The organism is Xanthomonas campestris pv. badrii, assembly GCF_012848175.1.
GTDB lineage: Bacteria > Pseudomonadota > Gammaproteobacteria > Xanthomonadales > Xanthomonadaceae > Xanthomonas > Xanthomonas campestris_C.
Genome location: NZ_CP051651.1, coordinates 3,278,209 through 3,739,581 on the forward strand (window position 1 = coordinate 3,278,209; position 461,373 = coordinate 3,739,581).

The window sequence follows — 461,373 nt, forward strand, 5'->3', positions numbered from 1 at the left end:
CCGGGCGGGGTGATTTCGCCCAGCCAGTGGCTGGCGCTGGACGGCATCGCCACGCGTTATGCCAATCATTCGCTGCGCATCACCACGCGCCAGGCGTTCCAGTTCCACGGGGTGATCAAGCGCGAACTCAAGGCCACCATGCAGGCGATCAATGCCACCTTGATCGACACGCTGGCTGCCTGCGGCGATGTCAATCGCAACGTGCAGGTCGCCGCCAACCCGCTGCTGTCGCAGGCGCATGCCACGCTGTACGCCGATGCGGCGCGCGTGTCCGAGCACCTGTTGCCCAATACCCGTGCGTACTACGAGATCTGGCTGGACGAAGAACGCGTGTCCGGCTCCGGCAGCGAAGACGAGCCGATCTACGGCGAGCGCTACCTGCCGCGCAAGTTCAAGATCGGCTTCGCCGCACCGCCGCTCAACGACGTGGACGTGTTCGCCAACGATCTTGGTTTTATCGCGATCCTGCGCGACGGCGAGCTGCTCGGTTACAACGTCAGTATCGGCGGCGGCATGGGCGCCACCCACGGCGACACCGAGACCTGGCCGCGCGTGGCCAATGTGATCGGTTTCGTCACCCGCGAGCAGTTGCTGGAGATCGCCACCGCGGTGGTCACCACCCAGCGCGACCTGGGCAACCGCGCGGTGCGCAAGCGCGCGCGTTTCAAGTACACCATCGACGACCACGGCCTGGAGACCATCGTCGCCGAGATCGAGCGCCGCGCCGGCTTCTCCCTGCAACCGGCGCAGCATTTCACGTTCGACCACAACGGTGACCGCTACGGCTGGGTGGAGGGCGAGGATGGCCTGTGGCATCTGACCTTGTCGCTGCCGGCCGGCCGCATTGCCGACACCGACACCGCTGCGCACCTGAGCGGGTTGCGTGCCATTGCACAGTTGATCGCACAGGTGCAGGTGGGCGAGTTCCGCATGACGCCCAACCAGAACCTGGTGATCGCCGGTGTGCCCGCCAGCGCGCGGGTAGACATCGACACACTGGTCGCGCAGTACGCGCTGGATGCGGGCAACCACGCTGCCACCGCACTGGCACGCGGTGCGATGGCCTGCGTGGCGCTGCCCACCTGCGGCCTGGCGATGGCTGAGGCCGAACGCTATCTGCCGGACTTCAGTGCGGCCCTGCAGCCGCTGCTGGAACGGCACGGCCTGGCCGACACGCCCATCGTGCTGCGCCTGTCCGGCTGCCCGAACGGTTGTTCCCGGCCCTACCTGGCCGAGATCGCGCTGGTGGGCAAGGCGCCCGGCCGCTACAACCTGATGCTGGGCGGCGACCGCCGCGGCCAACGCCTCAACACCTTGTATCGCGAAAACATCACCGAAGCGGAGATCCTCGCCGCGCTCGAGCCGCTACTGGCCCGCTATGCGGCCGAGCGCGACCAGGCCGGCGACGAAGGCTTCGGCGATTTCCTGCACCGCAGCGGCCTGATCGCATTGCCACCCTACCCCACGCACCGTCACCTCGACCTGGAACTGCTCGCATGACCGCGCTGCCCGCTGCATCGAATACCGCTTCGGCACTGGACGACCTGGAGACGCTCAACGCGCAGCTGGAGACCCTGCGCGCCGACGAGCGTGTGGCGTGGGCGTTGCAGCACGGGCCGCAGGAGGCTGCGCTATCGTCCAGTTTCGGTGCGCAATCTGCAGTGACGCTGCACCTGTTGTCCCGGCAGCGCCCGGACATTCCGGTGATCCTGATCGATACCGGCTACCTATTCCCGGAAACCTACCGTTTTGCCGATGCCTTGACCGACCGGCTCAAGCTCAACCTCAAGGTGTATCGCCCGCTGGTCAGCCGCGCCTGGATGGAAGCCCGCCACGGGCGCCTGTGGGAACAAGGCATGGTGGGCATCGATCAGTACAACAACCTGCGCAAGGTCGAGCCGATGCGGCGCGCACTGGACGAGCTCAACGTGGGCACCTGGTTCACCGGCCTGCGCCGCAGCCAGTCCGGCGGCCGTGCGCAGACCCCGATCCTGCAGAAGCGCGGCGACCGCTACAAGGTCAGCCCGATCGCCGACTGGACCGATCGCGATGTGTGGCAATACCTGCAGGCCCACGACCTGCCCTATCACCCACTGTGGGAGCAGGGCTATGTCTCCATCGGCGATTTCCACACCACCCGCCGCTGGGAGCCGGGCATGCGCGAGGAAGACACGCGCTTCTTCGGGCTCAAGCGCGAATGCGGCATCCACGAAGACATCTAGCCGCAGCACTGTGCTGGGATCCACAGTATCTGCATCGGCGGCGCACGCAGCGTCATGCAGCTGCATCTGCGCGCGCGCGCCGTATCCAGCAGCGATCGAACAGCCACATCAGCAACAGCGACACGCCGACCAGCGGGAAGATCAACCCGCAGACCACCAGCAGCGCCATCAGACCACGCAGCGTGCGTGGATCTGCCGGCAATGGCGGCACGCCCAACCCGCCGGCTGGTCGGCGTTTCCACCACATCACCGCCGCGCTCACGCACAGCAGCACGATGGCCAGACAGGCCAGCAGCAGGATCAGCTGATTGGCCGCGCCGTATTGCTGGCCCAGGTGCACATTGATGCCCCACTCCAGCAGCTTGGCCAGCGGCCCGTAGTCGCGATACGTCATATCCAGCAACACCGCGCCGCTGTACTGGTCGAGATGGATCACCCGCTGCCTTCGCAGATCTGCCGGATACACCGAGGCGGTGTACACGCCGGAAACACCGCGCGGTGGCAGGACGCTGTAACCCTGCAGCATGTCGAGCGCATCGAACCGCGCCAGCGCCGCATCCAGCCCCATCGCCGTATGGTCAGGCGCAGCGACACGGGCTGCGCCCGCATGCATTGCATGTTCTGAATGTTCCCAGTGTTCCGCTGCAGGAGCGCGCGTGTTCGCCCCTCTCCCGTCGGGAGAGGGATTGGGGTGAGGGTCGGTCGCACGCATCGCATCCGAACGCAGCCCATCCGCCTGCGCAGAGCGCTCCTCGCCATGATCTCCACGCGCCGCACGGGCAGGCACTACAGACTCCGGCACGCGCGCCTGCCGCAGCGACCACGCGGTGTCGCCGCTGTCGGCGAGCCGCTGCTGCGACATCGGCAGCTGCACGCGCAATCCGGCCGGATACCCGAAGTCGTGGCCGTTGGCCCAGCGATTGACCTGCGCGCCCCAGAGCCACGACCACGGCATGCCAGTCAGCGCCAGGAACAGCAGCACCGCGCCGACGCCCGCACCGGTCACCGCATGCAGGTCACGCCAGAACAGCCGCTGGCTAGGTGCGCCACGCACGCTGATCACGCCACCGCCTCGCCCACGTGGCCACCACAGATAGGCACCGGTGAGCACCAGCACGATCGCCCAGCCGGCGGCCAGTTCGATCAGCCCACGTGCCAGCGGCCCGAACACCTCAAGACTGTGCAGCCGGCGGATGGTCCAGGCCAGCGTGCCATGCTCGGGCAGGCTGCCCAGCACGCGCGTGCGGTACGGGTCCACATATACCACCCGCCGCGCGCCGCGCGCATCCACCAGCCCGATCTCGGCACTGGCATCGGCCTGCTTCGGCGTGGTGTAGCGAAACAGGCGCCCTGGGTAACGGCGCTGGGCCGCATCCACCAGTTGCTGTGCGGATGCGCGTGCCGGCCCTACCGGCACCACCTTCAGTGCGTGATGCACGCTGCGATCGATCGCTTCCTGGTACAGGAACGCCGCGCCGGTCAGCGCCAGCCAGATGATGAAAGGCAGCACCAACAGGCCTGCATAGAAATGCCAGCGCCACACCGCGCGATAGAACCGCCAACGGCCGTCCTGAGGCGCCGCGCCGGCCGGGCCAGCGTTGAGAGGTATCTGCATCAGAAACTCCAGTCCCAGGACAGCGACAGCGCGCGGCCATCGCCCGGCGAGTAGCCGGAACTGCCGCTGTCGTACCACGCATAGACATAGCCGCGATCGGTCGCATTGCGCAGCTGCAGGCTCAGCGCAGTGCGTGCGCTCACGCTCCAGCGCGCGCCCAGATTGAGCAGGGCGTAGCCGCCGGTACGGCCCAGCGTATTGCTGCGCTCCAGGAAGTAATCGCCCTGCGCATTGCCCCACATGCTGAGCTGCACGGCCGGCGTGAGCTGCCATTCCAGCCCGGCGGTGGCCAGCCAGTGCGGCACGTTCTCGATCTCCCTGCCGCGCGTGGCAGGCGCGCTTGGATCGGGCGTGGCGATGCTGGCCTTCTGCCGTGAATACGACATCCATGCGCACCAGTGCTCGGCGGGCTGCAGGTTCAACTGCGCATCCCAGCCACGCCGCAACGTGCGTCCCACGTTGGCCACATCGCCGATGCCGGGCACGCCATTGACGCCCAGCACGGTCGCCACCTCGCCGGAGGCGCGTTGCTGCCAATACGCCAGCCGGCCATCCAGCATCGCCGACGGCGCGAACTTCAACCCCGCTTCCCAGCCGTCGTTGATCGATGGCCCGAGATTGGCGGGCTGCCGACGGTAAGCGCCGTCGCCGCTGCCGATCTGGAAGCTGCGCCCCCAGTTGGCATAGACACTGCCCTGCTCGCCCACGCGATAGCTGGCGCTGAACTTGGGCTGCGTGATGCTGCCGTAGTCATAGGTCGGCGCAGACACACCGGCCAGCACATCGTGCAGCCGGCCATCGACCCGATCGATACGGTAGCCAGGCACCAGCTGCAGACGCGCAGTCGGCTTGAGGACCGCCTGCACATAGGCGCCGTGCGTGCGTAGGTCGTAGTCCCAATCGCGCAGTTGCGCGCCGCGCACCCGCGCGGCGGTGCGATACCGCTGCTGCTGGTTGTCCTGCCATTGAGCGTCCAGACCGGCTTCCAGGCTGGTGTCCATCGCCTTCCAGGCGGGCTGCCAGTTGCCGCGCAGCACCACGCCGCGATGGGTCTCGTCGGTATCGCGCTCCTGCTGCAGGCCGGCGGCGGAAAAGCGCACCCAACGCTGGTTGCGGTAGTCGTTCTGATAGGCCTTGGCGCTCCACTGCGCATCCGCACCCAGCACGCCATCCACGTGCAGTGCGGTCTGCCGCACGCGGCGTTCGCTGCGATCGTCCTGCGCATACGCCGGTGAACTGCGCGGCGCTGCACGGGCGGTGGCCGCATCCAGATATCCCGCCTCCAGCGCGTGGTTGTCGTAGTAGCGCGTGGTCAGCCCGGTACGGAAGACGCCATCCGGATCGGTGTAGAACCACTTGCCGGCGACGCTGCGTTTGCGCGCATCGGCATGCGCGCGATAGCCATCGGAATCGCGCCAGGCCAGCACATAGTTCTGGCTCCAGGCGCCCTGCTCGAAACCCTTGCCCAGTTGCACCTCGCGCGCGCCGAAGCTGCCGGCGGTGACGCTGAGGCGGCCATCGTTGCCACCGGTACGGGTGAGCACATCCACGCTGCCGGCGATGGCGTTCAAGCCGTAACGCGCATCGTTGGTGCCGCGCACGATCTCGATGGCGCTGATGTCCTGCGGAAACACCGCATCCAGATACGGCATGCCGCCGGCATTGTCGTTGCTCGGGATGCCATCGATCAGCAGCTTGACCGCATTGATCCGCCCCTCGCCATTGAAACCACGGAACGAAAACCGCCCTGCGTCGGTGCCCATGCGGAACTGGGTGACCTGCACCCCGGGCGCACGCATCAGCAGTTCCCAGCTGTAATCCACATGCTGATCGTGCAGTAGTTCGCCGCCGATCACATCCACCGAACTGAGCACCCGCGCCGCACCCGGGATGCGCTGGGCCTGCTCGCTGACCTGCACCTTGCCCAGTGTCAATGCCGCCTGCTGCGCCTGCAGCTCGCAGGCGGGCCCGTACAGCAACGCCAACGATGGCGCGCACCACCACGTCTTCAACAACCCCAAACGCATGATCAACCCTTTGCCGTCATGGAACGGCACGAAGCCGCGCGCCGCCGCAACACGGCGGGCGCTCGCTTGATTCAAGAAAACGGGCGATTCATCCAGACACGCACGCGCAGGCCGAGGTATCGGCGGCGCAACAGCGGTGGTGAAACGAACGCCCGCGACGGGCGAGAGTCAGGCGGACAGCGGTGGCCCGCGCGCGCCATGCGCGGCCCAGCGCAACGCCGCCCGGCGCGGCCCGCCGACGCGTGTGGAGAGCGTCGTTGGCCGCAGCTGGAGCAGGCACAGCACCGCCAGCACCAGCCAGGGCAGCAGCCGTGCGGCCAGCACGCAATAGTCGCAGGCTTCGCCATGGCGGGCGGCAGCGTGGTCGCCCGGATGCTGGCCAGTCTCCGACGCATGCCCGGCGTGATGCGAGGCGTGCGGCGCCAACAGACCCTGCTGACGCAGCAGCGCAGCGGCCAGACTGCCGGCCGGCCCGCTGATGCACATCGGCTCCTGCGATGGCGCCTGGTTCCAGCGGCTGATCAGCGGCGCCACCAGCAACAGCAGCACTGCCAGGCAAGCCAGCAGATGCATCAGGCGATGGCGGCGGAACGAATGCAGCATGGCGGCAGTGTACGCGGCCCGGCACTCGCACCGCGATGCTGGCTCCCCTGCCGCGACCGGATGTCGCAGCCTTCGCACGGGCGCGCACCTCGAAAGCTCCGTTGGCAACCTGCGCTCCCCCCCTCACGCCACCGGCCTGGCCGCCCCTGGCGCTGCCCCGGCCGACCTCGATCCGGAGGTGGAAGATCCAAGGCGTCGGCATGGCGTCGGCAAGGAGCGAGCGCAGCGCGCCCTCCATTGCCAGGCGCCATCCACACGACACCCGCGCCGGGGTCCAGGCCGGCAGTCACAGTTCCCGGCCGGTGCGTCGGGCTACACACCTGCTGGGCACGGTCATGCCCTATGCTGGCAGCTCATCCCATTCACCTTCCGCGCATGAGCACCGTCCTGTCCGATCCAGCGGCTGAGCCACTTCCCTGCGCACCCAAACCTCCGAGCGAAGCACTCCGCCTTCAGGCGCTGCGCAGCTATGGCGTGCTCGATACGCCGCGCGAGGCGGCGTTCGAAGACATCACCCGGCTCGCCTCGATCATCTGCCAGACCCCGATCGCGCTGATCAGCCTGGTGGATGCCGACCGCCAGTGGTTCAAGAGCGAACTCGGCATGGGCGAGCGCGAGACGCCGCTGTTCAAGTCGATGTGCGCGCATGCGCTGCTCGACAACGATGTGCTGGTGGTGCCGGACACCCGGCAAGACGACCGCTTTTCGCGCAATCCGCTGGTGACCGGCGAGGCGCCGCTGTACTTCTATGCCGGCGCGCTGCTGAAGACGCCCGACGGCCTGCCGCTGGGCACGGTCTGCGTGCTGGACCGCAAGCCGCGCCAGCTCACCGACGAGCAGGTCGAAGCGCTGCGCGCGCTCGCACGCCAGACCATGGCGCAGCTGGAATTGCGCCGCGCCCTGCTGATCGCCGAAGAGTCCGACCGTTACCGCAGCCGCCTGATGGCCATCGCCGGGCACGACCTCAAGACGCCGTTGCGTACCGCGGCCTACGCCATCGACAAGATGCGCCGGCATGCCAACGTCGACTCCATTCCCCCCCTGGTGACCGCGCGCGATGCGATCAGCCAGGTCGGGCGCCACCTGGATGAACTGGCCACGCTGGCGGCCGCGAGCAAGGCCGCCCTGCCGGACCTGCAGGCGCTGCAGCTGGAAGACGTGCTGCATTCGGTGCTGGGCGTGTGGCGCCAGCCGGCGATCGACAAGTGCCTGGCGCTGCGCCACGTGCCCACCTCGCTGCGCGTGCGCAGCCACCCCACCTTGCTGACCACGCTGATCGGCAACCTGGTCGGCAATGCCGTCAAATACACCGAGCGCGGGCGCGTGCTGGTCGGCGTGCGCCGCCGCCCCGGCCATGCGGTGGTGGAAATCATCGACAGTGGCATCGGCCTGAACCTGGAGCGGCCCGAACAGGTGTTCCAGGCCTTCCGCCAGGCCGACCCGCGCAGCGACGGCCTGGGCATCGGCCTGTGGATCGTGCACCGCACTGCCGAAACGCTGGGCTGCGACGTCAGCGTGCGCCCGCGTTCGGAAGGCGGCACCTGCTTCTCGGTGCGGATTCCGCTGGCCTGAGGGCTGGCGATTGCGGCTGGCCGGGTCACCGACGCTGATGGGTAGGCGACACCGCCGCGGTGTCAGCGAAGCTGCGCAAGGCAGCATGTAAGCGAGGTTCCTGACGATGGGCGTGATGCCGGCGCCACGTATGGCATGCCTCGCCACACTCCTGGGCGCGCGTGCTCGGGCAAAAAAAAGGCGGATCCGGGCTCCCGACCCGGATCCGCCGCCAAACACGCCAGGTCTCTCCCCAGGGACCCGGGTGCGCCAGCCGCGCTGTGCGCAGCCTCGCGCAACAGTGATGCGACAGCGCTAGCAACCCTCAACGACACCCCACTGACCAGACCGGCACCGCGATGTCTGCTCCGCCGGTCCTGCGTCGTCCACCCCTAGACGTCCGAAAGTGTCGCGTCATGGCTGCTATAAGGGTTTACGACAGCGCCGCGGCCAACTTGATGCATGCCAACGACATCAGCGCAGGCGCCCCTGACACCTGTAGGGAGAATCACTGACAGCGCGCATTCCGGTGCGGCCCAAAAGCGCTGTAGTGCCTTGATTCGAATCGACTTTCCTGACGGGAATTCGCTGTGCACTGCAGCATGGATTCGGGATTCGGGATTCGGGATTCGGGATTCGGGATTCGGGAATCGTAAGTGCGTGGCGTCTGATTTTTTGCGGCGTGGCGTGATGGGCTTTGTTACTGGTTCTGCTTCCAGCTTCCAGCTACCCGTGTCTTGGCTCTAGCCCACGCCTCCCGAATCCCGAATCCCGAATCCCGAATCCCCATTCCCCATTCCCCATTCCCCATTCCCGAGTCAGTAGCGCGTGCTCGCCACCGTCCAGGCTGGCCGACAGTTGCAGGGACATGCGCCACTGGGCTCGGGCAGCCACAACCGGCTCCACGGCAGACGCAGGGGGCGCTCATCGCCTCGCTCAGCTGGTGATGGTCTGGGTCAGCGATTCCCAGGTCGGCGGCAGCGGCCAGTTCGGTGCCTGGTTGCCATCCAGCACGCGGCGCAGGTCGCGCTTGTCGATCTGCGGAGCGAGCACATGCACCAGGTCCAGCGCGTAGTCGCGCAGCACCCGGTCGCGCGGCAGCACCGCCCAGGCGATGCACTCGGCGATCGGTGCAGGTGCCGGCCAGGCGCGCAGATCGTCGTCGTAGGCGCTGACCGCCATTTCCGCCACCAACCCCACGCCCAGCCCGGCGCGGACGTAGGTCTTGATCAGATCGGCATCCAGCGCGGTCAGCGCGATGCTGGGCTCCAATCCCACCTGCGCGAACGCCCGCTGCAGCGACGAGCCCGGCCGGGTGGAGGACTCGTAGCTGATCAGCGGATGTTCGGACAGCGCCTGCATGTCCGGTGCCAGCTTCGGCTGATCCAGCGCGTGTCCGCGCGGCACCACCACCAGCCGCCGCCAGCGATACAGCGGCACCGCGATCCCGGCACTGGGTTCGCCGCCTGCCGTGCTGACCACCGCGATATCCGCATCGCCCTGGCTGAGCAGGTCCAGCGCCGCGCTTTCGGCCGCCTGCTGCAGGTGCACGCTGACCTGCGGGTAGGCATGCTTGATCTGCGCCACCGCAGGCGGCAGCACGAAGCGCGCCTGGGTGTGGGTGGTGGTCAGGGTCAGCTGCCCCTGGCTTTCGCGGCGCTGGTTGGCGGCGTAGGTCCGGATGTTGTTGGCTTCCGACAGCACCGCGCGCGCGCGCTCGATCACTTCCACCCCGGCCGGCGTCACCGCATCCAGGCTGCGCCCCTTGCGCACGAACAACAGGAAGCCCAGTTCGTCCTCCAGCTGCTTGAGCTGCTTGGACAGACCCGGCTGGGTGGCATGCACCCGCGCGGCGGCCAGCGTGATGTTCAGCTCGGCATCGGCAATGGCGACCAGATAACGAAGTTGAGTCAGCGTCATGGGCTCATATCCAGAAAAAGCGCGAGGCGCCACAAGGACGTCGACTGTAGAGGAGTTCTGCGGGCCAGCTTATAACCGAACGCTATTTTCAGGGTGTATGAAGTCATTTCCGACGGCTATATGCCGGCGGTACGGTCTGGCCCTCCCTTTCGATCCCTTCACCGTGACTGCTGCGTTTCCGCTCCTTGCCGACCTGCGTGGCCGTGCCGTCCTGGTGGTCGGCGGCGGCGCCGCGGCCGAGCGCGCCACTGCCGCGCTGTTGCAGGCAGGCGCGCTGCCTCTGGTCGGCGCCCCGGCGCTGACCCCGCAACTGCAGCAGTGGGCCCAGGCCGGAGACCTGCGTTGGCTGGCCGGGCGTTTCGACCCCGCATGGCTGGCACTGCCCGACGCGCCGCTGTGGCTGACCATCGCCGCCAGCGACATCCCCCAGCTCAACGATGCCCTGCGCACTGCCGCCGGTGCCCACCGCCTGCTGACCCATAGCCCCACGCCCGCCATCGCCCCAGCTGCGCCCTCCCCCACGCAGCATGCGCGCGTCGCTCCGCTGTCCCCCGGCAGCGTGACCCTGGTGGGCGCAGGCCCCGGCGACCCCGGCCTGCTCACCCGGCATGCGCTGCGCGCACTGCGGCAGGCCGAGGTGGTGCTGCACGACCGCCTGGTCAGCCCGCAGATCCTGCGCCTGGCCCGCAGTGACGCGCTGCTGGTGGAAGTGGGCAAGTCCGCGCAGGGTCACAGCACGCGCCAGGAGCAGATCCACGCGTTGATGCTCGAGCATGCGCGCGCCGGCCGCCGGGTGGTGCGCCTGAAGGGCGGCGACGCGTTCGTGTTCGGCCGCGGCGGCGAAGAGCTGGAATTCCTGCATGCGCACGGCATCGGCTTCCAGGTCATCCCCGGCATCACCGCCGCACTGGCCTGCGCGGCCTACGCCGGCATCCCGCTCACCCATCGCGACCATGCGCAATCGCTGCGGCTGATCACCGCACATTGCAAGGACTCGCTGGACACCCTGGACTGGCAGGCGCTGGGCCAGGAACGGCAGACCCTGGCCTTCTACATGGGCGTGGCGGGTCTGGAGGGCATCCAGCAGCGGCTGCTGCAGGCCGGCCGCGCGCCCGCCACCCCGTTTGCGCTGGTGGAAAACGGCTCGCGCCCGCAGCAGCGCGTCGTCACCGGTACGCTGGCCGCGCTGGCCGCCACCGCCCAGTTGCACGCCGTGCGCGCCCCAGCGCTGTTGATCCTGGGCGAGGTGGCGGCACTGGCGCAGACGCTGCACTGGTTCGGCGCTGGGCCGCTGGGCGCGCCACCGGCCCCGCACTCACCCATCGCAACGCCGCACTCGACCACACTCGCCCACGCAGCCTGATTCCGACGGAGACCCCATGGCCCTGTACGACAACATCCTCGACACCATCGGCCGCACCCCGGTGGTCAAACTCAACCGCCTCGCACCGGACCACGTCTCGCTCTACGTCAAGGTCGAATCGTTCAATCCCGGCGGTTCGGTCAAGGACCGCCTGGCACTGGCGATCATCCTCGACGCCGAGCAGCGCGGCCTGCTCAAGCCCGGCGACACCATCGTGGAAGCCACCTCCGGCAACACCGGCGTGGCATTGGCCATGGTGGCCGCCGCGCGTGGCTACAAGTTCGTCGCCACCATGGTGGAAACCTTCTCCATCGAGCGCCGCAAGCTGATGCGCGCCTACGGCGCCAAGGTGATCCTGACCCCGGCGGCCGAGCGCGGCAGCGGCATGGTGCGCAAGGCCAAGGAGCTGGCCGAACAGCACGGCTGGTTCCTGGCCAGCCAGTTCGCCAACCCCGCCAACCCGGCCTACCACCGCAACACCACCGCCGCCGAGATCCTGCGCGACTTCGCCGGCCACCGGCTGGACCACTTCGTCACCGGCTGGGGTACCGGCGGCACCCTCACCGGCGTGGGCGAAGTGCTGCGCGTGGCGCGGCCGGACGTGCGCATCACCGCCACCGAGCCGGCCGGCGCCGCCTTGCTGCAGGGCCAGGACTGGAAGCCGCACAAGATCCAGGGCTGGACCCCGGACTTCGTCCCCGAGGTGCTCAACCGCGAGGTCGCGCACGAGGTGCTGAGCGTGGAGGACACCGACGCCATTACCATCGCTCGCCGCCTGGCCGCGGAGGAAGGCATCTTCACCGGTATTTCCGGCGGCGGCACGGTCGCCACGGCGCTGCGCGTGGCCGAGAGCGCCGCACCGGGCGCGGTGATCCTGGCGATGCTGCCGGACACCGGCGAGCGCTACTTCTCCACCCCCCTGTTCGCCGACATCAACGAAGGCTCGGACGACGACTGGCTGGCAGGCCTGCCCTGAGGAGATTCCGCCCGGGACCGGGACCGGGGACACGTAAAGGCGGGCTCTGCGGCGAGCGGGCGGTTACAACAGCTGGTGGTTGATAGCAGGCTGTCTTACGGCGACGCTGGAGCCTACCGGGCCAGGGCCTGAAAAGGCGGGCCCTGCAGTGAGCGATCCGTTGGCTGCGACGGCCGACCATCTCCTGATGCGTAAACCCCGCCCGTCCGGTCGCAGCGGCAGGTCTCGATACTCCGACTTCTGCTTCGCTTTACGGGTCCCCGGTCCCCGATCCCCAGTCCGGGCTCTCCCCCACCTCCCGCCTCCGTCAAGGAAACGTTAGGATGACGGCCGTGATGTGGGGAGAACCGTGGTGAGCAACCGGCCGTATGGACACAGCGACACCCGCACTGCGCGGGCGCCATGGCTGGTGAAGATGACCTCGCCCGTGCACTTTGCGCTGGCGCTGGGTGTCGGCGGATGGCTGCAGGACGCATTGGCGCTGCCACTGCCGGCACCAACGCTCCTGGCCTGGATCCAACTGGCCGGCGGCATGCTCGCCGTTCTGGGGCTGGCGTTGGCGCTGAGCTGTTTCGTGCTGTTCGCACGTCGCCGTACCACCATCATGCCCAGCGGCCACCCGTCGCGGCTGGTGCTGGACGGCCCCTATCGCTTCACCCGCAACCCCATGTACCTGGCGCTGGTACTGAGCTATGTCGGCCTGTGCCTGCAGCTTGGGCTGCCATGGGCCGTGCTGTTGCTGCCGCTGCCCTGGGTGGCCCTGCAGGGCTACGTCATCCCGTTCGAAGAAGCGCGCCTGCGCGCCGAATTCGGCCGTCACTACAGCGATTACTGCGAACGCGTCAGACGCTGGCTGTAACCAACCGGCGCCGCGCCTTCGACCTGACGCACCGGCTGCGTTGCCGCAGATCCATTGGTCTGCCGGACGGTTGGATGCACAGCGGCCGCGTCGCAAACCGTGAGATGAATGGTCACTAGCGTGGAGGCCCGCGACGCCTGCACCCATCACGCGTTCATCATTCAAATCCCATAACTATCGCGCCATGAGAATCGAAGTCTGGCAAGGCGACATCACCGAACTCGACGTTGACGTCATCGTCAACGCCGCCAACGAATCACTGCTTGGCGGTGGCGGCGTCGATGGCGCCATCCATCGCGCAGCCGGTCCACGCTTGCTGCAGGCCTGCGAAGCACTGCCACAGGTGCGCCCGGGCGTGCGCTGCCCCACCGGCGAAATCCGCGTCACCGACGGCTTCGACCTGAAAGCCCGCCACGTGTTTCATACGGTGGGCCCGGTGTGGCGCGACGGCAAGCACAACGAGCCCGAACAGCTGGCCAACTGCTACTGGCAGTCATTGAAGCTGGCCGAGCAGATGATGCTGCATTCGATCGCATTCCCCGCGATCAGCTGTGGCATCTACGGCTATCCGTTGTACCAGGCCGCACGCATCGCCGTGACCGAAACGCGCGACTGGCAACGCTCGCACAAGGTGCCCAAGCACATCGTGCTGGTGGCCTACAACGAGGCGACCTACAAGGCGTATCAGCAGGCGCTGGCAACGCAGGAAACGGCCGCCGCCTGATCGCTGCACCGGGTGCAGGCCGCAATGACGAGCACGGCAAGGCGCTCGCACCTCGGCGCAACAAACCACCGCAACGACACGCAACAAAAACGCCGGCATCGCTGCCGGCGTTCTGGTCTTGCAGGCGATGCCGACTTGCGGCCGCGATCAACTCATCAGCCCTTCCACTTGCCCAGCGCGGCCAGGCCGTTTTCCTTGGCGCGCTCATAGATGACCTGCTGCGCCTTGGCGTAGTTGCCGGTCATGTCCTGGGACCACAGCTTCAACGCCGCCTGCTGCATCGCGCGGCCGTAGGAGAAGCTCAACGGCCACGGCAGGTTGCCCAGCTGGTGCATTTCGTTGAGATGGGCGGTGGACTGCTCGTCGGTCTGGCCGCCGGACAGGAACACGATGCCCGGCAGGATCGCCGGCACGGTGGACTTCAGGCACATCACGGTGGACTCGGCCACCTCTTCGATGCTGGCCTGCTCTTCGCAGCTCTTGCCGGAAATGACCATCGAGGCCTTCAGGATGGTGCCTTCCAGCACGACGTTCTGCTCGTACAGCGCACCGAACAGCGAGCGCAGCGTGGCTTCGGTGACTTCGTAGCAGGTCTCGATGTCGTGGCTGCCATCCATGATGACCTCCGGCTCGACCATCGGCACCAGGCCCTGCTCCTGGCACAGCGCGGCATAACGCGCCAGCGCATGCGAGTTGGCCTCGATGCAGGTACCGGACGGAATGTCTTCGCCGATGTTGATGACCGCACGCCACTTGGCGAAGCGCGCGCCCAGCGTGTAGTACTCCTCCAGACGCGCACGCAGGCCGTCCAGACCTTCGGTCACCAGCTCGCCCGGCATGCCGGCCAGCGGCTGCGCGCCCTTGTCGACCTTGATGCCCGGGATGATGCCGTGCTCGGTCATGTACTTGGCGAACGGCACGCCGTCCTTGGTCTTCTGACGGATGGTCTCGTCGAACAGGATGGCGCCGGAGATGTAGTCGCTCAGCTTGGGCGTGGTGAGCAGCAATTCGCGATAGGCGCGACGGTTTTCTTCGATGTTCTCGATGCCGACGCTGGCAAAACGCTTTGCGATCGTGCTGGTCGACTCGTCGATGGCGATGATGCCCTTGCCCGGGGCGACCATGGCCTGGGCGGTTTCGGCAAGCTGTTCGATGCTCATGTAGTTCCTGTGGCAGCTGCGGGGGAGAACGAAAGTATAGCGACGAAAGTCGTACACATTCCTTCACGGAATGCCTGCAACCGATTACACATTGCCTGCGTGACAGGATGTGTGGCGCGGCTCGCATCGCGGGATTCGGGATTCGGGATTCGGGATTCGGGATTCGGGATTCGGGATTCGGGATTCGGGATTCGGGAATCGGGAATCGGGAATCGGGAATCGGGAATCGTCAGAGCTGAGCATGAGGTGCAGCTCGTTGCTCACAGTGCTGATGCATTGCTTACATGACGTGGCAGGCTTTGCCTTGTGAAACATGTGGCGCGTCATACCAGCGCCGTTGCGGCAGCGCGGTGGCGATGGTGCGCTGGCTGCGCATTCGCAAGATCCGGCCATTGCCAGACCGGTATCTCCACACGGCACAACGGCGGCCCTGGGGCCGCCGTTGTGTGTCGCGTCGTCCGGCTCAGGGCATGCGCCCGATGCCGTCGACAGGGATTACAGCTCGCCCAGACCGGTGGCGCGGCCGTCTTCGCCCACTTCCAGCAGGCGCAGCGTGTTGGTGGCGCCGTGCATTTCCATGTGCTCGCCGCTGGTGAACACCACGCGGTCGCCGGGGCCCATGCGCTCGTTTTCCACCAGCAGGCGGATCGCAGCGCGCGCCGCTTCGCGCGGGGTCAGGCCGCGGCTGTCGAAGCTGATCGGGAACACGCCACGCATCATCGCCATCTGGCGGCGCGCGCCGTCATGACGGGTGAAGGCGTAGATCGGCATGTTGGAGCGGAAGCGCGACAAAAAGCGCGGGGTGCCGCCGGATTCGGTCAACGCCACCACGCCGCCCAGGCCGATGTGCTCGGACAGGAACATGGTCGCCATCGCGATGGCCTGGTCGGCACGCTGCAGGTTGCGTTGCGCCGCTTCGAAGTCGGTGTCGAACTCGAACTGGTGCTCGGCACCCAGGCAGATACGCGCCATCGCTTCCACCGCGCGCACCGGGTAGGCACCGGCGGCGGTTTCGGCCGACAGCATCACCGCGTCGGTGCCGTCGATGACCGCGTTGGCCACGTCCAGCACTTCGGCGCGGGTCGGGATCGGGCTTTCCACCATCGACTGCAGCATCTGCGTGGCGGTGATCACCACCTTGTTCTGCGCCAGCGACTCCTTGATGATCTTCTTCTGCAGGCCCGGCAATTCGGCATCGCCGATTTCCACGCCCAGATCGCCGCGTGCCACCATCACCACATCGGAGGCTTCGACGATCTCGACCAGGTTCTCGATCGCTTCGGTGCGCTCGATCTTGGACACCAGCTGTGCATCGCAGCCGTGCTGCTGGGCGATCTGACGCGCGTCGTGCATGTCCTGCGCATTGCGGCAGAACGACACCGCGATGAAGTCCACGCCGATCTTGGCGACGATGCCGATCAGTTCCTTGTCGCGCTCGGTCAACGCGCCCAGCGACAAACCGCCGCCCTGCTTGTTGAGACCCTTGCGGTCGGACAGCACGCCATCGTTCAACACCTTGGTGACGATGCGCTCGCCCTGCACGTCGGTCACCTGCAACTGCATCAGGCCATCGTCGAGCAGCAGCACGTCGCCGGCGGTGACGTCCTGCGGCAGGCCGAGGTAGCTCACGCCCACCTGCTGCTGATCGCCGGCCGGCGCATTGGCATCGGCCACCAGGTCGAAACGCTCGCCCATGGCAAGCTTGATCTTGCCTTCGGCAAAGCGTTCGATACGGATCTTCGGGCCCGGCAGGTCGGCCAGGATGCCGACTTCGGCACCGACGCGGGCGGCAGCGGCGCGTACTTCCGCAGCACGCTTGGCCTGGCCGGACGGGTCGCCATGGCTGAAGTTGAGGCGCACCACGTTGACGCCCGCCTTGAACAGCGCATCCAGCACACCGGGCGCATCCGTTGCCGGTCCGAGGGTGGCGAGGATCTTGGTGCGGCGTTGACGTTCTTTCATGATGGCCTCCCTGTAAAAGCCGCGAAACTTAACACACCCGTCACGTACCAAGGATGGCATTGCGGCATAGCCACCCTCCGTTTCCGGCATGTCTTACAGACAGTGCGGGACAGTACGTACGCCTGCGTCTGGCGCGCCACCGGCAACGCAGACGGTCGCCACCCTAACCCGGTGGCGGTGAAGGCCGTTCTGCAGGATGCGCACCGACACCGCCGATGTATCGCGCAAGCGAACGCGACGGCCGCGGCGTGTGGCTCACGCCCGCAGCAATGCCGCCAACTCGGCCGGCGTGCGGGCCAGCGCGCCGGCGCCGGCGGCACGCAACTCGGCTTCGTCGCCGAAGCCCCACAACACGCCGATGCTGTGGATGCCATGGTGATTGGCGCCGTCGATATCCATGCGGCGGTCGCCGATCATCACGCAGCCGGTCTTGTCGATCTCGAGGCGACGCACTGCTTCGGCGATCAGGTCCGGCTTGAAGCGGCGCTCGCCGTCCTCGCTGGCGCCGATCACGTTCTCGAAGCAGGCACCGAATGGCAGATGCTCGACGATGCGGCGCGCATAGCGCTCATTCTTGGAGGTCACCACCGCCAGACGATGACCGGCGCGCTGCAGGCCGGTGACAACCTCGCCGATGCCGTCGAACACGCTGAGCTCGGTCCAGCCCACTGCGTCGTAGCGCTCGCGGTAGATGCCGAGTGCGCGCTGCACCAGCGCCGGATTGTCGGGGAAGCACTCGGTGAAGCTGTCGCGCAGCGGTGGGCCGATCCAGGCGCGCAGGGTCTGCGGCGACGGACGCGGCTGGCCCACCGTCTCGAAGGCATGCACGATGCTGGCGACGATGCCCGGTTCCGAATCGACCAGGGTGCCGTCCAGATCGAAGAACAGCGTGGCTGCGCTCACTTGCCGCGGGCCTCGAGCGCGGCCACCGCCGGCAGGATCTTGCCCTCCAGGAATTCCAGGAACGCACCGCCACCGGTGGAGATGTAGGTGACGTCCCGGGCGATGTCGTATTTGTCCACTGCCGCCAGGGTGTCGCCGCCGCCGGCAATGGAGAACGCCCTGGATGCGGCGATGGCGCGTGCCAAGGTTTCGGTGCCACGGCTGAAGGGCTCGAATTCGAACACGCCGACCGGCCCGTTCCACACCACCGTGCCGGCGTTGGCGATCAGCTCGGCGTAGCGCTGCGCGGTCTGCGGGCCGATATCCAGGATCAGGTCATCGGCCTCCACTGCGTCGAGCGATTTCACGCTGGCCGGCGCGTCGGGCAGGAACTGCTTGGCGACGACCACGTCGGTGGGCAGCGGAATGTCGGCGCCGCGGGTCTTGGCATCGGCCACGATCTGGTTGGCGGTGGGAATCAGGTCCGGTTCGTTCAAGGACTTGCCCACATCATGTCCGGCCGCGGCGATGAAGGTGTTGGCGATGCCACCTCCGACGATCAGCTGGTCGACCTTGTTGACCAGGTTGGACAGCAGCTCCAGCTTGGTGGAGACCTTGCTTCCGGCCACGATCGCCAACAGCGGCTTGGCCGGGTTGTCCAGCGCCTTGGCCAGCGCGTCCAGTTCGGCCATCAACAACGGGCCGCCGGCGGCCACCGGCGCAAAGCGGATCACGCCATGCGTGGAGGCCTGCGCACGGTGCGCGGTACCGAAGGCGTCCATGACGAAGACATCGCACAGCGCGGCGTACTTGCGCGCCAGGGTCTGGTCATCCTTGCCCTCGCCGACATTCATGCGGCAGTTCTCCAGCAGCACCACCTGGCCCGGCGCGACATCCACGCCATCGACCCAGTCGCGCACCAGCGGCACATCCACACCCAGCAAGGTGGTCAGGCGCGCGGCCACCGGCGCCAGCGAGTCCTCTTCGCTCCAGCTGCCTTCCTTCGGGCGACCAAGGTGCGAAGTGACCATGACCGCCGCGCCCTTTTCCAGCGCCAGCTTGATGGTGGGCACCGAGGCGGTGATGCGCTGCTCGGAGGTGATCTGGCCGTTGTCGATCGGCACGTTGAGATCCTGGCGGATCAGCACGCGCTTGCCGGAGAGATCGAGGTCGGTCATACGGACAATGGACATGGGCTTGGCTCGCTAGTTCTGGGGATTAGGGAAGCGGGATTGGGGATTGGTATACGGCGCCGCGCGTGCGTGCACGCCCTGTGCGCGAAGCAATGGCGCGGCTGCGCCAGCCTGGCCGGGCGCCGCGGTTCACGACGATGCCGCCCTTGCACCTGCGGCCGACGCCGGCGGCAGCGGCTCGGAGACCACAGTCTTGGCGGCGGGGATCGGGCAATCAGGGCTTGGAATCGGCCCGCCGTTCCGCAACCGGACAGTACGCTGGGCGGGCGCCGCTGCCGCAAGTGCGGATGGCGCGGACGGTGGTCGGTCGGACACGACGGGCAATGCGACTGCCTTGGCGACGGGGGACGCCCATTGTCGGACCTTCGCGCCGCAGCGGCAAACCGGCTGCGGCGCGTGCCGGCTCAGGCCTTGCGATTGGCGCCGTTGCTGCGCAGCAGACTCACGGCAAAACCGCCCACCAGCAAGGCGCCCCCCACCAGTAACGCCCACAGCAGCCAGCGCTTCCAATCGTGCGGGACGGCCGCCGGTTGCAGTGCCGCCTCACCCGCCAACGGTTGCGCGCGGGCCGCCACCGCGGCCTGGGCTGGCTGCCACTGCGTGCCGCGCTGCTGCCGCAGCGCCTGCAACATGTCCGCCAGCGGTGCATCGCCACGCTGGACGCGCGCGCTGCCGGCAACCAGCGCGTACGGCGGCTTGCCCTGGGCAAGAAACATCAGGCGTTCGGGCTGGTAAGCCACCCGCAACGCGGGGACCGCAGTGCTGCGCCCCTGGGCCGCCACCAGACGCCATTGGCGATCGCGCACCGGCGCGGACAGCCGCTGCGGCGGCGAGCTGCGGCGACCGAGCCGATAGGCCAACCAGGGGCCAGCCCGCCGCAGCCATACCGCATCATCGGTCTGGCGGCTGTCCACGTTCCACTGCACTGCCTCGGCCTGGCCGCCACCGACATCCAATTGCGTGATCGGGAAGCGGCCCGGCAGGACGTAGGTCACCGCGGTGTCCTGCGCGGTGCCGGGCAGGTCCAGCCATGTGAGTTGCGCAGGTGTGGTGAGGCCGTCGAGCTCTGCCTCCACCGCCCGCAGCGCCGGCAGGCTGCCCGACACCGGCACGATGCGCAGGTAGCGGGCGCCGCCGTCCACGGCGATGCGGCGTTGCTGCAGCCGCTGCGCCTGATTGTCCAGCGCCATGACCGTGGCATCGGAGGCCAGCACGCGCCAGTCGCGCAGATCGTCGCTGCCTTCCACCCGCAGCTGCGCCTGGACCGGCGTGTCGCCCGCCCAGTCCAGCCACAGCGCGCGCGGGCGATCGCCCAGCGCGCTGGCATCGATCAACCAACTGCTGCCCGCAGCAGAAGCTGCAGAGGTTCCGGTAGCCAAACGCCCTTCCAGGCGTCGCACCGCGCCGCTGGCATCGCGCTCGGCAATCAGCTGCAGATCGCCCTTGCCGGTTGCCGTACCTTCGGGCACTGCGAAGACCGGCAAGCGGTGCCGGCGCGGTGCCGCCACCGGTGCCGCGTCGACAGGCAGCGCGGCGGTGGGCATTTCTTCGCCACGCGCATCGATCACCGTGATATCGCGCGCTGCTGCGTCATGCGCAGTGCGATACACCGCCTCATTCAAGGTCAGCTGATACAGACCGTCGTCGGACGCAGCCAGCTGCAAGGGCCATCGCTGCCGATAGTCCGGGCGGACATCGGCGGCCTGCGTCATCAGCGGCACCAGCAACAGCCATCCGCAATGCCGTGCATTCATGCCTGATCCTTCGCCGCGCTGTCGTCGCCGGCAACGCGTTGTTCAACGATGGCACGCGGCGGCGCCGGTGCCAGATATCCCACCACGGTGCACAACAGCCCGTAGGCCATGAACGAGCCAATGCCAAGCAGATTGCCCAGATGCTGGCGATCGATGAGTACCAGCTTGGCCAGCACCAGCCCCATCAGCAACGCCCCACCCAGCCACAGCCCGCGCTGGCCGCGCCGCGAACCGATCACCCAGCCCAGCACGCCGAGCACGCTCCACACGATGGTGAGACTGGTCTGCGACAACGTCGCTTCCACCAGCCGCGCGTCCCACGCCACCCCACCCCAGTGGTGCACGCTGTGCAACGTACTGCCGGTGATCATGGCCCATCCCAGCGCCCCCAGCGTGGTGACCCGCCAGCTGTGCAGCGCCGACGGTGCATGCCCGGACCAGGCCCAGCGTGCGAACAAGGCCAGCACGGCCAGTTGCGCCAGCTCGGCTGGATTGAGCAGCGGCACCCACGGCAAGGGCGCCGGGCTGGCCGGGTCCAGCACTGCAATCAACCAGTCGATGCCCAGGACCGCAAACACGCAGCCCAGCAAGGCATTGCGCGTGGGCGCGAACGACGCTCCCTGCGGCCACGCCAGCCACGGCCAGCGCACCAAGCCGACCGCGGCCACTGCCAACCAGGGGGTCGCCAGCAAGGCGCAGCGCCAGCCATTGGCAAGAGCGAAGGCATCCGCCAGCCAGGCCGCGCCCAGCGACACCACCGCCGGCCACAACAGCCACCAGATGAACTGCGCCACGATCGCGCCGGTGCCGGGCTGCATGCGCAGGCACCACAGGCCACGCACGCCTGCCAGCGCGAACGCCAGCCAGGCCAGTGCGCCCCAATGCGCAAACGGCTGCATGTGCGCGTGGTTCTGCCACACCGCCAACGGCGCGCCCAGCGCCAACCCTGCCACGACGGTCCAGACCAGGGCCGCTGCGGGCCGGCGCCGATGCACCTCGGCCGCCAACCACACGCTGAGCGCAACGAAGCCCAGCAGCAGATCCGGCTCGCTACGCACATCTCCGGCAAAGCGCAGGATCTCGTGCACTCCGCACAGCGTCCACCAGCCCAGTCCCCACAGATACGCCACCAACGCGCGGCGCGGCTGCCCGGCATCGCGCAGGAACCAGGCGCTGGCCCAGCCGGCAATGGCGAGCAGCAACGCGCTCATGCAGGTGGCATTGGCCACCGCCACGGCGTCGTACCGCCAGGCATCCACGCCGAAGGCGACGCCGACGGCCGCCAGCAGCTGCAATGCGACACCGCTGACCTGCGGGACCCGTCGTTGCTGGCGCAAGCCCAGCCACAGCAAGCCCGCACCTTCCAGCGCGAACACACTGGCAGTGGCGCGGGCCGACAACGCCAGCGGCACCGCCAGCGTGGCGAAGCCGACCGCCAGCATCGCATGCGCTTCGCCAAGCAGCCGCGTGGACGCACGGCGCAGCAGCCACCGTGCCAGACCTGCGTAGACCGCAGCCACCGCCACCGCACACAACGCCAACGGCAGACGCTCGCCTTCCAGCAGACGCGCCTGCAACGCAAAGGCCACCAGCGGCGTGGCGAACAACAGGCTGCCATCGATCACCCAGCCCGCGCTGCCGTCACCGCGCCGTGCGTGCAGGACCGGGATGGCCACGTACATGGCGAAGAACAGCAACAGGAACGGCTCGGTGGTGGCAAATTTCGCCGGGCTGTACTGCAGCGCGCCCCATAGCGTGGCGATGCCGAAGGTGAAGGCGAATCCCAGCAGGTTGAGCACCCGCCACGGCCGCGTCCAGGCGATGGCCACGATGCCGGCGTTGAGCACGGCGTAGTACGAGAACAGCGCAACGTGGTCGCCGCTGCCGGTGGAGAGCCAGATCGGCGCCAGGAAACCGGCCAGCACGCCCAACACCGCCAGCGTGCGCGATTCCTGCAGCACCGCCAGCACACACATGCCCGCAATCAGCACCACGCTGATGCCCATCGCCAGGCCTGCGCCCAGCAATGCGTACAACTTGAATGCCGCGAACACCGTCAACAGCAATCCACCAATGGCGCCCCCCTGCAACGCCAACGCGAACCCGGGGCGTTGCAGCCGCTGCTTCCAGCCGAACACCAGCCCGGCAAGCGCCAGGACGCTGATGCCGGCCAGCCGCAGTTCGATCGGCATGCGCATCCAGCCCTGGTCGCTGGCGTACTTCAACAACGCCGCCACACCGGCCAGCAACACCAGCATGCCCACCTTGACCGGCACGTTGCCTTCGGTGAACCAGCGTTTGACCGCACCAAGCGCGCGCATGACCGGGTCCGGACCGGCCGGCGCGTCGGACCACGGTTGCGACTGTTGCTGTTGCGGTTGCGGTTGCGGTTGCGGTTGCGGTTGCGGTTGCGGTGGTTGCGATCGCGCGCGTGATGATGCGTCGCCCTGCGCGGCGGCTGCCGAAAGCGCATCCGCGCCAGCCGCGGCAGGAAGTAGCGGCGGCAGCGGCACGCCTGTATCGGTTTGCGCATCCAGCACGACCGCGGGCGCACCGGCAGGGATTGCTGCATCGGCAGCCCCCCCATCCATTGCCTCAGACGTGCCGGATGCAGGCCATTGCTGCCTGGGCGCCGGGGCTGGCTGTATCGCCGGCTCTGCCGCCGCCATTGGCGCTACTGCATCCGCAGCGCCAGCCTGCCAGTGCGCGAGCCGCTGCTCCAGCGTATCCACGCGCCGCCGCAATCCGGCGATCCACACCAGCGCAATCACCACGCCCACCGGTACCGCGAGCAGCACCAGCACGATCAATCCAATCAGTGCTTCCAATGTATTGCCCCGCAAGCCGGCATCCGGCCGAGTGCGCGCACCATACAGCCTCGGCCTGCCCTTGGGCAGGCGGGCCATGCCATTGAAACAATATCTGGCAACTGCAGTGGCCGCCAGATAGCGGAACAGTCGCCACCGGCGAGCATTCCGCCATCAACAAAAACGCCCGGAAGGCCGGGCGTTGGATAGGTTATTCGCGATAACCGCTGTCGTTCTTGTTGTGAATGATCCAGATCAGATTGCCGCCGGTATCCATCGACTTGCCGGCAAATACCAGACGACCCTGGCCCTTGTAGGCCATTTCGTGACGGTAGCGGTCGCCACCGTAGAAGAACGGGATAAATGCCTTACCGGTGACATACGACCCCTGGTCGGTCGGCTGACCAATCAAGTCGGTCACCTGCTTCATCGGCATACCGATCTTGAGCTGGGTGAACTTGCTGCCGGGCGCCGGCTTGCCGGTGATCTCGCCCTCATAATCGTTGACGCCCTTGACGGTCTCGCCGTAGCCGGCTTCGACCTGCGAAGAGTTGGTGACCTCTCCATCAGCATTCATCCACGCCGGCGTACCGGTCTGCTTCTTGGCGACTGCGAGGGGAACGACGCCTGCGGCCGACACCGCGGCCAGTACCAAAATGGCGGTCCATTTACCGAGAACTTGCATTTCACCTCTCCTTGAATCCATGTGTCCCATAACGTCCTATGCGGGCCAGCGTGGGAACGATCGCCGGCCAGCAGAGGCATTAGTGCACGAGCCGGCAGCGATGTCCACGTCATGGCACGGCGCGCAGTGGGCCGCTTGCGCAGTGCCCGGACCGATGGTAAAAATCGCACGCGCACGCGAAGACCTCGCCGCGAAGCGCTCTCCTTTGGAACCACTGTCTTACAAGGAAGTATCGCCATGCATCGCTCGTTCCGGAGCCAGGTCGTCCTGGCAGTCTGTGCGTCCACCCTGTTGATCGCGGCGCCGCCAGCATCTGCCGACCTGTTCGGCACCGCCGAAAGCGTCGCCCGCAGCTGGATCGGTCACGACGCCAGCGAGCTGATGATGCAATGGCCGGTAGGAAAAGGACTTTATACGTCCGAAAACACCGAGACGCAGGAAACAGCCTACACCTACAACTTCGGCATCGAAGCGCACTACCGCACCAATTACTGGACCACGCAAGGGGGAGTTATCGGCATGGCCGGCGGAGGCAATGGCATAGCACGCACGCCGATTTTTGAGCAAAACCAGCATAGCGAGGAAGTCTTCGTTCCCGCCGAACATCACTGCGAAATCACCTTCATCGCCGACTCGAGCGGCACCATCACCCGATACGATTTCGGCGGCAGCAAATGCAACGACCATGTACGCAGCTGGGGGCGCCCCAAGCGCAAAAAATAGTGGCATTACGCGCCCGACATCGATCCATACAACAAGGAACGCCTGGATGAAAACAAACAATTGGATGTGCCGTAGCGCATCCCTTGCGCTTGCACTCGCGCAAGGGATGCTCGTCGTGCCGGCCATGGCCGAATCGGCACGGCATGGGACCATTGCGGCGCTGGAACCCATCGAAAACAAAGGGGAAAATGTTCCGGAGCGCAACAAGAGGCTCAAGAACGCAGCCTCCAACTTTGGTGGCATTGCCGGCAGCTTTCTCGGCCTCAAGGCCAATAGCGCGGTTGGCGCAGAAGCCGGAGCAGCGGCAGGTACGTACGCCGGCACCCAGGTGGGCGACAGGGTCATCGGCAACGGAGTCGCCTCGCACTACATGTTGAAGATCCGTTTCGACAACAAGTCGCAGGTCGTCGTGACAAAGCCGAGCGCCGAAGTCTCCGGCCTGGCCGTCGGCAGCCGGGTCGCGGTCACCGGCAAGGGCGAAGATATGCGCATCACTGCGGAATAGGCGCCTGCCAGAGATGGTCTTGGGAAATAAAAAAGCGCCCGAAGGCGCTTTTTTATTTCGTGCGAAACGGCCGATTACTTCGCCACAACCCGCACCATTTCCAGGCACTTGTTGGAATAGCCCCACTCGTTGTCGTACCAGGACACCAGCTTGACGAAGGTGGAATCCAGCGCGATGCCGGCATCGGCGTCGAACACCGAGGTGCAGGTCTCGCCGCGGAAGTCGGTGGCCACCACCTTGTCCTCGGTGTAACCCAGGATGCCCTTCAGGGCGCCTTCGCTCTGGGCCTTCACTTCGGCACAGATCTCGGCGTAGGTGGCCGGCTTTTCCAGTTCGACCGTCAGATCGACCACCGACACGTCCGAGGTCGGCACGCGGAAGCTCATGCCGGTCAGCTTCTTGTTGAGCTCGGGAATGACCACGCCCACGGCCTTGGCCGCGCCGGTGGAAGACGGAATGATGTTCTCCAGGATGCCGCGGCCACCGCGCCAATCCTTGTTCGACGGGCCGTCAACGGTCTTCTGGGTCGCAGTGGCCGCATGCACGGTGGTCATCAGGCCACGCTTGATGCCCCACTTGTCATTGATGACCTTGGCCAGCGGCGCCAGGCAGTTGGTGGTGCACGAGGCGTTGGAGACGATCGCTTCGCCGTTGTAGGTCTTGTCGTTGACGCCGTAGACGAACATCGGGGTGTCGTCCTTGGACGGGGCCGACAGGATCACCTTCTTGGCACCGGCATCCAGATGCTTCTGCGCGGTGTCCTTGGTCAGGAACAGGCCGGTGGATTCGATCACCACATCGGCGCCGACGGCGTCCCATTTGAGGTTGGCCGGGTCGCGTTCCTGGGTCAGGCGGATCTTCTTGCCGTTGACGATCAGCGTGTTGCCGTCGACCGAGACCTCGGCCTTGAAGCGGCCGTGCACCGAGTCGTACTGCAGCATGTAGGCCAGGTAGTCGGGCTCGAGCAGGTCATTGATGGCCACGATCTCGATGTCATTGGCGAAGTTCTGCACCGCAGAGCGCAGCACGTTGCGTCCGATGCGACCGAATCCGTTGATGCCAACCTTGATTGCCATGTTCACTAGCTCCTGCGGCCGCGACAGCGCGGCGGATGGAAAGGGGCCGCCATTCTAACAGCGTCCTTCTGGCACGGCCGTGCCGTTGCGTGCACACGCGGTGGGCGGGAACGGGGATTGCGCCGGATCGGTGCGATGGCGGACACCTGTACCGCATACGCAACCGGCTGGCATCTCGGCTGCTCCGCCAGATGGGAACCGGCACCCGCATCAGGGGCCGACCTGCGCCTGTCGCTGCGCGGCGCGTGATCAGGCGACCCCTACGACCTTATCCATCATTGAGACACCAACGCACTCACCGACCAAAAACCTAAATAGTCTTTATTTCCAATTACGTATAAGTAGATCAGCTACGCCGAAAGGCCTATTCATGCATATGCCGACCAGCAGCATTTCGGCACCCCGTGGATTTCGATACTGGCCCTGCCTGCTGAGGCGCCCAATCAATCACACGGAGATTCCCCATGCGCCGCATCCTGTTCTCTCTGACGTTGGCCCTGGCTGCCACTCCGGCGCTGGCCGGCGGCGTCATGCACTACACCGAGAAGGCGTCGCTGCCGGCCGATGGTCAAGCGCGCGAAGTCGCCGCACTGTTCGATACCTGGAATGCGGCGCTGGCCACGGGCAACCCGCACAAGGTGGCCGACCTGTATGCACCCGATGGCGTGCTGCTGCCGACGGTGTCCAACGAGGTGCGCGCCTCGCGTTCGCAGATCGAAAACTACTTCGAGATGTTCCTGACCAAGAAGCCCAAGGGCGTGATCAATTACCGCACCGTGCGCGTGCTCGATGACGACAGCGCCGTGGATGCCGGTGTCTACACCTTCACCCTGACCGACAAGAACGGCAAGCAGAGCGATGTGCAGGCGCGCTACACCTTCGTGTACGAGAAGCGCGACGGCAAGTGGCTGATCATCAACCACCACAGCTCGGCGATGCCGGAAGTGGACGCGCCGACGGTCGCCAAGGCCAAATAAGCGCCCTCGCAGAACAGCGCGCCATCGACGATCTGCGCGCTTCCCATGCCACTGTCGGGACACCTCACCTCCCGACAGTGGCGTGACCGGCAACGCGCCGGGTGCCAAAGGCGACACGCACCTGCAACCGGTCCGCGCCAGGCGGCGTTGCGGCCACTGCACCTCAGCGCTGCCGCAGCAGCGGCAGCGTGAGGACCCGCAGCACCGACGCCCTCCCCTGGTTTGATCAGGATCAAGGCAATGCCGGGACAAACCCACAAGACTTCGCCCATCCCCTGCACACAACGAGAGTTCCCATGCGCATGCGCTCTACCCTTCTGCTCGCCGGCCTGGCCGCCACCGTTGCCAGCCTCCCCGCACTGGCTCAATCCAAAGGCGACTGGACCGTTGCCGTCGGTGCCCATCAGGTCGCTCCCAAGTCCGATAATGGCCGCCTGGTCGGCGGCACGCTCGAAGCGGACGTCGGCAAGGACATCAAACCGACCTTCACCGCCGAATATTTCATTGCCGACAATCTAGGCATCGAGGTTCTGGCTGCGCTGCCGTTCGAGCACGACATCGCGCTGCGCGGGCTGGGACGCGTCGGCAGCACCAAGCATCTGCCGCCGGTCGTGTCGCTGCAGTACCACTTCAACAGCCAGGGCCGCGTGTCGCCCTTCCTCGGTGCAGGCATCAACTACACGCGCTTCTTCAGCACCGATACCCGTGGTGCCCTGGCCGGCAGCGAACTGGAACTGGACGATTCCTGGGGTCTTGCCCTGCACGCAGGCCTGGACTTCAAGCTCAGCGAACGCGGATCCCTGCGCGTCAACCTGCGCTGGATCGATATCGACAGCGATGCCCGCTTGAATGGCTCACGCATCGGCACGGTCAACATCGACCCGCTGGTCTACGGCGCCGCTTACGTGCACAGGTTCTGAGCGGCAGCAGCAAGCGCGGTGCATCTCTGGCACACTTGACGTCCAGGGACGTGCATCCACCGCCGGAGTTGCGGACAGGTCGATCGCGTCGAGCGCCTGTCCGACCTACCGGGGATCCCATGAGCATGTTCATCCGCACCGCACTCGCCATCGCCTTGGCCGCTTCGGCCGCACCCGCCCTTGCCCAGTCGGCCGGCCACTGGACGACCGGCTACGGTGCAGGTTACGTGTCGCCGAAGTCCGACAGCGGCACCCTCGCCGGCATACCCGCCGAGATCAAGGGCGCGCCGACACTTTCGTTCACCTACGAATACTTCATCCGCAACAACCTGGGCATCGAAGTACACGCCTCGGTCGCTGGCAGGCACGATCTCGAACTGGAAGGCGTCGGCAAGGTGGGCAGCTACTGGTCGGTGCCGCCCAGCGTGCTGCTGCAGTACCACATCAATGGCTACGGCACGGTGTCGCCGTTCGTGGGCGTGGGCATCAACTACAGCATGCTGCTTGGCGAAGACACCGAACCGGCGCTCGGCAACGGCGCCCTGCGCTTTGGGGATTCGGTTGGCGCCACCGCGCACGTCGGTGTGGATTTCATCTTCAACGACCGCAGCGGTTTGCGCGTGGACGCGCGCTGGACCGATTCGCGCAGCAACGTCGACTTCAACGGTACGCGGCTGGGCAAGGCACGGATCGATCCGCTGACCTACGGCATCTCGTACCTGGTCTATTACTGATCGCGCTGCCGCTGCCGTGTCAGCAGACAATGGCAAGGTGTAGGCGGCAGCCACATAACTGCCCGCAAGGCGTGCGTACAATCCGGGGATGAAACTCTTTTCCCTGTCCCGTTTCGCCCTTGCCGCGGCGCTGACCGCGGCACTCCAGCCCATCACCGCCTTTGCCTGGGGCGCACAAGGCCACCGTCTGGTGGCGCGCGTTGCAGAAACCGAGCTAAGCCCGCAGGCACGTGCGCAAGTAGCGCAGTTGCTGGCCGGCGAGCCGGACCCGACGCTGCATGGCGTCGCCAGCTGGGCCGACGAACTGCGCGAACACGATCCGGACCTGGGCAAGCGCTCCGGGCCGTGGCACTACGTCAACCTGGGCGAACACGACTGTGGCTACGAGCCGCCACGCGACTGCCCGGATGGCAACTGCGTGATTGCCGCGCTCGATCGGCAGACCGCACTGCTGGCCGACCGCAGCCAGCCGCTGGAGGTGCGCCGACAGGCATTGAAGTTCGTGGTGCACTTTGTCGGCGACATCCATCAGCCCATGCACGCCGGCTATGCGCACGACAAGGGCGGCAACGATTTCCAGCTGCAGGTCGATGGCAAGGGCAGCAACCTGCATGCACTGTGGGATAGCGGCATGCTCAACGACCGCCACCTCAGCGACGAGGCCTACCTGCAGCGTCTACTGGCCTTGCCTGCCGCCGCGCCTGTCTCGCCAGTGCTGCCGCCGCCGGCAGCGGCATGGGCACAGGCGTCCTGCAAGATCGCCATTGCCCCGGGCACGTACCCAAAGGTGCACGTAGTGCCGGAGGGCTACATGGCCACCTACCGGCCGATCGCCGAAACCCAGCTGCGTATCGCTGGCGATCGGTTGGCCGCCGTGCTCAATGCGGCACTGGCCGCCCCCTGACGTGGAGACGCCGATGCAGCCGGAGGTGCTTGCGTTCTTCCATGCCGACAGCAACACCTTCACCTACGTGGTGGCCGATACGGCGTGCGGCGCGGCGGCTGTGATCGACCCGGCACTGGACTATGCAGCCGACAGCGGCGCCATCGGCATGCACACCGCGCAGACCATTGTCGATGCCATCCGGCAACGCGGATGGCAGCTGCAGTGGCTGCTGGAAACCCATGCGCATGCCGATCACCTGTCTGCCGCGCAGTGGCTCAAGCAGCACTGGCCGCAGGCGCGCGTGGCCATCGGCGCCGGCATTACCCAGGTGCAGCAGACGCTCGCACCGCGCTATGCGTTGCCGCAGGACTTTCGCGCCGATGGCTCGCAGTTCGATCATCTGTTCGCCGATGACGAACGCTTCCTGCTCGGCGGCATCCAGGCGCGGGTCATCGCCGTACCCGGCCACACCAGCGACAGCGTTGCGTACCTGATCGGCGATGCGCTGTTCCCCGGCGACTCGCTGTTCATGCCCGACGCGGGCACTGCCCGCTGCGACTTCCCTGGCGGCGATGCGCGGCAGCTGTATGCCTCGATCCAGCGCCTGTACGCGCTGCCGGATGCCACCCGTGTGTTCGTCTGCCACGACTACGGCCCGGGCGGCCGGCCGGTGGCGCACCAGACCAGCATCGGCGAACAGCGGCGCGGTAACATCCACGTGCGCGACGGCGTGGACATCGAAACGTTCGTGGCGCAGCGGCAGGCGCGCGACGCGACCCTGCCGGAGCCCAGGCTGATCGGCCCGGCGCTGCAGGCCAACCTGCAGGCCGGGCGTTGCGGGGATGGAATTGCGTAACCCCCGCTGGCGGTCGCCACGCCGGTCACGGCGCAGCCGGTATGATCGGTGCCCGCCACCTGTTTGGAACCTCCCATGCGCATGATCGGCTTCTGGCAGCGCGCCCTGTGCGTGCTGATGCTTGCCCTGCCCGTGCTGGCCTGCGCGCAAACCGCGCCAGTGACCGTGTTCGCAGCTGCCAGCCTGAAGGAGTCGATGGACGACGCCGCTGCCGCGTACGAAAAGGCCACCGGAACGCCGGTGCGCGTGTCGTATGCCGCAAGCTCTGCGCTGGCGCGTCAGATCGAGCAAGGCGCTCCGGCGGACGTGTTCTTTTCGGCCGATCTGGAATGGATGGACTATCTGCAGCAGCGCAACCTGGTGGAGCCGGCACATCGCCAGCAGCTGCTTGGCAACACCCTGGTGCTGATCGCGCCAGCGGCGAGCAAGGTGCAGGTGGATCCGCGTGCGCCGGGCAGCATCGCCAAGGCCTTGGGCGAGAGCGGGCGCCTGGCGGTTGGCCAGACCACTAGCGTGCCGGCCGGCAAATACGCCGCGGCGGCGCTGCGCACGCTTGGCCAGTGGGACAGCGTGCAGGCACGCCTGGCCGAGGCGGAAAGCGTGCGCGCAGCGCTGATGCTGGTGTCGCGTGGCGAGGCGCCGCTGGGCATCGTGTATGGCTCGGATGCACGCGCCGATGCCAAGGTGCGCGTCGTGGCCAGCTTCCCCGCCGACAGTCATGCGCCCATCGTCTATCCGGTCGCTGCCTTGAAGAACAGCCGCAACCCGGCCGCCACCGCCTTCGTCACATGGCTGCGCAGCGCGCCGGCCAAGGCGATCTTCACCCGTCGTGGCTTCTCGCTGCAGGATTGAGGCGCAGCGCTTGTCGATGTTCACCCCGCAGGAGTTGATCGCCATCGGCCTGAGCCTGAAGGTTGCACTGGTGGCAGCCGTGGCCAGCCTGCCGGCGGGCATCGCCTGCGGCTGGCTGCTGGCGCGCCGGCGTTTCCCGGGCAAGGCGCTGCTGGATGCGGTGCTGCATCTGCCGCTGGTGATGCCGCCGGTGGTGACCGGCTATGCGTTGCTGGTGACCCTGGGCACGCAGGGGGTGATCGGCCGCTGGCTGCTGGAGCACCTCGGCGTGCAGTTTGCGTTTCGCTGGACCGGGGCGGCATTGGCCTGTGCGGTGATGGGGTTTCCGCTGATGGTGCGTGCGATCCGGCTATCGATCGAAGCCACCGACCGCCGCCTGGAAGCGGCTGCGGCCACGCTCGGTGCCGGCCCGTGGCGGGTGTTCTTCAGCATCACCCTGCCCCTGGCCTGGCCTGGCCTGATGGCCGGCGTGGTGCTGGCGTTCGCCAAGGCACTGGGCGAGTTCGGCGCCACCATCACCTTCGTGTCGAATATCCCGGGCGAAACCCAGACCCTGTCGTCGGCCATCTACGGCCTGATGCAGGTGCCGGGAATGGAATCGGGCGTGTGGCGACTGGCGGCGGTGGCACTGGCGATCTCGCTGGTGGCGTTGCTGCTCTCCGAATGGCTGGTGCGCCGGCAGCATCCGCGCGAGGACGGCTGATGCTGGATCTGGACCTGCATCTGCGCCGTGGCAATTTCCAGCGCCGCATCTGCATCCAGGACGCGGCACGCGTCGTGGCATTGGTGGGGCCGTCCGGCGCGGGCAAGACCACGGTGCTCAATGCCATCGCCGGCCTTGTCCCACCGGATGCAGGCCATATCCGCATCGATGGGCGCTGCCTGTACGACCACCAGCAGCGTGTGGACCTGCCCACGCACAAGCGCCGGATCGGCTACGTTTTCCAGGATGCGCGGCTGTTCCCGCATCTGGATGTGCGGCACAACCTGCGCTATGGCCGGCATGCGCGCGGTGCGGCGACCTTCGGCTTCGATGATGTGGTGGCCTTGCTCGGCATCGCACCGCTGTTGCAGCGCCGGCCGCGCAATCTATCCGGCGGCGAGGCGCAGCGGGTGGCAATCGGCCGCGCGCTGCTGTCGCAGCCGGCAATCCTGTTGTTCGATGAGCCGCTGTCGGCGCTGGATCAGGCGCGACGCGAAGAATTGATCCCGTACCTGCAGCGCGTGCGCGATGAAATCCGCCTGCCGATGCTGTACGTCAGCCATAACCCGGACGAAGTGCAGCGCATTGCCGATAGCGTGCATGTGTTGCGCTGACGGCAGCACCGGCGCAAGCGGCCGCGCAGCATGCGATTGCAGATCGACCGGCGCGAAACGGACCCGTCACTCCACCTGACCGGGCCGCACACTCGCCTTGCCTTGCCGCACCTCGAAGGTGAAGGCAAACGGCAAGGTCACTGGCACAGGCTCCACATGCGCGGAGCCAGTGCAGTCGTCCAGGTCTGCCGGCGGTGGTGCGCCGGGCGCGTAGGTGCACATCGCGGCCGGTACGAACTGCCATTGCATGACCGCGGCGCGTACGACCTGCAGCAGATCGGCATGCTCGGGCAGCAGCACGGCGCCGCACTCATCGCGATCGGACAAGGGGTCTACGCGCTGCACCGCGCCGTCGGCCGTGAGGATCACCTGTACGCAGACCGTGGTCGGCGCCAGGGTCTGGCGCGGCGACTCCGGCGGTAGCGCGGGTGTATCGCTGCGCACGGCGCGTGGCATGCGAAAGCGTTGTGTGGACGACAGCGTATAGGCCTGTATCGCGGCCGCGCCCCCGGCACCCGACTGCAGCGGCAACATACGTTGATCGACCGAATCCTCGCGTTGACTGCGCTCCTGCTCCATCACTGGCCGGCTCGCGCAGCCGCTCAGGACCAGCGCCAGGACACCGCCTGCATAGACCAGCGCGCGCCGCATCACCGCGTCTCCTGCGCAGTGCATCCCGGCAACGAACAACCGGTCCTGTGCGCAAGCTGCGCAGTGTCATGCGGACCGTCGCTAGCCCGGGCAATGCCGGAAGCGTCTTCCGGCGGATCCGGTTCAAAACGCACCGGCACGCGTACCGTCGAGGTCACCGCTCTGCCATCGACAGAGGCAGGCCTGAAGCGCCAGCCGCGCGCGGCCTCGAGTACGGACTGGTCGAACACCCCGGCCGGCTGGCTGTGCACGATGGCAATGCGTTCGGGCGCCCCACTCGGGCTCACCTGGATCTGCAGCTCGACCAGGCCGGCAAGACCCGCAGCGACTGCCGCAGCCGGATACCTGGGCGGCTGCATCGTGCTGAAATCCACCGGGTTGCCGGCAACCGGCGTGGCGTGCAGACGCGCCGGCTGGATCACCCAGCAGGCGAGGCTGGCGATGACTGCCAGCAACATGACCGCACGCGCGTTCCTGCGCGCGCGCTGCATGGCGATTGCGGGCATCCGCAACGCGGCGAGCCGCTGGGTCACCGGATGCGTCGCTGCCCAATGGCAGGCCAGTGGCGTCCACGCGCTGCCAAGCCGGCATTTGAGCATGGCCGTGGCATAGCTGCGGCGCTTGCCGGGATGGAGTGCCATCACCGCGGCATCGCAGGCCAGTTCCTGATCCAGGGCAAACGCACGCCACCCCAGGTACAGCAGCGGATTGAACCAACCCAGGCACAGCAGCGCGATCGCCAGGACATTGGCCCATAGATCCCCGCGCTGCAGATGCTGCCGTTCGTGCGCCAGGATCAACGTGCGCTCGTCGGCGCCATAGCGGGCGGTGAAGTCCGGCGGCAGCACGACGCGTGGACGCACAACGCCCAACGACGCCGGCAGACCCACATCATGCGTTGCGACCCATACCCTGTTGCCCAGTGCACGCAGTGGCCCGAGGCTGCGCACGAAACGCCGTTGGCTGCGCCACACCTGAAGGGCCATCAGCACTACGCCAGCCGACCACGCAACACCCAATGCTTCAGGCCAGTTGCTGCGACTGCCGACGCTGGCCGGTGCAAATGGCAGCGTTACCAGCGCCGATCCGGGCAGCGGCACCGTACCGATGGGCGGGCCAGGCAGCAGTGCAGCCAGCACCGCAAGCGGCACGCTGGCCCAGATCGCATAGGCTGCCGACGGGCCTAACCAAACACGCAGGCGTCCCCGCAGCAGCAGGCAGGCCAGCACCGCGGCGCTGGTGTAGAGCGTGATCCGCAACACCATGGCATCAGCGCTCATCATCCAGCTCCTTGAGCAGGCGCTTCAGGTCGGCCACATCCGATGCACTGAGTTGCCCCCGCTCACTGAAGTGCGCCACCAGCGGTGCAATCCGGCCGCCGAACAGACGTTGCAACAGGCCCTGGCTCTGTTGCTGCACCCACTGGTCGCGCTGCAGCACCGGCGTGTACCGGTATTTGCGGCCATCCTTCCGGGCGGCGATCGCGCCCTTGGTGAGCAGGCGATTGAGCAGGGTCTTGATGGTGGGCTCGGCCCAGTCGGTCTGCGACAGCGCTGCCACCACCTCCTCGGCCGTGCGCGGCGCGCCGTCCCAGAGTACCTGCATGACCACGGCTTCGGCGTCGCTGATCGGCATCCGATTACACCTGTAATTTTTATCGATTACAGACGTAATTGCTTACTGTGTCAAGTATCTTCGGTCCGTCAGGCACGCGTGGTGCGTGTTCGCACCCCGCCCTTCCCTCGCGCCTGATGCGCGCTGCCGCGAAGGCACGCTCGATCTGCATGCGAACGTCGTTATCGGTGCTCCTGCAGCACTCGCAGTACGCTCGCACCGCCGCAGCGCAACGCAGCGGCCTTGCAAGCGCCGCTGGCATCAGGGGTTGGCGGCGAACCGCACACTGACCCGCAGGCCGCCCAGGGTGGGCGCCTGGTCCAGCTGGATGCGCGCGGCATGCGCCACGGCGATCTCCTGCGCGATCGACAACCCCAGCCCGCTGCCTTCAACACCCGTTCCCAGCTCCCGATGGAAACGATGGAAGACGCGCGCGCGTGCCTCCTCGGCAATCCCCGGGCCGGAATCCTCCACCACCAGGGTCGGCGATGGATCGGGGTCTGTGCTGATCCGGATGCGCCCGCCCGGCGGTGTGTAGCGCACCGCGTTTTCGAGCAGGTTGCGCAGCAACAGCGAGAGCGCGGTTTCGTCGGCGATCACCAAGGTCGGCTGCAGGTCCAGCTCCACCACCTGATCGCGCTGCGCAGCAACGGCCAGCACGTCTTCGGACTCACTGCGCACCAGCGCGTCCAGGCTCACGTTGCGCCGCGGCAGCGCCGCCACCGCTTCCACCCGGCTCAAGGCAAGCAGTTGCGCGACCATGCGTTCGATGCGGGCAACGTTGGCATCCAGTTGCTGCTGCGATTCAGTGCGCTCGTTCGCATCGGCGGCCAGGCGCAGGTTGGCTGCGTGCACCTTCAACGCGGCGATCGGGGTGCGCAGCTCGTGTGCGGCATCGGCGATAAAACGGCGCTCACGCTCCAGCCCGTCCTGGACGCGATCCATCAATCCATTGACCGCGCGCACCAGGCCATGCACCTCGCGCGGCATGTGCTGCGGTTGCAGCGGCTGCAGGCGTTTGGGGTCGCGTTCGCCGATCTCATCGGAGACGCGTACCAGCGAGCGGGTGGCCCAGTTCACCACCGCCCAGATCAGCAAGGCCATCAGCGGCAGCGACAGCAGCAACGGCACCAAGGTGCCCAGCGCGATGTCTTCGGCCAGTTCCTCGCGGATATCTGCACGTTCGGCCGACTGGAACCAGCGTCCACCCGGCGAATGCAGGGTGAAGGTGCGCCATTGCCCATCGGCCAACTGCACGTCGGCATAGCCGGCGCGCAGCGGTGCCAGCGGTTGTGTCGGCGCACTGTCCGAGCGCAACACCAACCCCCCGGCGGCATTGCGCACCTGGAAGGCCAGCTTGGTTTCGTAGGCATGGCCATCCTTGAACGCCAGCGCCTCTCCCACGCCCTGCGCCTGCCCGTGCCAGCCGTGGATCACGATCGGCTCGCCCTGCGGCAGATCGCCCAACGGCTCGTCCACCAGCGACAGCAGCACCCGTGCCGATTGCACCAGGCGTGCGTCGAACATCTCGCCGGCTTCCTGCAGGCCTGCGCGGTAACTGAACCCGGCCGCCGCAAGCATCAGCAGCGACAACACGCCAAGCAAGGCCAGCAACAGTGCGCGGCGAATCGAATTCATGCGGGCGGTATCGCCGCGGCCTGCTCGTCGAGCGCGTAGCCGATGCCACGCACGGTACGGATCAGCGCCGGCGACAGTTTGCGACGCAGCTGATGCACATGGACATCCACTGCATTGCTGGCGACATCTTCGTCCCATCCGTACAGATGCTGCTGGATACGCTCGCGCCCGATCGGGCGTCCACGCTGTTCCATCAACAACCACAACAATGCGAATTCGCGTCGGGTCAGGTCCAGATCGCGGCCGAGCCAGCGCACCGACATGGCCGCCGGATCCAGCCGCAGCGCACCGGACTGCAAGGTCGGTTGCGCACGACCGGCCGCGCGGCGCAGCAACGCACGCGTGCGCGCCAACAGCTCGTTGCTGTCGAAGGGCTTGCCCAGATAATCATCGGCGCCGACATCCAGGCCAAGCGCGCGGTCGGCGGCGCGCTCGCGGGCGCTGAGCACGAGAATGGGCGTATCCAGTGCGCGTGCACGCGCTGCACGGATGACCTCGATACCATCCATGCGCGGCAGGCCCAGGTCCAGGATCACCAGATCCAGCGTGGCCTCCTGCAGCGCCATCAGTGCACTGACGCCATCGTGCACCCAGTCCACCGCATAGGCGGCACGCCGCAATGCAGTGCGGATGCCTTCGCCCAGCGACAGATCGTCTTCGACCAGCAGAATGCGCATGTGGGCCAGTCTGGAAGCCCGCTCAGTGCTTGGCAAGCTGCGCGCGCACATCGGCCAGCCTGGCCGCGATCTCCTTGCGGCGCCCTGCATCGGCCACCTGACGGCCCGGCCGCGGAGCCGCGGCAGCGGCTTTCTCGAACGCCTTTGCCGCACCGGCCCAGTCTTTCTGGTCGCGCAGGAAATCGCCGACGAAATAATTGCTGTCCAGCCCGTCCGGGTCGATCGCCAGCCCCTGGTACAACAGCGTGCGCGCCTTGGCGCGGTCGCCGAATCCGATCGGCCAGCCGGGAACCTGGTAGTACAGGGCGCCCAGGCTGGTGTAGGCCGCGCCATCGAGTGCGCGCGGCGCCCGCTCGATCGCCTGCTCGAAATCGCTGCGCGCGCGCCTGACCTGCGCCAGTGCGCCCAGCCCGCCTTTTTCTCCGGCCAGGCTGGAGCGCACGATTCCGTCCCAGATCAGCGCGTCGGCATCACCCGGCGCGTTCTGGCAGGCCTGTTCGGCTTGCTGCGCCAGTGCCTCCAGCGCGGCGGCGCGTTGCGGCTTCGGGAGCTGATACTCGATCACCGCCCAGCGATCCTGCAGTTGCGCCACCTGTGGCGACAGTCCGGCGGCGCTGCTCACGCTGGCAGCCAGGCAAAGGCCCAGTACGGCGGCACTGCGCAGCGCGCGGCGGCTGGCGAACACGGGCGCATGCGGACCACGCTGCGCGGAGGGAAGGTCATTGCGCTTCATGGGAAAGCTCCTGTGTGGCGGCTGCGCCACTGGGCCGCGCATGGCGGCGAATGATGGGAAGCTGCTTGCGCAGCGCGCGATCCACCAGCTCCGGCAGCAGCCCGTTGAGCCGGACGAACAGCCGCTCCGGCCACCCCAGCTGCCGCCGCGCATCGCCGCGCACGATCGATTGCAACAGCGCAGCCGCCACCTCGTCGGCGCGGTCCACTGACGTGCCGAGTTCGGCGTTGAGCGCATCGACCTGTGCGGGGTTGAAGGCCGTCGCCGTGGCGCGTGGCGACAGGTACTGGAACCGCACACCGGTGTCGGCATACTCGCGCGCCAACGCCTCGAACAGCCCGCGCAATCCGAACTTGCTGGCGCTGTAGCCGGCAAATCCTGCAAACCCGATACTGCCGAAGGTGGAGCCCACCGCCACCATCGCCGCCTCCGGCTGGCGCGCGAAGCCAGGCAACAAGGCCTGCACCAGCAGCATCGGCGCGGTCAGATTCGACTGCACCAACGCCGCCAGGCGCGCCGGGTCCTGATCCTGCAACAAGCCGAATTGGCCCTGTGCATGCGCAAGCACCAGCACCGACGGTGCCGGGTGCATCGCGTGCACCTGCGCCAGCAGCACCGCGCGACCGGAGTCGCTGGCCAGGTCTGCTGCCAGCGGCACCACGCGGCCGGGCGGGTGTGCGGCCGCCAGGGCCTGCAGGGTCCGCTGCGTGCGCCCCACCGCCACCACGGTCGCGCCCGCCAGCACCAGGCCGGCGCATAGCGCGCTGCCGATCCCACCGCTGGCGCCGGTCAGCAGGACGCATTTGCCCCGAAGGTCCATCACCCCACCTCCGCCAGACGTAGCCCATCGCTGCGCAGGGTGCGAAACAGATCGCCGTACAGCACGTAGAAACGTTTGGCCGCATGCACGACGGCCTGCTGATCGAGCGGGTCGTCCAGCCGGTTCATCAACCTTTCGAAAAAGCCGGCATGTTCGACATCCAGATCGCCGTGCGAGAGCAGATAACTGAAGGCATTGGGGGCCAGTTGCAGCGTCTGCGCAATGCTGTTGGCTGCGCGGGTGGCCAGTGCCACGCTGGTGCCCTCCAGCACCAGCACCATGCCGAAGAAGCCCACCGGGTTGCCGCGCTGGATGGTGTCGTAGGCGTAGCTGACCAGCAGCTCGGTGGCCAGCGACGGCCCGGCCAGCACGGTCGCTTCGCGCGCCTGCCCGCAGGCGACCAGATCATCAAGGATCCATTCCTGGTGGCCCATTTCCTCTTCGATGTATTCACCGATGGCTTCGCGCAGCCATTCCAGGCGCGCCGGCAGGCGTGCACCGCAGGCCATCAGCAACGGCACGGTGTGCCGCACGTGGTGATAGGCCTGCCCGAGGAAGGCCACATAGTCGGCATGCGCGATGTCGCCGGCCAGCGCGGCCTGGATGATCGGCACCTGGGTCATGCGTTCGCGTTCGGTCTGGGTCTGCGCAAGCAGGGATGCGTAAAACGTCATGGAGAAATTCCTCTGGAAACGACAGTGGCAGGCAAGCGATAACTGCGATCGACTGCAGATTGGTAACGCGCAAGGATGGCCTCGCGGCGGGGACGCCCGTTGGCCGTGAGCAGGCCATCGTGCGCACTGAATGGCGCCTCGGCGCGGACGTAGCGCGCCACCCGGGCGTAGTCGGGCAGGCCAGCGTTGACCTCGGCCAGTGCAGCGAGGATGGCCGCATCGTCGGCATCGGCGCGCCGTGGCCATAGCACCGCGACGTTGTCGGCCTGCGCTTCGCCCCAGACCACCGCCTGCGCGAGCAGCGGATGCTGCAGCAATTCGCTTTCCACCCATTCGGGCGACACGTTGCGGCCGAACGAGGTGATGAACACATGCTTGCGCCGCCCGGTGATGTGCACGAAACCATCGCCATCCACATATCCCAGATCACCGGTGCGCACCGGCCCGGAGGGCATGCCCTGCTCTCCCAGATAACCGAGCGCACGCACGCCCTCGACCTGGACTTCGCCATCGACGATGCGCACCTGTGCGTGCGGCAGCGCTTGCCCGACGCTGCCTGCACGCAGCGCGCCGGGGCGGTTGAGGCAGACCACCGACCCGCATTCGGTCAAGCCGTAGCCTTCGAATACCGGCAGGCCCAGCGCAGCTGCACGCGCCAGCAGGCTGGGGCCGATATGCCCGCCGCCGACGGCGATGTAGCGCAGCGATGTCGGCAAGGCCACGCCCTGTTCTGAAGCGCTGACCAGGGCCAGCAGCAACTGCGGTACCAGGATCACGCTCTCCGGCTGATAGTGGTGCAGGCAGCGCAGCAGCGTTGGCACATCCAGACCGCTGGCGCCGGTGTAGCCGATCTGCGCCAGCGACGGCAACGCCACCTGCGCGCCCGACAGCAGCGTGGCGTAAAGACCGGCAACGTTTTCCAGCAGGGTGGAGAGCGGCATCAGGCACAGATGCCGACGTGGCGCGATGGCGGCCGACGCCTCCACCAGCGAATTGGCCACGGTGAGCAAGCTGTCGGCCGACAGGCACACGCCCTTGGGCCGCCCGGTGGTGCCCGAGGTGTAGGTGATGCAGGCCGTGCCGTCGGGGAGCACCGGCATCTCGCCGGTTGCCTGCACCCGCCAGGCACGCACGCCTTCATACGCAAGCTCCGCCAGCGGACCCTCGGTACCGGCGGGCGCGGCGGCAGCGGCGGCGGTCAACACGCACTGCGCACCACTGGAGGCCAGCGCATGCACCACCTGCGCGTCCGAAAAGAACGTCGGCAGCGGCACGTGTACCGCGTCGATCAGCCGCAGTGCCAGATCCAGCACCAGCCAGTCCGGCCCGTTGTCCAGACGGCTGGCGACCCGTGTCACCTCCGCCTTCTTCAGACGCGTGGCAAGCCGCGCCACCGCGTCGGCCACCGTCTGTGCATCCATGGTGCCTGCCGCAGTCAGCACGCGCGGGGCCTGCCCGCCGAGCTGACCGATCAACGATGCGAACCCGCCGCTCATGCGCCCACTCCCTGCTGACAGGACAGTGCCGCGGTGTCCCAGCGCGCCGCCTGCGGATGCAGGGCTTGCCGCGCCAGCAGAAACGCATGCCCGGCAGCGACATCCCCGCACAGCACCTGCGGCTGGGTGGCGTAGTAACTGCCCCAGTCGGTAGCGTCGTCGCACAGGCGCGACTGCAGCGCCGGGGCCAGCGCCAGCGGCCGCAATTGCAGGCGATCGAAGCTGTTGCGCAGGCTCAAGGTCGCGGTGAACAGCACCCAGCGCACCCCGGCATGATGCAGCGCATGGGTCATCTGTGGAATCAGCGCGCGTGCGCTGCCGGAGCTGATCGCCGCAAAGTTGCCCACTTCCGCCACGCCCGAGCGCGCCACCGGCACCGCCATCCTTCCTGCAAGTGCAGACTCGGCAGGTGCGTCCAGATACTGCTCCACGAACAGCGTGCCCGTGCTGCCAAGGCGGATGCCGACCGTGGCCACCAGCGCGCCCTCCACGTCGCGATAGGCCAGCAACTGCGGAAGGAAACTGCGTAGCACGGCACCGTAGCGGCGCAGGTAGATAGCGGCGATGAACTGCTCCACTTCCTGGCGCTGCGGGTGCCCCACCCCGACCAGGCAAGCGGTGGCAGCCGATCGGCGCGAGTAAGGCAAAACGGGCGTGGGTACGATGCTCATGCGGCGCATGCTGCGCGCGCCGGATTAAGTCACCATGAGCCGAGTGTTACCCAGTTGTAAGGTGCAACTTGCTAATTCGTTACCCGCTGTCAGGCCGCACCCGACCGCCGTCAGCGCCTCCACTACAGCGTTTGGGCTACGCTCGCCTGCATGAGCATGCACGTCACCGCGCTGGACACCGCAGTCGCCCACATCCTGCACCACATCGACGGCCCCCTGCGCGTTGGCGCGCCGCTGGGCATCGGCAAGCCGCACCGGCTGTTGAACGCGTTGTACGCAGCGCTCAAGGACACCCCGTCGCGGCCACTGGCGCTGTACACCGCGCTCTCGCTCAATCCACCCGGGCCAGGCAGCGGACTTCAGGCACGCTTTGCGGCGCCGTTCATCGCGCGCCACTTCGGTGAGGATTTCCCGCGCCTTGCGTATGTCGATGCCATGCTGCGCGACGCCCTGCCTGCACATGTCCAGGTGGAAGAGTTCTACATGCAATCCGGTGGCTTGTTGCAGTCGACGCAGGCGCAGGCCGCCTACACCAGCCTGAACTACACGCACGCGGCGGCGGCAGTGGCGCAGCGGGCGCCGAACCTGATCGTGCAGAAGGTGGCACGCGAACCTGGCGGTACCCGGCTGTCGTTGTCGTGCAACAACGACATCACCCAGGACACCCTGGACGCGGTGCAGTCGCTGGGGCTGCCACGCCCGTTGCTGGTGGCCGAGGTCGACCCGCAATTGCCCTGGATCGGCGGCACCGCTGCGGTGGACGCGGCGTTCTTCGATCTGATCATCGACCTGCCCGGCCCCTCGCCGCGCCTGTTCGGCTTGCCGCGGCAGCCGGTGAGCAGCGTCGATTACGCCATCGGGCTGTACGCAAGCACCCTGGTGCGCGATGGCGGCACCTTGCAGATCGGCATCGGCACGCTGGCCGATGCCCTCAGCCATGCGCTGGTCCTGCGCCACACCGACAACGCCACCTATCGCCGCGTGCTGCAGGCACTGGACCCCGACCTTGCAACCCATCCGGCCGTGCAGGCCAGCGGCGGGCTGGAGCCGTTCGCGATCGGCCTGTATGGCTGCAGCGAAATGCTCAACGAAGGTTTCAAGCAATTGGTGGACAGTGGCGTGATCGCCCGCAAGGTGCACGACGACCTGCCGTTGATGCAACGCATCGCCGATGGCAGTGCCGATGCCGGCGACCAAGCGCGCCTGGCACGCGAAGGCCAATTCCTGCATGGCGCGTTCTATCTCGGCTCGCCGGACTTCTACCAGTGGTTGCGCACACGCGACGCGCAGACCCGCAATGCCATCGGCATGCGCCGCATCAGCGAGATCAACCAGCTCTATGGTGGCAACGAAGCGCTGGAACGCCTGCAACGGCACGACGCGCGTTTCTTCAACTCCTGCATGATGGCCACCGCGCTGGGGGCGGCGGTGTCCGATGGTCTGGAGGATGGACGCGTGGTGTCCGGTGTGGGTGGCCAGTACAACTTCGTGGCGATGGCGCATGCGCTGCCGCAGGCACGCAGCGCGCTGATGCTGCGCGCCACCCGTGATGCCGGCGCGCAGGCGGCCAGCAATGTGCGTTGGAACTATGGTCACACCACCATTCCACGCCACCTGCGCGATCTCTACATCACCGAATACGGCATTGCCGACCTACGGCACAAGACCGATCAGCAATGCGTCCTGGAGATGGCCGGCATCTGCGATGCCCGCTTTCAAGACACGTTGCTGGCGCAGGCGACGCGGTCGCGCAAGCTACGCACTCCACCGCAACTGGCTGCACGCGCGCAACGTAATACGCCCGAAACGCTGGAGCAGGCCCTGGCCCCGTTTCGCCGCGACGGCAGCCTGCCCGACTACCCGCTGGGCAGCGACTTCACCACGATCGAGCAGCAGCTGTTGCGCGCCTTGACCTGGCTGAAGGCTGCAACGGCCAGTGCGACCGGCAAGGCCGCGACCGTGGCGCGCGCCGTGCTTGCACGCGGCACGTTGCAGGCTGACGAAGCGGCGTGCCTGCGGCGCATGGCGCTGGATGCGCCGCGCAGTCCTGGCGAGTGCGTGCAGGCACGGCTGCTCGTACATGCCTTGCGCCAAACAGCTTCAGATCGGTAGCAGCTGACTCACCGACTCGGCGCGTTCGATAGCGACCAGGCCAACGGACTGACGCATCACGGACATACAGCGGAAAGAGATGCGTCAGACTGGGCCAGGATGATGGCGATCACATTGTGTCCGGATCGCTCTGAATGCCTGGTTTTTCCGCTGTTTCTGCATCCATCTCCCGCACCGGCAGCGACGCGAATGACGCGCGCGAAAAGCGAAGGACTGTAGCTGCCGGCATCACCTTCGCGGTTGCGATGCTGGGCAGCCTTGTGGCGAGCGCAGCGCCCCACCTCACCGACCTGCAATACATCGGCAGCCACAACAGCTACCACGCCGGATTCGCGCCCAGCGAGGCGGCGGTGCTGAAGCAACGCGATCCGGCGTTGTTTGCCGCACTCGATTACCGCCATCCGGCACTGACCAGGCAACTGGACGATGGCGTGCGACAACTGGAACTGGACGTCTTTGCCGATGCGCGGGGTGGGCGCTATGCGCATCCTGCCATCGTTGCGCAGATCGCCAAGGCCGGGCTTGCAGCCGCGCCGGCAAGCGCGCCGGAGGGGGTGATGGACAAGCCCGGATTCAAGGTCATGCATGTGCAGGACATCGACCAGCGCAGCAACTGCCAGCCGTTGGTGGCCTGCCTGCAGGAAGTACGCGCATGGTCACGGCAGCACCCTGGCCATGTGCCTGTCTTCATCCTGCTGGAGACCAAGCAGACACCGATACCGGCGGCGTTTCCGACCGTGCAGCCCGAGCCGTTCGACGCCAAGGCGATGGACGCCCTGGATGCCGAGCTGCGCTCGGTGTTCCAGCCCGGCGAGTACATCAGCCCAGATCAGGTGCGTGGCAGCGCGCGCACGCTCAATGCAGCGGTGCTGGTGCATGGCTGGCCACCCCTGCAGGCCGCGCGCGGCAAGGTGATCTTCCTGCTGGATCAACGCATCGCCGGCGCCAGCTATCTTCCCGGCCATCCGGCATTGCGCGGCCGGGTGTGTTTCACCAATGCAGTGCCGGGCGCCGACGATGCCGCGTTCATCGAGCGCAATGACGGCCCTGCCGAGGAGATCACGCAGCTGGTCAAGGCCGGCTACCTGGTGCGTACGCGCGCCGATGCCGACCTCAAGCAAGTGCAGGCCAACGACACCACGCGGCGCGACCGCATGCTGGCCAGCGGCGCACAGCTGATCAGTACCGACTTTCCCGTCAACGCGCCGGCCAGCTCCGGCTATGTGGTGCGCTTTGCCGGCGGTGCGGTGGCGCGCTGCAATCCGCAGCGGCCACAGACGCTGTGCAAGGGCGTCGACCTGAGCCACTGATCGGCGGCGCCGCGCACCGCGCCGCGGCCGCCCACACGCAAATCACCTCCTGTCGCAATGGATGGCGTCGGCCAGACCTGGCTGTGTCCGCGTGCCGGACCGGGCCTTTCCCTTCCCCACCTCGAGTGAGTCTTTCCAATGCCGCATCTTCGTCCTTTCCATCGCCTGACCTGCGCCATCGCCCTGGCGCTGTGCGCACCGGCGTTTGCAGAAAATCCCGACCTGCGCACAGCCACCACCACCCTGGATTCGGTCAACGTGCAGGCCGCGCATGCCGCCGCGCCGGGTTCGCTCGACGAGCAACGCGTGTCCAGTAGCGTCAACAGCGTGTTGAGCAAGCAGCAGATCGATGCCATTCCGTCCGGCGGCATTGCCGATGTGGTGGCGCACATGCCGGGGCTGTCGGCGTACAGCGACATGCATCTGGGCCAGGCCACCACCGGCGAGAACGCCTACGTCAGCATCCGCGGCATGGATGCGAGCTACAACGCCTACACGCTCAACGGCTTCGGCATGCCGGAAACCGACTCCTCCACCCGGGCCATTTCATTGAACATGCTCGCACCCTTCGGCATCCAGTCGGTGCAGGTGTCCAAATCGCCAACGCCGGACATGCCCGGCGACTCCATCGGCGGCGCGATCGACATGCGGACACCCAACGCGTTCGATTTCGCGCAGGACGTGTATGCCAAGACCACCGCACGCGGCCAGCGCAACGACCTGGCCACGCATCTGGGCGGCAAGGACAGCGGCGGCACCCTCCAGCAGGAACTGGCCTGGACGTTCGGCGACGCCCATGCGTTCGGCATTTACGCCTCTGCCTATTACGGCAAGAACAACACCATGGCGCAGGCACCGGCGCCCAACAGCAAGTACGTGCCGGCCGACCCCGCGCTTGCCAACGCCACCGACCTGCGCAATGTGGGGCCGTTGATCAGCACCCGCTACAAGTACAGCCTCTACACCAGCCAGGTCGAACGCTATGGCGGCAACCTGTCGCTGGACTGGCAGGGCGACACCAGCGCGGTGTACGCACGCGCGATCTATGGCAGCTACGGCGTCACCGGGCAGCAGGACCAGTCCAGCGCACGCCTGGAGACCTTCCGCAACCAGCCCACTGCCGTGCGCGGCGGCTACTTCAATACGCACGACATCGACGAGACCCTGGCGACGCTGCAACTGGGCGGGCACACCACGCTGGACCGGCTGCGTTTCGACTACGGCAGTGCGTTCGGCCGCGGCACCCGCAGCCGGCCGGACTATGTGTCGGCCAGCCTGTATGGCTTCACGCCCGGCAGCTTCGCCTTCGATCTCAGCGACCCCACCTACCCGAGCATCGGACCAAGCTCCCAGGCGTTGAAGGACTTCTTCTACAACCTGGATTCGTCGCTGTTGTGGAAGGTGCAGGGCCACGATGCCGGCAGTCACGACAACCGCGTCAACCTGCACACCGATATCACCTACCGCGTGGACGGGGATGTGCTGGACAGCGTCAAGGTCGGCCTGTCGGCCGATCACTCCGAGCGTGACGCATACGACCATCCGTTCTTCCACAAGGACGGCAACTTCGTCACCAATGGGCCGTATTTCGGCGGCCCCAACTATGCCTTTCCCACCGCCGGTGGCCCGCCGCTGAGCGCGATTCCTGGCCGCCTCACCTACAATGCCTTCGACGGCCACTACACCGGTGCGTTCAAGCTGCTGGACCGCCGCTGGATGCGCGCGCAGGCAGTGCCCTACAAGTACATCGACGATCCGAATGGCGCCGGTACCTATACCGCCAACGACTACAACGCCAACACCACCTCCAGCACCGAGGCGATCACCTCGGGCTATGCGATGGCCGCACTGCACTTCGGCGCGGTGAGCGTGCTGCCCGGCGTGCGCTATGAACTGACGCGGTATTCGGCCGACGCCTGGCAATCCAGCGGCGATGGCGCCAGCGGGCGCTTCGTCGGCAATGGCAGCACCTATGGGCAGGTGCTGCCCGGCGTCAGCCTCAACTATCGCCCGGATGCGCTCACGGTGTACCGCGCGTCGTTGCGTCGCAGTTTCAGCCGCCCGGCGTTCGGCCTGATTTCCGGGCAGACCGTGTACACCATCGACGACACGCAACGGGTGGTGGGCATCTCCAGACCCAATCCGGACCTGCAGCCGAGCAAGGCCGACAATGCAGACCTGTCTGCCGAATTCTATGATCACCAGGGCGGCGTGCTGAGCGCCTCGACTTACTACAAGCGCATTACCGGCTTCGTGTATACCTCGCAGTCGGCCACCAGCAACGACAACACCCTCGGCGGCCTGGTACCCACCGGCACCACGTTCGAAAACGGCGTACCGGTGACCATGCCGCAAAATGGCGGCACCGCAACGCTTTATGGCCTGGAGCTGGCAGCGAGCAAGCGCCTGCAGCAACTGCCCGGGCTGTGGAGCAATCTTGGCGTCACCGCCAATGTCACCCTGCAGCACAGCGAAGCGGACAGCAGGCGCGCGGATCAACCGGAAAAGACTTGGTTGCCGCGTGCCCCGGAGCGCCTCTACAACCTGGACCTGTTCTACGACGACACGCATCTGCGTACCGACCTGAGCTACAACTACACCGGCCTGCAACTGCTGGGCCTCACCACCGACCGGCTCAATTACTACCTGCAGCCGGTGAAGTCGCTGGACTTCAACGCCACGTATCATCTGCCACACCATGTGGACGTGGGCGTATCGGCGAAAAACCTGCTCAACGTAGCCACTTTCTACGAAACCCAGGGCAAGTCCAAGCGCTACATGGCCTACGATCCCGGCGCCGACGGCGCCTATGTGCAGACCGGGCGGGTGTACATGCTGACGCTGGGCTACACCTACTGAGGGCAACGGGACGGCGACGCCCGAGCGGCGTTCCTCGCTAGTGCGGGAACGCTGCTGCATGGCTACTGGTTGGGCGCAGCTGCGTTCGCCATAAAGATGACGCAGGCACGCCGCCCGGCCGGGTCGCGCGTGCGAAGGCCTGCGCCGTGTGGCGTCCTGACGTATGAAACGTCGGGCCAGAGAACTCGCGCTGAGCGGATGCGTGGTCTTGCGCTGTCACGCAGTCAATGCGCGCAGGGTGCCGCCAGTCAGTCCGCGTGCAGCCATTTCACACGGAAAACGCAGCCGGCTGCGGCAAGGTGCGCCCATGCATCTTCTGGACCTGCCCATGCCACCTTGCTCTTACGCTCGTGTCTGCTTGCTCGCCCTGGCGCTCGGCGCTTCATTGCCGGCGCTGGCACAGCAGGCGCCGCAAGCTTTGCCCGCCACTACTGCGACGCCTGCGGCGAAGGCCGTTCAAACCGGTCCGCGTTCGGACCTGCACGCGCAGGTACTGCTCGATCGTGCGCATTTTTCGCCCGGCCAGATCGATGGCGAGCGCGGCTCCAACCAGAAGCGTGCGGTCTCCGGGTTCCAGGCAGCGCACGACATCAAGGTCACCGGCGAACTGGATGACGCCACCTGGCAAGCATTGCAGGCCGACACCACACCGGCGCTGGTGCAATACACCTTGACCGACGCCGATGTCGCCGGGCCGTTCCAGCCGATTCCCAAAGGCCCGGCCGAGCAGGCCAAGCTGTCCGCGCTGGGCTATACGTCGGTCGATGAAGCATTGGGCGAGCGCTTCCACGCCGCTCCTGCATTGCTGCGCCAACTCAATCCGGGCGTGGACCTGGGCAAGGCCGGCGGCGTGATCCAGGTGCCCAACATCGATGGCGTTGCGCCGCTGGCCAAACCGGCCAAGCTGGTGGTGGACAAGTCCGACTCGACGCTGCGGCTGTTTGACGCAAACGACAAAGTGTATGCGCAGTTCCCGGTGTCTTCCGGCAGCAAGCACGACCCGCTGCCGATCGGCCGCTGGAAGATCCTCGGCATCTCGCGCGATCCGGTGTTCAAGTACAACCCCAAGCTGTTCTGGGATGCCAAGAAGAGCGACAAGAAGGCCACGCTTCCGGCAGGTCCGAACAACCCGGTCGGCCGGGTGTGGATCGACCTGTCCAAACCGCATTACGGCCTGCACGGCACGCCCGAACCCGGCCATGTCGGTAAGACCGAATCACACGGCTGTGTGCGCCTGACCAACTGGGACGTGGTGAACCTGGCCAGCGTGGTGGGCCCATCGGTGCCGGTGGTGATGCAGGAGTAGCCATGAAGCTGCTGATGATCCTGATCGCGGGTGTGGCGATCGGCGCCGGTGGTTACTGGTGGCTGGAACGTCATGCACCGGAAGCGAAGGTACCGCCGGCCGCGAGCACGGTTGTACCGCCGTCTACCGGGATGGACCTCGCCGTGGCGCCGTCACCTGCAGCGCCGGAGACAATGCCTGCGACTCCTGTACCTGCGAGTACGACACCAGCGGTCGCCGCGGCGTCGGCTACACCCGCTCCCGCTCCGGTGACAGATACGTCGGCGACAACGGCCGGCTTGCTGATTCCGGTACAGGGCGTCGGCAGCAACCAGCTGCAGGACACCTTTACCGATGCACGCAGCGAAGGCCGTGTGCACGATGCGATCGATATCCTGGCCCCCTCCGGCACACCGGTCCTGGCTGTGGCCGATGGCACGGTCGAAAAGCTGTTCACCAGCGAGCGCGGCGGCCTGACCGTGTATCAGTTCGAGCCCGGCGGCACCTATTGCTACTACTACGCGCACCTGGAGCGCTACGCCGACGGCCTGACAGAGAAGCAAACGATCAAGCGCGGCCAGGTCATCGGCTATGTCGGCAGCACCGGCAACGCCAATCCGGCCGCACCGCATCTGCATTTCGAAATCCATCGGCTCGGGCCGGAAAAACAGTGGTGGAAGGGCGAGGCATTGAATCCCTATCCGGTATTGCATGGCGACCAAGCGTTACCGTGAGATCGTAAATACCTATTGACTCCCAAACGCTTTGATCGCAAGACCGATGCGAAGTCTTGTAATGCACGATTTTTGAAGCGCATTCTTACCGGGCCCTCCTACGTTCCGGTGCCAAACCGCTCGGTCATACCGAGCAGTCCCTGAGCAAATGGCTTCAGCTCATCTACGTTGCAGGAGGACTCGGTGTTCGCCCCTTGTTGATCGTGATGGTCTGGATGTACTCGCCATTTGCCCCATACACGACCACGATACGAACGTAAGCGTCGTCATAGACAACCTGGCTACTGCAAGGACAGGTCGCAGAAGCGGTCACCATCCCCAGTGGTTTTGCATTCGCATCATCGACTACAACCATCGGTGTCTCAGCAGCCGAGCCAAGCGGAAGCTGCTGCTGGGCACCAGGAGTTACCACAATGACTGTCAGCACCTCATCTTTTAATGAATTGATTTGAACATATTTCAACCCATCCTTTTCAAAAGAATAAACCTTGAACAAAGGCGACAGACTGATATTCTTTCCACCCGCTGGAATTTTCTCACCCATCCCACGAATCAGATTGGCGGGGTCTAGGCTTTTCTCTGCAGCACTGGCTTGATTTGGATTTGCAGCCTGGAACGCCACTGCAATGAGCAACAGACACCGAAGCTGGCTTAGCATATAATCTCCTTGTCCGAACCGAAATAGCGGTAAAAATCTAGGGCAACAAGACAGCCAGCGCAAGTGCCGCTCGCCGTAAACTCAATCACTCCAATCTCAGCCGATAAATATAATTAAATTTACATACCCCTTATGCAAAGAGCCTCAGCAGCACAATCCGCGGCTTGCAACGATTGAAATAATTCGCGTCACTCGAAAAAATATTTTTCGCAAAAATTCACAATAAATAATTTATTTTGATTGACAGAACTTGCTAATCTTTAGCGCTTTTCCATTCGAGGCAATGACTGACAGGAAGCGATGCTAGATCAACATTCCGCCAGAGACTTCAATGCGCTGCGCATTGATCCAGCCGGTGCCCGGCGCCAGCAATGCCGCCACCACCGGGCCGATATCGTCCGGCAAGCCGGGACGGCCCAGCGCGGTCACCGAGGCCACCATCGCGTTGATCTGCGCGTTGTCGCGCACGCTGCCGCCATTGAAGTCGGTTTCGATGGCGCCCGGTGCCAGCGTGTTGGCGCGTATGCCACGCGCACCCAATTCCTTCGCCAGGTAGCGGGTGAACACTTCCACCCCGCCCTTCATCATCGCGTAGGCCGACGACCCCGGTAGCGCAAAGCGCGCAAGCCCGCTGGAGACGTTGAGAATGCGTCCGCCATCGGCGATCAGCGGCAACAGTATCTGGGTCAGGAAATACGGCCCCTTCAGATGGAGATTGACCAGCGCGTCGAACTGCGCAGGCGTGGTGTCGGCAATGGCCGCATGCAGGCCGGTACCGGCGTTGTTGACCAGTGCATCGAACTGCGTGCGGCCCCAACCGGCCAGCACGTCCTTCAGCTGCGCAGCAAACGCGGCGAAGGTCTCGGCCTCCGCCACATCCAGCTGGATGGCCTGCGCGCGGCGCCCCAACGCCTGGATCTGCGCAACCACCTCGGCCGCTTCCGTGGCCTGACTGCGGTAGGTCAGCACGATATCGCTGCCCGCCGCAGCGAGCGCGAGTGCGGCGTTGCGGCCCAGGCCGCGGCTGCCGCCGGTGATCACGGTGATGGGGGTAGTGGTGGACATGGAAGTGCTCCGTCGGTAAGTCCCTGCAGCCTATTGCGCTTGCTGTGGCACATAAATCGGCTCACGCTGATTGCACCGTTCAAGATAATCGACCAATCGATGGACACCATGGAATCGCTACGCGCTTTCCTGCGCGTGGCCGAACTCGGCAGCTTCACCCAGGCAGCCGAAACGCTGGGGTTGCCGAAGGCAAGCGTGTCGACCGCCGTGCAACGGCTGGAAGCCTCGCTAGGCACCCAGCTCCTGCATCGCACCACACGGCGCGTGCAACTCACCGGCGATGGCAGCGCGTTCTACCAGCGCAGCCGCGATCTGCTGGACGACATGGACGAGCTGCAAGGCATGTTTCAGCGCGAGCGCGGCCAGTTGCGCGGTCGGTTGCGGGTGGATATGTCGGCCGGCATCGCACGCAATTTCGTGATTCCGGCCCTGCCCGCGTTTCTCGCGCAGCACCCGCAGCTGGAGGTAGAGATCAGCGGCACCGACCGCCGCGTGGACGTGGTGCGCGAAGGCTTCGATTGCGTGCTGCGGGTCGGCACGCTGGAAGACACCAGCCTGGTCGCGCGTCCGCTGGGCGCGTTCCGGATCGTCAGCTGTGCCAGCGCCGGGTATCTCGCCCTTCGCGGTACACCGCAGTGCCTGGACGATCTGGCCCGGCACGATCTGGTGCACTACGTGCCAACGCTGGGGCAACGCTCGCCGGGCTTCGAATACCACGATGGTCAGGCCTACCGGTTGCTGCCGATGCGTGGGCCGGTCACGGTGAACAACGGCGATGGCTATCTTGCCGCGGCGCTGGCCGGGCTTGGCATCATCCAGGCTCCGGCCAGCCCGCTGCGCCCACATCTGGATAGCGGTGCATTGGTGGAGATCCTGCCCGAACTGGCTGCCGACCCAATGCCGGTCACCCTGCTGTATGCGCAGCGCCGTCATCTCCCGCAGCGCGTGCGTGCCTTCATGGACTGGGTGGCGGAGGTGATGGCACCGCATCTGCAGCCGCTGGTGCCTTGAACGACTGTCATGCGTGCGCGCGGCAACAGCGCAGGCCAACAAAACAGCACAGGCCTCCTCGGCAGGACGCCTGTGCCGGTTTCACGCATCGGGCGTCACAGACGCCCGATGCCGTGTTTCCTCAGAACGTGTAGTTGAAGGTCAGCATGCCGTTGCGCGAGGCGCCCCATGCGCCATAGCCACCGTTGAACTGCGCGTAGTAGCGCTTGTCGAGCAGGTTATCGACGTTCAGCTGCACCGAGAACTGCGGCGACAGGCGATAGCGCGCGAATGCGCTGACCAAGGCGTAGGCACTTTGCTGGAAGGTGCCGTACATCGGGTCCACGTAGTAAGAGCGGTTCTGCCAGTTGACGCCGCCACCCACGGTCAGGTCGCTCCACGCACCTTGCGGGGTGTAGCTATTGAACAGCTTGAGGGTGGTGCGCGGCAGATGGGTGTTGATCGAGGTGCCGCTGTCGTCGCGCGCGGTGTAGTGGGAGGCACCGAAGGTGGCATTCCAGCCCTGGGTCAGGCGCCCGGACACCTCGAAATCGAAGCCTTCGCTGACCACGCCGTTGGCGGCCACGAACGCGGACTCGCTGCTGCCCGGCACAAAGCCGCCGGTGGCCACACCCAGGTTGTCCTGCTCGATGCGGAACAAGGCAAGCGAAGCATTGAGCTGATCATCGAACCACGCGGCCTTGACGCCGGCTTCGTAGCCCTTTCCGCTCAGCGGATCCAGGTAGCCGCCGTTGGCATCGCGCAAGGTCTGCGGGTTGAAGATTTCGGTGTAGCTGACGTAGGTCGACCACACATCATCGATGGCGTAGACCAGACCGGCGTACGGGGTGACTTCGGTCTGGCTATCGGAGAACGGCACTAGCCCCTGCGCCGCATCGGCGTTGCCGCCATCGATCTGCCAATCGGTATAGCGCGCGCCCACCAGCAGCGTCAGTGGATCGGCCAGCGAGAAGCGTGCGGCCACGTAGGCGGCCTTCTGCTTGATGGTGCCTTCGCTCTGCACCGTGCGCGGGCTCCAGTTCGGCTCGGGATAGGCACCATTCCAGCCGAAATAGCTGGTCAGCGGCGCCGGAAAGTCGAAGGTGCCGTTGTTGACGTACTCGCGGCGGTTGTAGCTGGCGCCGGCCACCAACTGATGCTCGCGCCCGAACAGCTGGAACGGACCTTCCGCATAGACATCGGCGCCATCGGCCTTGCGCTCGGTCTGGTAGTTGCCCGAATAAGGCACCACGCCGCCGCCAGTGGCACGGTCGAAACCGAAGATCGTGTAGAACGGATAGAACAGGTGGTTGGCCGCTTCGGTCTTCTCGTGGCTCACATTGGCCTTCAGCAACCAGCCGCTGTCGAAGCTCTGCTGCAGGCTGGCGAAGGTGCGCTGCAGGCGCGTGTCCCAGAACGTCCAGTCGGCGGCCGGGTTGAACGAACGCTCGTAGTTGGTGCGGGTGCCATCGCTGAAGAACAGCGGGAAACCGCCCCAGGTGACATCGTCCGATTCCTTCTTCTGGTATTCGTAGCCCACGCTCAGCAAGGTGCTGTCGGTGAGGTCGGCGTCGATGATCGCCGAGCCGATCTTCTTGCGCAGGTTGTAGCGATCCATGTCCGATTCGCCGTCCTGGTAGACGCCGATCACGCGCGCACGCACGGTGCCTTCAGGGCTCAGCGGCACGGTGACATCGGCCACGCTGCGGGTCTTGTTGAAGTCGCCGCCGCCCACCGACACGGTGCCGGTGAAGTCGCGGCTCACTGCATGCTTGCGCACCAGATTGATCGACGCCGACGGGTTGCCCGAGCCGGTCAACAACCCGGTCGCACCGCGCACCACTTCCACGCGGTCGTACAACGCCACGTCCAGCGCCGAATCGCCGTAGCTCCAGGCCTGTTCCATGTACGCCGGAATGCCGTCGAACTGGTAGTTGTCGATGTAGAAACCACGCGCGTAGAACTCCAGCCGCTCGCTGTCGCTCTGCGCGACCGAAATGCCGGAGACGTTGTTGAGTACGTCGGTGATGCTCTGCAGGTTCTGGTCGTCCATGCGCTCGCGCGTGACCACCGTGACCGACTGCGGAATCTCGCGCAGCGACAGGTTCATGCGCGTGCCGGCGGTGGTCTTTTCCACCGTGTAGCCCTTGGCCTGCTCGCCCTGCACATTGAGCCGATCCAGGGTGGTGACCTCCGCATCGCCGGCCAGCGTTTCGGCCAACGCCTGCCCTGCCGACAGGGTGCACAGCGCGGCGATCACCGCATGCGACAGCGCGCGTGGGCGCAGCGCAATGGGAAGGAGACGCATTACGGTAGGACGATTCATCACAACTCCGGCACAGACAGTCGAGGGCACCATCACGGCAGTGCCGGACGGCGAACAAAGGGGGGAGGACGCACCACGCAAGCGCGGCAGCGCACCATTTTAATGGGAATGATTCACATTTTAAATAGCTGGATTGACATCTATTTCGCACTGCGTGATACAAGCGAGCGCTACCAAGGTGGAAGGCGCATCCGCTCCAACCGCAGCCATTGCAGCCGAGCTCGCATAGACGCGACACGCGGAGCGGGAGCCGCTGAACAGGTGGCTGATGCAATCACCTGCAGTTGGTCGGGCTGGCAGGCGAGCATGGGCCCGCAGATCGACCTGCGCGCACTCGGGCGCCGTTCGCCATGCCGGTCCAGCTGATTCAGGGCGAGCAGGATCTGGTCACTCCGGCACACATCGGCAACGCTCATTTCGATGGTCTTTCTGCACCAAGCAAGGAATTCGTGCCGCTGCCACGCACAGGACACGCCCCCGAGTCCGCCGATGATGGACGCACAGCTGAAGGTGCTGACCAGGATCCGTGCAGCGGCGCTGGCCGACGATGCGCACTGAAACACGCAAGGTGTCCGTTGAACGATGACGGACCGCGCATCGCTCGCGAGATCCAACAAAAAAAAGCCGACTTTCGCCCAATGCCAGTCAGTTAACGCTGATTGGCATTTTTCGTAGGAAACTTCGAAGTGCGGTTCTTGACGACTCTGGGGAAGCTTCGTTCGGTGCGGCGTGGTGGCAGCACGAAGTGCCTGGACTGTGCCAACAAGGCCGTCAGTTGCCTGGGCAGGGTGCCCGCCGAATCCAGGCTCGGGACCGCCAGCAGGTTGACGATGGCATAGCTGGCTGTGTGGAAGCTGATGCGCTGGGGCTCCACCTTGGCGTGAGCGGCCATCTCTCGCATCCAGCGCCGCAGCAGTGTGTAGGCGATCAGCACGCCCCACAGTTCCTGGCGCACCAGCGCGGGCTGCTTGCTGCGCAGTACCGGTTCGCCCTCCTGCAGCGACTGCTTGATCTCGCGGAATCCCAACTCGATCTCCCAGCGCTGGCGATAGAGCTCGGCCAAGGCATGGGCTGGATGCGTGTGGGGACACGGCAACGAGGTGATGAAGCGCCGTAGCCGCCCACCTACGCTGACCTCGATCAGGCGCGCCTGCCAGTGGCTGGGCAATTCCGGACGTGCCTTGCGCGCTTGTGGCGAGACCGGCATGCGGATGCGTGCATCGCCGGGCGCGAGTTGTTCGACGATCTCATGGCGCAGGTTGTCCCGGGCCCGCATCAGCCAGTGACGCTGCGTGCCCGCAGCCTGCCAGTCCAGCAGGAACGCGGCCGAGAAGTACGCTCGGTCAAATAGCGTCACCGAGTGGTCCTGGCCCTGCAGCTGCGCCGCCAGGCTCAGTTCACCGCAGTCCATGCCGCCGAGCTTGGCGTCGAGCAGCTCGTGGCTGTGGGTATCCATCAGGCAGGTGGCGCGAATCTGCGGCCAGGACAAGGGACCATGCTGGTTGCTGCAGCTGCCGAGGTCGGCTCGATTCTCCGCAGTGTCCGGTGCTGCCCAGACCACGCCGTCCACCGCCAGCACGCGCAGTGGCCGCTGCGTATCCACCGGTGTGCGGCTCCAGGCCCGGGTCAATAGACCGAACAGTTCGGCCAGGGGTTCTTCTCCCAGGCGCTGGCGGGCCTGCACGCTGGCACTCGGCGCGGGCAGCGCTTGTGCGTCCAGGCTCAGATCGAGCTGCTGCACCACCTGCCACAGTGGTCGGTCACGAAACAGCGCCAGTCCGATCACCAGCCACACGGCATGTTCGGCCGGCAGCTTGCGCCGCCGGATCGACGCCTTGCCGCTAGTCGCCAGCGCCTGCTCGATCCAGGCCGGCTCTATCAATGTGCTGAGTTGGTCGAGTCGATCAGGGACTCGCGGTAACGTCTCGCGCAGAGCGCTCGCAAACAGGCTCATCAAGCAAAAAAGGGAACGTGTTGAACACGTTCCCTTTTTACTGGATCAGCTCCCCTCGGGGCTTAACTGACTGGCATTGGACTTTCGCCGGCTTTTTCTTTCAAGCACCACGCAAGGCTTTACAGCGCCTTGGCTGCCGCAACCACATGCTCGGCGGTGATCTTGAAGTACGCATACAGCTGATCGGCCGGTGCCGAGGCACCGAAGGTGTCGATGCCGACCACATCGCCATCCAGGCCCACGTACTTGCGCCAGAAGCCGGTCACGCCCGCTTCCACCGCCACGCGCTTGCGCACGGCGTTCGGTAGCACCGACTCACGGTAGGCCGCATCCTGGCGATCGAACACATCGGTCGACGGCATCGACACCACGCGCGTCTTGATGCCCGCCGCATCCAGCGTCTTCTTGGCTTCCACCGCCAGGCCGACTTCCGAACCGGTGCCGATCAGTATCACGTCGGGCGTGCCGCCTTCGGCATCGGCCAGCACGTAGCCACCGCGTTCGATCAGCTTGATCTGCTCGGCGCTGCGCGGCTGGTGCTGCAGATTCTGGCGACTGAAGATCAGGCAGCTCGGGCCATCCTTGCGGGTGATCGCAGCCTTCCAGCTCACCGCCGATTCCACCGCATCGCCCGGGCGCCACACATCGTTGTTGGGGATGTAGCGCAGCGAGGCCAGGTGTTCCACCGGCTGATGGGTCGGGCCGTCTTCGCCCAGGCCGATCGAGTCGTGCGTATACACGTGGATGGCATGCGCCGGGTTCAGCGCGCTCATGCGCACGCCGTTGCGCGCGTAATCGCTGAACACCAGGAAGGTGGCGTCGAACGGAATGAAGCCGCCATGCAGCGCCAGGCCATTGGCAATGGCGGTCATGCCGAACTCGCGCACGCCGTAATACACGTAGTTGGCGTCCGGGTCGTCGGTGGCCACCGACTTGCTGGCCTTCCACAAGGTCAGGTTGGAATGGGCCAGGTCGGCCGAGCCGCCGATCAACTCGGGCAGCAGCGGCGCGAAGGCTTCGATCGCCAGCTGCGAGGCCTTGCGCGAGGCGATGGTCTGGCCTTCTTGCTGCGCCTTGGCGATGTAGGCATCGGCCTGGGCGATGAAGTCGGCCGGCAGCTCGCCGTGCGAGCGGCGGGTCAGCTCATCGGCTTCGCTGGCGTACTGCTTGGCGTACTTGTCGAACAGCTGTTCCCACTCGGCCTGGCGCAGCGTGCCGGTGCCGCCGGCGCGCCAGCCGGCGTAGATCTCTTCGGGAATCTCGAACGGGCCATACGGCCATTCCAGTGCCTTGCGCGCGCCTTCCAGCTCGTCCTTGCCCAGCGGTGCGCCGTGCGAGGATTCCTTGCCGGCCTTGGTCGGCGCACCGAAGCCGATCTTGGTGCGGCAGCAGATCAGCGTGGGCTTGTCGCCGTTGTCCAGCGCGGCCTCGATCGCCGCCTTGATCTTCTCGGCGTCGTGCCCGTCCACGTCACGGATCACGTGCCAGCCATAGGCTTCGAAACGCGCCGGGGTGTCGTCGCTGAACCAGCCGGCGGTGTTGCCGTCGATGGAGATCTGGTTGTTGTCCCAGAACGCCACCAGCTTGCCCAGGCCCCAGGTGCCGGCCAGCGAGGCGGCTTCGTGCGAAATGCCTTCCATCAGGCAGCCATCGCCCATGAACACCCAGGTGCGGTGATCGACGATTTCAAGCTCCGGGCGGTTGTAGCGCTGCGCCAGCAACTTCTCGGCCAGCGCGAACCCGACTGCGTTGGCGAACCCCTGGCCGAGCGGGCCGGTGGTGGTCTCCACGCCGGGGGTTTCGCTGCGCTCCGGGTGGCCGGCGGTCTTGCTGTGCAGCTGGCGGAACTGCTTGAGCTGCTCGATCGGCAGGTCGTAGCCGGACAGGTGCAGCAAGGCGTACTGCAACATCGAGCCGTGCCCGTTGGACAGCACGAAACGGTCGCGGTTGAACCACTGCGGGTTGTTGGGGTTGTGCCGGTAGAAGTCGTTCCACAGCACTTCGGCGATATCGGCCATGCCCATGGGCATGCCGGGGTGGCCGGACTTGGCGGCTTCGACCGCATCTGCGGCAAGAAAACGGATGGCGTTGGCCAGCTGGCGGCGGGTGGGCTGGGTCATGGGCGTCTATGGAAGCGGAGGGGAACACCGCTGGAAGCGGAGAGCCCTATTCTCCCATACACAGCGTTACGGGAATCGGGAGTCGGGAATGGGGAATCGGATGCAGCGTTGCGGGTTGGCCGCTAACGCCACTCGCACCGCAACCCCTGCAGCGGTACGGGATGACCTCCCATCAGACGTCCCGATCGCAACAGCCCGCTTTACCCATTCCCGATTCCCGATTCCCTATTCCCTATTCCTCGCCCTTGGCCACCAGGGTCGTCAGCGCCAGATCGCCCGTGACATTGAGCGCCGTGCGGCACATGTCCAGGAAGTGATTGACGCCCAGGATCATGCCGATGCCCACCGGGTTGACCCCCACCATCGCGCAGATCAGCGCCACCACCGGCAGCGAGCCGGACGGCACGCCAGCGGTGCCGATCCCGCCCAGGATGCAGACCAGCATCACCATGAATTGCTGGCCGACGCTCAGGTCCACGTTGAAGAACTGCGCCAGGAAGATCACCGTCACGCCCTCGAACAACGCGGTGCCGTTCTGGTTGGCGGTGGCGCCCACCGTCAGCACGAAGCGCGACACCCGCGGCGGCAGGCCCATTTCGTCGGCCACGCGCAGGGCGGTGGGCAGGGTCGCGTTGCTGGACGCAGTGGAGAACGCCATCAATGTGGCTTCCTGCGTCTGCTTGAAGAAGCCCAGCGGCGAGCGCCCGGCGAACTTCACCGCCAGCCCGTAGCTCACCACCATGTGCAGCCCCAAGGCCAGCACCACCACGCCCACGTAGGCGCCCAGGCGGATCAACAGATCGAAGCCGAACAACGCGGCCAGGTTGAACATGAAGCAGGCCACCGCATACGGGGCCAGGCGGATCACCAGGCCGATCAGGGTCATCGAGATCTCGAAGATGCCTTCGATCCCGCGCCGCAGCGTGGCGACCTTTTCATCGGCGGTCAGCACCATGCCGACGCCGAACATCACCGCGAAGAACATCAGCGACAGGATGGCGCCATTGCTGGACGCGGCGGAGATCACGTTGCTGGGCACGATCGACAGCAGCATGTCCATGCCCTGCGGCTGGGTGCCGGAGCTGGAAATGATCTCGCGGGTGCGCTCGGCGTTCTGCTGGATCAGCTGATTGGCCAGTTGCGGGTCCACGCCGGCACCGGGCTTGAGCACATTGACCAGCACCAGGCCCAGCAGCACCGCGATGCCGGACAGCACCACGGTGTAGCCCAAAGTGCGCCAACCCACGCGCCCCAGCGCGCGGATGTCGCCCATGTCGGAGATGCCCATCACCAGCGCCGAAAACAGCAGCGGCACGATCAGCATGAAGATCAGATTGAGGAAGACCTGCGAGAACGGCGTGGTGACGTACCTGGTCGCCAGGCGCACCCACTCGGCATCGCTACCGGCCAGATAGTAGACGGCCAGACCCAGCACCAGGCCCACGGCAAAGCCAATACCCATCTTCCAATGCAGGGGCAGGCCCGGGCGGCGTGCGGCTGGGGATGCAGTCATCTGGTCGGCCTTGGTGTGAACACAAAGACCTGAGCTTAACAAACGCCAAGGATACGGCCACATACCCGGTGTGTCCTGCACGTCTGCTTCGGGTAGGTGCGCGTCTCGATGGTGGGCGGGCAAAAGCCCTGCAGCAAACGCAAAGACGTTGAGTGCGCGGCCCCTCACCGCTCGCGGGACACGCCGTTAAGCCATCCATGGGGACTCGATGGCGGCATCCATGCCGCCAACGGTCCCGCAAGCGGCGAGGACACCACACCAGACAGTTTGCTTGCGGCTTTATTGAACTCTGCACACCGACCAACTTGACTGGTCCTTGCCCGCTCACCGTCGCGTGACCTTGAGCGGATGCCGCGCTAGAGCTTACGTGGACGTACTTGCAGCGTGTCCCGCGATGGTGGGCGGGCAAGGGCCCTGCAGCAAACACGAAGACCTCGAGTGTGCGGTGCCCTCACCGCTCGCGGGACACGCTGTGAATCCACCCCTGGACGCTCCGTGGCGGCATCCATGCCGCCACAGGGTCCCGCAAGCGGCAAGGACACCGCACCATGACGTTGGTCGGCGCTTGCTTGGAAGAGCTGATCGCGGCGCGCGCGCTGACGTGCCGATGCAGGCGTGCGCATTCGCATCAAACAGGCGTTGGTGCAAAAGCGCGAAGCGTAGCCAGCAAGCACCATGGATCGCACAGCGACGTAGTGCACTGCTCGCCTATGTACACCGACCAACGCGACTGGTCCTTGCCCGCTTACCGTCGCAGGACCCTTGGCGGCATGGATGCCGCCAAAGAGCCTACAGGGACGTACTTGCGGCGTGTCCTGCGATGGTGAGCGGACAAGGGCCCTGCATGCAGCCCAATGGCAGACGCAATGCCTTGCCCTCGGCAACACAGCAGAGATCCGGAACCAAGCGCGGCTAACGAAACGCAGCGAGCGGTTGCCAGATGGATGTGGCGACGCGCTCAGAATCGCAGTGCAGGAATGAAGCGAGTTTCGAGCGCCAGCCACGCCCGCCTGGCGACCGCATCATCGTTGTTCGCTGATCCAAGCGCTATGGCGATGCACAACGAGGCGCCGCTTCCTGATCCTCAGTCGCTGCCGATGCCCACACCGCGCAGGCGATCAAGGCGCCGGCGGATACAACGGCGCCAGCACCTCGGGCTCGGCGGCGCTTGCGTGATGCCAGCGCGGCCCCTTGGCGAATGCCTCGCGCAACGCCGCGCGGGCACCGGCCACATCGCCGTCGCCGCCCCAGCGCGCACGTTGCATCCGCGCCACGGCCGCGCGCTGGGCGGGGTCGGCCAGGGCGGCCAGCACGCTGTCGATATCGGCGACACCGGCCATGCCACAGAGCACGGTTGCCACCTCGTCCATCCCGCCGGCATCCAGCGCGCGGCGTAACTCGGCTACGCCGTGCGTGGCGCGCCGGCCCGGCATGACGATCTCTGCGCCGTGGGCGCCGGACGCCGTGCGCGGTGCGCCACGTCGGCGCAGCAGCGCCCATGCCAGCGTGAGCACCCACAGCAGCGCGAAGCCTGCCGCTGCAACGATCCATGCCCAGGGGCGCCCCTGCGGCGGCGGCTGCGCCTGCAGCGCGCCGGTGGCCGCTGCAGGCGCAGGACCAGCGGCCGCCGGACCTGCAGCCGGCGCAGGTGCAGGTGCCGGCACCGCGAACGCACCGCTGCCTGCCGCGACGTCCAGCGTCAGGTCCGGCACGGTTGCCGTCCTGGCCGCGGCCGCACCCACATCCCACCACGCCACCTGCAGGCCGGGCACGACCAGCGGGCCGGCGCGGTTGGGCACGATCGAATAGCGCCGGGTCAGCCGCAACTGCGGCGAGCCGTCCACGAACCGTTCTTCGTATTGCGGCGGTTCGGCGAACACCTGCGCATCCGGCACGCTCGGCGTGGGCAGCTCGGGGAACTGTGCCTGAGTGGCACCACGTGCACTGGCTTCCACCACGAACTGCGCGGCCTCGCCGGCAGTGGCGCGCTGCGGGGTGGCCGTATACCGCAACTGCAGGCTGCGCAGCGGCAACCAGGGTTGCGGCGCGTTGGCCGGCTGCGCCCGCACCTGCAGCGCGATGCTGGCGCTGCGCGCGCTCAGCTCGCCGTTGCCGCGGCCGAAGTAATCGTCGAAGAAACCGCCCACCGAGCGGCCAGTAAACCGCGCCGGCGGCAGCAGCAGACGCCCGCTACGCTCGGGCACCAGCAGATAGCGCCGCTCCACCACGTTGTATTGACGCCCGTTGACCAGCTTGACCGAACTGACGTCATCGCCAACGCGTTGCAACGACGCACCATCGGGCGCTTCCAGATCCAGCTCGCCGGAGGCCAGCTGGTTGGCGAAATACAGCCGCACCACCACGCCCACGCTTTGCTGCACGAAGGGCTGCGGGTCGTCCACCTGGGTCTGGACGAAGGCCTCTTCGTTGCCCTGCGCCGCGCTGGGCCCGTTCGCGGCAGCGGCGCCGCTGTCTGCGGCCTCGTTTGCCGAACCCACCACCTGCAGCCGCAGCGGCTCGGTGCGCTCGCCGCCGACGCGAATCGCCGGCACGATCACCTCACCGCTCTTGCGCGGGGTCAGCACCACGCCGAACAACGCGCGGACCGTCACCCCGCCATTGGCCACCTGCATCTGCTGATTGGCGCTCTTGGCGCCCAGCGCGAAGTCGTTACGCAACGGCGCGTAGTCCGGATCGACACCGCGCTGATCGGTTTCGATGTTCAACGTCACCGCATCGCCGCTATTGACGCTGTCGCGGTCCAGCCAGGCGCGCGTCACCGCACCCGCCGGTGCGCAGAACACCAGCGCGGCGCTGCTCAGCATGCCGATGGCCACGCGGCGCAAGTGGTATCTGCCGATCATCGTCCGTCCCGTTGCCTGCGTTCGTATTCCAGCCTGAATTTGGTCCGCAGCAGGCTGCCCGGATCGTCCGGCACCCGCCGCAACCATGCATCCACCGCCTGGCGCTGTTCGCGTTGTTCCGGCGTTTCGTCCGCCACCGCCGCTTCCGCCTTGCCCTTGGCATCGGCGCCCTTGTCGCCGGCCTGCGCCATGGCCTGCTGCATCTTGCGGCGCTGCGCTTCGTCGGCCTGTTGCTGCGCCTTGGCATCGGCCGACTGCGGTGGTGCGTCCTGCGTGTTCGGCTCGCCCTTGCCATCGCTGGACTGCGGGGCCTGCGTCTTTCCATCCTTCGACTCAGGCGTGGCAGACGATGGATCCTTGCCCTCCTGCTTGCCTTGCGCGTCCTGCGGCGGCTGTCCGTTCTGGCCCGCGCCCTGAGTGCTGCGCTGGTTCTGGCCGGCCTTGTTCTGCCCGGATCGATTCTGATCCCTGGACTTGCCCTGCCCGTCCTTGCTGCCCTGCTGCTGGCGCTTGCGCGCCGCATCGACCGCAGCGCGATTGGCGATGGCATCGGCCTGGTTCGGATGGTGCTTGAGCGCGCGATCGTAGGCCGCAATCGCCTCGTCGTAGCGGCCTTGCCGCGCCAGTGCATTACCGAGGTTGTAAAGACCTTCGTCGGTCGGCACGTGTTCGAAGGCCTTTTGCGCGGCGGCGAAATCACCACGCCGGTAGGCCTGCACGCCAGCATCCAGGCGTTGCTGCTGTACCTGGTCGGCGCGTTGCCACAGCGTGCCATCGGCCGCCCGTGCAGGCTGGGCCAGCGGAAGGACGCACACCAGCGCCAGCACTGCCACCACCGCACGCCGACGGAATGCCAGCAATGCCAGCGCCATCACCGGCAACAGCAGCCAATAGCCTTCGTCCAGCCAGGTCTTGCCGCCGTTGGCGTCGACGCTCTCGTCGGCCAACGACTGTTGCGCGGGATCGAGTACGCCCAGCGCCTGCAGATCCGCGTCATCGGGCGTGATGCGCGCATAGCGCCCGCCCCCCTGACCTGCCAGATCGCGCAGGGCGGGTTCGTCCAGCCGTGCCTGCGCGATCTCGCCACTTGCGGTGCGATAGGCAGCGCCGCGCGCACTGCCCACGCCCAGGGCCGACACGCGGAATCCCCGCGCACGCGCGGTGCGTGCCGCACTTTCTGCCGAGCCGTCCGCGCCGTCGCTCAGCAGCAGGATCTCGCCCTGCTTGAAGCCGGCCTGTTGCAGCAGGCGAGTCGCCGCATCGATGGCGCGGTCGGCGCGTTTGCCATCCACCGGCATCACCGATGGCGAGAGCGCGTCCAGAAACAGGGCCACATTGCTGGCGTCTTCGGTCAACGGGGCGACGGTAAAGCTTTCGCCGGCATACACCAGCAGCGCGACGTCGCCGCCGGCGCGCTTGCGCAGCAGCGTGGCCAGCTTCGCGCGCGCCTGCAGCAGGCGCGATGGCGGCAGATCGGTTGCATTGCTGCTGGAGGACAGATCCAGCACCACCACCAGGGGCATGTTCGAGTGGAAGGTCGGCCGCTCGGTCTGCCGCCAGCTGGGCCCGCTCATCGCCACCACCGCAAGCGCGTAGGTCATAGCGGCCAGCACGAAGCCCAGCCAGCCGCGTCGGCCACCGGCGACCAGCAAACCCGGCAATAGATGCGCGTCCACGCTCTGCCGCCAGGCGTTGGCGCTGCGGCGCCGCAGTTGCCACAGCACAGCCGCCGGCACGATCGCCAGCAGCGCCCACAGCCACTCCGGACGCAGCAGATGCAACGCGGCGAGCGGCCCGGCCAGCGCAGTCATTGCCATCTCCGCGGCAACACGAATGCCAGCAACGCGACCATCAAGGCCGCACCCAGTGGCCAGTAGTAGCGCTCCACGCGTGGCTGCACCGACGGGCCCAGCGCCTTCACCGGCTCCAGGCGATCGAGCTCGGCGTAGATGCCGGCCAGCTCTGCGGTATCGCGTGCGCGGAAGAAGCGCCCGCCGGTCTGCTGGGCGATCTTGCGCAGCCCCTCCTCATCGATATCGTCGTTGCCGCCGGCCGGAATCGGCACGCCGAACAACGAATAGCCGCCGCTGCCGCCGAAGGCAATCGTGTGCACGCGCACCCCTTCGGCCTTGGCGAGTTCGGCCGCCTTCAGGGGATTCACTACGCCGGCGGTGTTGACGCCATCGGTGAGCAACACCACCACGCGCTGGCCCTGCTCCTGCTCGCGCAGCCGTTTGACCGACAGTGCAATGGCATCGCCGATGGCGGTCTCGCGCCCGGCCAGCCCCACCACGCTGTCGGCCAGTTGATCGCGCACGGATGTCAGGTCCGCAGTCAACGGGGTGAGCGCATAGGCGCGCTGTCCGAACACCAGCAGGCCGACACGATCGCCATCGCGGCGATCGAGAAAATCCGACAACACCGCCCTGGCCGCGGTCAGGCGGTCCACCACGTTGCCGCCCAGCACCATGTCCGGTTCGCTCATGCTGCCGGACAGGTCCACCGCCAGCATCATCTGCCGCGCCTCACGCGGCGGCTGGATGACCTCACCCAATTGCTGCGGGCGCGCCAACGCGGCGCACAGCAGGAACCAGCCCAGCCAGGCCAACCAGCGCGGCATCCGCAGCGCGGGCACACGCTGCGCCTGCGCGACCGCGTGCACTTGATCGGCATACGGCACGCGCAATGCCGCCGCATCGGCGGCGCGGCGCGGCCAGAACCACATCAGCAGCGGCAGCGGCATCAGCCACCACGCCCACGGCCAGGCGCAATGCGCCAGCGCGTCCTGCCATTGCGACCACTGCAGCCAGTTCATCGTCGCCCCCGCATCAGCGCCAGGAAGCGTTGCCGCGCCAGCGCCTGGACGGCCTCGATGTCGGCCACCGCCGGCGTGCGCTGGAATCCCCCCTCGAGCACCGCGCGCCCTGGCCCCTGCGAGAACGCCTGCGTCTTGCTCTTGCGGCCGTCCAGGAACTGCAGCCATGCCTCGCCCTGCAGGCGGTCGGCGTTCGCATCCACCGTGCGTGCCGCACGTCGCAGCAACGCCGACAGCGTCGCCAGGCGCTGCGCCGGCGTCGCCGCGCGTTGCAGCTCGGTATCGAACGCCGCCAACCAGCGGCGTTGCTGGCGGCGACGGCGCCACCACCAGCACCAAGCACCGGCCACCACCAGCGCGACAACCGCGATGACCAGCCACCAGCCCGGCGCCAGCGGCCACCAGCCCGGCGACGGCGGCAGGTGCACGTCGCGCAGCGGGAGCGATTGCGGTGCCATCGTCATGCGCCCCGCGCGGATGCGCCGCCACCGAGCCAGGCATCGCTGGCATCGTCGGTGGACAGGCGATGCAGGCGCACGCCGCGTGCCTGCAGCATCGCGGCCAGGTGTTCCAGTGGCGCCACGAACTCGGCCTGCCAGCGCGCGCGTGCGGACTGGCTGGCCAGGTCCACCGCAATGCGTTCGCCGCGCACATCGAAACTCAGCGCGCGCGCCGGTGGCGACAGCTCCAGCGGATCGACCAGCACGATCACCACCACCTCGTGATGCAGCGCCAGGCCGGACCACCGGGTCGCGGAAATCGCGCTGGCACTGCGCGCATCGGCCAGTACGGTCAGCCGCGCACCGGGCCGCAGCAGGCGCGCGGCATGGTCCAGCGCGACCTCCAGCCCGGCATCGCCGGACGGTGGCTGGGCGTACCAGCGCGCCAGGGCATCCAGCACCGGCAATACGCCACGCTGCCCCGACCGCGGCGCAATCGGCGCTTCGTTGGAAGTACCGCGCAAGGCGGCGATGCGGTCGCCCTGTCGCTGTGCCAGCCACGCCGCCACCGCTCCGGCGCGCGCTGCCTGTACCGACTTGTAGCGCACCCGCGTCCCGAAGAAGAGCGCTGGCGAGGTGTCGGCCACGATCAGGCTCAGGCGCTCGCGCTCGGCCTGGAACAACTTGGTATGCGCGCGCCCGGTGCGGGCGGTGACGCGCCAGTCGATATGCCGTGCGTCATCGCCGGCCACATAGTCGCGCGACTCGGCGTACTCCATCCCGCGTCCACGTGTCGCGGCCGGCACCGGGCCCACCAGGCCATGCCGGCCGCGTCCGGGTTGCCCGCGATGCAGCGCGGTGCCCCGCAATGCGATCAGCTCCGCAAGACTCGGGCGCAGGCCGTCGCCGGCGACGGACGAGGCGGAATGTGCGGGGGGCGGAGACGGCATCGAAGACATCGGAGTCGGGCGGGAGGACGGCATACCTCGGCAACGCGCTACCCGATCAGGGCAGCGGGATCTTGTCCAGCAGGGCGGCCACCAGACGCTCGCCATCCCAGCCTTCGGCAGTGGCCTCGTAGCTGGGCAACACGCGATGGCGCAGCACATCCGGAGCGATGGCGCGGATATCGTCCGGGGTGACGTAGTCGCGCCCGGCCAGCCATGCACGCGCACGCGCGCAGCGCTCCAGCGCGATCGAGCCACGCGGACTGGCGCCCCAGGCGATCCGCCGCCCCAATGCAGGGTCGTAGCGCTGTGCATCGCGCGAGGCGAGCACGATCTCGATCAAATACCGTTCCAGTTGCGGCGCCAGATGCACGTCCAGCACCACCCGCCGCGCCGCGAACACGTCTTCCAGCGGAATCCTGTCGGGAACGGCCTCGTGTCTTTCCAGCGTATCGCGCGCCGCCTCGCGGGCCAGGCGCAGGATCTGCGCCTCGGCGTCGGCCTGCGGGTAGCCGATGCGCACATGCATCAGGAAGCGGTCCAGTTGCGCTTCGGGCAGCGGAAAGGTGCCTTCCTGCTCGATCGGGTTCTGCGTTGCCATCACCAGGAACAGCTGCGGCAGCGCATAGGTGTGCCGGCCCACGGTGACCTGCCGTTCGCCCATCGCCTCGAGCAGGGCCGACTGCACCTTGGCCGGCGCACGGTTGATCTCGTCGGCCAGCAGGATGGGATGGAAGATCGGCCCCGGCATGAATTCGAACCGGCTGTCCTGCGGGCGCCAGATCTCGGTGCCGGTCAGATCGGCCGGCAGCAGATCCGGGGTGAACTGCACCCGCGCAAAATCCGCTTCCAGCCGCGAGGCCAGCGCGCGGATCGCCGTGGTCTTGGCCAGCCCGGGCGCGCCCTCGACCAACAGATGGCCATCAGCCAGCAGGGCGATCAGCAACCGCTCGACCAGCGCCGACTGGCCGACGATACGCTGCGCCAGCGACTCGCGCAGGGAGGTGAATTGACGATGCAGCCGGTCCTCGGCGGGCGCGGCAGCGGCTTCTGGGGGGAGGAGCGGCGGTGCGTTCATAGGCCCAGTGTGACCGATCCGGGCGCAATTGGTTCACTTGGCGATGGCGGGAGGTTCAGTGAGTGACCGGGTTCATACTCCACTCCGCCAGCCGCGTAGCAACAACGATTTGGTTCGATGGACAGCGCAGGCAGCCTGAGCGGCAGACATCTTCGAAGAAGGCGGGGCGAGCATGTCATCTGACACACACGAGGTTTGAATGCGCCCCGAGAAGCGCGTCGCCTCCATGCTTCCTGAAAAGAAGAAGGCCGCTTTCGCGGCCTCTTCTTCACGCGTCGCGCTTACCGCGCTGCGCTCGCCACCCGCAACACTTTCGGGGTAACGAAGACCAGCAACTCGGCCTTCTCCTTGCTGCGCCCGCGCTTCTTGAACAGATTCCCCAAGAACGGGATATCGCCCAGGAACGGCACCTTCGACACGCTCTCGCGGTCGGTGAATTCGTAAACGCCGCCGATCACAACCGTTTCGCCATCGGCCACAAGCACAGCCGTATTGACCTCACGACGGTTGATTTCCGGCACGGTGCCGTATTGCGGCAGATCGATAAATCGCGCGACCTCATCTTTTTTAACGTTCATGTTGAGAAAGACGCGATTGTCGTTCGTAATCGTCGGCGTGACCTTCAGTTCGAGCAGAACTTCCTTGAACTGCACGTTAGCCTGCGAGCCACCGCCTGCAGCGCCTGCACCGCTGATCGTCACATAGCCGATTTCGCGGCCCTGCTTGATCACACCCTCACGTTGGTTGGCGGTCACGATGCGAGGGTTGGAAACGACTTCGCCGCGACCTTCTTCCTGCATCGCCGACAGCTCGATATCCAGGTTGAAGTGGGAACCCAACAGAGTGTAGGCAAGACCTGCTGCGCCACTGTTCGTGAAGCCGCCCGCTCCAAGATCGACGTTCAGGCCCGACGGAAACAGATGCGCTGGCAACGTGGTTTGTGTACCGCCATTGGCGACCTCCAGACCAGCTTGCGCAGAGGTATTGAGGTAGTTGACATTGCTTTCCAGCGAACCGCTCAAGATACCCCGACCCGTTGCACCAGTGACGCCAAAACGCGCACCAAGGTCGCGGGCGAACGTATCGGTGGCAATCACGATACGGCTTTCGATCAACACCTGATCCACCGGACGGTCGATATGCGAGATCAGCTCGCGCATCTGCGCGACCTTCTTCGGGATATCGCTGATCATCAGGGTGTTGGTGCGCTCGTCGGCCACCAGACGGCCACGCGGCGACAGGAAACCGTTGTCCTGCTGCCCGGCACCGCCCTGACCGCCACCACCTTGCCCGCCGCCGCCACCGCCGATTCCCTTGGCCTCGGTCAGCGCTTTGAAGATCACCGCCGCGTTGTGGTAGTTGATCTGCACGTAATCGGTGATCAGGTCCTCGCGATTCTCGATCGCGATGCGTGCGTCTTCCTTGTCCTGCTCGAACTTGGCCAGCTCCGGCTGCGGAGCGACCCACACCACGCCGCCGTCGCGACGCTTGTCCAGGCCCTTGGCGCGCAGCACGATGTCCAGCGCCTGGTCCCACGGCACGTTCATCAGGCGCAGGGTCACATTGCCCTGCACGGTGTCGGAGGCAACGATGTTGAGGTTGGATTCTTCGGCGATCAGCTGCAGCACGGTGCGTACCGGCACGTCCTGGAAGTTGAACGTCACCGGGCGGCCGCTGTAGCCACGCGCCGCGATCTGCGCGGCAGCCTGGGTCACCGCCGCCGGGCTCACACCGCCCACGGCCGGCTGGCCCTTGCGCGGGGTGATCTCGACCACGTATTCGTTACCGGTCTGGTAGGCCAGCGAATCGAACGCACCCTTGGTCGACAGCACCAGCTGCGAGCCGGAGCCGGACGGCTTGACCTCCACGCGCTGCACCGGCGTGGCGAAGTCGGTGACGTTGAGCGGGCGCTGCAACTCCGGCGGCAACTTGGCGTTGCTGATGTCCACCAGCACGTTGTCGCCCTGGGTCCGCAGGTCCGGGCTGGCGCCCTGGCCGTCGAACTTCAGGATCAACCGGCCTGCGCCGTCGTCGCCGCGTTTGAAATCGATCTTGGACACCGCCAGGCTCGCCGGAGCGGTCTTGGCCGGATCCTGCGCAGGCGAAGTCAGCGCGGCAGCCGCGAACGCGCTGCCACTGGCCAGCGCCAGCGCGAACCCCAACGCGCAGGCCTGGAGCATCGCGTGGCGTCGAACCGGACGCAGCCGCTGGGCATTGGAAAACGTCATCGTGCTATCCCCTATCACTTTATTGATCATCCAATGCGAGTGCGGCCGGCCGTTCAAGCCATCCACCCGCACCGTCCGGCACAAGTTCAATCAGTTCGATGCGGTCTTCGTAGACCCCGGTCACCCGGCCATCGCTCTGTCCCAGATACACACCCGGTCGCACCCGGTAGGTCACCTTGTCGGGCGCCATGACCAGTGCGATCAGACCCGACCCACCCCCGATGGTCCCCACCATGTCGAGAGCGTCGAGCGGGAAGGCCTCCAACGGCTCCTTGCGCCGGTTCGGATCCGGTCGGGTGCCATTGCCGCCTTCTGCGCTGACCCAGGCATCGCTGAACGGGTCGCGCATCGTCTGCGCTGCGTATTCGAACGTCTCGAACTGCTGCATCACCGGCAACGGCTCCAGCGGCGGCGCAGGACGCGCACGCACTTCGGCCACCCAGGCTTCCAGATTCGGTGCGTCGCCCGGGGTACTGGTGATGCCGCGGCTGCAGGCCGGCAACACAGCAATTAGCGCCATGCAGGACAGGATCTTGAGCAATTTCATGGTCATTGGCCGCCCTTCTTCGCAGCGTCGGCCGCCGCCTTCTCCTGCTCGGCCATTTCCTCATCGTCCAGATAACGATAGGTCTTGACCGTGCCGGACAGTTCCAGCGCGCCGCGTGGCGTGATGCCGGCCTTGGCATCCTTGGGCTTGAGGTTGATGTCGTGCATGGTCAGGATCACCACGCGCGGCAGCGAGGCCACACCGCTGACGAAGGCGCCGAACTGGTGGTAACTACCCACCATGCGCAGGGCGATCGGCTTCTCGGCGTAGAACTCCTTCGGCGATTCCGGACCCGGCTGGAACAGCTCGTTGGACAGGCCGCTGGACAACGCGGTCTGCGAGATGTCGATGATCAGGTCGGGCATTTCGGTCTTGCTGGGCAACTGGCGCAGCATCTGCTGCAACACCTGCTCCATCTGCGCGAGCTGTTGCTTGAGCGGCTCCAGATTGACCGCGCGGCCCTGCTGGGTTTCGAACTCGGTACGCAGCTGGGTTTCGGTGCCTTCCAGCCCTTCCAGTTCGTCGCGCTTGCCGCTGATCAGCAGGAACCAGGCCAGGACCATGATGAACAGGCCCACGACCACGCAGAACACGATGCGTGCCTGCTGCGGCCAGCCGCCGATGTTGTTGAAATCCAGATCGCTGAGCTTGAATGATTTCTTACTCATGACGCCGCCCCCTCCTGCGGCCGAGTGGCTTGCGCCGGTGCCGCTTGTGCGGGTGCAGGCGTAGCAGCAGGTGCCGGTGCGGCTGGCGCCGGTGTGGCCGGCGGCGCAGCAGGTGCTGGCGCCGTGCCCGCCGGCGCCGTGCCCGGTGCTGCCGGTGCCTGTCCGTCGACCGGCGCAGTGCCGTTCTTGTCGGACTCGTTCGGGTTGGCCAGCTTGACCTTCAGCGTGAACACATACGGCAGGGTCTTGCTGTCCATCGCCGAAGAGACAGGCTGACCGGCGGCCTTGTCCTGGCTCTTGGCCTCAATGATCGACAGGTCCGGATTGGTCATCCAGCCCGAGCCTTCCAGGTTGCGCATGTATGCACTGACGCGCGCGTTGGATTGCGAGCGGCCTTCCAGGGTCAGGATGTCGCCGTCCTGCTTGATGTTGGTCAGCGCCACGCCATCGGGAATGGTGCGCACCAGCGAATCGAACAGGTGCACCATCTGCGAGCGGTTGGCCTGCAGTTCCTCGATGACCTTCTTGCGGGCCAGCAGGCGGTCCTTCTTCTTGTCGAGTTCCTTGATCTCTTCGTTCTGCGCCTTGACCTTTTCGATCTCGGTGGTCAAGAACGCATTGCGCTCGGTCTGGCCGCTGATCTGCGCGTCGTAGTAGAACCAGATCAAGGCCGACAACAGCACGCCGCCCAACGCGGCGAAGCCCAGCATCGAATAGAACTCACGCTCACGCGCCTTCCGGCGCTCGGCGCGCCAGGGCAGTAGGTTGATTCTTGCCATCAGTCAAAGCTCCTCAGGGCCAGGCCGGTGGCGATCATCAATGCAGGCGCATCCAGCGCCAGCGCGTGGGCCTGGACCTTCGGCCCCAGCGTCATCTGTGCGAGCGGATTGGCCACCACGGTGGTCACGCCCAGCTGTTCCTCGACCATTTCCGGCAACCGCGCCAACGCGGCGCAGCCGCCGGCCAGCACGATGCAGTCCACGCGATTGAATTCACTGCCGGCGTAGAAGAACTGCAACAGGCGGCTGATCTGCTGCACCGTCGCCTCCTTGAACGGCTCCAGCACTTCGACCTCGTAGCTTTCCGGCAACCCACCCTGGCGCTTGGCCAGGCCGGCTTCTTCGTAGGTCAGGCCGTAACGGCGCATCACTTCGTCGGTCAGCTGCTTGCCGCCGAATACCTGCTCGCGGCTGTACAGGCTACGGCCGGAGCGCAGCACGCTCAGCGTGGTCATGGTGGCGCCGATGTCCACCAGCGCGACCACCGCATCGGCGGCCACCGGCAGTTCGCTGGCCACCAGGGCAAAGGCGTTCTCGACCGCGAAGGCCTCCACGTCCATCACCTTGGCGGTCAGACCACCGAGTTCCAGCGCCGACTGGCGCAGCTCCACGTTCTCCGAGCGCGAGGCGGCCAGCAGCACCTGGACCATGTCCGGGCTGTTGGGTATCGGGCCGAGCACCTCGAAATCGAGATTCACTTCCTCGATCGGGTACGGGATGTAGTTGGTGGCTTCCAGTTCGACCTGGGCCTCCAGATCGCTATCGTCCAGGTCGGCAGGCATCGGGATCAACTTGGTGATCACCGCCGACCCAGCCACGGCCGCCGCCGCGTTCTTGGCCTTGCTGCCGGAACGGTTGATGGCGCGACGAATGGCTTCGCCCACCGCCTCCACTTCGACGATGTTCTTTTCCACCACCGCGTTCGGCGGCAACGGTTCCACCGCGTAGTGTTCCACGCGAAAACGATTCCCGCTGCGCGACAGCTGCAAAAGCTTGACCGCAGTGGAACTGATGTCGACACCAATCAGTGGCGACTGACTCTTGGGTAGAAGCCCCACGGTAACTCCCCTGCCGATGGGCACTTGGACGCAGCCTGCGCCCTCGTATTAATAATCAAATTTTAACAGTTGACAAGACCTTCACGCGCAAGGCAATGACCCCGCGACCGTGACCCCGGTACTGTCTTCTGCGATCCCCAGAGTTCGGCCCCAGCCAAACTCGGCGTCATCTATACTCTGTGACCAAGAAATCTGCAATCGGAATCTCTCTTACATGCCCCGTATTCGCCGTTGGCTGGGCTGGATCCTGGCCACGCTCGTTGTGCTCGCACTGCTCGGCGCCATTGCCGCTGGCGGCCTGTATTACGCCATTTCCTCGAAGTTGCCGGACGTTCAATCGCTCAAGCAGGTCGAACTGCAGGAGCCGATGTATGTCTATTCCAGCGACGGCCGACTGATGGCCGTCTATGGCGAGACCCGGCGCTACCCGATCCAGATGAAGGAGGTGCCGCTGCGCCTGAAGCAGGCCTTCCTGGCCACCGAGGACGCGCGCTTCTACGAACATGGGGGCGTGGACTACAAGGGCATCGGCCGCGCGGTGTGGCTGCTGGCCACCACCGATGCCAAGCGGGTGCCGGGCGGCTCGACCATCACCCAGCAGGTGGCGCGGCAGTTCTTCCTGAGCTCCGAATACAGCTACACCCGCAAGCTGGCCGAGATCCTGCTGGCGCGCAAGATCGAAAGCGAGCTGAGCAAGGACGAGATCTTCGAGCTATATCTCAACAAGAGCTTCTTCGGCAATCGCGCCTATGGCGTCGGTGCCGCCGCCGAGTATTACTACGGCAAGAAGCTGGGCGAGCTGAGCCTGGACGAGATGGCCTCGCTGGCCGGCATCCCCAAGTTCCCGTCCAGCGGCAACCCGATCAGCAACCCAGAGCGTGCGCGCGAACGCCGCGACTATTATGTGTTGCAGCGCATGGCCGACCTGGGCTTCGTCAGCCAAGCCGAAGCCGATGCCGCCAAGGCCGTGCCGATGCATGCCAAGCCGCATGAGCCGCCGGTGGAGGTGTATGCCCCGTACGTGGCCGAGCTGGTGCGCCAGGAGATGATCGCCAAGTACGGCGGCGACGTGCTCAACAAGGGCTACCACGTCACCACCACCATCGATGCGACCCTGCAGACCGGCGCCGACGCGGCGGTGGCCGAAGGCCTGCGGCTGTACGACCACCGTCACGGCTGGCATGGCGTGGAGCAGCATTTCGATGTGGCCGCCGATGCGGATGCCGCCGCGCTGGCCAAGCACCTGACCGGCGCCTTCACCCAGGGCGGGCTGCGGCCGGTGATCGTGGCGCGCACCAACGCCGATGGCGGGGTGACCGTCGTACAGCACGACAAGACCGAACTCACCCTGCCCGCCTCGGCCAGCCGCTGGACCAGCAAGACCCCGGCCAAGTTGCTGACCCGCGGCGATCTGACCCGCATCCGTGCCGGCGAGAAAGACGGCGAGTGGATCATCGACCAGCTGCCGCGCGGCCAGGCGGCGCTGGTGTCGCTGGATGCCAACAGTGGCGCGCTGCGCGCCTTGGTCGGCGGTTTCAGCTTTGCCGGCAACAAGTTCAATCGCGCCACCCAGGCACGCCGCCAGCCCGGCTCCAGCTTCAAGCCGTTCGTGTATGCCGCCGCCTTCGAGAAGGGCTTCAACCCGGCCTCGATCGTGCTGGATGCGCCAGTGGTGTTCCGCGACCGCCGCGGCAAGACCTGGTCGCCGCAGAACGATGGCGGCGGCTTCCGCGGCCCGATGCGGCTGCGCGAGGCGCTGGTGCAATCGCGCAACCTGGTGTCGGTGCGCCTGCTGGATGCGATCGGCGTCGATTTCGCACGCAAGTACATCAGCCAGTTCGGCTTCCAGGAGGCCGAGTTGCCGCCCAACCTGTCGATGTCGCTGGGCACCGCGTCGCTGACCCCGCTGTCGGTGGCACGCGGCTACGCCGTGTTCGCCAATGGCGGCTCGCGCGTGGACACCTGGATCGTGGATGAGGTGAAGGACCGCGACGGCAAGGTCGTCTTCAAGGAAGTGCCTGCGGTAGCCTGCCGCACCTGCGCGCTGCAGGGCGGCAATGTCGCCCCGGTCAGCCAGGTGGTGGATGGTTTCAACTTCGGCGCGCAGGCGCCGGCCACGCCGCCCGCCCCGGCCGCCAACGCCGCCCCGGCAGCGGCGGAAACTGCGCCGGTGGCGACGGCGGAGACCAAGATCGCCCCGCGCGCCATCGACGAGCGCACCGCCTACCAGTTGGTGTCGATGATGCGCGACGTGGTCCAGCGCGGCACCGGCACCGCGGCCAAGGTGCTGGGCCGCGAGGACGTGGGCGGCAAGACCGGCTCGACCAATGACCACCGCGACGCCTGGTTCTCCGGCTTCGGCGGTCCGTATGCCACCACCGTGTGGGTCGGCCGCGACGACTTCCGTTCGCTGGGCTACCGCGAGTACGGCGGCAAGGCGGCCCTGCCGATCTGGATCGACTACATGCGCGTGGCCCTGAAGGACAAGCCGATCGCCGCCAATGATCCGCCTGATGGCATGACCCAGGCCACCATCAACGGCGCGGTCGAGTGGGTGAAGAACGAGGATCTGGATCGCCTGCAGGATTACGACTACGGCCTGCAGGAACAGCAGGACGAGAAGGCGTTCGATATTTTTTGAGGGCCGGGATTGGGGATTCGGGATTGGGGAATCGGAACGGCGGAGCTGGTCCGGTTCCCTTTTTTCTTGGGCGGGTGGGGTAGGCGCCGCGGCGCGACACGGCAGCTGGCGCTTGCGGCCGATTGCCTGATGGAACCAGGGCGAAAGTACAACGCAGGCGTTTTCGACATGGCGCAACGCATTCGCCATGTCTTCATGTGGCTGTTGTAGAGTCGAAGCCAGGTTCATCAGGGGAGCCGGATCATGCATCACGCACGCCAGCACGCCGATACGCGCACCCGGGAACGCCGTCATCGGCTCGCCCACGAGGCCGCCAGATTGATGGCCGAAGGCGGTATCCGCGATTTCCACCAGGCCAAGCTCAAGGCCGCCAGCCGGCTCGGCATCCATGACGATGCCTCGTTGCCGCGCAACCGCGAGATCGAGGATGCCCTGCGCGAATACCAGCGCCTGTTCGCCGGCCCCGACCACACCACCCGGCTGCGCCAGCGCCGCGAGGCCGCGTTGCGGGCGCTGGATTTCCTCAGCCGGTTCCAGCCACGACTGACCGGCCCGGTGCTGGAGGGCACCGCGGATGCGAATGCGCCCGTACAGCTGCAGCTGCACAGCGACGATGCGGACGCGGTGCAACGCTTCCTCGAAGAACACCGCATTCCTGCCCAAGCGCGTACCCGCCGCCTGCGGCTGGACCGCGAGCGCAACGGCGAGTTTCCGGTGTGGCTGTTCAGTGCCGAAGACCTGAGCTTCGACCTGACCGTGTTGCCCTACGATGCGCTGCGCCAGGCGCCACTCTCGCAACTGGACGAAAAGCCGATGCCGCGCGCCTCGGCGGCGCAACTGCGGCAGCTGCTTGCCGAACAGCCGCCCGCCGACGAATTCACATCACATCTCGCAACGCGGTAACTGCGCAGCGGCAGGCACGATGCGACCGCCAATGCGCGGTCAGCCACAACTCGCGCGTTCGCCCCCCCCCTGCCTGCCCGCATGGCCGACGAGCACTCCCGAGGCTGACAATAAAGTCTTGAAGACGATCCGCCGTCAGAATGGAATCATGCCGGTCTAGTCCATCCAGAAAACCAAGGCGCCCACATGAAATCCGACACCATCATCGTTTCGCACGAGAGTCTTGATGCCCCGGACCCATACGCACTGATTCAGTCAAACATCGACGTGGTCAATGCCCTGGTGGGCAACTACATGCGGGAAGATGAAATCTCCGAAACTGCCTTGTGCAGCTACTACGTCGATTTTTATCTAGCACAGGTCAACAACGGCGGCTTTGCGCAATTTCTGTTGAATTCCAACCCTGACTCGAAGGTCATGCAATTTGTCGCGCGCGGTCTTGAGGCGATGCGCGCTCCAAGGCATGCAGCCTTGTACGCCGAAAACCACGCCGACTTCATGCGCCTTGAGCAGCAGGACCTGGAAATCTTTGTGCAGGATCCGTATGGCGAGGGCAGCTCCATTCGTAGATCTTTAAGTCAGCGCGACAACGCCTTCTATGATCTGGAGCGCGAGGAAAACCTGATCGAGTTGAATTCGGCATGGTTGCGTCATCACCCACGGCTGCTGGCATTGCCGCCGGACCGGCTAACACAGGAAATAGAACGCCTTGCAAGCACAGTCCCCGCCGCGGAACGCCAGGCGCGGATCGATCTGGCACGCAGGCACCAACCGCGCTATATGAAATTGATTGACCGCCTATGCGAGGAAAGCGGACACACCCTGGACCGCATCACTGCCGGTGACCCAAGCCATAGACATGACGGCAACCAAGTGCTCGCCTGGCACTTCCTCACCAGCCGCGGACACTTCTATATGCTTGACCTGGACGGCATTGCATCCATGCACGATGCCGCCGACCAAGCGTTGATTGCCAAGATCCAGGCACCGGCAGAGCTTTAGAGCAACCAGATGAATGTGCTCACCCCAAGGTTTGGCAGGTAGCGTTGGTTTCGCGCGTCTCTTCGACCTGACAGCCGTTCGGCATGGGCTCATCCGCTGCCGGCAAGTGCGTCTTCTCCGATAAGCGCGCCAGGCAACAACGAAAACGCCCCGCAGTGCGGGGCGCTCGTTTACGCAGCGAAACGTGAGCCGATCAGCGCTTGGCGCTGTCGGTGTAGTCGCGCTTGTCGTAGCCGGTATAGATCTGGCGCGGACGGCCGATCTTCATTTCCGGATCGACCTGCTGCTCCAGCCAATGCGACACCCAGCCGGCGGTACGGGCGATGGCGAACATCACGGTGAACATTTCCACCGGGATATTGAGCGCCTTGTAGATGATGCCCGAGTAGAAGTCGACGTTCGGGTACAGCTTGCGCTGCACGAAGTAGTCGTCCTTCAGCGCGGCCTCTTCCAGCTTCAGCGCCACTTCCAGCAGCGGGTCGTTGACACCCAGCTCGCCCAGCACCTTGTGGGTCATCTCGCGGATGATCTTGGCGCGCGGGTCGAAGTTCTTGTAGACGCGGTGACCGAAGCCCATCAGGCGGAACGAGGAGTTCTTGTCCTTGGCCTTGGCCACGGCCGACTCGACGTTATCGGCAGTGCCGATCTCTTCGAGCATCTTCAGCACCGCTTCGTTGGCGCCGCCGTGTGCCGGGCCCCACAGCGCGGTGATGCCCGCTGCGACCGAGGCGTACGGATTGGCGCCGGTCGAACCGACCAGACGCACGGTCGAGGTCGAGGCGTTCTGCTCGTGATCGGCATGCAGGATGAACAGCAGATCCAGCGCCTTGGCCACCACCGGATTGATCTCCAGCGGCTCGCTCGGCACTTCGAACATCATGTGCAGGAAGCGGTCGACGTAGTTCAGGTTGTTGCGCGGGTAGCGGATCGGCCAGCCGATCGAATAGCGGTACGCTGCCGCAGCCAGGGTCGGCACCTTGGCGATCAGACGGATGGCCGCCTGACGGCGCTGCTCCGGATCGTTGAGGTCCAGGGTGTCGTGGTAGAACGCCGACAGCGAGGCGACCGAGCCGGCCAGCATGGCCATCGGGTGTGCGTCGTGACGGAAACCGCCGAGGAAGTTCTTCAGCGACTCGTGCATCATCGTGTGATGCGTCACTTCGTGGTCGAACTTCTTGAATTCGTCCGCCGTCGGCAGTTCGCCGTTCATCAGCAGGTACGACACTTCCAGGAAGCTGGACTTCTCGGCCAGCTGCTCGATCGGGTAACCGCGGTACAACAACACGCCGTTGTCGCCATCGATGTAGGTGATGGCCGACTTGCAGCTGGCGGTGGCGGTGAAGCCCGAGTCGTAGGTGAACAGACCGGTTTCTTTGGTCAGCTTGGAAATATCGACGCAGTCATTGCCCAACGTGGGCTTGAGAACCGGCAGAACGACCGACGTGTCGCCGGCGTTGAGCGTGACCTGATCAAGATCGGACACTGTGTACGCTCCTTCAGTGGAAGGCGCCTGATCCCACATGGGCAGGCACGTGATGGAAGTCCAAGGCGTCGCCTCGGATCACGTCATTATCGCACAGCAGCATTTTGGCCGTCGCTTGGACAGAAGTCGTAGATGCGCAGCGCAGGGGTGCGCAGGCGAAGCGGCACTCCCCCCCAAAAGACAACGGCCGCGCAATGCGCGGCCGCTGCCGGTACAGCCCGTCCTGCAAGTTCAGCGCGCGTAGCGCTTCTGGAACTTGTCGATACGGCCACCGGTGTCGATCACCTTGTGCTTGCCGGTATAGAACGGGTGCGACGCGGAGGAGATTTCCACCTTGATCAGCGGATATTCCTGGCCGTCTTCCCATTTCACGGTCTCTTTCGAGCTCATGGTGGAACGGGTCAGGATCTTGAAATCGGAGGTCACGTCGTGAAAGACGACGTCTGTGTAATTGGGATGCACGTTATCTTTCATGGACTTGGCGCCGGGCTGCCTGGATAAGCCGGGCATTATAGCGGCCTGCAGGCAGCCGGCGCAAGATCGCCCTAGCCCGCCGCCAGCGCCGCGCCGACCAGCCCGTAGAAGCGCTGGCGGTCGTACTCCAGCAACAGGTTGCAATTGTCGGGCGCGCCGCCCTGCCGGTTCCAGTCCACCAGGGTCATGCCGCGGGTGTGGGTGCCGGACAGCTCGATATGCACCGGGCGCTGCTCCAGGCGCTGCGCGCCGTCCGGATGCAGCGCGAACGCCATCGCCAGCGCATCGGCCGCATACCAGAACTCGCCGCGGCTGTCCTCGGACCAGAGCCGGGTCTTGCGCGAGATTTCCTCGTAGAAGCGGGCACGGGCCGAATCGGCGGCCAGCCACTGCTCCACGTCCCGGTGCAGCAGGCCGTGCGCGATGGTGGCTTCCCAGTCGGCCACGTCGAAGTGCGGGAAGCTGCGAAACACGATATGCGCGGCCTCCGGGTCGAAGCCGATGTTGAATTCAGCCGCCGGGGTGATGTTGCCGTGCCCGGTCAGCGCCCCGCCCATCACCACCAGCCGCGCCACGCGCTGCGGCAAGGTCGGGTCCAGGGTCAACGCCAGGGCGAGATTGGTCAGCGGGCCCAGTGCCACCAGCAATAGCTCGCCGGCGTACGCGTGCGACAGGCGCAGGATGGCCAATGCGGCGTGCTCGTTTTCGACAGTGCGCTTGGCCGGCGCCAGACCGACGTCGCCAAAGCCATCCATGCCGTGCACATGCGCCGCGTCCACCGAGGGGTGCAGCAGCGGCTGCGGGCAGCCGGCGTACACCGGCACATCCGCGCGACCGGCGATCTCGCAGACCTTCAAGGCGTTGCGCACGGTGTGCTCCAGGCCCACGTTGCCGGCGGCGATGGTCAGCCCGACCACCTCATGGCCGGTGTCGTTGAAGGCCATCAGCAACGCCAGCGCGTCATCCACGCCCGGGTCGGTATCGATGAGCAGCGGTATTCTTTTTGTCATGGGATTGGAGATTGGGCATTCGGGATTCGTTGCGGCATCTTCGCAAGGATCGGCGACCCGCGCGAATTCCGGAAACGTGCAGGTCGCAGCACCCCCGCTTTGACGAATCCCGATTCCCGAGTCCCGAATCCCCGCCACTCAAGCGGCCGCATACCGCACCGCACCACCGATCCAGCGCGCCACCACGCGGTCGGCGATCTCCGGCGCCTCGGCCAGCAACCGCTCGGCCAGCACCTGCACGCGCGGCAGCAGGCCGGCGTCGCGGGCCAGATCGGCGATGCGGAAACTGGCCAGGCCGGTCTGGCGGGTGCCCAGCAGTTCGCCGGGACCACGCAGTTCCAGGTCCTTTTCGGCGATCACGAAACCATCGTTGGTCTGGCGCATGGTTTCCAGGCGCTGGCGCGCCATCAGCGACAGCGGCCCCTGGTACAGCAGCACGCAACTGGACGCCGCGGCGCCGCGGCCGACCCGGCCGCGCAGCTGATGCAACTGGGCCAGGCCCAGGCGCTCGGCGTTCTCGATGATCATCAACGACGCATTGGGCACGTCCACGCCGACTTCGATCACGGTGGTGGCCACCAGCAGGTCGGTGCGGCCCTGCTTGAAGTCGAGCATGGCCTGCTGTTTCTCGGCCGGCTTCATGCGCCCGTGCACCAGGGCGACGCGCACGCCGGGCAGCTGCGCCGACAGGGCCTCATAGGTGACCTGCGCGGCCTGCGCCTCGATGCGTGGCGGCCCGCTCGGCGCGCCCTTCTCCGGCTCTTCGCTTTCTTCGATCAACGTGCACACCCAGTAGGCCTGGCGGCCCTCGGCACAGGCGGCGCGGATGCGTTCGACCAACTCAGGGCGGCGCTCGGCGCTCAATACGATCGTCTGCACCGGCGTACGGCCGGGCGGCAGCTCGTCGATGGCCGAGACATCCAGATCCGCATAGGTGGACATCGCCAGCGTGCGCGGGATCGGGGTGGCGGTCATCACCAGCTGGTGCGGTACGCTGCCGGCGGCCGCGCCCTTGTCGCGCAGCGCCAGGCGCTGGTGCACGCCGAAGCGGTGCTGCTCGTCGATGATGGCCAGCGCCAGATCGTGGAAGACCACCGCGTCCTGCATCAAGGCGTGCGTGCCGACCACCACCTGGGCCTGGCCGGAGGCGACCTCGGCCATGGCCGCGGCGCGCGCCTTGCCGGTGACCTTGCCGGCCAACCAGACGATGCGAATGCCCAGCGGCTCCAGCCAACCGCGCAGGTTGCTCAGGTGTTGCTCGGCCAGCAGCTCGGTGGGCGCGGCCAGGGCCACCTGCTTGCCCTGCTCCACCGCCAGCATCGCCGCCATGGCCGCCACCACGGTCTTGCCGCTGCCGACATCGCCCTGCACCAGCCGCAGCATCGGCGAGGCTTGCGCAAGGTCGTGCGCGATCTGCTCGAACACGCGCTGCTGCGCGCCGGTGAGCTGGAACGGCAATGCGTTGCGCAGTTGCTGCACCAGGCGGCCGCCGCGCAATTGCGGGGCACGGAAGCGCTGCAGGGCGATGCGCTGGCGGCGCAGGCTGAGTTGATGCGCCAGGAGTTCTTCCAGCGCCAGACGCTGCTGGGCCGGATGCCCGCCGGCGAGCAACTGCTGGGGATCGGTGCCGACCGGTGGGCGATGCATGGTCAGCAAGGCCGCACGCAGCGAGGGCAGCTGCTGGTCCTGCAGCCAATGCGGCGGCAGCAATTCCAATGCGGCCTCCGCTGGCAGCCGCTCCAGCGCCTGGCCGATGAGCTTGCGTAATGTGGCCGGGCCAACGCCTTCGAGCACCGGATAGACCGGATCCAGGCTGTCGCCCAGGCCGGCATCCTCGCCCGGCGCGAGCACCCGGTAGCTGGGATGCACGATCTCCCAGCCGTGCTGGCCGGGCTTGGGCGTGCCGAACACCCGCACGCGCGTGCCGACGGCGAACTGCGCCACCTGGGCCGCGCGAAAATGGAAGAAGCGCAGCACCACGCTGCCGTGCGAATCATCCGAGACCGCCACGCGCAACACCGGGCGGAAGCGGAAGCCGCGTTCCACTGCATCCACCCGGCCTTCGATCTGCACCGGCACGCCGCTTTGCAACTGGGCGATGGTGGTCAGGCGGGTGCGGTCTTCATAGCGCAGCGGCAGGTGCAGCCACAGATCCTGCACGCTCACGATGCCGCGCGCGGCAAACTTCTCGGCCACCTTGGGGCCGACGCCGGGCAGGCTGGACAGCGCGACCTGGCCGGCGACGGCCAGGCTGGGCGTTGCGATGGGTGCGCGCGGCACGACGGATCGGGACCGATCAGCCGGACGGGATCAGTCGAGCACCATTACCGCATCGACTTCGAAGCCGGCGCCCTTGGGCAGGCCGGAGACTTCGATGGTGGAACGGGCCGGGAACGGGGCCTGGAAATAGTCCTGCATCACCGCATTGACGGCGGCGAACTGGCCCAGGTCGGTCAGGTACAGGCCCAGCCGCACGATCTTGTCGAGCGAGCCGCCGGCCGCTTCGGCCACCGCCTTGAGGTTGTCGAACGCGCGACGCGCCTGCGCACCGATGTCGCCGGGCACGATCTCGCCGGTGGCCGGGTCCAGCGGAATCTGGCCGGAGAAATACACGGTGTTGCCGGCGCGCACGGCCTGGGAATACGGACCGATGGCGGCAGGCGCCTGGTCGGTATGGATGATCTGGGACATGGCGACTCCGTCGACGCTGAAAACGAGCGCGCATTGTATCCACGCCTGCCGTCGAGGGGCCAACACGATGACCGCGCAGCGCACGAGCAGATCGCGCGGAGCCCGTGCGATCTGCTCTTCGGTCAACGTCCGCAACCTTCCGCATCGTCCATTACACCTCGAATGGCTGCGGCAGGTCGGGATACCCGATGTCCTTCAGGGAAGCCCACTTGGATCTTGAACCACCTGCATCGAACGAGGGCGAGAGAAATCGATGTACTCATTATTGACCGCCTTGACGTTCTTCAACTCGTAGTTCTGAACGCCCCCAGAGAAATCCGCAATCCTTTTATAGGAAAGATTATCCCAGTCCGACAGCCTCACCTTCACCCCAGGCGAGGCTTCGACAGACACCTCATCATGGTAGATCCATGCAGGCAGCGAATATCCGGAACGCCGCCCGGCCGGAAGGCAATATCTTTCACTTGTTATCAAACTCACGATACATCCAGTCGGCGTGGAATCAGCAATAACTCGCATCGACCTTGGCTTGGAGAAGTCCAGATAACTTCCATCTTTCGACTTCACATTGACAAGCCCCGCCTGTTCCACCGTACCTTTAAAGGTTGCCAGCCTGTTATAAGACAGGTTATCCCAGTCGGAAAGTTCAACTGCGGCCCCAGGAGCGGCGTCCACATAAATCTCTTTCAGATAAATCCATGACGGAAGTGAATAACCCGAGGACTCGCCAACATGCAGGCAGTATTTCTCGCCAGTTTCGGCACTCACAATACACCCAAGAGGCTTCTCTTGCGAGAGAAAACGTACGTCGGGATAAATCCCCTTCAACCAATCCGCATACTTGCTAACCCTTGGACCAGTGGATTTTCCCGCATTCCCTCCGTTTGTCACTCCGATAATGACCGGCACCCCATTTCGAATTTGCCACCAAGCAGACCCACTATCGCCGGGAGCCGTTTTTGACCAGTACGGCGACGGCCCCTGCGGACTGTATTTGGCACCAATTCCATAGTCTTTTTCGAACATTTCATTGATCCGGCTGCGCGCATATATCCGCCGAGGCCCTTGCTTCGGCCAATATCCACCATTGGACTTTTCTCCGACACCCCAACTTCCATATCCAACGAAGATGACATCGCGCCCCATTTCATCCAGTGAATCATTAAGTACAGGGCGCTCCAGCGCTATGCCGTGGGCGTCGAGTATATGATCAACTGTAGGCAACTTGATGATCGCAATGTCCGTCGACGCGCCGCCCATACCTTCCGGAATAGCAATTCTTACAGCTGGAACGTACGCAATACCCGAGCCAGAGGCAATGACTTTTCCGGTCCAATCTTTAAAGTTATTATTAACAGCAGTTTCTTCAGCCTTGTAACCCACGCAATGGGCAGCGGTCAGGATGTAGCTCCAGCCGGCCGAATCCCCAAGCCAGGTTGCTGTGCACCCGGCGATCTCTCCGACAACGAGCCATGGCTTTTCGAGGCTGCGCTCCTGCAACTCGCTGTTGCTGTATTTCAAGCTTTCTCCAACATCGTTCATGTCACCCCCATAATACTTGAAGGTTGCCTCGTCAATAACGATGGCGTGTGCGTGCGAGAATGGAAATAGAAGTGAAATCGCGAACGCTATATTGAATAAATTTTTCATTTTTACTCGACTATTTTTAAATTAAATCAAATTTTTATATAGTTTTTACTGATTTATATTAAATTTCCCTTGATTTTTAGCACCCATGAGACCATGCCAGCCTCGAATTGAACCTCCTCAAGGGATTTCTGTAGCTGAGGACAAGGGTTCTCCAGGAGATAATGATATTTCTATCGTACCGATATGCCCGCACCTCGCCATAAGCGCACGCCCAAATCAAGCTAGGGAAGGGCTGAATAAGCCTCCCCATATCGGCTCATGATCAGCAGGGCGGCTCTAAAAGCCTGATTTCGATACCCGCTCGGCCAGCAACTTCCTCAGCTACGCGTTCTCGGCCTCCAGGTCCTGGAGCCACTTGGCATCGGGCACGCTCATACCGCCGGACTTGCTGCGCCACAGGTAATAGGTGGCCTCCCTGAGACGAGGCCACCGGCATAGATCCTTGATGCCACGCCGGCTTCGGCTTCGCACAGGAAGCCGATGATCTGTTATTCGGAAAGCCGCTTCTTCACGCCCAATCTTCTCGGGGTAGGGAATTGGACTCCAGACCGGCGGGCCACTCAAAATCGGGGGGACCTCGCTCCTCGTGCGCTACGACAAGCACGAACGTAGCTTCGTTGCACTCGACCACCTGGCAGCAGCCATCATTGCCTTCCGCAAGGTGCCGCTGACCGTTAAGGAAACTCTGATCAACACCGCCAGCAGACATGAAAAGCCGTCCAGGGCCGCGTATTTTGCGTTCAAACCCTCGATTTTTGCCGTTTTCGGCGCATTTGCTGCCGGTTTCCCAAACTACGGGCGCACGTCGACCACGGCAGGTAATAAATGCTTACGCTTCAGCCACAGGTTCGACAGCGCAGACAGCGTCAGCACCTGCGCGGTGTTCTTCGCCAAACCGCGATAGCGCACCTTGATGAACTGGCGTTTGATCACCCGAAACGGATGCTCCACCTTCGCCCGCAGGCTGGCCTTGGTGTACTCCCTACGCTTGGCTCGCTTCGATTCACGTTTGTTCTTGATCTGCTTCAGCTTCGAGCGCTTCTCCGCGATCAGGTAGCGCAGCTTGCGCTTGCCCTTCATCTCATCGCGCTTCTCAAGCCCGGTGTAGCCGCTGTCCCCGCACACCGTGCCTTCCTTGCCGTGCAGCAGCTTGTGCGCTTGCGTGATATCGGCCACGTTGGCCGCCGTGCATTCGACGTGGTGCACCAGCCCGGAGTCGTCGTCCACCCCGATGTGCGCCTCCATCCCGAAGTAATACTGGTTGCCCTTCTTGGTCTGATGCATCTCCGGGTCGCGCTCGCCCTGCTTGTTCTTGGTCGAGCTGGGCGCAGCGATGATCGTGGCATCCACGATCGTCCCGCCGCGCAAGCTTTGCCCCTTGCGCGACAGGTGCGCGTTGACCCGATCGAACAGCTTGCGCGCCAGATCGTGCTGCTCCAACAGATGGCGGAAGTTGAGAATCGTCGTCTCGTCCGGCACCTCATCCAGCCCGCCGATCTTGGCGAAACGGCGCATCGACACCGTGTCGTACAGGGCTTCTTCCGCTGATGGATCGCTCAGCGCATACCACTGCTGCAAAAAGTGGATGCGCAGCATCGCTTCCAACCGATACGGCTGGCGCCCCGGCTGCCCGGACTTCGGGTAGTGCGGCTCGATCAGCGCCAGCAAGGTCTTCCACGGCACCACTTGATCCATCTCGGCCAAGAACACCTCGCGCCGTGTGCGCTTGCGCTTGCCATTGCACTCCGCGTCGCCGAAGGTCAGTTGCATCGAAATCGTCTACTCGGGTCCTTGATCGATCGTGGCAGATCAGGATGGATTGTTCAGAGTTTCCTTAATATCGTTTACGGATAGATTCTAAGCGTATCGACCCGCCGGTGGTGCCCGCGACATGCCAGGCGAATGCGGGTCGGTGGAGCATGCATGCGGCTAGGCGCCTGTTGCCCGGATGCTATCTACGCGCCCTGCAGCGGTAGCTGTCGTATCCTGTGCATCGTCCCACGCCAGCGTCGTGCAGAACCATGGCCCCCCTCAAGCTGAGGCGCCTAGGAACGGCAGCACCGACTCGCCTACTGGCGCCCCACGCTCTGCACCACATGCAGGCGGCGCAACCGCCGCATCACTTCGGCCAGGTGGCGGCGGTCGCGCACCTGGATATTGAAGCGCAGCACCGCGGCATTGAAATCGCGGTCCAGATAATCCACGCGCTCGATATTGGACTGGCTCTGCGCAATGGCCGCAGCCAGCTGCGCAAGCACGCCGGTGCGGTTTTCCACCTCCACGATCAGCGCGGTGTCGTAATCGCCACTGACGTTGGAATCCCAGTCGATCGGCACCCAGCGCTCGGGCGATTTGCGCAACTCGGCCAGGTTCGGGCAATCCAGCCGGTGCACCACGATGCCCTTGCCGGCGGTGTGGTAGCCCATGATCTCGTCGCCGGGAATCGGCTGGCAGCAGTTGGCGAAGCTGATCACGCCGCGCTCGCTGCCGTCGATCAGGATCTTTTCGTGCGAATGCTTGGAATGCCCGCCACCGCGCAGTTCGGCGTAGGCCATCAGCGCCTGCGCGGCCTGGGTCGGCATCCAGTTGCCCAGCGCCACATCGGCCAACAGCGCTTCCAGGCGGGGGTAACGGTGTTCGTTGAGAAACGCATCCAGCCGGCCCTTGGGCAGACGCTCCAGCGAGGAGTCCATCGCTTCCAGCGCGCGATCGAGCATGCGGTGGCCCAGTTGCACGGCGTCTTCGTGTTCGAGCTGCTTGAGCTGGTGGCGGATCGCGGTGCGCGCCTTGCTGCTGACCACAAATTCCAGCCACTGCGGCTTGGGCGTGGCCGAACGCGCGGTGATGATCTCCACCGCCTGCCCGCTGACCAGCTTGGTGCGCAGCGGCACCAGCTTCTTGTCCACGCGCGAGGCCACCGCGCGGTTGCCCACGTCGGTATGCACCGCATAGGCGAAATCCAGCGCAGTGGAATTGCGCGGCAGCGCCAGGATCTTGCCCTTGGGCGTGAATAGATAGACCTCGTCCGGGAACAGGTCCACCTTGACGTTGTCCAGGAACTCCAGCGACGAACCGGCGGCGCGCTGCGAATCGATCAGCTCCACGATCCAGTCGTGCGCACGGCTCTGCGCGCTGTTGGGCGCCGCCGAACCCACCTTGTAGGTCCAGTGCGCCGCCACGCCGCGCTCGGCGATCAGGTCCATCTCTTCGGTGCGGATCTGCACCTCGATCGGCGAGCCGTACGGCCCGAACAACACCGTGTGCAGCGACTGGTAGCCGTTGGCCTTCGGGATCGCGATGAAATCGCGGAAGCGCCCGTCCAGCGGCTTGAAGGTGGCATGCACCGCACCCAGTGCGTGGTAGCAATCGGCCACCGTGCGCACCACCAGGCGGAAGCCGAACACGTCCATCACCTGGTCGAAGGACTTGTTCTCTTCATGCATCTTCGAATAGATGCTCCACGGCGTCTTGATGCGGCTGACCAGGCGGTGCTCCAGCCCCTCCTTGGCCAGCCGCTGGCTCAGCTGCACCTCCACCTGCGCCATCGATTCGCGCCGCACCACCGGCTGGCTGCGGATATGTTTTTCGATGATGGCGTGACGCCACGGATACAGCGCGCGGAAGCCCAGGTTCTGCAGCTCGGACTTGATCAGGCTCATGCCCAGGCGCTGGGCGATGGGCGCGTAGATCTCCAGCGTTTCGCGGGCGATGCGGCCGCGCGCCTCGGTGCTCTGCGCGCCCAGCGTGCGCATGTTGTGCAGGCGGTCGGCCAGCTTGATCATGATCACGCGCAAATCGCGCGACATCGCCAGCAGCATCTTGCGGAAGCTTTCGGCGGCCGCTTCCTGGCGGTCGCGGAACTTGAGCTTGTCCAGCTTGGTGACGCCGTCGACCAGCTCGGCCACCGCTTCGCCGAATTCGGAGGCCAGCTCCTCGCGCGTCAGCGGTGTGTCTTCGATGGTGTCGTGCAGGATCGCGGCGATCAGCGATTCCATGTCCAGGCCCAGCTCGGCCAGCACCCCGGCCACGGCCACCGGGTGGGTGATGTAGGGCTCGCCGGACTTGCGGGTCTGGCCGGCATGCGCGGTGGCGCCCACTTCCCAGGCACGGCGCAGGATCGGCAGCTGCTCCTTGGGCAGGTAGCTGGCAGCGCGTTCGAAGTGCAGGACGTAGTCGGGAATCGCCGGGTCGGAGGGCGGGGACGTTGCCGCGCTCGCCTGGGCAGTGGGGCCTGGGTTCATGGCGGAAGACTATGCCAGCGGCGCAGTGACGGCAAACGTTTGCACGCACAGGCGTATCGCCAAGGCCGTGAACGAAAACAGCCCGCGTCGAGGCGGGCTGTCCGGATCACTGCAGGTGCCAGCGATCAGTCGTCGTTCTTGGACATGTCTTCGTCGGCAACCACTTCGGCGGCGGCCCATTCCAGCGCTTCGCGCTCGGCACGCTCGCGCTCGGCCTTCTCGACTTCATCGATCAGCGCATTGTCGATCCGGCGGGCAGCGATCTCGCGCAGCGCCATTACGGTGGGCTTGTCGCTGGCATCGGCGTTCTCGATCAGCGGCTGCACGCCGTTGGCGAGCTGACGGGCACGCTTGGAGGCCATCATGACCAGCTCGAAACGGTTGTTCACGACTTCCAGGCAATCTTCTACGGTAATGCGGGCCATGCGGGCTCCCGGCGACCAGCAACGGCCGCGCATCGAATGAGGGAAAGGGGGCGGAGTGTACGCCTGCCCTGCGGGGCGGGCAACCGGTGACCGTTCAGTTTCCTTTGAAATCAGCGACTTGAACCATGCCGATCGACCCTGCCGGACGTACCGGTGCGCAGAACGGCATGCCCCACTCTTGCGTCCTGGGCGCAAATGGCCACGGCGCCCGCCAACCCGGAACAGGCGATCCCACTGCGCCGCGCATGCCCGCTTGCGGGCCGCCGGCGACAGCGACTCAGCCGCTCTCAGTCCAGCAAGGCCTGGATCAGCTGCGCGTGCCGCTGCTGCTGGGCCTGCCGACGCAAGCGGCTGGCGGTGAAGATGGCGCACATCTCCGACACCGCGGTGTCGAAGGTTTCGTTGATGATGACGTAGTCGAACTCTTCGAAATGCAGCATCTCTTCGCGCGCGGCGGCCAGGCGCTGCGCCATCACGTCCTCGCTGTCCTGACCGCGTTTGCGCATGCGCTCGTCCAGCGCCTGGCGCGATGGCGGCAGGATGAACACGCTCACCGCATCGGGCACCTTCTGGCGCACCTGGCGCGCGCCCTGCCAATCGATCTCCAGCAGCACGTCGTGGCCGGCGGCCAGTTGCGGCTCCACCGACTGCCGCGCGGTGCCCTTCCAGTCGCCGTGCACCAGCGCGTACTCGAAGAAATCACCCGCTTCGATCATGCCCTGGAACTCGTCGGCAGAGACGAAATGGTAGTGCTCGGCATGCCGCTCGCCCGGCCGCGGCGCGCGCGAGGTGAACGAGATCGACAAGGCGATCTTCGGGTCGCGTGCCAGGGTGGCGTTGACGATGCTGCTCTTGCCGGCGCCCGAGGGGGCCGCAACGATATAGAGAGTGCCGCGCATTTTAGGGAATAGGGAGTCGAGAATAGGGAATGGGGCACCGCGCCAAGCAGGCAGGCCGAGGGGTGAATCGTACCTGCTTTGACGATTCCCCATTCCCGATTGCCTATTCCCGGCTACTCGATGTTCTGCACCTGCTCGCGGATTTGGTCGATCAACACCTTCAGATCCACTGCGGCGTTGGAGGTGCGGCTGTCCACCGACTTGGAGCCCAGCGTGTTGGCTTCGCGGTTGAACTCCTGCAGCAGGAAATCCAGGCGGCGGCCCACCGGTTCGCGCTGCTTGAGCACGCGGCGGATCTCGCCGATGTGGCTGGACAGCCGGTCCAGTTCCTCGTCCACATCGAGCTTCTGCAGCCACAGCACCAGCTCCTGCTCGGCACGGCCCGGATCCACCGGATGCGGCAGGTCGGCCAGGCGTGCGGCCAGCTTGGAGCGCTGGCCTTCGCGGATCACCGGGATCAGGCTGCGCACCTCGGCAGCGATGCGCTCGATCGCATCCACCCGTTCGCTGATCGCCTCGGCCAGCTTGGCACCCTCACGCTCGCGTGCGCCCACGAAGCTGTCCACCACTTCGTCCAGCAGCGCCAGCGCCTGCGCCTGCAGGGCCGGTGCATCCACGTCCTGCACCTGCAGCACGCCGGGCAGCTGCAGCAGCTCGGTGAAGCCGACCTGCAGCTTGGGGAACATGCCGTCAAGGCGCGTGGCCAGTGCGCCCAGTTCCTGCAGCAGCGCTTCGTTCACGGCCAGGGACTGCGCATGCTCCGGCGCGCGCAGGCGCAGCGTCAGGTCCAGCTTGCCGCGGCTGTTCTTCGCCGCCACGCGTTCGCGCAGCAACGGCTCCAGCGCACGCAACTCCTCCGGCAAGCGGGTGCCGACCTCCAGAAAGCGGTGGTTGACCGAGCGCAGTTCGCAGCCCAGCGTCCCCCAGGGCGTGATGCGTTCGCCACTGGCGAATGCGGTCATGCTTCGGATCATCGTCAATCCCGTTCCATCAAAGCGCGAATGGTACCCTAGCCGCCCGCGCTGGCTGACCGCCCCGCCACGCGCCGACCGACCACCTCCCGACTTCCGGACTCACGCATGACCTTTTCCCGTCCCAGCGGCCGCATGGCCGATCAGCTGCGCCCGGTGCGCATCGAACGCGCCTTCACCCGCCATGCCGAAGGCTCGGTGCTGGTGAGCTTCGGCGACACCCGCGTGCTGTGCACCGCCAGCGTGGAAAACCGCGTGCCGAACTTCCTGCGCGGCAAGGGCGAAGGCTGGGTCACCGCCGAATACGGCATGCTGCCGCGCTCCACCCACACCCGCTCCGACCGCGAAGCCGCGCGCGGCAAGCAGGGCGGGCGCACGCTGGAAATCCAGCGCCTGATCGGCCGCGCATTGCGCGCCTGCGTGGATCGCAATGCCCTGGGCGAGCGCACCATCACCCTGGACTGCGACGTGTTGCAGGCCGATGGCGGCACCCGCACCGCGGCCATCACCGGTGCCTACGTGGCGCTGGCCGATGCGGTGAACCTGCTGATCAAGCGAGGCGACATCAAGAAGCACCCGCTGATCGGCGCGGTGGCGGCGGTGTCGGTGGGCATCTACCGCGGCGAGCCGGTGTTGGACCTGGATTACCCGGAAGACAGCGACTGCGACACCGACATGAACGTGGTGATGAATGACGGCGGCGGCTTCATCGAGCTGCAGGGCACCGCCGAAGGCCATGCCTTCCGCCGCGAAGAACTCGATGCGCTGCTGACGCTGGCCGAAAAAGGCATGGGCGAACTGTTCGCGCTGCAACGCGCCGCGCTGGCCGGATGAAGCGCCGCATCGCCCTGACCACGCTGCTGGTCGCCGACTACGACGCGGCCATCGCCTGGTACGCCGGCGCGCTGGGCTTCCAGGTGCGGGAAGACCGTGCACTGGGCGACGGCAAGCGCTGGGTGGTGATCGGTCCGGGCGGCGCAGACGCCGCCGCCCTGCTGCTCGCGCAGCCGGCCGATGCGGCGCAGCGCGCACGCATCGGCGACCAGACCGGTGGACGGGTGGATCATTTCCTCTACACCGACGACTTCTGGCGCGACCACGCGGCGATGCAGGCGTTTGGCGTGGAATTTCTGGAAACCCCGCGCGAAGAACCGTACGGCACGGTCGCGGTGTTCCGCGACCTGTACGGCACCAAGTGGGATCTGCTGGAGCCTGTGCAATGAAGCAACTGGTATTGGCCAGCGGCAACGCCGGCAAGCTGGAAGAACTGCGTGCCATGCTGGCCGGCCTGCCGCTGCGCATCGTGGCGCAGGGCGAGCTGGGCGTGGACGAGGTGCCGGAAACCGGCCTGACCTTCGTCGAGAACGCCTTGATCAAGGCCCGCCACGCCAGCGCGGTGACCGGCCTGCCGGCACTGGCCGACGACTCGGGCCTGATCGTCGATGCACTGGGCGGCGCACCCGGCCTGTACAGCGCGCGCTATGCCGGCAGTCCCACCAATGCACACGCCAACAATGCGAAATTGCTCGAGGCCATGCGCGAGGTGCCGGCCGAGCGCCGCAGCGCGCGTTTCTATGCGGTGATCGTGCTGCTGCGCCATCCGGAAGATCCGCAACCGCTGATCGCCGAAGGCAGCTGGGAAGGCGTGATCACCACCGCGCCGCGCGGCGACGGTGGGTTCGGCTACAACCCGGTGTTCCTGGACCCGGCGCACGGCCTGACCGCCGCAGAAATGGACAGCGATCTGAAGAACCGCCTGAGCCATCGCGCGGTGGCGCTGGCCACGCTGCAGCACAAGCTGCATGCGCTGGCGCTGTGACCAACGCCTCGTGTCATGCCTGAGCTGATTCCCCCGCCGCTCTCGCTCTATGTGCACCTGCCCTGGTGCGTGCGCAAATGCCCGTACTGCGATTTCAATTCGCATGCGGCCAAGGGTGCGTTGCCGTTCGAAGACTACGTGGATGCGCTGATCCGCGATCTGGACGCGGATCTGCCGCTGGTCTGGGGCCGGGTGGTGCATTCGGTGTTCTTCGGCGGCGGCACGCCCAGCCTGTTTCCGCCCGCGGCGATCGACCGTTTTCTGCAGGCCGCCGCGGCGCGGCTGCGGTTTGCGCCGAATCTGGAAATCACCCTGGAAACCAACCCGGGCACCGCCGAACATGGCCGCTTCGAGCACTACCGCGCGGCGGGCGTGAACCGGCTGAGCTTCGGCGTGCAGAGCTTCGACGATGTGGCGCTGCAACGGCTGGGGCGCATCCACGACAGCGGCGAGGCCGAACGTGCGATCAAGCTGGCGCAGGATGCCGGCTACGACAATGTCAATATCGATCTGATGTACGCCCTGCCAGAGCAGACCCTGGCCCAGGCTGAGCACGACCTGGAGCGCGCCTTCGCGCTGCAGCCCACGCATCTGTCGCACTACCAGCTCACGCTGGAGCCGAACACGGTGTTCTTCGCGCGGCCGCCCACCGGCATTCCCGACGACGATGCGGCCTGGGATATCCAGGAACATTGCCAAGCGTTGCTGGCCGAGGCCGGATATGCGCAGTACGAAGTCAGCGCCTACGCCAAACCGGGCAGGCAGTGCGCGCACAACCTCAATTACTGGCGCTTTGGCGATTACCTGGGCATCGGCGCCGGGGCGCACGGCAAGATCAGCTCCGGTGCACAGCAGCAGGTGCTGCGGCGCTGGAAACACAAGCATCCGCAAAGCTATCTGGCCAGTGCCGGTACGGCGGCGTCGATCGGCGGCGACGACATCGTGCCGCGCGAACGGCTGCCGTTCGAATACATGCTCAACCTGCTGCGGCTGCACGAAGGCTTGCGGCTGGGCGACTTCGAAGCCTGCACCGGGCTGCCGGCCTCGGCGATTGCCGCACCGCTGGCGCGCGCGCAGGCGCAGGGTTGGCTGGTCGAGCACGACGGACGCATGCTGCCCACCGAACTGGGCCGCCGTTTCACCAACGACGTGGTCGAGCTGTTCCTGGACTGATCGCCGCGCAACAGGTGAGCTGCATGCAGCGCGCCAGCCACTGCACGCCGGTTCGCTGGGCGACGGAAAAACATGCTACATAGCTCACGCTTCGAACCGAGCCCGCCCCCGGATGTCCACGCCCGCCTCTTCCCTGCAGCCCACGCTCAGCGGCCCGATCGCCGAAGCGCCCGTGTCCGCGCGCGGCCGGCGCCTGCTCGGCATGTTGCATGCGCACTGCGTGCAGGCGCTTGGCGGACCGTTACGGCTGACCATCGTCGAGCTGGAGCGCGAGCTGCTGCACCAGGCCGAACATGCGCGCAATAGTCAGATCCAGGCCGACACCTATGCGCAGACACGCGGGCTGCGCGATCACATCGAGCGCTTTCCCCAGCGCTTCCTGCAGGAACTGGCGCAGGACCTGTCCAGCCTGCACACACGCCCTGCGTTGATGCCGCCGCCGGATGCGTCGGCGCATCCGCAGATGCTCACGCTGGTGGAAGACACCGAGATCGACCGCGACATCGTGCTCAGCGAGATCGCCCGGCGCGAAACCTACCGGCGCGCCGATGCACTGCAATTGCTCGCGCAGCGGCTGGCGGTGATCGGCGCGGTGCCCGAGTTCGAATTGGAAGCCCTGCCACTCGGGCCGTACGCGCTGTGCCGGATCCTGCGCGAATGCGGCCACGCGCTCGGGCTCAACCTGGATGGGCAGCTGACCCTGTACAAGGTGTTCGAGCGCCAGGTCATGGACCGGCTGGGCGATCTGTTCGAGCGCGCCAACAGCGCCCTGGAACACGAGGGCATCCTGCCGGGGCTGATCTATCACCCGTATCTGGTCAAACCCACCCAGGTCCAGACCCGGCGCACGGCCCCGGCTGCTGCAGCCGTGCCCAAGGAGGCTACCGCGCGCAGCAACGCACACCGTGCAGGGCGGCCGGCCACCGGCTGGAGTGGCGCAGCCGCACCGACCGCCTGGCAGAGCGCCCTGCTCGATCCGCAGGGCGCAGCCGCTGCACCACCGGCTGCCGCCACCAATGGCGCAGCGGCCGGCTCACCGGCACTGGCCGATGCCGCGCAGGCGCTCGGTGGCCTGCTGTCCTCGGCACGCCAGGCACAGCTCGCCGGCAACGCACCCCAGGGCGCCGCACCCGGCAGCCTGCTGCAGGCCGCCGCGGCACAGCCTGCCGCACCGCCCGCTGCGGCGGCCTCGGTTGCCGTGCCCAAGGCCGCGCTCGGCCAGGCACTGGCCAGCCTGCAAGGCGCCTTGCGTGCGCAGGCAAACCCGGCTTCGCCAGCCAGCGGGATCGCTGCGGTCCAGCGTCAGGTGCTGGAGATGCTGCGTGCCCAACATGGGCCTACCGCGGCGCTGTCGCCGCAGGACACCGACACCTTCGACCTGCTCGGCCTGCTGTATGCGCAGATGCAGCGCGAGGTGCGCGCACACACCCCGGCGCAGGCGCTGCTGGCCAAATTGCAGGTGCCGGTGGTGCGCGCCGCGCTGACCGACACGCATTTTTTCGTGCGCGACCAACACCCGGTGCGCGAGTTGCTCAACACCGTGGCCGAGTCCGGCGCGGTGTGGCTGGGCGACGAGGACATCGACCCGCAGCTGCTGCACAAGCTGGGCAGCGCGGTCGACCGCATCGTCGACACCTACCAGGGCGACGAAGCGGTGTTTGCCGCCGCCAACGACGACATCCAGGCGCATCTGCGCGCGCTCAGCCGCAAGGCCGAGGTTGCCGAACGCCGGCATGTGGATGCCGCCCGCGGCAAGGAGCGGCTGCAATCGGCCAAGCAGCAAGCCCAGGCACGCATCGAGGAGGTGTGCGAACGCAGCGCACCGCCCCGGTTCGTGCAGTCGCTGCTGCGCCAGGCCTGGTCCGACGTGCTCACCCTCACCCTGCTGCGCCAGGGCGAGCAGTCGCCCGAATGGGACGAACGCCAGGCCTTGACCGCGGGTATCGCCGAGGTCACCTGCCGCAGCAAGGGCGAGCCCATCGACACCGCGCTCGCCACCGACGTGGAAAGCGCGCTGCTGCAGGTCGGCTACCACCACGACGAAGCGGCGGCGATCGCGCGCCGCCTGTCCACACCCGGCGGCGAGGACGAACTCACTTCGCGCACCGAGCTCACCGCCAAGCTCAAGGCGCGTGCACGGCTGGGCGACCAGGGCGAGGGCGCAGCGCGCAAGCCGGCAACGGCGCCGCGCACGCCGGCGGAAGAGGAGTGCTACACGCAGCTGCGCAGCCTGCCGTTCGGCACCTGGTTCGAATTCACCATCAACCAGCAGGGCGACCTGCGCCGGCAGCGGCTGTCCTGGTACAGCCCGATGACCGACCACGCGCTGTTCGTCAATCAACGCGGGCAGAAGGTGGGCGACCACTCGCTCGACGGCCTGGCACGGCTGATGGCCGGTGGCCAGGCGCGGCTGCTGGTGGAAGAAAAATCGCGGTTGATCGATCGCGCCTGGCACGCCACCGTGCGCACGCTGCGCAGCCTGGCCGGCCATTCCCCCACCGAGACATCGCCATGATCCAGGACACCCGCCGCGCGCCGCGCCGCCAGCCCAGCGACCTGGTGCCGGTCATCGACATGCTCAGCGAGGCGCAGATCGGCCGCGTCGGCAACGTGTCCGAAACCGGCATGCTGCTGCTGGCTTCGGTTCCGCTGCACGACGATGCGCTGTACCAACTGCGCTTCAGCCTGCCCGAACGCATCGGCCGCGCCACCGAGATCGATGTCGGCGTGCACCTGCTGTGGTCGGACGCGGCGCACGCGCCCGGCCAGGCCTGGGCCGGCTTTCGGTTCCTGAGCATGTCCGAGCCGCATCGCCTGCGCCTGCGCGCCTGGATCGCCGAAGAGCACATGGCCGGCTGAGAGTGACTATCAAAACGACTGCGCGCACCGGCAGGCCAGTGCTGGGAATCGGCGTGTACCACTCGTACAAACGGCGGTTCTGAGTAGGTAGACACCTGTCCGGTTCACTGGCACCCCGCAAGGCATACTCAAGTGTCCACGACACGTCCGCCATTCATCGGGATTGACACCTGTGGCTTTGGCTAACCAGGTACATCTGAACGGACTTTTTCCCGAAGCCAGGCGTTTTCGGCGGCATTCTTGCGATTCTGATAATCTGCAGCAAGTTCGTTATACCTTATCATCTGAGCCACATGCGCATCATCGCCGGGCCCTGTTTCCGCGTCCCAAAATGGATCATTTTCGAACGACTTCATCAATGCATCGTATTCATCGGCATACAGCTGCTTGATCCCTGTTCTCCACGTCTCGTTAGCCAACAGAAAGTCGTCGAATGTATCCTTATCTCGTTCACGCGCGCGAACGGAGCTTGCCAGCGTTGCAATATCGTCTTTGGTCAACACACTGACGATATTGAATATCATTGATGAGGGCACGTTCGGCAGATCAAGCTCCTCACGCAACATCACCTTGGCATGCATCATCGTTTCTACCGGTTCATCTGTAAGCATCTTCAACTTATTCGCAAGCTCCGCTCTCCTGAGTGCTTGCTCTTCACTTACTGGTGGTAGCCGATGATAATTTTGCGAATTCTGAGCGATATATTGCATCCACTGAACAAGATTTTGCGACACGGGGTCACTCGGCATGGGTTCAATTTGCCCTGACTGGTACCTCGCAACAATGTCGGAACACACCTGCCAAACTTCCTGCGCAAACATCGCGTCTGAATGTCCTGATTGATCAATCCTGGCCATCAGCTCGCCGATCCTCGAATCAAATGGAGCCAGTTGCGGCCAATTCTGCGCCAGGGTTGAAAAGCCGAGTTGCATAGCCGTCAAGCAGGCCTGTCGTTGAACTTCATTCGGATCCGATGCATACCCTTCAAGCTCTGTCTTACAGGCTTCAATGGACTGGTGGATGAAACGATGCACTTCCGACTCAAGCGCATACAGGCGGAACTGCTGCCCCGCCCAAGCCTGCAACCCGGCAGCATCGATCCTTCCTTGCTTCACGGCTAGCGACAACTGGTGATTACGAACAGTATTGACAATGGCCGAAAATCCGGTTGAAACGTTGTCATGGCATGTCCCAAGCGCACTCTCAGCCATCGCAAAGACCAGCTCGCGCAATTCAGGATCTGCGGCGACGGCGTTGATCACTTCCGCTCCCAGCTGCAGCACCTCACCCTTCTCAATTTCCGACTGGTTCGCTGTTGCTTCATAGCGCTTATTGAGAAGTTCGGAAAACTGGCCCGCGTTAAACTCAGTATCGAACGCATGCGGATTTTCCAGGCACGGCTGGCCGGCATCTGTCAGCCAATGATCGATTCGCTCCCCGAGAGCGCGCGGCGACGATTCGTATGCGCCCGCCATTTGCAAATCCTCGTAGATCTGCAATGCGCGCATTGAATCTGCCCAGGCCACGATATCAACCACCTCCGCAGAGGACGGAGCCGCCGCACTGGCAGTGCCAGCCGTGTGACCGTGGGCAGGTGAAGATGACTGAGCACGGGAACGCGACGGAGACCCAGGCCGGGAAGAAAGGCCAGCCAGCGGACCGGCGCCTGGGGAAGCGGGGGTCTCGGATTGCGGCGACGAGGCGGGTCCCGCAACATGCTGCTGATACGCCGGATCATCGCCCCCCACCCGGCTCGTTGAGGGCGCACTGGAGAAAGAAGAAGTGGGGAGCCGTGACATGAGCTGCTAGCCTTTATCAAGTGTATTGGCGCAATGGGGACAGACGGAAAATTCCACATAGATCGCACTGGCTTGAATCATCGATCGCACTGGCTTGAATCATTCGTCTCTGTCGTGCCTGATCGCATCAGTGCGATCACGCTAATGGACATAACACGCTGCACCCAGACACACAGCCGAAGAAACCCTTCCAGCTGCGAAGAGTGCATGGCGCGACGCGCTTTGAGATGGTGTTTAATTCATAACTTGATTAGCCCCATCCCTCAGCCATGAAAGGTGCTTGCCATACGCAAAACGCGCTCTGGGCAAAGCTTGCAGCGCATCAGCGCCGTCGCCAGCCGCGGTAGCAGTTGTTCCAGACGAAATCTGCGGTTGAATCGATAGGCCGCTTCGGCCAGGTAGCGCCGCGCATACTTGGCCTGGCCCACCGCATGGTAGGTGCCGCTGATGGCTCGTTTGACATTGCCCAGCACCACATTCAACCAACGTGCTCCCTGGACTTGGGTTGCGGCACGACCACCGCCAGTGTCCAGTGTGGTGTGAGCATGTCCGGCATCCTCAAGACGGCGGAAACACGCCAACCCGTCGCTGTAGACCTCGCATTGCGGCTCCAGGCGCCGTGCGATCCAATCCTCCAGCGAGACGTTGTCGAAGGCCTTCACCGGCTCGATCACCGCAGAGACCGGATGTTCGTGGTTGTGGTCCACTTGCACTGCGATCACGAATGGCTGCTTGTTCTCCGAACCTCGTCCGCGCTTGCCGCCGTTGCGTTCGCCACCCAGGTAAGCGTCGTCGATTTGCACAAACCCCTTGAGTTTTCGCGGTTTTTCGCGCTCGACCATCGCCTGCATGATCTTGTGCTTCATGCGCCAGGCCGCCTTATAGGTCACTCCAAGATGCCGCTTCAACTCTAGCGCCGCCAGGTTGGTCTTGCTGGAGGTCAACAGGTAAATTGCCTGCATCCACAGGCGCAAGGGCAGCTTGCTGGATTGCAGCAGGGTGCCGGCACGCAAGGTGGTTTGATGGCGGCACGGCCTGCACTGGTAGTACACCTGCCCGTCGCGTCGAAAGCGCGAACGCGCGCGGCCGTCGCACTGCGGGCAGCGAAATCCCTTCGGTCAGCGCCACCGATACAACGCCCGGTAACACTTGACTTCGGTTCCGTAGCGATCCACGAACTCGCTCAGCGACGATCCCGGCTGAAACCGCACGATGTTGATGCCCATCTTCCGCCTCCGTTGCCTTCAGCTGGAGCCATTGTCCGACCGCAGCGTCGCAGACACGGCAACTACCGGCTGAGGGAGGGGGTTAATCAGGATTCATAATAACCGTACCTCCTCACGACCAGCCAATCTGAATGGTCCGCCCGGCGGGGATTTCGGGAATTGGTGATGCTGGACAAGCTTCGGGGGGCGAGTACACGCATGCCTGGAACGACCGTACACGCCCAGTGGTCATGCACCACGACCGGATACCTAAGGCTGCCGGGGCTTGGGCATGGCTGGCCCAAGCACGATTGCTGCTGGCGCGGTTGACCGATTGATTATGCAAACCCCTCCAAGCGCAGCGCCGTTGCAAGGGTTGCGGCAAAATTGCGCACTGCCTTTGCATCTCCAATCGAGCCCCGCATGACCCAGCCCTCCTTGAGCAGCCTGTACTCCGACCACCTGCGCACGCTTGCCGCGCACGCCGACGCCGCGCTGCAGCGCGGCGGCTTCGATCATCTAGTGGTGCCCAGCGGCAACCTGCACTACCAGGTGTTCGACGACCGCGATTACCCGTATGCGGTGAACCCGCAGTTCAAGGCCTGGGTGCCACTGACGCGGGTGCCCAATAGCTGGCTGGTCTACACCCCGGGCCAGCGCCCGATGGTGATCTTCCATCAACCGCTCGATTACTGGCACGTGGTGCCCGATGCGCCGAGCGGCTGGTGGGTGGAACACTGCGATATCCATATCATCCGCACGCCCGAGCAGGCGCTGGCGCTGCTGCCCGCGCGCAGCGAACGCTGCGCCATCCTGGGCGAGGCGCACAGCGCGCTCGGCGCCTACGTACCGAACAACCCGCAGCCGGTGCTCGATTACCTGGAGTACCAGCGCGCCTTCAAGACGCCATACGAACTGGCGCTGATGCGCATCGCCCAGCAACTGGCCGTGCGCGGCCACCGCGCCGCCGAAGCCGCGTTTCGCGCCGGCCAGAGCGAATTCGGCATCCACATGGCGTACTGCGCCGCAGTGGGCCAGGACGCCAACGAACTGCCCTACGGCAACATCATCGCGCTCAACGAACACGGCGCGGTGCTGCATTACACCGAGCTGGGCCAGCAACCGCCGCAACCGCTGCGCAGCTTCCTGATCGATGCCGGCGCCTCGGCCTACGGCTATGCCAGCGACATCACCCGTACCTACGCCGCCGATACCGGCAGCGAGTTCCAGGCGCTGATCGAGGCTGTGGATGCCGCGCAGGTGCGCATGGGGCAGAGCGTGCGTGCCGGCGTGGACTACAAGCAACTGCACGTGGACGCGCATCTGGCGTTGATGGGCATCCTCAAGGAGTTCGGCATCCTCACCGTCTCGCCCGAGGCTGCGCTGGCCACCGGCGTCAGCGCCGCATTCTTCCCGCACGGCCTGGGTCACCTGATCGGCCTGCAGGTGCACGATGTGGCGGGGTTTGCCGCCAGTGACCAGGGTGGACGCATCGAGCGGCCGGCAGGCCATCCGTATCTGCGCCTGACCCGCGTGCTGGAGCCGGGCATGGTGGTGACCATCGAGCCGGGCGTGTATTTCATCGACATGCTGCTGCAGGAAGTCAAACGCAACGACCAAGCCGCCAGCATCGACTGGCGGCGCGTGGAACAGTTCACGCCCTATGGCGGCATCCGCATCGAAGACGAAGTGTTGTGTACCGACGACGCGCCGGAAAACCTGACGCGCCCGGTGTTTGCCGCACTCACCTGATGCATTCCATCAGCGTGGAAACACCTTGCCGGCAACTGGTGGTCGATCTCAGCGATTGTCCTGGCACGTCCAATTGCTGGCAACGTAAAAGTTGCCTCTGAGATCTCTATTGATCACCCTAAATCCGGTCAAGCTCAACGACCGCGTCTTTGGGTGACCAACCGTGCACTTGTTCCAGGCCAATTGCCAGTGAGAAGCGAAGACCTGCTTCGAAGTGATCGATGATCCAGCTGCGGCGGGGCCAGACGCGTTGGCCACAACTCTCACCGGCCCAAGCGGAGCCCCCATGACGGGTGCAACTGCGAGTATCGTGGTCAAGGCCAGGACGGCGATGCCTAATCCACCGCGCGGCATCGTTCTGTTGAGTCTTCGGCAGTGCATGTCGCGGTCTCCAAGAAGTGGGTAGAGTGCAAACCTTGCGATGGTGTGGAGTCACAAGAGACGCCGGATCGCCGTCGCCACTGACCCTAACTCAAGGCCTGCTTCCACACGTGGGCACGCTTCGCTATCCGAATCACGCGTGCGCGTCACCTGCAGAACGTGACCCTCTTTCGAACTGCATCACACCAGCCAGCAGACGCGGGCGCCAGCCGCCCTGAACATCGTGGCGCCGGCCTGAGCGAGCTTCGCGCGTGTGCGGGACTGACTCGACAGCGACGCGATGTAGTGCAGTGCAGTGTTATCCAGGCCCTACTTGTCCTTGCATGTCCGCGTCACTGCGACCGAGTCGCAGCCATCTCCGCCTCGATCTCATCGGCGCTGCGCGCCAAGGCATCGGTCAGCACGCGGTAGCCGTCGGCGGTGATCAGCACGTTGTCTTCTGTGCGGATGCCGATGCCGCGCCAGCGGGCATCCACCGAGGTGTCGTCGGCGGACACATAAAGCCCCGGTTCGATGGTGAACACCATGCCTGGTTCGAGCAGCCGCGACTCGCCAGCCAGCCTGTAGTCGCCGACATCATGCACGTCCAGGCCCAGCCAGTGACCGGTCTTGTGCCGGTAGAACCGTTTGTAATGGCCTTCGGCGATGTTGCGCTCCAGCTTGCCCTTGAGCAGGCCCAGGCGCAGCAGGCCTTCGGTCAGGGTCTGCACCGCGGCCAGATGCCCCGCCTCGTAGGCCACGCCGGGACGCGCCTGCGCCAACGCAGCGGCCTGCGCGGCACCGACCAGGTCGTGCAGTGCGCGCTGCGCCGGGGTAAAGCGGCCATTGACCGGAAAGGTGCGGGTGATGTCGGCGGCATAGCCGCGGTACTCGGCGCCGGCATCGATCAGCACCAGCTCGCCGTCGCGGCTGCGCGCAGCATTGGCGCGGTAGTGCAGCACGCAGGCATTGCTGCCGGTGCCGACGATGCTGCCATACGCCGGCCACGCATCGGCGGCGCGAAACTCGCGCTCGACCTCGGCCTGCAACCCGTATTCGTGCACGCCCGGGCGCGCCAGCCGCATCGCTGCACGATGCGCGCGCACGCTGATGTCGGCTGCCTGCTGCATCAGCGCGATCTCGTCGCGCGACTTGAACAGGCGCTGCTCGTGCAACAGATGTCCCAGCTCCAGGAATTCGTGCGGCGGCTGCGCGCCGTGGCGCACCTGCTCGCGCACCCGCTTGAGCCAGCCGATCAGCTTGAGGTCGAAATCGACGTCGCGACCGAAGTGGTAGTACACACGGCTACGGCCTTCGAGCAGACCCGGCAGGATCTCGTCCACATCGTCGATGGGATAGGCATCGTCCATGCCATAGCGCTCCACCGCGCCTTCCTGTCCTTCGCGCGGGCCGTCCCAGGCTTCGCGCTCGGCATCGCGCTCGCGGCAGAACAGGATTGCCTCGCCATGTTTGCGGCCGGGCACCAGTACCAGCACCGCTTCGGGTTCGGGAAACCCGCTCAGGTACCAGAAGTCCGAATCCTGTCGATACGGATAATGGGTATCGTGGCTGCGCACGCGCTCGGGCGCGGCCGGCAGGATCAGGATGGCGTGCTCGCCGGCCATCTGCATCAGCTGCTTGCGCCGGCGCGCATATTCGGCCGCGCCGATCCCGGTGAGCTTTTTCATAGAGCGACGATCAGTTCAGACGTTGGCGGAAACGCGGCCCCATCACGCAGTCGCCATGCAGCAACAGCACCGCCACGCGCACGAATTCCTCGATCTCGGCCAGCGCGGTATCGTCTTCCTCGCCGGCATCGAAATCCTCGCTGGAGGCCTGCGCCAGACGCGCCAGGTCCTGCAACGCCTCCTCGCCCTCCTCGGTCAGCGCCGGGCGCTGTTGCGCGGCCAGCCCGAAGCCGCCCAGGAACGCACGGCACCAGTCGAACAAGGCGTCGGTACGCGCCGGCAGCGGGGCACCATCTTCGACCAGCAGCAGTTCGAAGGCGAAGTCACGGTCTTCCAGCTGCGCCACCGTGGCCTGCCGTAGCTGATCCAGCGCGCCGCCCTGCTTTGGCGCCACCTGGGAGGGTTCGGCAAGGATGCGCGCCAGCCAGTCGGCGCCGTCCGCGCCGCCGCCAGACAGCCACCCGCACAGCCCGCCATGCAGTTCCGCCGCAGAGGACGCCAGCGCGAGCTGACGGCTTTCGGTTTGCACAGCGGTCACGTCAGGCAGATCCATCGAGTCATCCAGTTGAGAGCAGTAAGGTGCCCGCGCACGCCGGGCGATGTGACTTGCCAGTGTACCAAGGTGCCCTCTCCCTCCGCCGCCATCACATGGTTCCATGCAGCGTTCCACGCCCACCGCGCCAGGCCGTGACCACGCGGCGCCGAGCCTTGGCAGGCTTGCGCCTGCGGGGTGCCGCCGTCCGTCAATCGAGCGCTTGACCGCCGCGCGCACGCCCCCCTATCGTGACTACATGGACAACGCTGCCGCCCTCGCCCAGATCCGCGCACTTGCCGCCCGCGTGGAGGCGTTGGTCGAGCGTACTCAACGATTGAGCGACGAGAACCGCAGCCTGCGCCATCAGCAGGAGCAGTTGATCGGCGAGCGTTCGCAGTTGCTGACCAAGAACGAACAGGCGCGCTCGCGCGTGGAAGCGATGATCACGCGGTTGAAGTCACTGGAGCAGCACACGTGAGCAGCAACGAACCGGTCAGCGTGCGTATTCTGGATCGTGAATACACGGTGGGCGTCACCGCCGAAGAACGCGAGATCCTGACTGCCGCTGCGCGCCTGCTGGATCTGCGCATGCGCGAGATCCGCGGTAGCAACCGCATGGCCGCAGTGGACCGCGTCGCGGTGCTGGCCGCGCTCAACCTGGCGCATGAATTGCAGCAACTGCGCGACCAGCAAGCGCTGTACGACCGTGAATTGGCGACTACGCTGGACACCTTGAATCGTCGACTGGACAGCGTGGCCGACACGCCGCGTTGAGGCGCACGTCGCACTGCCGTCGCAAAGATGAACTTTCGAACGTGCGCACCGACGAATGGGCTAGCCATGGCGCGGCAGAGGTCTATAATTCGCCTGCGTTCTCTGCTGTAAACGACAGCGTGCAAAACATTCGCCTTGTCCCTTAATTACGACCACGGGGGCGCGACGAAGCCGGGTGTGCAAGTCCGCCTTGTAGCGGGAAGCCCGATGGCCTCACAACGTCCCCACTTGAACCCCGGGTTCAAGGTCGTTTCGCCCGCATCGTCACAGCGGAGAATGCAAATCTGAAACGGCGCCTTCGGGCGTCGTTTCTTTTTGTGCGATAAAAATCTCTGCGGCCTCCAGCCGGCATGCTTGCCTTGCCGCACGCTGCGCAACAGGTGACTGCTGCGCAGGCGCTGCTAGGCAGGCGGGTGCGCGGCAACGACAATGCACCATCCTTCCGCGGCGAGAGAGCGATGACCCAGGATCGAGAGGCGTTGCGCCAACAGTTGCGCGCGCAGCGGCGCAGCGTGCCGGCTGCGCAGCGCCTGGCCGCCGCCGATGCCTTGGCGGAGCGCTTGCTGGCGCTGCCGTTTGCGCCGCACACCGGCGCGGTGGCGGGGTACTGGGCGATGGATGGCGAGATCGCGCTGCATCGCTGGCAACTCAGCCTGCCGGCGGGCGTGCGCTATTGCCTGCCGGTGCTGGACGGGCGCGTGCTGCGCTTTGCGCCATGGCGGCCAGGCCAGGCGCTGGTCAGCAACCGCTACGGAATTCCGGAGCCGGATGTGGCCCGCGCCGACACCCTGGCACCGGAGGACATGGCCTTGGTGGTCACTCCGCTCACCGGCTTTGACGCGGAGTGCCGGCGGCTGGGCATGGGAGGCGGCTGGTATGATCGCAGCTTCGCGTTCCGGCATCGCCAGGCGCCGCCGCCCTGGCTGCTCGGCGTCGGCTTCGCCGCGCAACAGGTGCCTGCCCTGCCGACCGAACCCTGGGACGTGTCGGTGGACGCCATCTGCACCGAACACGCCACTCTCCTGAAAGACGACGCCGTTTCCGCATGACTGCCCGCAAGCGCTACTGGTTGATGAAGTCCGAGCCGGACACCTTTTCCATCGACGATCTGCAACGCGTCGGCACCGAGCCGTGGAATGGCGTGCGCAATTACCAGGCGCGCAACTTCATGCGCGACGGCATGCACGTGGGCGATGGCGTGTTTTTCTATCACTCCAACTGCAAGGTGCCCGGCATCGTCGGCATCGCCAAGGTGGCCAGCGCCGCGTACCCGGATGACACCCAGTTCGATCCGACATCCGATTACCACGACCCCAAGGCCAGCCGCGAAGACCCGCGCTGGATGCTGGTGGACGTGGCGTTCGAGCGCAAACTTGCGCGCACGATTTCGCTGGATGAAATCAAGCAACACGCCGATGCGCTAGGCGAAGGCTTTCCACTGATCGCGCGCGGCAATCGCTTGTCGATCCTGCCGGTGACCGCCGCGCAGTGGAAGCTGTTGTTGGCGATGGAATCGCCGTGATTCGGGATTCGGGATTGGGGATTCGCTCAATGCCCGCAGCCCGACGTGCACCGCTCTGACGAATCCCGACTCCCCAATCCCCAATCCCGAGCCCAAACATGTCCGAAGCAAAACGCCTGGCCGCCGAGAAAGCGATCGATTACGTGGAAGACGGCATGATCGTCGGCGTGGGTACCGGCTCGACGGTGGCCTACTTCATCGATGCGCTGGGCCGCATCGGCCATCGCATCAAGGGGGCAGTGTCCAGCTCCGAACAGAGCACCGCACGGCTGCGCCAGCATGGCATCGACGTGCTGGACCTCAACCACACCGGCAATCTGTCGCTGTATGTGGATGGCGCCGACGAGTGCGACCCGAACCGCTGCCTGATCAAGGGCGGCGGCGCGGCGCTGACGCGCGAGAAGATCATTGCCGAGGCCAGCGAGCGCTTCATCTGCATCGTCGACCCGAGCAAGCAGGTGCCGGTGCTGGGCAAGTTCCCGCTGCCGGTGGAAGTGATTCCGATGGCGCGCAGCCTGGTGGCGCGGCAGATCCTGGCCTCGACCGGTGGCCAGCCGGTGTGGCGCGACGGCGTGGTCACCGATAACGGCAACGTGGTGCTGGACGTGCACAACCTGCAGATCACCGACCCGGTGGCGTTGGAGCGCAACTTGAACCAGATCCCCGGCGTGGTCTGCGTGGGTTTGTTCGCGCGCCGCCCGGCCGATGTGGTGATCGTCGGTGGCGAGCCGCCGCGCGTGCTCTGACGCACGCCGCGTGCACCGCGTTCGCGCGCCCCTGCGATGCGCGGACACCAGCAACGACGCCCGGCGCCAACCCACCGACCTTGCATTTCCGGCAACACCCTGCACACGCGCAGGCAGCAGCAACCGCCGCGCCTGCGAACCCCGACATGCACGCAGCCGGCTTCGCGCCACGCTGCCTGCACCCGGCGATGGATGGACCTGCACGGCTCGGCGGCACCTGCATGCCAGCGGCTTGACGCGCGCCGGCGCATGGCAGATGGTGCGCCATCCCCTGTCCCGCCGGTCTGCCGCATGCGCCCTGTCCGCTTCCTCGCCCTCGCCTGCCTGATGTTGCTTGCTGGCTGCGCCAGCCGCGGTCCGTGGGTGGAACTGGCCGGCACGCGCTATCAGGTGGAACTGGCACAGAACGATGCCGACCGCATCCAGGGCCTGATGTTCCGCGATGCCATGGACGAAGACCGCGGCATGCTGTTCATCCACGACCGTCAGGAGCCGCTGGCGTACTGGATGAAGAACACCAAGATCGCGCTGGACATCCTGTATTTCGACAACCAGCGCCGGCTGGTGTCGCAGCAGCGCGATGTGCCGCCGTGTTCGGCCGGCGATGCCTGCCCGCCCTATCCCAGCAAGGCGCCGGCCCGCTATGTGCTGGAGCTCAATGCCGGCCAGGCCGCCAAGCTCGACCTCCAGGATGGCACCGAGCTTGTTTTCAGCCCGGATATTCCCAAACTGAAGTGATTCACAGCGATGTGATGTCTCCTGTCAGGAAGTACCGGACTTGAACCCCGCGCCGCTTGCCGACACTCTTGGCAGCATGGTCGACATGCTCCCACTTCCCCATTGGACCGCGCTCGCCAGCCTGGACGACGATGCGGTGCCGTTGATGTCCACCGCGCTGCTGATTGCGCGCGACGAGTATCCGCAACTGGATGCCGAGCTGTACGACACGCTGGTGCAGAGCCACGTCGAGCATCTACGCCGCGAAGTGGACGCGATCGATCTATGGCCGCTGAAGATGGCCGCGGTCAACCGCTACCTGTTCGATGAGCTGGGCTATTCCGGCAATCACGACGAGTACTACGACCCGCGCAACAGCTATCTCAACCAGGTGTTCGAGCGCCGGCTGGGCAACCCGATCTCGCTGGCGATGGTACAGATCGAAGTGGCCCGGCGCCTGGGCATTCCGCTGGCGGGGGTCTCGTTTCCCGGACACTTCCTGGTGCGCCTGCCGGTGGACGACGGCGTGCTGGTGATGGACCCGTTCAACGGTGGCCGACCGCTGGGGGTGGACGAACTGCGCGAGCGCGCGCGCCCGCACCTGGGCGGGGAGATTCCCGACGATCGCGCGCTGGCGCAGATCCTCGACCCGGCCCCGCACCGCGCGATCCTGATCCGCATCCTGCGCAACCTGCATGGCGTCTACGCCGACGCCGAGCACTGGGACCGCGCCGCACGCAGCGCCGACCGCATCCTGAAGCTGGTGCCGGACCAACCCGAGGCGCTGCGCGACCGCGGCATGGCCTACCTGCATCTGGGCCACCGCTCCGGTGCGCGCCACGATCTGTCGCGTTACCTGCTGCTCAATCCAGGCGCGCAGGACGTAGGCAACCTGCACGAGCATCTGGTCGAGTTGAACAGCCAGCGCTCACGCGCGCACTGAGCCCGCCCGCATCGCGATCCGCCTGGCCGCCTGGCCGCCTGGCCGCCGCAGCGTGGCTCTGCTGCCCGTGATCGATACCCGATCCGGGCAGGCAGGCGCTCAGTCGATCTCCACCATCTCGAAGTCGTCCTTGGTGACGCCGCAGTCCGGGCAGGTCCAGGTGTCGGGCACGTCCTGCCAGCGGGTGCCGGGTGCGATGCCTTCCTCGGGAATGCCGTCGGCCTCGTTGTAGAGGAACCCGCAGACGACGCACATCCAGGTGCGGTAGATGGTCGTGGATGTGTCGCTCATCGGATAATCGCGGTCAGGTGACGGTGGGGCTACATTGTCCCACTCCATCCACCGCTTTCGGAAGCGCTGCCATGCCCAACCGCCTTGACGCCCGCGGCGTGTACCTGATCACCCCCGATGAGCCCAATACCCAGCGCCTGCTGCTGCGCACCGCGCCGTTGTTGTCGGCGATCACCTGGCTGCAATACCGCAACAAGCAGGCCGATGCGGCGCTACGGCTACGCCAGGCCAGCGCCCTGCGCGAGGCCTGCGCGGCGCACGGCGTGCCCTTGATCATCAACGACGATGCGCAGCTGGCCGCGCAGGTCGGCGCGCAAGGCGTGCACCTGGGCGAAGACGATGGCGAGGTGGCGGCCGCACGCGCTGCGCTGGGGCCGCAGGCCATCATCGGGGTGTCGTGCTACGACGAGATCGCGCGCGCGCGCGCCGCAGCGGCTGCCGGCGCCAGCTACGTGGCGTTCGGTGCATTCTTCCCCACCACCACCAAGCAGACCACCCGGCGCGCCACTCCTGCCCTGTTGCAGCAGGCTGCCGAGCTGGGCCTGCCGCGGGTGGCGATCGGCGGCATTGCGCCTGCACAGGTGCCCGACCTCGTCACTGCCGGCGCCGATCTGATTGCCGTGGTCAGCGGAGTGTATGCGGCGCCGGATCCGGTCGCTGCAGTGCAGGCGTACCGCGCCGGGTTTGCGTCGTAGTGCTGCAAGCGTCGAAGACGATTGATGCTGGCTGCCTCGTAAGCCGCTCGCGCAGCATTGAATGCCTTGCTTGCACCACGTGCACCGACCATCGTGACGGGTCCTTGCCAGCTCACCGTCGCGGCCGGGCAAGCGCCGTGCAGCAAGGTCGCAGCGTCGAGGGCGCGGCGTCCTCACCGCTCGCGGGACACGCCGCAAGTACGTCCATGTAGGCTCGGTGGCAGCATCCATGCCGCCACACGGCCCGCAATCGACGAGGACACCACGCCAGACAGTTGGTTGGTGGTTTTACTGAAGAACGAAGACACCGCGTCGCACGGTTTGCTGGTTGCTCTGTCGAAAGCTCTGCGCACCGACCATCTCGACTGGTCCTTGCCCGCCCACCGTCGCAGGACCCTTGGCGGCATGGATGCCGCCACGGAGCTTACATGGACGTACTTGCAGCGTGTCCTGCGATGGTGGGCGGGCAAGGGCCCTGCAGCGAAGGCGCAGATGATCCGCTCCGCGCCTGATCTGTCCGTAGCGAGCAATCAGGTTGAAACACCTGAAATGTGCGTATCGCGAGCGCCTGGCGATCTTCGAGCCCGGTCGAGGGCGCGGCGCCCTCACCGCGCGCGGGACGCGCCGTTGACCCGTCCATCGGGGCTTGGTGGCGGCATCCATGCCGCCACACGGCCCCACAATCGGTGAGGACACCACGCCAGACAGTTGGTTGGTGGTCCTGTGGAAGATCAGCGTCGTCAGCCAAGCCATCTCCCAAAACAAAAACAGCGACGCGTGCTCTCACGCGTCGCTGCCGGGACTTCCTTTGTCGCTTGATCCGATCAGAAGTCGTAGCTCAAGGTCACCCGGCCAGAGCGCGGTGCCTGATAGGCCACGACCTGGTTCCACAACGGATTGGTGGTGTTGTCGGGCAGCTGCGAGAACGGGTAGATATTGGTCGCGGTCTGCTCGTTGGTGATGTTGAACACGTCGAAACGCAGCGCCAGCTTGCCGTCGGCGAAGGACGGCTTGTAGGTCACGCCCATGTCGAGCTGGGCGATCCAGCCCAGCCGGCCCTGCGAGCCCGGAGGCGATGCCACGCCGGTGCCGGTTTCCGGGTTGTAGCAGTAGTGGTAGGGACCACCGGTGATGGCACTACCGCCATAGCCGGCCGGATCGCGGCCGCTGTACTCGGTGCCGTAGTAATTGCCCAGGCAGTTGCGCGGCGCACCGGAGATCAGGCTGAAGTTGGCCGAGGCGCCCCATTGCGGAGTGAACTGATAGAAGCCGAACAACTTGAGCTGGTGACGGTGATCGTTGGATTGATCGCCGTTGAAGTGTTCCATCAACGCCGGGTGGTCCCAGCTTTGCGTGGTCGATACCGAGGCCTGGCCCTGGTAGCTCCCCAGGGCGCCGCCGGTGCGCCACAGGTCCGAACGCACCTGGCCTTCGGTGGTGCCGTAGCTATGCGACCAGACATAGTTGACCTTGGCGTACCACTGGCCGTCGAAGGGGCGCTCCAGATTGAATTCCACCGCCGAGTAGTTGCGCTTGAACTTCGGGAAACCGGCTGCCTCGCGGCTTACCGACACTTCGTGGAACTGACCATCGGTGCCGATCACGCCCCAGGTGTTGGTCTGGCCCGGATTGATCAGCGATGCGCCTGCCACCTTGGAAAAATCGATGGTCACGCCTTGCGCGGCCGCCGCGTCGATCAGCGCGGTATTGGAGACATCGTAGTTCTGGTCGTCGATGCCGGCATTGAGGCGACGGTGCGTGCCGCGCACGCCCAGCACCCAGCCGCTGTCGAGTTGCTTGGTAAAGCCGAGAATGAGTTCGTCCTGGTTTTCGCCTTCGATATCCTTGGCTACCGCCGTGCGCACGTCGGCAATGCGGCCGAAGCGCGAATTGGCAGAGACCGCCGAGCCCAGTTGCTGCGCCAGGACCGGCGTGCCGTCGGCATTGATGCCGCTGTAGGTGAAGTAGGTGTCGGTGGTGGTGGCCGGGGTGAACAGGCTCACCGCCGACAGCGGCAGGCCGAGGTAGTAACGGCCAAGGTTGCCGAACACCTTCAGGCTGGAATCGCCGTTGACGTCCCAGCTGAAGCCCAGGCGCGGCGCCCAGGCGTTGTCCACTTCGATGTAGGGGTCGCCGAACGGGGTGTAGTTGGTGAATTCGTCCTTGCGCAGGCCCAGGCTAAGCAGCAGGTTGTCGGTGACCTGCCATTTGTCTTCGATGTAGTACGCGCGTTGCTTTGCCTCGTACGAGTACAGGCTGGTGTTGATGTTGCGTACCACGTAGTAGCCGCTGGACCCGTTGACCGGATCCACCAACCCCGGGCTGGGTGCGCCGATGCCACCGGCCTCGTTGGCCGACTGGCTGACCAGCCCGCCAGTGGCCAGGCCGTTGGGATCGTTGGTCTGGCCATAGGTCCAGGCAAAGCCCGGGCCGGACAGCACCGACCCGACATCGATGCCTTCGGACTTCTGGTTGTCGATTCCGAAGTTGAGCGTGTGGTGGCCGATGCGCCATTCCAGATTCAGGCGCTGATTGTCTTTCTTGTACTCGCGGTCGGGCGAACTGACCGAGGTCACCAGCTGGTTGCCGATGCGCGGAGTGCCGCCGGTGTAGGCCGGATTCTGTAGTGCGGCGCTGTTGATGACGGGCCCGCCAGCGGCGTTGTAGTTGAACGGGGTCAGCTCGTCAGGCGTGGTCATCTTGCCGTACAGCGCAGTCACGGTGAGGTTGTCGCCGATATAGCCGGTGTACTTGCCGGTGAACAGGGTCGGGCCGGTTTTCCAGGTGGATTCATCGGTGAAATAACTGCCGCGCTGGCGATTGACATAGTCGTAGCGGTAGATCGACCCGTTGGTCTCGGCCTCATCACTCGCGCCGGTCACCTCGATCAGGTGGTTGTCGGTGATGTTCCAGTCCACCTTGGCGTACCAGCGCTTCTGCTTGTAGTCGTAATCGGTGAGGCCGCCGGTGCCGCCGTTGTCGGTGTCGCGATTGGTGCCCACGCGCACGCCGTCCGAATCCACCTGCTCGGCGGCCAGGAAGAAGAACAGCTTGTCCTGGATGATCGGCCCGCCGACATAGGCGCTGTAGGTGGTCTGGTTGGCTTCGGCTTCGCTGGCCGGTTGGTACAGGCCGTTGGCCGCGCGGGCATAACGGTAGGCGGCGTTGTTGACGGTGCTGGCCTGGCTGTCCGGACGCCAGTAGATGTCGCGCTGGTTGGCACGCAGGCCGTTGGGCTCCCAGATCACGGCGGCGCCGAACTTCCATTCGTTGGTGCCGCGCTTGCCGATCTGGTTGATCACGCCGCCATTGGAGCGGCCGAACTGCGCGCCATAGCCGCCGGTGAAGATTTCCTGCTGGTCGATGGCGCCGTAGGGCAGGGTCAGGCCCCCCAGGTTGTTGCTGATGGTGGTGGTGTTGAAACCGTTGAGGTAGTACGCGTTTTCGCTGGCGGCCGAGCCGCCGAAGCTGGGCAGCGCGCCGCCGAGCGGGCCGTTGTCGAAGCCGCCGCTGTTGACCACCACGCCCGGCGCCAGCAGCGCGATCGCCTCGGCGGTGCGGCCCAACGGCAGCTGCGCCAGCTGCTCGGCAGTGACCACGGTACGGGTATCCACGCTGCTGACGTCGATGGTGGCCAGGCTGGCGGCATTGACGGTGACGCTGTCCAGGGTCTGCACGCCGCTCCCCGCGGCGCCGGCGGCGAACGAGACGTCGGTGTTGGCGCCGACGGTAATGGCGACGTTCTCGCGGGTTTCCACCACCGCGCCGTCGCGCTTGACCGTCACCTTGTAGGTGCCCAGCGGCAGGTTGCCGGCGGTGTAGCGGCCGCGCGCGTCCACCGGCACTTCGCGGCTGAGGCCACTGTTGTTTTCCACCACCACGCTGGTGCCGTTGCCCTGCCCCACGCTGCCAACGATGCTGCCGGTGGTCGACTGCGCGTGTGCGCTGCCGATGGCCACCACCAAGGCCAACGCCAGGGCACCCTTCTGGATACTACGGTTCATGCTTTCTCCCCAAGTCTGGAACTGTCGCAAGACGACCAATGAACGGGGCCAACGGCCACCGGGATCACACGTTCTGAACATCCGCGGCAGGGCGCCAATGACCGCATGCCATCAGCTCATGCCCAAACGTCGAGACCATTGCGTTCGATCATAGGCAGCCGGGTTGCCCTACCCGCCGGCTCCAACGGGTAGGCGGGCCTCTGCCGGGTAGGCGCGCGAGGCTGCAGGCCTGACAATGGCGTACGCGATGCCCACCACCGGGCATCGATGCCTCCCAACGGAATTCCTCAAGGATCTGCGCGCATGAACCACACCCGCTCCCACGCCCTGTTCGCCCAGGCGCAGACCCTGCTGCCCGGCGGCGTCAACTCACCGGTCCGGGCGTTCAAGTCGGTGGGAGGCGAGCCGTTCTTCGTGGCGCGCGCCGACGGCCCTTATCTTTACGACGTCGACGACAACCGCTACATCGACTACGTGGGCTCATGGGGCCCGATGATCGCCGGCCACAACCACCCGGCGGTGCGCGAAGCGGTGGAACGCGCCGTCCGCGATGGGCTGTCGTTCGGTGCGCCGTGCGCGGCCGAGGTGACCATGGCCGACACCATCACCCGGCTGGTGCCGTCGTGCGAGATGGTGCGCATGGTCAATTCCGGCACCGAGGCCACGCTGTCGGCGGTGCGCCTGGCACGCGGCGCCACCGGGCGTAACCGCATCATCAAGTTCGAAGGCTGCTATCACGGCCACGGCGACTCGTTCCTGGTCAAGGCCGGCAGCGGCATGCTGACCCTGGGCGTGCCCACCTCGCCGGGCGTGCCGGCGGGCCTGAGCGAGCTGACTGCCACGCTCAGCTTCAACGATTTCGAAGGCGCGACCGCCCTATTCGACGAGATCGGCGCCGATGTGGCGGCGGTGATCATCGAACCGGTGGTGGGCAACGCCAACTGCATTCCGCCGCTGGCCGGCTATCTGCAGCATCTGCGCACGCTGTGCACGCGGCATGGCGCGCTGCTGATCTTCGACGAGGTGATGACCGGTTTCCGCGTCGCCCTGGGCGGGGCGCAGGCGCTGTACGGGGTGACGCCGGACCTCACCACCTTTGGCAAGATCATCGGCGGCGGCATGCCGGTGGGCGCGTATGGCGGCCGTCGCGAGCTGATGGAGCAGATTGCCCCGGCCGGGCCGATCTACCAGGCCGGCACCTTGTCGGGCAACCCGGTGGCCATGGCCGCGGGCCTGGCGATGCTGGAGCTTGTGCAGGCGCCGGGCTTCCATGCTCGCCTGAGCGAGGCCACCAGCGCGTTGTGCGAGGGGCTGGAAGATGCCGCGCGTGCGGCCGGCATTGCGGTCACCACCAACCAGGTGGGCGGCATGTTCGGGGTGTTCTTCACCGACGAGATCGTGGAGAGCTACGCCCAGGCCACTGCCTGCGACATCACCACCTTCAACCGCTTCTTCCACGCGATGCTGCAGCGGGGCGTGTATCTGGCGCCGTCGGCGTACGAAGCCGGCTTCATGTCCAGCGCGCACGATGCGGCGGTGATCGACGCCACCCTGGCGGCCGCGCGCGAGGCCTTTGCCGACGTGGCGCGCTGAGGCGCGCCTTCTCAATCGCGGCTCATGTGCCCCAGCGCACCAGGCAGGCGCGTGCTCAACCACCGCCTGCCTGCATCGCTACTTCGGTACCGATACGCCTGTCCATCTTCCCCTCGCTATCGACCTTCGCTCCTGCAGCGCGCATTGCTTGACTCAGCGCACAACCGGCCTCGTCGATTGCCGCGATAGCGGCGATAGGCGACCAAACGCCTTTGCTTTTGTCTTGTGGATGTCATACCTTTCTGAAAGGTGCTCACGGACGGGCATGGGTGGGGACCCTCGAAGCAGCCGATCCGCCGTTGTCGCCTTCGCCGTGACTGGCTGGCCGTCGCCGCTGTTTCATTCCGTCGTGCAGCGCATCGAGCCGGCGCGCTGCCGACGCTTGCCACGGCCGCCCTCGCCTCATGCTCAAGCCTGTTGCGTTGCTCACTCCGCGCCCGTCACCGTTGCGCGACCACCCTCTTCCCGACTGGCTGCTTGCCGGCAAGCTGGAGCCGCCATCACCGCGCCCGGGTGCGGTGCTGCGCGAGGCACTGCTCAGCACCCTGGATCGAGCGCAGGCACGCCCGCTTACCCTGCTGCTGGCGCCGCCCGGCTTCGGCAAGACCACCGTGCTGGCGCAATGGCATGCCCATCTGCAGGCAAGCCCGCACATGGCCGTGGCGTGGCTGTCGCTGGATGAGGAGGACGCCGATGCCACGCGCTTCCTCGGCCATCTTGCCCTGGCCGTGCAGCACGCCGGTGCCGATGCCGCACTGTGCGCCCGCGTGCTGCACGGCCGCGATCAGGACCCACGCAATGCCGTCACCCTGTTGATCCGCGCCTTGCGCAACGCACCGCGCCCGATCAGCGTGATTCTCGACGACTACGACCGCATCGGCAGCGCATCGGTCGATGAACTGGTGCTGCGGTTGATCGAACACGGCGGCGGCCGGCTGCATCTGTTGCTGGCCACCCGCCGCATCCCGGCACTGCCGCTGGCGCGCCTGGATCTGCAGGCGCACCTCAGCCGCCTTGGCAGCGCGCAACTGGCACTGGACCCAGGCGAAGCACGCGCGTTGCTGGGACCGCAGATCCCTGCACCGGTGGTGGATGCCTTGCTGCGCTACACCGAAGGCTGGCCGGTGGCCTTGCATCTGGCCCGGCTCTGGCTGGAAGGCGATGCGCAACGCCAGCAGCAAGTGACGGCGCGCTTCTCCGGCCGCAGCGCGCAGATCGCCGCCTACCTGGCCGAACAGGTCGTCAACGATCTGGATGCGGACACGCGCGACCTGTTGCTGCGTACCAGCCACCTGGAACGCATCAATGCGTCGCTTGCCGATGCACTGCGCCAGCGCCAGGACAGCGGCCGCCTGCTGGCGCGCCTGGAACATTTCCATGGCCTGCTGGTGCCGCTGGACGGCGAGCGCGAATGGTTCCGCTATCACCCGCTGTTTGCCGACTTCCTGCAGCAACTGCTCGACCGCGAGCATCCCGGCCAGGCCATACACCTGCACCAACGCGCGGCGCGCTGGTTTGGCGAGCACCAGCATCTGGCCGATGCGGTACGGCATGCCGCGCGTGGCGAGTGCGGCGACCTGGCCGCCAGCTACATCGCCCGCGCCGGCACCTGGCAATTGCTGCTGACGCAGGGCACGCAGGCGGTGCGCGGGTTGTTGCGCCACTTCGACCACCGCACCATCCGCGACACCCCGGCGCTCAATCTCACCCAGGCGCACCTGCACCTCAAACTCGGCGAATTCGGCCACGCACGCCTGCTGCTGGAGCGCTTCCGCGATTTCCCGGCCGCACTGCGCGAGCCGCAGCAACGCGACTACACCGTGGTGGTGGCGCTGCTGCGCGACCGCCTGGATGAAATCTGCGGCAATCCACACGGCCTTAGCCAGATCGCCGCGCAGGCCGGCGCGCTTGACGAAGACGACCACCTGGGCCGCGGCATGCTGCTGTGCATCTGCGCCAACACCGCGCTTGCACAAGGCGCCTTTGCCGTTGCCGAGCGCCATGCACTGGCCGCACGCGATGCCATGCGCCGCGGCGGCAGCGATCTCGGTGCCAGCCAGGCGCTGCTGTCGCTGGGGCAGAGCCTGTTCTACCGCGGCCAGCTCGGCGATGCCGAAGCCTGTTATCAGCAAGCCCTGCAGTGCTGCGCGCGCCAACCGCAACTTGACCGCGTGCTGGAAGCAGCAGCCCATTGCCTGCTGGCGCAGCTGCACTACGAACGTGGCCACCACGACGATGCGGCCGACCTGCTGCATCCGGCGCTGGAACTGCTCGAGCAACACGATGGCAGCGCCGATGTCCTGGCCGCTGCCTACGACACCGCACTGGGCCTGGAACGGCTGCGCGATCGCAGCGGGCGCAGTGCGCTGGGGTTGCTCGACCACATCGAACAGATCGCCCACGGGCGCAAGCTGGCGCGGCTGTCCGAACTGGCTGCTGCGTGGCGATTGATGGTGCTGCTGGAGCACCCCGGCACGCCGGCCATCGACCTGCTGATTGCCCGCACCGGCGGCGAATCCGGCTTGGCCCACACCTTGCGCGCCGCGCACCGCTGGCGCGACCGCGCCGCAATGGGTTTTGCACTGGCGCGCTGGCATCGGCTGGCCGGGCGCAGCAGTGCGGCGCTGAGCATTCTTGGCCAGATCGAGCACGCCTGTCTGAGCAACGACAATGCCTGCCACCTCGCGCGCACCCGTGCGCGCATCGCACTGGTGCTGCAGCAGCGCGGCGAACTGCGTGAGGCACTGCCACCGCTGTACAGCGCACTGGATCACGTAGCGCTGACCCAAAGCTGGCAGGCCATCGTCGAACTGGGCCTGCCGGCCAAGGCGATGCTGCGTTCGCTGCGCCAGCACGACCCCCACACCGTTGGCGGCACCACGCGTGCATTGACCATCCAGGCCTTGCTCGAACGGCTCAGCGGCGACGAGGACCCGGCCAGCGACATGTTCAGCGAGCGCGAACTGGAAGTGCTGGCGCAGCTGGCGCGCGGATACTCCAACAAGCAGATCGCCCGCCACCTGCACCTGTCGGAGAACACCGTCAAGTTCCACCTCAAGAACCTGTATCGCAAGCTCGACGCGCGCAGCCGCGAGGGTGCGCTGGCGCAGGCTCAGCAACGGGGCGTGTTGCGTGGCCAGGATCCGCAGCAAGCAGAGAATGCGCCCCGCTGAGTGGCCGGGCACCTGGCGGTACTCACCTGCCGCTTTCGCGGACCGCGGCGCCTACGCTTGCAGCGCGTGACTGCTGCAGGCAACGTTCAGGGCGATGCCCCGGTAACGCACACACTGCAGAGGCACGCCGCCCCGCGACACCATCAGCCGAAGCTCAGCGTGCCCTTCATCATTGCCCAGTGCCCGGGGAAGGAGCAGAAGAACGTATACGCCCCGCCCTTGGTCAACTTGCTGGTGGCAAAGCTCACCGTGGTGCTCTGCCCGCCGCCGATGACCTTGGTATGCGCGATCACGCGCGCATCGGCCTTGGGCAGATAGCTGTCGGCAAGGGTGGACCGCACGCCGGCATTGGCGATCGGCTGGAAATCGGCGGTCCTGGTCAGCACCCAGTTATGCCCCATCACGGTGGCGGCCATCTTGCCGGAATGCGTGAGCGTCACGTCCACCTGCGTGCAGTCCGGCGCGATGGTGATGGCGCTCTGGTCGAACTTCATCTGGTCGTTGCCGGTGATGGTCACCGCACAGGTCTTTGCCCAGGCCGAAGGCGCCAGCGCCAGCAAGCCCAGTGCCGCAATCGTCGAAAACAGTTTCAAGGCATGACTCCTGCAATAAGAAATACACCACGCATCCAAGGCAACCATCGCTGCGCGCACAGCGTCGGCGCTTTCAGGGTAACGCCTTGTCGAGGTCAACAGAACCATCGATGGGCCGCTATCGCACTGCACAGGCGATGACCGGTGCCGCGTGTCGCCGCCACACCTCGCCACGACCCTGCAGGCGTGGCGCAACCGTCTGCATCAGGCATGACGGAAGAAGGCATCCATGTGCGCGTCCGTGGCCGACGCCAGCTGCGGCGCCTGGAACGTGCCGCGCTTGCCGGCCATCACCTGCACGAAAGCCTGCTTGAAGCGCGCCATCTCCTCGGGTGTGCCCACGGTGATGCGCGACCAGGTTGGCCACACCGGCCAGCTGCGTCCGATGAACACGCCGAAGCTGGCCATGGCGTCCTTGAAGCCGGCCGCCGGTTGCTTCACATCGACCATGAAGCAATTGCTCTCCGATGCGGTGCAGGCGTAGCCCTGCGCGCGCAGGAACCCGATCACATCCTCGCGCGTGGCCGCGGTGCGGGCGCGCCGTTGCGGCACCAATGCGGTGTCGCGCAGGCTGGCCAGCCCGGCAGCGGCTGCCGTCACCGGCAGGCTGTTGACGCTGTAGAACATCAGCTTGGTCAACAACTCCGGCCGTGCCGCGGCGTAGCCCAGGCGGATGCCGGCCATGCCGTAGAGCTTGGAGAAGGTGCGCAGCACCACCACGTCTTCGCCCGCCGCCACCATGTCCACCACGCTGCGGGTGCTCTGCGCGAAGTGGATATAGGCCTCGTCCACCACCAGCACGCTGCCCTTGGGCTTGTGCGCCAGGGCGTAGTCCAGATCCTCGCGCGCGGTCACCGAACCGGTGGGGTTGTTGGGATTGCAGATGTAGATGACGCCGGCATGCGCATCGGCACTGCACATGGCTTGCACGTCATGCGAAAAATCCTTGCGCAGCGGAACCTTGATCAGCTTGGCGCCATTGCGCGTGGCCGCGCGCCAACCCGACTCGTAGGTGGGATCGGCCGTCACCAACGCCGCGCCAGGCGAGGTAAACGCCAGCATCGTGTAATCCAGCGGCTCGGTGGAGCCGGCATAAGCCATCAGGTGATCCACCGGCAACCTGAGTTCGGCTGCCAGCGTGGTCATCAGCTCCAGTTGCACCTCACGCAGATAGCGCCCGCCGTGCGGAGCGATCTGCGTGATCGCCTTTATCGCCGCCGGGCATGGCCCGTCCGGATATTCGTTGGAGCCGATCATCACCGGCGACGAGGCACCGGCGGTTGGTGGCGTGATGGCGGTGGTACGTTCGGCGGCACTGGCAAGCAGCGGTAGTGCACCAGTTCCGGCGGCGCCAGCGAACAGGGCGGAATCACGCAGGAATCTGCGACGCGACACGGCGGTTTTCATGCGCTTCTCCGGCAAGACAACGACACCAGCTCAGGGACGTACGGCCACCACTTCGATCTCCACCCGATACAGCGGGTTGCCCAATGCAGCGATCTGGAACGCCGAGCGCGCCGGCAGGTTGGGCTGTTCCTTGGTGCCGAAGAACTGCCGGTAGCCCTCCATGAACCCGTTGAAATCCATCTTGCCGCCCATCGCCGGATCGCCGACCAGAAACACCTGCATCTTCACCACATCGCCCATGCCCAATCCGAGCGATTTCAGCTGGTCCTGGATCTGCTTCAACACGCTGACCGTCTGCGCCCTGGTATCGCCATAGGCGGCAGGCGAATCTTTCGGTGCGCTCGCATCCACCACCGCCGGCACCTTGCCGCTGACGTACACAGTGGCCTTGCCGGCAGGAATCTCCACCGCGGCGGCAATCGGAAAATCGCTGTTGGGAATCTTGTGGCGGATGACATCGGCAGCGTGCGCGGCGGTCGGAATTGCGCACCACAGTGCGGCAGCGGTGACGGCAAATAGAATGGGACGGGACATGGCAACTCCTTGGCAGGGAAAGGTCAGTGGCGCAGCAGCTTGACGTCGTCGACAGTCACGCGCCCGGCATGGTCGTTGCCGAAATGGGTGCGCACATAGCTCACCACTTCGGCCACCTGGCGGTCTGTGAGCATGTCGCCAAATCCCGGCATGCCCGCGTGGCCGTCGAGCACCATCATGGTGACGTAGGGCGCAGCTGCCAGCTTGGGATTATCGGCCAGCGCCGGGTACTCGCCCGCGCCTTGCGCACCGGTACCGGCCGGCATGTGACAGCCCTGGCACACCGCGCGATAGACGTGCTCGCCGGACGCGGTGGCGAAACCCTTCTGCGGATACAGCACCGTGGCATCGGAACTCTGCGCGCGTGCGCTGCGCATGCCGGGTGGAAGCAGCAACGTGCCGATGACGAACGCGACGGTGACAACCAGCGTGCGTGGCAACCAGCTCATGCGCGGGCTCCTGCGGCAATGACGGTGCGATGCAGCCGGCCCACGACATCGTGCGCGGACAGGATCGCGCCCTCCTGCCAGGCCGGGATGTAGGACACATGCTCGCCGGCCAATGCCAGACGGCCATCGATCTGGCACAGCGGTGCGTAATGCTCGGCGCGGGCCTGCTCGGTCCACATGCCGAAACAGCCATGGGTGAACGGTACGCGATGCCAACCGACCGCAATACCGGTTTCGAATTCGCGCGGATACTGCGGATGCAGTTGCGTGCCATATTCGACCGCCTTGCGCACGCGCTCCTGCGGGCTCATCGAGGTGAACTGGTAGGCATCCAGCCCCCACACATAGGCACCGAGCAGCACGCCCTTGCCCGGGCTGTGATAACCGGTGCTGGGATAGCTGATCAAGGTGATCGGCAGATCGGTGTAGCTGATGCCGCCGTAGATCGCCTCGTCCTCCTCCCAGAAGCGGCGCTTGAACTGCAGCCCCACCTTCACCGATGCCGCATACGGTACCTTGCCGATGGCGGTGGTCATCGCATCGCTGGCGGTGACCGGAATGCGGCTCAGCACCGACAGCGGAATCGTGCAGATGCACCAGTCCGCACTGGCGATGCGCTCCTCTCCGCCGCGTACCGCGTCCTGCCAGGACACCCGCACGCCGTGGCCATCCTGGTCGATCCTGGTGACCTTGGCGTTGTAGGTGATGGCATCGCCGAGCTGGCGCGCAAATGCCTTGCCGATCTGGTCCATGCCACCGACCGGCTGAAACATGGTGGTCTGCATCTCGTAGTTGTTGCCGGCCGCCAGCGTGGTCCACAGCCGCGAGCGCAATACGTCCTGCACGCTGAAGGGCTGGGAGAATTCCGGCTTGCCCGACAACCCACCGCCGGGATAGCGCGCAAAGCCGCGCCGCTCGCTGCTGTCCTTGCCTTTGACGTAGCCGAAGGTCTGATCCAGCGCGCCCCAGGTACGCAGCGATTCGAGCAGGATCTGCTGGTCCTCGTTGCTGACCAGCGTGTCCAGCGCATGCTGTTGCGTGCACTTGGCCAGCAGCTCGGACACATGCCCCTTGTAGTCGGCATCGATGGCGCGAAAGCGCTGTGGCTTGCCGCCGAAGCCGTGCTGACTGTGCAGCAGGGCGTTGTAGTTCACCTGGTTGAAGGCTTCCAGCGCCACGCCGAACTGCTTGCAGTAGCTCAACACCGCCCGGTGATGATGCGGAATACGCCATGGCCCGGGATTGAGATAATGACCGTCGTCGAACTGGCACTGCTGGGTGGCGCCACCGAGTTCGGTGTAGCGGTCGCCACCGCGCAAGGTCCAGTTACGCCCACCGGGGCGCGCGTTGTATTCCAGCAGCTGCACGCGATAGCCCGCCTTGCGCAATTCGAAGGCGGCGGTCATGCCTGCAAGGCCGGCGCCCAGCACCAGCACCGAGGCACCCTTCGCATCGCCATCCAGTTGCAGCGGCCCGGTGTAGGTGGACTCGGCAGCCATGCCCAGACTGCTCATTGCCTGATACATCATGGCCCCGCCAGCGGTCATGCCGATGCGCGCCAGCAATTGCCGCCGCGTCATCGCCCCAGTGTGATTGCCTTGCGTCAACGCACGTCCCCTGCAGATAGTGGAACAGAAGCCAACTCAACGTCCTGGCCGCGCGCGGCGCGACGGCGCATCCCGCCTGCGGTCATCGGCAACACCGCGCGCAGCGGAGCCATCAGAAGCGGTAGGACAGACTGGCGAACAGCTGGCGCGGTGCGATCAGCTGGTACGAGCCGGAACTCTCGTTGGGAAACACCGCCCCGATCGCATCGTCCTTGTCGAACAGGTTGTAGACCGACAATTGCAGCCGCCCACCGGCAAGAAAGCCGGCATCGCTGCCTTGATACCCGACGCTGCCGTTGACGATGAAGGTGGCATCCACCTGGTCGGTATTGAGCGTGTCGCCGTAGCGCTTGCCGGTGTATTTGGTGTCGAGGTTGGCGAAGAAGTGCTCGCCTTCCCAACCGCCGTTGAGGCTGAACATCACCTTCGGCGCATCCGGCACTTCATTGCCTTCCACCCGCACCAAATTGCCGCTGACCGGGCCGAAGTAGTTGTCCTGGAATTCGGATGTGTTCCAGGTCAGCGACGCACCCAGCCGCCAGCCCGGCGCCGGTTTCCACATGCCGGAGACTTCCGCACCGTAGGTCTGCACGTCGCCGACGTTGGCGTAGACGGTGGGGGCCACTACCAGCGGGTCCGGGTCGGTGAGCGCGATGATGCGGTTCTCGTAATCGATCTTGTAGGCCGCGATGTAGCCACTCCACTGCGTGGATTCGGCGCGGATGCCGATATCGATGTTGGTGGATTCTTCCGGCGCGATGTCCGGATTGAAGGCACCGGAGGTCAATGCCAGACGCGGTGCGGAGCTGAAATTTTCCGCGTAGTTGGCAAATACCTGCACGCCCTCGGCGAGCTGGAAGCTGGCGCCGACCTGGGGCTGGAACCAGTCGCTGTTCTTGATGGTCACATTGCGCCGCACACTGATGTTGAAATCGTCCAGATTGGCGATGCCGTTGTAGTCGCGTTTGACGTCCAGGCCCTTGGCACCGAACTCCATGGTCAGCCGGTCGTCCAGCAGGCGCAGCGTGTCCTTGATGTAGAGCTGCTTCACTTCGGTGGAGAAGTGGTTGTCGTAGTAGACGACGATCGGCAGCGAGCCCTTGAGCAGCGCGCCGGTGGCCGGGTCCAGGTTGTACAGCGGGCGCACCTGGTCGAAGTCGTAGTTTTCGTACCAGGCGCCCACCTCCAGCTTGTTGTGCTCTGTCTCCCACGACACCGCACCGGTGATGCCATACCGGTCGCCGCCCATGATTTCTTCGCGCCGGGTCATCGCACCGATATTGGTGACGTTGCCATTGGCATCGACGATCTGCGGGTCGTTGATGGCGATATCGGTACGCCCGGGGGTGCCGGCGATGGCATCGTTGTACAAGCCGGTGGCGGTACTCGGCGGCGTGCCGCCGACGCCGTAACCGTGCTTGTTTTCGTAGTAGCCGGTGAAGCTGACGCCGATGGCGTCGTTGAACAGGAAATCGCCGTGCAGGCTGAGCAGCGAATCGCGGCGGCCGTTCTGCCATTCGCTGTAATGCTCGGCATCCACTTCCGGGTTGCCGGTGATGCGCTCGTGCAGATCCCATGCGACCGAACCGTCGGAGTTGTACGACTGCACGTCGTAATCCTTGCGGTTGTTGTAGATCCAGCCCAGGGTCAGGTGGCCCACGTCCCAGGCCTGGCGGATCTTGGCTTCGAAGTGATCGCTCTTTTGCGTGGCCGGCTCCATGTCCCACACCCCGCCCTGCGTGCGCGATGCTGAAACATAGGCACTGGGACCACCGTCCCACCACTGCGGCGTATCCAGACGGACAAAACTGCGCACGAGATCGTCCGAGCCGATGGTCTGGGTGAGATTGCCGCTCCAGGTATCGCCACCCTTGGGCGGAAGACTGGTGTAGCGGATCGCACCGCCGAGTGCGTGGTACGACGGCTGGGTGACATCGCCCGAGCCGGCCGACACGGTGACGTCGAGCAGGTTCTCGCTGGAGACGTAGCGGGTGATCGGACCACCTTCGCGGGTGTCGAAGGTCTCGATCGGGATGCCGTCCAGGGTCACACCGATCTGGTTGGCGGAAAACCCGCGGATGGTCATCGAATCGCCGAACTCGTACAGCCCGAACGGGTCGGTGGTCTGCACGTTCACGCCGGGCAGGCTGGCCAGCAGTTGTTGCGGTGCCACGCCAGGCACCTGCGCCTGGATCTCATCCATCGAAATGGAGGCAGTGGTGCGGGTGGAGCCGGTGCCCACCACGCTGACCGCATCCAGCGTGCGCGCGTCCTGCGCCACGGCGGGCAGGCTGTGTGCGCCGGCCAGCAGCAAGGCCATCGACGCCAGCGTGTGGCGCGAGCGGGTGGTGTTGAGGATGGTGGCGACCGAGGCCGCCAGGTGATCGGTATTCAGGCACTTTCGCATGCAATCAAACCCCTGGAGACGTGTAGCGTGCTGAGTGACCGGGCGCTCCCCCGAGACCGGCTGACACCGCAAATGCGGCATGCATCGACCATAACCAGCACAGTTCCGCCGTAACCGCGGTGCGGAGGGTAGGGTCGGCGCGGGCGGGTAGGTTCCTACCGAATTCAAAACTCTGAATAGGTCTGCCGGCGACCTACCTGCGCGGTTTCGGTCATAGCAGGTCTTGCGCGCTTGCCATGCCGCCACGAATCGACAACGCTGCGCAGCCACTGCACAAGCATGCCTATGCCGCCCGCACTACCGTCTTTGCTGTTGCTCGATTTCGATGGCGTGCTCGCACACTACGCGCGGCCGCGGCGCCTGGCCGCGCTTGCGGCGGCAGCGGGCTGCGCACCGCAGCGGGTGCACGAGGTGTTGTTCGTGCAGGGCCTGGAGCGCGCCTACGATGCCGGCACGATCGACACGCAGACGTATCTGGCGCAGTTGAGTCAGGGGCTCGGGCACACGATCGATCGCGCCACCTGGGTCGCGGCCCGCGTCGCCGCCTGCCGCGCCGACCCATCGGTCGTGGCACAGGTGCTGGTGGTGTCGGCGACCACGGCGGTGGCGGTGCTCACCAACAACGGCCCGCTGATGACGGACGCGATCGAGCGGATCGTGCCGCCGCTGTTCCCGCTCTTGCAGGGCCGCGTGCTATGCAGCGGCGCACTCGGCGGCCGCAAACCAGCGTTACAGGTGTATGAGCGCGCGCTTGCGCAGCTCGGCGAACGCGCCGAGCGCACACTGTTTGTCGACGACCTGTTCGTCAACGTGCGCGGCGCACGCGCGGCCGGCCTGCACGCCGACACGGTGCGCGACGCCCGCGCGTTACGGCGGGTGTTGCAACGTCACGGTTTGGGGTAAGTGTCGGGATTCGGGAATCGGAAGCGCCGCAAACCGCAGCGAACGGCGGTACTGCATGCAGCTCCGACGATCAGTGCGCGCCACCAGACACCACAGCGATGCCTTCAGCCCCTCTCCCCTCGGGAGAGGGGTTGGGGTGAGGGTACGGCGGAAGACAAGCAACCCACAGCAGCGAGCTTAGAGCGGCTAACAAAACGTGGCGAGCAGTCGTCAGGTGGGTGTGGGCGGCGCGCAGGAACCGGAGTGTACGAGTGGTACATGCCGATTCCGAGCACCGACCACGCCCGCCTGATGGCTGCGCAGTCGGTTTGTTAGCCGCTCTTAGCCCCCAAATCAGGCCAGAACCTCAAAATCAAACGATTGACAGCCCACGCAATCCCGCCCGCCAGACTGCGCACGCTCACCCCAAGCCACGCCCAATCATCCAGCACTGCGCATGACGCAGGCATCCATCACGACTGCGCGACATGCTCGGCAATCGCCAGCCGCAAACGCGCCAAACCATCGGCCAGCTCCGCATCGGTGAGAGTGAGCGCCGGCACGAAGCGCAGCACATCCGGCCCCGCCTGCAGCACCAGCAGCCCGTGCTTGGCCGCCAAGTCGAGGATCGCACCGGCCTGGCCGGCATGCGCCTGCGCCAGCACCGCGCCCAGCATCAGCCCGCGCCCGCGGATCTGCGCGAACAGCCCGAACTCGGCATTCAATGCCTCCAGCCCCGCGCGCAACGCAGCCGATTGACGCTCCACGTTGGCCGCAATCTCCGGCGAGGCCAGCTTGCGCAACGCCACCCGCGCCACCGCCGCAGCCAGCGGATTGCCGCCGAAAGTGGTGCCGTGCGCGCCGAACTGCATGGTCTGCGCCACCTTGGGGCCAGCCAGCATCGCACCGATCGGGAAACCGCCGCCCAATGCCTTGGCCAGGGTCACGATGTCCGGCGTCACCTGCTCCTGCCAATGCGCGAACAGGCTACCGGTGCGGCCCATGCCGCACTGGATCTCGTCCAGCACCAGCAAGGCCTCATGCTGGTCGCACAGCGCGCGTGCGCGGGCCAGAAAGCCCGGCGCTGCCGGCATCACCCCGCCCTCGCCCTGGATCGGCTCCACCATCACCGCCGCCACATCGCCAGTGGCCATCGCCGCTTCCAGCGCCGCCACATCGTTGAAATCCACGTAGCGAAATCCGCCCGGCAGCGGCTCGTAGCCTTCCTGATACTTCGGCTGCGCGGTGGCGGTGACCGACGCCAGCGTGCGGCCGTGGAAACTGCCGCGGAAGGTGACGATCACGCGCCGCTCCGGTGGGCGGCCCTGGTCGCTGGCCCACTTGCGCACCAGCTTGATCGCCGCTTCATTGGCTTCGGTGCCGGAATTGCACAGGAACACCTTCTCGGCGAAGCGCGAGGCGCCCACCAGTTCTTCGGCCAGCTTCAATGGCGGCGCGCTGTAGAAGATGTTGCTGGTGTGCCACAGCTTGCCGGCCTGCTCGGTGAGCGCGGCCACCAGGTCCGGATCGTTATGGCCCAGCCCGCTGACGGCGATGCCCGAGGACAGGTCCAGATACTCGCGCCCGGCATCGTCCCACACGCGACTGCCCTGCCCACGCTCCAGCACCACCTGGCGCGGGCGATAGACCGGCAGGTAGTAGTGCGCAAGGGACAGGGGCGAATCGGCAGCGGTGCTCATGATGATCGGTCGCAGAAGCGGAAGGGGAGCGGGCATTCTCGCGCATTCGCGCGCCTAATGCGGGCAACACACGCATCAATCACGCTCGTTGCCCATTAAAGTTCGGGCACGAATTCCGGTTCGTAGGTGATCGGAAAATTGACGGATCTAGCGATGAAGCACACGTCGTGGATCTTGTAATGCATTGCTGTCGCAAGTTCGATGTCGGTTCCCGCACGAACGGCGATACGCGGACGCAAGGTTGCCGACGTGAAGCGACCCGCACCACTGCTCTCAACTTGGCCGATGCCGAGCGGGCTATCCGCATAGCCGGTCACGATGATGTTCGCATCCGATGCGTAGTGCAGATACCAAAGCATGTGGCAGGCCGAAAGCGCCGAGAGCAGCAGATCCTCGGGATTCATTTTGGCGGGATCACCACCAAGCAACGGGTCGTTGGAACAGTGAATGACGGCTTTGCCCGGAACGGCCACATCCCACGTGCGGTCGTAACCGCGATAGCTGACCGTGCCTTCGCCCCGGTTGCCCGTCCAGATGACGGAGGACGTGTATCGATGCGTCATTGGCTTTCCCCAGGATCATGAGTTGTGTATACATGTATACATGTATACACCACGAGTGAAAGCCCGACAATGGATATTACGAACCAGCTGCGCATTGCCATCTTGGAGGGGAAATACGCTCCCGGGGCGTTGTTGTCCCAATCGCGTCTCGCCAAGGAATATGCAGTCAGCCGTATTCCGATCCGCGATGCTCTGCTGGTTCTTGCCGCCGACAAACTGGTCGAGGTCGTCCCTGGAAAAGGCGCGCGAATCATTGTCCTGTCGGCCACGGACCTGACGGAGATATTCGACCTGCGGATCATGCTCGAATGCGACCTCCTGCAGCGCTCCGTGCACAAGGCCGATGACCAGGCAAAAGCAGAGGTCTTGTATCTGCTCCGGCGGACGTCTCTGGAAGCCGGTAGGCCCGGTTGGCACCAGGGAGACTGGGATTTCCACCGAGCGCTCTACGCGGCGGCCGGCCGGCCCCGGCAACTGGCAATCGTCGACGACCTGCGCAAGATCTGCGTCCTACAAGCGTCCCGATACACCGCACTGGCCACCGAAACCCAGCGATGGTTGCGTGATCATGAGGCAATTGCAGAGGCGTACATTGCCGGACGCTCCGATGAAGGCTCAACTTTGTTGGAGGAGCATCTTCGGCGGTCCTTGGAATGCTTGCTGGCCCTGGCCAACAGCGCGGACAGTGACAACCAGGCTGCCTGACCGGCGGTGGCAGGAATCCCGATTTTTGTCCGGCGCGATCCCTCTTCTCTGGACCGATGGTTCGCGATACCTGCGCGGATGGCCGCCTGCGCCGCGCTCAGTCGACAATCCGCTCAGTCCAGAAACAGATCCGGCAACAGGCTGCGCGACGGATCGACCGCATAGCCGCTGAAGTCGGTGACGCCGGCCTGCGCCAGCACCTGCTCGTCGATCAGGAACTGCCCGTGGAAGCCGGACGCGGTGCGGGTCAGCAGCGCATGCGCCGCATCGGCCACGATCTCCGGCCGGCGGCAGCCAGCGGCATCCACGCCGGGCAGCATGTTGATCGCATCGGTGGCGATCACCGTGCGCGGCCATAGCGCATTGACCGCCACGCCTTGCGGGCCGAATTCGGCAGCCAGCCCCAGCGTCACCAGGCTCATGCCCATCTTGGCCAGCGTGTAGCCGGTATGCGCGCCCCACCACGCCGGGTTCAACGAGGGCGGCGGCGCCAGGCTGAGGATGTGCGGATTGGGTGCCTGCAGCAGATGCGGCAGGCAGGCCTGCGCGCAGACGAAGCTGCCGCGCGCATTGACCTGCTGCATCAGGTCGAAGCGCTTCATCGGCGTGTCCAGCGTGCCGCGCAACCAGATCGCGCTGGCGTTGTTGACCAGGATATCGATTCCGCCAAACGCTTCGACGGTGGCGGCCACAGCGGCATGCACCTGCGCTTGGTCGCGGATGTCGCATTTGAGCGCCAGCGCCTGCCCACCCGCCGCACGCACCGCATCGGCGGCACTATGGATGGTGCCGGGCAGTTTCGGATTGGCCACCGCCGACTTGGCCGCGATCGCCACATTGGCCCCATCGCGTGCCGCCCGCAGCGCGATCGCCAATCCGATCCCGCGCGAGGCACCGGTGATGAAGAGGGTTTTGCCTTGTAGGGTCATGGGAATCGGGAATCGGGAATCGGGAATCGGGAATCGGGAATCGTAGGAGCTTAGCGCCTTGATCGCCCAACGCGCCCTCAGCTCCCGCAATGCTGCTTTACCCATTCCCGATTCCCCACTCCCAATTCCCCGCCCCTCAGGGCTTCGGCCCCTGCCCCTCGTTGTCTTCCCAGTGCAGCACGCGGCGGGTCACGAAGCGGTAGACCGGCTTGCCGGTGGCGAACCACAGCTCGCGCACCCAGGAGCGGCGCTTGAGGACGCGGCGTTCCACCGGGGTGATGGCGGCCGGGCAATACATGCGCTTGTGCTTGAGCAGGTGGCGCAGGTCTTCACGCGCAAGCAGGCGCATCCAGCGCGCGCGTGGGTGGCCGCGCACCGCCAGCTGGAAATCGATCACCGCCGGGCTGCCATCGTCCTGCACCAGCCAGTTGGCCTCCTTGGCCAGATCGTTGTGCGCCACGCCGCACCGATGCAGCTGCTGCAACAGCCGGCGCGCACTGCGGAAGTAGGCCAGGTCGCCGCGCGGCGGGCGCTGGTACATCGCATCGCCGGCCAGGTAGCTGCGGTCCAGATGGCGCCCGTCCCAATGCAGCAGGCGTGGCGTGTGCGGCAGGCCATCCAGCTGCCGCAGTGCCAGCGCTTCGCGCCGCGCCAGCCACCACGCCACACCGCGCAGCAGCCACGGTGCCGCGCTCAGGTCGCGCCGCACGAATACGCGGCCGGCGTCGCGGATCAGCAGGATGCGCCCGAAGGTATCGGACTTCAGCGGCAGGTTGCCGGCAGGATCGTCGCTCATCGCCCATTGTAGACGGGCGCCCAGCATCGCCACATCGCCAAGGCGGGCGCCGCTGTGCCAAGGGCAGGCAACACCGGGGCGGTTGCAACCTGAGGTGAAGCAAACCGCCCGATGTGAGCAGGGCGCAAGTCAGTCGTCGCCATGCCCACCTATAATTCGGGAATGAACTCATGGATCGACGCCACGCTGGAGTGGATCGGACACCACCCCACCTCGGCTGGCGTGGTGATCTTTGCCATCGCATTCTGCGATGCGGTGATCGTGCTGGGGGCCATCGTGCCCGCCTTGCCGCTGCTGTTCGCCATCGGCGTGCTGATCGGGCTCGGCCAGATCAACGGGCCGTACGCGGTGGTCTGCGCCACGCTGGGCGCCTTCGTCGGCGATGCACTGAGCTTCTGGGTGGGCCACCGATGGGGCCACCAGTTGCACACCTATTGGCCGTTCCGGCGCTATCCGCAATTGCTGGAACGCGGCGAGTTGCTGTTCCGGCGCAATGCGTTCAAGAGCATTCTCATCGCCCGTTACGTGGGCGCGGTGCGGCCGTTCGTGCCGGCCATCGCCGGCATGTCGCACATGCCGTTCAAGCGCTACCTGACCGCCAGTGGGCTGGCCTGCATTTCCTGGGCACTGCTGTTCCTGGTGCCGGGCTGGGTGCTGGGCACCGCCTACGACGCGGTGGCCGCCGTGGCCGGGCGCCTGTTCGTGGTGGTGGCATTGCTGGCCGCGGTGATCGGGCTGGCCTGGGCCATGGTGCTGTATTCGTATCGCTGGTCCGCCGGCCACCTGGATGCACTGCTGGCGCGGTTGCTGGAATGGTCGCATCGCCATCCGGTGCTGGGTGACTGGTCGGTCAGCGTGTTCGACCCACGGCGCCGCGAATCGGTGCCGCTGGCGATGATGGCCTTGATGCTGTTGCTGCTCGGCTGGGGCTGGTTCGTACTGCTGATGGTGGTGCTGGCACACGGCGAGCCGCTGCGCGTGGACCTGGCCGTGCACGACCTGATGCTGGCGCTGCGCAACCCGCTGGCCGATTACCCGATGGTGGCGCTGGCCTCGCTGGGCGACTGGCAAGTGCTGCTGCCGGCCATCGCCGCGGCGATGGGCTACCTGGCCTGGCGCCGGCGCTGGATGGCGGTGACGCATTGGGTGATCGCGCTGGCGTTCGGCCTTGCGTTGACGCAGTTGCTGGGCGCGACCGTACAAGTGGTGCGCCCGCCTGCGGCCAGCAGCGGGTTCGGGTTTCCGTCGGTGGCGGTCACCATGGCCACCATTGGGTTTGGCTTCTTCGCGCTGCTGATCGCACGCGAACTGCCTGGCCGGCGCCGGGTGTGGCCGTACCTGGTCAGTGGCGCCATCGTCTCGCTGATCGGCTTTGCGCGGTTGTACCTGGGCGCGCATTGGCTCAGCGATGTGGTCGGCGGCATGCTGTTCGGCATCTTCTGGCTGCTGGTGCTTGGTATTGCCTACCGCCGTCGCGCCACCCGGGCGTTCTGGGTCAAGCCGGTGTCATGGATCTTCTATGGCGTGTTCCTGGGCTGCGCGATCTTCTTTGCGCCACGCAACCTCGACACCAAGCTGGCCAAGTTCGAACCGCCACCGCCGTTGCTGATGGAGCTGCCCGCCAGCGAGTGGTGGGCCAGCCAATGGCGCCTGCTTCCGGCGCGCCGCAACGAATTCGACGACGACCAGCGCTGGCCGCTGGACGTGCAGCTTGCCGGCCCGCTGGCACCACTGCAACGCCAGCTCGAAGCGCGCGGCTGGCGGGCCCAACCGCAGGCCGGGTGGGAACAGGCACTGCACCTGCTCGACGTCAGCGGCCGCCCGGACGAGGTGCCGATCCTGCCGGCCACCCTCGACACGCAGGTCGAAGCCTTGCTGATGGTGCGCCATGCGGCGCCCGGCCACGTACATGTCCTGCGCCTGTGGCCCGCCGCCGCACGCCTGCAGCCCGATGCGCAACCGCTATGGGTGGGCAGCACCCAGACCCTGCGCTACAGCCGCCATTTCAGCCTGATCGGCTTGTGGTATCCGTTGCGCGGCGTGGACCCGGCATTGAGCGCCTTGCGCGACGCACTCGGCCCATTGCCGCATCGCGTGGAACAGCGACGCCGCTCGCAGGTGCCGGTGATCCTGATCGACAGCACCTCGGGCAGTGCGGTGCGCGGCGAAGACAACGCTGCACCGCAGACGGAAACCACTGCGTCCAAGCCTGCCGTATCAGATCCGCCACAACGGCGCCTTTGATCGATCGGGCAACAGGCGATTGACCGGCGATCGCGCCGTCGTGTCGGTGTGGGATGTCAGCAACGGCCGTTGAACCCTGTCTCGATGGTGACGTGCTGGCGCCGTCTCGAGGCTGCTGAATTCTCAGGGTGAACGCTTGGCTAGCCGAGCGCGCGGTGCCCTCGCCGCTCGCGGGACACTCCGTGAACCCATCCATGGGGGCCCGGTGGCAGCATCCATGCCGCCAACGGTCCCGCAAGCGGCGAGGACACCGCACCAGAACGTTTGTCGGTGATCTACCGAAGAGCAGAGAACACTGCGCCGCCTGTGTCGCATGGTTTGCTATCGCTTGAACACTCTGCGCACCGACCAACTGGACTGGTCCTTGCCCGCTCACCGTCGCGGGACCCTTGGCGGCATGGATGCCGCCACGGAGCTTACAAGGACGTACTTGCAGCGTGTCCCGCGATGGTGGGCGGGCAAGGGCCCCGCGGCCAAGCCGCAGATCATCAGCTCTGCAACTGTCAGCGCCGTTCCATCGCCTTTCAAAGCGACTGGGGCACTGGGGATCAGCGCCGTTCGGATATGCAAACGCCGCGTTGAATCAGCGCGCGATATCTCACCACAACACGCCATCCACCGGCTGCATCGGCTCCGGCGCTTGCTCACCAATGGCCTGCAGCGCATCGATCTCCACCGTGCGGCACATGGTATCCAGCGGCAGGTCGTGGATGGTGTTGGCGAACGGGTCGACCAGTTCATCGCCGATCTTCAGCACCGCCAGAAACATCAAGCCGGCCACCGTCGATCCCACCGGCGTGGCGTATTGCAGCGTCTCCACCAGGCCGATCGGCAGCAGCACGCAGAACAGCCGCGTGAACAGGTTCGGATAGAAGCGATATTGATACGGCAGCGGCGTATTTTTCAGGCGCTCCATGCCGCCTTGCGCGTTGGCGATGTCCACCAGGATGCGTTCGACGCTGGCCTGCTGGATGCTGTCGATCCAGCCCTCGCGACGTGCCTGTTCGACGCTGCGCCCGGTGGTATCGAGCAAGCCGTTCGCCACGTTGGTGCGCACCACCACCGCCGCCGCTTCGTCGGCGTCCACATGCGGAGACAACACCATCGCCACCGGCAACCGGCGCAGCTGGCAGCGCAGTGCGTTGACGTAGGCAATCTGCCGCAGCGCAATGGTGCGCCCAAGATCGCCGGCTCCCGGTGCAGACAGGATACTGACGCTCAAGCGCACCAGATTGCGCGAGGCATTGATCATCTGGCCCCACAACACCCGCCCTTCCCACCAACGCTGGTAGGTGGAATTGGCCCGAAAGCCCAGGAACAACGCCAGCGCAGAACCGAAGATGGTCAGCGGCAACGCCGGTGCACGGAACGGCAGCACGTAATAAATGATGGTGATCAACACATCCCACACGAACAACACCGCCAGGGTCCGCCAGACCTGGTTGAACACATCCGCCACACGCGGTTTGACATCGATGATCAAGGCTCACTCCGGGGATCGATAGCGAGTGCCGCCGTTGCGCACATCCAGTGCGTGGATGCCTTCGGCAGCGCACTCAAGCGTGGCGAGTGTGCCGTTGCAGCGGTGCAAGCGTGGTGAGGGGCTCAACCGCGCCAGTGCGTCAACGCGTCATGGCATCCATGCAAGCAATTGATCCAGCCGCCGATGCGGATCGTCCTGCTGCAACAGCGAGAGCCGCTGCTGCTCGGTCAATGGCAGCAGCTCGGCCAACCGCCAACCAACCCAGGCGGCCTGATCCAGCAACCCCGGTCCCACCGATGCAAATTCGCCCCCCACCTGTTCCAGCATGCGCTCCAGCACCGTGGACAGCAGGCCGTGCTCGGGCCGCAGTTCGTCATCCGGATCCGCCTCGCGCCAGGCGACATCGCCCACCACCAGACCGTTGTCGCGAATGCGCGAGCGCTGTACGTGGAAACGTCGCGTGCCGCGCAAGCGCAGCACCAGCACGCCGTCGGCGCCCATATCGAAATCCTCGATGCGTACTTCGGTACCGAACGCGGCCGGCGTCGCCGGCACGCCGACTTCGTTGCCTTCCAGGATCAGGCACACACCGAAGCTGGTGCCGTTACGGCCGCATTCGCGTACCAGATCCAGATAGCGGCGTTCGAACACGCGCAAACCCATCGCCGCGCCCGGCAACAGCACGCTGTGCAAAGGGAACAGCGGCAACGCGCTGGTATCGGCAGTGGCGGGGATCGGCGCCATCAGGACAGCTGCGCCAGGAAGCGACGCGGCGCGCCATCGAAGCCGCCATTGGACATGAACACCACATGGTCGCCTGGCTGCGCCAGCTCGCCCAAGGTGTGCAGCAATGCATCGACGTCATGCGCCACGCGCGCATCGCCGCGTACCTGCGCGATGATCGGCGCAGCGTCCCAGGGCAATTCTGGCCGGTGCAGGAACACCACCGCATCGGCATCGTGCAGCGACGGCGCCAGCGCCTGCGCATGCGCGCCCAGGCGCATCGAATTGCTGCGCGGCTCCATCGCCACCAGCACGCGCGCCGCACCCACCTTGGCGCGCAGTCCCTGCAGCGTGGTGGCAATCGCCGTGGGGTGATGCGCAAAGTCGTCGTAGACGGTGATATCGCGCGCCTGGCCCAGCACTTCCAGTCGCCGTTTGACGCTCTGGAACTGCGCCAGCGCCGGCATCACCGTCGCCGGGTCCACGCCCACCGCATGCACCGCGGCCAATGCGGCCAGCCCGTTGAGCACGTTGTGCCGGCCTACCAGTGGCCACTGCACCTGACCGATCTCCACACCGCGATGGGCCACCGCGAACGCGCTGCCATCGGCGGCGATCAGGCGCGCGCTCCACTCCAGCCCGGCATCGAAGCCGAAACGTTCCACCGGCGTCCAGCAGCCCATGGCCAGCACCTCGGCCAGCCGCGCGTCGTCACCGTTGACGATCAAGCGCCCGCGCGCCGGCACGGTGCGCACCAGATGATGGAACTGCCGCTGGATGGCGGCCACATCCGGAAAGATATCGGCGTGGTCGTATTCGAGATTGTTGAGGATCGCCACCAGCGGCCGGTAGTGCACGAACTTGCTGCGCTTGTCGAAGAACGCGGTGTCGTACTCGTCGGCCTCCACCACGAACTCGCGGCCCTGGCCCAGCCGTGCGGAGACGCCGAAGTCCTCGGCCACCCCGCCGATCAGGAAGCCGGGCGCCCGCCCGGCGGCCTCGAGCAGATAGCTCAGGATGGTGGTGGTGGTGGTCTTGCCATGGGTGCCGGCCACCGCCAGCGTGTCGCGGCCCGGCAATACCTGTTCGGCCAGCCATTGGGCGCCGGAGGTGTAGCGACGGCCGGCATCGAGCACCGCTTCCACCGCCGGATTGCCGCGCGACAAGGCATTGCCGATGACCACGTCGGTGGCATCGGGCGCGATGTTCGACGGCGCGTAGCCTTGCGCCAGCGCGATGCCGAGCGTTTCCAGCTGAGTGGACATCGGCGGATAGATGGCCTGGTCGCTGCCCTCCACCTGCCAGCCCAGCTCGCGCGCCAGGGCGGCCACACCGCCCATGAAAGTCCCGGCGATGCCGAGGATGTGGAGTTTGGTCATGCCGCATATTGTCGCCGATCACCGCAGTTGCGGGACATTCCACTCCACTCCCGGCCCCAGTATCAGGAAACACCTACCGTACTGTCGGGAATTTCCCGATATGCGAACTGCGTCACATCCATCACTATGCTGAACGCCAGTCGCAGCATCCCTTTGGTCCTACTCCCCAAGAGGCCAAATCCCCAGGGAGCTCATGCTGTCGGGGCTCTGAGCAAGCTCACTACTGGCGTTATTCTGCCCCGGTCGTCGTGTACGACCGGGGTTTTTCTTTTTTGGACGAGGCCAGACTCGCAGGGCTTGCACCTGCGCCGCGGCGCTGCCGTGGGCGCGCCGCGTCAAGGACCGGGCATTGCGCCCGGCCGGATGAGCTCAGCGGCCCAGCGCCTTGCTGATACGCTCCAACACTTCGTCCAGCGAGCCGACGCCGTCCACGCGCGCCAGCTTGCCGCGCTGCTCGTAGAAGCCAATCACCGGTGCCGTCGAGTCGGTGTACACCTGCAGACGCTTGCGTACCGATTCGGGATTGTCGTCTTCGCGGCCTTCGGCCTTGGCCCGCCCAGCGATGCGCTCGACCAGCAATTCGCTGGCCACATCCAACTGCACCACTGCATCCAGCGGCTGCCCGATCTTGCTGAGCAGGCTGTCCAGCGCATTGGCCTGCGCCACATTGCGCGGGTAGCCGTCGAGGATGAAGCCCTTGGAGACGTCGGGCTGACCCAGACGCGCTTCCAGCATGCCGAGCAGGATGTCGTCGGACACCAGATCGCCGCGTGCCATGACTTCCTTGGCCTTCAGGCCCAGCGGCGAGCCGGCGGCCACTTCGGCGCGCAACAGATCGCCGGTGGAAATGTGCGGGATATCAAACGTGTCTTTGAGACGTGTCGCCTGGGTGCCCTTGCCCGAACCGGGCGGTCCCAACAGAACCAATCGCATCAGTGGACTCCACTTTCGAAGAAAAACGCGTTGCGGTTGGCGGCGTTAGACTCAGGTCTTCGCCAGCGCTGACCGTATGGTCGTGCAGCTTACCGCATCCGGGGAATGTCCCGGCACTGTCCCTTGCGCCATCGCCCTTGTGAGGAGCCTGTCCCCTATGACCACCGGCAATCTGTTGTATGCCCAGTCTGGCGGCGTCACCGCCGTCATCAACGCCACTGCCGCCGGCGTGATCGGCGAGGCACGCGCGCGCAAGATCAAGGTCCTGGCCGCGCGCAACGGCATCCTGGGCGCATTGCGCGAAGAGCTGATCGATACCTCCAAGGAGTCGGCCGCCGCGATCGCCGCACTGGCGCAGACGCCCGGCGGTGCATTCGGCTCGTGCCGCTACAAGCTCAAATCGCTCGAAGAAGACAGCGCCAAGTACGAACGCCTGCTCGACGTGTTGCGCGCGCACGACGTGCGCTGGTTCCTCTACAACGGCGGCAACGATTCGGCCGACACCGCCTGGAAGGTCTCGCAGCTGGCCAAGGCCTATGGCTACCCGCTGCACTGCATCGGCGTGCCCAAGACCATCGACAACGATCTGGCCGTGACCGATACCTGCCCCGGCTTTGGTTCGGCCGCCAAGTACACCGCGGTGTCGGTCCGCGAGGCCGCGCTGGATGTCGCCGCGATGGCCGATACCTCGACCAAGGTCTTCATCTACGAAGCGATGGGCCGCCACGCCGGCTGGCTGGCCGCAGCCGCGGGCCTGGCAGGGCAAGGCCCGGACGACGCACCGCAAATCATCCTGCTGCCCGAGCGGGCCTACGATCAGGCGGTGTTCCTGGCCAAGGTGAAGCAGGTGGTGGAAAAGGTCGGCTGGTGCGTGGTGGTTGCCAGCGAGGGCATCCAGGACGCGCACGGAAAATTCGTCGCCGACGCAGGCGGCGCAGCCGACTCGTTCGGCCACGCGCAACTCGGCGGCGTGGCCTCGTTTCTGGCCGCGCAGGTCAAGCAGGAACTCGGCTACAAGGTGCACTGGACCCTGCCGGATTACCTGCAGCGGTCCGCACGCCACCTCGCCTCCAAGACCGATTGGGAACAGGCCCAGGCTGTCGGCAAGGCCGCCGTGCAGTACGCACTCAAGGGCATGAACGCGGTGATCCCGGTGATCGAACGCGTCAGCGATGCGCCGTACCGCTGGAAGATCGTGCCGGCCCCGCTGCACAAGGTGGCCAACCATGAAAAGAAGATGCCGCCCAGCTTCCTGCGCAAGGACGGATTCGGCATCACCGAACGCGCCCGCCGCTATTTCGCCCCGCTGATCAAGGGCGAGGCGCCTCTGGCCTACGGCAGCGATGGCTTGCCCAAATACGTCAGCCTGAAGAACGTGGCCGTGGCGAAGAAGCTGCCGAGCTGGGAAGGCTGAGCTCAGCCAGACGGCCACGCTCCAGGTGGTGACGCATCAACACCTGGACAGGCAAACGATGGCATGCAGCCGCATTCCCGCACCAGCCGGATGACATGGCGGCGGCACCGGGAAATGTGCGTGGCACCTAGCGTCGACATCGATGCGACATGGGAGTGGCAGCTGCTGCAGTTGGGGCTGCCTGTCGCAGGGCGCTGCGGCTCACGTCAGGATGGAATGCACGAGACCGGCCCGCAGCCTGCGTCACATGCCGAAACCCTGGCAACGCTGCTCGTCAAGTGAGTTCATCCAGCTTGGTGGGCAGCGCTGCTACGGCGCCATCGCCAGGTTGATCCCGAGGGTGATCCATCCGCGCGGTGCGTTGAGGCGGTCGCGGCCCACAAGCAGATCGATGCTGGACGCCTTGCCGACCATCCTGCGCACTCCCGCCTGCGCTCCCTGTCCTTGATGGTCATCACCGAATGCTTCGCCCAGCAGGGTCCATGAGGCGGTGGCCGCGTGCTCGATCCCGATGCCGGCATTGGTCGTGTCGGGCCCGGCATAGGTTGCAGTGACGCCTGCATTGACATGAAGGCGGGTAGCCTCTGCATCGCCGAACGACCAGGTCAACGGTAACGTGATGTAGCCTGCGCGTTGTTGCGAACCCTGCCAGGAGCGCTGCACGCCCATTGACAATGCAACCCCCAACACATGTTGCTCAGGATCGCGCAGGACGCGCTTGGCGCCAAGGTCCATGGACGTGGTGCCATGCCGAATATCGGTCAGCCCCAAAGCGATTTCCGTCCCCGCAACATTGCATGCGGGCACCAGTGTGCTGGACGCCGTGGCCGGCATTGCACGCGACCATGCCTCCAGCTGACACTGACCACGCGGCGTGACGCTTGCATCGTCGACGACCATGCTGGCCGCTGCGCGTGCCGACAGCGGGTTCGATAGGACAAGAGCTACCAGCAGCCCGGAAGAATGACGAAATCGCTTCATGCGTTTATTCAAAAATGATCCGGAATTCGCGACCTAGGCAACTGAGATTGCCGGATCGACTGTGCGACAGCTGTGCGATGGATCGTCGAGACGCATCCACGTTTTTCAGGCCTTGCTCGGCATCTGCAGCACATCGGACATGCCCTGCCAGCGCGGCGCCCCCATGAGGAAAGGTCGACCAACTAGGCGCGCCCCATTCTCCATTGGCACGCTAGTGGCGGTATCACCGAGCACGATGACCTGCCGCCTTTACTGACAGGCCTTGCCTTCCATGGTTTGCTGCGCGGCGAACATCGGCACCTGCGGGATCTTGCCGGCGGCGGCCTGCTGCTTGGCGTCTTCCAGATAGATGCGCGACTGGCCTTGCCCGTCCAGTTGCGGCTTGGCATCCACCGGCTTGCGCCAGATACGTACGACCGCCTGCTGGCTCGGACAGGTGGCGCTGGGGACGCGGATCACATCGTTGAAGATCCAGCCGGACGCCACGCTGGGCGCGGCCTTGGCATAGTCCACGAAGCGTGCGCGCGGCTGACACGCGGGGCTGGTACGCACCACGGACAGGGTGTATGGCTGCGCGGCATTTCCGGTGAACACACCTTCCAGACGCGCGCAGGCTTCCGGAATCTGGCGCAAGGTGTGTACTGCCCCAACCGCCTGCGCGGTCCCGGGTGCACGCGCCTTCAGCTCCGGCGTGGGGTCTGCGGCAAACGCGCTGCCGGTGAGCAGCAGGGCGCTCAGCAGGGCGGCATAGCTGCATGCGGCATGGTGGGACATGGTCACTCCTTGGATCGCTCGATCGGATGGGCCGCAGGCTGTCACGCGGCAACTGAACGACATGCCAAAGCCGCGATGCTGGCAGCCATGCACGCTGCGGCGCATACTCGGCCGCGATCCGGCCACTTGAACATCGCGACGCGCATTGTGGCCCTTGCGGCCGTCGAGTTCGTCTTCGCCGTCTACTCGTCGTGCATCGCCCCCCTGGTTCATCCCGACCGGATGACATCCATTCTCTGGGAGGGGTCATGCTGGAACATTACGGGTTATCGCTTGCGCTGGGATGTGCGGTCCTGGCAATCGTCTACGGAATCGTGTCGGCGCGCTGGGTGGTGGCGCAGCCCAGCGGCAATGCCCGCATGCAGGAGATCGCCGCTGCGATCCAGGAAGGCGCACGCGCCTACCTCAATCGGCAATACCTCACGATCTCGATCGCCGGCGGCGTGTTGTTCGGGCTGGTCGGGCTGTTCCTGAGCTGGTACACCGCGATCGGGTTCGCGCTGGGTGCAGTGCTCTCCGGGCTGGCCGGCTATATCGGAATGAATGTCTCGGTGCGCGCCAATGTGCGCACCGCCGAGGCCGCACGCCACGGGATCGGCAAGGCGATGGATGTGGCGTTTCGCGGTGGCGCGATCACCGGCATGCTGGTGGTGGGCCTGGGCCTGCTGGGTGTGGCCGGGTATTACGCCGTGCTGCAGCGCCTGGGGCTCCCGCTGGAGCAAAACCTGCATGCCCTAGTCGGGCTGGCGTTCGGGTCATCGCTGATTTCGATCTTCGCGCGCCTGGGCGGCGGCATTTTCACCAAGGGCGCGGACGTGGGCGCAGACCTGGTGGGCAAGGTGGAAGCCGGCATCCCCGAAGACGACCCGCGCAACCCGGCGGTGATTGCCGACAACGTGGGCGACAACGTGGGCGACTGCGCCGGCATGGCGGCGGACCTCTTCGAGACCTATGCGGTCACCGTGATCGCCACGATGCTGCTCGGCAGCCTGACCCTGGCGGAGACCGGGCCGCATGCGGTGCTGTATCCACTGGTGCTTGGCGGGGTGTCGATCATCGCGTCGATCGTCGGTGCGGCCTTCGTCAAGGTGAAGGCAGGCGGCTCGATCATGGGAGCGCTCTACAAGGGCGTGATCGTCTCCGGCGTCCTGGCCGCACTGGCCTACTGGCCGATCACCCAGGCGCTGATGCGCCAGAACAGCCATGGCGCCACGTCCGTGTACGTGTGCGCCTTGATCGGGCTGGTCCTGACCGGCCTGATCGTCTGGATCACCGAATACTACACCGGCACCCAATACACACCCGTACAACACGTGGCATCGGCCAGCACCACCGGGCACGGCACCAACATCATTGCCGGCCTCGGCATTTCGATGAAGTCCACCGCACTGCCGGTGGTCGCGGTGTGCGCCGCGATCTGGGGCGCGTTCCATTTCGGCGGCTTGTACGGGATCGCCATCGCGACCACCGCCATGCTGTCGATGGCCGGCATGATCGTGGCGCTGGACGCCTATGGCCCCATCACCGACAACGCTGGCGGCATTGCCGAAATGGCCGAGCTACCGCCGGACGTGCGCAACATCACCGACCCGCTGGATGCGGTCGGCAACACAACCAAGGCGGTGACCAAGGGCTATGCGATCGGATCGGCGGCGCTGGCTGCGCTGGTGCTGTTTGCCGACTACACCCACAACCTGCAGGCCGCCAATCCGAACGAGCTGTTTGCCTTCGACCTGTCCGACCACACGGTGATCATCGGCCTGCTGATCGGCGGCCTGATTCCGTATCTGTTCGGCGCCATGGCAATGGAAGCCGTGGGCCGCGCGGCAGGCGCAGTGGTGGAGGAAGTCCGCCGCCAGTTCCGCGAGATTCCCGGCATCATGGCCGGCACCGCCAAGCCGCAATACGACCGTGCGGTCGACATGCTGACCCGCTCGGCGATCCGCGAAATGATCGTGCCCTCGCTATTGCCGGTGGTGGTGCCGATCGTGGTGGGGCTGTTGCTGGGGCCGCGCGCACTGGGCGGCCTGTTGATCGGCACGATCGTCACCGGCCTGTTCCTGGCCATTTCCATGACCACCGGCGGCGGCGCCTGGGACAACGCCAAGAAATACATCGAGGATGGTCACTTCGGAGGCAAGGGCAGCGAAGCGCACAAGGCGGCGATCACCGGCGACACCGTGGGCGACCCGTACAAGGACACTGCAGGGCCGGCCATCAACCCGTTGATCAAGATCATCAACATCGTGGCATTGCTGCTGGTGCCATTGCTGTGAGCGGCGCACGCCACGCCGCCGGGATCCTCCGGCGGCTCGCGATACGGACCACACGACCGGCAACGGTACCCAGGTCGACACCCTGATCCAGTGCGGGGCAGCGAATCACCTGGCTCTCCTCGAACCAGGTGATTCGTCCCGGCGCTGATCACAGACAGCCGATCAAGCCATCGTAGATCGGCGGCGCACCGCCCGGCAGCGGTTCGAACAGGGGGTTGGTCACGGCAAGCACACGATACATCTCGTCCAGGCGGGTCCCGGCTTTCAGTGGCGCAGTGCAACGCCAGACCCGGCTGTCCGAGCGCAGGTAGCCGCTGCGTGGATCGACGCTGACCTCGCTGGCGCCGAAGGTCCAGATGCAGCTACGCACCACGCCGGTGACACGATGGACCGAACAGCGAAAGCGCAGCGGCTGGTAGTCGCTGAATTCGCCACCGCAGAAGGTGTCGCCGCAGATATTGTCGAAGTCACGGTCCAGCCGTTGCTCCAGATCGATGAAGGCCTCCCAGCCCTCTCCATTGGCCGGCCAGTCCACGGCGTCCACATAGGTCGGTGGCGGCGTTGCCGCGGCGGCGGCATGTGCGGTGAGCGAAAGCAGCAAGACGAGGAGCAAGCGCGTGAGCCTGGGCATGGCGGTTCCCAACGGTGGATGAGCCTGCAGCGTGCGCCCCGGGGCCGGCCCGCCGGGATCGGGCGCTTGCCTGTGATGAATGCAGGCTATGCCGCACCCGTCCGTCAGAACATTGCCTATTCAGCGTCGCTGCAGCGCAACAGCCGAACGCGTAGAATCGCGCTCTACACACTGCTGACGCCTCGGAGCTACGCGCATGGGTCTTGAACTGGTCACCTCTGGCAAGAATCTGCCGGAAGAAATCAACGTCGTCATCGAAATCCCCAAGGATTCGGAGCCGGTCAAGTACGAAGTGGACAAGGCCAGCGGGGCGATCTTCGTCGACCGCATCCTGTCGACCCCGATGCGCTACCCCTGCAATTACGGCTATGTGCCCAACACCCTGTGCGGCGATGGCGACCCGGCCGACGTACTGGTGGTGCTGCCGCTGCCGCTGGTCCCGGGCTCGGTGGTGCGCTGCCGTCCGGTCGGCGTGCTGCGCATGAGCGACGAGGCCGGCGGCGACGAAAAGATCCTGGCGGTGCCGATCGAGAAGATCTTCTCCGGCTATGCGCATATCGAAGATATCGACCAGGTGTCCAGCCACTGGCTGGAGCGCATCGGCCATTTCTTCGAGCATTACAAGGACTTGGAGAAGGGCAAGTGGGTGAAGCTGGACGGCTGGGGCGGCGCTGCCGAGGCCAAGCGCATCCTGGTCGAATCGGTGGAACGCTATAATTCCGACGCGCCCTGAGCCGTTGGCCGTCACCTTAGCTCCATCAGCATGGAGCGACCGGGATCACGCTTTTGCCGTGATCCCGGTGACCGCCGTCGGCAGATTGGGTACAGTGCCGGACTGCGTTTGGCCGGCGCCTTGCCGCCGGTGACTTCTGGGGAAGTGTCTTGCGTATTCTGTTTGTTGGGGACGAAGCCAGCCTTCCGTCCGATCTGGTCGATTACGTCTCCGATCTCGGCGACCAGTGGCAGGCGCAGCAGGTGGCCGATGGAAATTCGGCGATCGAGGCTGCCGCGCTGTCGCCGTTCGATGCGGTCATCGTTGCGCCGTTCCTGCCCGACCTGACTGCCGCCACCTTGCTGGGGCAGATCCGGACGCTGCGTCCGGACACGATCCGGATTGCCCTGATCGATGCCCAGGATGGTCAGCGCACGCCGCCGGCCCGCATCATCGGCGTGGCCCATCGCTTCCTGCCGATGCCGCTGGCGCCGGAAGTGCTGCTCGAAGCCGTCACCAGCCTGGAAGAGCTGCGCGACCTGCTCAGCAATCCGCGCCTGCGTGCGGCCATCGGCCGGATCGAAAAGCTGCCCTCGCCACCGCATCTGTATCTGAGCCTGATGCATGCGCTGGAAGAGGACGATGGCGCCGATGCGGCCGACATCGCCAAGCTCATCTCGGGCGATCCGGCAATTGCGGCCAAGGTGCTGCAGCTGTGCAATTCGGCGTTCTTTTCCGGCGGCCGCAGCATCACCGATCTGCGCACGGCCGTGACCCGCCTGGGCGTGGCGACGCTGCGCGACCTGGTACTGGCGAGCGAAGTGTTCTCGGTGCAGACCCTCACCCCGGCCGAGCGCAGCGCGATGCAACGCCGCGCCCTGCTCTCCTCGCGCTTGGCGGCCAAGGTGTTGCCACCGACCAGCGCCGAGCTGGGGTCCACCGCCGCGCTGCTGGCCGACATCGGCCTGCTCCTACCTGGCGTGCGCGATGAGCGCGAGCCGCTGCCGGAAGGCGGCGACGAGCGCCTGGGCCATACCGAAGCCGGCGCCTATCTGCTTGGCCTGTGGGGCCTGCCGATGCCGATCATCGAGGCAGTGGCCTTCCATCGCCACCCGCAGCGCTCCAGCCTGCGCAGCTTCTGGGTCACCGGTGCGGTGCACGTGGCCACGGCACTGACCAGCGGCGAAACCGTGGACGAAGAGTATTTGTCCAAGGTCGGCGTGATCTCCCGCCTGCCGGCCTGGCGCGAACAGGCCGACACCTTGCTGGGCCTCGCCGAGGCGTAAGCGGCGCCCGTCAGGGGCAGCGATTGAAGTAGCGAAAAGGCGCGATGCGATCGCGCCTTTTTCTTTGCCGCATCGCCTGCGCCAAAAAGGCCTGCAGCCTGGCTCCGGATGAAGCGCACAGAGCGTTCCGGCAGCGGGCCACACCCTGGACGCATTGCAACAACCGACGCGACTCAGACGCACGCACCATCGCTTCGATGCAGTCGACGACAGGCATAAAAAAAGCGGGCCTTTCGGCCCGCTTTCTTCTAAACACTTACACCGCTTCGATGATCAGAAGCGCTGGTTGTACTGCACGAACAGGAAGCGGTCGTAGTCGAGCATCGGGTCGATCGCAGCGGTGCTGCTGTTGGTGATCGAGTAGGTGATCGGCGGCTGCTTGTTCCAGATGTTGCGGGCGCCAACGGTCACGCTGCCATCCCACGGAGCCTGCCAGGTAACCGAGACGTCCTGGTAGGAGATGGAGCCCTTCTTGTTGGAACCGGTGCCACCGCCCCAGCCCGGGTTTGGGGTCTGGTAGTTCGGGTTGTTGCACTCGATGCCTGCCGCTGCGTCCCAGCAATAATCGCGGAAACCGCCGTAATAGCGCAGGTTCCAGTTTGCCGACAGCGAACCCAACGACCAGTCCAGACCCAGGGTGGCACGCACGCGCGGGAAGTTCCAGTAGCCGGCCGCGTTGGCCCATTCGGCACCGGACTCTGCCTGCGACTTGTAGGTCGCCAGGTAGTTGGTGTCCAGGTTGACGGCGAACTTGCCGTAGGCAGTTTCCGGCATGCGGTAACGCACGCCGAAGTTGTAGCCTTCGGTTTCCAGACGACCCAGGTTGACGTTGCCGCGGCTCAGCGTGGTGACCTGACCGCTGATCGGGTCGCGACCGTAGTCGGCACAATAGCTGGCCAGGTTGTTGAGGTAGCAGTTGTTCAACACATCATTGGCCGACAGCGAAGTGATGATGTTGGAGATCGAAATGCGATACCAGTCCAGCGAGAAATCCAGACCCTGCACCCAATGCGGGCTGTACACCATGCCCACGGTCCGGGTGATGCTGTATTCCGGCTCCAGCTCGGCATTGCCCACGCCCGAATTGAACGGCGCGTTGCCCTGCACGTCGCGACGCGTGACCGGATTGCCGGCGCTGTCGGTCTGACGGAAACCTGCCGGCAGGCCTTCAGCGGTGCAACGTGCGGCAACGCCTGCGGTGCCCAGCGAACCGAAGGTCGCATCGCACGGATCGGTGAAGGTATCGAACGTCTGCGAGCCGCCGCCGAAGGTGTCCGACAGCGTCGGCGCACGGAAGCCGGTGCCGTAGGTGCCACGCACCAGCAGGTCGTCGATCGGCTTCCAGGTGAAGCTGAACTTGCTGTTGGTGGTGTCGCCGAAGCGGCTGTAGTTGCTGTAACGCGCAGCCACGTCGAACGACAGTTCCTTGGCGCCCGGCAGATCCTTCAACACCGGGATCAACAGCTCCAGGTAGGCTTCGTTGGTCTGGTAGCGACCTTCGGTGGCCTGTGCCGCCAGGTCGGTGGTGTAACCGGCGCTGGACAGCTGGTCCGGATAGTCGTAGCCGCTGATTTCGCGGTGTTCGACGCCTGCGGCGAAGCCCAGCTCACCGGCCGGCAGGTCGAACAGGCCGCCGGTGACGTTGGCGGTCCACTGCTTGCTCAGGCTCTGCTGCGTGGACTGACCCAGCGCATTGATGTACTGCAGCGCGTTCGGCGTGGAGGCCGACGGGCCGCCCAGGATGTTGAACGGGGTGCACTGGCCCAGCGCATTGCTGGTACCCAGCGCGATCGGAGCCGCTGCGGTACCGCACTGCACCTGACCCTGTGCATTGAGGAACGAAGGACCCAATGCCTTCTGCAGCGCCAGCAGGTTGATGTTGCCGCGCGACACCTGCGTCACATCGTACTTGTTGTAGTTGAAGCCCACGTCCCAGTTCCAGCCGTGGCTTCCAACGTCGAACACGCCTTCCAGCGCTGCATCGAAATGCAGGGTCTTGACGTTGCTTTCGGTGGTGCGCGGCAACTCGATGGTGCGGCGGAACCAGCTGGTGATGTCCTGGCCCATCGGGTTGTAGTAGCTGCTGCCACTGATGGCCACCGGAAACTGCGGCTGCGACGTTGCCTGCAGCGGGTAGCCCGCAATCTGACGGTTGGACGTACGTTCCGAATACATCGCCGTCGACTTGAAGGTGATGTTGTCGGTGAGGTTGTAGCTGCCGGTGGTGAAAACCGACTTGTTCTTGCTGGACTGCTGCAACATCATCTGGTCGACGGAGTTGTAGTAGTCGTCCACGCCCGCGCCAATGTGATAGTTCGACAGGCTGCGCGAATCAGCGCCGACGCCCTTGCCGTCAAACGAACCGGTGTGGTTGAGCACCCACTGGTTGGGCGACCATGCACCCTCGCCTGCACCGACCACATTGCCGTCGGTGTCGAGATAGTTGCCCGCGCCCGGCGTACCCACCGCGCGTGGATCGTTGAAACGGCCCCAAGGGCCAGTCGCGCTCAGGCTGTCTTCGATGTGGTTCGGGCCGGCCGAGTAACGGGTCAGCGCGCGATCCTTGGCCCACACCGGATCTTCATTGGTGTAGTTGGCACCGAACACCAGCGAGGCACGGTCGGTGGTGGTGCCGGCGGTGAAGGAATACTGCTCCTTGGAACCGTCGCCACGGCCGTTCTGGCCGAAATACGCCGAGGCTTCCGCGCCGTCGTAGTTCTGACGCAGGATGATGTTGACCACGCCGGCCACGGCATCGGAGCCGTAGATCGCCGAGGCGCCGTCCTTGAGGACTTCGATGCGCTCGATCAGCGAGCTGGGAATGGTCGACATGTCGGTCAGGCCGTTCAGGCTGCTGGTCCAACGCTTGCCGTTCACCAACACCAGGGTGCGGTTTTCATTCAGATTGTAGAGATTGACGTACTGGCCGCCCTGTTCCGGATCGGAGGTCAGCACGGCAGCCTTGCTGTAAGTCTGCGTACCGGCGATCGACAGGTTCTGGAGGATGTCGCCGACGCTGACCAGGCCGGACTTCTGGATGTCTTGCTGGGTGACGGTGAAGACCGGCTGTGCGGTTTCGACGTCGACCGAGCGGATGCGCGAGCCGGTGATTTCGATGCGGTCCAGGGTCGTGGTCGACGGGGCGGACTGCTCTTGTGCATTGGCGGCAAAAGCCGGCGTCAACGCGATCGCAATACCGGCGGGCAACAGGCCCAGCCGCACTGCGGAGGTGCGAAGGTTCATCAATCTCTCCAGGGTTCGTTAGTGGCGCGTTAAGCGCCCCTGTGCAAATTACGATTGCGTGAACGCCGTCGCTTTGCGCGTCACGTTCCGTGGCTTTGCCGAATCTGGCGAATTGGTCGCCTGGTCCCGGTAATGCGATGCGGAGACCCCGAAGCGCGCGCGAAACGCACGCGCAAAACTGCAGCAATTATCGAAGCCGCTGGCGGCCGCAACCTCGCCGATCATCATCGATGTGTCGCGCAACAGATCGGAGGCGCGCTCCAGGCGCAGGCGCGCCGACAAGGCCTGTGGGCTCTCCTCGTACAGGCTCTGAAACGTCTTGGAGACATACCAGCTGGAGAAGTTGGTCAGCTGCGCCAGTTCGCTGATGCGCACGACGCGGTCGCTGTTGCCTTCCAGGTACAGCCGCGCACGCTGCATGCGGCCGAAGACCTGGCGGCGACGGCTGCGTGAGCGACCCGGGCAACGCTGTTCCTGCTCGGTGAAGTCGCGCTGCATCGCGGCCAGGTGCAGCAACAGCGGGCGTGCCGAGGCACTGCCGCTCTGCTCTGCCGCGTTGCGCCACAGCCGCAATGCGATGCGCAGATCGTTGCGCGACAGCTGGCTGCGCCCCGGATACAGCGTGGCGTCGGTCAGCTCGGCCAGGGACTGCAGGCTGTCGCCATCGAGGCTGACGCCGACGCACAGCGCGCTGCGGTCGGCCTGCACGGTGGGATGGGAGTCCTTGTCGAAGGCAATCCAGTCGCCGGCACGCAGGCGAAAACGCCCTTCCTTGGATTCCACCCATGCGCGTCCGCGCAACTGCACCCACAGCGTGAACGTTGCAGACGTGGTGCGGATGCTGCCCAGCCGCGAGACTGCCAGACAGGTGGTCGAGGTCGATTCGCTGGCACCGTCCAGTGACAGTGCGAGGCCGCGATCGGCAGTGATGACCTGTTGCATGTTGGCAGCCCCGTGTACGAAAGAGGGCGTAGTGTTTTGCCGACTCTGGCGCGAATCAGGAAGTTCTGACGAAACTGTGCCGAAATCGCTACGAAACCTTTCCGAAAAATTTACGAGGTCATTTTTCTCAGCATTATCAACATGCTGGAGATGAAGCCGGAGGCAACCGAAGACCGCTCCGGCAGCGCCATGTAGGCGATGGAGCTGCCGTCTTCCTCAGCCAGTGCTACATACATCGCGTCGCTGCGCTGGTCCACGCTGAAGCCATTGATGGTGGTGTATTTATCCGCATCCAGGCACTGCGTCCGCCCGCCGCGCAGCTCGCTGTCGTAGGCCGCACAGCTGTCGGTGGACGACAGGTAATGCACCCGGCCATCCGCACCCGGTGCCCAACTGCGATACCGCCAACGCGATGGCTGCTGCGGATCCACCGGTCGCACGCTGTCGGCGGCCAAGGTCGGTGCGATCTGCCACAAGCCTGCGCCACTCAGATGCGTGAACAACACGTGTCCGCTGCCGCGATCCAGGCGTAGCTGCGAGACATCCTGCACGCTGGCCAGCGCGCGCCAGGGCCGGCGTCGCCGGTCGTAGAGCGTGGCGAAGGTGTGCCCCTCATCGTCGGCGGCAACAACCAGCACCTGGCCAGGATCAGGCACATAGATGGCTTGCAGTGGCCGCGTCTGCGGCACCGGCAGCCGGATCGCCTTGCCAGTGGCTGGCGTCACTTCGAACAGCGCTGCGTGCCCCTCTGCGTCGCTCCCGTTGACCAGTACCTGCCGCGAGTCGGCCGACCAATCTGCGGCCTGCCGCGCGTCCGGCCGCACCCCTTCGATCAAGCGCACCGAGCCAGGCTTGGTGACATCGCCCCACCACAGGCCGTAAGCGCCGGAGCGATTGGAGGCGAAGACGAGCTGACGTCCATCCGGGGCGATCATCGGGTGGTCGTCGCGTCCATTGGATGCGAATAACCGGCGTCGGATGTAACCACCATTCATCGGGTCATGGATGACTTGATGCACACCGAATTGCGGCCTGCGCTGGACGAACACCAGGTGCCCATTCGCCACGTCCGGCGCCTGCGCGTCGTCCACGCCCAGATCGTGCAGGCTGCGGTCGACCAGATCGAGCCGATACAGCCGCGCCTCGCTATCGACACGGCGCGCGAAGATCAGGCCGCTGCCGTCGGGCAGCCAGCTCCAGCCCCGGATATCGGCATTATCGTGGGTCAGGCGCTCGGCAGTGCCACCGTGTGCGGGAATCCGCCAGAGATCGCCGAGCTGTGGGTTGCGCAGGAACACGATCCAGCGCCCATCCGGGGAATAGCGCGGCGCGTAGTCGAAATCGGGCGGCTGCGCGTCGTAGGCCAGCGCCTGCCATTGATCGGTTTCAAGGTCCAGGCGCCGGATCCGCGGCGCGCCCTGCGCGCCGGTCATGCTGCCGAACAGTAATGCGCGTCCGTCGGGCGACCAGCTGAAGCTGAGCATGTCGGCGCCATCGCACCGCGTCACTTCGCGTGAGGCGGCTGTGCCGGCCGCCGCCGCAATCATGATCCTGCAGCTGCCATCCGGTGCCTGGCGCGCGAAGGCGATTTCGCGCCCATCCGGCGACCAGGCCGGCAATCGATCCGAGACGCCGGGTGCAGGCGTTTCCAGCACCCGTGGATAGGCGTTGTCGGTGGTCTTGACCAGGATCGAGGTGCCCACGCGATCATTGGTCAGCGAGGCATAGGCAACCATGGCGCCATCGGGCGACAGACTGGGGGTGAGATCGAATCCACCGCCTGCAGTGATCACCTGGTACGGCCGCTTGGGGCTACCCGGCACCTCTGGTGCCGACGCAGCGCTGTTGGCGGCGTGCGGTCGTAGCCACAGCGTACGCACCGCAAGCCCCAACACCAGCAGCAATGCCACACTGGCAATGGCCAAGGCCATCCAGCGGCGCCGATGCTGCGTCGTTGGTGTCGCTGGCAAGTGCTGGGCGTGCGCATGTTGGCCCGCGTCCGACCCGGCATGCATCGGCCGGGGTGCCGCTGGCGCGGCGTGCTCGGACAGCGGCTCGCCGGAAGTCACGCCTGTGTCTGGCACCTGCACCATGGGTGGCTCGGCATGCAGATCCCACGCCACTGGCGCCAACAGGCGGTAGCCGGTCTTGGCAATCGTCTCGATATGCTCCGAACGCTGGCTGCCATGGCTGCCCAGCGCCTTGCGCAACTGCGTGACGGCCTGGGTGACGACATCGTTGGTGGGCAAGGTATCGGGCCAGACCTCGGCCAACAGTTGTTCGCGCGTGACCACCTGCCCCGGCTGCCTGGCCAGGGTCAGCAGCACTGCCAGGGATTTCGGCGCCAGCCGCAGCACGCGCCTGGCGCCTGGTGCATGCACTTCGCGCGAGGCAACGTCGACCACACACTGCCCGACACGCAGCCGGCCAGAGGACATCGCAGTAGCGGAAGAAACACTCATCGGCAAAGAACAGGCATCGGCATGCAAGAACCACACAAAGACGCAACACACCAAAGATGCGAAACGCCAAATTCAGCAAAGGACGACGACCGACTGTGTCATGCATCCATTTGGTGCAAATTTTACTCTATGGCCCGTTGCTTCCCATGACAGGCAGTGACGTCAGGCTCTCTCTCTCTCGCCGACGAATTCAAATAATGACGATGTTCCCTTCGCGCCTTCTGGCGCGATTTTTTTATCTGCGATTCAGTTAGACGGTCCGCAAGCCTTGAAATATGTAACCGCTTGCAAAGCGGCTGCAGCGCGGCACTTGCGGGAGCCGCTGCAATCTGCACAAAAATTTGCTGAACTGTTCCTAAGCGGCCCGCGTGTCGCGCAGGCCGCCGTGCAACCAAATGGTTCGGCTACGACGCGCGATAAACCTGCGCGCCCTGCTCCCGAAACTCCGCCGCCTTTTCTTCCATGCCTGCCGCCAGCGCGCGTTCTTCGCCCATGCCGTGCTCGGCGGCATAATCGCGCACGTCCTGGGTGATCTTCATCGAGCAGAAGTGCGGCCCGCACATCGAGCAAAAGTGCGCCAGCTTGTGCGCGTCCTTGGGCAGGGTTTCATCGTGATACTCCCTGGCCTTCTCCGGATCCAGACCCAGGTGGAACTGGTCGTCCCAGCGGAATTCGAAACGCGCCTTGCTCAGGGCGTTGTCGCGCACCTGCGCGCCGGGATGGCCCTTGGCCAGGTCGGCCGCATGCGCGGCGATCTTGTAGGCCATGATGCCGTCGCGCACGTCCTGGCGGTTTGGCAGCCCCAGGTGCTCCTTGGGCGTGACGTAGCACAGCATCGCCGTGCCATACCAGGCGATCATCGCCGCACCGATCGCGCTGGTGATGTGGTCGTAGCCAGGCGCGATATCGGTGGTCAGCGGCCCCAGGGTGTAGAACGGGGCTTGCCCGCATTCGCGCAGCTGCTTGTCCATGTTTTCCTTGATCAACTGCATCGGCACATGTCCCGGTCCTTCGATCATGGTCTGCACGTCGTGCTTCCACGCGAGTTTGGTCAACTCGCCCAAGGTTTCCAGTTCACCGAACTGCGCGGCGTCGTTGGCATCGGCGATGCAGCCAGGGCGTAAGCCATCGCCCAGTGAAAACGCCACGTCGTACGCCTTCATGATCTGGCAGATGTCTTCGAAGTGGGTATAGAGGAAGTTTTCCTTGTGGTGGGCCAGGCACCACTTGGCCATGATCGATCCGCCGCGCGACACGATGCCGGTGACGCGCCGGGCGGTCAGCGGCACATAGCGCAGCAGCACGCCGGCATGGATGGTGAAGTAATCCACGCCCTGCTCGGCCTGCTCGATCAAGGTGTCGCGAAAAATGTCCCAGGTCAGCGCCTCGGCGCGTCCATCGACCTTCTCCAGCGCCTGGTAGATCGGCACCGTGCCGATCGGCACCGGCGAATTGCGGATGATCCACTCGCGCGTTTCATGGATGTGCTTGCCGGTGGACAGATCCATCACCGTGTCGCCGCCCCAGCGGATCGACCACACCAGCTTTTCGACTTCTTCGGCGATGCCCGAGGACACCGCGCTGTTGCCGATGTTGGCGTTGATCTTGGTCAGGAAATTGCGGCCGATGATCATCGGCTCGCTTTCCGGATGGTTGATGTTGTTGGGCAGGATCGCGCGGCCGCGTGCGATCTCCTCACGCACGAACTCCGGCGTGATGCGCTGCTGGATCGCGGCGCCGAACGGCTCGCCGGGATGCTGCTTGCGCAGCGCCGCATCTGCAACCGCCTCCAGACGCTGGTTCTCGCGGATGGCCACGAACTCCATCTCCGGGGTGATGATGCCGCGGCGCGCGTAATGCATCTGCGTGACATTGGCGCCTGCGCGTGCAACCCGAGGAACACGCCGCGCTGAAAAGCGCACCGCATCCAGACGTGCATCGTGTTCGCGGCCACGCCCGAAGCTGGAGCTGAGTTGGTCGAGCACCACGGTGTCCTCGCGTTCGGCGATCCAGTTCGCACGCAATGGTGCAAGCCCGGCCGCAAGATCGATCGCCGCCTGCGGATCGGTGTACGGCCCGGAGGTGTCGTAGACGCTGAGCGGCGGATTGTCTTCGCCACCGAACAAGGTTGGCGTGCGGGTCAGCACGATCTCGCGCATCGGCACCTGCAGATCCGCGCGCGAGCCTTGCACGAAGATCTTGCGTGAGCCGGGAATCGGCTGGGTCACAGCCTGGGACAGCGACTGGGCTTGTTGCTGCAAAACGGTGGGCGCGGCATTCATGGCGTTCGTCCTGTGTGCTGGCCCTGCGAAGGAGTCGCAGTGCGGACGAAGCGGCGGCGCTCAACACTCAGGTGCCCGTGCAGGCACGGACCATCGCATCTAACGAAGCTTCCCTACGCCGGTATGAGCCGGATCAGGTTCGAAGGGACTATCTCAACCGCAACGGTGCCGCGGTACCCCCACTTCGGCGGCGATTAAACCACATCGCCAAGACAGGCGGCATGGGCCAATGCAGCCAGGACGTGCGTGCCGCCCAAACGGCCCGCCTCGCAACAGCTGAACGCACCCTGCGCCCCTGACATGCACCGACACCCCACGGCATGCCCCCTGGCTAGCCTGCCCGCATAACGACAAGAAACTGCTCTCTCTCCCTACCGCCGACCTTCGGCGGTTTTTTTTGACCGGCGCTTGCCAGCACCCGCTGCGCTTCGTTATCGTTTTGTGAAACAGGGATGGACAACACGAATGCGCAGGATGCAGTGGTGTGCCTGGATGGTGGCCGTGTCTGTGTGGACCTCGGCCGGTGGCGTGGCAGCGGAGCCGCCGCCCGCGGAGGCGTTCGTGGAGTCCGGCCCGATCTCCTCGCCGTCGATGTCGCCGGACGGCAAGCACCTGGCGGTCAGTGCGGACCTGGGCGACGGCAATTACGCCCTGGTGGTGTATCGCATCGCCGATATGCAATCCACCATCATGCTGCGTCTGCCACGCTACGAACTGCCGGTGCGCATCGCCTGGGTCAGCGACCGACGCCTGGTGATCGGCAAGGGCCGCAAGCTTGGTTCGCTGGAAGAACCGGTGCCGATGGGCGAGATCATTGCCACCGACCTGGATGGCAGTAACCAGCGCTATGTCTACGGCTACCAGCAGAGCACCCGCAATGCCGGGCTGGAGCGCGGCTTCGGCTACATCGAAGGGCTGCCCAGCCGCCGCAATGGCCATTTCTACATGCGGCGCCTGTCGCTGGATTCGCGCCATTCGATGCTCTACGACGTGGATGCGACCACCACCACGCACCGGCTGATCGCCGACATCGATGTGCAGGACCTGCGGTTCGTGCTCGACAGGGACGGCGTGGCGCAATACGCCTATGGCACCGACGACGACAACGCCTCGCTGCTGTTCCGCCGCAACGGGAACGGCTGGACGCCGCTGACGCAGACCCAGGCCAACTGGCGCCCGTTCACCTTTGCCGACCAGCCCGGGCGTGTCTACGGCTGGTACAGCGAAGCCGGTGGCCCGGCGGCCCTGGTGTCCAGCGATCCGGACGGCCAGCAGCGCAGCGTCCTGGCGTCGGATCCGTTCTACGACGTCGACGACCTGCAATGGGGGCCGGTCCCCGCCGCACCGTTCGCTGCACGGCTCGGGCCAGGTCAACCGGCACTGCGCTACTTTGCGCAGGACGATGCCCAGGCCCAGCTGCATCGCAGCCTCAGCCAGACGCTGGCCGGCCAGTACGTGGACTTCGTCAACTTCACCGAGGATGGCAGTTCCTTGCTGCTGAAGGCCTACAGCGACCGCGACGCCGGCGCCTGGTACATCTTCGACCGCCCGACCAATACGCTCAAACTGGTCATCAAGGCCCGCAAGGCCCTGCCGGCGGCCCAGATGAGCGAGCGACGCATGCTGCGCTTCCAGGCCCGCGACGGCCTGGCCCTGGATGGCGTGCTGACCGTCCCTGCCGCTGCCGCCAAGGGCGTGGCGCTGCCAATGATCCTGCTTCCGCACGGCGGACCGCATGCCGATGGCGACGGCTGGGCATTCGATACCGATGCGCAGTTCCTGGCCAGCCGCGGCTATCTGGTGCTGCAGGTCAACTACCGCGGCGGGCAGGGACGCGGACCCAACTTCGAGCGTGCCGGCTACCGCCAGTGGGGCGAACGCATCCAGGACGATCTGGTCGACGGCGTGCGCTGGGCGATCGCCCAGGGGCTGGCCGATCCGGCGCGCATCTGCAGCTACGGGGCCAGTTTCGGTGCGTACGCGGCGATGATGGTGCAGGTCAAGGCACCGGAGATGTTCCGCTGCGCGGTGGGCATGGCCGGCATCTACGATCTGCAGATGATGTACAGCAAGGGCGACATCAATCGCAGCGACTACGGCCTGAATTACCTGGAGCGTGCGATCGGCCGCGACCCTGCCGATCTGGCGGCGCACTCACCGGTGGCGCTTGCCGAACGCATCAAGGCGCCGGTGCTGCTAGTCCATGGCGAAGAAGACGAGCGTGCGCCCTTTGCGCAGGCCAAGAGCCTGCGCGCGGCACTCACCCGCAGCGGCAATGCGCCGCAGTGGATGGCCGTCCCCAAGGAGGGCCACGGGTTCTACAAGGAGGACAATCAGGTGGCCTTCTATCGCACGCTCGAGCAGTTCCTCGCCAGCCACCTGGGCAACCCGGCAGCTGTCGCCGGTGCCTCGCCGGCGCCTGCCGCGCCGCAGTAAGTGCGGCGCCTGATTACTCCAGGGTGTACCCCACCCGCAGGCCGCCCCAGTGCTTGCGGCCGACGAAGATCGGTGCGGACAGATCGAACATGATCTGGCCGGTGTCGCGGCGGTACACCTGCAGCCGATACGGATCGGTGTGTGCGCCGACGCTGCGGCCCACGCGGTCGGTGAACTTGCGCTTGGTGCGGTTGCCGACCAGGTCGCGCTTGGCATCGCCGGTCAATGGCTGGGTGAAGCGCAGGTTGTGGGTGGGCACGTAGCCGTCGGGATTGGCGCAGATCGCAAACACGATCCACGGATGCGCTTCCAGCAGCGGCTCCTGCAGCGGCGGAAGCAGCTGATCGCAGACCGCGTCGAAGTCGGTGCTGAACTTGGCCGGCTCCACGCCAGGGATCGGGGTATAGGTGCGTGCAAACAGCGAAACTTCGTCGATCTGGCCCCGTGCAATCGCCTGCGCCAACGCCTCGCCGATCTTGCCCGCCGTGGCGACGGCGAGTTCCTTGACGCGGGCATGCCGCGGCACCTGCAATGGGTCGGCCGGCAACCGGAACAGGCCCACGCAGTCGCGCAGGATTTCGGTGCCGCGCTCCAGGGCTTCGCTGCGCTCGGCCACGTGTGCGGCGTGCTGCAGATTGCTCCGACCCAGCGCGACCACGCCATCGACCGCATGCTCGATGCCGCGAATCTCTCCGTCCTGCGCCTGGATGCGCCCGGCCACCGTGGTCATCGCGGCACTGGCCTGGCCGAGCACGCGGGTAATGCCATCCAGCACGGCTTCGGTGCCGCGCGCGGAGGCCGCACCCTCGCCTACCGCGGCGCTGGTTTCGGCCAGGATCGCGCGTACGTCGCGGGCGGCGGCGGCGGCACGTTCGGCCAGACGGCGGATCTCGGTGGCGACCACCGCGAAACCGCGCCCGGCATCGCCGGCATGCGCCGCTTCGATGCTGGCATTGATCGACAGAATATTGGTCTGGAACGCCACCGAGTCGATGACCTCGATGACCTCGCCGGCACGTGCCGCCCGGCGTTCCACCTCGTGCATGGCCTGGCCCAGCGCATGCGCCGCGGCCACGCCCTGGCGTGCGCTGTCGTCGGCGCTGGCGGCCAGCGCAATCACCTGCGCCAGATCGGCATTGACGTCCTGCAGGCTGGACGAGAGCCGCTCCACGGCGGTGCGCGCGCCATCCAGGGCGTCGGTCTGCGCCTGCGACTGACGCACCATCTCATCGTTCTCGGCCACCAGTGGCGGCACCTCGGCGGCGATCTGCACCGACAAGGCCACGGCCTGGCGAATGGCCTCGGCCAGATTGCCGAAGCCAGCCTGCAGCCGGCGCCCCATCTCGGTGTCCGCCAACCCGGGCGGCAACAGCAAGTCCAGTTCGCAGCCGGCCAGCGCCTGCGCGGTGCGCTCCAGCACCGTGCGGTCTTCATGCTCGGCCTGCAGGCGCGCGACCAGCGGCTGCAACAGCGGCGAGATCGGCACCGGGAGGCTGTCTTCGGCCAGACGCGTGGCCTCGCGCAGCAAAATCGCGGTTTCCACATGCGGCAGCGACAGCATCCAGCCACCATGCGCGCGGTCGCGCAGATAGCGCACACGCCGGGCCGGGTCGTCGCCTGGCGCGGCCCACACGCCTTCCTCGCCCACAAGGTCGGCCACACTCAATCCCCACAGCACGCTGGCCGGCGCGCCGATCAGATCGCCGGCGGTCGTGCCCAGCACATCCAGGCCGGCGCGATTGCACGCCAGCACGCAGGCGTCGGCAGACAGGCGCAGCAAGGCCACCGGTGCATCGGGAAGCAGGCCCGCCTGGGTCTGCGACGGCGAATCGGGCTGTTGCATCGAGCTCATGGGGAATTCCTGATCCATCGCTATCGTTAGCGGCGCGTGGCGGCTGGAGTTGAGCGGCAGGCTCGACCGTGGCGATCTGCTCAGTAGCCGGCCGCCTGCCCGTCCTTGCGGCTTTCCGAGGCACCGTAATAGACGCCGCTGGCCGCATCGCGCGCGATCGCCTGGTAGCCGCCGTACGGGCCGTCGGCAAAGATCACCCGGTGCCCCTTGCGCATCAGCGCGCGGATGGTGTCGTAGGAGAAGCCGGTTTCCAGATTGACCTCGCCGCCATCGCTCATCGCGGTGGCCTGGCCGGTGGGCTCGGTGGAGCCTTCATGCTGGATGCGCGGCGCGTCGCCGGCCTCCTGCAGGTTCATGTGGAAGTCCACCAGGTTCATCACGATCTGCACGTGGCCCTGCGGCTGCATCGCCCCACCCATCACGCCGAAGCTCAGCCACGGCTTGCCATCCTTGGTGACGAAGGCCGGGATGATGGTCTGGAACGGCCGCTTGCCCGGCGCATAGCCGTTGGGGTGGTCCTTCTTCAGCACGAACATCTCGCCGCGGTCCTGCAGGATGAAGCCCAGCCCCGGCGGGGCCATGCCGCTACCCATACCGCGGTAATTGGACTGGATCAACGACACCATCATGCCGTCGGCATCGGCCACGGTCATGTAGATAGTGTCGCCTTCTTCCAGCTGCTTGGGCGTGCCCGGCTGCACTTCCTTGAGCGCCTTGTCCATGGAGATCAGCGCGCGACGCTGCGCGGCGTAGTCCTTGGAAATCAGCCTGGCCAGCGGCGCCGGCTGGAACGCCGGGTCGGCATAGAAGCGCGCGCGGTCGGCGAAGGCCAACTTCTTGGCTTCGGTGAACAGGTGCACGTGCTCGGCCGAGCCGAACGGAATCTTGGAGAAATCGTAGCCTTCCAGGATGTTGAGCATCTGCAGCGCAGCAATACCCTGGCTGTTGGGCGGCAACTCCCACACGTCAACGCCGCGGTAATTGGTGCTGACCGGCTCCACCCACTCACCCTGGTGGCTGGCCATGTCTTCATAGCTGAGATACCCGCCATTGGCCTTGAAGTAGGCGCCAATGGTGCGCGCGATCTCGCCCTTGTAGAACGCATCGCGGCCGCCGTCGGCGATCTGCTGCAGCGTGTTGGCCAGGTTCGGGTTCTTCCACAGCTCGCCCTTGCGCGGGGCGTGCCCGTCGATGGTGAACTGTTCCTTGAAGCCGGGGTACTGCGACAGCCGCGGCACCGAGCGGTCCCAGTAGTAGGCAATGGTTTCGGCCACCGGATGGCCCTCGCGCGCGTAGCGGATCGCCGGCGCCAGGTTCTGCGCCATCGGCTTGCGGCCGAAGCGCTCATGCAACGCAAACCAGCCATCCACCGCACCCGGCACCGACACCGGCAGCGGGCCGGTCGGCGGAATGTCCTTCAGCCCACGGCGCTGGAACTCGGCCAGGGTCAGCGACTTCGGCGAGCGGCCCGAGCCGTTGTAGCCATAGAGTTTGCTGGTCTTGGGGTCCCACACGATGGCGAAAAGATCCCCACCCACCCCGTTGCCGGTCGGCTCCATCAGGCCCAGCGCTGCATTGGCGGCAATCGCCGCATCCACCGCCGACCCGCCGTTTTTCATCACATCCAGCGCGATCTGCGTGGCCAGGGGCTGCGAGGTAGCAGCCATGGCATGCGGCGCGATGACTTCCGAGCGGGTGGCGAACGGCTGCCCGGTGATGCGGTCGGCGGCGCCGAGGGGCGGCGCGAGCAGCGCCAGAGCAGACACCAACAAGACAGGTACGCGACGCATGTGCAGGCAACTCCCCAAGACACGACAGTGGACGTTCCACCATACCAGCGGCCCGGAGGCACAGCACCTGATCAACAGCGCGAGTTGCGATAAACCCGCGCAGTTGGTGACCCAGGTCGGCTCCGTAGGCCAACTGACGATGCAGTTTCAGCGGTAACCATGCTGCTGCCATGCGGCTTCGCACGGCGCGCGCAGCAGGCCCACCGATGTTTCACCCGCAAGGGTTGACACCTCACCGGCGGCGATGGTTATCTCAACCCCATGCCGCACCGCACCGCCACCTCGAACGCCCTGATGTCCGCGCCGGCCGGCGCGTCGGCAACGTCGCTTCTCGTGCTCGTACTTATTACCTCGCCAACCGGTGCGGGACGGGACTTCGTGTAGGCAACAGGTACACAAGGCTTCGATCAGACCCCGCACCGGCAACGGCGCGGGGTTTCGCGTTTCAGGGACCACCAAAAGTTTCGAATGACATGAACGACACCACGACCACCTCCACACCACGGTCCACCGGCGCCCATCCAGGCGCAGGCGTCAGTGGCTGGCTGCGTCGTGGCACCGCTCATCCCCGCGTTACTCGGCCGGCCAGTGCGCGCACCGCCGGCTAATCCGTTTATCCACTGCCCCTCTCCACTGCCAACCCCGCAAGGATTACTTCATGAGCAACGACACCCAACCGAAAATCGCGATCATCGGCTACGGCAGCCAGGGCCGCGCGCATGCGCTGAACCTGCGCGATTCCGGCTTCGACGTCACCGTTGGCCTGCGCCCCGGTGGCCCGACCGAATCCAAGGCCCAGGCCGACGGCTTCACCGTGGTGGCGCCGTCCGAGGCAGTGAAGAGCGCCGATCTGGTTGCGATCCTGACCCCGGACATGGTGCAGAAGAAGCTCTACGAAGACGTCATCGCGCCAAACATGAAGCAGGGCGCCTGCCTGCTGTTCGCGCATGGCCTGAACGTGCACTTCGACATGATCAAACCGCGCGCCGATCTGGACGTGGTGCTGGTCGCGCCGAAGGGCCCGGGCGCACTGGTGCGTCGCGAGTACGAGATCGGCCGCGGCGTGCCGTGCATCTATGCGGTGTACCAGGACACCAGCGGCAAGGCCGAGCAGTTCGCGCTGACCTATGCCGGCGGCCTGGGCGGCGCGCGTGCCAACATCATCAAGACCACCTTCAAGGAAGAGACCGAGACCGATCTGTTCGGCGAGCAGGCGGTGCTGTGTGGCGGTGCGTCCTCGCTGGTGCAGGCCGGTTTCGAGGTACTGGTGGAAGCCGGTTACCAGCCGGAAATCGCATATTACGAAGTGCTTCACGAATTGAAGTTGATCGTGGACCTGTTCTACGAAGGTGGCATCACCCGCATGCTGGAATTCGTGTCCGAAACCGCGCAATACGGCGATTATGTCAGCGGCCCGCGCGTGATCGACGCCAGCACCAAGGCGCGCATGAAGGATGTGCTGACCGACATCCAGAACGGCACCTTCACCAAGAACTGGGTGGCCGAATACGAAGCAGGTCTGCCGAACTACGCCAAGTTCAAGCAGGCCGATCTGGAGCACCCGATCGAAGAAGTGGGCAAGAAGCTGCGCGCCAAGATGGTATGGCTCAATGGCGAACAGCAGGCCGCTGCCGCACCAGCGAACCAACAAGCGGCGTAACTCGCCGCCGCATCTCCCACCGTTTAACACCGAAGGTCCGCAACGCATGAACACCTCCGCACACAGCACGCCCCGCAATGGCGCGCGCTGGCTGACGCAGGCCCTGGAAGCCGAGGGCGTGGAAACGCTGTTCGGTTATCCGGGCGGCACCATCATGCCGTTCTACGACGCCCTGGTGGATTCCAGGCTCAAGCACATCCTGGTCCGCCACGAGCAGGGCGCCGCCCTGGCCGCCAACGGCTATGCCCGTGCCAGCGGCCGGGTCGGCGTATGCGTGGCCACCTCCGGCCCGGGCGCATCCAACCTGGTCACCGGCATCGCCGATGCGATGCTCGACTCGGTGCCGATGATCTGCCTGACCGGCCAGGTCGCCACGCCGCTGCTGGGCACCGACGCGTTCCAGGAACTGGACGTGTTCGGCATGACCATGCCGATCGTCAAGCACAGCTTCCTGGTGCGCAGCGTGGACCAGTTGCCGGAGATGGTGCGCGAAGCGTTCCGCATTGCACGCGAAGGACGCCCTGGCCCGGTGTTGATCGACCTGCCCAAGGACGTGCAGCTCGCCGATGCCTCGCATCTGCCGGAGCATGTGCCCGCGGCGGTGCTGCCGCCACCGGCACCGGCGGATGCGGACTTGGCCGAGGCACTGGCCGCCATCGCCAGCGCCGAGCGCCCGGTGGTGTATGGCGGTGGCGGGATTGCATTGGCTGGCGCAGTGGAGGCATTCCGGCGCTTCGTCGAGGCCACCGGCATCCCGACCGCGCTGACCTTGCGCGGCCTGGGTGCATTGCCGCATGCGCATCCGGACTACCTGGGCATGCTGGGCATGCACGGCACACGTGCGGCCAACATGGCCATCCAGGAATGCGATCTGCTGGTGGTGGTCGGTGCGCGCTTCGACGACCGTGCCACCGGCAAGCTGAGCGAGTTCGCACCGTTTGCGCGCGTCATCCATCTGGATGCCGACGCGTATGAAATTTCCAAGCTGCGCACTGCCGACATTGCGGTGCCCGGCGATGTGGCTACCAGCCTGAAGGCACTGAGCGCAGCGCGCGCCAACTGCCAGGGCTGGCGCACGCGTTGTTTTGCCAACCGCGAAAAATTCGGCGCGCGTTACGACGCGCCCGGTACCGATATCTACGCCCCGGCGCTGCTCAAGCGCCTGAGCGAAGTGGCCCCGGCCGACACCATCATCGCCTGCGATGTGGGCCAGCATCAGATGTGGGTGGCCCAGCATTGCCGCTTCAACGATCCGCGCAATCACCTCACCAGCGGCGCGCTGGGCACCATGGGCTTCGGCCTGCCGGCGGCGATGGGCGCGCAGTTCGCCTGTCCCGACCGCACTGTGGTGCTGGTCTCCGGCGACGGCAGCTTCATGATGAACGTGCAGGAGCTGGTGACCATCGCGCGCTGCAAGCTGCCGGTGAAGATCGTGCTGCTGGACAACAGCTCGCTGGGCATGGTGCGGCAGTGGCAGGAGCTGTTCTTTGCCGAGCGCTACAGCGAGATCGATCTGTCCGACAACCCGGATTTTGCGGCGCTGGCGCAAGTGTTCGGCATCCCGGCCAAGCGCATCATCGCGCGCGGCGACGTGGACGCGGCACTGGCCGACTTGCTGGCCCAGCCCGGCCCCGGCCTGCTGCATGTGGCCATCGACGCACGCGCCAACGTCTGGCCGCTGGTGCCGCCCAACAACGCCAACAGCACCATGCTGGACAGCAATCCCGCACACGCGGCCAAGGAGACGACACATGCGTTACCGGCTTGATCTGGTGCTGAAGCCGGCCGAAGGCGCCTTGGTGCGCGTGATCGGCATGACCGAGCGACGCGGCTTTCGTCCATGCGCCATCCAGGGTGCTGCCCAACCGGATGGGTCCGGCCGCTGGCACCTGCAGCTGGATGTGGATAGCAGCCGTCCGCCGGAAACGCTGCGCCTGCAACTGGAGAAGGTGTACGACTGCGAATCCGTTGCGATCACCGCACTGGAATCGGTCGAGGCGGCGGCATGAGCATGCAGACCTCGCGCGACCATCAGACTGCCGTCCGGAGGTGTCTTCTTCCGGATCGCCCGCGCGCGTGCCGCAATGCCTGATTCCGGCCGCCCTTCCGCACAGGAGCCAGAGGTAGGCGACGTGGCCGTCAGCGTGGCCGACGTCCTGGCCGCGCAGGCACGCCTGCGCAAGTATCTGTCGCCCACGCCGCTGCACTACGCCGAGCGCTTCGGCGTGTGGTTGAAGCTGGAGAATCTGCAGCGCACCGGCTCCTACAAGGTGCGCGGTGCGTTGAACGCGCTGCTGGCAGGCCTGGAGCGCGGCGACGAGCGCCCGGTGATCTGCGCCTCGGCCGGCAATCATGCGCAAGGCGTCGCGTGGTCGGCCTATCGGCTGGGCGTGCAGGCCATCACGGTGATGCCGCATGGCGCACCGCAGACCAAGATCGCCGGCGTGGCGCACTGGGGCGCCACGGTACGCCAGCATGGCAATAGCTACGACGAAGCATTCGCCTTCGCCCGCGAACTGGCCGACCAGAACGGCTACCGCTTCCTGTCCGCCTTCGACGACCCGGACGTGATCGCCGGCCAGGGCACGGTCGGCATCGAGCTGGCGGCGCATGCACCGGACGTGGTGATCGTGCCGATCGGCGGCGGCGGCCTGGCCTCCGGTGTGGCGCTTGCGCTGAAGTCGCAGGGCGTGCGGGTGGTGGGCGCGCAAGTGGAAGGCGTGGACTCCATGGCGCGCGCCGTGCGCGGCGATGTGCGCGAGATCGCGCCCGTTGCCACGCTCGCCGACGGCGTCAAGGTCAAGATTCCCGGCTTCCTCACCCGCCGCCTGTGCGCGAGCCTGCTGGACGATGTGGTCATCGTGCGCGAGGCCGAATTGCGCGAAACACTGGTGCGGCTGGCACTGGAGGAACACGTCATTGCCGAGGGCGCCGGTGCCCTCGCCCTGGCCGCTGGTCGCCGCGTTGCGGGCAAACGCAAATGTGCGGTGGTCTCTGGCGGTAATATCGACGCAACCGTGTTGGCCACACTCTTGTCCGAAGTGCGGCCGCGTCCGCCACGCAAGCCGCGCCGCCGCAATACCGAGCGGCTGCGCAACGAACGCAGTGCCAAGCCACCACCCGATACACCAGTTCTTTCCCGCCCATCCGCAGTCGCTTCAACGCCTGTCACCGCCATCGCCGTAGAGGAGTCTTCCTGGTGAACACGACCGTATCCAACCAGACCCCGCGTATCCGAATTTTCGACACCACCCTGCGCGACGGCGAGCAATCCCCCGGCTGCAGCATGACGCCCCAGCAAAAGCTGGTGATGGCGCGCGCGCTGGATGAGCTCGGCGTGGACATCATCGAAACCGGCTTCCCGGCCAGCTCGCACTCCGACCGCGAAGCGGTCGCCATGATGGGACGCGAGTTGCGCCGTCCCACGTTGGCAGTGCTGTCGCGCTGCCTGCAGGCCGATATCGAGACCTCGGCCAAGGCGCTGGAATCGGTGGCCAATCCGCGGTTGCACGTCTTCCTGTCCACCAGCCCGCTGCATCGCGAGCACAAGCTGCGCATGAGCCGTGAACAGGTACTGGAATCGGTGCACAAGCACGTGACCCTGGCGCGCGGCTATATCGACGACATCGAATTCTCCGCCGAAGATGCGACCCGGACCGAGGAAGATTTCCTGGCCGAGGTCACGCGCGTGGCGATCGCCGCCGGTGCCACCACGATCAACCTGCCCGACACGGTGGGCTTCACCACCCCGGAAGAGATCCGCGGCATGTTCTCGCGCCTGATCGCCAGCGTCGAGGGTGCCGAGAAAGTGATCTTCAGCGCGCACTGCCACAACGATCTGGGCCTGGCAGTGGCCAACTCGCTGGCGGCCATCGAAGGCGGTGCACGCCAGGTGGAATGCACCATCAACGGCATCGGCGAGCGCGCCGGCAATTGCGCGCTGGAAGAGATCACCATGGCACTGAAGGTGCGTGGTGCGTTCTACAACATCGATTCGGCGATCAACACGCCACGCATCGTTTCCACCTCGCAGTTGTTGCAGCGCCTGGTCGGCATGCCGGTGCAGCGCAACAAGGCGGTGGTCGGCGGCAACGCGTTCGCGCACGAATCGGGCATTCACCAGCACGGCATGCTGCGCCACCGCGGCACCTACGAAATCATGCGCCCGGAAGATGTGGGCTGGGAGTCGTCGCAGATGGTGCTGGGCCGCCACAGCGGCCGCGCCGCGGTCGAGCAGCGCCTGCGTGCACTGGGCTACCTGCTGGAGGAAGAAGAGGTCAAGCTGGTCTTCGAGCAGTTCAAGGCGCTGTGCGAGAAGCAGCGCGTGGTCACCGATGCGGATCTGCAGGCGTTGATGCAGGACGCCACCGTGCAGGAAGGCTATCGCCTGGCCTCGATGACCATCAGCGATGTGGGCAGCCGCGCCAACGCGTTGGTGGAGCTGTCCGATCCGGAAGGCAACCGTGTGGCTGAAACCGCGCAAGGCAACGGCCCGGTCGATGCCCTGTTCGGTGCGCTGGCCTCGGCCACCGGCGTGAAGCTGGAGCTGGACAGCTACCAGGTGCACAGCGTGGGCATCGGCGCGGACGCACGCGGCGAAGCCAGCCTGAGCGTGCGCCACGATGGCGTGGAATACGAAGGCACCGGTACCAGCAAGGACATCATCGAAGCCAGCGCACTGGCATGGCTGGATGTGGCAAACCGGTTGCTGCGCCAGCGCGAGCGCGGCGTGGTTGCCGGCAGGACGGCGGCGGTGGCGTAACACAGGCGCTCCGCTGGACGATGCAACCCTGACGGCCGGCAGAGTGATCTGCTGGCCGTTTTGGCGTTTGTTGCTGCACTTTTGCAGGCGCGTGAATTTGCTGCCGGCGCCTGTGGGTATACGTATGCTGGAAACGGCGCTGCGCCAAGGACCAGCCTGGCGGGAGACGTCTGCGGGTTATGTACGAATACGTCGGTCTGTGGAGGCGCTTGCATTCGTACCGACATCGGGCACAGACCTCGCATTCGAGGTCTTGCGGCCTTGCGGGAATGCTTCGGTTTGCTGCGGGCACTTGCACGCGTACCGGCGTGGGACACGCCGCAAGTACGTCCATGTAGGCTCTGGCGCGGCATCCATGCCGCTCAAGGTCCCACGCCGGCACGCGCGCAAGCACCACCGGTTGTTGTCGGCTGCTGAAACAAATGCGAAGAGCCTGGTGGTCTACACATCTTTCGCGTCATCATCGCTGGCGACATGACGGTAGATGGATAGCTTGCCGATCACATCGGCCACGCAGTCCTCAGGCATCAACACCTGCTTGAAGCATTGCTTGCCGATCAGCGATAGCAATCTTGAGAGCGCGGTGTCGCGTCCGGGGGCGGGACCGTGTGGCGGCATGGATGCCGCCACCGAGCCTCCAGGGACGGATTCACGGCGTGTCCCGACACCGGACGCGGCGCCGCGCCACCGAACGCCCCTGCGTGCCGACCAGTCCTGCGCACGACATCCGCCGATTTCATGCCAGCACCCCGGTCGAGTGATCTGATCAAGAATCGGTCAACCAAACGAAAGCGGCTACCGTCAAAAGAACGATAGCCACCAGCACAGCTACAACGCGTCGGGGAAGCAAGCGCTGTTACAGCGCGGCCATCACCGCATCGCCCATTGCCACCGTGCCAACCTTGGTCGTGCCTTCCGACCAGATGTCGGCAGTGCGCAGGCCCTGATCGAGCACCTTGCCGACTGCACGCTCGATTGCATCGGCTGCAGCAGACTGCGCAAACGTGTAGCGCAGCATCATCGCCACCGACAGGATGGTGGCCAGCGGATTGGCAATGCCCTTGCCGGCGATATCCGGCGCCGAGCCATGGCACGGCTCGTACATGCCCTTGCTGTTGGCATCCAGCGAGGCCGACGGCAGCATGCCGATCGATCCGGTGAGCATCGAGGCCTGGTCGGACAGGATGTCGCCGAACATGTTGTCGGTCACGATCACGTCGAACTGCTTGGGGGCGCGCACCAGCTGCATCGCTGCGTTGTCCACGTACATATGCGATAGCGCGATATCCGGATAGTCCTTGGCCACCTCTTCCACCACCGCGCGCCACAGCTGGCTCGATGCCAGCACGTTGGCCTTGTCGACCGAGCACAGCTTCCTGCCGCGCAGGCGCGCCATCTCGAAGCCGGCCTTGGCGATACGGCGGATCTCGCTTTCGCTATACGGCAAGGTGTCGTAGGCCTGGCGCTCGCCGTTGTCCAGGGTGCGATTGCCGCGTGGCTGGCCGAAGTAGATGCCGCCGGTCAGCTCGCGCAGGATCAGCAGATCCAGACCCGAAACCACCTCCGGTTTGAGCGTGGATGCCTCGGCCAGTTGTGGATACAGCAAGGCCGGGCGCAGGTTGGCGAACAATCCCAGCTGCGAGCGGATCTTGAGCAGGCCGCGCTCCGGGCGCAGTGCCGGGTCGATGGTGTCCCACTGCGGGCCACCCACCGCGCCCAGCAGCACCGCATCGGCGGCACGCGCACGCTCCAGCGTTTCATCGGCCAGCGGGCTGCCGTATTTGTCGTAGGCGGCACCGCCGAGTTCGTCATACACCAGGCTGTAGCCAAGACCGTGCTGCGCGTCGATCCGCGTCAGCACCTTGACCGCTTCGGCCATGATTTCCGGGCCGATGCCGTCACCGGGAAGAATCAGAATCTGCTTGCTCATGCAATCCTCGTGGAAGGGCGCTAGCGCGCCTGGTGTTTCGATGTGCTGCGGTCTTCAATGCGTAAACATTACTGCAACGCGCCGAACAGCCACGGCTGCCGCACGCGATGGGCTTGCTCGAACCGACCGATCGCATCGGCGTCCTGCAAGGTCAGGCCGATGTCGTCCAGGCCGTTGAGCAGGCAGTGCTTGCGGAATGCATCGACCTCGAAGGCGTACTCCACGCCATCGGGCCGGCGCACGCGCTGCGCGTCCAGATCCACGGTGAGTTGGTAGCCTTCGATGGCCAGGCACTGCTCGAACAGCGCATCCACGTCTGCTTCGGCCAGCACGATCGGCAGCAGGCCGTTCTTGAAGCTGTTGTTGTAGAAGATGTCGGCAAAACTCGGCGCGATCACGGCGCGGAATCCGTACTCGTCCAGCGCCCACGGCGCATGTTCGCGCGAGGAGCCGCAGCCGAAGTTCTCGCGTGCCAGCAGCACGCTGGCACCCTGATAGCGCGGGAAATTGAGCACGAACTCTGGATTGAGCGGTCGCGTGCCGTTATCGCGCCCCGGCTCGCCGATATCCAGATAACGCCATTCGTCGAACAGGTTCGGCCCGAAGCCGGTGCGTTTGATCGACTTCAGGAACTGCTTGGGAATGATCTGGTCGGTATCGACATTGGCGCGATCCAGCGGTGCCACCAGTCCGGTATGTTGGGTGAAAGGAGTCATTGGGAGAGGCCGGGAATGGGGAATGGGGAGTCGGGAATGGGCAGAGCGGGAAGCAGGACGTTGCGATTCCCTATTCCCGATTCTCGATTCCCTGGAGGTCACGCACATCGACAAAATGCCCGCTCACCGCCGCCGCGGCAGCCATTGCCGGGCTGACCAGGTGGGTGCGGCCACCGGCGCCCTGGCGGCCTTCGAAGTTGCGGTTGGAGGTGGACGCGCAATGTTCGCCGCTGCCCAGCTTGTCCGGGTTCATGGCCAGGCACATCGAACAGCCGGGCTCGCGCCATTCGAAGCCGGCGTCCAGGAACACCTTGTCCAGGCCTTCGGCTTCGGCCTGTGCCTTGACCAGGCCCGAGCCGGGGACGACCAGCGCCTGCTTGATGGTGGAGGCCACCTTGCGGCCCTTGGCCACTGCGGCGGCCGCGCGCAGGTCTTCGATACGCGAGTTGGTGCACGAGCCGATGAACACGCGATCCAGACGGATCTCGGTGATCGGCTGGTTGGCCCGCAAGCCCATGTACTTGAGCGCGCGTTCGATCGAATCGCGCTTGGTCGGGTCCTGCTCGACTGCCGGGTCCGGCACGCGCTGGTCCACCGCCAGCACCATCTCCGGCGAGGTACCCCAGCTGACCTGCGGCTTGATGTCTTCGGCACGCAACTCCACCACGGTGTCGAAGTGCGCGTCCGGATCGGAGACCAGCGTGCTCCATAGCGCCACCGCCGCTTCCCAGTCGGCGCCCTTGGGCGCGAACGGACGGCCCTGCACGTAGGCAATGGTCTTTTCGTCCACCGCCACCATGCCCACGCGCGCACCGGCCTCGATGGACATGTTGCAGATGGTCATGCGGCCTTCCATCGACAGCGCGCGGATCGCGCTGCCGGCAAATTCCAATGCATGGCCGTTGCCGCCGGCAGTGCCGATCCTGCCGATCACCGCCAGCACGATGTCCTTGGCAGTCACGCCGAACGGTAACGTGCCTTCGACACGTACCTGCAGGTTCTTCATCTTCTTGGCGATCAGGCATTGCGTGGCGAGCACATGCTCGACCTCGGAGGTGCCGATGCCGTGCGCCAGCGCGCCGAATGCGCCGTGCGTGGAGGTGTGCGAATCGCCGCAGACCACCGTCATGCCCGGCAGCGTGGCGCCCTGCTCGGGGCCGACCACGTGCACGATGCCCTGGCGGGTGTCGTTCATCTTGAACTCCAAGATGCCGAAATCGTCGCAGTTCTCGTCCAGCGTCTGCACCTGCAGGCGCGAGACTTCGTCGGAGATCGACTCCAACCCGCCCTGGCGCTCGGCACGGGTGGTGGGCACGTTGTGGTCGGGGGTGGCGATGTTGGCATCGATGCGCCACGGCGTGCGCCCGGCCAGGCGCAGACCCTCGAAGGCTTGCGGCGAGGTGACTTCATGCAGGATGTGGCGGTCGATGTAGATCAGCGACGAGCCGTCGTCACGGCGGGCGACCTCGTGCATTTCCCACAATTTGTCGTACAGCGTCTTGGCGGTCATCGCGGCGATCCGAAAGCGGGTGGCGGAGGGTGGGTGCGCCCACCTGGCTGTTTTCGATGCTAGGAGCTTGCCATGGATAACGCAAATTCATATTGTTTATTCAGCAAATGAATTTCAGGAATAGCAATGGATCTCGCCAGTCTCAATGCTTTCGTGGCCATTGCCGAGAGCGGCAGCTTTTCTGCGGCCGGCGAGGCCTTGCATCTGACCCAGCCGGCGGTGAGCAAGCGCATCGCCTTGCTGGAGGGGCAACTGTCCGCGCGGCTGTTCGATCGCCTGGGCCGCCAGGTGGTGCTGACCGAAGCCGGGCAGGCCTTGCTGCCGCGCGCCCAACGCATCCTTGCCGAACTGGAAGACACCCGCCGCGTCCTGGAACACCTGGGCGCGGCGGTCGGCGGACGGCTCAGCCTGGCCACCAGCCACCATGTCGGCCTGCATCGGCTTCCTGCGTTGCTACGCAACTTCGCCACGCAGCACCCACAGGCGGCGCTGGAGATCCAGTTCCTGGACTCGGAACTGGCCTACGCGGCAGTGCTGCGTGGCGAGGTGGAACTGGCGGTGACCACGCTGGCGCCGCAGACGCGTGCGCCGCTGCGCGCGCAGCCGATCTGGCACGACCGCCTGCAGTTCGTGGTGGCGCCGGATCACCCATTGGCCGCCCTGCGCGAGGTGGCGCTGGAGGATGTGGTGGCGCATCCGGCGGTGCTGCCGGACCCGGGCACCTTCACCCACCGCATCGTGGCCGGGCTGTTCGCCGAGCGCGGTCTGGTGCCGCAGCTGCGCATGACCACCAACTACCTGGAGACGATCAAGATGCTGGTGTCGGTGGGGCTGGCCTGGAGCGTGCTGCCCGAGCGCATGATCGACCATCAGATCGTGGCGCTGCCGCTGGCCGATGTCGCGCTCGCGCGCGAGCTGGGCTGCGTGACGCATGGCGGGCGTACCTTGTCGCGTGCCGCGCAAGCGTTCGTTGCGTTGCTGCAGGCGCAGGCGGAGCGGCCGTGACACGGTCGAGGTTGCGGCATGATCGAGCGCACCGCTACTGATCGACCAGCCGATCGCGCCCCTGGCGCTTGGCCTGGTACAGCCGGCGGTCTGCCAACGCGAGCAGTTCGCGCCGGGTGGGCGCTTCGTCGCTCATCGCCATGCCCATGCTGGCGGTACACCGCACCACGATGCCCTGGGCCTGCACTTCGATCGCTGCCAAGCGCTGCCGCATCTGCTCGAACAGCGCGCGGGCCTGCGCCGCATCCAGCCCGGTGGTGGCCAGCAGGAACTCTTCGCCGCCATGGCGCGCAGCAAAACACTGCGCCTGATCCTGGTCGCTCAACGCCTCGCCCAGCGCGCTGAGTACCGCATCGCCCACGTCGTGGCCGTACTCGTCGTTGATGCGCTTGAAGTGATCGATATCCATCAATGCCAACGCCAGCGTGGCGCCGCCGCTGCGCGCCTGCTGGAACCACTGCTGCAGCACGCGCTCGGCCTCGCGCCGGTTCGGCAGCGCGGTCAATACGTCGTGGCTGGCACGGTATTCGAGCTGGCGCATCAACGCCTCGCGTTCCTGGCTGGCCTGCTGCAGGGCGACATTCTTGTCGCTCAATTCGCGGGTGCGTCGGTCGATCACGGTATTGAGCTCGCGCTGACGGCGCCGGTAGCTGGCCGTGCGCCAGAGGTAAAAGCCGTAGATCAGGCTGCCCAGCGCAAGCACGCCCAGCGCGATCACCTCGCGACGGCGCCACCACGGCGGTGCCAGCGTGATGACCAGGCTCGATTCCCCGAGCAAGGCAGTCTGCCGCCAATCCACCGGCAACGACATCGCCTGCACGCGGAAGCGGAAGCGGCCCGGCGGCAGGTTGGTATACACCGCCTCGGTAGCGTTGTCGGCGTCCACCCAGTCAGGATCGAAGCCTTCCAGCCGATAGCGGTAACGCACCTTGTCCGGCCCGCGAAAATTCAGGCCCGCATAGCCGATGGCGATACGCCGGGTTTCCGCGCCCAGCAAATGCTGGCCGCTCAGCGGCTGCACCATGCCATCGACCAGCAGGCGTTCGAACACGATCGGCACGCGATGGCCTTGCAAGGTGCCGACCCGCGCCGGATCGATCACGCCAAGACCGGCAGAGGTGGGGAACAGCAACTGTCCGGACAGCGTCAGCCAGCCGGCCGGTGCGCTGCTGCCATTGCCCTGGTTGCTGGGCATGCCATCGCTGCGATCCACCACCTCCACGCTCAGTTGCTGGCGGGTGCCGGCATCGATCTGGTCGAAGTCGCTGCGGGCGATGCGGAACACGCCATGGTTGCTCGACAGCCACAGATAGCCGCGGCCGTCGTCGATCACGCGAAACACCTTGTCGCGTGGCAGCCCGACACGGTGGTCGTAGACCTGGAAGCGCTCGCCGCGCAAGCGCAGCAGGCCGCGATCGCTGGCAATCCACAGATCGCCGCTCGCATCGCGCAGGAAGTCGAAGGCGTTCTGCCCGGGGAAATCCTGCTCGCCCAGCCACGCACGGGTGCTGCCGCCCGGCGACAGCCCGGTCATGCCGCGGTCGGTACCGATCCACACGATGCCCTGCGCATCGCGATACAACGCCTGCACCGACCCGTCGGGCACGCCATCGGCTGCGGTGTAGCGGCGTGCCTTGCCGTCGCGCCAGCGCACCAACCCGCCAGTGGTGCCGATCCACAGATCCTCGCCATCGGGCAGCACCGCACGCACCGACAGCGACGGCAGCCCATCGCCCGCACCGATGCGCACCACCACCTTGCCCTGCGCATCCAGCCGCAGCACCCCCTGGCTATAGGTGCCGGCCCACACCCCGCCATCGCCGGCATCGGCCAGCGACAGCACCGACTGCTCCAGCACGCGGCCACCTTCGGTCGGCAGCAGCGACACACGGCTGATCTGGCCATCGCGCCAGCGATCCAGGCCCACCGCGCTCCCCACCCACACGGTGCCGTCGCTGGTCTGCAACACCGTGCGCACGTAATCCGAGGCAAGCCCGTCGTCCTGGGTGATGCCATGCGCGGCGCCTTCGGCGATGCGGAACAGGCCATGCGTGCTGCCGACCCAGATCAGGCCCTCGGCATCTTCCAGCAACGCCGGGCTGGCGACCCCGGAGATCGACACCTGCTCATCGGGCACGCCCGCGCCGCTGTGCACCACCAGCGTACCGCTGGGCATGCTCATCCACAGATGTCCGCGCCGATCCAGCAACAAGGCATCCACCCGCTGGCCCTGACGAAACCGTTGCAACCCACCGCCGCGGCTCCACCACCACACGCCGTCGTCGCCGGCGACCAGCAAGCCGCCCTGGCGATCGTTGGCAAGCCGGCGCACCGGCACATTCCGCATCCCATGCTCCTGGCCCCAGACAACCGCCGGGCCACCGGCACGCGGCAGCAGGAACAACCCGGCTTCGGTGCCCACCCAGAGATCGCCAGTGTCGTCGGTGGACAAGGCGGTGATGCGCGCGCGCGGCAAGCCGGACTGGCGGCCGACATCGACCAGCCGCCCGTCCGGCTCGATCCGGTACAGCGTCTGCGGCGTGCCCACCCACAGCGCGCCATCGGCCCGGCGCAACAGGGCACTCACCGCCAAGTGGCGTGCCGAGGCATCGCCCAGCTGCTGCCAGTTGCCGTCCTTGTAGCGATACACGCCGTCGAAGGCGGTGCCGAACAACATGCCGCCCGCGCTGTCACGCAGCACCACGAACACGCCGCCCAGTTCCACGCCCGGCGTGTTCTGGCGGTCGTACACGGTGAAATCGCGGCCGTTGAAGCGCGCCACGCCTTCCCAGGTTCCCAGCCAGATCAACCCGTCTTCGCCCTGGGCCACCGCATGCACCAGGTTGTGCGGCAGGCCGTCGTCCATATTCCAGCGCGTGACGGTGTGGTAGGCGGTGTGCTCCAGCGGCTGCGCGGCGGCGGGCTGCATGCCGGGCAGGCCGCAGCAGACCACGCACCAGAGCCACGCAATCGCCATCCGCAGCACGCGTGTGCCGCGGAGGCTGGATGCCTGCGGTTGCCCCCCCACCCTGTCCACGCTCCCCCGTTCCCCTCGTCCGTGCCATTGGAGATGCCTGCCGGTATGCACGGGCAGGCGCCGGGCCAATCTAGCACCGGGGTTTTATCGCTGCCCTAGGTACATCCCCCACAGCTGCCGGGCGCACCATGACACCGGGCGCATCCGCAGGAACAAGTGATAGACAATCACTATTGGCGATGCCCGGGCCAGCGTAAAGACGGCGCGGCTGGCGGCGATCGCACGGGATCTTCCGGGGTGCCATCCACCGGGCGAACGGTGGTGGCGCCCGCAGGGCGTTGGCAGCGGCGCTGATGCATTCAGCCCACCGAGTATAAATATAGAACCCGATGGTCTAGTATTGACCGCATGTCCAGCTCGCCCCCACTCAAGTCCAAGGCCAGGAGCAACGGCCCTGGGCGTCCCAAGGATCTTGGGAAACGCGCCGCCATTCTTGGGGCGGCCCGTACGCTGTTCATGGAGCAAGGCTATGCCGGGGTAAGCATGGATGGGATCGCCGCGCTGGCTGGCGTCTCCAAGCTCACCGTCTATAGCCACTTCGGCGACAAGGAAAGCCTGTTTTCCGAGGCGATCCGTGCGCAGTGCCAGGAGATGATGCCCGACGACCTGTTCGATCATGCGCCCAAGGGCGCGCTGCGCGACCAGTTGATCGAGATCGCCCATGCGTTCTTCGCCATGGTCAGCACCGAATCGGCCATCTCCACCCACCGCATGATGATGGCGCCGGGTACCGGCGACGTGCATGTGCGCGAGATGTTCTGGGATGCCGGCCCCAAGCGGACCCAGCAGGCGCTGGCGGCCTTCCTGGCCGCGCGCGTGGCCGATGGCCAGCTGGACATTGCCGATTTGCCGCGCGCCGCCTCGCAATTCTTCAGCCTGCTCAAGGGCGAGCTGTACGCCCTGATGATGTGCGGCCTGCACGGCCAGCCCACGCAGGCGCAGGTGAACGAGCACATCGATTCCAGCGTGGATTTCTTCCTGAGGGCGTATGTGCCGCGCTGATTGCCCCCGGCCTTTGGTGGCGATGACTTCCGGCACTGCGCCGGTGATCGGTGCGCAGCGATGCTAGATGCACCAGTTGCCCCGTGCACCGGTAAAATGCTCGCCCCACCGCGTTGGATAACCGCACCATGACGATCGATTTCACCCAGGCCCGCGAAAAGATGGTCGAACAGCAGATCCGGCCGTGGGACGTGCTGGACCTGCGCGTGCTCGACGTGCTGGCGCGCCTGCCGCGCGAAGCCTTCGTGCCGGAGGCCTACAAGACCCTGGCCTATGTCGATGTGGAGATTCCGCTGTCGGCCGGCCACAAGATGATGAAGCCGGTGGTCGAAGGCCGCATGTTGCAGGCGCTGGATCTGCAGCCGGGCGAAGACGTGCTGGAAATCGGCACCGGCAGCGGGTTTTCCACCGCCTGCCTGGCCGCGCTGGCCCGCGAAGTGGTCAGCCTGGAGATCGACCCGGCGCTGGCCGCCGCGGCACGCACCAATCTCGACACTGCCGGCCTCGGCAGCAACGTGCGCATCGAAACCGCCGATGTCTTCGGCTGGCAGAGCGAGCGCCGCTTCGACGCCATCTGCGTGACCGGCGCGGTCGATACGCTGCCTGCCCAGTGGCTGCAGTGGCTGCGCCCGAATGGCCGGCTGTTCGTCGTCCGCGGTCACGATCCGGTCATGGAAGCGGTCCTGGTCCGTGGCGAGGTCAACGCCCCGCGCATCGAATCGTTGTTCGAAACCGACCTCGCCTATCTCCAGGGCGCCGCACCAACGCCCCGATTCCAATTCTGATTCCCAAGGAAGCTCCCCGATGATCCGCCGATCCCTCGCCCTGGCCCTGGCCGCCGTCCTGTCACCGATGGCAGCGCATGCCACCGATCTGCTGCAGGTCTACGAAATGGCCCGCAACGGCGATCCGCAGCTGGCCGTGGCCGAGTCCACCCGGCTGGTGAATCGGGAGGGCGAAGTGCAGGCGCGTGCGGCGTTGTTGCCGCAGATCAACGGTGGCTACGACTACAGCAAATCGCACCGCGAAATCGAAGGCCAGGATGGCCGTATCACCACCTCGTCGCGCTCCACCCAGGTGCAAGGCTCGCAGACGATCTTCAACTGGTCGCAGTTCGCCACCTTGCGTGCGCAACGCGAAGTGGCCAAGGCGGCCGATTTCACGCTCGCGTCGGCCAACAACGACCTGATCACCCGCACCTCGGCAGCGTATTTCCAGGTGCTGGTGGGTATCGAATCGCTGGCGGCTGCAGAAACCAACGAAGCGGCGGCCAAGAAGCAGTTCGACTACGCCGACAAGCGCCTTGAAGTGGGCCTTGCGCCGATCACCGACGTACACGAAGCCCGCGCCCAGTACGACCAGGCACGCGCCGACACCATCAACGCACGCAACACGCTGAAGGATTACTACCAGGCACTGACCGAACTCACCGGCCAACCGGTAGTGGGCCTGCGCGCGCTGCCGGAAGATTTCCGTCCCGAAGTGCCTGCCGCCTACAGCAATGTGGATCAGCTGGTCGCCAGCGCGATCGCCGACAACCCGGCATTGAAGGCGCAGCAGCTACAGGTCAGCGCAGCAGAGGCACAGGTCAATGCCGCGCGTGCAGGTCACCTGCCCACGGTCAGCCTGACCGGCAGCATTGGCCGTAGCAATAGCTGGGGTACCGGCGCCGCTGAAAGCGGCGTGTTCACCACGCAGGGCCGCGATATCGATACCGATTCGGTCGGCATCAGCGTGTCCATCCCGATCTTCGCTGGCGGTGCCACGCAATCGGCCGTGCGTCAGGCGCTGTCGCGGCGCGATATCCAGCAGGACACCTACGAGCAGCAGAAGCGCGCGCTGGACCGCAATACGCGCAATGCCTACCAGACCGTGGTGGCCGGTATCAGCGAAGTGGAAGCGCGTCGCCTGGCCGTGGTCTCCGCGCAGGCGGCCTACGACGCATCGCAGGTCGGCCTGGAGGTCGGTACCCGCACCGTGCTGGACGTGGTGCAGAACCAGCGCACGCTGTTCCAGGCGCAGTTGAACTACGCGCAGTCGCGCTACACCTTCCTGCAGAACCGTCTGCTGCTGGGTCAGGCCATCGGCAAGCTGGACATCACCGATCTGCAGGACGTCAATCGTCTGCTGTCGCAGGATGCCGAGTCGAAGCTGCAAGGCAGCGGTTCGCTGCAGTAAGACTGCATTGCACTTCATGAGAAGGCGGGCGAAAGCCCGCTTTTTTCATGGGCACTGCGCTCTGATGCAGACCACGGTGCGGCGGCTGCGATGCATACGCCAGCGCGCAGTGCGATGACATGCACGCGATAAAGCGCCGCGGCGATTCACGCCACGGCGCCGTCGAGACTGCACCTTGAACTCCGCCGGTCAGCGCATCTGGCTCGACACAGCTTCGGCGCGCAGAGGCAGCGAACCTCAGCTCATCACGCCCTCGGTGGCCACCGGCGGCAGATCCTGCGCGATCTGCACCAGCGTCCGCGCCACCGCGCCCTTGCCATTGGCCACCAGCGCCAGGCCCGCCGCCGCCATCGCCTCGCGCTGTGCGGGATCGCCCAGCAACCGGGCCAGATCGCGATACACGCAATCGGCGTCCTCGCAGATGGCAACCGCATCGGCCTCGCGCATGCGCCGCGAGATTTCCGAAAAGTTATGCAGATGCGGGCCGGTCACCGCCGGCGTGCCCACGGCTGCCGGCTCCAGCAGGTTGTGCCCACCGATCGGCTGCAGGCTGCCGCCGACGAAGGCGACCTGCGCGCATGCATAGAAACTCATCAGCTCGCCCAGGGTATCGAGCACGAAGACCTTGTCGCGCGCCTGCGGCCACTGCTGCACCCTGCGTGTGGCCACGCGCCAGCCACGCTCGCGCGCCAACGCCTCGACCTTGGGAAACCGCTCGGGATGGCGTGGCGCCCACAGCAGCAGCAGATCGGGAAACTCGACCAGCAGCCGCGCATGGATATCGGCCACCGCAGCCTCCTCGCCTTCATGCGTGCTGGCGGCAATCCATACCGGTCGTGTTGCCGGCACATGGGTGCGGAACTGCGTGACCAGTGCCTGCAATTGGTCGGGCGCGGCGATATCGAATTTGAGATTACCCAGCGCCACCACCTGCTCCGGCCGCGCCCCCAGGGTGAGGAAACGTTCGGCATCGTCCTGCGATTGCGCCGCCACGCAGGTCACCGTACGCAGCGCGCGGCTGATCAACGGCGCCAGCACGCGATAGCCGCGCAACGAGCGCGCCGACAGCCGCGCATTGAGGATGTACAGCGGAATCTTGCGGTCGCGGCAACCGAACAACATGTTCGGCCACAACTCGGTTTCCAGGATCAGCGCCAGCCGCGGGCGGAAGTGCTCGAGAAACCGCCCCACGCTGCCGGGCACGTCGTACGGCAGATAGACGTGATCCACCGCATCGCCCCACACCGCACGCACGCGTTCGGAGCCGGTGGGCGTGATGGTGGTGATGACCCAACGGATATCCGGCCGCTGCGCGCGCAAGGCGTTGACCAGCGGCGCGGCTGCGTTGACCTCGCCCACCGACACCGCATGCACCCACACGCGCGGGCGGCCGCAGGCATGCGTGTACGACGCATAGCGCTCGTTCCAGCGATTGAAGTATTCGCGCACGCGGAAACCGCGCCACACCAGGTGGTACACCGTGATCGGCAGCAACAGATACAACAGCGCCGAGTACAGCCCACGCAACAGCCATTCGATCGGGTCTTTCCGCATCCGTGCAGGATACGGGAGCGCTCCTGCATGCGCATGTGCACGCTGCCGCGCACCCGCGATCCCTTAGAATTGGCGCATGTCCGAGTCCGCCAACGTCGCCGTCCGCCCCTCCCTGCGCAACCCCAGGCACTGGCCCATGTTCCTTGGCCTGGGCGTGATGGTACTGGCCGGGCGTCTGCCCTGGACGCTGCAGCGCGCATTGGGCCGCGGCGTGGGCTGGATCGCGATGCGCCTGGCTGGCACGCGCCGACGCGCTGCCGAGGTCAACCTCAAGCTCTGCTTTCCCGAGCAGGACGATGCCTGGCGGGCACGACTGTTGCGCGATAGTTTCGATGCGCTGGGCGTGGGCCTGTTCGAATTCGCGCGCGCCTGGTGGGGCAGCATCGACGCCATTCGCCCCGGGGTACAGATCGAAGGCCTGGAACATCTGCAACGGCTGCAGGAACAACAACGCGGCGTGCTGCTGGTCTCCGGCCATTTCATGACGCTGGAGATGTGCGGGCGCCTGCTCTGCGACCACGTGCCGCTGGCCGGCATGTACCGCAAGCACCGCAACCCGGTGTTCGAATGGGCGGTCAAGCGTGGGCGTCTGCGCTATGCCACGCACATGTTCGCCAACGAAGATCTGCGCGCCACCATCAAGCACCTCAAGCGCGGCGGTTTCCTGTGGTACGCGCCGGACCAGGACATGCGCGGCAAGGACACCGTGTTCGTGCCGTTCTTCGGCCACCCGGCGTCCACCATCACCGCCACCCATCAGCTGGCGCGGCTGACCGGCTGCGCGGTGGTGCCGTACTTCCATCGCCGCGAAGGCGGCCGCTACATCCTCAAGATCGCGCCGCCGCTGGCGGGCATTCCCTCAGAGGATGTGATCGCCGATACCACGCAGGTCAATGCGGCGATCGAGGACATGGTGCGCGAGGCACCGGATCAATACCTGTGGATCCATCGCCGCTTCAAGCGTCAGCCCGGCGGGCGTAGCGCGTTCTATCGGTGATGTGGATTGGTCCGAAGCATGTTGTAAGCGCATCCATGCTGCGCATCTTCAAGCAGGTACTCGACTCGACCGCTGACAGAATTCAGAAATGGAGCGATATCGAAGCGGCGTTCCAGCAGACATGCATGCAAGACGACCTATAGGTACGGCAGACGAGCCCGGTGTTCGCCGACCACCGCCAGCATATGGATGGGCAATCCGTAGGCGTAGGCATACAGCTCGATCCAACCCGGATTCAGCGTTTCGACGAGTCGTCGCTGCCAGGCATGTGGCCAGGTGCGGAGTTGCTTCGCCCGCGCCTGCGCCGTTGCCACGTCGGCATACGCTTGCAACCACACTAGCAAAGCCGGTCTCACGCAACTCTCTGGCACGACCTGGCTCTGGTCCCGCGCGAAGCGCTTGGTGATCTTTTCGATCGCGCTCATGCTGTCTGCCACGTCGATATAGAACGTTTCGCATTGTGCATGCGCAAGCAAATAGACCAGCGCCGGCCCATGTTGGAGACTGTGCCAGTCCACGCGCTCCAGAGCCAAGAACTCAGGACCCAGTACCGACACTTCAGGTCGCATCCAAGATGTGCTGTCAGCCACTGGCATGGGCTCCTTGCTTGCCAGCATTGCAAACCTTGCCGAGCGCATTGGCCGATACCGGTTGGCGTGCGCGCATGCTCGGCTGCATCTGCATACCACGGAGGGGAGTGTCGCACTTTCGATGTGGCGCAGGGATCGCGCAACCAGCGTCCATGCTCGGCAGCGATGCAAGGGCTGACCTCAATATCACCCGGCTATCCAAGTACCGGCCCTGGCGGTACCGGGTCCTGCCTGGCTTGCGCTGCCGCCTGCCGCTGCGCGGTCTCCAGCGTGTGGGCCTGCGCCTGTTGCATCGATTCCTGGATCGACGGCGTAGGCTCGGCGAGCGAGAGGTTCATCCGCTTGGTGGGGTCGGTGGCGTGTTGCGCATAGAAGGTGTCGTTGACTACATCCACGCGCCCGTGCCAGTCCGGCTTGAAGCCGATGGTGTACATCTCTGTAGCGACCTGGTGCAGGCGATCCTCCGGCAGCGGCGTGCCCTTGGCCTCCAGGCGATCTTTCACGTCTGCATACAGCGCATGGCCGGGGTGCGCGGGATCACTCATGGGCCGCAGTGCGGGCGACGTGTGGTTGCGCTGAGGGCTGTCGATGCCCCTTGCCACTTCGGTTTTCTCCTGCTCCTTCAGTCGCCCACGCTCCTGTTGTAGCGTTTGCTCCTGCTGCAGCTGCCACTGGCGTTGCTGGTCCAGTGCGTGTTGTTGGTGCTGCGCGTGCAGGTCGGGTTGGCTGCGGTCGGGAGATGCGCCGGCTGCGGTTGGTGCGGCCATCGCGGCGTGCGGCGCGTCCTGCAGCCCGGGAGCAGCAGGTTGCGGCGTCACCTCGCGCTGGGCAATGGCAATGCCTGCCTGCTGCTGCACCGCCGCCAGGGTGCTGCGGTCGGTAATGCCGTTGACCTCGTCCATGCCGTGCATCAGCTGGAAGGCCTGCACCCCGCGCTGGGTGGGCTGGTCGTAGACGCCATTGATTTCCACCGGGGTCTTGATCCGCTCATTGATACCCAGCTGGATCAGGCTGGCCTGCAGCGCCTGTACCTCGGTGCCACGGTCGCCAGGCTGCAGGCGTCCCTGATCGCTGGGCGCCAAGCTGGCAGAGACTCCGGCGGTGTTGGACACATGGGTGTCAGTGCTTAGCGCCGGCGGTGCAACCGAAGGTCCGGCAGCCTGGATGGCTGGCGCAGGCGCGACGTCGATCCCGGGTGCACGCACGTTGACGGTGGCGAGCGTGGCGATCTCGGGCGCTGCGTTTGGCGCAATGCGCTGGTCATTGGGCTGCGACGGCGGCGCGGGGCCTGCGGCAACGTGTGGCACCGACGCTTCAGCGGTGGGTGCGAGGTCTTGCCCGCGCATCTGCACCTCGCGCAGGGCTTGCCGAATGTCCTCACTGCTGGTCACGGCGGCCACACGGTCCACCCCATCGGCATCGCGCTGAAAATGCGCAATGGGGCTATCGGCACCAAATGCACCGGTGGGGCCGCGTTGCAATTTCATCGAGCCATCGCCGGTAAGGCCATGCGCTGCGCGCGTGCGCGTGGTCGCCAGATCGATCGCCTCGCGCCACTCCGGCTTCAGTTCGGTGCCGACGATGCGATAGCGGTAGAGCGTTTGTTCGCGCTGCTGATCCTGGGGCGAGGGCGGCGACTGCTGGATGGCCGCCACCGCCTGCGCATGCTCAGCCAGTGCCGGCTGCAGGATCGCGCGGGTGGTGTCCAGTTCCAAAGCGACATTGCCTGTCGCAGGGCCGGTGGCGCCGGCCCAGCGGCCGTCGACAGCGCGGCGATACTGCTGGCCGTCCGATGCGGTCAACGTGTCTGGATTGGGTAATGCCTGTCGTACTGCCTCCGACAACGGCAATCCAGCCGCCGCCCAGCCGCTGCGCTGATACGCCAGCTCATAGCGCGCGGCAATCGCGCCGGGGCTGTTGGCGATGTTGCCGGCGATCACCGCTTGCGCTTGTGCGTCCAGTTCCGCCGCGCGCTCTGGCGGTGCGATATCGGTGCGATAGACAGCGCTGTCGGCGTCTGCAACCACACCGCTCTGTACCGTGCGCCGCCATTGCCCGTCGTTGGGATCGCGCGCCCAGTCGGCGGGGCTCAAGCTGGGCGGATCGGTGTCGCTGGCCGGCAGGCGATACGGATTTTGCGGTGCGGGTGCATCTTTGAGTGCCAGCGCGGCGGCGGCGTTGGTGGCCTGGTAATTGAGTTGGCGGGCTTTTTCGTAGCTGGCGACGATGGGTGTGGCGGTAGGATTGTCCACGCCATCATTGGTGGTGTCGGCCTTGCCCTCGCGCGCCCACGCGGTGCCGTTGAACGACCATTGCGTCCCCTCGCGGTCGGTCTGGGTGTAGATGGCGCGGTTGTCGAGCAACTCGGCAGCCTTCTCGCCGGCCTTGCTCATGAAATACGCATCGGCCGCGATCAGCGCCATCGGGCCGGCACCGGATGCGCCCAGCGCATACGCCGCTGCGGTGCCACCGGCCCAGCCACCAACGTTGCGGCCGGCGAAATGCGCCAATTCCGATTGCGCGGCCAGCGGGTTGCTTTGCGAAAGCAGCGTGGCGATCTTCTCGCCGGACTGCTGTGCCTCGTACAGCGTGGCGGCCACGCCCAGCGTGCCAGCGGCGCGCACGCCAGGATGGTCGAGCAGCGTCGGTGCATAAGGCCGGAACGCGACATTGCCACTGCGCTCAAGGCGTGCAGCCAATGCATCGCCTTCGGTCAACGCGGCATCGGCGACCTGCGCGGTACGTTGTACCGGTCGTGCGGCCTCTGCCATCGGCGCCAATGCGCCGTGCAGCGGCTCGGGCGCTTGGGCAGGGACCGTGACCACTTCGCCTGGGGGCACGTAACGCGCGTTATCGGCTGTGAGTTGATGCACCTGGCCGGCGAGCGTGGCACGCTCGACCTTGGATGCCACGCGAAACAAGGCATTCCCTTCTTCGGAGCTGTGCAGCACATTCATCCGCGCATCGGTCGGCTCGTGCATGCGCGGCAACAACGGTTCGCTGAGCAAGCCGTTGTGATAATCGGTCATCAGGTTGAGGCTGCGCACGCCCAGCCCGCCGCGCAGATAACTACCGCCGATGTCCGAATGCGCGCCGGCGACGGTGACATGCAGAAAGCGCCCATCTTCCGAAACGCCCTGCGGAAGGATCTGATCCACCGGAAACAAGCCGCGCCGCTCATCGGCGGCGGTGACCTGAAAGCCGGACACCACCGACGGCGGCAGGCGCCGGTCGAACAGCTCCATATAGCCGGTGGGCACCGGGTCGTACAGGCCCACGCTCATCGGCGTCAGACCAGGGGCCTGATGGTAGCGGTTGTAGATGGGATGGCCGTCTTCGCTAACGCCGCCGATGCCGCTGTAAGGATCGGGAATGCCGCGGCCATCGATCATGCGCGCCAGCAACGGCACCTGGCTGGCGCCGCGGCTGAAACCCTCCAAGTGGAAGGCGATCTTGGCTTGCGGGTCGGCCTTGAAGATTTCCTGCGATCGTTTTGTTAAATCTTTATACATTTCCTCTGCACGCGCCAGGCTGGTGCGGCCAGTGGCGCCGTCCACCGTGCGCGCCAGAACCTGATCCTGGGTGCCGGCGCCTTCGATGTATTCGAAGTCGATGCGTTTTACACCAGCGTCTTTCAGGCCTCTGATTTGCTCCTTGAACTTCGCGACATTGGTGGCATGCAACGGATCCTTGTCGGCATCGTTGCCTGTGCCATCCATCAGGCCTACGATCAGATACGAGTGCGGGTCGGTACGGTCGAACAGCTGCGGCACCTTGAAGCGGTAGAGGTCCTGCGCCGCCTGATCGTAAGTCTGCAGATGCTCCGGCGTTGCAGCGTAGTGCGACACATCGTCCAGCGGCAGGCCATCTTCGCCCAGTTGCAGCACGGTCTTCTTGTCCATGGTGCATGCTCCGTCAGTGGGTCTTGGTCCAGGCGAGGATCAGTTCATCGCGGCTGATTTTCTTGAGCGGATCATGCTTTGGATCGACTAGATGCTTAGTCAGTATGTCAGCTCGCATATACACATTGATCGTGCGGTCGTTGACTTCGAGCAGTATATAAACCCGGTGACGTCCGTCCGCAAAGTATCCGTACACCATCCAGAATTCATCAACATCCTCCTTAGGGACGTTGTGCAGGATGAGATGACCCGGAAAGATCTTCTCGAAATCGATCTCGACATAGCGCTCCACGCCGTCCATCGCCGTCCAGCGGATATCGACTGTCGATGGAAAGCCGCGTTTCTCGAACTCTTCGGTGCTGCCGAAGCCGCCAGTCCAATCGTCTTTCCAGTCAGGTGCGTATGGGGCACCAGAAGGCTTGTCGAGATGGAGCGAATGCTGATGCCGATCAAAAATAATGCTGCATTGCAGGGTGTGATAGCAGCGCGCATCGAACGAATAACTATCGAACCGCAGCGGCCACGGCTCACGCGGCTTCTTCTTGAACGGATTGCGGAAGTTGAACATGTCGGGGGCGCCAGGATCAGGGAGAGAGTCATGCAGCGCCACTGGCGCTTCGTTATCCAGTGTAGGGCCCTGTGGCACCGGCTGCATCCAGGGTGCTGGCTTGGGCTTGCGCTTGACCTGCGCCGGTAGCCCGTTGCGGGGCAGCGGGCGCCATCGACCACCGAGATGCGCGCTCAGAAGGCAGACGCATCAGCCCGGCGGTGGCTGATCTGCGTCGTCGTTGAGCAACGCGCCGGCATACAGGCCGGCCAGCATCAGGCTCAGCCCGCCCCAGAAGCTGGAATAGAACGCCAGATGCGTATTGAGCGGGAACAGCGTTGCCACCAGCGCGATCATCGCCGGGCGCGCCTGCTCGCGCGCAGCAGCGCTCGAGTAGCGCCACGCACGCCAGGCCTGCGCCGCGCCGGCCAGCCAGAGCAACAGCCCGATCACCCCGGTTTCGGCCAGGATTTCCAGCACGATCTGATGCGCGTGGAAGGCCGGGCCATCGCCCCAGGCCGGCGCCTGGGTCGGCGCCGGATTGCAGGCCGGATAGGCCTGCCGGAAGCCGCGCGCGCCCACCCCATTGAGCGGATGCGCGCGGATCATGCACAGCGCCGCGCCCCAGATCTGGCCGCGCCCGGACAAGGCCTGATCCACGCCCTGCTCGCCACCGCCGAACGCCAGCGCGGTGCGCTGGAGACGCTCGCGCGCCTGCGGCGCCACCGCCACCACGCCGCCGGCCAGCAATACGCCGACCACCGCCGCTGCCAGCAGGCGGCGACCGCCCAGCAACTGCCAGCCGGACAGCAGCACGATCACGCCGTAGGTGATCCACGAAGCGCGCGACCCGGCCAACACCAGCACAACGCCGACCGCCGCCGCTGCGCCTGCCCAGGCCCAGACGTTGCGTCGCCCCAACGCCAGCAACAGGAACGGCGACAGGCTGGCCAGGGTCTGCCCGAACTTGAGATTGCACGGCCCCAGCACGCCGCTGAGGCGGTCCACCAGCGCCAGCTCCTGCGGCGTGCATAGCCCATGCCCGCTGATCAGCTGCTTGAGCTGATTTAGCCCGAAGAACAGCGGGCTGCTGCCGATCGCGGCCTGCATCAACGCATCCAGCGTCCATATCCCGGCGATCACGGCCAGGCCGGTGAAGGTGCGGCGGCGGCGCTGCGCATTGGCCACCGCAATCGCGCACAGCCACATGAACGGCAGATAGCGCAGGTCGGTGGCCGACTTGCGCAGCGCACGCCCGGCATCCACCGCATCGAACGCCGACAGCATCTGCGGCAGCCAGTAGGCGAAGAACAGTACGCTGGTCAGCGCCCAGGCCGCACCGCTGAGCAGGCCGGTGCCGCCGCGAAAGCGCGCGTGCAACAAGCGGTACGCCGCGAATACCGCGCCCAGTGACAGCACCGTTTCGGCCAGGCCCGGCGTAGGCCACAGCGCAACGAACAGGAGTACCCACAGCGGCGCCCAGCGGCCGGCGTCGGGGCTCAACACAGGCGCGCGCGCCATGGCGTCAGCGGCGGAGTTCGTCATAGACCTTCAAGGTGGCCACTTGCATGGCCTGCAACGTATAGGGAATCACCGCCGGCGCAGCGGGCGCCTGCTGCAGCAAGGCCAGCGCCTGCGCGCACAGGGCCTGGGCATCGAAGGGCGCCACCGCGCCGCCGGGCTGCAGCTCGGCCAGCAGTTCGCCCACCCCACCATGCGCCCAGCCCAGCACCGGCCGCCCGACGGCCAGGGCCTCGACCACGGTGCGGCCAAAGGCCTCCGGCTTGCGCGAGAGCTGCAGCACCAGATCGCTGGCGGCGTAGGCGTGGGCGATGCGCGCCGTCGGCTCGGTGAACGCGACTGCCTCGGCCACCCCCAACCGGGCCGCCTCGGCCTCCAGTTCGCGTAGATACGCCTCGCGTCCGGGCTCGCGCGCCCCGGGCAGCCATAGCCAGGCCGGCACGCCGGCAGCGCGGACATCGGCCAGCAGTTGCAGGCCGTCGGCATGCCCTTTCAGGCGGGTACCGCGGCCAGGCAGCAACAGCAGGGGCGCCTCGGCCGGCAAGCCGGGCAACAGGGTCTGGACCCAGGCGCGTGCCCGTCGATCCGGCTGCAGACGCCGCGGAAACTGGGCGATGTCCACGCCGCGCGAAATCGTGCGCAGGCGCGCCGGATCGGTGTGCGGATAGTGCGTACCCACGTAGTCGCGCACCGTGCGCGACACGCAGATGACCCGCTCGCCATAGGTCATCACCGCGCTGTAGCGGCTGGGCGAATTGAGCCCGTGCACGGTGGTGACAAAGCGTGGCCGGGTCGCTGCCGGCATGCCGCGCAGCGCGTACCAGCCCAGCCAGGCCGGCAGCCGCGAGCGTGCATGCACGATATCGGCCCCAAGCTCGGCGAACAGCCGGCGCAGGCCGACCACATGCCGCAGCGTCAACAAGGACTTGCGGCCGATATCCAGGGTCAGATGCTCGCCCCCGGCGTCCAGCAGCGGCTGGACCAGGCGCCCGCCGGCGGACACGACCACGGCGCGATGCCCCGCCTGCACCAGGGCAGCGGCGATTTCCAGGGTGGAGCGCTCGACGCCACCGGACTGCAGCGCCGGCAGCAGTTGCACCACGGTCAGGCGGTGCACCGGCCAGTATCAGTCGGCCAGCACGAACAACGCGCCGCAATACGGGCACTTGGCTTCGCCGTTGGGCTCGTCCTCGATCGGCAGGTACACGCGCGGGTGCGAGTTCCACAGCGCCATCTGCGGCGTCGGGCAGCTCAGCGGAAGGTCGCTGCGGTGCACGGTGTAACGCGTTTGCGCATTGGCGGGCGCGGTGGCGGTCTGGCTCATGGCGGTGCGATCGGAAGGCAAAGGCAGAACGCAGAGTCTAGCAGCCTGCGTGGTGATCGGCCCATTGCGCGTGCTGCGCCGGGCTGTGCGGGCGATGGTTGCAATCCAATCGCCGAGGCCGCTGCGCTTGCCGCATCCACCTTCCAGCGGCGCTGCAGTGCAACGACATCGCAACGGGCATGCCGCCTATCATCGGGGATCAGCGTGTTGCCGCCCGGCTGACTGAACCATACCGGGCGCAGCATCGCCTCAGCGCACGTGCTACCGCGTGCGCCCCAAGGAGACCACCTAGTGACCTTGCCTGTTGTCCTGCTGCCTCCGCGTGGTCTGCCGCGCGCCATCGCCGTTGCCCTGCTCTGTACCGCCGCGCTGCCGGCCCTGGCCGCAACGCACTTCGCGAACGCGTTCGAGGACGGCGACCCGTTGCCAATGCAAGTGAGGGACACTGCCGTGCAGGTTGCCATCGGCACCGGACCGGTAGCGCCGTATGCGGCCAAGCCGAACGCCGGCTACAGCGGAGCGCATGCGTTGCGTTATGCAACGCAAGGTGCAGCTGGGCGGCGCACGTTGTTCACCACCGATCTTCCGATCGACACGCACACCACGCTGTCGTGGATGGTCTTGCCGGAAAGTGTGGGCAACGATCATGTGGCCTCCACCTATGTGTCGCTGGACCTGCTGCTGGATGACGGCACGCGCGTGTCCGCCAGCGCTGCGCGCGATCAGCATGGGGTTGCGTTGGGTGCGTCTGCGCAAGGTCGGTCGAAGACGCTGTATCCGCAGCAGTGGGCACGCAAGCAGGCGCGGCTGGGCGATGTGGCCGGGTTGCGCGGGCGGCGCGTTGTGGCCATCGAACTGGAGGTGGCGCCGCCTGCGGGCGCGCGCGCGGCCGGCTGGATCGACGATATCGCCATGGCCGAGATGCCGCTGACACCGCCCGCACGTCCCTCGGACTGGGTGTTGACCACGCGCGGCACGCAATCCAATGGCACGTTTTCGCGTGGCAACAATTTCCCGGCAACGGCAGTGCCGCATGGATTCAACTTCTGGACGCCGGTGACCGATGCGGGGACGCTGACCTGGCTGTATCGCTGGAACGAACGCAACGGCGCCGATAACCGGCCACGCCTGCAGGCGCTGTCTCTCAGCCATCAACCCAGCCCCTGGATGGGCGACCGGCAGACCTTCCAGGTGATGCCTTCGCTCACTGCCGGGGTGCCGGAAGCCGATCGCGGAAAACGCGCGCTGGCGTTCTCGCACGCCAACGAAGTCGCGCGTCCCTATCGTTATGCAGTGCAGCTGGGCAACGGTATCCATGCCGAGATTGCGCCCACCGATCATGCGGCGCTGTTCCGTTTCCGCTTTCCCGCGCAGGGCGATGCCAACCTGCTGTTCGACAACGTGGATGCGCGCGGCGGGCTGCGCCTGGATCCGGCAACGCAGACACTTTCCGGTTACACCGATGTGCGTAGCGGGCTATCGACCGGTGCCACGCGCATGTACATCTATGCCAGCTTCGATACGCCCTGGCACAGCAGTGGCGCGATCGCCACCGGGCGCCCGACCGGCTGGATCAAGTTCGATGCCGGCAGCGCGCGACAGGTGCAGATGCGCATCGCCACCTCGCTGATCTCGGTGGATCAGGCAAAGCACAATGCCGAGCTGGAAATTGCCGCAGACGCGAGTTTCGAGCAGGTTGCCACGCGCGCGCAGGACGCCTGGGATGCGTTACTGGGGCGCTTCGACGTGCCCGATGCCACGGCCGACCAGAAGACCACGCTGTATTCCAATCTGTACCGGCTGCACCTGTACCCGAACTCGGCGCACGAAAACGTGGGCGCTGCGACTGCGCCGGATTGGCGCTACGCCAGCCAGAACAGCTGGTCGGACGACAACATCGACGGCAGCGCGGTGCGCAGCTTCGCGCCGATCCGCGATGGCCGGGTGTACGTCAACAACGGGCTGTGGGATACGTTTCGTACGGCATGGCCGGCATATGCGTTGTTTGCATCCGATGACGCCGGTGCCTTGGTGCAGGGGTTCGTGGAGCAGTCGCGGGCGGGCGGTTGGATCGCGCGGTGGTCCTCGCCGGGGTATGCAGACCTCATGGTGGGCACCAGCTCGGACGTGGCATTTGCCGATGCATGGCGAAAGGGCGTGGCCGGCTTCGACCCGGCCGAGGCATATGCCGCTGCGCTGAAGAATGCCACGGTGGTGGCGCCGGACCGGCATGTCGGGCGCAAGGGCATGGCGCGTTCGACCTTCCGCGGCTACACCGATACCGACACGCACGAAGGCATGTCGTGGTCGATGGAAGGTGCGCTCAACGACTTCGGCATCGCCGCCATGGCCGATGGGTTGTCCAACCAGGCCACAACGGCGGCAGCGCGCGAGCGCTATGCGACCGAGGCAGCGTATTTTCGTCACCGCGCGGCCGGGTATGTGGCGTTGTTCGATCCGTCAGCCGGCTTTTTCCAGGGCCGCACACCCGAGGGTGCGTGGCGCGTGGATGCGGCGCACTACGACCCACGCGTGTGGGGCAACGATTACACCGAATCCAGCGGATGGACGTTTGCGTTCACCGCACCACACGATGGCGAGGGCCTGGCGGCGCTATACGGTGGACGCGCCGCACTGGCCGCGAAGCTGGACACGTTTTTTGCCACGCCCGAAACCGCCCAAGCCCGCTTCGCCGGCTCCTATGGCGACACCATTCACGAGATGACCGAGGCGCGCGATGTGCGCATGGGCATGTATGCGCACAGCAATCAGACCGCGCACCACATCCCGTGGATGTATCTGTACACCGGGCAGCCGTGGAAAACGCAGCGCATAACCCGCGAGATCCTGGCGCGCCTGTATCTGGGCAGCGAGATCGGCCAGGGCTACGCAGGCGACGAAGACAATGGCGAGATGTCGGCGTGGTATCTGTTCGCCGCGCTGGGGCTGTATCCGCTGCGCATGGGCGCGCCGGAATACGTGATCGGCTCGCCGTTGTTCAAGCATGCCAGCGTGCGTTTGCCCAATGGCGGGACGCTGGTAGTCAATGCACCGCAGAATTCGCCGCAGAATGTGTATGTGCAATCGCTCAAACTCAACGGCACACCCTGGCGCAAGACCTGGTTGCCGCATGCGGCCATTGCCGACGGTGCAAGGCTGGACTTCGAGATGGGGCCGGCGCCTTCGCGCTGGGGCAGCGGACCGGATGAAGTGCCGCCATCGTTGACCCCTGCGGGGCAGCGCCCTGCCCCGTTGCGGGATGTGCTCGCAGACACGGCGCGCATCACGCTGGCCGATGGTGGCGACGTGGCTGCGTTGCATGACGACGATGCGGGGACGGTCGCCACACTTGCACCGACATCGACGCTGACACTCAGCGGCATGGCGCGCGGCACGCCGACGCTCTACACGCTGACCAATGGCCATGCGGCACTTGCGGCAACTGGATGGACCTTGCAAGCGCGCACGGCCGATGGCGCGTGGAAGGTCATCGATCAGCGCCGTGGGGAGACATTCGACTGGCCGTTGCAGACGCGGCCGTTTCGTATTGCCGCGCCCGGTGCGTATGCGGAATATCGGCTGCGCTTCAGTGCGCCGGCGAAGGTGCAGCTGGCGGAGATCGAACTGCTGGGGGCGGAGCCTGTGGCGCGGTGAAGGAGGCTCTGTCGAAATGTACGGTCGCGCTGCAACGTCAGCAGAGGTGGTGAACCGTACCCTCACACCAACCCCTCTCCCGGGGGGAGAGGGGCTTTGAGCAGCGCAGCAACTGTTTGCGGTTTCAGCGGCTGCGCTTTCAACTTTTGCGCTTCTCAGCTACCGCTTTTTTCGCTGGCACTCTTCTCGGCATCGCGCTGCCTGCGGATCTGCGCATCCACCGCGGCGATCGCGGTCATGTTCATCACCCGGCGCGAGGTGGCGCTGGTGGTGAGGATGTGCACGGGCTTGGAAATACCCATCAGGATCGGGCCGATCGCCACGCCGTCGGTGAACACGCGCACCAGGTTGTAGGCGATGTTGGCCGCTTCCAGGTTCGGCAACACGAACAGGTTGGCGCGGCCCTTCAAGGTGCTGTTGGGCATGATCTGCTTGCGCAGCGCCTCGTCCCAGGCGGTGTCGCCCTGCATTTCGCCGTCGATGTTGAGCTCGGGCTTGCGCTTGAGCAGCGCTTCGCGCACCTGGCGCATCTTCAGTGCATCGCGCGAGTCGTGACTGCCGAAGTTGGAGTGCGACAGCAGTGCGATATTGGGCTCGATGCCGAACAGCTTGAGGCGGTAAGCGGCCTGCAACGTCGCTTCCACCACCTGCTCCACCGTGGGGTCTTCCTGCACATGGGTATCGAGGAAGAAGAACACGCCCAGCTGGTTGATCACGCCGGTCATCGCCGAGGTGGAGCTCACCCGCGGTTCCAGCGGAATCACGCTGCGTGCGTAACCCAGCTTCTTGTGGAAGCGCCCGACCACGCCGGACAGCATCGCATCGGCTTCGCCGCGCGCCACCATGACTGCGGCGATCAGGGTTGGACGCGAGCGCATCAGCTCCTTGGCGGCGGTCACGGTCACGCCGCGGCGCTCGGTGAGCGCGTGGTAATACTGCCAGTAGTCGTTGAAGCGGGGGTCGTCGAGGATGTTGGTGATCTCGAAGTCCACGCCGGCGGTCAGGCGCAGGCCCATGCGTTCGATGCGTGCTTCGATGACGTCCGGGCGGCCGATCAGGATCGGGAAGGCCAGGCCTTCGTCGACCACGTTCTGCACTGCGCGCAGCACCACTTCTTCCTCGCCTTCGGCATACACCACGCGCTGCTTGTCGGCGCGCGCGCGGTCGTAGACCGGCTTCATCATCAGGCTGGTGCGGTAGACGAACTGGCCGAGCTTGTCGCGGTAGGCTTCCATGTCGGCGATCGGGCGCGTGGCCACGCCCGAGTCCATCGCCGCCTGCGCGACGGCCGACGACAGCTCGACCAGCAGGCGCGGGTCCAGCGGACGCGGAATCAGGTAGTCCGGGCCGAAGCTCGGCGTCTCGCCGCCATAGGCTGCGCCCAGGTCGGAGGCCTCGCGCCGCGCCATCGCCGCGATCGCCTTGACGCAGGCGATCTTCATCTCTTCGTTGATGCCGGTGGCACCCACGTCCAGCGCGCCGCGGAACAGGTACGGGAAGCACAGCACGTTGTTGATCTGGTTCGGGTAGTCCGACCGGCCGGTGCCGATGATGCAATCCGGGCGCACCGCCTTGGCCACTTCCGGGGTGATTTCCGGGTTGGGATTGGCCAGCGCGAAGATCACCGGCTGGCGCGCCATGCTGGCGACCATCTCCGGCTTGAGGATGCCGGCGGCCGACAGGCCCAGGAAGATATCGGCGCCCTCGACGATCTCGGCCAGGGTGCGCTTGTCGGTATCGCGCGCGTAGCGCTGCTTGTCCGGGTCCAGGTCGGTGCGGCCGGTGTGGATCACCCCGTCGCGGTCCAGCGCCAGGATGTTCTCCGGCTTCAGGCCCAGCGAGACCAGCATGTTGACGCAGGAAATACCCGCCGCGCCCATGCCGGTGGTGGCCAGCTTGACCTCTTCGATCTTCTTGCCGGTGACCACCAGCGCGTTGAGCACGGCGGCGCCGACGATGATCGCGGTGCCGTGCTGGTCGTCATGGAACACGGGGATGTTCATGCGCTCGCGCAGCTTGCGCTCGACGATGAAGCATTCCGGCGCCTTGATGTCTTCCAGGTTGATGCCGCCGAAGGTGGGCTCCAGGCTGGCGATGATGTCCACCAGCTTGTCCGGGTCGTTCTCGTTGATTTCGATATCGAACACGTCGATGCCGGCGAACTTCTGGAACAGCACGCCCTTGCCTTCCATCACCGGCTTGGAGGCCAGCGGGCCGATGTTGCCCAGGCCCAGCACCGCGGTGCCGTTGCTGATCACCGCCACCAGGTTGCCGCGCGCGGTGAGCTCGCTGGCCTGGGTGGCGTCTTCGACGATGGCCTCGCAGGCAAACGCCACGCCGGGCGAGTACGCCAGCGACAGATCGCGCTGGGTCAGCATCGGCTTGGTCGCGGTGACCTTGATCTTGCCGGCCGGCTGCTGGCGGTGATAGTCGAGGGCGGCCTGTTTGAAGTCGTCGGTGGACATCGGCTGTGTGGGTCTCGAAGGCGCAGGAGAACTGAATTCTACCCTCCTGCCTGAACAAGGGCCTGTCGCGCAGCTGTCAGCGCGGCAGGGAGATTGCATGCTGCAACGCAGCGCACGTGGCGATCTGCTAGCGGATCAACGCAAAACGGCCCTGCACCCCGCCGGCAACGCCGACGGAGAACAGGGCCGTAGGAAACCTCAGCGTGCGCTGGCCGGCGCGACGACGTCGGTGGCACCGGGCGGCGCCTGCAGCGGCGGCGAGCGGCCATCCAGCACCAGTTTGAGCTGGTCGCGGTCCAGCGCATTTTCCCAGCGCGACACCACTACCGTGGCCACCGCATTGCCGATGAAGTTGGTCAGCGAGCGGCATTCGCTCATGAAGCGGTCCACGCCCAGGATCAGCGCCATGCCGGCCACCGGCACCTCAGGCACCACGGCCAGCGTCGCAGCCAGGGTGATGAAACCGGCACCGGTGACGCCCGCAGCGCCCTTGGAGCTGAGCATGGCCACCGCCAGCAGTGCGATCTGGTGCCCCAGGGTCAGCTCGGTATTGGTCGCCTGCGCGATGAACAGCGCCGCCAGGGTCATGTAGATGTTGGTGCCGTCCAGATTGAACGAATAGCCGGTCGGCACCACCAGGCCCACCACCGACTTCTCGCAGCCGGCCTTTTCCATCTTCTCCATCAGCGATGGCAGTGCCGACTCCGACGACGAGGTGCCCAGCACCAGCAGCAGTTCGGCCTTGAGGTAACGGATCAGCTTGAGCACCGAAAAGCCGCAGAACCGGCACACCAGGCCCAGGATCACCAGCACGAACAACAGCGAGGTGATGTAAAACGAGCCCACCAGCCAGGCCAGGTTGACCAGCGACTCCACCCCGTACTTGCCGATGGTGAAGGCGATCGCGCCAAACGCACCGATCGGCGCGGCCTTCATCAGGATGTGCACCAGGCGGAACACCGGGGCGGTCAGCGCTTCCAGAAAGCTCAGCACCGGGCGGCCACGCTCACCCACCAGGGCCAGCGCAATACCGAACAACACCGCCACGAACAGCACCTGCAGAATGTTGCCATCGACGAAGGCGCTGATCAGCGTCGCCGGGATGATGTCCATCAAGAAGCCGATCAGGCTCAACTCGTGCGACTTCTGCACGTAGGTGTTGACCGCGCTCTGGTCCAGCTCGGCCGGGTTGATGTTCATGCCGGCACCCGGTTGCACCACGTGCGCCACCACCATGCCCACGATCAACGCCAGCGTGGAGAAGAACAGGAAGTAGGTCATCGCCTTGGCGAAGACCCGGCCCACCGTCTTGAGGTGGGTCATGCCGGCGATGCCGGTGACGATGGTCAGGAAGATCACCGGGGCGATGATCATCTTCACCAACTTGATGAAGGCGTCGCCCAGCGGCTTGAGGCTTTCGGCAAACGCCGGCTCGAAGTGGCCCAACAGGGCGCCGAGAACGATGGCTACCACCACCTGGAAATACAGCTGGCGGTAGAAGGGCACGGACGCCGGCAACGGGCCGGCAGGCTTGCTGATGTGCATGACGCCACTCCGAGGGAACTGGGGGGTGCCTGAGCAGGTACCCGGTGCCGGCATTCTGGCCGCACGTCACAGCCCGGGCCGATAACCCATTGGTACTACGGATGCGCCGCGGCGCCGATGGCGACTGCCCGGCGCCGCGCGGCACGCGCTGCAACCCCGCGCCAGATAAGGACTTCATGCACCGCCTGCCCTGCCGCAGCCGCTCGCGGGGACACCGCGGGCATGCGTCTGCAGCACTGTCCCTCGGATGGACCTGGTCTTACACTTCAGCCGCGCCGCCGCCGGCCGTTAATTCCGTTTAACGCAGACACCGAAGTTTCTGTGCAGTCGCCGTCCGGAACCTGCGCGCTTGCTGAAGCTGTTCACCGCGATCGCCATGGCAGGACGCCCCGGCCCCTTTCATTGCCGAAGACCACTCCTATGCGCCTCAATCTGCTTGTCCTGGCGTTGGCCATTGCCATCGTCCCCGCCGCTGCCAATGCAGCCACCTCGATCGAAAACTGGCCCACCAAGTACACCTTCGGTGATGGCACCGAGCTGGGTCTGACCGGCAACTACGCCTACGACGACAACAACTTCTCCGGCGACGACCGCCTGGAAGACCGCACCGATTTCCGCCGCAAGGAATTCGGCGCCACCATCAAGAAGAAGGGCGTCTACGACGCCATGGTGTATTTCGACTTCGAAGCCAAGCTGTGGCTGGACGTGTTCTACCGCTTCGAGACCAAGGCGCTGCTGGGCCAGGATTATGGCCGCGTGCGGATGGGCTACATGAAGGTGCCGGTGGGCCTGGAAGCGGTGCAGAGCTCGCGTGCGGGCAGCTTCATGGAACTGGGCCTGCCGGTGCAGGCGGTGTTCCAGGGCCGTCGGACCGGCGTGGAATGGACCCTGGAGCGCCAGCAGTACCTGCTGCAGGCCGGCGCGTACGGCGGCAAGGATCTGCAGGGCGACAACCCGGGCACCACCCAGGCGGTGCATGCCGCATGGACCCCGTTCAAGGCCGAGGGCGACGTACTGCACCTGGGCATCGCCGGCTCGGTCGAGAATCCGCGTGGGTTCAGCGACGGCCGCGGTGTGTCCTTCAGCCCGCGCGTGCGCCTGCGTGCCCGCCCGGAAGCCGGCCTGACCGACGTGCGCCTGATCGACACCGGCACCATTGTCGACGTGGACCACGTGATTCGCACCGGCGTGGAAGCGGTGTGGATCCACGGCCCGTTCTCGCTGCAGAGCGAAGCGCTGCGTGCCGAAGTGGCGCGTAACGCCGCCCAGCCGCACTTCATCGCCCAGGGCCAGTACGTGTACGGCACCTGGTCGCTGACCGGCGAGTCGCGCAGCTATGCCGGTGGCGTACCGGGCAACATCAAGCCGGCGCACGACTACGGTGCGGTGGAGCTGACCGCCCGCTACAGCCGCCTGAACCTGGAAGACAACAACGTGCACGGCGGCCGTCAGCACGACACCACCATCGGCGCCAACTGGTACCTCACCAGCCACTTCAAGTTCCAGGCCAACTACAGCTGGGTGGATTCCTCGCGCAATGGCGTGCATGAAACCCCGCACGTGATGGAACTGCGCGCGCAGGTGCAGTTCTAAGCAGCGCCAAGGCCCGCTGCTGCCAGCGCATATGGCAGCAGGTTCCCGGCACGGCCGCATCCTTTCCCGGATGCGGCCGTTGTCGTTTTGGGCGTTTGTCCAGCGCGCGGCAAGAGCGCCTGGCACCACGTAGCGCGCAGTCGTCAGGCGGGTGTGGACAGCGCGGACCAACCGCAACGGACGAGTGATACATGCCCACCGAGCACCGCCCGCGCCCACGCGGCGGTGAGCGCAGTCGTTTTATCGGCTGCTCCAAGGCGATGGCTGCGCGTGGGGGAGCAGATCGCCATACTTGCACCATGTATGCATCGCAACGCCGCCGTCTGCTGCTCACCCTGGCCATCGTGCTGGGCGGGATGGTCGTGGCCATGCTGGCGGCCGGGCATTTTGTCGAACACAGTGCGCTGCGCGACGAAAGCGTCACCGTGCGCCGGCAGTTGCGGCTCTATGCGCAGGCGCTGCAGCAGCGCATCGACCGCTATCGCACCCTGCCGCAGATCCTGGCGCTGGACCCGGAGCTGCGCGCTGCCGTGTCCGGCCCGCTGTCGCCGGCCCGGGTGGATGCGCTCAACCGCAAGCTCGAACGCGCCAACAACGTCACCCAGTCGTCCACGCTGACCCTGATCGACCGCAACGGCATCGCGCTGGCAGCCAGCAACTGGCGTGCGGCGCGCAGCAACGTGGGCGTGGACTACGCATTCCGCCCTTACTACCAGCAGGCGCTGGCCACCGGCAGCGGCAGTTTTTACGGCATCGGCATGACCACCAGCGAGCCGGGCTATTTCCTGTCGCAGGCCATCGTGGACGCTGCCGGCCAGGTGCAGGGCGTGGTGGTGATCAAGATCGCGCTGGCCGCGCTGGAACGCGAATGGCTGCAAACGCCGGACATCGTGCTGGCCTCCGACGCGCACGGGGTGGTGTTTCTGGCCAGCCGCACCACCTGGCGCTACCGCATGCTGGCGCCGCTCACCCCGCGCGACCGTACCGAATTGCGCAGCACCCGCCAGTACGCCGACCAGGGGCTGTTGCCGCTGCGCCGCCGGCTGATCGAACAGACCGGCAACGGCGGCGTGCTGGCCGAGGTGCGCGACCCGCCCTTGGGCGCCCCGGTGCTGTGGCAGACCCTGGACGTGCCGGAAAGCGGCTGGCGCCTGCATCTGCTGCACGACACCCGCGCCAGCGCCGCGGCCGGCCGCGCGGCGGCCATTGCCGCCGCCGGCATCTGGCTGGCGCTGGCCTTGCTGTGGTTGTTCGTGCAGCAGCGGCGGCGCCTTGCGGCGCTGCGCCAGCGCAGCCGCAACGAGCTGGAGACGCTGCTGCAACAACACGCCGAAGAACTGCGCACCGCCCAGGACGGCGTGGTGGCCGCCGCGCAGCAGTCCAACGCCGGCCTGAGCCGCAGCCTGGAACACCTGCCGCAGGGCGTGGTGGTGATCGACGAGGCGCTCAACCTGGTGGCATGGAATTCGCGCTACGTGGAGCTGTTCCGCTTTCCACCGGAACTGCTCAAGATCGGCCGCCCGATCGAGGACCTGTTCCGCTTCAACGCCCGCCGCGGGTTGCTGGGACCAGGGCCGATCGAGGCCGCCATCGAGCGCCGCCTGAATCACCTGCGCAGCGGCAAGCCGCATATGCGCGAGAGCGAGAAGGAAGACGGCACGGTGCTGGAAATCCGTGGCAATCCGCTGCCCGACGGCGGGTTTGTCACCAGCTACGCCGACATCACCAGCTACAAGAACGCCGCGCGCGAACTGCGCTCGCTGGCCGATGCGCTGGAGCACCGCGTGGCCGAGCGCACCCGCGACCTGGCCGCCGCCAAGCGCGAAGCCGAAAACGCCAATCGCTACAAGACCCGCTTCGTTGCCTCGGCCGTGCACGATCTGCTGCAACCGCTCAATGCCGCGCGCATGTTCGTGTCGGTGCTGCGTGGGCAGGTGCGCGAACCCGCCGGCAAGCGCGTGGTCGACAATATCGACGGCGCGCTCGCCGCGCAGGATGCGATCCTCAACAGCCTGCTCGATATCTCGCGGCTGGAGGCCGGCAGCCTGAAGACGCAGGTGCGCGACTTCGCACTCGCCCCGCTGATGGAAACGCTGGCACGCGAGTTCGGCATCCTGGCCGAAGACCGCGGCCTGGCGCTGGATTACCTGCCCACCTCGGCGGTGGTGTTGAGCGACGAAACCCTGCTGCGCCGCATCCTGCAGAACTTTCTGTCCAACGCGATCCGCTACACCCCGCGCGGCCGCGTGCTGCTGGGGTGCCGGCGACGCGGCGGCTGGCTGCGCATCGAAGTGCACGACCAGGGCCCGGGCATTCCCGACGCCTTGCAGCATGAAATCTTCGAAGAGTTCCGCCGCCTGGACGATGGCGTGGCCAACGACCGCGGCGCCGGCCTGGGGCTGGCGATCGTCGAACGCATCGGCCGCCTGCTGGGGCACCGCATCGGCCTGCGTTCCACGCTGGGCAGCGGCAGCGTGTTTTCGGTCAGCGTGCCGCTGGGCGAACGCGCTGCGATTGCCAGGCAGCTGCCGCCGCCCGCCACGGCGCCCGCCGAGCCCGGCAACGACCCCATCCTGCACGGCTGCCGCGTGTGGTGCGTGGACGACGACCCGCGCGTGTGCGAGGCCACCCGTGCCCTGCTCGAACGCTGGGAATGCCGGGTGGATTTTGCCGGCGGCCCGGACGATGCGCTTGCCGGCGCCAGTGCCGACGATGCGCCGGAACTGTTGCTGCTGGATGTACGCATGGGCGCGCACTACGGCCCCATGCTGCTGCCGCAACTGGTGGAACGCTGGCAGCGCGAACCACGCATCATCCTGATCACCGCAGAACCGGACCCGGCCCTGCGCGCGCACGCACAGGAGCTGGGATGGGGCTTTCTTTCCAAGCCGGTGCGTCCGCCGGCCCTGCGTGCATTGATGACGCAAATGCTGTTGCGGCGCGGATGATGCGCGCGGTCGGCAAACCTGCGTCTGCACAGGGAAGCTGTGACCGGCTCGCCGCCAACAGGTCGGGTTCCTGACCGCATGAAGACCGCAGGATGTCCCGGCATTCGGCATGCGTGTTATGCCGTGATTGTCTGCCGCTGCCCGATGGAACAGCGGTCTTGCGGATCGTTTCGGCGCACTGAACTGCGCGCGGTTTCAATCGCGATTGCGCGAGGGCCTTACAGTGCATGCATGTCTCGGCGCGCGCGCGTGCACACGCCACCGCCGTTTTTCTGTCCCTGCGGAACATTGGAGCCATCATGTCCAGACCTGCCTGCCTGATGTTCGCCTCGTTGCTTGTCGCCGGCTGCGCGGCGGATCTGCCGGTGCACGCTGCAACGCCACCCGACACCGTGCAGACAGCCGCACCGGTGCGCGCGGAGATCGACCCGTACACGCTGCAGACCTTGGACCGCGTGCTGCATGAGACGTCCAGGCATCGCGGCCTGAGTGCCGGGCATCTGATCAAGGTGATCTCGGCGGAATTTCTTGGCACGCCGTATCAGGCCAACATGCTGCAAGGCTCGGCCACCACGCCGGAGAAGTTGATCATCGATTTCAGGGGTCTGGATTGCTTCACCTATCTGGACTACGTGGAGGCGGCGCGCCACGCCTATTCGCAGCAGGATTTCGTCGATCGCCTGATCCTGACCCGTTACGTCGACGGCGTCGTGGGCTTTACCACGCGCAAGCACTTCTTCTCGGACTGGGTCACCCGCTCCAACCTGCTTGCCGACGACATCACCGCAACGCTGAGCTCCAAGGCCGTGCGCGTGGACAAGGCGCTCAACCTGAAAGACGATGGCAGCTTCTATCTGCCGGGACTGCCGGTGGTGCAGCGAACCATCACCTACATCCCGGCCGCCGATGTGGACAGCAACCTCGTGCGTCAGCTGCGTACCGGCGACTATGTGGGCAGGTATTCGCCGGCCGCCGGCTTGGATGTCAGCCATGTCGGCATCTTCGTCATGACCGACGCCGGCCCGGTGCTGCGCAATGCCTCGTCGCGACCGGAGAACAACAAGGTGGTGGATTCGCCGTTCATGGAATACGTCGGCAGAACCGTCGGCATCGTGGTCTACCGGCCAAAGCCCTGAGAACAGCCTGACCTGGGTGCCTTGTATCCACACCGATCCAGGTCCAATGCGCATCGCGGGAGCGGCCCCGGCCGCCAGGGCCGCCCCCTGCTGGCAACGCCCTCGCGGCCGGGGCCGCTGCTACAGGGGGAAGGGCAGCCTGCAGCAGTAACGCAGCTGGATTGTAGATCCGGACGATCAGGCAAGACTGCCGGATAACCAGGCTCACGCTGGCCTGCCGGTTGGCGGCAAAGTGCATCGCACGGCACATGCCGCCAACCACAGGAGCAACCCCGCATGACCCAGACACGTTCGTCGAACCAGTATCGCCTGCTCGGCCGCTCCGGGCTGCGCGTCTGGCCGCTCTCGCTGGGCACGATGACCTTCGGCGAGGAATGGGGCTGGGGCGCCGATGCCAAGGAGGCCGAGCGCATCTTCGCCGCCTATGCCGAGCGCGGCGGCAACCTCATCGACACCGCGGTCAACTACACCAACGGCGGTGCCGAGCGCATCGTCGGCCACCTGATCAAGCAGCGCCGCGAGCGCTTCGTGCTGGCCACCAAGTTCACCATGGCGCGCGATGCGGACAACATCAATTCCGGCGGCAATCACCGCCTGAACCTGATCCGTTCGGTCGAGACCAGCCTGCGTCAGCTCGACACCGATCGCATCGACCTGCTGTACCTGCATGCCTGGGATTTCACCACCTCGCCGGAGGAGGTGATGCGCGGGCTGGATCACCTGGTGCAGGCGGGCAAGGTGCTGTACCTGGGCATCTGCAACACCTCGGCCTGGCGCGTGGCGCAACTGCAGACCCTGGCCGACCTGCGCGGCTGGTCGCCGCTGGTGGCGCTGCAGATCGAATACAGCCTGGTCGAGCGCAGCGTCGAACACGAACTGATGCCGATGGCGCGCGAGCTGGGCCTGGGCGTGTTGCCGTGGTCGCCGTTGGGCGGTGGCATCCTGACCGGCAAGTACAGCCGCGATGATCTATCCGACGACAATGCCGCGGACGTGTCCACCAGCCGCAAGGGCGTGATTGCCTCCACCGGGCATCTCAACGCACGTTCGCTGGACATCGCCGAGGTGGTCGGCAGCATCGCCGAGGAACTGGGCGCTACGCGCTCGCAGGTGGCGCTGGCCTGGACCTTGCAACATCCTGCGGTGGTCGCGCCAGTCATGGGTGCACGCACGCTGCAGCAGGCCGAAGACAACTTCGGTGCGCTGGACATCGTGTTCAGCGAGGCGCAGCTGGCCCGCCTGGATCAGGCCAGTGCACTGGCGCCGATCTTCCCCGAACGCTTCATCGGCCGGCCGATGGCGCAGCAGTTGATCTACGGCACGCATGGCTTGCAGCTGCGCAGCTGAGACCGGAGTGAGCGCATGAGCAGAGCGTCCAGCTTCGCAGCGTCACTGCTGATTGCCGCTGCGCGCATCGCCGGCTGCGGGGCCATCGCCCCGGCGGCCGCCGCCGACAGCTGCGTCGACCAGGCGCTGCAGCCCTGCAACCACCACGTCCCTGCCGTGGCCTAACCCTCGCCTTCCGGTTCCAGCGCCTTGACCAGCACCGCCGCCTGCGTGCGGCTGTAGCAATCCAGCTTTTTCAGGATGGCGGTGACGTGCACCTTGACGGTGTTTTCGGCCAGCCCCAGCTCATGGGCAATCTGCTTGTTGAGCAGGCCGTCGGCCAGGCTCAGCAGCACGCGGAACTGCTGCGGGGTGAGCTGGGCGAGCTTGGCGGCCAGCTGCGCATCGGCTTCGGAGCGTTCGGCCGTCATCGGCGGAAACCAGGTGCCGCCATCCAGCACGCTGGCCACGGCGGTGCCGATCGTTTCGGCCGGCGTGGACTTGGGAATGAAGCCGGCCGCACCGAACTGCTGCGCGCGCCGGATCACCCGCGGGTGATCGTTGGACGAGATCACCACCACCGGGATGTCCGGATGCTCGCCACGCACATGCAGCAGCGCCGAGAAGCCGCGCGCGCCCGGCATGGCCAGATCCAGCAGCACCAGTTCGGCATGCGGATGCGAGCGCAGCATCGTGCTCAGCGTGGCAGCGCTGGAGGCTTCCACGACCTGCGCCTGCGGCAGGGTCTGCTGCAGCACGTGGATCACCGCAGCACGGAACAACGGGTGGTCGTCGGCGACGAGAATGGTGAGATCGGCCATGCGCCAAGTCTGGCACATGGGCGCGACCAATGCCGTTGCCCTAACGCGGCGGCTGCGTGCTCGCGCGCCAGGCATCCAGAAACTGGCGTCGCTTGAGTTTGTCCAGATACACCAGCAGGCCAGGGCCGAGCGGGATCGGCCGGAACGGGGGTTGCGCCGAGCCGCCGCGACCGCCGGCCGCCGGCAGGATCGGCATCAGCCGCGCTTCGCGCGACAGCACCTGCTGGCCGCGCGGCGACAGCAGGTAGTCCAGGAACCTGCGCGCCTCGGGCGCATGCGGTGCGGTCTTGGGAATCACCGCGGTGCGCAGTGCCACCAGCGTGTAGTCCTGCGGCTGCACGATCCCCAGCGGCGCGCCGGCATCGATGCGCGTCTGCGCGTAGGACCCGAGCACGTTGTAGGCCAGCAACAACTCGCCGCGGCTGACGCGGTCGAGCAAGGTCCCGGTGCGCTCTTCCAGCCTGACCTGGTTTGCCCCCAACGCGGCCAGCAACGCGCCGGCGATGCTGCCCACCTGGCCGTCCTGGGTGGCGAACAGATAGCCCACCCCACTGCGCTCCACATCGTAGGTGCCCACCTTGCCGCGCAGTGGCGCATCCGGTGCGCGCAGCAGTGCCAGCAACTGGCGCCGTGTGCGCGGCACCCGCGCCGGATCGAGCTTGCGCGTGTTGTAGACGATGGCAACCGGCTCGTAGCTGATGCCGAACACCTCGTGCCGCCATTGTGCCCAGGCCGGCAACGCCTCGGTCTGCGCAGAACGGTGCGCCAATGCGTGGCCATCGTTCACCAGCTTGGTCTGCAGATCCATGCTGGCGCTGATCAGCATGTCCGCCTGGATCGCGTTTGCGCCCGGGTGCAGGTAGTGATCGTAGATGTCCCAGGCAATCACGTCCTCGTAGATCACTTCGGTGGTGGGATGCAGGCGCTGGTAGTCCTGGATCACCGCTGCAAACACTTCCAGGTCGGTGGAGCCCTGCACGCGCAGCTGTGCCTGTGCGGCCCCGCGTGCCGGAAACCGCCGCACCTCGCCCGGCGCCGCAGCGGCAACGCCTTGCAGCAGCAACAACACCAGCAGCCATGCCGCGCGCATCATGCGGTTCCTCCAGGAAAATGCAGCGAGGCGATCAGGCCGCCGCCGATGCGATTGGCCAGATCGATACGCCCGCCATGCGCCTGCACCACGCGCTTGACGATGGCCAGCCCCAGGCCTGCGCCGCCGGCAGGTGCATCCGGACCGCGCACGAACCGCTCGAACACGCGCTCGGCTTCGGCCGCCGGAATGCCGGGGCCGTGGTCGGCGATGGTGAGCACGTGGTGGTGTCCGTCGCTGGTCAATGCCACCTGCAGCGGCGCGCCACCGCCGTACTTGCAGGCGTTGTCGATCAGGTTCTTGAGCGCTTCGCGCAGCAGCAGCGCATCGCCGCGCAGCAGCGCCGGTTGCGGGTCGATGGCCAGTTGCACGCGCGGTGCGCCCTCGCTGCGCGGCAAGGCCTCGTGCAGCGCCTGGTGCAGCACCTCGGCCAGATCCACGGTGGCAAAGCGCTGCAGGTTGGCGCGATGGATCACACTGGCATCGCTGAGCAACTGGTTGAGCAAGCGGCTCATGTGGCTGGCGTTGCGCTCGATCGCGGCCAGGCTGCGCTGCATCTCGCGCGGGTCGTCGTCGTCCATGGCCAGCTGCGCCTGCGCACGCAGAGCGGCCAGCGGCGTGCGCATCTGGTGCGCGGCTTCGGCCATGAACGCACGCAAGGTCTCGTTGCTGGACGACAGCCGTGCCATGAAGCGATTGAGCGCGGTCACCATCAGCTGCATTTCCTGCGGCGCCGGCACGCTCAGGGGCTTGAGGTCGGACGGCTCGCGCCGCGACAGATCGCGCTCGATGCGTTGCAACGGCCGCAGCGCGCGGTACACGCCCAGCCACACCAGGCCCAGCGCCAGCAGCGACAGCACCCCGATCGCGATCAAGGCATTGAGCACCACATCGCGCGCCACCGCATCGCGTGCACGCCGGGTCTGGCCGACCTGCACGCGCACCTCGCCCTGCCCGGAGGCCGAAGCCACCCGATGCATCACCACCGCAAAGCGCACCGGCTCGCCGCTGTACTGCGCATCGAACAGCACCGGCCGCTCATCGCTGGGGGCCTGCGCCGGCAGCGGCAAGCTGTCCTCGCCGGTGATGGTGCGGCCCTGCGCATCGAACACGCGATAGAACACCCGGTCTTCCGGCGCCATGCCGAGCAGGTCCAGCGAGGCATACGGCAGATCCACCTGCCAGTCGCCACCGACCAAGGCCACGCTGTCGATGATGGACAGCGCCGACGACACCAGCAGGTGGTCATAGGAACGATTGGCCGCGCGCTCGCCGTAATCGCGCGCGGCAAAGAACAGCACCACCGCGCCCAGCAGCGACAGGCTGCCCAGGTACAGCAGCAAGGTGCGCCGGATCGACGGCGCCACCGTCAGCGGCTCAGCCATCGCTGCCCGGCTCCACCGGTGCATGCGGGTCGGCTTCTTCCAGCTTGTAGCCGGCACCGCGCACGGTGACGATGCGCAACGGCGCACCGATGAGCTTGCGCCGCAGGCGGCCGACATACAGCTCGATCGCATTGGGCCCGACATCGTCGTCGAAACCGAACAGGCCATTGCCGATCTCGTCCTTGCCCACTACCTGCCCCAGGCGCCCGATCAGGATGTCCAGCAGACGGTATTCGCGGTTGGGCAGTTCGATCGGCGCGCCATCGAGGGTCACCGTATGCGCGGCGTTGTCGAACACGAACCCGCCGATCTGCATCACCTCGCTGGCCTGGCCACGATTGCGCCGCAGCAGCACGCGACAGCGCGCTTCGAACTCGCGGAAATCGAACGGCTTGCCCAGGTAGTCGTCCGCGCCCACGTCCAATGCCTGCACGCGGTCCTCGATGCCATCGCGTGCGGTGAGCATCAGGACCGGCGTGGTATCGCCACGCTCGCGCATCCCGGCCAGCACGCGCAATCCATCGAGCTTGGGCAGGCCGATATCCAGCACCACCAGATCGAAGCTCTGATAGCGCAACACACTCGCCGCCGCCAACCCGTCGGCCTGCCAATCCACCGCATGCCCGCTACGACGCATGCGCCGCACGATGGCATCGGCGAGGTCGGAATTGTCTTCGACTAGGAGCAGGCGCATGAATGGGGAATGGGGAATGGGGAATGGGGAATGGGGAATGGAGAATGGGGAATGGAGAATGGGGAATCGGAACGGCGATGGGTCGCGGCCGGAAGGTAACAGGCCAGGCGAACAAAAGCTTCTACGCCCCAGCAATTCCGCTGCCGCAATCCCGCTCTTGCGATTCCCCATTCCCGATTCCCATTCCCCCCCAACGACAGGTCCATGACAGCTTCCCGGGACTAGGCTGCTGCCAACGCGCCGCAGTGTGGTTGTGCGGCGCATCGCTGAACGTGATTCACACATGTACCTGGGAGGGTCTGTGAGCAACGACACCTTGCGTCTGCGTGCCTTCACCGCCTGCGCGGCGATCTGCCTGGCACCGGCGGCGCATGCGGCCGATGACGAAGGCCCGGTCACTGCCGAAGTGGGTGGGCGTGTGCACTGGGACTTCACCGTGTTCGACAACGACGACCGTGGTACGCCCGAGCGCAACGACACCCAGTTCCGCCGCATCTGGCTGGATGTGGCCGGCAAGTTCCATGGCTTCAACTACAAGGCAGAAGCGGAGTTCGCCGGCCTGCAGTACGAGTCCGGTAGCCGCGGCATCCTGGCGCGCGATGTCTATATCGCCAAGAAGTTCGCGGCCGGCACACTGACCGTTGGGCAGTTCAAGCAGTATTTCTCGCTGGACGATCGCACCGGTTCCAACTATGGCCCATTCCTGGAACGCGGCTACGCCTCGACTACGCTGGCGCCGATCTACCGCAAGGCGATTTCCTGGCAGGCCAATCGCCCGGATGCGACCTGGTCCACGTCCGCATACAGCCTGGAAAGCATCGACAATTCCTCGACCAAGGGCAGTGCACTCGGCACACGCCTGACCTACGCGCCAGACATGGGCGAGGCACGCCTGCGCCACCTGGGCATTTCGCTGGCGCACGAGCGCTATTCGCATCCTGGCAGCGGTGGCGCAGCACCGCTGCTGATCCGCCCACGCCCGGAGAACGATCTGGCCAACAACAGCCGCATCACCCTGGCGCGGTTTGCCGATGGCCGCGATACCGATTTCGACAAGTGGTCGCTGGAATATGCCGAAGTGCTGGGCCCGTGGTCGTGGCAGAGCGAATTCAGCGGCGGCCTGCTCGACGATGGCAGCCAGCATGCCAAGGTGCTGGCCAGCTATGGCCTGGTCAGCTGGTTCGTCACCGGCGAGTCGCGCGGCTACGACCGCAAGACCGGCCGCTTCAGCCGCATCGCCACGCCCAATCACCGCCATGGCGCGTTCGAACTGGCCTTGCGCTACGACTACATGCGCGGCGACCAGCACCTGGATGGCCAGCCCAATTTCATCGATGCCAGCACCCAGTCGTGGACGCTGGGCGGCAACTGGTATTTCAAGCCGAACCTGCGCGTGATGCTCAACGTCATCGATAGCCGCAACCGCGACCGCACCATGGATGCGGTGGTGGACCACACGCTGGCGGTGACCGGCCGCTTCCAGTACGACTTCTGATGCACCGCATCGTCGCGCCCATGGCCAGCGTCACGGCTGCATGCCGCATGGCCCTGCGGTCACGGCGCCGCCTCTGCGGCGAGGCGATGGGTCTTCGACACGCAGACGCACATGCACTGCCCTGCACTCCTGCACATCCGTCTTGCCATCGCCGTGCCCGCTGCGCTGCGCTGTGTTTCACCCTCCCCCTGCTGCACGCCCCAAAGGATTCGCCCGCATGCTGACCGCGCTCGGTTTCGGAATGGTGATCACCTTCATGTACCTGATCATGAGCAAGCGGCTGTCGCCGCTGGTGGCTCTGATCACGGTGCCGATCGTGTTCGCACTGCTGGGCGGCTTCGGCACCGGCATCAACGAGATGATGCTCGACGGCATCAAGAAGATCGCGCCCACCGGCGTGATGCTGATGTTCGCCATCCTCTACTTCGGGGTCATGATCGATGCCGGCCTGTTCGACCCGCTGGTCGGGCGCATCCTGCGCCTGGTCAAGGGCGATCCGCTGAAGATCGTGATGGGCACGGCGATCCTGGCGATGCTGATCTCGCTCGATGGCGACGGCTCCACCACCTACATGATCACCGTCTCGGCGATGCTGCCGCTGTACCAACGCCTGGGCATGAACGCGCTCAACATGACCTGCGTGACCATCCTCGCCAGTGGCGTGATGAACCTGACTCCGTGGGGCGGCCCCACCGCACGTGCGGCCACCGCCCTGCATGTGGATCCGGCCGATGTGTTCGTGCCGTTGGTGCCGGCCATGCTGCTGGCCATTGCCGGCATCATCGCGCTGGCGTGGTACCTGGGCATGCGCGAGCGTCGCCGCCTTGGCGTGGTGCGCCTGCCGGCCGACGGCAACTGGCTGGACACCAGCCTGCCCGACGACAACGACGCCCTGCCGCGCGTGGAAGACACCGACGATAGCAAGCGCCCCAAGCTGCTGTGGGTGAACCTGGTGCTGACCCTGGCACTGATGGGCGCACTGGTGGTGGGTGTGCTGCCGATGCCGGTGTTGTTCATGATCGGCTTCGCGCTGGCGCTGATGATCAACTACCCCAACCTGGCCGAACAGCGCCGTCGTTTGGTGAATCACGCAGGCAATGTGTTGTCGGTGGTGTCGCTGATCTTCGCTGCCGGCATCTTCACCGGCATCCTGTCCAACACCGGCATGGTCGAAGCGATGTCGCGCAGTTTTCTGGCCGTCATTCCCGACAGCTGGGGTCCGTACCTGGCGATGATCACCGCCATCGTCAGCATGCCGTTTACGTTCTTCATGTCCAACGACGCGTTCTACTTCGGCGTGCTGCCGATCCTGTCCGAAGCCGCCGGCCACTACGGCATCACCCCGGTGGAAATGGCGCGCGCCTCGCTGGCCGGCCAGCCGGTGCACCTGCTCAGCCCCCTGGTGCCCTCGACCTACCTGCTGGTCGGCCTGGCCAAGGTCGACTTCGCCGACCACCAACGCTTCACGCTGAAGTGGGCGGTGCTGATCTCGCTGTTGATGCTGGGCGGCGGGCTGGTGTTTGGCTTGTTTCCGTTGGCGCGCTGATTGGCGCTGGGAATGGGGAGTGGGGAATCGGGAATCGTAAGAGCGGCGCCGTGCGGTCGTTTCGATTCTTGACTTCCACGTACAAAGACAGAAACCGCAAAAGTGGCTCCTGCTCTACCGATTCCACATTCCCGATTCCCCATTCCCAAACTCCGAAGGAGTTACATCAATGACTCTCCGCATCGCATACGTCACCAGCGGCATGGGCAGTGTCGGTACCGCGATCTGCCAGAAGCTGGCGCGCAGCGGGCATACCGTGGTGGCCGGTTGCGGCCCCAATTCGCCGCGCAAGTCGGCCTGGTTGCGTGAGCAGCGCGAGCAAGGCTTCGACTTCGTCGCCTCCGAAGGCAATGCCGCCGACTGGGATTCCACCGTCGCCGCGTTTGCCAAGGTCAAGGCCGAAGTGGGCGAGATCGATGTGCTGGTCAACAACGCCGGCGGCAGCCGCGACACCTTGTTCCGGCAGATGAGCCGCGACGACTGGAATGCGGTGATCGCCAGCAACCTGCATTCGCTTTTCAACATCACCAAGCAGGTGGTCGATGGCATGACCTCGCGCGGCTGGGGGCGCATCGTCAACATCGGTTCGGTCAGCGCGCACAAGGGCCAGATCGGGCAGATCAATTTCGCCACCGCCAAGGCGGCCATGCATGGCTTCAGCCGTGCACTGGCGCAGGAGGTCGCCTCGCGCGGAGTCACCGTCAACACCATTTCGCCCGGCTATATCGCCAGTGCCTCGATCAGCAGCTTTCCACCGGATGTGCTCGACCGCCTGGCCACCTCGGTGCCGGTACGCCGCCTGGGCAAGCCCTCGGAAGTGGCCGGCCTGTGCGCCTGGCTGGCGTCCGACGATGCCGCCTACGTCACCGGTGCCGACTACGCGGTCAACGGCGGCCTCTACATGGGTTGAGCGGGCGCGCAATCGACGGCCGTTGCGCTGCACGCACACCACGCGCTCACCGCGCACGGCTGCATGTCCCGCTGCCCGCCTGCCCTGTACGTCCGGCGCTGGATCTGCGCCAGCGCCCATGCCACTAGGAGATCCGTGCGCATGTGCGCCCTGCCTGCGCACACAAGCGGCCGCCACTGCGCGAGCGACCCGCCTGCAATGCGAACTGATTACACTCTGGCTTTTCCGCAGCGCGCTGCCATGGCCAAACCTTCAGAACGCACACCGCCCAATTCCCGCCCGCAGATGGCCGACATCGCCCGCATGGCGGGCGTGTCCGAGTCCACCGTGTCGCGCGCATTGGCCGGCAGTCCGGTGGTGGCCGAGCGGACCCGCGCCTACATCAAGCAGATCGCTGCCGATGCCGGCTACCAGGTCGACCCGGTCGCGCGCAGCCTGCGCGCCAAGCGCTCCAACACGGTGAGCGTGGCGGTGCCGATGATGCATGCGCTGGATCAACCGCTGTCCGACCCGTTCCTGATGACCATGCTGGCGCTGCTGGCCGAAGAGCTCACCGGCCGCGGCTACAGCATGCTGCTGTCCAAGCTGGACCGGCATCAGGATGGCTGGGTGGAACAGCTCGCACGCGGCAGCCGCTCCGATGGGGTGATCGTGCTGGGGCAAAGTTCCGAACACGCCGCGCTGGACAAGGCCGCACGCGACGGCCTGCCGATGGCGGTGTGGGGCAGCCGCATCGATGGGCAGTCGTACATCAGCGTGGGCAGCGACAACTTCCAGGGTGGCGCGCTCGCCACCGAACACCTGATCGCCAGCGGCCGCCAGCGCATCGCCTTCCTCGGCGATGACCAGCTACCGGAGGTGGCGCCGCGCTTTGCCGGCTACCGTCATGCGCTGGAACGGCATGGGCTGGAGTTCGACACCCGCCTGCATGCGCGCAGCCATTTCGTCAGCGAAGATGCCTACCGGCTGACCCGCGCCATGCTCAAGAAGACCGACCCGCCGGATGGCCTGTTCGCCGCTTCCGACGTGATTGCCGTGGGCGCGATCCGCGCCCTGGTCGAGGCTGGACACCGCGTACCGCAGGACATCTCGCTGGTGGGCTTCGACGACATCCCACTGGCCGCCTACAGCCAGCCGCCGCTGACCACGGTGCGGCAGGATCTCCACCTGGCCGCGCGCCTGCTGGTGGACCGGCTGTTGGCGCTGATCGCAGGCGACACCGTGGAATCGGTTGAGATGCCGGTGAAACTGGTGGTGCGCGAGTCGGCTTGAGGCGGGGAATCGGGAATCGGGAATCGGGAATCGGGAATCGGGATTCGGGATTCGGGATTCGGGAATCGGGAATCGGGATTTGGGATTTGGGATTTGGGATTGCGGATTCGGAGCTGCCAGCCGGCAGCCCGCTTCCTTCTCCCGCCTGCGGGAGAAGGTGCCCGAAGGGCGGATGAGGGGGGGCGGGCGGCCAGCCGGTCCACCGTACTCGGCAACCAGGCAACCCGGCAGGCACGCACGTCTGGCATCTTCGGCAGCCGGTGATCTCAGCCAGGCATTCCTACGAATCTGCCAGGATCACGTCCGGCTTGCGGACCCGCACGCACAGCATCGCCACCGCCGCAGCCAGCATCAGCGCACCAGCCAGTTGGATCACGTTACGTGGGTCGCCGTGCAATAACCGGTCGTAATACAGCGGCAGGGTGACGATCTGGATCAGCATCGGCAGCACGATAAACAGGTTGAACAGGCCCATGTACACGCCGGTGCGCTCGGGTGGAATGCTGTCGGCCAGCATCAGGTACGGGTTGCCCATCATGCTGGCCCAGGCCAGGCCAATGCCGATCATCGGCAGCAGCAGGAGCCAGCGGTTCTCGATGCCAGGCAGGATCCACATGCCGATACCCGCAGCCAGCAGGCACGCAGCATGCGTGTACTTGGGACCGAAGCGGCGGACCACCGGCACCATCGCGAAGGCCGCCAGGAACGCGATGAAATTGTAGAAACCGCCGATCTGCCCGTTGACCAGGCCCGCCTCGCGGAAGCCGTGCGAGGTGGCGTCGGTGGTACCGAACAAGGTGGTCGACAGCGACAGCACGATGTATTGCCAGTAGCAGAAGATCGCATACCACTGGAACAGCATCACCGGCGCCAGCTGGCGCATGGTCGGTGGCATGTCGCGCAACGCGCCGCCGATCTCGCGCACCACTGCACCCAGGCCGGCACCGCGCTGGCGCATGCGCGCGATCTCGGCCGGCGGGATGGCCGGCTCGCGCACGCTGCGCGCAGTGAGCAGGATGGAAGCAGCCGAAAACCCCGCGCCGATCACGAACGCGGCGATGGTGACGTACGGAATATGGTGCGCATTGGCGGCGTCCTGGTTCATGCCCATCCACACCAGCAGCGGCGGCGTGAGGTAGGCCAGCGTCTGCGCCAGGCCGGTGAACGCACTCTGGGTGAGATAGCCCAATGGCCGCTGCGGCGGCGCCAGCACATCGCTGACCAACGCACGGTACGGCTCCATCGCCACGTTGTTGGCCGCATCCAGCACCCACAGCAGGCACACCGCCATCCACAGCGCGGTACTGAACGGCATCGCCAGCAGGCACAGGCTGCACACCAGCGCGCCCAGCACCATGTACGGCATGCGCCGGCCCCAGCGGGTCACCGAGCGGTCGCTCCACGCACCCACGAACGGCTGCAGCACCAGCCCGGTGATCGGCCCGGCCAGCCACAGGTACGGCAGGCTGGCGTGGTCGGCGCCCAGATAGTTGTAGATCGGGCTCATGTTGCTTTGCTGCAGCCCGAAGCTGTACTGCACGCCGAAGAAGCCGGCATTGAGCGCCAGGATGCGCGCGAAGGAGAACGGAGACGCGGTCGACGACATGCAGGGCCCTGGGCATCGGTGCGGCACCCGGTGGCCGCAGCGCACTATACCCTGCCGTCTTTGCAATCGATTGTAACGCTGCGCTGCAACAGATCCATCGCCTGTATCCCGCCCTAAAATTTTAGCTGGACAATGTTGCACTGCAGGATTGCAATCGATTGCAGTGCGGCGTATTACTGCGTCCGCACTGCAGGCCACACGGCCGGCCCCTGGGAGGGGACGATGCAGGCGTCGGCATACCACCACCTGTGAGAGAGAGAATCGCGATGTCCACCTTGCATACCCTGCGCCTGCACGCTCTGGCCTGCGCGGTCGTTTCCTGCCTGTGCGCGCCCGCCGCGCTGGCCCAGGACACGCCAGCAGCCGCGCCCGCCACACCGCCGGCTGCCGACAGCGCCGCGGTCAATCTGGACGCGGTGTTCGTCACCGGCACCTCCACCGCCACCACCAAGCTGAAATCCAGCGTCTCGGTCAGCACCGTCGGTGCCGAGGCCATCGAACAGTCGGCGCCGCGCAGCACGGCGGAAATCTTCCGCAACATTCCCGGCATCCGTTCCGAGTCCAGCGGCGGCGAAGGCAACGCCAATATCGCCGTGCGCGGCCTCCCCGTCGCCTCCGGCGGCGCCAAGTTCCTGCAGCTGCAGGAAGACGGCCTGCCGGTGATGGAGTTCGGCGACATCGCCTTCGGCAACGCCGACATCTTCCTGCGCTCGGATTTCAGCCTGGATCGCATCGAGGCCATCCGCGGCGGCTCGGCCTCGACGTTCACCAGCAACGCGCCCGGCGGCATCATCAACTTCATCAGCAAGACCGGCGACACCGAAGGCGGCAGCGTCGGCGTCAGCCGCGGTCTGGACTACGACAACACCCGTATCGACTTCAATTACGGCGCGCCGTTTGCCGAGCAGTGGCAGTTCAACATCGGCGGCTTCTTCCGCCAGGGCGATGGCGTGCGCGATGCCGGCTACACCACCGACAAGGGTGGCCAGCTCAAGGCCAACCTCACCCGCCTGTTCGACAACGGCTACGTGCGCCTGTACGGCAAATACCTCAACGACCGCGCCGCCGGCTATCTGCCGGTGCCCACCTCCGTGCGCGGCCGCGATGGCTCGCCGGACCTGGGCGGTTTCCCCGGCTTCGATCCCGGCAACGACACCTTGTACAGCCGCAATTTCCGCACCGATGTCGGCCTGGATGGCAACAACCAGCCGCGCCGCACCGACCTGGGCGATGGCATGCACCCGATTTCGCGCACCATCGGTGCCGAAGCCTGGTTCGACCTGGGCAATGGCTGGAACCTGAGCGAGAAATTCCGCGTCGCCGACAACAGCGGCCGCTTCGTCAGCCCGTTCCCGGCCGAAGTCACCGATGCCGCATCGCTGGCATCGTCCATCGGCGGCGCCGGCGCGCAGCTGGTGGAAGCCGGTGGCCCCAATGCCGGCCAGGCCTACACCGGCAACGCCATCCGCACCCATCTGTTCAATGTCGCCATCAACGACCTGGGCAACGTCACCAACGACCTCAGCGTTTCGCGCGAGTTCGGTGGCGATGGCCGCACCCTCAACCTGCGCATGGGCTACTACAGCTCGCGCCAGACCATCGACATGGACTGGACCTGGAACTCCTACGTGCAGAGCCTGGGCCGTGACTCGCGCCTGCTCAACGTGGTCGACGCCACCGGCGTGTCGCGCTCGCAGAACGGCCTGTATGCCTATGGCACACCGTTCTGGGGCGACTGCTGCATCACCCGCAGCTACGACGTGCGCTACGACGTCAACGCACCGTATGTGGCACTGACCTTCGACAGCGGCAAGTTCAGCATCGACGGCAGCCTGCGTTACGACATGGGCGATGCGCGCGGCAGCTACAACGGCACCGCGATCGCACAGAACCTGGACGTCAACGGCGATGGCGTGATCCAGCCGGTGGAACAACGCGTGGCCACCGTGGACACCGCCAACGCACGGCCGGTGGACTACGACTGGAACTACCTGTCGTATTCGCTGGGCGGCAACTACCTGATCACCGACGACCTGGGCGCCTTCGCGCGCATCAGCCGCGGCGCACGCGCCAACGCAGACCGCCTGTTGTTCGGCGTGGTGCGCGACGACGGCTCGGTGTCCTCCGATGAAGGCGTCAACGTGGTGCGCCAGGCCGAAGCCGGCCTGAAGTGGCGTCGCGACGGGCTGAGCCTGTTCGCCACCGCGTTCTCCGCACGCACCCAGGAGCAGAACTTCGAAGTCACCAGCCAGCGCTTCTTCAACCGCAGCTACCAAGCGCACGGCGTGGAACTGGAAGCCAGCTACCGCCATGAAGGCTTCACTGTCAACGGCGGCCTGACCTGGACCGATGCGGAGATCTCCCGCGACCAGATCACCCCGGAAAACACCGGCAATGTGCCGCGCCGGCAGGCCGACGTGGTGTGGCAGCTCACCCCCAGCTACCGTGGCGATGGCTACCAGTTCGGCGTCAACCTGATCGGCACCACCGATGCCTACACCCAGGATTCCAACCAGTTGAAGATGCCGGGCTATACGCAGGTGAACCTGTTCGGGGACTACCGCGTGACCGACGCGCTCACCGTGGCGCTCAACGTCAACAACCTGTTCAACACCTTTGGCCTGACCGAAGCCGAAGAAGCCACGATTCCGGCCAACGGCATCATCCGCGCGCGCTCGATTGCCGGCCGCACCACCAGCATCAGCCTGCGTTACGACTTCTAAGGACCCCGTGCCGGGCCCAGCCCCGGCGTCTGACGATGAGCACCTCCCCCAACGATCCCACCCCATGGCGCGCGGCATTTGCCGCGCCGCTGGATGCATCGCAGGCAGGCGCGCTGCTGGCGCGCTTCGATCGCCACGCACCGCGCCTGCTGGCGGCGCTGCACGCGCTGTATGGCCAGCGCAGCGACTACGCGCAATGGCTCACACACTGGCTGGCTGCGCTTGGCAGCAGTGCCCAGCAGCGTCCGCAGGCGCTACAAGAGCTGGATGCAACGCGCAAACCGGGCTGGTTCGGCGAGCAGCACATGCTGGGCTACAGCGCCTACGTGGACCGCTTTGCCGGCACGCTGCAGGGCGTGGCAGAACGCGTGCCTTACCTGCAGGAGCTGGGCGTGCGCTACCTGCACCTGCTGCCGTTCCTGCGCGCACGCGCCGGCGACAACGACGGCGGCTTTGCCGTCAGCGACTACGGCCAGGTCGAACCCAGCCTTGGCAGCAACGACGATCTGGTCGCGCTCACCACACGGCTGCGCGAGGCCGGCATCAGCCTGTGTGCGGACTTCGTCCTCAACCACACTGCCGACGACCATGCCTGGGCCCGCGCCGCACGCGCCGGCGACACGCGCTACCTCGACTACTACCACCACTTTGCCGACCGCCAGCGTCCCGACCAGTACGACGCCACGCTGGTGCAGGTCTTCCCGCATACCGCACCGGGCAACTTCACCTGGGTGGAGGCCACCGGGCAGTGGATGTGGACCACGTTCTACCCCTATCAGTGGGATCTGAACTGGGGCAACCCGGCGGTGTTCGGCGAGATGGCGTTGGCCCTCCTGCAGCTGGCCAACCTGGGCGTGGAAGCCTTCCGCCTGGATTCCACCGCTTACCTGTGGAAGCGCCCCGGCACCAACTGCATGAACCAGCCCGAGGCCCACACCCTCCTGGTGGCGCTGCGTGCGGTGGCCGATATCGTGGCGCCGGCGGTGGCGATGAAGGCCGAAGCCATCGTGCCGATGGCCGAACTGCCGCCGTACTTCGGCAGCGGCACCGACCAGGGCCATGAATGTCACCTGGCGTACCACAGCACGCTGATGGCCGCCGGTTGGTCGGCATTGGCACTGCAACGCGGCGATATCCTGCATCACGTCATCGGCAACAGCCCGCCGCTGCCGGCCAATTGCGCATGGCTGAGTTATGTACGTTGTCACGACGACATCGGGTGGAACGTGTTGCAGCACGAAGCGACAGGCAATGCCGCGCAGCCGCCCTTCGCACTGCGCGATGTCGCGCGCTTCTATGCCAACGCGGTGCCTGGCAGCTACGCGCGCGGCGAACCCTTCCAGAGCAGCGGCGACGGCGTGCACGGCACCAACGGCATGGCCGCGGCGCTGACCGGCATCCAGGCGGCTGTTGAAAGCGCAGATGCGGCAGCAGTGGCGCTGGCAGTGGACCGGCTGATACTGCTCTATGCGCTCGCCCTGGCAATGCCTGGCGTACCGCTGATCTACATGGGCGACGAACTGGGCTTGCCCAACGACACCAGTTACCGCAGCGATCCCGGGCGCCGGCACGAGGGCCGCTGGCTGCATCGGCCGGCGATGGACTGGCAACGCGCGGCGCAGCGGCATGACGACAGCAGCCTGGCCGGGCAGATTTATCAGCGCCTGCATGCGTTGATCCAGCAACGCGCAGCACTCCCGGCACTTGCTGCAAATCACTCGCTGGGTAGCGTGCGACTGGCTGACACGCAGGTGTTTGCGCTGACGCGTGGCGAGGGCTTTCTCGCCCTCCACAACTTCAGCGATCGACCGCTGCACGCCGAGCTTGCGGGCAAGGTCGACGGCCGTTGGCGGGTGTTGGGAGACCGAAGCGAATCAGCTGCAGCACCGCTGGGCGATGACATGCGCCTTGTACTGCCGGGGTATGCCGTGCGCTGGTTGCAACGTATCGATTGATCGATGTGGGTGTGGCGGCTTGGTTGGTGCATCGGCCTGGCTACTGCGTCGACCGTACCCTCACCCCAACCCCTCTCCCGGCGGGAGAGGGGCGTACGGAAAGTGCTTTCTTCGGCCCGCTGCCCCCGCTATTCCTTCTCCCATCGGGAGAAGGTGGCGCGTAGCGCCGGATGAGGGTGCGGTATGCGGCGCTACTACGCCGCAGTGGTCGACTCAGCGCTTCAGCAGGTCCAGCAGCGTTTGCGCGGTCTTCTCCGACGAGGCCGGATTCTGCCCGGTCACCAGCGTGCCAGCGGTGACCACGTGTACGCCCCAGTCGGCGCCCTTCTCGTAGCGGCCACCGAGTTCGGTCAGTACGTCTTCCACCAGGAACGGCACGATCTTGGTCAGGCCCACGCCCTCTTCCTCACCATTGGTGAAACCGGTGACGCGGCGGCCGTTGACCAACGGTTTGCCGTCGCTGCCCTTGACCCGACGCAGCGCGCCCGGCGCATGACAGACCAGGCCATGCGGCTTGTCGGCCTTGGCAAAGGCCTCGATCAGCGCGATCGAGTGCGTGTCTTCGGCCAGATCCCACAGCGGCCCGTGACCACCCGGGTAGAACACCGCATCGAAGTCCTCGGCCTTTACGTCGGCAAGGCGATGCGTCGTGGCCAGGGCCTGCTGCGCGGCACTGTCCTGCTTGAAGCGCTTGGTCGCCTCGGTTTGCGCATCGGGCTCGTCGCTCTTCGGGTCCAGCGGCGGCTGGCCGCCCTTGGGCGAGACCAGGGTGATATCGGCGCCAGCGTCCTTGAAGACGTAGTACGGCGCGGCGAACTCTTCCAGCCAGAAACCGGTCTTCTTGCCGGTGTCGCCGAGTGTGTCGTGGGACGTGAGCACCATCAGGATCTTCATCGCATTGCCTCGCGTTGTTGCCCATCTCGGGCGAGGCAGGCAGTGTGCAGTTCAGCCCGTTGCAGCGTCGTGTAGAGCGCGTGGCAGGCACGCATGTGTTCAGAGATGTAGTAACTACCTCATGACGGAGACGCGACTGCGCTCCACTGCTCACACATTGATCGCTGGCGGCTGCAGCTGGTCCATGCGAATGCGATTGGCGAACAACGAGAACGCCAGCATGCCGGCCAGCCCACTGGCGCGGCTCACCCACGGCGGCAGCCAGCGCGGCGCCACCAGCACGCCGCTGTCGAACAAGGGCGCAAACCGCGCCACATCGCCCAACGCCATCTTGCCGGCAAACAGATACCGGCACAGCTGCAGCTGGTCGCGCTGCAGGGCATGCCGGAAGAAGGTGTGCACGGCCACCAGCCCACGCAGGTACACGGTGTCCTTGGTGAACGCACCGCCGCCCTGGGTGGGCACGCCACGAAAGACACGCTGCGCCGAGGAAAAACTCTCCGCCGCGTTCTGCCCGCCAGTGGTGAAATAGCGGAACACCTCGATGAAATCCGCACCTGCACGCGCCATCGCAATCGCCTCGATGCGCATGCTGATGCGCTTCATGCGTTCGATATCGATGCTGCCGGTGATCTGCTCGGCAAAGGTCGCCAGACCTTCCTGTGTTGCGGTGGTGCGCGGCGAGGAAATGCCCAGGCTGGGCAGGTGCACCTGCGCGCGCCCGTTGAGCGCGGTGAGCGAATGCACCAGCGCCTCATGATGGAACAGCTGCGCGCGGTCGTAATCGCTGAAGGTGGCGCCGCTGCGCAGGCGGATGCGGTGCGCGCCGGCCGCCGCCTTGGCGAGCAGATCCGGATCCAGCGTCACGGTGATCACGCGCCCCTCGAAGAAGCCGTCCAGATCGTTCTGCAGCTGCATGCGCAAGGCAGTGGCCGAGACCGGCACCTGCTCTTCCGGTGCAAGCAGTTCGCGGTCCAGCTCCTGCGCGATCTGGATGAAATGTCGGGCGGCTTCGCGCGTGCTCGGGCCATTGCCCGGCATCGGGTCGTCGGGCACACCGAACAGCTGCGCCGAATAATCGCTGACCGCCGCGGTGCCCAGCGACTCCAGCAGGCCGGCGGCCAGATCCCAGCTATGGGTCGAATCGATCAGGTAGGCACCGATCGGATGATGCGGATCGGCCGCCTTCGCAATCGCTGAAAGCTCGCGCCGGGTGTCGCCAAAATCCAGTACCGGGTACTCCACCTGCGGCAGCTCCGGCTGCCCGCGCGCCACGCTGTGCAGGAACGGCTCCTGCAGCGAGCGCGGCCAGCTCGCCAACGCCAGCAAACGCACCCCGCGCACGGCCTTGACCAGGCGCGCATCCAGCGCCGCGTGGTGGACGATGTCCGGCGGGCCCTTGCGCGATGGCATCAGCGCCGCCCGGGACGATCGACGCTGGCCGGCCGCTTGCCCGAGCCCTTGCCGCGCGTGTTCTGCGCGACACGGGTGGCAAGTTTTTCGGCTGCACTGGCCACTTCCACACGCAGCTTCATGTAGTTGGCGACACGCTCCGGATCCAGGTCGCCGGCTTCGATCGCCGCCTGCACCGCGCATCCCGGCTCGGCGATATGCGCGCAGTCGTTGAAACGGCACTGCGCCGCCAGCGCCTCCACATCGGAGAAACCGCCTTCGGCCAGATCTTCCTCACCGGTGGGCTTGAGCTCGCGCATGCCAGGCGTATCGATCAGGCACGCACCGGTGGGCAACGGAATCAGCGCACGATGCGTGGTGGTATGCCGGCCACGCGAATCGTTTTCGCGCACCGCATTGGTCTTCATTTTCTCGGTGCCCAGCAAGGTGTTGGTCAAGGTGGACTTGCCCGCACCGGACGAACCCACCAGCACCGCCGTACGGCCATCGCCCAGCCACGGCCGCAACGCGGCCACGCTGGCCGGGTCCTTGGCATTGACCGCGCGCAGCGGGATGTTCTGCGCTTCCAGCTCCTCCAGCACCGCCAACGCATCCTCGGCGTACTCGGTCTGGTCGGCCTTGGTCAGTACCACCACCGGCTGCGCCCCCCCGCCACCGACCAGCAACAGGTAGCGCTCGATGCGGCGCGGATTGAAGTCCGCATCCAGCCCGCACACGATGAACACCGTATCGATATTGGCCGCGATCACCTGCTGGTGGTAATGCTCGCCGGCCGCCCCACGCTTGATCGAGGTGCGCCGCGGCAGCAGCGCCACGATGCGCTTGCCCTCCATCAACACCCAATCGCCCACCGCCGCCCGCTCATGGCTGGGAAAGCGCGGCCGCTGCCACTCCGGCAACGACTCGGCCTTCAGGCTGGCCTCGGGCGTATCGGCCACCACATAGCCGGTGCGGTGCTGCTCCACCACCCGCGCCGGCAATGCCTGCGGATGCGCAGCGAAGATCGCCTGCCAGGAAGCCTCTTCCGGCGGCCCGGGCCAGGGCCAGCCGATGGATTGGAGGGTGGGGTAATCCGGGGAAGGCGTGCTCATTGGGGGGATTCTAGCTGGCTGGCCGAGGCAGCCTGTGCACTGAGCACGCAGGTAGGCCTGCGGCGCTACTTGACATCGTTGCCGATGCAAGCATGTCCGCCTGTCATATTTCCGTTACCATGCCAAGCCTCACGCCTACAACCGGCCCGCCGTATGTCCACTGCCCCGCAAAAGCCGCTCGCCATCCGCGAGCGTCTGTCCGAAGTCCGCTACGAAATCCGGGGCGAACTGGCGCGGCGAGCGCGGGAGCTGGAGGCACAGGGCCGCAAGCTGATCAAGCTCAATATCGGTAACCCGGGTGCATTCGGGTTCCGCGCGCCGGAGCATCTGCAGCGCGCGATCGCCGACGACATGGGCCGCACCGATCCCTACACCCATCAGCAGGGCCTGCCGGAAGCGCGCGAAGCCATCGCCACCGCGTACTCGCGCCGCCAGCACCCGGATGCGCACCCGGACCGGATCTTCCTGGGTAACGGCGTCAGCGAGTTGATCGACCTGTCGCTGCGCGCCCTGCTCAATCCCGGCGACGAAGTGCTGGTGCCCTCGCCCGACTACCCGCTGTGGTCGGCGGCCACCATCCTCAACGATGGCCGCCCGGTGTACTACCGCTGCGCGCCGGAGAACGGCTTTCAGCCGGACCCGGTGGAGATCGAGACGCTGGTGTCCTCGCGCACCCGCGCCATCGTGCTGATCAACCCGAACAACCCCAGCGGCGCCAGCTACTCGCGCGAACTGCTGGAGCGCATCGTGGCGATCGCCACCAAGCACAACCTGTTGCTGATGGTCGACGAGATCTACGACCAGGTGCTCTACGACGGCGCGGAATTCGTGCCGGTGGCGCCGCTGGCAGGCGCACACCCCTGCATCACCTTCAGCGGCCTGAGCAAGGTGCACCGTGCCTGCGGCTGGCGGGTGGGCTGGGCGCTGCTGTCCGGCGAGCAATCGCGCATCAACGACCTGCGCAACGCAATGGACCTGCTCGGCGCCTTGCGCCTGTGCGCCAATGTGCCGGGCCAGTACGCCATCGATGCGGCGGTCAACGGGCCGGACACCATCTCGGCGCTGTGCGCGCCGGGTGGCCGCCTGTATGAAACCCGCCGGGCGGTGATCGAGGCCTGTGCGGCCAGCGCGCATCTGCAGCTGGTGGCACCGGCCGGGGCGCTGTACGCATTCCCGGCGGTGGTGGGCGCGGCCGCGCGTAACTTCGACGATCACGCGTTCGCGCTCGATCTGATGAACGAGGAAGGCGTGCTGGTGGTGCCGGGCTCCAGCTTCAACGTGCCGTATCGCCATCACTTCCGCGTGACCCTGATGCCGGAAGCCAGCGTGATGCGCGACGTGTTCGCACGTATCGACCGCGCCCTGGCACGCCGCGCCGAGGCGGTGACCAAGGTGGTGCCGCTGAAACCGCGCAGCGTGGCGTGATGGCCGCGCTGGGCGTGCCGCAGCGCTATCTGGCGCTGGGCGATTCGTACACGATTGGCGAAGGCGTCGCCGCTGCGCAGGGGTGGCCGGCGCAGCTGGCCGATGGCCTGCGTGCGCACGGGTGGACGGTGCAAGCACCACAGATCATCGCCACCACCGGCTGGACCACCGATCAATTGCAGGCCGGAATCGATGCGGCCGCGCCGCAGGGCCCGTTCGATCTGCTGAGCCTGCTGATCGGTGTCAACAACCAGTACCGCGAGCGCTCATTGGACGACTACCGCAGCCAGTTCGATGCGCTGCTGCAGCACGCGATCGACCTGGCTGGCGGGCATGCCGCACGCGTGCTGGTGCTGTCGATTCCCGATTGGGGGCTGACGCCATTCGCACGCGCGCAAGGCCGCGACGCCGGGTTGATTGCAGCGCAGATCGACGCGTTCAACGCTGTGGCGGCGGAGCGCTGTGCCGAGCGCGCAGTCCGCTTCGTCGATATCACACCCACAAGCCGCGATGGCGGCGATGCGGTGGAGATGCTGGTCGAAGATGGCCTGCACCCCTCGGCCGCGATGTATGCGCGCTGGGCCGCGGTGGCCTTGCCCGCAGCACGCGATGCACTGGGCGCGATCGGCTCGGTGAGCAGAATGGAGTAGATCGCAATGAAAATCGGGATTTCTGAAGCTTTTCGCAGATACGGGGCAGTACTCAGGAATGTCAACTGGTCCGTCAGCTCTTGGGCCGCAGAAAACACGTTGGTGGTGAGCCTCTGGGATCACCACGCCACCCGTCCTGGCTCGGGAGTTCTAGCATTCGAGGATCGATTCGATCGTTGGTCCGGGCTAGGCAACCGGGAATTCCGCGCTAACGTGACGCGGGCGTACGATGCGGGTGCGGCGGTGCGTCTTGTTCTCGCTAGAGCCCTGCAGCCAGAGCGCATCCAGCGTGGTGAGGATGGCAGCAAGGTTCCCAAGACTTTCGCTGTACGAGATGATTTGATCGGCCGGGTAGCCAAAATCGATGGCGAAAACTACGTCATCGAGTTCCGACAAGCGATTGCCTGACACAAGCCGCATGCAAACAGCTTACGGTGCAGATTGCCGAGGGCGGCCCACACTGGCGCTTACTCGCCTGATTCATAAGCTACCCGCGCAGCACGCCTGATTGCCAAGGAACGACATTGCACAGCCCCGCTACCCAACCGATGAGCCGCGCACAGGCGCTGACCATTGCACGCGCCTTCCTGCCTCCGCATCCGCTGGGCAACCGGTACGACTACTACTACACCCAGGCCAAGCTGCGTACCGACCCGCTGTATCCGGGCGTGCTGGCGCAGCTGCGCAGCACCATCGCGCCGGTGCTGGACCTGGGCTGCGGGCTGGGCCTGCTTGCCCATGCCTTGCGCGCCGATGGCCAGGCGCTGGCGTATTACGGCGTGGATGTGGACGCCTCCAAGATCCGCCGCGCGCACCACATCGCGCAGCGCTCGGCGCTGGGCAACACCAGATTCGAGGTGGTCGACCTGAGCCTGGCATGGCCGCAGCACCAGGGCAGCGTGACCATCCTGGATGTGCTGCAGTACCTGCAGTCGGACATGCAGGCCGGCCTGCTGCGCAGCGTGGCGCAGATGCTGACCCCCGGAGCCAAGCTGGTGATCCGCAGCGCCCTGGGCGACGACAGCCGGCGCGGCCGCACCAGCCGCGTCACCGACGTGCTGGCGCACCTGAGCGGCTGGATGCAACGCATGCCGCGCAGCTACCCCACCCGCGACAGCCTGCAGGCCCAGCTGGATGCCGCAGGCCTGCGCGCCACGTTTGCGCCGCTGTACGGCAATACCCCGTTCAACAACTGGCTGATCGTGGCCGAACCGCGCTGATGCTTCGCCGCGGCAGTGGCCTGGCTCAATCCGGGCGCCGCCCCGCCAGCCCGCGCGCCTGCATCGCGTCCAGCACGCCGCGCAGGATGGTGAGGTTGTGGCCGTGCGCGGCGCCTTCGTGCAGCAACACGATGGCGCCGGGGTGCAGGTCGCGCACGATGCGCGCCACGGTGGCGGCCGGCTCGCAACGCACGCCGTCGAAGCCGCGCGCGCTCCACGCCACCCGGGTCAGCCCGTGTGCGCGCAGCGGCGAGGCGACGAAGGGATTGGTCATGCCGACCACCGAGCGGTACAGCCGCGGCGCCTGCCCGGTGATGGCAGCCAGGGTGCGCTGTGCCAGGCCGATCTCCTGTGCCATGCGGTGCGGGCCCAGCGCCCAGAACCAGGCCTGCGGATGGGTATGGCTGTGATTGCCGATGCCGTGCCCGCGCCGCACGATCTCGCGCACCAGCTCCGGCCGCTGTTCGGCGCGTGCACCGACCACGAAAAATGTCGCCTGGGCGTCGTAGGCGTCGAGCAGGTCCAGGATCGCCGGGGTGTCGTCGGAGGGGCCGTCGTCGATGGTCAGCCACACCTGCGGCGCCCGTCCGGGCAGCCGTGCCAACACCGGCGCATACAGGCGTGCGCGCGGCAGGAATACCGGCACCACGAACAGCGCATGCGACACCAGCAGCGCCGGCAGGCCCCAGGCCCAGCCCAGGTGCCACCACAGCACTGCCACTGCCGCTTGCGAGAGGGCGAACAGGCCCACCCAGCGGTACGGGCGCGAGGGGGTGCGATACAGCGTTTCCGGCGTGGTCATGCCGCATGATGCCACGCGGCGTAGAATGGACGGTCTCCACGTTCTCACCGAAGTGCTGCCATGTCCCTCGATCCCGCCCTGCGTTCCCGTATCGATACGCTGCTGCAATCCAGCCGCGTGGTGCTCTTCATGAAAGGCCAGCCCGGCATGCCGCAGTGCGGTTTTTCGGCCAAGGCGGTCGGCGTGCTGGACGGCCTGGGCATCGACTATGCCCACGTCAACGTGCTGGCCGACCAGGAGATCCGCGAGGGCATCAAGGCCTATGGCGACTGGCCGACCATTCCGCAGCTGTACGTGGATGGCGAGTTGATCGGCGGCAGCGACATCATCGTGCAGATGGCCGACAGCGGCGAGCTGAGCAGCATGCTCGGGCTGCAGGCGCCGGACCGCAGCCCGCCCAAGATCACCATCACCCCGGCGGCGGTGGACATGCTCAAGGGTGCGCTGGCCGATGCGCCGGATGCCTCGCTGACGCTGGCCATCGACGCCAACTTCCAGCCCAACTTCCAGCTGGCGCCGACCAACCCCAACGCGATCGCGGCCGAATCCAACGGGCTGCGCGTGCAGTTCGACCTGGCCAGCGCGCGCCGCGCCGACGGCATCACCATCGATTGGGTCGACGACATCCGCGGCCGTGGCCTGGCCATCGATAACCCCAATGCGCCCAAGCCGGTGCAGGAGCTGTCGGTACGCGATGCCGACGACCGCCTCAAGGCCGGCAGCCTGACCCTGGTGGACGTGCGCCCGGCCGACGAACGCGCACTGGCCACGGTGGCCGCGCCGTTCCGCACCCTGGATGCGCACGAGCGCCAGGCGATCGAGCAACTGCCCAAGGACACCCCGCTGGCGTTCCTGTGCCACCGCGGTGGCCGCAGCCTGCAGGCAGCCGAGCATTTCCGCGGCCTGGGCTTCACCAACGTCTACAACATCACCGGCGGCATCGATGCGTGGTCGGACGCGGTGGACAGCGGCGTGGCCAAGTATTGAACCTGGCCGGACACCGCTGACCGAAACGGGCGCTCCACGGGGCGCCCGTTTCGGTCTGGATGGATGGCAGGGAGCGACCACATGCTCCAACGGCGCCGCCTGCAGGCGACCCGATCACCGGCCGCATGCCTCCTGCCGCCACACAGCGTGACCCGATACGGCAGCGCAGCTGAGGCCATGCCGATCTGGCAATCCCGGTCCCGCCCCAGGGTCAGCCAGCAAACCCGCCGTCGTCCAGGAACTGCTGTTCCTCGGCCGTGGTGACACGCCCCAGTACCGCATTGCGATGCGGGAAGCGGCCGAAGCGCTGGATGATCTGCTGGTGCTCCAGCGCTGCAGCGGTGGCGTCCGCATCGTTCAAGGCGCCGATCAGCTGCACTGCACGTGCCTGCTCCTGCAACGCTTCGGCGTGCCCGAAGGGCAGATAGAAGAACAGCCGCAATTGTGCCGAGATCTGTTGGTCGAAGCCGCGCTCCAGCGCCTGGCGGGCGCAGTGCAGCGCCAGTCCATCGGTGGCGTAGGCGTGGGCGCTGCCGCGGAACGCATTGCGCGGAAACTGGTCCAGCAGGATCAGCAGGGCCAGTGCATCTTCGGCACGTTCCAGCCAGTGCGCATACTCGCCGCGTGCGGCAGCGAAATGCTGCTCGCTGAAGTGCTGGCGGAAGTTGGCATCGAACGCGTCGTTACGCGTGAACCAGCGCGCCGCCCCGGCCAATTCCCAGAAAGCCAGCACCACATCGGCCTGTTTGTTGCGCTCCGTTTTGGCAATCATCGACGCTCCCCCTGAGGAATACCGCACAGCATGCACTCTTGCATGTGATGAGGCAGCCGCGACCGCAACCTTCAGCACTTGGCAAGTACCGCGCTGGCGGCTAGGTTTGCGGCCTGTGCTTTCGTTTCACCGGGGAAATCCATGCGTTCCATCCTGTTCGCCGCCCTTGGCGCGGCGCTGCTGTGCGGGCCTGCGTCTGCGGCATCGCGTTTCGTGCAAGACCCCTACCCCAGCACCTACCACGCGCTTGCGTCCGGTCCGGTGCTGATCCAGCACGCCACGGTCCTGACCGGCACAGGCGAGCGGCTGGACGATGCCGACGTGCTGCTGCGCGACGGCAAGGTGGCTGCCGTGGGCCGCGCACTCCAGGCGCCGGCCGATGCACGCCGCATCGACGGCACCGGCAAGTGGGTCACTCCCGGCATCATCGACGTGCACTCGCATCTGGGCGTGTATCCCAGCCCCGGCGTCAGCGCGCACAGCGATGGCAACGAGATGACCGCGCCGGTCACCCCCAACGTCTGGGCCGAGCATTCGATCTGGCCGCAGGACCCGGGCTTCGGCACCGCGCTGGCTGGCGGCATCACCTCGCTGCAGATCCTGCCCGGCTCGGCCAACCTGATCGGCGGGCGCGGGGTCACGCTCAAGAACGTGGCCTCCACCACCTACCAGGGCATGAAGTTCCCGGGCGCGCCCTGGGGCCTGAAGATGGCCTGCGGCGAGAACCCCAAGCGCGTCTACGGCGAGAAGGGCGGGCCGGGTACCCGCATGGGCAACGTGGCCGGCTACCGCGCCGCCTTCATCGACGCGGCCGAGTACCTGCAGAAGAACGCACCGAAGAAAACCGAAAAGAAGCGCCACTGGTGGAGCCGCGGCGGCGACAACGACAGCAGCGGCGATGCCGGCGGCAAGCGCGACCTCAAGCTCGACACGCTGGCCGGCGCCATCAATGGCGACATCCGCGTGCACATCCACTGCTATCGCGCCGACGAAATGGCCACCATGCTGGATCTCTCGAAAGAATTCGGCTTCCACATCGCCGCCTTCCATCATGGCGTGGAAGCCTACAAGCTGGCCGACCGCCTGGCGCAGGACAACGTCTGCGGCGCACTGTGGGCCGACTGGTGGGGCTTCAAGATGGAAGCCTTCGATGGCATCCAGGAGAACATCGCGTTGGTCGACCGCCCGGCCAACAGCTGCGCCATCGTGCATTCGGATTCGGAAGAAGGCATCCAGCGGCTCAACCAGGAAGCGGCCAAGGTGATCGCCAACGCGCGCCGCAGCGGCATGGAGATTCCGCCCGAACGTGCGATCCGCTGGCTCACCAGCAATGCCGCCAAGGCACTGGGCATCGAGCAGCAGACCGGCGCATTGGAGCCGGGCAAGATGGGCGATGTGGTGGTGTGGAACGGCAACCCCTTCAGCTCCTACGCATTGGCCGAACAGGTCTACATCGACGGTGCGCAGGTCTACGACCGCCACAACCGCGCATTGCAGCCGGTCTCGGACTTCATGCTCGGCCAGGAGGTGGCACGATGAGCCGCACACGCCTCGATCGCCCGCGTCTGCGCGCACTGTCAGCCCTGCTGCTCGCGGCGCTGGCCTTGCCCGCCGCCGCCCAGCAGGTGCTGATCCGCGGTGCCACCGTGCACACCGCCACCGCGCAGGGCACGCTGAAGAATACCGATGTGCTGGTGCAGGGCGGCGTGATCCGCGCCATCGGCAGCAACCTGGCGACACCGGCCGATGGCCGCGTGATCGATGCCAGGGGCCGGCCGCTGACCCCGGCATTGTTCGGCGGCATCACCGAGATCGGCATCGAGGAAGTCTCCGGCGAAGACAGCACCGTGGACAGCGGCGTCAAGCTGGCCGATCAACCGATGCGCCCGGAATTCGACGTCACCCTGGCCTACAACCCGGAGTCGGTGCTGGTGCCGGTGGCGCGCGTGGAAGGCATCGGATTCACGGCACTGGGGGCGACCACCAGTGGGGCCTTCATCGCCGGCCAGGGCGGCATCGTGCGGCTGGATGGCAGCCCGGATCCGGTCGGGCCACATGCCCTGTTTCTGCGCATCGGTGCGGCCGCGTCCAACCTGACCGGCAGCTCGCGTGCCGCGCAGTGGATGCTGCTCGATCAACTGGTGGCCGAAGCGCGCGGCCGCGTGCCGGCCGATTCGCCGCATGCCTTGCTGCCCCCGATGGGCCGCAGCGTGCTGGCCAAGTATCTGGCCGGGCAAGGCCGCATCGTGGTGCAGGTGGAACGCGCCGCCGACATCCGCCAACTGCTGCGCTGGGCGCAGCGTGAGAAGGTGCGCATCGCCATCGCCGGGGGCGCCGAAGCCTGGAAGCTGGCCCCGCAACTGGCCCAGGCCAAGGTGCCGGTGCTGGTGAATGCCCTGGCGGATCTACCGGCGACCTTCGACCAGATCGGTGCCACGCTGGAGAACGCCGCGCGCCTGCGCGCCGCCGGGGTGGAGGTCAGCTTCAGCCAGAGCGGCGATGCCTCGCACAACGCACGCAAGCTCCGCCAGCTGGCCGGCAATGCGGTGGCCAACGGCCTGCCGTGGGAAGCCGGCCTGGTCGGGCTGACCCGCGTGCCGGCCGAGATCTTCGGCGTGGCCGATCGCATCGGCAGCATCGCGGTGGGCAAGCAGGCCGACCTGGTGCTGTGGGAAGGCGACCCGCTGGACGTGGCGCACTACGCCGAGCAGGTGTGGCTGGGCGGGCGCGAGATGCCGATGCGCTCGCGTCAGACCGAGCTGCGCGACCGCTACATGCCGCAGGCCGGCCCGTTGCCGCGTGCCTATCTGAAGTAAGCGCGTGCGGCCTGCGGCGATCCAAGCGCCACGCGTCGCATCGCTCCCCGCGCAGTCGATACGTCTGCGCGGCAGCCTGGGCGCTGGGCTGGCGGTGATCCTGGTCCACTGCGGATGGCGTGGCGTGCTTGGGCTCTCCGCACTGGCAGTGACCACCAGGTGCCTGATCGAAGGCCGGCAGGCGATCCACTTGGCCGACCGCCTCGGCCTGCGCTCCGGTAGCGCTGCCGAGGACGCGCTCGGCAACACCGCCACCATGCACGATCTGCGCATGTGCCTGATCGGCGGTGGTCTAGCGTACATGGGCGGTGTGCTGTCATAGCAAGCCGCCGCATCTGACCGGCAGCCCTCGCCGCAGTGACACAGCCCCTCAGGCCTATCGCATGTTTCCGGTTTCAGTCCTGGCACCGCTCGACAGCCGTGGCGTCCCGCCCTGGCGGATGCCTTGTGCCCGCATCACCGCTGCACGACCGTGAGTTCGCTGTTTCAAGGCGGCGAATTGCGTTCGATCGAGCGCGACGTACTACGCCAGGCTCCCGCCACGCTGCAGCGCGGGATGGAAGCGGTGGGCGGGCGTCTGATTCTCACCGCCGATGCGCTGCTGTTTCAGCCACATGTTTTGCATGTGCAGACGCGGTCGCTGAGCCTGCCTCTGCGGCAGATCGTGGCGATGCAGCCCTGTTGGACGCGCCTGTTCGGCGTGGTGCCGATCGCGCCCACATCGTTGGCGGTGCACGTGAGCGATGGAAACGTGCACCGCTTCGTGATCGGCGAGCGCAAGCAATGGATGGCGAATATCGCCTCGCTGCGCGGGGCGTTGCGCTGAGCTGCATAACGACGTCAGCACGGCAGCTGACAAACGACTGCGCCCACCGCCATGTGCGGTGCTGCTCGGTGCGGCATGCACGACGATCGCACTGCAGTGCTTATGCGCTATCTACGCCCACCTGGTAACGACGCGCCGTACTTTTGAAACATTCCATTTGCAAGCGCCGCCCCTGCCTACGGTGCGTACGGTTGGAGCGGCGACGCCTGCACTCTGCCAACCACTCAAAACTTCATTTCCGGAATATCCAACGGCGCGCACGTTCCGCGTCTCCCGCGCTCGCCGCCGCCGTCGCGCTCGCCTAGGATCGCGCGCATGCATCGCCACGATGCCCCGCTTCCGCACGGAGACCCGCATGCCCCGCCCGCGTTTGCACACCCTCGCCTGCGCCCTGTTGTTGTATGCCGGCATCAGCGCACCGGCGATGGCCGCATTCGGCGTCACCCGCAGCAGCGACCGCATCGTGGTGGATACTGGGGCCGAGCTGGTGTTTTCGGTCAATGCCAACAATGGCGATATCGTCTCGATGCGTTATCGCAACAACGAGCTGCAGACCACCGAATCCAAGGGTTCGCATCTCGCCTCCGGGCTGGGCAGCGCCAGCGTGGAGGCACGCGTGGTAGGTGGAGCGATCGTGGTGTCGGCCAAAGCGGGCGATCTGATCCAGTACTACATCGCACGCAAGGGCCGTAACGCGATCTACATGGCGACCTACGCGCCGACCCTGCTACCGGTGGGTGAACTGCGCTTCATTGCGCGCCTGAATGTCGACAAGCTGCCCACTGCACAGCAGGAACCCGATTCCAACGTCGGGACGGCGATCGAAGGCGAGGATGTGTTCCTGCTGCCGGATGGACGTACCAGCTCCAAGTTCTATTCCGCACGACGCATGCTGGACGACCAAGAGCACGGCGTCAGCGGCTCCGGCGTAGCGGTGTTCATGCTGATGGGCAATCGCGAGCACAGCTCGGGTGGGCCGTTCTTCAAGGACATCGCCACGCAGAAAACCCGCGTGACGCATGAGCTCTACAACTACATGTACTCCGACCATACCCAGACCGAGGCCTTCCGCGGCGGCCTGCATGGCGTCTATGGCCTGCTGTTCACCGATGGCGGTGCGCCGTCCAGCGCACAACGCAGCACCGAGTTCATCGATGCCACGCTGGGGCTCAGCGGCTACCTGGCCAGCAGCGGGCGCGGCGGCGTCAGCGGGCGGGTGAGCGGCGTGCTGGCCGGGCAACCAGCGGTGATCGGCCTGCGTAACGCGCAGGCGCAGTACTGGGCCACCGCCAATGGCAGCGGCGATTACCAGATTGCCGGTGTGCGCCCGGGCCGCTATCGCATGACGCTGTATCAACACGAGCTGGAGGTGGCACAACGCGATGTCGAAGTGTTCGCCAATGCCACCGCACACGCTGCCTTGCAGGCGACAGCACTGCCAGGCACGCTGATATGGCAGATCGGCGTTGCCGACGGCACTCCGGGCGGATTCCGGCATGCCGACCTGCTGCCGCGCGCGCATCCTTCCGACACACGCATGCGCTGGACCCCGCTCACCTACACCGTGGGCTCCAGCAATGTTGGCAGTTTCCCCGCAGTGCAGTGGCGCGGCATCAACACGCCCACCCGTATCGACTTCACCCTGGCATCCAACGCGGTGCGCGCTTATCGCCTGCGCATCTTCGTGCCGCTGGCCCAGGTCAGTGCACGTCCGCAGGTCAGCGTGAATGCCCGCTGGAACGGGCCGGTGCCTGCTGCGCCCACGCAGCCCAAGACGCGTGGCATCACCCGTGGCACCACGCGCGGCAACAACACGCTGTACGAGGTGGACATTCCAGCCTCCGCACTGCAGACGGGCAGCAACCGCATCGAGATCGGCATCGCTTCGGGATCGCCGGACAACGGCTACCTGAGCCCGGCCCTGGTCTTCGACAGCGTGCAGCTGGTGGCGTTGTAGCGACGCCGGCAGGGGTTCGGCCATGGTGCCGGCAGCTGCCGCTTGCGGCGATGCCTGCGCCGACTGTCGGCGCGCAGCGTGCCATGCATCACGTCAGCACGATACAGCCGTGCATGGACCGCCTCGGCCGCGGCCCATGCGCTGTCGTCGGCATTGGGAGTTACTTGGCGTCCATGGTGGCGCTGACCTTGGCCCAGCCGTTGCCGCGCACCACTTCGAAGCCTGCCTCAGCCGCGTGCAGGTACATGCTGTTGTTGTAGCGGCCGTCCTTGGAGCGGTTGTTCTGCAGCCAGGTCAGGAACGGCTTGGCATCGATATTGAGACTGCCGCTGGTCTTGAGCGTGGGCTGGCCCGCGGTACCGGTGGGGATGAAGGTGTAGACGTAGTAGCCGGCGCCGGAGTTGAAGCCTTCCCACAGATCGAAGGTGCGCCCGCCGGCGGTGATCACCTTGGTCGCGGTCACGGTGCCGATCGGCCAGGAGTTATGGTCGCCCCAGATCATCACTTCCAGCTGCGGGTTGCCCTTGGTGGTATCCCAGCGGAAGAAGATGTCGTAGGCGAAATCGCCCGCCAGGTTGCTGCCGCCGGCGCTGTAGTTGAACTTGAACGGCAGCGAGCTGATCGCCGAAATCTGCTTGGGAAACAGCTTGTCGCTGGTCGGATTCCAGTCGTAGTGCCAGCCGCGCACGATCGCCGGGTAGCCGTAGAGGTTGTAGTCTGCGAAATTGAAGGTGACCGTCAGTTCGGGCGTACTGCCGGTTCCGAAAGTGCCCTGGATGATGTTGTTGGGGTCGTTGAAGTTGTTGACCCATGCATAGTGGTTGCCAAAGATCTTGTAAGGCCCCGCCAGGGCCGCCGGTGCCAGCGCCACCAGGCCGATGGCCAGCGCCGCCTTCCACCAGCGCGATGCACGTCGCCGGGGGCGAGGCGTCTGCGCGCCGGTCTGAGCGAGGGAGTTCGATGGGGTGGTGTGCATTGGACTCTCCATTGTGTTCGGCGCAGCGACACCGGTACGGCGCCACCGAGACCTGCCCTGTAGCGGTCGCGACCGACCCTAGCAGCGCCTGCGCGAGAGGAGCTATAGCGATTCCGGCAGGGCGGGCGCGCCAAGCGCGATAGCGGGCGCCACCAGTCACCCGAAGCGTGTCCTGGTTCTCAGTTCCTGCCCATTGCCTAGGCACGGCATCATGTCCCGCCCAGGTGCTCAGCCCCGCCAAGCGTGCCAATGCTGCACAGCCACATGCATCTGCCTGCCAGCGGGCGGGCGATCATGCGGTTGGTGGGTGTCGATGACCCGGGCCCCTGAAGCTGTCCCTGCCCTCCCGCGCAGGCAAGGCGCCGGCGGCGACGAGTCCGCGGCTGCAGGCCCGCCGGCCCGGGCATTCAGCGCATGGGTCTACGCCTGGGACCGGTTTTGCGATAGCGTTCGCACTTGGAGACGACGCAATAGCCGGAGGGGGCGACGATGCGCATCGGAATCGTGGTGGACAGTGCGTGCGACCTGCCGCAGGACTTCATCCAACGCAACAACGTCATCGTGCTGCCGATCAGCGTCAGGATCGGCGAAGCCGTGCTGGCCGATCACCGCGACGAGGAGGCCACGCTGAGCTTCCTGCAGGCGCATGTCGCCGAGCGCGGGCACGAGGCCGAGACCACGCCGTTTTCGGTCAACCATATCCGCGACCTGTTCCTGCAGCAGTTGGTGATCGACTACGACCATGTGTTCTGCCTGACCATCTCCAAGCTGCGCAGCCAGATTTTCGACAATGCCATGCAGGCCAGCTTCGCGATCCTCAACGACTACAAGCCGATCCGCCAGGCGGCCGGCCACAGCTCGCCGTTCGCGCTGCGCGTGATCGACACGCTCAACCTGTTCGCCGGGCAAGGCATCACCGCGGTGGAAGCGGTACGCCTGCGTGACCAGGGCCAGGGCGTGGCAGCGATCCGCAGCCGCCTGGAACAGCTGGCCGAACACACCTATGGCTACATGATTCCACGCGATCTGTACTACCTGCGCGCACGTGCCCGCACCAAGGGCGATCGCAGCGTGGGCCTGATCGGCGCCGCGTTGGGCAGCGCGCTCGACATCAAGCCGGTGCTGCGCGCCTATCGCGGCGTCACCGAGCCGGTGGCCAAGCTCAAGGGCTTCGAACCGTCTGCCGAAAAGCTGTTCGGCTTCACCGTGCGCAAGATCCGCGAAGGCCTGATGACACCTACCGTGTGCGTGGGGTACGGCGGCGAGCTGTCCGAGCTGCATGCCCTGCCCGGCTACACCGCGCTGCAGGCTGCCTGCCAGAGCCATGGCGTGGAATTGTTCGAAAGCGTGATGAGCCTGACCGGCATGGTCAACGTGGGCAAGGGCGCGCTGGCAGTGGCATTCGCGGCCGAACCGCACACCTTCTCCGCCTGAAGCAACAGCGCGCGGGCATCTGCGTCCTCGACGGTGTTGTCACCCCGTCTTGGCTAACGTGCCGCCGTCATCCAACGGAGTCTTCCCATGCCTGTCAGCTACTCGATCAGCCTGCCCGACCCCAAGCTTGCCCGCGGCAGCGCACCGTCGGTGAGCTTCACCGCCAATGGCGCCGAGGCGTTTGCCGAACAGCTGCAGGCGGCCTTGCGCGACCCGGCCTGGTTCGATCGCTGGCGCCAGCTGCAGGCCGACCCGGACGAGGTGGACCCGGCGCTGGGCATCACCGACCCGGCGGCGACGGTCACCGGCAAACAGCAGGATCTGCGCGTCGACCTGGTGGCCACCACCAGCATCCCCGGCGATCTATTCAAGCAGCGCATGCAGGCACTGGCCGGCGGTCACTGGGAAATGCGCGACGTGCGCTGACGCACCACCATCAAGGCGATGCCGCCACGCTGCCTGCGTGGCGGCGCGCTCACTCTTGCGCCAGGGCACGGCGCGGCCAGCGCCATTTCAGGTTGACCGCCAGCGTGCCGACCACGATCAGCGCAAGACCCAGCCACTGCACCGGCACCAGGGCGTGGCCGTACAGCAGATAGTCCAGCAGCAGCGTGACCAGCGGATAGACGAACGCCAGCACGGCGATCGTGGCCACCCGCAGATGCCGGTACGCCGAATAGAACAGCACATATACGATCCCGCTGTGGATCACGCCCAGCCCCACCAGCCAGACCCAGTGCAGCCCCGGGTGCAGCGCGGCGCGGCTGGAAAACCCGGCCAGCAACAGCGCACCGACCCAACATTGCACCGTCACCACCGCCAACGGCCGCTCACGGCTGATGCGGCGCGACATCAATAGCGACGCACCGCAGAGCAACGCCGCCAGCAGGGTCAAGGCGATACCCAGCAGGTAGCCGCGATCGGCCGCCTCCCACAGCCGTGCCGGATTGGCCGAACACGCCACACCGATGAACGCCAGCAACGTCCAGCCCAGGTCGGCGCGGCGCGTGCGCTCGCCCTGCAGCAACGCCGCCAACAGCAGCATCACGAACGGAAACACGTGATAGACCATCGTCGCCACGCCGATCGACGAGCGCGCCATGCCGGCGAACAAGGCCACCCAGTTCAGCACCAGCAAGACGCCGCTGACGACCGCATCGCGCAGCAACACGCGCTCACGCCACAGCCCGCGCAGCTGCCCGCCGATCAGACCGCAGACGGTGAGAAACAGCGCACCGAACAGGCAGCGATAAAACACCGCCGTTACCGGATCCTGCCCGCTCTCATGCACGAACACGCCCACCGACCCGATCAACACTTCGGCCACCAGCAATTGCCAGATCGCACGTCGCGCAGTGCCGGCCGATGTCGCTTGAAAAGACAAAAAAGCGATGCTCATAGCGCAATCGTTCCCTGCAGATACTGCACGGCGCTGCCGCGCACGTACACATGCTGCGGCTCCACCCGGCAGGCAAGTTCGCCGCTGCGCGCAGATGCCTGCAGCGCGGTCAGCTGCGTCTTGCCCAGCCGGCCCGCCCAGAGCGGCGCCAGCGCCGCATGGATCGACCCGGTCACCGGATCTTCGCTACCGCCATTGGCTGGCCAGAAGTAGCGCGAGACAAAGTCATGCCCCGTCCCTGGCGCGGTCACTGCTACATCGCGCGCCGCCAGCGCCAGTATCCGGCTCAGGTCTGGCACTACCTCACGCACCTGGCGTTCATCGGCGTAGACGGCGATATGCGCCTGCGCGTTCGCATAGACAGCCTGTGGCGCGATCGACAACGACGCCAATACGGATTGCGGCGCCACCGGCAGCAACGCCGGCATCTGGTTGGGAAAGCGCAGCTCGAAGGTCTGCTCGCCCACCCGGGCGCCCGCAATCTCGCCGACTGCGGGCGCCCGCAGTCGCAACGGAAAGACAGCGTCCTGATGCATCGCAATCACCAACGCGCTGGCCAGGGTCGCATGCCCGCAGAAACCGACTTCCTTGAGCGGCGAAAACCAGCGAATGTCGAATACCCCGCGCGCGTCGCGCACGAAAAATGCGGTCTCCGACAGATTGTGTTCGCTGGCAATCGCCTGCATCAGCGACTCCGGCAGCCATTCCTGCAACGGCACCACGGCTGCAGGATTGCCCTTGAAGCGCACCGTGGTGAACGCATCGACGATAAACACTGAAAGCAGCACGACCAAACCTCACGGAAGAGGACACACCTGGCGCATGCACCGGGCACGGCCAGTCTGCAATGCGCCACACGACCATGACAGATTCAGATACGCTGCAAATCGACCACTACAGATCGAGGGCACCGGCACATGCTTCTGTACGAATCGCTGGCCACCCAGCTGCGACAGCAGATCGACCGCGGCACCCTGCGCGCCGGCGAGCGCCTGCCCTCGATCCGGCAATTGGCCGCCAATCACGGCATCAGCACCGCAACGGCAGTGCAGGCCTGCCTGCAGCTGGAACGCGAAGGACGCGTACAGGCGCGGCCACGCTCCGGTTACTTCGTGCGTACCACCGCCGCTGCATTGCCTGTCTCAACGCCCGCACCGCGCCGGCGCAAACCCGGCATGGTCGACAACCCGGCCTTGCAGCGCGTGCTCGACACCGTTGCGCGTACCGACCTGGTGCCGTTGCACACCGCCACTCCCGCGCCGGCGCTATTGCCGACCGCACAGCTGGCGGCCGCCCTCTCGCGTCAGTTGCGCCGCAAACGCAGCGCCGCACTGGACTACGCACCGCCACAAGGCCAGGCCGCCCTGCGCCGGCAGATCGCACAGCGTTACGCACACTGCGCAACCACTGTGCCTGCAGAAGAAGTGGTGATCACCGCCGGCGCGATGGAAGCCATCAGCCTGGCACTGCGCACGCTCACCGCACCGGGCGATGTGGTGCTGGTGGAAACGCCCACCTACCACGGCATCCTGCAGGCGGTGGCCGCGTTACGGCTCAAGGTGCTGGAAGTGCCCAACCGCGCCGGTCATGGCATCGATGTGGCGCGCCTGGACGCGCTGCTGCAACGCACGCCGGTGCGTGCGGCAGTGCTGGTGCCCAACTTCAACAATCCCAATGGCAGCCTCACGCCCGACGCTGCCAAACGCGCGCTACTGGATAGCTGCGCACGTCACGGCACCGTGGTGATCGAAGACGATATCTACGGCGAACTGGATTGGTCGGGCCAGCGACCGCGCCCGCTACGGCACTTCGATACGCATGCCAACGTGATCACCTGCGGCTCGTTCTCCAAGGTACTCTCGCCCGGCCTGCGCGTGGGCTGGTTGCTCGGCGGCGACTGGACCGATGCCCTGGTGCGGGCCAAATACTTTTCCACCGTCGGCAGCGCCAGCCTGCCGCAATTGGCACTGGCCGATTATCTGGCGCAACACGATCTGGAACGGCATCTGCGCAAGCTGCGCCGCACCCTGGCCGACAACGGCCAACGCCTGCGCGATGCGATCATGCGGCATTGGCCTGAGGGCACGCGGGTGGGCGACCCGGCCGGCGGACTTTCGCTGTGGCTGCAATTGCCCGAGGGTGGCAGTGGCCAGGCCTTGTTCGAAGCCGCATTGGCCGAAGGCATCGGCACCTCGCCGGGCCATCTGTATTCCAGCCGCGGCGACTACGCTGATCACATCCGCCTGAGCTGCGGCCAGGCCTGGAGCGAGACGCTGGAGCGCGCAATGCGGCGATTGGGGAAGCTGGCAGCGCAGGGGGCATGCTAGCGCGGAAATAGCAAGCCCCTCTCCCACCGGGAGAGGGGTTGGGGTGAGGGTACGCGGCGAAGCCCTCGCTACGCTCAACCGCATGCGGCTTCGCCCGTACCCTCATCCGCCCCTTCGGGGCACCTTCTCCCGAAGGAAGAAGGGATCACTTTCGGTCTGCGGTCGTCTGCGTTGCCGCCAATCGGTGCGACCCGGGGACCGCGAGATATCTGCCACTTGCCGGGCCATCCCATCCCGTCCCACCCGATCACACCCTCAACCGCCCTCCATCACCCGCGCAGAGCCGCCGCATGATGCGCGATGTGCTCGCCGATAAAGCTGGCGATGAAGTAATAGCTATGGTCATAGCCTGGCTGCATCCGCACGGTGACCGGATAGCCGGCCGCGTTGGCGGCATCCTCGAACAGCGCGGTCTTCAGTTGGTTCTGAAGAAATTCGTCCGCATCGCCCTGGTCGATCAACAGCGGCAACCGTTCCTGCGCCTGCGCGATCAGCGCGGTGGCGTCATACGCCTTCCAGCCGTCGCGATCCTCGCCCAGATACTGCCCAAACGCTTTCTCGCCCCACGGCACCTGGCTGGGTGCCACGATTGGCGAAAACGCCGACACGCTGCGGTAGCGGCCCGGGTTCTTCAATGCGATGGTCAAGGCGCCATGCCCGCCCATCGAATGGCCGCTGATGGCGCGCGCACCGGTGGTGGCAAAGTGCGCTTCGATCAGCGCCGGCAATTCATTCACCACGTAGTCGTACATGCGGTAGTGCGCCGCCCACGGCTGCTGCGTGGCATCGACGTAGAAGCCGGCGCCCTTGCCGATGTCGTAGCCTTCCGCATCGGCCACATCGTCGCCGCGCGGGCTGGTGTCCGGCGCCACCAGGATCACGCCGTGCTCGGCGGCATAGCGCTGCGCGCCGGCCTTGCTGATGAAATTCTGCTCGGTACAGGTCAATCCGCTCAGCCAGTACAGCACCGGCAATGGGCCATCGGCCGCCTGCGGCGGCAGGTAGACGCCCACCTGCATGCTGCACCCCAGGCTCTGCGACTGATGCCGATACACATCCTGCCAGCCGCCGAAACAGGCGCGGTGTTCGATACGTTCCATGAAGATTCCTTACGAAGAGAAAACCCTGCGGCCGGATCGCCAGCCGCAGGGTTGGACCATCAATGCAGCAAACCCTTCTTGCGTGCCACCTGCGTCGACAACGCATCCATCAACGCCGGCGACAGGCAATCATAGGGCGGCAAGCCCAACTCGGTCAGGCGCGCGCGCACTGCATCCATCTGCTCCGGCGGCGTGCCGGTTTCGATGATGGAGGAGACAAATGCGGCAAACCCCGGCGCCGACCAGCCCTGTTGCCTGGACAACTCGGTGTGCACGAAATCCAGCCCGTAGAACGCATGCTCCTTGTTCTCGATGCGGCCGAACAGGTGCACACCGCAGCCGGTGCAGGCATGGCGCTGGATCGCCGCGCTTTCATCGACGATCTTCAGCTTTTCTGCGTGCGCGGTCACCTTGACCTTGTCCCGCGGCGCCACCGCGATCACCGAAAAAGTGGCGCCCTCCGGTTTCCAGCATTTACTGCAGCCGCATGCGTGGTTGTGCGCAGTCTGCGCGCCCACTTCAACCGTGACCTTGTCGGTGGCGCAGTGGCACTCCAGGGTTCCCCCCTGAAAGTTCTCTGCACCGCCTCGCGCAACACCACCATCCACCGAAGGATGAATCGACACATTCGTCATGACGCCCCTCCCGGAGTCTCGGGTTTCACGTGCGCGGAAGCGGCCGCGCGCCGCTCCTGGCCGTCTGGTCAGAAATGAATCACGGTGCGGATCGACTTGCCTTCATGCATCAGGTCGAAGGCGTGGTTGATCTCGTCCAGCGGCATGGTGTGGGTGATGAACGGATCCAGATCGATCTCGCCCTTCATCGACTGCTCCACCATGCCCGGTAACTGCGTGCGGCCCTTGACCCCACCAAATGCCGAACCGCGCCACACGCGCCCGGTCACCAGCTGGAATGGACGGGTGCTGATTTCCTGGCCGGCACCGGCCACACCGATGATGACGCTCTCGCCCCAGCCCTTGTGGCAACACTCCAGCGCCGAACGCATGACATTGACGTTGCCGATGCACTCGAAGCTGAAATCCACCCCGCCGTCGGTCAACTCGACGATGACGTCCTGGATCGGCTTGTCGTAGTCCTTGGGGTTGATGCAATCGGTGGCGCCCATGCTGCGCGCAAGGTCGAACTTGCCCGGGTTGGTGTCGATGGCCAGGATGCGCCCGGCCTTGGCCTGCACCGCGCCCTGGATCACCGCCAGACCGATACCGCCCAGGCCGAACACCGCCACGCTTTCGCCCGGCTTGACCTTGGCGGTGTTGTGCACCGCACCGATGCCGGTGGTGACGCCGCAACCGAGCAGGCAGACCTTTTCCAGCGGCGCCTCCGGGTTGACCACCGCCAGCGAGATCTCCGGCACCACGGTGTATTCGCTGAAGGTGCTGCAACCCATGTAGTGGTAGATCGGCTCGCCGTTGTAGGAGAAGCGGGTGGTGCCGTCCGGCATCAGGCCCTTGCCCTGGGTGGCGCGCACCGCCTGGCACAGGTTGGTCTTGCCGGACAGGCAGAACTTGCACTTGCGGCATTCGGCGGTGTACAGCGGGATCACGTGGTCGCCAACCTTGACGCTGGTGACGCCTTCGCCCACCTGCTCGACGATGCCACCGCCTTCGTGGCCGAGCACCGACGGGAAGATGCCTTCCGGGTCGTCGCCGGACAGCGTGAAGGCATCGGTGTGGCACACGCCGGTATGGGTGATGCGGACCAGCACTTCGCCGGCCTTCGGCGGTGCGACGTCGATCTCGACGATTTCCAGCGGCTTGCCGGGTCCGAATGCAACTGCTGCACGGGATTTCATGGAATAACGCTCCTGACAGGGATGTTCGGGGAAGGGCGCGGCGATGCCGGCCCGGTGGGAGTTCATTTGAGGTAGGACCGGACCAGACCGAGCAGATCCTGCACACGCTCGGCACGTTGCGCATCGGACGCAGCGGCATGTCCGAAGTCTTCACGGATATGCGCTTCAAGCACCTGCGACATCAGCCCATTGACGGCCCCCCGGATCGCGGCGATCTGCTGTAGCACCGGGGCGTAGTCCGCGCCCGACTGCAGCGCGCGCTCAAGCGCGTCGCACTGCCCGCGCAGGCGCCGTACCCGCGCCAGTGCGCGTTTCTTTTCCAGCGGCGAATGCGGCATGCCGGCCCTCGACCCAGGATACTGGGGGGCAGTATAGGGAAATCCGGCAAAAAAGCGATGCCGATGCAGGCAACTGCATCCAGCAGGGAACTGGCGATGAACAGTGATCACGCTCACACCAGCGCCGATCTGCGCTTCGGCGCCCCTGGATGCAGGCCGGAAAGCAGCACCTGCTGCATTGCCGCATGCGCAGCGCGGCACGCGATGAGTTCTAGCGTCCTGCAGGCGCCTGGCGGGCCTGCTTGAACTGCCTGCAGGCATCGCGGAAGCGCTGCAGGTTGGGCGAGAAGAACTTGTCGCGATGCCAGATCAGGAAGAACCGCCGGGTCAACCGCGGCAGCCCGCTGTTCAGTGGCTGCAGCTTCTTCGACGCGATCAGCCCGTCCACCACCCACCGCGACAGGCAGCTCACGCCCAACCCTTGCACCAGCATGTTCTTGATCGCCTCGGAACTGCCGATCTGGCGCGTATCCGAGAGCGTATGCAGATGCCGCAGCAGCGCCTGTTCCACCTCTTCGCGCGTGCCCGAGCCTGGCTCGCGCAACAGCCAGTCGGCATCGCGCAGCTGGGCCGGCGTGACCTTCGGCCGCTTGGCCAACGCATGCCGGCGGCCGACCACCACCACCAGCTCATCCACCAACCAGGGTTCGGCGTGCAGTTCCGGCAGATGACACGGCCCTTCGATCAGGCCCATGTCGAGCTCGAAGTTCGCCACCTTGCCGGCAATACGGCTGCTGTTGGCGCTGTCCATGTCCACGCGCAATTCGGGTGCCTGCGTGTGCAGCGCCCGCAGCACCAGCGGCAACACGTAGTTGCCGATGGTCGTACTGCAGCCGATCTTCAGGCGACCTGCCAACGCGGCAGCGCCCGGCGTGAATCCGGCCTCGATCGCGTGGGCGCCATCGAGCAGCTTGCGTGCCTGCGGCAGCAGTGCGGCGCCGACATCGTTGAGCACCAGCCGCTTGCCCACCCGATCGAACAACTGCGTGTCCAGCGCATGCTCCAGGTCGTTGAGCGCCGCACTAGTGGCCGACTGCGACAACGCCACGGCCAGCCCGGCACCGGTGGTGCTGCCATGCTGGGCGATGGCGCAGAAGATCTGGAGCTGGCGTAACGTCAGACGCACGACCTACCTGCCTTTTGGGTAAGAGATAGCGATATTACCCGTTTTACAGGTATAGCCATTGGTTCGACACTGCGGTCGTCACCATCGCATCGCCTCTGATCATGCGCACGCCCAACGCACTGTCTGGCCCCCGGCAACTCCGTCCCTTGGCTGCGTTGTCCGGCCCACGCGAGCTCGTCCGCCAGTTCACCCCGAACTGGTTCGCCGCCACCATGGGCACCGGCATCTTCGCGCTGGCGCTCGCGCAACTGCCCCGGCACAACCCGGGCCTGGCGGCGGTGGGCGAGCTCCTGTGGCTGTGCAACGGCGCCCTGTTCCTGTTGTTCAGCCTGCTGTATGCGGCGCGCTGGGCCCTGTTCTTCGATGAAGCCCGACGGATTTTCGGTCATGCCTCTGCGTCGCTGTTTCTGGGCACCATTCCGATGGGGCTGGCGACCGTGATCAACGGCCTGCTGCTGTACGGCGTGCCTCGCTGGGGCAGTGCCGTTGTCCCGCTGGCCGAGGTGCTGTGGTGGGTGGATGTGGCACTCGCGCTGGCATGCGGGGTGGGCGTGCCGTATCTGATGTTCACCCGCCAGCAGCACCGGCTCCAGGACATGACTGCGCTGTGGCTGCTACCGGTGGTGGCCGCCGAGGTAGCCGCTGCCAGCGGCGGCCTGCTGGCAGCGCAGCTGGCAGATGCGCAGGCGCAATTCATCGTGACCATCGCCAGCTACGCGCTATGGGCGTATTCGGTGCCGGTGGCGATGAGCATCCTGGCGATCCTGCTGCTGCGCATGGCATTGCATCCGCTGCCGCCAGCCAGCATGGCGGCCTCGATCTGGCTGTCGCTCGGCCCGCTCGGCACCGCTGCATTGGGCCTGCTGTCGATCGGCCAGCATGCTGCCGCCATTTTCGCCGCGCAGGGCCTGGCCGACCTGGGACGCATCGCCGGTGGTCTGGGCGTGATCGGTGCGGTGCTGTTCTGGGGCGCGGGGGCGTGGTGGCTGCTGCTGGCGGGGTTGATCACGGCCGGTTATTTCCGTGCCGAGGTGCCGTTCAACCTCGGCTGGTGGGGCTTCACCTTTCCGCTGGGCGTGTACGCGCTGGCCAGTCTGAAACTCGCTACCGCCCTGCATCTGACGATCTTCGATGCCGTCGGCACGGGGCTGGTCGTGGCACTGGCGGCGCTATGGGCAGTCACGGCAGGCAGGACCGCGCTGGGCGCGTATCGCGGCGACCTGTTCGTGTCGCCATGCCTAGCAGATGCGCAGCGGGATGCCGCCGCGCAGTGACGCGCGTGGCGGACAGCAGTGAACAATGCGCCGGCACGACCTGCCGCGTGCAGCGGCGGCGGCAGGCGGTGTCGCAAGCGGCCGACGCGCCAGATCAGCGCTCGACGACTACCGGTGCCGTGCCGATCGCCGCTGCGGCGGCGTGCTCGGGTAGCGAGGCCAGCACCGCAGCGCGGAACCGCGCCGGAAATGCGCTGTCATTGGCCTGATAGAACGCGCGGGCATTGGCCGACAGGTGATCGAGCGCTGCCTGCGACAAGGCCAGCGCAGCCGCCACCGCATGCGCAATGCCGGGCCCATCGACGTAGTAATACGACGCCAGGCGCCGCTGACGCACCTCGGCCACCGGGATCAGCACGCCATGCTCCGGCCTGACCAGCTCGTTCATGGGTTCGCCATCGGTGGCCAGGGTCACCGCCCCCACGCTGAGCGCTTCCATCAGGTAATGCCCGAAGCCTTCGGCCTCGGAGGGGCAGATGTGGAACAGGTGGGCGTTCTGCAACCGGCGCAGTTCGGCATCGTCCAGATAGCCGACCCGGTGGTCGATATTGGGCGCAGCCACGGGCTTGCCGGCGGTGCGCGGGTTCTGCACCACCGTCAGCAACGGCCATTCCGGGTGCTGCTTCCAGGTCTCCAGCAGTACCCGGGTGCCCTTGGCGGTACTGCGCCCGGCCAGATGGAAGAACGCGCGCTGGCGCGGCACCTGCGCATCGAAGCGGTCCGGGCTGGTGAAGCCGATGTAGCGCGTGGTGCAGCCCAGGGTCTGGAAGATGCGCTCGGCGTGATGGGTCTTGCACAACACCGCATCGAACTTCGGCAGCAACGGCAACCATTTGGGCAACAGCCACTCCGGGTTGGGCACCAGCAGATTCTTCTGCCCCAGCGGCAGGCAGCGTGCATAGACGCGCTCGGAAAAGATCTGCAACGGCACCCGACCGAACAGGGCGCGGCTGGCCCACAGGCGTGCTTCGCGCCCGCTGTCCTGCAGCCGCTGGCTGGTGAACCCGACCTCCTGCACCGGCACCCCGCCAGCGCGCAGGGTCTGCGCCATCAGCACCAGGTCGCGGGTCAGGCCCACGCCATTGTCGCGGCTGATCACCCGCATCATCGGAAACGCCTTGTCATGCGCACGCTCGCCACCACGGTGGCACAGCGTCGAAGCGATGATGTCCTGTGTGATGTCTCGTCCCGTCATGTCGCTTTACATGTGTGCCAATGGTTGACAAATTTGATCGTTATGATGGCAGTTCCAGCCATATACCTGCGAGCACCATGTATCCGGCAGCCTCAGCCTCCACCCTGCGCGGGCCAGCGTCCGCGCCACCGACGACAACCTCCATGGACCTGCAGCAACCCCGTGTTCTCGTGGTCGACGACGATCCCGACCTGCGCAAGCTGATCGGCGAGTTCCTGAGCGCCCATGGCTACCAGGTGGACGTGGCCGAAAACGTGGCGGACATGCGCACCAGCATGGCGCGGCAGCGTCCGGGTCTCATCGTACTCGACGTGATGATGCCTGGAGAAGATGGGCTCAGCGCGGCCCGCGCCCTGGCCAGCGAGCGCGGTTCACCGGCGGTCATCATGCTCAGCGCACTGGGCAACGACACCGACCGCATCATCGGCCTGGAAGTGGGCGCCGACGACTACCTGGCCAAACCCTGCAATCCGCGCGAATTGCTGGCCCGCGTGCGCGCCCTGCTGCGCCGCAGCCAGGCCAGCAACGAGCAGGCCGACCCGCGCGGCAACGTCTACGAATTCGCCGGCTGGCGGCTGGACGTGGTGCGGCGCGACCTGCGCGACCCCACCGGCATCTTCATCAATCTGTCCGACGGCGAATTCGCGCTGCTGCGCACCTTTGTCGAGCACCCGCAGCGCGTGCTCAGCCGCGATCAGCTGCTGGACTACGCCCGCGGCCGCGACACCGACGTCTACGACCGTGCCATCGACAGCCAGATCAGCCGCCTGCGCCGCAAGATCAATGAGCGCGTCCATACCGAGTTGATTCGCACCGTGCGCAACGAAGGCTACATGCTGCTGCCGAGCGTCGCGCGCCTGTGAGCGAACCGGCACGGCGCGGGCTGTCGATCTTTGCCCGTACCTTCGTGTTGCTGGCGGTGGCCCTGCTCACCGCCCAGATCATCGGCATCGCCCTGTTGGTGATGCGCACCCCGGTATACGAGCCGCCGGTGCATCCGCCCGAAGTGGTGGCGCTGCTGTCCACGCGCATGCCGGCCGGCAGCCAGACCCTGAAGGTGCACGATGGTGCGCAGGCGCCGACGCCGCCTGCAGATCAGGTCCGCGACCCATTCGCGGAAATGCTGCTGGCCCATTGGCTGGATGTCGACACGCGCCACGTACGGTTCTACCGCAGCGCCGAGGACCGCGACGGCCTGTTCCCGGACAGCGACCAGGCGCAGCGTCTGCCCGATCCGCAACCCAGCAGCGCGCCGCCGACCGCTCCGCGATGGCCCCCAGGCCGGGCGGCCGATGCGGGCGCCTTCGGCAACGGGCCGCGCCCGGACCAGGCGCCCGAGGATTGGGAAAGCGAGCGGCTGACTCCCGGCGTGCCGTTGCTGGATGGCTTCACCGCCGCACTGCAGCAGCCCGATGGCCGCTGGCGCACGGTGGAATCGCCACGGCGTCAGCTGTCGGCCGAGTTCAAGACCCATATCGTGCTGCTGTTCCTGGCCGGCCTGCTGGCCAATGTGCCGCTGGCCTGGTGGTTCTCGCGCGCGTTGTCGGCGCCGATCAAGCGCTTTGCCGAGGCCGCCGACCGGCTGGGCCGCAATCCCCACGCCGCCGCCTTGCAGCGCAGCGGCCCACCGGAGATCGTGCGCGCGGCCGATTCGTTCAATGCCATGCAGGGCCGCCTGAACCGCCTGATCAACGAGCGCACCCACATGGTCGCTGCGATCGCGCACGACCTGCGCACGCCGCTGGCACGGTTGTCGTTTCGCCTGGACGACCTGCAGCCGCCACTGCGCGACAAGGCGCTGGCCGATATCGACGAGATGAAGGCGATGATTTCCGCAGCGCTGGATTTCATCCAGAACGATCGCCATCGCGGCGAACGCGCGCCGCTGGATCTGCGCCTGCTGGTGGAGAGCGTGGTCGACAATGCCACCGACATCGGCGCCGATGCGGTGCTCCTGCCCGGGCCGGCGATCACCCTGGATGGCGACCCATTGGCATTGCGCCGCGCGGTGATGAACCTGCTCGAAAATGCCTTGAAATACGGCAAATGCGCACGCCTGCAGCTGCAGCGCGACGGCGAAGACGGGGTGCTCTGGATCGACGATGACGGCCCGGGCATCGACCCATCGCAGCGCGAACAATTGCTGCTGCCGTTCGTGCGTGGCGAGACCTCGCGCAACCGCGGCACCGGCGGCATCGGCCTGGGGCTGTCGGTCGCACACAGCATCGTGCTGGCCCATGGCGGCGACCTGCGCCTGGACAATCGCGCCCAGGGCGGCCTGCGCGTGACCGTACGCCTGCCGTGCATGCCGGAGCGACGCTGACCTCGAGCACGTCGGTCGGTCACTGGGGCTCAGATCGATTACGTGGGCGTGGACCGGTGGCGATCAGTATCCGGCGTCGGCACTGCCCGCAAGTCGGCAGCCCTTGCGATGACCACTCAGACAGTTGGCAACCCCTAGCGAGCAGCCGTCAGGTGTGGATGGACTCCGCGCTCGGAACCGAAGCGGACGCGTAGCCCGCCGCCGATTCCGGACAACGCCAGCGCCCACCCGGCAGCGGCGCAGTCGTGTTGTCCGCTGTTTTAGTGAAAACAGCGCAAGCGCTCCGCGTCGCTCCCAGCGCATTCCGCATCACGACCCGGCCAGACGCGCGGCAATGCCAGCGCGCCCGTCACTGCCGGTCTCGAGACTCAGTAGGCGAACTCGCGGAACACGCGATCGATATCGCCGTTCCACGCGCCGTGGTACAGCGCCAGCTTGCGCTCGGCAGCGGTGACGCCGCTTTGGGCGATCTCGGCAATCACGTCGAGAAACCCGGTTTCATCCTGGCCGTCGCGATTCAGGCGCGCACGCCGGCGCAGCCCCTCACGGGCGATGTCGACCGCCTCCACCGCCAGGTCGCGCACGGTGCCATTGCGGAACGGCAGGCCCAGTGCGTGCTTGGGCACGCCGTCGCGCAGCGCGTGCCGCTCGGAGGGGCTGACATCCTTGACCAGGTCCCAGGCCGCATCCAGCGCGGTGTCGTCGTACAGCAGGCCCACCCAGAACGCCGACAGCGCGCACAGGCGATTCCAGGGGCCGGCATCGGCGCCGCGCATTTCCAGGTATTTCTTCAGGCGCACTTCCGGGAATGCGGTGGTCATGTGGTCCGACCAATCGCGCAGCGTCGGCAGCGCGCCCGGCAATGCCGGCAGCTTGCCTTGCATGAAATCGCGGAAGCTCTGCCCGCTGGCATCGTGATAGACGCCGTTGCGGTAGGAGAAATACATCGGCACATCGAGCAGGTAATCGACGTAGCGCTCGTAGCCGAAGCCGTCTTCGAACACGAAATCCAGCATGCCGGTGCGGTCGGCGTCGGTGTCGGTCCAGATATGCGAGCGGTAGCTCAGGTAGCCGTTGGGCTTGCCCTCGGTGAACGGCGAATCGGCGAACAAGGCGGTGGCGATCGGCTGCAGCGCCAGCGAGACGCGGAACTTCTTCACCATGTCCGCTTCGGTGGCGTAATCCAGGTTGACCTGCACCGTGCAGGTGCGCGTCATCATGTCCAGGCCGAGCGAGCCGACCTTGGGCATGTAGTTCTTCATGATCTGGTAGCGGCCCTTGGGCATCCACGGCATCTGGTCGCGGCGCCACTTGGGCTGGAAGCCCATGCCCAGGAACCCGAGCTGCAACTCGCCGGCCACCTGCGCCACTTCGTCCAGATGGGTGCCGGTTTCCACGCAGGTGTGGTGCAGGGTTTCCACTGCCGCGCCGGAGAGCTCCAGCTGGCCGGCCGGCTCCAGCGTCACCGAGGCGCCGTCGCGCAGCAGCGCGATGGTGCGGCCGTTTTCCTGTACCGGCTCCCAGCCGAAACGGGTCAGCCCGGTCAGCAGGGCCTCGATGCCGCGGGCGCCGTCGAAGGTGGGCGCGCGCAGGTCGTCGAGCTGGAAGCCGAACTTCTCGTGCTCGGTGCCGATCCGCCAATCAGCACTGGCCTTCTCGCCGGAGGCGAGGACCTGCACCAGTTCCGCGCGTTCGGTGATCGGCGTTTCGGCAACGTGGCTGGGACTCGACAAGGGCAGGCTCGCAAACGAAAGGGGTGGGACGATGTGGGGATCTTCCCCATCCACCGCAAGGCCCGCACTATACCCGCAGGGCATGGAAAGAATTGCCGCCATCGGCCAGGTCTGAGATTTCCACCCATGTGCACGACGCGGCCCGATGCGATTGCGAGATAGTCACGCCGATGGCGATGGCGATGGCTCGCCATACGCTCATGCTAACCCACGGACCCAGACATGCCTGCGCAACCGACCGAAACCCATCGCAACGACCGCAGCGGCTGGCTGCGTGCAGCCGTGCTCGGTGCCAACGACGGCATCGTCTCGGTCGCCGGGCTGGTGGTCGGCGTAGCCAGCGCAGGCGCTTCTGCCTCGGTGGTCCTGGCGACCGGCATTGCCGGAACCGTGGCCGGTGCGATGTCGATGGCGGCGGGCGAGTATGTCTCGGTGCAGTCGCAGGTGGACACTGAACATGCCGACCTCGAGACCGAGCGCGGCGAACTGAAGAACTTTCCAGAAAGCGAACTGGACGAGCTGGCTGCCATCTATTGCCAGCGCGGACTCGATCCCGCACTGGCACGTCGTGTCGCGGAGCAACTGACCGCTCACGATGCCCTGCAAGCCCATGCACGCGATGAGTTGGGCATCAACGACACCGCGCGCGCCCGTCCGCTGCAGGCCGCAGCGACGTCGGCGGCAGCCTTCGTTGCCGGCGCGGTCCTGCCGGTGTTGGCGGCCCTGCTTGCACCGGCCGGCGGGCAAATCTGGGCGACCGGCGCATCGACCCTGGCCGGTCTGACCTTCACCGGCGCACTGGCGGCGCGCGCCGGTGGCGCAAGCATGTGGCGCGGCGCGCTGCGGGTGGTGTTCTGGGGTGCGGCGGCCATGCTCGCCACCGGCCTGGTGGGCCGCTTGTTCGGCGTGCAGGTCTAGAGCGGCGGCACGCCTGCAGCGCAATGAGCCGTGGGATTCGGCTCCGCAAGGGTCGACGGCAGCCGACACGTGGACTGTTCGTTGCATCGCACCATCGCTGTGCGCCGGAACTCTGCCAGCCCCCGACGAATAGCGCTGACCGCCAGCGCCCGATACCGGCCAGCGTCGATCACGCCTGCGCGGTTGGCTCCGTCTCCAGCCCCAGCCAACCGCCGACGATGCCGCGCAGTTCGTCCACACCCTGGCGCGATTGCCCCGAGTAGGTCTGCACGGTCACGCTGTCGCCAAAGCGCGAGGTCACTTCCTTCTTGACCTTCTGCAGGGTCTGCATCTGCTGGCCACGGCCGAGCTTGTCGGCCTTGGTCAGCAGGCCGTGCGCGGGCAGGCCGCGTTCGGCCGCATAGCCGAGCATCTGCAGGTCGTAGTCCTTGAGCGGGTGGCGGATGTCCATCACCACCACCAGCCCGCGCAGCGCCTCGCGGGTGCGGAAATAGCGGTCGATGAAGGCCTGCCAGTGCGCCTGCAGGTCCTGCGGCACCTTGGCGTAGCCGTAGCCGGGCAGATCCACCAGATAGCGCTCGGGCTGGATCTGGAAGAACACCAGCTGCTGGGTGCGGCCAGGGGTCTTGGACACGCGTGCCAGCGCGTTCTGGCGGGTCAGCGCATTGAGCGCGCTGGATTTTCCGGCGTTGGAGCGGCCGGCGAAGGCCACCTCGTAGCCGCCATCGTCAGGCAATTGCCGGGCGGTGTGGGCGGACAGGTGGTAGCGGGCTTGTTCGATAAGGAGCGACATCCCCCTAGGATCGCACGTTCGGGCGCTGCCGGTTTTGCTGCACTGTTCGTTGACCCTGGCGCAAAGGCGTGCCGATAATCGAAGTACGCCTGCCACAGCCAGTACCCAGACGCGCGCGGGCCGGGTCCATACGGAGCTTTAGCTGATGCGCCATGCTCGTGTGCTAGTCCTCGCCGCCCTCGCCGTGCCGGTCGTTGCGGCCTTGGCGTTCGCCCAATCGGCGGTCACGCCGATCCCCGATCCGCCGCCCGTGCGCGTTGCGCCGCTGGAGGTGGACCTGGCCAAGACCACCTGGGGCGATGCCAAGGCCGGGCAGGCCAAGGCCGCCGCCTGCGCGGCCTGCCATGGGCCGGACGGCAATCCGGCGGTGGCCATGTACCCGCGCATCGCCGGTCAGACCGAGCGCTACGTGGCGCATCAGGTGGCACTGATCGCCAGCGGTGAGCGCAATACCGGCATGTCGGCAGTGATGGTGCCCTTCGTCAAGGACCTCACCGCGCAGGACATGCGCGACCTGGGCGCCTATTTCGCCACCCAGAAGTCCGCCGCTGGCGTGGCCGACGATGCGGTGATCGCCGAGGGCCCGTACCAGGGGATGAAGTTCTACGAAGTTGGCGAAAAGCTCTACCGCGGCGGCGACGTGGCGCGTGGGGTGCCCGCCTGCATGGCCTGCCACGGCCCGTCCGGTGGCGGCAACCCGGGCCCGGCCTATCCGCGCCTGGGCGGCCAGCACGCCGAATACGTGGCGCGGCGCCTGAAGGAATACCAGGCCGGCACCACCCAGGAGCGCAATCCGGCGCTGTTCAATATCATGGCGCAGGTGGCGCACCCGCTGACCGAGCAGGAGATCCAGGCGCTGTCGAGCTATCTGCAAGGTCTGCACGACCGCGCCGACGACGCGGCGGCCGCACAGCTGCCTGTCGCTTCGCCGGCACGCTCATGAGGCCGGCAGGGTCATGAGCTAGCCTGCGCCATTGCCTCACCCTGTCACGACGCCGGTCCCGCGACCGGCGTCGTCGTTTCCCGCCTCCCCCTGCATCCCCACGGAGCCTGCATGAACCTGTTTTCCCGTTTGTCCCTGCTGTTGTTGATCCTGGTGCCGCTGGCGGCCTGTGCCGCCGACAACAAGGCCGCGCCGGTCGAAGGCGAGGACTACACCCTGATCGACGGCGGCCAGCCGTATGCACCGCTGGCCGGCAAGGTCGAAGTGGTGGAAGTGTTCGGCTATACCTGCCCGCACTGCGCGCATTTCGAGCCGGTGCTGGAGGCCTGGGTCGCCAAGCAACCGTCCTACGTGCGCTTCACCCCGGTGCCGGCGGCGTTCGGCGGCTTCTGGGATGCCTTCGCGCGCGCCTACTTCACCGCCGACATGCTGGGCGTGGCCAAGCGCAGCCATCGCGCCATGTTCGATGCCATCCACGAAAAGCAGAGCGTGCCGACCCAGAACGTCTCCCCGGACGAGCTGGCCGTGTTCTACGCCGACTACGGCGTGCCGCAGCAGCGCTTCGTGGACACCTTCAAGAGCGAGGCGGTGGATGCCAGGCTCAAGGCCGCGCGCGAGTTCGCGCTGCGCAGCAAGCTGCCGGGCACGCCGGCGCTGATCGTCAACGGGCGCTACCTGATCGGCGCGCGCAATTACCCGGACATGCTGAAGATTGCCGACTACCTGATCGCCCGCGAGCACGCCGGGCCGGCCAGGCGCTGAACCACGTAACCGTTACCGACGGCCGCCCGTGGCATCATGCGCCCCGCGGCCGCCCGGCCCTTTCCTCGCCCCACGCTGGAGATTCCATCCGATGAAGACCCGCTTCGCCCTGACGCTGATGGCGCTGCTCCCGATCCTGGTCGCCTGCAAGGCCCAGGACGGCTCCTCCGACACCGCGCCCGCCACCGCCACGCCCGCTGCCGAGACAGCGCCCGCTCCGGCCGCTGCGACGCCAGCTGCCGATCCGGCGGATCCGCCCGCTGCTGGCGAAAGCGCCACCACGCCGCCGCCCGCCGCGCCCAGCGCCGCACCGCGCGCGCCGAACGGCCCCGAGCCGGTCGCCGGCACCGACTATCTGGATATCGAAGGCGGCCAGCCGTACCAGCAGGCGGCCGGCAAGATCGAAGTGGCCGAGGTGTTCGGCTATGTCTGCCCGGCCTGCAACGCGTTCCAGCCGCTGATCGGGCCATGGAAGGCCGGCCTGCCCTCGGACGTGCACTTCGTCTACGTGCCGGCGATGTTCGGTGGCCCGTGGGACGACTACGGCCGCGCCTTCTATGCCGCCGAAACGCTGGGCGTGCAGGAAAAGACCCACGAAGCGCTGTACAAAGCCATCCACGTCGACCAGACCCTCAAAGGAGAGCGCGGCAAGGATTCGGTGCAGGACATCGCCGCGTTCTACGCCAAGTACGGCGTGGACTCCAAGACCTTCATCGACACCATGAGCAGCTTCGGCGTGTCGGCCAAGACCAACCGCGCCAAGCAGTTCGCCACCCGCAGCAAGATCACCGGCACGCCGTCGCTGATCGTCAACGGCAAGTATCTGGTCAAGGGCCAGAGCTTCCCTGACATGCTGCGCATCGCCGATCACCTGATCGCGCGCGAACGCGCCACGCTGGCCAAGTGAGCCGGGCGTTCGCCATCCCGTGAACGCATCGGATTCGCGCACCCTGCGGGTGCTGACCGCCAACATCCAGGCCGGCTCCAGCACCCGCCGTTACAGCGATTACGTGACCCGCAGCTGGTCGCATGCGTTGCCGCTGGGCGCAAAGCGCACCAGCCTGGACAGCATCGCCAAGCTGGCCGGCGACCGCGACATCGTCGGCCTGCAGGAGGCCGACCCGGGCAGCCTGCGCTCGGGCTTCACCAACCAGACCCACTATCTGGCCGAGCGCGCCGGCTTCCACTACTGGAGCCATCAGCCCAACCGCCGCATGGGCGGGGTGGCTTCCAGCGCCAATGGCCTGCTGAGCAAGCTGGAGCCGCTGGAAGTGCAGGACCATGCCCTGCCCGGCCGCATCGGCGGGCGCGGCATCCTGCTGGCCAAGTTCGGGCAGGGCCGCGACGGCCTGGCCGTGGCAGTGGCGCATCTGTCGCTGGGCGCCAACTCGCGCATGGCGCAGCTGGCCTTCATTGCCGAACTATTGTCCGAGCATCCCAACGTGATGTTGATGGGCGACTTCAACTGCGTGGCCGACCGGCCGGAAATGCAGGCGTTGTATCGGCATACGCGATTGCAGCCACCGAGCTGCGTGGTGCACACCTTCCCGAGCTGGCGCCCGGACCGGGCGATCGACCATATCCTGGTCAGCGACAGCCTGGCGATCGAACACACCGAAGCGATTCCTGCCGCGTTCTCCGATCACCTGGCAGTCGGCATGGATATCCGCGTTCCGCTGCAGTTGCTGCGCTAGCGCACGCAAACTGCCGACCGGTTCGCAGCGGCGAACTCGACCGACGACACCCCCTAGACACCGCCCGTGCGATAACGCAGGCGGTTTTTCGTTGGGAGCACGTCACGTGGCACGCATCCTATGAGTGCGTCGATATGAGTGCGGTCGAACCGCAGCCGTTGCCGGTGCGCACCTTGCGGCCGGTGTTCTCGCTGGCGGCGACGGTGGTGTGCACATTCGCCTTGCTGGTTGCGCTGTTTCCGCTGGATGCAGGCCGTGTGCTGCTGGATGCGCAGACCTGGGCCTCGCGCAATGTCGGCTGGTATTACCTGCTGGAGATGACGCTGTATCTGCTGTTTGTGCTGGGCACCGCGCTGTCCAGCTACGGCAACATCAAGCTCGGCGCCGATCACGACGAGCCGGAATTCAGCTATCTCTCGTGGGCCGGCATGCTGTTCGCCGCCGGCATCAGCATCACGCTGTTCTTCTTCTGCGTCTCCGAACCGCTGACCCACTATCTACAACCGCCACAAGGCGGTACCGGCAGTGGCGAAGCGTCCGCACGCCAGGCGATGCAGCTGCTCTTCCTGCATTGGGGCCTGCATGGCTGGGGCGTGTTTGCGCTGGCGGCGATGGCGCTGGCGTATTTCGCCTTCCGGCATAACCTGCCGCTGGCCCTGCGCTCGGCGCTGTATCCGCTGATCGGCAAGCGCATCAACGGACCGATCGGTTACACCGTGGATGCACTGGGCATCGTGGCAACGGTGTTCGGCATCGGTGCGGACATGGGCTTTGGCGTGCTGCATCTCAACGCCGGGCTGAGCACCTTGTTCGATGTGCCGCATACGCACTGGGTGCAGGTCGCGTTGATCGTGGCAATGATGGGCGCGGCTATTGTGGTCGCGGTGTCGGGCGTTGAAAAAGGCGTACGCTGGATGTCGGACATCAACATGCTGCTGGCGATCGCGCTGCTGCTGTTCATGCTGTTCGCCGGGCCAACCCAATACCTGCTCAACGCCTTGATGCAGAACCTCGGCGACTACCTGGGCAGCGTGGTCGGCAAGAGTTTCGACGTCTACGCCTATGGCGGACGCGCCGACTGGCTGGGCAACTGGACGGTGTTCTATTGGGCCTGGTGGATCGGCTGGGCCCCATTCGTCGGCCTGTTCATCGCGCGCATCTCGCGCGGCCGCACCATTCGCGAATTCGTGCTGGGCGTGTTGCTGATCCCGCTGGGATTCACCCTGGCGTGGCTGTCGATCTTCGGCAATAGCGCGCTGGATCAGTTGCTGCACCATGGCCAGGACGCATGGGCGCAACAGGCCATCGATGCGCCGCAGACGGTGCTGTACTCACTGCTGCAAAGCTACCCGTGGAGCCGCACCGTGATCACGGTGACGGTGGCGATCAGCTTCGTGTTCTTCGTCACCTCGGCCGACTCCGGCACCGTGGTGCTGTCCACGCTGTCCTCGCATGGCGGCGAGCCGCACGACGACGGCCCGCGCTGGCTGCGCGTGTTCTGGGGCGTGCTCACCGCCGTGGTCACTGCAGGGTTGCTGCTGGCCGGCAGCATGGATGCGCTGAAATCTGCGGTGGTGCTGGCTTCGCTGCCATTCTCCGCAGTGCTGCTGCTGATGGCATGGGGCCTGTCACGCGCTTTGAGCGAGGAATCGCAGCGCAAACGTGCGCAGCTCTACAGCCCCAGCCCGCTCATCGGGCAATCGCGCCATCACGGCGGCTGGCGTCAGCGCCTGGGCCAGGCGATGCACTTCCCGGCGCGCGATGAGGTCTACCGCTTCATGCACGACCAGGTGCGCCCGGCGATCGAGGCGGTGACCACGCAATTGCGGCAAGAAGGCTGGAACGTCAGCAGCCGGATCGACGACGGCGACATGGAGATCAGCGTCGATCACGGCGAACAACAAGGCTTCCGCTACCAGGTAGTGATGCGCGGCTACCTCACCCCGTCGTTCGCCGCGCAGCGCTTGCGCAACCAGCGCTACTACCGCGCCGAAGTCTATCTGTACGAAGGCAGCCAGGACTACGACCTGGTGGGCTACAGCCGCGAACAAATCATCAACGACATCATCGATCAATACGAGCGTCACCTGCAGTTCCTGCACCTCACGCGCTGAGCTGCCGCGCTGCGGCGACCGTCCCAAGGAGGTTTGTCATGCCACGTTTCCCCGACCAGCTGCTGTACATCGGCGGCCGCCCTGTTCCCGCCCGCGGCGGCCATACATTGGAAGTCATCAACCCCGCCACCGGCGCGGTGCTGGCCAACGTGCACAATGCTGGCGCCGACGATCTGGACGCCGCGGTCGACAGTGCCAAGGCCGGCCAACGTGTGTGGGCCGCGCTGACCACGGTGGAACGCTCGCGCATCCTGCTGCGCGCGGTGGCGCTGCTGCGCGAGCGCAACGATGCGCTGGCCGAGCTGGAGACGCTCAACACCGGCAAGCCGCTGAGCGAAACGCGCAGCGTGGACGTGGTGACCGGTGCCGATGTACTGGAGTATTACGCCGGCGTCGCGCAGGCATTGCAGGGTGCACAGGTCCCGCTGCGCGAAGGCAGCTTCTTCTACACCCGGCACGAGCCGCTGGGGGTGGTCGGTGCGATCGGCGCGTGGAACTACCCGATCCAGATCGCATTGTGGAAGGCCGCACCGGCATTGGCCGCTGGCAACGCCATGATCTTCAAGCCCAGCGAAGTCACTCCGCTCACTGCACTCAAACTGGCCGAGCTGTTCACCGAAGCGGGCCTGCCCGATGGCGTGTTCAACGTACTGCCCGGCGACGGCGCCAGCGTAGGCACTGCGCTCACCGAGCATCCGCAGATCGAGAAGATCAGCTTCACCGGTGGCACCGCGACCGGGCGCAAGGTGATGGCCAGCGCATCGAGTTCGTCGTTGAAAGACGTGACCATGGAACTGGGTGGCAAATCGCCGCTGATCGTCTGTGCCGATGCGGATCTGGACCTGGCTGCCGACATCGCGATGATGGCCAACTTCTACAGCTCCGGGCAGGTCTGCACCAATGGCACCCGGGTGTTCGTGCCACGGGCGCTGCGCACCGCCTTCGAAGCGCGGCTGCTGGCACGCGTACAACGCATCCATATCGGCGACCCGCTGGATGAGCGCACCACCTTCGGCCCGATGGTCAGCGCCGCGCACATGCAGCGCGTGCTGGACTACATCGAACAGGGCAAGGCCGAGGGTGCACGCCTGCTGTGCGGTGGGCAGCGCCTGCGCGACGGCGCGTTGGCACAGGGCTATTACGTGGCGCCGACGATCTTCAGCGACTGCAGCGATGTCATGACCATCGTGCGCGAAGAAATCTTCGGGCCGGTGCTGAGCCTGCTCACCTACGACGACGAAGACGAAGCGGTGACCCGTGCCAATGCGACCAGCTACGGGTTGGCTGCCGGTGTGGTCACGCCCGATCTGGCGCGTGCGCACCGGCTGATCCATCGCCTGGAAGCAGGCATCTGCTGGATCAACACCTGGGGCGAGTCGCCCGCACCGATGCCGGTAGGTGGCTACAAGCAATCGGGCGTGGGTCGCGAGAACGGGCTGGCCACCTTGCAGGCCTATACGCGCACCAAGTCGGTTCAGGTCGAACTGGAACGCTACGCGTCGGTGTTCTGAGCGGCCGACGCTGCAATGCACGCCAATCCCTCGATGCGTGCGTTGCTCCCTACACACGCACTGCGCGCACCACCACATCGGCGCGTCAAGAACAGCGACCGCGCAGCGCCTCGACTGCCGCTGCACCGCTCACGCATCAGGAGACCACCATGCAACGCGAATACGACTACATCATCATCGGCGCCGGCTCGGCAGGCAATGTGCTGGCTGCACGTCTGACCGAAGACCCGGGCGTGACGGTGCTCTTGCTCGAAGCCGGCGGGCCGGATTACCGGCTGGATTTCCGCACCCAGATGCCGGCCGCGCTGGCGTTTCCGCTGCAGGGCCGCCGCTACAACTGGGCCTATGAAACCGAGCCGGAGCCGCACATGGACAACCGCCGCATGGAATGCGGGCGCGGCAAGGGCCTGGGCGGTTCGTCGCTGATCAACGGCATGTGCTACATCCGCGGCAATGCGCTCGATTTCGATCACTGGGCCAAGCGCCCGGGGCTGGAAGACTGGAGCTACCGCGATGTGCTGCCGTACTTTCGCAAGGCCGAGACACGCGACATCGGCGCCAATGACTATCACGGCGGCGATGGCCCGGTGAGCGTGGCCACGCCGAAGAACGACAACAACGTGCTGTTCCACGCCATGGTCGATGCCGGCGTGCAGGCCGGCTACCCGCGTACCGACGATCTCAACGGCTACCAGCAGGAAGGCTTCGGGCCGATGGACCGCACCGTGACGCCACGCGGACGCCGTGCGAGTACCGCGCGCGGCTATCTGGACATGGCCAAGCCGCGCGATGGCCTGCATATCGTCACCCATGCCACCACCGACCGCATCCTGTTTGCCGGCAAGCGCGCCATCGGTGTGCATTATCTGGTGGGCAACAGCAGCGAGGGCATCGATGCGCATGCGCGCCGCGAAGTGCTGGTGTGTGCGGGCGCCATCGCCTCACCGCAGCTGCTGCAGCGCTCCGGCGTGGGTGCGCCGGGCCTGCTGCGCGCACTCGACGTGCAGCTGGTGCACGACCTGCCCGGCGTCGGCCAGAACCTGCAGGATCATCTGGAGGTCTATATCCAGTACGCCTGCACCAAGCCGGTCTCGCTGTACCCGGCCTTGCAGTGGTGGAACCAGCCTGCGATTGGCGCCGAGTGGCTGTTCGCCGGCACCGGCACCGGCGCCAGCAATCAGTTCGAAGCCGGCGGCTTCATCCGCACGCGCGAGCAGTTCGAGTGGCCCAACATCCAGTACCACTTCCTGCCCGTCGCCATCAATTACAACGGCAGCAATGCAGTGAAGGAACATGGCTTCCAGGCGCACGTGGGCTCGATGCGCACGCCCAGCCGCGGCCGCGTGCACGCCAAGTCGCGCGACCCGCACCAGCACCCGTCGATCCTGTTCAACTACCAGTCCACCGACCAGGACTGGCAGGAATTCCGCGACGCGATCCGCATCACCCGCGAAATCATCGCCCAGCCCGCACTCGATGCGTATCGTGGGCGCGAGATCAGCCCCAGTGCCGATTGCAAGACCGACGCCGAGCTGGACGCATTCGTGCGCGCGCGCGCGGAAACCGCATACCACCCATCGTGCTCGTGCGCGATGGGCACCGACGACATGGCCGTAGTGGATGGACAAGGCCGCGTGCATGGCATGGAAGGCCTGCGTGTCATCGACGCCTCGATCATGCCACGCATCATCACCGGCAACCTCAACGCCACCACCATCATGATTGCGGAGAAGATCGCCGACCGGATGCGTGGCCGCACGCCACTGCCGCGCAGCACGGCCGACTACTACGTGGCCGGCGATGCGCCTGTGCGCGGGTGATGCTGGAAAACGCGGTGCGCCACCCTGGCCGAGTGCGCGGCGCCCTCACGCTCGCGGGACACGCCGCACGTACATCCTTGGAAGGCTCGGCGGCGGCATCCATGCCGCCACACGGTCCCACAATCGGCGAGGACACCGCGCCAAAGAGTTTTCAGGTGTTTATTGAAAGCCTGTCTTCTGATCTCGTTGCGTTGCCGAGCGGATCCGACGCGCCCTGACCGAACAACGCACATCATGCATTGCTTGAAACATGCACACCGACCATCCTCGTTGGTCATTGCCCACTCACCTTCGCGGGCTCTTACGCGCATGGATGCCGCGTAAGCGCCTACACGGATGTACTTGCGGCGTGTCCCGCGAGGGTGGGCGGGCAAGCCACAGATCAGCCGCTCTCCGCTTTATGACCGACCCGACATGATGGACTAGAACTTCAGATCCACCCGCGCATACCAGAAGCGCCCACCAGGGATGTCGTAAGTGGAGGCGTCATAGCCATTGAGTGAGCACGACAGGCAGATCGGTGGATCCTTGTCGAAGACGTTGTTCAAGCCGGCGGTGAGTTGCAACCCCTTGAGCCAGTCGACGCGATACCCCACCTGTGCATCGTGATAGGTGATCGCATCCAGCCGGTTGGTGCCTTCGACCGGGTTGGAGCACACCGCAAATTCCACTGCATCGCCGCATTGCTCGGTGAGCTTGGAGATGTGGCGTGCCGTCCACGACGCCGTCCAGTTGCCCAGCGACCAATCCAGCACTGCATTGCTGGTCCACTCGGGAATGGCACTGTCGACCACTTCGATGCCCGGCCCCTGCGGCTGCCGCTGCCCAGCCGCGCCCAATGCTTCGTAACGGCCCACGAAGGTGTTTTGCCATGACACCTTGAAGCGACCGAACGCGCTTTCCGGCAAGGTCCAGAACAGGTCCACGTCCCAGCCATCGGTCTTGATCGAGCCCAGATTGGTCAGGCGATTGTTGAATGCATTGATGCCGCCGGTGGACGCGCGCCCGATGCCGTCGCAATACAGCGCATCCAGCGTGTCCACACACAGGTCCAGCTGCGTCTGCGCATTGATCGCCTGGATCGCACCATCCACATGGTGACGGTAGAAGGTCACTTCCATATCGAGCCGATCCGACCAGCTGGCATTGCTGGCAAAGCCCGGGCTGAACACGAAGCCGGCACTGAAACTGCGCGACCGTTCCGGGTCCAGTTGCTCGTTACCACCGGTGGTGACCGAGATCTGCTGATTGGCCTGCTGGTAACCACCCGGCACGCCCAGTGCCGCGCAATTGGCCGCACTGCCGCGCGGCGCGGTACCGCCCAGGCCGATCGAGCAGGGATCGGACAATTGCAGGTCGGCGCGCGCAGCCGAACCGAACAGCTCGCCGATGGTCGGCGCGCGGAAGCCTTCGGCATAGCTGGTGCGCAGCACCAGCTCGTCGGTGACCTGCCAGCGCAAGCCGTACTTGGGCGTGAACTCGCCGCCGAAGGTGGAGTAATCCGAATAGCGGCCGGCGATGTTCAGATCGAGTTTGTCGCCCAGCGAGGAGTTCGCAAAGATCGGGATATTGAGTTCGAGATAGGCCTCGTTGACGTCGTAGCTGCCGGAGGTCGGCAACGACGGAACCCCGTTGTAGCGCCCGGCCACGGTAAGCGGATCGGGCTGGTAGGCGCCTTCGTACTTGCGGTATTCGTAGCCGGTGGCGAAGGACACCGCGCCGCCGGGCAGCTGGAACAACTCGCTGCTGAGATTGGCGGTGAACAGGCTCAATTCGTTCTGGCTGCGGTCGCGCACCACCGGCTGGATCCAGCGCAACATCTCGGGCGTGATGCTGCCCGCGCCACTGAAGATATCCAGCGGCACGCAGCCGGCCACCGCCGCACAGGCGGCCGGGTCGCCCAGCGCCAGATTGATGTTGTACAGGTTGTAGCTGCCGTAGTTGGTCTGTTCGGCCTTGTTCTTGCTGTACATGCCGTTGACGTCCCAGTACCAGGTGCGTGCGCCGCCCTCGAAGGTACCTACCAACCCTGTGCCGAAGTAGTGCGTATCCACCTGCTGCTCAAAGAGACGCGGCCCGCCTTCCACCGGACGCCGACCGATCTGGATCAGGTTGGTGGCCGAGTTCAGATCGAAGCCGAACGGATTGAACGGATTCAAGCCGGAAATCACGATGTTGTCGGCGAGCGGATTGCCGGTGCCGGCATCGGGGCCGAGAAAGATCGGCTCCGGTGCGGCCTGGTTGGTCGACTCGCGGCGATTGCCCAATGCCTTGACGTACCACTGCACATCGTCGTTGAAGTAATAGCGGAACTGCGCGAACACGCCCTTGCGCTCGGATGGGGTCAGCAACAGGTTCTGCTCGGCAAAGTTGTAGCGGTCGGCGGTGCCGAAGCAGTGGTAGTCGTCGCTGCGCGCGCAGCCGGCGCTACCGTCGTACTGCGGCGTACCGACGCCGGCATTGGGGGTGAGGTTCTGGCGCGCACCGGTGTTCGGGTCGACGAATTGGAAACGCCCGTCCGGCGTGGCCGAGCTGCCGAAGGTCAGCCCGGTGCCCGGAATCGGAAAGCGCGCCTGCGCCCTGTCACGCGCGTAGATCGGATCCTGCTTGACGTAGCTGGCGCCCAAAAACAGGCTGAAATCCTCGCCACTGGTGCCCCAGGCCAGGTCCACGCCCTGGTTGGCACCATCGCCCTTGCCGTACTGGCCATAGTTGAGCGTGACCTGCGCACCGTCGAAGCTGCGCCGGGTGATGATGTTGACCACGCCGGCAATCGCATCGGAGCCGTACAACGATGAGGCGCCGTCTTCGAGCACTTCGATGCGTTCCACAATTGCCAGCGGAATGGTGTTGAGGTCGGTCGACGACCCCACGCCGGACGCCGAGGATTCATTGACCCAACGGATGCCATCGACCAGCACCAGCACGCGCTTGGAGCCGAGGTGCCGCAGATCCACCTGCGCCGAGCCGGCGCCCACCCCGCCGCCATCGGGCGGAAAACCGAAGTTGCCGGACGAATTGAACTTGGCATTGAGCGCCGAGCCAGAGGCGGTGAGTTCCTGCAGCACCTCGCCGATCGAGGTCAGGCCGGTACGCTCGATGTCGGCGCGATTGAGCGTCTGGATCGGCACCTGGCCTTGCAGCTCGGCGGTCTTGATGCGGGTGCCGGTGACCTGCACGCTGTCGAGCGTGCGCGTACCGGGGGCGGCGTCGGGCTGTTGCGCCCAGGCCAGGGTGGGAATCAAACACAGCGACAACTGCACGGCCAGGCATGACCGCAACGGACGGATCAGACGCTTCATCCTTTCTCTCTCCAAAAGGAGTCTTCAAAGTGTCCGCACGCCCCCGTGCCCTGCGGTCCATCCCGAGTTGTAAACAAAACCTTAACGCACCGCAATCTGGCGGTGCAGCACTGCGATGGGCGTCGCAGTGCGCGCCCCAGCGTGGCAACCCCGAATACGCGCTCCCAACCGGCCAGACTTTGCGCTCGCGTTGCGCACCGGTGCAGGCATGCCGGTGCAGCGCATGTTCACTCAAGGCCTCAGGCCTGCTTGGGTATCATCGCGCCATGACTTCTTCTCCCCGTTTCGCCACTCTTGCCGCTGGTCTGTTGTGTCTTGCCAGCACCGCGTTGCATGCACAAAGCCTCGATCCGCAGTTGACGGCCATGCGCGATGCGATCGCCGCTGCCGAGCGCGGCCAGTCCGATCCCACGCAACTGGCCGCCTTGAGCCGTCACCCGCTGTACGGCTGGCTGGAATTGGCCACGCTCAAGCGCGGCATCGACACCGTGTCCAACGCGCAGGCGCAGGGCTTTCTGCAACGCTACGCCGGCCAGCCGGTGGCCGAGAGCTTCCGCAGCACCTGGCTGCCGGCGGTGGCACGTCGGCAGGATTGGAGCACCCTGCTGGCCAACTGGAAGAGCACCGACAACATCGGCCTGCGCTGCGCGCAGCTGACTGCACGCCAGGCCACCGGCAAGCTGGACGCGCAGTGGAGCCGCGATGCGCTCACGCTGTGGCGCAACGGCAAGGCGCTGCCCGATGCCTGTGAGGCGGTGGTTGCCACACTGGAATCCCGCGGCGAGCTGACACCGGCGCTGCGCTGGGAACGGGTGGAAGCCGCCGCCGATGCCCAGCTGCCTGCGGTGATGCGTACCGCGGCGCGCGGCTTGGCGGCGGCTGACCTGGCACTGGCCACCGATTACGCGGCCTTTCTCGACAAGGTCCATCCGCGTGCACTCGGTTGGCCCAAGACCGAGCGCAGCCGTCGCATCGCCGTCGATGGCCTGGCCAAGCTCGCCAAGAGCGACCCGGACGCGGCCGAACAACAGTTGCCGCAGCTGGCCAGCACACTGGGCTTCAGCGATGCGCAGCGTGGGCAGGTGCTGTATCAGATCGCACTGTGGACGGTCGCCTCGTATCTGCCGGATTCGGCGCGCCGGCTCAATGCGGTGCCTGATGCCTCCTACGACGAACGCCTGCACGAATGGCGCGCACGCGAGGCGATGTCGCGCGGCGATTGGCCGGCGGCATTGGCGGCGATCCGCAAGATGCCACCCAGCCAACGGGCCGATTCGCGCTGGCAGTATTTCCAGGCGCGCCTGACCGAAAAGACCGGCTCGGCAGCAGCGGCACAATCGTTGTATCGCGCCGCCGCGCAATCGCCGACCTTCCATGGGTTCCTGGCGGCCGACCGCCTGCAGCAGCCGTACCGGATCTGTCCATGGGAACCCAAGGACAGCGCGCAGGCCAAGGCCGCAGTGGCGCGCGACCCGGCATTGGGCCGCGCCATTGCGCTGTTCCAGATCGATCGCCCTGGCTGGGCGGTGGCCGAATGGAACGATGCTGCCAGTCGTTTCGACGACGCCCAGCGCCGCCTTGCCGTGGAGGTTGCCAGCGACAATGGCTGGTTCGACCGCGCGGTGTTTGCGCTCGGCAAGCAACCGGACGAACAGCGCCTGTATGCACTGCGCTTCCCGCTGCATCACGATGAAAGCATTCGCCGCGAAGCTGCCAAGAATGCGATCGACCCAGCCTGGGTGGCCGCGGAGATCCGCGCCGAAAGCATCTTCAACCCGCGCGCGCGTTCGCCCGCCAATGCCATGGGCCTGATGCAGGTGTTGCCCGGCACCGGCGCCGCCGTGGCCAAAGGCATCGCCCTGCCCGGCTATGCCGGTGCCACCAGCCTCTATGAGCCGGACACCAACATCGCCATCGGCACGGCCTACCTGCGTCAGTTGCTCAACACCTACGGACTGCCCTATCTCACCATCGCCGCCTATAACGCCGGCCCTGGCCCGACCGGCCGCTGGCAATCGCAGCGGCCGAATTTCGAGCCGGATTTCTGGATCGAAACCATCAGCTACAAGGAGACCCGCGACTATGTCGCGCGCGTGCTGGCCTTCAGTGTGATCTACGACTGGCGACTCAACGGCGACATGCTGCCACTGAGCGACCGCCTGATGGGCAAGCTGGTGGACAAGCGCCAGAAGCCGGTGTGCACGCCGGGCCAGAGCACCAACAACGCGGCGCAGGACTGAGCGCGTGTTGACCGGCAGCCACGACCGCAGTGAGACCGTCAGGTAGTCCCTGCGCCGTTGCATGGCGGGTTGTAAGCAGCCCAACACGCTATGAAATGCACAACGCCCGCATCGCTGCGGGCGTTGTGTGATGCCTGGTAGCGCCGCAGCCATCGCGGCGTACCGTGCAGCGGCGGTTACAGCTTGCCGGCGCCGGCCTTGGCCTTGACGTCCGCAGCGACCTTGTCTACAGACAGCAGGTTGTAGGTGTAGGGCGGAGTCCAGCCGATGTTGCTGTTCCAGGAGCAGCTCAGTGCCTTGCCGTTGAGCAGCGAACCCTGATCGCGGTAGACGCTGCCGCCGTAGTCGGCGGCGATCTTGTCGCAGCTGCTCACGCCGCTGATGTCGAACACGTTGCGTTCGGAGAAGATCTTCGATTCCTTGCCCACGCCGTGCGCGTGCGAGAACGGATACACCTTGTTGCTTGTGCTGCCGACGTGATAGTTGTTGTACAGATGCACTTGACCAAAGCGCACCCGCGGCGCACGCGCGGAGATGTCCTGGAACATGCTGTTGTGGATGGTCACCTTGAGCTTGCCGCTGTCGGTGCCGGAGGCGCTGTCGCTGGAGCCGATCAAACCGTTCTTCTCGTGCAACTTGAACAGCGAATACGAGACGGTCACGTAGTTGGCGCCGGCCTTGATATCCAGCGCGCCATCATGGTGCTGCTTGGGGCGGCCGTTGCCGGTGCCGTTCTGGTCGTCGGTGCGACGGCCGTCGGTGAAGGTGACATGGTCCACCCACACGTTGCTGGCCGAATCCACGGTCAGACCGTCGTACTGTGAGTTCCAGTTGCCGGCGCTGCCGTCATTGGGATCCCACAACGGCTCCGGATCCCAGGGATTTTCGATGGTCAGATTGCGAACGATGACATCGTTGGCCTTGACGAGCATGTAGGCCTCGCGGATCTCGGCATTGCTGGTGATGCCGATCAAGGTGGTCTTGGTCGGGATATCCAGGCGTGCCCGCGACTTCATGTCCGCGGTCGTGGTGTAGGGCTTGCCCTCGCTGACGTCGATGATGCCGCTGATCTTGATGATGCGCCCGTTGCTGCCCACGCTGGCCTTCAACGCGTTCTTCAACTCGGCGGCGGTCTTGACCGTGTAGATGTTGGCGGCAGCGGCCTTGGACCCGCCCTTGGTGCCGCCGTTCTGCGTGGCCCAACCGGTGATTGCCGCTTCCAGCGCAGGATCGGCGCTGGCAACGCCGGTCAGCAGCAACGACCCGACAAACAGCGACGCGGCGGCCGCCGTCGAAAATTTCGGCTTCATCTGGATATCTCCCTCGAATGGGTTCGATGCACCGCGTAGCGGTACACCCCTCGTCTATCGACTACGGAACGTACTTTTCATCTCTGTAATGTTCAGTTCCGCGGGAGGGGATACTAAGAGCAAGGTAATCGCTTGTATCTAGGCAGATCACCGTTGTGCACGCGCAGTCACGCAAACGGTTACGAGACAGTTGCCGGAAGACAAAACGCTACGCCCAAGACACGCAGAGACAGCGCCAGGGACACTGCAGCGCAGCATGATGGGTGTCGCACCGCAGGTGGACATGCATCGATCAAGCGATGCTGACGCGATCACACGCCAACATTTTCCATGCGTGTTTGGCGCATATGCAGCCAGCGTGGTCACGCCGGGACACTGCAATGCAGCCGAGCACGGCATCACACGAACCACCAGCAAGCGCCCAGCCCCACGCTGCTGCATAGCCACCGCATCTGTCGAAGAGTGTGGTGCTGTAGCGCATCAACATCTGTCCGCGTGGACGTGCAGTTGTGATGCAGACATCGCGATCAGCGACAAGCGAAATGCCGCAGCGGCGATGGCCGCAAGCTCAGGGCGCCATCGACGTAAAGCGTGCACGCCTGTCGCGCGCACCCAAAGGACCGAGAGCTGCGAACAAAAGCTGGCAAGGCGCTGGCATCCGGCCGCAACGACAGTGACGCGCGGCATCGGCAACACTCCATCGGCTGCAGCACGCACACGCGCACAAGCGTGCATCAACCCGGATGCGCGCCCGGAATATGCAGTTCGATCGCCCAGACCCGTCAGGGCGCAGAGCAGCTCAGGAAAAGCCTTCGAAGAACAGCTCGATCGCCATCACCAGCGCATCCTCGCGGCCGGTGTGGGAGGGGTAGTAGCGCGGGCGTCGGCCGATCTCATTGAAGCCTTCGGAGTGGTAGAGCGCGATCGCCGACGGATTGGATGGGCGCACTTCCAGGAACGCGCGTCGCGCGCCACGATCGCAGGCGCCCTTGATCAGCGCGCGCAACAGCACGCGCCCGTGCCCTTGCGATTGCGCTTCCGGTGCGATGCAGACGTTGAGCACATGTGCCTCGTCGGCGGCGATGCTGATGACGCCATAGCCGATCACCTGCCCGGCCTGTTCCATCACCCAGCCCGGATACCCGGCCTGCAGGCAGTCGCGGAAGATGCTGCGCGTCCATGGGAATGGATAGGCGCGCAGTTCGATCTCCATCACCGCATCCAGATCGCTCTCGCGCATGGCGCGCAGCGAGGTGGGCAACGGCGCATTGATTGCGCTCACGCCGGATCCCGACGGCGCCGCAACGCACGCAGCTGCGGCCACAAGGCGCGCTTGGCGGCGGGGTTGCCCCGCAACTCGGCCAGCGGCCAGGACGCCATCAAGGCCTGGGTGCTGGGATCGCCGGGGTTGCAGCCGGAGGCACGCAGCAAGGCCATCTGCAATCGGTCCGGCAACCCGACGCGTCCGCGCCGCTGCGGTGCGGACGCCGGCGCGGTGCCGGGCGCGCGTGGCGGCTCGGCCGGCGCAGCGGGTGCCGATCGACGCGGCGCCGGCGCCGGTGCAGCCGCCGCCTCGGCCGGGACGCGCTGCGCGCGCAGCGGGGCCGACACCGGCGCACTGTCGGCGACGTCCACCGACGACGCCTGCAGGACATCCGCCGTTGCCCGGTCCAGATACACGGTGTGCCCCATCGCCTGCAGGCACGACACCTGCAGATCCGACCACACCGGCTCGTTCGCCACCGCGTTCATCGACGTCGGCTCACGGAAGCTCGGGGGTGCGGCGCCAGCGGCGCCACAACCACATCACCGGACCGGACAGGGCATACAGCACGCCGATCACCAGCAGCGACCGCGCCAGGTCGATCACCAGCAAGGCGATCACCACCGTGGCGATCGCCAGGGCCAGGAACGGCACGCGGTCGGCCCGTGCACCACGCGCACCGCCCTTGAAGCTCCAGAAGCGGATCCGGCTGACCATCAACAGCGCCGACACCACGGTGACCGCGAGCGCCACATAGCGCAGCTGTTCGCCATCGAAGCCCAGGCTGTCGTCGGCGAATGCCCACACGAACGACATCATCAGCCCGGCCGCTGCAGGACTGGCCAGGCCGATGAACCAGCGCTTGTCCACCACCCCGACCTGGGTATTGAAGCGCGCCAGCCGCAGCGCCGCGCAGGCCGCATACAGAAACGCCGCCGACCAGCCGACCCGGCCCATCACGCTGCTGTCGTATTTCAGCGCCGACAGCGACCAGTGGTACATCACCAGCGCCGGGGCCATGCCGAAGCTGACCAGATCGGCCAGCGAGTCGTACTGCACGCCGAATTCGCTGCTGGTATTGGTCAGGCGCGCCACCCGGCCGTCCAGCCCATCCATCACCGCAGCCACGAACACCGCCATGGCCGCCTGGACGAACTGCCCATTGGCGGCGGCGATGATGGCGTAAAACCCGGAAAACAGCCCGGCGGTAGTGAACAGGTTCGGCAGCAGGTAGATCGTGCGCGAGCGCGGAGGCGGTCTCATTTCATCCATGCGCCAAGTGTAGGGCCTGAGGTCCGTCCGGCGGTAGCGCGCTCGCTGGTTCAGCGCCCTGCACGCGCGATGACTTGCCAGCACGGGCCGTGGATGCTGCAATCGCGGCGGGAATCATCCAGGGGAAGCCACATGCACCTGTCGTTGGGGCTTTGCGCCCTGTTGATGCTGGTCAGCGCCGCCGCCGGCGCCACCGATCTCTATAAGTGGAAGGACGCCAAAGGCGTGACCCACTACACCGAAACCCCGCCACCAACCGGCCAGCGCTACGAAGCGCGCCGGATCGATGCGCGCAGCGGCACCGCCGCCATCGCCGCGCCGGAGACCGCCACGCCCGAGTCGGCCGACTGCCTGACCGCACGCCGCAACCTGGAACTGCTCAGCGGCAAGGGCGAGGTGACCATGGGCGCCGGCCCTGACGGCAAGGCCGGTACCGTGCTGGACCCGGACGCCCGCGCCGCTCAGCGCAACCTGGCCGAGGCGGCCGCCAAGGCCTATTGCAAGCCGGCCGCCACCGGCGCTCCGGCTGCCTGAGCCGGTTCAAGGATCGGCCGCGGCAGTCCCTCGGCCTGTGCCCGGGCCTGCGATGTGGCGGCGGTCGTGCGGCTGGCACCCATCGCAGCGAAGGTCCTGGCAGGTCAGCGATGCGCGTCCAGCACCCGATCGGGTGCCTGCGCGCGGCGTTTTGAATCGAATCGCCGTAGGGCAGGCAGGTTTACCGCCCGCCTCGACATCCGCTGGCCCGTCAACCCGGCTCAGCGTGCGGCTCATCCCCGGCGCCGCGTTCGCAACCGCAGGCCGGCCCTTCCAGGGCCGCCACGCACCAGCCCATTGCGGCCAGCGACACCGGACCAGGCGCGTCCGACAATGACCGGCAGGGCGCACACTGGCAAACTACGGGTTTTCCGCCCAAGCGAAGCCCGATGCGTCTTTCCCAGTTCCACCTGCACACCACCAAGGAAACCCCGGCCGACGCCGAGCTGGTCAGCCACCGTCTGATGCTGCGCGCGGGCATGATCCGCAAGCTGGCCTCCGGGCTGTACACCTGGTCGCCGCTGGGCCTGCGCGTGCTGCGCAAGGTCGAGGCGATCGTGCGCGAGGAAATGAACCGCGCCGGGGCGGTGGAAGTGCTGTTCCCCACCATCCAGCCGCGCGAGCTGTGGGATGCCACCGGGCGTTGGGAGAAGTTCGGCGGGCAGCTGCTCAAGATCAAGGATCGCAAGGAGCAGGAGTTCTGCTACAGCCCCACCGCCGAAGAGGCCGCCGCCGAGTTCGCGCGCCAGGAAATCAACAGCTACAAGCAGCTGCCGCTGAACTTCTACCAGATCCAGACCAAGTTCCGCGACGAGATCCGCCCGCGCTTCGGGGTGATGCGCGCGCGCGAGTTCCTGATGAAGGACGCTTACTCCTTCCATCTCACCGATGCCGACATGGCGCGCGAGTACGAGAACATGAAGGCGGCCTACACCCGCATCTTCACCCGCCTGGGTCTGGAGTTCCGCGCGGTACAGGCCGATTCCGGCGCCATCGGCGGCGATGCCTCGCAGGAATTCCACGTCATCGCCGCCTCCGGCGAAGATTCGCTGGCGTTCTCCACCGGCTCCGACTACGCGGCCAATGTGGAAACCGCCAGCGCAGCCCTGCCCGGCCCGCGTCCGGATGCCGCGCAGGCCATGCACCAGGTCGCAACGCCCACCCAGAAGACCTGCGAGGACGTCGCCCAGCTGCTGGGCATCGCCCTGCAGCGCACGGTCAAGTCGGTGGCGGTGATGACCGCTGCCGGCTTTGTGCTGGTGCTGGTGCGCGGCGACCATGCCGTCAACGAAATCAAGCTGGCCAAGGTGGCCGGCCTGGCCGACTACCGCCTGGCCAATGAAACCGAGATCCGCGACCACCTCGGTTGCGAGCCGGGCTTCCTGGGCCCGGTCAACACCGTCCGCCCGGTCCGCGTGGTGGCCGACCGCGATGTCGCGGCCATGGCCGACTTCGTGGTCGGTGCCAATGTGGCCGGCGCCCACCTGGCCGGCGTCAACTGGGGCCGTGACCTGCCCGAACCGGAGACGGTGGCCGACGTGCGCAACGTGGTCGACGGCGAGCGCGCGGCCGATGGCGGCGAACTGCGCCTGGCCCGCGGCATCGAAGTGGGCCACGTGTTCCAGCTCGGCAGCCAGTACGCACAGGCCTTGCAGGCCACCGTCATCGACGAGGGCGGCAAGGTCGCGGTGATGAAGATGGGCTGCTACGGCATCGGTATTTCGCGCATCGTGGCTGCGGCAATCGAACAGAACCATGACCAGGCCGGCATCATCTGGCCGGCACCGATGGCGCCGTGGCAGGTGGCGGTCTGCGTGATCAATCCCAAGCAGGACGCCAGCGTGGTGGCCGCCGCCCAGGCCTTGCTGGACGAATTGATTGCAGCGGGTATCGATGCGGCATTGGATGACCGCGGGTTGCGTCCGGGTGCGATGTTTGCCGATATGGAACTATTGGGCATTCCGCATCGGGTGGTGGTCTCGGAACGTGGATTGGCCGCCGGCACTTTTGAATATCGCGCCCGCACCGCCGAATCGGCAGAAAACCTGGATAAGGCCGGTTTATTCTCCCGACTGGGCCGTTGATCAAACAACGCCAGCACCCCGCAATTAGATGAACGCAGTGCACCGAAGTATTTCGGTGCATTTGTCATACCGGTTTTCTGACATTATGATGGCCGCCGCTGCCACGGACCGGCATTCGTTCTCTCTCATTCTTCCGGAGTAGTGATGTCGATCGATCTCACCGGCCTGTCGGCCAAGCAGTTGGACGCACTGATCAAAAATGCAAAGAAGCAGCAGACCGTGGTTGCCAAGCGCGCCCCGATCGCCAAGGTCCGCACGCAGCTGACCCGCGCTGCCAAGGCCCAGGGTTATTCCATCGAAGAATTGTTCGGTACTGCCGCCAGTGGCGGTCGGGGCCGTCCGGCCGCTGCCGGCAAGCCGGGTCCGCGCGCCGGCCGCAAGCTGGGCAAGGTTCCGCCGAAGTATCGCAATCCGGCCAATCCGCAGGACACCTGGACCGGCCGTGGCAAGCAGCCGCGCTGGCTGGCCGAATTGACCGCCGCTGGCAAGAAAGTGGAAGACTTCCTGATCAGCAAGGTGGGTGGCGCTGCCAAGAAGGCATCGGCCAAGAAGGCCTCGCCGCGTAAAACGGCAACCAAGCGCGCCGCCAAGAAGGCAAAGGCCGCGTGATCCAGACCAATAAAAACGCCGGCATTGCCGGCGTTTTTATTGTGCGCATTTCCGCCCGCTCATAAATTCTTGCGGGCCGGAATCAGCAAATTCCCAAATAGCAATCCGGCCATCAGGGCCATGACGATATTGGTGACCGCCAGCAATGCGGCTTGCCCCACACTGACATCCTGCTGCTGTACCAGGGTCAAAAAACCCCGCAGGCTGACGCTGCCGGGAACCAGCATGATGATGCCCGGCAGCCGAATCAACGCGCCGGGTTTTTGAACCACCCGCCCGAACAGATTTCCCGCGGCGGTCAATGCCATGGCCGAGGCAAATACTCCCGCCGGTCCGCCCCAGGCATGCCCTGCATAACGTGCGATGACATAACCGGACATCGCGGCCGCCATGATCCATAAATAGTCGCGCCGATTGGCCTTGAACAACACCGCAAACGCATACGCGGCCACCAGCAGCGATGCCCATTCCACCCAGCCGGCCTGCGGACGCAGGGCCGCCACCTGCGGATGCAGGCCCATCAACTGGGTCAGCGTCACTGCAATCACCGCACCCACCGTGAGCTTGAGCACCGTGGTCACGGCGCCCGCCAGCCGCGCCGTGCCGGAGACCCAGTGCTGGCTGGCCAGCTCGTTGAAGGCATTGGTCAGCGACATGCCGGGCAACAGCACCACCAGCGAAGCGATGATCACCGTGTTGAGGTTCAACGGCCCGATCAGCGAGGCCACCATCGCGGCCACCACGCCCGCCAGCAGCCCGGCCAGGGCTTCGCCGGCTTCCTTGGTCGCCGGTCGCTTGTCGGTGTACTGGGTGAGCAGGCCGATCGACATGCCGATGGCGCCGGCGGTGGCGATGTCCAGCCACGGCAGCTTCCACAGCCCGGCCACGCCGGCGGCGGCCAGCCCGAACGCCAGCACCTGCAAGGTCTTGCCGCGCCGATCCGTCTCGCGGTCCAGCCGGCGCAGCGCGGTATGCCCCTGCGCAATGCTCATGCGCCCGTTGGCGACGCTGTCGGCGACATAGTCGGCCACGCTGAGCTTGTAGAGATCGTTCTCGCCCGGCGCCAGGCGGATCACCCGGGTGATGTCGCTGGAACCGATCGCCTTGGTCGGGTCGCTGAAGCTCAGGATGATGCCGGTGGGATTGGACCAGGGCTCGCAGTCCAGGCCCAGCTTCTGCGACAAGGCCACCACCGCTGCCTCCAGCCGCTGCGCGGTGGTGCCATAGGAATGCAGGCGCCCGGCGATTTCCGATACGAAGGCGACGCGCTGGGCGTAGGTGGCGCTGGCGGACGGTAAGACGACGGTGGCAGCGGACATGCGTGGCGGGTCGGATCGAAGCGGCGCCTGAGCGAGAGCGCCAGTGTATGCGCAGCGCGACCGGGCCGGCAGCGCAACCGGACATCACGCGCGGGGCGGCCACCGCCCATCCCCATCTTTCGCTCACGCCGGACCTGTATGCTGGCGCCACGGACAGGCCACTCATGATCAAAGCGCAACCTCCCCGCATCGACCAAGACCCGCAGGATCAGACCCAGGTCCGCCTCGCCGGCAGTTGGGTTCTGGCAACCGCCCTGCCCCAGGCAGAACTGCTGCAGGCCGTACCCGACGGGGTGCGCCGCATCGACGCGCGCGGCATCGGGCAACTGGATTCGGCCGGCGTGCTGCAGCTGCTGCGCTTTGCCGGCCGCATGGGGCTGAAGGAAGACGCGATCGATTTCCGCGACGAGCACCAGGCACTGGTGTGCACCATCGAGGAACTCAACGACGAACGCCCCAAGCCCAAGCGCGACTACGGCTTCGTCGCCGCGCTCGACCGCCTGGGCCGCACCACCCACGGGGTCGGCCAGGGCATCCTGGAACTCAATAGTTTTCTGGGCGAGAACCTGGTCAAGATCATGCGGCTGATCCACGAGCCGCGCCGCTTCCGCCTGACCTCCACCGTGCACCACATGGAGCAGGTGGGCCTGGATGCGGTGCCGCTGGTGGTGTTGCTGTCGTACCTGGTGGGCGCGGTGATCGCGTTCCTGGGCTCGACCATCCTGCGCGACTTCGGCGCAGAGATTTATGTGGTGGAGCTGGTCAGCATCGCCTTCCTGCGCGAATTCGCGGTGCTGCTGACCGCCATCGTGCTGGCCGGGCGCACCGCCAGCGCGTTCACCGCGCAGATCGGTGCGATGAAATCGCGCGAAGAGGTCGATGCCATTCGCACGCTGGGCCTGGACCCGATCGACCTGCTGGTGATTCCACGCCTGCTCGCGCTGCTGTTCACCCTGCCGCTGCTGACCTTCATCGCGATGATCGCCGGCCTGGCCGGGGGCGTCACGGTGGGCGCGTTCGACCTGGATATCCCGCCGCAGATGTATCTGGCGCGCATGCACGAGACCATCCAGTTGCGGCATTTCCTGGTCGGCCTGTCCAAGGCGCCGCTGTTCGCGCTGGTGATCGGCCTGATCGGCTGCCTGGAAGGGTTGAAGGTCAGTGGCACCGCGCAATCGGTGGGCGAACGCACCACCTCTTCGGTGGTGCAGACGATTTCCTTGGTCATCATCCTGGACGCGATTGCGGCGTTGTGGTTCATGAAGATGGGGTGGTGATGAGACCGGGATTCGACATTCGGGATTCGGGATTGGTGCAAGGCAGAAGCGTGGCTGGCGCACTGAGCTTCGGGAGAGCTCTGCTGTGACCAATCCCGACTCCCTACTCCCCAATCCCGGCCCAGACACCGATGACGACCAGCTGGCGATTTCCGTGCGCGGGCTCACCAACCGGTTCGGTAGCCAGACCGTGCACGAAGAACTCGATCTGGATGTGCGTCGCGGCGAAATCCTGGGTGTGGTCGGCGGCTCGGGCACCGGCAAGTCGGTGCTGATGCGCAGCATCCTGGGCCTGCGCGAACCGGATGCCGGCAGCATCCAGGTGCTGGGCGCGGACGCGCGCTCGGGTCGCTTCGCCGACCGCCAGCACATCACCCGCAACACCGGCGTGCTGTTCCAGGACGGCGCGCTGTTTTCGTCGATGACCGTGGGTGAGAACGTACAGGTGCCGTTGAAGGAACATCACGGCGAATTTCCGGAGCGCTGGTATTTCGAGTTGGCGCTGCTGAAGATCAAACTGGCGGGTTTGCCGGCCGATGCGCTGGACAAGCTGCCCTCGCAACTGTCCGGCGGCATGCGCAAGCGCGCCGGCCTGGCGCGTGCGCTGGCGCTGGACCCGCCGTTGCTGTTCCTGGACGAACCCACCGCCGGGCTGGACCCGATCGGCGCGGCCGCCTTCGACCGCCTGATCCGCACCCTGCAGCAGGCATTGGGCCTGACCGTGTTCCTGATCACCCATGACCTGGATACGCTGTACGCCATCTGCGACCGCATCGCGGTGCTGGCCGATCGCAAGGTGATCGCCAACGCACCGCTGGCCGAGGTCGAGCAGATCGATCATCCCTGGATCCAGGACTATTTCCACGGTCCGCGCGCCCGCGCCGCGCGCGCGGCCAAGACCGACTCCACCGAGACCGCCTGAGCATGGAAACCAAAGCCAATTACGTCCTGATCGGCGCCTTCACCATCGTGGCCGGCCTGGCCCTGCTGCTGTTCGGGCTGTGGGCCGCCAAATATTCATCCGACCGCACCTGGCAGCAATACCGGGTGGTGTTCCGCGAGGCGGTCACCGGCCTGTCGGTCGGCAGCCCGGTGCAGTACAACGGCATCGCGGTCGGCTCGATCACCGAGCTGACCCTGGCGCCGAACGACCCGCGCCAGGTGGTGGCGCATGTGCGGGTCAATTCCACCACGCCGATCAAGAGCGACACCCGTGCCAAGCTGGCGATCACCAGCCTCACCGGCCCGTCGATCATCCAGCTCTCCGGCGGCACGCCCGAGGCGCCGTCGCTGACCACCATCGACAAGAGCGATGCGCCGATCATCCAGACCACCCCGTCGGCACTGCAGAACATCACCGACACCGCCAACCGCATCGTCGAGCGCATGGACCAGATGCTCTCGGACAAGAACGTGGCCAGCATTTCGGCCACGCTGCAGAACCTGGAAAAGATCAGCGGCGGCATCGCCGATCGCGACGAGGGCATGCAGGCGCTGATCGTCAGCGCGCGCGATGCCGCGCGCAATCTGGACACCACCCTGACCACCACCAACGGCACCATCAAGCGGCTGGACCAGAACCTGGTGCAGCAGCTGCCGGGCATCCTGGAAAAGCTCGATGCCACCCTGGTCAAGCTGGATTCGGCTGCCGGCAACGCCGACAACATCCTTGGCGAGAACCGCGCGGCCATCAACAGCTTTGCCAACGATGGGCTGGGCCAGCTCGGCCCGACACTGACCGAATTGCGCGGCCTGATCCGCGACCTGCGCCGGGTCAGCGACAAACTGGACAACAACCCTGCGCGCTACCTGCTCGGCCGCGACGCACCCAAGGAGTTCGAACCGAAATGACTGCCATGCGCCTGTTGCGTCCCCTGTTGTGCGTGTCGTTGCTGGCGCTGGGCGGCTGCTCGGTGCTGGCCGGCGGCGACAAGAAACCGGCCACGATCTACGCCCCCACCGTACGCGTGACGCCCAATCCGGCGTGGCCGCAGGTGAGCTGGCAGCTGGTGGTGGCCAAACCCAGCGCTGCACGCGTGATCGACAGCCCGCGCATCAATGTGCGCCCGACCCCCGGCGAGCTGCAGGTCTACCACGGCGCAGGCTGGGCGCAGCCGGCCACCGACATGCTGGAAGACAGCGTGGTGCGCGCGTTCGAGGACTCCGGCAAGATCGCCGCGGTGGCCCATATCGGTACCGGCATCCGCGCCGACTACAAGCTGGCGATCGACCTGCGCCGCTTCGAATCCGATTACGCCGGCCAGTCGCTGCCCTCGGCCACGATCGAGCTCAACGCCAAACTGCTGCATTCGACCGACCAACGCGTGGTCGCCTCGCGTACCTTCCTGGTCGCCCGCCCGTCCACCGGCACCGAAACCGCCGCAGTCGCAGTGGCTTTCGAGCAGGCACTGACCCAGGTCACCACCGAGCTGGTCGGCTGGACGCTGACCACCGGGCAGCAGGACAGCGCAGCGCTGCCGCGGACACCGTAAGCCGACGCGTCGCCCTGCAGCCGGAACGTATCTCACCCGGCACCGGATGCAATCGCCGGGATCCGCCGGCCTCCCTTCTCCCGCAAGCGGGAGAGGTGGCGCGCAGCGCCGGATGAGGGCACGCACCGTCTGCCGAGCAGGCCGTAACCCCATGCGTCACCCTGCAGCCGGAACGCATCTCACCCGGCACCGGATCCAGCACCCTGCGATCGCCGGGATCCGCCGGCCTCCCTTCTCCCGCACGCGGGAGAAGGTGGCGCGCAACGCCGGATGAGCGCACGCACCGTCTGCCGAGCATGCCGTAACCCCATGCGTCACCCTGCAGCCGGAACGCATCTCACCCAGCACCAGATCCAGCACCCTGCAATCGCCGGGATCCGCCGGCCTCCCTTCTCCCGGCAAGCGGGAGAAGGTGGCGCGCAGCGCCGGATGAGGGCACGCACCGTCTGCCGAGCATGCCGTAACCCATGCCTCCCCCTGCAGCCGGAACGCATCTCACCCAGCACCGGATCCAGCACCCTGCAATCGCCGGGATCCGCCGGCCTCCCTTCTCCCGCAAGCGGGAGAAGGTGGCGCGCAGCGCCGGATGAGGGCACGCACCGTCCCTGGGCAAGCTCGCCGCGGCACCAGCCTCACCTCGCCCCAACCGACGCAATCTGCCGAAAGGTCAGATTGATCCGCTCCCCCACCGGCCGCGCCGTGCGTGGCAAGGCATGCTTGTAGCAGCGCTGCGTGTCGCCACCCATCAGCAACAGATCGCCGTGCCCCAATTCCAGCGTCTGCTTCAGCGCCGCATCGTCGCGATGCTTGAACGCAAAGCGCCGCGTCGCGCCCAGGCTCACCGAAGCGATCAACGGCTGCGCGCCCAGCTCCGGCTCGTCGTCGCTGTGCCAGCCCATCGCATCGGCCCCGCTACGGTAGCGGTTGACCAGCACGCTGTTGAAGGGGTGCCCGGTCTCGGCCTCCAGCCGCGCACGGACCGGCTGCAATGCGTCCAGCCACGGCTGCGGCGCGAACTGCGTGCCGGAATAGCGGTAGCTTGCATCCGCATCGCCGATCCAGCTGCTCAGGCGGGGCGAATCCACCACCCGCCCGAACATGCGGATGCGGTGCACTTCCCACCGCACCTGCGCCAGCAGGGTCTGCAGCAGCGTATCGGCCTGCGGCGCGTCCAGCCATCCCCGCTGCCAGCGGATCTGCGCCCCCGGCAATGTCACCTCGATCTTCATCGGCCAGACGCTAGCACGCGTGCCCACACCGCGCCGTCGGCAGCGGATGAATCGCGTCGATTTGCCGCCGTCACATGCAATCCCGGAAAATGCGCACCAGCCATCGAGCCAACGGGAGCGGAGCAATGTCGGTAACGGGAGTCGGCGCACAGGCGCCAGAGACGGTCGAACGTGACGTCATGGAATACGACGTCGTCACCGTCGGTGCCGGGCCGGCCGGGCTGTCGTTCGCGATCCGGCTCAAGCAGCTCAACCCCGAGTTGAGCGTGTGCGTGATCGAAAAGTCCAGCACCATCGGCGCGCATATCCTGTCCGGCGCAGTGATCGAGCCCGGCCCGCTGGATGCCCTGCTGCCGGGCTGGCGCGACAACCCGCCGCCGATCTGCGTGGCCGCCACCGACGACGAATTCTGGTTCCTCGGCAAGGACAGCGCACGCAAGTTCCCGGTGGTGCCGCCGGGCATGCGCAACCATGGCAATTTCATCGTGAGCCTGGGCGCGATGTGCGCCTGGCTGGCGCCACAGGCCGAAGCGCTGGGTGTGGAGATCTATCCGGGCTTTGCCGCCGCCGAAACCCTGCACGACGACAGTGGCCAGGTGATCGGTGTGCGCATCGGCGACATGGGCGTGGCCAAGGATGGCTCGCACAAGCCCGGTTACACCGCCGGCATCGACATCCGCGCCAAGGTCACCGTGCTCGCCGAAGGCGCGCGCGGCCACCTGACCAAGCGGCTGCTCAAGCGCTTCGACCTCACTGCCGACAGCGACCCGCAAGGCTACTCGATCGGCATCAAGGAGCTGTGGCAGGTGCCCGAAGGCCGTGTCACGCCCGGAAAGATCGTGCACACCATCGGCTGGCCGGCCGACAATCGCACCTACGGTGGCAGCTTTCTGTATCACCTGGACAACAACCAGATCGCGCTCGGCTATGTCAGCGGGCTGGACTACAGCGACCCGAGCTACCAACCGTGGGAAGCCTTCCAGCAGTGGAAGAATCACCCACTGATCAAGCCGCTGCTGGAAGGCGGCAGCATCCTGTCGGCCGGCGCGCGCGCCATCGTCACCGGCGGCTGGCAGTCGCTGCCGAAGACGGAAATGCCCGGTGCCTTGCTGATCGGCGATACCGCCGGCCTGCTCAACGTGCCCAAGATCAAGGGCACCCATCAGGCGATCCGCAGCGGCATGCTGGCCGCCGAACACCTGGTGCAATCGCAATTGGCACCGCAAGGCTTCGACGCCAAACTGCGCGCCTCCGATGCAATGGCCGAGCTGAAGCAGGTGCGCAACATCAAGCCAGGCTTCAAGAAGGGCCTGTGGTTCGGCCTGCTCAATGCGGCCTGGGAAACCGCGCTCAAGGGCGCATCCCCGTGGACGTTGAAGAACAAGCCAGACTGGTCGGCGTTGCGCAAGATCGGCGACTACGAACAACCCAAGCGCGACTACGTCACCCGCGAGCTGGCCCCGCGCGACCGCCTGCAAGCCGTGTACTTCGCCGCCACCGAGCACGACGAAGACCAGCCGGTACATCTGAAGGTGTTGGACACCGATGTCTGCGCCACCCGCTGTGTGACCGAATACGACAATCCCTGCACCCGTTTCTGCCCGGCCAACGTCTACGAAATGGTCGCAGACGCCGCCAGCCCCTCCGGCAAGCGCCTGCAGATCAATGCCGCCAACTGCGTGCACTGCAAGACCTGCGACATCAAGGACCCCTACGAAATCATCACCTGGGTCACGCCGGAGGGTGGTTCGGGCCCGAACTACCAAAACCTCTAGAAATCAGGGGCCGCAAGGCCCCTGATCGTTTACGCACGCTTGAACGACACGCCGGTCTTGCTGCGCAATTCGTCGGTTTCCACTCCGTCCGCAGCATCCACCAACACCAACCCATCAGCGGTGACATCGAACACCGCCAGATCGGTGATGATGCGATCCACCACGCCGACCCCGGTCAGCGGCAGGTCGCATTCGGGCAGGATCTTATGGCTGCCGTCCTTGGCGACGTGCTCCATCAGCACCACCACGCGCTTGACGCCGGCCACCAGGTCCATCGCCCCGCCCATGCCCTTGACCATCTTGCCGGGCACCATCCAGTTGGCCAGGTCGCCGCGGTCGGTGACCTGCATCGCGCCCAGGATCGCCAGGTCGATATGGCCGCCGCGAATCATCGCGAACGAATCGTGGCTGCCGAAATAACTGGCGCCGGCGCGCGCGGTGACGGTCTGCTTGCCCGCATTGATCAAGTCCGCGTCCACTTCGTCCTCGGTGGGAAACGGGCCGATGCCGAGCAGTCCATTCTCTGATTGCAGCCACACGTCCACGCCTTCCGGGATGTGGTTGGCCACCAGCGTCGGCAGTCCAATTCCCAAATTGACGTAGGCGCCATCGGTCAGTTCGCGCGCGGCACGGGCGGCCATCTGGTCTCGGGTCCAGGCCATTACTGCTGTCCTTCGCGCACGGTGCGCTGTTCGATGCGTTTTTCCGGCGTGGCGTTGAGCACCAAGCGGTCGACGTAGATACCGGGTAGATGCACGTGGTCTGGATCGATGGCGCCCAGCTCCACGATCTCTTCGACTTCGGCAATGCAGACGCGACCGGCCATGGCGCAGGCCGGGTTGAAGTTGCGTGCGGTCTTGCGGAACACCAGGTTGCCGGCGGTATCGGCACGCCACGCCTTGACCAGGGCGAGGTCGGCCTGCAATGCGGTCTCCAACACATAGTGCTTGCCGGCGAACGCGCGGGTTTCCTTGCCCTCGGCCACGATGGTGCCGTAGCCGGTGGCGGTGTAGAACGCAGGGATTCCTGCACCGCCCGCGCGCAGGCGCTCGGCCAACGTGCCCTGTGGGTTGAATTCCAGCTCCAGTTCGCCCGCCAGATACTGGCGCTCGAATTCCTTGTTCTCGCCGACATAGGACGAAATCATCTTGCGGATCTGGCGGGTGGCCAATAGCTGACCCAGCCCGAATCCATCCACGCCGGCGTTGTTGGAAATCACCGTCAACCCGCTGGCCCCGCTATCGCGCACGGCGGCGATCAGCGCCTCCGGAATCCCGCACAACCCGAAGCCGCCGACGGCCAGGGTCTGGCCATCGGCCAGCACGCCATCGAGCGCCGCCTCGGCACCGGCGTAGCGCTTGCCAGCTGCCTTGTCACGTCCATCATTGCGCATCACCGCCCTCACCTCGCTGATGTGAAGCGGCCATTCTATCCGCTGACTGTTCCCTGTCCCCGGTCGCAATTCCGCCACACCCAAGACACGGCGCACCCGCTAAACTCGGGTGTCCCCCACCCTAGGAATTGCCCATGACGCTACCCGCCTTCAAGGCCTACGACATCCGCGGCCGCGTGCCGGATGAACTCAACGAGGACTTGGCCCGCCGTATCGGCGTGGCACTGGCGGCGCAGCTGGATCAGGGGCCTGTGGTCCTGGGCCACGACGTGCGCCTGGCGAGCCCCGCATTGCAGGAAGCGCTGTCAGCCGGCCTGCGTGCCAGCGGCCGTGAGGTCATCGATATCGGCCTATGCGGCACCGAAGAGGTCTATTTCCAGACCGATTACCTCAAGGCCGCCGGCGGCGTCATGGTCACCGCCAGCCACAATCCGATGGACTACAACGGCATGAAGCTGGTGCGCGAACAGGCGCGCCCGATCAGTTCGGACACCGGCCTGTTCGCCATCCGCGACACGGTCGCGGCCGATACCGCCGCACCCGGTGAGCCCACAGCCGCCGAGCACAGCCGCACCGACAAGACCGCGTACCTGGAGCACCTGCTCAGCTACGTGGACCGCAGCACGCTCAAGCCGCTCAAGCTGGTGGTCAATGCCGGCAACGGCGGCGCCGGCCTGATCGTGGACCTGCTGGCCCCGCACCTGCCGTTCGAGTTCGTGCGCGTGTTCCACGAGCCCGATGGCAACTTCCCCAACGGCATCCCCAATCCGCTGTTGCCAGAAAACCGCGATGCCACCGCCAAGGCGGTCAAGGATCACGGTGCGGACTTCGGCATTGCCTGGGATGGCGACTTCGATCGCTGCTTCTTCTTCGACCATACCGGCCGCTTCATCGAAGGCTATTACTTGGTCGGCCTGCTCGCACAGGCGATCCTGGCCAAGCAGCCGGGCGGCAAGGTCGTGCACGACCCGCGCCTGACCTGGAACACGGTCGAGCAGGTTGAAGAAGCCGGCGGCATTCCGGTGCTGTGCAAAAGCGGCCACGCCTTCATCAAGGAAAAGATGCGCAGCGAGAACGCCGTGTACGGTGGCGAGATGAGCGCGCACCACTATTTCCGCGAGTTCGCCTACGCCGATTCCGGCATGATTCCATGGCTGCTGATCGCCGAGCTGGTGTCACAGTCCGGCCGCTCGCTGGCCGATCTGGTCGAGGCGCGCATGCAGAAGTTCCCCTGCAGCGGCGAGATCAACTTCAAGGTCGCCGATGCCAAGGCCTCCGTTGCCCGCGTGATGGCGCATTACGCCGACCTGTCGCCGGAGCTGGACTACACCGACGGCATCAGCGCCGATTTCGGTCAATGGCGTTTCAACCTGCGCAGCTCCAACACCGAGCCGCTGCTGCGTCTGAACGTGGAAACCCGCGGCGATGCCGCATTGCTGGAAAGCCGCACGCAAGAGATTTCCGACTTGCTGCGCGGCTGATCTACCATTCTCCCCCACCTTTGACGCACTGGAGTTTCCCCCGCTCATGAGCGACGTCCTTCCGATTATCTTGTCCGGCGGCTCCGGCACGCGCCTGTGGCCGCTGTCGCGCGAGTCCTACCCCAAGCAGTTCCTGCCGCTGGTCGGCGACAAGAGCATGCTGCAGGCCACCTGGCTGCGCTCGGCTCCGGTCGCAGGCCACGCACCCATCGTCGTGGCCAACGAAGAGCATCGCTTCATGGCTGCCGAGCAGCTGCAGCAGCTGGGCGTCAAGCCGTCTGCCATCCTGCTGGAGCCCAAGGGTCGCAATACCGCGCCGGCGATTGCAGTTGCTGCGCTGGAAGCCACACGCGATGGCGCCGACCCGCTGCTGCTGGTGCTGCCCTCGGACCATGTGATCGGTGACGAGGCTGCATTCCAGGCTGCGGTGAAAGTGGCTGCTGAAGCAGCAGCACAGGGCAAGTTGGTCACCTTTGGCATCAAGCCGACCGCACCGGAAACCGGCTATGGCTACATCAAGGCGGGCGCGGGCGCTGGCGTCAGCGCGGTTGAACGCTTTGTCGAAAAGCCGGACCTGGCGACCGCGCAGGGCTACCTGAGCAGCGGCGAGTACTACTGGAACAGCGGCATGTTCCTGTTCCGCGCCTCCCGCTACCTGGAGGAGCTGCGCAAGTTCCATCCCGCCATCGCCGATGCCTGCCAGACCGCGTGGCAGAACGGCAGGCGCGATGCCGACTTCACCCGCCTGGACAAGGACGCCTTCGCGGCCAGCCCGTCGGATTCGATCGACTACGCGGTGATGGAAAAGACCGCCGATGCGGTCGTGGTGCCGCTGGATGCCGGCTGGAACGACGTCGGCTCGTGGTCGTCGCTGCTGGATGTGTCCGAGCAGGACACGCAGGGCAACGCGCATCATGGCGATGTGATCCAGCTGGATTGCCGCAACACCTACGCCTATGGTTCGCGCCTGATCGCCATGGTCGGCCTGGAAGACGTCGTCGTCGTCGAGACGCCGGATGCCGTGCTGGTCGGCCACCGCGATCGCATCCAGGAGGTGAAGGAGGTGGTCGGCCGGATCAAGACCGACGGCCGTTCCGAGGCCACCTGGCATCGCAAGGTGTATCGCCCATGGGGCGCGTACGACTCGATCGACATGGGTCAGCGTCATCAGGTCAAGCGCATCACCGTCAAGCCCGGTGCCGTGCTGAGCCTGCAGATGCATCATCACCGCGCCGAACACTGGATCGTGGTCAGTGGCACTGCCGAAGTGACGCGCGGCGACGAAGTGCTGCTGCTGACCGAGAACCAGAGCACCTACATCCCGCTCGGCGTGACCCACCGCTTGCGCAATCCTGGCAAGCTGCCGCTGGAGCTGATCGAAGTGCAGTCCGGCAGCTATCTGGGCGAGGACGACATCGTGCGCTTCGAGGATACCTACGGCCGGGCCTGATCACGCGCCCAACGTAGACGGCAAGATCGACGGCGGCCCATGGCCGCCGTCTTGCGTTATCCGCGACCCACTTTTGATTGCGACACGCTACGCGTGGGCAGATCAAAAGTTGCAGGCTTGCGCAGGCTGCATTGCAGACCTGTGCGTGCAACGCAGCTGCATTGCACGCATCCGGATACCGCTAAGGAAAGCCAAGCGGCGCCTGCCTGCGAGGCGGCAAGCAGCGCCGCATCGCGTAAACCTCATGGACGCCTTGGACGAGTGGCATTGCCACCCGCCAGAAGCCGGCGCCGGCCCTGCTCAGTTGTCGCCGAACAGATCGCGCGTGTAGACCTTGTCCTGCACATCCTGCAGCGCGTCGGCCATGCGGTTGCTGATGATGACGTCGGCCTCGCGCTTGAAGGCTTCCAGGTCGTTGACCACGCGCGAGCGGAAGAACTCCGGATCGCTCAGCGTCGGTTCGTACACGATGATCTCCACGCCCTTGGCCTTGAGGCGCTTCATCACGCCCTGGATGCTGGACGAACGGAAGTTGTCCGAGCCGGCTTTCATGATCAGGCGATAGATCCCAACCACCTTGGGATTGCGCCGCAGCACGTCGGCGGCAATGAAGTCCTTGCGGGTGGTGTTGGAATCGACGATTGCCCGGATGATGGTCTGCGGAACGCTCTGGTAATTGGCCAGCAACTGCTTGGTGTCCTTGGGCAGGCAGTAACCGCCGTAGCCGAAGGACGGATTGTTGTAGTGGCTGCCGATGCGCGGATCCAGGCAGATGCCTTCGATGATCTGACGGCTGTCCAGCCCGTGGGTAAGCGCGTAGGTGTCCAGTTCGTTGAAGTAGGACACCCGCATCGCCAGATAGGTGTTGGCGAACAGCTTGATCGCCTCGGCCTCGGTCGGCTCGGTGAACAACACCGGCACGTCGGGCTTGAGCGCGCCTTCCTGCAGCAGCCGCGCGAAGGTTTCCGCGCGCGCCGAGCGCTCGCCGACGATGATCCGGGATGGGTAGAGGTTGTCGTACAACGCCCGGCCCTCGCGCAGGAATTCGGGCGAGAAGATGATGTTGTCGGTACCGAACTGCGCGCGCAGCTTGGCGACGTAGCCGACCGGGATGGTCGACTTGATCACCATCGTCGCCTGCGGGTTGATCTCCAACACCTTGGCGATCACCACCTCGATCGAGCTGGTGTTGAAGTAATTGGTGTCCGGATCGTAGTCGGTGGGTGTGGCGATGATCACGAACTCGGCGCCGGCAAACGCTTCGTGGGCATCCAGCGTGGCCTTGAAGTTCAGGCCGCCCTCGGCCAACGCGGCCTCGAGTTCCTTGTCGACGATCGGCGAGCGGCCTTCGTTGATCAGCTTGACCTTGGCCTCGACGATGTCCAGCGCCACGACCTCATGGCGCTTGGCGAGCAACACGCCATTGGACAGACCGACATAGCCGGTACCCGCGACAGCGATCTTCATTGGAATTCCTTGCGATTTTGGATGGGGGAGGATGCAGCGCGCTGCACGCAGGCCATGGCGTGATGACGGTACGGCCGCGCCCGCCATGGGCCGGCGCGCCCGCTGGGGGACACGCGAGAACCTGCACGGTGCCGACCGAAGCGCTGCAGCGCGCGCACGCGTCCAGCCCGTGCATCACGCGTCGCACCCGCTTCAGCGGCACATCCACGCCAGCCGCAACCTGCATGAAGCAGTTCGTCGGCCCGGCGCGAATCAGTCCCAGATGGTAGCCGAAGCGAGGTGCAAGCTATGAGTCAGTGCTGAAGCCGCACCGACCCATGGCGCCACTGAAGACGCTCAATGTTGCGCGAGCGTGTCCAGCACCTGGCTCAGTCCATCCCGCCAGTCGGGCAGGCGGATGCCGAATGTTTCCTGCAGGCTGTGGGTATCCAGCTGCGAATAGGCCGGGCGCATGGCCGGCGTGGGATAGTCGGCGGTAGTGATCGCTTCCACGTGCGGCACGCGGGCGAGCAGGCCGCGCGCATGCGCCTGGGCAAAGATGGCTTCGGCAAAACCGTGCCAGGAGGTCTGCCCCGCAGCGGTCAGATGCCACAGCCCGGAGGGTTCGCCGGGCTGGCGTAGCGCATGCGCCGTGATGTCGGCAATCAATGCCGCTGGCGTGGGCGTGCCGATCTGGTCGGCGACCACGCGCAGCACGTCGCGCTCAGCGCCCACGCGAAGCATCGTGCGCAGGAAATTGTGCCCGTGCGCCGCGTAGACCCACGCTGTGCGGAAGATCAGGTGACGGCCGCCGGCCGCCTGCACCGCCTGCTCGCCAGCCAGCTTGCTCTGCCCGTACACGCCGAGCGGCGCGGTGGCGTCGTCGGGCCGATAGGGGCGAGTGCCCTGCCCATCGAAGACATAGTCGGTCGAATAATGGACCAGGGGCACACCGGCGCGCGCGCACCATTGCGCAATGACCGCCGGCGCCTGGGCATTGGCACGGAAGGCCGCATCACGCTCCTGCTCGGCATGATCGACGGCGGTGTAGGCGGCTGCGTTGACGATACACGTTGGCCCCACCCGGTCCAGCAAGCCAGGCAATGTTTCCGGCGCATCGAAATCCGCGGTCTCGCAGGCCGTGCCGTCAGGCAGCTGCCCGCTACGGGTCGCTGCCACCACCCTTGCCCCGGCTCTTGCAAGTGCATGCAGCAGTTCTGTACCGACCTGTCCGCCGGCACCAAATACCAACGTGGTCATACTGGAAAGGTTGGCAAGCGATCAGGCGGCACATCGGCCAGAAATGGTGCGGCTGCGTCCTTGGGAGAGAGCACAGGATTGCTGATCGGCCAGTCGATACCGATCGCAGCATCGTCCCAACGCACGCCGGCATCGGCCTCCTTGACGTAAATATCGGTGCACAGGTAACTGAACAGTGCAGTTTCCGAAAGCACTGCAAAGCCATGTGCAAAGCCCTCCGGTATCCAGACCTGGCGACGGTTCTCAGCGCTCAGCAGGACAGCTGTCCAACGCCCGAAATGCGGCGAGCCGGACCGCAGATCAACCGCAACGTCATACACCTCACCGGCAAGGACGCTGACCAGCTTGCCCTGCGGACGTGGCCACTGATAGTGCAGACCACGCAGGACACTCTTGGCAGATGTGGAAACATTACTCTGCACGAAGTTCTGCGGCAGGCCGTGCTGCTTGAAACGCTCGGCATTCCACGTTTCGAAGAAGTAGCCCCTCGCATCGCCAAAGACTGCTGGCTCGATCACAACGCAGCCAGGCAACGCCGTTTCGATCACTTTCAACGGAGCACTCCACGCTTGGCTAGTGCGTTCAGATACTTACCGTAGTCATTTTTGGCCAACGGCGCCGCAAGGCGCTCCAGCTGTTCGGTGTCGATCCAGCCCTGTCCAAATGCGATTTCCTCGGGACAGCACACCTGCAGCCCCTGACGCATCTGGATGGTCTCGATGAAATTCGCAGCTTCATGAAGTGACTGATGTGTTCCGGTGTCAAGCCAAGCGTACCCACGCCCCAGGGGCTCAAGATGTAGGTTGCCGGCATCGAGATAGCAGCGATTGAGATCGGTGATCTCCAGTTCGCCGCGCGGCGATGGCTTCAACGCGGCTGCATAGTCGCTTGCCCTTCCATCGTAGAAATACAAACCCGTTACCGCATAGTTGGAACGCGGCTTTTCAGGCTTTTCGGCGATATCGATCACCTTGCCCAGCGCATCGAATTCGGCGACACCGTAGCGCTCCGGATCATTGACCCAGTAACCGAAGACAGTAGCCCCCTGCTCTCGTGCATCTGCGCGGCGCAGGGTCTCGGTCAGGCCATGCCCATGGAAGATGTTGTCGCCCAATATCAGGCAGCTCGGCTTTCCGTCCACGAAGTCGCGACCGATCAGATATGCCTGTGCCAGCCCGTCTGGACTCGGTTGCACGGCGTACTGGATATTGACACCCCATTGCGAACCATCGCCCAGCAGCGACTGGAACAGCGCCTGCTCGTGCGGTGTGTTGATGATCAGGATGTCGCGGATGCCCGCCAGCATCAGCACGCTGAGCGGGTAATAGATCATCGGCTTGTCGTACACCGGCAGCAGCTGCTTGCTGACGCCCTTGGTGATTGGATACAGGCGGGTGCCGGAGCCGCCTGCCAGGATGATGCCTTTGCGTTGTGTCATGAGAGCTTCCTTGGAAGGTCGGCACGCACCTGAGCGGCCACCAGGAGAGAGATGTCAGGCCGCCGCGCCAATACGTTCCAGACGGTAGCTTCCGTCCAGCACGCCCTGTACCCATGCCTGATTGGTGAGATACCACTCCACCGTCTGCGCGATGCCCTGCTCGAAGGTATAGGCAGGCTCCCAGCCCAATTCGTTTTTCAGTTTCGAGGCATCGATCGCATAGCGGCGATCGTGCCCGGGCCGGTCGGTGACATGGGTGATCTGGTTCGCGCGTGGCTTGCCGTCTTCGCGCGGACGATGCTGATCCAGCAGTGCGCAGATGGCCTGCACGACCTCGATGTTCTGCCGCTCGGAGTTGCCGCCCACGTTGTAGGTCTCGCCGACTTGGCCCTTGGCCAGCACGGTGCGGATCGCCTCGCAGTGGTCGCTGACGAACAGCCAGTCGCGTACCTGCTTGCCGTCGCCATACACTGGCAGTGGTTCGCCGGCCAACGCCTTGGCAATCACCAGCGGAATGAGCTTCTCGGGGAAATGGTACGGACCGTAGTTATTCGAGCAATTGGTGGTCAGCACCGGCAGCCCGTAGGTGTGGTGGAACGCGCGCACCAGATGATCCGAGGCGGCTTTAGACGCGGAATACGGAGAGTTCGGCGCATAGGGCGTGGTCTCGGTGAACTTGCCGGTCTCGCCCAGGGTGCCGTAGACCTCATCGGTGGACACGTGCAGGAAGCGGAACGCATCCCGACTCGCATCCGGCAACGCTTTCCAGTAATCACGCACCGCTTCGAGCAGGGCCAATGTCCCAACGACGTTGGTCCGAATGAAGGCACCAGGCCCCTCGATCGAGCGATCGACATGGCTCTCGGCCGCGAAGTTCAACACCGCATCAGGCTGGTGTTCCTGCAGCAGGCGGGTGACGAGCGCACCGTCACCGATATCGCCCTTGACGAACACGTGGTCGGCGTTGCCCTCCAGCGATGCCAACGTGTTCAGATTTCCTGCGTAGGTCAGCGCATCCAGGTTGATCACGCGAATCCCGCGGGAGACCGCCTCAAGAACAAAATTGCCACCGATGAAGCCGGCACCGCCGGTTACTAGCCAAGTCGCCACTGTCTACCCCTTCTGGTCGCGCGCCGAACGCGCTGCGTTATCAAACAGCACAGGATATACGGTCCCGGCATTATCGGGCTTAAGCGAGAGCGACTCCGCAATCGCGCCCTCTGACGCATTGCAACACCCATACGCCATCGCATGGTGGATGCTCCCCGGTTAGAATGGCCCCACTCCCGAGCCTGCCGCCGCGGCCGGGCCTTCCCGCAATCGCTGAAGGATCTCGTACACGATGAAAATCCTCGTCGCCTACAAGCGCGTGGTGGACTACAACGTCCGCATTCAGGTCAAGCCGGATGGCTCCGGCGTGGTGACCGAGGGCGTCAAGCTCTCGCCCAACCCGTTCGACGAAATCGCCCTGGAAGAGGCGTTGCGCCTGCGCGATGCCGGCATCGCCACCGAGGTGGTGGTTGCCACGCTTGCCCCGGCCGATGCGGCTGCGCACCTGCGCAATGGCCTGGCCATGGGCGCCAACCGCGCCATCCATGTGGTCACCGATGCGGCCATCCAGCCGCTGACCGCCGCCCGTACCCTGCTCAAGCTGGTCGAGAAGGAACAGCCGGATCTGGTCATCCTGGGCAAGCAGGCCATCGATGACGACGCCAACCAGACCGGCCAGATGCTGGCCACGCTGTGGGGTCGCCCGCAGGCGACGTTTGCCGGCAAGCTGGTGGTGGCCGACGGCAAGGCCACGGTCACCCGCGAAGTGGACGCCGGCCTGGAGACGCTGGAAGTGGACCTGCCGGCGGTGATCACCACCGATCTGCGCCTGAACGAGCCGCGCTTCATCAAGCTGCCGGACATCATGAAGGCCAAGAGCAAGCCGCTGGAAACGCTGGCATTTGCCGACCTCGGCGTGGATGCGCATGACAGCCTGACCACTACCCACTACGCCGCGCCATCCAAGCGCAGCCGTGGCGTCATGGTCAAGGATGCCGCCGAACTGGTGGCCGCACTCAAGCAGAAGGGGTTGCTGTAATGGCCAAGGTTCTCGTTGTTGCCGAACATCTCAACGGCCAGCTCAATGCGGCCACCGCCAAGACCCTGAGCGCCGCGCAGGCGATCTCTGCTGAGTCCATCGATATCGTCGTACTGGCAGCCGACCCGGCCGCCGTTGCAGCGCAGGCCGCACAGCTGGCCGGCGTCGCCCGCGTGCTGACCGTGGCCAACGCCGCCAACGAACACGCCATCGCCCAGGTGCTGGGGCCGCAGATCGCCCAGCTGGCCGGCCAGGGTTATACCCATGTGTTCGGCCCCTCCACCACCTTCGGCAAGGATCTGATGCCGGTGGTTGCCGCGCTGCTTGGCGTCAACCAGATCTCCGACCTGATGGCCGTCAAGGACGCCCATACCTTCAAGCGCCCGATCTACGCCGGCAACGCCATCATCACCGTCAAGGCACCGGCCGAGCAGATCGTGGTTGCGACAGTGCGCAGCGCCTCCTGGCCGGAAGCGGCCAAGGGCGGCAGTGCGGCGGTAGAGCCCGTTACGGTCGATGCCGCCCTGCCGACGCATAGCCGCTTCATCGGCCTGGCGGCCGGCAGCTCCGATCGCCCAGACCTGCAGAGCGCCAAGCGTGTGGTCTCCGGTGGCCGCGGTGTCGGCTCGGCAGAGAACTTCCAGCATATCTATAGCCTGGCCGACAAACTCGGTGCCGCCGTGGGCGCTTCGCGTGCTGCCGTCGATGCCGGCTACGTGCCCAACGAGCTGCAGGTCGGCCAGACCGGCAAGATCATCGCCCCGGAACTGTATGTGGCGATCGGCATCAGCGGCGCGATCCAGCATCTGACCGGCATCAAGGATGCGGGCACCATCGTAGCCATCAACAAGGATCCGGAATCACCGATCTTCGAGATTGCCGATATCGGGTTGGTGGGTGATCTGTTTACGCTGCTGCCGGAGTTGGAGGCTGCACTGGGCTGAGCGCAGAGATACGTGCCGCAGTCTATCGGTCACGCTGCCCCGTCAGGATTGCTTGGAGTGGTGGACAATCTGTCCGCCACGTCCGCACGTGCGTTTATAATTCGCAACCACTTCGCGGGATACCGTAGATGCCGCCGCAGAGCTTTGAGGTCCCGGGCATATGGTGGTTGAACGTCCCTCATGGCTGTGTCGTCGCTCTTGTGCCCGGAACAGATGATTCGGCAGAGCCAGATACCGTGGATCAAGACGGCTATGCAATAGCCCGCTTTGCGAGGAGGCAGTATCTGCCGGCCAGCACAGCCTATGCACTGCTTCAGTCATCCCGGGGCTGCCGCTTATGCTCGCTTGAGCGCTTTATCCCGCGCTGTATGGCTGGCGCGATACCAGGCAGGTCGAGTCGGCGCTTCCACTCGTAGGTCTAAGTCAGACCCGGCCACAGACCACCGGCCGAACGCGATATCCTTCCGGTCAAAGATCTCTACGGCGGCACACCAATGCCGCAGCATTCAAATCCACCCGCATATCACTTGGTACCTCGGATTCCATGGACGCCCTGATTCCCGTCAACTCGTTGTCCCGCCACATTGCGCCCGTACAGGATGCACTGTCTCAGATTGCAAGTACGATCGTCGCAAGCGGTTACTATGTGCTCGGTCCGAACGTGAAGGCTTTTGAGCAGGAGTTCGCTAGCTACTGTGGAAGCCGTTACTGCGTCAGCGTTGCCAACGGTACCGACGCTCTTGAGCTCTCCCTGAAGGCACTGGGCGTCGGCCCGGGGGATACGGTGGCCGTTGTTGCCAATGCGGCCATGTACGGCACCAGCGCGGTCCTGGCCTGCGGCGCGTCACCGGTTTTTGTCGATACAGGCGCGGGGACGGGGCTAATGTCCGTACCTGCGCTGGAAGCGGTGCTCGCTGGCGACAGCGCACCGGCAGCCGTGATCGTGACCCATCTCTATGGCCAACTGGCTGACATCGAAGCGATCGTAGCGCTGTGTCAACCACGTGGCATCAAGGTCGTGGAAGACTGCGCGCAGGCACACGGCGCGGAACGGAATGGCCATCGCGCCGGTAGTTTCGGCGATATTGCTTCCTTCAGCTTTTATCCCACCAAGAATCTGGGCGCCTTGGGCGATGGCGGCGCAATCGTGACAAATGATGACCAGTTGGCCGCCCGTGCCGCGCAACTCCGCCAGTACGGATGGACGGCCAAGTACACCAATACTCTGCGCGGAGGCCGCAACAGCCGCCTCGACGAATTGCAGGCCGCCATGCTGCGCCACATGCTTCCCCTGCTGGACGGCTGGAACCAGCGTCGCCGGGATATCGCCAACCGCTACGCTCAGGGCTTGTCCAACCCGAAGATCGAAGTGGGCGGCGTGGTGGGTGCCGAAAATGTGGCGCATTTGTACGTCGTGCGTTCAGATGACCGTGAGCAATTGCGTGCACACCTCCAGGCCGCCGGCGTGCAGACCGAGGTCCATTACCCGTTGTGCGATCACCGTCAGCCATGCCATGAGGGTGCATTTGATTCCGTGGCATTACCGAACACGGAAGCCGATGCGGCGCGCGTAACGACGCTGCCATGCTTCCCGGAGCTGACCGATGAAGAAGTCGACCGGGTTGTCGAAGCATGCAACCGGTTCTGAGCGAGGTGCAGTCGCCTTCCCTCAGCCTGGTTGTTCCGATCTACGGCAATGAAGGCTCGATCGATGATCTCTTGCAGGCTGTCGATTTGATCGCTCGTAGCGTCGAGGGGACGTTTGAAGCCGTTTTCGTGGTGGACGGCAGTCCCGATCGCAGCTACGCGTTGCTGCGCGATAAGTTGCCTAGTTGCGCCTTTAGTTCGCAGCTGGCGACCTTGACCAGAAATTTCGGCGCGTTCCCGGCAATCCGCACCGGCTTGCAGCTCAGCCGCGGCGAATTGACCGCGGTAATGGCGGCCGACCTGCAGGAACCGCCCCAGTTGGTCATCGACTTCTGGCAGCGCTACGCTAACGAGCCGTACGATGTCGCCTTCGGCGTGCGTGAAGCGCGGAGCGATCCGGCTGCATCGAAGCTGGCGTCAACCTTGTTCTGGGCGACCTATCGGCGCATGGTCATCAAGGATATTCCCAAGGGGGGCGTGGATATCTTCGCTGTCAGCCGTGGTTTTCTCGAACGGCTGTTGCTGTTGAAAGAAGCCCATTCCAGTCTGCTTGCGCAACTGTTCTGGCTGGGCGGCAAGCGCGAATTCGTCAGTTATCAGCGGCGCGAGCGGCAGCATGGCAAGAGCGCCTGGACCTTGAGCAAGAAACTGCGGTATCTGTCCGATAGCGTCTTCGCTTTCACCGACCTGCCGGTCCGCATGCTGACGGCGCTGGGCCTTATCGCGCTGGCATTTACCACGTTGCTCGGTGCGCTGGTGCTGGCCGCTAAGTTTTCCGGACTCGTCGCAGTGCCGGGCTACACCCTGACAATCTTGACCATTCTCTTTTTCGGCGCACTCAATTCACTGGGCCTAGGTATCGTGGGTACCTACGCTTGGCATGCGTTCGAAAATACCAAGGCGCGCCCGCTGTCGATCATTCAGTCGGTCGAAAACTTCAAAAAGGATAAACCGTGAGTTATTTCGTGCATCCCAATGCCCTTTGCGAGAGCGAGAACATCGGCGAGGGCACCCGCGTCTGGGCATTCGCGCACGTGCTTCCCGGAGCGCGCCTAGGCCGCGACTGCAATATCTGCGACGGCGTGTTCATTGAATCCGATGTCATCGTAGGTGACCGCGTCACCGTCAAATGCGGCGTGCAACTGTGGGACGGCGTGCGTTTGGGCGACGACGTTTTCGTAGGGCCGAACGCAACCTTCACCAACGACCTGTTCCCGCGCAGCAGGGTGTATCCCGAGAAATTCCTCGGCACCGTGGTCGAGTCGGGCGCCTCGATTGGCGCCAATGCAACCATCCTGGCCGGCACCACCATCGGCAGTGGTGCGATGATCGGCGCTGGCGCAGTCGTTACGCGCTCTGTGCCGCCCAATGCCATTGTGGTTGGCAATCCCGCACGCATTGTCGGCTACGTTTCCGACAAGGGCGCAAACCAGCCTGCCGCATTGCCAACTGATCAGGGAATCACCGACACCGCCGTTCCGGGCGTCAAGTTGTACCGGATGCCCAGTTTCGCCGACATGCGAGGCTCGCTCTCCGTGGGAGATTTCGATAGTTTCCTGCCTTTCAATGCAAGACGGTATTTTTTGGTTTATGGCGTCCCCACCCAAGAGACCCGTGGCGAACACGCGCACAAGCGCTGCCATCAGTTCCTGATCTGTGTCTCCGGCTCGGTCAGAGTTCTTGCGGATGACGGCACTCGCCGTATCGACGTCGAACTCAACTCGCCGAACCAGGGCATCCATCTGCCACCGTTGATCTGGGGCACGCAGTACAAGTATTCCAAAGATGCCGTGCTGCTGGTGTTTGCATCCGAGCCCTACGACACTGATGAGTACATCCGCGATTACGCGTCCTTCAAGAGTCTGGCGAATGCGGGCGGATGAGTCCCCACATGCCGATGCCCTGCTTCGGCGGCATCGGCCATTGGTCTCGGTAGCCCTGCGCTTCTTGCTGGGCGGAGCACTCAACACAGGCCTGACCCTGGTGCTGTACTGGATGCTCCTTCGCTTTATGCATTATCAGTGGGCATATCTTGCGAGTTTCTGTGCAGGCATCTTGCTCAGTTACCTGATCAACACACGTTACGTCTTTCGTGCTGAGCACAGCTGGTTGAAGTTTGCGGCGTTTCCGCTCATCTATTTGGTGACTTACGCACTTGGGGCCTTGGCGCTGAAACTCAGCGTAGGGCATCTACGCGTGCCGACGGCAGTCGGCCCACTAATCTCCATCGTTGTTACGCTGCCAGTGTCGTTCATCCTAAGCAAGTTGTTGTTACAGGCTCCCAAGCCAGACTCCCCCGGGGCTGAGCAAGACGCCGCGTAGAATGTTGCCCACTTTACGCCTGCCCGCAGCCCCGCTGGCGCTGCGCGTCCATTCTTGAATCGTGGATTACATGAGCACCTTATTCCCTGCTACGACGCCGGCCAGCCCCCTGATCAAGTCCGAATGGCTGCCCTTGCTGTTAGGTGCCGTTCTGTCCGTCGTGGCGGGCAGCGTCCTGCTTGTGGGCTGGCGGGCGGGACTGTTGCCTATGCTGGACTACCCATTCTCGTATAAGGGCGACGCCTTGAGCAGCCTCTGGCTGACACAGCGAGCAATGGAAGGATGGATCTTCGAGAATGCCCGTAGCGGCTTCCCATTCGGCTCCTCTTTCCTGGATTACCCCGGAGCAGATTCCGGCAGCTTCCTGTTCCTGAAGCTTGCCGGCATGCTGACCGGCAGCAGTGCTGCGGCACTGAATCTGTTCTTCCTGCTGGGCTTTGCCGCGAACTTTCTGACGGCATATTGGGTGATGCGCTGGCTGCGCGTCGGTCGTTCGCTGTCCTTTACCACTGCCATGCTCTTTACGCTGGCGCCCTTCCATTTCCTGCGGTTGCAGCACATCTTCTACACCTGGTATTTCGGCATCCCGATCTACTTCATGCTTGCGATCCGGATTGCACTCGCCGACGTATCCCTGGATTTCTGGGGCGCCCGGCCCGCACGCAAGATCGCGCTTGCTGCGCTGTACCTGGTCCTGAGCTGTTTCGGCGTTTACTACACGGCATTCGGCCTGATTCTTATTGGAACAGCTTGCCTTATGGCGTTGGTCCAGAAGAACTGGACGTCTATCACCCGCCTAGCAGCACCCGTCATTTTCTTCCTCGCGCTTGGCACGCTGGCAAATGTCGCACCCAACGTGATCAACGAGCGGATCAACGGTCATAATCCGGAAGTCGCTGCCCGCGCTCCGGCAGAGTCCGAGATCTACGGCGTGAAGTTGATGCAGTTGATCCTGCCGCGCCCCGACCACAGGCTACCCAAGTTGGCCAATGTGACGGCCAGCTACATGGCCAGTACACCGTTGATCAATGAGAACACGACAGCCTCCCTGGGCCTGATCGGTTCCATCGGTCTTGCCATCCTGGCGCTGGTCGCGTTCGCGCGTCTGTCCGAGCGGCGCAACGAAGAACGCATTGCCCTATTGGCGATTCTCTCCGGCGTCCTTCTGGCATTCATGACCATCGGCGGGCTTGGCTCACTCTTTGCGCACGTCGTATCGCCCTCAATCCGCGGCTGGAATCGGGCCAGCATCTTCATCACGTTCAGCACCCTCGCTGCGGTAGCCATCGCGGTGCAGATACTGTCCGACAAGGTGGGGCGTCGGCACCGCATGACCATCGCCTCACTCGCTGCCGCCGGCATGCTGGTCTTCGGCATCTGGGACCAGACCTCGGCGGTGTGCGGCCCGTGTCAATCCAGCGCGCGCACTGCGTACGAGCAGGACAAGCGCTTCATCCGCAGCATTGAAGCTGCGCTGCCTGTCGGTGCAGCGGTTTACCAGTTGCCCTATATGCCGTTTCCGGAAGTACCGCCCAAGAATGCCCTGCACACATATGACCTTGCGGTGGGATTCGTTCACTCGCAGCACCTGAAATGGAGCTACGCAGGCATGAAGGGCCGTGAGGGCGACCTGTTCTACCGGAATCTGGAGACCCAACCCGCCGCCGCACAGCTCAAAGCGATCGGTCGGTTCGGCTTCGACGCTGTCTACATCGACAAGCGCGGCTATGCCGACCAAGGAGCACAGATCATTGCTGAATGGACACAGGCCATTGGCACGCCGCCTTCGATGACGCGCGAAGATGGCGCTGTCGTGGTCTTCCGTCTGCCAGGTGGTGCCAAGCCTGCAAGCGCAGATGCTGCCAAGGATACCCTGGTCACCGAGCCCGCGGCAGATACCAGCATTAAGCTCCCCACGCTCCGCAGCTTGCTCACGCAAGGCTGGTCGTCCGATGAGGCATGGGGTGTCTGGTCGGAAGGCACAAGCTCATCGCTGCGCTACCGTGTCAATTCAAAGACAGTCGGTAAGACAACGGTGATTCTGCGCGGCAACCCGTTTCTGCCCGGCCCCAAGCGAGCGCTGCGCATCCGTGCCACTGTCAACGGTGTCCAGGGGCTCGACACTCGCGTTACTGCAGCGCAAGCGATGCCGCTGGAACTACGGGTTCCGGTCACCACCCGCCAGCCTGGGGAAGTAGTGCATATGGTTCTGAACTACGAAGTACCGGTTTCTCCCGCGCAGGCAGGCATGTCTGCGGACCAGCGTCTGCTTGCCTTCGGGCTAACCAGTCTTGAAATTTGCAAGTCCGATTGCGGCCGATGAGCCGGCAGGGAAGCTCGATCGCCAGCGCGTTGATCGCCCTTTCACTTGGCACGGTTTCTTGCAACTGCTGGTGCGTAAGCCTCTACGATAACGCTGAACAAAAATGCCATCAGGCATCCAAATCGAGCTTCGGCTGAACTTTCCAGCCGAAGCTCGATTGCTCTCATTGCCCTTGGATTGCTCTCACTGCTCAGCGCTGGCAGCTTCAAGCATCCAGCGTAGCGTGTCCTCCAGCGCAAGACTCTGCCAATCACCGATCAGCTCCTGCAATCTGGCATTGCTGCCAAGCAACTTCCTGACTTCATTCTCACGAACGAAAGCGGGGTTTACTTGGACGTCGATGTCATGGCCGGTGATTTTCGAGCAGATCCTGATGATGTCTCCTAACGAACTGGCGACACCGGAACACACATTAACGATCTGACCTTCGGCCGCTGGCGCCTGCAGTAGCTTGCGATAGGCCAGCACGACTGACCTGACATCGCCAAAATCGCGCCAGACTTCGGTGTTGCCCAACTCGATGGAAGATGCACGCGATGCGAAATGGGAAACGATCTTGGGAATCAGGAAATTGGTGGCCTGACCGACCCCGGTATAGTTGAAGGGGCGGGCAATCACCAGGGGCAGGCGCTCGCGCCACAAGCTGGCGACATATTCCATGGCGAGCTTGCTCACCGCGTAGTCGTTTGCGGGCGCGGGCATGACCGACTCGTCGATCACGCCCTCGGTTGCATTGCCGTAGACATTGGCACTGCTCGCAATCAGCACCCGCTCCGGGCGGTATTGGCTTGCGGCCAGCGCCTGCAGCAGGTTACGCGTGCCGAGCAGATTGACGCGGTAAAAATCGTCGGCATCCCCATGACCGACAAAGGCCACTGCCGCCAGATGCACGACATAGTCGGCCTGGGCCTGCGCAACGGCGCGAGCGACATCGGCAGCGTCGCGCAGGTCCATCGGCCAGAACTCGTCGGTGCTGCCCGTGCCGGAAGCGTCCGAACGCGTCCCGACGCCAATGACCGTGCAGCCCTGTTCCTTGAGCTGCCGGGTCATGTAGCGCCCGGTGAACCCGGACGCTCCGCTGATCAGAACCCGCTTGCCCGTCAGGTCAGAATGAGAAGCCACGCTCGTTCCTCTTCAGATCGGCCTCGACCATCATCTGGCACAGCTGCTCCAGCGTGGTCTCAGGCTTCCAGCCGAGGATACGGGCCGCCTTTTCGGGGTCGCCGATCAGCAGCTCCACTTCTGCAGGGCGGTGGAACTTCAGGTTGATACGCATGACCACCTTGCCGGTAGCAGTGTCCACCGCAGTCTCTTCAGCGTCCTTTCCGCGGAACTCTACGTCGATGCCCGCTCCCTTGAACGCCATGCTGACGAAATCGCGCACGGTCTCGGTGCGATTGGTCGCGAGCACGAAAGTGTCCGGCTGCTCCGCCTGCAGCATTCGCCACATACCTTCCACATACTCGCGCGCGAAGCCCCAGTCACGCTTGGCGTCCAGGTTGCCCAACTCCATGCAGTCCAGCAGCCCGAGCTTGATCTTGGCAACCGAGTCGGTGATCTTTCGGGTAACGAATTCCCGGCCGCGCAGCGGACTTTCGTGGTTGAACAGAATCCCGCTGGATCCGAAGATATCGGAGCTCTCCCGGTAATTCACCGTAATCCAGTGGGCATACAGCTTGGCAACACCGTAAGGGCTGCGTGGCCAAAACGGCGTGTCTTCCTTTTGAGGGACAGCCTGGACCTTGCCGAACATCTCCGAAGTCGATGCCTGGTAGAACCGGATCTTCGGGTTCACCAGACGAATCGCCTCAAGCAGGTGCAGCGCGCCGATACCGGTGATCTGCGCTGTCGTGGTCGGCTGATCGAAACTGACTCCGACGAAGCTCTGGGCCGCGAGATTGTAGATCTCATCGGGCTGGATCTTCTGGACCATCGCGATCGTCGTCCCCAGATCCGTGAGGTCGTACTCCACCAATTCAAGATTCGGATGCTTCGCGACGCCAACCTCCTCGAGACGCCAGAAGTTGACCGAACTGGTCCGTCGGTATGTGCCATACACCTTGTAACCCTTGCCAAGCAACAGCTCGGTCAGGTAGGCACCGTCCTGCCCGGTGATGCCGGTAATGATTGCAATCTTGTTAGTCATCTACATTCTCTTCGGAAATTGGTGAAAACAGCCCCGCTCTGGATCACGCCCATGCGCGTCCGGAGCATCGCCGTGCAGGAAAGCAACGGCGCCATCATAACTTGCTTGACCTCAATCGGCCTCCTGGATCGGAGACCAGACTTGCGGCCGGCTTCAGAAGTGCGGCGGCAAGCTGATCGGCGCTCTGCGCCCAGGTCAACCAGGGCAGCTCGTCAGTCCGCGGATGCGCGTTCTGTGTATGCAGTTCGAGCCATCTTTCGATGGCGCTCGCCATCTCCGCCGACGTGTTTCCTGCGAAATATGCGGCGTGCTCGCCAGCGACCTCGCGGAACACCGGGATATCGCGGGCCAGAATTGGCAGTCGTCGCTGTCCCGCCTCGATCAGTGGCAAGCCAAAACCTTCGCCCTCAGAGGCGGCGATGAGGCAGGTGCAGGCCTGGTAGAGCTTTTCCAAGAGCTCGTCGCTGGCGGAGCTGAGCCAAAACAGATTGCGATGAAGCTGGGGATGCGTTTCCAACTTTTCGCAAAGCTCGTCCACCATCCAGCCTTTCTTGCCGACGATCACCAAGGCGATCTCCTGCCCTGCAGACCATAGATGCTCGAATGCAGCCAACACGCCGGCATACCCCTTACGAGGTTCGAGCGTGCCTACCATCAAAAAACTCCTCACCTGCTGCAGGCGAGAGAGAAGCGCGTCGGCGTGATCCGGCATGCCCCGACTGGGAGCACTTCCTTCAAGATCGGCGCCAAGGTGGAACCACGCGACGTCCGGCTGCTTGCCGATTCCATTCTCCAGCATCCATGCAGTCACATCATCTGCAACGGCCTGCGAAATACAGATCAACCGGTCCGATACGGAAACGATCCCTCGCAGCCAGCGCTCGTGGTGCTGCCCGCCGGGCCCGGGCCACCATTGTGGATTCCGCACGGGCAGGATGTCATAGACCACGAAACTGATCACTACCCCTGCAACATGAAAGTAATCGAACCAATCGGAGGCCAGGTCAACAGCGTGCCCCACCAGATCCAGGCCGACGAAGACATCGCCCGCGTGACACACTAGGGCTGCATCCTCACCGAGATCCTGACCTAAAAGGTGGCCGGCGTAGGCGTTGGCGCACACATAGCAACGTGACTCGCGATCCAACCTGACCAGCTGGATGCGGTAGCCATGCGGCGGCCGGCGCAGCCACTCATTCGAGATGGCGCGCGTCACGCGCTGGATACCCGTTCCACGATCGTGCGCGGCCAGCTCGGTAACGTCGAGCATGAGCATGCGCTCCTCTGGCGCTATGCTGCGGTCCAACGCATCTGCTGCTGTAACCAGTGCAAGCGTTTGCGTACTTTTCCGGCCAAGTGCGGCCATGGCTATATTAAGTGCCTGACCAGCGTCAGTGCGCGGCAAGGATCGCAGATGCACGCTCTCGCAAGCGTCGAGAAACGCTGTTGCGCTTCTCTCCCAAGAGAACGCAGCAGCCCGATGCTCCGAAAAAGCGCGAGCTTCTGCTACGGCTGCATCATCCTCAAGCATCCAGCGGATCCGCTCGGACATCTCGGCAGTGTTATACGGATCAAACAACATGGCCGGCTCCGTTGCAATCTCCGGAACACTTGAAGCGTTGGCTGCAATGACCGCGGCACCACACGCCATTGCTTCCAATACCGGCAAACCAAATCCCTCGTGCCAGGACGGAAACACGAAGAAGCGGCATTCGTTATACAGCGCAACCAGCTCTTCGTCTGAAACATAACCGGTAAAGATGATCTCGTCCGCTTGCAGCCCCCGCTCCAGTGCGACGCGCTTGAGATCGTCCACCAGCGAAGCAGGCATGCGTCCAGCCATGACCAGACGGGCAGCCTTGCGCGTCGCCACGGGTAGTGCCGCATATGCATCGATCAAGCGGTTCAGATTCTTGCGCCGATCCGCTCCACCGGTATAGAGAAAGAACTCGCCTTCGATCCCGAACTTGGCGCGGACCAAGCGACGCGCCGGATGCTGGATTTCCAACTGTGAGAAGACAGCATCGCATCCTGCAGAGATGTTGAAGACCTTATCGCTGCCAAATTTTCCAACCCGGCGCGCCTCGTCAGCTGAACTTTCCGATATCGCTAAGACCGCATCCGCTCGCTGCAAAAAAGAAAATTTCTCCGCGTAAGCTTTGGCATAGACTGGGTCATGATTGAGATAAACCTCTGGGTTCATCATCGGAATCAAGTCATACATCGTCACCACGGTCGGGATCTGGAAGACACGACCGATGCTGGTCAATGCGTTGTCGCCGTAACCTTCAAACAGACTGGATACATGCACGATATCGGGCTTCAATGAAGCCAGCGTTGCCTCCCGCACGATCTCGGCATGACTGCACCGCATGCTATTTCCAGTATCGCAGGCATGCACGGGAAGAGGCACATGCCATACATGGATATTGCTCTGCGGAATGAGCCCCTTAAATGCAGTCCGAATATCCTTCACTGCCTCCGGAAAAGCACCATTCAGTGCGAGATGGATATCGTGCCCCCGTGCGTCGCGGGCTACCGCAAGCGCCAACGCCAGGCTATAGCGCCCGATACCCCGGAAACGACTCTCCGACTGCGCTCCCTGTAGATCCATCACGATGCGCATCAAGCAGACTCCCCATTGCGTATGGCCAACATGCGCTCATAGATCTTATGACCACGCGCAGACAGCTTCGCTGCCGCGACCGGCTCGGCAAGCACGGTGACATCCACGACCTGGCCGGGACGCGGCCGATCCTCCATCACTGGCTGAATGACGCTATCAATCCCCATATCCGCCGCGACGGCGCTCCTGATCCTGGCATGGACGGAAGGCGCCATACGCAACCAGTTATTCAGCACACGGGCAAGCGCCGGGCGCTTGAGAACACGACGAACCAGAGCAAGCAGAATCCGCTTCAGCGATGCGCGAGGCCACCTCACCAAACGCGCCATCCCTCGTAAAGGACGCGTCAAGCGCCATGACGCACTAGCCTGGATATCGTGCAGATTTTGCTCGGCAGTGCTGGCACGCAAGTACCACTGGTGGGCATTTTGAAGTGAAGAATCGAGCTGCGTGCGGAGTTCATCCAGCTGCTCACGGGCCACCGTGAAGCTGGCACCGGAAGTCTCCAATCTCCGGCGAAGGTCGTGCATGTTCGAGGTGCCCGACAGCTGCAGATGATGCAACTCGCCGATAGTGTTCTTTAGCTCATCGACCTCACTGTTGAGCTTGTCGATGGCTTCTTCTCGCTCGTTTGCGCGCAGATACCAGTGATGGGCGTTACTCAGCGACTCACTGAGCTTGGCATCGACTTCTGCCAACCGTGCTTCGGCCGCCCGGATGGAGCGCTCATAGATGAGCAATGCGTGCTCCTGCTTTCGCAGCAGCCATACCCAGCCGGCTCGCTCTGCCTCATCATCCTTCTGGCCGATCGCCTCCCTCAAAGCGCGAAATGTCCATTCCCCACGGGGGCGATTTAATATCGTGTAAAACCCGACCCGATAGCGAGCCGGCAGCATGGAGATATCAAGGAGCGGACGGCGAACCGGCAATGGCGGCGCGATCTGGCCCTGCACCAATTCCCGCAGCGTTATCAAGAACGACAGAAGCAGGTCGTCTGGCCAGACGCAATCAACTGCGCTAGCCGAGACGGCACCGTAGTCGATAAAGGTGGCAGTGCCGCTGTCATTGACAAGCAGGTTCCAACAGCGCAGATCGTTGTGATAAAGCCCAGCGGCCTCCAGCGCAACAAGCTGCGCAATGATGGAATCGGCTATCTCCTCGTAGGAATACGGGGTCTTGTCCTGGATCATCTCCGAAAGTAGGCGCCCAGGCAGCTGTTCTCGTAGAATCCATACGTCGCGACTGTCCTGCAGGTTGTGCATCAGAGCCGGAACAACCACCCCTGAAGGCGGGTCACGCAAGAAGCTCACTTCGTTTTCGTATTCTGCGAGGTTGATCTTCTTCCTCGACGTCTCAACCAAGGACATCTGCTTGAGAATCACGCCATCGGCAAAGTAGTAGCGTCGCGTCGCTGCGTGGCTGTTCATCGCATGAGCGTGTGATTCCGTGCGCCACGACAGAAACTCGCGAAAATCATCGCCAAGCAGCCAGTACCGGCTGCTTGCGAAATACAAGGGCCTGGCGATGCCTGACAGATGCGTTCCCTGATGAGCCAGCACTCGGAGAAACGCGTAGCGCTGCAGCAATTCCGCCGGATCTCCGGGCTGCGATGCGCCCCAATACAGCGGCTCTTCCCGCACAGCAAGCTCGTATATGCCAACGGGGATGCAAGCGTCGATCTGCCCAATCAACTCGACAACGGGCTCCAGGCCATGCTCATGGATCAGGTGATGAAAGACGCTCAGCCCGAGGACGAGATCATATCTACCGACCTCCAGCGCACTGACGACGTCCTCAATTCGGGCACATTCGAAGGTGGCGGCTACAAAGCCCTGCTCTTCCGCCAGCGCCCGGCATACCGCCACGTTGCGGTCGAGAAAATCCGCACCATGGACAATGGAACCCCGGGCTGCCAGGTTGAGGGAGAAATAGCCTTGTGCGCACCCAAGATCGAGTACCCGAATCGGACGCCCTAATTCCGTCCGCAGGTGGTCGACCACATCGACGATGACCTCCAGGCGGTCCTCGCAACCACGGGAACTGCCGTCGGAGATTTCTGGATGGCCAAAGATCGGCTGATACTTCTCGGGTAACGCAGCAACGAGATCGGTGATAGAACTATTGCCCGGGGAAACGGAATGCGTCATCAATAGGAACCTAGGATTAGCGGCACGCCGATGGCGCGGACAGAAAAGGCAGTTAAGGAACGTCGGCGGAAAATTCGGCCTTCAAGTCAACGATGCCCCAGAACTGCATGGGACGACTGACATCCAGCAAGATGGCATCATAGCGCCTGTCCAGCGGCACCAACTCGCCGAGCGGATCGCCGCTCGATATCCCCAATGACACCATGTAATGCCCCTCATTGACGCTCAGCGGCAATGCGAAATAGCAGGTAACCACATCGCCTGCGCGTGGAGAAAGCGTCTTCCGCCCGTCGCTAGCCAAAAATGAGTTGGTCCCATAGAGGAACAGCCCTTCGAGCGTCTTCAACAGCAGACCTGGGACCACGTTGTCGAAGTCGCGCTCGAAAACAATCTTCATGTGGAATTTCGTGATCGCACCGCTGTCGATACGCGCGGGAAAACGCTCACCACTACTCGTCACCGCATAGTCGACGATCTTCGCTCCGCCCTGCCCCCAACGGTGCTCGCTTCGATTGTACCCAGGGCGGGTGTGGAATACGTCATCGATGCTTTCGCCTGGGATCGCTTCGATCGGAGAGTCCGCACGCGCGGGGTCCGAACTGCTCTGTCGCCCAAACAGCTCGTCCAGATACAGATTGGAAACTTCACGCGCCGGACCATCGGCATAGACGCCGCCATCCTTGATGAATAGCACGCGCTCGCAGTGCTTGACGATGTCACCTACTGCGTGGCTCACCAGGATCAATGTGGTTCCCTGTTCCTTGAATTCCTGCACGCGCTTGAAGCACTTCGCCTGAAAATAGGCGTCTCCCACAGAGAGCGCCTCATCGACGATCAGCACGTCGGGACGGAACGCCGTCGCCACGGCGAAGGCCACCCGCACCTGCATTCCGCTGGAGTAGGTCCGCACCGGCGCATCGAAGTATTCGCCAACCTCGGCAAACCCCTCGATGCCGGGCATGGCTGCATCGATTTGCTGTTGGGAGTACCCCATCAAGCCTGCAGAGTGGTAGGCATTCTGCCTGCCTGTCAGATCCGGATTGAATCCCATGCCCAGCTCCAGGATCGCCGCGATTCGTCCCGACCGGGCAATGACTCCCTCAGTAGGCTGCACGGTTCCCGTGATCAGCTTCAGTAGCGTACTTTTCCCCGCACCGTTGCGCCCCACCACGCCAACGGATTCGCCCGCCTTGATCGAAAACGACACATTGCGCAGGATCCAATGCTCTTCACGCGCATGCACTGGAGCACCGAACCAGCTGGCAGCTCGCAACCATTGACTGCTCCAGACCCTATACGCCTTGCCGACGCCCTCGACACGCATTACGACATCGCTCATAGCGCATCCACCATTTCTTGACTGGCACGTCGGAACACCACCAACGACATCAGGCCCAATATCGCAGTGGCTACGCACAGTGGCATCAATGAGCGCCAATCCGGCGTTGTGTCGTAAAGCAGTACCTGCTGATACGCCGTCACCAGCGGAAACAGGGGATTGAGTTTGAAGACCTTGGCGACGTCCCCAGGGAGAATGCTGATGTTGTAGACAATGGGCGTCAGCCAGAAAAGCGCCTGCAGCACCACTGGAACGACTTGGGCGATGTCGCGCATAAATACATTGAATACCCCCAGCAACAAGCCCAGCGACATCGCGAAGGTCAATGTCAGCACCATCAGGAACGGCAACCAAAAGACCTGCTGCCCCGGGTAATGGCCAAGCACAGCAAACACGATGAAGATGGCGAGCAGCAGCAGAAGGTTGTTCACCAGCATCGCTCCGGCGGCAATGAAGGGAAGGCATATCCTTGGGAAAGCCATCTTCTTCATCAGGTTTCCGTTTTCCACGAATAGCGAGACACATTTATTGATAGTCTCGTTAAACAGGCTCCAGCACAGTGTTCCAGACATCAAATACAGCGCATAGGCATATTTATTGTCGATCCCAGGCAGCTTCGCCGCGAGAACCTCCGAGAGGATCGTTGCGAAGATCAGCACCTGCATCAGTGGATGAATAATCATCCACATCGCACCAAGCTTGCTTTGAATAAAGCGCATCCTCAACTCGTTCTTGATCGAAGAGAAGATGAAGTATCGGTATACCCATAGGGGTCGCAGCAGGTCTTTCATGAGATTAAGCTTACCGAAGAGAGCGGGCTCAGGATTGCCACGATCACAAAAACCGCAAGAGGAAGGCCGAAAAGGATGACCGTCACGGGCAGGCCACCTCTCCTGGCCGTGGCGAGAAAATCGATGGATCAGCCTGCCGCTGCCACAGCAGTGCGCGGACGATGCTCCATAAGCGCAGCGCAGATTGCTGAATCTCCACATCGCCCTCCAGGGTCGGCAGGATCGCCGTGTTCGCACTGACTCCCTGGCTCTTGAGCAGATTGAGGTCGGCAACCCCCGCAACCAGGACGCGATCGCATCGCCTGAGCGCACGGATCAGCACTGGCTCCCAGGGATACGATGCGACAACCCTACGCAACAGCACAACGACAATCCGGCCTTGATCGAGCTGATCCTCCAACAGGCCAGCGAACCAATGCTGACGATGCAGGATGTCAGGATAATCGATTACCACCGCATTGGTCAGCTGATGGCCGATGACAGGAAGGGATCGGATTGGGCAAGGGCGCGGTTCAGACGGAGATTCCAAGCCTGTGGGCATCGTCGAGTCTGAAGATACGATCGATGCGTCGATCTCAAATAGCGCTAACTCGCCGGCTAGGCCCCCACTGAGCTCAGCGAAAACGCCACCCGAGCTATGATGGGCCGGCGAGGAGGGCGCAACCCAGGCGATAAGGGGCGTGGCAGCGCGAATCGGCCGAGCCCACAGGTCGCGCACAAACGCCAGGAGCCGCTGCACCACATCCGCCCATCGGAAGTGGCGCTGCAGGAGCTGTTGACCACGACGGGTTCGCTCGTTGCGCTGCTCGGCGGGGAGGCGGTGCACTTCGCACAAGAGCCGGCTTAGCCCCGACCTGGAGGGTTCAGCCCAGACCGAATGGGAGAGACCAAATACCGTTTCGGCAGGAGCGAACGTGTAATCAATTAACCAGGCGGTCTGGTCGTTGCAAAAATCGCATTGACCACCCCACGCAGTGGTGATGACAGCCAGACCAGACAACATCGCCTCTGCCAACGGCAGGCCGAAGCCCTCGGCCCGGCTGGGCGCGACCATCACGTCGCACTGCGAGTAAAGACGTTTTAAGCTGGCACTGTCGAGATCTTCCTCGATCAGAATCACATGAGGAAAGTCGGCCCGGGCGCAACGTGCGTCATGCAGCAAACGACGAACCTCGTTCTGAGGGTTGGCGAAGGTCTTGATGATCAGCGACACGTCGTCGCGATCGCTGAAGGCATCGCCGTACGCCTGCAACAGGACGTCCACACCCTTGCGAGGAAGGCAGGAAGACACATGGAGAAAACTGAAACCACGCTGCTGCAACGAAGTACCCTCTGCCGCAGCAATCGACTCCCAGTGATCCACCCCGGCGCCACAGACGCCAAGCGGGATTGCGACGCCACTGTCCACCAGCACCTTGACCACGTGTGTGGACAGCGCGGAAATGCCTTGGACGAACTCGTTGAAATCGGCAACCCAGGCCTCGGGAACGGCCGATTCTTCCCAGGCATAGGCATGCAGCAGGTTGAAGCGGGAGTCCATGTCGGCAATGCGAGGCGGATACAGCAGCCTGCTGCACACATCGGCCGCAGCCGGTGCGACTTCACAAGCAGGCGAATGAAGCCGTGCAATCTGCTGATCGGAAGCGAGGAATCCTGGATCGGCGTCGAAGTCTCCCGAGCCATCAGTCGAATGCAGCCGCACATCCAGCCCCTGCGCATCAAGCGCACGCGCCAGCTCACGGTTTACCAGCGCGAGGCTATAACTGCTGTCGAACGGCCCTTCGACACGCCACGAGGGAAGCTGGGGGAGCGGATGTTGCCGCCGCAACACATCGCGGACCAGCTCTTCGTTTGCATCCATGGCGATAGCCACTTGCACCAGGTCCGCATCCACAACTGGCACGCGGCTGTCGCACGCGTGCGCCACTTCCGTGACGAGCGCAGCACGCGTTTTCTGCAACGCTTCGCTCGTCTCTCGCCAGCCCCACTTGGCTGTCGGATGGAGCTGGCCGCAAGCCTCGAATGCATCCAGCGCGCGCGACGCACTGCCAGCCCATGAGAATGCACGTGCTCGTTGTGGCCCATGATGGCGGAGGCTGCGCGCAAAGTCCGCGTCTTCCAAAACGCGCTGCATCGCGCCAGCGATGGCCGCAGGATCGGTCGGATCGAACAAGGCATCGTCGCGCCCGATTACTTCCGGAATGCTGCTGGCGCGTGCACCAATCACGGCAGCTCCGCAGGCCATCGCCTCCAGCAACGGTAGGCCGAATCCTTCCTGCAAAGAAGGCAGGACGAACAGCTCAGCACCGCAATACAGTTCGACCAGAGACTGATCAGTCACGTGTCCGGTACAGACAATCCGGTCTGGCGACAACTTCAATCGACGCGCAACCAGCGCAAGCCGCGCGCGCTCCAACTCGTCCAGGTGGCCGGTGACCACCAGCTGATAACGTTCCTGCTTCTGTTGACCCAACAGCGCATAAGCTGCGACCAGAGCTTCCAGATTCTTGCGAGGATCCATTGCCCCGCTGTACATCAAGTACTTGCCGACAATCCCATGCTCGTGCGCGAATCGTCCACGCAGCGCGTCATCTACATGGATCGGCCTGAAGATCTGCGAGGCCGCAGACGAGATATTGACCACGCGCTCCGGCGCAACCGACAAACGTTCGATCGCATCGTTCCGAACGTAATCGGAGATCGAGAGCAATAGATCGGCACGCTGCAGCGAGGCAACCTTGTCTGCGTACCATTCTGCAGCCCATGGGGTGGCGATGTATCGCGGATCGTGGAGCGGGATGAGGTCGTACAAGGTTGCAGCAGTACGCGCCCCCCCCACCCTGCGACCGATGGAGGTCACCGCTCCATCGCTGGCACCCTCGATCACGCTGGTGACGTGGACGATATCTGGCTGCAAGGCCTGCAGGAACGACTCACGCATATGCTCGGAGGCCGTTCGCCTCCACGCGTTTGCCGGATCGCGCCAATGCACGGGCTGGGCCGTGCGGAACCCCACTACGCGCTCGCGTGGCAACAGGGCGGCAAGCGAATCGATCGCGTCGCTGGCAATATCGTCATTGATGACCAACCAGAACTCATGCGCGCGCGGCTCACGCAGCATCGCCTCTGCCAACGCGAGCGAATATCGCCCGATCCCCCTATGCCTGCTGGCGGTCTGGGCTGCCTGTAGATCGATGGCGATGCGCACGACTCAACGATCCCTGGCGGCCATCGCCCGACGCAGATCTTCGTAGATCCTGGCGGCACGCGCAGTCATGCGTCCTTGCGACGCCAGACCGCTCGCCCTCCCATTGATCGCCAGGTGACCGGGGCCCATCAGGCCGCCCAACCCGAAACGCACCCCGAGGCGTTTGATCGCCATAAGTAAGCCCGGTGTCGCCGACAACGCACCCGTCAACAGGCGTTTCAGCGACGGTCGCACGAGGACGTAGCGGATTGCCCCAGCCAAGACCGCACGTAGAAACCTGGTACTCGGCACAAGTCGCGACGTGCGCGCCTTCATATGGCCGCTGCCAAGTCGCGCGATGGGCGACAGGTTTTCGATACCTCGATGTATTGCTTAGCGTGCAAGCGCCCGCTCCAGATCTCCCCGCAAATCCTCCACATCCTCAACACCCACACTCAGCCTTACCAGTGCATCGCTGATACCAAGCTGGTCGCGGCGGGCCACGGGGATGGAGGCGTGCGTCATGACCGCGGGATGGTTCACCAGGCTTTCCACGCCGCCAAGCGATTCGGCCAGGGTGAACAATTCGGTCTTTTCGCAAAAACGCTTGGCCGCCTCGAAGCCGCCCTTGAGGACGATGGAGACGATGCCGCCGAAGCCGGACATCTGCCGCTGGGCCAGTGCGTGTTGCGGGTGCGAGGCCAGGCCGGGGTAGATCACCTTGTCGATGGCCGGGTGGGTTTCCAGCCATTGCGCCAGCGCCAAGGCGTTCTCGCAGTGGGCGCGCATGCGCAGCGGCAAGGTTTTCAATCCGCGTAGCGCGAGGAAACTATCGAACGGGCCTTGCACGCCGCCGATGGAGTTCTGCAGGAAGGCCATCTGCTCGGCGAGTTCGGCGTTGTCGCCGACCACCGCGATGCCGCCGACCATGTCCGAGTGGCCGTTGAGGTACTTGGTGGCCGAATGCACGACAATGTCGGCGCCTAACTCAAGCGGGCGCTGCAGCATCGGCGAGGCGAAGGTGTTGTCTACCACGATCAGCAGGCCGTGCTTGCGCGCGATCGCAGCAATGGCCGCGATATCGACCAGCTTGAGCATCGGGTTGGTCGGGGTTTCGATCCACACCATCTTGGTGTCGGGGCGGATCGCGGCTTCGAATGCGGCCGGGTCGGTTAGATCGACGAAGCTGAAATCCAGGCCGGCGGTGCGGCGACGCACGCGCTCGAACAGGCGGAAGGTGCCGCCGTACAGGTCGTCCATCGCCACGACGTGGCTGCCGGCATCCAGCAGCTCCATCACGGTAGAAGTGGCAGCCATGCCGGAGGCGAACGCGAACGCGCGCGTGCCGCCTTCCAGTGCGGCCACGCAGCGCTCGTAGGCGAACCGCGTCGGGTTGTGCGTGCGCGAATACTCAAATCCCTGGTGTTCGCCGGGGCTGGACTGCGCATAGGTGGACGTCGCATAGATCGGCGGCATCACCGCGCCGGTGCTGGGATCCGGCGACTGCCCTCCATGGATCGCCAGCGTCGCGAGCGACAGCGCGCGCTCGCCGTCATGGCTATGAGTGGTGCGGTTGGACATGGAGGTTCCCGGAAAAAGTGGGCGATTGTAACAAGCAGGCCTGAATGGCCCGTGCCGCGCGTCTCATCGAAACGTGCGGCACGGGGTCACTGCACGCGGCGGCGCAGGTAGTTGAGCAGGTCGATGCGGGTGATCAGGCCCAGGAACTGCTTGCCGTCCATGACGATGGCGACCTGGCCGCGGTCGAACACCGGCAGCAGCGCTTCGATCGGCGAGGCCACATCCAGGCGATCGAGCTTGCTGACCATGGCGGTGGAGATCGGGTCGCGGAAGCGCGCCTCGTCGCCATACACATGCAGCAGCACGTCGCTCTCGTCGACGATGCCGACCAGCTCGCCGTCGTCGATCACCGGCAACTGCGAGACGTCGTACAGCTTCATGCGCTGGTAGGCGGTGGTCAGCAGGTCCTTAGGGCCGACCACCACGGTGTCGCGCTTGTTGTACGGGCGCAGGATCAGGTCGCGCAGGTCGCCGTGTTGCGGGCGCTCCAAAAAGCCGTTGTCGAGCATCCAGTAGTCGTTGTACATCTTCGACAGGTACTTGTTGCCGGTATCGCAGACGAACACCAGCACGCGCTTGGGCGTGGTCTGCTCGCGGCAGTACTTCAGCGCTGCGGCCAGCAGGGTGCCGGTGGACGAGCCGCCGAGGATGCCCTCCTTGGCCAGCAGTTCGCGCGCGGTGTGGAAACTCTCCGCGTCGCTGATCGAATAGGCTTTCTTGACGCGGGTGAAGTCGGAGATATCCGGCAGGAAGTCCTCGCCGATGCCTTCGACCAGCCAGCTGCCGGACTTTTCGCTGACCGTTCCCTCTTCGATGTACTGGGTGAGGATCGAGCCGACCGGGTCGGCCAGCACCAGTTCGGTGTGCGGCGAGGCGCTGGCGAAAGCGCGCGACAGGCCGGTCATGGTGCCGGAGCTGCCACAGCCGAACACGATGGCATCCAGCTGGCCGTCCATCTGCGCCAGGATTTCCGGGCCGGTGCCGAATTCGTGCGCGGCCGGGTTGTCCGGGTTGCCGAACTGGTTGATGAAGTAAGCGCCCGGGGTCTCGGCGGCGATCCTGGCGGCCAGGTCCTGGTAATACTCCGGGTGGCCCTTGGCCACGTCCGAGCGGGTCAGCACCACGTTGGCGCCCATGGCCTTGAGATTGAAGATCTTCTCGCGGCTCATCTTGTCCGGCACCACCAGGATCAGCTGGTAGCCCTTCTGCTGCGCCACCAGGGCCAGACCCAGGCCGGTATTGCCGGCGGTGCCTTCCACCAGGGTGGCGCCGGGCTTCAGGTCGCCGCGCTGCTCGGCCGCCTCGATCATCGACAGGCCGATGCGGTCCTTGATCGATCCGCCGGGATTGTTCGCCTCCAGCTTGAGGAACAGCTCGCAGACGCCGGTGTCCAGGCGCTGGGCCTTGACGATCGGCGTGTTGCCAATCAGTTCGAGTACGGAGGAATGGATCGCCATCGGGATATCGTCGCTGCGCCACGCGGGCTAGACCGGTCATTATCCGACGAACGGCCGGGGAATGCTCATTCAGGTGTGAAGCGGTGTGGTGCGCCGATGAACAAGCGTGCTCAACCGTCCTGACTGGAGCCGCGCCTCCCCCGCCAGGCAGCGGCCGCTACAACGAAAGACGCGGACGGTGGCAAGCCGACGAGGAGGCCGCCACCGCCCGCGACGGTGAACTTGTTCTAACGATGGGGAAGGATCAGTGCGTCAGCTGGTCGTACATCCGGGTGAGCTTTTCTTTGGCTTGCAACTTCTCGCGCTTCATCTGGCCCAAGGTCACGTCGTCGATCGGGAGCACCCCGAGTTCGGCATCCATGCATTTCTTGTTCAATAGCCTGTGGCGTTGGTAGAGCTGCTTGAACTCGGGATCGGACTTCATCAATGCGTCGATTTCGGTCTGCGGTTGCCCTTCGAACATGGCGTTACCTCCTTCACTTAAAACAAGAACGCCCCGGCCAGCGACGGCACGGGGCGCAGCTTGGGAATGGAAGACCAACGCGTTGCAAAGGCCGACACACGGGCGAAACCACCACCAACCATTCCACCCATTTGCGTCGTTGCGTGCCTCTGCGTCACTGGCCCGGCCCTCCGTACTTCCCGGGCGGCGAAGTTGCTGCCCGGAGGTACGACCCTACGCCGGTCGCGGAGGGGGTTCAAGGCCGAAACGGCCGCTTTTGGCGTTCCCCGCATCAATCAGTGACCGCGGTTCAACCGGGCGTCATGCCCGGGTTAAAAGGCTTTAACTTCCAAGAACTTGCCATCAGGGGGCGACAACGACCTCCGCCGCACGGGTCTTGCTGGCAGCGCCCTTGGTGCCGGTGACCTGCAGCCGCGAGGCCGCCACGCCGCCTGCCACCAGGGCATCGCGCAGCGCTTCGGCACGCTTCTTGGCGGTGGCCGCATCACTGTCGAAGCCGACGATGCTGACCCGGCCCTTCTTGCCGATGTTCAGGTACTCGGCCAGCGCCTTGGCCTGCCCGGCAGCATCGCCGGACAACGCCGCCTTGCCACCGAAGGCGCCACTGCCCAGCGAGAACACCTCGCCCCGGGAGTCGAACTTGGCAGGCGGCAGCTTGGCCCCGGCCACCAGTTCGGCTTCCTCGTGCGCCAGCAGCACGGCTTTCTGCTGGGCGGCGTTGAGCTTGGCGGTCTGCTTGCCGGCCACGCTGGTCAAGGCCAGCTCGGCATCCTGGCGGGCCAGGGTTTCCTGCTCGGCGGCCTGACGCATGCGCTCGGCCTCCTCGGCCTGGATCTGCGCCTGCACGCGCAGGCGCTCGGCCTCCTGCCGCGCACGCGAGGCGTCGCGGCGGCTGGCTTCGATCAGCAGGTCGTTGCGGGTGCCTTCCAGCCGGTCCAGCTCGCGCCGGGCCAGCGCGGTGCGCGCAGTGAGTTCGGCGATCTCGACCCGGCGGTCGGCCAGGAACAGCAGTTCGTCGCGGTCGCGGCGCTTGGCCTCGGCCAGCGCGGCCACGGTCTGCTGCGCCTGCAGGCGTTCGTAGCGGGCCAGGTCGCTGGTCTGCGGATCGCCCTGCAACACGGCCAGGCGCCGGTTCAGCGCGTCGGCCTGCGGGTCGTCCTTGGCCGCAAAGGCCAGCGGCGGCAGCGTCGCCAGGCTCAACACACCCAGGTACAGCAAGGGGCGCAGGGTCATCGGGCACCCTCCCCGGTGTTGAGGGTGGTCTGCAGCTGCGTCACTTCCTTGCGGCGTTGCTCCAGCTGGGCGCTGACCACGGCCTCCTCGCTGCGCGCCTTGGCCAGGTCGGCATCGGCGGCGGCGCGCAGGGCCAGTTGCGGCACCTGCTTGCGCTGGCGCTTGTCCAGTTGCGCCTGCTGGGCATGCATCAACTCCTGGCGGGCCAGGTTGACCAGATCCGGGGCGTACTGGTCGGCATCGGCCTGGGTGGCGCGTTGCACGGCCTGTTCGGCGGCAGTGAGCTCCGGTGCCACCTGGGCGGCGGCCGGAGAGGAAAGAACCATGAAACAGGCGATGCCATACAGGGATCGCCGCAAGTATGCGAAGCTAGCCGTCATTAGGGGAGCCGTAGCGAGAAGTCTCGAGCACGGCCATTGTCGGAAGCCTGCGGCGGACTTGCAACGAGACGCTGCTGTTTGTTGGGGAACCATTGCGCATGGATATCGGCTACTTCCTGAAGCTGATGACCGAAAAGAACGCCTCGGACATGTTCTTGACCACCGGCGCGCCGGTGTACATCAAGATCGAGGGCAAGCTCTACCCGCTCGGCAATACGGGGTTGCCACCGGGGATGGTCAAGAAAATCGCCTATTCCTTGATGGACGAGGGCCAGGTGCCGCAGTTCGAGCGCGAGCTCGAGCTCAACATGGCCATCGCCCTGCCCGACGCGGGGCGCTTCCGCGTGAACGTGTTCAAGCAGCGTGGCGAGGTGGGCATGGTGATCCGCGCCATCCGCAGCCGGATCCCGAGCATCGAGGAGCTCAATCTGCCGCAGGTGCTCAAGGACGTCATCATGACCCCGCGCGGGCTGGTGCTGGTGGTGGGGTCCACCGGTTCGGGCAAGTCGACCTCGCTGGCCTCGATGATCGACCACCGCAACAGCACCACCACCGGGCACATCCTCACCATCGAGGACCCGATCGAATACCTGCACAAGCACAAGATGTCGATCGTGAACCAGCGCGAGGTGGGCCTGGACACCCACGCCTTCCAGAGCGCGCTGAAAAATGCGATGCGCGAAGCGCCGGACGTGATCCTGATCGGCGAGATCCTGGATGCCGAAACCATGGAGGCCGCCATCGCCTTCGCCGAAACCGGCCACCTGTGCCTGGCGACGCTGCACTCCAACAATGCCGACCAGACCATCGAGCGCATCCTCAACTTCTTCCCGGAGAGCGCGCACAAGAACGTGCTGATGAACCTGGCGCTGAACCTGCGCGCGGTCATCTCCCAGCGCCTGGTCAAGGGCGTGGATGGACGCCGCCGGCCGGCCACCGAAGTGCTGCTCAACACGCCGATGATCCGCGACCTGCTGCGCCGCGGCCAGGTGCACGAGGTCAAGCAGGCGATGGAAGAGTCGCTGGAAGAAGGCATGCAGACCTTCGACCAATGCCTGTTCCGGATGGTCAAGACCGGCGAGATCGAGCAGGAAGAAGCGCTGCGTGCTGCCGATTCGCGTGACGGCCTGGCGCTGAAGTTCCGCCTGTCCGAAGGCGGCTCCGGCGAACACGATCCGTATGCCGATTACGAGGCGGCATCGGCACCGAAGATCAGCCACGGGTTTATTTGATTGCTCAGATAGCCAAAAGCGAGCGGCGGTAACGATCGCTGACGGCAGCCGGCGCTGTTGCAGCGTGTTGTCTCTGCTGGAAGCGCCCTCATCCGGCGCTGTGCGCCACCTTCTCCCGCTTGCGGGAGAAGGGAGATCGGCGGCGGTGTGATGCTTGGAAATTGTTGACGACCTCCTAATCGCACGATGGCAGGCCCTGCGGCAAGCTCCTTGCGCCGTCATGTCGACGCGGTAAGCGCCCTCATCCGGCGCTGCGCGCCACCTTCTCCCGCTTGCGGGAGAAGGGAGATCGGCGGCGGTGTGATGCTTGGAAAATGTTGACGACCTCCTAATCGCACGATGGCAGGCCCTGCGGCAAGCTCCTTGCGCCGTCATGTCGACGCGGTAAGCGCCCTCATCCGGCGCTGCGCGCCACCTTCTCCCGCTTGCGGGAGAAGGGAGATCGGCGGCGGTGTGATGGTTGGAGAATGTTGACGACCTCCTAATCGCACGATGGCAGGCCCTGCGGCAAGCTCCTTGCGCCGTCATGTCGACGCGGTAAGCGCCCTCATCCGGCGCTGCGCGCCACCTTCTCCCGCTTGCGGGAGAAGGGAGGTCGGCGGCGGTGTGATGGTTGGAGAATGTTGACGACCTCCTGATCGCACGTTGGCAGGCCCTACGGCACGCTCCTTGCGCCGTCATGTCGACGCGGTAAGCGCCCTCATCCGGCGCTGCGCGCCACCTTCTCCCGCTTGCGGGAGAAGGGAGGTCGGCGGCGGTGTGATGCTTCTGGAAGGTGCCCGAAGGGCGGATGAGGGCCGCAATGTTTTTGCCCTCACGCCACCGCATCCACCTGCAGTTCGGGCCGCGCCGCATCGAAGGCCGGTAGCGCCAGGCACGCCTGCTCGATGCGCTGCAAGGTCGGATACGGCGCCAGATCGACATCGAACCGGTGCGCGTTGTAGAGCTGCGGAACCAGCACGCAATCGGCCAGGCCTGGTGCATCGCCTTGGCAGAAACGTCCGGTGTGCGGATCGCGCGCCAGCTGCGTTTCCAGTGCGGCGAACCCGCGCTGCATCCAGTGACGGGTCCACTGCAGGCGTTGCGCGGCGTCCAGCGCAAAGTCGCGCTCCAGCAGCTGGGTGACGCGCAGGTTGTTGAGCGGATGCACATCGCAGGCGATGAGTTGCGCCAGCGCGCGCACGCGGGCGCGCTCGGCCGGCGCAGAGGGCAGCAGTGCGGCGGTGTCTGCGAACGCCTCTTCCAGATACTCCAGAATCGCCAGCGACTGCGCGATCACCACGCTGCCATGGCGTAGCGTGGGCACCAGTTCCTGCGGATTGAGCTGCGCGTAGGCCGGCGCATGTTGCTCGCCACCATCGCGCACCAGATGCACTGGATGGATGACATGATCCAGCGCCTTCAACTGCAATCCGATGCGCACGCGGTAGGCCGCGCTGGAACGCCAGTACGAAAACAGCTCCAGGGCCGCGCTCATGGATGGGCGCCGCTGTCGCAGCCCGGTGCCGCTGCAGCCTGCGTCACGGCAGCGGCTGCCGTTCGACGCGCTGTTCGATCGCGCCGAAGATGCTGCTGCCGTCGGAGGCGAACATCTCGATGCGCACCTCGTCGCCGAAGGACATGAACGGCGTGCTCGGCGAGCCGTCGCGCAAGGTTTCCACCACGCGTTGTTCGGCAAAACATGACGCGCCCAGCGTGGTGTCCTGGTTGGCGATGGTGCCCGAGCCCACGATGGTGCCGGCCGATAGCGGCCGGGTCTTGGCCGCGTGCGCCACCAGCTGGGCGAAGTCGAACTGCATGTCGTTGCCGGCCTCCGGCGCACCGAACCAGGCGCCGTTGACATGGGTCACCAGCGGCAGATGCACCTTGTTGCCGCGCCAGGCCTCGCCCAGCTCGTCGGGGGTGACGAACACCGGCGACAACGCCGAGCGCGGCTTGGATTGCACGAATCCGAAGCCCTTGGCGAGCTCGGCCGGAATCAGGTTGCGCAGCGAGACATCGTTGACCAGGCCGATCAGCTGGATATGCGCGGCCGCCTGCTCGGTCGAGGCGCCCATCGGCACGTCGTCGGTGATGACCACCAGCTCGGCCTCCAGGTCGATGCCGTGGTCTTCGCTGATGACCTTGATGGCATCGCGCGGACCATAGAACCCGGCACTGGTGGCCTGGTACATCAGCGGGTCGGTGTAGAAGCTTTCCGGCACCTCGGCGTTGCGGGCGCGGCGCACCCTTTCTACGTGCGGCAGGTAAGCGCTGCCATCGACGAATTCGTAGGCGCGCGGCAGCGGCGCGGCCAGCGCCTGCGGTTCCAGGTCGAACACGCCGTCGGCGCTGCCGTCTTCCAGCGCGTCGGCCAGGGCATTCAGGCGCGGCGCGCTATTGCTCCAGTCGTCCAGCGCGCGCTGCAGGGTGGGCGCAATGCCGGTGGCACGTACGGCCTTGCTCAGGTCGCGGGAGACCACGATCAGGCTGCCGTCGCGGCCGCCTTCCTTCAGGGAACCTAGCTTCATGACCTTCCTGTGCAGTGACGGATCGGCCGATTGTACGACCTGCCGCACCATCCGTTACACTTGAAACAACTGACCCGCGCCCCAGCCGCTGGCAGGAACTTTTGTGCAGCGCGCCAATCGCGCGTACACTTGCCGGGTCTGCATGCGGCCGTCCGTTTCCCTTTGGGACCGCCGGCGAGGCCAGGATCGATCGATCCGCTCGCCCGCCCCACCCGACGCCTTTCGTGGTGCCGACAAACCCATCGCGTCTTGATCGGGTTGATCCACCATCTCGCAGCGCGGTTCACGGGAACGCTCCGAGCCTCACCTTTTCGCATCTGCAATGCGTTTGCGCTCCAGGCCCGGCCTGGTGGCGGCGCTTTACTTGGAGCTTCCTGATGTCTTTTGAATCCCTGGGCCTGGCGCCCTTCCTGCTGCGCGCGTTGGCCGAGCAGGGCTACGAAACCCCCACCCCGATCCAGCAGCAGGCGATCCCGCTGGTGCTGGAAGGTCACGACCTGCTGGCCGGCGCACAGACCGGCACCGGCAAGACCGCCGCGTTCGGCCTGCCGCTGCTGCAGCACCTGGGCACCTCGCCGCAGGCGGTCAGCGGCCCGCGCAAGCCGCGCGCGCTGATCCTGACCCCTACCCGCGAGCTGGCCACCCAGGTGCACGACAGCCTGCGCGGCTACAGCAAGTACCTGCGCATTCCCAGCGCGGTGATCTACGGCGGCGTGGGCATGGGCAACCAGCTCGACGCGCTGCGCCGTGGCGTGGACCTGCTGATCGCCTGCCCGGGCCGCCTGATCGACCATATCGAACGCCGCAGCGTGGACCTGTCCGGTATCGAAGTGCTGATCCTGGACGAAGCCGACCGCATGCTCGACATGGGCTTTTTGCCGTCGATCAAGCGCATCCTGACCAAGCTGCCGCGCCAGAACCGCCAGACCCTGCTGTTCTCGGCCACCTTCGAAGAGAACATCAAGCAGCTGGCGCTGGAGTTCATGCGCAACCCGATGCAGATCCAGGTCACCCCGAGCAATACCGTGGCCGAGAGCATCACCCACCGCGTGCACCCGGTCGATGGCGCGCGCAAGCGCGACCTGCTGCTGCACCTGCTGGCGCAGGACAGCCGCGAGCAGACCCTGGTCTTCGCACGTACCAAGCACGGCAGCGACAAGCTGGCGCTGTTCCTGGAGAAGTCGGGCATCAAGACCGCGGCGATCCACGGCAACAAGAGCCAGGGCCAGCGCATGCGCGCCCTGAGCGACTTCAAGGCCGGCCGCGTGACCGTGCTGGTGGCCACCGACATCGCCGCGCGCGGTATCGATATCGACCAGCTGCCGAAGGTCATCAACTACGACCTGCCGATGGTGGCCGAGGACTACGTGCACCGGATCGGCCGCACCGGCCGTAACGGCTCCACCGGCGAGGCGATCTCGCTGGTGGCGCAGGACGAAGCCAAGCTGCTGCGTCAGATCGTGCGCATGCTGGGCCGCGACGTGGAAATCCGCGACGTACCGGGTTACGAGCCGCAGACCCCGATCCGCTGGGGCAACAGCGCGCCGGGCCGCGCCGAACAGCCAGGCGGCGACCGCGCGCCGCGCAAGAGCCACGCGCGTCGTCCGCATGGCGATGCGCCGCGCCAGGCGCATGCGCATGCCGGCCCGAAGAAGCCGGGTGGCCAGCGCAGCGGCGGGCCGCGTCAGGCCAATGCCGGTGCAGGCGCCGGGCGTCGCGATGGCGGGCGGGGCGGCAACGGCCGTCCGGCCAACCGCGGCGCCTGAGCGGTGAGCGTCGGTTGACCACAAGGGCCGCGATGCGGCCCTTGCTCTGTCCGCCGCGGCCTGCCCAGGCTTTCGCGTGATCCGGCAACGGGCCGGCACGCGCCCTTCCTTCCCATTGTTTGCCGAATCATCGTCATGGACATCTTCAAGGTATTCACCCTGGAAGCCGCACACCGGCTTCCCAACGTGCCGCCCGGCCACAAGTGCGCCCGCCTGCACGGGCATTCGTTCCGGGTCGAGCTGCATGTCAGTGGCGACCCAGGCGCCGAGACGGGCTGGATCATGGACTTCGGCGATATCAAGGCCGCCTTCCAGCCGATCTACGACCGCCTGGACCACCACTACCTCAACGATATCGAGGGGCTGGAAAACCCGACCAGCGAGCGGCTGGCGATCTGGATCTGGAACCAGCTCAAGCCGGCCCTGCCGCAGCTGAGCGAGATCGTGGTGCACGAGACCTGCACCTCCGGCTGCCGTTATCGCGGTTGATCCCTGCGCAGTTGCTTGACCCGAAGCCGCCTGCCAGGCGGCTTCGTCGTTTGAGAACCACTGCCAAGGCACTGAATTCAAAGCACTTCCAGTGCGAGTTGGAAAAACTTCAGGAAACGTGTTGCATCGCAGCAATATCCGCGTATGCTGCAACGCAACAAACGGTCACGGCCTTCCCCAAGGGGTTCGCAATGTCGGCGCAGTTCGAAAACAGCTTCACCAGTCAGTTCGCGTCTGCCGCAGCACGTGCCAACCAGTTGGCATTGGACACGCTGGAACAGAACGTCAACGCGACCACCAGCTTCTTCGGTGAGTTCGCGCAGGCCCGCGACCTGGGTGCCTACCAGACGCTTTGGCCCAAGGGCCTGCAGCTGGCCCGCGACAACCTGGAACGGCTGGCATCGGTCAACCAGGAAGTGGTCGGAATGGGACTGAAGATGTCCAGCGAGCTTGGGCAGTTTGCCAAGCAGCAGTTCGATACCGGCAGCGCAACGGCCGGTGCGGCAGGCAAGACCCGGCGCAAGTAACGGCCACCAAAATTCAGCGTCTTTGCATGGGTCCCTCCCCCCGTGCAATCCGGCCCGACAGATCCCTCCCTCTGTCGGGCTTTTTTATGGGCGTCTTGCCGGGCGTTTCTCACCAGCATACCCAGCTGACGAGTGCTCCTTACGTCCTGTCAGCCGGTCCAGCCGGCAGCTGCAGACCGTGCGCCTGGCTGGCGGGATCGGCGCCCGGCCGCCAGGAGATTCGTCCCCAGCACGGCATCGCCAGCCGCTGGCCCAGCATGGCGATGTTCTCTTCGACCCGCTCCATCTGCGGATCCACCTCGTTGGCGATCCAGCCCACGCACGCCAGCCCGTCGGCCGCGATGGCTGCGGCAGTCAGGCGCGCATGGTTGATGCAGCCCAGCCGCACACCGACCACCAGCACCACCGGAAGCTGCAGCCTGCGCACCAGATCGGCTTGATCCAGGGTTGCGCTTAGCGGCGCGGCCCAGCCACCGACGCCTTCGACCACCACCACCTGCGCCTGCGCGCGCAACTGCGCGAAGGCACGGATGATCGGCTCCAGCGACAAGGTCACCCCCACGTCGGCAGCGGCCAGTTCCGGCGCCAGTGGCGCGGGCAAGGCATAGGGATTGAGCGTGGCGTAGTCAGGCTGCGGATCGCTGGCGGCCTGCAATGCCAGCGCATCTTCGTTGCGCCACCCTTGCGGCGTGCGCTCACAGCCGCTGGCGACCGGCTTCATTCCCACCGCGGTGTGGCCGCGCGCGCGCAGGGCATGCAGCAGGGCGGTGCTGCCCATGGTCTTGCCAATGCCGGTATCGGTGCCGGTCACGTAGAATGCCGGGTACTGCATGCGCCTGATCCTGCGGCCGCGCCGCCATTGCCGTGAGGGCGCGCAGCATAGCGCAGCGCAGGCTGGGGATTGGGGATTGGGGATTGGGGAGGCGGGAGGCGGGAGGCGAATCTGGATCGTCAGCCTTTGACATGCTTGCCCGGGTGGCGATGCGGCTGTAAAACGGTGTCCGCCGCTGCCGCGCAGAGCCACCGCCACCGTCGCAGCGCCGCGGCAGAGCGCCGCTGCTAAACTTCGCGCATGTTCGCCACCTCATCGCTGACCGGCAGCAAGCCGGAACAATATGCCCAGCTCACCGCCCAGGCCCAGGCCCTGGTACACGGCGAGCCGGACCGGGTCGCCAATGCCGCCAACCTGGCCGCGCTGATCTTCCATGCGCTGCCGTCGCTGAACTGGGCCGGCTTCTACTTTTACGACGGACGTGAGCTGGTGGTCGGGCCGTTCCAGGGCCTGCCGGCATGCGTGCGCATCCCGCTGGACAAGGGCGTGTGCGGCGCAGCCGCCAGTACCCGGCAGACCCAGCGTATTGCCGACGTGGACGCGTTCCCCGGGCATATCGCCTGCGATTCGGCCTCGCGTTCGGAGCTGGTGGTTCCGCTGGTCAAGGGCGATGCGCTGATCGGCGTGCTGGACCTGGATAGCCCGGAGCTGGACCGCTTCGATGCGGACGACCAGCGCGGACTGGAAGCAATTGCGCACGTCTTCGTCGGCGCATTGACGTGACCACCCAGCGGCTGCGCAACATCGGCCCCAAGAGCGCAGCGTGGCTGCGCCAGGTCGGCTTGCGCACGCAGCAGGATCTGCAGGCGGTCGGTGCGGTGGGTGCCTTCGTCAAGGTGCGCCGCGCCGGCTTCAAGCCCAGCCTCAACCTCCTGTATTCGCTGGAAGGCGCACTGGCCGACTGCCACTGGCAGGACGTGCCGGAAACGCGCCGGCATGCCTTATTGGCCGAATACGAAGCAGTCAGCGCACTGCTGCCGGTCCGCGGCCGCGCGGTCGGTGGGCCGGTGGAAACCGTGCACTATGCGCGCGCCGACAACGACGACACGCACGCCGATGCCGGCGACGCACCCGATGACGATGCGCGCATGGACGCAACGCACGACGAGTGAGTTGCCGGCATGTGGCGCCCAGCGCGGGACATACCGTGATGCCCTGCCTGTCCGCTACAGGATGCGGCCGGTTGAAGTTGTTACCAGGGCCTGGCCATCCGCCACTGACGGCGAGTTGATGCCGGCAGCAGCGCGTCTGCCGTGACCAGGGATTCAATGCAGCACTACTGACGCAGGCACTGCACGGCGACACGCGCTGGCGAAAGCGCGTTGGAGCAGTCATTACCTACCCAAGAGCGCTTATGCCCCCGCAGCACGGAGTGCGCAGAGGTGTCAGCCTGGGGTGTGTAACGCCAGCAGTTCGCGCATATCGTCGACCAGAACAACCGCACCGGAGCTTTGCGGATCGAAGCCGCGCAGGTAGCCGTAACGCACCATCGCCAGCGGCATGCTGGCAGCATGTGCCGCCGCCGCATCGGTGCCCGAATCGCCGACCATCAAGCAGTGCTGCGGGGCGCGCTGGAACTGCGTGGCCAGATGCAGCAATGGTGCCGGGTCGGGCTTGCGCTGCGGCAACGAATCGCCGCCGAGCACCGCACTGAACAGCGCGGCGATACCCAGGTGCTCGAGCAAGGGAGCGATGAAGCGCGAGGGCTTGTTGGTACACAGCGCCAATGTTGCACCGGCGTCGCGCAGGCCGCGCAATGCCTCGGCAACACCGGGATACAGCTGCGGGTCGTGCAGCAGGCTGGCGGCATAGTGCCGCATCATCACCGGCATTTCCGTTTCGGCATCATGGGTGCCGCCAGCTTCGCGCAGTGCGGTGGCGAGCAGCACCTGCACACCCTCACCGATCCAGCTGCGGATGGTGGATTCGCTGAACTGCGGCAAGCCCAGCTCCTGCAAGGTGGCGTTGAGCGCCTCGGCGATGTTGGGCGCACTGTCCACCAAGGTACCGTCCAGATCGAAAATCACCAGCGGATACGCAAACATGCAGAAGGCCTCGTGCGGGGGGCGTGTCAGTGTACGCAGTGCGGGATTTACGCTACGTCAGCGCGGACGCGGTCATCTCGGTCAATAGAGACAGCCTGATGCAACGTCCACACCTTGCATCGACCTACGCCTGCGGCACTTCGCCAAACAACTGCCCCTGCACCGCGCCCTCTTCCGCATCGCTGAAACCGCTCAATCCCACACCGACCAGGCGGAAACGCGTCTCGGCCGGCAGCTCCACGCGCCGCGTCAGCGCCAAGGCGATCTGCGCCAACGCATCCAATGAGGCAGGCGCTTGCTCGGGTGTATGCGAGCGCGTGAGGATGCGGAAGTTCGAGGTCTTCAACTTCAACACCACCGTGCGCCCGATGCGTTCGGTGCGACGCGTCGCCAGCCAGGTTTTCTCGGCCAGACGCAGGATGTGCGGATCCAGCGCCTCCAACCCCAGGTCTTCGCTGAAGGTATCTTCCGACGACACCGACTGCACTTCCTGGTCCGGCTCTACCGGACGTTCGTCGATGCCGCGCGCGCGGCGATACAGGCTGTGCCCGAAGCTGCCGAAATGCGCCTGCAGTTCTTCCAGCGGGCGCAGGCGCAGGTCGGCAACGGTCACGATGCCCAGCGCCGCCAGCTTGGCATCCATCACCTTGCCCACGCCGGGAATGCGGTTGACCTTGAGCGGAAGCAGGAAGGCATCCACCCGGCTGGGCGCGATGACGAACTGGCCATCGGGCTTGCGCCAGTCCGATGCGATCTTGGCCAGGAACTTGTTCGGCGCGATGCCGGCCGAGGCGGTGAGCTGGGTTTCCTCGCGGATCTGGCTGCGGATCAGCTGCGCGATCTCGGTGGCCAGCTGCATGCCGGTCTTGGCCTGCGTGACATCCAGATACGCCTCGTCCAGCGACAACGGCTCGACCAGATCGGTATGCCGATGGAAGATCTCGCGCACCTGTCGCGACACCGCCTTGTAGCGCGCAAAATCCGGCGGCACGAACACTGCATCCGGGCACAGACGCTCCGCGCGCAGGGCCGGCATGGCCGAGCGGATGCCGAAGGTACGCGCTTCATAGGATGCCGCGCACACCACCGACCGCGCGCCGCGCCAGGCCACCACCACCGGCTTGCCGCGCAGGCCCGGATCGTCACGTTGCTCCACGGACGCGTAGAACGCATCCATGTCCACGTGCACGATCTTGCGCATCAAGCTGGCGTCTCTCCACAAGTAGTAGCCCATGATAGATCAGCTGCGTCTCACGCCTTGAGCATGCGCAGGCCGTGGCCGCACCTGCGAAACGGGCGCGACTGCCGACGATTGAGCACGAGTGGGACGCGCCACTGCTCCGCGGCACCGGCCGACGACAGCGTCCCGGCCAGGCATTGGTTGCCCGCCGAGGGTCAGGGAACGCAGCTGCGCGGCCGCGTGCCGCACTGCGCAATCGCCTGAAAACAGCACGCAGGCGTACGGATAAAACGTTTGATTGAACCGCGCGCCCTCATGCACCCTTGCCGCCCTTGCCTTTCGCTTCTTGCAGGAAACGTTCGTCATGACCCGTCAAAGTGCGTACTCGCGCGACCAATTGTTGGCCAGCGCGCGTGGGGAATTGTTTGGACCCGACAGCGGCCGGTTGCCGAACGACCCGATGCTGATGTTCGACCGCATCACCGAGATCAGCGACACCGGCGGCGCGCATGGCAAGGGCGTGATCCACGCTGAACTCGACGTGCACCCGGACCTGTGGTTCTTCGGCTGCCACTTCATCGGCGACCCGGTGATGCCCGGCTGCCTGGGGCTGGATGCGATGTGGCAGTTGACCGGCTTCTTCCTGACCTGGATCGGTGCGCCCGGCCGCGGCCGCGCCCTGGGCTGCGGAGAGGTCAAGTTCACCGGCCAGGTGCTGCCGAGCGCCAAACTGGTGAGCTACGAGATCGATGTCAGCCGCGTGATCAACCGCAAGCTGGTGATGGCGCAGACCGATGCACGCATGCTGGTGGACGGGCGCGAGATCTACACCGCCAAGGATCTGCGCGTGGGCATGTTCACTTCGACGGAGAGCTTCTGATGCGTCGCGTCGTCGTCACCGGAATGGGCATCAATTCGTGCCTGGGCAATGACCTGGAGACCGTGTCCACCGCACTGCGCGAGAGCCGTTCCGGCATCACCGCCCTGCCCGATCACGCCGAGGCAGGCCTGCGCAGCCAGGTCGGCGGCGCGGTGGCGCTGGATCTGGAGGCGTTGATCGACCGCAAGCTCAAACGTTTCATGGGCGATGCGTGCGCGTATGCGTATCTGGCCATGCGCGATGCGATCGCCGATGCCGGCCTGAGCGCCGACCAGGTCAGCGACCTGCGCACCGGCGTGATTGCCGGTTCCGGCGGCGGATCCAGCCAGTGGCAGGTGGAAACGGCCGATCTGCTGCGCGCGCGCGGCGTGCGCAAGGTGGGCCCGTACATGGTGCCGCGCACGATGTGTTCGGCGGTCTCCGCATCGCTGGCCACCGCGTTCAAGATCCGCGGCCTGAGCTACTCGTTGTCGGCCGCCTGCGCGACCTCGGCGCATTGCATCGGTGCGGCCGCCGACCTGATCCGCCACGGCGCGCAGGACGTGATGTTCGCCGGTGCCGGCGAAGAACTGCACTGGACCATGAGCGGGATGTTCGACGCGATGGGCGCGCTGTCCACCGGCTTCAACGATCGCCCGGCGGTAGCCTCGCGCCCGTATGACGCGCAGCGCGATGGGTTCGTGATCGGCAGCGGCGGCGGCATGCTGGTGCTGGAGGACTACGACCATGCCATCGCGCGCGGCGCGCGCATCCATGCCGAGTTGCTCGGTTACGGCGTGACCTCCGATGGCGCGGACATGGTCGCGCCCAGCGGCGAAGGCGCGGTGCGCTGCATGCATATGGCCATGCAGGGGCTGGATCGCCCGATCGATTACCTCAACACCCACGGCACCTCCACGCCGCTGGGCGATGTCACCGAACTGGGCGCCGTGCGCGAGGTATTCGGCAACACCGTGCCGCCGCTGTCCTCGACCAAGGCGCTGTCGGGCCATTCGCTGGGAACGGCCAGCGTGCACGAAGCGATCTTCTGCCTGCTGATGCTGCGCGACGGCTTCATGGCCGGCTCGGCGCATATCGACGAACTCGATCCGCGTGCCGAAGGCTTCCCCATCCTGCGGCAGACCCAGCAGGCGAGCTTGAACACGGTGATGTCCAACAGCTTCGGCTTTGGCGGCACCAACGGCACGTTGGTATTTGGTCGGGTGTGATGGCAGACGTGGATGTCGGGCAGGCATGTAGTTGCCTGTTCGATATCTGCCCATCAGTTGCGTCGGCACTTCGACGGCCGTGCTGGTCGGTGGTCGAGACTTTGTACTGTCGATCCTTGATATGGATCCTGTTGCTCCGACCAGTCGCCCGCGTGAGCCGACTCTGGCGTCTGGCAAGAGGCAGCCGTTGCCAGCGGCCACGCTGACAAGGCCGATAAGATCGTGGCAAAGCTCGCGTAGCCGTCGTTGCGCGGCATCTCTACTCTCATAAACCCTGAGGCGGATACTTGCTAATCCCACCTTGCAGGATGAGCAGGCGGTCTAGGCCCTAGCTTTTGCATAGGCGACCCGCAAAGCCTAGGATTAGATCCTCTAACATGACCACTACTAGGCCGCACTGTGTTAGCTTATCTAACCAACGCTCGTCCAGCGAGGACGCACCAGTCGCTCTTGCCGCTCATAAGGATGTGCTGTGTCTACCCTGCTACGAATGGCCTTGCTGTCGTTGTTATTGGTCTGTGCCAGCTGCGGCGGCGTGTCGTTGCCTGCGCCTGCGCAGCAGTCGGCGTATCCACTGCGCTCGTATTTCCCCGATCCCAAGGCACAGGCGCTGGCGCTGGCCGCCGAACATGGCAACGTCAAGGAAGTGCGACGGTTGATGAAAGAGGAGCACGTTGATCCTGATGTGATCTTTTCCAAGGACGGCTACCCGCTGCTGATGTGGCCGATCCTCACGCAGAACCCCGAGGGGTTGCGGGCGATGCTGGGGAATGGAGCAGATCCCAATGCACGCAAGCTACACCCGCAGCAGCATACGACGCGATTCAAAGGGCGTTATGAAGACAATGCGATGGTCTGGGCTGCCAAACAGGAAGATCCGGTCTATCTGAAATTACTGCTCGATCATGGCGGCGACCCAAACGCCCGTAACTCCAACGGCGAAACCCTACTTCTGCAGGCATTCCTTACCCAAAATAAATGGGAGAACGTAAAGCTCTTGGTGGAACGTGGAGCGGATGTGAATGCAGAAAGTCAGGGCAGCTCGATCTTTCTTGACTATGCAGCAAGAGGTGGCTTTGAACAGTCATATTGGCTCATCAACCACGGCGCCAGCTTCAGCGATGAACGTGTAATTTCCGCAGTCTTCTGGCATCCCGGCAATCCAACTGATCCAACCTGGCAACGCAAGTGCCAACAATTTTTGTTGCAGCATGGCATCCAACGACCGCCGTTGCCCGAAAATTACCGGAGTATGCGCAAAGCCTTCGGCTTCCGGTCCGAAGAAAAAGATATTCCGTTACTTTGATCCACCACTGAAGAAGGAATTTTCAGATGACCACTCTCGCAGACCACCAGCAGCAACGCGCCTTACTCGAGCAGCTACGGACCAGCAGCGATCCACAGGCTTGGCAGCAAGCCGAAAAACTGCAAACGTCTTATTACGACCGCGAGACGCTTTGCCCACGCCGCGTGCAAGGTCTAGGCTAAGCCATACACGGTCGGCACAGAGCGCTGATCGCTTCTACCGCTTCATAAGGATGCGCTGTGCCCAGATTGGTACAAATCGTCACGCTGTCGTTGTTCTTGGCCTGTGCAAGCTGCGGTGGCGTGTCGTTGCCTGCGCCTGCGCAGCAGTCCGCGTATCCACTACGCTCGTATTTCCCCGATCCCAAGGCACAGGCGCTGGCGCTGGCCGCCGAGCATGGCAACGTCAAGGAAGTGCGGCGGTTGATGAAAGAGGAGCGCGTCGATCCTGATGTGATCTTTTCCAAGCACGGCTACCCGCTGCTGATGTGGCCAATTCTCACGCAGAACCCCGAGGGGTTGCGGGCGATGCTGGAGAATGGGGCAGATCCCAACGTTGCAAAGCCGTATCCACCTGAGCCCGGGAGTAGCAGCACTCCAACGAATCATGCCAATGCCATGGTGTGGGCTGCCAAGCAGGATGATCCGATCTACTTGAAGTTGCTCCTGGACCATGGCGGCGATCCGAACACGAGAAATGCAAACAATGAAACGTTGCTTTTGCAAGCATTCCTTTCGCAAAACAAATGGGAGAACGTGAAGCTGCTGGTGGAACGCGGGGCTGATGTGAATGCCACGAGTCAAGGTGTTCCTATCCTGTTCAATTATGCTGCTCGTGGGGGTTTTGAGCAGGCCTACTGGCTACTTGAACACGGCGCAGATCCGGGGGAAGGAAGCCCGCCTCCGCTCCCAAAAAACCTTTCCATTGTAGAAAGTATTTTTTGGCACCCTGGCAATCCAAATGATCCAACCTGGCAGCGCAAGTGCCAGCAATGGTTGTTGCAGCGCGGATACCAGCGTCCCCCTTTACCTGAAAGTTTCCGAAGCATGCGCAAAGCCTTCGGCTTCCCCTCCGAAGAAAAAGACATTCCGTTGCTTTGATCGATCACTGAAGAAGGTTTTCAGATGCCCACTCTCGCAGATCACCAGCAGCAGCGTGCCGCACTCGAGCAACTACGGGCCAGCAGTGGTCCCAGACCCGGCAGCAAGCCGAGAAACTGCAAACGCTTTATTACGACCGCGAGACGCTTTGCCTGCGCCGCGCGCAAGGTCTAGGCTAAGGCCATACACGGCCGGCACAGAGCGCTGGTCGCTTCTACCGCTTCATAAGGATGCGCTGTGCCCAGATTGCTACGAATCGTCGTGCTGTCGTTTTTCTTGGTCTGTGCCAGCTGCGGCGGCGTGTCGTTGCCTGCGCCTGCGCAGCAATCGGCGTATCCACTACGCTCGTATTTCCCCGATCCCAAGGCACAGGCGCTGGCGCTGGCCGCCGAGCATGGCAACGTCAAGGAAGTGCGGCGGTTGATGAAAGAGGAGCGCGTCGATCCTGATGTGATCTTTTCCAAGGATGGCTACCCGCTGCTGATGTGGCCAATCCTCACGCAGAACCCCGAGGGGTTGCGGGCGATGCTGGAGAATGGGGCAGACCCCAATGCACGCAAGCTACACCCGCAGCAAGATACCACGCGATTCAAAGGGCGTTATGAAGACAATGCGATGGTCTGGGCCGCCAAACAGGAAGATCCGGTCTATCTGAAATTATTGCTCGATCATGGCGGCGACCCGAACACCCGTAACTCCAACGGCGAAACCCTACTTTTGCAGGCATTCCTTACCCAAAATAAATGGGAGAACGTAAAGCTCTTGGTGGAACGTGGAGCGGATGTGAATTCCACCAGCCAGGGCTCTCCTATAATTTTTCATTACGCAGCCAGGGGTGGATTTGAGCAGGTCTTCTGGCTGCTTGAACATGGCGCAGATCCGAAAATAAACGATCTAACGAGAAATCCTGATGGCTCGCATGAATACCCCGTGGTCGCAGATATATTTTGGCACCCGGGCAATCCGAATGACCCAACCTGGCAACGCAAGTGCCAGCAATGGCTACTGCAGCACGGGTATACGCGCCCACCGCTACCTGATTACCTACGAAAGATGCGCAAAGCCTTCGGCTTCCCTTCCGAAGAGAAAGATATTCCGTTACTTTGACCGATAACTGAAGAAGGAATTTTCAGATGCCAACTCTCGCAGACCATCAACATCAGCGTGCCGTACTCGCGCAGCTGCGGACCAGCAGCGATCCACAGGCACGGCAGCAAGCCGAGAAACTGCAAACGCTATATCACGACCGTGAAATGGCTGGGCTTTCCGACGATGTCTACGACTCGGCCAAAGGCGAAGGACAGCCGGATGCCGGATGGATTCGCGCCAGCGAGCATCTGGACAAACTGCGTGAGTATGCGCCGCAGCTGAACCTGACGGATGATCAGATAAGAGACTTGTTGAAGCCTGACCGTTCAGGCTTCCGCGCCGAAATCTATCTCCCCGACCCGGCCATCCTCGGCCCCGGCTACAAACCCACCGTGGCTTTCAAGGGTTCGGCCGGCGAGGTCCTGACGCCGGATGGGCTACGCCCCACCGGCAGCGAGGACTTCGTCGCCAACAACTTCCCGCAATCGGTGGGCCTGAAAACCGATTACTACGATCGAGCAATGAGTCTTGCGTACCAGTTAAGTCGCTCGCAGCTCGACTTCGAAATCACCGGCCACTCCCTCGGCGGCGGCATGGCCTCGGCGGGAGCGGCAGTGTCAGGCATGCGAACCACCACCTTCAATGCCGCCGGCCTGCATCCGCTCACCGCCCAGCGGTTTGCCCAGGAGAATGGGCTGCCGGTCTACGACCCCAAACAAAGCGTCGTCGCCTACCAGGTCACCGGCGAGGTCCTCAACGACGGCATCCAGCAGAATATCCATCGCCTGGATGCGTTCCGGCGCGCAGAACTCGGCGCGGTGCTGAAGGAAACCTGCACCGTGCTCGATGAGTTGCCGCAAGCCAAGGCCTTGCTGGCCAGCCAGCTCGATGCGACGTTGCCGGCGCATGCGCAACCGGCCGCCCACGCGTTCCTGGACCGGCTGCAACATGGCAACACCACGCAACTGTTGCGGGAGTTGCCGTTGGCGGCCGGCCAGATGCAACCGCTGCTGGCGGCCAAGCAGCATGCCACCGACGGCCAGGGCATCGTTGATCGCCCTGCGAGGCTGTCGCTGCGCGATGTGTCCAACTTCGCCGGCCCCGCGCTGGATGCGCTCCATGCCACCTCGCAAGGTGTGCGGGTGGGGCGCGGCCTGGGTGGGGTGGTCGCGGAGTCGGGCCAGATGGCAGACCAGGCGCTGGATGCCGCGGGCGACCTGGCCCAGCGCGCGGCGCAAGCCGCGGCGCAGGTCCGGCAGGGTATCGCCCAGCGGCTGGGGGCGGCCGCGGGAGAAGGCGTGGAGCAGGCCGGTGCATTCGCCGCGCAGGGGCGTCAGGCCCTGGGCCAGGTGCAGCGGTTGCAGGGACAGGTGCAGGGCGAAGCGGCTTCGCTGGGCGCGGCGGCGCTGCGTGGGCTGGGCGGGATGCTGCCGCAGGCATTGGACGCACAGCTCGATGCACAGGCCGAGCGCCTGGCGCAGGCCGGTGCGGCCGCGGAACAGCGCGGGCAGAACCAGGCCACACAGCGCTTGAATGAGGCGGCCGATGACGCCCGGCAGATCCGACAGCGTGGCCATGAAACAGGCCAGGCGCTCGACGCCGCCGCCAGCCAGATTGGGCAGGCCGAGCACGCCAGCTGGACTGCAGCGGGCGTCCAGGCGAACGCGCTGCTGGACACGACGGGACGGTATACCGAGGCGACATCTGCGTTGGCGCCCGAGATCTACGCCAAGCAGGCCGGTGTGGCCACCGCTGCGGTTGCCACCTATGCCACGCACAACCCGACCACTCCGCACGGCCTGTTCAATCTGGTCAAGACGGGCGAGTTCGCTGGCAACCTGGGGCAGAGCCTGGACGAGGCCACCGAACGGCATCTGATGACCGAGACAGTCGTGCCCAGCATGGATGCGCTCATCCAGGATGTCGAACGCAAGGCGCGCGCGCAGGCCGCGCCGGATCAGGCTCAGGCGCAAGGCGCTGCGCTCGGACCGGGCGAGCGCGGCACCGCGGTGCAGGCGCTACCTGTGGCCGCATCGGTTGCAAGCGCCCCCGAGCGCACGCAGCCGGACCTCGCCGTGCAGCCGCAACAGGCGCTGGAACAGCAACGCCATTGGCAACTGCACATGGAGCAGACGGTGCAGCAGGAGCGCGAGCGGCTGGCAGAGCAGGAAAAGGCCGACGCGCAGCGCGAGCACGCCACCGTAGGAAGCGACCCCGCACGGCAATCGCCGGGCCTGCTTCCCTTCAGCGACCCTGCGCATCCAGGCCATGCGTTGTACGCGGACGTCAAGCATCGGCTGGATGCAAGGGCACGCCGCTGCCGGAAGATCACCTCACCCAGGTCACTGCGGCCCTGTACGTGCAAGGCTTCAAGCCCAATTGGGATGGGCGGGTGGATGTGGTCAACGAAACCTTCTTTGCACAGAACTACGACGACATCACCAAGCGCGTGAATATGTCCCTGGCCGGTACGGCACCATCGGTGCAGGAATCGATGCAGCACGTGCAGGCGCAGACACTGGAAACCGCGCGGCAGCAGGAGGCGATTGCGCAGGCCAGCCGAGATCAGCCCTCCCCCCCGGGGCCGGTCATATAAGGGCAATGCGCCACGCGTGGTCGACAATATCGACTCGCATGCCGGCGCAAGATAGGCGATGGAAATGACAGACACGATCGCTCCGGCCAACGCGGCATTTGCCGCATTCGAACATGCCGACTGGCATGGCCTGCTGCATGGCCCTCATGTGGTGTACCTGCTGGCGCATGCACGGCGGGACGCCTTCTACATCGATGTGGCAAGCGACTTGCGCGCTGTGGCCAAGCAGTGCAGGCATCTCGTGGCACAACAAGAAGCGACCCTACCCCAAACCCAGGTGATGCCGCTGCTGCTGGTGTGGTTCGAAGTGCATGACGACCCCGCAGCTGCGCGAGCACGCGCGAATGAGATCCGCCGTTGGACGCATGCGTGGCAACGGCGGCTGGTTGATGCATTGAATCCGCTGTGGCTCGACGTAGACGGGTACGCCTGTGGATTTCCCGGCGAGCTGTCACAGGTGGGAGAACGCCAGGTCCGACAGAGCGACATACCGAACCCGTTCGATGTGCGGGTTACCTGAGTCGATAGGCCGTGGGCGCATGGCCGCGCTTGCCGCTACGCACTTGCACCATCTGCGCTGGCGCCATCTGCGCAAAATTTAGCCTGCGGCCGCGATTGATGGACAAGTGACCGGATGCCCCAGAGCAGCAGTGCCTGCACGTGCTGCCCAAAAAGCGGACAACAACACGACTGCGCAGCCGCTGGGCAGAGGCGCGGCAGACACTCGCAATCGCATGAACCACGCGTCCACTCCGCTTCCGAGCGTGCCGTCCACGCCCACCTGGCGACTGCTCGCGACGTTGTGATCTCCGCTCTACTCCTGCAGCCGATCGCAATCCTCCATCGAGGTCCCGCTGCTGGCGGGCTGGCCATTGGCCTCCGTATCCGCCTGTCGCTCTTGCGCGCGCTGCCTGCTGCGACACTCCATCTGCGCTCGCTCCCGCTTGCGTTGCGCGGTCCTGGCCGCGTCGATCTCGGCGCGCTCGCGATTGGCCCGCTCGGTGTTTTCGCGTGTTTCCTGCTTGACGCGCCTGGCGATGGACGGCGCGCCGCGATGCGGAGAGCCCTCGCCAGGCGCCAGCACTTCCAGGTCCGGCGAGCTCTCCGGTGCATGGTTGCGCCACAGCGCGCGTTCGCTCTCCACGGTCCATTCGCGGCCGCGGTAATGCGCGTCCCAATAGGCGTCCAGCGAAAACGCAATCTTCGGCACCGCGCCAGCGAGATCGCCGCGATCCAGCGCAATCGCCTGCGCAGGCATCCAGCCGCGTGCATCGGGCCCGCGCACATCGCACCATCTGCCGTTCTCCAGGCAGCCATGGATGGTGACCGGATTGCCGGCATTGGCTTCGCCCACCAGCCGGTATTCGTCGCCAGGGCCTGCACGCAAACGGGCCAGACTGTTGACGTGCCCGGTGTGCTGCGCCGCGACCGGTGCGGCCGCCACCATCAGCAACCACACCACGCTGCATGCCAGAACTCGCCGCATTGCCTTCTCCCTTCGCGTGAGGATCCCTTCGCGCGATCTGCTCGCTGCAACGAACGCGCTGGCGTGCTTGGTAGGACAGGCCGACTGAATGCACTGCCAATGCCGCACGCACTGTCACCAGGCGGCAGGCATATCCGCTGCGCTTACCCCGCCATCCCGTTGTGCCGCAGCAATGCGTCGATGCTCGGCGCACGGCCACGGAAGGCACGGAAGTTGTCGGCCGCACTGCGGCTGCCACCGCGCGACAACACTTCATGGCGAAAACGTGCACCCGTATCAGCGACCTGTTCCGGCGCCTCTTCGAACGCGGCGTAGGCATCGGCACTGAGCACTTCGGCCCATTTGTAGCTGTAATAGCCGGCTGCGTAACCGCCTGCGAAAATATGGCTGAACTGATGCGGGAAGCGATTCCATGCCGGCGGGCGATTGACGGCCACCTCGTCGCGCACGCGTTCGATCAGCTGCAGCACGCTGTCCTGCACCGGGTCGAAGCTGCTGTGCAGCTGCATGTCGAACAACGCAAATTCCAGCTGGCGCACGGTGAACATGCCACTCTGGAAATTGCGCGCGGCCAGCAGGCGGTCGAACAGGTTGCGCGGCAACGGTTCGCCGGTCTGCACATGCGCGGTCATCGCCTGCACGCGCTCCCATTCCCAGCAGAAGTTCTCCATGAACTGGCTGGGCAACTCCACCGCGTCCCACTCCACGCCGTTGATGCCGGCCACGCCGAGCTCGCCGATACGGGTGAGCAACTGGTGCAGCCCGTGGCCCATTTCATGGAACAGCGTGGTGACTTCGCCGTGCCGGAACGTGGCCGGTGCATCGCCACTGCCGCGGCCGAAATTGCACACCAGATACACCAGCGGCGTCTGTACGCCGTTGGCGGTGTCGCGGCGATTGCGGCAGTCGTCCATCCAGGCACCGCCGCGCTTGCCTTCGCGCGCGTACAGATCCAGATAGAACTGGCCGACCAGCACACCTTGCGCATCTTCCAGGCGATAAAAGCGCACATCCGGATGCCACACCGGCGCGCTGTCCGGCTTGACCGTCAGCCCGTACAGGCTATGGATCACATCGAACAGGCCGGCCAGCACTTTCGGCTCGGTGAAATACTGCTTCACTTCCTGTTCGGAAAAGCTGTAGCGGGCCTGCTTGAGCTTTTCGCTGGCATAGGCCAGATCCCAGGCCTGCAGTTCATCCAGGCCGAGTTCGTCGCGGGCGAAGGCTTCCAGTTCGGCGCGGTCGCGCTGCGCGTATGGCTTGGCACGCACCGCCAGATCGCGCAGAAAGCCCATCACTTCATCCGGACTCTGCGCCATCTTGGTGGCGATGGAATACTCGGCGTAACTGGCAAAACCGAGCAGCTGCGCCAGCTCGGCGCGCAGCGCAAGAATGCGATCGATGTTGGCGCTGTTGTCCAGCGCGGCATCGCCGAATTCGGAGGCGCGCTCGGCGTTGGCACGATACAGCAGCGCGCGCAGTTCGCGGCTGTCGGCATCGGTCTGCACCGGCAGGTAGCACGGCATCTGCAGGGTGAACTTCCACCCTGGCACGCCGTCCTTTTCTGCGGCGGCGCGCGCGGCGGCAATCACTTCGGCCGGCAGACCGGACAGCTGGGTGTCGTCTTCGGTCACGTACGACCAGGCATCGGTGGCATCGAGCACGTTCTGCGAAAACTTCGCCGCCAGTGCCGACAGTTCTTCCTGGATCTGCGCAAAGCGCGCCTTGGCGGCGTCGTCCAGCTCGGCACCGCCGAGCCGGAAATCGCGCAGCGCGTTGTCCAGCACCTTGCGCCGGGCTTCATCGTAGCGCGCAGCATCCGGCGACTGCGCCAGTGCCTTGTACTGCGCGTACAGCGCCAGGTTCTGGCCCAGCGCGCTGCCGAAGCGGCTCACCTTGGGCAGGTTGCTGTTGTAGGCCTCGCGCAACTCGGGGGTGTTCATCACTGCCTGCAGATGGCCCACCTGCCCCCAGGCACGCCAGAGCCGCTCGGTGGCATCGTCCAGCGGCACCACGAAGCTGTCCCAGCTGACCGGGCTGACCTGTTCGGCGGCCTTTACTGCCGCCTCGGCCTGCGCCAGCAGCTGGTCGATCGCCGGGCTCACATGCTCGGGGCCGATCGCATCGAAGGACGGCAGTCCGGAGAGGTCGAGCAAGGGGTTGGTCATGGAGCGCTCCGGCGGTGGACTGGATCAGGGGAAGGGACAAGCGGCACGCGGCGGTGCACAGGTGCATGCACCAGCTACCGCAACGATATGGCGGTCATTCCAGCGCAGCACAAGGCAGCGGCGGCAACGCGCCGCCGTTGACTGCGCTGGCAATGGCCGCGTCGCTGTCGGCGGTGTCGATCTCGCGCGCCACATACCAGGCCGGGTCGTAGTAGCTGTGCGCGTAACGCTCGCCGGCATCGCACAGGATGGTGACGATGGAGCCCTGCTGGCCTTCCTCGCGCATGCGCTGGGCGGCCTGCAGCACGCCGACGAAGTTGGTGCCGGTGGAACCGCCCACGCGACGGCCCAGGGTGGCGCTGACGTGGCGCATGGCCGCCAGGCTCAGCGCGTCGGGCACTTTGACCATCGCATCCACGCAGGTGGCGATGAAGCTGGACTCCACCCGCGGCCGGCCGATGCCTTCGATGCGCGAGCCGCCGGTGATGGCCAGTTCCTTGGGGCACTGCCCGTCCACCGCGCGGCAGTAGCCGTCGAAGAACACCGACACTTCCGGGTCGGCGCACAGGATGCGGGTGGCGTGGCGCCGGTAGCGCACATAGCGCCCCAGGGTGGCGCTGGTGCCGCCGGTGCCCGGGCTGCAGACGATCCATTCCGGAATCGGGTACGGCTCTTCGGCCAGCTGCTTGAAGATCGATTCGGCGATGTTGTTGTTGGCGCGCCAGTCGGTGGCGCGCTCGGCATAGGTGAACTGGTCCATGAAGTGCCCGCCGGTCTCGCGTGCGAGCTGGTGCGAGGCGCTGTCCAGGTCGCAGGCACGCTCCACCAGGTGGCAGCGCCCGCCCTGGAACTCGATCGCGGCGATCTTTTCCGGCGAGGTGGAGGCCGGCATCACCGCGATGAAGGGCACCCCCAGCAGACGGGCGAAATACGCTTCCGACACGGCGGTGGAGCCGCTGGAGGCTTCGATCACCGGGCGGCCCTCGCGCAGCCAGCCATTGGCCAGCGCATACAGGAACAACGACCGCGCCAGCCGGTGCTTGAGGCTGCCGGTGGGGTGGCTGGACTCGTCCTTGAAGTACAGGTCGATGCCCGGATAGCCCGGCAGGTCCATGGGAATCAGATGGGTATCGGCCGAACGGTTGAAATCGGCCTCGATCTTCTGGATGGCGGCGGCCACCCACTGGCGCTGCGACATGGGCACGGACGTGATGCGAAAGAGATGCCGATTCTACCGCCGCCAGGCGCACACCCGCGGCAGGCGGTCATCGGGCGGACAGTCGGGAGCCGATGGTATGCTGGCCGCATCTGTTTCCGCCGCGAGCGCCCGTGCTGCATTGCCTGCTCCGCCTGCTGCTGTGCCTATGCCTGGTCGCCAACACGGCCACCGGCGCATGGGCGTCGGTGGGCATGGCCATGCCGGAGATGGCCATGCCGCAACCGGCTGCGCATGGGGCGGGGCATGCGGCAAGCGCCGATGCCATGCCCTGTCATGCGGACATGCCGCCGCCGGCCCCGACCCAGCCCGACCACGCATCCCACCACGCGCACGCGGCCGACTGCTGCAAGCTGGGCAGCTGCGACTGCCTGCACCACTGCAGCCTGGCCTTGCTGACCCTGCCGGCGCTACCTGCCGGCCTGCCCGGCCGCCCGGCACTGCCGGCAATTCCGGCCGACGGGCGTGGCAGCCCGGTGCCCGAACAGCCGGTTCGACCTCCCATCGGCTGAGCGCAGCCGACACCACGGCGGCGCTTGGTGCCGGGTACGTGGCGCGGTCGCGGGGATCTTCCCGCCCCCGCGTGTTCACCCCCCGCGTGCCGCGTCGTCCATGCCCTGCGCCGTTTCGTGCGGATGTGTTGGCTGCCCTGATCGCTCTTCGCCCTGCATCGATGGATGCGGGATTTCTCAGCGATGCGTTGCGTCTGCCGGTGCGGTGGGCGCACCGGAGGTGTCATGTCGTCCGATACGCCTGTCTTCACCCCAACCGCCAACCACCGAATCAGCCGGCGTCGTTTCGTGCAGGGCCTGGCCCTGGGCGGTGTTGCCGCCGCCGGCCTGTGGCGTGGCGATGCGCGCGCTGCTGGCGCGCTGGCCACGCCGGTGCTGCGCGGCAGCAGCCAGTCGCTGCAGATCGGCCAGCGGCCGGTCAATTTCACCGGGCGCACGCGCCCTGCCATCACCGTCAACCAGAGCCTGCCGGCGCCGATCCTGCGCTGGCGCGAGGGCGACACGGTCAGCGTGCGTGTGCGCAACACCCTGCCCGACCAACCCACCTCGCTGCATTGGCACGGACTTCTACTGCCGGCCAACATGGACGGCGTGCCGGGCATGAGCTTCGACGGCATCGCGCCGGGCCAGGAATACCACTACCGCTTCGTGCTGCGTCAATCCGGCACCTACTGGTACCACAGCCATTCCATGTTCCAGGAGCAGGCCGGCCTGTACGGCGCCATCGTGATCGACCCGCTGGTACCGCCGCCGTATCGCCACGATCGCGAGCATGTGGTGCTGCTCTCGGACTGGACCGACCTGGACCCGGCCGCGCTGTTCCGCCGGCTCAAGCAGATGCCCGGCCACGACAACTACGCCCAGCGCACGGTGGGCGACTTCCTGCGCGATGCGCGCGAGGATGGCGTGCGGGCAACGCTGGCAGATCGCGGCATGTGGGGGCGCATGCGCATGACCCCGACCGACCTGTCGGACGTCAACGCCAACACCTACACCTACCTGCTCAACGGCGTGGCGCCGGCCGGCAACTGGACCGGGTTGTTCGCGCCGGGCGAAAAGGTGTTGCTGCGTTTCATCAACGGCTCGTCGATGACCTACTTCGACATCCGCATCCCCGGCCTGCGCATGACCGTGGTGGCTGCCGATGGCCAGTACGTGCATCCGGTCAGCGTGGACGAACTGCGGATTGCCGCGGCCGAGACTTTCGACGTGCTCGTCGAACCCATCGGCCAGGACGCCTTTACGCTATTTGCGCAGGACATGGGACGCACCGGCTATGCCTGCGGCACGCTGGCGGTGCGCAACGGCCTGCAGGCACCGATTCCGGCGCTGGACCCGCGCGCCATCCTGACCATGCAGGACATGGGGCATGGCGATGGGATGACGCACGCAGCTCATGCCATGCAGGCGGGCGATGCCATGCAAAGCGACCCGCATGCAGCACACGCGATGCCGATGCCGATGCAGGCCCAGCATGCGCACAGCGCCACCACGGCATCGGACAAGACCCCCCATCATCCGGTCAGCGAAGACGGCAACCCGCTGATCGACATGCGCAGCAGTGCCACCGCGCCACGCCTGGACGACCCTGGCGTGGGCCTGCGCGACAACGGCCGTCGTGTGCTGCGCTACGGCGACCTGCACAGCCTGTTCGACGACCCGGATGGCCGCGACCCCGGGCGCGAGATCGAACTGCATCTGACCGGGCACATGGAAAAATTCGCCTGGTCGTTCGACGGCGTGGCGTTCGCCTCGGCCGAGCCCTTGCGGCTGCGCTACGGTGAGCGGCTACGCATCGTGCTGGTCAACGACACCATGATGCAGCATCCCATCCACCTGCACGGCATGTGGAGCGACCTGGAAGATGCCGATGGCAATTTCCAGGTCCGCAAGCACACCATCGACATGCCGCCGGGCACGCGCCGCAGTTATCGCGTCCGCGCCGATGCACTGGGCCGTTGGGCCTATCACTGCCATCTGCTGTACCACATGGAAGCAGGCATGATGCGCGAAGTGCGGGTGGAGGCATGAGCATGCTCGCGCTACGTCCGCTGGTGGTGGGCACCTGGTTGTTCAGCGCATCGCTGGCCGCGCAGGACCACCCGCATGATGCCCAGCACAGTCAGCCGGTAGAACACCACACTGCAGCGCAGATGGATCATTCGCAGATGTCGCATGCCGGCATGGACCATGGCGCCATGCATCACGCCGAGATGGAACACGGTGCGATGGACGCGATGGGCAACGATTCCGCCGAGCAGACCGCTGTGCATCAGCAGGCAACCGAGCACACCGCCGCGACACAGGGAGCAACGAATCACGCAATGGATCACGATGTGACGGATCACCGCGCACCGCAGCCTGCTCCGATGACCCACGACGCGATGCAGCACCGCTCGATCGCGCATGACGGCATGCAGCATCATTCGATGGACCATCGTGCACACGCCGCGCCGATGCCCGCATCGCCGGTTGGTACAGCGCTGCCACGCGAACCGATTCCAGCACCGACTGCCGAAGAGATTGCCGCCGCCTTTGCGCCGCTGCAGGCACACGCGATGCACGGCGCAGGCATCAACCACTACATCCTGCTCGATCGCCTGGAAGCGATCGATACCGATCGCGGCACTGGCCAGGACTGGGAGGCACGCGCCTGGATCGGCGGCGACATCGACCGCCTGTGGTTGCGCAGCGAGGGCGCGCGGGACAACGGCCGCAGCCAATCCGCGTCGCTCGAGGCCTTCTACGGTCACGCGATCTCGCCGTGGTGGGATCTGCTGGTCGGCGCACGCCAGGATCTTGCTCCGGGCGATCGCCGCAGCTGGGCCGCCGTTGGCGTACAGGGCCTGGCGCCCTACAAGTTCGAAACCGAAGCCACGCTGTACCTGGGCAATGGCGGCCGCGCTGCGCTGCGCCTGGAAGGCGAGTACGACGTGCTGCTCACCAATCGGTTGATCCTGCAGCCACGCGTGGAAGCGGACGTCGCCCTCACCGACGATGACCGGCGTGGGATCGGCAGTGGCCTGGAACAGGTGGAAGCCGGGGTACGGCTGCGCTATGAGTTCACCCGCCGCTTCGCGCCGTATATCGGCTGGGTGCATACCCGCAGCTTCGGCGATACCGCCCGACGCGCCGCGCTGGAAGGCGAGCGCCCACGCGACAACCAGTTCGTTGCCGGCATCCGTCTCTGGTTCTGACGCGCGGTGTACGGCTGCGTCATCGCGACGTTAATTGCACCGACCCCCGCTTGTTTCTGCAGGCAAGCGGGGCCGCAATCGATCGAGCGAGCTGGCAATCTGCCATGCAAGGTCATGCCCTGCATGCCACACCCACCCACGCCCTGGTGCAACACGCTATTGCGCGCCGCAGACATGCCGCCCACCCGCGCCCCGCTAAACTGCCCGTCCTGCGCGCCTGTCCCGCGCACCCGATCAATCGAGGAAACCGCAATGCCTTTGACCGACCTGCAACAGGTACCCGGCGCCAGCGCCGCCCCCGCCGAGACGCGTGGTTTCGTGTTCAACCACACCATGCTGCGCGTCAAGGACGCCCAGCGTTCGCTGGATTTCTACACCCGCGTGCTCGGCTTCCGCCTGCTCGATGCCCGCCATTTCGCCGATGCGAAATTCAGCCTGTATTTTCTGGCGCTGGTGCCCGACACCACCGCCATTCCCGATCAGGATGACGAGCGGCGGCTGTGGATGGCCGGCATCCCCGGCGTGCTGGAACTCACCCACAACCACGGCACCGAGACCCAGGACGGGCCGGTCTATCACGACGGCAACAGCGACCCGCGCGGCTTCGGTCATATTTGCGTCTCGGTGCCGGACATCCACGCCGCCTGCGCACGCTTCGACAGCCTGGAAGTGCCCTATCAGAAGCGCCTGGAAGACGGCCGCATGAAGCACCTGGCCTTCATCAAGGACCCGGACGGCTACTGGGTGGAAATCATTTCCAATACCCCGTTGGCGTGAGGCCCGACCTTGCACCCGGCAGGTCCGGGTGCAAGGTACAAGCCGGACCACCCATTACGCGTGTGACGTGCCGGCCTTCAGAACGGACTTGTGTTATCGAGCGCCGAGCAATCCGTACCAACTGCCACTCATGCCGCTCAATTGGATGCAGCAACGGCCGCTCTATCAGGGAACCACTGCGGCAGTTGCTCGGCAAGCTTGCCCGCGCACTCGTCGCTGTAGGCTTGTGCCACCTCTTTGACCAGCGCGTAGTCGTTTGCTTCCCATTCCTGGATAGACGCCGTGCGGGGAGTAGGACGGCATGCCAACGAATACGGACTGACATTTCGCTTGAAGAACCCGCTTGATGATTCCCCACCGATACTGACCTGATAGCGCAGCTCGTATGGGGTTTTATCGTCGCTCAGGCTTTGGTAAACCAGCCGCCACTCGGACATGAGCACCTGCAACGGAAACCGGTCAATCGGCATCGCACCGGGATTGGACGTGAAATAGCGCTTCAGCTGCGCATTGATCGCGTCTCGCTGTATTGCATACCCAGGGTTGCCGATATTTTGTATCTCTTCACCCTTCAACTGGCGCTTGTCAAAGGTGAATCCACTCACCCTGCCAAAGATGGCTGCAGCCATCACATTTCCAACAACCTGCCCGGTGATGACCGCGCCGGTATGACTACGACGGATCACGTGCAACATCTCATCGCCGGCCGGCTGACCATTGGAGCTGACGACCATGCGTGGTTGTAGCGGCAGCAGCAGGGCCCAATCTGCAGGAAGCGATGGCGCAGCTGCTCCATCAGGGATGGCCGTCGGCTGCGCAGCTACCACCACCGTCCCCGCCTCGGCCGCCGCTGCATAGGCGGTTGCCGCGGAAAAATCTCCGCCCGCAAACGCAGGCACCACCGCAGTGGCCTCTGCGCTACGCGTCGGCGTGCAGAACGTGCCGGCGGCACGCATCTGCGCTTCGTGGAAACCGATGCCGTTGGTCTGGTGCACCACCGCATCCTTGCCGTACTGCTCCACCAGCTTGGCGATCAATGCATCCGATGGCGACTGCTGCGCACAGACCTCGGCGGCAGCGATGCGCGACCAGGTGAATTGCAGTGCGGGGTCCCACCCCATCGCATCCTCGCCCACGAAGCCGTGGTCGTAGTGATATGCATAGATGGCAGGATCGATCTCCTGCAGCGTCATTCCACCCTGGCCGGCATAGCCCGGCGGCACGTCCTGTGCAACGGCAAGCCCAGGCAGTGCCAACAGCACCGCCGCGATACACGTCTTCATGAATCCCCGTCCATATGGATGATGGCGATGCGCTGCATGTCCCCCATGCAGCGCATCGACGCGATGGTCATCAACTGCGCAGTGCCGTGATCAGCCGGGTAATGGCACCTCACCCGGCAGATCGGCCTGCCGGGATAGTGTGCGCGAGACCGCTGGCGATCGCAGTCGGGACGGTCCCCACGCATGTGTGGGGGCGGCCCTTGCCCGACCTCAAGCATCAGGCATGCAGGATCCCGCCAGCGCCGGGCTGCCAGTGACGCGGCGTGCGCAAGGCAGCGAGAATGCGGACCAGTTCGCGATAACTGTCGGCCAGTTGTGCGAACAGGCCCGCATCGCTGCAGCGGGTGTCGGCCACGTCGGAGTAGGCGCCGCGCCCCAGATCGATGAAGTAGTCCACGCTGAGCCGGCGCCGTTGCGCGAGCCCGGGAAACAGGCCTGCGATCAACAGACACCCATCACCGACATCGCGCAGCAGGTCTGCGCGCACGCTGCCCACCTGCTCCTGCGCATGCAGCCAGGCCAGCGCTTGGGTGCGTGACAGCAGATGCGCATCGCGCTGGAAGCGCAGCAGCACGAAGACCAGATAGTGTTCGCGCGATTCGTCCAGCGGACGTGCAATCCGCTCGCCTGCTTCGCGCACCAACGCCTGCCACAGCTCGGCCGGCGCCCCCTGTTTGAAAGACTCGTGCATACGTCCTCCTGCGTGGTGGTGACCCTCGCAGAAAGGGTATGCATAAGCTGGGCCAAAGTGCTGGCAGCCTGGGCACCCGTCTGCCAATGCGACGCAAGTCGCCGGCAAGCGGTGCGCGGCGTTCCGCCAGCGCCTCTGGCAGGCGAAGAAAATCGATGCACGTGCGCTGCGCCATCAGCGCGGCGCCGTTGAGCCTTGGCTTCAACGATACTGGCGCGAAGCAAGACGCTCAGCCGCAACCTACTCGCTGTCTACATAGGCGCGCTCCGTTACACGCGCACCTGGCAATCGAGCGATGCGCTCCATACCGGCGCCGGACGATGGTTCGGCATCCGGCCGCCGCGTGCTTCGCCCCGTATGCGGCCGATCCCAGTGCCTGGCCGCGTGCCGCTTGCTACTCCACCGTCACCGACTTGGCCAGGTTGCGCGGCTTGTCCACGTCGGTGCCGCGTGCCAGGGCGGTGTGGTAGGCCAACAGCTGCACCGGGATGGTGTGGATCACCGGCGACAGCACGCCGGCATGACGTGGTGTGCGGATCACGTGCACGCCTTCGGACTCGCTGAAATGGCTGTCCTGGTCGGCGAAAACGAACAATTCGCCGCCGCGCGCACGCACTTCCTGCATGTTGGATTTGACCTTCTCCAGCAGCCGGTCGTTCGGTGCGATCACCACTACCGGCATGGCCGCATCCACCAGCGCCAACGGGCCGTGCTTCAACTCGCCTGCCGGATACGCTTCGGCGTGGATGTAGGAGATTTCCTTTAACTTGAGCGCGCCTTCCAGGGCGATCGGATAATGCAGGCCACGTCCCAGGAACAAGGCGTTCTCTTTCGGCGAGAACCGCTCGGCCCAGGCCATGATCTGCGGCTCCAGGTTCAAGGCATGCTGCACGCTGCCGGGCAGGAAGCGCAGCTGCTCCAGGTAATCGGCTTCTTCGCTGTCGCTGACGCGCCCGTGCAACTTGCCCAGCACCACAGTCAGCTGGAACAGCACCGCCAGCTGCGTGGTGAATGCTTTGGTCGATGCCACGCCGATCTCGGCACCGGCGCGCGTGTAGCACACCAGCTCGCTGGCGCGCGGGATCGCGCTCTCGGGCACGTTGCAGATCGATAGCGTGTGCAGATGCCCCAGCGATTTGGCGTACTTCAGCGCTTCCATCGTGTCCAGCGTTTCGCCGGACTGGGAGATTGTGACGATCAGATGTTTGGGATTGGCATAGGCGGCGCGGTAACGGTACTCGCTGGCGATCTCCACGCTGCACGGCAGCCCGGCGATGGCTTCGATCCAGTAGCGCGCCGTCATGCCGGCGTAGTAACTGGTGCCGCAGGCCAGGATCTGCACGCCTTCTATGTCGCGAAGCACCGCTTCTGCATTGGCACCGAACAGCGATGCCGGGAAGCCATTCGCATCGATCGCGGCCTCGATGGTATCGGCCAGCGCGCGCGGCTGTTCGTGGATTTCCTTCTGCATGAAGTGGCGGAACGGGCCCAGTTCCAGCGAGGCCAGCGACACATCCGACAGATGCAGCGCGCGCTCGACCGGTGCGTTGTCGCCATCGAAGATGCGCACGCCATCGCGGCGCAGCTCGGCGGTGTCGCCCTCTTCCAGGAAGATCACCTGGCGGGTGGCCTGCACGATGGCCGAGACATCGGAAGCGACGAAGGTCTCGCCCTCGCCCACGCCGATCAGCAACGGGCAGCCCATGCGTGCGCAAACGAAGCGTTCCGGCTCGGCCTGGCTCATCACCGCCAGCGCGTAGGCGCCGGTCAATTCCTTGACCGTGCGCTGCAGCGCGCCGAGCAGATCGCCGGCGTCGGCCAGATGGTGATGGATCAGATGCGCGATGACTTCGGTGTCGGTCTGCGACTCGAAGGCATAGCCGAGCGCGCGCAGCTTCTCACGCTGTTCTTCGTGGTTTTCGATGATGCCGTTGTGCACCAGCGCAATGCCGGCACTGATGTGCGGGTGCGCATTGGCTTCTGTCACGCCGCCATGCGTGGCCCAGCGGGTATGGCCGATGCCCAGCGTGGCGCCGAAGCGTTCGGCCTGTGCGGCCTGGGCCATTTCGGCCACCCGCCCGGTACGGCGCACCCGGCGCACGCCGTCGCCATCGAGCACCGCAATGCCGGAAGAGTCATAGCCGCGATATTCCAGCCGCTTGAGTCCTTCGATCAGGACCGGGACCACGTCGCGCCCGGCGATCGCTCCGACAATGCCGCACATAGGGACAGCTCATTAGGAAAGAAGAGCGGCATTTTAGCGTGTCCGCTCTTGTCCACTGCATGACCGCGGCCGGACAGCGTGTCCGCCCAAGTGTCCGCGGACACTGCGGACACTCCCAGCTTCGCCAAAAATTCCAGCCATTTCAGTTACTTGGTAGTTGGCACGGCACCTGCTTTGTCTCCGTGACGCCACCGAGCACGCCCTCCATGATTCGTGACACCTCCGCCCAGGACCAGCTCATCCGCACACCCGCTCACGCCGCGCCATGGCGCCGCTGGCTGTGGCCCGGCATCGCTACCGTGGCGGTGCTGGCCGGTATCGGTTGGGCGATCACCGCGTGGAGCGCCGGCAGCCGCTCCTTCGATGCCAGCCGGGTGCGCATTGCCACCGTCACCCAGGGCGACCTGGTGCGCGACATCGCCGCCGATGGCCGGGTGATCGCCGCCAACAGCCCGGTGCTGTACGCCATCTCCGCCGGCACCGTGACGCTGAGCGTGGTGGCCGGCGACGTGGTCAAGCAGGGCCAGGAGCTGGCGCGCATCGACAGCCCCGAGCTGCGCAGCAAGCTGGCACAGGAGCAGGCCACCCTGGCCGGGCTGGAAGCCGAATCCAGCCGCGCGGCCCTGGATGCCACGCTGGCGCGCGCCACTGCCAGCAAGCTCACCGACCAGGCCAAGATCGACAAGCAGGCCGCCGCGCGCGACCTGGAGCGTTACCAGCGCGGCTTTGATGGCGGCGCGGTGCCGCAGGTGGAACTGGCCAAGGCCCAGGACACCTTGAAGAAGACCGATATCGACCTGCAGCACGCCCAGCGCGATGCGGCATTGAAGAGCCAGGGTGCGGACCTGGATTCGCGCAACAAGCGCCTGCTGGCCGATCGCCAGCGCGCCGTGGTGGCCGAAGTGCAGCGCCAGGTGGACGCGCTCACCCTGCTGGCGCCGTTCGATGGCCAGGTCGGCCAGGTGCAGGCGGTGCAGCACACCCAGGTGGCCGCCAATGCGCCGATCCTGGGCGTGGTGGACCTGTCCAAGTTCGAGGTCGAGATCAAGGTGCCGGAAAGCTTCGCGCGCGATCTGGCGATCGGCATGCCGGCCCAGCTCACCAGCGGCGCCGGCGAACCGTTCCCCGGCGCCATCTCGGCGGTGTCGCCGGAGGTGGTCAACGGCGAAGTCACCGCACGCATCCGCTTCACCGACAAACAACCGCCCGGCCTGCGCCAGAGCCAGCGCATGAGCGCACGCGTGCTGCTGGATACGCGCCGCAACGTGCTCAAGGTCGAACGCGGGCCCTTCGTCGAGCAGTCCGGCGGCAGCTATGCCTACGTGATGGATGGCAACACCGCCGCGCGCCGCCCGGTCAAGCTCGGTGTCAGCAGCCTTGGCGAAGTGCAGGTGCTGTCCGGCCTGCAGGCGGGCGACCGCGTGGTGGTGTCCGGCGCAGACAACTTTGGCGACGCACCGCGCGTCACCGTCCACTAATCCTTTTCACTTCTCACTTTTCGCAAAGGAATCGGCAATGCTCAAGATGCAAGCGGTCTCCAAGGTCTTCCGCACCGAACAGGTGGAAACCCACGCGCTGCGGTCGCTGGACCTGCACGTGCGCGAAGGCGAGTTCGTTGCCGTGACCGGGCCGTCCGGCTCGGGCAAGACCACGTTCCTCAACCTGGCCGGCCTGCTGGAAACCTTCACCAGCGGGCAGTACCTGCTCGATGGCGAAGACGTCAGCCACCTCTCCGACGACGCACGTTCGCGGCTGCGCAACCAGAAGATCGGTTTCATCTTCCAGGGCTTCAACCTGATTCCCGACCTCAACCTGTTCGACAACGTCGATGTACCGCTGCGCTACCGCGGCATGGCCGCGGCCGAGCGCAAGCAGCGCATCGAAGAGGCCCTGACCAAGGTCGGCCTGGGCTCGCGCCTGAAGCACTACCCCACCGAACTGTCCGGCGGCCAGCAGCAGCGCGCGGCGATCGCGCGCGCACTGGCCGGCAGCCCACGCCTGCTGCTGGCCGACGAACCCACCGGCAACCTCGACTCGCAGATGGCGCGCGGAGTCATGGAACTGCTGGAAGAGATCAACAGCCAGGGCACCACCATCGTCATGGTCACCCACGACCCGGAACTGGCTGCACGCGCGCAGCGCAACGTGCACATCGTCGATGGCCAGGCCACCGATCTGGAACGCAATCCCAGCCTGATGCGCGCGCCCAGCGCCGCTGCAAACCTGGCCGAATAAGGAGCCTGCCCATGTTCGGCTACTACTTCACTCTCGCGCTGCGCAGCTTCCGCCGCAACAAGGTCCTCACCGCATTGATGGTGCTGGCCATTGCGCTGGGCATCGGCGCCAGCATGACGACGTTGACGGTGTTCTATGTGTTGTCGGGTGATCCGATCCCGGCAAAGAGCGGTGTGCTGTTTCATCCACAGCTGGATGCACGCTCGTTGGATTATCAAGACGACGATGCATTGGATCAATTGACACGGTTCGATGCCGAAGCATTGCTGCGGGAGAAACGCGGAGACCAGCAGGTCATGATGACCCCCGGCACCGTTCCGTTGGAGCCGGAAAATAAATCCTTGCGGCCACTCTTGCTGGAAGCGCGTTATACGTCCGTCGACTTTTTCCCGATGTTCGATGTGCCTTTCCTGTACGGCGGTCCATGGACCAGCGACGATGACAGCAGCCGTTCACGCGTGGTTGTGATCTCCGAAGCACTCAACAAGAAACTATTCAATGGTGAAAATAGCGTTGGCCGCACGGTAAACGTCAATCGCAACAGCATGCGGATTGTTGGCGTTAACCGCGAATGGCGTTTGACACCGACGTTTTACAACCTGGGGGGCAGCACCTACGACAAGCCCGAGCAACTCTTTCTGCCCTTCGGTACTGCGATGGAGCTGAAACTTTCGACCAGCGGCCAGCGTTCGTGCTGGGGTGAGAGCGGTTCACCGGACGACATCAATGCAGCCTGTTCCTGGGTTCAATATTGGGTCAAGCTGGATAGCCCGCAAAAGGCCGCCGCATACCGTCGATACCTCGAAAACTACTCCGATCAGCAGCGACGCGCAGGACGCTTCGAGCAGCCAACCAATGTTCAGTTGCGCAGCGTCATGCAGTGGCTGGACTTCAAGAAGGTCGTTCCCAGCGATGTGCGCCTGCAGACGTGGTTGGCATTCGGCTTCCTGTTGGTTTGCCTGGTCAATACCGTGGGCCTGCTGCTGGCCAAGTTCATGCGCCGCAGCGGAGAAATCGGAGTGCGCCGGGCACTGGGAGCCACCAAGCGCAGTATCTTCGCGCAGTCCTTGGTCGAGGCAGCAACGATCGGCTTGGCTGGAGGCATCCTGGGGCTCGGCCTCGCCATGCTGGGCCTGTGGGGTGTGCGTCAACAGCCCGCTCAATATGCCGATCTGGCAACGCTCGATCCAACCATGTTGCTGGCCACGTTTGCGCTAGCGCTCATCGCCAGCGTCGTGGCCGGGCTACTCCCCGCCTGGCGGGCATGCACCATTCCTCCCGCCATCCAACTCAAAGCGCAGTGAACTGAGATCCGGACAGCGCGATTTTTTGCGTCGTTCGCCAGCCCTCACCAAGGAATCGCACATGGCAATCCGCCCTATTCTGTCCACCCTGCGCCGCCACAAGACGGCTGCTGCATTGATTGTGCTGGAGGTGGCACTCAGCTGCGCCATCATCTCCAATGCCCTATTTCTGATCGGCAATCGTCTGGAGCGCACGCAACGTCCCAGCGGGCTGGCAGAGAACGAACTGGTAACGCTCACCATCAGCGGCATCGGACGCGACGAAGATGCGCGGGCACTGACTGAAACAGACCTTGCTGCGCTGCGCAGCATTCCCGGCGTAAAGTTCGCCTCCAGCGTCAGTCAGGTCCCTTATGGCAACAGCATGTGGGTCAGCGGCCTCAAACTGACGGCCGACCAGAAAAACTCAACGATCAACGTCAACGACTACACCGGGGACAGCCAGACTCTGGACACGATGGGCCTGACATTGATACAGGGGCGCCGCTTTACGGAGGGCGAGTTCACCTGGTCCGATGACAAGGCCGCCATCATCCCAAGTGCAATTCTGACCAAGAGTGCGGCTGACAAGCTTTTCCCCAACCAATCAGCACTGGGAAAGTCGATCTATCGCGGCGACACTCCCATGAAAATCGTAGGAATAGTGGAGCATCTGGCACGCGTCAACAACTATGGTGGCGCAGCTGTTTACGACGATTCGATGCTGACCCCGGTCAAGATGACCTACAAGGACGGCGGCCGCTACGTATTACGCACCGACCCCACGCGCCGTGCGGAAGTTCTGCGCCAGGCAGTGACGGCATTGGAGAGGAACAGCGCAAGTCGCATCATCGAAAACCCGAAGACGTTCGAGGAAATGCGTCGCAGTTTTTATCGCCAGGACCGCGCCATGGCCTGGCTATTGATCACCATGAGCATCGCGCTGCTGATCGTCACTGCACTGGGTATCGTGGGGCTGGCCAGCTTCTGGGTCCAACAGCGCACCAAACAGATCGGCATTCGTCGGGCGTTAGGCGCGACGCGTGGGCAGATCCTGCGTTACTTCCAGATCGAGAACCTTCTTTTGGCCTCGATCGGCATCGTGCTCGGCATGCTGATGGCCTACTCGATCAACGTCTGGCTGATGGCACGCTACGAATTGCCACGCTTGCCGCTGATCTATCTGCCGATCGGCGCGATCACGCTGTGGCTGTTGGGTCAGATCGCGGTGTTCTGGCCGGCCCGCCGCGCGGCCGCGGTCCCCCCGGCCGTTGCCACCCGCAGTGCATGATGATCGGCGCCCCTTTCCGTCCCCTGGTGGCCAGGAAGGGGCGCGTTTTGCCACCGCCGGCATCTTGCAACCACCATTCCGAACCGGATATCCCCATGGCCACCTTGTTTGCGACACCCGCGCTGCTCGTCCTGGCAGCGCTTTGCGTGATCCCCGCCGGCCAAACCCATGCCGAAACAAAGGCGGGCACCTCGAGCCACGACGTGCTCGCCGTCGAAGACACCCGGCTCAACTGGCACCAGAACGATCAGGTTCTTGAGCTCGTCACCACCGGCGATGGCTTGCTGGTCACCCAAGCCAGCGTAGGGCTGGACCTGCAGTTGCAACGCGGCGACCGCGTGCGCACGGCAGGCCGGACCCAGATCACCGCGGTGGCGCACTTGCTGGATGCGCTGCGTGCCGCTGCCGGCAAGCCCATCGTCGTGGAGGTCCTGCGCGATGGCGTCCAGCTGCGCCTGACCTGGACAGCGGCAAGCTATGCGCCCTTGCTGCCGCCCATCGCGCCGCAGCCACCCACGCCACGCTAGCGGGGCCCAGGCATCGCCGCAGCGGCCATATGCGTCCACCAGCGGTGCTGCCTCACAACCTGCCGCCTCGCTGCCCGGCAATGGGTTGCAGCGTCGTCCTGCACAGTATTCTGTGCCGATCCCCTCCCGTGCCCTCTTGAGCAACGCGATGCCGCACATCCTGATCATCGACGACAACACCGCCGTAGCCACTGCGCTGGAGGTGCTGTTCTCGCTGCACGACATCGAATCGATGCATGCGTCATCGCCGCAGGCCGGATTGTCGCTCCTGGATGCGCAGGCCTTCGACCTGGTGATCCAGGACATGAACTTCACCGCCGACACCACCTCTGGCGAAGAGGGCGAAGCCTTGTTCACCCAGATCCGCCAGCGCCACCCGGACCTGCCGGTCATCCTGCTCACGGCCTGGACGCATCTGGGCAGCGCCGTCGGCCTGGTCAAGGCCGGTGCGGCCGATTACATCGCCAAGCCCTGGGACGACACCAAGCTGCTGACCACGGTGAACAATCTGCTGGAACTGTCCGAGGCACGCCGCGAGCTGCAGCGTCGCCGCGAACGCGAGCATCGCGGCCGCGAGCAACTTACCCAGCGCTATGACCTGCGCGGCGCGGTGTTCGCCGATCCTGCCAGCGAGCGCGCGATTGCGTTGGCCTGCCAGGTGGCACGCTCGGACTTGCCGGTGCTGATCACCGGCCCCAACGGCAGCGGCAAGGAGAAGATCGCCGAGATCATCCAGGCCAATTCGGCAACCAAACACGGGCCGTTCATTGCACTCAACTGCGGCGCATTGCCAGGCGAACTGATCGAAGCCGAATTGTTCGGTGCAGAAGCCGGCGCCTACACCGGCGCCAACAAGGCACGCGAGGGCAAGTTCGAAGCCGCCGACGGCGGCACGCTGTTCCTGGACGAGATCGGCAACCTGCCGCTGGCCGGGCAGATGAAACTGCTGCGCGTGCTGGAAACCGGCCGTTACGAGCGGCTGGGGTCCAACCGCGAACGCCACACGAAGGTCCGCGTGATCAGCGCCACCAACGCCGATCTGCCGGCGATGATCCGCGACGGCAGTTTCCGCGAGGATTTGTACTACCGCCTCAACACGGTGGAAATCGCACTGCCCGCACTGGCCGAGCGTCCAGGCGATATCGGTCCGCTGGCCGAACATTTTTTAGCCGGTGAAAAGCCGCTGTCCGCGCAAGCGCGCGACGCATTGCAACGGCATGCCTGGCCGGGCAACGTACGCGAGCTGCGTAACGTGCTGCAACGTGCCGCGCTGCTGGCACAGGGTGCACGCATCGAGGCCACGGACCTGAACCTGCCACGCAGCGCAGCGCCGCGCCCGTTGGCGCCTGCGGCGGGCGAGCCGGATCGCGCACGCATCGAGCAGGCCTTGGCGCGCGCGCAAGGCGTCATTGCACAGGCCGCCGCCGAACTGGGACTGAGCCGACAGGCGCTATACCGGCGCATGGACCGTTACGGCATCAAGTCGGAATGAGGCCCGGTATGTGGACACGCTCCTTTACGTTCTCGCTGTTTCTTCGTCTGTTGCCGGTGCTGGCGCTGGCGGCCGCCTTGCCCTGGTTCACCGCGTATTGGCTGGACCACGGCTGGCAGGTTGCAGCGATCTCGGCGGTGGTGCTGTTGTCGGCGATGTGGTGGAGCCTGCGCCGCGCCACCGCGCCGATGCGCTCGCTGTTCCGCGCCCTGGCCGGCACCACCAGCAGTTACCGCGATGGCGAGTACAACTTCGGCGTCTACTGGCGCGGCAACGACGAACTGGCACAGCTGGTGCAGGCGCATGCCGAACTCGGTGATGTCTTGCGTGCGCAGCGGCGCGACCTGGTGCAGCGCGAGTTGATGCTGGACACCATGCTGCAGAACACGCCGGTGGCGATGCTGCTCGTCATTGCCGGCGGCGATGGCCTGCGGCGGATCGGCTTTTCCAATAACGCCGCGCGCAAGCTGCTGCATGACGGACGCAAGCTAGAAGGCCAGCATCTGGACGATGTACTCGAACGCATGCCCGGCGAACTGCGCGATGCCCTGGCACGCGGCGGCGACTGCCTGTTTGCGGTACGCGAAGACGGCGATGACGAAGACGACGAGCAGATTTACCACCTGTCGCGGCGCAGCTTCCACCTCAACGGCCGTGGCCACGAGTTGCTGCTGATCCGCACCCTCACCACCGAGTTGCGCCGCCAGGAAGTGCAGACCTGGAAGAAGGTCATCCGGGTGATCAGCCACGAGTTGAACAACTCGCTGGCGCCGATCGCCTCGCTGGCGCATTCGGGCGCGGAGTTGTTGCGGCGCGACCGCACCGACCGCCTGGGCACGGTCTTCGAAACCATCGAAGAACGCGCGCGCCATCTGGAAGGCTTCATCCGCGGCTATGCGCGTTTTGCCAAGTTGCCGCAGCCGCAATTGCAGACCATCGAGTGGGCACCCTTCCTGGAGCGCTTGCGGCAGCAGATCCCGTTCCAGCTGCAGGGCACGCTGGGCGATGTCGCCAGCCGCATCGACGCTGCGCAGATCGAGCAGGCGCTGCTCAATCTTCTCAAGAACGCGCACGAAGCCTGCAGCGAGGCGCAGCCGCCCAACAGCGACGTCGCAGTGCGGGTCACGCGCGTGCCGCAGTGGTTGCGCATCGAGGTGCTCGACCGCGGCAACGGCATGAACGAAGCGGTGCTGCACAACGCATTGATGCCGTTCTACTCGACCAAGCGCAACGGCACCGGCTTGGGGCTGGCACTGACACGCGAAATCGCCGAAGCGCATGGCGGGCGCATTTCATTGCATAACCGCGAACACGGCGGATTGTGCGTGACACTGCTACTGCCGTCGGCCGCGTGACAGGAGCGCACCCGGGCGCGACGGTTTTTTACCGACATTGCCGGTCGCGCTCAGGCGCGCTCCTATGCAGTCGGGGTTGCGCTGCATTGTCCGCCAACAGCGCGAACTACTTCTTGGTCGGCCGCTCCCAACCTTCGATCACGGTCTGGCGCGCGCGCGTCACGCTGAGCTGGCCTGCGGGTGCATCACGGGTAATGACCGAGCCGGCACCGATGGTGGACATGGCGCCGATCTCGATCGGTGCCACCAGCGCACTGTTGGACCCGACAAAGGCGCCATCGCCGATGGTGGTCTGCGACTTGTTCACGCCATCGTAGTTACAGGTAATGGTGCCGGCACCGATGTTGACCTTGCTGCCGATCATCGCATCACCCAGGTAGGTCAAATGGTTGGCCTTGCTGCCGACGCCCATGGTGACCTTCTTGGTCTCGACGAAATTACCGATATGCACGCCATCGGCCAGCACCGTGCCCGGGCGCAGGCGCGCGAACGGCCCGACCAGCACCGCGCCTTCAGTGACCACCCCTTCCAGATCGCAATGCGCACGCACCTGCGTGCCGGGGCCGAGGTTGACGTGGCGCAGGCGCACGAACGGGCCGATCACCACGCCATCGCCCAGTGTCACATCGCCTTCCAGGATCACATCGATATCCAGCTGCACATCGCGCCCCACCTTGACCGTACCGCGCTGCTCCACACGCGCGGGGTCGGCCATGCGCACGCCCTCCAGGCACAACGCGCGTGCGGCACGCAGCTGCCAGGCGCGCTCTAGCTGGGCGAGCTGCCATGGGTCGTTGGCGCCTTCCACGTCCTGCGGGTCGGCCACATGCACCATCTCGGCCGGGGTGAAGTCGGCGGCCGCGCTGGCGAAAATGTCGGTCAGATAGAACTCGCCCTGCGCATTGTCGTTGGACAGGCCGCTCAACCAGCGACGCAGCGCGGTGGATTCGGCGGTCACGATACCGGTATTGATGGTGCGGATGCGCCGCTGCTCGTCGTTGGCATCCTTCTGTTCGATGATCGCGGCCACCTTGCCTTCGGCATCGCGCAGGATGCGTCCGTAGCCGGTGGGGTTGGCGAGTTCGGCGACCAGTACCGCCATGCGACCGGGCGCATGCAGCAGCTGCAACAGGCTTTCGCTGCGGATCAGCGGCACATCGCCGTACAACACCAGCACGGTGGCCGCATCGGGCACCGCATCCATCGCCTGCTGGACCGCATGGCCGGTGCCCAGTTGCTGCCGCTGCTCGGCCCAGTGCAGATCGTCCTGCGCGGCAAACGCCGCACGCACCTGATCGCCGCCGTGCCCGTACACGATGTGGATCGCCGCCGGCTGCAGCTGCCGTGCAGTGGCGATCACGTGCGCCAGCATCGGTTGGCCCGCCAGCGGCTGCAGCACCTTGGGCAGCGCCGAGCGCATGCGCTTGCCCTCGCCCGCGGCCAGGATCACAACGTGCAGGGGCAAAGTCATCACTACGTTCCGGTTGCAAGAGAAACCCGGATTCTAGTCGCAGTGCCGCAACGCGGCGTGGTCGCTGCATGCCATCAACACGCGATGACACGTTTTTAAGCGTTGCCCCCGCTAGGATGGGCGCCCTTTCCCTACGTCCGGCACGCATGAGCCTGTTTCGCCAAGGCAGCCAGTTCACCCTGATCGGCGCCCTGCAGCTGGCCGTGGATTGCAGCATCTTCATTGCCGCCACCGCCGCCGGCATGCCCGCAGTGCCTGCCAACCTGCTCGGGCGTGTCAGCGGTGCAGTGCTCGGCTTCTGGCTCAACGGCCGCTACACCTTCGCCCACCAGGATGGCGCTCGCCTGGGCTGGCAGCGCTTCGGCCGCTTTGCGGTGATGTGGCTGACCTTGACCCTCATCAGCACCTGGCTGCTGTCGACTGCCGTGGATCTGCTCGGCCTGCGTCAGGCCTGGCTGGCCAAACCGCTGGTGGAAGGCGGGTTGGCGATTGTGTCGTTCTTTCTGGGCCGGCATGTGGTGTATCGCTGACGCAAGGCCCGGGCGCGCAGCGCCTGGCCGCATGCACCTCCCGCGCCCGATCGATAGCCGCCCGCTAGGATTTGTTGCCCGCCGGTTGGCAGAAGTCGCCCAGGCTGCGTACCAGTGCCGCGCGATGCAGCGCGTCCAGTTGCCATTGCGCGGCATAGCGCGCGGCCGCACGTGCGGTGCTGGCCGGGCACTCGGGGGCTGCCCGTGCCGGACCTGCGGCAGCCAGTACATCGAGCAACTCGCCTTGCAGTTGATCCAGCCGCGTGCGCAACGTGGCCAGATCCGGCCGGGCGGTCTCCGGCGCGCGGCCGCGCTCATGCCAATGATTGAGCAGTGCGTATTGCACCGCCTTGTTGGCCTCGATCTGCGCGGCAAAGAAGCGCACCGCGTCATCGGGCTGCAGGCCATGCGCGGAGGCCTGATCGCGCACGCTCAGCAATACCGCCGCCTCGCGCGTCTGATCCAGCACGGGCTTGCCGCTGTCCCACTTGCTCAACGCCACCGCATCGCCGATGGCGTTGCGCTGCACGATGCGGTCCAGCAACGGATCCAACGACGGCTGGCTGCGCGCCGGCAATGCGCAGCCCAGCAGCGTCACGGCCAGCGTGGCAGTGAGTGCGTAACCGCGAAGGCCTTCGCTCAAACGGGTCATGCGGTGCTCCTCGACTCACAGATGGTGTTTGCCATGGCGCGCCCGATGCGCGGCACGGCGGCGTGGCAGGCAGTGTGCGCGCTCCCGGCCGCCCGATGCGGCCGGCCACGCAACAGACTCTCTAAAAACGAAAACGCCGGCACGAAGGCCGGCGTTTCGGATCCACATCAGCGTGTAGCCATATTGCTCAATCGCATCACCTGCCCGACGACGGGCATGCGCTCGATCAGTGCTTGAGCGTGCGGCGCAGGCGCTCCAGCGCCTGCAGCTGCACCGTTGCCTCGGCCAGCTGACGCTGTGCCTGGGCCACGTCCACGGTGTCACCACGGTTGGCCAGCAGACGCTCGGCCTCTTCCTTGACCTTGCGCACGGCAGCTTCGTCGATGTCCTGCGCACGCACCGCGGTGTCGACCAGCACGGTCACCACCTGCGGCTGCACTTCCAGGATGCCGCCGGAAATGGCGAAGTCCAGCTGTTCGCCACTGGCGGTGGTCACCACCACCTTGCCCGGCTTCAGGCGGGTGATCAGCGGTGCGTGCTTGGGCGCAATGCCCAGCTCGCCCAACTCGCCGGTGGCCACGACCAGCGTCGCCTCACCGTGGAAGATTTCCTTCTCGGCGCTGACGATGTCGCAACGGATAGTGCTCATGGTGCCTCACTGTAGTGAGGCGGGGAATCGGGAGTCGGGAATCGGGAATGGGAAGAGCGATTGGTCGCGCACTCTTCGTGATTCCGTTACTTCCAACTCGCCTCAAACCCGCCTTTACGATTCCCGATTCCCGATTCCCGATTCCCGATTCCAGCCGTGTAACGGCTGGGATCGCATCAGGCCTTGGCGCTCATCTTGTTGGCTTTCTCGACGGCTTCTTCGATGCTGCCGACCATGTAGAACGCCTGCTCCGGCAGGTGGTCGTACTCGCCATCGCAGATCGCCTTGAAGCCGCGGATGGTGTCCTTCAACGACACGTACTTGCCCGGCGAGCCGGTGAACACTTCGGCCACGTGGAAGGGCTGGCTGAAGAAGCGCTCGATCTTGCGTGCGCGCGACACCGACTGCTTGTCTTCTTCGCTCAGCTCGTCCATGCCCAGGATCGCGATGATGTCCTTCAGTTCCTTGTACTTCTGCAAGGTCTGCTGGACGCGCTGGGCGGTGTCGTAATGCTCGTGCCCGATCACCAGCGGGTCCATCTGGCGGCTGGTGGAGTCCAGCGGATCCACGGCCGGGTAGATGCCCAGCGAGGCGATGTTACGGCTCAGCGTGACGGTGGAGTCCAAGTGGGCGAAGGTGGTCGCCGGCGACGGGTCGGTCAGGTCGTCCGCAGGCACGTACACCGCCTGGATCGAGGTGATCGAACCGCTCTTGGTCGAGGTGATGCGTTCCTGCAGCACGCCCATTTCTTCAGCCAGGGTCGGCTGGTAACCCACTGCCGACGGCATACGGCCGAGCAGCGCGGACACTTCGGTACCGGCCAGCGTGTAGCGGTAGATGTTGTCCACGAACAGCAGCACGTCCTTGCCCTTGCCGCTGGCGTCCTTCTCGTCACGGAAGTACTCGGCCATAGTCAGGCCGGTCAGCGCCACACGCAGACGGTTGCCCGGCGGCTCGTTCATCTGGCCGTACACCATCGCCACCTTGTCCAGGACGTTGGAGTCCTTCATCTCGTGGTAGAAGTCGTTGCCCTCACGGGTACGCTCGCCCACGCCGGCGAACACGGACAGACCCGAGTGCGCCTTGGCGATGTTGTTGATCAGTTCCATCATGTTGACCGTCTTGCCGACGCCGGCGCCGCCGAACAGGCCGACCTTGCCGCCCTTGGCGAACGGGCACATCAGGTCGATGACCTTGATGCCGGTTTCCAGCAGTTCGGTGCTGGACGACTGGTCTTCATACGACGGTGCGCCGCGATGGATTTCCCAATGGTCCGAGGCCTGCACGTCGCCGGCCTCGTCGATCGGGCGACCCAGCACGTCCATGATGCGGCCCAGCGTGCCGGCGCCGACCGGCACCGAGATGGCGCGTTCGGTGTTGGTGGCGACCAGGTTGCGCTTCAGGCCGTCGGTGGAGCCCAGCGCAATCGTGCGCACGACGCCGTCGCCCAGCTGCTGCTGCACTTCCAGGGTGATGTCGGTGCCATCGACCTTGAGCGCGTGATACACCTTCGGCACTTCATTGCGCGGGAATTCGACGTCGACGACCGCGCCGATGATCTGAACGATCTTGCCCTGACTCATTTGGATAACTCCACTCATGTCTGTTCGATTCTGGTGTCGGGAATGGGGAATCGAGAATGGGGAATGGGAAGATCAAGAGCACCGACGGCCTTGCCTATTCCCTTTTCCCGATTCTCCATTCCCGGCTACACAGCGGCCGCGCCGCTGACGATTTCCGAAATTTCCTGGGTGATCGCCGCCTGGCGCGCCTTGTTGTAGACCAGTTGCAAGGTGCCGATCATCTTGTTGGCGTTGTCGCTGGCGGCCTTCATCGCCACCATGCGCGCTGCGTGCTCGGAGGCCACGTTTTCCAGCACGGCCTGGTACACCAGCGACTCGATGTAACGCGTCATCACGTGCTCCAGCACGGTCGCGGCATCGGGTTCGTAGAGGTAGTCCCAGTCGTGGTGCGCCACCTTGTGCTCGGCGGCCGGCAGCGGCAGCAGCTGGTCGAAGCTGGCCTTCTGCGTCATGGTGTTCACGAAGCGGTTGTAGACCAGATACACGCGGTCCACCTTGCCCTCGATGAAGGCATCGATCATCACTTTGATCACGCCGATCAGCTGCTCCACCTGCGGGCTGTCGCCCAGGTGGGTCACGCTGCCGACCATGTTGACCTTGACCCGACGGAAGAACGCCGAAGCCTTCTGCCCGATGGTCACCACGTCGATCTCGGCGCCGGTGTCCTGCCACGGACGCACTTCGCCCAGCATCTTGCGGAACAGGTTGTTGTTCAGACCGCCGGCCAGGCCGCGGTCGGAAGAGATCACGATGTAGCCGACCCGCTTGACCTGCTCGCGCTCGACCAGGAACGGATGCTGGAAATCGGTGCTGGCCTGCGCCAGATGCCCGATCACCTGCTTCATCGCCTGCGCATACGGACGCGAGGTCTTCATGCGGTCCTGCGCCTTGCGGATCTTGGAGGCCGAGACCATTTCGAGCGCGCGCGTCACCTTGCGGGTGTTCTGCACGCTCTTGATCTTGGTTTTGATTTCGCGTCCGCCTGCCATACTCGCTCGCTTCGCTCGCTTAGTGGGATTCGGGAATCGGGATTCGGGATTGGCTAAGCCTCCCTACCTCACCGCTTCCGCGAACCCCGGATGCCTAACGTTTGGGACTTAAGCGCGAGGATTCAGCTTTAGCCAATCCCCGAATCACCGCTCTTACGAATCCCGAATGCCCAATCCCAAATCCCGGCGCCCTTACCAGGTGCCCGTGGTCTTGAACTCTGCGATGCCCTTCTTGAACGCGGCTTCGATGTCGTTGTCCCAACCGCCGGTGCTGTTGATCTTGGAGACCAGCTCGCCCTGGGTGTTGGCGAAGTGCGCGTGCAGGCCTTCTTCGAACGCCAGCAGCTTGTTGACCGGCACCTCGTCCAGGTAACCCTCGTTGACGGCGTAGATCGACAGTGCCTGGTTGGCGATGGACATCGGCGCGTACTGCTTCTGCTTCATCAGCTCGGTGACGCGCTGGCCGCGCTCGAGCTGCTTGCGGGTGGCTTCGTCCAGGTCCGAGGCGAACTGCGCGAATGCCGCCAGCTCGCGGTACTGCGCCAGCGAGATACGAATACCGCCGGACAGCTTCTTGATGATCTTGGTCTGGGCCGCACCACCGACGCGCGACACCGAGATACCGGCGTTCACGGCAGGACGGATACCTGCGTTGAACAGGTCGGTTTCCAGGAAGATCTGGCCGTCGGTGATCGAGATCACGTTGGTCGGCACGAAGGCGGACACGTCGCCGGCCTGCGTTTCGATGATCGGCAGCGCGGTCAGCGAGCCGGTCTTGCCGGTCACCGCACCGTTGGTGAACTTCTCCACGTATTCCTCGGACACGCGCGCAGCGCGCTCGAGCAGGCGGGAGTGCAGGTAGAACACGTCGCCCGGGTAGGCTTCGCGGCCCGGCGGGCGCTTGAGCAGCAGCGAGATCTGGCGGTAGGCCACGGCCTGCTTGGACAGATCGTCGTAGACGATCAGCGCGTCTTCGCCGCGGTCCATGAAGTATTCGCCCATGGTGCAGCCGGCGTACGGGCTGATGTACTGCATCGCGGCCGATTCGGACGCGGTCGCAGCCACCACCACGGTGTGCGCCAGCGCGCCGTTCTCTTCCAGCTTGCGCACGATGTTGGCAACGGTCGAGGCCTTCTGGCCGATCGCCACGTACACGCACTTGATGCCGGTACCCTTCTGGTTGATCACCGCATCGATCGCCAGCGCGGTCTTGCCGGTCTGACGGTCGCCGATGACCAGCTCGCGCTGGCCGCGGCCGATCGGGATCATCGCATCGACCGACTTGTAACCGGTCTGCACCGGCTGGTCGACCGACTTGCGCCAGATCACGCCCGGCGCAACGCGCTCCACCGGTGCGGTCTGGGTCGCGCCCAGTGGACCCTTGCCGTCGATCGGCTCGCCCAGTGCGTTGACCACGCGACCCAGCAACTCCGGACCCACCGGCACTTCCAGGATGCGGCCGGTGGTCTTGGCCACGTCGCCTTCGCGCAGGTTCTCGTAATCGCCCAGCACCACGGCGCCAACCGAATCGCGCTCCAGGTTCAACGCCAGGGCGAAGGTGTTGTGCGGCAGTTCGATCATTTCGCCCTGCATCACGTCGGCCAGGCCGAAGATGCGCACGATGCCGTCGGACACGCTGGTCACGGAGCCTTCGTTGCGCGACTCCGCGGACAGCTTGACCGTCTCGATGCGGGTCTTGATCAGGTCGCTGATTTCGGAGGGGTTGAGCGTGGTTGCCATCGTTCAGTCCTAGGTGCCGGCCGCGAGGGCCGTGCGTTTATGTGAATTCAGTGGGCGAGCGAGCTTTGCAGACGCGCAAGCTTGCCCTTCAGCGAGCCGTCGATGACCACGTCGCCGGTGTCGATCACCGCGCCGCCGATCAGCGAAGCATCCACCGCGGTGGTGATGTCCACCTCGCGGCCAAAACGTTTCTTCAGTGCAGCGGCAATCGTGTCCAGCTCGGCCGGGGTCATCTCGCTGGCCGAGGTCACCGTGGCCTTGACCACGTGTTCGGCTTCGGCGCGCAGCTGTTCGTACAGCCCTGCCACTTCCGGCAGCAGCGACAGCCGCTGCGCATCGGCCAGCAGGCCGAGGAAACGCAGATAGTCTTCGCTGGCCTGCGGCGGCGCCAGCAGCGTCACCGCCTGGTCCTGGCGCAGGGCCGGATTGAGCAGCAGCGCGGCCACGCGCGGGTCGCCGGCCACCTGCGCCGAGAACGCCAGCGCATCGGACCAGGGCGCGAAACCGCCGCCCTCACGCGCGATCGCAAACGCGGCGCGGCCGTACGGACGGGCAAGTGTGAGGGCCTGACTCATCGATCAAATCTCCGCCGCCAGCTCGTCGAGCAGCGCCTTGTGGGCGTTGGCATCGATTTCGCGCTTGAGCAGCTTTTCGGCGCCGCTGACCGCCAGCACCGAGACCTGCTTGCGCAGTTCTTCGCGGGCACGGGTGGCAGATGCGTCGATTTCGGTCTGGGCCAGCTCCTTCTGACGGTTGGCTTCGGCAATTGCCTCCAGCTTGGCCGCTTCGATGATCTGGTTGGCACGCGCATGGGCCTGATCGATGATCTCGTTGGCCTTGGTGCGTGCGTCCTTCAATGCTTCGTTGACCTTTTCCTGCGCCTGCGCCAGATCCTTCTGACTACGATCGGCAGCAGCCAGACCTTCGGCGATCTTTTGCTGACGCTCTTCGATCGCCTGCAGCAGCGGCGGCCAGATCTTGGTCGCGACGATCCAGATCAGACCGGCGAAGGCCAGCGCCTGGGCAAAGATGGTAAGGGTGATATCCATGGGTCGCTCAATCGCTGTTTAGGGGTGAAAGCGCCGCCGCACGGGCAACGCTTTCCGACCTTCATCCGCGGAGGCAACCGCAATGGCTGCCTCCACATCCCGCTACCGCTGGATCAGCCGGCAGCCTGCGACAGACGCTCGATGAACACCTGGGCCAGCGGGTTGGCGAAGGCGAACAGCAGGCCGACGGCGACGCTGATGATGAACGCGGCGTCGATCAGGCCGGCGGTGATGAACATACGCACCTGCAGCACCGGGATCAGTTCCGGCTGGCGCGCGGCCGATTCCAGGAACTTGCCAGCCATGATGGCCAGACCGAGGCCGGCACCCAGCGCGGCCAGGCCGATCATGATGCCGACGGCGAGGACGGTGGAGCTCTGGACTTGAGCGAGGTTGGTCAGGACGGCGAGGTACATGGTGATCTCCGAACGAAAGTTTCTAAGGGTGATGGATGAAGCGGGATGAAGCGTATGAAGGGTGTAGCGAAACTCAGTGACTGTCTTCGGCAAGGCTCAGATACACGATCGACAGCATCATGAAAATGAAGGCCTGCAGCGGAATCACCAACAGGTGGAACAGCATCCAGCCGAGGCCGAATACGCCGCCAGCGACCATGCCGGCGATGCCCGCACCGCCCAGCACCCAGATCAGCAGGAAGACGATCTCGCCGCCGAACATGTTGCCGAACAGTCGCATCGCCAACGAAATCGGCTTGCTCAGCCACTCGACGATGTTCAAAAGCAGGTTGAACGGCATCATCCACTTGCCGAACGGCGCCGTCAGGAATTCCTTGGTCATGCCGCCCACGCCCTTGGAGCGCAGCGAGAAGAAGATCATCAGGAAGAACACGCTGATCGACATGCCCAAGGTGGCATTGACGTCGGCGGTCGGTACCGGCTTCCAGGCGTGGATGCCTGCCCAGCCCAGCGGGATGGCGATAAAGTCGGCCGGGATCATCTTGATGAGGTTCATCAACAGGATCCAGAAGAAGATCGTGATCGCGACCGGCGTCACCAGCTTGCTGCTGCCGTGATAGGTGTCCTTGGCCTGCCGGTCGACGAACTCCAGGCAGATTTCCACGAACGCCTGCCACTTGCCCGGCACGCCGGCGGTGGCCTTGCGGGTCGCGGTCCAGAAGGCCAGCACCATGATCAGGCCCATCAGCACGGCCATGATCAGGGTATCGACGTGGATGGTCCAAAACGTACCGCCACCGTCACGAACCGGATAGATCAGGTTCTGCAGGTGATGCTGGATATAGGAGGTAGGTGTTGCTGCCTCGCCCGCCATGTGTACGTAGCCCTTGTAGTTCGGATCAACGCCTGGCCAGAGCCAGAACCTGAAAAATCAGCCCGATGGCGATACCTGCCAACAGAGCCAGAGGAGGCAGCCGCCACAGGGCAAAGCCCAGCGACAACGCCGCAAATACCAACACCCACTTCAACACCATCGCCAGGATCAGCCGGACCATGGCAATGCCGGCCGCCTGGATACCGCCCCCGAGCGCGGTGCGTGCCGCAACCCAACCGCCCAGCACCGTCGCAAACCCGGTCAATGCCAGGCCGGCAGAGTAACGGGGACCGACCAACAGCAACCCCAGACTGGTTATAGCTACGGCGGCAAGCGGATATACCGCAGCGCGCAGCATCAACCGCCGACCCGCGTCAACGGAGTTCAGCACTACGGTTACCTTACGTGTGAATGAGTGGGAAGCGCAGTTGCGCCTCGTCGAGCCGCGAAAGTATAGCAATGGGACAAATTGCGAGACAACCGGCAGAGGTCATAAGTTGCTGCGACGCACCAATTGGCGATGGCGGCAACGGACGGGAACTTTTCCACAAACCGGCGGTCATAACCCGCGAGGCCTGCACATCCTCGTCGAAAGGTGCCACCGCAGGCTCGCCTCTGGGAGCCCTGGGAGACCGGGGCTCCTGCTTTTTACGCTTTTTGTCGCACCCTGCCACCTTCCCACCGACGGTCCAATCCGCTGCAGTGCACGATGGTTTGCGCCCATCCGGCGCCGGGAACCAGGTGTGACCGCGCGCGTTCAGCCGACCGGGTTGCGCAATCAGCAGGGTAGTCCGTACTGCGCGGTATGCGCTGACGCACACTTTGCGGGAGCCGGGCGGTCCATCGAAAACCGGGCCATCCAGGTGCGATGCCCATGCCTGTTGGCGATGCGGACCGTTTTGTCCGATTGCTATGCCCGCCTTCACAGCTGTGCGACGCGTCCTTCACTTTTGGCAGACGCCGCCTTATCGATAGTGCGCGCCACTGGCTCAACGGCCTGACCATTCCAAGCAATCGGAGCTCCCATGAAACACCTCCTCGCACTGGCGATCCCGTGCGTCCTGGCCGCCGCCTACGCCGCGCCTGCCCACGCCGAAGACACCGACGATCGCTTCCAGCTCCGCCTGGGTGCGATGAACGTCGACAACGACAACACCATCCGCGGCAACACCCTGCTGGCTGGCAACAACGTCTCCGTCAACGAAGACTTCAAGCTCGGCGGTAAGGAATGGGAGCCGCGCGTGGACGGCGTGTTCCGCATCAGCACCCGCCAGCGCCTGATTTTCGACTACTTCAAGTACGACAAGGATCGCCGCGAGACCCTGACCCAGGATCTGAGCGCCGGTGGCGTCACCGTACCGACCGGCAGCTTCATCAAGGGTGAGCTGAAGTATCAGGTCGCCACGCTGGTGTACGACTACTCGGTGATCGATTCGCCGGAGTTCAGCCTGGGCCTGCAGATCGGTGCCGAATACGCCAAGGTCGAGGCCAATGCCTACGCCGACCTGGGCAGCGTGTTCAGTGGCGATGTGGTGGACGAAAGCGAAGACGGCGCGGCACCGGTCGTCGGCATCCGCTTCACTGCGCGACCGAGCGAGCATTGGCTGTTCAACGTGCAGGGCCAGTACCTCAACACCAGTTGGGGCGATTTCGGCGACTACGACGGCGACCTGAGCCGTGCCAATGCAATTGCCGAATACCGCTTCACCAAGAACTTCGGCATCTTCGCCGGCTACGACTGGTTCAAGCTGGACGTCGACCAGCGCGGCAGCGATGGCCTGATCGGCCTGAAGCAGGAATTCAAGGGCCCGGTGGCAGGCGTGACGCTCGCGTTCTGATCCACGCGTCATTGCGTCACAGACAGCGCCCCGCCTTGTGCGGGGCGTTGTCGTTGGGGCGCTTCGCTGAAGTCACCACGTCAAGTTAGATGCATCGCCTGATGCCAACTAGCCTTCACAACGTGGGCAGGCGGGCACGTGCCCATGCCGCACTACCCACGACATGTCCCATCAGGCGCGCGTCGCTGGATGCCACAGCGTCCTGCAGGCGTAGGATGCAGCGGCCTCACTCCGCCACGCGCTGGCCGCCCTTGATCACGTCCCGCACCCGCGTCAACACGCTCACGTCCTGTAGCGGATCGCCATCGACCGCGATCAGGTCGGCGTAGCGCCCCTGAACGATGGCACCGACATCGGCAGTGCGCCCCAGTGCCTCGGCAGCGTCCACCGTTGCGGCGCGAATCGCCTCCAGCGGGGTCATGCCCCACTCCACCATCTTGGCGAATTGACGTGCGTTGTCGCCGTTGGGATACACCCCGCCATCGCTGCCGAATATCAGCTTGACGCCGGCCGCGTGCGCGGCGCGAAAGGTCTCGCGTTGCTTGCGGCCGACCTGCCGTTCCTTCTCCAGCGACTCGGCGAACAGGCCGTGCTTCTCGCCTTCGGCCAGGATGTAGTCGTCGTTGTAGATGTCCATCGAAAACCAGGTGCCATGCGCCTTGGCCAGTTTGAACGACTCGGCATCGGCCAGGCTGGCGTGTTCGATGGTGTCGGCACCGGCGCGGATGGCATCGTTGATGCCGGAGGTGCCATGCGCATGCACGGCGACCTTCAGGCCCAGCCGGTGCGCCTCGTCCACCAGCGCGCGCATCTCTTCCAGGCTGTATTGCTGCCCGCCCACGCTGTCGGTCTTGGACAACACGCCGCCGGTGCCGCAGAACTTGATCACTTCCGCGCCGTATTTGCGCAGCGTGCGCACCGCGGCGCGGATCGCGTCCGGCCCGTCGGCAACGCCGGGGCCGGTGACGGTGACCGACGGCGGGAATTCGGTGGCGTCGCAGTGCCCACCGGTCGCGCCGATGCCGTAGGTGGCCGGCACGATGCGCGGGCCGGGCACGGTGCCGCGCTCGATCGCCTGCTTGAGCGCGACATCGTCATAGTGGAGCGAGCCGACATTGCGCACGTTGGTGAAGCCGGCACGCAGTGTTTTTGCCGCATTGGCCACGCCGACCACGGTCCAGAAATTGTCGGTGAATTCCAGGCCCTTGTAGCCACCCAGGGTGGGATCCACGGTGAGATGCACATGCATGTCGATCAAGCCCGGCAACAGCGTGCGCGTGCCCAGATCGATCCGCTGCGCCTGCGCCGGCAGCCGATCGCCTTGCCGACCGACCCGGGTGATGCGGCCGGCGACCACTTCGATCTGCGGCGACTCCACATAGCGGCCGGCCTGCACGTCCAGCAGGCGCGCGGCGGTGATCACGGTGGTCTGCGCGTACGCAGCCCACGACGCGCACAGGCAGCCGGCAGCGGCGAGCAACGCCGGCAAACGCATCTTCGACATACGGGTCGTCCCTGAGGTGCGAACGGCGTGTCCGCGCACCGATGGTGCAAGCGCGCTGCAGGCTGTGCAAGCGCCTGATCATGGATATCGGACGACGGCACCGCAATGCACTGCGGCCACCGCCCTGTCGTGTGTGGCCGATGCGACGTCGCCACGCGCCGGACTGCCCCTGCCGGATGCCGAGCGGAATCGGCTTGCCGTGGACCGCCCTGTCGACGCATGCGATCGAGCGCAGCCGCCAGGGCACGGGGCACTGCGCACCACGCGGGAGTACCGGGACACATCCGCGCGCATGTGTAAGCACCGCATGCACCCGGGCGTCGCAGACGGCGCGAACCGCACGGCAATGCCCATGGCCTGGGCACCGACGCGCACCCAGACCCATAACGACGACACCCCGCGCAAGGCGGGGCGTCGTTGGCAGCGCCGCGTGTGCGGTGCTTACTTCTTCTTCGGGATGTACAGGTCGGTGATGGTGCCGTCGTAGACCTCGGCCGCCATGCCGACCGACTCGCTCAGGGTCGGATGGGCGTGGATGGTGTGGCCGATGTCTTCGGCTTCGGCGCCCATCTCGATGGCCAGGCCGATCTCGGCCAGCAGGTCACCGGCATGCACGCCGACGATGGCGCCACCGATGATGCGGTGGGTCTCTTCGTCGAAGATCAGCTTGGTGAAGCCTTCGGTGCGACCGATGCCGATCGCGCGGCCGCTGGCGGCCCACGGGAACTTGGCCACGCCGACCTTCAGGCCCTTGGCCTTGGCTTCGGTTTCGGTGACGCCGACCCAGGCGATTTCCGGGTTGGTGTACGCCACCGACGGAATCACCCGTGCCACCCATTCCTTCTTCTCGCCGGCCGCCACTTCGGCGGCCAGCTTGCCTTCATGGGTGGCCTTGTGCGCCAGCATCGGGTTACCGACGATGTCGCCGATGGCGAAGATGTGCGGCACGTTGGTGCGCATCTGCCGGTCGACCGGAATGAAGCCACGCTCGGTGACGGTGACGCCGGCCTTGTCCGCGCCGATCTTCTTGCCGTTGGGCGAACGGCCCACCGCAACCAGCACGCGATCATAGGTGGTCGCAGCCAACGCCGGCTTCTCGCCCTCGGCGGCCGCTTCGAAGCCAACGGTGATGCCCGTCTTGTCGGCCTTGACGTCGGTGGCCTTGGTCTTGAGATGGACCTCCACGCCCTGCTTCTTCAAGCGATCAGCCAGCGGCTTGACCAGGTCCTTGTCGGCGCCCGGCATCAGCTGGTCCATGAACTCGACCACGGTGACCTTGCTGCCCAGCGCGCTGTACACCGTGGCCATTTCCAGGCCGATGATGCCGCCGCCGACCACCAGCAGGGTCTTGGGGATGTCGTGCAGTTCCAGCGCGTCGGTGGAGTCCATCACGCGCTTGTCGTCCCACGGGAAGTTGGGCAACTTCACCGCCTGCGAGCCGGCCGCGATGATGCAGTGCTCGAAGCGCAGCAACTGGGTCTTGCCGTCGGCGCCGACGATCTCCAGCTCATTGGGCGAAACGAACGTTGCCACGCCGGTGACGGTGCGCACCTTGCGCTGCTTGGCCATGCTGGCCAGCCCGCCGGTGAGCTTGCCGACCACTTTTTCCTTGTACTCGCGCAGCTTGTCCAGGGTGATCTTGGGCCGGCCAAAGTCCACGCCGAAGTCGCCGGCATGGGCCACTTCATCGATCACCGCAGCGGCATGCAGCAGCGCCTTGGACGGAATGCAGCCGACGTTGAGGCAGACACCGCCCAGGCTGGCATAGCGCTCGATCAGCACCGTGTCCAGGCCCAGGTCGGCGGCGCGGAAGGCAGCGGTGTAGCCGCCGGGGCCGGCGCCGAGCACCACCATCTTGCATTCGATATCGGCAGTCTTGCCGCTGGCCAGCGCCGGCTTGGGCGCAGCCGGCTCGGCCGGGGCGCGGTGCGACGGCGTCACCGGCGGCTTGCTGCCGGGTGCGGCGGCCGCGGGGGCCGCAGCGGCCTTGGTCTCGGCCTTCGCAGGCGCAGGCGCGGCGGCCTCGCCTTCGGTTTCCAGCAGCAGCACCACCGCCCCTTCGGACAGGGTATCGCCAATCTTGACCTTGAGTTCCTTGACCACGCCGGCAGCCGATGACGGCACTTCGAGCGTGGCCTTGTCCGACTCCAGCGTCACCAAGCCCTGGTCCTTGGCCACGCTGTCGCCCACGGCGACCAGCACTTCGATGACGGGGACATCGCTGTAATCGCCGATATCGGGAACCTTGATTTCAATGACCGCCATTTGCTTCTCCTGTAGCTCAACCGGCCGTGCCGGCAAGCGTCTGCTGGAGTTCATCCAGCGACGATTCGATTTGGGTCCAGCGCTTGTCGCGCTTGTTTTCCTTGCCTTCGCTGGCTTCGATCAGCAGCGCGGCCTGCTGCAGCAGCAGCTCGCCGGCGCCGCAGCTCGGGCGGGCGCCGCTGTAGCGCACGCCGTCGACCTGGAACGACAGCACTTCGCCTTCGGTCACCGGCGCGGTGCGGCCATTGGGGGCCAGCTGGGTCAAGGCAGTGGTCCAGTTGCTGACCAGGCGCTTGGCCAGCGCGGCCGGGATCGGGATCTCGACCGTTTCCGGCGTTTGCTCGGTGCGGAGCTGCACGGCGCCGCGACCAGCCTCGCTGACCCAGTTGTAGACGCGCTCGTCGGCACGGCTATGCCGCAGGGTCCAGTCGGCACCGTCTTTGCCCGGCACCAGCGAGACGCCGCTTTCCACGCCGCGCACAGGCAACGTCAACAGCGCCAGCGCCGGTTTGCTGCCGCCATCGAGCAAGGTGGTGACGGCGGTGCCGTAATTGCCCACCGCCGGCGGCCAGCCGCGTCCCAGGGTGCTGTCGCACTCGCGTGCGACCGCACCGGTCCACGGCAGCATGCCGAGCACGGCGAGCGTCAGCAGCGCGCGCCTCACAGCAGGACGCGACGCATGTCGGCCAGCACCTGGCTGAGGTAGGTGGTGAAGCGGGCCGCCAGCGCGCCATCGATGACGCGGTGGTCGTAGCTCAGCGACAACGGCAGCATCAGCTTCGGCGCGAACTCCTTGCCGTTCCACACCGGCTGCATCGCCGACTTGGACACGCCCAGGATCGCCACTTCCGGCGCATTGATGATCGGGGTGAACGCGGTGCCGCCGATGCCGCCCAGCGAGCTGATCGAGAAGCAGCCGCCGCTCATGTCGGCCGGGCCCAGCTTGCCGTCGCGCGCCTTCTTGGCCAGCTCGCCGCTTTCCTGGGCGATCTGCAGCACGCCCTTCTTGTCGACGTCGCGGATCACCGGCACCACCAGGCCGTTGGGCGTATCGGCCGCAAACCCGATGTGGAAGTACTTCTTCAGGGTGAGGTTTTCACCGGCCGCATCCAGCGAGGCGTTGAACTCGGGGAACTTCTTCAGCGCCGCGGCGCTGGCCTTGACCAGGAAGGCGAGCATGGTGAGCTTGATGCCGGCCTTCTCGTTCTCCTTGTTCAGCGCCACGCGCAGCGCTTCCAGGTCGGTGATGTCGGCCGATTCGAACTGGGTGACGTGCGGAATCATGGCCCAGTTGCGCGCCAGGTTGGCGCCGGAAATCTTCTTGATGCGCGACAGCGGCTGGGTTTCGGTCTCGCCGAACTTGCTGAAGTCCACCTTCGGCCAGGCCAGCAGGTTCAGGCCGTTGCCACCACCGGCCGGCGCCGCGCCGGCTGCGGCAGGTGCGCCACCGCTGAGTGCGGCCTTGACGAAGCGCTGCACGTCTTCACGGGTGATGCGGCCGCCCTTTTCGCTGCCCTTGAGCTGGTTCAGGTCCACGCCCAGCTCGCGCGCGAACACGCGCACCACCGGGCTGGCGTAGGGCACCTTGGACGGCAGCACGCTGTCGGCATCGAAGGTCACCGGCGGGCTGCTCGGGTTGCCCGCGGACGGCTGGCCGCCCTGCGCTGCCTGTGTGCCGGCGCCGGAACGGCCGCCCTGCACCTGCGCGATCTCGCGCTGGGCCAGCTTGTCCGGCTCGGCCGGCACGGCGACCGGCTCGACCTTGCCGGCGGTTTCGGCAGTGTCAGTGGTGGGCTTGGCGGGCGACTGCGCCGCACCGGCGCCGCCGTCGCTGGCGGCGATGATCGCCACCACGTTGCCCTGCGAGAGGGTGTCGCCGACCTTGACCTTGAGTTCCTTGACGATGCCAGCGGCCGAGGACGGCACTTCCATCGTGGCCTTCTCCGATTCCAGCGTGACCAGGCTCTGGTCCTTGGCGACGGTATCGCCCACGGCCACCAGCACTTCGATCACCGGGATGTCGGTGTAATCGCCGATATCGGGCACGCGCGCCTCGACCAGGCCCCCGTCGGATGCGGCGGGCTTGGCGGCGGCCGGTTCGGCCTTGGCGGCCGGCGCCGGGGCGGCAGCAGGCGCGGCCTTGGCCGGTGCAGCGGCAGGCGCCGGCCTGGCGGCAGTGTCAGCGCCTGCATCGGCCACTTCGATCAGCGCCACCAGCGCGCCCTGCGACAGCGAATCGCCGACCTTGACCTTGATCTCCTTGACCACGCCAGCCACCGACGACGGCACTTCCATCGTGGCCTTGTCCGATTCCAGCGTGACCAGGCTCTGGTCCTTGCTGACCGTATCGCCGACCGACACCAGCACCTCGATTACCGGGACGTCGCTGTAGTCACCGATATCGGGGACAAGTGCTTCCTTGATTTCGGCCATACGGGGAACTCCGGCAACAGATGGGGAAACCCCTATTGTGGCCGGCTGCGGGCCGCAGCGCCAACCATTGCCGATGAAAAGATCGCGTACCGGGCGGAATGCAGTGTCTGCGTACGCGGTTGCAGGATCACTTCGACGCGCGTCGATCCACCTGCAACAGCTGCAATGGCGCGCCCGATGGCAAACGATACGCCAGCGCATTGTCCAACGCATCCAGCGCCTCGACCTGGGTACACAGCTGCTGCGCGCGCGGCCGCAATGTGCGTGCCTGCGGCTCGACCAGGCGCTCGATGCGCTGTTCCAGGCCATCGAGCGAGCGCAGCCGCTGTGCGTTTCCGGTCAGCGCCGACTGCACTGCGCCGGCAACCACATCGCCGATCAGCTGCGGCAATAGCTCGGCGACCAGTTCACCGATATCGTCATCGATGTCGATGGGACTCAGCTGGCTCTTGCGGAAGCTCTGCTGCAAACGCAGGTCGATCTTCTCGCGCACACCGGTCAGCTGCATACGCGTGGCCTCCGGATCACGGCTGAAGCCGGCAGCCACCTCGCCCAGTGCGGTGATCGCGATATCGGCAGCCTCGCGCCCGACCTGCTGCGCCAACGGCACCACCTCGCGGGTCTGGCGTTCGAAACGGATCAGGCGATCACGATCGTCGGCGCTCAGCGCCACCCAGGCATCGTCGACGAACAAGGCGCCCTGGCGCAGCACCAGCCGCTGCGGCGTTCCTGTGCTGCGGATGAAAATGACGCTGCGCGCAGACAGGGTGAGGTCGTAGTCGCTGCTGACATTGCAGTGCAACGCGTCGGCCAGTGCTGCCGGCATCGCACCGGCCATGCCCAGCAACACGGCCATTGCTGCCGCCAGCGTCTGCCTGATCGTCATGTCGCCACTCCCTTGGATGCTGGGTGCAGCATGTGCGTAGGCACCGCACACCACCATATGCCGGAGGCTGGCATGACTTCTGGCGGCCGGAAGCATGGCTGGGCACGTGGCAAACACGCGGGCTGCAAACCCTGTCTGGCAATGATGAACACGCCTGCGGGCGGCATCAGCCCTGCACGGCATCGCGCAATGGCTGCCACGCCGCGCACAGGCGTGGCAGCGACCAGGCGGCATTGGCCGGGCTGGTGGACGGCAAGGCCAGCACCGGCACCGCGGGTGCGTCGGCCGACAGCAGCGGTTGCACATGCCGGCGCCAGGCCTGCATCGCCGCGGCGCCATTGCAGGCCACCAGGCGCAGCTGCGGCAACGTGGCCAGCAAGGCGGGCAATGGATTGACCACGATGCTGTCGGCGACGATGGCCGAATCCAGGCTGCCGTGTCGTTCGCACTGGCCGATCACGTCCCACACGCCGACACCGTGCACATTCAATTCCTGCAGGCGCACCGCATAGCTTGCCGCGGTATCAATGCCCAGCAGGGCATGCATCAAGGGCCAGAAGCGATTGCGTGGATGCGCGTAGTACTGGCCTGCCTGCAACGAGGCGACGCCCGGCATCGAACCCAGCACCAGGACACGGCAATCGCGGCGAATGTGCGCTGGCAGCCCTTCGCATGCGTCGTTTTTCATCACGGCAACCGCATTTGCGTGAATGTCTTTCGAGCCTGCATCGCGCAACCACGGCCTTCTTCGGGAACTTCCTGAACAAACGAAATTTTAGCGGACCGCAGGTGGGCGTGGATTCAGATTTTCGGGAATAGTTTTGGCGCGGCCCACTCCACGGGCCCAACAACAAGACGAGGAGACCCTCATGCGTTCCATTTCCATCCTGAGCCTGGCTGCTGTATCCGCACTTGCGATTGCACCGTCCGCGTTCGCGCAGGACACCACCTATACCGGTGATACCTCCTCGACTTCTTCCAGCACGATGTCCAGCAGCGACGATACGGCGTCGGGCAAGCATTGGGCCGTGGTCGGCGGCGTGGCGCTGCTGAACCCCAAGAACGATCCGGCTCCGGGCCTGGACGTCGATGGCGGCCCGGCACCGACGCTGAGCGCCAGCTACTACATCAATGACAACTGGGCCATTGAACTGTGGGGCGCAGCCGACAAGTTCAACCACCGCGTCAACGCCGATGGCGTAGGCAAGGTCGGTACCGTCGAGCAGCAGCCGATCGCCATCAGCGGCCAGTACCACTTCGGCCAGGCCGATAACGTGTTCCGTCCGTTCGTGGGCGTGGGTTACTACGAATCGAACTTCAGCAACGAGAAGATCGACGCGGCCTCGCCGAACGGCCAGCACGTGGGCCTGGACACCGCCAAGGGCGTGATCGGTACCGTTGGCGTGGACATGAACATCAACTCCACCTGGTTCGCACGCGCCGACGCCCGCTACATGCGTTCGCGTCCGGAACTGCGCGTTGGCGGCCAGGGCACCGGCAGCGAGCTGGAACTGGATCCGTGGACCGTCGGCTTCGGTATCGGCGCCCGCTTCTAAGCGATTGCCATTCGTTCAACTGACGCGTGATGAAAGAACGGGCCGCAAGGCCCGTTTTTTTGTGCGGCAGGCGCGCTGACGACCTGATGTTGCAGGCGCTGTTGCCTGCCTGCGCTGCGGTTCGATGGCTGGATGACTCGGTGACTCACCGCCAGTAGACGCTGCCGCGCAGACGCGCGCTGCGCCAGCGCCACCACAGCATGGTGGCATAGGCGAGCGCATAGCCGAGCAGTACGCCGGCTGCGCCCAACAGGCTGGCGTGACTGAGCCACCCTTCCGTGGGCCAGGCAGCACCCTGCCAGGTGCTGCGCCAGCCCTGCACCATGCCGGCGATCACCCGCACCACCACCAGCACCGTCAGTGCCAGCACCAGCCATAGGTTGGGGCGGTAGAACAGGCCCTGCGCGGTGCGCTCGAAGCGGGTCAGACGCACAGCGACGACTCCCAGCACCAGCCCGCAAGCCCAGCCGAAGGCGGCATGGCTGATCGCACCTGGCCAGAACGCCGCCGCAATCAGGGTGAAGACGACAAACAACACGCTGGACACCACCGCCGACGCCAGGTTGATCATCAGCAACCAGCCACGCGCCTGGCGCCGCGCGGTGCCGACCCGAAAGCGCTGCAGCAACGACAACGGGAACAGCACCGCGAACACCGCCAGGGCAATGATCACGGCCAGCGGAATGGCAAGCAGCAGGGGCATCGAAGGCACGGCCTGGACAAAGGAGCCGACCACGCTACTACGCCTGCGTCACATGCGCGTGTTCGCATGCCAGCCGATGTGTGGCTGCGCCCGCATGCGGGCAGGCGCAGGCGTGGTGCGTGTTGCTCAGAACGCCGGCAGCACCGCGCCCTTGTACTTCTGCTCGATAAAGGCCTTCACTTCCGGGCCGGTCAATGCCTTGGCCAGCTTCTGCACGCGCGCATCGTCCTTGTTGTCCGCACGGGCCACCAGGAAGTTCACGTACGGCGAGTCCTTGCTTTCGATCGCCAGCGCATCGCGGGTGGGACTGAGCCCGGCATCGAGCGCGTAGTTGGTGTTGATCAGGGCCAGGTCGACCTGATCCAGCACGCGCGGCAGCATTGCCGAGTCGAGCTCGCGGAATTTCAGCTGCTTGGGGTTGTCGACGATGTCGCGCTGGGTGGACAGCGCATTGCCGGGATCCTTGAGCTTGATCACCCCGGCCTTGTCGAGCAGGATCAGCGCGCGGCTGTTGTTGCTCGGATCATTGGGAATGACCACATCGGCGCCCGTGGGCAGGTCGGCCAGCGCCTTGAACCGGCGCGAGTACGCACCGAATGGCTCGATATGCACGCCGACCACCGTCACCAGCTGGCTCTTGCGGTCGCGGTTGTAGGCGTCCAGGTAGGGCTCGGTCTGGAAATAATTGACGTCGATCTGTTTCTGCACGACCTGGTCGTTGGGCTGCACGTAATCGTTGAACACGCGCACATCGAGCTTGACGCCCTGCTTGGCCAGCAGCGGTTCGACCACTTCCAGGATCTCGGCATGCGGCACCGCCGTGGCCGCGACAGTGAGGGTGTCGCCACCACTGCCGCCAGCGCTGCCACCGCAGGACGCCAGCGCCAGCGTGGCGGCAGCCAGAAGGGAACGAAACGCAAAAGTGCTCATGTGGGGATCCGTGGGAGGAGGAGTGCGGCCAGGCCGCAGACGTCAAACCTAGCAGACCGCAGCGACGGCGGCGATGCAACGCGCCGTGGCAGCCCACGGCGCACGGCGTCATGCAGACAGGCGTGCGGGATGCCCCACCGCGGCCAGCACGGCCGGTGCCAGGGTGCACGACCAGCGTCCGCCGGCCCGCCCCTGCCCTGCGCCGGCTCAGCGCCGGCTCAGCGCCGGCTGTAGTGCGCCACCAGCCAGTCGCCCAGCATCTGCAGCAGCTGCACAAGCACCAGCAGGGCGATCACGGTGATCAGCGCGACATCGGCATGCGAGCGCATGTAACCCTCGCGGTAGGCCACATCGCCCAGCCCGCCGGAGCCGATCGCCCCGCCCATGGCGGTGAAGCCGATCAGCGCGATGGTGGTGACGGTGGCGCCGGCGATCAGGCCGGGGCGCGCTTCGGGCAGCAGCACCCGCAGCACCAGCTGGCGGGTGGTGGCGCCCATCGCCTGGCTGGCTTCGATGATGCCGCGATCGACTTCGCGCAGCGCGGTTTCCACCAGCCGCGCATAGAACGGCGCCGCGCCCACCACCAGCGGCAGGATCGCGCCGCGCACGCCCAGCGAGGTGCCCATCAGCATCAGCGTGAGCGGAATCATCGCGATCATCAGGATGATGAAGGGCACCGAGCGCAGCAGGTTGATCACCAGCGCCAGCGCGCCGTACAGCACCGGGCGGCGGCGCAGCTGCGGCGCGCCGCACAGGAACAGCGCCACGCCCAGCGGCAGGCCGATCAGCAGGGTCAGCGGCAGCGCGCCGGCCAGCATCAGCAAGGTATCCAGGGTGGCCTGGCCGATGTCGCCCCATTTGGCGGCATCGAGGTTGCGGAAGAAACCGCCGGCGGCGGCAGACACCATCGGAATCATGCGCGCAGATCCTCCACATGCACGCCGGCGGCGACGAAGCCGGCGCGTGCAGCGTTCTGGTCGCCGCCGGTCAGCGCGACGATCAGCTGGCCGTACGGGGTGTCCTTGATGCGGTCCACGCGCCCGGACAGGATGTTGTAGTCCACCCCGGTCTCGCGAGCGATGCGGCCCAGCACCGGCTCGTAGGTGCCGTTGCCCAGGAAGGTCAGCCGCACGATGCGCCCCCCGACGGCGGCGAAATCGCGGTGCAGCTCGGCTTCGTCCACATGCTCGGCTTCGGAGACGAAGCGCCGCGTGGTGGCGTGCTTGGGATGCAGGAAGACCTCGGTGACCGGGCCGGTTTCCACCAGCTTGCCGGCGTCCAGCACCGCCACGCGGTCGCAGACACGGCGGATCACGTCCATCTCGTGGGTGATCAGCACGATGGTCAGGCCCAGCTCGCGGTTGATCTGCGCCAGCAGCTGCAGCACCGAGGCGGTGGTCTGCGGATCCAGCGCGCTGGTGGCCTCGTCGCACAGCAGGATCTGTGGCCGGGTGGCCAGCGCGCGCGCAATGCCTACGCGCTGCTTCTGCCCACCGGACAGTTGCGCCGGATACTTGTTGGCGTGCTCCTGCAACCCGACCCGGGCCAGCAGTTCGGCCACGCGCACATCGATCTCGGCGCGCGGCGTACCGGCCAGTTCCAGCGGGAAGGCGACATTGCCGGCCACGGTGCGCGAGGACAGCAGGTTGAAGTGCTGGAAGATCATGCCGATGCGCCGGCGCAGGGCGCGCAGGCCCTGGCTGTCCAGCGCGGTCACATCTTCCTCGCCGATCAGCAGGCGCCCGCCACTGGGCTCTTCGAGCCGGTTGATCAGCCGGATCAGGGTGGACTTGCCGGCGCCGGAATGGCCGATGATGCCGAACACCTCGCCGGGGCCGATCCGCAGATCGAGCGGATGCAGCGCCACGATCTGACGACCGTCAACGGAGTAGGACTTGTGCAGGCGCTGAAACTGGATCACCGCGCGTGGCCGGTTGGGGGGTCGTGAAGCCTACCACCGGGAGTCGGGATTCGGGATTGGGGATTGGCAAAGGCCACGGCGACTCTGCCGTTGCCAATCCCGAATCCCGAATCCCGGCAGCTGGGGCAAAGGCCACGGCGGCCCCGCTGTTGCCAATCCCAAATGCCGAATCCCGAATCCCGTCCTCACGGCCGTTCGAGCGGCAACGGCCTGTCCGCCTTGCGTATGCGCTCCCGGCGCAACAAATACAGCCCGCTGGCGACGATGATGCCGGCGCCGGTCCAGGTCCAGGTGTCGGGCAGGGTCTGCCACAGCAGCCAGTCCCAGCCGATCACCCAGACCAGGCCGCTGTATTCCAGCGGTGCGATCATCGAGGCCTCGCCGCGCAGGAAGGCCTGGGTCAGCGCGATCTGGCCCAGCGCGCCGGCCAGGCCCATGCCGGCGATCAGCCAGGCATGGCCGCCCTGCAGCGGCACCCAGCCGGGAATGGCCAGCACCCCGGCGCCGATCGCCATGAACAGCAGGAACCACACCACCATCGCCTGCGGGGTGTCGGTGCGGGTCAGCAGGCTCACCGTGACCGCGGCCACCGCGTAGGCCGTGGCCGCCAGCAGCACCATCAGCCCCGGCAGCGAGATCAGCCCGTCCACGCCGGGGCGCAGCACCACGACCACCCCGACCAGGCCAATGCCAATCGCGGTCCAGCGGCGCGGCCCGACGTGCTCGCCCAGCAGCGGCACCGACAAGGCCGCCACCAGCAACGGCGCCACGAAGTACAGCGTGTAGGCGGTGGACAACGGCATCCGCTTCAGGCCATAGACGAAGCAGCCGATCATCACCATGCCCAGCACCCCGCGCAGCAGGTGCAGCCCCCAGCGCACCGGCACGATGGAGCGCGGCCCGGCGGTGGCCAGCACCCACACCAGCACGAACGGCAACGACGCCGCGCCACGCAGCATGGTCACCTGCAGTGGCGGGTAATGCGCCGACAGCAGCTTCATTCCCGCGTCCATCAACGAGAAGCAGGCCACGGCGGCCACCATCCAGGCGATGGCGGGAAGCGGAGAACGGGGGGTGGGCATGGGCGTAGTATCGCCGCCGTAGCGCGCCGGCCGCCAATGTGCCGATACGGGGCAGTGCGGCCGATGGCCTAGAATGGCCGCTGTATTCAGACAGCAGGAGCCTTGCATGCCTTCCTTCGACGTGGTGTCCGAAGTCGACAAGCACGAATTGACCAATGCGGTGGACCAGGCCAACCGCGAACTGGACACGCGTTTCGACTTCAAGGGTGTGGAGGCAAAGTTCGAGCTGGAAGACGGCAAGGTGATCAACCAGTCCGCCCCCAGCGACTTCCAGCTCAAGCAGATGACCGACATCCTGCGCGCGCGGCTGCTGGCGCGCGGCATCGACGTGCGCTGCCTGGAGTTCGGCGACGTGGAAACCAACCTGGCCGGTGCGCGGCAGAAGGTCACCGTCAAGCAGGGCATCGAGCAGAAGCAGGCCAAGCAGCTGGTGGCCAAGCTCAAGGAAGCCAAGCTCAAGGTGGAAGCGCAGATCAACGGCGACAAGCTGCGCGTGACCGGCAAGAAGCGCGACGACCTGCAGGATGCGATCGCGCTGCTGAAGAAGGCCGACTTCGAGTTGCCGCTGCAGTTCGACAACTTCCGCGATTGAGCGCAGCCCAACGATGGCGGTGGGGGCGGTGATCGATCCGGCGGTGCAGCGCCCAGGCCCAGGCTGGGGTGATGCGCACGGCGGCAGCGGCAGCGGCCGCGGGCGCTGTGCGGTTGCCAGCGCCGGGCGGCTGGCGTAGCGGCCTGCGATGCGCGCCCGGCTTGCCAGCCTGTTGCATCGCCTGCACGCGTTCCGGCAGGCAGGCACGCGCACCACAGGCGTTGCGCCCGTCACGCGGGCGTATGCGCAGCCGCGGATCGAAGCCGGATCGACGCTGCACACCATGGCGGGCCTGGATCCGACCGAGGCAGCCGCCTTCGCCGATGCGTTTGCGGCGGAGATCGACCGCGCCATAGCGCAGTGCACGCTGGGCGATGCCGCCAGCAGCCAGGCGCAGGCGCTGGAACAGATCCACTCGCTGAAGAACACCATTTCGCTGACCGGCTCGCAGGAATTGCTCAAGGCCTGCGACCAGCTGCGCAGCGAGGTGGAGCGCGACGCCTTCGGCGACACGCTTGCGCAGCGCTTCACTGCGGTGGCAACCGCCGCTGGTCTACTGGTCAGACAGTACCGGCGCACCCTTCCTCTGGACGACGCGGAGCCTCATGCCTAGCTCTTTCCACCGCGCAGCGCCCGGCCTGATTCCGGCGGCCAGGCAGTTGCGCAACGACAGACTGGTGCGGCTGCTCGAGTCGTTTCTGGAATACCGCGTCTGCGTTGGCCGCGTGGTGGTGCAGACCATCGTGACGCTGTGGTGCCTGGGCTGGCTGTACGGGCCGCAGCCGGTGCTGGTCAAGGATGCGCATGCGGTGTTTCCGACCGCGGTGACCTTGTGGGTCATCTCGGTGATCTGGATGGTGCTGGTGCGGCGCAAGACCATTGCGCAGGGGGAATGGCTGGATGCGGTGGGCTTTGCGATGAGCCTGCTGTTCATCGGCATCCAGACCACCCAGGCCTTCATCCTGCTGATGTCGTTGAACGCGTTCCTGCCGTTCATCACCATCGCCGCGGTGGCGCGCTACGGGCAACGCGCCACCTTGCCGGTGCTGCTGTGCACCTTCGTGTTGATGCTGGTGACCGCACCGGCCGGCTACTGGTTGTCGCGGCCGGCGTATTTCGTCTACGCGGTGGCGTTGAGCATGGTGCTGCCGCTGCTGGTGTCGCGCATCGTGATCGCAATGCAGGAAGTGGCATTGCAGGCGCTCGCCTCGCGCGATGCGCAAAGCCGCTTCATCAGCACCATGAACCACGAATTGCGCACGCCGTTGAACGCCGTCATCAACTGCGCGCAGCTGATCGACACCGACGCCATGCCGGCGCAACAGCGCGATCTGATACAGGCGGTGACGGTCAACGCCACCGCCCTGCGCCACCGCGTCAACGAGGTGCTGGACGTGGCCAGCATCGACGGCGGGCGCCTGCAATTGCACAGCAAGCCGTTGAGCATGCTGGACGTGCTGACCACCGTCAAAGCGGTCTGCGCGACCGCCGCATCCACCAAGGGCGTGTCGCTGGGCGTGCGCATGGAAGCGGCCCAGACGCCCTACCTGCTGGGCGACGAAGGCCGCATCGAGCAGGTGATCACCAACCTGGTCATCAACGCGATCAAGTTCACCCCGGCCGGTGGCGCAGTGGAGTTGTTGATCGAGGCGACCCAGGCCGATGGGCGCTGGACGCTGGAGGCCACCGTCACCGATACCGGCATCGGCGTGCCCGACGACAGGAAGGCCTACATCTTCACCCCGTTCACCCAGCTCAGCACCGGCTTCAGCCGTGCCGAAGGCGGTGTCGGCCTGGGCCTGTACATCGCCTTGTCGGTGTCCGATGCGATGGGGGGCAGCCTGACGGTGAGCGACAACCCTGCCGGCGGCAGCATCTTCCGCTGGATCTTCGAGCTGCCGGCCGCCGCCGCCAACAGCAGCCGCACGCGCGATCTGCGCGATGCGCTGGCCGAGCACGCACGCACGGTGCCGCCGCTGCATTGCCTGGTGTTCGAGGACATGGATACCAATCGCCTGGTGATCGGCAACCTGCTGACCCGCGCCGGGCACCGGGTGAGCTTCCATGCCGATGGCAGCGACGCGGTGCAGCGCATCGCCCAGGCCGGCCCGGACATCGTGTTTCTCGATCTGCACATGCCCGGCACCTCCGGCTGGGACGCGCTGGGACAGGCGCGCGATGCGATCGACCGGTTGCCGCCGATCATCGTGCTGACCGCCGACACGCGCACCGATTCGATGCGCGAGGCCGCTGCCGCCGGCGTGGCCGGGTATCTGTCCAAGCCGATCAACGCGCACGAATTGCTTGCACTGCTTGCCCAGCATGCCGCACAACGCTGATCCCGTTCTGAAACCGGGCAATGCGGCGCGCTGGCACTGGCGTACCGCAACCCCGGCACGCCGCGGCCTGGCGTTGCTGTACCTGCACGGGTTTTCCGCAAGCCCGGGCGAAGCCGGCGCGCTGCCCGAACAGATGGCCGATGCGCTGGACGCCAACGGCTACGTGCACCGCTGGCCCGGCCATGGGCAGCGCGCAGCCGATGCCATGGCCGGGCTCACCCCGGCCGCGATGCAGGCCTCGGCACTGCAGGCGCTGGATCAGGCGCAGCGGATGGGCGAGCGTGTGACCATTGTCGGCTCCTCGCTGGGCGGCACCCTGGCGCTATGGCTGGCCGCACAGCGCCCCGAGCAGGTTGCCGCGGTGGTGGCGTGGTCGCCCGGCATCCGGCCCGTCAACGCCGGCCTGCTGGACCGGCTCTGCGAGGCGCAGGTGCCGGTCACCGACCCGTACCCGCGCACCGAGGCAGTGCAGGCCTGCTGGTCGGACACCATCCATCCCGATGGCTTTCGCACACTGCGTGGTCTGTTCGAGCTGTTTGCAGCCTCCCCGCCGTGGCCGCAGGTGCGCTGCCCGGTCATGCTGGGCTACTACCGCGCGCCCAACGGCGATGAAGACCCGATCTCCTCGGTGCCGGCGATGCTGGCGATGTTCGATGCGCTGGGCACGGCGCCAGCGCGCAAGCAGGCGATCGCCTTCGCCAGCGGCGCACATGCCATCGGCTCGCCGCACAAGTCCCCGATCGCCGAGCACGTGGCGCAAACGGCGGTGCAGTTCCTGCGTCAACAGCTTGGCGCTGACAACCACCCGAGCTAGCTGGCAGTACCGACAGCCGCGATGGATCGGGCGCCATGCGCTTGCGCCACCACGGCCGGGGTTGCACTGCGATTGGTGGCGGCCGTGGCATCGGCGGCCCTGCCGGCAGCGATCGCATACACTGGCGCGCCATCACGCCGCCGCCACGATGACCGCCACGCCCACCCTGCCCGATCCCCTGGCCGCCACCCGCACCTGGATCGAGCGCGCGGTGATCGGGCTGAACCTGTGCCCGTTCGCCAAGGCGGTGTACGTCAAGGCACAGGTGCGCCTGGTGCTCAGCGATGCCAGCACGCCGGAGGCGCTGCTGGAGCAACTGGCCGAAGAGCTCGTCCTGTTGCGCGACACCCCGGCCGAGCAGATCGACACCACGCTGATCGTGCATCCGGACGTGCTGACCGACTTCCTGGATTACAACGACTTTCTCGACAACGCCGATGCGGCGGTGGAAGCGCTGGATCTGCAGGGCGTGCTGCAGGTGGCCAGCTTCCATCCCGATTACCAGTTCGCCGGTGCTGCGCCGGACGATGTGGCCAACTTCACCAATCGCTCGCCCTTCCCCACCCTGCACCTGCTGCGCGAAGACAGCGTGGAGCGCGCGGTGGCGGCGTTCCCGGATCCGGATGTGATCGTCGAACGCAATATCGCCACGCTGGAACGGCTGGGCCATGCCGGCTGGGAGCGGGTGTTGAACGGGGCCGAGCACTGAGGCCGGCGAGGCTTTGCGCACGCCGCTCATAGGCAGGCAGATCGCACGTATCGCCTTTTGGCACCACCTCATGAACGCGGCACCAGCGCGCGCAGCGTTCGTGCGGGGATACACGCGGCGTTGCCAGGGCGCTGACAGCGTGCGCGCTACAGTGCCGCCTCCTACCGCACGGTGCGCATGCCATGGCCCTGACTCCCGGCATTTCCACATGGAACCCCTCACCGCTGCAGGACCGCGTGGTGGTGATCACCGGCGGCGCGCAAGGCATCGGTCGCGGCATTGCGCAGGCGGTGCTGGGTGCCGGCGGCAGCGTGGTGATCGGCGACCTGGACGCGGCAGCCGGCAAGGCCTGCCTGCAGGAATGGGCGCTACCGCGTCGCAGCGCCTTCGTGCGGTGCGATGCGGCGCGTGAAACGCAGGCCACACGCCTGATCGCCACCGCGCTCAAACGCTTCGGCCGGATCGATGGCCTGGTCAACAATGCCGGCGTGCCCGACCCGCATATCCCCGCGCTGCCGCAGCTGGACTGGGACACCTGGAACCGCCGGCTGTCCAGCCTGCACGGCGCCTTCCTGTGCAGCAAACACGCGCTGCCTGCGCTGACGCAGGCGCCCGGTGGTGGCGCGATCGTCAACATCGCCTCCACCCGCGCCTGGCAATCGGAGCCGCACAGCGAAGCCTATGCGGCCGCCAAGGGCGGCCTGGTCGCCTTCACTCATGCGCTGGCGGTGAGCGAAGGCCCGCAGGTCCGCGTCAACAGCATCAGCCCGGGCTGGATCAGCACCGATGCCTGGCGTGCCCCGCAGCGTCGACGTGCACCCAAACTCTCGCGGCGCGATCATGCGCAGCATCCGGCCGGGCGGGTGGGCACCCCGGAAGACATCGCGCAATTGGCGGTCTATCTGCTGGCACCACAGCTGTCCGGCTTCGTTACCGGGCAGGACTTCGTTGTCGATGGCGGCATGTCGCGCAAGATGCAGTACGCGTAAGGGCAAGCTACTGATGCAGCCTGGGTGATGCGGCTGCAGCGCGGTGCTGGCACGCAGCGACGCACCTGCTTGCCGGTGCTTGGTGTTCGTCACGCTCGACGCGGCTGGGCCCGGGATGTGAGCGCTGCGGTCCGGAGGCCGGTCCAGGCGCTCGCCGACACACGCTGTTCAGCCCGAAAGTTGCGCTTCCAGCAGGCGCTGCGCATCGCCCAGCGAGGGCAGGATGCGATGGCCGAGCGCGCGTACTGCGGCATCGGGCTCGAGCAGGTCCGGGATCTGGATCGGCGTCATGCCGGCCGCCAATGCGGCGCGCACGCCGGTGGGCGAGTCTTCCAGTACCAGGCAGTGCGCAGGGTCCACCGCCAGCGTGTGCGCAGCCAGCAGGTAGATGTCCGGTGCGGGCTTGGGATGGACCACATCGCTGGCCGTGCATACCGCCGCGAAGCGCCACAGCAGATCGGCCGCCTCCAGCTTGCGCAGCGCAAGCGGGCGCTGGGTGGAGGTGGCCACTGCACGCGGCATGCCCTGCGCGGCCAGGTAGTCCAGCAACGCGATGATGCCGGGCCGGTGCGGGATACCGCGTTCGACCGCAGCGGCATAAAGCCCTTGCGCGTGCGCCAGCATGCTGTCGGCAGCCGTGTCGCCGACCCGCTCGCCCAGCAACCGGCGGCAGGCCGCATCGCCGGTGCCGACCATGCGCAGCCAGAATGACGGCTCGATCTGCAGGCCCTGGTCGGCGGCGGCCTGCGCCAGACAGGCGGTGATGGCGCGCTCGCTGTCGAGCATCAGACCATCCATGTCGAAGATCACCGCCTGCGGGCGGAACGGCAACGGAGGGATCTGGCTCATGCGGCAGCTCCGCGGCCGAACAGCACTTCCAGGTCCACCGCCTCCAGCGCGCGCCAGTGCCCGGACGGCAGCGCGTCCAGCGACAACCCGCCGATGCGGCTGCGATGCAGGGCGACCACGTGATTGCCGGCGGCAGCGAACATGCGACGCACCTGGTGGTAGCGGCCTTCGTGCAGGGTCAGCCGCGCCTGGCGTGGACCGGCCACCTCCAGTTCGGCCGGCAACAGCGGCTTGGTCTCGCCTTCCAGCAGCAGCGTGCCGCTGGAAAACAGCGCCGCCTCGTCACCACGCAGGTCCTCGGCCAGCGTGACCTCGTAGACCTTGTCCAGCGCGGACTTGGGCGAAATGATCCGGTGCAGCAGCGCGCCATCGTCGGTCATCAGCAGCATGCCGCTGGTCTGCCGGTCCAGCCGGCCCACCGGCGCCAGCACCGGTGCGCGCAGGCGGAAGCGCGGCGGCAGCAGCTCGTAGATCAGCCGGCCGGTGTCCTTGGTGGAACAGGTGTAGCCGCCGGGCTTGTGCAACAGCAGGCTGAACCCCGGCGGCGGATCGAGCGGCTCGCCATCGATGCGGATGGCGTCGTGCTCCACCTGATCGTCGGCATACAGCACCTCGCCCTGCACGTCGGTGACCGCGCCCTGGCGGAACAGCTGGGTCACCTGCTTGCGGCTGCCATAGCCCAGGTTGGCGATGTGCTTGACCAGCTTCATGCGCGCGCTCCACGGCCGCGGGTGGCGGCGATCAGCTTGAAGCCATCGCGCTCGGCGGCCACGCGCACCTGGCCGAAACTCTCGTTGAGGATCTGTTCGTAGGGCAGATGCCGGTTGGCCACCAGCAACAACTGCCCGCCCGGACGCAGCGCCTGCGCGGCCACGGCGATGAAGCGCTGCCCGATATCCGGGCGATCGGCGCGCGAGGGCGTGTGGAACGGCGGGTTGCTGACGATGAAATCGTACTGGGCCGCCAGCCCGGCGGTGACGTCGCGCCAGTGATAGTGCAGCTGCGCCGGGTGCGGGTTGTCCTGCAGGTTGCGTCGTGCCAGATCCAGCGCGCGCGCCTGCGCTTCGTACAGGTCCAATGCGGTGACCTTGGGGCAACGCGCCAGCACTTCGGCCGACAGGTAACCGAAGCCCGCGCCCAGGTCGGCGCCATGCCCGGCCAGCGTGGGCGGCAGATGCTCGACCAGCAGCGCCGATGCCGGATCGATGCGATCCCAGGCGAACACGCCGGGGCGGCTGATGAAACGCCCGTCGAGGATCTTGCGCGGTGCATCCAGCGCGGCCCAACGCGCCTGCAGCGCGGCATCGGTGGCGGCCGGCAGCGGCGCGGTCCAATAGGTGCGGCAGTGGTACTTGGTCAGGCTGCCGGCCAGGCCGCTGAGCTGGCGCAGATCGGCTTCGCCGGAGCGCGCGCCCTCGTTGTTGGACTGGCAGGCCACCACGCGCCCACCCGGCGCGGTCAATGCCACCGCCCGCGCAAACAGCGCGCGCGCCTCGTCGCGCTGACGCGGCGGCAAGACCAGCACCAGCGCATAGCGGGTGCTGTCGGCCTCGATCTCGCGTTCTTCGCGCAGCTGCCAGCCGCTGTGCTCCAGCGCCTGCGCGAACGGGCGAAAGCTCTGCTCGCAGATCAGCGCGTCGGCCGCGGCATGTTCGCGCAGCGCAACGCCATCGCGTGCGCGCAGGAACAGCACCGGCCCTTGCGGCCATGGCAGCGCGCCCTGGGCGAACGGCAGGAACAGCGCTTGAAGTGGGGCATCGTGCGGGCCAGCCATCGGATCATCGGGTCGGGAACGGGCCGCCATTGTAAGGGACCGCTGCCAGACGCCCGCGGCCGCCCTTCCAATGCGTATACGGACTATTGATGCCCACGCAACATCTGCCCGCCTAGGCTGGAATCACGCCCACACCGGAGATATGCGATGCGAGCCCTGTTCGTAGGTGGAGTCGTCGACAACAGCGAGATGGATCTGGACGACACCCCGCCCCCGCTGCATTACCCCGAAAACACCGGCGCCGGTCGACCTCGCTATCGCCTGCACCAGATCGGCGAGCGCGACGATGGCAGCGTGGCCTATGCGGTCTACGGTGCGCCGGAAATGGCCGACGACGACATCAGCCGTATCACCGAAGAACGCGGCTATGCGCGCCGGTTCAGCGCATCACCGGAAGCACCACGCTGAGCAGATGTAATGATGGACGCGGGCGTTGAAGCGTCTCGCATCAACGGTGTCGATGTAACGGTACCTTCGATGCGCGCTAGCGTGGGTTGGAGCGATTGCCGGCATGCCGGTGTCAACCAAAACCGGGAATCTGCCCGGTTTTTTCTGGTCGTCACGCGGACTCTCGTGGGGCAGCCATTTGCGCCAGATGCACCGTCCAAGGTGGTAGGCGGATATGTGGAATGGCACCCTGTGGTGCTGGGAGATAGCGCGTGCTGCATAAGGAAGCAGGTCCAGCAAGGCGCATTCTGCTGAATTCCGGCCTGCGCACCGGCCCTCATCCGCCCTTGCGGGGCACCTTCTCCCAGTGGGAGAAGGGTCCAGACCATGCAGATTGCAGCAGCCTGCCTGCACGGCCAACTGCCAGAGGGTTCAGCGCGTCTTCGGGGTCACGCGCCAGATCACATTGCCCACATCGTCGGCCACCAGCAAGGCGCCGATGTTGTCGGAGGTCACGCCCACCGGTCGCCCCTGCGCATTACCCTCGGCATCCAGGAATCCATCCAGCACGGTGATCGGAGCGCCGTTGGGTTTGCCGCCCACGAACGGCACGAACAGCACCTTGTAGCCGCTGGGCGGGTCGCGGTTCCATGAGCCGTGCTGGCCGATAAAGGCGCCCTGGCGAAAGCGCTCCGGCAACAGCGTGCCGCTGGCAAAGCTCAGCCCCAGCGAGGCAGTGTGCGGGCCCAGCGCATAGTCCGGCTTGATGGCCTTGGCCACCAGCTCGGCGTTCTGCGGCTGCACCCGCTCGTCCACATGCTGCCCGTAATAGCTGTAGGGCCAGCCATAGAAACCGCCATCGCGCACCGACGTCAGATAGTCCGGCACCAGATCGCTGCCGATTTCGTCGCGTTCGTTGACCACCACCCACAACGATTTGCTCTGCGGCTCCCATGCGGTTCCTACAGGATTGCGCAAGCCGCTGGCGAACACGCGGCTGCTGCCGGTCGCCGGGTCGATCTCCAGGATGGCGGCGCGATTGAGCTCGGCCTCCATGCCGTTTTCGGCCACGTTGCTGTTGGACCCCACGCCGACATACAGCTTGCTGCCATCGGCGCTGGCCAGCAGCGACTTGGTCCAGTGATGGTTCAAGCCGCCGGGCAGATTGGCCACGAAGGTGGGCTTGGCGGTGATGTGGGTGTCGCCGGGCGTGTACGGAAAGCTCACCAGCGCATCGGCATTGGCCACGTAGAACCGGTCGCCTACCAGGGCCATGCCGAACGGCGAGTACAGCCCACTGATGAATTGCGTGCGGACTTCGGCCACGCCGTCGCCATCGGCGTCGCGCAGCAGGGTGATGCGATTGGCGCTGGGCACGACCGCGCCGGCCTTTTTCATCACCGCGCCCTGCACCTTCTTGCGTAGGCCGCCACCACTGTCGGCATTGTCAGGCTTGGGCGGCTCGGCGGTTTCGGCCACCAGCACATCGCCGTTGGGCAGCACGTACACCCAGCGCGGGTGATCCAGGTCGCGCGCGAACGCACCGACCTGCAGATCGTCGGCAGCCATGGGCTTTGCATTGGCCGCCCAGCGCTTGACCGGCGCGATCTTGACCGTGGGAATCAGGCGCTTCACCGGTTCGGGCAGCTGCGGGTCCGGTCCGGTCCCCTGCTCGATGGCCAGCGTGGCGGTATCGCCGCAACCGGCGAGAATGGCGACGACCATCAGCGACAGCGGCCAGCGAACCAGCGTGGACACGGGTGCATTCATTGCGTAAAGAGTCCTGAACCGTTGCGACAGCTAGTCATCATGCCGACAACAGCGCAGCAAGAAGTAAACACATCGTCAAGACATATGCGTCAGGCGCCGCGTGGATCTGCACCCGGCGGCAGCGGATGCACGGCCACGATACGGTCCATCCAGATCCAGTGGGGTTCCTGCGACGCATCCAGTTGATCCAGACGCAGCTGGCCATTGAGGCCCTCGTTATCGCTGTCGTCGAGATAGGTCTGGATGCTGGGGCGCACCGCAACAGTGCCGCTCAGCAGGCTGCCGTCGTCGAGTTCGACGCGTACCCGCTCCTGGCCCCCTAGCAGGGAGACCCAATGCTCCAGGGTGGCGATCTGCACTTGTTCGGTATACACGTGGGGGGCGTACTTGGGCATCGGGGCACTCCATCGGCGCGGAGCATCACGCTAGGCCAGCATGCGTGAAAAGCGCAGCAAACCTGCTCGTACTCGCTCACACGCTCGCCGCCAAGGCGGCATACCTGGTGCGCGTGGCAAGTTCGCGCAGAGGCATCACTATCACTGAAGCCACACGGCCGACCCAGGTGCCCGATGATTGCCGCGCACACCCCGTGACCTGCCTCGCCTTACTCGGCCGCTTCGCGCGCCGCGCGCACTGCAGTGACCAGCTGCGCCACGCTATACGGCTTGGCCAGATGCTCCTGAAAGCCCGAATCCAGCGCGCGCTTGCGGTCGTCATCGCGGGCCAGTGCGGTGACGGCCACCGCCGGCAAGGCACGCGCGTCCAGGCCCAGGTTTTCGCGCACGGTCCGGATCAGGCCGTAGCCATCCATGCCGGGCATGCCGATATCGGTCAGCATCACATCGAAGCGCGCGTGGCCACGATGATCGATCAAGGCCAGCGCATCGGTGGCGCTACCGGCGGTGACGACCTCCGCGCCCTGCTCTTCGAGCAGCCGGCGCAGGTAATCGAGCATGTCCGGCTGATCTTCCACTGCCAGCAGGCGCAAGCCACTGAGCGCGCGCGCCTCGACGATCTGTTCGGACATCAGGCGCCGGCGCAACTCGCGCCGCGGCCGTTTGCCCTGGTCGGGCACATGTTCGGGCAGGCGCACGGTGAAGGTGGCGCCCTTGCCGCGGCCGCCACTGCTTGCGCCGACCTGGCCACCATGCATTTCCACCAGCTGCTGCACGATCGCCAGGCCCAGGCCCAGCCCGCCATGCTGCCGCGTGGTGGTGCCGTCGGCCTGACGGAACCGCCCGAACAGATGCGGCAGGAATTCGGCGGCGATGCCGTCGCCGGAATCGCGCACCGCCACCAGCAGATGGCCGTCGTCGCGCTCGATGCTGACATCGATGCGGCCATGTGCCGGAGTGAACTTGATCGCGTTGGAGAGCAGGTTCCACAGCACCTGCTGCAGTCGCGTGGCATCGCCCAGCACCAGGCACGGCGTGGACGGCGCATGCAGTTGCAGGACCTGGTCCTTGCCCTCGGCGGCCAATTCCTGGGTATTGAGCGCTTCGCGCACCTGCTCGGCCAGATCCAGCGATTCGACTTCCAGCTGCACCTTGCCCAGCAACATGCTGCTCAGATCGAGCATGTCCGAGATCAGCCGCTTCTGCGCGCGTGCGCTGCTGGCGATCACCGACAGGCCCTTGTAGTTGGCGTGCCCTTCCTCGACCCGCTGCAGCAGCAACTCGCTCCAGCCCAGGATGGTGGTCAGCGGCGTGCGCAGCTCGTGCGACAAGGTGGCCAGGAACTCGTCCTTGAGCCGCGCCATGCTTTCGGCTTCGTTACGTGCGCTGCGCTCGGATTCGAGCAGCTGCTCACGCGCCAGTTCGATCTCGCGCTGCTCGGTCACGTCCGGGCTGCTGCCGGCCAGGCCAATGAAGCGCCCGTCGGCCGAATAGCGCGGGGTGGCGGTCATTTCGATCCAGCGCCACTGGCCGTCGTGACGGCGCGCGCGCACCAGCGCACGCAGCCCGCGCTGATCCTCCAGTGCGGCAGACAGCTCGAACTGGAAGATCGGCAGGTCGTCCGGATGCAGCAGCTCGCTCCACGCCGACACCGTGCCGCTGGAGATATCCAGGCCGAAGAATTCGCCGTAGGCGCTGTTGACGAAGCGCACCACGCCCTGCGCATCCAGCACCCAGACCGGCATCGGCAGCCCGTCGGCCAACGCGCTGAAGCGCGCCTCGCTTTCGGCCAGCTCGCGCTCCACGCGCTTGCGCTCGGTGATGTCCATGAACAACACCGCCACCCGTGCCTGTTCCGGCTGCCCCACCCGGAACGCGTCCACCGAGTACCAGCGGCGCAACGCCTTGGCCTGCATTTCGAAGTGGATGCGGTTGCCGGTGCGGGCCACCTGCCCGTAGCGGTCGAACCATTCCTGCTCATGCTCGGGCAGCATGTTGCGGATGGACACATTCAATGCGTTCGACAGCCCCGTGTAGCGCTCGAAGGCGCCATTGGTCATCCGGATGATGTAGTCAACCGCATGGTCACCATCAAACACCAGATCGATGACGCAGAAGCCGGCATCGATATTGTGAAAGATCTCGTGATACATCCCCGGGTCGAGGAAGGGCTCGGCGATGGCGGCCGGCAACGCGGCGGCCAGATCGGGGCTGGGGCTGGAAGTGCTCAAATCGGAAACCACGGATGCTGCCGGAGCGGATGACGGGCAGATGAAACCATGCCCGATGTCGTCAGCGGGTGCACAGGCGGCCACCAGCGATCACGGATCGGTTACCTGCGGCCCGGCAGCGACGGGCTTGCGGATCATCACCACAGGGTGGCGGCAGCCAGGGCGATACAGCTCGCCAGCACCACGATGCCGACGATCACACCGCGAAACACCCATTCCCCCTCGCGGCGCAGCTGCTCGTCCATCCAGCGCTGCGCTTCCTCGCGCCAGGCGGTGGAGCGGGCATAGTCGGCATCCAGCAGCAGCAACCGTACCCGCGACAAGCCCAATTCGGCGCATTCGCTGCGGCAGCGCTGGCTGAAGCCATCCCCGGCCGTGGCGACCTGCGCGGCGAGGGGCAACTCGAGCTCGAGTTCATGCCTGGACATAACGGGGACGCTCCTGATCAAGCTCGTGTTCCAGCGCCATGCGCGCCAGTTGGGTGTAGTTGGCGCGCGGTCCCTGCCCGCGGCCGGTGAGCATGCCCTGGTAGTCCAGGTCCTGCCAGACCCGCCCGGTCCACTCGACGCAGTCCTCGGCGATGACCAGCATCAACGAATAGCGGTATTCCAGGCCGTTGGCGGCGGTGTAGGCATAGACTGGCGGAAACTGCACCGCTACATCGACCTGGCGTGCCAGCGCGGCCAGGTGATTGCGCAAGGCATCCCGCGGGTCGGTACCTGGGTCCAGCCGCAGCGTGCGGGTGGCCAGGTCCAGGTCCACCTCGCTCTGCAGCGCAACAAAGGCGGCAGCCCCGGTCACAGGGTTGTGCCCATGCTGCTTTGCCCAGTCGATGAACTGCAGGCGCACGTCCGCCGGCATATGCGCCGGCGCCGAAGAAGCTGACTTTGTGCGGTAAGAGTGGGTGTCCATGTCGTTGATCTTCCGGGCTGACCCGTGAAGCACAGGCGCAGGCGCGGTGAACCCACCGTCACGGCGTCCAGCGCGCGGATTAACCGGGCGGCAACGCCCTGCCAGCCGCGGCACTGCGCGTATTGCAGGCCTTCCGGTGCGCCCCCACATTGCACGAACGCACGGTACGCGACGTACCGCACGCTTGGAGGCTTTCCATGAAACGTTCCAGTGTTTCCGGCGCCGGCCTGTTGCTGGCAGGGTTGCTTGCCGCTACCGGCGTTCAGGCCCGCGTCCGCACCGTCACCGACCCGCAGGCGCCACGGGCGCTGGCCAGCGATGGCAAGGTGGATGTGCGCTGGACCGACCCGGCCGAGTTTTCCGATATCCGTTTCAGCGGCAATCGCTGGGAAGCGCAGCGCGGCGATTGGGTCACCCAGCTGGCGACCCATTTCCAGCAAAGCGCCGCGCGCCAGCTGCCCGAGGGCCAGCATTTGAGCGTGACCATCACCGACATCCGCCGCGCTGGCCAGTACGAGCCCTGGCATGGCCCGCGCCTGCAGGATGTGCGCGTGGTCAAGGACATCTATCCGCCGCGCCTGAGTTTCACCTACACGCTCACCACCGCCGATGGCCGGGTGATCGACCAGGGCGAGCGGAAACTGGTGGATTCCGCGTTCCTGATGAGCGGCCCGCGGCTGACCGACAGCGATCCGCTGCGCTTTGAGAAAGCGATGATCGACGACTGGCTGCGTAAACAGTTTCGTGGCGATCGCAGTACGGCTGGGTTGTGATGGTTTGGTGCGGATATCGCCGCCAAACCAGCTAGACCTCGAAAGGTAACGGCGCGTGCCAACGCGCCGTTTTTGTTTATGGACGCGCGACAGCAGTGACGCATCCACACCATGAGATTGCGTCCTAAAGCCCGCTCCCTGCGGGACGAGAAGGCATGGCTTGCGCGCCACAGGCGCGTGTGCCTCGGAGCGCGCGCAGGCCGGGCGCGGAGCGGGGGTTGGGGTGAGATACGTTGGGAAGCCATCGTGGCGTTCCAACTGCACGAGGCTGCGCCCGTACCCTCATCCGGCGCTACGCGCCACCTTCTCCCCCATGAAGGAGGACAATGTCCCGGTGGGAGAAGGGAAGCTCTCGAAGCCGGGCTCTAGCCCCTCTCCCGCCGGGAGAGGGGTTGGGGTGAGGGTACGGGGCGAAGCCCTCGCTACGTCCAACCGCACGAGGCTGCGCCCGTACCCTCATCCGGCGCTACGCGCCACCTTCTCCCCCCATGAAGGAGGACAATGTCCCGGTGGGAGAAGGGAAGAACGCCGCAGCTACCGATCAGCAGCTACCGATCACGCCCCCTTCCGGGCCCTTCTCCCCATGAAGGGGGACACTGTCCCGGTGGGAGAAGGGAATGCATCTGGGCCGAAATTTCGCCCACCGCCGCCTCGCCCGCATACACGCGCGGTACGCGCTTGAGCCCGCACAACAGCTGATACGCGCTGACATTGCAGTGCGCGGCCAGGGTGCCAGGCCGTGGGGCGTCGCCCCACAGCTGCACCGGCGTCCCGATATCGGCGTGCGGATGATCGGTCAGATCCACCGTAAGCATGTCCATGGAGACCCGCCCGATCAGCGGGCAGACCTGGCCGTCCACCAGCACCGGGGTGCCATTGGGCGCGAACTGCGGGTAGCCGTCGGCATAGCCCATCGCCACCACGCCCACGCGGGTTGGCCGCTGCGCCACGAAGCGGGCGCCGTAGCCCACCGGCTCGCCAACCGGCAGCTCGCGCACCGAGATGATGCGCGAGCGCAGCGTCATCACCGGGCGCAGCTGCGCGGTCAGCTCGGTGTCGTGCGGAAAGGGGTTGGCGCCGTACAGCATCAGTCCCGGGCGCGACCAATCGTTGCGCAGCGCCGGCCAGCCGAGCAGGCCGGGCGAATTGCGGATGCTGGTTTCCGCGCGCATGCCGCCTGCGGTGAGCGCGAAGGCCACCGCCTGTTCGTCGGTGCGGCTGCACTCCAGTTCGTCGGCGCGCGCCAGGTGGGTCATCAACACCACCGAGGCGATCTGCGGCAGCCCGTGCAGGCGCAGCCAGGCGGCGCGAAAATCCTCCGGCGACAGGCCGAGCCGGTGCATGCCGCTATCCAGCTTCAGCCAGATGCGCAGCGGCCGCGGGCTCTGGAACCCGGCCAGCGCGCGCACCTGCTGCGGGGTGGCCGCCACCGTCCAAAGATCGTGCTCGGCGATCAGGCGCAGTTCGTCCTGTTCGAAGAAGCCTTCCAGCAGCAGGATCGGCGCACGGATGCCGGCCTGGCGCAGTTCCAGCGCTTCTTCGATGCAGGCTACCGCAAAGCCGTCGGCTTCCGGCTCCAGTGCCTGCGCACAGCGCACCGCACCGTGGCCATAGGCATCGGCCTTCACCACCGCCAGCGCCTTGCTGCCGCCCAACTGCTTGGCCAGGCGGTAGTTGTGACGCAACGCGTCCAGGTCGATCAACGCTTGCGCAGGACGCACTACGCGGCCTCCCGTTGCGGGCGCGCGCTGCGTGGGGACAGGTAGCGGAACACGTCCAGCCCCTCGGTATCGATCTCGGGCGTGCGGCCCTGCATCAGGTCGGCCAGGTAGCGTCCGGAGCCGCAGGCCATGGTCCAGCCCAGCGTGCCGTGGCCGGTATTGAGGAACAGGTTGGCGAACGGGGTGGCGCCCACCACCGGGGTGCCATCCGGGGTGGCCGGGCGCAGGCCGGTCCAGAACTCGGCCTGGGCCAGATCGCCGCCGCCGGGGAACAGCTCGTTGACCACCATCTCCAGGGTGGCGCGACGACGCGGATTCAACGACAGATCGAAGCCGGCCACCTCGGCCATGCCGCCGACGCGGATGCGGTCGTCGAAACGGGTGAGCGCGATCTTGTAGCTCTCGTCCAGCACGGTGGAGGTCGGCGCGCGTTGCGCATCGACGATCGGGATGGTGAGCGAATAGCCCTTGAGCGGATACACAGGCAGATGCAGGCCGAGCGAGAGCAGCAGGTCGGCCGAATAGCTGCCCAGCGCCAGCACGTAGCGGTCGGCGGTCTCGATGCGGCCATCGATCTGCACGCCGGTGATCTCACCGCCGGCATGCTGCAGCCGCTCGATCTGCTGCCCATAGCGGAACTGCACCCCGGCCTGCGCGGCCAGCTCGGCCAGGCGCTGGGTGAACAGCCGGCAGTCGCCGGTCTGGTCTTCGGGCAGGCGCAGCGCGCCGGCCATCTGCGCGCCGCCGCCGGCCAGCCCGGGTTCGTACTGGGAGATCTGCGCAGGGCTCAGCAGCTCGTACGGCACGCCGTACTGGGCCAGCACCTCGATGTCCTGCGCGGCCGCATCGAGCTGCTGCTGGGTGCGGAACAGTTGGGTAGTGCCAAGCTGGCGACCTTCGAATTCGATGCCGGTGTCGGCACGCAATGCATTGAGGCAGTCGCGGCTGTAGTCGGACATGCGCACCATGCGCGCCTTGTTCACCGCATACCGCTCGGCGGTGCAGTTGCGCAGCATCTGGCTCAGCCACGCCAACTGGCGCAGGTCGCGGGTGGGGCGGATCGACAGCGGCGCATGCTGTTCGAACAGCCACTTCACCGCCTTGCCGGGCACGCCGGGTGCGGCCCACGGCGAGGTGTAGCCGAACGACAGCTGGCCGGCATTGGCGTAGCTGGTCTCCAGCGCCGCTGCCGGTTGGCGATCGACCACGGTGACCTCGCAGCCGGCCTGAGCCAGATACCACGCGCTGGTGGTGCCGATGACGCCGCTACCGAGAATGAGCACCCGCATGTCGCTCTCCTGAAAGGGTATTCCCCCACAACCAGACGCTGAGGGAGACAGTTAGCCGCAGTATATTGCGAGCCAGGCAGTGCGATTTCTGGAATCAGACCGCCTTTGCAGTGAAACTTCCTGCCAAACCTTGTGGAGACAAACCCCATGGCTACCCGCGCGCGCGAACTGGACAAGATCGACCGCAAGATCCTGCGCATCCTGCAGCAGGAGGGGCGGATTTCGTTCACCGAACTGGGCGAACGCGTCGGTCTGTCGACCACCCCGTGCACCGAGCGCGTGCGCCGGCTGGAGCGCGACGGCGCCATCACCGGCTACTACGCGCGGCTGGACCCGCACTACCTCAAGGCCAGCCTGCTGGTGTTCGTGGAGATCAGCCTGGCCTACAAGTCCGGCGACATCTTCGAAGAATTCCGCCGCGCCGCGCTGAAGCTGCCCAACGTGCTGGAATGCCATCTGGTCTCCGGCGATTTCGACTACCTGCTCAAGGCGCGTATCAGCGAAATGGCGTCCTACCGCAAGTTGCTCGGCAGCACCTTGCTGACCTTGCCGCATGTGCGCGAATCCAAGAGCTACATCGTGATGGAAGAGGTCAAGGAGACCCTGGCGTTGCCGATTGAGGGCTGAGATTCGGGATTGGGGATTGGGGATTGGGGATTGGGGATTGGCGGATGGTGCGTTGCAGGTCGCGGCGGTTGCGATGCCTGCTGCCAGTCAGCGCACCACGCGCATGCCGTCGCCGGCCGGTACCGCGTCGTAGTAGCGGCCGGTCTTGGTATCCAGCACCCGGTTGGGACCGGCCGGCTGCATGCCCTGCAGCAGCCGGCCATTGCGGTCATAGACCATCGGCGTGGCCGTGGGCACCTCGCTGCCCGCCGGGGCAACCGGTGTGGCCGCCGGGCCGCGGGTGGGAATGCTGGGTGCGGCCGGGCGCTGGCTCAACTGGGAAGGCACCGGGGGCAAGGCATTGGACGGCTGCAGTGCACGCGGCGGCGCCACCTTGGGCTGCGCCGGTGCCGGGGTGGCGATAGGCTGCAGGGTATTGGACGAGCGCGTACTGGTCGCCGACTGCGCCAGCGCCGCACCGGCCATGCCGAGCAGGCCGCACAACACCACGCCGCGCATTGAAGAATGGATCGCCATGACAGGCACCGTGAGTGATCGGGGGTGATTCATCAATTGGGGCGCAGATAGGTTGCGGCAATGCACGCAACCCGCCAGGGGATGAACGCTTTCGTCAGGTCGTTGCAGTGCGAAGACGCCAACCTACCCGCAGGCCGCTTCCTTCTCCCGCCGGGACATCCTCCTCCTCCATGGGGGACAAGGTGGCGCGCAGCGCCGGATGAGGGTGCGTGCGAAGCAGCGGGCTCTCCAGTAGCACGTTTGACTTGTTGAACAGGTCCACCGGTTGAACCACCCACCCGGCGCCCACATCACAGGGGCAGACGCCGGCACGCCGCCAGCGCGCGTATGCGAGAGCCCCATGAGCCAGTTCGATCTCACCCCGCCCTCCCCCGCCCAGCGCGACGCCCTGATCGCCGGGCTCAGCGACGAGGAACAGCGCGTACTGCTGCACCACGGCACCGAGGCGCCGTTCTGCGGGGTGTTCCTGGACAACAAACTGGAGGGCGTCTATACCTGCCGCCTGTGCGGGTTGCCGCTGTTCCGCTCCAGCGCCAAGTTCGATTCCGGCACCGGTTGGCCGAGCTTCTTCGCGCCCTACGATGCCGCGCATGTGCGCGAGATCCGCGATACCAGCTACGGCATGATCCGCACCGAGATCGTCTGCGCGCGCTGCGACAGTCACCTAGGGCATGTGTTCCCGGATGGCCCGCCGCCGACCGGGGAGCGCCATTGCCTCAACTCGGTGTCGCTGGGTTTCACCGAAAACGGCCAGCCGCTGCCCAACCCGCTACAGCGCGCAGGCGCCGAGGCACAGCCGGCCTGACCGCTGCACGGGCTGGCCCTGGCCCCGGCGCGGTGTGCCGTGCCCAGGGCAACCCGTCCCGGGAACGTGCCGGCGGAGCGACGCCGCCGCTGGCCGGTGCAAGGCCATCGACTGCGTGCATGAGGCCGCCACGACAATCGGCTGAACGTTCAGTTACAGCGCACATCTTCACGCCGCGCGCTTCAAGAATCGGCCGCGCAAGCCGAAACCACTAGCAACCCCAGTTTGCTTCCGGCTGCGCCATGCTCATCATCGTTGGCTTCATCGTCGTCATCGTCAGCGTCCTCGGCGGCTATGTGCTGTCGCACGGAAAGCTGGGCGCGTTGTGGCAACCCTACGAGCTGATGATCATCGGTGGCGCGGCGCTGGGCGCGTTCCTGGTCAGCACGCCGGGCAAGATCGTCAAGGAAACCCTCAGCGGCATCATGGGCGTGTTCAAGGGCCCGCAATACAAGTCCGACGACTACAAGGACACCTTGAGCCTGATCTACGAGCTGTTGAACAAGGCCCGCCGCGACGGCTTCATGGCGCTGGAAGACCACGTCGAGAAACCGCAGGACAGCACCATCTTTGGCAACTACCCCAAGGTGGTGGCCGACCATCACCTGCTGGACTTCATCACCGACTGCCTGCGCCTGATGATCGGCAGCAACATCGAGCCGCACGAGCTGGAACCGCTGCTCGAACTGGAACTGGAAAAACACCATCACGAAGCCCTGGCGCCATCGCATGCGCTGAGCAAGGTGTCCGACGGCCTGCCCGGCTTCGGCATCGTGGCCGCGGTGCTGGGCATCGTGATCACCATGGGCTCGATCGGCGGGCCGATCGAAGAGATCGGCCACCACGTCGGTGCCGCGCTGGTCGGCACCTTCCTCGGCATCCTGCTGGCGTATGGCTTCGTGTCGCCATTGTCGGCGGCGATGGAAGCGCGCGCCGAACAGGACGGGCGCATCTACGAAGCGGTCAAGACCGCGTTGCTGGCCTGCCTGCGTGGCTACAACCCGAAGATTGCGCTGGAATTCGCGCGCAAGACCCTGCCCTCCAACGTGCGCCCGAGCTTCGGTGATTTCGAAACGCACCTGAAGACGATCAAGTAGGGCCACCGTCATGGCCGAGGCCAAATCCACCGTCATCATCCGACGGGTCAAGAAGGTGCAGGGCGGCGGCCACCATGGCGGCGCCTGGAAGGTGGCCTTTGCCGACTTCGTAACCGCGATGATGGCCTTCTTCCTGGTGCTGTGGCTGATGGCGGCCACCACCAAGGAACAGCGCGCGGCGATCTCCGAATACTTCCGCAATCCCAGCCCGCTGTCCGGCAAGTCGCCGGCGCCCTCGCCCGGCATGAACGGCCCCGGCGGCGCCAGCACCTCGATGATCAAGCTCGGCGGCACCGCCGACATGGCCAAGGGGCAGAAGGACGAAATGGGCCGCAAGCGCGACAACGCGGCCGACACCGACGTGGACAGCCGTGCCAAGGACAAGCGGCGCCTGGAAGCGCTGATGCAGGACCTGAAGGAAGCCATCGACAAGAGCCAGGCGCTGGAGCCGTTCAAGGACCAGTTGCTGCTGGACCTCACGCCCGATGGCCTGCGCATCCAGATCGTGGACAAACAGAACCGCCCGATGTTCGACATCGGCCGCGACCAGCTCAAGCCGTACACGGTGGACATCCTGCGCGAGCTGGCCAGCTTCATCAATCAGGTGCCCAACCGCATCAGCATCACCGGCCATACCGACACCACCGCCTACAGCAGCGATGCCGGCTACACCAACTGGGAACTCAGCGCAGACCGCGCCAACGCCGCGCGCCGCGCGCTGGTGGGCGGGGGCATGTCCGATGCCAAGGTCACGCGCGTGGTGGGCTTGTCCTCGTCGGTGCTGTTCGACAAGACCGACCCGCAGAACCCGGTGAACCGCCGCATCAGCATCGTGGTGATGACCCAGGACGCCGAGCAGGCCGCGCTCGCCGGTGCCGGCCAGGGCGTGGCACTGGGCAAGCCGATTCCGGATGCGGACACCCATGTGCCCGACCTGAGCGGCGCGGCGGCCACCGGCACCGCAACCGTGGGCAAGCCCGCAGACGGCGCCGCGCCGACCACGACCGCACCGGCACCAGCACCGGCAGCGACCGCCGCCGCCGCGCCGCGCGCTGGCGCACCGCGGGTGTCCTCCAGTGCCCAGGTGGCCTCGGCCGCCGCGCTCGCCAGGGCGGCCGAAGCGGCCGTCGCCGCACCGCGAGTGGCAGTGGAAGCCGCGCCGTCTACGCAGTGAGCCGCCGCCGCGGCAGCTGACGCCGGCAGTGAGTCGCCGGCCTTGCTCGCCGGCCGTGCCTGGTGACCCGTACCAGCCGGACGCATCCGATGGATGACCGGACCAGATCCGGGCCAGACCGATGCCGCGGCCGCGATGATCCGCCGCACCGGTGCCGCCTCGATCCGGGCGCTGCCGCCCTCGCACCGCCACCTCCACGCGCCGCTCATCGCATCGTGCGGCGCACCCTCTAGAATGGCCGGCCATTCCCAGCGTCGAGAACACCGTGTCCCGCAATTCCAAGGCCAAGCGCGACAAGCGCAAGAAGCAGCAGCCCAAGCGCCCCTTCGCCCGCCTGGGCCAGGCGCCCCAGGTCACCAACCACGCCGTGCTGCAGGACGCCGAAGGGCGCGTCGTGGCCGCCATCGGCCTGCAGGGCGGCAGCGAGTGGATGCTGTCGATCGGCGGCCAGACCATGGGCAGCGCCGACAACCCGGTGCCGATGCTGGCCATGCTCAAGCACCTGGCCAACCTGCAGGAAGCCGAAGGCAAGACCATCTCGCTGGAATACTCGACCCGGCTGCAGCAGATGATCGACGACCTGGCCGCCGACGAAGGCCAGACCGCCGAGGAATACCTGACCAAGCTGGTGTCCGAGTTCCAGAACGCCGATGCCGATGAAGACGGCGACGAAGACGCCGACAGCGAGGCAGGCGAAGACGGCAGCGATGCCGTGGCCGACGACGCCGCTGGCGAGGATGCAGGCAGCGACGCCGAAGACGCCGTCGACAACGCCGCCGAGGAAGCCACGGACGAGGCAAGCGACGACAGCGCCGGCAACAAGTCCAAGACCTCCAAGAAGAAGGCCTGACCCGGCCGATGGCCGTCTACGTCGACGATGCAGTGCACCTGTGGCGCGATCAGCGCTGGGCGCACCTGCTCGGCGACACCCTGGACGAGCTGCATGCCATGGCGGCGCGGTTGGGCATCCCCCGCCGCGCCTTCCAGAACAAACTCAGCGGCGCGCACTACGACGTACCCTCTCCGCTGCGCGCCGAGGCGATCGCCCTGGGCGCCATTCCCATTTCCCGCCACACCGACCGTACACTGCTCAAGGCCTTGATCGCCAACGCGCGAGCGCAGGCGCGGGGCGAGGTGCCGTAACGCCGCACCCGACAGCCGCATCGCTGCAACGCGATGACGCTGGCGACGCACTCACCGACGGGACTGGCGCAGGTGCCTTTTGAGCAAGGGCTATCGGCCTGTCACTATCCAAACGACCTACCTTCTTGGAGCCGTTGCAGTGCCTGTCCGTGTCTCGCCGTCCGACGACACCCTCTGCCTGTTGCGCATCGCCGTACTCGAGGACGACGACGTGCTGCGCGACGACATCCTGATTCCGGGATTGCAGGAATTCGGCTTTTCGGTCAGTGGTGCCGGCACGGCCGGGGCGTTGTATCGGCTGATGCTGGAGCAGACCTTCGACATGGTCGTGCTCGACCTCGGGCTTCCGGACGAGAGCGGCCTGAGCGTGGTGGCGCATCTGCGGTCGCTATTCAACGCTCTGGGTATCGTGGTACTCACCGGCAACCGTGGGCGCGCCGATCATGTGCATGCGCTCAGCAGCGGTGCCGATGCGTTCCTGCGCAAGCCGGCCGACCCGGAGATCCTGGCGCTGACCCTGCGCAACCTGGCGCGGCGCTTGCGGCCCAACGACGCCAGCACGGCGGCGAAGCCGGCATGGCGACTGGAATCGGACGGTTGGTGCCTGGTGGCGCCGGATGCGCGGATTGTCGTGCTGACCTCGCTCGAACGCTGCCTGATGCGCTGCCTGGATGCACAGCGAGGCCAGGCGGTGGAGCGCAACGCACTGGTGGCGGCGCTGGAAAAGCACGCCAGCGATTTCGATCTGCACCGTCTGGAAATGCTCATCCATCGCCTGCGGCGCAAGGCCGCCCGCATTACCGCTATAGATGCGCCACCATTCCCGCTGCTGTCCTCGCGCGGAATGGGTTATCTGCTGGCCAACTGATCGGATCGCAGCGGCGCTGCCGCCGCTGGTAGCAGCAGCCGGATGCAAGCGCCGCCTTGCGTGTTGCCGACCTCAACGCGCCCACCCGCCGCAATGACGATTTCGTTGACCACCGACAGCCCCAGGCCGGTGCCTTTGCCAGGCGATTTGGTGGTGTAGAACGGCTCCAGAATACGCCCGAGCAACGCTTCGGGAATACCCGGGCCGGTGTCCGACAGCGCCAGCATGACCATGCCGTCGTGTTGGTCGCCATCGATACGGAAAACCCCGGGGCCGTCCATCGCATCGCGTGCGTTGGCGGCGATGTTGAGCAGCGCCAACTCCAGTTCGTCCAGGTCCATTGCGATCCACAGCGGCGGGCCAGGCGCGATGCTGTGCAACCTCACCTCGTGCCCGAACAATTGCCGCAGCGTGGGCTCCATCTCCAGCAATGCATTGCGCGCGTCGAATAACCGCGCGATGCCGGGTTCGGCGCGGCCGAAGTTGAGGATCCTGCGGCTGACGGTCAACGCGCGCCGCGAGGCAGCCTCGATGTTTTCCAGGGTCTTGAGCAGCGGGGCCTCGCCGTAGCCTTCCAAGGCATCGCGGCGTTGCGCAAACCCGATGATGACGTTGATGAGGTTGTCGAAGTCGTGTGCGACGCCGGAGGCAAGGCGGCCCAGCGCCTCCATCTTCTGCGTGTGCAGCAGCTGTTCCTGGACACGCTCGCGCTCGGCCATTTCGCGCAGCAACTTGCGATTGACCGCCTCCAGCTCGCACCTGCGCCGCTCCGACTGCACCAGACTGTCGCGCAGCGCGGCGATGGTGCGATCGAGCACCAGGGTGATCAACAGATAGACCGCGACGGTAACGACACCCAGGCCGACGTTGCCCCAGGTCGAACGCGGCGGCGGGAACCACACTACCTGCACGGCAAGCGCCAGCAGACACACCGCCGCCAACATCGCAAACACGCGCCACAGGCCGTCGCGTCCCAGCACCATGCCGGCCAGCACCAATGCGATCACCGGCATCGGATTGGTGATCAGATCGTAGACATCGACCCGTACATAGGTGACGAATGTGCCGATCAATGCCGCCGTAATGAAGACCTTGACCCCGATCGCACTGCGGCCGCTCCGGATCAGCGGCACACTCGCCAACGCGCCCAGCGCCGTGAGCACGGTGCCGACCAACGCGCAGGCAAGATCGGGCCGGGCATGCAACCGATTCGGCCCGGCAACGTACAGAAAGAACCCGACATCGCCCAGGTTGTACAGCGCGATCGCAATCAGCAGCACCTGCAGGAAAGCGATCTGGCGTCGGTCGATCGGATGCTTGTTCCAGCGCATCTCCAGCCAGCGCGGAACGAACACGGACTTTGCGGCAGACAGGATCACGTCAGCGCTTCTTGAGAGGTTGTTCGAATCCTCACATTCCTGGTGAGTGGATGCAATCGACGCTTGGTGACACGCCGCACAGGCGCTGCCTATGGTGCGTCGTCCCGCATCATGAAAATTACCGAACTCCAAGACACGTGGGGATGTCTGGAGGTCGGCATGCGGCGGTCGACCACTTCCATCCATGCGCCAGGGAATCTCCATGAGCACTGCGTTTTTCGACGACCTTTCGAACCGGGCCTGCCTTCGCCACGCCACCGCTGCCGCGCATCCCCACGCCGGCAATCGACCGCAGCCCGTGCTGCTGCACCGTGCGGTGCTGGCCGCGCTACTGTTGACTGGCGGCAGCGCCCTTGCCCACGCCGCGACGCCTGCGGCAACGGTTCCCGCTGCAACCGATGTAGTTGCAGCGGTCAGCGACGACACCGGCGCTCCGGCCGATGCCGCGCAGGACGATCCCGACGACACCGGAAGGCATTTCCATATCGTGGGCGGCGCCGATGCCTCCAGCGACGTCGGTGCATTCGCCGGCGAGCCCTATGCAGTGGCGATCGGCGAGGCAAGCAATGCGCTGGGCGAAGGCGGCATCGCGCTGGGCGCCGGTGCCACGGTCACCGAAAAGTTCGCCTTCGCCGCCGGCTACGCGGCAGCGGCGACCGGCGAATCGGCGGTGGCGGTGGGCGGCACCACCGATGTTTTTGACTACGACGATGGCGGCAACATTCTCGCCGTCCATGCCGAATCCACCGAAGCCACCGGCTTCGTGTCCACTGCGCTGGGCGGCGGCGCCAAGGCGCTGGATGCAATGACCACCGCCGTGGGCAGCGGTGCCGAAGCCAGCGTCTTCGAGGCCACTGCGCTGGGGCATCGTGCGCGTGCACTGGCGCAAGGCGCCACGTCCGTGGGTACCCGCTCGCAGGCGCTTGGCTTTGGCAGCAGCGCGCTCGGCAACGGCGCCCGTGCGCTCGCCAACAGCACCGTGGCGGTGGGGCTCAACGCGTTCGCCAGCGGGACCGACAGCGTGGTGGTCGGTGGCATCAGCACCGCTGCCGAAAGCGCCGGCAACAGTGTCGGCATTGCTGCGGCCACCGGCACCGGCGCGATTGCCGTAGGTGCCGGCGCGCAAACACTGTCCGACTACGCCATTGCGATTGGCTACAACGCCAACGTGTTCCCCAACCTGCCCGGCAACACCGATGCGGTGGCGATCGGCCATAGCGCCGGATCGTTCGGCGCCAACTCGGTGGCGGTGGGTGGATTCGCACTGACGCAAGACACCGGCTCGGTGGCCATCGGTCATCGCGCCGTGACCTACACCCCCAACAGCATTGCGATCGGTGCCAATGCCGAAACCTCGTGGTTCAACCCCAATAGCACGACGATCGGGGCCGACTCCGAAGTCAATGGCGTCGATGCCACCGCCATCGGCTATGGCGCCAAGGTCGGCGACTGGGTCGACGATGGCTGGAACCGCTCGGCCAGCAGTGCGGTGGCACTGGGTGCGCATTCGCATGCCACGCGCAGCAATAGCGTGGCCGTCGGCGATGTCGCCTCCGGCCTGACCCGCCAGATCACCAGCGTGGCCGCCGGCAGCGAGGCCACCGATGCGGTCAACCTGGCCCAGCTGCGCAGCGTGGCCACCGCCCTGGGTGCCGGCAGCGCCTTCGATCCCGGCGGCAACCTGATCAGCGGCAGCTATCTGGTGCAGGGCAGCAGCTACGGCAACATCGGCGAGGCGATGGGCGCCATCGATGCGGCCTTGACCGGTGTCGATAGGCGCATCGGTGCCTTGCAGAACGTCACTGCGGGTAATGTGGCGGTCGGCGGCGGCAGCCTGGCGCCGGTGGTCGGTCGCGGCACCAATGCCGTGGCGATCGGTTCGTCCGCCACCGCCAACGGCGAAAACGGTCTGGCGGTCGGCGCCGACGCGCTGGCCTACGGCCCGCAGGACACTGCGCTCGGCGCCAATGCCAAGGTCAACGCCGACGGCAGCACCGCGGTCGGCGCCAATACGACGATTGCCAGCGCCGCCACAAACGCGGTGGCGGTGGGCGAAAGCGCCAGCGTTTCTGCGGCCTCGGGCACCGCACTTGGCCAGGGTGCGCGCGTGGACGCCGACAACGCGGTAGCGCTGGGACGCGGTGCGGTAGCCGATCGCGCCAACAGCGTCTCGGTCGGCAGTGCCGGCAACGCGCGCCAGGTCACCAACGTCGCCGCCGGCACCAGCGACACCGACGCCGCCAATGTGGCCCAGCTCAACGCCGGCAACAGCCGCACGCTGAGTTCGGCCAACAGCTACACCGACAGCCGGGTGTCTGCGCTGAGCGACAGCTTCACCCAACTACGCGATGGCAGCGAGCGGCGTTTCCAGAGCATGGATCGTCGCATCGACCGCATTGGGGCGATGAGCTCGGCGATGCTCAACATGGGCATCAATGCGGCTGGCACCCAGAGCGCACGCGGTCGCGTGGCAGTCGGTGCAGGGTTCCAGAGCGGCGAACGCGCGCTCTCCATCGGCTATGCCAAGAAAGTGGGCGAGCGCGCCTCGTTCAGCCTGGGTGGCGCCTTCAGCGGCAGCGAATCTTCGGCCGGCCTGGGCTTCGGCCTGGACTTGTAGCGCCTGCTCCGCGCCGTGCACGTCTTCCCCCCAACTCCATCGATCCTTGCGAGACACATTCCATGAACAATGCTTCGCTGCCGCTCAAGTCACTGCTGTTGAGCGCAATCCTGGCCACGGCCACGTTTCAGGCCCATGCGGCTAACGATCAACTCAGCCTGCGCAGCCTGCCCACAGCTGGCACCCCCACCACGCTTCCCACCCGCCTGATCGTCAAATACCACAACAGCGTGCCGTCCGACGGCTCGCGCCTGTCGATCCTGTCTGCAGCCGCCACCCGCGCCGGGGTGACGCGCGCCAGCGACGCTGCGCGCGCGACACCGCTGAACGCACGCGTGCTGCGCCGCACCGGCACCGGCGCCAGCCTGCTGGACGTAACGCGCACGCTCAGCAGCGCAGACCGGGACAAGCTGCTGGCCGAGCTGCGTGCCGATCCACAGGTGCAATACGCCGAGTTCGACCGCATGCTGCGCCCGGTCGACGACTTCGCCGGGCCCGCACTCACGGCCGGCACCAGTGCGGTGACGCCACAGGCCACGGCTGCGGCCGTCACCCCCAACGATCGGCTGTATGCCGGATTTCAATGGCACCTGCAGGACAGCACTGGCGGCATCCGCGTGCCGCAAGCCTGGGAAACCTCCACCGGTGCCGGCGTGGTGGTAGCCGTGCTGGACACCGGCATCCTGCCCGACCATCCGGACCTGAAAGACAACGACCACATCCTGCCCGGCTACGACTTCATCAGTAATGCAACAATGTCGCGGCGCGACAGCGATGCGCGTGTGCCAGGCGCGCTGGACTACGGCGACTGGACCGAAGAAGGCAACTTTTGCGGTCTGCCGGCGCAATCCAGCAGCTGGCACGGCACGCATACGGCCGGCACCGTCGGCGAACTCACCAACAACACCATCGGCGGCGCCGGCGTGGCCCACGATGCGCAAATCCTGCCGGTGCGCGTGCTCGGCCAATGCGGCGGCACCGGCTCGGACATCGCCGATGCCATCGTGTGGGCCTCCGGCGGCCATGTCGACGGCGTGCCAGACAACATCCATCCGGCCGAGGTCATCAGCCTGAGTCTGGGCGGCCCGGGCACGTGCGACAGCAACACCCAGAGCGCCATCGACACCGCGGTGGCCAACGGTGCGGTGGTGGTGGTGGTGGCCGGCAACGAGGCAAGCAATTCCTCGCTGTTCAGCCCATCGAGCTGCGGCAATGTGATCAACGTCGGCGCCACCCGCATCACCGGCGGCATTGCGTTCTACTCCAACTTCGGCAGCAGCGTGGATCTGGCAGGGCCGGGCGGTGGCGCCAGCGACGACACCGGCAACAACGGCTGGGATGGCGTGGTGCTGTCCACCGGCTATAGCGGCACGACCACGCCGACGTCCGGCGACTACGAATATGTCGGCATGGCCGGCACCTCGATGGCCACCCCGCACGTGGCGGCGGTCGCAGCGCTGGTGCAGAGCGCGCTGGCCGCATCCGGCAAGACGCCGCTGGCCCCGGCGCAGATGGAAGCGATGCTGCGTCAGACCGCGCGTGCCTTCCCGGTCAGGCCACCGGCGGGCCGAGCGATCGGCACCGGCATCGTCGACGCGACTGCGGCATTGGAGTATGTGCGCAACAGCTGCAGCGGCAGCACCTGCACGCCGGTCACGGTGAGCCTGACCAACCGGGTCGCCTTGACCGGCCAGAGCGGCGGCCAAAGCGAAGAGAAAACCTATCGCTTCGCTGCAGCCGCCGGTAGCGCATTGAATGTCCTCAGCTATGGCGGCGGCGGGAATGTCGGGCTCTATATCGGCTTTGAGGCCGAGCCGAGCACCAGCAGCTACCTGCTGAAGTCGGTACGCACCGGCAGCGCACAGACGCTGCGGCTGACGGCGCCGCAAACCGGTACCTACTACATCAAACTGATCGGCGGCGCGGGCGGTTTCAACAACGTGTCGTTGATGGCGCGCCAGTAAGCGGCAAGCGTGCCGGGGCGCTCTTTGCCTCCTCCGGCACCAGGCGTGCGGCTGGCTCAGAACGCCTCGTTCCCCAGCCGCACCTCGACCCCCAGCAACGAGGTCAGTGCCAGCATGGCGTCGTCGTCGCGGCTGAGGGCGACCCAGCCGGCGTAGGCGTCGCCGCCGGTGTTCCAGTTCCACAGCGAATAGCCGTGCTCGCGCAGGCGGTCGAACGCCACGGCCATCAGGTCGGGCACGTCGAGGTTGCTGGCGAAGTCTTCGTCGTCCAGGTCGCCGCCCCAGTCGATGCGCAGGTTCCAGCGCGCGCTGAGCTCGTCGATGGCGGCGATGAACGAATCGGTGTCCTTCCAGTCGACATAGAAGCCAGAGCGCCAGTCGATCACGTCCTTCAGCGTCCACAGCCAGGCGTCATCGCCGTCGTCGTCTGCGTCGGCCTGCGCCTCGCGCCAGGCATCGAACTGGCCCAGGGCGGTGTCTTCGTCGCCGGGGTTGATCAGCACCAGCAGGTTCCAGACCCGCGCCGGATGGTCGTCGACATCGTCTTCGTCGCCTTCGGGCTGCAGGCCTTCGTCGTCTTCGTAATCGGCACTGTTGTCGGGCATGGCGGTCTCGCTCAAGGATTGCAGGTGCGAAGTGTGAGGCCTGACGCCGCGCAAGCAAACCGGCCACCGCGTGCATCTGCGAGGGCGGGGCTGGTCTTCCCGGCGCAGGCCCGTATCCTGTGCGGCCGAAGACCACCATCCCGGCCGGTCATGACGCCTTTCCCATGAGCGATACCCCTCCCGATCACCTGGCCATCGACCCACGCAGCCCGTTCCACGATGCCGACGCCCTCAACCGCGGCATCGGCGTGCGCTTCAACGGTGTCGAACGCGACAACGTGGAGGAGTATTCGATGAGCGAAGGCTGGATCAAGGTGCAGGTCGGCAAGTCCCGCGACCGCCGCGGCAACCCGATGACGATGAAGGTCAAGGGCGAGGTCGTGGCCTACTTCCTGGACACCAAGCACGACGCCGAGCCTGCTGCCGACTAAGAGCGGGGGACCAAACGACTTCACACTGTTCCATTGCAGAGCTGCTGAGCGGCGAGTTTGCTGCAGGGTGCTTGCCCGCCCACCATCGCGGGATACGCTGCAAGTACGTCGTTGTAAGCTCTTACGCGGCATCCATGCCGCGCAAGGGCCCGCTACGGCAGGCGGGCAAGCACCTGCCGAGCGTGTCGGTCCGCAGGGTTCAAGCAAAGCAATCGACCAATTTTCCAGCGCGGCGCCCTCGCCGCTTGCGGGACCGTGTGGCGGCATGGATGCCGCCACCGAGCCTACATGGACGTACTTGTGGCGTGTCCCGTGAGCGGTGAGGGCACCGCGCACTCGACGTCGTTGCGTGTGCTGCAGGGCCCTTGCCCGCCCACCATCGCAGGACACGCTGCAAGTACGTCCTTGTAAGCTCTTACGCGGCATCCATGCCGCGTAAGGTCCCGCGACGGTGAGCGGGCAAGGACCAGTCACGTTGGTCGGTGCGCATGGCTTTCGATCAGACAGCCAGCAAGCAGTGAGGACACCGCACACGCGCCCCACTCACGCCTTGAGCCGATAGCCGCTGCGGAAGATCGCCGCCACCACGCCCAGGCACACCAGCAGGAACAGGAAGGTCATGCCGGTACTCACCGCGATATGCACGTCGGCCTTGCCGTAGAAACTCCAGCGGAACCCGCTGATCAGGTACACCACCGGATTGAACAGGGTGACCTTCTGCCACAGCGGCGGCAGCATGTCGATCGAATAGAAGCTGCCACCCAGGAAGGTCAGCGGCGTCACCACCATCAGCGGAATCACCTGCAGTTTCTCGAAGCCATCGGCCCAGATGCCGATGATGAAACCGAACAGGCTGAAGGTCAGCGCGGTGAGTACCAGAAAGCCCAGCATCCACACCGGGTGGGCGATCTCGTACGGCACGAACAGCCGCGCGGTGAGCAGGATCAACAGCCCCAGCATCACCGACTTGGTGGCCGCTGCGCCCACGTAGCCGATCACGATTTCCCACCATGCCACCGGCGCGGACAGCACCTCGTAGATGGTGCCGGCCCAGCGCGGCATGTAGATGCCGAACGAGGCATTGGAGATGCTCTCGTTGAGCAGCGACAACATCACCAGGCCGGGGATGATGAAGGCGCCGTAGCTGATGCCGTCGATATCGCCCATGCGCGAGCCGATCGCCGCGCCGAACACCACGAAGTACAACGAGGTCGACAATACCGGCGAGGCGATCGACTGGGTGAGCGTGCGGAAGGCACGCGCCATTTCGAAACGGTAGATCGCAGCGATCGCATGCAGGTTCATGCGCGCACCTGCGCGTTGCGTGCGCCATGCACGAGATTGACGAAGATCTCTTCCAGCGAACTCTCGCTGGAATGCAGGTCCTTGAAGTCGATGCCGTGCTCGTTGAGCCGGCGCAGCAATGTGCCGATGCCGGTCTGCTCGGCCTGCGTATCGAAGGTGTAGATCAGGCTGCTGCCATCGGCCGAGGGTTCCAGCGGCAGGTCCGCCAGCGTGGCGGGCACTGCCTGCAGCGGCGATTGCAGGCTCAGCGTCAGCTGCTTCTTGCCGAGCTTGCGCATCAGGGTGTGCTTGTCTTCCACCAGCACCAGCTCGCCGCGGTTGATGACACCGACGCGGTCGGCCATGTCTTCGGCCTCTTCGATGTAATGGGTGGTCAGGATGATGGTGGTGCCCTGTTCGCGCAGCCGACGCACCATCTGCCACATGTCGTGGCGCAGCTCCACGTCCACCCCGGCGGTGGGTTCGTCCAGGAACAGGATGCGCGGCTCGTGCGCCAGCGCCTTGGCGATCAGCACGCGCCGCTTCATGCCGCCGGAGAGCGTGGAGATCTTGTTGTTGCGTTTGTCCCACAGCGACAGCTCGCGCAGGATGGTTTCCAGGTACTGCGGGTTGGCCGGCTTGCCGAACAGGCCGCGGCTGAAACGCACCGTGGCCCACACCGTTTCGAACGCATCGGTGGCCAGCTCCTGCGGCACCAGCCCGATGCTGGCGCGCGCGGCGCGGTAGTCGCGCACGATGTCGTGCCCGTCGGCCAGCACGGTACCGGTGCTGGGGTTGACCAGCCCGCAGACGATGCTGATCAAGGTGGTCTTGCCCGCACCGTTGGGGCCGAGCAGCGCGAAGATCTCGCCGCGCTGGATCTCGAGATCCACCTGTCTTAGCGCCTGAAAACCGCCAACATAGGTCTTGCTCAATCCCTGGATGGACACGATCGAAGTCATGGGTCTGGCACGGGAACGATGAGCGCCACAGGGTAGGCGCTGCGCCGTGACGATGGGGAGGGGGGATGGATGGAGGCATTGCGTCCGCCAGGGACCCCGCTGCTTCCATCTTTGCGTCGCGCGCGGTGTCGTAGCAGCGCAACGGGGCTGTGCACAGAACACCTCTCGCGCCTGAACCAGCCGCTACCGCGGCCGTGGTAGTCATCGCCCCAGCCGCTGCGATTTCCGACTCCCGAGCCCGCCGGACGTGTATCGAGACAGCCCGGTCGCGCCCAGGCGCGCTCCTACGACAGCCGCTGTCATCGCCCGGGCTTTTGCTTTTGCTTTTTGCTTTTACGATTCCCGAATCCCGAATCCCGATTCCCCCGCGCGTCAGCGCGCTCAAGCGCGCTTGCGCGACTCGATCAGATCCAGATTGCGCACCAGCCGCCGCGACAGGTCGTCGGAAATCTCGCGCCGCCGGGCCAGCTTGAACAGCTCATTGCGTTCGGCCACCAGGGCCGCGTGGCGGAACTGGCGCAATGCCTGTTCGTAGGCGCCGGCTTCTTCCGGATCGGTCTCGGCCATGTCCACCGCGCCCAGCTTGCGCTGATAGCGCTGGCTGACCTGGTTGGCGGCGGCGTTGTAGCGCTCGGCATGCGCGCTGTCTTCCACCAGCCGCTGGCGCAGCTTTTCCACCGCCTCCAGCGCGGCCTGCGAGGCCGCCTTCACCGCCAGGTCCTCCTTCTGCTGCTCGTCTTCCTCTTCCGGCAATTCCAGCCCGCGCAACAGCCGCGGCAAGGCCACGCTGGCCACCAGCAACGACACCAGGATCACCGCAGCGGCCAGGAAGATCGCCAGCTGGCGGGCCGGGAATGGCGAGCCATCGTTCAACACCAAGGGCAGCGTCAACACGCCGGCCAGGGTGATCGCCCCGCGCACGCCGGCCAGCGACACCGCCACCACGATGCGCCACGGCGGGCTCACGTGCGCCTCGCCGCGTCGCTGCGCCTTGAAGAGGTTCCAGCGCAGCGACAGGAACACCCACACGAAGCGCAGCGCCATCAGGCTGGCGCTGATGGTGGCCACGTAGACCGCCAGCCACCAGGGATTGAGGTGCCCGGCCTCCTGCACGCTGCGCACCGCGCCATCCAGGATGCCCGGCAGCTGCTCGCCCAGCAGCACGAAGATGACGCCGTTGAAGGTGAAGTGCACCGTATCCCACACCGCCGAACGCTGCAGGCGCATGTTGCCCGGCGCATTGCCGGCCATTTCCACGTAGCTCATGGTGATGCCGGCGGCGACCGCGGCCAGGATGCCGGAGGCATGGAAGGCTTCGGCCAGCAGGTAGGCCGCAAACGGGGTGAGCAGGTTGACCAGGATCGCCGAGCCGGGCTCCTCGCCGAAATGCCGCCAGATCCAGGCCTGGATTCGGCTCAGCCCGAAGGTGGTGGCCACGCCCAGCCCCAGCCCGGCCAGCGCCACCCACAGGAAGGTCAGCGAGGCGTTGGCAAGCGAGAAGGTGCCGGTGAGCACGGCGGCCACCGCGAACTGGAAGCACACCAGGCCCGACGCATCGTTGAGCAGCGACTCGCCCTCCAGGATGTGCATCAGGCGCTTGGGAATCGGCACCTTGGAGGCGATCGAGGACACTGCCACCGGATCGGTGGGCGAAATGATCGCCGCCAGCGCAAACGCCACCGCCAGTGGCATCGCCGGGATCAACCAGTGGATCAGGAAGCCGGCGCCGACCACGGTGAAGATGACCAGCCCCAGTGCCAATTCCAGGATCGCCGCCTTGTCGCGGAACAGGCCCTGCTTGGGAATGCGCCACCCGTCCAGGAACAGCAGCGGCGGCAGGAACAACAGAAAGAACAGTTCCGGCTCCAGCTCGTGCCCTGCATCGAACACGCCGGAGACCACCGCGCCCAGCGCGATCTGGACCAACGGCAACGGCAGCGAGAACGGCAGGATGCGGATCAGGTAACCGCTGGCCGCGACCGCCAGCAACATGGCGAGGACGACATCGATCGAATGCATGCAAAACCCGGAAGACAAAGATGGCCGTGCGCCGCACCGTCCATGGCGACGCCAGGCAACGCAGCTACGGGAACATACCGGTTTGCAACCGGTGATGAAACCACCATTGCCGCACGCGCCGCGCCTGGGACTGCAGTGCGCCTGGGAGCCCGGGTGCCATCTGTACGCCATTGCATGCATCGCGTGCCGTCACCTGCACTGCGGCGCCGTGCCTTCGCAGGCTGCAGCGTGCGCGACGGATGCAGCGCAACATCACGCGCGATGCCAACAGCCGTGGCAACTCGCTACCACGTTCATCGCGTTGCCAATGGCTGTCGCGATGTCATGCCACCGTCAGCCGCGAACCCGGATAAGAATTTCCATAATGTAAAAATCGCGTGATGCATACGGCCGGCATCTTGCGGCGTATCAGGGTCTACGGTCGCCAGCCGGTGCCCGCTTAGCCAAAGGATCGCTGCCTCATGAAGACCTCATTGAAGTCGCTTGCCATTGCCGCCGCCATTGCCCTCACCACCGCAACGGCGCCGGTGTACGCCGCCTCCAACCCGATGGTGGGCGGTGCGCCGATGCTGGCCACCAAGGACATCGTCGACAACGCGGCCAACTCCAAGGATCACACCACCCTGGTCGCGGCGGTCAAGGCGGCCGGCCTGGTCGAAACCCTGAAAGGTCCGGGCCCGTTCACCGTCTTCGCCCCCACCAACGCCGCCTTCGCCGCCTTGCCGGCCGGCACCGTCGATACGCTGTTGAAGCCCGAATCCAGGCCCACCCTGACCAAGGTGCTCACCTATCACGTGGTGCCGGGCAAGGTGGATGCGGCCTCGCTGATCGCCAAGATCAAGGCCGGCGGTGGCAGCGCCATGCTGACCACCGTGCAGGGTGAATCGCTCACCGCAAGGCTCAACGGCAAGAAAGTCACCCTGACCGACGCCAAGGGCAATACCGCCACCGTCACCACTGCCGATGTCATGCAGAGCAATGGCGTGATCCACGTGATCGACAAGGTCTTGATGCCGTAAGCGCTGCATGCAGTCGGCCGGCCGGCACGAGCGGGCGGCCATGCAGTGCAGTCTTCGAGCAACGTGTCATGCAGGGGCGCCCCGGCCCGCGCGATGCGTCATTGGGATGCCTTACCGCATGCCGTGGCGCCCCTGCACCTTCGCGGCAACTGCGGTGTGCGTTTCCTTGAGCCCTGCGCAAGGCGCGTCGTCGCAGCCTGCACCATCACCGCAACGCGGCGGTGACCGAACGCGCGGCATGCCGCGCGTTCGCTTGGTGTCAACCGACCAGCGACACCGTGCGCGTGCACGCGCATTTTTTTTGGCCAGGCGTTGTTGCGTTGCCCAGGCATTCTTGGAATTTTTCCGCGTGTTTGTTGGTGCCCGACGGCATTGCTGTCGCTTGCATGCTGCAACATCAGCCTACGCATGCTTTCTGGATGTTGTTAGCCGCTCTAAGCGTTATTGACGCCAGAAAGTGACACTGCGCCTGGCGCCGACAGCAGTTGACGCAGGTCCTCCACAAAGCCGCGATACCCCTGCTCACGCGCCGGCTCCGATCCCTGCCGCAGCACCCAGGATGGATGCACCGTGGCCAGCACCGGTGTGCCATCGTCCAGGCGCTGCCACTGCCCGCGCTGCTGCATCAGCCGAAACCTGCTGCCCAGCACTGCCTGTGCCGCGGTGGCGCCCAGGCACACGATCTGCGCGGGACGCACTTGGGCGCGCTCGGCCTGCAACCACCCGCTGCAGGCCTGCACATGCGTGCGCTCGGGATTGCGATGCAGGCGGCGCTTGCCGCGTTGCTCGAAGCGGAAGTGCTTGACCGCATTGGTGACGTAGAACGTACTGCGATCCACGCCCAACTCGCCCAGGGCCATCGTGAACAAGCGCCCGGCAGGCCCGACAAAGGGACGCCCGCTCAGGTCTTCTTCGTCGCCGGGCTGCTCGCCGATCACCATCACCGCTGCATCCTCCGGCCCTTCGCCGAAGACGGTCTGGGTGGCCGGCTGCCACAACTCGCAGCGCCGGCAATCGCGCGCCGCCGCGCGCAACTGCGCGATGCTCTGCGTCGCCTCGACGGCAGCAGGTACCGGCGCCACCGGCACGCGGCGGCGTACCGGCTCGGGCGCGCGCTCGGCCATCTCGCGCACGCGCACCCCGGCCTCGCGGATCAGCTCCGGCAGCAAGGCTGCTTCGGGCAGGTTTTTCCAGTATTTCTGCGGCATTTCCTGCCGCATCATGGTGGGATTGAGCCGCGCCGGATTGAAGATGTGCGCATAGTAGGTGCGCCACAGGGCCTCCTGCGCGTCGTCGGCCGGCACCTGCGTACGCACGGCCCCCTCGCCGAACGCCAGGGCCTGCCCATCCCAGCGCACGCTGCGATACGGGGTGAGGATCGCCCAGCGCATGCCGGCAAAACGCCGTGCGAAGAACGGGGCAACGCGGTCCACGATGTGATGTTCCGGCTCGAACCAGGCCACGAAGTCTTCTTCGTCGCCCGGCAGCCGGCGAAAGCGCACGAACGCCTTCATCTTGTGGCTGTCGCGTTGCACCGCCTTCTGCCATTGCCGCAAGCGATGCACATCCACATCGGTAGCACGCTCCAGCAGCGCCTTCTCGCCCGAGGCAATCCGCCACAACAATCGATACAGCACCGCATGCCGCTGCGGATCGCGATGGCACAGCACCGATGCGGCCAGCTGCATGAAATCCGCCGACACCCGCGGCGGCGCGGCCACCACCGGCAATTCCAACAACCCCTGGCCCATCAGCAACCCACCCTGCGCGCCCCCATTCCACGCCACATGGTCAGGCTCCACCTGCGCACACCACCCCGCCCGCGCCAACGCACGCCACGCCTCGAAACTCCACGCAGGTTCCACCTCAGCGCTGAACATCGTCTACACCTGGCCTCACGATTCTCGCCATCGCCTTCGCTTTACGGGCAGCACCCAGGACTTTCCACTGCTGCGTGCGGCCCTACCCTCACCCGCCCTTCAGGCACCTTCTCCCGACGGGAGAAGGGACAGGCATCAATCGAACAGACTCGCCTGCCGAGGCGCAGGCGCCAACTGCGCCCGCAACCGCACCGGATCATCCAGGCGTTGCCGCGGATGATGATCCAGCACACTCACGAACGGCAGCAGCTTCTTCATCGGCACCCGCAACCGCGCCAGATCGCCCACACGCAGGCGCGCATGCCGGCGCGACAGCAGCAGCCGCTCCACATTGCGCGTGCCCAGGCCCGGCACCCGCAGCAGCATCTCGCGCGGCGCCACATTCAGATCCACCGGAAAGCGTTCGGGATTGCGCAACGCCCAGGCCAGCTTCGGATCCACGTCCAGATCCAGCATGCCGCTGGACTGCGCCGGCGCGATCTCTTCCACGCTGAACTCGTAGAACCGCAGCAACCAGTCGGCCTGGTACAGCCGATGCTCGCGCTGTAGCGGTGGCGCCTGCAGCGGCAGCTTGGAGGAGGCATCGGGGATCGGGCTGAAGGCCGAGTAATACACCCGCCTCATGCGGTAATTTCCGTACAGGTTGTGACTGGTGTCCAGGATGCTGCGGTCGTTGGCATCGTCGGCGCCAACGATCATCTGCGTGCTCTGCCCGGCCGGGGCAAACCGTGGCGGCTTGGCGCGGCGCACGGTTTGGGTCTTGCGCTCGAGCTGGTTTTCCTCGATGCGCCAGCGCAGCTCGCCCATGGCCGAGCGGATGCCGCCGACGCTTTTTTCCGGCGCCAGTTGCGTCAGGCCCTGCTCGGTGGGCAGTTCCACATTGATGCTCAGGCGGTCCGCATAGCGGCCGGCCGCGGCCAGCAGGTCCGGCGCGGCCTCGGGAATGGTCTTGAGATGGATATAGCCGGCGAAGTGATGCTCTTCGCGCAACTGCCGCGCCACTTCCACCAGCTGCTCCATGGTGTAGTCGGAGTTGCGGATGATGCCGCTGGACAGGAACAGGCCTTCGATGTAATTGCGCTTGTAGAAATCCAGCGTCAGCGTGACCACTTCTTCCGGCGTGAAGCGCGCGCGGCGCACGTTGCTGGACACGCGATTGACGCAGTACGCGCAGTCGAAGATGCAAAAATTGGTCAGCAGGATCTTCAACAGCGACACGCAACGGCCATCGGGCGTATACGAGTGGCAGATGCCCATGCCCTCGGTACTGCCGATACCGCCGGTGCCCAGCGAGTTGCGCTTGTTGGCGCCACTGGAGGCGCAGGACGCGTCGTATTTGGCGGCGTCGGCGAGGACGGCGAGCTTGTCGAGGATTTTCACGCGGGCAGCATGCACCCTGGGCGTCTCAGCCTATGAGACTGCGATGCAGCTGATCGTGAATGCTTCAGAGCATGCGGGTACAGCCACGGCTGCAGCTGCTGCGTGCCTGCTCAGGCGGCGAGCGCGGTGTCGCCGTCGAAGCGGTAGATGTCCATCGCCAGAAAGCCCTGGTCGATACCGGCATCGATGCGCTGTGCGCCGAGGCGGTCGCTTCCGGCGGCGCCCATCGCCACATACAGCGGCAGCAGATGCTCGTCGCTGGGATGCGCCCGCTCGGCAAACGGTGCCTGGCGACGGTAGTCGAGCAATGCCGGGATGTCGTCGTCCAGCAGCTTGCGCTCGGTCCAGTCGATGAAGGGCCGCACGTACGGCGCTTCACGCTCGGTGCCGTAGCCGTGGCGAAAATCGTGCAGGTTGTGGGTGATGCTGCCGGAGCCGATCACCAACACCCCCTCCTCGCGCAGCGGCGCCAGCGCGCGCCCCAGCGCGAACTGATGGGCCGGGCCAAGTTCTGGCTGGATCGACAGCGATACCACCGCAATCTCCGCCGCCGGATACAGCAGCCGCAACGGCACCCACACGCCATGGTCGAAGCCCCGCTGCGGGTCCAGTTGCGGATGCAGCCCCGCCTGCTCCAGCCGCCGCGCGATCTGCTGCGCCAGTGCTGGCTCGCCAGGTGCCGGATAGCTCAGCTCATACAGCGGCGCAGGGAAGCCGCCGAAGTCATGGATGGTGCTGGGCCGCGCCGCGCTGCTGACCAGTGGGCGGCGCCCCAGCCAGTGTGCACTGGCCACGACGATGGCGCGTGGCCGCGGCAGCAGCTCACGCAGTTCGGTCAGACGCTGCCCCACCTGCCCCGGCTGCAGGGCAGTCATCGGCGATCCGTGCGAGATGTACAGCGATGGCAGGCGATGCATGGATAGCTCCTTGAAGGAACGGCAGGGGTTGGTGCGTCGGCGTCAGCGCACACGCGCCATCGCCCCAGCGAATACCCGCCGCCTGGTCGGGCCGCGGACTGGGAACAGGGCACGCAGTGCGGCAGCGCCGCTCCATGGGCAGTCGTTCCAGGCGGGGCACGGGGATGGACATGACGGGCGCTTCATAAAACCGCTCCAGCGTATTACCTGCAAATTTCTGATAAAGACATCTACTTCAGATAATTTATTGCGAGCAAGGCAACAATCAGACACCCGTGGATACCCTGGATGCGATGCGTGTATTCACTGCCGTGGCCGAGCGCAGCGGCTTCAGCGCCGCTGCCGAGGCGCTGGATCGCTCCACCGCCAGCGTCACCCGGCAGGTTGCCGCGCTGGAACAACGGCTGGGCACCCGCCTGCTCAACCGCACCACGCGCCGGGTCAGCCTGACCAGCGCCGGCACCCCGAAGCACCCGTCGGATCTGGCCGGGCACGAATGCCTGCTCTACCACTACTCGCCGAACGGCGATGAGGTGCGCTTTCATGGGCCGGACGGCGAGCTCGCCGTACGCATTCATGGCGGCCTGCGCGCCAACAACGGCCATGTGCTCAATGCGGCGGCGCTGGCCGGCCAGGGCATCGTGATACAGCCGGATTTCCTGGCCGATGCGCATCTGGCCAGCGGCCGCCTGCAACGCATTCTTCCCGAGTACGACCTTGACGGCGTCGGGATCTTCGCCGTGTACGCCAGCCGCAACCACCTGGCACCGAAGGTCCGCAGCTTCATCGATTACCTGATCGACTGCCTGGCCGACCCGGCGCCCGGCTGAACGGCTCCGACAACAGTTCGTCCCGTGCGCGGTCATTTTCCTGTCGCGGTGGGTGCGCCCACAATCGGGTCCCTTCGTTCAACAGGAGCGTCCATGAGCAAGATCGCCATCGTGTACTTCAGCGGCTACGGCCATACCGCAAAACAGGCCGAAGCCGTGCATGCAGGCGCCGCCAGCGTGGCCGAGGCGACGCTGTACCGCATCGGCCAGGATGGCAACCTGCCCGACGGCGCGTGGGACGCCATCGGTGCCGCCGACGCCATCATCTATGGCAGCCCCACCTACATGGGCGGCCCGGCATGGCAGTTCAAGAAATTTGCCGACGACAGTTCCAAGCCGTGGTTTGCGCAGGCGTGGAAGGACAAGGTCGCGGCCGGCTTCACCAACTCGGCCTCGGCGAACGGCGACAAGTACGCCACCATCCAGTACCTGTGGACGCTGTCCCAGCAACACGGGCAGGTCTGGGTCGGCACCGGCCTGCCGCCGTCCAACACCAAGGCGCACGGGCCGCAGGACGTGAACTGGACCGGCGGCTGGGGCGGTGCGCTGGCCATTTCGCCATCGGACGCCTCGCCGGACGAGGCACCGCGCGCAGGCGATCTGGAAACTGCCCGGCTGTTCGGCAAGCGCGTTGCCGAATTCGCCAACAAGCTCAGCGGCTGAGCCAGCAGCAGCCGTGCGCATCCGCCTTGGCGCAGGCGGATGCGCGCAGGTGACAGCTCACCGTCGGGCCGCATGCGCGGGACCAGCACGCCAGTGCGGGTGGATCGTTGCGCTTGTCACCACCAGGCAGCCTGCACATCACCGGCACGGTACCGGCGGCGATCCACCGCGCGCGTTGTCGCGGCTGACCAGGCCCTGGTGTTCGAGGCAGGCGGTTGGCCGATGACGTGCGGCGCTGGCCCCGGCACCTTAGCGCTCGAACCACATCGCGCTAACGCGCACCACATCACCCTGCCCGCCTACCCTGCTGCACGGAGCTCTCCCCCTCATGCAAACCCGCACGCTTGGCCGTTCCGGCCCCACCGTTTCCGCACTTGGCCTGGGCTGCATGGGCATGAGCGCGTTCTATGGCGATCGCAGCGATGAAGCGGCGTCGATCGCGGTGATCCATCGCGCACTCGACCGTGGCGTCAGCCTGCTCGATACCGCCGACATGTACGGCCCGCATACAAACGAAGTGCTGGTCGGCAAGGCGATTGCCACGCGCCGGCACGAGGTCTTCCTGGCCACGAAGTTCGGCATCAAGCTCGATCCCAACAACCCCGAAGTGCGCGGCATCGATGGCAGCCCGGCCTATGTGCAATCAGCCTGCGAGGCCAGCCTGCGTCGCCTGGGCGTGGAGCACATCGACCTGTACTACCAGCATCGCGTGGACCCCAACGTGCCGATCGAAGACACCGTCGGGGCGATGTCGCGCCTGGTCGAACAGGGCAAGGTGCGCTTCCTCGGCTTGTCCGAAGCGGCCGACACCACCATCCGCCGTGCGCATGCGGTGCATCCCATCACTGCGGTACAGACCGAATATTCGCTGTGGTCGCGCGAGCCGGAACACAATGGCGTGTTCGCCACCGTGCGTGAACTGGGCATCGGCTTCGTGCCGTACTCGCCGCTGGGGCGCGGTTTCCTCACCGGTGCGTTCTCCTCGCCCGACGACTTCGATGCCGACGACTACCGCCGCCATTCGCCGCGTTTCCAGGGCGAAAACTTCACCCGCAACCTGCAGCTGGTGGAGCAGGTCAAGGCGATTGCCGCCGACAAGGGCATCACGCCCGGGCAACTGGCCCTGGCCTGGGTGCTGGCACAGGGCCAGGACCTGGTCCCCATCCCCGGCACCAAGCGCCTGGCCTATCTGGAAGAGAACCTCGCCGCGCTCGACGTGGCATTGATGCCCGACGAACTGGCGCGCATCGATGCGATCTTTCCGCCCCAGGCCGCGTCCGGCACCCGGTATCCCGAAGCGACCATGGGCTCGGTGCATCGCTGAGAACCACTGCATGGCCGCCTTATGGCGGCGGCCATGCAGTCGGGCTCATGCGGTCAATGCAGGCAGCGATCTGCGGGAAGTAGACCGCCCGGCCTTGCAAGCGGTCTATACGTGGCAGGCGCTGCACCATTGCTCAGGATGCGCCCGCATCACGGCAGCGGATCAGCACGGTGGCTGCTCACTCACACCACCGCATCGCCACCGCCGCCACACTGACCGCCATCTTTCCACGGGCCGCACCCATGCTGTCGTTCGTGATCCCCGCCCATAACGAGGCCGCCCTGATCGGCGACACCCTGCACTGCCTGCATGCCTGCGCGCAGGCAATGCAGCTGGACTACGAAGTGATCGTGGTGGCCGATGCCTGCGACGACGACACCGCCGCCATCGCACGCGCCACCGGTGCACAGGTACTGGACGTGCAGCTACGGCATATCGCCGCCACCCGCAACGCAGGTGCGCAGGCCGCGCGTGGCGAGCGCCTGCTGTTCCTGGATGCCGACACCCAGGTCAACCCGCAGGTGGTTGGCGCAGCGCTGCAGGCGCTGGATGCCGGCGCGGTGGGTGGCGGCGCGCAGGTCCACCTGCATGGCGAACGCGCGTGGTTCGAACGCACTGCGCAGGCCATCTTCGGCTGGCTGTTCCGCATTGCCGGCATCGCGCCGGGGTGCTTTCTGTTCTGCACCCGCGTGGCCTTCATCGGTGCGGGCGGCTTCGATACGCGCTATTACGCCGGCGAAGATGTGGCACTGAGCCGCGCGCTGGCGCGCTGCGGACGCTTCGTGATCCTGCGCCAGACCGTGCATACCTCGGACCGCAAGTTGCGCAGTTTTTCCAAGCGTGAGCACCTGGGTTTGCTGCTGCGCTTTCTATGGCGCGGGCGACGCATGCTGCAGACCCGCGACGCGCTGGGCTTCTGGTACCAGCGGCGGCGCTGAACCGGGCGTGTCCATGGCCGGCGATCACGCACCGGTGCCTGCCCTCGAATCGGGACGTGGCACCGCAGGCCACTTACACTGCCGTTCTCGTTCCGGTTTCGAGTTGCACTGCATGGCTTCTTTTCACCGCCCTGTCCTGATCGCTGCCATGGCTGCCGCGGCCCTGAGCACTGCAGCGTGCCACCGCGAGGGCGCCGCGCCTGCGGGCGATACGCATGCCACGCCGCCGCCCAGCGCACCCAAGCTTGGCCAGTTCGGTTTCGATACCGCAGGCATGGACCGCAGCGTGGCCGCTGGCGACGACTTCTTCGGCCATGCCAATGGCGGCTGGGTCAAGCGCACCCAGATTCCCGACGACCGCTCCAGTTTCAACAGCTTCGTCAGCATCGCCATCGACACCGAACGCCACAGCCGCGACATCATCGAAGGCGCCGCCGCCAACGACCGCCTCACCGGCGAAGACAAGCAGATCGGTGATTACTACGCCGCCTACATGGACGAAGCCAGCATCGAGGCCAAGGGCGTGCGTCCGGTCCAACCCGAACTGGATGCGATTGCGCACCTGGACGACAAGCAGGCACTGGCGCGCACCCTGGGCGGGCAATTACGCGCCGACGTGGATCTGCTCAACGCGACCAATTTCCATACCGACCGTCTGTTCGGCCTGTGGGTCTCGCAGGATCTGCACCACCCCGGCCGCTACGCGCCCTATCTGGTGCAGGGCGGCCTGGGCATGCCCGAGCGCAGCTTCTACCTGGACGGCGGGCGCATGGCGCAGCTGCGCGATGCCTACCGCACGCATATCGTCAAGCTGCTGGAGCTGGCCGGCATCGACGACGCACAGGCCAGGGCCGAGCACATCGTGGCGCTTGAAACGGCGATGGCGCGCGTGCATGCCAGCCCCGAGCAGACCAACAACGTCCAGGCCGGTGCAAACGCCTGGACGCAGGCCGATTTTGCCCAACAGGCACCGGGCCTGGACTGGGGCGTGTTCTTCGATGCCGCAGGTCTCAAGGCACAGCAGGATTTCATCGTCTGGCAGCCACAGGCGATCAGCGGGCTGTCGGCGCTGGTGCACTCCGAACCGCTGCAGACCTGGAAGGACTATCTGAGTTTTCGTGCGCTCGATCGTGCCTCGCCGTACCTGTCCAAGGCGTTTGCCGATGAGCGCTTCGCGTTCTACGGCAGCACCCTGGAGGGCACGCCGCAGCAGCGCCAGCGCTGGAAGCGCGGCATCGACGCCACCAACGCCGCACTGGGTGAAGCGGTGGGCAAGCGCTACGTGCAGAAATACGTCAGCGCGCAGACCAAGGCGCGCGCCGAAGAGATGGTCAAGAACCTGATCGCCGCATTCGGCAAGCGCATCGATGCGCTGGAATGGATGACTCCGCAGACCAAGCAGCACGCCAAGGCCAAGATCGCCGGCTTGACGGTGGCGGTGGGCTACCCGGACAGCTGGCGCGACTACAGTGCGCTGGATGTGCGGCGCGACGATGCGCTGGGCAACGTGGAACGCGCCGGCCTGTTCGAGTACCGCCGCAATCTTGCCAAGCTCGGCAAGGCCGTCGATCACCGCGAGTGGTACATGCTGCCGCAGGAGGTCAATGCGCTGAACGTGCCGCTGGAAAATCGCCTGATCTTCCCCGCCGCGATCCTGCAACCGCCGTTCTTCGACCCGGCCGCCGACGATGCGGTGAACTACGGCGCCATCGGTGCGGTGATCGGCCACGAGATCAGCCACAGCTTCGACAACATGGGCGCCCTGTTCGACGAGCACGGCGAACTCCATAACTGGTGGACGCCACAGGACCTGAAGAAGTTCGAAGCCGCCGGCAATGCGCTTGCCGCGCAGTTTGGTACCTACAAGCCGTTCGACGATCTATCGGTCAACGGCAAGCTGACCCTGGGCGAGAACATCGCCGATGTCGCCGGCCTGGCAACGGCTTACGACGCCTATCAGTTGTCGCTGCAGGGCAAGCAGCCACAGACCATCGACGGCTTCAGCCCGGACCAGCGCTTTTTCCTCGGCTTTGCGCAGGCCTGGCGCGGCAAGTACCGCGACGCCGCGCTGCGCAATGCGGTGCTCACCGACGTGCATGCACCCGGACGCTTCCGGGCGCAGACCGTGCGCAACCTGGACGCCTGGTATCCGGCTTTCGACGTGACGCAAGGCCAGCAGCTGTATCTGGCACCGGAGCAGCGGGTCAGGATCTGGTAGTGACGGTCGCCGCAGGCGCCATCCGCCACCGTCACGACCGCTTGGGCCACTCCAGCAACATGGCCGGGGGGAGCTGCATGCGACGGCATGCGCGCGCGGACAGGCCATCGCGCAATGCGGTGCGGAACAGCGGCGACAGGCTGCGCAACACGCGCGCCGAGACACGTGCCTGGGCACGCTGGGTGGCGGTGCGGCCGAGCATGTCGCCGGCCCAGTCGGGTAGCAATGCGCTGCCGGCACCAAGAAACACGCCGCGCGACAAGCCAGCCGCCGGCACCGGCAACTGGATGCCGGTGAGGATGTCGAGCACCTCGCGCGAACGGGCGTCCAGGCGGAGTTCGCCGCGCACCGAGGCGAAATAGGCCTCCACCTGGGCCTCGCTGGCAGGCACGGCGCTGGCGCCCAGCGCTTCGGCCACGCGCCGTGCTTCGTCGTAGTAGCGGTCGGCAATGGCCACCGGCACCTCGCGGCAATAGCGACGGCAGCCCTGCAGGAAGCCATAGGCCTCGGTGACATGCACCCAGGTCAGCAGCGCAGGGTCGTTGGCCTCGTAGGGCACGCCGTCGGCGGTGTGGCCACGGATCTGCGCGTGGATGCGCCGCACGCGCGCGATGAGCTGTTCGGCCTCGGCCTGTGGCGCGTAGGTGGTGCCGGCCACGAAGTTGGTGGTGCGGCGCAGCCGCCCGATCAGGTCGGAGCGGAAGTTGGAATGGTCGTAGACACCGGCCAGCGCGCGCGGGTGCAGCAGCTGCAGCATCAATGCGCACAACCCGCCGGACAGCATGCCCGGAAATTCCGAATGCACGCGCCAGGTGACGCTATCGGGCCCGAACAGGCCGGGGTCGCCCAGCGGCTGGTCGTACTCGATGCTGCTCTGGCCACGCGGAAACGCGCCCAGCACCCAGCGGCGGATCTGTTCGGCGGCGGGGGCGGTGAGCGTGCGTAGAACCGAAGACATGCCGCGATGGTACCGGCTTGCCTGTCGTCAGGTCTCATGTCGTCTCGCCGACCAGGCGTACCGCGCCTGGCGGAGCCGGTCGAGATGGCGTACCCGCCGCACCGTCCGGTGTGCAGTGCAGCAAGATCGCCCGCCCAGGCGACGCCCGGCGTTGCGCTGCGGCCGCCAAACCGCCTGAATTCAGCGTTTTGTGCGCGACTGCGCAGGATTGCGCGGCCAGCGGTTCGCTCCAGGCATTGCCATGCACAGCGAAAGTGCTAGAACTAGGGGCGTCCGATATCCGCCCCGCATCGTCCGGCGGCGCGTCGGTCGCTCCAGGGCACCAGCCAGCACCGGTGCAGCAAGCCGCTCGTACCAGCCATCCGTCAGGAGCTTGTCATGATCGCTTTGTTCCAGGGTTTGGGCCTGCTATTGCAGGACAACGCACTCCATCGGCGCTCCTTCGACGAGCAGGTCGCCTTCTGGCGCGACAAGACCGATGAGCAGCTCGACGAAGAGCTCGATCTGCTCAAGGTGGCCAAGAAACAGTGGGTCATCGCCTCGATCATCGGCTGGCAGGCGATCTCGCTGGTCCTGCTCGGTGTCATCACCCATCAGCTGTGGCAGAACGACTACCACCTCACCTTCAGTCGCATCGTCATCATCTTTACCTCGTGGGTGTCGATCCTGTTCATCATGTGGTACATCGCCGACCTGTTCGATCACAGCGCAGGCTTCGAGCGCTGGCTGCGCGCCTTCAACAGCCGCGCACGCGTGACGCCGGATGCCGACTCGGTCGAATGCGTTGCCGACGCATTGGACATGACGCGTCGCTATCCGGAGATACTGCGCTACAAGCAGGAGGTGACCTCCAGGCGCGAGCTGCGCCACGAGGACATCGTCAACATGCGCGAGATGGGCCGGCTGCGCCGCTATACCGAATTGCTGCGCGATCTGGAACGTTTCGATGGCGCGCCGCGCCTGGTGGCCAACGCGGGGTAGACGACGCACCACGCCCAAGGTCTGCAGTCAGGCGGGATGTGCGTTGAACAGCGGGTCAGATACACAAGAACGGCCGGTGCACACGCGCCGGCCGTTCTTGTTCGCGTCTTGATCAGAGCCTGGAGAGGCCGCTGTCGCTACATCCGAACTACCCAGGTCAGTGGATGCAGCGTCGCACCAGGCGCGCACGGCACAACTGCACGCCTGCAGACAGGGATGCCCAAACCACTCAAGCCCGCGCCACCGCCTGTTCCACCGACGGGGTACGCCAGCCGCTGCGCACGCCCCAGATGTAGAACGCCGCGCCAACTGCCGCGACCACCGCCAGGTCGGTACCGTAGTTCAGGTAGCCATGGCCGCCGAAGTCGGTGCTGCCGGCCCAGGACAGCAGCGCGATCGTCGGCAGGTAGCAGATCATCCAGGCCGCGCCCTTGAGGTTGCGGCGCAGGTCCGGCCAGCCCTGCTTGGCCTGGTAGTAGCAGTACACCGGCAGCGCCACGACCATCAACAAGATGATCTCGCCGGTCAGCGGCCAGCGCGCCCAGTACAGCAGCTCGGTGGCCATCACGAACGCCACGCCAGCCAGTACCGGCAATGCGGCGATGCGCAACGGGCGATGCAGCTCCGGTGCGTGGCGACGCAGCGCCATCGCGCTGATCGGGCCGGTGAGGTAGGAAATGATGGTGGCCACCGAGATCACCGCAGCCAATGTGCCCCAGCCGCGGAAGAAGAACAGGAACACGAACGACACCGCCAGGTTGAAGAACATCGCCATGCGCGGCACGCCCCACACCGGGTGCAGCTTGCCCAGCACGGCCGGCATGGTGCCGTTCTTTTCCATGCCGTAGACCATGCGCGCGGTGGTGGCGGTGTAGGTGATGCCGGTGCCGCTGGGGCTGACGAACGCATCGATGTACAGCAGCATCGCCAGCCAGTGCAGGTTGACGATGATGGCCAGCTCGGCGAACGGCGAGCGGAAATCGATGCCGTGCCAGCCGGCCTTTGCCAACAGGTCCGGCGGCACCGCGCCGATGTAGGCCACCTGCAGGATCACGTAGACCAGCGTGGCCAGCGCGATCGAACCGAGCACCGCGAACGGGATGCTGCGGCCCGGGTTGCGCGCTTCGCCGGCCAGGTTCACCGGGCTCTGGAACCCGTTGAAGCTGAAGACGATGCCGGCGGTGGCCACCGCGGTGAGCACCGCGGCCAGATCGAGCACGTGCGCATCGCCGTGGATGCCGACGCCGAAGTTTTCGCTGTGGAAGCCGCTGGCGATCAAGGCAACGCCGGTCGCCGCCGGCACCACCAGCTTGAACACGGTGATCAAGGTATTGGAACGCGCGAACAGCTTGACGCTCCAGAAATTCAGGAAGAAGTAGACCAGCACCAGCACCGCGGAAATCAGCAGCCCGGGCACCGACAGTTCGCCGGCGCCGCCCGGCGCCTGCACGTACAGCCCTTGCGCCCAGGCCCAGGGCCAGGAGGCCATGTACTGCACCGAGGCTTCGGCTTCGACCGGGATCACCGAGACGATGGCGATCCAGTTGGCCCAGCCGGCGATGAAGCCCACCAGCGAGCCGTGCGAGTAATGGCTGTAGCGCACCATGCCGCCGGATTCGGGAAACATGGCGCCCAGCTCAGCGTAGGACAGCGCGATGGTGGTGATGATCGCCGCGCCCAGCATCCAGGCCCAGATCGCACCCGGACCGGCCAGCCCGGCTGCGCGCCAGGCGCCGAACAGCCAGCCAGAACCAATGATCGAGCCCAGGCCGGTGAGCATGAGCGCAAAGGGGCCGACGTCGCGGCGCAACGAATGTTCCGACATGAGAAGCCTGACAGTGATGGCGCCGTGAATCGGCACGAGCCGGCAATGATCGCAGAAGCGGCCGCTTGCCGGCAGTGCGTATTCAGGCGCCCACCCGTCCAGCGCCGCGCTCCAAAGCCCTGGCAGACCTGGATCACACGGGTGCGGCGCTACGGCGCTCGCCGAAACGTGCAGGAAGCACACGCAAGACACCGCTGCCGCCCGCACTCGCGGTGCATACACCTGCAAGCACCGGCCGCCCCCCACACCATGGGCGCCTGCTAGCCGTGACAGTCGGCGCCGGGTGCCGTGGCATCCACGCAGGTATGTGCGGCCTTGGTGATCCCGCGCAGGGCGCGGATCTGGCCCGGCAGCAGCGCGAACTGGTCCAGGGTCCGGCGTGCGCAGCCCGGTGCCGGCGTCCTGCTGCCCGAGGCGGCAGCCGGGCAGTGTTCTTCGTACACCAGGTAATGGCATTGGCCGCTGCTGCTGGCCAGGCAATGCACGTTGGTCTCGGTGTCGGTGACCAGGGTCTTGCTGAAGATCACGTCGCGGCCATCGCTGATGGCGCGGGTGATCGAGGTGGTGCCGGTGCGTTCGTGGCAGCCGGCCAGGGCAAGCAGGCAATAGACCAGGGAGGCGAGCAGGCGCATGGAGGCAGTCCTTTCAGTCGATGCGAACGGGGGAATTACATGCCGCGGAACAGGCTCATGAAGGGCTGGCTGACGGTGAGCGTCTCGCTGCGGCCGCGCAGCTGCAGCCGGCCCTTGCCGGTGTCGTCGCGGATCACCGAGGCCACTGCCTTCATGTTGACGATGGTCGAGCGATGGATCTGCTTGAACACCTGCGGGTCGAGTGCGTCGAGCAACTCGCGCAGCGGGGTGCGCAGCACCGCTTCGCCGGCGGCGGTCATCACCGTGGTGTATTTCTGGTCGGCCTGGAAATAGGCCACCTCCTCCAGTGCGATCAGGCGCGTCTCGCGGCCGCTGCTGGCGGTCAGCCAGGCCAGCGGCGCCGGCGCATTGGCGGCGGCCGGGCGTGCGGACAGGCGCTGCAGCAAGGCATCCAGCAGGCCGCCATCGGGCTGGCCGGCGGCGGCGCGCTGCTGCACGCGCTGCCAAGTGGCCCGCAGGCGCTGCCGGCTGATCGGTTTGAGCAGGTAGTCCACCGCGCCGTGTTCGAAGGCATCGATGGCGTACTGGTCGTAAGCGGTGACGAACACCACCTGGGTGCGCGGACTGACCTCGCGCATCGCGCGTGCCACCTCGATGCCGGTCAGCCCGGGCATGCGGATGTCCAGGAACACCACATCCGGTTGCTGGGTGGCGATGGCCTCCAGTGCGCTGGCGCCGTCTTCGCACTCGCCCACCACCTGCAGCTGCGGGCACACCTCGGCCAGCAGCGCCAGCAGCGACTGCCGCAGCAGCGCCTCGTCTTCGGCAATCACTGCACGCAGCGCGCTCATGCCTGCACCTTTGCGATGGAAACCGCAGCCTCGGGCAACGGCGGCGGTTGCCGCACGCCGCCCACAAGCGCGGCCGGCAGCGGCAGGGTGATGGTGGCCGCCACGCCGCTGGGAAAATTGGAGACGATGGCAAAGCTCGCCTGGTCGGCGTAGATCAGCTGCAGGCGCTCGCGCAGATTCTTCAGGCCGATGCCGGTGCCATGGCTGTGCGTGTTGAAACCCTGGCCGTCATCGGCCACCGTCAGCGTGGCCTGGTTGTCGAGACGGCGTGCCAGGATCCACACGGTGCCGCCGCCGGGCTTGGGTTCCAGCCCGTGCTTGATGGCGTTCTCCACCAGCGTCTGCAGCATCATCGACGGCAGCGCCAGGCTGCGCAGCTCGTAAGGCACTTCCACCTGCAGCGCCAGCCGCGCGCCCATGCGGATGCGCAGGATCTCCAGGTAGGCCTGGGTGCGTTCGAGTTCTTCGCCCAGGGTGGAGGTGGCATCGTCGGCGCTGGGCAGCGAGCGGCGCAGGTACTGGATCAGGTGCCCGATCATGATGTCGGCGCGCGGCGGATCGGTCCGCGCCAGCACCTGCGCGCTGGCCAGCGTGTTGTAGAGGAAATGCGGCTCCACCTGGGCATGCAGCAGGTTCAGCCGCGCCACCGCCAGCTCCTTTTCCATCACCGATTGCTCCACCGCCGCCTGCTCGTCGCGGCGTTGCTCGCCAACCCGGCGTACCACTGCGCGGTTGATCGCCTCGGCGTTCTCGTAGTTGCTGCCTTCGTCGACCGCAAACAGGTCCACCCACGCACCGGCATCCGGCTCGCACAACACGGTGACGCTGCTGGTGCCCTGCCCCGGGGTGATCGTCGCCAGCACCTGGTTGTGGGTGATGGCAAAGCGCGCGAACAGATTCCAGCGCGAGGGCTTGCGGCCTTCGTACGGGTCGATGCGACGCACCCGTGCGCGGATCAGCAGGCTGCCCGGCGCGCACTCGATGTCCTGCACGCGCGGCAGCGCGCGCACCGCCTCTTCCACCACCGCGAAACTGGCCCGCGCTTCCAGCGGCACTTCGATCTGACGCCGCTGGCGCGTGGACAAGGTGTCGTGATCCAGCCGCCCGGCGATCAGGCGCACGCGCCGCACATGGGTGATCGCGCTCATCAAGGCCAGCGTCAGCAACACGATGCAGGCCAGCCCGAAGAACGCGCCGGTCGAGCCGAACAGCTGCGCCCACATGATCGCCGCCACTACCAATGCGCCAGCCCAGGCGAACACGAGACGCACGATCAGAAAGACGCTGGCAGACACGGACAAGGCGCTCGTTGAGTGGACGGGAGCGAGCATAGCCGCCGCGCGTGGCGACGACAGCCCCAGGCGACGAATGGCCGCCCAAGTGACCTCAAACGCCGGATTCGGCGGACGAAATCGGGCACCCCCGGCAACCTGCGGGCGTGGCCGCGTCGCGGTTGCCGGCGCGCCTGCCCGGCGCAACCGTACCGCACTCCAGGCGTTACCATCGGGGCCTGCGTGGAAGCGCCGCTGCGCACCAGCTGCCTTGGCCACCTCCATCCTCACTCCCGGAAAATCGCATGCACCGACGTCATTTCCTGCACAGCGCCGGGCTTGCGCTCGCGGCTGCTTCGACGGGCAGCTGGGCGGCCACCGGCAAGACGGGCATCGCGCCGTCTGCGGCCGTGCCCGCACCCCAGGCGCCGACAGCCGTGCCTCTACCGTTTGCCGCCGCACCGCCGCTGCTGCCGATGCGTGCGTCGGTCGATCGCATCATCGCCATCGACGGCTGCACCCGGCCGTTCCGCGCGCAAGGCCCGCGCATCGAAGCCGAACGTATCGGCCGCAAGACGGTGGTGCACAACTACGGGCATGGCGGCAGCGGCTGGTCGCTGTCCTGGGGCGCTGCAGAGCATGCCCTGCGGCTGGTGCGCGGCGCCGATGCGAACGCACGCGAACTGGCGGTGATCGGCTGTGGCGCAATCGGGCTAACCACCGCGGTGGTGGCGCAACGTGCGGGCCTGCGCGTGCGCATCTATGCGCGCGAGCGCCTGCCGGACGTGCGCTCGTTCTATGCCACCGGGGTGTGGTCGCCTGATTCGCGGGTTTGCACCAGCGCGTACGCCGACGCCGATTTCAAGACCCGCTGGGAAGAGATGGCGCGGATCTCCTTTCGCCGGTACCAGACCCTGCTCGGTCTGCCCGGCGAGCCGATCGAATGGCGCGACGGCTACGTGTTGTCGGACCTGCCGTTCGACCAACCAATCGCATCGGCCGAAGCGCACGAACCGGACTATCCCCCGCTGGAACGCACGCTGCTGCGCGACCTTGGCCCCCGTTCGCAGCCACTGGCGGCCGGCAGCCATCCGTTCCCGGTGCCGTTCGTGCGCCGCTATGGCCAGCTGACCTTCAACATCAGCGCCTACGCGCGCCTGCTGATGGACGACTTTCTGCGGGCCGGCGGCGAGCTGTACACGCGCAGTTTCGAAGACCCGCGTCAGTTCGGCCAGTTGCACGAAAAGATCCTGGTCAATGCCACCGGCTACGGCGCGCGCGCCCTGCTGGGCGATACGAGCGTGATCCCGGTGCGCGGGCAGACCGCACGCCTGATCCCGCAACCGGAGGTCAGCTACGGGCTGGTCTGGCGCGGGCATAACCTCAATGTGGTGCCGCGCCGCGATGGATTGCTGGTGCAATCGCAAGGTGCCAACGACTTCAACAATGCCGATGCCACGCCCGACCGCGCCGCCAGCGAAGCGGCTGTGCGCGAGTTGGCGCGTTTGTTTCCCACTGCCTGAGGCAGCGCACGCCTAGCGATCTTCCAGCGAGGCCTGCAGCGCGTGGGCCACTGCGGCATCGCCACTGACCAGGTCGTCCCAGCGCAGGCGCACGCCCTTGCGCCTGCCCTTTTCCATCAGCTTCAGGCCCTGCGGGTCGATCAACAGGGTGTAGGCCTGGTCGCCGATATGAAGCTCGCGGCGTAGCGGTTTATCCAGGGGTGTCATGCAGCGCCTCGTATCTGACGGTGATGCGGTGTTGTAGCGCATTCGCGCGTTGGCTTGCAGCCGCTCACTGCAACTGCGTGGGTGCCGCCCTGCACGATGGCGTGATGCCTGCATGCATCGCCAGCACGCTTGCGTTCGTTGAACAGCAAGCACCTGCGGCCGCGCTACGGCACAGGCCGTTGTCGCATCGGGATCACCGTATGCACCGATCCCGCTAACACGCGCGCCGCTAGCGTAGCGATCACGCAGCACCGCCTCGTCGGGCACGCGCTTCCATCGCAGTCGATCGCGACGGACTCATGCCTTGCGGTGCTGCCAGCAACTCAGCCCGCGGTGTGGTGAACGCGGCCGAAGAGGCGCCCTCCCACGCGACGTTGTCGTGTTTCCCTTTCGACCAACCCAGGAGTGACCCATGGCGATCAAGACCGTCGAAGAATTGTTTATCCACGAACTGTCGGACATCTACAGCGCCGAAAAGCAGCTCACCAAGTCGCTGCCGCGCCTGGCGCGCGCCGCCAGCGAGCCGAAGTTGAAAGAAGCCTTCGAAACCCATCTGGAAGAAACACAGGGCCAGATCGAACGGATCGACCAGGTGGTCGATGTGCTCGGCATCAAACTCAAGCGCATCAAATGCGCGGCGATGGAAGGCCTGGTGGAAGAAAGCCGCGAGGTCATCGACGAGATCGAGGCCGGCCCGGTGCGCGATGCCGCACTGATCGGTGGCGCGCAAAAGGTTGAGCATTACGAAATCGCCTCGTACGGCACCATCGCCGCCATCGCCAAACAACTTGGGTACGCCGATGCGTTGCCGCTGCTGTTGGCGACCTTGGAAGAAGAAAAGGCGACCGACGAAAAGTTGACCCTGCTTGCCGAGCAAGGCGGCAATCAGAAGGCATCCAAGGCCAGCAAGGCGGCCTGATCCCTCAGCGGGACGCCCCCCGTCCCGCGTCGTCCGCGCCTGTGCGGACGCACTCAACAGCCAAAGCCCCAGTTTCTGCCCGCTCCCTGAGCGGTTGTAGTTGCCAGGCGCCAGCCATGGAGCACCTTTTATGTTCATGCACAACAAGCGGTTGATGTATACCGTCCGCGTTGCCCAGCCAAATCCGGATCTGGCCACGCTGATGCTCGAGCAGTTTGGCGGACCGCAGGGCGAGCTCGCCGCTGCGATGCGCTATTTCACGCAAGCGTTAGGCGAGGACGATCCGGGCCGCAAGGATCTGCTGTTCGACATCGCCACCGAAGAACTGAGCCATCTGGAGATCATCGGCTCCATCATTGCCATGCTGAACAAGGGACCCAAGGCGGTATTGTCCGAAGGCATGGAAGAAGCGATGGCAATGCGTTCAATGACGCAGAACAGCACCAGCCACACCCAGCAGATCCTGTATGGCGGTGGGCCGGCGCTGGTCAATTCCAGCGGGGTACCGTGGACGTCAGCCTACGTCGACAGCATCGGCTGCCCAACGGCCGACATGCGTTCCAATATCGCCGCCGAAGCCCGCGCAAAGCTCGTCTATGAGCGACTGATCACTGTTACCGACGATCCTGGGATTGTGGATGCGCTGCGCTTCTTGATGACGCGCGAAGTGGCGCATCAGAAATCCTTCGAAAAGGCGTTGTATTCGATCGAACCCAACTTTCCCCCCGGAAAGCTGCCCGGCGATCCGCGTTTTACCGACACCTACTACAACACCTCGCAAGGCGAGGGCGACATGGTTGGCCCCTGGAATTCGGGCGCACAGTGGGAGGTCGTCGCCGACCGCGAGCAACAGGCAGCGGTGGATGGCGGAGATGGTTCGGCCACGGTGGCGCTGGATAAAAGCCAGCTCGGCGCGTTGGACGCGATGTCGCTGCGGTTGCAGTCCAACCCGGAGCTGGATCGTGTGACCGGCGCGGACCTGGGCGCGGGCCCGGGCGCCGGCTCCACCACCGGGGACATTCAACGCTGAGACCAACAGGTCGCGCGCGCACCATAGGCCCGGGTCTACGAGACCCGGGCTTTTTCTTGGTCGCATGCAGGATCGGCCTGAGCAATCGAGCCACGTCTAGCATGCAGTCGCAGGATCATTACGAGAAAGCAACGACTGGATCCAGGGCTGGATCCAGCCGCAACGCGTCGTAGCCGTCACGCCGCGGACGCCGCCGCGTCACCGAGCATTGTCCAAGCGGAACGTCACCATCAGCGCGGCCACGGCGATAGCGATGGCTTGGAGGAAGGCGAACTGGTCCTGAAGGCAACCAGCACCGCACCCAAGCTCCGATCCGGGCTTTCGTGCTTGCGCATCAAGCTTCAGTGTGCCGACACCATCTGACCAACAGCGACGAACAAACCGCGTGCGCCCGTCACCAGGGCTGACGCGAGGAATCGGCACAATGGCATACGCACACTGCATGCTCCAGGCGCGCCTGTCCACACCACCCGATGACTGCCCGTTACGTGCTATCAGCCGTTCTAAAAGCGAGTCGTAGACGCTGCGCGCGCTCGGCCGGGCCACTCCTGCTGCCGCACGGCTGCTGCAGTGCGTCGTTCCAACCGCCAGGGATCAAGCCGACGTAGCGCCTCGCCACCGCCCAGCTGCAGCCATTGCTGCACGTCACCGTCGATGCACAAGGGGCGATACGTCGGCATGCCGGCAGAGGCCACCACCAGGATCGAGAATCCGGTCTGCAGGCGTCCGCCGACGTCCATCACATTGCGCAGCCCTGCGGCATGTACTGCTTCCCCATCCTGGCTCAACCAGGTGGCCGACGTCCCGTCCGAGGAAAGCGCACAAACGAACCCGCAGATCGGGATTGCGCAGCGTTGGGTTTCCCAGATGGCGACGTCGATGCCATCCATACGGCCCGGTTCCTGGACATGGACCGGACGCAGCTGACCAGGCGACCGTCGCCCGAACGTGGCACGTTCATCGCGGTTTCCGCCACGACCGCCAACCAACACGTCGGCCTCGGCACCGACCTCGACTTCGATCCATGCATTACCGGTCACACCGGCAGACAATTGAAGAATACGCGTAATCATGACCGCTCCACGATGCATCTCGATGACACCCATCGAGTACGCACAATGCGAGCCAAGTTTTTGCGATGGTGAACTGCCTTGCATTGCAGCGATCACCGGCAGTGGAACATGCCATGCCTGCGACACGGCGGCCGAATAGGTCGCGTTATCTGCACCGGTGCGCAGATTTTTCCGTGAAATTCCAGATCGGCGTCAGAATCTGCACCAGATGCCCGGTGAGCGGCCTGCTGTCCGTGCATGCACTGCACAGTGCAGCTTCAGGCGAGGTGGCATGCAGAGCCCGTGGCGCGTGCACGGCTGCCGGCGGACGCGCTGTCAGCGTCCGGCGCATTGATCGGTCGTGCCACCACAGCGCGCAGCGAGGTCGTCCGCCCGCCGTCGCAAACCCCATAGGAACGTATGCCACTACCCGCGCCTCATCCCCGCAGCGGGTGGAGCGGCAACTGGATCCTGCATTCCAGCCGTGTATCGGTGAGTTCGTAACAGGTCTGTGCGCCATGGCTATAAGGCAAGGCCTTTTCGATCAGGCGCCGGCCAAAGCCTCCCGCTTCATCGCGATCCTCGCGCAGCTGCTGGTTTGCGCCTTCTTCGATCCATTCCAACGCCAGCTGCGCCGATGCATCGTCGCCAGCGACCACGCTCCAACGGATCGTCAAGCGGCCGGTATCGACCGCCAGCGCACCGTACTTGAGCGCGTTGGTTGCGAGCTCGTGCAGGGCCAGGGCCAAGGTCTGCACGGTGGACTTGCGCAAGGCGACGTCGGGGCCTTCCACCACGATACGCCGGTGCTCCGGCTCTGCACCGAGCGCGGCCAGCTCCATGCGCAGCAGCGCACCGATGGTGGTCGGCTCGTTCTCCGATTGCGACAACAGACCTTGCACGCGTGACAGCGCCGACAGGCGGTCTTCGAACTTGATGGCGAAATCGGGCATGCCCTGGCTGGTCTGCATGGTTTGTTTGGCCACCGATTGCACCACCGTGATCAGGTTGCGCGTGCGGTGCTGCAGTTCGGTCACCAGCACGCGCTGCTGCTCCTGCAGGCGGCGCAGATTGTCCGATTCGGTGGAGGTGCCCAGCCATTCCAGCACCTGCCCGCGCTCGTCGAGTACCGGCGCGCTACGCGTATGGAACCACCGGTAACCCTGTTCGGTCGCATTGAACAGCCGGTGCTCGATGTCCAGTCCGCCGCTGGCCGCACTATCCAGCCATGCGTCCATGGTCGACTGGCGTTCGTCCGGGTGCACCGCCTGCAACCAACCCAGCTCCAGGCTGTCGACATCGCTCTGGCCGGTGTAGCTCGACCATTGCGGGCTGGACCAGGTCCAGCGCCCACCATCGAGCGAGCGCCACACCAGCTGCGGGATGCCCTCCATCAAGGTGCGCAGGCGTTGCTCGCTACTGCGCAGCGCGCGCTCGGCGCGCGTGAGCGGAGTCACGTCCATGAACGTCAGCACCGCACCGCCGATGAAATTATCCACGGTACGGTATGGCAACACGCGCACCATGTAGCGCGCGTGCGTGCTTGGATTCTCGACCTCGCGATCGAGTACGGCCAGGGTACGGATCACCCGGCGCGCGTCGTCCTGCAGGTCGTCGTAGTCCACATGCAGTTTGATATGACTGATCGGGCGATGGATGTCGCTCTCCACCAACGGCAGGATGTCGGTGACGGCGGGTGTGAAGTTGGTCACGCGCAATTCGTTGTCGAGAAAGACGGTGGCGATCTGGGTGCTTTCCAGCAGGTTCTTCAAATCGCTGTTGGCATGCGCCAGCTCCTGTACGCGATGGGCCAGCTCGCCGTTGACGGTGGTCACTTCCTCGTTGACCGACTGCAGCTCTTCCTTGGAGGTTTCCAGCTCCTCGTTGGCGCTCTGCAGCTCTTCATTGAGTGACTGGTATTCCTCGTTGGAGGACTTGAGCTCCTCATTGGTACTCTCCAGCTCCTCGATCATCGACTGCAGGCGCTCACGGGTGATACGCAACTCGTTTTCCAGCACCTGTACGTGGCCGCTGTCGTGCACGCTATCGCGCGGTGCCGGCAGCTCCACTGGATCGCGCGCCTCCACTTCCTGAAACAGCACCACGTAGCCGCGTGGAACTTCCGCATCGGACGTTGGCTCGACGAACAGGTTCACCGCCCAGGTCGCGGCGTCTTCGTGTACCTGGATGCCCTTGACGTGCACCGGCGAGCGGTCCGCCTCGGCGCGGCTGAGCGCACTACGCAAATCCAGGCGCAAATCGCGATGAATCAGGTTGAGCAGGTTGAGGCTGGGCGTGCCGCCCCCCGGACGGATGAAGCGTCCCGCCTGCGAGGAAAAGTGCAACACGTCGAACTGCTCGTCCAGTACCGCATAGGCAGGCGCGTAACGGTCGGCGATGCGCTCGCCGGCGCGCACCAGCGCATTGCTGGAATTGCGCTGCCGCTGCGGGGGTGCCGGCGTCTGGCCCGCTACGGCCAATTGCATGGTGGGGAAGGTGGCGTGCACGTTGCTGTCGGCATCGATGCGCTGAAACACCCGGAAGCTGCGCTCTACCGGCGTAAACAGCTGCGCGTGCCGCGACACGTTTTCCGCATTGCCCAGGAACAGATAACCGCCGGGCCGGATGGCGAAATGAAAGATCGGGATCACCCGATTCTGCAGCTCGGCATCCAGATAGATCAGCAGATTGCGGCACGAGACCAGATCCAGCCGCGAGAAGGGCGGATCCTTGACGATGCTGTGCTGGGAGAACACGCACAACTCGCGCAACTCCTTGCTCACCACATAGGTGTCGCCCTCCTTGACGAACCAGCGCCGCAGGCGTTCCGGCGCTACCTCGCCCACGATGCTGGAGGCATAGCGTCCTACGCGCGCGGTGGCCAGCGCACGCCCGTCGATATCGCTGGCGAAGATCTGGATGCGCGGCGCTGTGTCCAGCGTTTCGGCATGTTCGCGCAGCAGCATCGCCAGCGAATAGGCTTCTTCGCCGGTGGAGCAGCCCAGCACCCAGACGCGCAGGCTGTCGCCGGTGTGCTTGCCCTGGAACAACCGCGGGATCACCTGCTGCTCCAGGAATTCGAACTCGCGACGGTCGCGGAAGAATTTGGTCACGCCGATCAGCAGATCGTTGAATAGCTGCAACGGCTCGTCGAAGCGATTGCGCAGGATCTCCAGATACTGCTCCAGCGTTGCCACCTGCGCCACCTGCATGCGTCGTTGCACGCGGCGCAGGAAGGTGGCGCGTTTGTAACCATGAAAATCGTGACCGGTGGTATTGCGCAGGATGCCGGCCACCTGGCTGAGCTTGTCGTTCTCGCTGCCGTTGCGCACGCCTACCGGCGCCGGATGACCGAAGCCGTGATGACGCTGCATGTGCGCCGCGATGCGCGCAGCGACCTGGGGCAGTGGCAGGATGTCGTCGGTGATGGCGGCAGGGTTGCTGGCGCTGCGCAGATCCAGTCCATGCAGCGCGGCATCGTCCACGGCCAGCGCCAGGCCGCCGCATTCGCGGACCGCCGCGGTGCCCAGCGTGCCGTCTCCGTCGAGGCGCCCGGTAATCAGGCCGATCACATTGCCGTCCTGGTCGTGCGCCATCGATACGAAGAAGCTGTCGATCAGGCCGTGGTCGCTCTCGCCGCCAGGCAAGCTACGCAGGCGGATGCGGCCCTCTTCCAGCGTCACCACGGTATTGGCGGGCGGCAGATAGAAGCGCCCCGGTTGCAGCCGATCGCCATCGCTGGGCACCGCCAGCAGCGCGGCCTGTTTGCCGAGCAGTTCGCGCAGACGCGCCTCATCCAGCAGCTGGCGGTCGCGCAGCAGCAGCATGACGGCCAGATTCGACGCCCCTGCAACGGCATCGAGCAATTCCGCAAGGCGGCTCGCATCCATGCCGGAGGCGCCCACCCCAAGGACGAACAAGGCGGGCTGAGTCGTCGCGTCGGGCGCGCGGTCGTGGGGGAATGCCTGGTCGTCGGTCATGGGGCAGTGCCGGTTGTGCGCTAGAGCCGAATGCAGCCGGCGATGATGGCGCAAAGCGCGCCAGACCGCCACGCAATGCCCCTGCTGCAGCGGCCACGCGGCACCAGACGGCATTGGAAGCGCCTGCTTACGCGCCCTGTTAACCTGCACCGGGGGCACCATAGCGATGCGCGCACTCCGCTGCGCTTGCCGCCCTGGAGCTCGCCATGCACGACAACGCACCCAAGCGCCGTTGCATTCTCGTTGTCGAAGACGATTATCTGCTGGCCGAATCGCTCAACGACTTACTTGTGGAAGCTGGCGTGCGCGTAGTGGGTCCGGTCGGCAATGTCGCAGACGCGCTTTCGCTGATCGCATCGGGCCAAGCCATCGACGGCGCTTTGCTGGATGTCAATGTGCGTGGCCAGGCGGTATTTCCGGTGGCCGACGCCTTGATGGAGCGCGGCGTGCCGTTTTCGTTCTGCTCGGGCTACGACCGTCACACCTTGCCCAAACGCTTCGCACATCTGTCCTATTGCATGAAACCCTACAACCCGCACACGATCGCCAGCTTGCTCGGCCAGCAGGCGGCGTCGATCGCTCACTGATCGGCGCTGGCCGGGCCCACGGCATCTGCGGATGCTTCTATTAACCGCTGCAGGGCGCGCTCCTCTTCGCCCAGCAGGTTGAGCAGCTCGACTGCCGACTGATGTGCGTTGCGTAGCGTTTCCAACGGCTTGGACGATTCGTCGCGCAGTGCGTACAGCGCAAAGCCCATCACGTTGAGACGGTTGCGCAACTGGTGCAGCAACTCGCGCCGATGACCGCGCCCTGGATCAGACACTACGCATCCTTGTCACTGAGCCGGTTGTGCAATGTGCGTACGCTGATGCCCAACTCGCGCGCAGCCGCCTTCTTGTTGAAGCGCGTGCGTGCCAGCGCCGATTCGATCATGGCGTCCTCGGCCTGGCGCATGGTCCAGCCGGCAGGAATCAGCAAGCCGTCTTCGGCGGCCTGCGGTACGGTCTGCTCCACCTCCGGCGCGCTCAGCAGATCGCCATCCGATCGCAGATACAGATAATGGATGAACGAGCGTAGCTCGCGCACGTTGCCCGGCCAGGCGTGATAGGCCAGGTAGCGCAGTAGCGATTTGGTCGGCAGCTTGCGCTTGCCGTACTTGACGTTGAGTTCGTCGATCACGCGCAGACCCAGCACGCGCGCGTCGCCGCGGCGGTCGCGCAGCGGTGGCACCTGGATCGGGTACTCGTTGAGTCGGTAGAACAGGTCCTCGCGCAGCACCGCCTGCTCGCGCTGCACATGCTGATGGGTCGCGGCAACCACACGCGCGTCAAGTGGAATCTCTTCGTTGCCACCAACCCGCATGAAGCTGCGCGATTCGATCGCACGCAGCAGGTAGACCTGCAGGCGCTTGGGCATTTCGCCAATTTCATCCAGGAACAAGGTGCCGCCGGCCGCCTGTTCCAGAAACCCCGCATGTCGGCGATCGGCACCGGTGAAGCTGCCACGCTCGTGGCCGAACAGCTGGCTGGCCAGCAGTTCTTCCGGAATTGCACCGCAGTTGACGGGCACGAAGCGACCGCGACGGCCGGACACCCGGTGGATGGCACGCGCCACCAGATCCTTGCCGGTACCGGTCTCACCGGTCACCAGCACATTCAGATCGGTCGGCGCCACGCGCACGATGTCCTTGCGCAACATCGCGATGCTGTCGCTATTGCCGATGATGCCCAGGTTGCCCTGCTGCGCCTCGCGCAAGCCGCCGAGCACACGCTCCAGGCGTTCCGGTGCGAAGGGCTTGGTCAGGAACTCGCTGACGCCAAACTGTTGCGCGCGCCCCTGGGTCTCGTAGGCGTAGTCGCCCGAGACCACTACGATCTGCGGGGTATGGTCAGGGTCCAGCCGTTCGATCAGGTCGAAGCCGCTGCCGTCGGGCAGGCCGACGTCCACCACCAGCAGGTCCGGGAAGTTGCTGTCCAGCCAACGGCTGGCCTCGCCCAGGGTGTGGATCCCCTTGGCGCGGAATCCGCTATCGGTGGCGAGCTCCACCACCTGATCGCAGAACTCCACGTCGTCGTCGATGATGGCGCAGGAAAGACGGTCCATGAGCGCTTCTGTCCGCAATGACTAGTACATGTTCAGTTGAGAATTGTGACGGCCGCGCGAAGCCGCGCTTGCCTGTCACTACGAGAATGGATGCGCAACCATCATGTCGATGATCGGGACGGCACTCTTCCCCCTAGTCGAGTTCGCCGTGTGGGGTGTGCTCGCAGTACGCACGGACGGCCGGTAATTTGCCAGTGCCAAGCGTCATGGTCGGGCTCGGCAACCGCATCGGGACTGTCGAAACGCCAAGCAGCGCAAGGTTTCGCGTGACTCGGCCGGCAGTTTTTCTTGAACCCGGTCGCCAACCAGTTAACGGATCAGGTCGCTTCGCTGTTGCATCGCAACCGGACCGTACATGGCTCGAGGACCGAGCCGAGCGCGAGTTGCCGCCGATGAATGCGATGCAGGCGCTTCATCAACAGCCTACGGCGTGGATGTGCAGAGCGCGTGTACATTGTGCTCACAGCACCGTTCTTTCAGGGGGTCAACACTCGTGGAAAAGCAACTGACCATGGTGCCTTATGCAAGCAGTAACTGACCCTCGCCTGGCTGATGTCCAGGACGAACTGGACTATTGGCGCCAGCAGCATCGACGCGGCCAGCTTGGCTATCACCCGTTCGAGGGCGTTCCGGAGGGGACGGTACGCGCCGTCTGCGAGGCCTATAACGCGCACCCGCAGTTGAGTGAGCAGGACGCCATCAGGGAGGTGCGTCAGTCGCTGTGCCTGACTCCCGGGTCGATGCATGCACACCTTGCCGACTGGCTGGCTCCCCGTTGCCTGCGGCATCTGCGCTCACCATAGGCCGGCGTGCGAGATACGCCGATGCAGCGCACACCCAGGTCTGGCGTGCGCCCGATCCAGCCGCAAGCGCTCCGCAGTGTCGGCCGGTGCATCGGGTCACGCTTTTCTGCGCTACATGCGCGCACGCTTGACGCTGCCAGCATGGGTCAGCGTTCGACGCCACTCACGATCGAACGCACGTGACCCACTGATCGGTACTGCCGGCACCGCCCTGCTGCAGCCGCACTGACCTAGCCCGTTGCCACCGTCACTGCGCTCACGCGCGCTCAGTCCTGGGAGATCCACGTGGAAGCGCTGCTGCTGTCCCGTATCCAGTTCGCCTTCGTCATTTCGTTTCACGTGCTGTTCCCCGCCTTCACCATCGGGCTGGCGAACTTCCTGGGCTTTCTGGAATGGCGCTGGCTGCGCACGCACGATGAGGTATGGAAGCGGCTGTATTTTTTCTGGCTGCGGATCTTTGCCGTGTCCTTCGGCATGGGGGTGGTCAGCGGCATCGTGATGGCCTTCCAGTTCGGCGCGAACTGGCCGGAACTCAGCCGCATCGCCGGCAGCGTGATCGGGCCGCTGCTGAGCTACGAGGTGCTCACCGCGTTCTTTCTGGAGGCCAGCTTCCTGGGGGTGATGTTGTTCGGTTGGGGCCGCGTCTCGGAACGGCTGCATTTCTTCGCCACCTGCATGGTGGCGATCGGCACGCTGGTCTCCACGTTCTGGATCCTGTCGTCCAATAGCTGGCTGCATACGCCGCAGGGTTACGCCATGCTCAACGGGATCGTGCAGCCGGTGAGCTGGACGCAAATCATCTTCAACCCCTCGTTTCCGTATCGCCTGGTCCATATGGCGCTGGGTTCGTTCATCACCACTTGCTTCGTGATCGGTGGCGTGGGCGCCTATTACCTGCGCAAAGGCGTGCATGTGGATGCGGCTGCGCGCATGTTGCGGCTGGCGGTGGCCTTTGCAGCCATCGTGTTGCCGATCCAGATCCTGGTGGGTGACCAGCACGGCTTGAACACGCTCGAACATCAGCCGCTCAAGGTGGCGGCGATGGAAGCGCACTGGCATCGCGCCGGTGCCGGTGCCGGCGTGCCGCTGGTGGTCTTTGCACTGCCCAATGCCGAGGCCGAGCGCAACGACTATGAAGTGGCGATCCCGCGTCTGGGCAGCCTGATCCTGACCCACAGCACCGACGGCGATATCACGCCGTTGACCTCGGTGCCGCGCGATCGGCGGCCGCCAGTGGCGCCGGTCTTCTTCGCATTCCGCATCATGGTCGGGCTGGGCGTGGCGATGTTGCTGCTGGCCTGGCTGTCTGCCCTGGCATGGTGGCGTGGACGACTGCATGCGCCGGCCCTGGTGCTGGCCTGGAATGCCATGCTGCCGGCCGGCTTCATTGCCCTGGTCGCCGGCTGGTTCGTCACCGAGATCGGCCGCCAGCCGTGGGTGATCTACGGGTTGCTGCGCACCGCCGATGCGGTGGGCCCGCAATCGACGGTGACCGTTGCGGTGTCCCTGCTGGTGTATCTGCTGGGCTACGCCTTCGTGTTCGGTTTCGGCATCTGGTATCTGACCAAGCTGGTGCGCAGCGGCCCGCAAGCCAGCCGCGATGGCCCGGACGTGGCCGGTGGCGAACATACGCCGGCACGCCCGTTGTCGGCCGCAGATACATCCCTGGAACAGGAGAACACACCATGGAACTGAGCTACTGGTTGCCGGTGGTGTGGTTCGGGGTGATCGGCTTCGGCGTGCTGATGTACGTGGTCCTGGATGGCTTCGTGCTCGGGCTGGGCATGCTGGCGCCGTTCGCCCGCGACGAGCAGGAAGTGGACCTGATGATGAACACGGCCGCGCCGATCTGGGACGGCAACGAGACCTGGCTGGTGCTAGGCGGCGCCGGCCTGTTCGCCGCCTTCCCGACAGCATATGCGGTGATCCTGTCGGGGCTGTATCTGCCGGTGCTCCTCATGGTGATGGCGCTGGTGTTTCGCGGCGTGGCGTTCGAATTCCGCTTCAAGGCGCATCGATCGCGGCGGCTGTGGACGCTTTCGTTCATTGGCGGATCGATCCTGACCGCATTCGCGCAAGGCATCATCCTGGGCGCGCTGGTGGAAGGGATGCCGCTGGAAAATGGCCGCTACACCGGCGGCGTGTTCGGCTGGTTCAGCCCGTTCACCATCCTCACCGGTGCGGCGCTGGTGTTCGGCTATGCGCTGCTTGGCAGCACCTGGCTGATCCTCAAGACCGAGGGCCGCACCCATACGCTTGCGCGGCAGCTGACCAAGCCGCTGGTCGGTGTGGTGGTCACTTTTGTTGTCCTGGTCAGCGCCTGGCTGCCGTTCCTGAGCTCGCACGTGATGGCGCGCTGGTTCGAACACGGCAACTTCTGGTGGCTGTCGCCAATACCGCTGGTCACTGCCGCGGTGGCGTTGGCGCTGTGGCGCAGCAGCGACAGCTCGCGCAGCGACGCCGCGCCCTTCCTGCTGACGTTGGCGATCTTCGTCCTGGGCTTTATCGGGTTGGTGCTGGGCATGTGGCCGTATCTGGTGCCACCGAGCTTTACGATCTGGCAGGCTGCCTCGCCGCCTTCCTCGCAGATCTTCCCGATGGTGGGGCTGATCGTGTTGTTGCCGCTGGTGCTCGGCTACACGGTCTGGTCGTACCGCGTGTTCCGCGGCAAGATCGCCGCCGATGTTGGATATCACCATCATCACTGAGTGGCGCTGGCCATGATTGCGGTGGTCGGCGCTGTGCGCGTGGTCACGCATAGAAGCTGCAGACCCGGCACCCTCTCAATAGCTGCAGTTACCAGGGGCGCCCGCATCCGCAGACGTGCCCTGGTAGCTGGCCTCAACGCTTTTCGGAGCCATCAGGTCGCTCGTAATCGTTCTCGGGATCGGCCTTATTGACGTCACGATCTTCATCGGGCATGTCATGCACCTTCCAGTCGGCGCGCTCGTTGCGCTGTTCCTGTGGCGTAAACGGCTTTTGCTGGTCCGACTCGGGACCCCACGGCTTCTTCGGTTCGCTTCCCATCTCGCTCTCCTGAGTTATTGATGACCCACCCTAGGTCGGCGCGCATTGCACGGCAGTGAACGATGCCGCGCGATGGCGTGAATGCCGCACGTGGCGATCGCTCAGCCGCCGGTCTGCGCATGCGGCGCCTGCACCGGCTTGGACTGCGGCGAGCCCTTCTGACGCAGCCAGATGGTCAGCACAACCAGCGCGAACACTGCCAGGAATTCGCTCTGCCAGTTCTGCATCGACTCGAACCAGAAGCTGGCGTCGGTTAGGTGGTCGAGCACGCTGATCGGAGGCAAGCCCTTCTGCGCGCGCTCCAACAGCTCCAGGCGCCAACTTCCGATCAGATGCAGCAAAAAACTCATCAGGAACAACAGCCCGAAGGCGATCGCCAGCGAGTGTTCGTAAAATCGCAACCACCAGCCGCCGGCACGTACTGGCCAGGGCGCCTTGCCCGGGTCGATCCGCTCGGGTTGCTGCGCGGGATCCAGCGGGCCCGACTCCGCCGAGCCTACCTGACGCAGTTTGACAGTCAGCAGCACGTACATGCCCATCTGCAGGAATTCGCTCTCCCAGTTTTCGAACAACGCCGACATGAAATGCGGGCTCTGCAGATAGGCGGCCAACCGCAACGCCGGCAGACCCTGCTCTGCAAGCTCCTGGTTGTAGGCATGCAGCCCCGCGTAGATCTGGGCCCCAATGAACAGCAGGGTCAGCGCGAGCAGGCACAGCGACAGCCCATTGCGACGTAAGAACATGGCGATCCCTCCCAACAAGGCGGGCAGTATCGAGCGTTGGCGGAAACGTCGCATGAAATGCGGATAGCCCATGCGCGTCCCGTGGTAATCCACCTAAAACGTACGCCCTGCAGCCACGTACAAGCACACATGGCGGCGACATTGTCTATCCCGCACGTTTACGTCTGCCCAACCACACTGGTCCTCCTCGACATCAGGAGACGACCATGCCCGTACCTACCTATCCGCACCCGCCCTTCAAGCCGCAGCAGCAGGATTTCCCTGGCCGCACCGAGCGCATGGACCCACGCCCGGACCATGGCGAAGACAGCTATGTCGGCCATGGTCAGCTGAAGGGCAAGCGTGCGCTGATCACAGGTGGCGATAGCGGCATCGGTGCCGCGGTGGCGATTGCGTATGCGCGCGAAGGTGCGGATGTGGCCATCGCCTACCTGCCCACCGAGCAGGAAGACGCTGCCAAGATCGGCTCACTGATCGAAAAGGCCGGCGTGAAGGCGTTGCTGGTAGCGTGCGACATCAGCGACGAGCACCAGGCCCAGGCGCTGATCGAACAGGTGCGGGATGTCTTCGGTGGCCTGGATATCCTGGTCAACAACGCGGCTTATCAAGCGTATTACCAGCGTTTCGAAGACATCACCATGGACGAATGGCGCAAGACATTCGACACCAACATCCATGCCGCCTTCCACCTGGTGCGCTTGTCGGTCCCGCTGATGTCCGGCGGCGGCTCCATCATCAATACCGCCTCGGTGCAGTCCAAAAAACCGACGCCCAATATCCTGCCTTACGCCGCCAGCAAGGGAGCGCTGGCCAATCTCACCATTGGCCTGGCGGGCGTTCTCGCCGAGAAGCAGATTCGTGTCAACGCAGTGCTACCGGGGCCGATCTGGACACCCTTCATTCCGGCCGGCATGGACGAGGAGTCGGTGCAGAGTTTCGGTGAGCAGACTCCCATGGGCCGCCCGGGACAGCCTGTAGAACTGGCATCGGCGTATGTCATGCTGGCAGCCGATACCGCAAGCTACACTTCCGGAACCTTGCTGACGATTTCCGGTGGTGCAGTGACCTTGTAACCGGCGCCAGGCATTGATCGCGTCACCGCGGCCCACTTTGCTCTGCAAGCGAAGTGGGTCTTTGTGTTTTCAGCGAGGGTTAGCCGACAAGAAAAAAACGCGAGGCTCCTTGGCGCCGGCAACTGCAGGCGGCCATCGGAAAGTTCATGTGGCATCGCAGGGGTTTGGTGCCAGGGATGAGCCGCAGGCGTGGAAGGCAGGCAATCAGCGTTGCGTGCTTTATGCGATTACCCACTTGCTGGATCCGAGTACTCGCCGTTGTCAAGGGTTATCAACTGGTCTTATCGGTAGTCGGTCCATGAGTTGAATCATTGCGCGCCGGCGCGGCTTGTCGCCTGCACTTCCATCCGCCGAGGCAGCTGGAATCGACCACCAACACGTTCCATGGAACGGATGAGATCGTACCCGCGCACTCCATCTGAATGCGGAGACGTCATGGCGTGCAGACCATCCCATCGACCTCATCACCGGACACTGCACGGCGTGTCACCACCAGTGACACGCCGTGTTTGAAGACTTCAATGCGGCTGGCTCTGCTTCGCGCGCAGGGTCTTCGCGTGTTCCAGATGCTCGGCAATCGTCGCGCGCATACGCTGCAGCTCCTTGCCAAGATCGCTGGAGCCCGGCTCGCTGCTGAGCTGCGTATCGAGCTGGGAGAGCGCACGCTCGTGGCTGGCGACGCTGGCCTGCAGATACTGGGTCTGGAACGCCTGGCCATGTAATTGCTCGAGCTGTTTGCGCGTACCTTCCGAGCGGGCCGCCGCAGCCTGGGCCTGTGAGCCGGTACGATCAGGCGCAAAGCGGCTGAGGTCGGTCAAGGCAGCGCTGTGCGCCTCGTCCATCTTGCGGGCGAATTCCAGCAACGGACCGTCCACGCCCTTGACCACCGCCAACTGAGCCAGGGTGCGCTCCTGCTCGTTGAAGAGTGCTAGCGCACCAAGCGCCTGCTTGCGTTCGGCAGGTGCACCGTCTGTATTCCGCAACGGGTCGCCATGCGGTGGCGTCGTGCCACGGGCAGCGACGTCCTGGCGATCCTGTAACACGGCCTGGGTGCGTGGCGCCTGGGTGGCCTGCTCCTGGCGACGCTGCCACGCCTTGTAAGCGACGTAGCCCACCGCGCCTGCAGTCACCATTCTGAAAAGTCCCATCGTTGCCTCCTGTGATTGGCCCTGAAGCGTTGAGATGAAGTGGATGCGGATGCGCTGCCGGTAACAGCAGTGCGTTCGGTGAGGGTGCGAGCGCACGGGTTATCCAGGCGTGACCTGGGCATCAACGCGGCGTCGGCGCAGTGCCGCATGCACATCGCACGCACGCTGCGCACTGATCGGCTTAACACGCTGATGCCAACACTGACCGCCGTCGCCGTGACTGCAACGGCTTTACTGGAGTTCGCCATGCTTGCCCTCAACTATCACGGTTCTCGCGACGTGCGGGTCGAAACCGTCCCCGACCCGGTGCTGGTCGAACGCGACGACCTGATCCTGCGCGTGACCGCCACGGCCATCTGCGGCTCGGACCTGCATCTGTATCGCGGGAAGATTCCGGACCTACGGCAAGGCGACATTCTCGGCCATGAATTCATGGGCATCGTCGAGGACGTTGGCCCGGACGTGACCGCGGTGAAGCGTGGCGACCGCGTGGTGATTCCGTTCGTGGTGGCCTGCGGGCAGTGCTTCCACTGCATGTTGCAGGAGTTCTCTGCCTGCGAAACCACCAATACCGGCAAGGGCGCCGCGTTGAACCACAAGGATATTCGCCCGCCGGCAGCCCTGTTCGGCTTCAGTCACTTGTATGGCGGCCTCTCTGGCGGCCAGGCCGAGTACGTGCGCGTTCCCAAGGCCAATATCGGGCCGCTGGTGGTGCCCGACGCACTGCATGACGAGCAGGTATTGTTCCTGTCCGACATCCTGCCAACGGGATACCAGGCAGTGATCGATGGCGGCGTCAAGCAAGGGTCCACGGTGGCCATCTTCGGCGCGGGCCCGGTTGGCTTGATGGCCGCGGCATGCTGCAGGATGCTGGGCGCAGAGCGCATCTTCATGGTCGACCGCCACGCATATCGGCTGGATTTCGCGTCCAAGGCGTACGGCGTGATCCCCATCAACTTCGATGAGATCGACGATCCGGCCGACGTGATCGTCTCGCAGACCGATGGCCGCGGCGTGGATGTCAGCATCGAGGCGGTCGGGTTCGAAGCCGAAGGCAGCACACTCGAAACCGCGCTGACCAACCTGAAACTGGAAGGCAGCAGCGGCGTCGCCATCCGCCAGTGCATTGCGGCCACCCGGCGCTGTGGCGTGGTCAGCGTGCCTGGCGTCTATGCAGGCTTCATCCACGCCTTCATGTTCGGCGATGCATTCGACAAGGGATTGAGCTTCAAGATGGGTCAGACCCATGTGCAGAAACACATGCCGTATCTGCTGGAACGTATCGGCAATGGGGAGCTCAAACCCAGTGCCATCATTTCGCACCGCATGTCGCTGGCCGATGCCGCGCGCGGTTACGAAATTTTCGACAAGAAACAGGATGACTGCCGCAAGGTCGTACTGACGCCGTAGACGCTTGCAGCTACTGCCCCACGCCCCGAAAGTGGGGTCGGTGCAGTAGCTGCTGTGATGTGTCCTAGCCTGGTGGTATCCAGTCCCACGTAGTGACGACCTTAGGCGCTACTCCCGCTGCGAAGGCGAGATGCAGTCGGCCATTGCCGCCGGCCGCTGCCCCGCAACAACCCCTGCTGTACTCACCGCATTGCTGGATCATCCCCGTCATCAGTCCAGCGGTTTAGCGGGTACGAACGGCGATACAGGATCGCTGGCGGGAAATGTTTCTTCTACCGCCTCGTCCTGCAATGCATCCTGCTTGGCGTGCTCGTCCTGGGTTTTTTCTTGCGCGCTGTGGGATACGCGGCCGTCGATGCGATGCGTGGTCATGCCGATCTCCTGATCTGTGTTGATGCACCACACACTACGGCGCACCAACGATGGCAGAGGTGAATCCTGCCTTCGCATCGATACGACAAAGCCAACGCATACAGGTATGCACTTCAACGGTTGCTCGCCTGAACACCGGCGCGTCGCGTGCTGCACGCATCCGCCGATTGCGTACCAATCAAGTCTGCATAAGCGGCCACACACGCGCGACGGCGATCACCATCGCGGGACATGCACATCGCGATGGCGCAAGGGCAACTGCGACGCGGCTGCACGCGTGAGCAAGCGGTGACGCCAGCATCATTCACATCCATGCCCATCCAGGGTGTATGGTGCGCAGGCACCCGGGCTCCGGCGTGCCCTCACTCTACCTGGCCTTTTCCATCAAGACTCTCTGCGAACGCTGCGACGCCGTCTGTTGCCGGCTCACCGTCATGGTCGATCCATCCGACCGCATCCCACACCATCTGACCAGCGTGACGCCGGAAGGCTGGCACGTGATGGCGCGCGATGAGGAAGGCTGGTGCGTGGCCATCGACGCGGCACGCATGTGTTGCTCGATCTACGGCACGCGGCCGGCAATTTGCCGGCGTTTCGTCATGTCCGGCCCGTATTGCCGCGACGTGCGTGCTAGCTACGACGATCAACGCCGGCGGGGCATTCCCTTGACGCTGTACAACGCATGAGGATTCGCGATGAATAACTCCCGCCGCCAGTCGATGACCGTGAGCAATCAGCCGGGCAAGCCGCGCTTGGCCGAACAGCGCCTGGCCGCCGACCTGGAAGCGTTTCAGCAATCCGGCGGTGCGATCGAACGCCTGGGCGACACGCCGTTACGCCGTGACAAGAAGCGTGGCGCCGAGGGCGTTGCCACTGCGGTTGCCGCAAAACCCGCCGCCGAAACCGAATAAGACGCCACCCGCCGCTGCGCCGCACGACGTGGCAGCCCTGCGTTGACGAACGTGCAGTGCGGACGTCACTGGCGCGCTGCAGCTGGCTGCCGCCAGTAGCGGCACGCCAGCAAGTGCGCGGCGCCAGTTACAGCAGCTGTGCGCGGTCGATCGCGCCGAGCCGTTGCGCCAGTGAGGCCATCTCATTGGCCAGGTTGATCATGTTGCCGCCGGCCTGCGCCGCGATACCCATGATGCGTTGATACGCGTCCCAGAAGTCCGGTCCACGGCCATAGGCATCGTGGAACCCTTGCAGCTCCAAGACCAGCAGATCGGACACTTGCATGTCGGAGTGGTCCATTGTGTTACCTCGTTGGGGATTTCCCCGGCCCGCAGCGTATACCTGTTCAGCTTACAAAACCGGGGCAGTGGTGCGACAGCCGCCGTGAACCTGAATTGGTTACCCACACCAGGCCGCCTGAATGACGCCAGCCCAGGCGGATGAGACCTGCCCGCAACGGTGGCGCAAAGCGCCGAACGGCGCACATTCCCGTGTAAAATGCGCGGTCTTTGACCGGAACAATGGCGAAAGTTGCTCCACGGGCGCCCCTCTCGGGCCCGGCGTTCATTCGCCTGCTGGCACGCCTGAGCGACGCCCGCGTCGCCCAGTCCAACCATGCGCTGGCCGACCGGTTGAGCCAGTGGATCGACTGGACGCGCGCGGTGGCCGTCTCCAAGGCGCTGGACGGCAAGCTGCCCGACACCGCTGACCTGCCTGAGCCACGCCCACTGGATGCGCACGCGTGCGCACGCGTGCGTGCGGACCTGGCCACCAGCAGCGTGGCCGATCTGGATGCACTGGTCGCTCGCTTGCGGGCCGATACGCGCCGCGCTGCCGAATCGCAGCAAGCGCCCGCGCCGCCCGACTACGCCCCGTTCCGGCAGCACTACCTGGCCATGCAACGCGGCATGCGTACCGCCACCGGCGACCTGCGCGGACGGCTGCGCGACCTGCTGGCCCTGGTGTCGGCCGACATGGCACGGCTGGCCGAAGTGGACGCGGTGATGGAGCTGACCTTGAGTCCCCGCGAACAAGCCTTGTTGAACACCGTGCCGGGCCTGCTCGGGACGCATTTCGAACGCCTGCGCGACGCCGCGCATGCGCCTGGCTCAGCAGCCGACAGCGAGGCCGCGCCACGCGCGGTGTCCGATGGCTGGCTGGATATCTTCCGCAAGGACATGCAGAGCGTGTTGCTCGCCGAACTGGATGTTCGTTTTCACCCGATCGAAGGCCTGCTTGCAGCGCTTCGTACCCGCTAACTGGGACCTCATGTTCAGAACTCTCGTACACGTGTGTGTGTTTCTCATCGGCCTGCTGGCGGTTTGCTGGGTCGGCATCGGCTATCTGGGTTCCAACCCGCTGGGAGCCTGCGTTGCGGCGGTGATCGGCGCCTGCTACGTGGCCGGCGCAGTGGAGCTGTACCGCTATCGCCAGGCCACGGCCACGCTGGACACCGCGCTTGCCGCGGTGACCACGGCCCCCACCGCGCTGGATGCGTGGCTGGGGCAACTGCACCCCAGCCTGCGCAATGCGGTGCGCCTGCGCATCCAGGGCGCACGCGTGGCCTTGCCGGCGCCGGTGCTCACGCCGTACCTGGTGGGTCTGCTGGTGTTGCTCGGCATGCTCGGCACCCTGCTCGGCATGATGGCCACGCTCAAGGGCACCGGCGTTGCGCTGCAGAGCGCGACCGACCTGCAGGCCATTCGCGGCTCATTGGCCGCCCCGGTGGAAGGCCTGGCCTTCGCCTTCGGGACGTCCATCGCCGGCGTTGCCACCTCGGCCATGCTCGGCCTGTTGTCGGCGCTGTGCCGGCGCGAGCGCCTGCAGGCGGTACAGCGGCTGGACCTGAAGATCGCAGCCGAATTGCATCCGCATTCGGAAGCGCATCAGCGTGGCGAAGTGTTCAAGCTGCAGCAGCAACAAAGCGCCCTGATGCCCGCCCTGATCGATCGGCTGCAGGCGTTGATGACCAGCATCGAGCAGCAAAGCGTCGCCGCAGACGCGCGCCTGGCCACGCAGCAGGCCGAGTTCCACACCAGGACCGAAGCGGCGTATGCGCGGCTGGCCACCTCGATGGAGCAGTCGTTGCAGGCTGGCGTCGCCGCTAGCGCACGCGCGGTCGGCGCGGCCCTGCAACCGGCCATGGAGGCCACCATGGCCAGCATCGCGCGCGACACCGCCACCTTGCACGAGCGGCTGACCCAGGCGGTGCAGCAGCAACTGGACGGCATCAGCAGCGGCTTCGAACGCAGTGCCGGCAGTGCCGCCACGCACTGGGCCAGCGCGCTGGCCGCACAGGAGCAGGCGCAAGCCGCCCTCAACGCACAGGTGCAGGCCACGCTGGAGCAGATCACCCTGCAGACCACCGCGTTGCAGGAGGGTGTGGGCACGGCCGTGCAACAGCAATTGCTCGGCCTCAGCACGGGCTTTGAAGACAGCGCGCGCACCGCGGCCGAGCACTGGCAGGCCGCACTGGCTGCGCAGGAGCGCACGCAGCATGCGCTCAGCGAACAGCTGCAAACGGCCATGGCGCAGGCCGATCAACGCAGCGCCGCGCTGCAGGACAGCGTGGGCGTGGCCGTGCAACAGCAGCTGCATGCGCTCGAGGAGGGCATTGCACGCAGCAATGCCACCACCGCCGAGCACTGGACGGCGCTGCTGGCCGAACAACGCAGCGCCACCCAATCGATCGGCACGCAGGTGCAGGCCACGCTGGAACAGCTGGCCCTGCAAGCCGCCGCATTGCAGGACGGCGTCCGGCAGGCGGTGCAGCAACAACTGGAAGGCTTGACCACCGGCTTGGAGGCAAGCACCGCCGCCGCCGCGGCAGGCTGGACCTCGGCGGTTGCCGAACAGCAGCGTGCCAACCACGCACTCACCCAGGACCTGCAGCGCAGCCTGACCGCATTCGCCAGCACCTTCGACGCACGCTCCAGCGCACTGGTCGATGCGGTGTCCGCGCGCCTGGACCAGTCCAGCAACGAGGCGACCACTGCCTGGACACAGGCACTGGCGCAGCAGCAGCAGGCCGGCGCGGCATTGGCGAACGAGCACCAGCGCGCACTGGCCGCGGCAAGTGCCAGCTTTGAAACGCAGGCCGCCGCCCTGGTCGGCAGCCTGCAGCAGTCGCATGGCCAGTTGCAGGCCGCCCTGGAGGCAC

384 protein-coding genes, 4 other RNA genes, 7 pseudogenes and 1 riboswitch (2 of these 396 cut by a window edge) are annotated in these 461,373 nt (G+C 65.6%); of the genes and pseudogenes, 184 read left to right on the plus strand and 211 right to left on the minus strand.

From position 1 onward, the window contains the following. Together cysI and HG421_RS13810 are read left to right on the plus strand one after the other, a co-directional pair. On the plus strand, positions 1–1,500 hold the 3' portion of the coding sequence (gene cysI / locus HG421_RS13805) for an assimilatory sulfite reductase (NADPH) hemoprotein subunit (protein WP_169706858.1). It extends 219 nt beyond the left edge of the window; the window shows 1,500 of its 1,719 coding nt (coding positions 220–1,719); its start codon lies off the left edge, out of view; the stop codon is at positions 1,498–1,500. Next, positions 1,497–2,222: a phosphoadenylyl-sulfate reductase gene (locus tag HG421_RS13810; protein WP_169706859.1), complete on the plus strand. Its 726-nt coding sequence runs from the start codon at positions 1,497–1,499 to the stop codon at positions 2,220–2,222. Before cysI ends, HG421_RS13810 begins: the two co-directional genes overlap by 4 nt. Before the next feature lie 52 nt (positions 2,223–2,274). Here the strand turns inward: HG421_RS13810 and HG421_RS13815 are convergent, their stop codons facing one another. The 3 genes from HG421_RS13815 to HG421_RS13825 all read right to left on the minus strand — a co-directional run bounded on the left by HG421_RS13815 (position 2,275) and on the right by HG421_RS13825 (position 6,467). Continuing rightward, positions 2,275–3,837 carry a PepSY-associated TM helix domain-containing protein gene (locus HG421_RS13815; RefSeq protein ID WP_169706860.1) on the minus strand — a complete coding sequence of 521 codons (1,563 nt, stop codon included), beginning with the start codon at positions 3,835–3,837 and terminating at the stop codon, positions 2,275–2,277. Continuing rightward, positions 3,837–5,864 carry a TonB-dependent receptor gene (locus HG421_RS13820; RefSeq protein ID WP_169706861.1) on the minus strand — a complete coding sequence of 676 codons (2,028 nt, stop codon included), beginning with the start codon at positions 5,862–5,864 and terminating at the stop codon, positions 3,837–3,839. Before HG421_RS13820 ends, HG421_RS13815 begins: the two co-directional genes overlap by 1 nt. Before the next feature lie 168 nt (positions 5,865–6,032). Further along, positions 6,033–6,467, minus strand: a complete 435-nt coding sequence (locus HG421_RS13825; protein ID WP_169706862.1) for a DUF2946 family protein — start codon at positions 6,465–6,467, stop codon at positions 6,033–6,035. Between the two features lie 375 nt (positions 6,468–6,842). Here HG421_RS13825 and HG421_RS13830 point away from each other — a divergent pair, with 375 nt between their 5' ends. After that, positions 6,843–8,039, plus strand: coding sequence for a sensor histidine kinase (locus tag HG421_RS13830; protein WP_169706863.1), 1,197 nt, complete (start codon positions 6,843–6,845; stop codon positions 8,037–8,039). A gap of 915 nt (positions 8,040–8,954) precedes the next feature. Here the strand turns inward: HG421_RS13830 and HG421_RS13835 are convergent. Beyond that, the gene (locus tag HG421_RS13835) at positions 8,955–9,938 is read right to left on the minus strand and encodes a LysR family transcriptional regulator (protein ID WP_169706864.1); all 984 of its coding nucleotides are present in this window, start codon (positions 9,936–9,938) and stop codon (positions 8,955–8,957) included. 163 nt (positions 9,939–10,101) lie between these two features. On the opposite strand from HG421_RS13835, the gene cobA reads away from it, so the two are divergent. The 4 genes from cobA to HG421_RS13855 all read left to right on the plus strand — a co-directional run bounded on the left by cobA (position 10,102) and on the right by HG421_RS13855 (position 13,860). Next, positions 10,102–11,301 (plus strand): uroporphyrinogen-III C-methyltransferase, encoded by a 1,200-nt coding sequence (gene cobA / locus HG421_RS13840; RefSeq protein WP_169706865.1) that lies wholly within the window; start codon positions 10,102–10,104, stop codon positions 11,299–11,301. A gap of 16 nt (positions 11,302–11,317) precedes the next feature. Beyond that, positions 11,318–12,277: a cysteine synthase A gene (cysK, locus tag HG421_RS13845; protein ID WP_169706866.1), complete on the plus strand. Its 960-nt coding sequence runs from the start codon at positions 11,318–11,320 to the stop codon at positions 12,275–12,277. Positions 12,278–12,629: 352 nt separating this feature from the next. Then, a complete protein-coding gene (locus HG421_RS13850) occupies positions 12,630–13,136 on the plus strand; it encodes a methyltransferase family protein (protein ID WP_169706867.1) in 507 nt (168 codons plus the stop codon). Between the two features lie 184 nt (positions 13,137–13,320). Continuing rightward, complete coding sequence (locus HG421_RS13855) at positions 13,321–13,860, plus strand: O-acetyl-ADP-ribose deacetylase (RefSeq protein WP_169706868.1); 540 nt, start codon at positions 13,321–13,323, stop codon at positions 13,858–13,860. A gap of 155 nt (positions 13,861–14,015) precedes the next feature. Here HG421_RS13855 and HG421_RS13860 read toward each other — a convergent pair whose 3' ends face one another. The 7 genes from HG421_RS13860 to HG421_RS13890 all read right to left on the minus strand — a co-directional run bounded on the left by HG421_RS13860 (position 14,016) and on the right by HG421_RS13890 (position 24,303). Beyond that, positions 14,016–15,020 carry a class I fructose-bisphosphate aldolase gene (locus HG421_RS13860; RefSeq protein WP_169706869.1) on the minus strand — a complete coding sequence of 335 codons (1,005 nt, stop codon included), beginning with the start codon at positions 15,018–15,020 and terminating at the stop codon, positions 14,016–14,018. 495 nt (positions 15,021–15,515) lie between these two features. Then, positions 15,516–16,982: a pyruvate kinase gene (gene pyk, locus HG421_RS13865; RefSeq protein WP_169706870.1), complete on the minus strand. Its 1,467-nt coding sequence runs from the start codon at positions 16,980–16,982 to the stop codon at positions 15,516–15,518. 255 nt (positions 16,983–17,237) lie between these two features. Continuing rightward, the gene (locus HG421_RS13870; RefSeq protein WP_169706871.1) at positions 17,238–17,885 is read right to left on the minus strand and encodes an HAD family hydrolase; all 648 of its coding nucleotides are present in this window, start codon (positions 17,883–17,885) and stop codon (positions 17,238–17,240) included. Further along, entirely contained in the window at positions 17,882–19,057 is a 1,176-nt protein-coding gene (locus HG421_RS13875; RefSeq protein WP_169706872.1) for a phosphoglycerate kinase, read from the minus strand. Before HG421_RS13875 ends, HG421_RS13870 begins: the two co-directional genes overlap by 4 nt. 404 nt (positions 19,058–19,461) lie before the next feature. After that, complete coding sequence (locus tag HG421_RS13880; protein ID WP_169706873.1) at positions 19,462–20,811, minus strand: DUF3999 domain-containing protein; 1,350 nt, start codon at positions 20,809–20,811, stop codon at positions 19,462–19,464. Further along, the gene (locus tag HG421_RS13885; protein WP_169706874.1) at positions 20,808–23,639 is read right to left on the minus strand and encodes a DUF2339 domain-containing protein; all 2,832 of its coding nucleotides are present in this window, start codon (positions 23,637–23,639) and stop codon (positions 20,808–20,810) included. The genes HG421_RS13880 and HG421_RS13885 overlap by 4 nt, the downstream gene beginning before the upstream one ends. A gap of 190 nt (positions 23,640–23,829) precedes the next feature. After that, positions 23,830–24,303, minus strand: coding sequence for a hypothetical protein (locus tag HG421_RS13890; RefSeq protein ID WP_169706875.1), 474 nt, complete (start codon positions 24,301–24,303; stop codon positions 23,830–23,832). 237 nt (positions 24,304–24,540) lie between these two features. Between HG421_RS13890 and HG421_RS13895 the strand changes: the two genes are divergently transcribed. Both HG421_RS13895 and HG421_RS13900 read left to right on the plus strand, forming a co-directional pair. Further along, complete coding sequence (locus tag HG421_RS13895) at positions 24,541–25,026, plus strand: hypothetical protein (RefSeq protein WP_169706876.1); 486 nt, start codon at positions 24,541–24,543, stop codon at positions 25,024–25,026. A 106-nt stretch (positions 25,027–25,132) separates the two neighbouring features. Next, the gene (locus HG421_RS13900) at positions 25,133–25,531 is read left to right on the plus strand and encodes a hypothetical protein (RefSeq protein WP_169708201.1); all 399 of its coding nucleotides are present in this window, start codon (positions 25,133–25,135) and stop codon (positions 25,529–25,531) included. A gap of 74 nt (positions 25,532–25,605) precedes the next feature. Here HG421_RS13900 and gap read toward each other — a convergent pair whose 3' ends face one another. Continuing rightward, entirely contained in the window at positions 25,606–26,607 is a 1,002-nt protein-coding gene (gene gap, locus HG421_RS13905; RefSeq protein WP_169706877.1) for a type I glyceraldehyde-3-phosphate dehydrogenase, read from the minus strand. Between the two features lie 464 nt (positions 26,608–27,071). Between gap and HG421_RS13910 the strand changes: the two genes are divergently transcribed. The 8 genes from HG421_RS13910 to modC all read left to right on the plus strand — a co-directional run bounded on the left by HG421_RS13910 (position 27,072) and on the right by modC (position 33,149). Continuing rightward, the gene (locus tag HG421_RS13910; RefSeq protein WP_169706878.1) at positions 27,072–27,584 is read left to right on the plus strand and encodes an SgcJ/EcaC family oxidoreductase; all 513 of its coding nucleotides are present in this window, start codon (positions 27,072–27,074) and stop codon (positions 27,582–27,584) included. Positions 27,585–27,880: 296 nt separating this feature from the next. Then, positions 27,881–28,504, plus strand: a complete 624-nt coding sequence (locus tag HG421_RS13915) for an OmpW/AlkL family protein (protein WP_169706879.1) — start codon at positions 27,881–27,883, stop codon at positions 28,502–28,504. A 119-nt stretch (positions 28,505–28,623) separates the two neighbouring features. Further along, on the plus strand, positions 28,624–29,238 hold the full coding sequence (locus HG421_RS13920; RefSeq protein ID WP_169706880.1) for an OmpW/AlkL family protein: 615 nt from the start codon (positions 28,624–28,626) through the stop codon (positions 29,236–29,238). An 88-nt stretch (positions 29,239–29,326) separates the two neighbouring features. After that, on the plus strand, positions 29,327–30,142 hold the full coding sequence (locus HG421_RS13925; RefSeq protein WP_169706881.1) for a S1/P1 nuclease: 816 nt from the start codon (positions 29,327–29,329) through the stop codon (positions 30,140–30,142). Positions 30,143–30,155: 13 nt separating this feature from the next. After that, on the plus strand, positions 30,156–30,980 hold the full coding sequence (locus HG421_RS13930; protein ID WP_169706882.1) for an MBL fold metallo-hydrolase: 825 nt from the start codon (positions 30,156–30,158) through the stop codon (positions 30,978–30,980). 75 nt (positions 30,981–31,055) lie between these two features. Beyond that, positions 31,056–31,832: a molybdate ABC transporter substrate-binding protein gene (modA, locus tag HG421_RS13935; RefSeq protein WP_169706883.1), complete on the plus strand. Its 777-nt coding sequence runs from the start codon at positions 31,056–31,058 to the stop codon at positions 31,830–31,832. Positions 31,833–31,848: 16 nt separating this feature from the next. Then, on the plus strand, positions 31,849–32,535 hold the full coding sequence (gene modB / locus HG421_RS13940; RefSeq protein ID WP_211161854.1) for a molybdate ABC transporter permease subunit: 687 nt from the start codon (positions 31,849–31,851) through the stop codon (positions 32,533–32,535). Then, a complete protein-coding gene (modC, locus tag HG421_RS13945) occupies positions 32,535–33,149 on the plus strand; it encodes a molybdenum ABC transporter ATP-binding protein (protein ID WP_169706885.1) in 615 nt (204 codons plus the stop codon). The genes modB and modC overlap by 1 nt, the downstream gene beginning before the upstream one ends. Positions 33,150–33,215: 66 nt before the next feature. Here the strand turns inward: modC and HG421_RS13950 are convergent, their stop codons facing one another. From HG421_RS13950 to HG421_RS13995, 10 genes are all read right to left on the minus strand, one after another. Beyond that, a complete protein-coding gene (locus tag HG421_RS13950; RefSeq protein ID WP_169706886.1) occupies positions 33,216–33,800 on the minus strand; it encodes a hypothetical protein in 585 nt (194 codons plus the stop codon). Then, positions 33,800–35,080 carry a TonB family protein gene (locus tag HG421_RS13955; protein ID WP_248279382.1) on the minus strand — a complete coding sequence of 427 codons (1,281 nt, stop codon included), beginning with the start codon at positions 35,078–35,080 and terminating at the stop codon, positions 33,800–33,802. Before HG421_RS13955 ends, HG421_RS13950 begins: the two co-directional genes overlap by 1 nt. Continuing rightward, entirely contained in the window at positions 35,070–35,435 is a 366-nt protein-coding gene (locus HG421_RS13960) for a BlaI/MecI/CopY family transcriptional regulator (protein WP_169706887.1), read from the minus strand. Before HG421_RS13960 ends, HG421_RS13955 begins: the two co-directional genes overlap by 11 nt. A gap of 240 nt (positions 35,436–35,675) precedes the next feature. Beyond that, a complete protein-coding gene (locus HG421_RS13965; RefSeq protein ID WP_169708203.1) occupies positions 35,676–37,031 on the minus strand; it encodes an ATP-binding protein in 1,356 nt (451 codons plus the stop codon). Positions 37,032–37,048: 17 nt separating this feature from the next. After that, positions 37,049–37,729, minus strand: coding sequence for a response regulator transcription factor (locus HG421_RS13970; protein ID WP_169706888.1), 681 nt, complete (start codon positions 37,727–37,729; stop codon positions 37,049–37,051). Between the two features lie 22 nt (positions 37,730–37,751). Further along, positions 37,752–38,462 (minus strand): hypothetical protein, encoded by a 711-nt coding sequence (locus HG421_RS13975; RefSeq protein ID WP_228331633.1) that lies wholly within the window; start codon positions 38,460–38,462, stop codon positions 37,752–37,754. Next, positions 38,449–39,282 (minus strand): SDR family oxidoreductase, encoded by an 834-nt coding sequence (locus tag HG421_RS13980; RefSeq protein WP_169706889.1) that lies wholly within the window; start codon positions 39,280–39,282, stop codon positions 38,449–38,451. Before HG421_RS13980 ends, HG421_RS13975 begins: the two co-directional genes overlap by 14 nt. Beyond that, positions 39,282–39,956: a TenA family transcriptional regulator gene (locus HG421_RS13985; RefSeq protein ID WP_169706890.1), complete on the minus strand. Its 675-nt coding sequence runs from the start codon at positions 39,954–39,956 to the stop codon at positions 39,282–39,284. The genes HG421_RS13980 and HG421_RS13985 overlap by 1 nt, the downstream gene beginning before the upstream one ends. Continuing rightward, on the minus strand, positions 39,953–41,452 hold the full coding sequence (locus HG421_RS13990; RefSeq protein ID WP_169706891.1) for an AMP-binding protein: 1,500 nt from the start codon (positions 41,450–41,452) through the stop codon (positions 39,953–39,955). The genes HG421_RS13985 and HG421_RS13990 overlap by 4 nt, the downstream gene beginning before the upstream one ends. Beyond that, positions 41,449–42,123 (minus strand): thermostable hemolysin, encoded by a 675-nt coding sequence (locus HG421_RS13995; RefSeq protein ID WP_169706892.1) that lies wholly within the window; start codon positions 42,121–42,123, stop codon positions 41,449–41,451. Before HG421_RS13995 ends, HG421_RS13990 begins: the two co-directional genes overlap by 4 nt. A gap of 150 nt (positions 42,124–42,273) precedes the next feature. Here HG421_RS13995 and HG421_RS14000 point away from each other — a divergent pair, with 150 nt between their 5' ends. The 5 genes from HG421_RS14000 to HG421_RS14020 all read left to right on the plus strand — a co-directional run bounded on the left by HG421_RS14000 (position 42,274) and on the right by HG421_RS14020 (position 50,423). Beyond that, positions 42,274–44,235, plus strand: a complete 1,962-nt coding sequence (locus HG421_RS14000) for an acetyl-CoA hydrolase/transferase C-terminal domain-containing protein (protein WP_169706893.1) — start codon at positions 42,274–42,276, stop codon at positions 44,233–44,235. 245 nt (positions 44,236–44,480) lie between these two features. Next, entirely contained in the window at positions 44,481–45,545 is a 1,065-nt protein-coding gene (locus tag HG421_RS14005) for a phosphatidylinositol-specific phospholipase C1-like protein (protein WP_248279383.1), read from the plus strand. A 138-nt stretch (positions 45,546–45,683) separates the two neighbouring features. Next, the gene (locus HG421_RS14010; RefSeq protein WP_169706895.1) at positions 45,684–48,404 is read left to right on the plus strand and encodes a TonB-dependent receptor; all 2,721 of its coding nucleotides are present in this window, start codon (positions 45,684–45,686) and stop codon (positions 48,402–48,404) included. Between the two features lie 328 nt (positions 48,405–48,732). Further along, positions 48,733–49,710 (plus strand): L,D-transpeptidase family protein, encoded by a 978-nt coding sequence (locus HG421_RS14015; protein WP_169706896.1) that lies wholly within the window; start codon positions 48,733–48,735, stop codon positions 49,708–49,710. Positions 49,711–49,712: 2 nt separating this feature from the next. After that, positions 49,713–50,423: a M23 family metallopeptidase gene (locus tag HG421_RS14020; RefSeq protein WP_169706897.1), complete on the plus strand. Its 711-nt coding sequence runs from the start codon at positions 49,713–49,715 to the stop codon at positions 50,421–50,423. 163 nt (positions 50,424–50,586) lie between these two features. Here HG421_RS14020 and HG421_RS14025 read toward each other — a convergent pair whose 3' ends face one another. Both HG421_RS14025 and HG421_RS14030 read right to left on the minus strand, forming a co-directional pair. After that, positions 50,587–51,081, minus strand: a complete 495-nt coding sequence (locus HG421_RS14025; protein WP_169706898.1) for a hypothetical protein — start codon at positions 51,079–51,081, stop codon at positions 50,587–50,589. A gap of 303 nt (positions 51,082–51,384) precedes the next feature. Further along, on the minus strand, positions 51,385–52,146 hold the full coding sequence (locus HG421_RS14030) for an SDR family NAD(P)-dependent oxidoreductase (protein ID WP_169706899.1): 762 nt from the start codon (positions 52,144–52,146) through the stop codon (positions 51,385–51,387). A gap of 33 nt (positions 52,147–52,179) precedes the next feature. Here HG421_RS14030 and HG421_RS14035 point away from each other — a divergent pair, with 33 nt between their 5' ends. After that, positions 52,180–53,157: a LysR family transcriptional regulator gene (locus tag HG421_RS14035; RefSeq protein WP_169706900.1), complete on the plus strand. Its 978-nt coding sequence runs from the start codon at positions 52,180–52,182 to the stop codon at positions 53,155–53,157. 121 nt (positions 53,158–53,278) lie between these two features. Here the strand turns inward: HG421_RS14035 and fhuE are convergent, their stop codons facing one another. From fhuE to HG421_RS14115, 15 genes are all read right to left on the minus strand, one after another. Next, a complete protein-coding gene (fhuE, locus tag HG421_RS14040; RefSeq protein ID WP_169706901.1) occupies positions 53,279–55,462 on the minus strand; it encodes a ferric-rhodotorulic acid/ferric-coprogen receptor FhuE in 2,184 nt (727 codons plus the stop codon). Positions 55,463–56,111: 649 nt separating this feature from the next. Continuing rightward, positions 56,112–57,416: an IS4 family transposase gene (locus HG421_RS14045; protein WP_168968412.1), complete on the minus strand. Its 1,305-nt coding sequence runs from the start codon at positions 57,414–57,416 to the stop codon at positions 56,112–56,114. Between the two features lie 119 nt (positions 57,417–57,535). Further along, complete coding sequence (gene tkt / locus HG421_RS14050) at positions 57,536–59,536, minus strand: transketolase (RefSeq protein WP_169706902.1); 2,001 nt, start codon at positions 59,534–59,536, stop codon at positions 57,536–57,538. A gap of 232 nt (positions 59,537–59,768) precedes the next feature. Beyond that, entirely contained in the window at positions 59,769–61,049 is a 1,281-nt protein-coding gene (locus tag HG421_RS14055) for a dicarboxylate/amino acid:cation symporter (RefSeq protein ID WP_211161727.1), read from the minus strand. Positions 61,050–62,167: 1,118 nt separating this feature from the next. Then, positions 62,168–63,913 (minus strand): BatD family protein, encoded by a 1,746-nt coding sequence (locus HG421_RS14065; RefSeq protein WP_169706903.1) that lies wholly within the window; start codon positions 63,911–63,913, stop codon positions 62,168–62,170. Next, positions 63,910–65,730 carry a VWA domain-containing protein gene (locus HG421_RS14070; RefSeq protein WP_169706904.1) on the minus strand — a complete coding sequence of 607 codons (1,821 nt, stop codon included), beginning with the start codon at positions 65,728–65,730 and terminating at the stop codon, positions 63,910–63,912. Before HG421_RS14070 ends, HG421_RS14065 begins: the two co-directional genes overlap by 4 nt. After that, positions 65,721–66,728 (minus strand): vWA domain-containing protein, encoded by a 1,008-nt coding sequence (locus HG421_RS14075; protein ID WP_169706905.1) that lies wholly within the window; start codon positions 66,726–66,728, stop codon positions 65,721–65,723. The genes HG421_RS14070 and HG421_RS14075 overlap by 10 nt, the downstream gene beginning before the upstream one ends. Further along, complete coding sequence (locus HG421_RS14080; RefSeq protein ID WP_169708206.1) at positions 66,725–67,186, minus strand: DUF4381 domain-containing protein; 462 nt, start codon at positions 67,184–67,186, stop codon at positions 66,725–66,727. Before HG421_RS14080 ends, HG421_RS14075 begins: the two co-directional genes overlap by 4 nt. A gap of 2 nt (positions 67,187–67,188) precedes the next feature. After that, positions 67,189–68,151 carry a DUF58 domain-containing protein gene (locus tag HG421_RS14085; protein WP_169706906.1) on the minus strand — a complete coding sequence of 321 codons (963 nt, stop codon included), beginning with the start codon at positions 68,149–68,151 and terminating at the stop codon, positions 67,189–67,191. 22 nt (positions 68,152–68,173) lie between these two features. After that, positions 68,174–69,193 carry an AAA family ATPase gene (locus HG421_RS14090; protein WP_169706907.1) on the minus strand — a complete coding sequence of 340 codons (1,020 nt, stop codon included), beginning with the start codon at positions 69,191–69,193 and terminating at the stop codon, positions 68,174–68,176. 281 nt (positions 69,194–69,474) lie between these two features. Next, positions 69,475–71,421 (minus strand): type IV pilus secretin PilQ, encoded by a 1,947-nt coding sequence (locus HG421_RS14095; protein WP_169706908.1) that lies wholly within the window; start codon positions 71,419–71,421, stop codon positions 69,475–69,477. 19 nt (positions 71,422–71,440) lie between these two features. Then, complete coding sequence (locus HG421_RS14100) at positions 71,441–71,974, minus strand: pilus assembly protein PilP (RefSeq protein ID WP_169706909.1); 534 nt, start codon at positions 71,972–71,974, stop codon at positions 71,441–71,443. Next, the gene (locus HG421_RS14105; protein ID WP_064510515.1) at positions 71,971–72,636 is read right to left on the minus strand and encodes a type 4a pilus biogenesis protein PilO; all 666 of its coding nucleotides are present in this window, start codon (positions 72,634–72,636) and stop codon (positions 71,971–71,973) included. Before HG421_RS14105 ends, HG421_RS14100 begins: the two co-directional genes overlap by 4 nt. Continuing rightward, positions 72,633–73,415: a PilN domain-containing protein gene (locus tag HG421_RS14110; protein ID WP_169706910.1), complete on the minus strand. Its 783-nt coding sequence runs from the start codon at positions 73,413–73,415 to the stop codon at positions 72,633–72,635. The genes HG421_RS14105 and HG421_RS14110 overlap by 4 nt, the downstream gene beginning before the upstream one ends. Continuing rightward, on the minus strand, positions 73,415–74,473 hold the full coding sequence (locus HG421_RS14115; protein ID WP_169706911.1) for a pilus assembly protein PilM: 1,059 nt from the start codon (positions 74,471–74,473) through the stop codon (positions 73,415–73,417). Before HG421_RS14115 ends, HG421_RS14110 begins: the two co-directional genes overlap by 1 nt. A gap of 214 nt (positions 74,474–74,687) precedes the next feature. On the opposite strand from HG421_RS14115, the gene HG421_RS14120 reads away from it, so the two are divergent. From HG421_RS14120 to HG421_RS14130, 3 genes are all read left to right on the plus strand, one after another. Further along, a complete protein-coding gene (locus HG421_RS14120) occupies positions 74,688–77,114 on the plus strand; it encodes a penicillin-binding protein 1A (RefSeq protein ID WP_169706912.1) in 2,427 nt (808 codons plus the stop codon). Positions 77,115–77,357: 243 nt separating this feature from the next. Beyond that, a complete protein-coding gene (locus HG421_RS14125; RefSeq protein WP_169706913.1) occupies positions 77,358–78,017 on the plus strand; it encodes a hypothetical protein in 660 nt (219 codons plus the stop codon). 186 nt (positions 78,018–78,203) lie between these two features. After that, entirely contained in the window at positions 78,204–79,019 is an 816-nt protein-coding gene (locus HG421_RS14130) for a DMP19 family protein (protein ID WP_169706914.1), read from the plus strand. A gap of 193 nt (positions 79,020–79,212) precedes the next feature. On the opposite strand, the gene HG421_RS14135 is transcribed toward HG421_RS14130, so the two are convergent. The 7 genes and pseudogenes from HG421_RS14135 to HG421_RS14165 form a co-directional block, all read right to left on the minus strand. Next, on the minus strand, positions 79,213–80,502 hold the full coding sequence (locus HG421_RS14135) for a citrate synthase (RefSeq protein WP_104539991.1): 1,290 nt from the start codon (positions 80,500–80,502) through the stop codon (positions 79,213–79,215). Between the two features lie 231 nt (positions 80,503–80,733). Continuing rightward, complete coding sequence (locus HG421_RS14140; protein ID WP_169706915.1) at positions 80,734–80,976, minus strand: type B 50S ribosomal protein L31; 243 nt, start codon at positions 80,974–80,976, stop codon at positions 80,734–80,736. A gap of 71 nt (positions 80,977–81,047) precedes the next feature. Further along, a complete protein-coding gene (locus HG421_RS14145; RefSeq protein ID WP_169706916.1) occupies positions 81,048–81,986 on the minus strand; it encodes a nucleoside hydrolase in 939 nt (312 codons plus the stop codon). A gap of 138 nt (positions 81,987–82,124) precedes the next feature. Then, positions 82,125–84,266: an ATP-dependent DNA helicase RecG gene (gene recG / locus HG421_RS14150; RefSeq protein ID WP_169706917.1), complete on the minus strand. Its 2,142-nt coding sequence runs from the start codon at positions 84,264–84,266 to the stop codon at positions 82,125–82,127. A gap of 30 nt (positions 84,267–84,296) precedes the next feature. Next, positions 84,297–84,677 carry a RidA family protein gene (locus HG421_RS14155; protein WP_159407507.1) on the minus strand — a complete coding sequence of 127 codons (381 nt, stop codon included), beginning with the start codon at positions 84,675–84,677 and terminating at the stop codon, positions 84,297–84,299. 195 nt (positions 84,678–84,872) lie between these two features. Next, complete coding sequence (locus HG421_RS14160; RefSeq protein WP_169706918.1) at positions 84,873–86,327, minus strand: trypsin-like serine protease; 1,455 nt, start codon at positions 86,325–86,327, stop codon at positions 84,873–84,875. Positions 86,328–86,651: 324 nt separating this feature from the next. After that, positions 86,652–86,812 (minus strand): annotated as a pseudogene (locus HG421_RS14165) (transposase); the annotation flags it as partial. A gap of 95 nt (positions 86,813–86,907) precedes the next feature. Between HG421_RS14165 and HG421_RS14170 the strand changes: the two are divergent. Next, positions 86,908–87,003 (plus strand): annotated as a pseudogene (locus tag HG421_RS14170) (IS5/IS1182 family transposase); the annotation flags it as partial. A 116-nt stretch (positions 87,004–87,119) separates the two neighbouring features. Here HG421_RS14170 and HG421_RS14175 read toward each other — a convergent pair. The 5 genes from HG421_RS14175 to HG421_RS14195 all read right to left on the minus strand — a co-directional run bounded on the left by HG421_RS14175 (position 87,120) and on the right by HG421_RS14195 (position 92,866). Beyond that, a complete protein-coding gene (locus tag HG421_RS14175) occupies positions 87,120–88,097 on the minus strand; it encodes an IS5 family transposase (protein ID WP_169706919.1) in 978 nt (325 codons plus the stop codon). A 299-nt stretch (positions 88,098–88,396) separates the two neighbouring features. Continuing rightward, positions 88,397–90,568, minus strand: coding sequence for a RelA/SpoT family protein (locus tag HG421_RS14180; protein ID WP_169706920.1), 2,172 nt, complete (start codon positions 90,566–90,568; stop codon positions 88,397–88,399). Positions 90,569–90,693: 125 nt separating this feature from the next. Beyond that, positions 90,694–90,993 (minus strand): DNA-directed RNA polymerase subunit omega, encoded by a 300-nt coding sequence (gene rpoZ, locus HG421_RS14185; protein ID WP_002812428.1) that lies wholly within the window; start codon positions 90,991–90,993, stop codon positions 90,694–90,696. Between the two features lie 287 nt (positions 90,994–91,280). Further along, complete coding sequence (gmk, locus tag HG421_RS14190; RefSeq protein ID WP_064510492.1) at positions 91,281–91,892, minus strand: guanylate kinase; 612 nt, start codon at positions 91,890–91,892, stop codon at positions 91,281–91,283. 113 nt (positions 91,893–92,005) lie between these two features. Continuing rightward, entirely contained in the window at positions 92,006–92,866 is an 861-nt protein-coding gene (locus tag HG421_RS14195; protein WP_169706921.1) for a YicC/YloC family endoribonuclease, read from the minus strand. 105 nt (positions 92,867–92,971) lie between these two features. Between HG421_RS14195 and rph the strand changes: the two genes are divergently transcribed. From rph to HG421_RS14225, 6 genes are all read left to right on the plus strand, one after another. Further along, positions 92,972–93,697, plus strand: a complete 726-nt coding sequence (gene rph, locus HG421_RS14200) for a ribonuclease PH (RefSeq protein ID WP_169706922.1) — start codon at positions 92,972–92,974, stop codon at positions 93,695–93,697. After that, the gene (locus HG421_RS14205) at positions 93,694–94,086 is read left to right on the plus strand and encodes a VOC family protein (RefSeq protein ID WP_169706923.1); all 393 of its coding nucleotides are present in this window, start codon (positions 93,694–93,696) and stop codon (positions 94,084–94,086) included. The genes rph and HG421_RS14205 overlap by 4 nt, the downstream gene beginning before the upstream one ends. Next, positions 94,083–94,682 (plus strand): RdgB/HAM1 family non-canonical purine NTP pyrophosphatase, encoded by a 600-nt coding sequence (gene rdgB / locus HG421_RS14210; RefSeq protein ID WP_169706924.1) that lies wholly within the window; start codon positions 94,083–94,085, stop codon positions 94,680–94,682. Before HG421_RS14205 ends, rdgB begins: the two co-directional genes overlap by 4 nt. A gap of 15 nt (positions 94,683–94,697) precedes the next feature. Then, positions 94,698–95,855, plus strand: a complete 1,158-nt coding sequence (hemW, locus tag HG421_RS14215; RefSeq protein WP_169706925.1) for a radical SAM family heme chaperone HemW — start codon at positions 94,698–94,700, stop codon at positions 95,853–95,855. Between the two features lie 112 nt (positions 95,856–95,967). Then, positions 95,968–98,370, plus strand: a complete 2,403-nt coding sequence (locus HG421_RS14220; protein ID WP_169706926.1) for a DUF1631 domain-containing protein — start codon at positions 95,968–95,970, stop codon at positions 98,368–98,370. After that, entirely contained in the window at positions 98,367–98,714 is a 348-nt protein-coding gene (locus tag HG421_RS14225) for a PilZ domain-containing protein (protein WP_104561321.1), read from the plus strand. Before HG421_RS14220 ends, HG421_RS14225 begins: the two co-directional genes overlap by 4 nt. Before the next feature lie 182 nt (positions 98,715–98,896). On the opposite strand, the gene HG421_RS14230 is transcribed toward HG421_RS14225, so the two are convergent. Together HG421_RS14230 and HG421_RS14235 are read right to left on the minus strand one after the other, a co-directional pair. Beyond that, positions 98,897–100,240, minus strand: coding sequence for an NEL-type E3 ubiquitin ligase domain-containing protein (locus tag HG421_RS14230; protein ID WP_169706927.1), 1,344 nt, complete (start codon positions 100,238–100,240; stop codon positions 98,897–98,899). Positions 100,241–100,776: 536 nt separating this feature from the next. Further along, a pseudogene (locus HG421_RS14235) lies at positions 100,777–101,739 on the minus strand (IS1595 family transposase). Positions 101,740–102,141: 402 nt separating this feature from the next. Here HG421_RS14235 and pepQ point away from each other — a divergent pair. Further along, entirely contained in the window at positions 102,142–103,470 is a 1,329-nt protein-coding gene (gene pepQ / locus HG421_RS14240) for a Xaa-Pro dipeptidase (protein WP_169706928.1), read from the plus strand. Positions 103,471–104,183: 713 nt separating this feature from the next. Here pepQ and pepP read toward each other — a convergent pair. Beyond that, a complete protein-coding gene (gene pepP / locus HG421_RS14245; protein WP_169706929.1) occupies positions 104,184–105,518 on the minus strand; it encodes a Xaa-Pro aminopeptidase in 1,335 nt (444 codons plus the stop codon). 10 nt (positions 105,519–105,528) lie between these two features. Continuing rightward, positions 105,529–106,071 carry a YecA family protein gene (locus tag HG421_RS14250; protein ID WP_169706930.1) on the minus strand — a complete coding sequence of 181 codons (543 nt, stop codon included), beginning with the start codon at positions 106,069–106,071 and terminating at the stop codon, positions 105,529–105,531. A 238-nt stretch (positions 106,072–106,309) separates the two neighbouring features. On the opposite strand from HG421_RS14250, the gene HG421_RS14255 reads away from it, so the two are divergent. The 8 genes from HG421_RS14255 (at position 106,310) to HG421_RS14290 (ending at position 110,755) form a co-directional block, all read left to right on the plus strand. Continuing rightward, positions 106,310–106,531, plus strand: coding sequence for a TIGR02449 family protein (locus tag HG421_RS14255; protein ID WP_104539961.1), 222 nt, complete (start codon positions 106,310–106,312; stop codon positions 106,529–106,531). Continuing rightward, positions 106,528–106,827 (plus strand): cell division protein ZapA, encoded by a 300-nt coding sequence (locus HG421_RS14260; RefSeq protein WP_169706931.1) that lies wholly within the window; start codon positions 106,528–106,530, stop codon positions 106,825–106,827. The genes HG421_RS14255 and HG421_RS14260 overlap by 4 nt, the downstream gene beginning before the upstream one ends. 96 nt (positions 106,828–106,923) lie before the next feature. Beyond that, positions 106,924–107,107, plus strand: a non-coding RNA gene (ssrS, locus tag HG421_RS14265) — 6S RNA. 178 nt (positions 107,108–107,285) lie between these two features. Then, the gene (locus HG421_RS14270; protein ID WP_169708207.1) at positions 107,286–107,876 is read left to right on the plus strand and encodes a 5-formyltetrahydrofolate cyclo-ligase; all 591 of its coding nucleotides are present in this window, start codon (positions 107,286–107,288) and stop codon (positions 107,874–107,876) included. Further along, positions 107,873–108,349, plus strand: a complete 477-nt coding sequence (locus tag HG421_RS14275) for an EVE domain-containing protein (RefSeq protein WP_169706932.1) — start codon at positions 107,873–107,875, stop codon at positions 108,347–108,349. The genes HG421_RS14270 and HG421_RS14275 overlap by 4 nt, the downstream gene beginning before the upstream one ends. Before the next feature lie 98 nt (positions 108,350–108,447). Next, entirely contained in the window at positions 108,448–109,095 is a 648-nt protein-coding gene (gene rpiA, locus HG421_RS14280; protein ID WP_169706933.1) for a ribose-5-phosphate isomerase RpiA, read from the plus strand. Positions 109,096–109,386: 291 nt separating this feature from the next. Further along, positions 109,387–109,833 carry a DUF192 domain-containing protein gene (locus HG421_RS14285; RefSeq protein WP_169706934.1) on the plus strand — a complete coding sequence of 149 codons (447 nt, stop codon included), beginning with the start codon at positions 109,387–109,389 and terminating at the stop codon, positions 109,831–109,833. Between the two features lie 40 nt (positions 109,834–109,873). Further along, positions 109,874–110,755, plus strand: coding sequence for a SirB1 family protein (locus HG421_RS14290; protein ID WP_169706935.1), 882 nt, complete (start codon positions 109,874–109,876; stop codon positions 110,753–110,755). A gap of 99 nt (positions 110,756–110,854) precedes the next feature. Here HG421_RS14290 and HG421_RS14295 read toward each other — a convergent pair whose 3' ends face one another. After that, positions 110,855–111,094, minus strand: a complete 240-nt coding sequence (locus HG421_RS14295) for a rubredoxin (protein ID WP_169706936.1) — start codon at positions 111,092–111,094, stop codon at positions 110,855–110,857. 23 nt (positions 111,095–111,117) lie between these two features. On the opposite strand from HG421_RS14295, the gene thiE reads away from it, so the two are divergent. Further along, the gene (gene thiE / locus HG421_RS14300; RefSeq protein WP_169706937.1) at positions 111,118–111,741 is read left to right on the plus strand and encodes a thiamine phosphate synthase; all 624 of its coding nucleotides are present in this window, start codon (positions 111,118–111,120) and stop codon (positions 111,739–111,741) included. Positions 111,742–112,565: 824 nt separating this feature from the next. Here the strand turns inward: thiE and HG421_RS14305 are convergent. Next, on the minus strand, positions 112,566–115,745 hold the full coding sequence (locus tag HG421_RS14305; protein ID WP_169706938.1) for a TonB-dependent receptor plug domain-containing protein: 3,180 nt from the start codon (positions 115,743–115,745) through the stop codon (positions 112,566–112,568). A gap of 303 nt (positions 115,746–116,048) precedes the next feature. Between HG421_RS14305 and hemL the strand changes: the two genes are divergently transcribed. After that, positions 116,049–117,338, plus strand: a complete 1,290-nt coding sequence (gene hemL, locus HG421_RS14310) for a glutamate-1-semialdehyde 2,1-aminomutase (RefSeq protein WP_169706939.1) — start codon at positions 116,049–116,051, stop codon at positions 117,336–117,338. Positions 117,339–117,742: 404 nt separating this feature from the next. Then, positions 117,743–120,511 carry a LuxR C-terminal-related transcriptional regulator gene (locus HG421_RS14315; protein ID WP_169706940.1) on the plus strand — a complete coding sequence of 923 codons (2,769 nt, stop codon included), beginning with the start codon at positions 117,743–117,745 and terminating at the stop codon, positions 120,509–120,511. Between the two features lie 143 nt (positions 120,512–120,654). Here the strand turns inward: HG421_RS14315 and azu are convergent, their stop codons facing one another. The 6 genes from azu to HG421_RS14345 form a co-directional block, all read right to left on the minus strand. Then, the gene (azu, locus tag HG421_RS14320) at positions 120,655–121,104 is read right to left on the minus strand and encodes an azurin (RefSeq protein ID WP_169706941.1); all 450 of its coding nucleotides are present in this window, start codon (positions 121,102–121,104) and stop codon (positions 120,655–120,657) included. 204 nt (positions 121,105–121,308) lie between these two features. Then, complete coding sequence (locus HG421_RS14325) at positions 121,309–122,511, minus strand: pyridoxal phosphate-dependent aminotransferase (protein WP_169706942.1); 1,203 nt, start codon at positions 122,509–122,511, stop codon at positions 121,309–121,311. A gap of 30 nt (positions 122,512–122,541) precedes the next feature. Continuing rightward, complete coding sequence (locus HG421_RS14330) at positions 122,542–123,045, minus strand: RidA family protein (protein ID WP_169706943.1); 504 nt, start codon at positions 123,043–123,045, stop codon at positions 122,542–122,544. A gap of 23 nt (positions 123,046–123,068) precedes the next feature. Further along, positions 123,069–123,494 (minus strand): c-type cytochrome, encoded by a 426-nt coding sequence (locus tag HG421_RS14335; protein WP_169706944.1) that lies wholly within the window; start codon positions 123,492–123,494, stop codon positions 123,069–123,071. Beyond that, positions 123,491–125,074, minus strand: coding sequence for a flavin monoamine oxidase family protein (locus HG421_RS14340; protein ID WP_169708208.1), 1,584 nt, complete (start codon positions 125,072–125,074; stop codon positions 123,491–123,493). The genes HG421_RS14335 and HG421_RS14340 overlap by 4 nt, the downstream gene beginning before the upstream one ends. A 139-nt stretch (positions 125,075–125,213) precedes the next feature. Further along, positions 125,214–127,496, minus strand: a complete 2,283-nt coding sequence (locus HG421_RS14345) for a TonB-dependent receptor (protein WP_211161856.1) — start codon at positions 127,494–127,496, stop codon at positions 125,214–125,216. Positions 127,497–127,793: 297 nt separating this feature from the next. Here HG421_RS14345 and HG421_RS14350 point away from each other — a divergent pair, with 297 nt between their 5' ends. After that, positions 127,794–128,411 (plus strand): HAD-IA family hydrolase, encoded by a 618-nt coding sequence (locus HG421_RS14350; RefSeq protein WP_169706946.1) that lies wholly within the window; start codon positions 127,794–127,796, stop codon positions 128,409–128,411. Between the two features lie 184 nt (positions 128,412–128,595). Here HG421_RS14350 and HG421_RS14355 read toward each other — a convergent pair. The 3 genes from HG421_RS14355 to HG421_RS14365 form a co-directional block, all read right to left on the minus strand. Continuing rightward, a non-coding RNA gene (locus HG421_RS14355) (sX9 sRNA) lies at positions 128,596–128,671 on the minus strand. A gap of 192 nt (positions 128,672–128,863) precedes the next feature. Beyond that, entirely contained in the window at positions 128,864–130,090 is a 1,227-nt protein-coding gene (locus tag HG421_RS14360; protein WP_169706947.1) for an acetylornithine transaminase, read from the minus strand. A 95-nt stretch (positions 130,091–130,185) separates the two neighbouring features. Continuing rightward, positions 130,186–130,653: an OsmC family protein gene (locus tag HG421_RS14365; RefSeq protein WP_169706948.1), complete on the minus strand. Its 468-nt coding sequence runs from the start codon at positions 130,651–130,653 to the stop codon at positions 130,186–130,188. Positions 130,654–130,722: 69 nt separating this feature from the next. Between HG421_RS14365 and HG421_RS14370 the strand changes: the two genes are divergently transcribed. Further along, positions 130,723–131,358 (plus strand): GntR family transcriptional regulator, encoded by a 636-nt coding sequence (locus HG421_RS14370; protein WP_169706949.1) that lies wholly within the window; start codon positions 130,723–130,725, stop codon positions 131,356–131,358. Positions 131,359–131,471: 113 nt separating this feature from the next. Here HG421_RS14370 and HG421_RS14375 read toward each other — a convergent pair whose 3' ends face one another. Continuing rightward, complete coding sequence (locus HG421_RS14375; RefSeq protein ID WP_169706950.1) at positions 131,472–132,287, minus strand: SDR family oxidoreductase; 816 nt, start codon at positions 132,285–132,287, stop codon at positions 131,472–131,474. A 136-nt stretch (positions 132,288–132,423) separates the two neighbouring features. Next, entirely contained in the window at positions 132,424–133,083 is a 660-nt protein-coding gene (locus tag HG421_RS14380; protein WP_169706951.1) for a serine/threonine-protein kinase, read from the minus strand. Positions 133,084–133,245: 162 nt separating this feature from the next. Here HG421_RS14380 and HG421_RS14385 point away from each other — a divergent pair, with 162 nt between their 5' ends. After that, positions 133,246–135,327: a bifunctional DedA family/phosphatase PAP2 family protein gene (locus HG421_RS14385; RefSeq protein ID WP_169708209.1), complete on the plus strand. Its 2,082-nt coding sequence runs from the start codon at positions 133,246–133,248 to the stop codon at positions 135,325–135,327. A gap of 140 nt (positions 135,328–135,467) precedes the next feature. On the opposite strand, the pseudogene HG421_RS21540 reads toward HG421_RS14385, so the two are convergent. From HG421_RS21540 to HG421_RS14405, 5 genes and pseudogenes are all read right to left on the minus strand, one after another. After that, positions 135,468–135,763 (minus strand): annotated as a pseudogene (locus HG421_RS21540) (hypothetical protein). 162 nt (positions 135,764–135,925) lie between these two features. After that, complete coding sequence (locus tag HG421_RS14390; RefSeq protein ID WP_169706952.1) at positions 135,926–136,810, minus strand: bestrophin family protein; 885 nt, start codon at positions 136,808–136,810, stop codon at positions 135,926–135,928. Between the two features lie 147 nt (positions 136,811–136,957). Next, the gene (locus HG421_RS14395; RefSeq protein ID WP_169706953.1) at positions 136,958–137,554 is read right to left on the minus strand and encodes an LON peptidase substrate-binding domain-containing protein; all 597 of its coding nucleotides are present in this window, start codon (positions 137,552–137,554) and stop codon (positions 136,958–136,960) included. Further along, positions 137,554–138,921: a UDP-N-acetylmuramate:L-alanyl-gamma-D-glutamyl-meso-diaminopimelate ligase gene (gene mpl / locus HG421_RS14400; protein WP_211161857.1), complete on the minus strand. Its 1,368-nt coding sequence runs from the start codon at positions 138,919–138,921 to the stop codon at positions 137,554–137,556. Before mpl ends, HG421_RS14395 begins: the two co-directional genes overlap by 1 nt. A gap of 360 nt (positions 138,922–139,281) precedes the next feature. Further along, a complete protein-coding gene (locus HG421_RS14405) occupies positions 139,282–139,845 on the minus strand; it encodes an adenylate kinase (RefSeq protein WP_169706955.1) in 564 nt (187 codons plus the stop codon). Positions 139,846–140,002: 157 nt separating this feature from the next. Between HG421_RS14405 and HG421_RS14410 the strand changes: the two genes are divergently transcribed. Further along, a complete protein-coding gene (locus tag HG421_RS14410) occupies positions 140,003–141,259 on the plus strand; it encodes a 6-phosphofructokinase (RefSeq protein ID WP_169706956.1) in 1,257 nt (418 codons plus the stop codon). A gap of 63 nt (positions 141,260–141,322) precedes the next feature. After that, positions 141,323–141,541, plus strand: a complete 219-nt coding sequence (locus tag HG421_RS14415; protein WP_169706957.1) for a hypothetical protein — start codon at positions 141,323–141,325, stop codon at positions 141,539–141,541. 27 nt (positions 141,542–141,568) lie between these two features. Here HG421_RS14415 and HG421_RS14420 read toward each other — a convergent pair whose 3' ends face one another. Together HG421_RS14420 and HG421_RS14425 are read right to left on the minus strand one after the other, a co-directional pair. Next, positions 141,569–142,252 carry a hypothetical protein gene (locus HG421_RS14420; RefSeq protein WP_228330813.1) on the minus strand — a complete coding sequence of 228 codons (684 nt, stop codon included), beginning with the start codon at positions 142,250–142,252 and terminating at the stop codon, positions 141,569–141,571. Positions 142,253–142,489: 237 nt separating this feature from the next. After that, a complete protein-coding gene (locus HG421_RS14425; protein WP_169706958.1) occupies positions 142,490–143,014 on the minus strand; it encodes a hypothetical protein in 525 nt (174 codons plus the stop codon). A 248-nt stretch (positions 143,015–143,262) separates the two neighbouring features. Between HG421_RS14425 and HG421_RS14430 the strand changes: the two genes are divergently transcribed. Continuing rightward, complete coding sequence (locus HG421_RS14430; protein ID WP_169706959.1) at positions 143,263–145,290, plus strand: sodium-translocating pyrophosphatase; 2,028 nt, start codon at positions 143,263–143,265, stop codon at positions 145,288–145,290. 148 nt (positions 145,291–145,438) lie between these two features. Here HG421_RS14430 and HG421_RS14435 read toward each other — a convergent pair whose 3' ends face one another. Then, positions 145,439–145,921 carry a hypothetical protein gene (locus HG421_RS14435; RefSeq protein ID WP_169706960.1) on the minus strand — a complete coding sequence of 161 codons (483 nt, stop codon included), beginning with the start codon at positions 145,919–145,921 and terminating at the stop codon, positions 145,439–145,441. A gap of 196 nt (positions 145,922–146,117) precedes the next feature. On the opposite strand from HG421_RS14435, the gene ppa reads away from it, so the two are divergent. Together ppa and HG421_RS14445 are read left to right on the plus strand one after the other, a co-directional pair. Further along, a complete protein-coding gene (gene ppa / locus HG421_RS14440; RefSeq protein WP_169706961.1) occupies positions 146,118–146,654 on the plus strand; it encodes an inorganic diphosphatase in 537 nt (178 codons plus the stop codon). 149 nt (positions 146,655–146,803) lie between these two features. Next, positions 146,804–147,919, plus strand: coding sequence for an HDOD domain-containing protein (locus HG421_RS14445; RefSeq protein ID WP_169706962.1), 1,116 nt, complete (start codon positions 146,804–146,806; stop codon positions 147,917–147,919). 273 nt (positions 147,920–148,192) lie between these two features. Here HG421_RS14445 and HG421_RS14450 read toward each other — a convergent pair whose 3' ends face one another. The 4 genes from HG421_RS14450 to thiC form a co-directional block, all read right to left on the minus strand. Then, positions 148,193–151,162 carry a TonB-dependent receptor plug domain-containing protein gene (locus tag HG421_RS14450; protein ID WP_169706963.1) on the minus strand — a complete coding sequence of 990 codons (2,970 nt, stop codon included), beginning with the start codon at positions 151,160–151,162 and terminating at the stop codon, positions 148,193–148,195. 48 nt (positions 151,163–151,210) lie between these two features. Further along, on the minus strand, positions 151,211–152,104 hold the full coding sequence (locus HG421_RS14455; protein ID WP_169706964.1) for a helix-turn-helix domain-containing protein: 894 nt from the start codon (positions 152,102–152,104) through the stop codon (positions 151,211–151,213). 110 nt (positions 152,105–152,214) lie between these two features. Beyond that, complete coding sequence (locus HG421_RS14460; RefSeq protein ID WP_169708211.1) at positions 152,215–154,542, minus strand: winged helix-turn-helix domain-containing protein; 2,328 nt, start codon at positions 154,540–154,542, stop codon at positions 152,215–152,217. Between the two features lie 428 nt (positions 154,543–154,970). After that, positions 154,971–156,848, minus strand: a complete 1,878-nt coding sequence (thiC, locus tag HG421_RS14465; RefSeq protein ID WP_169706965.1) for a phosphomethylpyrimidine synthase ThiC — start codon at positions 156,846–156,848, stop codon at positions 154,971–154,973. Positions 156,849–156,940: 92 nt separating this feature from the next. After that, positions 156,941–157,039, minus strand: a riboswitch (TPP riboswitch). Between the two features lie 274 nt (positions 157,040–157,313). On the opposite strand from thiC, the gene HG421_RS14470 reads away from it, so the two are divergent. Beyond that, entirely contained in the window at positions 157,314–159,284 is a 1,971-nt protein-coding gene (locus HG421_RS14470) for an alpha/beta hydrolase family protein (RefSeq protein WP_169706966.1), read from the plus strand. Positions 159,285–159,297: 13 nt separating this feature from the next. On the opposite strand, the gene HG421_RS14475 is transcribed toward HG421_RS14470, so the two are convergent. Next, entirely contained in the window at positions 159,298–161,154 is a 1,857-nt protein-coding gene (locus HG421_RS14475) for a methyl-accepting chemotaxis protein (protein WP_211161731.1), read from the minus strand. A gap of 62 nt (positions 161,155–161,216) precedes the next feature. Next, the gene (gene ggt, locus HG421_RS14480) at positions 161,217–162,926 is read right to left on the minus strand and encodes a gamma-glutamyltransferase (RefSeq protein ID WP_169706968.1); all 1,710 of its coding nucleotides are present in this window, start codon (positions 162,924–162,926) and stop codon (positions 161,217–161,219) included. A 658-nt stretch (positions 162,927–163,584) separates the two neighbouring features. Here ggt and ilvC point away from each other — a divergent pair. The 5 genes from ilvC to HG421_RS14505 all read left to right on the plus strand — a co-directional run bounded on the left by ilvC (position 163,585) and on the right by HG421_RS14505 (position 169,348). Next, positions 163,585–164,586 carry a ketol-acid reductoisomerase gene (gene ilvC, locus HG421_RS14485; RefSeq protein ID WP_169706969.1) on the plus strand — a complete coding sequence of 334 codons (1,002 nt, stop codon included), beginning with the start codon at positions 163,585–163,587 and terminating at the stop codon, positions 164,584–164,586. A gap of 46 nt (positions 164,587–164,632) precedes the next feature. Continuing rightward, entirely contained in the window at positions 164,633–166,354 is a 1,722-nt protein-coding gene (ilvG, locus tag HG421_RS14490; RefSeq protein ID WP_169706970.1) for an acetolactate synthase 2 catalytic subunit, read from the plus strand. Beyond that, entirely contained in the window at positions 166,338–166,595 is a 258-nt protein-coding gene (locus HG421_RS14495; protein ID WP_064510438.1) for an ACT domain-containing protein, read from the plus strand. The genes ilvG and HG421_RS14495 overlap by 17 nt, the downstream gene beginning before the upstream one ends. Positions 166,596–166,718: 123 nt before the next feature. Continuing rightward, positions 166,719–167,789 (plus strand): threonine dehydratase, encoded by a 1,071-nt coding sequence (locus HG421_RS14500; protein ID WP_248279511.1) that lies wholly within the window; start codon positions 166,719–166,721, stop codon positions 167,787–167,789. Further along, positions 167,786–169,348, plus strand: coding sequence for a 2-isopropylmalate synthase (locus tag HG421_RS14505; RefSeq protein WP_169706972.1), 1,563 nt, complete (start codon positions 167,786–167,788; stop codon positions 169,346–169,348). The genes HG421_RS14500 and HG421_RS14505 overlap by 4 nt, the downstream gene beginning before the upstream one ends. A 441-nt stretch (positions 169,349–169,789) precedes the next feature. Here HG421_RS14505 and HG421_RS14510 read toward each other — a convergent pair whose 3' ends face one another. From HG421_RS14510 to leuC, 4 genes are all read right to left on the minus strand, one after another. After that, the gene (locus tag HG421_RS14510) at positions 169,790–169,978 is read right to left on the minus strand and encodes a hypothetical protein (RefSeq protein WP_169706973.1); all 189 of its coding nucleotides are present in this window, start codon (positions 169,976–169,978) and stop codon (positions 169,790–169,792) included. 226 nt (positions 169,979–170,204) lie between these two features. After that, complete coding sequence (leuB, locus tag HG421_RS14515) at positions 170,205–171,278, minus strand: 3-isopropylmalate dehydrogenase (protein ID WP_169706974.1); 1,074 nt, start codon at positions 171,276–171,278, stop codon at positions 170,205–170,207. Positions 171,279–171,346: 68 nt separating this feature from the next. Continuing rightward, positions 171,347–171,994 (minus strand): 3-isopropylmalate dehydratase small subunit, encoded by a 648-nt coding sequence (gene leuD / locus HG421_RS14520; protein WP_169706975.1) that lies wholly within the window; start codon positions 171,992–171,994, stop codon positions 171,347–171,349. 70 nt (positions 171,995–172,064) lie between these two features. Then, complete coding sequence (gene leuC, locus HG421_RS14525; protein ID WP_169706976.1) at positions 172,065–173,504, minus strand: 3-isopropylmalate dehydratase large subunit; 1,440 nt, start codon at positions 173,502–173,504, stop codon at positions 172,065–172,067. Positions 173,505–173,630: 126 nt separating this feature from the next. Between leuC and HG421_RS14530 the strand changes: the two genes are divergently transcribed. After that, complete coding sequence (locus tag HG421_RS14530) at positions 173,631–174,509, plus strand: LysR family transcriptional regulator (protein ID WP_169706977.1); 879 nt, start codon at positions 173,631–173,633, stop codon at positions 174,507–174,509. Positions 174,510–174,543: 34 nt separating this feature from the next. Here HG421_RS14530 and HG421_RS14535 read toward each other — a convergent pair whose 3' ends face one another. Continuing rightward, the gene (locus HG421_RS14535; protein WP_169706978.1) at positions 174,544–177,486 is read right to left on the minus strand and encodes a ligand-binding sensor domain-containing diguanylate cyclase; all 2,943 of its coding nucleotides are present in this window, start codon (positions 177,484–177,486) and stop codon (positions 174,544–174,546) included. 408 nt (positions 177,487–177,894) lie between these two features. Here HG421_RS14535 and HG421_RS14540 point away from each other — a divergent pair, with 408 nt between their 5' ends. From HG421_RS14540 to HG421_RS14550, 3 genes are all read left to right on the plus strand, one after another. Further along, positions 177,895–178,548, plus strand: coding sequence for a TetR/AcrR family transcriptional regulator (locus HG421_RS14540; RefSeq protein ID WP_169706979.1), 654 nt, complete (start codon positions 177,895–177,897; stop codon positions 178,546–178,548). Positions 178,549–178,676: 128 nt separating this feature from the next. Then, positions 178,677–179,333, plus strand: a complete 657-nt coding sequence (locus HG421_RS14545) for a protein-L-isoaspartate O-methyltransferase family protein (RefSeq protein WP_169706980.1) — start codon at positions 178,677–178,679, stop codon at positions 179,331–179,333. Positions 179,334–179,352: 19 nt separating this feature from the next. Next, the gene (locus HG421_RS14550) at positions 179,353–180,726 is read left to right on the plus strand and encodes a TolC family outer membrane protein (RefSeq protein WP_169706981.1); all 1,374 of its coding nucleotides are present in this window, start codon (positions 179,353–179,355) and stop codon (positions 180,724–180,726) included. Between the two features lie 237 nt (positions 180,727–180,963). On the opposite strand, the gene waaA is transcribed toward HG421_RS14550, so the two are convergent. Beyond that, positions 180,964–182,280 (minus strand): lipid IV(A) 3-deoxy-D-manno-octulosonic acid transferase, encoded by a 1,317-nt coding sequence (gene waaA, locus HG421_RS14555; RefSeq protein WP_169706982.1) that lies wholly within the window; start codon positions 182,278–182,280, stop codon positions 180,964–180,966. 76 nt (positions 182,281–182,356) lie between these two features. Here waaA and HG421_RS14560 point away from each other — a divergent pair, with 76 nt between their 5' ends. Beyond that, a complete protein-coding gene (locus HG421_RS14560; RefSeq protein ID WP_169706983.1) occupies positions 182,357–183,277 on the plus strand; it encodes an LpxL/LpxP family Kdo(2)-lipid IV(A) lauroyl/palmitoleoyl acyltransferase in 921 nt (306 codons plus the stop codon). A 137-nt stretch (positions 183,278–183,414) separates the two neighbouring features. Here the strand turns inward: HG421_RS14560 and HG421_RS14565 are convergent, their stop codons facing one another. The 6 genes and pseudogenes from HG421_RS14565 to HG421_RS14590 form a co-directional block, all read right to left on the minus strand. Then, positions 183,415–183,867 carry an endonuclease gene (locus HG421_RS14565; protein ID WP_248279384.1) on the minus strand — a complete coding sequence of 151 codons (453 nt, stop codon included), beginning with the start codon at positions 183,865–183,867 and terminating at the stop codon, positions 183,415–183,417. A gap of 869 nt (positions 183,868–184,736) precedes the next feature. Continuing rightward, positions 184,737–187,769 (minus strand): annotated as a pseudogene (locus tag HG421_RS14570) (phospholipase effector Tle1 domain-containing protein); the annotation flags it as partial. A gap of 13 nt (positions 187,770–187,782) precedes the next feature. Continuing rightward, complete coding sequence (locus HG421_RS14575; RefSeq protein WP_248279385.1) at positions 187,783–188,424, minus strand: hypothetical protein; 642 nt, start codon at positions 188,422–188,424, stop codon at positions 187,783–187,785. 102 nt (positions 188,425–188,526) lie between these two features. Then, complete coding sequence (locus HG421_RS14580; protein ID WP_169706985.1) at positions 188,527–189,861, minus strand: O-antigen ligase family protein; 1,335 nt, start codon at positions 189,859–189,861, stop codon at positions 188,527–188,529. Beyond that, entirely contained in the window at positions 189,842–190,954 is a 1,113-nt protein-coding gene (locus HG421_RS14585; protein WP_169706986.1) for a glycosyltransferase, read from the minus strand. The genes HG421_RS14580 and HG421_RS14585 overlap by 20 nt, the downstream gene beginning before the upstream one ends. A gap of 9 nt (positions 190,955–190,963) precedes the next feature. Beyond that, on the minus strand, positions 190,964–191,161 hold the full coding sequence (locus HG421_RS14590) for a zinc-finger domain-containing protein (protein ID WP_169706987.1): 198 nt from the start codon (positions 191,159–191,161) through the stop codon (positions 190,964–190,966). A 291-nt stretch (positions 191,162–191,452) separates the two neighbouring features. On the opposite strand from HG421_RS14590, the gene HG421_RS14595 reads away from it, so the two are divergent. Next, complete coding sequence (locus HG421_RS14595; protein WP_169706988.1) at positions 191,453–194,815, plus strand: GH92 family glycosyl hydrolase; 3,363 nt, start codon at positions 191,453–191,455, stop codon at positions 194,813–194,815. Positions 194,816–194,970: 155 nt separating this feature from the next. Here HG421_RS14595 and HG421_RS14600 read toward each other — a convergent pair whose 3' ends face one another. Continuing rightward, positions 194,971–197,280 (minus strand): NADP-dependent malic enzyme, encoded by a 2,310-nt coding sequence (locus tag HG421_RS14600; protein WP_169706989.1) that lies wholly within the window; start codon positions 197,278–197,280, stop codon positions 194,971–194,973. Positions 197,281–197,478: 198 nt separating this feature from the next. After that, positions 197,479–198,825 (minus strand): dicarboxylate/amino acid:cation symporter, encoded by a 1,347-nt coding sequence (locus HG421_RS14605; RefSeq protein WP_169706990.1) that lies wholly within the window; start codon positions 198,823–198,825, stop codon positions 197,479–197,481. Positions 198,826–199,245: 420 nt separating this feature from the next. Between HG421_RS14605 and HG421_RS14610 the strand changes: the two genes are divergently transcribed. Next, on the plus strand, positions 199,246–200,418 hold the full coding sequence (locus HG421_RS14610; protein WP_169706991.1) for an OprO/OprP family phosphate-selective porin: 1,173 nt from the start codon (positions 199,246–199,248) through the stop codon (positions 200,416–200,418). Positions 200,419–200,535: 117 nt separating this feature from the next. On the opposite strand, the gene HG421_RS14615 is transcribed toward HG421_RS14610, so the two are convergent. After that, positions 200,536–200,611: non-coding RNA, sX9 sRNA (locus tag HG421_RS14615), on the minus strand. 106 nt (positions 200,612–200,717) lie between these two features. Here HG421_RS14615 and HG421_RS14620 point away from each other — a divergent pair. From HG421_RS14620 to HG421_RS14635, 4 genes are all read left to right on the plus strand, one after another. Next, the gene (locus HG421_RS14620; RefSeq protein ID WP_169706992.1) at positions 200,718–203,366 is read left to right on the plus strand and encodes a hybrid sensor histidine kinase/response regulator; all 2,649 of its coding nucleotides are present in this window, start codon (positions 200,718–200,720) and stop codon (positions 203,364–203,366) included. 299 nt (positions 203,367–203,665) lie between these two features. After that, positions 203,666–204,502 (plus strand): DUF1460 domain-containing protein, encoded by an 837-nt coding sequence (locus tag HG421_RS14625; protein ID WP_169706993.1) that lies wholly within the window; start codon positions 203,666–203,668, stop codon positions 204,500–204,502. A 276-nt stretch (positions 204,503–204,778) separates the two neighbouring features. Further along, complete coding sequence (locus HG421_RS14630) at positions 204,779–205,849, plus strand: aldo/keto reductase (RefSeq protein ID WP_169706994.1); 1,071 nt, start codon at positions 204,779–204,781, stop codon at positions 205,847–205,849. Between the two features lie 15 nt (positions 205,850–205,864). Continuing rightward, positions 205,865–206,014: a hypothetical protein gene (locus tag HG421_RS14635; protein ID WP_169706995.1), complete on the plus strand. Its 150-nt coding sequence runs from the start codon at positions 205,865–205,867 to the stop codon at positions 206,012–206,014. Here the strand turns inward: HG421_RS14635 and HG421_RS14640 are convergent. The 4 genes from HG421_RS14640 to HG421_RS14655 are packed head-to-tail and all read right to left on the minus strand — an operon-like array spanning position 206,011 to position 209,818. Continuing rightward, on the minus strand, positions 206,011–206,649 hold the full coding sequence (locus HG421_RS14640; protein WP_029220842.1) for a response regulator: 639 nt from the start codon (positions 206,647–206,649) through the stop codon (positions 206,011–206,013). The genes HG421_RS14635 and HG421_RS14640 overlap by 4 nt on opposite strands. A gap of 40 nt (positions 206,650–206,689) precedes the next feature. After that, the gene (locus HG421_RS14645; protein WP_211161732.1) at positions 206,690–207,739 is read right to left on the minus strand and encodes an ABC transporter substrate-binding protein; all 1,050 of its coding nucleotides are present in this window, start codon (positions 207,737–207,739) and stop codon (positions 206,690–206,692) included. Next, positions 207,739–209,124, minus strand: coding sequence for a sensor histidine kinase (locus tag HG421_RS14650; RefSeq protein WP_169706997.1), 1,386 nt, complete (start codon positions 209,122–209,124; stop codon positions 207,739–207,741). The genes HG421_RS14645 and HG421_RS14650 overlap by 1 nt, the downstream gene beginning before the upstream one ends. Then, positions 209,117–209,818: a response regulator transcription factor gene (locus HG421_RS14655; protein ID WP_169706998.1), complete on the minus strand. Its 702-nt coding sequence runs from the start codon at positions 209,816–209,818 to the stop codon at positions 209,117–209,119. The genes HG421_RS14650 and HG421_RS14655 overlap by 8 nt, the downstream gene beginning before the upstream one ends. A gap of 301 nt (positions 209,819–210,119) precedes the next feature. On the opposite strand from HG421_RS14655, the gene HG421_RS14660 reads away from it, so the two are divergent. The 4 genes from HG421_RS14660 (at position 210,120) to HG421_RS14675 (ending at position 215,041) form a co-directional block, all read left to right on the plus strand. Continuing rightward, a complete protein-coding gene (locus HG421_RS14660) occupies positions 210,120–211,313 on the plus strand; it encodes an OprO/OprP family phosphate-selective porin (protein WP_169706999.1) in 1,194 nt (397 codons plus the stop codon). A gap of 217 nt (positions 211,314–211,530) precedes the next feature. Beyond that, complete coding sequence (locus tag HG421_RS14665; RefSeq protein ID WP_169707000.1) at positions 211,531–212,859, plus strand: CitMHS family transporter; 1,329 nt, start codon at positions 211,531–211,533, stop codon at positions 212,857–212,859. Positions 212,860–213,028: 169 nt separating this feature from the next. After that, positions 213,029–213,769 carry an acetoacetyl-CoA reductase gene (phbB, locus tag HG421_RS14670; RefSeq protein WP_064510408.1) on the plus strand — a complete coding sequence of 247 codons (741 nt, stop codon included), beginning with the start codon at positions 213,029–213,031 and terminating at the stop codon, positions 213,767–213,769. A gap of 240 nt (positions 213,770–214,009) precedes the next feature. After that, complete coding sequence (locus tag HG421_RS14675) at positions 214,010–215,041, plus strand: LacI family DNA-binding transcriptional regulator (protein ID WP_169707001.1); 1,032 nt, start codon at positions 214,010–214,012, stop codon at positions 215,039–215,041. Positions 215,042–215,321: 280 nt separating this feature from the next. Here the strand turns inward: HG421_RS14675 and HG421_RS14680 are convergent, their stop codons facing one another. Continuing rightward, a complete protein-coding gene (locus tag HG421_RS14680; protein WP_169707002.1) occupies positions 215,322–216,647 on the minus strand; it encodes an MFS transporter in 1,326 nt (441 codons plus the stop codon). Positions 216,648–216,913: 266 nt separating this feature from the next. On the opposite strand from HG421_RS14680, the gene HG421_RS14685 reads away from it, so the two are divergent. Continuing rightward, entirely contained in the window at positions 216,914–219,370 is a 2,457-nt protein-coding gene (locus HG421_RS14685) for a TonB-dependent receptor (RefSeq protein ID WP_169707003.1), read from the plus strand. A gap of 35 nt (positions 219,371–219,405) precedes the next feature. Next, positions 219,406–221,325 carry an alpha-amylase family protein gene (locus HG421_RS14690; protein WP_169707004.1) on the plus strand — a complete coding sequence of 640 codons (1,920 nt, stop codon included), beginning with the start codon at positions 219,406–219,408 and terminating at the stop codon, positions 221,323–221,325. 213 nt (positions 221,326–221,538) lie between these two features. Here HG421_RS14690 and HG421_RS14695 read toward each other — a convergent pair whose 3' ends face one another. The 3 genes from HG421_RS14695 to rsgA form a co-directional block, all read right to left on the minus strand. Further along, entirely contained in the window at positions 221,539–222,219 is a 681-nt protein-coding gene (locus tag HG421_RS14695) for a type 1 glutamine amidotransferase domain-containing protein (protein ID WP_169707005.1), read from the minus strand. A 150-nt stretch (positions 222,220–222,369) separates the two neighbouring features. After that, positions 222,370–223,632 carry a flavohemoglobin expression-modulating QEGLA motif protein gene (locus HG421_RS14700; RefSeq protein ID WP_169707006.1) on the minus strand — a complete coding sequence of 421 codons (1,263 nt, stop codon included), beginning with the start codon at positions 223,630–223,632 and terminating at the stop codon, positions 222,370–222,372. Further along, a complete protein-coding gene (gene rsgA / locus HG421_RS14705; protein ID WP_169707007.1) occupies positions 223,632–224,723 on the minus strand; it encodes a ribosome small subunit-dependent GTPase A in 1,092 nt (363 codons plus the stop codon). The genes HG421_RS14700 and rsgA overlap by 1 nt, the downstream gene beginning before the upstream one ends. 153 nt (positions 224,724–224,876) lie before the next feature. On the opposite strand from rsgA, the gene HG421_RS14710 reads away from it, so the two are divergent. From HG421_RS14710 to HG421_RS14725, 4 genes are all read left to right on the plus strand, one after another. Then, on the plus strand, positions 224,877–226,148 hold the full coding sequence (locus tag HG421_RS14710; RefSeq protein WP_064510395.1) for a pyridoxal phosphate-dependent aminotransferase: 1,272 nt from the start codon (positions 224,877–224,879) through the stop codon (positions 226,146–226,148). After that, positions 226,148–226,798 (plus strand): SGNH/GDSL hydrolase family protein, encoded by a 651-nt coding sequence (locus HG421_RS14715; protein ID WP_169708214.1) that lies wholly within the window; start codon positions 226,148–226,150, stop codon positions 226,796–226,798. The genes HG421_RS14710 and HG421_RS14715 overlap by 1 nt, the downstream gene beginning before the upstream one ends. 6 nt (positions 226,799–226,804) lie before the next feature. After that, a complete protein-coding gene (locus tag HG421_RS14720; protein WP_169707008.1) occupies positions 226,805–227,206 on the plus strand; it encodes a hypothetical protein in 402 nt (133 codons plus the stop codon). A gap of 140 nt (positions 227,207–227,346) precedes the next feature. Further along, on the plus strand, positions 227,347–228,018 hold the full coding sequence (locus tag HG421_RS14725; protein ID WP_169708215.1) for a methyltransferase: 672 nt from the start codon (positions 227,347–227,349) through the stop codon (positions 228,016–228,018). Positions 228,019–228,043: 25 nt separating this feature from the next. On the opposite strand, the gene HG421_RS14730 is transcribed toward HG421_RS14725, so the two are convergent. Further along, complete coding sequence (locus HG421_RS14730; RefSeq protein ID WP_169707009.1) at positions 228,044–228,820, minus strand: polysaccharide deacetylase family protein; 777 nt, start codon at positions 228,818–228,820, stop codon at positions 228,044–228,046. Positions 228,821–228,880: 60 nt separating this feature from the next. Between HG421_RS14730 and grxD the strand changes: the two genes are divergently transcribed. Further along, entirely contained in the window at positions 228,881–229,807 is a 927-nt protein-coding gene (grxD, locus tag HG421_RS14735; RefSeq protein WP_169707010.1) for a Grx4 family monothiol glutaredoxin, read from the plus strand. 211 nt (positions 229,808–230,018) lie between these two features. Here the strand turns inward: grxD and HG421_RS14740 are convergent, their stop codons facing one another. Further along, on the minus strand, positions 230,019–230,579 hold the full coding sequence (locus HG421_RS14740) for a DUF924 family protein (protein ID WP_169707011.1): 561 nt from the start codon (positions 230,577–230,579) through the stop codon (positions 230,019–230,021). 141 nt (positions 230,580–230,720) lie between these two features. On the opposite strand from HG421_RS14740, the gene HG421_RS14745 reads away from it, so the two are divergent. The 5 genes and pseudogenes from HG421_RS14745 to HG421_RS14765 all read left to right on the plus strand — a co-directional run bounded on the left by HG421_RS14745 (position 230,721) and on the right by HG421_RS14765 (position 236,178). After that, on the plus strand, positions 230,721–232,118 hold the full coding sequence (locus tag HG421_RS14745) for an amidohydrolase (protein WP_169707012.1): 1,398 nt from the start codon (positions 230,721–230,723) through the stop codon (positions 232,116–232,118). Further along, complete coding sequence (locus HG421_RS14750) at positions 232,115–233,395, plus strand: amidohydrolase family protein (protein WP_169707013.1); 1,281 nt, start codon at positions 232,115–232,117, stop codon at positions 233,393–233,395. The genes HG421_RS14745 and HG421_RS14750 overlap by 4 nt, the downstream gene beginning before the upstream one ends. Positions 233,396–233,459: 64 nt before the next feature. After that, a pseudogene (locus HG421_RS14755) lies at positions 233,460–233,717 on the plus strand (DUF2809 domain-containing protein); the annotation flags it as partial. 177 nt (positions 233,718–233,894) lie between these two features. Further along, complete coding sequence (locus HG421_RS14760) at positions 233,895–234,221, plus strand: hypothetical protein (protein WP_169708217.1); 327 nt, start codon at positions 233,895–233,897, stop codon at positions 234,219–234,221. A 355-nt stretch (positions 234,222–234,576) separates the two neighbouring features. Further along, positions 234,577–236,178, plus strand: a complete 1,602-nt coding sequence (locus HG421_RS14765; protein WP_169707014.1) for a rhamnogalacturonan lyase B N-terminal domain-containing protein — start codon at positions 234,577–234,579, stop codon at positions 236,176–236,178. 160 nt (positions 236,179–236,338) lie between these two features. Here HG421_RS14765 and HG421_RS14770 read toward each other — a convergent pair whose 3' ends face one another. Then, positions 236,339–237,154, minus strand: coding sequence for a GH12 family glycosyl hydrolase domain-containing protein (locus HG421_RS14770; protein ID WP_169707015.1), 816 nt, complete (start codon positions 237,152–237,154; stop codon positions 236,339–236,341). A gap of 489 nt (positions 237,155–237,643) precedes the next feature. Between HG421_RS14770 and HG421_RS14775 the strand changes: the two genes are divergently transcribed. Beyond that, positions 237,644–238,588: a DegV family protein gene (locus tag HG421_RS14775; protein ID WP_169707016.1), complete on the plus strand. Its 945-nt coding sequence runs from the start codon at positions 237,644–237,646 to the stop codon at positions 238,586–238,588. An 87-nt stretch (positions 238,589–238,675) separates the two neighbouring features. Next, positions 238,676–239,014 (plus strand): hypothetical protein, encoded by a 339-nt coding sequence (locus tag HG421_RS14780; RefSeq protein ID WP_169707017.1) that lies wholly within the window; start codon positions 238,676–238,678, stop codon positions 239,012–239,014. Positions 239,015–239,063: 49 nt separating this feature from the next. Here the strand turns inward: HG421_RS14780 and HG421_RS14785 are convergent, their stop codons facing one another. Both HG421_RS14785 and HG421_RS14790 read right to left on the minus strand, forming a co-directional pair. Next, positions 239,064–239,987 (minus strand): DMT family transporter, encoded by a 924-nt coding sequence (locus HG421_RS14785; protein ID WP_169707018.1) that lies wholly within the window; start codon positions 239,985–239,987, stop codon positions 239,064–239,066. Further along, a complete protein-coding gene (locus tag HG421_RS14790) occupies positions 239,984–240,775 on the minus strand; it encodes a PhzF family phenazine biosynthesis protein (RefSeq protein WP_169707019.1) in 792 nt (263 codons plus the stop codon). Before HG421_RS14790 ends, HG421_RS14785 begins: the two co-directional genes overlap by 4 nt. Before the next feature lie 129 nt (positions 240,776–240,904). Between HG421_RS14790 and HG421_RS14795 the strand changes: the two genes are divergently transcribed. Further along, complete coding sequence (locus tag HG421_RS14795; protein ID WP_169707020.1) at positions 240,905–242,314, plus strand: PLP-dependent aminotransferase family protein; 1,410 nt, start codon at positions 240,905–240,907, stop codon at positions 242,312–242,314. A 269-nt stretch (positions 242,315–242,583) separates the two neighbouring features. Here HG421_RS14795 and fghA read toward each other — a convergent pair whose 3' ends face one another. The 5 genes from fghA to HG421_RS14820 all read right to left on the minus strand — a co-directional run bounded on the left by fghA (position 242,584) and on the right by HG421_RS14820 (position 246,691). Continuing rightward, a complete protein-coding gene (fghA, locus tag HG421_RS14800; RefSeq protein ID WP_169707021.1) occupies positions 242,584–243,414 on the minus strand; it encodes an S-formylglutathione hydrolase in 831 nt (276 codons plus the stop codon). 59 nt (positions 243,415–243,473) lie between these two features. After that, positions 243,474–244,049 carry an S-(hydroxymethyl)glutathione synthase gene (gene gfa, locus HG421_RS14805; protein ID WP_169707022.1) on the minus strand — a complete coding sequence of 192 codons (576 nt, stop codon included), beginning with the start codon at positions 244,047–244,049 and terminating at the stop codon, positions 243,474–243,476. A 68-nt stretch (positions 244,050–244,117) separates the two neighbouring features. Next, positions 244,118–245,227, minus strand: a complete 1,110-nt coding sequence (locus HG421_RS14810) for an S-(hydroxymethyl)glutathione dehydrogenase/class III alcohol dehydrogenase (RefSeq protein WP_169707023.1) — start codon at positions 245,225–245,227, stop codon at positions 244,118–244,120. Positions 245,228–245,289: 62 nt separating this feature from the next. Further along, positions 245,290–245,565: a metal/formaldehyde-sensitive transcriptional repressor gene (locus HG421_RS14815; protein ID WP_169707024.1), complete on the minus strand. Its 276-nt coding sequence runs from the start codon at positions 245,563–245,565 to the stop codon at positions 245,290–245,292. 211 nt (positions 245,566–245,776) lie between these two features. After that, positions 245,777–246,691, minus strand: a complete 915-nt coding sequence (locus HG421_RS14820; RefSeq protein ID WP_169707025.1) for a LysR family transcriptional regulator — start codon at positions 246,689–246,691, stop codon at positions 245,777–245,779. Positions 246,692–246,837: 146 nt separating this feature from the next. Between HG421_RS14820 and HG421_RS14825 the strand changes: the two genes are divergently transcribed. Continuing rightward, positions 246,838–247,965, plus strand: a complete 1,128-nt coding sequence (locus HG421_RS14825; protein ID WP_248279387.1) for a TDT family transporter — start codon at positions 246,838–246,840, stop codon at positions 247,963–247,965. A 94-nt stretch (positions 247,966–248,059) separates the two neighbouring features. On the opposite strand, the gene HG421_RS14830 is transcribed toward HG421_RS14825, so the two are convergent. Then, positions 248,060–249,160: a glycosyltransferase gene (locus tag HG421_RS14830; protein WP_169707027.1), complete on the minus strand. Its 1,101-nt coding sequence runs from the start codon at positions 249,158–249,160 to the stop codon at positions 248,060–248,062. A 143-nt stretch (positions 249,161–249,303) separates the two neighbouring features. Here HG421_RS14830 and HG421_RS14835 point away from each other — a divergent pair, with 143 nt between their 5' ends. Further along, on the plus strand, positions 249,304–250,023 hold the full coding sequence (locus tag HG421_RS14835; RefSeq protein WP_282434639.1) for a response regulator: 720 nt from the start codon (positions 249,304–249,306) through the stop codon (positions 250,021–250,023). After that, complete coding sequence (locus HG421_RS14840; protein WP_169707028.1) at positions 250,020–251,483, plus strand: ATP-binding protein; 1,464 nt, start codon at positions 250,020–250,022, stop codon at positions 251,481–251,483. The genes HG421_RS14835 and HG421_RS14840 overlap by 4 nt, the downstream gene beginning before the upstream one ends. A gap of 368 nt (positions 251,484–251,851) precedes the next feature. On the opposite strand, the gene HG421_RS14845 is transcribed toward HG421_RS14840, so the two are convergent. After that, on the minus strand, positions 251,852–253,216 hold the full coding sequence (locus HG421_RS14845) for a glutamate--cysteine ligase (protein ID WP_169707029.1): 1,365 nt from the start codon (positions 253,214–253,216) through the stop codon (positions 251,852–251,854). A gap of 222 nt (positions 253,217–253,438) precedes the next feature. On the opposite strand from HG421_RS14845, the gene HG421_RS14850 reads away from it, so the two are divergent. Further along, the gene (locus tag HG421_RS14850; protein WP_169707030.1) at positions 253,439–254,134 is read left to right on the plus strand and encodes a VIT1/CCC1 transporter family protein; all 696 of its coding nucleotides are present in this window, start codon (positions 253,439–253,441) and stop codon (positions 254,132–254,134) included. A gap of 169 nt (positions 254,135–254,303) precedes the next feature. Here HG421_RS14850 and yihA read toward each other — a convergent pair whose 3' ends face one another. Beyond that, positions 254,304–254,927, minus strand: a complete 624-nt coding sequence (gene yihA / locus HG421_RS14855; RefSeq protein WP_169707031.1) for a ribosome biogenesis GTP-binding protein YihA/YsxC — start codon at positions 254,925–254,927, stop codon at positions 254,304–254,306. A 145-nt stretch (positions 254,928–255,072) separates the two neighbouring features. On the opposite strand from yihA, the gene HG421_RS14860 reads away from it, so the two are divergent. From HG421_RS14860 to betA, 7 genes are all read left to right on the plus strand, one after another. Continuing rightward, on the plus strand, positions 255,073–255,870 hold the full coding sequence (locus tag HG421_RS14860) for a c-type cytochrome (RefSeq protein ID WP_169707032.1): 798 nt from the start codon (positions 255,073–255,075) through the stop codon (positions 255,868–255,870). 111 nt (positions 255,871–255,981) lie between these two features. After that, the gene (locus tag HG421_RS14865; RefSeq protein ID WP_169707033.1) at positions 255,982–256,632 is read left to right on the plus strand and encodes a thiol:disulfide interchange protein DsbA/DsbL; all 651 of its coding nucleotides are present in this window, start codon (positions 255,982–255,984) and stop codon (positions 256,630–256,632) included. 91 nt (positions 256,633–256,723) lie between these two features. Beyond that, the gene (locus HG421_RS14870; protein ID WP_169707034.1) at positions 256,724–257,539 is read left to right on the plus strand and encodes a thiol:disulfide interchange protein DsbA/DsbL; all 816 of its coding nucleotides are present in this window, start codon (positions 256,724–256,726) and stop codon (positions 257,537–257,539) included. 49 nt (positions 257,540–257,588) lie between these two features. Continuing rightward, a complete protein-coding gene (locus HG421_RS14875; RefSeq protein WP_211161858.1) occupies positions 257,589–258,326 on the plus strand; it encodes an endonuclease/exonuclease/phosphatase family protein in 738 nt (245 codons plus the stop codon). Between the two features lie 134 nt (positions 258,327–258,460). Continuing rightward, entirely contained in the window at positions 258,461–260,440 is a 1,980-nt protein-coding gene (gene betT, locus HG421_RS14880) for a choline BCCT transporter BetT (protein ID WP_169707036.1), read from the plus strand. 38 nt (positions 260,441–260,478) lie between these two features. Next, positions 260,479–261,951, plus strand: coding sequence for a betaine-aldehyde dehydrogenase (betB, locus tag HG421_RS14885; protein ID WP_169707037.1), 1,473 nt, complete (start codon positions 260,479–260,481; stop codon positions 261,949–261,951). A gap of 149 nt (positions 261,952–262,100) precedes the next feature. Then, positions 262,101–263,771, plus strand: coding sequence for a choline dehydrogenase (gene betA / locus HG421_RS14890; RefSeq protein ID WP_169707038.1), 1,671 nt, complete (start codon positions 262,101–262,103; stop codon positions 263,769–263,771). 422 nt (positions 263,772–264,193) lie between these two features. Here the strand turns inward: betA and HG421_RS14895 are convergent, their stop codons facing one another. Continuing rightward, positions 264,194–267,073: a TonB-dependent receptor gene (locus HG421_RS14895; protein ID WP_169707039.1), complete on the minus strand. Its 2,880-nt coding sequence runs from the start codon at positions 267,071–267,073 to the stop codon at positions 264,194–264,196. Positions 267,074–267,339: 266 nt separating this feature from the next. Between HG421_RS14895 and HG421_RS14900 the strand changes: the two genes are divergently transcribed. Beyond that, positions 267,340–269,313, plus strand: a complete 1,974-nt coding sequence (locus HG421_RS14900) for a transglycosylase SLT domain-containing protein (RefSeq protein ID WP_169707040.1) — start codon at positions 267,340–267,342, stop codon at positions 269,311–269,313. 176 nt (positions 269,314–269,489) lie between these two features. Here HG421_RS14900 and HG421_RS14905 read toward each other — a convergent pair whose 3' ends face one another. The 4 genes from HG421_RS14905 to pssA form a co-directional block, all read right to left on the minus strand. Continuing rightward, positions 269,490–270,623 (minus strand): pectate lyase family protein, encoded by a 1,134-nt coding sequence (locus HG421_RS14905; RefSeq protein WP_169707041.1) that lies wholly within the window; start codon positions 270,621–270,623, stop codon positions 269,490–269,492. Positions 270,624–271,422: 799 nt separating this feature from the next. Beyond that, positions 271,423–271,905 (minus strand): ribosomal protein S18-alanine N-acetyltransferase, encoded by a 483-nt coding sequence (gene rimI / locus HG421_RS14910; protein ID WP_169707042.1) that lies wholly within the window; start codon positions 271,903–271,905, stop codon positions 271,423–271,425. Then, the gene (locus tag HG421_RS14915; protein ID WP_169707043.1) at positions 271,902–272,375 is read right to left on the minus strand and encodes an alanine acetyltransferase; all 474 of its coding nucleotides are present in this window, start codon (positions 272,373–272,375) and stop codon (positions 271,902–271,904) included. Before HG421_RS14915 ends, rimI begins: the two co-directional genes overlap by 4 nt. Before the next feature lie 10 nt (positions 272,376–272,385). Continuing rightward, positions 272,386–273,159: a CDP-diacylglycerol--serine O-phosphatidyltransferase gene (gene pssA / locus HG421_RS14920; RefSeq protein ID WP_064510294.1), complete on the minus strand. Its 774-nt coding sequence runs from the start codon at positions 273,157–273,159 to the stop codon at positions 272,386–272,388. Positions 273,160–273,291: 132 nt separating this feature from the next. Between pssA and HG421_RS14925 the strand changes: the two genes are divergently transcribed. The 3 genes from HG421_RS14925 to HG421_RS14935 all read left to right on the plus strand — a co-directional run bounded on the left by HG421_RS14925 (position 273,292) and on the right by HG421_RS14935 (position 276,386). Further along, entirely contained in the window at positions 273,292–273,693 is a 402-nt protein-coding gene (locus HG421_RS14925) for a DUF4124 domain-containing protein (RefSeq protein WP_169707044.1), read from the plus strand. Positions 273,694–274,082: 389 nt separating this feature from the next. Continuing rightward, the gene (locus tag HG421_RS14930; RefSeq protein ID WP_169707045.1) at positions 274,083–275,777 is read left to right on the plus strand and encodes a proline--tRNA ligase; all 1,695 of its coding nucleotides are present in this window, start codon (positions 274,083–274,085) and stop codon (positions 275,775–275,777) included. Between the two features lie 144 nt (positions 275,778–275,921). Continuing rightward, the gene (locus HG421_RS14935; RefSeq protein ID WP_169707046.1) at positions 275,922–276,386 is read left to right on the plus strand and encodes an H-NS family nucleoid-associated regulatory protein; all 465 of its coding nucleotides are present in this window, start codon (positions 275,922–275,924) and stop codon (positions 276,384–276,386) included. A gap of 59 nt (positions 276,387–276,445) precedes the next feature. On the opposite strand, the gene HG421_RS14940 is transcribed toward HG421_RS14935, so the two are convergent. Next, on the minus strand, positions 276,446–277,705 hold the full coding sequence (locus HG421_RS14940) for a threonine/serine ThrE exporter family protein (RefSeq protein ID WP_169707047.1): 1,260 nt from the start codon (positions 277,703–277,705) through the stop codon (positions 276,446–276,448). A 164-nt stretch (positions 277,706–277,869) separates the two neighbouring features. Between HG421_RS14940 and HG421_RS14945 the strand changes: the two genes are divergently transcribed. From HG421_RS14945 to HG421_RS14960, 4 genes are all read left to right on the plus strand, one after another. Further along, positions 277,870–278,982: an MlaE family ABC transporter permease gene (locus HG421_RS14945; protein ID WP_169707048.1), complete on the plus strand. Its 1,113-nt coding sequence runs from the start codon at positions 277,870–277,872 to the stop codon at positions 278,980–278,982. 85 nt (positions 278,983–279,067) lie between these two features. Further along, complete coding sequence (locus tag HG421_RS14950) at positions 279,068–279,904, plus strand: ABC transporter ATP-binding protein (protein ID WP_169707049.1); 837 nt, start codon at positions 279,068–279,070, stop codon at positions 279,902–279,904. 2 nt (positions 279,905–279,906) lie between these two features. Then, on the plus strand, positions 279,907–280,833 hold the full coding sequence (locus HG421_RS14955; RefSeq protein ID WP_039573137.1) for an MlaD family protein: 927 nt from the start codon (positions 279,907–279,909) through the stop codon (positions 280,831–280,833). Further along, the gene (locus tag HG421_RS14960; RefSeq protein ID WP_169707050.1) at positions 280,830–281,474 is read left to right on the plus strand and encodes an ABC-type transport auxiliary lipoprotein family protein; all 645 of its coding nucleotides are present in this window, start codon (positions 280,830–280,832) and stop codon (positions 281,472–281,474) included. Before HG421_RS14955 ends, HG421_RS14960 begins: the two co-directional genes overlap by 4 nt. 632 nt (positions 281,475–282,106) lie before the next feature. Here the strand turns inward: HG421_RS14960 and HG421_RS14965 are convergent. Further along, on the minus strand, positions 282,107–282,703 hold the full coding sequence (locus tag HG421_RS14965; protein ID WP_169707051.1) for an alpha-ketoglutarate-dependent dioxygenase AlkB family protein: 597 nt from the start codon (positions 282,701–282,703) through the stop codon (positions 282,107–282,109). Positions 282,704–282,828: 125 nt separating this feature from the next. On the opposite strand from HG421_RS14965, the gene HG421_RS14970 reads away from it, so the two are divergent. Next, a complete protein-coding gene (locus tag HG421_RS14970; RefSeq protein WP_169707052.1) occupies positions 282,829–284,478 on the plus strand; it encodes an electron transfer flavoprotein-ubiquinone oxidoreductase in 1,650 nt (549 codons plus the stop codon). Between the two features lie 29 nt (positions 284,479–284,507). On the opposite strand, the gene HG421_RS14975 is transcribed toward HG421_RS14970, so the two are convergent. Both HG421_RS14975 and HG421_RS14980 read right to left on the minus strand, forming a co-directional pair. Beyond that, positions 284,508–285,140: a CoA transferase subunit B gene (locus HG421_RS14975; protein ID WP_169707053.1), complete on the minus strand. Its 633-nt coding sequence runs from the start codon at positions 285,138–285,140 to the stop codon at positions 284,508–284,510. Next, positions 285,140–285,871: a CoA transferase subunit A gene (locus HG421_RS14980; RefSeq protein WP_169707054.1), complete on the minus strand. Its 732-nt coding sequence runs from the start codon at positions 285,869–285,871 to the stop codon at positions 285,140–285,142. Before HG421_RS14980 ends, HG421_RS14975 begins: the two co-directional genes overlap by 1 nt. A gap of 134 nt (positions 285,872–286,005) precedes the next feature. On the opposite strand from HG421_RS14980, the gene HG421_RS14985 reads away from it, so the two are divergent. Together HG421_RS14985 and HG421_RS14990 are read left to right on the plus strand one after the other, a co-directional pair. Further along, positions 286,006–287,352 carry a phosphomannomutase gene (locus HG421_RS14985; protein WP_169707055.1) on the plus strand — a complete coding sequence of 449 codons (1,347 nt, stop codon included), beginning with the start codon at positions 286,006–286,008 and terminating at the stop codon, positions 287,350–287,352. 46 nt (positions 287,353–287,398) lie between these two features. Continuing rightward, the gene (locus HG421_RS14990) at positions 287,399–288,802 is read left to right on the plus strand and encodes a mannose-1-phosphate guanylyltransferase/mannose-6-phosphate isomerase (RefSeq protein WP_169707056.1); all 1,404 of its coding nucleotides are present in this window, start codon (positions 287,399–287,401) and stop codon (positions 288,800–288,802) included. A 300-nt stretch (positions 288,803–289,102) separates the two neighbouring features. On the opposite strand, the gene HG421_RS14995 is transcribed toward HG421_RS14990, so the two are convergent. The 5 genes from HG421_RS14995 to rfbB all read right to left on the minus strand — a co-directional run bounded on the left by HG421_RS14995 (position 289,103) and on the right by rfbB (position 294,056). Beyond that, the gene (locus tag HG421_RS14995; protein WP_169707057.1) at positions 289,103–290,269 is read right to left on the minus strand and encodes a nucleotide sugar dehydrogenase; all 1,167 of its coding nucleotides are present in this window, start codon (positions 290,267–290,269) and stop codon (positions 289,103–289,105) included. A gap of 336 nt (positions 290,270–290,605) precedes the next feature. Continuing rightward, complete coding sequence (gene rfbD, locus HG421_RS15000; protein WP_169707058.1) at positions 290,606–291,508, minus strand: dTDP-4-dehydrorhamnose reductase; 903 nt, start codon at positions 291,506–291,508, stop codon at positions 290,606–290,608. Then, a complete protein-coding gene (gene rfbC / locus HG421_RS15005; protein ID WP_169707059.1) occupies positions 291,505–292,062 on the minus strand; it encodes a dTDP-4-dehydrorhamnose 3,5-epimerase in 558 nt (185 codons plus the stop codon). Before rfbC ends, rfbD begins: the two co-directional genes overlap by 4 nt. Next, the gene (rfbA, locus tag HG421_RS15010; protein ID WP_169707060.1) at positions 292,059–292,946 is read right to left on the minus strand and encodes a glucose-1-phosphate thymidylyltransferase RfbA; all 888 of its coding nucleotides are present in this window, start codon (positions 292,944–292,946) and stop codon (positions 292,059–292,061) included. The genes rfbC and rfbA overlap by 4 nt, the downstream gene beginning before the upstream one ends. A gap of 54 nt (positions 292,947–293,000) precedes the next feature. After that, positions 293,001–294,056 (minus strand): dTDP-glucose 4,6-dehydratase, encoded by a 1,056-nt coding sequence (gene rfbB / locus HG421_RS15015; RefSeq protein WP_169707061.1) that lies wholly within the window; start codon positions 294,054–294,056, stop codon positions 293,001–293,003. 232 nt (positions 294,057–294,288) lie between these two features. On the opposite strand from rfbB, the gene HG421_RS15020 reads away from it, so the two are divergent. The 7 genes from HG421_RS15020 (at position 294,289) to HG421_RS15050 (ending at position 302,271) form a co-directional block, all read left to right on the plus strand. After that, the gene (locus HG421_RS15020) at positions 294,289–295,035 is read left to right on the plus strand and encodes an electron transfer flavoprotein subunit beta/FixA family protein (protein ID WP_169707062.1); all 747 of its coding nucleotides are present in this window, start codon (positions 294,289–294,291) and stop codon (positions 295,033–295,035) included. Continuing rightward, on the plus strand, positions 295,035–295,979 hold the full coding sequence (locus HG421_RS15025; RefSeq protein WP_169707063.1) for an electron transfer flavoprotein subunit alpha/FixB family protein: 945 nt from the start codon (positions 295,035–295,037) through the stop codon (positions 295,977–295,979). The genes HG421_RS15020 and HG421_RS15025 overlap by 1 nt, the downstream gene beginning before the upstream one ends. Positions 295,980–296,523: 544 nt before the next feature. Then, a complete protein-coding gene (locus HG421_RS15030; RefSeq protein WP_169707064.1) occupies positions 296,524–297,627 on the plus strand; it encodes a DegT/DnrJ/EryC1/StrS family aminotransferase in 1,104 nt (367 codons plus the stop codon). Continuing rightward, a complete protein-coding gene (locus tag HG421_RS15035) occupies positions 297,612–298,583 on the plus strand; it encodes a glycosyltransferase (RefSeq protein ID WP_169707065.1) in 972 nt (323 codons plus the stop codon). The genes HG421_RS15030 and HG421_RS15035 overlap by 16 nt, the downstream gene beginning before the upstream one ends. Further along, on the plus strand, positions 298,580–299,509 hold the full coding sequence (locus HG421_RS15040; protein ID WP_169707066.1) for a WxcM-like domain-containing protein: 930 nt from the start codon (positions 298,580–298,582) through the stop codon (positions 299,507–299,509). Before HG421_RS15035 ends, HG421_RS15040 begins: the two co-directional genes overlap by 4 nt. Beyond that, positions 299,496–299,948 carry a GtrA family protein gene (locus HG421_RS15045; protein ID WP_169707067.1) on the plus strand — a complete coding sequence of 151 codons (453 nt, stop codon included), beginning with the start codon at positions 299,496–299,498 and terminating at the stop codon, positions 299,946–299,948. The genes HG421_RS15040 and HG421_RS15045 overlap by 14 nt, the downstream gene beginning before the upstream one ends. 70 nt (positions 299,949–300,018) lie before the next feature. Beyond that, on the plus strand, positions 300,019–302,271 hold the full coding sequence (locus HG421_RS15050; protein ID WP_169707068.1) for a sugar translocase: 2,253 nt from the start codon (positions 300,019–300,021) through the stop codon (positions 302,269–302,271). Positions 302,272–302,454: 183 nt separating this feature from the next. Here HG421_RS15050 and HG421_RS15055 read toward each other — a convergent pair whose 3' ends face one another. From HG421_RS15055 to HG421_RS15110, 12 genes are all read right to left on the minus strand, one after another. Beyond that, on the minus strand, positions 302,455–303,393 hold the full coding sequence (locus tag HG421_RS15055) for an NAD-dependent epimerase/dehydratase family protein (RefSeq protein WP_169707069.1): 939 nt from the start codon (positions 303,391–303,393) through the stop codon (positions 302,455–302,457). Further along, positions 303,377–304,417, minus strand: a complete 1,041-nt coding sequence (gmd, locus tag HG421_RS15060; protein ID WP_169707070.1) for a GDP-mannose 4,6-dehydratase — start codon at positions 304,415–304,417, stop codon at positions 303,377–303,379. The genes HG421_RS15055 and gmd overlap by 17 nt, the downstream gene beginning before the upstream one ends. Before the next feature lie 94 nt (positions 304,418–304,511). Further along, positions 304,512–307,043: a glycosyltransferase family 4 protein gene (locus tag HG421_RS15065; protein WP_169707071.1), complete on the minus strand. Its 2,532-nt coding sequence runs from the start codon at positions 307,041–307,043 to the stop codon at positions 304,512–304,514. After that, positions 307,043–309,190 carry a methyltransferase domain-containing protein gene (locus HG421_RS15070; protein ID WP_169707072.1) on the minus strand — a complete coding sequence of 716 codons (2,148 nt, stop codon included), beginning with the start codon at positions 309,188–309,190 and terminating at the stop codon, positions 307,043–307,045. The genes HG421_RS15065 and HG421_RS15070 overlap by 1 nt, the downstream gene beginning before the upstream one ends. A 52-nt stretch (positions 309,191–309,242) precedes the next feature. Beyond that, positions 309,243–310,529 (minus strand): ABC transporter ATP-binding protein, encoded by a 1,287-nt coding sequence (locus HG421_RS15075; protein WP_169707073.1) that lies wholly within the window; start codon positions 310,527–310,529, stop codon positions 309,243–309,245. After that, positions 310,526–311,320: an ABC transporter permease gene (locus HG421_RS15080; RefSeq protein WP_211161733.1), complete on the minus strand. Its 795-nt coding sequence runs from the start codon at positions 311,318–311,320 to the stop codon at positions 310,526–310,528. The genes HG421_RS15075 and HG421_RS15080 overlap by 4 nt, the downstream gene beginning before the upstream one ends. An 82-nt stretch (positions 311,321–311,402) precedes the next feature. Beyond that, positions 311,403–314,528, minus strand: a complete 3,126-nt coding sequence (locus HG421_RS15085; RefSeq protein ID WP_169707074.1) for a glycosyltransferase — start codon at positions 314,526–314,528, stop codon at positions 311,403–311,405. Positions 314,529–314,900: 372 nt separating this feature from the next. Continuing rightward, positions 314,901–316,088 (minus strand): cystathionine gamma-synthase, encoded by a 1,188-nt coding sequence (locus HG421_RS15090; RefSeq protein WP_169707075.1) that lies wholly within the window; start codon positions 316,086–316,088, stop codon positions 314,901–314,903. Positions 316,089–316,174: 86 nt separating this feature from the next. Then, positions 316,175–317,545 carry a pyridoxal-phosphate dependent enzyme gene (locus HG421_RS15095; protein ID WP_104540811.1) on the minus strand — a complete coding sequence of 457 codons (1,371 nt, stop codon included), beginning with the start codon at positions 317,543–317,545 and terminating at the stop codon, positions 316,175–316,177. Between the two features lie 244 nt (positions 317,546–317,789). Further along, positions 317,790–318,008 carry a YdcH family protein gene (locus HG421_RS15100; protein ID WP_169707076.1) on the minus strand — a complete coding sequence of 73 codons (219 nt, stop codon included), beginning with the start codon at positions 318,006–318,008 and terminating at the stop codon, positions 317,790–317,792. Positions 318,009–318,350: 342 nt separating this feature from the next. Further along, on the minus strand, positions 318,351–319,241 hold the full coding sequence (locus tag HG421_RS15105) for a hypothetical protein (RefSeq protein ID WP_169707077.1): 891 nt from the start codon (positions 319,239–319,241) through the stop codon (positions 318,351–318,353). After that, positions 319,238–319,621 carry a DUF4398 domain-containing protein gene (locus HG421_RS15110; protein WP_169707078.1) on the minus strand — a complete coding sequence of 128 codons (384 nt, stop codon included), beginning with the start codon at positions 319,619–319,621 and terminating at the stop codon, positions 319,238–319,240. Before HG421_RS15110 ends, HG421_RS15105 begins: the two co-directional genes overlap by 4 nt. Positions 319,622–319,719: 98 nt before the next feature. On the opposite strand from HG421_RS15110, the gene HG421_RS15115 reads away from it, so the two are divergent. After that, on the plus strand, positions 319,720–320,853 hold the full coding sequence (locus HG421_RS15115; RefSeq protein WP_169707079.1) for a PilT/PilU family type 4a pilus ATPase: 1,134 nt from the start codon (positions 319,720–319,722) through the stop codon (positions 320,851–320,853). An 814-nt stretch (positions 320,854–321,667) separates the two neighbouring features. Here HG421_RS15115 and maiA read toward each other — a convergent pair. Then, entirely contained in the window at positions 321,668–322,330 is a 663-nt protein-coding gene (maiA, locus tag HG421_RS15120; RefSeq protein ID WP_169707080.1) for a maleylacetoacetate isomerase, read from the minus strand. A gap of 43 nt (positions 322,331–322,373) precedes the next feature. After that, a complete protein-coding gene (locus tag HG421_RS15125) occupies positions 322,374–323,363 on the minus strand; it encodes a fumarylacetoacetate hydrolase family protein (protein ID WP_169707081.1) in 990 nt (329 codons plus the stop codon). 377 nt (positions 323,364–323,740) lie between these two features. Between HG421_RS15125 and HG421_RS15135 the strand changes: the two genes are divergently transcribed. From HG421_RS15135 to HG421_RS15145, 3 genes are all read left to right on the plus strand, one after another. Beyond that, positions 323,741–325,129 carry a DEAD/DEAH box helicase gene (locus HG421_RS15135; RefSeq protein WP_169707082.1) on the plus strand — a complete coding sequence of 463 codons (1,389 nt, stop codon included), beginning with the start codon at positions 323,741–323,743 and terminating at the stop codon, positions 325,127–325,129. A gap of 135 nt (positions 325,130–325,264) precedes the next feature. Next, positions 325,265–325,618, plus strand: coding sequence for a 6-carboxytetrahydropterin synthase QueD (gene queD, locus HG421_RS15140; RefSeq protein WP_169707083.1), 354 nt, complete (start codon positions 325,265–325,267; stop codon positions 325,616–325,618). A gap of 191 nt (positions 325,619–325,809) precedes the next feature. Next, positions 325,810–326,145 carry a phasin family protein gene (locus HG421_RS15145; protein ID WP_169707084.1) on the plus strand — a complete coding sequence of 112 codons (336 nt, stop codon included), beginning with the start codon at positions 325,810–325,812 and terminating at the stop codon, positions 326,143–326,145. Positions 326,146–326,284: 139 nt separating this feature from the next. Here the strand turns inward: HG421_RS15145 and bioD are convergent, their stop codons facing one another. Then, complete coding sequence (gene bioD / locus HG421_RS15150) at positions 326,285–326,977, minus strand: dethiobiotin synthase (RefSeq protein ID WP_169707085.1); 693 nt, start codon at positions 326,975–326,977, stop codon at positions 326,285–326,287. A 240-nt stretch (positions 326,978–327,217) separates the two neighbouring features. On the opposite strand from bioD, the gene HG421_RS15155 reads away from it, so the two are divergent. After that, on the plus strand, positions 327,218–327,700 hold the full coding sequence (locus tag HG421_RS15155; RefSeq protein WP_169707086.1) for a GAF domain-containing protein: 483 nt from the start codon (positions 327,218–327,220) through the stop codon (positions 327,698–327,700). After that, the gene (locus tag HG421_RS15160) at positions 327,697–328,089 is read left to right on the plus strand and encodes a TfoX/Sxy family protein (RefSeq protein ID WP_169707087.1); all 393 of its coding nucleotides are present in this window, start codon (positions 327,697–327,699) and stop codon (positions 328,087–328,089) included. The genes HG421_RS15155 and HG421_RS15160 overlap by 4 nt, the downstream gene beginning before the upstream one ends. A gap of 273 nt (positions 328,090–328,362) precedes the next feature. On the opposite strand, the gene gph is transcribed toward HG421_RS15160, so the two are convergent. After that, positions 328,363–329,022, minus strand: coding sequence for a phosphoglycolate phosphatase (gene gph, locus HG421_RS15165; RefSeq protein ID WP_169707088.1), 660 nt, complete (start codon positions 329,020–329,022; stop codon positions 328,363–328,365). Between the two features lie 124 nt (positions 329,023–329,146). Then, positions 329,147–330,223: a DNA polymerase IV gene (dinB, locus tag HG421_RS15170; protein ID WP_169707089.1), complete on the minus strand. Its 1,077-nt coding sequence runs from the start codon at positions 330,221–330,223 to the stop codon at positions 329,147–329,149. A 343-nt stretch (positions 330,224–330,566) separates the two neighbouring features. On the opposite strand from dinB, the gene fabA reads away from it, so the two are divergent. From fabA to HG421_RS15210, 8 genes are all read left to right on the plus strand, one after another. After that, positions 330,567–331,082 carry a 3-hydroxyacyl-[acyl-carrier-protein] dehydratase FabA gene (gene fabA / locus HG421_RS15175; RefSeq protein ID WP_169707090.1) on the plus strand — a complete coding sequence of 172 codons (516 nt, stop codon included), beginning with the start codon at positions 330,567–330,569 and terminating at the stop codon, positions 331,080–331,082. Then, the gene (gene fabB / locus HG421_RS15180; protein WP_169707091.1) at positions 331,082–332,290 is read left to right on the plus strand and encodes a beta-ketoacyl-ACP synthase I; all 1,209 of its coding nucleotides are present in this window, start codon (positions 331,082–331,084) and stop codon (positions 332,288–332,290) included. Before fabA ends, fabB begins: the two co-directional genes overlap by 1 nt. Positions 332,291–332,762: 472 nt before the next feature. Next, positions 332,763–333,596 carry an ankyrin repeat domain-containing protein gene (locus tag HG421_RS15185; protein ID WP_169707092.1) on the plus strand — a complete coding sequence of 278 codons (834 nt, stop codon included), beginning with the start codon at positions 332,763–332,765 and terminating at the stop codon, positions 333,594–333,596. A gap of 239 nt (positions 333,597–333,835) precedes the next feature. Further along, complete coding sequence (locus HG421_RS15190) at positions 333,836–334,696, plus strand: ankyrin repeat domain-containing protein (RefSeq protein ID WP_248279389.1); 861 nt, start codon at positions 333,836–333,838, stop codon at positions 334,694–334,696. A 261-nt stretch (positions 334,697–334,957) separates the two neighbouring features. Continuing rightward, on the plus strand, positions 334,958–335,803 hold the full coding sequence (locus tag HG421_RS15195; protein WP_429001892.1) for an ankyrin repeat domain-containing protein: 846 nt from the start codon (positions 334,958–334,960) through the stop codon (positions 335,801–335,803). 146 nt (positions 335,804–335,949) lie between these two features. Continuing rightward, positions 335,950–338,238 (plus strand): phospholipase, encoded by a 2,289-nt coding sequence (locus tag HG421_RS15200; protein ID WP_169707094.1) that lies wholly within the window; start codon positions 335,950–335,952, stop codon positions 338,236–338,238. Positions 338,239–338,445: 207 nt separating this feature from the next. After that, a complete protein-coding gene (locus HG421_RS15205; RefSeq protein ID WP_228330959.1) occupies positions 338,446–338,901 on the plus strand; it encodes an endonuclease in 456 nt (151 codons plus the stop codon). 214 nt (positions 338,902–339,115) lie between these two features. Then, positions 339,116–339,192, plus strand: a non-coding RNA gene (locus HG421_RS15210) — sX9 sRNA. A 3-nt stretch (positions 339,193–339,195) separates the two neighbouring features. Here HG421_RS15210 and HG421_RS15215 read toward each other — a convergent pair. From HG421_RS15215 to HG421_RS15225, 3 genes are all read right to left on the minus strand, one after another. Then, positions 339,196–339,867: an SH3 domain-containing protein gene (locus HG421_RS15215; protein WP_169707096.1), complete on the minus strand. Its 672-nt coding sequence runs from the start codon at positions 339,865–339,867 to the stop codon at positions 339,196–339,198. A gap of 143 nt (positions 339,868–340,010) precedes the next feature. Continuing rightward, positions 340,011–342,035 carry a M3 family metallopeptidase gene (locus tag HG421_RS15220; RefSeq protein WP_169707097.1) on the minus strand — a complete coding sequence of 675 codons (2,025 nt, stop codon included), beginning with the start codon at positions 342,033–342,035 and terminating at the stop codon, positions 340,011–340,013. Positions 342,036–342,129: 94 nt separating this feature from the next. Next, positions 342,130–343,233 (minus strand): PLP-dependent cysteine synthase family protein, encoded by a 1,104-nt coding sequence (locus tag HG421_RS15225; RefSeq protein WP_169707098.1) that lies wholly within the window; start codon positions 343,231–343,233, stop codon positions 342,130–342,132. Positions 343,234–343,325: 92 nt separating this feature from the next. Here HG421_RS15225 and HG421_RS15230 point away from each other — a divergent pair, with 92 nt between their 5' ends. The 4 genes from HG421_RS15230 (at position 343,326) to gloA (ending at position 347,737) form a co-directional block, all read left to right on the plus strand. Then, a complete protein-coding gene (locus HG421_RS15230; protein WP_169707099.1) occupies positions 343,326–343,763 on the plus strand; it encodes a CopL family metal-binding regulatory protein in 438 nt (145 codons plus the stop codon). A gap of 225 nt (positions 343,764–343,988) precedes the next feature. After that, positions 343,989–345,794 carry a copper resistance system multicopper oxidase gene (locus tag HG421_RS15235; RefSeq protein WP_169707100.1) on the plus strand — a complete coding sequence of 602 codons (1,806 nt, stop codon included), beginning with the start codon at positions 343,989–343,991 and terminating at the stop codon, positions 345,792–345,794. Next, entirely contained in the window at positions 345,791–346,960 is a 1,170-nt protein-coding gene (locus HG421_RS15240; protein WP_169707101.1) for a copper resistance protein B, read from the plus strand. The genes HG421_RS15235 and HG421_RS15240 overlap by 4 nt, the downstream gene beginning before the upstream one ends. Positions 346,961–347,212: 252 nt before the next feature. After that, positions 347,213–347,737 (plus strand): lactoylglutathione lyase, encoded by a 525-nt coding sequence (gene gloA, locus HG421_RS15245; RefSeq protein WP_169707102.1) that lies wholly within the window; start codon positions 347,213–347,215, stop codon positions 347,735–347,737. A 137-nt stretch (positions 347,738–347,874) separates the two neighbouring features. Here the strand turns inward: gloA and HG421_RS15250 are convergent, their stop codons facing one another. The 3 genes from HG421_RS15250 to glmS form a co-directional block, all read right to left on the minus strand. After that, complete coding sequence (locus tag HG421_RS15250) at positions 347,875–349,020, minus strand: hypothetical protein (RefSeq protein WP_169707103.1); 1,146 nt, start codon at positions 349,018–349,020, stop codon at positions 347,875–347,877. A 217-nt stretch (positions 349,021–349,237) separates the two neighbouring features. Beyond that, on the minus strand, positions 349,238–349,711 hold the full coding sequence (locus HG421_RS15255) for a hypothetical protein (protein WP_169707104.1): 474 nt from the start codon (positions 349,709–349,711) through the stop codon (positions 349,238–349,240). Positions 349,712–350,105: 394 nt separating this feature from the next. Then, positions 350,106–351,935 carry a glutamine--fructose-6-phosphate transaminase (isomerizing) gene (glmS, locus tag HG421_RS15260; RefSeq protein ID WP_169707105.1) on the minus strand — a complete coding sequence of 610 codons (1,830 nt, stop codon included), beginning with the start codon at positions 351,933–351,935 and terminating at the stop codon, positions 350,106–350,108. A gap of 206 nt (positions 351,936–352,141) precedes the next feature. Here glmS and HG421_RS15265 point away from each other — a divergent pair, with 206 nt between their 5' ends. From HG421_RS15265 to HG421_RS15295, 7 genes are all read left to right on the plus strand, one after another. Then, a complete protein-coding gene (locus tag HG421_RS15265) occupies positions 352,142–353,413 on the plus strand; it encodes an efflux RND transporter periplasmic adaptor subunit (protein ID WP_169707106.1) in 1,272 nt (423 codons plus the stop codon). A 37-nt stretch (positions 353,414–353,450) separates the two neighbouring features. Continuing rightward, positions 353,451–354,170, plus strand: coding sequence for an ABC transporter ATP-binding protein (locus HG421_RS15270; protein ID WP_169707107.1), 720 nt, complete (start codon positions 353,451–353,453; stop codon positions 354,168–354,170). 11 nt (positions 354,171–354,181) lie between these two features. After that, positions 354,182–355,474 (plus strand): ABC transporter permease, encoded by a 1,293-nt coding sequence (locus HG421_RS15275; protein WP_169707108.1) that lies wholly within the window; start codon positions 354,182–354,184, stop codon positions 355,472–355,474. A 61-nt stretch (positions 355,475–355,535) separates the two neighbouring features. Continuing rightward, positions 355,536–356,744, plus strand: coding sequence for an ABC transporter permease (locus HG421_RS15280; RefSeq protein ID WP_169707109.1), 1,209 nt, complete (start codon positions 355,536–355,538; stop codon positions 356,742–356,744). Positions 356,745–356,866: 122 nt separating this feature from the next. Then, positions 356,867–357,271 carry a hypothetical protein gene (locus HG421_RS15285; RefSeq protein ID WP_248279514.1) on the plus strand — a complete coding sequence of 135 codons (405 nt, stop codon included), beginning with the start codon at positions 356,867–356,869 and terminating at the stop codon, positions 357,269–357,271. Between the two features lie 148 nt (positions 357,272–357,419). After that, on the plus strand, positions 357,420–358,763 hold the full coding sequence (locus HG421_RS15290; protein ID WP_169707110.1) for a sigma-54-dependent transcriptional regulator: 1,344 nt from the start codon (positions 357,420–357,422) through the stop codon (positions 358,761–358,763). A gap of 8 nt (positions 358,764–358,771) precedes the next feature. Then, positions 358,772–360,118 carry a sensor histidine kinase gene (locus HG421_RS15295; protein ID WP_169707111.1) on the plus strand — a complete coding sequence of 449 codons (1,347 nt, stop codon included), beginning with the start codon at positions 358,772–358,774 and terminating at the stop codon, positions 360,116–360,118. Positions 360,119–360,224: 106 nt separating this feature from the next. Here HG421_RS15295 and glmU read toward each other — a convergent pair whose 3' ends face one another. Further along, positions 360,225–361,589 carry a bifunctional UDP-N-acetylglucosamine diphosphorylase/glucosamine-1-phosphate N-acetyltransferase GlmU gene (gene glmU / locus HG421_RS15300; protein WP_169707112.1) on the minus strand — a complete coding sequence of 455 codons (1,365 nt, stop codon included), beginning with the start codon at positions 361,587–361,589 and terminating at the stop codon, positions 360,225–360,227. A 146-nt stretch (positions 361,590–361,735) separates the two neighbouring features. Between glmU and HG421_RS15305 the strand changes: the two genes are divergently transcribed. Continuing rightward, positions 361,736–362,119, plus strand: a complete 384-nt coding sequence (locus tag HG421_RS15305) for a GtrA family protein (RefSeq protein ID WP_169707113.1) — start codon at positions 361,736–361,738, stop codon at positions 362,117–362,119. 64 nt (positions 362,120–362,183) lie between these two features. Here HG421_RS15305 and HG421_RS15310 read toward each other — a convergent pair whose 3' ends face one another. The 10 genes from HG421_RS15310 to HG421_RS15355 form a co-directional block, all read right to left on the minus strand. Beyond that, a complete protein-coding gene (locus HG421_RS15310; RefSeq protein ID WP_169707114.1) occupies positions 362,184–362,771 on the minus strand; it encodes a chorismate mutase in 588 nt (195 codons plus the stop codon). A 226-nt stretch (positions 362,772–362,997) separates the two neighbouring features. Next, positions 362,998–363,420, minus strand: coding sequence for a F0F1 ATP synthase subunit epsilon (locus tag HG421_RS15315; protein ID WP_002814084.1), 423 nt, complete (start codon positions 363,418–363,420; stop codon positions 362,998–363,000). 176 nt (positions 363,421–363,596) lie between these two features. Then, positions 363,597–365,003 (minus strand): F0F1 ATP synthase subunit beta, encoded by a 1,407-nt coding sequence (gene atpD / locus HG421_RS15320; RefSeq protein ID WP_017155237.1) that lies wholly within the window; start codon positions 365,001–365,003, stop codon positions 363,597–363,599. Positions 365,004–365,128: 125 nt separating this feature from the next. Further along, entirely contained in the window at positions 365,129–365,992 is an 864-nt protein-coding gene (atpG, locus tag HG421_RS15325; protein WP_104602883.1) for a F0F1 ATP synthase subunit gamma, read from the minus strand. Between the two features lie 192 nt (positions 365,993–366,184). After that, positions 366,185–367,732 carry a F0F1 ATP synthase subunit alpha gene (atpA, locus tag HG421_RS15330; RefSeq protein ID WP_169707115.1) on the minus strand — a complete coding sequence of 516 codons (1,548 nt, stop codon included), beginning with the start codon at positions 367,730–367,732 and terminating at the stop codon, positions 366,185–366,187. 47 nt (positions 367,733–367,779) lie between these two features. Next, a complete protein-coding gene (locus HG421_RS15335; RefSeq protein WP_169707116.1) occupies positions 367,780–368,307 on the minus strand; it encodes a F0F1 ATP synthase subunit delta in 528 nt (175 codons plus the stop codon). A 3-nt stretch (positions 368,308–368,310) separates the two neighbouring features. Then, the gene (locus tag HG421_RS15340) at positions 368,311–368,781 is read right to left on the minus strand and encodes a F0F1 ATP synthase subunit B (protein ID WP_053502091.1); all 471 of its coding nucleotides are present in this window, start codon (positions 368,779–368,781) and stop codon (positions 368,311–368,313) included. A 113-nt stretch (positions 368,782–368,894) separates the two neighbouring features. Further along, entirely contained in the window at positions 368,895–369,197 is a 303-nt protein-coding gene (gene atpE, locus HG421_RS15345; protein ID WP_002814105.1) for a F0F1 ATP synthase subunit C, read from the minus strand. A gap of 73 nt (positions 369,198–369,270) precedes the next feature. After that, positions 369,271–370,071: a F0F1 ATP synthase subunit A gene (atpB, locus tag HG421_RS15350; protein ID WP_169707117.1), complete on the minus strand. Its 801-nt coding sequence runs from the start codon at positions 370,069–370,071 to the stop codon at positions 369,271–369,273. Between the two features lie 25 nt (positions 370,072–370,096). Beyond that, positions 370,097–370,462, minus strand: coding sequence for a hypothetical protein (locus HG421_RS15355; protein ID WP_095522480.1), 366 nt, complete (start codon positions 370,460–370,462; stop codon positions 370,097–370,099). Positions 370,463–371,096: 634 nt separating this feature from the next. Between HG421_RS15355 and HG421_RS15360 the strand changes: the two genes are divergently transcribed. Then, the gene (locus HG421_RS15360; protein ID WP_169707118.1) at positions 371,097–371,909 is read left to right on the plus strand and encodes a hypothetical protein; all 813 of its coding nucleotides are present in this window, start codon (positions 371,097–371,099) and stop codon (positions 371,907–371,909) included. A 226-nt stretch (positions 371,910–372,135) separates the two neighbouring features. Here the strand turns inward: HG421_RS15360 and HG421_RS15365 are convergent, their stop codons facing one another. From HG421_RS15365 to HG421_RS15390, 6 genes are all read right to left on the minus strand, one after another. After that, positions 372,136–373,413: a metal-dependent hydrolase family protein gene (locus HG421_RS15365; RefSeq protein ID WP_211161734.1), complete on the minus strand. Its 1,278-nt coding sequence runs from the start codon at positions 373,411–373,413 to the stop codon at positions 372,136–372,138. Positions 373,414–373,854: 441 nt separating this feature from the next. Beyond that, a complete protein-coding gene (lpdA, locus tag HG421_RS15370) occupies positions 373,855–375,678 on the minus strand; it encodes a dihydrolipoyl dehydrogenase (protein ID WP_169707119.1) in 1,824 nt (607 codons plus the stop codon). Positions 375,679–375,694: 16 nt separating this feature from the next. Beyond that, positions 375,695–376,342 carry a hypothetical protein gene (locus HG421_RS15375; RefSeq protein WP_169707120.1) on the minus strand — a complete coding sequence of 216 codons (648 nt, stop codon included), beginning with the start codon at positions 376,340–376,342 and terminating at the stop codon, positions 375,695–375,697. Continuing rightward, the gene (locus HG421_RS15380) at positions 376,339–378,111 is read right to left on the minus strand and encodes a dihydrolipoyllysine-residue acetyltransferase (protein ID WP_169707121.1); all 1,773 of its coding nucleotides are present in this window, start codon (positions 378,109–378,111) and stop codon (positions 376,339–376,341) included. The genes HG421_RS15375 and HG421_RS15380 overlap by 4 nt, the downstream gene beginning before the upstream one ends. Before the next feature lie 127 nt (positions 378,112–378,238). Next, the gene (locus HG421_RS15385) at positions 378,239–378,997 is read right to left on the minus strand and encodes a DUF2884 family protein (RefSeq protein WP_169707122.1); all 759 of its coding nucleotides are present in this window, start codon (positions 378,995–378,997) and stop codon (positions 378,239–378,241) included. A gap of 166 nt (positions 378,998–379,163) precedes the next feature. Then, positions 379,164–379,685, minus strand: coding sequence for a DNA-deoxyinosine glycosylase (locus tag HG421_RS15390; RefSeq protein WP_169707123.1), 522 nt, complete (start codon positions 379,683–379,685; stop codon positions 379,164–379,166). Positions 379,686–379,866: 181 nt separating this feature from the next. Here HG421_RS15390 and HG421_RS15395 point away from each other — a divergent pair, with 181 nt between their 5' ends. After that, positions 379,867–380,553, plus strand: coding sequence for an OmpW/AlkL family protein (locus tag HG421_RS15395; RefSeq protein ID WP_169707124.1), 687 nt, complete (start codon positions 379,867–379,869; stop codon positions 380,551–380,553). Positions 380,554–380,698: 145 nt separating this feature from the next. Here HG421_RS15395 and HG421_RS15400 read toward each other — a convergent pair whose 3' ends face one another. The 5 genes from HG421_RS15400 to HG421_RS15420 form a co-directional block, all read right to left on the minus strand. Next, positions 380,699–381,256 (minus strand): DUF1453 domain-containing protein, encoded by a 558-nt coding sequence (locus HG421_RS15400; RefSeq protein ID WP_169707125.1) that lies wholly within the window; start codon positions 381,254–381,256, stop codon positions 380,699–380,701. 126 nt (positions 381,257–381,382) lie between these two features. Further along, positions 381,383–382,186: a MetQ/NlpA family ABC transporter substrate-binding protein gene (locus HG421_RS15405; protein ID WP_169707126.1), complete on the minus strand. Its 804-nt coding sequence runs from the start codon at positions 382,184–382,186 to the stop codon at positions 381,383–381,385. 218 nt (positions 382,187–382,404) lie between these two features. Further along, on the minus strand, positions 382,405–383,103 hold the full coding sequence (locus HG421_RS15410; RefSeq protein WP_169707127.1) for a methionine ABC transporter permease: 699 nt from the start codon (positions 383,101–383,103) through the stop codon (positions 382,405–382,407). After that, positions 383,100–384,107 carry a methionine ABC transporter ATP-binding protein gene (locus HG421_RS15415; protein WP_169707128.1) on the minus strand — a complete coding sequence of 336 codons (1,008 nt, stop codon included), beginning with the start codon at positions 384,105–384,107 and terminating at the stop codon, positions 383,100–383,102. The genes HG421_RS15410 and HG421_RS15415 overlap by 4 nt, the downstream gene beginning before the upstream one ends. A 185-nt stretch (positions 384,108–384,292) precedes the next feature. Beyond that, positions 384,293–385,189 carry a DMT family transporter gene (locus HG421_RS15420; RefSeq protein WP_169707129.1) on the minus strand — a complete coding sequence of 299 codons (897 nt, stop codon included), beginning with the start codon at positions 385,187–385,189 and terminating at the stop codon, positions 384,293–384,295. 106 nt (positions 385,190–385,295) lie between these two features. Here HG421_RS15420 and HG421_RS15425 point away from each other — a divergent pair, with 106 nt between their 5' ends. The 6 genes from HG421_RS15425 (at position 385,296) to HG421_RS15450 (ending at position 390,632) form a co-directional block, all read left to right on the plus strand. Next, complete coding sequence (locus HG421_RS15425; RefSeq protein ID WP_169707130.1) at positions 385,296–385,781, plus strand: YajQ family cyclic di-GMP-binding protein; 486 nt, start codon at positions 385,296–385,298, stop codon at positions 385,779–385,781. 148 nt (positions 385,782–385,929) lie between these two features. Continuing rightward, a complete protein-coding gene (locus HG421_RS15430) occupies positions 385,930–386,394 on the plus strand; it encodes a hypothetical protein (protein ID WP_169707131.1) in 465 nt (154 codons plus the stop codon). Beyond that, positions 386,387–388,120: an ATP-binding response regulator gene (locus HG421_RS15435; RefSeq protein WP_169707132.1), complete on the plus strand. Its 1,734-nt coding sequence runs from the start codon at positions 386,387–386,389 to the stop codon at positions 388,118–388,120. Before HG421_RS15430 ends, HG421_RS15435 begins: the two co-directional genes overlap by 8 nt. Next, positions 388,104–388,934, plus strand: coding sequence for an alpha/beta hydrolase (locus HG421_RS15440; RefSeq protein ID WP_169707133.1), 831 nt, complete (start codon positions 388,104–388,106; stop codon positions 388,932–388,934). Before HG421_RS15435 ends, HG421_RS15440 begins: the two co-directional genes overlap by 17 nt. Before the next feature lie 148 nt (positions 388,935–389,082). Next, complete coding sequence (locus HG421_RS15445; protein ID WP_169707134.1) at positions 389,083–389,643, plus strand: DUF1415 domain-containing protein; 561 nt, start codon at positions 389,083–389,085, stop codon at positions 389,641–389,643. A 182-nt stretch (positions 389,644–389,825) separates the two neighbouring features. After that, positions 389,826–390,632 carry an SDR family oxidoreductase gene (locus tag HG421_RS15450; RefSeq protein ID WP_169707135.1) on the plus strand — a complete coding sequence of 269 codons (807 nt, stop codon included), beginning with the start codon at positions 389,826–389,828 and terminating at the stop codon, positions 390,630–390,632. A gap of 168 nt (positions 390,633–390,800) precedes the next feature. Here the strand turns inward: HG421_RS15450 and HG421_RS15455 are convergent, their stop codons facing one another. Genes HG421_RS15455 through HG421_RS15465 form a run of 3 tightly spaced genes read right to left on the minus strand, consistent with a single transcriptional unit; the run spans position 390,801 to position 393,255 of the window. Then, entirely contained in the window at positions 390,801–391,481 is a 681-nt protein-coding gene (locus HG421_RS15455; protein ID WP_169707136.1) for an HAD family hydrolase, read from the minus strand. Then, on the minus strand, positions 391,478–392,191 hold the full coding sequence (locus tag HG421_RS15460) for a pseudouridine synthase (RefSeq protein ID WP_169707137.1): 714 nt from the start codon (positions 392,189–392,191) through the stop codon (positions 391,478–391,480). The genes HG421_RS15455 and HG421_RS15460 overlap by 4 nt, the downstream gene beginning before the upstream one ends. Further along, complete coding sequence (locus tag HG421_RS15465) at positions 392,188–393,255, minus strand: class I SAM-dependent methyltransferase (RefSeq protein ID WP_169707138.1); 1,068 nt, start codon at positions 393,253–393,255, stop codon at positions 392,188–392,190. The genes HG421_RS15460 and HG421_RS15465 overlap by 4 nt, the downstream gene beginning before the upstream one ends. Positions 393,256–393,402: 147 nt before the next feature. Here HG421_RS15465 and HG421_RS15470 point away from each other — a divergent pair, with 147 nt between their 5' ends. Beyond that, positions 393,403–393,663 (plus strand): hypothetical protein, encoded by a 261-nt coding sequence (locus HG421_RS15470; RefSeq protein WP_169707139.1) that lies wholly within the window; start codon positions 393,403–393,405, stop codon positions 393,661–393,663. A gap of 411 nt (positions 393,664–394,074) precedes the next feature. Here HG421_RS15470 and HG421_RS15475 read toward each other — a convergent pair whose 3' ends face one another. The 5 genes from HG421_RS15475 to HG421_RS15495 form a co-directional block, all read right to left on the minus strand. Continuing rightward, positions 394,075–395,412, minus strand: coding sequence for a PQQ-dependent sugar dehydrogenase (locus HG421_RS15475; protein ID WP_169707140.1), 1,338 nt, complete (start codon positions 395,410–395,412; stop codon positions 394,075–394,077). An 89-nt stretch (positions 395,413–395,501) separates the two neighbouring features. Continuing rightward, positions 395,502–395,807: a DUF3247 family protein gene (locus tag HG421_RS15480; protein WP_169707141.1), complete on the minus strand. Its 306-nt coding sequence runs from the start codon at positions 395,805–395,807 to the stop codon at positions 395,502–395,504. A 209-nt stretch (positions 395,808–396,016) separates the two neighbouring features. Then, complete coding sequence (locus HG421_RS15485; RefSeq protein ID WP_169707142.1) at positions 396,017–398,050, minus strand: hybrid sensor histidine kinase/response regulator; 2,034 nt, start codon at positions 398,048–398,050, stop codon at positions 396,017–396,019. Between the two features lie 125 nt (positions 398,051–398,175). Then, positions 398,176–398,466, minus strand: a complete 291-nt coding sequence (locus HG421_RS15490) for a hypothetical protein (protein WP_169707143.1) — start codon at positions 398,464–398,466, stop codon at positions 398,176–398,178. Further along, positions 398,453–398,899, minus strand: a complete 447-nt coding sequence (locus tag HG421_RS15495) for a hypothetical protein (protein WP_169708223.1) — start codon at positions 398,897–398,899, stop codon at positions 398,453–398,455. Before HG421_RS15495 ends, HG421_RS15490 begins: the two co-directional genes overlap by 14 nt. 248 nt (positions 398,900–399,147) lie before the next feature. Between HG421_RS15495 and HG421_RS15500 the strand changes: the two genes are divergently transcribed. After that, positions 399,148–399,723 carry a DUF3016 domain-containing protein gene (locus HG421_RS15500; protein ID WP_169707144.1) on the plus strand — a complete coding sequence of 192 codons (576 nt, stop codon included), beginning with the start codon at positions 399,148–399,150 and terminating at the stop codon, positions 399,721–399,723. Positions 399,724–400,349: 626 nt separating this feature from the next. Here the strand turns inward: HG421_RS15500 and alr are convergent. Together alr and HG421_RS15510 are read right to left on the minus strand one after the other, a co-directional pair. After that, positions 400,350–401,444: pseudogene (gene alr, locus HG421_RS15505) on the minus strand (alanine racemase); the annotation flags it as partial. Continuing rightward, complete coding sequence (locus HG421_RS15510) at positions 401,444–402,733, minus strand: D-amino acid dehydrogenase (protein WP_169707145.1); 1,290 nt, start codon at positions 402,731–402,733, stop codon at positions 401,444–401,446. The pseudogene alr and the gene HG421_RS15510, both read right to left, overlap by 1 nt. Before the next feature lie 147 nt (positions 402,734–402,880). Between HG421_RS15510 and HG421_RS15515 the strand changes: the two genes are divergently transcribed. After that, positions 402,881–403,360, plus strand: coding sequence for an Lrp/AsnC ligand binding domain-containing protein (locus HG421_RS15515; RefSeq protein WP_005992148.1), 480 nt, complete (start codon positions 402,881–402,883; stop codon positions 403,358–403,360). 87 nt (positions 403,361–403,447) lie between these two features. Here the strand turns inward: HG421_RS15515 and HG421_RS15520 are convergent, their stop codons facing one another. After that, the gene (locus HG421_RS15520; protein WP_169707146.1) at positions 403,448–403,876 is read right to left on the minus strand and encodes a hypothetical protein; all 429 of its coding nucleotides are present in this window, start codon (positions 403,874–403,876) and stop codon (positions 403,448–403,450) included. A gap of 340 nt (positions 403,877–404,216) precedes the next feature. On the opposite strand from HG421_RS15520, the gene msrB reads away from it, so the two are divergent. The 6 genes from msrB (at position 404,217) to HG421_RS15550 (ending at position 408,963) form a co-directional block, all read left to right on the plus strand. Next, entirely contained in the window at positions 404,217–404,681 is a 465-nt protein-coding gene (msrB, locus tag HG421_RS15525; RefSeq protein ID WP_169707147.1) for a peptide-methionine (R)-S-oxide reductase MsrB, read from the plus strand. A 242-nt stretch (positions 404,682–404,923) separates the two neighbouring features. Further along, a complete protein-coding gene (gene motA, locus HG421_RS15530; protein ID WP_003489127.1) occupies positions 404,924–405,778 on the plus strand; it encodes a flagellar motor stator protein MotA in 855 nt (284 codons plus the stop codon). 10 nt (positions 405,779–405,788) lie between these two features. Continuing rightward, on the plus strand, positions 405,789–406,952 hold the full coding sequence (gene motB / locus HG421_RS15535; RefSeq protein ID WP_169707148.1) for a flagellar motor protein MotB: 1,164 nt from the start codon (positions 405,789–405,791) through the stop codon (positions 406,950–406,952). 265 nt (positions 406,953–407,217) lie between these two features. After that, positions 407,218–407,802, plus strand: a complete 585-nt coding sequence (locus HG421_RS15540) for a hypothetical protein (protein ID WP_169707149.1) — start codon at positions 407,218–407,220, stop codon at positions 407,800–407,802. A gap of 8 nt (positions 407,803–407,810) precedes the next feature. Beyond that, the gene (locus HG421_RS15545; protein WP_169707150.1) at positions 407,811–408,095 is read left to right on the plus strand and encodes a DUF4031 domain-containing protein; all 285 of its coding nucleotides are present in this window, start codon (positions 407,811–407,813) and stop codon (positions 408,093–408,095) included. A gap of 181 nt (positions 408,096–408,276) precedes the next feature. Further along, entirely contained in the window at positions 408,277–408,963 is a 687-nt protein-coding gene (locus tag HG421_RS15550) for a response regulator transcription factor (protein WP_169708224.1), read from the plus strand. On the opposite strand, the gene HG421_RS15555 is transcribed toward HG421_RS15550, so the two are convergent. Next, positions 408,945–410,294: a sensor histidine kinase gene (locus tag HG421_RS15555; RefSeq protein WP_343204236.1), complete on the minus strand. Its 1,350-nt coding sequence runs from the start codon at positions 410,292–410,294 to the stop codon at positions 408,945–408,947. The genes HG421_RS15550 and HG421_RS15555 overlap by 19 nt on opposite strands. 250 nt (positions 410,295–410,544) lie before the next feature. Between HG421_RS15555 and HG421_RS15560 the strand changes: the two genes are divergently transcribed. Then, positions 410,545–412,959, plus strand: a complete 2,415-nt coding sequence (locus HG421_RS15560; protein WP_169707151.1) for a YadA family autotransporter adhesin — start codon at positions 410,545–410,547, stop codon at positions 412,957–412,959. 62 nt (positions 412,960–413,021) lie between these two features. Beyond that, positions 413,022–414,923 carry a S8 family serine peptidase gene (locus tag HG421_RS15565; protein WP_169707152.1) on the plus strand — a complete coding sequence of 634 codons (1,902 nt, stop codon included), beginning with the start codon at positions 413,022–413,024 and terminating at the stop codon, positions 414,921–414,923. A gap of 56 nt (positions 414,924–414,979) precedes the next feature. Here HG421_RS15565 and HG421_RS15570 read toward each other — a convergent pair whose 3' ends face one another. Next, entirely contained in the window at positions 414,980–415,528 is a 549-nt protein-coding gene (locus tag HG421_RS15570) for a DUF6630 family protein (RefSeq protein WP_169707153.1), read from the minus strand. A gap of 164 nt (positions 415,529–415,692) precedes the next feature. On the opposite strand from HG421_RS15570, the gene HG421_RS15575 reads away from it, so the two are divergent. Beyond that, the gene (locus HG421_RS15575; protein ID WP_169707154.1) at positions 415,693–415,959 is read left to right on the plus strand and encodes a DUF3297 family protein; all 267 of its coding nucleotides are present in this window, start codon (positions 415,693–415,695) and stop codon (positions 415,957–415,959) included. 543 nt (positions 415,960–416,502) lie between these two features. On the opposite strand, the gene HG421_RS15580 is transcribed toward HG421_RS15575, so the two are convergent. The 3 genes from HG421_RS15580 to HG421_RS15590 form a co-directional block, all read right to left on the minus strand. Then, positions 416,503–417,264 (minus strand): ABC transporter permease, encoded by a 762-nt coding sequence (locus HG421_RS15580; protein WP_169707155.1) that lies wholly within the window; start codon positions 417,262–417,264, stop codon positions 416,503–416,505. After that, positions 417,261–418,205 carry an ABC transporter ATP-binding protein gene (locus HG421_RS15585; protein WP_169707156.1) on the minus strand — a complete coding sequence of 315 codons (945 nt, stop codon included), beginning with the start codon at positions 418,203–418,205 and terminating at the stop codon, positions 417,261–417,263. Before HG421_RS15585 ends, HG421_RS15580 begins: the two co-directional genes overlap by 4 nt. Before the next feature lie 381 nt (positions 418,206–418,586). Next, complete coding sequence (locus HG421_RS15590) at positions 418,587–420,224, minus strand: Na+/H+ antiporter (protein ID WP_169707157.1); 1,638 nt, start codon at positions 420,222–420,224, stop codon at positions 418,587–418,589. A 461-nt stretch (positions 420,225–420,685) separates the two neighbouring features. Between HG421_RS15590 and HG421_RS15595 the strand changes: the two genes are divergently transcribed. After that, positions 420,686–421,243 (plus strand): fasciclin domain-containing protein, encoded by a 558-nt coding sequence (locus HG421_RS15595; protein ID WP_169707158.1) that lies wholly within the window; start codon positions 420,686–420,688, stop codon positions 421,241–421,243. A 434-nt stretch (positions 421,244–421,677) separates the two neighbouring features. Here HG421_RS15595 and HG421_RS15600 read toward each other — a convergent pair whose 3' ends face one another. The 3 genes from HG421_RS15600 to HG421_RS15610 form a co-directional block, all read right to left on the minus strand. Beyond that, positions 421,678–423,123 (minus strand): UdgX family uracil-DNA binding protein, encoded by a 1,446-nt coding sequence (locus tag HG421_RS15600; protein WP_169707159.1) that lies wholly within the window; start codon positions 423,121–423,123, stop codon positions 421,678–421,680. Between the two features lie 135 nt (positions 423,124–423,258). Then, positions 423,259–424,503 carry a putative DNA modification/repair radical SAM protein gene (locus HG421_RS15605; RefSeq protein ID WP_169707160.1) on the minus strand — a complete coding sequence of 415 codons (1,245 nt, stop codon included), beginning with the start codon at positions 424,501–424,503 and terminating at the stop codon, positions 423,259–423,261. A gap of 110 nt (positions 424,504–424,613) precedes the next feature. Next, positions 424,614–425,420: a dioxygenase family protein gene (locus HG421_RS15610; RefSeq protein ID WP_169707161.1), complete on the minus strand. Its 807-nt coding sequence runs from the start codon at positions 425,418–425,420 to the stop codon at positions 424,614–424,616. Positions 425,421–425,695: 275 nt separating this feature from the next. On the opposite strand from HG421_RS15610, the gene HG421_RS15615 reads away from it, so the two are divergent. The 5 genes from HG421_RS15615 (at position 425,696) to HG421_RS15635 (ending at position 431,393) form a co-directional block, all read left to right on the plus strand. Further along, positions 425,696–426,250, plus strand: a complete 555-nt coding sequence (locus HG421_RS15615) for a LysR family transcriptional regulator (protein WP_169707162.1) — start codon at positions 425,696–425,698, stop codon at positions 426,248–426,250. 93 nt (positions 426,251–426,343) lie between these two features. Further along, positions 426,344–426,913 (plus strand): flavodoxin family protein, encoded by a 570-nt coding sequence (locus tag HG421_RS15620; protein WP_169707163.1) that lies wholly within the window; start codon positions 426,344–426,346, stop codon positions 426,911–426,913. Between the two features lie 328 nt (positions 426,914–427,241). Beyond that, positions 427,242–428,237: an aldo/keto reductase gene (locus tag HG421_RS15625; RefSeq protein WP_169707164.1), complete on the plus strand. Its 996-nt coding sequence runs from the start codon at positions 427,242–427,244 to the stop codon at positions 428,235–428,237. A 242-nt stretch (positions 428,238–428,479) separates the two neighbouring features. Continuing rightward, entirely contained in the window at positions 428,480–429,175 is a 696-nt protein-coding gene (locus HG421_RS15630) for a glycosyltransferase (protein WP_169708226.1), read from the plus strand. A 148-nt stretch (positions 429,176–429,323) separates the two neighbouring features. Further along, a complete protein-coding gene (locus tag HG421_RS15635) occupies positions 429,324–431,393 on the plus strand; it encodes a M13 family metallopeptidase (RefSeq protein ID WP_169708227.1) in 2,070 nt (689 codons plus the stop codon). A gap of 31 nt (positions 431,394–431,424) precedes the next feature. Here HG421_RS15635 and HG421_RS15640 read toward each other — a convergent pair whose 3' ends face one another. Then, positions 431,425–432,351, minus strand: a complete 927-nt coding sequence (locus tag HG421_RS15640) for an oxygenase MpaB family protein (protein WP_169707165.1) — start codon at positions 432,349–432,351, stop codon at positions 431,425–431,427. Between the two features lie 378 nt (positions 432,352–432,729). On the opposite strand from HG421_RS15640, the gene HG421_RS15645 reads away from it, so the two are divergent. Next, complete coding sequence (locus tag HG421_RS15645; protein ID WP_248279392.1) at positions 432,730–433,332, plus strand: hypothetical protein; 603 nt, start codon at positions 432,730–432,732, stop codon at positions 433,330–433,332. 229 nt (positions 433,333–433,561) lie between these two features. Here the strand turns inward: HG421_RS15645 and HG421_RS15650 are convergent, their stop codons facing one another. The 4 genes from HG421_RS15650 to HG421_RS15665 all read right to left on the minus strand — a co-directional run bounded on the left by HG421_RS15650 (position 433,562) and on the right by HG421_RS15665 (position 437,896). Further along, positions 433,562–435,157: an APC family permease gene (locus tag HG421_RS15650; RefSeq protein ID WP_169707166.1), complete on the minus strand. Its 1,596-nt coding sequence runs from the start codon at positions 435,155–435,157 to the stop codon at positions 433,562–433,564. A gap of 260 nt (positions 435,158–435,417) precedes the next feature. After that, complete coding sequence (locus HG421_RS15655) at positions 435,418–435,789, minus strand: hypothetical protein (protein ID WP_169707167.1); 372 nt, start codon at positions 435,787–435,789, stop codon at positions 435,418–435,420. A gap of 35 nt (positions 435,790–435,824) precedes the next feature. Then, positions 435,825–436,601 carry a LytR/AlgR family response regulator transcription factor gene (locus HG421_RS15660; protein WP_169707168.1) on the minus strand — a complete coding sequence of 259 codons (777 nt, stop codon included), beginning with the start codon at positions 436,599–436,601 and terminating at the stop codon, positions 435,825–435,827. After that, positions 436,598–437,896, minus strand: coding sequence for a sensor histidine kinase (locus HG421_RS15665; RefSeq protein ID WP_169707169.1), 1,299 nt, complete (start codon positions 437,894–437,896; stop codon positions 436,598–436,600). Before HG421_RS15665 ends, HG421_RS15660 begins: the two co-directional genes overlap by 4 nt. A 281-nt stretch (positions 437,897–438,177) precedes the next feature. On the opposite strand from HG421_RS15665, the gene HG421_RS15670 reads away from it, so the two are divergent. After that, positions 438,178–439,395 (plus strand): FAD-dependent oxidoreductase, encoded by a 1,218-nt coding sequence (locus HG421_RS15670; protein ID WP_169707170.1) that lies wholly within the window; start codon positions 438,178–438,180, stop codon positions 439,393–439,395. Positions 439,396–439,407: 12 nt separating this feature from the next. On the opposite strand, the gene HG421_RS15675 is transcribed toward HG421_RS15670, so the two are convergent. Continuing rightward, positions 439,408–439,602 (minus strand): hypothetical protein, encoded by a 195-nt coding sequence (locus HG421_RS15675; protein WP_169707171.1) that lies wholly within the window; start codon positions 439,600–439,602, stop codon positions 439,408–439,410. Positions 439,603–440,014: 412 nt separating this feature from the next. Here HG421_RS15675 and HG421_RS15680 point away from each other — a divergent pair, with 412 nt between their 5' ends. Together HG421_RS15680 and HG421_RS15685 are read left to right on the plus strand one after the other, a co-directional pair. After that, complete coding sequence (locus HG421_RS15680) at positions 440,015–440,521, plus strand: ferritin-like domain-containing protein (RefSeq protein WP_169707172.1); 507 nt, start codon at positions 440,015–440,017, stop codon at positions 440,519–440,521. A gap of 130 nt (positions 440,522–440,651) precedes the next feature. Further along, positions 440,652–441,551 carry a manganese catalase family protein gene (locus HG421_RS15685; RefSeq protein WP_169707173.1) on the plus strand — a complete coding sequence of 300 codons (900 nt, stop codon included), beginning with the start codon at positions 440,652–440,654 and terminating at the stop codon, positions 441,549–441,551. A gap of 503 nt (positions 441,552–442,054) precedes the next feature. On the opposite strand, the gene HG421_RS15690 is transcribed toward HG421_RS15685, so the two are convergent. Further along, the gene (locus HG421_RS15690; protein ID WP_169708229.1) at positions 442,055–442,624 is read right to left on the minus strand and encodes a hypothetical protein; all 570 of its coding nucleotides are present in this window, start codon (positions 442,622–442,624) and stop codon (positions 442,055–442,057) included. 416 nt (positions 442,625–443,040) lie between these two features. Then, positions 443,041–446,583: a CheR family methyltransferase gene (locus tag HG421_RS15695; RefSeq protein WP_169707174.1), complete on the minus strand. Its 3,543-nt coding sequence runs from the start codon at positions 446,581–446,583 to the stop codon at positions 443,041–443,043. Between the two features lie 206 nt (positions 446,584–446,789). On the opposite strand from HG421_RS15695, the gene HG421_RS15700 reads away from it, so the two are divergent. Next, a complete protein-coding gene (locus HG421_RS15700; RefSeq protein WP_169707175.1) occupies positions 446,790–447,170 on the plus strand; it encodes a response regulator in 381 nt (126 codons plus the stop codon). Here HG421_RS15700 and HG421_RS15705 read toward each other — a convergent pair. Next, positions 447,164–447,406 carry a hypothetical protein gene (locus tag HG421_RS15705; RefSeq protein ID WP_169707176.1) on the minus strand — a complete coding sequence of 81 codons (243 nt, stop codon included), beginning with the start codon at positions 447,404–447,406 and terminating at the stop codon, positions 447,164–447,166. The two genes, HG421_RS15700 and HG421_RS15705, sit on opposite strands and share 7 nt — an antisense overlap. Next, positions 447,406–448,686 carry a sigma-54-dependent transcriptional regulator gene (locus HG421_RS15710; RefSeq protein WP_169707177.1) on the minus strand — a complete coding sequence of 427 codons (1,281 nt, stop codon included), beginning with the start codon at positions 448,684–448,686 and terminating at the stop codon, positions 447,406–447,408. Before HG421_RS15710 ends, HG421_RS15705 begins: the two co-directional genes overlap by 1 nt. 521 nt (positions 448,687–449,207) lie before the next feature. Between HG421_RS15710 and HG421_RS15715 the strand changes: the two genes are divergently transcribed. From HG421_RS15715 to cydB, 3 genes are all read left to right on the plus strand, one after another. Next, positions 449,208–449,489 carry a hypothetical protein gene (locus HG421_RS15715; RefSeq protein WP_169707178.1) on the plus strand — a complete coding sequence of 94 codons (282 nt, stop codon included), beginning with the start codon at positions 449,208–449,210 and terminating at the stop codon, positions 449,487–449,489. Positions 449,490–449,774: 285 nt separating this feature from the next. Continuing rightward, complete coding sequence (locus HG421_RS15720; RefSeq protein WP_169707179.1) at positions 449,775–451,184, plus strand: cytochrome ubiquinol oxidase subunit I; 1,410 nt, start codon at positions 449,775–449,777, stop codon at positions 451,182–451,184. Beyond that, complete coding sequence (gene cydB, locus HG421_RS15725; protein ID WP_169707180.1) at positions 451,175–452,197, plus strand: cytochrome d ubiquinol oxidase subunit II; 1,023 nt, start codon at positions 451,175–451,177, stop codon at positions 452,195–452,197. The genes HG421_RS15720 and cydB overlap by 10 nt, the downstream gene beginning before the upstream one ends. A gap of 133 nt (positions 452,198–452,330) precedes the next feature. Here cydB and HG421_RS15730 read toward each other — a convergent pair whose 3' ends face one another. Together HG421_RS15730 and HG421_RS15735 are read right to left on the minus strand one after the other, a co-directional pair. Beyond that, the gene (locus tag HG421_RS15730) at positions 452,331–452,516 is read right to left on the minus strand and encodes a hypothetical protein (protein ID WP_169707181.1); all 186 of its coding nucleotides are present in this window, start codon (positions 452,514–452,516) and stop codon (positions 452,331–452,333) included. A gap of 101 nt (positions 452,517–452,617) precedes the next feature. Beyond that, a complete protein-coding gene (locus tag HG421_RS15735) occupies positions 452,618–453,259 on the minus strand; it encodes a DUF6766 family protein (RefSeq protein ID WP_169707182.1) in 642 nt (213 codons plus the stop codon). A gap of 206 nt (positions 453,260–453,465) precedes the next feature. Here HG421_RS15735 and HG421_RS15740 point away from each other — a divergent pair, with 206 nt between their 5' ends. Continuing rightward, positions 453,466–454,332: an SDR family oxidoreductase gene (locus HG421_RS15740; RefSeq protein ID WP_169707183.1), complete on the plus strand. Its 867-nt coding sequence runs from the start codon at positions 453,466–453,468 to the stop codon at positions 454,330–454,332. 518 nt (positions 454,333–454,850) lie between these two features. Here HG421_RS15740 and HG421_RS15745 read toward each other — a convergent pair. Next, complete coding sequence (locus HG421_RS15745; RefSeq protein ID WP_169707184.1) at positions 454,851–455,480, minus strand: DUF4142 domain-containing protein; 630 nt, start codon at positions 455,478–455,480, stop codon at positions 454,851–454,853. Positions 455,481–455,726: 246 nt separating this feature from the next. Here HG421_RS15745 and HG421_RS15750 point away from each other — a divergent pair, with 246 nt between their 5' ends. Continuing rightward, a complete protein-coding gene (locus tag HG421_RS15750; protein WP_169707185.1) occupies positions 455,727–456,890 on the plus strand; it encodes a zinc-dependent alcohol dehydrogenase in 1,164 nt (387 codons plus the stop codon). Positions 456,891–457,100: 210 nt separating this feature from the next. On the opposite strand, the gene HG421_RS15755 is transcribed toward HG421_RS15750, so the two are convergent. Beyond that, complete coding sequence (locus HG421_RS15755) at positions 457,101–457,262, minus strand: hypothetical protein (protein WP_169707186.1); 162 nt, start codon at positions 457,260–457,262, stop codon at positions 457,101–457,103. A gap of 329 nt (positions 457,263–457,591) precedes the next feature. Here HG421_RS15755 and HG421_RS15760 point away from each other — a divergent pair, with 329 nt between their 5' ends. Further along, positions 457,592–457,948, plus strand: a complete 357-nt coding sequence (locus tag HG421_RS15760) for a YkgJ family cysteine cluster protein (RefSeq protein WP_211161735.1) — start codon at positions 457,592–457,594, stop codon at positions 457,946–457,948. Between the two features lie 9 nt (positions 457,949–457,957). Beyond that, entirely contained in the window at positions 457,958–458,173 is a 216-nt protein-coding gene (locus HG421_RS15765; protein WP_169707187.1) for a hypothetical protein, read from the plus strand. 127 nt (positions 458,174–458,300) lie between these two features. On the opposite strand, the gene HG421_RS15770 is transcribed toward HG421_RS15765, so the two are convergent. Further along, on the minus strand, positions 458,301–458,513 hold the full coding sequence (locus HG421_RS15770; RefSeq protein WP_029221119.1) for a hypothetical protein: 213 nt from the start codon (positions 458,511–458,513) through the stop codon (positions 458,301–458,303). 221 nt (positions 458,514–458,734) lie between these two features. Between HG421_RS15770 and HG421_RS15775 the strand changes: the two genes are divergently transcribed. Further along, positions 458,735–459,472, plus strand: coding sequence for a DUF3348 domain-containing protein (locus HG421_RS15775; RefSeq protein ID WP_169707188.1), 738 nt, complete (start codon positions 458,735–458,737; stop codon positions 459,470–459,472). Positions 459,473–459,482: 10 nt separating this feature from the next. Further along, on the plus strand, positions 459,483–461,373 hold the 5' portion of the coding sequence (locus tag HG421_RS15780) for a DUF802 domain-containing protein (protein ID WP_169707189.1). Its footprint extends 767 nt past the window's final position; the window shows 1,891 of its 2,658 coding nt (coding positions 1–1,891); its start codon is at positions 459,483–459,485; its stop codon lies off the right edge, out of view.

Bases quoted from the DNA above. Each gene is read 5' to 3' on its own strand.
- HG421_RS14295 (WP_169706936.1), bottom strand. From the start codon at position 111,094: ATGGAGTGGGACAATGTAGCCCCACCGTCACCTGACCGCGATTATCCG.
- HG421_RS14535 (WP_169706978.1), bottom strand. From the start codon at position 177,486: ATGGCGATTGCGTGGCTCTGGTGCGTGGTCTGCTGCGGCCTGCCCGGC.
- gmd (WP_169707070.1), bottom strand. From the start codon at position 304,417: ATGACTAACAAGATTGCAATCATTACCGGCATCACCGGGCAGGACGGT.
- HG421_RS15070 (WP_169707072.1), bottom strand. From the start codon at position 309,190: ATGACGCATTCCGTTTCCCCGGGCAATAGTTCTATCACCGATCTCGTT.
- HG421_RS14590 (WP_169706987.1), bottom strand. From the start codon at position 191,161: ATGAGCCAGACCGCCACCGCGCCCGCCAATGCGCAAACGCGTTACACC.
- HG421_RS14225 (WP_104561321.1), top strand. From the start codon at position 98,367: ATGATCCAGGACACCCGCCGCGCGCCGCGCCGCCAGCCCAGCGACCTG.
- HG421_RS15775 (WP_169707188.1), top strand. From the start codon at position 458,735: ATGGCGAAAGTTGCTCCACGGGCGCCCCTCTCGGGCCCGGCGTTCATT.
- HG421_RS15105 (WP_169707077.1), bottom strand. From the start codon at position 319,241: ATGACCCTGCGCCCCTTGCTGTACCTGGGTGTGTTGAGCCTGGCGACG.
- betB (WP_169707037.1), top strand. From the start codon at position 260,479: ATGCCACGTTTCCCCGACCAGCTGCTGTACATCGGCGGCCGCCCTGTT.
- HG421_RS15630 (WP_169708226.1), top strand. From the start codon at position 428,480: ATGCTGTCGTTCGTGATCCCCGCCCATAACGAGGCCGCCCTGATCGGC.
- HG421_RS13835 (WP_169706864.1), bottom strand. From the start codon at position 9,938: ATGACGCTGACTCAACTTCGTTATCTGGTCGCCATTGCCGATGCCGAG.
- HG421_RS14380 (WP_169706951.1), bottom strand. From the start codon at position 133,083: ATGAGCGACGATCCTGCCGGCAACCTGCCGCTGAAGTCCGATACCTTC.
- HG421_RS14255 (WP_104539961.1), top strand. From the start codon at position 106,310: ATGGACAACGCTGCCGCCCTCGCCCAGATCCGCGCACTTGCCGCCCGC.
- HG421_RS15500 (WP_169707144.1), top strand. From the start codon at position 399,148: ATGAAACGTTCCAGTGTTTCCGGCGCCGGCCTGTTGCTGGCAGGGTTG.
- HG421_RS13915 (WP_169706879.1), top strand. From the start codon at position 27,881: ATGCGCATGCGCTCTACCCTTCTGCTCGCCGGCCTGGCCGCCACCGTT.
- HG421_RS15515 (WP_005992148.1), top strand. From the start codon at position 402,881: ATGGCTACCCGCGCGCGCGAACTGGACAAGATCGACCGCAAGATCCTG.
- maiA (WP_169707080.1), bottom strand. From the start codon at position 322,330: ATGAGCGCGGCCCTGGAGCTGTTTTCGTACTGGCGTTCCAGCGCGGCC.
- pyk (WP_169706870.1), bottom strand. From the start codon at position 16,982: ATGAAAGAACGTCAACGCCGCACCAAGATCCTCGCCACCCTCGGACCG.
- HG421_RS13990 (WP_169706891.1), bottom strand. From the start codon at position 41,452: ATGAGCGGCGGGTTCGCATCGTTGATCGGTCAGCTCGGCGGGCAGGCC.
- HG421_RS14915 (WP_169707043.1), bottom strand. From the start codon at position 272,375: ATGAACGCGGTGGCGAACGAGCCGGTGTGGTCGGATCTGCAGGTGTCG.
- HG421_RS14075 (WP_169706905.1), bottom strand. From the start codon at position 66,728: ATGAACTGGCTGCAGTGGTCGCAATGGCAGGACGCGCTGGCGCATTGC.
- HG421_RS14795 (WP_169707020.1), top strand. From the start codon at position 240,905: ATGCTTCTGTACGAATCGCTGGCCACCCAGCTGCGACAGCAGATCGAC.
- HG421_RS14160 (WP_169706918.1), bottom strand. From the start codon at position 86,327: ATGAAAAATTTATTCAATATAGCGTTCGCGATTTCACTTCTATTTCCA.
- modB (WP_211161854.1), top strand. From the start codon at position 31,849: ATGTTCACCCCGCAGGAGTTGATCGCCATCGGCCTGAGCCTGAAGGTT.
- HG421_RS15200 (WP_169707094.1), top strand. From the start codon at position 335,950: ATGGCTGGGCTTTCCGACGATGTCTACGACTCGGCCAAAGGCGAAGGA.
- HG421_RS15030 (WP_169707064.1), top strand. From the start codon at position 296,524: ATGGACGCCCTGATTCCCGTCAACTCGTTGTCCCGCCACATTGCGCCC.
- atpD (WP_017155237.1), bottom strand. From the start codon at position 365,003: ATGAGTCAGGGCAAGATCGTTCAGATCATCGGCGCGGTCGTCGACGTC.
- HG421_RS14740 (WP_169707011.1), bottom strand. From the start codon at position 230,579: ATGATTGCCAAAACGGAGCGCAACAAACAGGCCGATGTGGTGCTGGCT.
- hemL (WP_169706939.1), top strand. From the start codon at position 116,049: ATGAACCACACCCGCTCCCACGCCCTGTTCGCCCAGGCGCAGACCCTG.
- HG421_RS14645 (WP_211161732.1), bottom strand. From the start codon at position 207,739: ATGCGCGCGGCATGGCTGCTGGTGTTGTTGCTGCTGCAAGGCGTTGCC.
- HG421_RS14405 (WP_169706955.1), bottom strand. From the start codon at position 139,845: ATGCGATTGGTTCTGTTGGGACCGCCCGGTTCGGGCAAGGGCACCCAG.
- pepP (WP_169706929.1), bottom strand. From the start codon at position 105,518: ATGAAAAAGCTCACCGGGATCGGCGCGGCCGAATATGCGCGCCGGCGC.
- HG421_RS15250 (WP_169707103.1), bottom strand. From the start codon at position 349,020: ATGAAGACGTGTATCGCGGCGGTGCTGTTGGCACTGCCTGGGCTTGCC.
- HG421_RS15440 (WP_169707133.1), top strand. From the start codon at position 388,104: ATGCCGCACAACGCTGATCCCGTTCTGAAACCGGGCAATGCGGCGCGC.
- HG421_RS14005 (WP_248279383.1), top strand. From the start codon at position 44,481: ATGCTGGGCAGCCTTGTGGCGAGCGCAGCGCCCCACCTCACCGACCTG.
- HG421_RS14730 (WP_169707009.1), bottom strand. From the start codon at position 228,820: ATGACCACGCCGGAAACGCTGTATCGCACCCCCTCGCGCCCGTACCGC.
- HG421_RS15770 (WP_029221119.1), bottom strand. From the start codon at position 458,513: ATGGACCACTCCGACATGCAAGTGTCCGATCTGCTGGTCTTGGAGCTG.
- HG421_RS15405 (WP_169707126.1), bottom strand. From the start codon at position 382,186: ATGAGCACTTTTGCGTTTCGTTCCCTTCTGGCTGCCGCCACGCTGGCG.
- atpB (WP_169707117.1), bottom strand. From the start codon at position 370,071: ATGGCGGGCGAGGCAGCAACACCTACCTCCTATATCCAGCATCACCTG.
- fabA (WP_169707090.1), top strand. From the start codon at position 330,567: ATGACCCGTCAAAGTGCGTACTCGCGCGACCAATTGTTGGCCAGCGCG.
- HG421_RS14580 (WP_169706985.1), bottom strand. From the start codon at position 189,861: ATGACGAACTCCGCCGCTGACGCCATGGCGCGCGCGCCTGTGTTGAGC.
- HG421_RS13860 (WP_169706869.1), bottom strand. From the start codon at position 15,020: ATGAGCATCGAACAGCTTGCCGAAACCGCCCAGGCCATGGTCGCCCCG.
- HG421_RS14775 (WP_169707016.1), top strand. From the start codon at position 237,644: ATGCGCATCGGAATCGTGGTGGACAGTGCGTGCGACCTGCCGCAGGAC.
- HG421_RS15690 (WP_169708229.1), bottom strand. From the start codon at position 442,624: ATGATTACGCGTATTCTTCAATTGTCTGCCGGTGTGACCGGTAATGCA.
- HG421_RS15145 (WP_169707084.1), top strand. From the start codon at position 325,810: ATGTCGGCGCAGTTCGAAAACAGCTTCACCAGTCAGTTCGCGTCTGCC.
- HG421_RS14765 (WP_169707014.1), top strand. From the start codon at position 234,577: ATGCCCCGCCCGCGTTTGCACACCCTCGCCTGCGCCCTGTTGTTGTAT.
- HG421_RS14395 (WP_169706953.1), bottom strand. From the start codon at position 137,554: ATGGCGCCGATCCCCGCCACTGCCGATACCAGCGCGTTGCCGCTGTTC.
- HG421_RS14675 (WP_169707001.1), top strand. From the start codon at position 214,010: ATGGCCAAACCTTCAGAACGCACACCGCCCAATTCCCGCCCGCAGATG.
- HG421_RS15455 (WP_169707136.1), bottom strand. From the start codon at position 391,481: ATGAGCCAGATCCCTCCGTTGCCGTTCCGCCCGCAGGCGGTGATCTTC.
- HG421_RS15380 (WP_169707121.1), bottom strand. From the start codon at position 378,111: ATGGCCGAAATCAAGGAAGCACTTGTCCCCGATATCGGTGACTACAGC.
- glmU (WP_169707112.1), bottom strand. From the start codon at position 361,589: ATGACTTTGCCCCTGCACGTTGTGATCCTGGCCGCGGGCGAGGGCAAG.
- glmS (WP_169707105.1), bottom strand. From the start codon at position 351,935: ATGTGCGGCATTGTCGGAGCGATCGCCGGGCGCGACGTGGTCCCGGTC.
- HG421_RS15035 (WP_169707065.1), top strand. From the start codon at position 297,612: ATGCAACCGGTTCTGAGCGAGGTGCAGTCGCCTTCCCTCAGCCTGGTT.
- HG421_RS14130 (WP_169706914.1), top strand. From the start codon at position 78,204: ATGAAATCCGACACCATCATCGTTTCGCACGAGAGTCTTGATGCCCCG.
- HG421_RS14635 (WP_169706995.1), top strand. From the start codon at position 205,865: ATGAGCAGAGCGTCCAGCTTCGCAGCGTCACTGCTGATTGCCGCTGCG.
- HG421_RS15125 (WP_169707081.1), bottom strand. From the start codon at position 323,363: ATGAAGCTAGGTTCCCTGAAGGAAGGCGGCCGCGACGGCAGCCTGATC.
- HG421_RS14605 (WP_169706990.1), bottom strand. From the start codon at position 198,825: ATGCACATCAGCAAGCCTGCCGGCCCGTTGCCGGCGTCCGTGCCCTTC.
- leuB (WP_169706974.1), bottom strand. From the start codon at position 171,278: ATGAGCAAGCAGATTCTGATTCTTCCCGGTGACGGCATCGGCCCGGAA.
- HG421_RS14930 (WP_169707045.1), top strand. From the start codon at position 274,083: ATGCGTCTTTCCCAGTTCCACCTGCACACCACCAAGGAAACCCCGGCC.
- HG421_RS14980 (WP_169707054.1), bottom strand. From the start codon at position 285,871: ATGCGCAATGATGGACGTGACAAGGCAGCTGGCAAGCGCTACGCCGGT.
- HG421_RS14110 (WP_169706910.1), bottom strand. From the start codon at position 73,415: ATGGCAAGAATCAACCTACTGCCCTGGCGCGCCGAGCGCCGGAAGGCG.
- HG421_RS13970 (WP_169706888.1), bottom strand. From the start codon at position 37,729: ATGCGCATTCTGCTGGTCGAAGACGATCTGTCGCTGGGCGAAGGCATC.
- HG421_RS15510 (WP_169707145.1), bottom strand. From the start codon at position 402,733: ATGCGGGTGCTCATTCTCGGTAGCGGCGTCATCGGCACCACCAGCGCG.
- HG421_RS14715 (WP_169708214.1), top strand. From the start codon at position 226,148: ATGGCCGCGCTGGGCGTGCCGCAGCGCTATCTGGCGCTGGGCGATTCG.
- HG421_RS13975 (WP_228331633.1), bottom strand. From the start codon at position 38,462: ATGAAGCGCAATGACCTTCCCTCCGCGCAGCGTGGTCCGCATGCGCCC.
- HG421_RS15115 (WP_169707079.1), top strand. From the start codon at position 319,720: ATGGATATCGGCTACTTCCTGAAGCTGATGACCGAAAAGAACGCCTCG.
- HG421_RS14995 (WP_169707057.1), bottom strand. From the start codon at position 290,269: ATGAAGATCGCTGTCGCGGGTACCGGCTATGTCGGTCTGTCCAATGGC.
- HG421_RS14495 (WP_064510438.1), top strand. From the start codon at position 166,338: ATGCGTTACCGGCTTGATCTGGTGCTGAAGCCGGCCGAAGGCGCCTTG.
- HG421_RS15465 (WP_169707138.1), bottom strand. From the start codon at position 393,255: ATGGCTGGCCCGCACGATGCCCCACTTCAAGCGCTGTTCCTGCCGTTC.
- HG421_RS14620 (WP_169706992.1), top strand. From the start codon at position 200,718: ATGTATGCATCGCAACGCCGCCGTCTGCTGCTCACCCTGGCCATCGTG.
- bioD (WP_169707085.1), bottom strand. From the start codon at position 326,977: ATGCAGTACCCGGCATTCTACGTGACCGGCACCGATACCGGCATTGGC.
- HG421_RS14700 (WP_169707006.1), bottom strand. From the start codon at position 223,632: ATGCCATCGCGCAAGGGCCCGCCGGACATCGTCCACCACGCGGCGCTG.
- HG421_RS15420 (WP_169707129.1), bottom strand. From the start codon at position 385,189: ATGCCCACCCCCCGTTCTCCGCTTCCCGCCATCGCCTGGATGGTGGCC.
- HG421_RS14475 (WP_211161731.1), bottom strand. From the start codon at position 161,154: ATGGATCAGGAATTCCCCATGAGCTCGATGCAACAGCCCGATTCGCCG.
- HG421_RS14435 (WP_169706960.1), bottom strand. From the start codon at position 145,921: ATGCCCAGGCTCACGCGCTTGCTCCTCGTCTTGCTGCTTTCGCTCACC.
- HG421_RS15155 (WP_169707086.1), top strand. From the start codon at position 327,218: ATGTTCGCCACCTCATCGCTGACCGGCAGCAAGCCGGAACAATATGCC.
- HG421_RS15050 (WP_169707068.1), top strand. From the start codon at position 300,019: ATGAGCACCTTATTCCCTGCTACGACGCCGGCCAGCCCCCTGATCAAG.
- gfa (WP_169707022.1), bottom strand. From the start codon at position 244,049: ATGACGAATGTGTCGATTCATCCTTCGGTGGATGGTGGTGTTGCGCGA.
- HG421_RS14575 (WP_248279385.1), bottom strand. From the start codon at position 188,424: ATGCAGCCGGTGCCACAGGGCCCTACACTGGATAACGAAGCGCCAGTG.
- HG421_RS14835 (WP_282434639.1), top strand. From the start codon at position 249,304: ATGGACCTGCAGCAACCCCGTGTTCTCGTGGTCGACGACGATCCCGAC.
- HG421_RS15555 (WP_343204236.1), bottom strand. From the start codon at position 410,294: ATGCGCTGGAACAAGCATCCGATCGACCGACGCCAGATCGCTTTCCTG.
- HG421_RS13955 (WP_248279382.1), bottom strand. From the start codon at position 35,080: ATGAGCGCTGATGCCATGGTGTTGCGGATCACGCTCTACACCAGCGCC.
- msrB (WP_169707147.1), top strand. From the start codon at position 404,217: ATGAGCCAGTTCGATCTCACCCCGCCCTCCCCCGCCCAGCGCGACGCC.
- HG421_RS14125 (WP_169706913.1), top strand. From the start codon at position 77,358: ATGCATCACGCACGCCAGCACGCCGATACGCGCACCCGGGAACGCCGT.
- queD (WP_169707083.1), top strand. From the start codon at position 325,265: ATGGACATCTTCAAGGTATTCACCCTGGAAGCCGCACACCGGCTTCCC.
- HG421_RS13895 (WP_169706876.1), top strand. From the start codon at position 24,541: ATGCATCGCTCGTTCCGGAGCCAGGTCGTCCTGGCAGTCTGTGCGTCC.
- HG421_RS14960 (WP_169707050.1), top strand. From the start codon at position 280,830: ATGACTGCCATGCGCCTGTTGCGTCCCCTGTTGTGCGTGTCGTTGCTG.
- HG421_RS15395 (WP_169707124.1), top strand. From the start codon at position 379,867: ATGCGTTCCATTTCCATCCTGAGCCTGGCTGCTGTATCCGCACTTGCG.
- HG421_RS14985 (WP_169707055.1), top strand. From the start codon at position 286,006: ATGACGCTACCCGCCTTCAAGGCCTACGACATCCGCGGCCGCGTGCCG.
- HG421_RS15365 (WP_211161734.1), bottom strand. From the start codon at position 373,413: ATGTCGAAGATGCGTTTGCCGGCGTTGCTCGCCGCTGCCGGCTGCCTG.
- HG421_RS14415 (WP_169706957.1), top strand. From the start codon at position 141,323: ATGCAGCCGCATTCCCGCACCAGCCGGATGACATGGCGGCGGCACCGG.
- HG421_RS14865 (WP_169707033.1), top strand. From the start codon at position 255,982: ATGAACCTGTTTTCCCGTTTGTCCCTGCTGTTGTTGATCCTGGTGCCG.
- HG421_RS14145 (WP_169706916.1), bottom strand. From the start codon at position 81,986: ATGACAAAAAGAATACCGCTGCTCATCGATACCGACCCGGGCGTGGAT.
- HG421_RS14100 (WP_169706909.1), bottom strand. From the start codon at position 71,974: ATGACCATGAAATTGCTCAAGATCCTGTCCTGCATGGCGCTAATTGCT.
- HG421_RS14000 (WP_169706893.1), top strand. From the start codon at position 42,274: ATGAGCATGCACGTCACCGCGCTGGACACCGCAGTCGCCCACATCCTG.
- HG421_RS14935 (WP_169707046.1), top strand. From the start codon at position 275,922: ATGTCGATCGATCTCACCGGCCTGTCGGCCAAGCAGTTGGACGCACTG.
- HG421_RS15240 (WP_169707101.1), top strand. From the start codon at position 345,791: ATGAGCATGCTCGCGCTACGTCCGCTGGTGGTGGGCACCTGGTTGTTC.
- HG421_RS15585 (WP_169707156.1), bottom strand. From the start codon at position 418,205: ATGACTTCGATCGTGTCCATCCAGGGATTGAGCAAGACCTATGTTGGC.
- HG421_RS15410 (WP_169707127.1), bottom strand. From the start codon at position 383,103: ATGATTCCGATGGTGTCTGCCGCCGCCGGCGGTTTCTTCCGCAACCTC.
- HG421_RS13890 (WP_169706875.1), bottom strand. From the start codon at position 24,303: ATGCAAGTTCTCGGTAAATGGACCGCCATTTTGGTACTGGCCGCGGTG.
- HG421_RS14085 (WP_169706906.1), bottom strand. From the start codon at position 68,151: ATGCCGTCCTCCCGCCCGACTCCGATGTCTTCGATGCCGTCTCCGCCC.
- HG421_RS15470 (WP_169707139.1), top strand. From the start codon at position 393,403: ATGCGAGCCCTGTTCGTAGGTGGAGTCGTCGACAACAGCGAGATGGAT.
- HG421_RS14965 (WP_169707051.1), bottom strand. From the start codon at position 282,703: ATGAAGATCGAGGTGACATTGCCGGGGGCGCAGATCCGCTGGCAGCGG.
- HG421_RS15135 (WP_169707082.1), top strand. From the start codon at position 323,741: ATGTCTTTTGAATCCCTGGGCCTGGCGCCCTTCCTGCTGCGCGCGTTG.
- HG421_RS15080 (WP_211161733.1), bottom strand. From the start codon at position 311,320: ATGAAAGACCTGCTGCGACCCCTATGGGTATACCGATACTTCATCTTC.
- HG421_RS15745 (WP_169707184.1), bottom strand. From the start codon at position 455,480: ATGGGACTTTTCAGAATGGTGACTGCAGGCGCGGTGGGCTACGTCGCT.
- HG421_RS15765 (WP_169707187.1), top strand. From the start codon at position 457,958: ATGAATAACTCCCGCCGCCAGTCGATGACCGTGAGCAATCAGCCGGGC.
- HG421_RS14780 (WP_169707017.1), top strand. From the start codon at position 238,676: ATGCCTGTCAGCTACTCGATCAGCCTGCCCGACCCCAAGCTTGCCCGC.
- HG421_RS13920 (WP_169706880.1), top strand. From the start codon at position 28,624: ATGAGCATGTTCATCCGCACCGCACTCGCCATCGCCTTGGCCGCTTCG.
- HG421_RS14450 (WP_169706963.1), bottom strand. From the start codon at position 151,162: ATGAACCTTCGCACCTCCGCAGTGCGGCTGGGCCTGTTGCCCGCCGGT.
- rfbA (WP_169707060.1), bottom strand. From the start codon at position 292,946: ATGACACAACGCAAAGGCATCATCCTGGCAGGCGGCTCCGGCACCCGC.
- HG421_RS14610 (WP_169706991.1), top strand. From the start codon at position 199,246: ATGCGCCTCAATCTGCTTGTCCTGGCGTTGGCCATTGCCATCGTCCCC.
- HG421_RS13925 (WP_169706881.1), top strand. From the start codon at position 29,327: ATGAAACTCTTTTCCCTGTCCCGTTTCGCCCTTGCCGCGGCGCTGACC.
- HG421_RS15265 (WP_169707106.1), top strand. From the start codon at position 352,142: ATGATTCGTGACACCTCCGCCCAGGACCAGCTCATCCGCACACCCGCT.
- HG421_RS14785 (WP_169707018.1), bottom strand. From the start codon at position 239,987: ATGAGCATCGCTTTTTTGTCTTTTCAAGCGACATCGGCCGGCACTGCG.
- fghA (WP_169707021.1), bottom strand. From the start codon at position 243,414: ATGGAACGTATCGAACACCGCGCCTGTTTCGGCGGCTGGCAGGATGTG.
- HG421_RS15335 (WP_169707116.1), bottom strand. From the start codon at position 368,307: ATGAGTCAGGCCCTCACACTTGCCCGTCCGTACGGCCGCGCCGCGTTT.
- gph (WP_169707088.1), bottom strand. From the start codon at position 329,022: ATGTTTGCGTATCCGCTGGTGATTTTCGATCTGGACGGTACCTTGGTG.
- HG421_RS14140 (WP_169706915.1), bottom strand. From the start codon at position 80,976: ATGAAAGATAACGTGCATCCCAATTACACAGACGTCGTCTTTCACGAC.
- HG421_RS15685 (WP_169707173.1), top strand. From the start codon at position 440,652: ATGTTCATGCACAACAAGCGGTTGATGTATACCGTCCGCGTTGCCCAG.
- HG421_RS13830 (WP_169706863.1), top strand. From the start codon at position 6,843: ATGAGCACCGTCCTGTCCGATCCAGCGGCTGAGCCACTTCCCTGCGCA.
- gloA (WP_169707102.1), top strand. From the start codon at position 347,213: ATGCCTTTGACCGACCTGCAACAGGTACCCGGCGCCAGCGCCGCCCCC.
- HG421_RS14430 (WP_169706959.1), top strand. From the start codon at position 143,263: ATGCTGGAACATTACGGGTTATCGCTTGCGCTGGGATGTGCGGTCCTG.
- HG421_RS14080 (WP_169708206.1), bottom strand. From the start codon at position 67,186: ATGGCACCGCAATCGCTCCCGCTGCGCGACGTGCACCTGCCGCCGTCG.
- HG421_RS14010 (WP_169706895.1), top strand. From the start codon at position 45,684: ATGCCGCATCTTCGTCCTTTCCATCGCCTGACCTGCGCCATCGCCCTG.
- HG421_RS14330 (WP_169706943.1), bottom strand. From the start codon at position 123,045: ATGTCCCGTCCCATTCTATTTGCCGTCACCGCTGCCGCACTGTGGTGC.
- HG421_RS15360 (WP_169707118.1), top strand. From the start codon at position 371,097: ATGAAACACCTCCTCGCACTGGCGATCCCGTGCGTCCTGGCCGCCGCC.
- HG421_RS14625 (WP_169706993.1), top strand. From the start codon at position 203,666: ATGTCCAGACCTGCCTGCCTGATGTTCGCCTCGTTGCTTGTCGCCGGC.
- HG421_RS14055 (WP_211161727.1), bottom strand. From the start codon at position 61,049: ATGACTGCATCCCCAGCCGCACGCCGCCCGGGCCTGCCCCTGCATTGG.
- fhuE (WP_169706901.1), bottom strand. From the start codon at position 55,462: ATGAATCGTCCTACCGTAATGCGTCTCCTTCCCATTGCGCTGCGCCCA.
- HG421_RS14665 (WP_169707000.1), top strand. From the start codon at position 211,531: ATGCTGACCGCGCTCGGTTTCGGAATGGTGATCACCTTCATGTACCTG.
- HG421_RS15235 (WP_169707100.1), top strand. From the start codon at position 343,989: ATGTCGTCCGATACGCCTGTCTTCACCCCAACCGCCAACCACCGAATC.
- HG421_RS15590 (WP_169707157.1), bottom strand. From the start codon at position 420,224: ATGCATTCGATCGATGTCGTCCTCGCCATGTTGCTGGCGGTCGCGGCC.
- HG421_RS14365 (WP_169706948.1), bottom strand. From the start codon at position 130,653: ATGACGCATCGATACACGTCCTCCGTCATCTGGACGGGCAACCGGGGC.
- HG421_RS14545 (WP_169706980.1), top strand. From the start codon at position 178,677: ATGACGATCGATTTCACCCAGGCCCGCGAAAAGATGGTCGAACAGCAG.
- HG421_RS15385 (WP_169707122.1), bottom strand. From the start codon at position 378,997: ATGACGATCAGGCAGACGCTGGCGGCAGCAATGGCCGTGTTGCTGGGC.
- rfbD (WP_169707058.1), bottom strand. From the start codon at position 291,508: ATGACCACGTTGGTATTTGGTGCCGGCGGACAGGTCGGTACAGAACTG.
- ppa (WP_169706961.1), top strand. From the start codon at position 146,118: ATGGGTCTTGAACTGGTCACCTCTGGCAAGAATCTGCCGGAAGAAATC.
- HG421_RS15095 (WP_104540811.1), bottom strand. From the start codon at position 317,545: ATGGCGATCCATTCCTCCGTACTCGAACTGATTGGCAACACGCCGATC.
- atpG (WP_104602883.1), bottom strand. From the start codon at position 365,992: ATGGCAGGCGGACGCGAAATCAAAACCAAGATCAAGAGCGTGCAGAAC.
- HG421_RS15545 (WP_169707150.1), top strand. From the start codon at position 407,811: ATGGCCGTCTACGTCGACGATGCAGTGCACCTGTGGCGCGATCAGCGC.
- HG421_RS15110 (WP_169707078.1), bottom strand. From the start codon at position 319,621: ATGACGGCTAGCTTCGCATACTTGCGGCGATCCCTGTATGGCATCGCC.
- HG421_RS14385 (WP_169708209.1), top strand. From the start codon at position 133,246: ATGAACTCATGGATCGACGCCACGCTGGAGTGGATCGGACACCACCCC.
- HG421_RS15595 (WP_169707158.1), top strand. From the start codon at position 420,686: ATGAAGACCTCATTGAAGTCGCTTGCCATTGCCGCCGCCATTGCCCTC.
- HG421_RS14990 (WP_169707056.1), top strand. From the start codon at position 287,399: ATGAGCGACGTCCTTCCGATTATCTTGTCCGGCGGCTCCGGCACGCGC.
- HG421_RS14745 (WP_169707012.1), top strand. From the start codon at position 230,721: ATGCGTTCCATCCTGTTCGCCGCCCTTGGCGCGGCGCTGCTGTGCGGG.
- HG421_RS15710 (WP_169707177.1), bottom strand. From the start codon at position 448,686: ATGGACCGTCTTTCCTGCGCCATCATCGACGACGACGTGGAGTTCTGC.
- gmk (WP_064510492.1), bottom strand. From the start codon at position 91,892: ATGCGCGGCACTCTCTATATCGTTGCGGCCCCCTCGGGCGCCGGCAAG.
- HG421_RS14105 (WP_064510515.1), bottom strand. From the start codon at position 72,636: ATGAGTAAGAAATCATTCAAGCTCAGCGATCTGGATTTCAACAACATC.
- HG421_RS14460 (WP_169708211.1), bottom strand. From the start codon at position 154,542: ATGTCCTCTGGCCGGCTGCGTGTCGGGCAGTGTGTGGTCGACGTTGCC.
- HG421_RS15430 (WP_169707131.1), top strand. From the start codon at position 385,930: ATGCGCGCCCGGCTTGCCAGCCTGTTGCATCGCCTGCACGCGTTCCGG.
- HG421_RS14540 (WP_169706979.1), top strand. From the start codon at position 177,895: ATGTCCAGCTCGCCCCCACTCAAGTCCAAGGCCAGGAGCAACGGCCCT.
- HG421_RS15620 (WP_169707163.1), top strand. From the start codon at position 426,344: ATGAGCAAGATCGCCATCGTGTACTTCAGCGGCTACGGCCATACCGCA.
- HG421_RS14870 (WP_169707034.1), top strand. From the start codon at position 256,724: ATGAAGACCCGCTTCGCCCTGACGCTGATGGCGCTGCTCCCGATCCTG.
- HG421_RS15655 (WP_169707167.1), bottom strand. From the start codon at position 435,789: ATGCGCCTGCTCGCCTCCCTGGTCTATTGCCTGCTTGCCCTGGCCGGC.
- HG421_RS14180 (WP_169706920.1), bottom strand. From the start codon at position 90,568: ATGAACCCAGGCCCCACTGCCCAGGCGAGCGCGGCAACGTCCCCGCCC.
- HG421_RS15675 (WP_169707171.1), bottom strand. From the start codon at position 439,602: ATGACACCCCTGGATAAACCGCTACGCCGCGAGCTTCATATCGGCGAC.
- HG421_RS14305 (WP_169706938.1), bottom strand. From the start codon at position 115,745: ATGAACCGTAGTATCCAGAAGGGTGCCCTGGCGTTGGCCTTGGTGGTG.
- HG421_RS14030 (WP_169706899.1), bottom strand. From the start codon at position 52,146: ATGTCCACCACTACCCCCATCACCGTGATCACCGGCGGCAGCCGCGGC.
- HG421_RS14640 (WP_029220842.1), bottom strand. From the start codon at position 206,649: ATGGCCGATCTCACCATTCTCGTCGCCGACGACCACCCGTTGTTCCGT.
- HG421_RS15065 (WP_169707071.1), bottom strand. From the start codon at position 307,043: ATGCGCATCGTGATGGATCTACAGGGAGCGCAGTCGGAGAGTCGTTTC.
- HG421_RS15230 (WP_169707099.1), top strand. From the start codon at position 343,326: ATGGTATGCTGGCCGCATCTGTTTCCGCCGCGAGCGCCCGTGCTGCAT.
- rpiA (WP_169706933.1), top strand. From the start codon at position 108,448: ATGTCCGAAGCAAAACGCCTGGCCGCCGAGAAAGCGATCGATTACGTG.
- HG421_RS15225 (WP_169707098.1), bottom strand. From the start codon at position 343,233: ATGTCGCAGCGCCAGTGGGTGGCCGCCGCCATCCAGAAGATCGAGGCC.
- HG421_RS14360 (WP_169706947.1), bottom strand. From the start codon at position 130,090: ATGAGCACCGCTGCCGATTCGCCCCTGTCCCTTGCGCACTACTACCTG.
- HG421_RS14275 (WP_169706932.1), top strand. From the start codon at position 107,873: ATGACTGCCCGCAAGCGCTACTGGTTGATGAAGTCCGAGCCGGACACC.
- HG421_RS14550 (WP_169706981.1), top strand. From the start codon at position 179,353: ATGATCCGCCGATCCCTCGCCCTGGCCCTGGCCGCCGTCCTGTCACCG.
- HG421_RS14455 (WP_169706964.1), bottom strand. From the start codon at position 152,104: ATGCAACAGGTCATCACTGCCGATCGCGGCCTCGCACTGTCACTGGAC.
- HG421_RS15730 (WP_169707181.1), bottom strand. From the start codon at position 452,516: ATGGGAAGCGAACCGAAGAAGCCGTGGGGTCCCGAGTCGGACCAGCAA.
- HG421_RS15220 (WP_169707097.1), bottom strand. From the start codon at position 342,035: ATGACCAACCCCTTGCTCGACCTCTCCGGACTGCCGTCCTTCGATGCG.
- thiC (WP_169706965.1), bottom strand. From the start codon at position 156,848: ATGAATGCCGCGCCCACCGTTTTGCAGCAACAAGCCCAGTCGCTGTCC.
- HG421_RS15755 (WP_169707186.1), bottom strand. From the start codon at position 457,262: ATGACCACGCATCGCATCGACGGCCGCGTATCCCACAGCGCGCAAGAA.
- leuC (WP_169706976.1), bottom strand. From the start codon at position 173,504: ATGACCGCCAAGACGCTGTACGACAAATTGTGGGAAATGCACGAGGTC.
- motB (WP_169707148.1), top strand. From the start codon at position 405,789: ATGGCCGAGGCCAAATCCACCGTCATCATCCGACGGGTCAAGAAGGTG.
- HG421_RS13930 (WP_169706882.1), top strand. From the start codon at position 30,156: ATGCAGCCGGAGGTGCTTGCGTTCTTCCATGCCGACAGCAACACCTTC.
- HG421_RS14285 (WP_169706934.1), top strand. From the start codon at position 109,387: ATGCGCCCTGTCCGCTTCCTCGCCCTCGCCTGCCTGATGTTGCTTGCT.
- HG421_RS14630 (WP_169706994.1), top strand. From the start codon at position 204,779: ATGACCCAGACACGTTCGTCGAACCAGTATCGCCTGCTCGGCCGCTCC.
- HG421_RS15495 (WP_169708223.1), bottom strand. From the start codon at position 398,899: ATGCCGGCGGACGTGCGCCTGCAGTTCATCGACTGGGCAAAGCAGCAT.
- HG421_RS15660 (WP_169707168.1), bottom strand. From the start codon at position 436,601: ATGAGCGCGCTGCGTGCAGTGATTGCCGAAGACGAGGCGCTGCTGCGG.
- HG421_RS14810 (WP_169707023.1), bottom strand. From the start codon at position 245,227: ATGAAATCCCGTGCAGCAGTTGCATTCGGACCCGGCAAGCCGCTGGAA.
- HG421_RS14370 (WP_169706949.1), top strand. From the start codon at position 130,723: ATGGATATTACGAACCAGCTGCGCATTGCCATCTTGGAGGGGAAATAC.
- HG421_RS15580 (WP_169707155.1), bottom strand. From the start codon at position 417,264: ATGAACCTGCATGCGATCGCTGCGATCTACCGTTTCGAAATGGCGCGT.
- modC (WP_169706885.1), top strand. From the start codon at position 32,535: ATGCTGGATCTGGACCTGCATCTGCGCCGTGGCAATTTCCAGCGCCGC.
- HG421_RS15575 (WP_169707154.1), top strand. From the start codon at position 415,693: ATGAGCGATACCCCTCCCGATCACCTGGCCATCGACCCACGCAGCCCG.
- HG421_RS15340 (WP_053502091.1), bottom strand. From the start codon at position 368,781: ATGGATATCACCCTTACCATCTTTGCCCAGGCGCTGGCCTTCGCCGGT.
- ilvG (WP_169706970.1), top strand. From the start codon at position 164,633: ATGAACACCTCCGCACACAGCACGCCCCGCAATGGCGCGCGCTGGCTG.
- HG421_RS14905 (WP_169707041.1), bottom strand. From the start codon at position 270,623: ATGAAGCCGAAATTTTCGACGGCGGCCGCCGCGTCGCTGTTTGTCGGG.
- HG421_RS14600 (WP_169706989.1), bottom strand. From the start codon at position 197,280: ATGTCCACCGACGACTTCAAACAGGCCGCCCTCGACTATCACCGCCAG.
- HG421_RS13950 (WP_169706886.1), bottom strand. From the start codon at position 33,800: ATGCGGCGCGCGCTGGTCTATGCAGGCGGTGTCCTGGCGCTGGTCCTG.
- HG421_RS13995 (WP_169706892.1), bottom strand. From the start codon at position 42,123: ATGAGCATCGTACCCACGCCCGTTTTGCCTTACTCGCGCCGATCGGCT.
- HG421_RS14065 (WP_169706903.1), bottom strand. From the start codon at position 63,913: ATGATCGGCAGATACCACTTGCGCCGCGTGGCCATCGGCATGCTGAGC.
- HG421_RS14710 (WP_064510395.1), top strand. From the start codon at position 224,877: ATGTCCACTGCCCCGCAAAAGCCGCTCGCCATCCGCGAGCGTCTGTCC.
- HG421_RS14375 (WP_169706950.1), bottom strand. From the start codon at position 132,287: ATGACCCTACAAGGCAAAACCCTCTTCATCACCGGTGCCTCGCGCGGG.
- HG421_RS14925 (WP_169707044.1), top strand. From the start codon at position 273,292: ATGCACCTGTCGTTGGGGCTTTGCGCCCTGTTGATGCTGGTCAGCGCC.
- HG421_RS15520 (WP_169707146.1), bottom strand. From the start codon at position 403,876: ATGGCGATCCATTCTTCAATGCGCGGCGTGGTGTTGTGCGGCCTGCTC.
- HG421_RS15600 (WP_169707159.1), bottom strand. From the start codon at position 423,123: ATGTTCAGCGCTGAGGTGGAACCTGCGTGGAGTTTCGAGGCGTGGCGT.
- HG421_RS14350 (WP_169706946.1), top strand. From the start codon at position 127,794: ATGCCGCCCGCACTACCGTCTTTGCTGTTGCTCGATTTCGATGGCGTG.
- HG421_RS14695 (WP_169707005.1), bottom strand. From the start codon at position 222,219: ATGAAGATCCTGATGGTGCTCACGTCCCACGACACACTCGGCGACACC.
- modA (WP_169706883.1), top strand. From the start codon at position 31,056: ATGCGCATGATCGGCTTCTGGCAGCGCGCCCTGTGCGTGCTGATGCTT.
- HG421_RS14770 (WP_169707015.1), bottom strand. From the start codon at position 237,154: ATGCACACCACCCCATCGAACTCCCTCGCTCAGACCGGCGCGCAGACG.
- HG421_RS14340 (WP_169708208.1), bottom strand. From the start codon at position 125,074: ATGACGCGGCGGCAATTGCTGGCGCGCATCGGCATGACCGCTGGCGGG.
- grxD (WP_169707010.1), top strand. From the start codon at position 228,881: ATGTCCCTCGATCCCGCCCTGCGTTCCCGTATCGATACGCTGCTGCAA.
- ilvC (WP_169706969.1), top strand. From the start codon at position 163,585: ATGAGCAACGACACCCAACCGAAAATCGCGATCATCGGCTACGGCAGC.
- HG421_RS14940 (WP_169707047.1), bottom strand. From the start codon at position 277,705: ATGTCCGCTGCCACCGTCGTCTTACCGTCCGCCAGCGCCACCTACGCC.
- pssA (WP_064510294.1), bottom strand. From the start codon at position 273,159: ATGGATGAAATGAGACCGCCTCCGCGCTCGCGCACGATCTACCTGCTG.
- HG421_RS13960 (WP_169706887.1), bottom strand. From the start codon at position 35,435: ATGCCGATCAGCGACGCCGAAGCCGTGGTCATGCAGGTACTCTGGGAC.
- fabB (WP_169707091.1), top strand. From the start codon at position 331,082: ATGCGTCGCGTCGTCGTCACCGGAATGGGCATCAATTCGTGCCTGGGC.
- HG421_RS15100 (WP_169707076.1), bottom strand. From the start codon at position 318,008: ATGTTCGAAGGGCAACCGCAGACCGAAATCGACGCATTGATGAAGTCC.
- HG421_RS14560 (WP_169706983.1), top strand. From the start codon at position 182,357: ATGTCCGAGTCCGCCAACGTCGCCGTCCGCCCCTCCCTGCGCAACCCC.
- HG421_RS15650 (WP_169707166.1), bottom strand. From the start codon at position 435,157: ATGTCGGAACATTCGTTGCGCCGCGACGTCGGCCCCTTTGCGCTCATG.
- HG421_RS13855 (WP_169706868.1), top strand. From the start codon at position 13,321: ATGAGAATCGAAGTCTGGCAAGGCGACATCACCGAACTCGACGTTGAC.
- ggt (WP_169706968.1), bottom strand. From the start codon at position 162,926: ATGCGTCGCGTACCTGTCTTGTTGGTGTCTGCTCTGGCGCTGCTCGCG.
- HG421_RS14860 (WP_169707032.1), top strand. From the start codon at position 255,073: ATGCGCCATGCTCGTGTGCTAGTCCTCGCCGCCCTCGCCGTGCCGGTC.
- HG421_RS15645 (WP_248279392.1), top strand. From the start codon at position 432,730: ATGATCGCTTTGTTCCAGGGTTTGGGCCTGCTATTGCAGGACAACGCA.
- rpoZ (WP_002812428.1), bottom strand. From the start codon at position 90,993: ATGGCCCGCATTACCGTAGAAGATTGCCTGGAAGTCGTGAACAACCGT.
- HG421_RS15750 (WP_169707185.1), top strand. From the start codon at position 455,727: ATGCTTGCCCTCAACTATCACGGTTCTCGCGACGTGCGGGTCGAAACC.
- HG421_RS13900 (WP_169708201.1), top strand. From the start codon at position 25,133: ATGCTCGTCGTGCCGGCCATGGCCGAATCGGCACGGCATGGGACCATT.
- waaA (WP_169706982.1), bottom strand. From the start codon at position 182,280: ATGCGGAAAGACCCGATCGAATGGCTGTTGCGTGGGCTGTACTCGGCG.
- HG421_RS14155 (WP_159407507.1), bottom strand. From the start codon at position 84,677: ATGTCCCAGATCATCCATACCGACCAGGCGCCTGCCGCCATCGGTCCG.
- betT (WP_169707036.1), top strand. From the start codon at position 258,461: ATGAGTGCGGTCGAACCGCAGCCGTTGCCGGTGCGCACCTTGCGGCCG.
- HG421_RS15215 (WP_169707096.1), bottom strand. From the start codon at position 339,867: ATGCGGCGAGTTCTGGCATGCAGCGTGGTGTGGTTGCTGATGGTGGCG.
- rph (WP_169706922.1), top strand. From the start codon at position 92,972: ATGACCTTTTCCCGTCCCAGCGGCCGCATGGCCGATCAGCTGCGCCCG.
- rsgA (WP_169707007.1), bottom strand. From the start codon at position 224,723: ATGAGCACGCCTTCCCCGGATTACCCCACCCTCCAATCCATCGGCTGG.
- HG421_RS15480 (WP_169707141.1), bottom strand. From the start codon at position 395,807: ATGCCCAAGTACGCCCCCCACGTGTATACCGAACAAGTGCAGATCGCC.
- HG421_RS15400 (WP_169707125.1), bottom strand. From the start codon at position 381,256: ATGCCCCTGCTGCTTGCCATTCCGCTGGCCGTGATCATTGCCCTGGCG.
- HG421_RS13980 (WP_169706889.1), bottom strand. From the start codon at position 39,282: ATGGACCTTCGGGGCAAATGCGTCCTGCTGACCGGCGCCAGCGGTGGG.
- HG421_RS15310 (WP_169707114.1), bottom strand. From the start codon at position 362,771: ATGACCCGTTTGAGCGAAGGCCTTCGCGGTTACGCACTCACTGCCACG.
- HG421_RS15090 (WP_169707075.1), bottom strand. From the start codon at position 316,088: ATGTCCAACCGCACCACTCATAGCCATGACGGCGAGCGCGCGCTGTCG.
- rdgB (WP_169706924.1), top strand. From the start codon at position 94,083: ATGAAGCAACTGGTATTGGCCAGCGGCAACGCCGGCAAGCTGGAAGAA.
- HG421_RS15020 (WP_169707062.1), top strand. From the start codon at position 294,289: ATGAAAATCCTCGTCGCCTACAAGCGCGTGGTGGACTACAACGTCCGC.
- HG421_RS15715 (WP_169707178.1), top strand. From the start codon at position 449,208: ATGCAAGCAGTAACTGACCCTCGCCTGGCTGATGTCCAGGACGAACTG.
- atpA (WP_169707115.1), bottom strand. From the start codon at position 367,732: ATGGCAACCACGCTCAACCCCTCCGAAATCAGCGACCTGATCAAGACC.
- HG421_RS15680 (WP_169707172.1), top strand. From the start codon at position 440,015: ATGGCGATCAAGACCGTCGAAGAATTGTTTATCCACGAACTGTCGGAC.
- HG421_RS14045 (WP_168968412.1), bottom strand. From the start codon at position 57,416: ATGAGCCTGTTTGCGAGCGCTCTGCGCGAGACGTTACCGCGAGTCCCT.
- HG421_RS14680 (WP_169707002.1), bottom strand. From the start codon at position 216,647: ATGTCGTCGACCGCGTCTCCGTTCTCCTTCGCGCGCATCCTGGCGCTC.
- phbB (WP_064510408.1), top strand. From the start codon at position 213,029: ATGACTCTCCGCATCGCATACGTCACCAGCGGCATGGGCAGTGTCGGT.
- HG421_RS14850 (WP_169707030.1), top strand. From the start codon at position 253,439: ATGCCTGCGCAACCGACCGAAACCCATCGCAACGACCGCAGCGGCTGG.
- thiE (WP_169706937.1), top strand. From the start codon at position 111,118: ATGCCCAACCGCCTTGACGCCCGCGGCGTGTACCTGATCACCCCCGAT.
- HG421_RS15045 (WP_169707067.1), top strand. From the start codon at position 299,496: ATGCGGGCGGATGAGTCCCCACATGCCGATGCCCTGCTTCGGCGGCAT.
- HG421_RS14120 (WP_169706912.1), top strand. From the start codon at position 74,688: ATGCCCCGTATTCGCCGTTGGCTGGGCTGGATCCTGGCCACGCTCGTT.
- HG421_RS14955 (WP_039573137.1), top strand. From the start codon at position 279,907: ATGGAAACCAAAGCCAATTACGTCCTGATCGGCGCCTTCACCATCGTG.
- HG421_RS14815 (WP_169707024.1), bottom strand. From the start codon at position 245,565: ATGCCGCATTCGCCGCTGGAAAAGAAACGCGCACTGGCGCGGGTACGG.
- HG421_RS15760 (WP_211161735.1), top strand. From the start codon at position 457,592: ATGGTGCGCAGGCACCCGGGCTCCGGCGTGCCCTCACTCTACCTGGCC.
- HG421_RS13910 (WP_169706878.1), top strand. From the start codon at position 27,072: ATGCGCCGCATCCTGTTCTCTCTGACGTTGGCCCTGGCTGCCACTCCG.
- hemW (WP_169706925.1), top strand. From the start codon at position 94,698: ATGCCTGAGCTGATTCCCCCGCCGCTCTCGCTCTATGTGCACCTGCCC.
- HG421_RS15425 (WP_169707130.1), top strand. From the start codon at position 385,296: ATGCCTTCCTTCGACGTGGTGTCCGAAGTCGACAAGCACGAATTGACC.
- HG421_RS15625 (WP_169707164.1), top strand. From the start codon at position 427,242: ATGCAAACCCGCACGCTTGGCCGTTCCGGCCCCACCGTTTCCGCACTT.
- HG421_RS14655 (WP_169706998.1), bottom strand. From the start codon at position 209,818: ATGCGCCTGCTCCTAGTCGAAGACAATTCCGACCTCGCCGATGCCATC.
- HG421_RS14325 (WP_169706942.1), bottom strand. From the start codon at position 122,511: ATGAAAACCGCCGTGTCGCGTCGCAGATTCCTGCGTGATTCCGCCCTG.
- HG421_RS14895 (WP_169707039.1), bottom strand. From the start codon at position 267,073: ATGAAGCGTCTGATCCGTCCGTTGCGGTCATGCCTGGCCGTGCAGTTG.
- HG421_RS14095 (WP_169706908.1), bottom strand. From the start codon at position 71,421: ATGACGTTTTCCAATGCCCAGCGGCTGCGTCCGGTTCGACGCCACGCG.
- HG421_RS14335 (WP_169706944.1), bottom strand. From the start codon at position 123,494: ATGAGCTGGTTGCCACGCACGCTGGTTGTCACCGTCGCGTTCGTCATC.
- HG421_RS14685 (WP_169707003.1), top strand. From the start codon at position 216,914: ATGTCCACCTTGCATACCCTGCGCCTGCACGCTCTGGCCTGCGCGGTC.
- betA (WP_169707038.1), top strand. From the start codon at position 262,101: ATGCAACGCGAATACGACTACATCATCATCGGCGCCGGCTCGGCAGGC.
- HG421_RS14975 (WP_169707053.1), bottom strand. From the start codon at position 285,140: ATGGCCTGGACCCGAGACCAGATGGCCGCCCGTGCCGCGCGCGAACTG.
- gap (WP_169706877.1), bottom strand. From the start codon at position 26,607: ATGGCAATCAAGGTTGGCATCAACGGATTCGGTCGCATCGGACGCAAC.
- HG421_RS13815 (WP_169706860.1), bottom strand. From the start codon at position 3,837: ATGCAGATACCTCTCAACGCTGGCCCGGCCGGCGCGGCGCCTCAGGAC.
- yihA (WP_169707031.1), bottom strand. From the start codon at position 254,927: ATGTCGCTCCTTATCGAACAAGCCCGCTACCACCTGTCCGCCCACACC.
- HG421_RS14470 (WP_169706966.1), top strand. From the start codon at position 157,314: ATGCGCAGGATGCAGTGGTGTGCCTGGATGGTGGCCGTGTCTGTGTGG.
- HG421_RS14020 (WP_169706897.1), top strand. From the start codon at position 49,713: ATGAAGCTGCTGATGATCCTGATCGCGGGTGTGGCGATCGGCGCCGGT.
- leuD (WP_169706975.1), bottom strand. From the start codon at position 171,994: ATGACTCCTTTCACCCAACATACCGGACTGGTGGCACCGCTGGATCGC.
- HG421_RS14830 (WP_169707027.1), bottom strand. From the start codon at position 249,160: ATGACGGGACGAGACATCACACAGGACATCATCGCTTCGACGCTGTGC.
- HG421_RS14250 (WP_169706930.1), bottom strand. From the start codon at position 106,071: ATGGATCTGCCTGACGTGACCGCTGTGCAAACCGAAAGCCGTCAGCTC.
- HG421_RS14090 (WP_169706907.1), bottom strand. From the start codon at position 69,193: ATGAACGCACCGCCGCTCCTCCCCCCAGAAGCCGCTGCCGCGCCCGCC.
- HG421_RS15075 (WP_169707073.1), bottom strand. From the start codon at position 310,529: ATGAGCGATGTCGTAATGCGTGTCGAGGGCGTCGGCAAGGCGTATAGG.
- HG421_RS14070 (WP_169706904.1), bottom strand. From the start codon at position 65,730: ATGGCAATGACTGCGCTGGCCGGGCCGCTCGCCGCGTTGCATCTGCTG.
- HG421_RS14530 (WP_169706977.1), top strand. From the start codon at position 173,631: ATGGATCTCGCCAGTCTCAATGCTTTCGTGGCCATTGCCGAGAGCGGC.
- HG421_RS13810 (WP_169706859.1), top strand. From the start codon at position 1,497: ATGACCGCGCTGCCCGCTGCATCGAATACCGCTTCGGCACTGGACGAC.
- HG421_RS14315 (WP_169706940.1), top strand. From the start codon at position 117,743: ATGCTCAAGCCTGTTGCGTTGCTCACTCCGCGCCCGTCACCGTTGCGC.
- atpE (WP_002814105.1), bottom strand. From the start codon at position 369,197: ATGTACCTCGCCGTCCTGACCAACCTCGCTCAAGTCCAGAGCTCCACC.
- HG421_RS14175 (WP_169706919.1), bottom strand. From the start codon at position 88,097: ATGCAACTGACCTTCGGCGACGCGGAGTGCAATGGCAAGCGCAAGCGC.
- HG421_RS14900 (WP_169707040.1), top strand. From the start codon at position 267,340: ATGACTTCTTCTCCCCGTTTCGCCACTCTTGCCGCTGGTCTGTTGTGT.
- HG421_RS15445 (WP_169707134.1), top strand. From the start codon at position 389,083: ATGACCGCCACGCCCACCCTGCCCGATCCCCTGGCCGCCACCCGCACC.
- HG421_RS14410 (WP_169706956.1), top strand. From the start codon at position 140,003: ATGACCACCGGCAATCTGTTGTATGCCCAGTCTGGCGGCGTCACCGCC.
- HG421_RS13825 (WP_169706862.1), bottom strand. From the start codon at position 6,467: ATGCTGCATTCGTTCCGCCGCCATCGCCTGATGCATCTGCTGGCTTGC.
- HG421_RS14025 (WP_169706898.1), bottom strand. From the start codon at position 51,081: ATGCTAAGCCAGCTTCGGTGTCTGTTGCTCATTGCAGTGGCGTTCCAG.
- HG421_RS15740 (WP_169707183.1), top strand. From the start codon at position 453,466: ATGCCCGTACCTACCTATCCGCACCCGCCCTTCAAGCCGCAGCAGCAG.
- HG421_RS14970 (WP_169707052.1), top strand. From the start codon at position 282,829: ATGTCGGTAACGGGAGTCGGCGCACAGGCGCCAGAGACGGTCGAACGT.
- HG421_RS13820 (WP_169706861.1), bottom strand. From the start codon at position 5,864: ATGCGTTTGGGGTTGTTGAAGACGTGGTGGTGCGCGCCATCGTTGGCG.
- HG421_RS15735 (WP_169707182.1), bottom strand. From the start codon at position 453,259: ATGTTCTTACGTCGCAATGGGCTGTCGCTGTGCCTGCTCGCGCTGACC.
- HG421_RS14720 (WP_169707008.1), top strand. From the start codon at position 226,805: ATGAAAATCGGGATTTCTGAAGCTTTTCGCAGATACGGGGCAGTACTC.
- HG421_RS15670 (WP_169707170.1), top strand. From the start codon at position 438,178: ATGCACCGACGTCATTTCCTGCACAGCGCCGGGCTTGCGCTCGCGGCT.
- HG421_RS15475 (WP_169707140.1), bottom strand. From the start codon at position 395,412: ATGAATGCACCCGTGTCCACGCTGGTTCGCTGGCCGCTGTCGCTGATG.
- HG421_RS15255 (WP_169707104.1), bottom strand. From the start codon at position 349,711: ATGCACGAGTCTTTCAAACAGGGGGCGCCGGCCGAGCTGTGGCAGGCG.
- pepQ (WP_169706928.1), top strand. From the start codon at position 102,142: ATGACCCAGCCCTCCTTGAGCAGCCTGTACTCCGACCACCTGCGCACG.
- HG421_RS15025 (WP_169707063.1), top strand. From the start codon at position 295,035: ATGGCCAAGGTTCTCGTTGTTGCCGAACATCTCAACGGCCAGCTCAAT.
- tkt (WP_169706902.1), bottom strand. From the start codon at position 59,536: ATGACCCAGCCCACCCGCCGCCAGCTGGCCAACGCCATCCGTTTTCTT.
- HG421_RS15610 (WP_169707161.1), bottom strand. From the start codon at position 425,420: ATGCATCGCCTGCCATCGCTGTACATCTCGCACGGATCGCCGATGACT.
- HG421_RS14270 (WP_169708207.1), top strand. From the start codon at position 107,286: ATGACCCAGGATCGAGAGGCGTTGCGCCAACAGTTGCGCGCGCAGCGG.
- HG421_RS15560 (WP_169707151.1), top strand. From the start codon at position 410,545: ATGAGCACTGCGTTTTTCGACGACCTTTCGAACCGGGCCTGCCTTCGC.
- HG421_RS15695 (WP_169707174.1), bottom strand. From the start codon at position 446,583: ATGACCGACGACCAGGCATTCCCCCACGACCGCGCGCCCGACGCGACG.
- HG421_RS13985 (WP_169706890.1), bottom strand. From the start codon at position 39,956: ATGACGTTTTACGCATCCCTGCTTGCGCAGACCCAGACCGAACGCGAA.
- HG421_RS14220 (WP_169706926.1), top strand. From the start codon at position 95,968: ATGTCCACGCCCGCCTCTTCCCTGCAGCCCACGCTCAGCGGCCCGATC.
- HG421_RS14015 (WP_169706896.1), top strand. From the start codon at position 48,733: ATGCCACCTTGCTCTTACGCTCGTGTCTGCTTGCTCGCCCTGGCGCTC.
- lpdA (WP_169707119.1), bottom strand. From the start codon at position 375,678: ATGGCGGTCATTGAAATCAAGGTTCCCGATATCGGCGATTACAGCGAT.
- HG421_RS14750 (WP_169707013.1), top strand. From the start codon at position 232,115: ATGAGCCGCACACGCCTCGATCGCCCGCGTCTGCGCGCACTGTCAGCC.
- HG421_RS15290 (WP_169707110.1), top strand. From the start codon at position 357,420: ATGCCGCACATCCTGATCATCGACGACAACACCGCCGTAGCCACTGCG.
- HG421_RS15460 (WP_169707137.1), bottom strand. From the start codon at position 392,191: ATGAAGCTGGTCAAGCACATCGCCAACCTGGGCTATGGCAGCCGCAAG.
- HG421_RS14425 (WP_169706958.1), bottom strand. From the start codon at position 143,014: ATGTCCCACCATGCCGCATGCAGCTATGCCGCCCTGCTGAGCGCCCTG.
- HG421_RS15635 (WP_169708227.1), top strand. From the start codon at position 429,324: ATGGCTGCCGCGGCCCTGAGCACTGCAGCGTGCCACCGCGAGGGCGCC.
- HG421_RS15570 (WP_169707153.1), bottom strand. From the start codon at position 415,528: ATGCCCGACAACAGTGCCGATTACGAAGACGACGAAGGCCTGCAGCCC.
- motA (WP_003489127.1), top strand. From the start codon at position 404,924: ATGCTCATCATCGTTGGCTTCATCGTCGTCATCGTCAGCGTCCTCGGC.
- HG421_RS15435 (WP_169707132.1), top strand. From the start codon at position 386,387: ATGCCTAGCTCTTTCCACCGCGCAGCGCCCGGCCTGATTCCGGCGGCC.
- HG421_RS15275 (WP_169707108.1), top strand. From the start codon at position 354,182: ATGTTCGGCTACTACTTCACTCTCGCGCTGCGCAGCTTCCGCCGCAAC.
- HG421_RS15280 (WP_169707109.1), top strand. From the start codon at position 355,536: ATGGCAATCCGCCCTATTCTGTCCACCCTGCGCCGCCACAAGACGGCT.
- dinB (WP_169707089.1), bottom strand. From the start codon at position 330,223: ATGCGCAAGATCGTGCACGTGGACATGGATGCGTTCTACGCGTCCGTG.
- HG421_RS15490 (WP_169707143.1), bottom strand. From the start codon at position 398,466: ATGTCCAGGCATGAACTCGAGCTCGAGTTGCCCCTCGCCGCGCAGGTC.
- HG421_RS14650 (WP_169706997.1), bottom strand. From the start codon at position 209,124: ATGGCTGAGCCGCTGACGGTGGCGCCGTCGATCCGGCGCACCTTGCTG.
- HG421_RS13880 (WP_169706873.1), bottom strand. From the start codon at position 20,811: ATGAATGCACGGCATTGCGGATGGCTGTTGCTGGTGCCGCTGATGACG.
- HG421_RS15205 (WP_228330959.1), top strand. From the start codon at position 338,446: ATGACAGACACGATCGCTCCGGCCAACGCGGCATTTGCCGCATTCGAA.
- HG421_RS15640 (WP_169707165.1), bottom strand. From the start codon at position 432,351: ATGTCTTCGGTTCTACGCACGCTCACCGCCCCCGCCGCCGAACAGATC.
- HG421_RS14945 (WP_169707048.1), top strand. From the start codon at position 277,870: ATGATCAAAGCGCAACCTCCCCGCATCGACCAAGACCCGCAGGATCAG.
- HG421_RS15390 (WP_169707123.1), bottom strand. From the start codon at position 379,685: ATGAAAAACGACGCATGCGAAGGGCTGCCAGCGCACATTCGCCGCGAT.
- HG421_RS15565 (WP_169707152.1), top strand. From the start codon at position 413,022: ATGAACAATGCTTCGCTGCCGCTCAAGTCACTGCTGTTGAGCGCAATC.
- HG421_RS13875 (WP_169706872.1), bottom strand. From the start codon at position 19,057: ATGTCCATTGTCCGTATGACCGACCTCGATCTCTCCGGCAAGCGCGTG.
- HG421_RS15450 (WP_169707135.1), top strand. From the start codon at position 389,826: ATGGCCCTGACTCCCGGCATTTCCACATGGAACCCCTCACCGCTGCAG.
- HG421_RS15270 (WP_169707107.1), top strand. From the start codon at position 353,451: ATGCTCAAGATGCAAGCGGTCTCCAAGGTCTTCCGCACCGAACAGGTG.
- HG421_RS15700 (WP_169707175.1), top strand. From the start codon at position 446,790: ATGCACGACAACGCACCCAAGCGCCGTTGCATTCTCGTTGTCGAAGAC.
- HG421_RS14690 (WP_169707004.1), top strand. From the start codon at position 219,406: ATGAGCACCTCCCCCAACGATCCCACCCCATGGCGCGCGGCATTTGCC.
- HG421_RS14195 (WP_169706921.1), bottom strand. From the start codon at position 92,866: ATGATCCGAAGCATGACCGCATTCGCCAGTGGCGAACGCATCACGCCC.
- HG421_RS15305 (WP_169707113.1), top strand. From the start codon at position 361,736: ATGAGCCTGTTTCGCCAAGGCAGCCAGTTCACCCTGATCGGCGCCCTG.
- HG421_RS15315 (WP_002814084.1), bottom strand. From the start codon at position 363,420: ATGAGCACTATCCGTTGCGACATCGTCAGCGCCGAGAAGGAAATCTTC.
- HG421_RS15295 (WP_169707111.1), top strand. From the start codon at position 358,772: ATGTGGACACGCTCCTTTACGTTCTCGCTGTTTCTTCGTCTGTTGCCG.
- HG421_RS14205 (WP_169706923.1), top strand. From the start codon at position 93,694: ATGAAGCGCCGCATCGCCCTGACCACGCTGCTGGTCGCCGACTACGAC.
- HG421_RS14725 (WP_169708215.1), top strand. From the start codon at position 227,347: ATGAGCCGCGCACAGGCGCTGACCATTGCACGCGCCTTCCTGCCTCCG.
- cysK (WP_169706866.1), top strand. From the start codon at position 11,318: ATGGCCCTGTACGACAACATCCTCGACACCATCGGCCGCACCCCGGTG.
- cydB (WP_169707180.1), top strand. From the start codon at position 451,175: ATGGAACTGAGCTACTGGTTGCCGGTGGTGTGGTTCGGGGTGATCGGC.